We start from the raw sequence: 455,348 nt of genomic DNA, 5'->3' as shown, positions 1-455,348 counted from the left end.
CCGCGCCCTGGGCTTCATGCCGGGCGAGACGCTGCCGATGGACATCCCCGCCACTGGCCGGGTGATCGACATGCTGGAGGTGGTGAACGAGGAGCCGGAAGCCCCGGCCCTACAGGCGGCAGAGGTGCCGACGCTGTTGCCGGGCCGCAAGACCTGCCTGCCCACAGATGTGCTGATCGACAACGATCACGACCAGTACGTGTTCCTGATCCAACACGCCAGGGAGTGGACGGAACACGACGCAGCCTGGCTGATGGAATACGTGGCCGGTGACGGCTACGAGGACTTGGCCGAGCGCTACGCCTTCTTCGGGCAAGGCTGGAACCAGGAGCTGGAACACACCGCCCTGGCGGTACTGAAACAACAACGGAAGACGGGTTAAACGATGATGAACCGGAACAGCAAAGGAGTGGCCATGTAAACGGCACAGGGAGTACCCCGGACGGGGAAAAAACAGAGAGGGCCACGTACGTGGCCCTCGGGAGAATCTTTTTTGGCAGACAGCGCTGCAACGCTGTTCGCCAGGGGTTCGGCTTATCTAACCGCCGCTGCTCAACTCTCAGTTGGGTAACCCTGAGCAGCGGTTTTATTGGGGGTCATTCTGACATGCGAAAGCAGTTTGTCAAGACGACGAATTACCTGGCGTTCCAGAACGCCATCAAGGCGGTGGAGGCCCGTGGCGCGGCCGAGGCCGGCATGTTGCTGGTCACCGGCGAGGCCGGCTATGGCAAAAGTCACACCGTGGGCAGCTGGGCCGAGCAGACCGGTTCCATCTACCTGCGCGCCAACCAGGACTGGACGCCGCACTATTTCATGACCGAATTGGCAAAGGAGCTGCGCGTGGATACGCGGGGCTCGGGCGAGAAGCTATTCAACCGGCTGATCGCCGCCATGATCAATCCGGGCGCCGAGCCGACGCCGCTGGTGATCGACGAGGCCGACCACACGCTGACCCACGGCGCCGCCGTGCTGGAAAAAATCCGCGACTTCTCGGACCGGCTGGAGATGATCGTGGTGCTGGTGGGCATGGAGCAAATCCAGGCCAAGGTGGCACGCCACGCCCAGCTTTCCTCACGCATAGCCCGCGTGGTGCCGTTCGGCCCGGCGTCGCTGGAGGACGTGCGCCTGACCTGCGCGCAACTGGCCGAGGTGAAGATTGCCGACGATCTGGTAACGGAAATCCACCGCCAGGCAGGCGGTCGCATGCGCGAGGTGATGAACGCCATCGCCCTGGTCGAGGGCATGGCCCTGCGTAACCAGCGCGACAGCATCGGACTGGCCGACATCGCCGGCAAGCCGCTGGTGCATGACTGGCGCGGCCGCAAAACCGCCAAGACCCCTACCCCGCGTAGCGGCCAGTTCAGCGGGGGTCTGTGATGCACCTGAGAACACCCGTGCTCAAGACCTTGGCACTCAAGGGCCGCATGAGCATTCAGGAACTGGCCCAAGCCACCGGGCTGACGCTCAATGAGGTGCGCTCGGCCTGCCGGACCATGGTGCCGAAAAAGCTGATCATCCGCGAGGCGCCGGGCGTCTACCGCATCGGCTACCACGGCCAGAAAGCGCTGAAGGACAACGCGCCGGTACGCCGCAGCACGCTGGAGCCCAAGGTATGGCGCTCGATGCGCAACCTGCGCGTGTTCAGCGTGGCCGACATCCAGGGCCGCATCGATACCGGCGAGGGCCAGCGCACCCAATCCACGATCCGGGGCTACGTCAACGCGCTGGAACGCGCCGGCTACGTGGTGCGCATGCCGCGCCGTGCCGGCCCTGACGGGGTCATGCAGGAGCGCTGGACGATGGTGAACAACACCGGCTTCGAAGCCCCTGTATGGCGCCGCAACCGCTACGAGATTTACGACCCGAACACCCGCAAGACCGTATCCATTGCACATCAGAAGGAGGCCGCTTGATGAAGAGCTGGCAAGAACTGCTCAAGGCCGCCATCGAGCGCAGCAGCATCGCCAAAGTCGCGGGGGAGCTGGGCTACTCGCGCACCACCATTTCCCTGGTGAACGCCGGCAAGTACCCCGGCGACACCCGCCATGTGGAACGGCGCATCTACGAGCTGTACAGCCGTATCGACTGCCCGTTCACCGGCAACGAGATTTCGTCGCAGCAGTGCGCCGAGCGCGCCTGCGGTGGCGCGCCCACCAGCAACCCGCGTGCCCTGAAGCACTGGAGCTTCTGCCAGCAGTGCCCCAAGCGTCCCGAGAGCAAGGAGGAAGAGCAATGACCGCCGTTAACACCGTACCGAGCAACGTCAAAGTGAACGGGTTTTTCCTGCTGGGCGCGACCCGCCTAATGGAGGCGCTGGATTGGCTGGATAGCAAGGGTTACGCCCTGGTCGAGGTGCGCCACAACGCCGCCTGCCCGAGCAGCCCCACCGTGGTGATCCAGTGCGAAGCGAGCCTAGCCAAGCTGGTGGCCAAAGGCAAGGCAGCCTACTTCGGCGTGGGCCGCGACCCCCACACTGGCGGCCCCTACCGTGAAGGCCAGTTCAAGACGCCCAACGGCGTGCGGGTGGTCTGGACGGAAAGGGGGCACTGATGGGACGCATTGTCGACCAGGTGCGCGACGTGGTGGACGGGCTGGCCGAGTTTTCGGCCCCGGCACTGCGCAAGCGGCTGGAAGGCGTGAGCGGCCGGCAGATCGCCCACGCCCTGGGCTACCTGCTCCAACTGGGTGAAATCCGGGTGCTGCGGGTGACGCCCGCCCGTGCCGGTCACGGCGCCTTCAACGTCTATGCCAAAACGGCCGCATTCCTGGCGGTGCCGCGCAAGGTAGGACGCCGGGCCGAGGCCGACCAGGTTACGCCCTCCACCACAGCGGCCGCGCTGGCCCTGTCGCAGGCGCTGCACCACTTGGGCAGGAGGGTGGCATGAAGGTGAAATGCCCCGCCTGCGGCGCGGTGGCCAGCCTGGACGCCCTGCTCTCGCACGACGGCGCCCGCGAGGCGGTGCTGGTGGCGCTGCAGTTGCCGGCCCCGCTCGGCAAGCGGCTGATCCAGTACCTCGGCCTGTTCCGGCCCGCCACCCGCGAGCTGTCGTTCGACCGGCTGGCCACCCTGCTGGGCGAGTTGGTGGAGCCCCTGCAGAACCACCGCTTCAGCCGAGGCGGCCGGGACTGGGGCTTCACCAACGAGATGATGGCGGCCGCCCTGCAGGACATGCTGGACCGCCGCGACGCCGGCAAGCTGACCCTCCCCCTGAAAAGCCACGGCTACCTGTGGGAGGTGCTGGTGGGTCTATGTGACAAGCAGGAAGGCCGGAAGGAAAACGCCCGCGAAGACCAGCGCCGTTTCGCCCCCAGCGGCTGGCGCAAGACATCGGGGCCGGTTTCCGCCGCCGATGTGGCCAGTACCGCCGTACAGACAACGGAGGCTCGCCAGCGTGGCCTGCAAGCCATGCGCGACGCCTTGAACAAGACATCAACCTAGGAGCACACGATGCAGAACCAACCCAACTATGCCACTTACTGGAAGGACGCCAAGGGCCGGCTGACGCCGCCGGAGCTGGTCGCCCCCATCGACAAATTGCGTGACCAGACCGTACGACTGCTGGTGGACAAGGCATTGGCACTGAATTCCCAACTGCAGGAGTTCAAAAATCTCGCCTTCACCGACGTGGCGGCCCTGGTTTCCACCAGCGCAGAGCAGTACGGCGTGACCCTCGGCGGCGAGAAAGGCGGCGTGGTGCTGACCAGCTACGACGGCACGCTCAAGGTAGTGCGCTCATACCAAGACCGGATCGGTTTTGACGAGCGTATTAAAGCGGCCAAGGTTTTGATCGATGAGTGCCTCCTCGACTGGGGCACCAGCGCCCCGCCCGAGATGATAGCTATCGCCACTCGCACCTTCGAATCCGACCGGAGCGGCGACTTGCGCGTGTCTCGCATCCTGGAACTGCGCCGGCTGAATAGCAACGACGAACGGTGGCAGCGCGCCATGCAGATACTGGACGACGCCATGACGGTGGTTGGTACGGCCGGCTACATCCGGCTGTACCGGCGTGTCGGGGCCAACGACCAATGGCAGCCGATTTGTCTTGATTTGGCGGGGGTGTGAGGCCAGACCGCTGATCCGCCCGGCCTAGAGCCCGGTGTCGAGCCGGCCGCCGCTGAAGCGGCCGGTTCCGCAACGTGTTTTGACGGAGTCCACGATGAAGACCACCCACCGCCCTGCCCTGTTGGCCAAGGTGCACATTGCCCGCAAGGAGCTGGGGCTGCAGGACGACGCCTACCGTGCCCTGCTGGCCCAGGTGACCGGCAAGACCAGCGCCAAAGACCTGGACGACCAGGCGCTGGAAAAGGTGCTGGCCCACTTCAAGAAGTGTGGCTGGCAGCCTGCCAAATCGATCGCGAAAAAGCACGGCCAGCGGCCGCAGACCGTTAAAAGCCGGGAGGCATACATCGACAAGATCGAGGCGCTGCTGGCTGACGCCGGGCGGCACTGGAGCTACGCCCAGGCGCTGGCTAGCCGCATGTTCGGCGTGGAAAAACTGGAATGGTGCGACGACGGCCAGGTAAAGAGTGTCATGGTGGCGCTGGAGATCGAATCCCGCCGCCACGGCAGGGGCCGTTAGAATTCTCGGCGTGTAAACAATGGGCGTGTCATAACAACAGCGGGCTGATTAGCGACAGAGCTAATCGGCCCGCCGTCCTGATGAGGACGCCCGAGATGAAACTGGACGACGTAACCGAACTACTCCCTGAAAGCATTCAGGAGATTTCCCGCCTGATCGGCTACCCGGCCGCCTTGTCGCTGGTCGACACCTTCGGCGGCACCACCCTGGCCGTGGCCAAGGCCAGGACCGACAAGGGCATCGCCAACTTCCAGTACCTGGCCGAAGCCATCGGCCAGCGCGAGGCCGAAACCCTGACCCGCCACTACGGCGGCGACATGCTCTATATCCCGCGCTGCTACGAGGCCCTGCAGGAGCTGCGCGACCGCGAACTGCGCCGCCGCTTCGACGAGATGTGTGCCGATCACTCGGCCAACTGGTCCGTCCAGCAGTTGGCCTTGCACTTCAAGCTGGCCGACCGCACCGTGTGGCGGATACTCAAGCGGCCAGCCCGGATGGCCGCACCGGAACAGCCGGCGTTGTTCTAGCACCACCTCTCTGGGGCATGAGCAGCCTTCCACAGCTCAATGGCGTTGTTGTTTTAGGCTGAGTTATCTAACCTTAGATGAGGCATGCGTACTAGACATACAAATAATACAGCCGCACCATGGCACCTATGGCTGTTCAACAACTCAGCATGGAACGAGTGATGCGGCATACCTAGTGGCACTTCAACTACTGAGGGCTCAGTTTTTGACGCCAAGCGCCATCAGCAAACCATTTCACATCAAGGGCTCATACTACTGGCGATCCTAAACTTAGGAGACTAGCAGCATGCAGATTCCTACCCTTTATAAAGGTGCCGGTCCGGGGACATACTGGCACATTCATGATGCACGGCAAGGTGGTCTGACATGTGCGGGAAGCCGGGCGCAGACAGCTAATGCTGTTGTTTGCCACATAACGGCTTACTCAAATCCATCCCCATACATCTCTCTAACAACATCGTTTGCAATCGCACGCACATATGCGCTTATGGGACCAGCAGGGATTGCCACCCCGAATAGCCCTGGTTTCGTCTACGAAATAGACCTGTCTACCATTGGGCTAAATTATCGCTTGGTTAACCCTATAGCAGAAATATCAAATACCGATTTAGCGCATGAGCACACCGGAGACCAGCGTTTGATTGTTGCGGTGGCTGACAGATACTTTAATAATTTGGCAACCAGGTCAGTACCCCACGCTGGGGGTCAGATGTACCCACCGCACATAGCCAATCGATTTAGGGCTTTGGTATTTGCAGCACGGGATGCAGAGTTCCTTATGAACTCTGTACCGGCCAGCTGCATTGTTGCTCGACATACAGTTACTTAAGCCCGGAGATGCGACATGGAAACAGTCCTTTTTCAGCCTGAAATCAAACTCACACCTGACCTAAAGGCAATACGCGCCTGGGTGCCAGAAGGGGCAATCGTTCTTGTTGAGCTACAGGCAACATCTGAAGGGATTGTCCGCTCCCGCCTAGATATTGACAAGGTCATGTTTATTGATCATATCCCAGAAAAAATTACCGAAGAAATCATTCAAAAATTAATAGACACCTTAATATCCAAACTCAAAAACACGAATGCCAGCTAAAGCCCACCATCTTCCCAGGGTGTTTCTGCACGACCTCACCGACAACACCCCCGCCTGACATTATGGGTCTGCGCGACTTACTCACCCTTGGCAGATCGAGAAGTTAGCTAGCTTTTCTACTCATAAGGCGGGACAACGCCTTATTGAGTTCAGCCTCATCTTTCAGTGATTGAGCAAGTCTTTCAGATAGCTCCGCCAATACGATGCGAATACTGCTTGCGACTTCCAAACACTCTTCGTCAGTCCTTAGATGTAAACCATCACTTAGTGCGGAGTGCAATAGCGAAAGTGGGTTGTGGCCATTGATCAATAGAGCCTGGGGTATAGCGTCCTTTACGCTCAACAATGCTTTGCTAAATTGCGTCTCGGTCTTTGCCTCCTCAAGCAGCTGGATCGCCTCCGGATTAGCGCCCACCTTCTTCGACACCTTGATTACTTCATCAAGTATCCGATTCTTTTGGCTCTCTACAACGCGCCTGTAGTAAACAAAAGCCCCCACCCCTAATCCCTGGTTCTCACAGCGTCTCCCTTTCAAGAAAAGCTCTCGATCAGGGCCGATCAACTTAACTAGTCTAGATGCCGTAGGTGGGCCATACTCCGGCAACTCTCCAAACTTGAAGCATTTCCCAGATAAACAGCCTTCGTCTCGCTGAGCCGCGAGCGAGAATGTTTTTTCCGTATGCCGGCAGTTCGAGCAAACGTAGGAAATGTAGCAATAGTGGTAACTATCATAAGGTATGTCGGGAACTGAGCGGGTAGAGCTGCGAAAAAAGCGGACACCATTGCAAGTATCTCTTGGACAATGCAGTTGTATGTCCGGCAGAAATAGCTGAAAACCCGCGACCGAACCATTTGAATAATACTTATGCTTAGAAAGATCAGCAATATTCATCAAACTACCCGGCGGAACGCTCTCCAAAAACTCAGAGAACAACATTGCAGAGGGTTCCTCATGAATATCAGATTGGTTTTGTTCAGTCATGGCGAGACGATCCTGAAAGCTAATTTTTTTAGTTAGCCGCACTGCGCGTACTTAGCTCAGATTTCTTGAGCCCTCTTACATTTGACATGTAAGGGTTAGACTTCATCATATCGGTCCTGCGTCTTGGGGCGAAGCAGATATGCAAGAATTAACCCAATCGGCCACCAGCTTGCCGTCCTTAAGCCTTCATTGAAGAGTCCCACCCAGCAAAATAGAGCACCAACGACAAAGGACAATGAGCTTGAACTGAGCAAGATGGATGAGACTTCGGCATGGATTAGCTCTCTCCAATGATACGCCTTCACCTCTGCTAAGATGCTCCCAGATTGGTGAGAGAGCAGGGAGATCACTAGGTAGAGAAGAAAGCCACCTGCAACAGGAATCCCAACCTGCTTGTAGTCAACAAACCGAGCAAGCGCGTCAAAGTTTGCTTGCGTGAAATGCGCATCAAAGCCGCCGGCTCTTGTCAGCGCTGACCAAGCGAGAACCACAATGGCCATGGATACAAACAATAGATGATTGGCAACTGCGCGCTGGGAAAAACTACTCGGCTTAGGAGGAAGGTAGCGCATCTGGTCTCCATAGTGCGGGCTGCGGTGTGATAGGTTAGCTTCACAATGTTAGATATCTACCAATCATAAACAAAATACGTCATCAGTCCATACGCCCCCTCCATTGTTTTCTCTCTGACACCTTACCACTAAGCCCATCCAGCCGGCCCCGCCACAATCGACAGCATCCACAAGTAAAAGGATGCCGTCATGGCCAGCCGCCGTATCGAAGACCTTCACCCCGACCTGCAGCCCTTGTGCCGCGAGTTCCTGCGCCGCTGCGAGGCCGCAGGGGTGGACCCGCTCATTACCTGCACGTGGCGCTCTGGCGTCGAACAAGATCAGCTCTATGCCCAAGGCCGTAATGGCCAGCCCGGCCCGCGCGTAACCAACGCCCGTGCCGGCCAATCCGCGCACAACGCCACCATCAAGGACAAACCTGCCGCCCGCGCTTTTGACGTGGTGCCGCTGGTAGGCGGCAAGCCGATGTGGGATGCCAATCATCCGCACTGGCAGGTCATGGGCCGGATCGGCGAGTCCCTCGGGCTCACCTGGTACGGCAACCCGCGCGCCAAGTTCCGCGAGATGCCCCACTTCCAATTGGCCAAGGGGTATCAGTGATGCGCCTGATAGACAACTGGAAGCGCGCCCACCGGCTGTGGTCGGTGCGGCTCACCGCCCTGGTGGCGTTCATCACCGCGCTCGAAGCACTGCAGCCGCAGCTCGCGGCAGTGCTGCCGGCGCATTGGTACGGCTGGGCAATGCTCGTTATCGGTGTGGCCCGCGTCATCAAGCAGGAGGCCGGCAATGCTTGACCTCAAAGACTGGCTGATCGTGGGCGCCGTGTCTGGCGCCGTCGTCGCCGGCTACGGCTTCGGCAGCTCGCACACAGCCAGCGTCTACAAGGCCCACCTCGCCACCCAAGCCGAGAACCATGCACGCGATCTGAATGCCGTCTCCGACGCCAAGGCCGCCGAGCTGGCCGGCGCCCTGGTCGAGCAGCAGAAGCTGGCCGACCAAGCGCACAAGCTGGGCTGGGAGCTGATCCAGACCCGCGCCCGCCTGGCCGACACCCAATCCCAACTGAAGCAAAGGATTCCCGATGCGATACGCACTGATGGCCCGCATTGGACTGGCCTTGGCCCTGACAGCCTGCGCCTCTACCAGTCCGCCCTCGGCTACACCCCAAGTGATCCAGGTGTGCCCGCAGCCGACGCCGGAAACGCTGACCAAGCCGGTCAAGCCGCTGGCACCGACGAAGGGCTACCGCCTGAAGACCTTCTCGCCCACTCCGCCGACTACGGCGAGTGGTGCCAGCGGCTCGACGCCCAACTCGACACCCTGATCAACCTGCACCGGAAGGATGGCGATGGACCCCTTTGACCGCGCCCAGGAACTGGAGATGGAGGAGCGCGAGGCAGCCATCGCCGCCGCCCGCGATCTGGTGGGGCGCGGCGTATCGGCCAGCGAGTGTGATGACTGCGGCGTGCCCATCCCGCCGGCCCGGCAGTTGGCCGCTCCCGGCTGCACCCGCTGCGTCGATTGCCAAAACGTGCGCGAAAGGAGTCGCCGATGACGTTAACGCTGGAGCTATGGCAGGTGATCACCCTGCTGTTGGCCATCCTCGCTGGCTTCTGGACCGTGGCCAAGATTTTGGGCGGCGTGGTGGGCCGCAACATCGACGAGAAGTTCGGCGCGGTCGCCAAGTCGCAGGAGCTGACGTCCGCCACGCTGGAAGCCCACCGCGCCAAGCTGGTCGACCTGGAAAAAGACCTGCTCAAGCTGATGGCGGCGCTGCCGCTGGAGTACGTACGCCGCGAGGACTTCATCCGTAACCAAACCACCATTGAGGCCAAGCTGGACGGCGTTGCCCACAGCCTGCAGCAGCTGGCCCTGACAGGGAAAACGACATGCTGAATGCCATCGACCCCGCCAAAGCCCGCCGCGAGTCCATGCGCTGGGCGATCCTGCTGACCTTGAACAATGCCCGCCCGATTGGTGCCCACGAGGTGCTGATCCTGTCCACCATCCAGGGTATCTACCCGGACGTGACGGCGCTGGAGCTGCGCCGCGAGCTGGACTACCTGGCCGACCGCTGTCTGCTGGAAATCAAGCGTGACCCGTCCGGCCCCTGGACGGCGGACCTGACCCGGCTCGGCGTCGACATCGTGGAGTACACGGTGGACTGCCAGCCCGGCATTGCCCGCCCGGCCAAGTACTTCTGAGGTCGCCATGCCACCCCGTTCCAAAATCACCGCGCTGCCGCCAGAGGTGAAAGCCTGGCTGGATAGCGCCTTGGTCGACGGCGACTTTTCCGGCTACGAGGCGCTGGCCGCCGAGCTGCGCGACAAGGGCTACGACATCAGCAAGAGCGCCATCCACCGCTATGGCCAGGAGTTCGAAGACCGGCTGTCAGCGCTGAAGCTGGCCAGCCAACAGGCGCGTGCCGTGGTGGAGGCTGCCCCGGATAACGAGGGCGCCGTCAACGAGGCACTGATGCGCCTGGTGCAGGAGAAGCTGTTCCAGCTGCTGATGGCCCAGGAAGGCCAGATCGATCTGCCCAAGGTGGCCAAAGCCGTGGCCGAGCTGGGCAAGGCATCGGTCGTGCAGAAGAAATGGCAGACCGAGGTGCGCGAGAAAGCCCGCGCGGCTGCCGACGCCGCCGAGGCGTTGGTCAGCAAGTGCGGCTTGTCCGGCAACACCGTGCAGCAGATTCGCAAGATGATCCTGGGGATCGCCGAATGACGCTGCCCATCCATCTACCCAACACCGCCGGAGCCGCTGTCCCGGCGGTATTGCTGCCCTACCAGCAACGCTGGGTGGCCGACCCGTCACCGCTCAAGGTCATCGAGAAGTCGCGCCGTACCGGCCTGACCTGGGGCGAGGCGTCCGACGACGTGCTGACCGCCGCCGCCGAGAAGTCGGCCGGCGGCCAGAACGTCTATTACATCGCGTACAACCAGGACATGACCATCGAGTACATCGAGGCATGCACGATGTGGGCCAAAGCGTTCGACTACGCCGCCGGCCAGATCGTGGAAGGCATCTGGGATGACGAGGCCGACCGCGACAAGAACATCAAGACCTACACCATCCGCTTCCCATCCGGGCACCGCATCGTGGCGCTGTCGTCGCGCCCGTCCAACCTGCGCGGCCGCCAGGGCATCATCGTCATTGACGAGGCAGCGTTCCACGAACAGTTGCAGGAGCTGCTGGACGCAGCCATGGCCATGCTGATCTGGGGCGGCAAGGTGCGGGTGATTTCCACCCACTACGGCGTCGACAACCCGTTCAATGAGTTGATCAAGGACATCCGTGGCGGCAAGCGTGCCGGCACCGTGCACCGGCTGGAGTTCAAGCAGGCTGTGAGTGAAGGTCTCTATCACCGCGTCTGCCTGCGCCTGGGTAAGCCATACAACGCGGCCGAGGAAGCCGCCTGGGTGGCCGGGGTGTACTCGTTCTACGGCAGCGGGGCCGGCCAGGAGCTGGACTGCATCCCGACCAACTCGGCCGGCAGCTATTTCAGCCGGGCCTTGCTGGAGAGCCGGGCCAGCGAGGCCACGCCGGTGCTACGCATCGCCCGCGCCGACGCCTTCACTCTGCTGCCGGAGAAGGTGCGCGAGGCCGACATCAAGGAATGGTGCGACACCGAGCTGAAGCCGCTGCTGGACAAGCTGCCGAAGAACGCCAGGTCGTTCCTGGGCGAAGACTTCGCCCGCAAGGGTGACCTCACCATTCTGGTGCCGCTGATCCGGCTGGGCCTGCGCCGCCGCGTGCCGTTCCAGGTTGAGATTCGCAACATGCCGTTCGATCAGCAGCGCCAGATCCTGTTCTACATCCTGGATAGCCTACCCACCTTTCTGGCGGCCGCCCTGGACGCCCGAGGCAACGGCCAGTACCTGGCCGAGAAGGCAACTCAGAAGTACGGTGCCACCCGCATCCACAGCATCCAGGCGACCGAGGCGTTCTACCTGGACAACTTCCCCAAGCTCAAGACCGCGCTCGAGGACGGCACGCTGCACGACCTGCCGGCCGACGAGGACGTGCTGACCGACTACCGCCAGGTGCAGCTGATCCGGGGTATCCCGCGCGTATCCGAAACCCGCACCCAGGAGAAAGGCGACGGCGGCCAGGCCAGCGGCAAGCGCCACGGCGACAGCGCCATCGCCCTGCTGATGGCGGATTACGCCAGCCGCAACGAGGCGGCGCCGATTGAGTTCGAGTCCGCCCCACGCGGCCAGCACCGGGACGGTGACGCCGACGAGGAATACGCCGGCTTCGGTACCGGAGCCTGGTAAACCAAGGTGACAAACATGCCGAAAATCGTTGATCAATACGGCCAGCCGATCCAGCGCGAGGTGCTGGCCGAAGAGCAGACCGCTCGCGTGGGCTGGATAACGCGCGAGTTCGCTGAACACCCGTCGCGTGGCCTGACGCCGCCCAAGCTGCATCGTATTCTGGAAGACGCCGAGCGCGGCGATCTGGTGGCACAGGCCGACCTGTTCGTGGATATGGAAGAGAAGGACGGCCACATCTTCGCCGAGATGAGCAAGCGCAAGCGCGCCATCCTGACGCTGGACTGGAGCGTCGAGCCGCCGCGCAACGCCAGCGCCGCCGAGCAGAAACAGGCCGAACAGCTGCAGGAGTGGCTATCCGACCTGGCTGACTTCGACGACGTGCTGCTGGATTGCCTGGACGGCATCGGTCACGGTTTTGCCGCACTGGAGATCGCCTGGCAGCGGCTCGGCAGCGACTGGCTGCCGAAGGGGCTGTCCCACCGCCCGCAACGCTGGTTCCAGACCCTGCCGCACGATGGCAACGCCCTGCGCCTGCGCGACGGTTCGTTCGAGGGCGCCGAGCTGTGGCCGTTCGGCTGGGTGGTACACAAGCACAAGGCCAAGTCGGGCTACCTGACCCGCGCCGGCCTGCACCGGGTGCTGGCGTGGCCGTACCTGTTCAAGAACTACAGCGTGCGCGACCTAGCCGAGTTTCTGGAAATTTACGGTCTGCCACTGCGGGTGGGGAAATACCCGGCCGGCGCGACCAAGGAGGAAAAAGCCACGCTGCTGCGTGCCGTGGCCGAGATCGGCCATAACGCGGCCGGCATCATTCCCGACGGGATGCTGATCGAGTTCCAGAACGCCGCCCAAGGCAGCGAGGAGCCGTTCCAGGCGATGATTGACTGGTGCGAGCGCACCCAGTCCAAGGCCATCCTCGGCGGTACGCTGACCAGCCAGGCCGATGGCAAGTCGTCGACCAACGCGCTCGGCAACGTGCACAACGAGGTGCGCCACGATCTGCTGGTTTCCGACGCGCGCCAGCTCGCCGGCACCCTGACCCGTGATCTGCTCTATCCGTTGGCGGCGCTCAACTTCGGCGACGTCGACCCACGCCGCCTGCCGCGCCTGGTGTTCGACGTGCGCGAGCCGGAAGACCTCAAGCTGTACGCCGAAGCGCTGCCGGAGCTGGTCGGTCTGGGCGTAGAAGTTCCGGTCGACTGGGTGCACAACAAGCTGGCGATTCCCAAGCCGAAGAAGGGAGAAAAGGTGCTCACCGCGCCGCGCCCGGAAATGGCGTTGCCGCCCGAACTACGGCCTATGCCAAAAACCATGCAAAACGGCCAGGCTGCCGCCAGTCTGCAGTACCACGCCGTGCTCACCAACGCCCAGGGCGAGGTGGTGTACCCGGACCAGGCAGCCCTGGATGCAATCACCCTGCCGGCCGACACCCTCAACGCCGGCATGGGGCAGTTGCTGGCTCCGGCGATCCAGGCGATCCGCAACGGCGCCACGCCGGACGACGCCATCGAGGCGCTGGTGGCAGCCTACCCGGGGATGGACGACGGTGCCGTGTCCGAGTTGCTGGCTCGCGCCATCTTCGTGGCCGACGTATGGGGACGGGTAAATGCCGACCGCTGATCTGTCCTACGCCATCGGCCTGCCACCCGAGGAGGCGATCCGCTATTTCGAAGGCAAGGGCTACGCCATCGGCTTCAAGTGGCAGGACGTCTGGGCCGAAGCGCATGCCAGGGCGTTCACCGTGGCCGGCATAACCAAACTCGACGTATTAACCGACATTCGGGGCGCCTTGACCGAGGCGATCAAGAATGGAGAAACACTGGCCGACTTCCAAAACCGGTTGCAGCCGCTGCTGGAAGCCAAGGGCTGGTGGGGCAAGGGGCGCGTGGTCGACCAGGACACCGGCGAGATTCACGGCAAGCGCCTCAATCCGCGTCGGCTGGAAACCATCTTCCGCACCAATCTGCAGTCGGCCTACATGGCCGGGCGCTACCAGGAGCAGTTGGCCAACGCCGAGGCACGGCCGTATTGGGAGTACGTCGCGGTGCTGGACAACCGCACCCGGCCGGCGCACCGCAACCTGCACGGCCGCGTGTTCCGCTACGACGACCCATTCTGGCAGCGCTTCTATCCCCCCAACGGCTGGAACTGCCGCTGCCGCGTGCGCACCCGCAGCCAGCGCGATATGGACCGGCTGAACCTGGTCGAGTCGAGCAGCAAGGGCCGGATGGAGACCGTTGACCAAGTGGTCGACCGCAAGGGCACCACCCGGCCGGCGCCGGCCTTCAACGATCCGGCCACCGGCCAGCGCTTCATGGCGGACGCCGGCTTCGGCTACAACCCTGGTCGGGCAGCCTACCAGCCCGAGCTGGACCGTTACCCGGTCGACGTGGCGCGCCAGTACGTCCAGGGCTCCCTGACCGGGCCTGACTTCGCCCGCTGGTACCAGACGCTGGAGAACCAGGTGGCCAAGGGGCTCACCGATCAGCAGCCAGTGGCCGCACTGCGCCAGGCGCTGGCCGTGGGCCAGAAGTACCCGGTCGCGGTGCTGGCCGGCGACGACATGGAACGCCTCGGCAGCCAGAGCCAGACGGTATGGCTGTCGGACGAGACCCTGGTCAAGCAGTTGGCGCACCGCGACAGCCAGCCGGTGGCCTTGGCCGATTACTGGCGCGTTCAGGCGGTGCTGGAACGGCCGCAACTGGTGATCGAGGAGAAGGCGCTGCACCTGAAGTTCGTCAACCGCCAGGGGCGCTGGTGGGTAGCAGTGGTCAAGGTGACGCGGGACGGTCGGGAAAACTACCTGCAGTCGTTCTACACCACCAGCGACAAGGAAGTCGCCAGGCTGAAGAAGAGCGGCAAGATCATTTGGGAGGGATAGCCTCGGGAGGGGCTCCCAGCACCCTCACGCGATCCACCTTGCGGCGTTCTACGGCAGGGAGATTCACCGTGTTTCCGAGGCTGATCTGAGTATACGCCATGATAGACATCAAGATCGACAGCACAGACGTCTTGGGCGCCCTGGAGCGACTGGAGAAGGCCGTCGTCGAACGGGCTCCGCTGATGCGCAACCTCGCCGCCATCATGGCCGACGCGGTCGAGGAGAACTTCGCCCAGGAAGGCCGGCCCACCTGGCAGGGGCTGAAACCCAACCCGCGCCGGGCAGGCGGCAAGATTCTGCAGGATAGCGGCCGGCTCGCTTCCTCCATCGTCTCGGTCAGCGACAACAACAACGCCGTTGTCGGCACCAACGTCAAGTACGCCGCCATCCACCAGTTTGGTGGCCAGACCCGGCCGCACGAGATCAGACCACGTAACAAGAAGGCACTGGCCTTCGGGGGCCGGGTGGTCAAGAAGGTCAACCACCCCGGCAGCAACATCCCGGCGCGGCCGTTCCTGGCGCTGACCGACCAGGACGTGAACGAGATCGAGGCGACGGTGGAGGACTACCTGCGGCGGACTGTTGGGAGCTGAAAGCGGAAATCGACAGAAACGGGCTGTGGCAGGGTTTTGGTAGGAAGGCATGCAATGGCATGCCCTACTGGGTATGCGTCATTTCTAACGGCGTTCTAACGGGGTAGCATATGGCATCTTTGTAATACATCAAGGTTGCCATGGATATTGGAGTTGAAGCTGATAAGGTTCTGACTTGGGTAGAGCATCTCTTCACGCTAGCCCTTGCTTTCCAAATTGGACGGAAGGGCATGCAACAGATCAAGGTACGCTGGAGAGAGCGGCGACTAAAAAAGATCGACCGATTAACGGCCCAGAGGGATGCAATGGATGAGCTGGTGAACTCACCGACCCAGGCGTTAGGAGTTATCGGAGAAGGACTCACCCAGTTTCTGTTCTGCTTCTTTATCTTGGTATTTCTGTTCTTCATCGCAAAAGAAGCGACGTCTCCTGCCCGGCCACTAACTGGCGCCGAGATATTCTTCAGGGTCACCCTCGTGGTCGAAATCACATTCCTCTCCATCGCTGAATATCTTGTATGCAGCCGCTTGATGGAAGTCTGTCGATACCTGAAGAACCCGGCAGAGGAAAGGAAAAAGTTTACTGACAAGATTAAGTTGGAAACAAAGCTGCATGATATTTACTCGATAAAGGCGTAAGCCCTACTGACACTCCTCGCCTCCATCCTCTTCCACCATGCCCCGCACACTGCGGGGCATGGCACATCTAGCACCCCTCATCGCCGCTCTGACGGTTGAACTCTCCCCAGGACAGCAAGCTGTGAAGCTACTGCCGGCCGGGGACTTCCGCGCCCGCGACGGCCGCCCCGCCGAGTGCGCCGCCTGGCGTTTGGATGAAGTGTTGGCCGCAATCCTGATCGCCGAAGCCAACCAACGGGAAACGCGCTATGTAATCGACTACGAGCACCAGACCCTGCGCAGCGAAAAAAACGGCCAGCCCGCGCCCGCTTCCGGTTGGTTCCACACGCTGGAATGGCGCGAGGACGGCCTCTACGCCACCGACGTCGAGTGGACGGCCAAGGCGGCCGCGATGATCGAGGCCAGGGAATACCTCTACCTCTCCCCTGTTTTCACCTACGACAAGCAGGGCCGTGTCACCGGCCTGCTGCATGTCGCCCTGACCAATAACCCGGCACTGGACGAACTGCCTGAACTGCAGGTGGCGGCCTTGTCGCGTCTGGTTTCCTTAACCCAGTCCGTTACCCAGGAGGAATCCGCGATGGACGAACTGATCGAGCAGCTGCGCTGGCTGCTCAACCTGCCCGTCGGTGCTACCGCCGACGACATCAAGGCCCAACTGCAGAAGCTGGTCGAACAGCTTTCCAACGGCCAGGGCACCGCTGCGGCCAGCGTCGATCTGGTCAATCTGGTCAGCACCCAGCAGCAGCGTATCGCCGCACTGTCGGCCACTCAGGCCGACCCGGCCCGCTTCGTGTCGGTCGACACCATGCGCGAGCTGCAGAGCCAGGTCGCCGCACTCACCACCCAGCTGCAGGGGCGCGAAGTCGATGAGCTGGTGACGGCGGCACTGTCCGACGGCCGCCTGCTGGCCGCCCAGGAGGGCTGGGCGCGCGATCTGGGCAAGTCGAACCTGACCGCGCTGCAGGGCTACCTCGCCACCGCGCCGAAGATCGCGGCGCTGTCGGGCACCCAAACCCAAGGCAACCCGCCTGCAGACAATCCGGTGGCCGGCCTCGACGCCGATACGCTGGCAGTTTGCAGCATGTTTGGCAACGACCCGGCTGCCGTCGCGGCCGCACTGAAAGGGTAAGTCATGCCGGCAACGAACCAAGACCGTAACACCCCGCACAAGGGCGGCGAACTGATCGTCGCCCCCGTGGCGGCGGGTGTCTCCATCCCGGCCGGCACCATCGTGTGCGCCAGCGCTACCGGCTTCGCTACGCCAGGCGTGACCGCCACCACGCTGGCCTACCTCGGCATGGCCGACGCCAACGTCGATAACAGCGCCGGGGCGGATGGCGCCGTCAGCGTGCCGGTGCGCCGTGGTCGGGCTTTCAAGTGGGCCAACGACGCGGGCGATCCGGTCACCCAGGCCAGCCTCGGCCGTGCCTGCTACATCGTCGACAACCAGACCGTCGCCAAGACCAACGGCGGCAACACCCGCTCGCAAGCCGGAACCGTCGTCGCACTCGATGCCGACGGCGTGTGGGTCATCTAAGGGAGTACACATTCATGATCGTAAACGCTTCCACCCTGAAGGCGATCTTCGTCAACCTGAAGACCACCTTCAACAATGCCTTCGATGCCGCGCCGAGCCAGTGGCAGAAGATCGCCATGCTGGTGCCGTCCTCGGCCCGCTCCAACGACTACAAGTGGCTGTCCAACTTCCCGCGCATGCAGAAGTGGATCGGCGAGAAGGCGGTCAAGTCGCTGGCCGCTTCGGGCTACAGCATCACCAACGATGACTTCGAAGCCACCGTCGAGGTCGACCGCAACGACATCGATGACGACAACCTCGGCATCTACGCGCCGCAGGCGCAGATGGCCGGCCACTCGGCGAAGCAGCTGCCGGACGAAATTGTGTTCGAGCTGGTCAACAAGGCATTCACCAGCATGTGCTATGACGGCCAGTACTTCATCGACACCGATCACCCGGTGGCCGGGCAGTCCGTGTCGAACAAGGGCACCAAGAAGCTGTCGGCTGCCTCGCTGGACGCGGCCGAGGCCAGCCTGGGCGTCGCCTTTGCTGCCATCGAGCGCTTCAAGGACGACGAGGGCCGCCCGCTCAACATCACCCCGAACGTGTTGCTGGTGCCGCCGACGCTGCGCTCTGCCGCCACCATCCTGGCCACCTCGGACAAGCTGGGCGGACAGGACCCCAACCCGTACAAGGGCAAGTTCGAAGTGGTGGTCGATGCGCGCCTGACCTCGGACACCGCCTGGTTCCTGCTGGACACCACCAAGCCGATCAAGCCGTTCATCTACCAGGAGCGCAAGAAGCCGGTGTTCGTCGAACAGACCGACCCGCAGTCCGACAACGTGTTCATGCGCAAGAAGTTCAAGTTCGGAGCCGAAGCGCGTGCGGCCGGGGGCTACGGCTTCTGGCAGCTCGCCTACGGCTCTGACGGTTCTGAGGCATAAGCGAGGGGGTGATCATGGCAGGAGCTAAATCCAAGGTCACCCCGGCCGCCCCGGCCGAGGGTGAAGCCCAGCAGGACGCTGGGACACAGATCGAGCAGCAGCAAGCAGCGGATGCCGCGACCCCACCGGTCGACCCGCAGAACGCCGACCAGGGCGTGGCCAGCGACAACCAGGTGGAGCAGGAGCCGGCACCGCAGGTGGAGCAACACGCCGCCCTGGAGCCAACGCCTACCGAAGCCTTGGCCGGCCTGTTCGAGCCCAACGCCATCGAGGTGGTGGCCAAGTGTGAGAGCTTCCGTCGTGCCGGTCGCGTGTTCACCCGCACCGCCTCGACGATCCGCCTTGCTGACCTGACCGAGGATGAGTTCAAGCTGCTGTATGAGGAGCCGATGCTGGCCGTCCAACTGACCCATCTCGCCGAGGAGGATTGATCGTGTACGCCACCCGCGACGACATGGTGAAGCGCTTCGGCGAGAAGGAAGTCATTGCCCTGACCGACCGTGACTACACCGGGCAGATCGACGACACGGTGCTGAGCGAGGCGCTGGCGGATGCCGGCGTGGAGATCGACGGCTATATCGGCGGCCGCTATCCGCTGCCGCTGGCACAGCCGCCGAAGATCCTCACCGGTTACGCCTGCGACATCGCCCGCTACCGCTTATGCGGCAGCAGTACCCAGCTGACCGAGGACATCCGCGACCGCTACCGCGACGCGGTGAAGTTCCTGGAGCTGGCGGCCAACGGCAAGGTGACGCTCGGCGGCATGCCGGGCGGCGGCCCGGCCCCGACCGACAACACGGTGCAGTTCGCCTCAGGGTCGCGGGTGTTCGCCCGTGACGGCGGAGCGTTCTGATGATCCTGATCCAGACCGAGGACGCCATCATTGCGCGTCTGCGGCTCGGCCTCGGCCGCATGGTGCGCGAGGTCGGCAGCTACGGCGGCGAGCTGGACGAGGGGCTCGAGGAAGCGATCCGGCGTTTCCCGGCCGCTTGGGTCACCTTCGGCGGCGTCATCAAGACTGAGCCCTACAGCACCAGCCGCCGGAAGTTCATGGCGACCGGGCAGTTCATGGTGATGGTGGGCGAGCGCAACGTGCGCAGCGAAGCCGCCAGTCGAGTAGGCGGTCCCGCCCAAGGCGAGGTCGGCAGCTACCCACTGGTCTATGCCGTGCGTCGCCTGCTGTCGGCCCAGGATCTCGGCCTGCCCATCGAGGCGCTGACGCCGGGTCGGGTGCGCACACTGTTTAACACCCGGCTGGAACGCCAGGCGTTTTCGGTGTTCGCCTGCGAGTTCCAGACCGCCTGGATCGAAGAGGCGCTGCCGCTGGGGCACTGGCCCAGCCCGCAGGCACAGGATGACTCGGATTCGGTGTTCGCCCGCTACCAGGGCAAGCTCGGCCAGCCCGACCCCGACTGGCTGCGAACCGGCCTCCATTACCACCTGACCCCGGACGACGGCATCGCCGACGCCCAGGACATCCTGACGAGGAGCAATCCATGAAAGTGAAAGCCGCACCCGGCCTGCAGGTGCCGAAAGAGGACAAGCCGCGCGAATACATCACCGACGCCGAGCCGGTCGAGGTGCCGAACAGCGCTTATTACCTGCGCATCGTGGCCGAGGGCGACCTGGTCACGGTGACTGACGACACCAATGCCAAAACGAGCGCAAAGAAAGGGGGTGAATGATGCCCAGCCCAAACATCAGCTTTGACAGCATCCCGTCCAGCATCCGCAAGCCGGGCAAGTATTTCGAGTTCAACACCCGACTGGCGGTGCGCACCCTGCCGGGTAACCTGCAGAAGGTATTGGCCGTGGGGCAGCGACTGGCCAGCGGCAGCCACCCGGCGCTGGAGCCGGTCGACGTGTTCAGCGACGAGCAGGCCGCCCAGCTGTTCGGCCGGGGTTCCTACGCCCACCTGATGGCACGTGCCGCAATCACCGCCAACCCTTATTTGCAGCTAACCCTGATCGCGGTCGACGATGCGGCGGCCGGGGTGGCGGCGACGGGCTCCGTGACGCTGGGCGGCCCGGCGACCAGCAGCGGCGTGGTCAGTCTGTACGTCGGAACCACCCGCGTCGACGTGGCCGTGACCAGCGGTGATGCCGCCTCCACCGTCGCCTCGGCACTCAAGGCCTCCCTGGACAAGCAGACCGACCTGCCGGTGACGGCGGCGGCGGCAGGTACAGTGGTCACGCTGAACGCGCGTCATAAGGGCGCGGCCGGCAACGGCATCAAGCTCAAGGCCGTCAGCACGGCGGCCGGCGTCACCGCCGCCGTGGTGGCCATGGCGAATGGCGCCGTCGACCCCGACCTGACCCCGGCGCTGGCCACCATGGTCGGCGCCGGCCACCACATCGTGGTCAGCCCGTTCGCCGACCAGGCCAGCCTGACCGCCGTGCGCAGCCATCTGGAATTCGTCTCCGGGCCAATGGAGCAGCGCGGCGCGATTGCCGCCTTCGGCTGGCCGGGCACCTTGGCCAGCGGCACCACCCTGGCCGGCCAGATTAACAGCGGCCGGATCACCGGGGCCTGGCATCGCGGCTCGGCCAAGCTGCCGTGCGAGATCGCCGCCGGCTACGCCGCCGTGCTGGCCAGCGAGGAAGACCCGGCCCGCCCGCTCAACACGCTGGAGCTGAAGGGCCTCGACGTCACCGGCCTGACCGACCGTCCGAGCCGCACCGAGCAGGAGAATGCCCTCTACAACGGTCTGACCCCGCTGGAGATCGGCCCCGGCGACCGCGTGCAGATCGTGCGCGCCATCAGCACCTACACCAAGGACGCCCAGGGCATCGACGACGTGGCGCTGCTCGACATCACCACCATCCGCACCCTGGACTACGTGCGCAAGGCATGCCGCGAACGCATCGCGCTGCGCTTCCCGCGCGAGAAGCTCAGCGAACGCACGCCCGACAAGGTGCGCTCCGAACTGTACGACGTGCTGCTCAAGCTGGAGGAGCTGGAGATTGTCGAGAACGTCGAGGCGAACAAGGCCGGTCTGCTGGTCGAGCGTGACAGCCAGGACGCGAACCGGCTCGACGCCAAGATCCCGACCGACGTGGTGAACGGCCTGCACGTGTTCGCCGGCCGCATCGACCTGCTGCTGTAACAACCAAGGAGAACCAACATGGCATTGGAAGAATACGCCGGCGCCATCGTGCTGGAGGTGGATGGCCAAGAGGTCGAGGTAATCGACGTCAACGTCACCAGCAAAACCGGCCGAAAGAAGGTCAAGACGATGAACAGGACTGGCCGCGCCAAGGGCTTTGCGCGCGGCATCGAGGAGCACGACCTCTCCCTGACCGTCGCCATCCCCCTGTCGGGTGACCTGGATTGGGCCGCCATCGAGGGCGCCAAGCTGACCCTCTACCCGGCGAGTCAGGGAGGCGCGCGCGAAAGCTACCTCGACTGTTACACCGTCGAGGTGGGCTCCAAGTACAGCGTCGACAACGAGGCACGGCGCGACATCAAGATGGAATCGCTACGGAAAGTGACGGAATGATGATGACCCACAAAGACCAACTGCTGTATGGCGTGGAATACCCAGCCGGCTCCGGCCAGTTGCACTACCACTTCGAACTACGCCTGCCGATGGTCGGCGACAACATCGCCGCCATCGAGGAGCACGGTATCGGCTCCAACCTCAAGCTCAACACGGCGATGCTGGCGCACTGCCTGGTCAAGCTCGGCGACATCCCGCGCGAAGCGATCACCTACGAACTGCTGGAACAGTACCTGGTCGACGACGACTTCGACGTGCTGACCGAGGCGCGTGACCAGCTTAAAAAAAAGCGGATGCGGCCGAGGCCCACCTCGCCGGCTTCCGACTCGCCGTCGTCGCCCTCGGCAAGCACGGCATCCCCGAGCCCCGCGTCCGCGAGCTGAACGCGGCCGAGTTCGAAGGCTACCTCGCCGCCGTCAACCGCCTCTACGGCGGCAAGCCGGACAAGACGTCCGGCGGCGGCGAGACCCGCCACATCAAGTCGCAACGGAAGAAGAAGCCCCGCTAAATGTCCCGAAACCTCGACCTTGCCCTGACCCTACGCGCCCGCGACGAGATGTCGCGGCCGGTGGCCCGTGCCATGCAGCAACTGGCCCAAGAAAGCCAGAAGGCGGTGGCCGCCAGCAAAAACGCTGGCCAAGCCAGCGCCGAGGCGGGCCAGGCGGGAGCGCGCAGTTTCCGGCAGCTGGCCCAGGAGAGCCAGAAGGCCGGCGCGACGATGCTCGCCACCGGACGCGCCACCGTGGCAACGGCCCAGGCCGGGGCCGCCAGTCTGCGGACCATGACCACCGAGGTCCAGCGCGGCGAACGTGCCATGATCGGCCTGTCGCGCGAGAGCCAGCGCATGACTAGCGCCCGTGAGCAACTGGGCGTGCGCGCCGAGCAAGCGATCCAGCGCGAGATCCGCCAGACCGAGGCCGCCTACCAGCGTCTGACCCGTAGCGGCGCCCTGTCGGCCAACGAACAGGCGCGCGCCTACGCCGCGATGCGTCAGCGGGTGCGCGAGCTGCGCGAGGAAATGAGTGGCGTGAGCCGGCTGCAGCGCGGCATGGCCAGCAGCGCCAAGGGGCTGGTTGCCGGGGCGGCCGGCGTCACCGCCGCGAAGTATGTCGTCAGCCAGCCGCTGCAGCGGGTCGAGGACTACGACCTGCGGCTGCGCTACATGGCGAACACCGCCTACGCCGAGCAGGGACTCGGTGGCCGTCGCGCCGGCCTGCGCGAGATGCGCGAGGCCATCGCCAAGTCGGTGCGCAACGGAGGCAACCGTGACCAGGCCGCCGACACGCTCAACAACATGATCGCGTCGGGCGCGCTCGGCGAAGGCGCGCAGGGCCGCCAGTCCGCGCTCGCGCTGCTGCCGACGGTGATGAAGTACGCGACCGCCGCCGAGGCCGACCCGAACGCGATTGCCGATATCGTTCTGAAGTCGAAGAAGACGCTCAAGATTGCCGACGCCGACTTCCCGAAGGTGTTGGAGATGGCGATGCTGGGCGGCAAGCTCGGCGGCTTCGAGCTGAAGGACATGGCCAAGTGGCTGCCGCAGCAGATGGCGGCCGCGTCGTCGGCGGGCATGAGCGGCACCAATGGCCTGGCCAAGCTGGTGGCGTTGAACCAGAACGCAGTGGTCACCGCCGGCACCAAGGACGAAGCCGGCAACAACGTCGTCAACTTCCTGGCCAAGCTCAATGCCGAGGAAACGTCCAAGGACTTCAAGAAGGTCGGCATCAACTGGCGCCAGAAGCTGGTCGACGGTACCAAACAAGGCAAGGACGCGGTCGACGTGTTCGGCGACGCCATCGACGGACTGTTGAAGAAGAACGCCGCCTACCAAAAGCTGCAGGCCAAGCTGGCTACCGCGACCGGAGAAGAGAAGAAGGCGACGCTCGATTCGATGGCCCGCATCGTCCAGGGCTCGGTCGTCGGCAATATTTCGTCCGACCGCCAGGAGCTGATGGCGGTGATCGCCATGCTCAACGACCGTGCCGGCATGGCCGACATCGAGCAGAAGCTGCGCGCGGTCAAACCCGGTGAGGTGGTCAACACCGACCTCAGCCTGATCCAGGAGAGCGCAGCCTGGAAGGGCCAACAGGGCGAGAACACAATGGCCGAGAAGGAGTTCAACGCGCTGTCCGGGCTGTCGTCCACCGTGGGTGACGTCAAGCTCAAGCTGGTCGAGTACGCCGACAAGTACCCGGCACTGTCGACAGCACTGGTCGGCACCACCACCGCGCTGACCGCACTGGCGGCCGCTGCCGGCGCGGCGGGGCTGGCCAGCATGATGACGGGCGGTGGCGGGTCGCTGGCCACTCGGGCAGCCTCGGGGGCCGGCGCGCTGCTCAGAGGCGCGACGGCCGCGGGCACACGACTGCTGCCGGTGGCCGCCGCCGGGGCAGCCGGCTATGGCATTGGCACGGCCATCAACGCCGGCATCACCGGCGTGCTGACCGCCACCAACGGCGGCAAGGAACGCACCTTTGGGACGTGGCTGTACGACCTGGTCAACGGCAGCCGGGAGGCCAAGCTGCTGGCGCCGACACCGCTTCCCCGCCGCAACGAACCGAGCGCGGCCGCTCCTATCCCGCAGCTATCGCTGCTGCAGTCCGCCGTCACCGCCTCGACCCGGCTGGACTTGGCCGCCAAGACCATGCAGCAGGCGGTCAGCCAGCCAATCCCGGTCAAGGTCACGGTGGACGTCAAGAACGGCAACATCGTGGCGGCCGTCAACGCCACCAATAGCGCGACCGCCCGGAGGTATTGATGGCCTGGAAAGATACCCTGCTCGACGCCTCGTTCCGGGGCGTCACCTTCGATTGCCTGCGCACCCAGGACAGCGCCCAGCGCGACACCGCCAGTCACGAATACCCCTACCTGGACGGGGCCGACGTGGAAGACCTCGGCCGCAAGGCGCGGCGCGTGGCAATCACGGCCGTGTTCTGGGGCGACGATTACGAGAGCCGCCTGCAGGCGTTCCTCGAAGTGCTCGACCAGTCCGGCCCCGGCGAGCTGATCCATCCGGTGTTCGGCAGCATCCAGCATGCCCAGCTCATCGACTACCAGTTCGGTCACGACGCCGACTCCCCGGACTACTGCACGGTTGAACTCAACTTCGTCCAGTCCACACCGGGCAACCCATTCTTCGTACAGCAGCTGCCGGCCCAGCAGGCCGAGGCCGTTAACCAGCTCACCGAGTCGGCACGCTTTAACGGTATCGGCGCCTTCGCCACGGCACTGGAGGGACTCAAGGGCGTCAAGAACAACCTATCCCGGCTGAATGCTCTGCGCGACGTGCTGACCGGCACCCTTGGCGTGATCCGCAGCCAGGTGCAGGGAATCATCACGACCACGCTGGACCTGATCGACTACCCGCGTGCCTTCGCCGCCGACGTGGTCGGGCTCATCAGCGGTATTGCCGATCTGCGCGGCTTCGACATCGACGTACTAATGTCCGACTGGCAAAGCCTGGTCGGCCAGCTGGACGACGTGGTGAAACTGCCGGCCGGTATGGCCAGCGGCAGCGGTGCCGGCACGACGTTGACGAGCAGTACCAATTCGACCTCAACCACGATGGGAAGCGTCGTGACGCAGCCGGGAGGAACGACCAGCGGCACCAGCGGTAACGGTGCTGGCACGTCGTCGTCCGGCACGGGTAAGCCGATCCCGGCCAAGGCCGAGGACGTGGCCATGGCCACCTCGCTGCTGCAGCTCACCGTGGCCGCCCAGCTGGCCGACAGCGCCAGCCAGATCTTCGCCGCCGAGGTGGAAGAGCCGACGCTGTCGCCGCCGCAGATCGAGCAGATCGCGGGCGACGTGCGCCAGATGCTGCAGGCGGCCATCGAGGCACACCGCGAGCTGTATGGCATCGAAGATGCCCGCCCGGTGACCGAGGCGCTGAAGGACACCGCCCTGGGTGTGCAAGAGGCTGCCGTCGCGTTGATCGTGCAGCGGCCGCCGCTGGTGACGCGCACCGTCGACGCGCCGGGCAATTTGCACCTGGTCGCCTTCCGTTGGTACGGCGATTACACCCGCGCCCAGGAACTGGCCCGCCTCAATCCCCAGCTGACCAACCCCAACGCCCTGCAGGCGGGAGACACCCTTTATGCCTACGCCCAATGACACCGTCAGCCTGCTGATCGACGGCAAGGTGCATAGCCGCTGGAGCCGCTACGAGATCGACTCGGATCTGCTGATCCCGGCCGACGCTTGGCAAGTCCAGCTGGGGCTGCCCCAAGGCATGATCCCACCCCTAGTCGCCGAGGGTGCAGCGGTCGAGGTGCGTGTCGGCCGCGATACGGTACTGACCGGCCACATCGACGTGGTCGGCCAACCGCTCAGCAAGAGCAGCCACACCCTGACGATCAACGGCCGCGACGGCGCGGCGGTGCTGGTGGACTGCAGTGCGCCGATCTTCACCACCAAGCAGGCCAGCCTGGCCGAGGTGGTGGCCAACGTGGTCAAGCCGCTGGGCATCAGCAAGGTGCTCATCGATGCCGCCAGCTCGGCCACCCGCGAGAAGGTCAGTGTCGAACCGGGCGATACCGCCTGGAACACGCTGGTCAACGCCGCCGAAGCCAACGGCCTGTGGCCGTGGTTCGAGCCGGACGGCACCCTGGTGATCGGTGGCCCGGACTACACCCGGCCACCGGTGGCGACCCTGGTCATGCGCAAGAACGGCAAGGGCAACAACGTCATTGAACTGGACCCCCAGCGCAGCATGGCCGAGCGCTACTCGCACATCACCGTGCTCGGCCAAGCACACGGCACGGCGGTGGAAGACGGCCGCCACGCCATCAAGGCCACGGTGCGCGACCCCGCCGTGACGGTTTACCGTCCCCTCATCGTGGTCGACCCCGACGTCGAGAACATGGCCACGGCACAAGCCAGGGCACGCAAGCTGCTGTCCGACAGCCGCCTCAAGGGCTTCACCCTGATCGCCAAGGTCAAGGGCCACCGCACCAGCGAGGGCGTGCTGTGGCAGCCCGGCCAGCGCGTGCACGTCATCAGCGAGCCGCACGAGATCGACGCGGAGTTCTTCCTGATGGCGCGCAAGTTCCAGGGCGGGCGTGGCGGCCTGGGCAGGATCACCACGCTGACCCTGAAGGAAGACGGCGTGTGGGTGCTGGATGCCCACCCGCACAAGCGTGCCAAAAAGCGCGCCAAGGGCCGTACCAAGAAGGGAGAGGAACTGGAGATCATCAATGTGGGCTGAGGTAGACAAACGCATCCGCCGCGCCATGACCGGTGTGCGCCAGGCATTCCGTGGCGTCCTCGGCCTGGTCAACTCGGCCCCGGCCGTACAACTGGTCCAGGGCGAAGGGCTGGCCGGCGAACCGCTGCGGGATCTGGAGCTATTCCAGCACTTCGGTTTCACTTCCAACCCGCCGGCCGGCACCGCCATCGTGGTGCTGCCGCTGGGTGGCAAGACCAGCCACGGCATCATCATCGCCACCGAGAACGGTCAGTACCGCATCAAAGGACTGGCACCAGGGGAGACAGCCGTCTTCAACGCCTTCGGGGACACCTTTATCTTCCGTGACGGTAAGATCGACGGCACCACCAAGACCTTCACCCTGACCGCGTCCGAGAGCATGAAATTCGACAGCCCGACGGCTGAATTCACTGGTCAGGTGACGGTGCAACAGAAGCTGTCGGGCAATGGTGGGATGGCGATCCAGGGCGGAGACGGGGCTAGCTTTACAGGGAATGTGTCGCAGACCGGTGGCAGCTATACGACCGATCAGGACGTGGTGGCCAGTGGGACTAGCTTGCATGGGCACAGGCATACTGGGGATTCAGGCGGGATGACAGAAAGCCCTTTATAACTAAGGAGTGATATGATGATGACAATCACATCCTCATATACTACCTTGAGTTATGAACAAAAGCTATTGTCTTGAAGTTTCCCATAGGATCTACTATTCGAACGAAGAGCCCATCCCAATTGCGGAAATAGCTTCCTCACTACTTGCGCTTGAGCGAACTTTACAACGGCTACCACGTGTTCTTACCCAAGTAACCTCGGTCCCAATCCAAGGTCTTGAGATATATGTTCAAGAAATCCAATCCGGTAGTCTTTTAGAAGATATTGTCCTCAAGATTTTCTTCAAAGATCAAGCGGAGCTCGATGCATTTCTTGGGAAAATTCGTGAAAAGCTAGGTGAGCACAAAGTGGCACGAAACGTACTGATCGGAGCGCTAATCCTATCAATAATCGGCTATGGCCTTTACCTCGCAGCCAACACTGCAGGAAGTAAACAAGCTGCCAACACGATCAACGTTAACAATAACGTAATCATTAACATCGGTGCAGAACAAGCACAGATGGAACCTGAGCAACTCGCGAAAATTATCGAGTCTGCTATCAGCGACAAAAAAGCCAATGCAAAAGATGCTATTGAGATCGTGAAACCGGCTAAACGAGACCCAACTGCCTCAATCACACTCGAAGATCAAACCGTACTGGCTTTGCCTAAAGAAGTTATTCAAACAGCTCCAAGCTCGTTGGAAATCGACGACACCCCCACTGAACGGGAATATAAGGACGTCGACCTCAGCATCAGGGCGACCAACCTTGATAGCAACCATCAAGGCTGGGCAGCCCTGATACCAAGGCTAAACGATAGACGAGTGAAACTTGTGTTGGCTGATGGCGTAGACCCAAAAAAAGTTGCAGGCAAGTTTACGGTAAGGGCTGATGTTATCGTGCACTCGAAACCTCAAGGGAAGAAAAAGGAAATCCTTCCTTACCAGATCACCTTGCTAAGGCTAGTCACAGAGTAGACCCACTGACAATCACCATCTGATTCTCATCTCAGCCATGCCCCGACAATTCGGGGCATGGACGCTTTACTCGACCCGCAGTCCGGTGACTACGCCGGTTCCCGCACTGACACCCTGGCCAACGCCGTCTACCTGCGGCTGGAAACGCCGCTGGGCAGCTACTGGGCCGACCCGACCCTAGGCTCGCGTCTGCATGAGCTGCAGCGCGAGAAGGATGTCTCGCGCGTCGACAAACTAGCTCGCCAGTACACCGAACAGGCGCTCGCCCCGCTGATCAAGGACGGCCGGGCCACCCGCATCACCGTCACCACCGAACGCACCCAGCCAGGCTGGCTGGCGCTGCACATCGAAGTGGTCGACGTCAGCGGCCGAGTTCAGCGCTTCCAGCATCCGGTGAGGGTCGCCTGATGCCGTTCGCCATTCCCACCTTCGCCAAAATCCGCGACGACCTGCTGCGCGACCTGAAGAACCTGCTGCCCGAGGCCGACGTCGGTGTCGACAGCGACTTTTTCATCCGCGCCACCTCGGTGGCCAGCGCCGTCGAAGGGTTGTATCAGCACCAGGCGTGGATCGTGCGGCAGATTTTCCCGGACACCGCCGACACCGAATACCTGGTACTGCACGCCCGCCTGCGTGGCCTCAGCCGCAAGGCGGCTGTCGCCGCTCAGGGCTCGCTGCAGGTGAGCGGTGCACCAGGGGCGGCGGTGCCGTCCGGGCTGGCGGTCAAGATCGGAGAACAGACCTACACCACCACCTCGGCCAGCGTCATCGACGGCAGCGGCGTGGCCACGGTCAGCGCCACGGCGTCAACGTCCGGCGTCATCGGCAATGTAGCGGCTGGCACCGTCGCCACCCTGATGGCGGCCCCGGCCGGCGTCAGCAGCCAGGCCAGCGTGGTGACCATGCTCGGTGGGGTCGATGCGGAGAGCGACGCCGAGTTGCTGGCACGCCTGCTGGAACTGATCCGCCGTCCTCCAGCCGGCGGCAACAAGTACGACTACCGGCGCTGGGCGCTGGAGGTCGACGGCGTGTCGGCCGCCTACGTCTACCCACTGCGCCGTGGCCTCGGCACCGTCGACGTGGTGATCACCGCGGCGGGCGGACTGCCGTCCGCCTCCACCATCGCCGCAACCCAGGCCCACATCGACGACGTGCGCCCGGTCACCGCCAAGCATTCTCTTGTGCTGGCAGCCACCGAGAGGACGGTCAACGTCACGGTGGCGGTGCAACTGTCCGGCCTCACGCTGGATACCGCTCGCCCACAGATCGAGGCGGCGCTGGCCGCTTACTTCGCTCAGCTCGCCCCAGGCGAGACCGCCGTCAAGAGCCGCATCGAGGGGATCGTCACCGACCTGGCCGGCGTGGTCGACCGTGCAGTCACCCTTCCGGCTGCCAACGTGGTGCCGGTGGTCGACGAGACCAAGGTGGAATGGGTTCGCCTCGGCACCGTTACGGTGGGAGCGCTGTGATGAACCACGCAGAACTCTTGGCCCTGCTGCTGCCGCCGGTGAGCTACGCGCCCAGCGGCCCCGCCTTGCAGACCGAACTGGCAGCCGAGGGCCAGGCACTCGACGCCGCTCTCATCAATGCCGAGCGGGCCAAGGGGGCGGTCACGCCGTTTTTCGCCGAGCAGCTGCTGCCGGACTGGGAGCGCGTTTGCGGCATCACGCCGCCGCCCAGCGCCGGCTATCAGCAACGGCTGCAGGCGGTTCTGGCCAAGCTGGCCGAGACCGGAGGCCTGTCCATCCCGTATTTCGTGCGCTTGGCTGCTGGGATGGGCTACCAGATCACCATCAACGAGCCTCAACCGTTCCGGGCAGGCGTGGGCCGTGCCGGCGACACCTTGTGGGTGCCGGACATCCTGTGGGTGTGGCAAGTGGTGGTCCATAGCAATTCCAGCAACGTTTACCGTTTTCGGGCCGGCCAGTCTGCTGCCGGCGAACGCCTGGCCGAGTTCGGCGACGCGGTCATCGAGGAGGTGTTCAACGACCTCAAACCGGCTCACACCTTTGTTTACTTCGCCTATCAGGAGGCATAGATGCAGCAGATCAACACGCCGGATGGGCAATTCCATGACGGCAATCCGGCCGCCGGGGAACTGGGGACCATTCTGACGGCGGCATGGCTCAACGCGCTGCAGGCAGAAATCCTGTCCGTGCTGGCCGACCGGGGAATGGCCACAGACCCGGCCAAGACCAACCAGTTGCTGGATGCCATCAAGAAGATCGCCTGGGGCGGATTGGCTCGACCGAATACCTTGGCCGGCTACGGCATTACCGATGCGCTCGAAGTGCGCCCTGGGCAGATTGGTCCCACTACTGACTGGAACACCATTGTCAACCGGGGCGTGTATGAGGTTGCAGGGGATCAGATCGGACCGAATGGGCCATCGGCCTATGGCTACGGCATGCTGATCGTCGCAGAGGCTAATGATGGGGGAGCCGTGAGCCAGCTGTATCTGTCGCATGGCGGCTCGCAAGTTGCTTACCGGGGCGGATACAACAATGGCGCTTGGAATGCATGGCGTCGACTGGATCGACCAGAATTCCAGGATATCCAGAACCGGCCCAATACCCTAGCCGGTTTTGGCATAGCCGACGCGCTTGAGATACGCACTCAGACCATTGGTGACGGTTACGATTGGAACAACATCACCGCGCGTGGTGTATACGACGTCGCGACGGAGCACCCCGGCCCGAATGCGCCGCCGGCCTACGGCTACGGCACGCTAATTGTCTCCGAGGTAAACGATGGGGGGGCGCTGGGGCAGTTGTATCTCTCGCACGGTGGTTCGAATGTTGCCTACCGAGGCGGGTACAACAACGGCGGCTGGAACCCATGGAAGCGGCTGGATGTTACGGATTACGCGGATATCACGGGGAACCCTGATTTTTCGGGGCGGGTGCTGCCGATTGGTGCCGTCAAAACGGGCAACGTGAGCCATGTAACCCGTCAAGTCGCCACGGACATCAACGAACTGACCTATGGGCTGCTGGAGCTGCCAGCTGGCTACATCGATTGGGGCATATCAATCGACCTATCTATGGCGGCAGGCGAGGCGTCTACCCCCAATGCCGCCAGTTACCGGCTCAGTGTTGTGCGGGTCGGGACCGGCATCAAATTGGCCGGCTATCGCAGCGAGCTGACCCGAAACTATGTCGCGGTTGTGAAACGCGATGCGGATGGCAAATTTTTCCTGGCACTACGCAAGGGCAACATTAATGGTGGTGCCAACTGGATCGCCAGCATCCTGCATACCGGCAATATCGCTCTGGCCGATTACGCTGTCTCCACCGTGGCGACACTGGCGGGCTATACGGAAGTCGCGGCCCTCACCAACTCGCCGGACATCGCGCCGGCCGGCATCCCCATGCCGTGGCCGCTTGCTACGCCACCGTCTGGGTGGGTGATTCTGCAGGGCCAATCGTTCGACACCGCCGCCAACCCAAATTTGGCCATCGCCTACCCATCCGGGGTGCTGCCTGACCTGCGCGGCAAATTCATCCGGGGTTGGGACAACGGGCGCGGTGTCGACCCTGGCCGGGCACTGCTTAGTGAGCAGGGGGCCTACGCTGGTAGCTTTACATGGCGACTGCGCGCCGATGACGGGGATGGTCAGACCGGTTCGTTTGTGTCCGTGACCGGGGTCGAGATTGCTGGTGCCTCGCCGCCAACCCTGCCGTACAACGCCTGGACCGACTATGTCACCAGCACCGTGACGCCCGGTGACACACGACCGGGTAACACCGCCTTTAACTACATCGTGAGACTGGGATAAACAATGCAGCGCATCTTTGAGAACGATACCGACCTGACGGTCTACATCAGCGACCCGCTGACGGGGGAATACCTGGGCACCCGGCAGGAATTCGTGCCGGCGACCACCAGCCTGCCGCCCGAGTGTCACGAGGATGCCCCGCCCGAGGCGACGTCCCGGCATGTTGCCGTGTGGCGCGACGGCACCTGGATGATTCTGCCCGACTGGCGCGGCGTGCTGCTCTGGTCCACTGCCACCGGTGAGTCGCTGCAGATCGATACCATCGGCGTGACGCCGGCCGACGTCGGCGCTACCGACATCGAGCGGCCAAACACGACGACCGTGTGGGATGGTCAGGGCTGGGTGGTGGATGCGGGATTGGCGGCGCAGCAGCTGCTCGACCTGCGCGCCCGCCAATTGGCCGCCATCAACACCCACGCCACCCAATTGCTGGCCGAGCTGTCCTCCTCCTACCCTGAGGGCGAGGTGCAAAGCTGGGCGCAGCAGACCCGCGAAGCGGAGGCGCTGGCTGGTGACGCGAATGCCCCCACACCACTGTTGACCGCCATCGCCACCGCGCGAGGCCTGACCGTCGACGAACTGGCCGGACGGGTTCGTGCCAAGGTACAGGCCTATGCGGCAGCCTCCGGAGCCATCATCGGCCAACGCCAGGCACTGGAGGACATGCTGATGTCGGTCGATCTGACCGCTCCCGACGCCGCCACGCAATTGGAGGCCATCCAATGGCCCGCCGTCGTCGTCTCAAGCTGATCGCCTTGTGGGTGGCGGCCCTGCTGGCGGCCGGGTTCGCGCTCACCTGGGGCCTGTTCGCCGCGCTGGCCGGCTCGGACCGAGCGCTACGCATCGCCGTGGCGCAAGATCAGGCTGCCAATGCCGCTATTGGCGGTAGCGAAGACGAGACCATCAGCAGCCGCGCCGGGAAAGGGGCGATGAAGGGAGTCTGGCACTGGTGCCTGCTGTGTCGGGTGCTGAACTGGATCGACCCGCAGCACTGCCAGCAGAGCCTGGAACCGGACGAAGGGGAACCGCTACCGGAACAAAGATAAGAGAGACAGCGACCGGCTAGGTGCGGGAACACCTAGCCGGCCAGCTGACCCGCAGAGCAGACCTGCAAGTCAACCCACGGCTGCCGCTTTCGACGTCAAAAGCGCGGCAAGTTTAGCGGTTTTTTTGGCAAAACGCTTGCAGATGAATAACACCAACGACATCCGATGCGGCCACTGCGGCCGCAAATTGGCCGAAGGCCGTTACCTCGAACTGACCATCAAGTGCCCGCGCTGCCGGGCCATCAACCACCTGAAGGCCGAGAGCCTCACCCCCGAGCGCCAGCGAGCGCCCTAACCAGGAGAAACCGATGGACACCAGTCCTATCATCCCTTGGCTAGGCGGCAAGCGACGCCTGGCTGACAAACTAATGCCCTTGTTCCCGAAGCATGAGTGCTACGTGGAGTTGTTCTGCGGTGGAGCCGCCCTTTATTTCCTACGCCACGTGCCGGCACAGACCGAGGTGCTCAACGACGTCAACGGCGAGCTGGTGAACCTGTACAGGGTGGTGCAAAGCCACATGGAAGAGTTCGTGCGGCAGTTCAAGTGGGCTATCAGCAGCCGCGAGGTGTTCAAGTGGCAGCAGATGACCCGCCCGGAGACGCTAACCGACATTCAGCGTGCAGCACGGTTTTACTACCTGCAGCACCATGCGTTCGCGGGCAAAGTGACCGGGCAGACCTTCGGTACCGCCACTACCGGTCCGGCAATCAACCTATGCCGGATCGAAGAGAACCTAAGCGCCGCCCATTTGCGGCTGGCTGGCACCTACGTCGAGCACTTGTCCTGGCAGGACTGCCTGAAGCGCTATGACCGGCCGCACACGTTCTTCTACGCCGATCCACCGTACTGGCAGACCGAAGGCTATGGCGTGCCGTTCGACTTCGGCCAGTACGAACAGTTGGCCGAGGCAATGCGGACGTGCAAGGGCAAGGTGATGGTCAGCATCAACGACCACCCCGACATCCGGGCGGCATTTGATGGTTTCCACATGGAGGAACTGGGGATCAAATACAGCGTGGCCAACGCCCAAGGCGCCCCCGACACCAGCCGGGAACTGGTGATCATGAACTGGGAGCCGGAAATGTTGGACGGATTATTCTGAAAAAGGCAGTGAGCAGAGGGTCGTCTCTGCTCGCAACAGCATTAGCTATTCAGTCGTTGGACGAACTGAAAGCAAAGCCACAGCAGGAATGCAACGACCGCACCTGCTGTTGCCACCGCACTTACACCAGCCAATCCAACTGTCGACATCTCTGCTAGCACGTGGCTAAACCCGATGCAGACTCCTGGAACCAACTTGGTAAAGGCAGTAAGGCTGTCTGACTTGCTTCTTGAACGCATATGTACTCCTTTGCATTCTCAAAGTCTCGGCAGGCCAGTGCAAGCAGGATGCTCACAAAGAGTCAGGAACCGAGGATCAGACCTTCCCTCCAAATTTTGAGGCAGTCGATGGAGGGCTCCGGACTGCACGGTAAAAGGGAGCAGCGGTGCTACTCCCTTAAGTCCAGTTATGAAAACTTGATATGACAATTATGTCGCATGGTTTTGCATCTTACTAGAGCTAAATACTGTACCCTGAAGCAGGTACAGGGACGGCTTCTTCCTGCCCAAAGAACAACGCACGAGCACAGGCGGGGCTCTATGCCAAAAAACCTGCAAAATCGGGGCATTTGGGGTTTTGAGGGCTATGCCAAAACGCTTGCAAAACTTTGCCAAAACGACCGCGAAGCTACAACGACCGCGAAGCTACAACCACAAAGCTACCCACAGCCATCATTGGATAACCCTGTGGATAAACCATGAATAACCCGGAAAACCCTTTTCGGGTTAGCCACTTGCCGTTACCGCCCAAAAAACCGTCAAAATACTGCAAGATTTTTCCCCAAACCCACAACCCGGCTGAATAGTGCCGTGGACAGTCTGTGGAAAACAGCAACAAGAGCTTGTTACAAAAGAGGAAAATCGAGTCGATTAAAAAATAGGCAAAAGGCGCATTACACCAAGGAAATTCCTAGCAGCATACGCGCCTACCTCCGGCCAGGTCTACAACAACTTGCCCGGATTCATCACGCCGTTCGGGTCGAACGCCGCCTTAATGGCACGCATCAGCGCAATCTCCTCGGCACTGCGCGTCACGTCGAGATAGTCCCGCTTCAAGAGGCCGACGCCGTGCTCGGCCGACATGCTGCCGCCAAACTCACCCACCAGGGCGAAGACGTGTTCGTTGACCCGCTCGCAGGCGCGGCGGAAGTCGTCCAGCTCCAGCGCATCGGGCTTCAGTATATTGATGTGCAGGTTGCCGTCGCCGATATGGCCGTACCACAGCACCTCGAAATCCGGGTATTCACGCGACAGCAACGCATCGAGCCGCTCGATGAAGGCCGGCACCTGGCTCACCGTCACCGCGATGTCGTTCTTGTACGGCTTGTACGGGGTGATCGACTCGCTGATGTCCTCGCGCAGCCGCCACAGTTCCTTGGCCTGCTGCTCGGACTGCGACAGCACGCCGTCCACCAGCCAGCCCTGCTCGACGCAGGCCTCGAACACCGCCAGCGCCACCTCTTCGGTATCGGCCGCCAGCTTCTCGAACTCCAGCAGCACGTAGTAATCGGCCTCGCCCTCGAACGGGCGCTTGACGTGGCCGCGCGCCAGGACGTGGCGCACGGCCTTTTCCGAGAAGAACTCGAAGGCATTGAGATCGAGCTTCTCGCGGAAGGCATGGAACACCTTCATGATGTCGACCAGCTGCGGCACCGCCAGCACCATGACGGCCTGTTCCGCCGGCTGACGTGCCAGCCGCAGGGTGGCATCGACGATGAAGCCGAGCGTCCCTTCCGAGCCGACGAAGAGGTGGCGCAAGTCGTAGCCGGTGTTGTTCTTGGCGAGCCCGTTATTCAGCCGCAGCACCTCGCCCTTGCCGGTCACCACGGTCAGGCCGGCCACCCATTCACGGGTCATGCCGTAGCGTACCACCTTGATGCCGCCGGCGTTGGTGGCGATGTTGCCGCCGATCTGGCTGGAACCACGCGAGGCGAAGTCGACCGGGTAGTACAAGCCGTGCTCGGCGGCGAACTGCTGCAGCGCCTCGGTGATGACGCCGGCCTGGCAGCGCACGGTGCGCGCCACCGGGTCGAAGTCGCTGATGGCCTTCATCCGGTCGAACGACACCACCACCTCGCCCTGCCGCGCCACGGCCCCGCCGGAGAGCCCGGTACGCCCGCCGGAGGGCACCAGCGCCACCTTCTCGCGGTTGGCCCATTGCACCACGGCCACCACCTCCTCCAGCTCCTTGGGGAACACCACGGCGGACGGGGCCGGCTGGTAATAGCGGGTCCAATCCAGCCCGTAACGAGCGAGGGTATCGGCATCGGTGGCGACACGGTCGGCCCCGAAAATGGCGTGGAGATCGGCAAGCAGGCGGGCATCAATCATCGGCAACTCTCTGGTCAAGACGGAAAATCCGGAGTAATAATGAACAATACTTGAGTTTTTTAGTCAACAACGGGACCCGGCATGCAAAATCTCTCGCTCGCCAAGGACAAGATCAAGATACTGCTTCTGGAAGGTGTGCACCAGACAGCAGTCGATAGTTTCCTGCAGGATGGCTATACCCAGATCGAATTTCACAAGAAGGCGCTCCCGCCGGAGGAACTGGCCGAACGCATCGCCGACGCCCATATCGTCGGCATCCGTTCGCGCAGCCAGTTGACCGAGGAGATCTTCGAGGCCGCCAACAAGCTGATGGCGGTCGGCTGCTTTTGCATCGGCACCAACCAGGTCGACCTCAAGGCCGCTGCTCGGCGCGGCATCCCGGTGTTCAACGCGCCCTTCTCCAACACCCGCTCGGTCGCCGAACTGGTCATCGCCGAAGCGATCATGCTGATGCGCGGCATCCCGGAAAAAAGCGCGCTGGCGCATCGTGGCGGCTGGCTGAAATCGGCCGACAACAGCTACGAAGTACGCGGCAAGACGCTGGGCATCGTCGGCTACGGCCACATCGGTACCCAGGTCGGCATCCTGGCCGAGGCGCTCGGCATGAAGGTGGCCTTCTACGATATCGAGAACAAGCTGCCGCTGGGCAACGCCTACCAGGTGGGCGGACTGTACGACCTGCTCGGCCAGTCCGACGTGGTCACGCTGCACGTGCCGGAAACGCGGGAAACCCACAACATGATCAGGGCCGAACAGCTCGCTGCCATGAAGCCCGGTGCACATCTGATCAATGCCTCGCGCGGCACCGTGGTAGACATCGAGGCCCTCGCTGAAGCGCTGCGCTCCAAGCATCTGCTGGGCGCCGCCATCGACGTGTTTCCGACCGAACCGGAAGGCAACGGCGAGGCGTTCCTCTCGCCGCTGCGCGAATTCGACAACGTGATCCTGACGCCGCACATCGGCGGCAGCACGCTGGAAGCCCAGGCCAATATCGGCGGCGAAGTGGCGGCCAAGCTGATCAAGTACTCCGACAACGGTTCCACGCTGACCGCGGTGAACTTCCCCGAGGTCTCGCTGCCCGAGCACCGCGGCAAATGCCGGCTGCTGCATATCCACAAGAACCAGCCTGGGGTGTTGGCGCGCATCAACGAGGCGTTCTCCGAGCGCGGCATCAACATCGCCGGGCAGTACCTGCAGACCAACGAGGAAATCGGCTACGTGGTGATCGAGATTGACAGCGAGGCAAGCCAGGCCGCGCTGGAAGCACTGCAGCACATCGAAGGCACGCTGCGCTGCCGCGTGCTGTACTGACCACCCTGTCCGCCTCGGCGACAGCCATAACGAAAAGACCCCGCCATCTAGCGGGGTCTTTGTCTGGATCAGGCGATGCACTCAGGCGGATCAGGCGACCGCCGGCTCCTTCATCAGGATGGAGATCAGCGACGCCACCTTTTGCTTCAGCTCGCGGCGGTCGACGATCATGTCGATGGCACCCTTTTCCAGCAGGAACTCGGAACGCTGGAAGCCCTCCGGCAGCGTTTCGCGCACGGTCTGCTCGATCACACGCGGACCGGCGAAGCCGATCAGCGCGCCCGGCTCACCGATCACCACGTCGCCAAGGAAGGCGAACGAGGCCGACACACCACCCATGGTCGGGTCGGTCAGGATCGAGATGAACGGCAGCTTGTGATCGGTCAGCAGTTGCAGCGCGGCGCTGGTCTTGGCCATCTGCATCAGCGAATTCAGGCCTTCCTGCATGCGCGCGCCGCCGGAGGCGGAAACGCAGATGAACGGCGCCTTGGCTTCGACCGCAGCCTGCACGCCGCGCACGAAACGCTCACCCACCACCGAGCCCATCGAACCGCCGATGAACTTGAATTCGAACGCGGCCACCACGGCCGGCAGCGTCAGGATGCTGCCTTGCATCACCACCAGCGCGTCGTCTTCGCCGGTGGCGTTCTGCGCGGCCGTCAGACGTTCCGGATAGCGCTTGCCGTCCTTGAACTTCAGGATGTCAACCGGTTTGACTTCGGCACCGATCTCGCGGCGGCCTTCGACGTCCAGCAACATGCCCAGACGATCGCGGGCGGACACCGCGTGATGATGGTTGCACTTCGGGCAAACCTGCAGATTGCTTTCCAGGTCGGTGTAATACAGCACCGCTTCACAGGCCGGGCACTTGCTCCACAGCCCCTCCGGTACCGCCGAGGATTTGTCGGCGCGATTCTCGCGCTTGATCTTCGGCGGCAGGAGTTTATTCAACCAGCTCATGCTGACTCCTTGCTCATGCGCTCCGGCCCCAACGGGGTGGCCGAAGCATGATCGCCCCGGGGGCTCGGGCCTCCGGGGACATGTACTAACTAATGGCTGCCTTCAGTTCGGCGACCAGAGAGGTCAACCGCTCGCGAGCGGTCTCGGGCGTTGCCGCCTCGATTTCCTGTACCAGACGGCTTCCTACTACGACAGCATCGGCCGTGACGGCGATGGCACGGGCAGTCGCGCCGTCGCGAATACCGAAACCGACACCGATAGGTACATGGATGTGCTGTCTAAGGGCGGCAATTTTACGCGCTACGTCGTCAATGTCCAGATTTCCGGCACCGGTCACGCCTTTAAGCGACACATAGTAGACATAACCGCGCGCATGGCGGGCGATCTCGACCACCCGTTCGGCCGGCGTCGTCGGCGCCAGCAGGAAGATCGGATCGATGTTTTCCTGCTGCAGCGCGGCGGACAGTTCTTCCGCCTCTTCCGGCGGGCAATCGACCGTCAGCATACCGTCCACGCCGGCAGCGGCGGCACGCTTGGCAAATTCAGCATAGCCCATAGCGCACAGCGGATTGAGATAACCCATCAGCACCACCGGGGTGGTGGCATTGGTCTTGCGGAACTCGGCCACCATCTCCAGCACATGGCGCAAGCCGACCTTGTGCGCCAGCGCTCGCTCGGAAGCGCGCTGGATCACCGGACCGTCGGCCATCGGATCGGAAAACGGTACGCCCAGTTCGATGATGTCGGCACCGCCGTCCACCAGGCCGTGCATCAGCCCCACGGTCAGTTCGGGATGCGGGTCGCCGGCGGTGATGAACGGGATCAGGGCCTTCTTGCCGGCCAATGCGGCGAAACACGCTGCAATACGTGACATGCTTACTCCTGCTTACAAGGTCAGGCCGGACAGGCTGGCCACGGTATTGATGTCCTTGTCGCCACGACCGGACAGGTTGACCAGAATCACCTGGTCCTTGCTCATGGTCGGCGCCGCCTTGGCCGCCCAGGCCAGGGCATGGCTGGATTCCAGCGCCGGGATAATGCCCTCGTAGCGGCACAGGTCGTGGAAGGCCTTGAGCGCCTCGTCGTCGTTGATCGCGGTGTACTCGGCGCGGCCGATGTCCTTGAGGTAGCTGTGCTCGGGACCGACACCCGGGTAATCCAGACCGGCCGACACCGAATGCGTCTCGATGATCTGGCCGTCTTCATCCTGCATCAGATAGCTCTTGAAGCCGTGCAGCACGCCCGGCTTGCCGACTGACAGCGGCGCGGCATGGCGGCCGGTTTCGACGCCTTCACCGCCGGCCTCGACTCCGACCATGCGCACACCGTCGACGCCGATGTAGGGATAGAACATGCCGATGGCGTTGGAACCACCGCCGACACACGCCACCACCACGTCCGGCTGGCGGCCGATCATTTCCGGCATCTGTACCTTGCATTCCTCGCCGATCACGGACTGGAAATCGCGTACCAGCATCGGGTAGGGATGCGGGCCGGCGGCGGTGCCGAGGATGTAGAAGGTGCTATCGACGTTGGTCACCCAGTCGCGCATCGCTTCGTTGAGGGCATCCTTGAGCGTCTTGGAACCGGACTCGACCGGCACCACGGTGGCGCCCAGCAGCTTCATGCGATAGACGTTGGGCGACTGGCGCTTGACGTCTTCCGCCCCCATGTACACCACGCACTCCAGGCCATAGCGCGCGGCCACGGTGGCCGAGGCCACGCCATGCTGGCCCGCACCGGTTTCGGCGATCACGCGCTTCTTGCCCATGCGGCGCGCCAGCAGCGCCTGACCGATGGTGTTGTTGACCTTGTGCGCACCGGTGTGATTCAGATCTTCGCGCTTGAGGTAGATCTGCGCCCCACCCAACAGCTCCGACCAGCGCTTGGCATGGTAGATCGGCGAAGGACGGCCGACATAATGCTTCAGTTCGTAGTGAAACTCTTCCCAGAACGCCGGGTCGGCCTTGGCCCGCGCATATTCCTCGTTCAGTTCAGCCAAAGCCGCCATCAGCGTTTCGGCGACGTAGATGCCACCGTACGGCCCGAAATGGCCGCGGACATCCGGAAAATCATACCGATCCATGCTTTGCTCCTGATATGAATGCCGCCATCCTGGCCGCATCCTTGATTCCTTTACTCGATTCCACGCCGCTCGACACGTCGACGGCGGCGGGATGCACCTTCGCCACGGCTTCCTGCACATTGTCCGGCGTCAAGCCGCCGGACAGGATCAGCGGCAACGGCAATGCCGGCGGCAACAGCGTCCAGTCGAACACCGCCCCGGTGCCGCCGTGGGCGCCTTCGACGAAGGCATCGGCCAGCAAGCCACGAGCATCGTGGTAGGCCGCCGCCCATTCTAGCAAATCCACTCCCGGCCTGACCCGCACCGCCTTCAAATAGGGGCGGGAAAACGAGCGGCAGAACTCGGGCGACTCCTCGCCGTGAAACTGCAGGACGTCCACCGGGCAGGCGTCCAGCACGCTGTGCACGAAGGCCGCGTCCGGGTTGACGAACAAGGCCACCACGCTGACGAAGGGGGGCAGTGCCCGGACAATCTCTCGCGCTTGCTCGATCGACACGTTGCGCGGGCTTTTCTCGTAAAACACCAGACCGATGGCGTCGGCGCCCAGGCGGGCCGCTTCGACGCCGTCTTCCGGCCGGGTGATGCCGCAAATCTTTATTCGGGGAAGCATCTCATCTCCACAATGTCAGCCGGACCGGATCGCTGGCCGACGGCACGCCGAACGGCTCGGGGTACCCCACGCCGGTCAGATAGAGGCCATCCGGCATGAAGGTAGGCGGAGCGTGGCAGCGGTTCCGGGCCGACAGCAGGACGACCATGTCCTCCGGGCTCAACGCCCCCTTCCCCACGTACACCAGCGCCCCGACGATATTGCGCACCATGTGGTGCAGGAAGGCATCCGCCAGCAGGTCGAAGCGGATGAAGCCGCCCGCCTCGTGAATATCCAGTTGCTGCAAATGTTTGACCGGCGACTTGGCCTGGCATTCTGCGGCCCGGAAAGTGGAAAAATCGTGCCGTCCCAGCAAATAGGCTGCCCCGGCACGCATGGCCGCCACATCCAGCGGCTGGTGATACCAGCCCACCTTGCCGGCCAAGAGGCAACTGCGCACCGGATGCGTCAGCAGAAAATAGCTGTAGGAACGGGAAAAGGCCGAGAAGCGCGCATGGAACTCCTGATCCACCTGCCTGGCCCAGACCACGGCGATTTCCGCCGGCAGCAGGCTGTTGACACCGCGCACCCAGGCATTCGCCGGGCGCTCCACGTCCACGTCGAAATGCACCACCTGCATCAAGGCATGCACACCGGCGTCGGTCCGGCCCGCGGCAACCGTATTCACCGGCGCACAGGCGATCTGGGACAAGGCCAAATTCAGTTTGTCCTGCACGGTATTGCCGTGCGGCTGGCTCTGCCAGCCGGCAAACGCTCTGCCGTCGTACTCGACCCCCAACGCCACTCTCATGCAACCGCCTTCATCACCATCCCCAAACCCGCCACTGCCAACACCAGAATCACGCTATCCCACGGGCTCCAGCGGTAAACCCTCAACTCTACCCCATCCGGCGCCGGTAGCGCCATCGCCTCGTCCAGAAGGCGGCTCCAGGCGCTGCGTTTCCTGGGCTGCGAGGATGACAGCAGCTGCTCGGCGTAGGACAGGGTGAGACACAGGCGAAGAGAGAAGCGCTCGGCAGGCAAGCCCACCCATTGCGCCGGACGCAAGAGAAACAGCAAGCCGGCCAGCACACCCTCGCGGCCCACGGCCAGCCAGACACACCGGATCAACCAGACCAGGATCAGCAGCCGCAACACGTGCTGCGCCCCTTCGACCAGCCCATCGCGCGTGGGTGCCCAAGCCGCATCGAACAGCGCCTCGCCCGGCACAGACCAGCCCATGGTGAGCCAGAGTGCCAGCAGCAACCAGCGCATGCGGCGCAGCGACTGCCCCACCCCGCTCCGTTCCAGCCGGGTCAACAGCGCAGCGGCGGGCAGGGCCAGCAACGACAACGGCACCAGGGGCAGAAACTGCACCACCAGTGCCGCCATCAGCCAGCAGAGCAAGAGCGCCGCCGGGTGAACATGCCCGGTCAGATCACGCCGAATCTTTCGACTCCTTCAGCAAGGCATTGGCCGCCTCGGTGTCACCCATTTCCATGTACAACCGGGCCAGCTCGCGCTTGTCCGGAGCCGCAGACTCAAGCGTCTCGGCAGGCGGAGGCACTGCCGCAGAAGTGGCCCCGGCTGGAACAGGCGAGGTTACACCACCAACCGTAGCGGGAGCGTCAGCCCTCACCGCCGGACTTGCTCCCGTGGAGGGTGCGAGGGGAGCCAGCGGCATGGCCAGGCCCTCGGCAAGCGGAGAGGGCGTTATCTCGAACAGCGGATTGTCCGGCTCTATCACCCTCCCCATCTCGCAAACACGCTGCCAGAGGGTACTGTCCTTGCCAAAAACTCCCTTCGCCGTCGTCGCCTCGAGGATGAATGGCTCCTTGTCCGGCAGTGTGGACAAGGCCTCCAGCAGCTTGAAGCGCAAATCCTGCCGCATCGGCTCCTTCACCAGCCCTTCCCGCAGCAAGGTCAGCGCCTGATCTGTGCGCCCATAAGCCAGATAGACTTCCGCCTCGGCCACCAGATCGACCGGGCTCAAGTCGATCCCGGCCCCTTGCTTGCCACCTGCCATCAAGGTCGTCAGTGGCCCCATCGTCAGCAAGGAAGGGCTGTCTCCCACCTGGGAGGAAGGAGCAAGACCACCCGCCCCGCTGCCTTCCCGGGCATTGCGCCGCCGCAGCCACCACAAGCCGCCCCCCAGCAAGGCCACGCCGGCCGCACCGGCGGCATAGAGCGCCGTATCACCCCCGACAGTCTCGACCATCCCGTCCAACACCCCTTTCTCCGGCTCGGCCTTGGGCTCGGGGCCCTTGGCCGGAGGCTGGTGCGCTGCCGGAGTCGGAGCACCGTCAGGAGGCTTGGGGGCGGCAGGAGGCTGCGCGCCCCCCTCGTGCTGCAGCGCCTTGACGCGCTGCTGCAGTGCCTGCAAACGCTGTTCCGCCGCCGCCAGTAACTGGTCCTGCTGCTGCAAGCGGCGCTTCAACTGTTCCTCGCGTGCCGCGGTGTTATCCGGCGACGCGGCCTGGCCACCATCGGCCGCCGGCACCACCGCCTTGGGCGGCGGGACAACCACCGGGGCCGGCTTCGCCGCGGCTACCGGCGCGGGTTCGACAACCGAAGCGGGAGCCGCCGTCATCGGAGTTGCCGTCGATACGGCGACAGGAGGCACGCGTTCAGTGTCGTTTCTTGCCGGATGCCTGGCCGCGACGGCGGCAGGGGCGATGTGCCAACCAGACGGATACGCCAGCTGAGCACCCGCCTTGAGCTTGTTGGCATCCCCGCCGATGAAGGCTTGCGGATTGGCGGCCTGCAGCCGGCGCATCACCTGGTCGACCGAGCCGCCCCCTTTGGTACGTTGTGCGATGGCCCCCAAGGTGTCGCCACGGCTGACACGGTAGAGTTTTGTCTTGCCACCATACGGGGCAGTATCAGATTCCTCGCTGGCCGCCACACTGGCAGGACTGAACAAGAGCGAATAGTCCCGGGCCACCTTGACGCTCCCCACCCCGACCTCGAGCCGCAACGGAAGCACCGGGTCCTCGACAGTCCGGCTCGAGAAAAGCCGCAGCAACACCTTGCCGCTGGCGGTCTGGACAAATTCATGCTCGATCGATGCCAGTAGCGACGCCTGGTGCGTCCCGGACACGCCATTGGGCAATACCATGGCGGAAAGGCGCTTGAGATCGACCTTCGGCCGCCCCAACACCTCGACCTCGGCCAGCAGCGGCTCGCCCAGGGACGATTGCACCTTGAGCTCACCCAGACCCAGTGGCGCCAAACGCCCCTGGTGATCGACCGTCACAGCGGCTTTCTTGCCCTCGTCATCGGGCAAGGGCCGATGCTTAGGCTGGCGCGGCCCATCCCGACGATAATCGACCTCGAATTCCCGTACCAGCCGCCCGGCCGGCCAGCTGATTTCCACGGCAAAGTGCAGCGTGGATTCATCGAAATTCGCCGGTCCGGCAACGTGCACTTTCGAGAGCGCTCCGTCCGGCTGCCTCACCAGGGAAAACTGGAGCTGCCCTACCGAGGGAGAATAAGGCGTGATCAGCGGATAGCGGTTACGGTCTGCCAGACCGATCAGCGCATTGGCGTTGATGGATTCGTCGACCAGGGGGATTTCCGCCTCGAAAGGCTCTCCCGCCGCCGACAACACCCTGATCGGGCCAAGGCCGGCATGCGCCGGCAGCATGGCGCCAAACGAGGAGAGCAAGGCGGCAACAGCCGTGATTCGAAGGACAGAGTCCATTTTATTCATTCCCTGTCTGTCAGGCCGCGGAGGATCGAACGCCAAGCCCTCCCAAGGAGGGCAAGCTTTCCGGGATCACGATCCGATCTTGGCCAATAACTCTTCCGCCTCGACCTTCACGCCCCCCTGCGCTTCGACGAGCAGATCCTCCAACACCTCCTTGGCCCCATCCCGGTCTCCCATATCCAGGTAAACCTTGGCGAGGTCGAGCTTGGTGGATAGCGGGTCGTCATTCACCGACAAGCCCTCCAGAGAGGCCGCTTCTACTGCCGCTGAGTCACTCAGCATTCCCTCGTACAAGGCGTCGAAGCCGGAGAGCGCTGGCTCTTGCAGGCCCATGGAGGGGAACTCGGTTGCGCCGGGTTGCGGCGCTGCGGGACTGGGCTTCTCGTTCAATACCGAATCGAGGTTGAAATCGAAGTCCAGCAGGTTATCGTGCTCACCAGACGAGGCCGCCTGACCAGAGGCGCCAGCCGCATCCGCCGCCGGTTTCGATGCAGAAAGGTCGAAGGCCCCGTCGAGATCGAAATCGAGCATGGCGCCGGACGAGGAATCCGCCTGGAGCGAAGCGACTGGCTCTTCGGAAAAGAGCGCGGCACGCAAGGGGTCGTCTTCCACGGCCGGGGCGGGTGTCACGTCCGGGGCGGCAAGCTCGGTAGGCGGGACGGTTACCACGGCCGGTGGAGGAGTAATATCGGAGACGGGTGCAGCAGCCACCCCTTGCCCGAACAGTTCATGGTCAAGATCGATAGCCGCCGGTTCGCTTGCCGCGGCTGTCTCGCCCGGCGCGTTGTCGAGGAGCTGATACAGCGGATTGCCCGGATCGAGCACCGCGCCCATGGCGGCGGCTTTCGCCCAGTGCGGCCCTTTTCCGTCGAATGCCGCATGCAGTTCGCGGGCCAGCGCCCCGAAGCCGTCCTTATCCTGACGGGCGGCATGGATTTCCATCAGTTTCAGACGCACTTCATGGCGCGACGGGTCGCGGCTCAACGCATCCTTGAGGATCTCCTCGGCCTGGGCATCGCGCCCGTAGGCGATATAGACCTCGGCCTCGGCAATCGGGTCTACTTCCGCCGTATCGATCGCCCCGACCGACTGCGTGAAGTTGGCCATGAAGGAGTGGCCGGCTCCGATGGCCGAAGCACCGCCCTGAAGATTGATATTGGAATTACCGCCGCCGAGCACCGCACCGGCATTGCCGGACGACAGTTTGAGCGACGACGGCAGTGACGAAGCCGCGCGGCGACGGCGCGCCACGATCACGCCAAGGGCGGCCAGCAGGGCCATGGCGGCGGCCCCACCGCCGACCAGGGGCAGGTTGTCGAACAAGGCATCGACAAACGACGCCCCCTCGGCACCGTCCGTTTCTTTGGCCGCATTGGACTCAGCCGGCTTGGCAACGTCACGGCTGTTCTGCAGTGCCTTGATCTGGGCTTCCAGTGCCGCGATCCGGCTTTCGGCATCCTTCAGCGCCTGCTCCCGGCTGACGATCTGCTGCTCGAATTCGGACAGTTTTTCGTCTGCCGGTGCGGAAGACTCCGGAGCCATCAGTTTCAGCACTTCCCCTCCCTTGGCGGCTTGAGGTGCGGGCGGAGCGGCCACCGGCTTGGGCGCTACGGCCGGTGCCGGCGCCTGCTCCGGGCTGGCCTGGGCGGCAGGAGGCACGGCACTGGCGGCGATGGCTGACGCCGGGTTCAGCATGGCGCGGGCCTCGGATGGCGCGATGGCACGAATCCTGGCCGCCGCAGGCACCTTCAGCGTCACGGCCGCCTTGATGCGGTTCGGGTCACCGGCAATGAAGGCGGAAGGGTTGTTCTTGAGGAGCGCCGCCATGGTCTGATCGAGCGTGGCCCCCTGCGGCCTTACCTGAGCGGCCAAGCTGTTCAGCGTCACCCCCGGTGCCACGTAAATCGAATCGGCAGGGGAACGCCTTGCCAGCGGAGCTGCTTCCGGCGCAACCGAGCCGCGGTACGGGCTCGCCAAGGCGGGACTAGCTTTCGGCAGGGATTGGACAAAAGAGGGCTTGCTGCTGACCTGATAATCGACCGGGTCAAGCAGAACGGTATATTCACGCACCGAACGGCCGGAACTGGTCCGGGCCTCCACCACGAAGCGCAGGTAGGGCTCGTTGATCGGCGCGGATGACGAGACACGCACGATGGCTCCCCTGCCGCTCGGCTCCACCGAGAACTTCAGCGAACTCAGGATGCCCGAATAATCCACGTTCAGATCCCGGAAGGTATCGGCCCCTGCCAGGCCGACCCGTGCCGAGGCCAGTTCAGCAGCACTAACGTCGGTCAGATTGATCTCGGCGCGAAATGTTTCACCCAGATAGGATCTGACGTTGATTTTGCCCAGCCCAGCCCAAGCGTTAGCGGAAAAAAGCACCGCAACGGCGAGAGCGCTCAGCTTCATTTTTGCCCGATTTGTCACAGTTCACCTTCCGGCAACAACCTGCTTTGATGTTTTTTTCAACAACCGTCCCGAAGTCGATGACAGTCCTTTATCAGTGCCATCTTAGGCTTTAACAAGCGCTTTAGCTAGATTTCATACCAAGAAAAACGGCGGCAAAGACCGCCGCCGTGTGGTCTCAGGCAAAGTACCCCGTGTTTTGCAGCGCTTCCGCGACCGTGATGCAACTCATCGCCGCTCCGGCCCTGACGTTATCGGCCGTGAGCCAGAAACTCAGCGTCTTGCCGGTACGACGCACCCGGCTGACCCAGACCTTGTCGTTACCGGCCACTTCCATCGGCGTGGCGTAACCGTCGGCCTTTTGCGGGTGATCCACAACATGCAGTCCGACCGCGGCGAACAGGTGGCGGGCACGCTTGGCCTCGACCTCGGTCTCGGTCTCCACCGTGACCGACCAGGCGTGGCCGAAGAAGATCGGCACCCTGACGCAGGTTGCCTCGATAGCCAGCTCATCGTCGCCGAACAAGCGATGCAACTCGTTGACGACCGACAGCTCCTCCTCCGTCTCTCCACCCTCGTCGGCCTCGCCGATCTTGGGCAGCAGGTTGAAGGCGATGCGCTTGGCGTAGACCTCGACCTCGGCGTCGCGCTGGCCGAACAGCGCGGTGGTCTGATTGGCCAGCTCTTCCAAGGCAGCCTGCCCGCTCCCCGAGACCGACTGGTAGGTCGATACCGTCACCCGCTTGAGGCCATGGCCCGCCAGCGCCTTCAGGGCGATGGCCAGCGGCGTGACCGTGCAATTGGGAACGGCGATCAGGGCGCTCTCCGGCAGGTCGGCCAACAGACTCCCGTTGAGAGCGGGAACGATCAACGGCACTTCATCATCCTGCCGGTAAACCGAACTGAAATCGATGACGGTGGCCCCGGCCTCGCGGGCGAGCGGGACGTACTGGCGGGAAATCTCGCCACCCGCCACAAAGATGACCAGCGGCGTCACCTCGAAGCCGAACTCGTCGAGGGGGTGGACATCCAGTTCCAGATTGCCAAATTCAACGGTCTCCCCGTCGTGATCCTGGGTATCCACGGCAAACACGCGGCTGGCCGGAAAGTCGCGACTGGCGAGCAAGTCGAGTACGGCCTGGCCGACAAGACCGGTAGCACCGACCACGGCGACCTGAATGGGATGGGACATGATGATTTCCTGTTAAAAACGCATAAAGGGCGCAGAGCGCCCTTTGGGAAGAACGGAACCGGCACCCGAGGCCGGTTCGAGCGACAAGCGTATTTTAACGCTCAATCAGGATGCGCAGCATGCGGCGCAGAGGCTCGGCAGCCCCCCACAGCAGCTGGTCGCCGACGGTGAAGGCGGACAGGTAGTCGCCGCCCATGGCCAGCTTGCGCAGACGGCCCACCGGCGTGGTCAGCGTGCCGGTCACGGCAGCCGGGGTCAGATCGCGCATCGAGGCCTCGCGGGTATTCGGCACGACCTTGGCCCACGGGTTGGCGGCGGCCAGCATGGTTTCGATCTCGTCGAGCGGCACGTCCTTCTTCAACTTGATGGTCAGCGCCTGGCTGTGGCAGCGCATGGCACCGACGCGCACGCACAGGCCGTCCACCGGCACCGGGTTGGCCGAACGGCCGAGGATCTTGTTGGTTTCGACGCCGCCCTTCCATTCTTCCTTGGACTGACCGTTGCCGAGGTCCTTGTCGATCCACGGGATCAGGCTGCCGGCCAGCGGGACGCCGAAGTGTTGGCTCGGATACTCCTCCGAACGCAGGAAATCGGCCACCTTGCGGTCGATGTCGAGGATGGCGGAAGCCGGGTCGGCCAGCTTGTCGGCCACCTGGCCATGGATGGCGCCCATGCCGGAGATCAGCTCGCGCATGTTCTGCGCGCCGGCACCGGAAGCTGCCTGGTAGGTCATCGAGGTGATCCACTCGACCAAATCGTTCTGGAACAGGCCGCCCAGCGCCATCAGCATCAGCGAGACGGTACAGTTGCCGCCGACGTAGTTCTTCACGCCGTTCGCGAGACCATCCTTGATCACGTTCATGTTGACCGGGTCGAGGATGATGATGGCGTCGTCTTCCATGCGCAGCGTGGAAGCGGCGTCGATCCAGTAGCCTTTCCAGCCGGCCGCGCGCAGTTTCGGGAACACCTCGGAGGTGTAGTCACCGCCCTGGCAGGTGACGATGGCGTCCATGGCCAGCAGATCGTCGATGTTCTTGGCGTCTTTCAGCGCCGGCACGTCACGGCCGATGTCGGGACCCTTGCCACCCACGTTGGAGGTGGTGAAGAACACCGGCTCGCTGATCTGGGCAAAGTCGTTCTCTTCGCGCATGCGCTGCATCAGCACGGAACCGACCATGCCGCGCCAGCCTACAAAACCTACTCGCACGATAATTTTCTCCTGAATGTCGTGGATGGATGAAGCTTTTATACCGGCCTAACCCGAGGCCGGTTTTATCTGGTGATCAACCCCATTGTGCAGGGCAATAACAACACACACAATGGGGTTGGCGCGTTTTATTTGAATCGCATTACAGCGCTGCGACCACGGCGTCGCCCATGCCCGAGCAGCTGACCTTTTCGCAGCCGGCTTCGAAGATATCGGCAGTGCGGTAGCCCTGCTTCAGCACCGTCTTCACCGCGTTTTCGACGCGCTGGGCCGCCTCTTCCTGGCCGAAGGTATAGCGCAGCATCATCGCAGCGGACAGGATGGTGGCCAGCGGGTTGGCCAGGTTCTTGCCGGCGATATCCGGCGCGGAGCCGTGGGACGGCTCGTACAGGCCCTTGTTGTTCTCGTCGAGCGAGGCGGACGGCAGCATGCCGATGGAGCCGGTCAGCATCGAGGCCTCGTCGGACAGGATGTCGCCGAAGATGTTGCCGGTGACCATCACGTCGAACTGTTTCGGGTTGCGCACCAGTTGCATCGCGGCGTTGTCGACGTACATGTGGCTGAGTTCCACCTGCGGGTACTCTTTCGATACGTCGATCATGATTTCTTTCCAGAACTCGGTGGTTTCCAGCACGTTGGCCTTGTCCACCGAACACAGCTTCTTGTTGCGCTTCATGGCGATGCCGAACGCTACGTGGGCGATGCGACGGATTTCGCTCTCGCTGTAGCGCATGGTGTTGTAGGCTTCGCGCTCGCCCAGCTCGTTGACGGCGATGCCGCGCGGCTGGCCGAAGTAGATGTCGCCGGTCAGCTCGCGCACGATCATGATGTCGAGACCCGACACCACTTCCGGCTTCAGCGTGGAAGCGTTGGCCAGTTCCGGGTAGAGGATGGCCGGACGCAGGTTGGCGAACAGGTTGAGATCCTTGCGGATCGCCAGCAGGCCGCGTTCCGGACGCAGCGGACGATCGAGGTTGTCGTACTGCGGGCCGCCCACGGCGCCCAGCAGCACCGCGTCGGCGGCGCGGCAGAGCTTCTGCGTGGATTCCGGGTAAGGCTGACCGAAGGCGTCATAGCCGGCGCCGCCCAGCGGCGCTTCTTCCATTTCGAGCGGCAGGCCATCCTGACGCAACACGTCCAGCACGCGACGCGCCTGGGCAATGATTTCCGGGCCGATGCCGTCACCAGGCAATACTGCAATCTTCATAATCGTATTCCTTGCTTTTCTCTTTCAGCGTGGCGGGCAGCGTCGCTGCCCGGTCCGGTCTGGGTCAGGCCAGCAGCCAGGGCTTCTCAGCCTTGAGCTTTTCTTCGTAGGCGCGAATCTTGTCGGCCTGCGCCAGGGTCAGCCCGATTTCGTCGAGGCCGTTGAGCAGGCAGTGCTTGCGGTGCTCGGTGATGTCGAAGGCAAAAGCCTGACCGGAAGGCGTGGTCACGGTCTGGGTCGCCAGATCGATGGCGAGACGGTAGCCTTCGGTCGCGACGCTTTCCTTGAACAGCTGATCGACCACCTCGGCCGGCAGCACGATCGGCAGCAGGCCGTTCTTGTAGCAGTTGTTGAAGAAAATATCGGCAAAGCTCGGGGCGATGATCACGCGAAAGCCGTAGTCTTCCAGCGCCCACGGGGCGTGCTCGCGACTGGAGCCACAGCCGAAATTCTCGCGTGCGAGCAGCACCTGTGCGCCGGCGTAGCGCGGATAGTTCAGCACGAAGTCCGGGTTGAGCGGACGGACGCTGTTGTCCATGCCCGGCTCGCCGTGGTCGAGGTAGCGCCATTCGTCGAACAGGTTCGGGCCGAAACCCGAGCGCTTGATCGATTTCAGGAACTGCTTGGGGATGATCGCGTCGGTATCGACGTTGGCGCGATCCAGCGGGCACACCAGCCCGTTCAGTGTCGTAAATGCTTTCATGGCTCGATCTTGGCCAAGTCCGCTCCAGAGCGGCCCCGGCAGGTATAAAAGTTGGAGGCGTCGGGGATGGCCTCAGACCACCCCCGCCGTTCACAGTCGCTTACTGGGCGGCCTTCTCGATGGCCTCGCCACCCCGCTTGATATCCTCGCCGAGGCCGCGCATGGTATTGCAGGCAGTCAACAGGCCTACCGCCAACATCAGTATGGCAATTTTTTTCATCGAGACTCTTTCTTGTTTCAGAAGTGGCGTACGTCGACAAAATGGCCGGCGATCGCGGCGGCCGCGGCCATGGCCGGGCTGACCAGATGAGTACGCCCGCCCTGCCCCTGGCGGCCTTCGAAGTTGCGGTTGGAGGTCGAGGCGCAACGCTCGCCAGGCTCCAGGCGGTCGGCATTCATCGCCAGGCACATCGAGCAACCCGGTTCACGCCATTCGAAACCCGCCGCGGTGAACACCTTGTCCAGCCCTTCGGCTTCGGCCTGCGCCTTGACCAGGCCAGAGCCCGGCACCACCATCGCCAGCTTGACGCTGTCGGCCTTCTGGCGTCCCTTGATCACGGCCGCGGCGGCGCGCAGGTCTTCGATGCGCGAGTTGGTACAGGAACCGATGAACACCTTGTCGATGGCGATCTGTTCGATCGGGGTGTTGGCTTCGAGCCCCATGTAGGCCAGGGCGCGCTGGATGCCTTCGCGCTTGACCGGGTCCTGCTCCTGCGCCGGGTCCGGCACGATGCCGGCGATTTCGGTCACCATTTCCGGCGACGTACCCCAGGTCACTTGCGGCTGGATGTCTGCGGCGGCGAGTTCCACCACGGCGTCGAACTGGGCACCCTCGTCGGACACCAGCGTCTTCCAGTACGCCACGGCCTTGTCCCAGTTCTCGCCCTTCGGCGCGAACGGACGACCCTGAACGTAGTCGATGGTTTTCTGGTCGACCGCCACCAGGCCGGAACGGGCGCCGGCTTCGATCGCCATATTGCAGAGAGTCATGCGGCCTTCGATCGACAGATCGCGGATCGCCGAGCCGCCGAATTCGATGGCGTAGCCGGTACCGCCGGCGGTGCCGATCTTGCCGATGATCGCCAGCGCCACGTCCTTGGCGGTGACACCCTCGCCCAATTGCCCTTCGACCTTCACCAGCATGGACTTGGATTTCTTCGCCACCAGGCACTGCGTCGCCATCACATGCTCGACCTCGGAGGTACCGATGCCGTGCGCCAGCGCGCCGAAGGCGCCGTGCGTGGAGGTGTGGCTGTCGCCGCACACTACGGTCATGCCCGGCAGCGTGGCGCCTTGTTCCGGCCCCATCACGTGGACGATGCCCTGCCCCTTGTCCTTGAACGGGAAGTAGGCCAGCGCGCCGAATTCCTTGATGTTGGCGTCCAGCGTTTCGACCTGCTGGCGGGAAATCGGGTCCTTGATGCCTTCGTCCCAGTGGTCGGTGGGGGTGTTGTGATCGGCGGTCGCCACGATGGACGATACCCGCCACGGTTTGCGGCCGGCCAGTTTCAGGCCTTCGAATGCCTGCGGGCTGGTGACTTCGTGCACGAGGTGCCGATCGATGTAAAGCAGCACGGTACCGTCGGCTTCTTCGGTCACTACGTGGCTGGACCAGAGCTTGTCGTAAAGGGTCTGCGCGGTCATGTCTCTCAAGTCTTGTCTTGTCGAAATCTAGCGATGGCGAAATAGCGTGAAATCCATTCTGGCATAGCGTTTACCCCTGATTCAAGCAAACCCTGCCGCAATGCAAAAACGCCAGTTTTAAACGGTAGATGACACCGGAAAGCACCTTGGCGCCATTACATGTCCGCCTCATCCAGGGCGGCCAGAAACACGGGCACTCCCGCCTCGGCACCCCGGCCAAAACCACCGGAGGAGCACCTTGAAGACGGCCAACGGACCGCCCTCTGAACGTCAGAATAAAAAGCGATGAATACTGGAACAAGACCCTATTTTATCCTAGCATAAAGACCTACCAGTCTTCTCCTCCATGCGCCCATGCCACCCCACAATCTAGGCCAGTTCATCCGCAAGCATCGCGAACGTTTGCAACCCGAAGAAGCCGGTTTACGCTCCACCGGTCGCCGCCGGACGCCAGGTCTGCGGCGCGAGGAGCTGGCGCAACTCTGCGCGGTGAGCCCCACCTGGATCACCTGGCTGGAACAAGGCCGGGAAGTATCTGCCTCGTCAGAGGTGCTGTCCCGCCTGGCCGAGGTGTTGCAGCTGACCGCGGCGGAACGGCACTATCTGTTCACTCTCGCGGGCAAGCTGGATCTGGCTGCCGCCGAGCAGAGCGACTCCAGCGCCGCGGACGCCATCGTGGCCAGCGTGGCGCATATCACCGCCCCGGCGTACGTACTGGACCGGCAGTGGAACGCCCGCGCCTGGAACGCGGCGGCCCAGGAGCTGTTCCATGGCTGGCTGGATACCGAAGAGTCAGGGCCGCGCAACCTGCTGCGTTTCACCTTCCTGGCACCAGAGGCCCGGGAGTTGATCGACAACTGGCCGTACCGCGCCAAACGGCTGGTGGCCGAATTCCGCGCGGACTGCGGCCGCAGCGTGGACGACGCGGAAATGCAGCCCTTGATTACCGAGCTGTGCCGGAACAGCACCGAGTTCGCCGCCTTCTGGCAGGACTACGAGGTGACGGGTCGGGAAGGCGGGATACGTGCGTTCCAGCACCCTCAGCGCGGACGGCTGGTGTACGAGCAGGTCACGTTCTACCCCGCCACCCGGCGCGACCTGAAGCTGGTGATGCTGCTGCCGGCGCCGCCGGAACTTTGACACCCCGGCCTGCGGCCTTCGCCCGGCACCGGTGGTTGGAGGCTGGCGCCGCCGAGGCGCCCCACCCTCACGAACCGTTCTTGAAGCGCTGGATCTCGCGGCGGTCCTTCTTGGTCGGCCGCCCGGCGCCATGCGGATAGGACACCCGTTCGGCCTTGAGCAGCGACAGTTTTTCCTCCCGCGCTACGCGTGATTCCTCGCTTTCCCGATAGAGCAGCTGCGCCTCGCTGGCCGAGCGGCGCTGCGACGTCAGGGCGAGCACTTCGATCTCGTAGTCGAGCTGGTTGATCCGCAAGTGCAGGCGATCCCCGACCTTCACCACGCGCGAGGCCTTGACCCGCTCGCCGCCCACCGTCACGCGCCCCAATTCCAGCGCCTCGTGCGCCAGTTGCCGAGTCTTGTAGAAGCGCGCGGCCCACAGCCATTTGTCGAGCCGGACCTTGCCCTCCTCCTCGCCGGCCGCACTACTTTGCCGGCTCATCCGGCCACGCTCCACTCGGCCGATACCAGTCCTTGCAGGTCCAGCCGCAGGCGATCCCCCGGCTTGACCGCCGCCACGCCTTCCGGCGTGCCGGTATAGATCAGATCCCCTTCGCTCAGACCGTAAACCGTCGACAGGTAATGGATGATGGCGGGCACCGGGAACAGCATCAGACTGGTATCGCCCCGCTGGCGTATCTCGCCATTGACCTGCAGGGTGAAACTCAGTTGTCCCGGATCGGCTAGGCGTTCAGCGGGCACGAACGCCGATACCGTTGCCGCACCGCGAAAGCCCTTGGCCTTGGTCCACGGATGGCCTTTCTGCTTGGCGACGCTCTGCACGTCGCGCGCGGTCATGTCGAGGCCGATGGCGTAACCGGCCACGTGCTGTAGCGCTTCCGATTCGGCGATGTCATGGCCGCCCTTGCCGATCAGCAGTACCAGTTCGCATTCATGGTGGACGTCGTTCGAATACGCCGGCAGGCGCAGCGGCTCGCCTTCGGCGACCAGCGCCGAGGTGGGCTTCAGGAAAACCAACGGCTCGGCCTCTACCGCATTGCCCAATTCCGCTGCGTGCGCCGCGTAGTTGCGGCCGATGCAAAACACGTTGGCGACGGGGACATCCCGCCCATTCAGTTGAACTACCGCCATGCACTCTCTCCTCTGTTGGAATCCAGCCACCGGCTGCCGACGGGAAGTCAGCCCTCCACTATAACGCCGAATCCCGCCATTCCACAGCCGGCATGCCAGGACACCGGCAGTAGATTGTGCGTGACAACGACCACATCGTCATATATGATTTGTTGCACTGCACCATTTTGCTGGGCTGCAACAAAAGCTCTGGCGCAAATGTCTATTTCGTGTGAAATTGTCATTTGCCACTGTTAGAGTTTGCCAAACCCAGCAGCACCCTCACGGGGGACCGCGCGACAGGACAAACTGATCGGCATGCGGACGGCCCCGACAGAACGCGCAAGGAGAGTACATTGAGCCAGGAAGCACCCGTCTCGCTTGAGAAGTTTTTTGCCAGCCTCTCCGAGGCCAATCAACAGTGGATGCAGCAGTTCGTCAACTCGCTGACGCTGGGTTCCCCGGCAGCCAACCCCATCAATGGGGAGAGCAATCCGTGGGCCAGCATGATGAACAACGCCAACCAACTGTTTGCCATGCAGAGCCAGCTGTATCAGCAGCAGATGGGCCTCTGGATGAAGTTCCTCGGTCAGGGCAATCCATCCGCCAGCGAATCGCCGGCCCACGCCAACGACCGCCGCTTTGCTGCGCCGGAGTGGAACGACCATCCGTTCTACAGTCTGCTCAAGCAAAGCTATCTGACCACCGCCAAATGGATGACCGAACTGGTCGACCAGGCCCAGCTGGATGCCGACGCCAAGGACAAGCTGGCGTTCATCACCAAGCAGTACATCGACGCCATGGCGCCGACCAACTTCATGCTGACCAACCCCGAGGTGATCAAGCGCGCCATCGAGACCAAGGGCGAGAGCCTGTCCGAGGGCATGAAGAACATGATGGAGGACATCAAGAAGGGCCACATCTCGATGTCCGACGAGAGCCAGTTCGAGATCGGCGTCAATATCGTGACCACCCCGGGTGAAGTGGTGTTCCGCAACGAGCTGATCGAACTGATCCAGTACACCCCAACCACCGGCCAGGTGTACGAGAAGCCGCTGCTGATCGTGCCGCCCTGCATCAACAAGTACTACCTGATGGACTTGCAGCCGGACAACTCGATGGTGCGCCACTTTGTGGCCCAGGGTTACCGCGTGTTCCTGATTTCCTGGCGCTCCGCCACCCCGGAAATGAAGCAGTTCACCTGGGAAACCTATATCGAGAAGGGCGTGATCGCCGCCGCCGAAGTGGTCAAGAAGATCACCCGGCAACCGTCGATGAATGCCCTGGGCTTCTGCATCGGCGGCGTCATCCTCACCACGGCGCTGTGCGTGATGCAGGCCAAGGGCATGAACTGGATCGATTCGGCCACCTTCATGACCTCGCTGCTCGACCATACCGATCCGGGCGAGATCAAGGTGTTCATCGACGAAAACGTAGTCAGAAGCCGCGAGCAGAAAATGGCCGCCGGCGGCATCATCAGCGGCAAGGAGCTGGGCCGCACCTTCGCCAGCCTGCGCGCCAACGACCTGGTGTGGAACTACGTGGTCAACAACTACCTGCTCGGCAAGACGCCGGCGCCGTTCGACCTGCTGTTCTGGAACAACGACGCCGTCGACCTGCCGCTGCCGATGCACACGTTCTTCCTGCGCGAGATCAACCTCAACAACTCGCTGACCAAGCCGGGCGCCATCACCCTGTGCGGCGTGCCGATCGACGTGTCCAAGATCAACATCCCGATCTACATCTTTGCCGCGCGCGAAGACCACATCGTGTTGTGGACCTCGGCCTATTCCGGCGTGAAGTACCTGACCGGCGCGCCGAGCTGCCGCTTCGTGCTGGGGGCTTCGGGGCACATCGCCGGCTCGATCAACCCGGTCACCAAGGACAAGCGCAACTACTGGGTCAACGAGGCCCTGCCGGATGACGCGGAGAGCTGGCTCGATACCGCGGAAAGCCGCCCCGGCAGCTGGTGGAAGGATTGGGACGCTTGGCTCGCCCCGCAATCCGGCAAGCAGGTAGCAGCCCCGAAGACCATGGGCAACAAGGAGTTCCCTCCGATCGAACCGGCTCCGGGCACCTACGTCCGCGCCAAGGCGCTGCCGACGGTGGTCGCGACGCTGCAATGATCCGTAACCGGCCCCTGGGCATCGGGGCCGTTTTCAACATGCCATTGTCAGCCCAAGCTGCTGACAATTTTAGTCCAATGAACGGAGAAGACTGATGGAAGAGATCGTTATCGTCGCTGCTGGTCGTACCGCTGTCGGCAACTTTGGTGGCTCGCTCGCGAAGATTCCCGCAGCGGAACTGGGTGCCACGGTGATCAAGGCCCTGCTGGAAAAGACCGGCATCGCCCCGGAACAAGTCTCCGAAGTGATCATGGGCCAAGTACTGACCGCCGGCGTGGGTCAGAACCCGGCGCGCCAGGCTCTGATCAAGGCAGGCATTCCGGTGCACGTGCCGGCCATGACCATCAACCAGGTATGCGGCTCCGGCCTGAAAGTGACCCATCTGGCAGCCCAGGCCATCGCCTGCGGTGACGCCGAGATCGTGATTGCCGGCGGCCAGGAAAGCATGAGCATGTCCCCGCACATCCTGCCGGGTTCGCGTGACGGCTTCCGCATGGGTCCGGCCACCCTGGTCGACACCATGGTGTACGACGGTCTGACCGACGTGTACAACCAGTACCACATGGGCATCACCGCCGAGAACATCGCCGAGAAATACGGCATCTCGCGTGAGGAGCAGGATGCCTTCGCCGCCGCTTCGCAGAACAAGGCCGAAGCCGCCCAGGCCGCCGGCAAGTTCGCCGAAGAGATCATCCCGGTGATGGTGCCGCAGCGCAAGGGCGACCCGATCGCCTTCGCCACCGACGAGTTCATCAAGCCGGGCGCCACCGCCGAAGGCCTGGGCAAGCTGCGCCCGGCCTTCAAGAAGGACGGCACCGTGACCGCCGGCAACGCCTCGGGCGTGAACGATGGCGCCGCCGCCGTGATCATGATGACCGCCAAGAAAGCCGCCGAACTGGGCCTCAAGCCGCTGGCCCGCATCAAGGCCTACGCCTCGTCCGGCGTCGAGCCGTCCATCATGGGCATGGGCCCGGTACCGGCGACCCAGCGCGTGCTGGAACGTGCCGGCTGGAGCCTGGGTGAAGTCGACCTGATCGAAGCCAACGAAGCCTTCGCCGCCCAGGCGCTGGGCGTGGCGCGCGAACTGAAGTGGGATGCCGACAAGGTGAACGTGAACGGTGGCGCCATCGCCATCGGCCATCCGATCGGCGCGTCCGGCTGCCGCATCCTGGTGAGCCTGCTGCACGAAATGCAGCGCCGTGACGCCAAGAAGGGCCTGGCCACGCTGTGCATCGGTGGCGGCATGGGCGTGGCGCTGGCCGTCGAGCGCGACTAAGCCCTCTGCAAGATCGAAACACAAGCCGGGACGCGTTCCCGGCTTTTTCATGCTCCCGAAACGCCGCCCGGAGATGGCACCACCAACAACGTTATCATTTTCGAGGGAGTTGGAATTATACTCGGGCCAAACCGGACTGGATGGCCATGATTCCCGCTGTATTCCCTCTTCGCTTCACCCCCGTTTCACACTCTCGCCCGAGGAGGCTGGCCCACTACATTGCTGCCGCCGGCCTGCTGCTGATGTCGCTCGGCGTAGCGGCGGCACCCAAGCTCGCCTTGTACACCGAGGAGTGGCCGCCGATGACCTTCACCAGCGGCAAGGGTACCCCCGACGGCATGGCGGTCGAGGTGGTGAACGAGATTCTGCGTCGTACCGGACAGAGCAGCAGCATTGCCGTGGTGCCGTGGATACGCGGCTACAAGCTGTTGCTGAGCCGGCCCAACGTGATGCTGTTCACCGTCGGCCGCAACGCCGAACGCGAACGCAGCATGACCCTGCTCGGCCCGATCGCCATTTCCAGCACCGTGCTGTTGGCGCGCAGCGAAGAGGCCATGTCGCTGCAGGCCTTGGGCAGCGACATCCTGAAACGGGAAGTGGCCGCTTATCAGGGCAGCATTTTCGAGAGCACGGCCCGCAGCAAGGGCTTCACCGCCATCCGCCAGACCGGCAGCACGGAGGAAGCGGCGCGCATGCTGCTGGCCAGGCGGGTTGATCTGTGGGTGGAGGGCAATATCGCCGTCGCCCAGACCCTGCAACGGCTCGGCATTGCACCGGGCCGCGTGTCCCGGGTGATGACGCTCGACTCGCTGGATCTTTATCTCGCCTTTTCGCGCGGCACCGACCGCGACACCATCCTGCAGTGGCAGGCCGCGTTGCGCGACATGAAGAAGGACGGTACCTTCCAGGCCATTCATCAGCGCTGGTTTCCCGGCGAGCCAGCCCCGCCTCAGGTGGTGCGCCTCGGTTTGGAGCCCTGATACACGCAAAAAAGCCCAACCGGAAGATTGGGCTTTCTGTAGCAACAGGCCGGGCCGATTACATCGCGTCCAGCACGTCGATGCCCAGCAGATCCAGGCCGCTCTTGAGGGTCTTGGCGGTGAGGGCCGCCAGTTGCAGGCGGCTTGCTCGCACTTCGCCCTCGCTCTTGAGGATCGGGCAGGCTTCGTAGAAGCGCGAGAACAGCGTGGCCACGTTGTACAGATAGCCGCACAGGTGGTGCGGCTGACTGCTGTCGGCCACGGCGAACACCACGTCCTCGAACTGCGCCAGTGCGACCGCCAGCTGCTTTTCTGCCACCTCGGTAATCACTACCTTGGCCGCCGGGTCGAAGTCCTCGGCCTTGCGGAACACGCTCTGTACGCGGGTGTAGGCATACTGCAGGTACGGAGCGGTGTTGCCCTCGAAGCTGAGCATGGCGTCCCAGTCGAAGATATAGTCGGTATTGCGGCTCTTACTCAAATCGGCGTACTTCAGCGCGCCAATGCCCACCACCGCGGCGATCTGGCGACGCTCGGCTTCCGGCAGCTCCGGGTTCTTGCTGGTAACCAGCTGGAAAGCGCGTTCCACCGCCTCGTCCAGCAGTTCCACCAGCTTGACGTTCTCGCCGGAACGGGTTTTCAGCGGCTTGCCGTCCGGCCCCATGATGGTGCCATGGCCGATGTGCTGGAAGTCGGCGCTCTCCGGCAGCCAGCCGGCCTTGCGTGCGGTGGAGAACAACTGCTGGAAGTGCAGGCTCTGGCGCGAATCGACCACGTACAGGCAGCGATCCAGCCCCAGCTTGTTCACACGGAAGCGAATGGCGCCGAGGTCGGTGGTGGCGTACAGGTAGCCACCGCCCTGCTTCTGGACGATGAAGGCCGCCGGTTCGCCTTCCTTGTTCTTGAATTCGTCGAGGAAGACGACCTGAGCGCCCTGGTCTTCGACCAGCAGGCCTTTCTGGCGCAGTTCTTCCACCAGCACCGGCAGATCGTCGTTGTAGAAGCTTTCGCCGCGCACGTCGTCGTCGTTCAACAGCAGGCCCAGTTTCCGGTAGATGGCGTTGCAGTGGGTCAGCGACAGCTTGACGAACTGCTGCCACAGTTTCAGCACCTCGGCATCGCCGGACTGCAGCTTCACCACGTAATCGCGGGCGGTGTCGGCAAAGGCCGGATCTTCGTCGAAACGCTTCTTGGAGTGCTTGTAGAAGGTATCGAGGTCTTTGAGTTCGAGGTCGGCCTGACCGCTCTTGCTGGTTTCCACCATATAGGCCACCAGCATGCCGAACTGGGTACCCCAGTCTCCCACATGGTTCTGGCGCACCACATCGTGGCCGATGAAGCTGTTCACGCGGACCAGCGCGTCGCCGATGATGCCGCCGCGCAGGTGGCCGATATGCATTTCCTTGGCAAGGTTGACCGAGGAATACTCCACCATGACCTTCTTGGCGTCGACCTTGGCGATGCCCAAGGACTCATCGGCCAGCGCCGTTTCGGCGCGACGGGCGAGGAAGGCCGGGTCGAGGTGGATGTTGATGAAGCCGGGGCCGGCGATTTCCAGCTTGCTGGCGATACCGTCGAGGTCGAGCACGGCCAGTACCTTCTGGGCCAGTTCGCGCGGGTTGGTCTTGAGCTGCTTGGCGGCGGCCATCACGCCGTTGGCCTGGTAGTCGCCGAATTCCGGCTTGCTGGCCGGCTGGACGTTGGCCGGCGCGTCAGGCGCGCCAGCGGCGGCGAGTGCTGCCTGCACCCGCGCGGAAATGAGTTGCTGAATGGTCATGTCGGTCCCGAAAGGTCTGGCGCCGGGACTGGCGGAGCCCGGCGCGATATCAGGGTGAAATTGTAAGCGCTCGCCGCCGGCCAGGGCAAACTTTGCCGCAGTGCAGCGTGCGGTGTTCAAAGCAAGACGCGGCGTCCCATCGGAGAGCGCCGCGCCTTTGGCCCAACGGTGTGCCAGCTTAGAGCTTGTGAAAGAAATCGTTGCGAGCGACCCGAGGCCGGTTTAAGAAGCACAGCCGTACAAGTGGTACGGCGAGCATCGCAGGACCGGGATCGGGACGCACAGCAGATTTATTCACCAGCGCTCAGAGCAGGCGCGCGATCAGCGCCTTCTCCATCCCGGCCATGCCTGGGATCTTCACCTTGACGCCATTGCCCGGCGCCACCTCGGTGGCAGCACCATCGCGCGTCATGGTGGTGAGATCGACGATGCGATTACCGCTCGGGTGGATGATTTCCAGCTTGTCGCCGACGGCGAAGCGGTTCTTCACGTCGATCAGCGCCCAGCCCTCGGCGTCCACTTCCAGCACTTCGCCGACGTACTGGCTGCGCTTGGCCTGGGAGTGGCCGGTGAGGTAGTTCTGGTATTCCTGGGTCTGGTGACGCTCGAGGAAGCCGGGGGTGTAGCCGCGGTTGGCGAGGCCTTCGAGATCGGCCAGCAGACTGTAATCGAACGGCCGGCCGGCGACGGCGTCGTCGATGGCCTTGCGGTAGGCCTGAGCGGTGCGCGACACGTAGTAGAGGCTCTTGGTACGGCCTTCGATCTTCAGCGAGTCGACGCCGATCTTGACCAGCTTCTCCACCTGCTCGATGGCGCGCAGATCCTTGGAGTTCATGATGTAGGTGCCGTGCTCGTCCTCGATGATCGGCATCAGTTCGCCCGGGCGGCTGCCCTCTTCGATCAGGTAGGTCTTGTCGGCCAGCGGGTGGCGCTCGGCTCCGCCGCAGGCGGCGAAGCTCTGGTTGGCTTCTTCCAGCGCCTTGTTGAAGTCGAACTTGATCACCTGCACGTCACCGGCGTCGTCGGCCTGGGTGTCGTGCATCTTGTAGTCCCAGCGGCAGGCGTTGGTACAGGTGCCCTGGTTCGGGTCGCGGTGGTTGAAGTAGCCGGACAGCAGGCAGCGGCCAGAATAGGCGATGCACAGCGCGCCGTGCACGAACACTTCGAGCTCCATGTCCGGGCATTCCTGCCGAATCTCGGCGATCTCGTCGAGGGAGAGTTCGCGCGACAGGATGACGCGGGTGAGCCCGATCTTCTGCCAGAACTTCACACCCATCAGGTTGGTGGTGTTGGCCTGCACGGAGAGATGGATCGGCACTTCCGGCCATTTCTCGCGCACCATCATGATCAGACCGGGGTCGGCCATGATCAGCGCGTCCGGCTTCATGGCGATCACCGGCTCCATGTCGGCGAGGTAGGTCTTGAGCTTGGCGTTGTGCGGGAGGATGTTGCTGGCGACGAAGAACTGCTTGCCGCGCGCATGCGCTTCTTCGATGCCTTGGCGCAGCTCTTCCAGTTTGAATTCGTTGTTGCGAGCACGCAGGGAGTAGCGCGGCTGGCCGGCGTAGACGGCGTCGGCGCCATAATCGTAGGCGGCGCGCATCTTGTCGAGCGAGCCGGCGGGGAGCAGCAGTTCCGGGGCTTTCATCGGGTTTTCGGTTCCAGTTTTTCTTTCAGTGCAGCATGTCGCTATCGGGCAGCGGCTTGAGGTCCGGCTCGACAAAGGCCTTGCGAGCGGTCTCGTCTTGCAGTTTTTCTTCGGAATAGTGTTGCCGCAGCAGACTCGGCAGATCGTTCTTCAGGTCGGGACAGGAGGCCAGGAAGGCGGACCAGTCGTCCAGCAGTTCCGGCCTGGCGTCGAGGCGGCTGTACAGGATGGCCAGCGCCGCCATGGTCAGCGTGTGGTGGTACTTGTGCGCCGCGCCCTTGGCCATGGCGTAGCGCGACAGAGTGCGGGAGCAGCGGGCCGCCGCCTCGCGCGCCGGATAGTTGCGCCGGTAGGCCCAGGCCGCCAGCAGATGGGCTTCGTGATTGAAGTCTGCCTCAGGCAGCGCCAACGTTTCCAGCTGTCGTAGCAACCCTTGGTGATCCATGGCCGGAACACTCCCGAAGAGAGGAAAAAGAACAAGGCCCCACGGCAAGTGGAGCCTTGTTTTCGATCATTGTGCGGCGCGATTATGCGCCCCGCCCTGGCCCCAGTCAACACTAAACCCTATCGAAGCCATGGCTTTAAGATGCTGTTTTGAATGCCGTTTTTACTTCATGGTTTTTTCATCAGGGCGGCCAGTGCGGTGAGCTGCCCGACCAGACCCACCACCATCAGCAAGGACCACAGCAATGCCGGCAACAGGCCGGCATCGGGCGTGGACTGCATGCCGGCACCGGCCAGCATCAACAGCAGGGTGGACAACAGCAGCACCACGATGGCCAGGCGGCGATCCTGACGCAGGCGGCGGAAAAACAGTTGAAACATGGCATGACACCTCAGGAAACCGGTTACGGGCCGTCGAGGGTAGGCTGGATTCCCCTGCCCTGCGACAAACCTTGCGCAAGGGCGGATTGTAATACAGGAACCCCCTTCCCCGGAGTGTGGCAAAGACAGGCCATTTTTCACGGCCGGAGCGCCATCCGTCAGGCATAATGGGCAGCCAGATTCCCGTTAGGAGCCAACCATGCTGTTCAGATCGAGCCTGCTGGGCGAAGTCGAGGTGAACGACGCTGCCACCCTGCACTTCCCCCATGGTATTCCCGCCTTTGAGAACTGCACCCGCTTCCAACTGTTCCACGACCAGGGCAAAGCCAATCCCAGCGTGTTCTGGATGCAGTCGCTGGACAACCCGGACGTGCTGTTCAGCGTGGTATCGCCCAGCGAGTTGGGGCTGCGCTACGAGATCGAGCTGAGCGAGGATGACGTGGCCGCGCTCGAGCTGACCCGCCCGGAGGACGCCGCCATCCTGCTGATGGTGTACAAGCCCCAGGAGACAACAGACGAGTCGCACCCGGTGCTGGCGCCACTCAAGGCCAACGTGCGCAACCCGCTGGTGATCAACCTGGCGGCTCGCCGCGGCTTGCAGAAGGCCGGACTGGGGTGCGACATCCTGTTTCACAATCGCGGCTGATCCCGCTCCTCCTCCAAAACAAACGGCCACCCTATTACGGGCGGCCGTTTTCATTGGCACGACAAGCGGATCGTCAGCCTTTCAGCACCTCGGCCATGGCATCCGCCACATACTCGACGTTACGGCTGTTGAGGCCGGCGACGCACATGCGGCCGGAGCGCACCAGGTAGACGGCGAATTCTTCGCGCAGGCGGTCGACTTGTTCCGGGGTCAGGCCGGTGTAGCTGAACATGCCGCGCTGCTTGATGAAGTAGCTGAAGTCGCGACCCGGCACCTTGGCGGCGAGCACGTCGTAGAGCTTCTGGCGCATGGCCTTGATGCGCTCACGCATCTCGGCGACTTCGCCTTCCCATTCCTCGCGCAGCGCCGGGTCGTTCATCACGGTGGCGGTGACCTGGCCGCCGTGGGTCGGCGGGCTGGAGTAGTTGCGGCGCACGGTGGCCTTCATCTGGCCCAGCACGCGGCCGGCTTCTTCGGCATCCTGGCACACCACCGACAGGCCGCCGCAGCGCTCGCCGTAGAACGACAGGTTCTTGGAGAACGAGTTGCTGACGAAGAAGCTGATGCCGGCGTCAGCCATGGCGCGGATGGCGTAGGCGTCTTCGTCGAGCCCGTCGCCGAAGCCCTGGTAGGCGATGTCGAGGAAGGGAATCAGCCCGCGCTGTTTGACCACCTCGATCACCTCGCGCCACTGGTCATTGGAGAGGTCGACGCCGGTCGGGTTGTGGCAGCACGGGTGCAGCAGCACCACAGCCTTGGCCGGCAGCCCCTTGAGGCAGGCCATCATCTCGTCGAACTTCACGCCGCCCGTCGCCGCGTCGTAGTACGGGTAGTCGTGCACGGTGAAGCCGGCACCTTCGAACATGGCGCGGTGGTTGTCCCAGGTGGGGCTGCTGACCCAGACTTCGCTTGCCGGGAAGTAGCGCTTCAGGAGGTCGGCACCGATCTTCAGCGCGCCGGAGCCGCCGATGGTCTGGATGGTGGCGATGCGGCCGGACTTGACCGCTTCGTGGCCGGCGCCGAACAGCAGTTCCTGCACGGCCTGGCGGTAGTTGGCGGCGCCTTCCATCGGCAGGTAGGTGCGCGGACCGGCGGACTGGACACGCGCCAGTTCGGCCTTCTGCACCGACGGCAGCAGCGGGATGCGGCCTTGTTCGTCGTAGTACAGGCCGATGCCGAGGTTGACCTTGGTCGGGCGCGGGTCGTGGTTGAAGGTTTCGACGAGAGAGAGGATGGGGTCGCCGGCGTAGGCGTCAACGTGTTCAAACATGGTGCGGGCCACAGTCTCGTAGTGTTTGGTTGATAGGCGAAACAAGCAGGCGCTAACCGTACCACGAAACGGCGGGCGGGGCGTAGTGTCAGGAGGGAAGGCAACCGCCTTGGCCGTGGGGAAACACGCGCGTCCGGGCCGGGCCAATGAAAAGCCGCCCCGCGCTTCCAGCGTAGTGGGACGACGTCATGAGAAACGCCGGCATTTCCAGGAAATGACCGGCGTCTGTTCGAGCACTGCATCGACGGGGATTATGAGGTACGCCGGCCCGTCACGGGCCGTGGCTCAGGCCACCTTGCAGGCCTGTTCCAGTTGCGGCTGCAGCGCGGCCAGGCTGGCCACCTCGCCCAGCACGATGACAGCCGGGCTGGCCAGGCATGCGGCACGCACGTCGTCGACCAGGCGCGAGAGACAGGTGACGATGGCGCGCTGTTCGGGACAGCCGACGCGGTGCACCACGGCGACCGGCAGGTCGGCGGCGAAGCCGGCTGCACGCCATTCGGCGGTCAGCGTGGGCAGATCGCTCATGCCCATGTAGCACACCACGGTGAGGCCGGATTGGGCCAGCGCCGCCCATGGCAGCGGGCTGCCGTCCTGGGTGTGCGCGGTGACCAGCGTCACGCCGCGGCTGATGCCGCGATGGGTGAGCGGCAGGCCGAGCGCCGGGCCGACCGCGAGGCCTGCAGTGAGGCCGCCGACGGCTTCGACCGTCACGCCGCGTTCGGCCAGCCATTGCCATTCTTCACCGCCGCGGCCAAAGATGAACGGATCGCCACCCTTGACGCGCGCCACCACCTTGCCGTGGCGGGCGTAGCGCAGCATCAGGCGATGGATGAAGGCCTGCGGCGTGGAGCGGCAGCCGCCGCGCTTGCCGACGTGCACGATGCGCGCGTCGGGGCGGGCGAAGCCGAGTACTTCACGGCTGACCAGGTCGTCGACCAGCCAGACGTCGGCGGCCTGCAGCGCCTTTACCGCCTTGAGCGTCAACAGTTCCGGATCGCCCGGACCCGCCCCGATCAGATAGACCTTGCCTGCCTGCATCTCACACCTCCTGCGCCGCCTTGGCGGCAGCAACCATCCTCGTCAATTCCGGCACACAGGAACCGCAGCCGCTGCCGCAGCCCAGTCCCGATTTCAACCCTTCCACATTGCAACCGGCGGCGATGGCCTGGACGATGGCGTCCTCACGGACGCCGGTACAGGCACAGACCACGCGCGAGCGGTGGATCAGGGTGCCGCCGCCCATCAAGAGCCGCGCCAGGCTGTCCGGTGTCGCCCCATCGTCGAACCAGTCCGACAGCGCCTCATCGGCGCGCACATCGCCCGCCAGAAGGTACGCACAAGGCACTTTGCCGTGCAGCCATACTCTTCTAAGCACACTTCGTGCCGGGTCGTCGAAGGCCGCCAGCATAGCATCGGCCGGCGTCACCGTGTCGGCCAGCGCTTCGAGCAGGCTCGCCTCAGGAGCCGACTCGGCGGCCAGCTTGAGGCGTACCGCGGCACCGCCGGCCACTACCGACAGCAGCACGGCGTAGGGGAAGCGCGCCAGCCACGGGGTCAGGCGCTGGCGCAGCTCGGCCACGTCACCCTTGACCAGCAAGGTGAGCCGCCACGGCAGGCGCGCCGGCTCCAGCGCAATGGCGGCGTGCTTCAGCTCGGGCTGGCGCGAGACCGGGTCGACCTTGCCCAAAGTCAGTGCATTGACGCCGTTGCCGGCCATGTAGGCACCACCCCAGTGCATCGGCAGGAATGCCATGCCCGGACGCAGGTTGTCGTCGGCCTCGACCGGCAGCACGATGGCGCCACGCCGCGACTTGATGCGCGCCAGGTCGCCGTTCTTGAGGTGGAAGCGGTCGAGGTCGCGCGGGTTGAGCGACAGCACCGGCTCCTCGACGTGGCGGGTCAGCCCCGGCACCAGGGCGGTGCGGCTCATGGTGTGCCAGTGGTCGCGCAGGCGACCGGTAGTCAGCCGCAGCGGGTATTGCGCCGAGACGTTCTCGGCCACCGGGCGGTAGCCGATGTCGACGAAGCGTGCGCGGCCGGACGGCGTGGCGAAATGCCCGTCCTGGTAGAGCCGTGCCTTCCCGCTGGTGGCGCCGGCCGGGAACGGCCATTGCTGCGGGCCGATCTCGTCGAGCACGGCGTAGCTGAGACCCGTAATGTCGAGATCGCGCCCGGCGGTGGTGGTGACGTGCTCGGCGAACACCTGGGCGGCGTCATCGTACGGGAACAGCGTGGGCCGCAGCGGCCGCAGGCGCGCTTCCAGCGCATGCGCCACGTCGCGCGCGATGATCCAGTCGTGGCGAGCCTCGCCCGGCGCCGGCAGCGCGGCGCGCACGCGGCTGATGCGGCGCTCGGAGTTGGTGACGGTGCCGTCCTTCTCGGGCCAGGTGCTGGCGGGCAGCACCAGGTCGGCGTAGGGCAGCGTTTCGGAGCCGGCGAAGGCTTCCTGCACGATGACGAAGTCGACTTTTTCCAGGGCGCGGCGCACCAGGGCTTGGTCCGGCAGTGACTGCGCCGGGTTGGTGCAGACCACCCACAGCACCTTGATCTGGCCTTTCGAGGCGGCTTCGAACAGCTCGATGGCCGTCAGGCCGGGCTCGGCCGGGATGCTGTCCACGCCCCAGATCGCCGCCATTTCGGCGCGGTGCTCGGGGTTGGCGAGGTCGCGGTGCGCCGACAGCAGGTTGGCGAGCCCCCCTACTTCGCGCCCGCCCATGGCGTTGGGCTGGCCGGTCAGCGAGAACGGGCCGGCGCCGGGCTTGCCGATCTGGCCGGTGGCCAGGTGCAGGTGGATCAGCGCGGCGTTCTTGTCGGTGCCGGCGGTCGACTGGTTCAGGCCCATGGTGTAGAACGACAGCGCCGCACCGGCGCGGCCGAACCAGCGCGCGGCGGTGATGATGTCTTCTTCGCTGATGCCGCAGATGTCGGCGGCGGCGCGCGGGGTGAATTCGCGCAGCCGGTCTTTCAGCTTGGCAAAGCCTTCGGTGTGCTGCTCGATGTAGTCGCGGTCGAGCAGATCGTCCCACACCAGCACGTTGAGCATGGCGTGGAACAGCGCCACGTCGGTGCCGGGCAGGATCGGCAGATAGAGGTCGGCGAGACTCGCCGTGTCGGTGCGGCGCGGGTCGATCACGATGACCTTCATCGCCGGATTGGCCGCCTTGGCCGCTTCGAGTCGGCGGAACAGGATCGGGTGGGCGTAGGCCATGTTGGACCCGGCGATCAGCACGACGTCGGCCTGGTCGATGTCCTCGTAACAGGCGGGCGGCGCATCGGCGCCGAGCGTGGCCTTGTAGCCGGCCACGGCGCTCGACATGCACAGCCGCGAGTTGGTGTCGACGTTGTTGGTGCCGACCACGGCGCGCGTCAGCTTGTTGAAGACGTAGTAGTCCTCGGTCAAGAGCTGGCCGGAAAGGTAAAACGCCACCGAGTCCGGACCGTGCTTGGCCACGGCCGCCGCGATGTGGTCGGCGGCGGTACCGATGGCGTCGTCCCAGGCGATGCGCTGGCGCGGCGCGGCCTTGTCCAGCCTCAGTTCGGGGTACAGCAGCCGGGCGCCCGGCTTGCCGGTGGTGTCGGCCAGGGTGCGGCCCTTGCTGCACAGCCGGCCGAGGTTGGCCGGGTGCGTCGGGTCGCCCTCCACCGAGGTCAGACGCTGACCGTCGGACTGGATCAGGACACCGCAGCCGGTGCCGCAGTAACAGCAGATCGAGGAGACAGTCTTGTTGCGTCCCGTGGTTTCTGTCATGTGATGTCTCCCAATGCGGTGCGTAGGAAGGGGGGGCGGTGGGTGCCGGGTCTCATTGACGGGTTTCGCGGTGCGCCACCCATCCTACGTTGCTCGCTCAATCGGTGTTCGTGCTCGCCTTACTCCAGGTCCAGCGATACCTTGCCGTCCTCGACGCGCACCGGAATGTGACCGGTACAGCCGACGTCGGGCGCGCAGGCTTCGCCGGTCTTGAGGTCGACCACCCAGTTGTGCAGCGGGCAGGCCACGGTGTGGCCGGAGACGATGCCCTGCGACAGCGGGCCGCCCTTGTGCGGGCAACGGTCGACCAGCGCGAACACGAAGTCGTCCTCGGCGCGGAAGATGGCGATGTCGTCCTGGCCTTCACGCTTGAGGATGCGCGCGCCCTGCTTGGGGATGTCATTGATGGTGCAAACGGTTTTCCAGTTCATGCTGATCTCCTTTTCCGATTCGTGACGGGAGCGTGCGTGCTGACAGCTCGCTCCCGCCGCAGTCTGGAATTACACGGTGAGCGGTTCGAATTCGTGACGGGCGACACCTTCCTTGACGCGCTCGGTCCACGGGTCCTTCTCGAAGGACAGGGCGAAGCGCAGCCGCTCGTACAGTGCCTTGCGGTTCTCGAGGTTGTCGACCACCTGGGCCTTGATGAAGTCTAGGCCGACGCGGTGCAGGTAGTGCACGGTGCGCTCGAGGTAGAACGCCTCCTCGCGGTAGAGCTGCAGGAAGGCGCCGGTCAGTTCCAGCACTTCTTCACGGGTCTTCACCTTGGCGAGGAACTCGGCCACCTCGGTCTTGATGCCGCCGTTGCCGCCGATGTAGAGCTCCCAGCCGGAGTCAACGCCGATGATGCCGACATCCTTGATGCCCGATTCGGCGCAGTTGCGCGGACAGCCGGAAACCGCCAGCTTGACCTTGGCCGGGCTCCACATGCCGGTCAGGTCCTTTTCCAGGTCGATGCCCATCTGGGTGGAATCCTGCGTGCCGAAGCGGCAGAACTCGGAGCCGACGCAGGTCTTCACGGTACGCAGGCTCTTGCCGTAGGCGTGGCCGGACGGCATGTCGAGGTCGGCCCAGACCTTGGGCAGGTCTTCCTTCTTCACGCCCAACAGGTCGATGCGCTGGCCGCCGGTGACTTTCACCATCGGGATGGCGTACTTGTCGGCCACGTCGGCGATGCGGCGCAGTTCGGCGGCATTGGTCACGCCGCCCCACATGCGCGGGATCACCGAGTAGGTGCCGTCCTTCTGGATGTTGGCGTGCACGCGCTCGTTGATGAAGCGCGATTGCGGATCGTCCTTCGCCTCGCCCGGCCAGGTCGAGATCAGGTAGTAGTTCAGTGCCGGGCGGCAGGTGGCGCAGCCGTCGGGAGTGCGCCATTCGAGGAAGTCCATCACCTGGCGCAGGCTGGTCAGGTGCTGTTCGCGGATCACCTTGCGCACCGCGCCGTGGTTGTGGTCGGTACAGCCGCACACCGGCTTCTCGGACTTGGGCTTGACGTCGGCGGCGCCGCCGACGCAGTTAATCAGGATCTGCTCGACCAGGCCGGTACACGAGCCGCAGGAGCTGGCGGCCTTGGTGTGCTTCTTGATCTCGTCGACGGTAAAGAGGCCCTTCTCCTGGATCGCCTTGACGATGGTGCCCTTGCACACGCCGTTACAGCCGCACACTTCGGCATCGTCCGGCATGCCGACGACCTTGCTCTGACCGGAGTGGCCGACGTCGCCCTGACCACCCTCGCCCAGCATCAGCACGTCGCGCATCTCGGCCACCGACTTGCCTTCGCGGATCAGGCGGAAGTACCAGGCGCCGTCGGCGGTGTCGCCGTACAGGCAGGCGCCGACCAGCTTGTTGTCCTTGATCACCAGTTTCTTGTAGATGCCGCCCATCGGGTCGGACAGGGTGATCGCCTCGGTGTTGTCGCTACCCATGAAGTCGCCGGCGGAGAACAGGTCGATGCCGGTGACCTTGAGCTTGGTCGAGGTGGCGGCCGGCACGTAGCGGCCGATGCCGTAGTGCGCCAGGTGGTTGGCGGCGACCTTGGCCATGTCGAACAGCGGGGCGACCAGGCCGTAGGCCACGCCACGGTGGCTGACACATTCGCCCACGGCGTAGACGCGCGGGTCGTAGGTCTGCATGGTGTCGTTCACCACCACGCCGCGGTTACAGTACAGGCCGGATTTTTCGGCCAGTTCGTAGTTCGGGCGGATGCCGACGGCCATCACCACCAGGTCGGCCGGGATTTCCTCGCCGTCGGCGAAGCGCAGGCCGCCGACACGGCCGGAACCGTTGTCGAGCAGCGCGGCGGTCTGCTTCTGCAGGTGGAAAGCGATGCCGCGGTCTTCCAGGCTCTGCTGCAGCAGCTTGGCGGCGGTGCGGTCGAGCTGGCGCTCGAGCAGCCATTCGCCCAGATGCACCACGCTCACGTCCATGCCGCGCGCCATCAGGCCGTTGGCGGCTTCCAGACCCAGCAGGCCGCCACCGATCACCACGGCCTTCTTGTACTTCTGGCTGGCCTCGATCATCAGGTTGACGTCGCGGATGTCGCGGAAGGTCACCACGCCGTCGAGATCCTTACCCGGCACCGGCAGGATGAAGGGGTTGGAGCCGGTGGCGAGCAGCAGGCGGTCATACGGTGCTTCGGTGCCGTCGGCGGCGCGCACCACGCGCTTGATACGGTCGATCTCGGTGATTTCCTTGCCCATGTGCAGGGTGATGCCGTTCTCGGCGTACCACTCCACTTCGTTGAGCATGATTTCCTTGAGCGTCTGTTCACCCGACAGCACCGGCGAGAGCAGGATGCGGTTGTAGTTGGGGTGCGGCTCGGCACCGAACACGGTGATGTCGTAGAAGTCGGGCATCAGCTTGAGCAGTTCTTCCAGCGTGCGCACGCCGGCCATGCCGTTGCCTACCATGACGAGTTTCGGTTTGTTCATCGGGATCTCCTTAGCATCGTGGCTACGCCGCATTCACCATTGCCGCAGCGAGACCAAATAAATAAAGTCCGCTCCCATGGATAACCCCACGAAGAACGGACCTCTTTGTCCCTGCCCGCTTCACCGCCATTGGCAAACTGGGCAACTATTGTCTGCAGCATTACAAGCAAGCACCGTGCCAGCCGTTTTCGGCCCTTCCGATGCGGTTTACGGCTGGTTTGGACGGTTCTCCCGCAGTTTGCAGTGCACAAAACGCACCAAGACCGTGCATGGTGCCCATGGACATTACTTCTGCACCATCAGCCACAAACCGGTGAGACTCACCATGGCCCCGCCCAGACGAAGCAACGACGGCTGCTCGCGAAACAGCAGGAAACCCAGCGGCAGCAACACCAGCGTGCTGATCACGTTGGCGCTGAGCGACGCCACCCCCATCTGCCAGCCGGTGCGGTAGGCCAGCAGGAACCCCAGTTCGATGCCCAGAATGCCGAGCGCGACGCCACTGCTGCTCCAGTTCACTGCCAGCAGGCTGCGGCTGCCGGGGCTGAACAGCATGCCGACGAGGCACAGCAGCATGGCCAGGCCGTAGCTGACGGCCAGGGTCAGGAATGGATTCACCCCTTGCGGCACGTGCTTGAGCGACAAGTGGTAGATCACCGAGCCGGCAACCGCCAGCAGCAAGGCAGACAGATACATGATGGACTCCCTAAAAGTGGATGCCTCCATGCTATCGGCTCGCTCCGGATATAGGTAGACTGTCGTTTACTATGCCAGTTATAAGGAATGTTTATGGCAATGGACCTGGATACCGCGCTGCTGCGCGCCTTCGTCAGCGTGGTGCGCAACGGCAGCATCAACCGGGCCGCTACCTTGCTGCAACGCACCCAGCCCACCGTCAGCCTGCAGATCCGCAAACTGGAGCAGCAGCTGGGTCAGCCCCTGCTGGAGCGTTCGCCACGCGGCATCCGGCTGACCGGGGCCGGCGAAGCCCTGCTGCCCTACGCCGAGCGCCTGCTGACACTGACCGACCAACTGGTGCCCGGCTTGGGCGGCCTGCCGGCCAGCGAGCAGCACCGCCGCATCGGCATCATGGAGGATTTCGTCGGCACCCGGCTGCCGCGCGTGCTGGCGGACTTCGCCAGCGTGCATCCGGGGCTGCGCCTGTCGGTCACGGTGGGGCTCAAGGCGGAGCTGTTTGCCGCCATGAAGGCCGGCGAGCTCGACGTAATGGTCAGCTCGCCGCTCGCCGACAGCGGCCTGTTGCCGAAGCCGGACGCCCAGTTCCTGTGCCCCCTGGCCTGGTTTGCCGCACGCGGCAAGGCACTGACGACGTCCACCTCCTTGCCGCTGGTGATTTTCAGCGCCCCCTGCTCGTGGCGCGAACAGACGCTGGCGACCCTGAACCGGGCCGGCCAGCCGTGGCATATCGTGTTCGAAAGCGCCAGCCTGCCCGCCATCCAGGCGGCGGTGGAGGCCGGCCTGGGGGTGGCGGCGATGCTGGCGGACACACCACCCGCCCACAGCCGCTGCGTCAACGACGGCAGCCTGCCGCCGTTGTCCGGCATGCCGGTTGGCGTCTACCGGCAAAACGGCGACGGCGACCCTCTGACCCGGCGGCTGGCGGAATTGTTCTGCCGCGAGCTGGGCACGTCGGCCGCCCTACCCGCCACGGCGGTCTGAGCCGCCCCCCGCTCACAACACCAGCAGCAGGTACACCAGCACCAGGTTGAGCAGCAGCGACACCAGGGCGATGGTACGCCACAGCTTGAGCGGAGCACGCTCGGCCCAGGGCACGCGGCGGCGCACGGCAATCGGCTGCGCGTCACCCTTTTCCAGCGCGAGCTGCAGCTCTTCGGCGGTTTCGAAGCGGCGCGCCGGGTCGCGCTCCACCGCCTTGAGCAGCACGTTCTCCAGCCACAGCGGCAGATCAGGACGGTAGCGCGTCGGCAGGTCGGGGGCGCCGAAACGCGGGTGCTGGAACGGCTCCACCTCGCCGTAGGGGTAGTGCCCGGTCAAGAGCCAATAGAGCGTCACGCCGGCGGCGTAGAGATCGGTCTGCACGCTGGCAAAAGCGCCATCGAACAGTTCCGGCGCCATGTAGCTCGGCGTGCCCGGCATCGCCCCGTCCTTGTCGACAGTCAGCCCCGGGCAGTACGCCACGCCCAGGTCCAGCAAGCGCAACTTGTCGTCGTGGTCGATATGGACATTTTCCGGCTTGACGTCGCGGTGCAGGATGTTGAGCCGGTGCAGCGCCGCCAGCGCGCGCGTCAGCCTGAGGCCGATCTTCACCACTTCGCTCGGGCTGATGCTGCCACCCTCGCGCCGGCGTCTCTCGGCCAAGTTTTCGCCGTTGTACCAGCGCAGCAGGTAGTAGAGGTGCTGGCGCGCCGGCAGCGGCTTGACCTCGGCGAAGTAATGCGCAGTCAGGCGTTTCTGCAGCCATTCCTCCACCAGCAGCGCCTGCTCGGCCTGGCTGTCGCCCGCCAGCGTCGGCGGCAGCGTCTTCATCACCCAGCGCCGCCCGGTCGCGTCGAGCACGCGGTAGGCGAGCCCGGACGGCGCGTCGTTCAGTACTGCTTCCACGGTCAGGCCGTCGAACTCCTGTCCCGGCTTGAGGCGCGGCGGCAGCGACTGAAAGGCGCCACGCGCCAACTCGTCGCCGAGGTTGGCCGAAGGCAGGTCGTCGACGCGCAGCACGATGGCCGACAGGTTGTCGTTGGTGCCGGCGGCGATGGCCTCGTCCACCAGCACCTGGGCCGCGCGCTGTGGGTCGACGTGCAGCCGCAGCACTTCGTCCAGGCGCTTGTCGCCCAACGGTCCCCACACGCCATCGCTGACCAGCAGGAACACGTCGCCCTCGGCCACGTCGCCGTCGAGGAAGTCCGCCATGACGTGTTCGTCGAGCCCCATGGCGCGCTTGAGCACGTGGCGCATCGAGGGCTCGTCCCAGACATGGTCGGTGGTGAGGCAGAACAGCCGGCCACCGGTGAGCCGGTACAGCCGGCTGTCGCCGACGTGTGCCACGGTAAAGCGCCGCCCGCGCAGCACCAGCGCGGTCAGCGTCGCCACCAGCGTCTTGCCTTGCGAGCGCAGCCAGCGGTTGTGCGCGGTCAGCAGGCGGTCGAGCGCGGTGCCGACCTCCCAGGTTTCCGGCGTGGCGTAGTAGTCCGCCGCCACCGCGCGCACGCTGGACTGGGCGGCGAGCTTGCCGTCGGCGCAGCTCGACACCCCGTCGGACAGCACGAACAGCGCCCCTTTGCTGGTGAGCAGCTCGGCTTCCGGCGTCACGCAGGCCAGGGCGTCCTCGTTGCGCGGCTTGGGGCCGGTGTGGGTGGCGTGGCCGACGGTCAGGGCAAGCGCCATGATCTCTCCTGGAACCGGTTTAGCATGTGCGACGAGCCCCGGTCCGGGGCTCATGCGCGGTTGAGGGGGCAAGAGGGATGGACGGTGCTCCACCCCTCCCCCTGCGCCCCTTCGGGCCAGATCGTAACCCCTTCTTACACCCGTGCCGAGGTGGCGTTGGCCGAGCCCCAGGTGGTACGCCAGCGCAGCTTCACGCTGTGCAGGCCGAACCAGGCCAACAGGCCCAGGCTGGCGAACAGCCACAGCCCGATCTGGTAGTTGCCGGTGGTCTGCTTGACGAAGCCCAGGCCCGCCGCCAGCAGGAAGCCGCCGATGCCGCCGGCCATGCCGACCAGGCCGGTCATCACGCCGATCTCCTTGCGGAAGCGCTGCGGCACCAGCTGGAACACCGCGCCGTTGCCGCAACCGAGGGCCAGCATGGCTCCGATGAACAGGGCCAGCGCGGCGTAGGCCTGCGGCAGGTTGAAGCCGACCACGCCCAGCAGCGCCGCGGCGATGGTGTACATCACCAGCAGGGTGCGGATGCCGCCGATGCGGTCGGCCAGCGCGCCGCCCAGCGGGCGCATCATCGAACCGGCGAACACGCAGGCGGCGGTGTAATAGCCGGCGGTCACGGCGTTCAGGCCGTACTGGTCGTGGAAGTAGCCCGGCAAGGCGCCGGCCAGGCCGACGAAGCCGCCGAAGGTCATGCAGTAGAAGAACATGAACCACCAGCTATCCTTGTCGCCCAGCACCTTGAGGTAGTCGGCCAGCGCCTTGGGAGCCGGACGCTGCGGGGCGTTCTTGGCCACCAGACAGAACACCACGAACACGATGGACAGCGGGATCAGCGCGAAGCCGAACACGTTCTCCCAGCCGAAAGCGGCGGCCAGGCCCGGCGCCAGCAAGGCGGCGAACACCGTGCCGGAGTTGCCGGCACCGGCGATGCCCATCGCCTTGCCCTGATGCTCCGGCGGGTACCACTGCGAGGCCAGCGGCAGCGATACCGCGAACGAGGCGCCGGCCACGCCGAGGAACAGCCCCAGCAGCAGCGCCTGGTGGAAGGAGTGGATGCCGAAATGCCAGGCCACGCCGAGCGCGGCGATCACCACGACTTGGCCGATGATGCCGGCGGTCTTGGGCGACAGGCGGTCCACCATCACGCCGATGCCGAAGCGCAGCACCGCACCCGCCAGGATCGGCGTGGCCACCATCATGCCGCGCTGCTGCGCGGAGAGCGCCAGGTCGTCGGCGATCTGGATCGCCAACGGTCCGAGGATGTACCAGACCATGAAGCTCAAATCGAAGTAGAGAAACGCGGCCAGCAATGTGGGCCAATGGCCGGCCTTCCAGAAACTCTTGTTCATGTACCTTACTCCCGTTATCGGTGCGAAGCTGCCACCGCGACCCCAAAAAAAAGCGCCCGCTGCCGCGCAGTGTTCACTGCGGGTAGCGGACGCCGTTGTCCGTGCCAGGCGAAAGACCCGCATCGGTCCTTCCCTGCTCCCCGGCTGGCCTGGCCTCCGTTGGCCTGGCTTGCCGGAGCTGAATTGTTCGAGATTGATCTAGCAACTAACGTGCCAGCCCTGTCAGCCGTCCCAGGAGGGCCTGGACGGTCTCATTCCGCCTGGTGTCCAGCGCTGGCGCACTGCACAAGTGCGCCGATGCACCAGCCGGGAACATCGCCCCGTCCGGAGCATGAAAAAAGCGGGGAAGACTCTCGTCTTCCCCGCCTCGCGTTACCACCACATAGATAGAACCTGTTTCAGCAGGTACTACGGCCTTGGATTCACGCTGCCGGTCGCAGATGCTTCTGATACAAAAACTCCAGCACTGCGCTGCGGTAGCCGTGGTAGGCGCTGTCGTTGGCCAGCGCCAGCCGGTCGCGCGGGCGCGGCAGGTCCACCTCGAGGATCTCGCCCACGGTGGCGGCCGGGCCGTTGGTCATCATCACGATGCGGTCGGACAACAGCACCGCCTCGTCCACGTCGTGCGTCACCATCACCACGGTGGCCTGGGTGGCCTCGACGATCTTCACCAACTCGTCCTGCAGGTTGGCACGGGTCAAGGCGTCGAGCGCGCCGAACGGCTCGTCCATCAGCAGCACCTTGGGCTCCATCGCCAGCGCACGGGCGATGCCGACGCGCTGCTTCATGCCGCCCGACACCTCGTGCGGGTACTTGTCGCTGGCGTGACTCAGGTTGACCAGCGCCAGCGCCGCCTCGCAGCGCGCCTTGAGCTGGGACTTGTTCTCGCGCTGGCCGAACACCTTTTCCACGGCAAGGTAGATGTTGCCGTAACAGGTCAGCCACGGCAGCAGGCTGTGGTTCTGGAACACCACCGCCCGCTCCGGCCCCGGCCCGTCGATCTCGCGCCCACCACACAGCGCAAAACCGGCGTTCGGATCGTACAGCCCGGCGACGATGTTGAGCACGGTGGACTTGCCGCAGCCGGAGTGGCCGATCAGCGACACGAACTCGCCTTGGCGGATGGTCAGGTTGACGTCGCGCAGCGCCACGAACCGGCCCTTGCGGCTATCGAAGCTCTTGCCCACGCCCTGCAATTCGACGAATTTTTCCATGGCTTACACTCCCTGACCGAAGCTGAAGCGGCGGGCCAGCAGGATCAGCGCCTGCTCCAGCAAGAGCCCGACCAGCCCGACGATGAAGATGGCGATGATGATGTGCTCGACGTTGAGGTTGTTCCACTCGTCCCACACCCAGAAGCCGATGCCTACACCACCGGTCAGCATCTCGGCCGCCACGATCACCAGCCAGGCTACGCCGATCGACAGGCGCACCCCGGTCAGCACGTGCGGCAGCACCGACGGGAACAGGATGGTGGTGAACACCTTGAACTCCGAGAGCCGCAGCACGCGCGCCACGTTGAGGTAATCCTGCGGCACTGCGCGCACCCCGGCGGCGGTGTTGAGGATCATCGGCCACACGCTGGAGATGAAGATCACCCAGATCGAGGCCGGGCTCGCGGCCTTGAACACCAGGAGACCGATCGGCAGCCAGGCCAGCGGCGATACCGGGCGCAGCAGGCTGATCACCGGCGCGAACATCGCCGAGACGAAGGCGAAGCGGCCGAGGATGAAGCCGGCGGGAATGCCCACCAGCGCCGCCAGGCCGAAGCCGACACCGACGCGCCCGAGCGAGTTGAGAATGTTCCAGCCCACGCCCTGGTCGTTCGGCCCGTTCTGGTAGAACGGGTCGGCGAACAGCAGCTTGGCCGACTCCCAGGTGCTCGCCGGACCCGGCAGGCCGCCACTCGATTTGGCAACCACGGACCAGACCAGCACCAGCAGCGCCAGACCCAGCAACGGCGGCACCACGGTCTTGATCGCCTGCACCAGAAAGCGCACGGCGGGTGAGGTATCGGCCGATTCCAGCGACGGGAAACGGCGTTTGGACGCGGCGCGGGCCGCCAATTTGTGTTCCACGGTCTTGCCCTCCGTGCCGGTCACGACACTGGCTTCATGCTTGATGGCTTGCATGATGGTTTCCCCCTAGCTCTGGTCTCAGGCACGAATCTTGAACGAAGCGGCGTAGCCTTTCGGGTCCTTGCCGTCCCACACCACGCCGTCGATCAGCTTGGCCGAGCGCATGTCGGAGCGAGGCACCGCGACCTTGGCCAGCGCCGCGGCCTCCTTGTAGAGCGCAATCTGGTTGACCTGCCTGGCCACGCCCAGGTAGTCCGGGTCGGCCTTCAACAGACCCCAGCGCTTGTGCTGGGTCAGGAACCACATGCCGTCGGAGAGATACGGGAAGTTGACCTTGCCCTCGTCGAAGAACTTCATCAGGTTGGGGTCTTGCCATTTCTTGCCCAGGCCGTCTTCGTAGGACCCCAGGAAGCGCCCCTCGATGACCGGTTCCGGCGCATTGACATAGGCCTTGTCGGAGATCAGCTTGGCCACGCTGGCGCGGTTCTTGACGTCGTCGATGTAGCGCGACGCTTCCAGCAGCGCCGCCACCAAGGCGCGCGCGGTATTCGGGTTCTGCTTCACCCAGTCGCCGGTGCTGCCCAGCACCTTTTCCGGGTGGCCGGCCCAGATCTGCTGGGTGGTGGCCACGGTGAAGCCGATATTGTCGGCGATGGCGCGGGCATTCCACGGTTCACCGACGCAATAGCCGTCCATGTTGTCGACACGCATGTTGGCCACCATCTGGGGCGGAGGCACGACGATGGTCTTGACGTCGCTCATCGGATTGACGCCTTGCGCGGCCAGCCAGTAGTAGAGCCACATGGCGTGGGTGCCGGTGGGGAAGGTCTGGGCGAAGGTGTATTCGCGCGGTTCGGCCTTGATCAGCTTGGCGAGCGCCGCGCCGGAGGTCACGCCCTTGGCCTTGAGCTGGTTGGAGAGCGTGATGCCCTGGCCGTTCTGGTTCAGCGTCATCAGCACCGCCATGTCCTTCTTCGGCCCGCCGATGCCCAGGTGCACGCCGTACATCAACCCGTACAGCACGTGCGCGGCGTCCAGTTCGCCGTTGACCAGCTTATCGCGCACCGCGGCCCAGCTCGCCTCCTTGGACGGCACGATGGTGATGCCGTATTTCTTGTCGAAGCCCATCTTGGAGGCCACAATCACCGAGGCGCAGTCGGTGAGCGGGATGAAGCCGACTCTGACTTCGGTTTTTTCCGGCTTGTCGCTGCCGGCCGCCCAAGCGCTGGTGGCGATACCAGCCGGCAAGGCGGCTAGCAAGGTGGTGGACCCCATGACGGACAGTGCTCCCTTGAGAAAATCACGACGCTCCGGCACGGCCGGCAAACTGGTATCGATCGATGTGCGCTTGTTATCCATTTCCTTCTCCCTCATTGCAGAAAAAAACAGCCGAAAAACAAAAAGCGCCTGTCGTCCCGCTCCATTGGTTAGGAGCGAGGTCGACAGGCGCCGTTGCCCGTCTGGGTAGCGCCGCCGCCATTGGCGACTTACCCGGTGATTGCGCTATACGCAACTACCGTGCCAGCCGCTAATTTTATGATTTAAAAGGAAAAGTTATTTATCTCCACCATCTTTGTGCACTGCACACGTGCAACGTGCACCAGAGCGCGCTCAACCTTTGAGCCAGTTCGCCAGCTCCACCACCTCGCGCGCCACGTCGCCCAGCTTCTTCTGCGACTTCATCGCCCGCTCGCGCAGCTGACGGTAGGCCTCGTCCTCGCCGATACCCTTCATCTGCATCAGCAGACCCTTGGCCTTCTCCACCACCTGGCGGTCGGCCAGCCGCTGGCGCATGTCGTCCAGCTCCTCGCGCCGCTCCTTGTCCAGTGAATAGCGCTCTATCGCCACCTCGAGCAGGGGCTGGATGCGCTCGGGCACCACATCGCCCACCACGTAGGCCGCCACCCCGGCCGCGAGCGCGGCGCGGATGGTGTCGCGGCGGGTGTCGTCGGTGAACATCACCACCGGACGCTCGCTGTGCGCGCTGACGACGCAGACATGCTCCAGCATGTCCCGCGATGGTGCATCCGAGTCGATCAGCACAATGTCGGGGCGGATGCTGTCGATCATCTCGCCCAGCCGCAACGACACCTCCACCTCTGCGATCACACGCACGCCGGCCTGTGTCAGCGCCTCTTTGAGCGCGGCCGCCTTGCCCGAACCGTCGTTAACCAGCATTACCGTCAGCACTGTCATCTCCCTATTGCACAGAAAAGGTGAAGCAAGCACCATGCCGGGTCGATACTATTTCCATGCAAACTACCTGTCCACGATCTGCGTGCACCCGTCGCAGGCCAAAAGCCGGCAAACGATTCGGTTCGACGAACGCGCAACGCAACGTGAGCTTACTTTAAGGTTGGCCGATGACCATGAATACTGCAATGCGCTGCCCGTGGTGCGGCGATGACCCGCTCTACGTGGCCTACCACGACCTGGAATGGGGCGTGCCGGTGCACGACGACCGCAAGCTGTTCGAGATGCTGGTGCTGGAAGGCGCCCAGGCCGGCCTGTCGTGGATTACCATCCTGCGCAAGCGCGAGGGCTACCGCGCGGCGTTTCACGGTTTCGACCCGGTACGCGTCGCGGCGATGGGCGAGACCGACGTCGAGCGGCTGCTGCAGGATCCGGCCATCGTGCGCAACCGGCTGAAGATCCACAGTGCTATCCGCAACGCCCGGGTGTTCCTCGAATTGCAACGCCGGCACGGCAGCTTCGCCACCTGGCTATGGCGCCAGGTCGACGGCCAGCCGGTGGTCAACCGCTGGACCAGCCTCGCCGAGTGCCCGGCGTCCACGCCCTTATCCGACGCCATCAGCAAGGAGTTGAAGAAGGCCGGCATGAACTTCGTCGGCAGCACGGTGATCTACGCCTTCCTGCAGGCCGTCGGCGTGGTCAACGATCACTTGGTCAGCTGTTACCGCCATCCGGAACGGCAAGACTGACGCCCAACAAAAACGCCGGGCCGGGGAGACCCGGACACCGGCGTTACGCCTTGCTGACACAAGCGATGCGAGATTAATCGTCGTGTGGGTGGCGGGGGTGACGATGCCACTTCTTGTGCTTGTGCACCTCGACATAGCGATGTTCCACCACGGTACGGCGCGGTTCGGGACGGGTGGCGATGCCCGTGCCGAGGGCAGCACCGGCCGCGGCACCGATCACCGCCCCTTCGCGCCCGCCCAGCGCCGAACCTACCGCGGCGCCAGCACCGCCACCCAAAGCACCGCCGAGCACGGCGTTGCTGTCCATGGCATACGCTGAACCGGTCACCAACAGGCTGCCGGCCAGCAAAGCGACCATCCAACGGTTCTTGTTCATGGCTATGTTCCTTAGCGTTATTTCGAGAGTTGACGGCGGCATCTTAACGGCGATCGTCCACCCATGCTGTTAAGAAGTACTAACAATTGTTAAGCCGCCTTCCCCATCCCCTTCCCTTGCTCTGCCACCACTCATCACCATGATGAATAAGAATTTCATCCAAAAACCCGGCATATGCCAGCACCCATACTGATGACCCCATTGTCATCATGGGCGGAAGTCTGCTGTCGCGGGCCGACGGCGCGCTCTACCTGGTCAAGAATGGCGGGCGCAACCGCGTCAGCGGCGCACCGTCAGCAACATCCGGCCACGACCCGCACACGGAGGAAGCCCCGCTGCCGTCGGATTAGGGCAGCGCCCGCCGCGTGACCTGCTCCGCCGCCTGCCACAGCGCCAGGCAAGCATCGATAGCCTCGGTCGCGCAGCGGAAGTAGGCATCCGGCGCCAGCGTGATGCGCTCGACACCGATCAGATCGGCCTCGATCGAGGCTGACAGGTGCCACACCTGCTGCCGGCAGCGTTGCGCGGGAGCGACGAGCGACGGGCTGTCGAGCACGACACCGAGACCGGCCAGACATTCGCCGATACGCCTCTCCAGCAAACTCAGCCGGATGCGACCGACGGCGCCGCAGCGGCCCTGGGCGGCGAAGCCGGTGCCGAGCGCCCTGGCCTGGCCGATACTCTCGGCCAGCAGCGGCAGGCGCAGCAGCAGCACCTCGGCCAGCGCCGCCACGGCCGGCGAGCGCGCCTCCAGCAAGCCGCCGCGCTCGCCGATGTCGCCCAACAGGTACAGCACCTGCTGCACCAGCGCGGTATGGACGGCGAAGCTCTGTTCCGCCGTATATCCCCTCACCTCCTGGCACAGCTGCGTCCACGCCGCCCGGATGGCCTCCAGCCGGCGTCCGCCGGCGGCGAGGGCCGGAACGCGAGCAAAACAGGCGCCCAGTTCGGCCAGCCTGCCCTCCACCTCCCTTTGCTTGTCGGCCAGCCGCACGGCAAAGCCGGTGTCGCCGCTGAGCAGCGCGGCGGCCATACCACGATGCTGCTGCATCACCGTCATCAGGGCGATGCCTTGGCGCACGGCGTCGAGGCTCAGGTGTCGCCGGGCCCGGCGGGCAGACCGTTCACGTCCCTGGGCCCAGCCCAGTGCCGTGCCGGCCGCCGCCAACAGCCCTATGCTGCTTGCGATCGCTTCCATGATGCTTCCCTCCTTATCGGGTTCAGGTCTTGAATCGCAGCACAGCCCCGCGCAGGCCGGTTGCCAGCTCTTCCAGATAACCCGCCACGGCCGCTGCCTCGCTGCTGGCGGCATTGTTGACGTGCGCCTTGTCGGCGATCTGGGCCATGCTTTCCCCGGCGTGCACGCTGGCCTGGCTTTGCTCGCGCGTGGCGGCGGCGATGGCGTGCACCCGCTCCAGTGTGGAATGGGCGCCGCTGCGGATGCCATCCAGTGCCTCGGCCGCCTGGCGCGCCAGCTGCACACCCCGCTCGGCCTGGGCCTGGCCCTCGTCCATGCGCGACACGGCGGCATCGATCTCGCCACGGATCAGCGCGATCACCTCGCCGATGCGCACGGTGGCGCCGCTGGTGCGCTCGGCCAGCTTGCGTACCTCGTCCGCCACCACGGCGAAGCCGCGCCCGGTCTCACCGGCGCGTGCCGCCTCGATGGCGGCGTTGAGCGCGAGCAGGTTGGTCTGGTCGGCGATCTCGCGGATCACCTCGACGATGCCGCCGATCTCGCCCGAACGCTGCCCCAGCGAACCCACCAGCTCGGAGAGCCGCGCTACCGAATCGCGGATGCGCGTCATCTCGGCCCCGGCGGCGTCGACCACCACCACACCATCACGCGCCAGCGCCTCGGAACGGTCGGCGATGGCTTCGGTCTCGTCGGCACTCGCGGCAATCGCCTCGACACTGCTCTTGATCTGGTCGACCGCTCCGGCGGTGACGGCGGACAGCGTGTCCTGCGCCGCCGCGCCTTCGCGCACCCGGGTGGCCGCCGCGGCCAGCTCCGAGGCCGCACTGGCGACTTCCTCGGCGGTGCCGCGCACGCCGGTGATGAGCCGGCCGTTCTCGCGTGCCATCTCGTTGAGCCGCATCGCCACCTTGGCCAGTTCATCCTTCCCGTCCACGGCGGCCCGGCTGAGCAGATCCCCCTCGGCCAGCTTCCGCACAGTCCGGAGCAGTTCCCGCGCGGTATTCGCGGTGGCGCTATACAGCGCGGCAAACAGGTAGAGCCCGCCCGCCGCCAGCGACCAGGACAGCGCGTCCAGCCAAGCCGCCCACCACCCCGGCAGCTCCCTCTCCAGCGCCTGCAACAGCAAGGGCAGCGTCAGCAGCAGGCCGACCAGGGCAAACTTCGTGCGTAATGCCAAGCGGTGCATCAAGCCCACCGCCGGGGCCAGCATCCATGTCATCGGTGTTCTCCTCTCAGGCCAGTTCGTCCAGTTTGATGTCGCAACACAGCACCCGCAGCCCCTGCGCCAGCGGCACGGCCAGCGACAGCGTCACGCACAAACGGGAATTGGCCACGGACAGATAGGGGCTGCTGACTTGCAGCTGGCCGGGGTGGGCCAGCGCGCGGTAGTGGTAAGGTTTGCGCGACCAGTTGGCGCCCTGGGCCTCCTCCAGCGGCGCGAAGCGCGAAGCGGCAGGCTCCTGACCCAAGGGCAGCACGCTGGCGCCGATCTGTACGCCGTCCGCCCCGATCAGGTAACAACGGTCCACTCGCGGCATGGCGAGCAGTTCGGCACAGGCGGCCGTCAGACCATACTCGCTCCACAGCCGTTTGGCCGTCCGCTGAAAGACGCTGGCGTAGACCTGCAGCTCCTGCTGCTGGCGCGCGGAGGCCCGCGCCGCGGCGTGCCGGGCCGACAAGGCGGCGATGCCGCCATCATCCTGCCGCAACGGGACGGCAGCCGGGCGCGCAAAGTAATAGCCCTGCACCAGGTCTGCGTCGCTGTCGAGAGCAATGGCTGCCTGCTCTGTATTCTCGACCCCCTCGATCAGCGCCAGGCTGCCCGCCTCGTGGATCAGCGCCACGGTGGCGGGCAGCACACGCCGTGCCCGCGGCGAATGCTCGGCCGCCGCAATCAGCTTGCGGTCGAGCTTGACGATGTCGGGTGTGGCACGCCAGATGCGCTCGATGTTGGAGGAATCGGCGCCGAAATCGTCCAGCGCCACCAGGCAGCCCATGCTGCGGTAATTGGCCACCGCCTCGCTCAGCAGCGACTGGTCGGCGATGGTTCCCTCCAGGATTTCCACCACCACGCGTCGGGCGGGGAAGCCGCTGTGGGCCAGCAGCTCGGCGAAAAACGGCTCGGACTGGCCGGTGCGTATCACCACCTGGGTCGACACGTTGAGAAACAGCCAGGTCTGCCCGGCATCGTGCGGACCGAGGTACTGGTAGTTGGCGAGGTGCAAGGCGCGGCACAAGCGGTCGACGAAGACCCGCTCCTCGTCGTCCCGCGCGCACCCCAACGCCTGCAGCGGCGGGATGGGGCTGCCATCCGCCGCCGATGCACGCAGCAGCGCCTCATGGCCGACGATGCGGCTGTGCGCCAGGCTATAGATCGGCTGGAAGTGACTGTCCAGGCACAGATCCCGGAAGCGGCCGATGGCACGGCCGGCCTCGGAGAAGATGGCCCGAGTGATATCGTCAAGCGGCAGACACGGATTGGTCGAAGCCAGTGGCAGAGCGGATGTTGTTCGCATCATGGCAAAAAAAAGGCGTCCCCGGGCCGAGAAGCCCCGGGGACGCCGTTGTCCCTTTCAAGTGCGGACCGCCGTTGGCCCGCCTGCCCACCATTCAGCAAATGCCGTGCCAGCCTCCCTCCCGGGCCATGCTATTGAAATCGACCCCAATCGGCCAGAAATCGCCCGGCATTGGCGCATATTGCACTGCAGCAGTGCGCCCGGAACACCCAAACGAAAGCCCCCGGTCACCCGGCGGGTTTCCCTCACCGGCGGCCGGGGGCCGATTCCGCAGGCGGTATACCGCCCCTTATGAACTCACTCGAACACGATCTGGCCGTTGCGGGCGTCCACCAGCACCGTCGCCTTGGGCTCGTACTTGCCGGCCAGGATCGCCTTGGCCAACGGGTTCTCGATATCGGACTGGATCGCGCGCTTCAAAGGCCGTGCGCCGTACACCGGGTCGAAACCGGCCTCGGCGATGGCGTCGAGCGCCGCGTCGGTGACCTGCAGCGACAGCTCCAGCTTGGCCAGCCGCCGCTCCAGCGACTTGAGCTGGATGCGGGCGATGGAGCGGATCTGAGCGCTCGCCAGCGCGTGGAACACCACCACCTCGTCGATGCGGTTGATGAACTCGGGGCGGAAGTAGCCCTTCACCTCGGCCATCACCGCCAGCTTGATCACCTGGTAATCGTCGCTGCCCATGGCCTGGATGTGCTGGCTGCCGATGTTTGAGGTCATCACCACCACGGTGTTCTTGAAGTCCACGGTGCGGCCCTGGCCGTCGGTCAGGCGGCCGTCGTCCAGCACCTGCAGCAGGATGTTGAACACCTCGGGGTGGGCCTTCTCCACCTCATCCAGCAGGATCACGCTGTAGGGCTTGCGCCGCACCTGCTCGGTCAGCTGGCCGCCCTCCTCGTAGCCGACGTAGCCCGGAGGCGCGCCGATCAGCCGCGCCACCGAGTGCTTCTCCATATACTCCGACATGTCGATGCGGATCAGGTGCTCTTCGCTGTCGAACAGGAAACCGGCCAGCGTCTTGCACAGCTCGGTCTTGCCGACCCCGGTCGGCCCGAGGAACAGGAAGGAGCCGTACGGCCGGTTCGGGTCGGAGAGACCGGAGCGGCTGCGGCGGATGGCGTCGGACACCGCGCGCACCGCCTCGTCCTGCCCCACCAGGCGCTCGTGCAGCACGTCCTCCATCTTCAACAGCTTCTCACGCTCGCCAGCCAGCATCTTGGACACCGGAATGCCGGTCATGCGCGACACCACCTCGGCGATTTCCTCGGCGCCGACCTGGGTACGCAGCAGGCGATTGGGCGTCTTCACACCGCCACCGGCCGCTTCCGCCTCCTTCAGCCGCGCCTCCAGCTGCGGCAGCTTGCCGTACTGCAGCTCGGCCAGCTTCTGCCAGTCGCCCTGGCGCTTGAGGTCTTCCATCTCCACCTTGAGCCGGTCGATCTCTTCCTTGATGCTCTGGCTGCCCTGCGCGGCGGCCTTCTCTGCCTTCCAGATCTCTTCCAGGTCGGCGTACTCGCGCGACAGCCGGCCGATCTCGTCCTCGATCAGCGCCAGACGCTTCTGCGAGGCCTCGTCGCTCTCCTTCTTCACCGCCTCGCGCTCGATCTTGAGCTGGATCAGGCGGCGGTCGAGCCGGTCCATCTCCTCCGGCTTGGAGTCGAGCTCCATCTTGATGCGGCTGGCCGCCTCGTCGATCAGGTCGATGGCCTTGTCGGGCAGGAAGCGGTCGGTAATGTAGCGATGGCTGAGCTCCGCGGCGGCGACGATGGCCGGGTCGGTAATGTCCACGCCATGGTGAATTTCGTACTTCTCCTGCAGCCCGCGCAGGATGGCGATGGTGTCTTCCACCGTGGGCTCGTCCACCAGCACCTTCTGGAAACGGCGCTCGAGCGCGGCATCCTTCTCGATGTATTTGCGGTACTCGTCGAGTGTGGTGGCGCCCAGGCAATGCAGTTCGCCGCGTGCCAGCGCCGGCTTCAGCATGTTGCCGGCGTCGATCGCGCCTTCGGCCTTGCCGGCGCCGACCAGTGTGTGGATCTCATCGATAAAGATCAGCGTGTTGCCCTCGTCCTTGGCCAGGTCGCTGAGCACGCTCTTCAGCCGCTCCTCGAACTCGCCGCGGTACTTGGCGCCGGCCAGCAGCGCGGCCAGGTCGAGCACCAAGAGCCTCTTGTGCTTGAGGCTCTCCGGCACTTCGCCGTTGACGATGCGCTGCGCCAAGCCCTCGACGATGGCGGTCTTGCCCACACCGGGCTCGCCGATCAACACCGGGTTGTTCTTGGTGCGGCGCTGCAGCACCTGGATGGCGCGGCGGATCTCGTCGTCGCGGCCGATCACCGGGTCGAGCTTGCCCTGGCGGGCACGCTCGGTCAGGTCGAGCGTGTACTTCTTCAGCGCCTCGCGCTGGCTCTCGGCATCCTGGCTGTCCACGCTGGCACCGCCACGCACCGCGTCGATGGCGGCGTTGAGCGCGGAAGCGGTCGCGCCGTGCTCCTTGAACAACCGCCCCGTCTCGCCCTTGTCGTCGGCGAGCGCCAAGAGGAACAGCTCGCTGGCGATGAAGGCATCGCCACGCTTCATCGCCGCCTTGTCGGTCAGGTTGAGCAGGTTGCCCAAGTCACGCGACACGGTGATCTCGCCGCCAGTGCCCTGCACCTTGGGCAGCCGGTCGATGGCGGCCTTGAGCCCGCCGCGCAGCCCGGCCACGTTGACCCCGGCCCGCGCCAGCAGGCTGCCGACGCCGCTGTCGGCGTCGTCCAGCATGGCCGCCAACAGGTGCTGCGGTTCGATGTAGGCGTGGTCGTTGGCCAGCGCCAGGCTTTGCGCGTCGGCCAAGGCTTGCTGGAATTTGGTGGTCAGTTTGTCGAATCGCATGACGAGCTCCCGAATCGCTATTAATCCCTATTTTGGGCGGGGTTTTGCTGATTTCAAGAGCGCGTCCACCCGTCGTTCATATTCTTCCAGCATGACGACGATACCCCCCGGTCACCCTGCCCCGCCCACCCCTTGCCGCCCCCTTTCCTCCAGCCCGCCGCATCAGTTTATTTAATACATTTCTCATCATCAGAATCAAATGTAAATTGAAATAAATTAAATAAATTCAGATAACTATAAAAACAGGAGTAACAAAATGAACGTAAACGCTCCCGCCCTGATCGGCCTTTTCGCTGCCGGCGTTGCCGCCGCCGACGAGTTCTCGGTGCTCAGTTACGGAACCGCCACCCCCGGCTTCTGCGAGGCGAGCCCGGCTTACTGCAGCACGCTCAAAGGCCCAACAGCCGGGCTCGGGGTGGAGTGGGAATTCTCTGACGACGAGGGAGAGGGTACGTGGATCAGCCGGGTGAGCAGTTATCCCGGCCCGCTCGATAGAACCGGCTACTTTGCCGGTGCGGGATGGCGTAGGGAATGGCCGGTCAGCGGACCGATCTCCGGCGGCGTCACGCTGTTCACCGGCTATCTGGGCGGCCCGGGGAGGAGCGGGCTGATGACCCTGCCGCTGCTCTCGCTCGGCTCCGAGAAACTGCGGCTGGAACTCGGCTATCTGCCGGGACTGAACCTGGTGGAAGTGCTCATGAATTCGAAAAACGTGTCGTTCGCCATGAGCTGGATGCCGAATGTCAACCTGGGACCCGACAAGGGCAAGACCTCCATCACCACGTTCAACCTGCGCGGAGCCTTCTGACGGGCGGCGTCGACGTCAGGCCTTAGGCTGACGCAGTGAACGCACCACCGCCGTGACCACGCCCCACACCTCGAATCCGGCCTCGGGATCGCCCCTCAGGGCCGGATAATCGGGGTGCTCCGGCACCAGCCAGGGGCCGTCGGCGCGCAGTTCCAGCCGCTTGACCGTCAGTTCTCCCGCCAGCACCGCGATCACCACGTCGCGATGGCGCGGCGGCAGCAGGCGGTCGACCACCAGCATGTCGCCGTCGAAGATGCCGGCGCCGCTCATCGACTCGCCGGATACCCGGACGAAGAAGGTCGACTCCGGGTGGCGGATCAGGTAATCGTTGAGATTGAGCGAGGCTTCCAGATAGTCGTCGGCCGGAGATGGAAAGCCCGCCGGCACGTGGGAGGCGTAAAGCGGCAGCACCGTGTCCGACAGCTCGGGGGCCACTCGCAGCACCTGCTCCGGAAACCGCGCGATCAGCGTATCCAGCGCGGTGGCCGACACGGCGAGCGATGTTAGTGTGGATTCAGACCGATGCAGTCCGGCCATGGCTCAGCGCACGTTGATGCGCGGCTCGCCCCGACGCAGCGAGCCGATCACCGCGGCGTAGCCGAAGCCGCGCTCCTTGAAGCGCGCCAGCACCTCGTCGGCCTGCTCCGGCGCCACCGCCACCAGGAGGCCTCCGCTGGTCTGCGGATCGGCCAGCAGGCGGCGCTGCCACTCCGGCACGCTGTCGGCGAAATCGACATGCTGGCCGAAACTCGCCATATTGCGCTCGATGGCGCCGGGGCCGTAGCCCAGCTCCGCCAACGGGCGCGCCTCTTCCAGCACCGGCACCGCCGCCATGTCGACATCCGCAACCAACCCCGAGCCCTTGCAGATTTCCAGCAGATGACCCAACAGGCCGAAGCCGGTGACATCGGTCAGCGCGTGCACGCCGGACAGCGGCGCCAGCTCCGCGCCCACAGTGTTGAGCCGGGTGGTCGAGGCGATCAGCGCGGCGTAACCGGCATCATCCAGCACGCCCTTCTTCATCGCCTGCGCCAGCACGCCCACGCCCAGCCCCTTGCCGAGGATCAGCACGTCGCCGTCGCGCGCGTCGCAGTTGCGCTTGAGCTGGTCGGGATGCACCACGCCCAGCGCCACCAGGCCGTAGATCGGTTCGGGCGCGTCGATGGAGTGGCCGCCGGCGAGCGGAATGCCGGCCTCGCGGCACACCGATTCGCCACCGTCGAGAATGTCGCGGATGGTCTCCAGCGGCAGGGTGTTCACCGGCATGGCGACGATGGCCAGCGCCATGATCGGCGTGGCGCCCATGGCGTAGATGTCCGACAGCGCGTTGGTGGCGGCGATGCGGCCGAAGTCGCGCGCATCGTCGACGATGGGCATGAAGAAATCGGTGGTGGCGACGATGGCCTGGCTATCGTTGAGCTTGTAGACCGCCGCGTCGTCGCTGGTTTCGGCGCCGACCAGCAGATTCGGGAACGGCATTTTTTCCTTGGCGCCGGACAGGATGGATTCCAGCACCGACGGGGCAATTTTGCAGCCGCAGCCGCCGCCATGAGACAATTGGGTCAATCGTATTTCAGCCATCGGCTCTCACCACATACCATGTATTTCAAGGTCGCGAACGTATCACAGCTCACCGGGTTTGACGAGATCATCGACGTGCGCTCCCCGGCGGAATTCGCCGAGGACCACGTGCCCGGCGCCATCAACTGCCCCGTACTGGACGACGAGGAGCGCATCCGCGTCGGCACGCTGTACAAGCAGGTATCGCCGTTCGCCGCACGCAAGGTCGGCGCCGCACTGGTGGCGAAGAACATCGCCCGCCACATCGAAGAACGCTTCCACGACCGCCCCAAGTCGTGGAAACCGCTGATCTACTGTTGGCGCGGCGGGCAGCGCTCGGGAGCGATGGCCATCGTGCTCGCCCAGGTGGGTTGGAACGCCCACCAGCTGGAGGGCGGTTACAAGGCCTACCGGCGCCAGGTGCTGGACGAACTGGCCGAGCGCCCGACGGCATTCAACTTCCGCGTGTTGTGCGGCCCCACCGGCTCGGGCAAGAGCCGTCTGCTGGAGGCGCTGGAAGCAGCCGGCCACCAGGTGCTCGATCTGGAGCGGCTGGCCTCCCACCGCGGTTCGGTGCTCGGCCTGCTGCCGCGCCAGCCCCAGCCTTCGCAGAAAGGCTTCGACAGCCAGTTGGCGCTGCAACTGCGCCAGCTCGACCCGGCGCGCCCGGTCTACATCGAGGCGGAGAGCAAGAAGATCGGCCAGGTCGCCCTGCCCGACGCGCTGTTCCAGGCCATGCACCGGGGCGAGTGCCTGCGGCTGGAAGTGCCGCTCGCCGAGCGCGTGCGCTTCCTGCTGGAAGATTACGACTTCTACGTCGCCGAGCCTGAACGCCTGCTGGAGCAACTGGGCTTCCTCAAGAACGTGCATTCGCGTGCCCAGCTGGACAGCTGGGCCGAGCTGGTGCGCGAGGGCCGCTTCGACCAATTGGTCCAGGAACTGCTGGAGATGCACTACGACCCGCTCTACCACCGCTCGCAGGGCAACCATTACCAGCGGCTCGACCAAGCGCTCGACATCAGGTTGTCGAGCCTGTCGCCGGAAAGCCTGGCGGCGACGGCCGCGGCCCTGCCCGCCTGACCCCGCCCGCTTCGACCGCACCTGAATGCACGATAGAACTAGAACCGGATGACGCATCACGCCCAACTCGACTGGCAAGATGGCCAGCCCTTTTCCCGCACCTTCGGCGACGTCTACTTCTCCCGCGCCTCGGGCCTGGAGGAGACGCGTCACGTCTTCCTGCACCACAACGCGCTGGCCGAGCGCTTCGCCGCCCTGCCCGAGCACGGCCAGTTCTGCATCGGCGAAACCGGCTTCGGCACCGGCCTCAACGTCCTGTGCGCCTGGCAGTGCTTCGAGCAATACGCCCCGGCCACGGCCCGGCTGCATGTTGTCAGCACCGAGAAATTCCCGCTGACTCCGGACGACCTGCGCCAGGCACTGGCGCTGTGGCCCGAGCTGACGCCCTATTCCGACGAACTGCTGGCCCAGTACGACATCCTGACGCCGGGCTGGCATCGCTTCGTGCTGCGCGGCGGACGGGTGACGCTGACCCTGCTGGTCGGCGACGCGCTGGAAACGCTGCCGGAGCTGGATGCCCGTGTCGACGCCTGGTTCCTCGACGGCTTCGCCCCGGCCAAGAACCCGGAGATGTGGCAGCCGGCGCTGTTCGAGCAGATGGCGCGGCTGTCGGCCCCCGGCGCCACCTTCGCCACCTTCACCAGCGCGGGAGCGGTGCGCCGCGGCCTGATCGCCGCCGGTTTCGCCGTGGAGAAGGTGCCGGGCTACGGCCACAAGCGTGAGATGTGCCGCGGCCGGCTGGAGCACGCGCCGGAACCCGGCTGGCAGGCGCCATGGTTCGCCCGGCCGGCCACCGTGCTGGCGGAGCGCAGCGCCATCGTCATCGGCGGCGGCATCGCCGGTGCCGCGAGCGCCGCCAGCCTGGCGCGGCGCGGCTGGCAGGTGAGCCTGCTGGATCGTCACCGAGCGCTGGCGCAGGAAGCCTCCGGCAACCCGCAAGGCGTGCTGTACGCCAAGCTCTCGCCGCACTTCACCCCGCTCACCCGGCTGGTGCTGGCGGGCTACGGCTACAGCCTGCGCACGCTGCACAGCGAACTGCCGCAAAGCGAAGCCAACTGGCAGGCCTGCGGCGTGCTGCAGCTGCCGCACGAGGGCGATAGCCCGCAAAAGCAGGCCGAACTGGCCGCCGCCGGCTTGCCAGACGGTTTTCTGCGCCAAGTGGACCGGCACGAAGCCAGCGAGCTCGCCGGCCTCGACCTGCCCAGCGGCGGGCTGTTCTTCCCGCAGGCCGGCTGGCTCAACCCGGCCCGGCTGATTGCCCGGCTCACCGACCATGCCAACATCCGCCGCGTGGTCGGCGCCACCGCGCTGGAACTCGCCTGGAACCCGGCCGAGCGGCTGTGGACGGCCTACGGCCAGGATGGCCCGCTCGCGGTCGGCGCCGTGGTGGTGATCGCCGGCGGGGCCGACGCCGCCGCCTTCGACGCCACCCATCATCTGCCGCTCAAGCGCATCCGCGGCCAGGTCACCGTGGCGCCGGCCACGGCGGAGAGCCGCCGGCTCAAGACCGTGCTGTGCGGCGAAGGCTATATCGCGCCCGCCCGCTACGACAGCCACTGCCTGGGCGCCACCTTCAAGTTCAACACCGACGACCTGAGCGTCCAGCCGGGCGAGCACCGCGAGAACCTCGCCATGCTCTCCGGCCTGTGCCCTGAGCTGTACCAGGCGCTGGGCGGCGAGCAGTTGCCCGACGAGGCACTGGGAGGGCGCGCTGCCTTCCGCTGCACCAGCCCGGACTACCTGCCCATCGTCGGCCCGGTAGTCGACCGTGCCGCCTTCCTCGAGCGCTACCGGGCACTGGGGCAGGACGCCACGCGCCGCCTCGACGCCCCGGCGCCGTGGGTGGAAGGTCTGTACGTCAACACCGCGCACGGCTCGCGCGGCATGATCACCGCCCCACTCTCGGGAGAAATCCTCGCCGCCTACCTGGAGGGCGAGCCCGCACCGCTACCCAAGCCGCTGCTCGACGCCATCCATCCCAGCCGCTTCCTGTTGCGTGACCTGATCCGGCAGAAGATCAAGCCCTGAGCCCTGGCGTCGACGGCGGCAGACGGGGGCTGCTCCTACACGGCTCCCTCCCGGCTGCCGCTCAGGCCGGCAGCCGCTCGCCGCTGATCGCGGCACGGATCGGCTCGGGGATACGCACCGTCTGGCCGCTGCGGTAATCCACCCACACCAGCGTGGCGTCGGCCTCGGCGTACACCGTTTCCTCATCGCCCTCGCGGAAGAAGCGGTGGTGCAGCTTGAGACTGGAATTGCCGAGCTTTTCCAGCTCGATGGTGATCACCACCGTGGCCGGGTAGACCAGCTCCTTGCGATACACACAGCCGGTGCTGGCCAGCACCGGACCGACACCGTCCGGGTCGATGCCATGGCCCAGCTCGTCCAGCCATTCGATGCGGATCTGCTCCAGGTAGCGGAAGTAATAGGTATTGTTGAGATGGCCGACGGCGTCCATGTCGCCCCAGCGCATGGTGATTGTCTTGCGGTCGATCACCGGCAAACGGTTTTCCATATGTGCACCTTACGTTAACGTAATGACACCACATCATAACCGCAGATGACGCACCGCGTCATATGGCGTCCGTCACCGCCGTCTGGCTCGCCAGAAAAAAGGCCAGCACTAAGGCTGGCCCAAGGACTGCACAGAGGAATACTGTGGCTTACTGAGCTACCGACTGCACCGCCCACTTGTTGTCCTTGACCACCGAGATGGTCACCGGAGCCCGCATCAGGTCGCCCTTGGCGTCGAAAGCGAAGTCGGAGGTGACGCCGCTGTAACGCAGCTTGGCGAGCTGCGGCAGGTACTTGGCGGGCTCGACCGAGTTGGCCTTCTTCATCGCCTCGGCCACCAGCATCACGCCGTCGTAGAACTGCGGCCCGAGCAGCACCACGTCCTGCTTGAAGCGCGCCTTGTAGCGGCTCTCGAACGCCTTGCCGGCCGGACGCGAGTTCAGCACCCCGCCCGGCACGGCGGAGTAATGCCCCGCGGCATCGGCGCCGGCCAGCTGGATGAAGGTCGGCGTGTTGAGCATGTCACCGCCCATCAGCTTGGCCTTCAGGCCCAGACGCTTCATCTGCTTGGCCATCGGCGCGGCCTGCGCATCGGCGCCGCCGTAGAAGATCACGTCCGGGTTGGCCGCCTTGAGCGAGGTGAGAATGGCGGTGAAATCGGTCGATTTGTCGGACGTGAACTCGCGCCGCCCGACCTTGCCACCGTTGGCGCCGACCGCTTTGACAAACTCGTCGGCAATGCCCTGACCGTAGGCGGTGCGATCGTCGATCACCGCGATGGACTTGGCCTTGAGCGTCTTCACGGCAAATTGCCCGAGCGCCCCGCCCACCTGGCTGTCGCTGCCCACCAGGCGGAAGGTGGTCTTGTAGCCCTGCTGGGTATAGGCCGGGTTGGTCGATACCGACAGCTGCGGGATGCCGGCGTCGGAGTAGATGCGCGAGGCCGGGATCGACACGCCGGAGTTGAAGTGGCCGATCACCGCCTTCACCCCCGAATCGACCAGGCGCTGCGCCACCTGGGTGCCGACGCGCGGATCGGCCTGATCGTCCTCGGACACCAGCTCGAACTTGATCTTCTGGCCACCGACGGTGATCGGCTTGGCGTTGAGATCGTCGATCGCCATCTTGGTGGCGTTCTCGTTGTCCTTGCCGTAGTGTGCCTGCGGGCCGGACAACGGCGAGGAAAAGCCGATCTTCACCACGGTATCGGCATAGGCCGCGCCCACCGCGAACGGTGCCATCACGCCGCCCAGGGCCAACACCACGGTCATGCTGCGAGGAAAACGCTGCTTCATGATTTCTCCTTTGCTTCTCTTTTAGATTGGCCGAAAGGCCGGTCAGAACCGGTCGAGCCGGTAAGGTGAAACGTCGAAACCGCTGGGGCGCCGCAGAATCATGTCGGTCAGCAGCGCGCCGGTGGTGGCGGCCAGCGTCAGCCCCAGGTGGCCATGGCCGGTGGCGAAGTACAGCCCGCCCACGTCCGGCGCCGGGGCGATCACCGGCACCGTATCCGGCACCGAGGGGCGGTTGCCCATCCACACGCTCATGTCGGTGGTATCGAAATCGCCGACGATGCGCTTGGCCTTGTCGATCAGGATGTGGGCGCGGCGCCAGTCGGGCGGCGCGTCGCGGTGCGCCAGCTCCACGGTGCCGGCGAGCCGCAGCCCGCCGTTGCCCATCGGCAGGATCACGAAGCTCTCGCTGGCGCACTGGATGAAGTGGTGCAGCGCCACGCCGGCCTTGGGCAGCGTCACGTGGTAGCCGCGCTCGCTCTCCAGCGGAATGCGGTACTTGTGCTGCCTGGTGAAGCGGTCGCTCCAGATGCCGCAGGCGATCACCACCGCATCGGCCTTGAGCCGGCCGCTGTTGGCGGTCTCCACCCCGGCGATGCGGCCGGACGCACAGGCGGTAGCCAGCACCTCGTCCTGCACGAAGCGCCCGCCTTCGCGGATGAAGGCGTCGAACAGCCCGCGGCTGAAGGTGTAGGGATCGTCCACGTGCGACCAGGCCGGCACGTTTACGGCCACCTGCCACTCCTTGCCGACCTGTGGCGCGTCGCGCTCGAGTTCGGCACGGCCGAGCTTGTGCCAGCCCACGCCGTGACGGCGCTTGTCGTCCCAGGCCGCCTGCGCCGCGCCGAACTCCTCCTCGCTGCGGTACAGCGTCAGGTTGCCGTGGCGCCGCCACAGTTGGTTCAGGCCGGCGCGCTGGATCAGCGGCGCGTAGTCGTCGTTGACCCGGTTCAAGAGCGCCGCCATGGCACGGGTGAGCTCGGCCACCCGCTTCGGCCGGCTGGCGGCGACGAAACGCGCCAGCCACGGCGCCAGCGTCGGCAGATAGCGCCAGCGCAAGGCCAGCGGCCCCAGCGGATCGAGCATCCAGCCCGGCACCTTGCGCAAGACACCCGGCTCGGCCAGCGGAATCACGTCGCTGACGGCAAAGGCGCCGGCGTTGCCGTAGCTGGTTTCCATCGCCGGCTCGCCGCGGTCGACCAGCGTCACCGCGCAGCCGGCCAGGCGCAGTTGCAAGGCGGTGGCGATGCCGACCACGCCGGCCCCCACCACGACGATGTCCGCCGCTGAAGTCAGGGAGTTCGACATGACCTAGGCCTCTCTCCGGCCATCGAGCAGGCGACGCAGGTGCAGCGGATTGCCGTGCTGCAGTGCGGCAGGCAACAGGCTGTCCGGGAAATTCTGGTAGCAGACCGGGCGCAGGAAACGCTGGATCGCGGCAGTACCGACCGAGGTGCTGCGCGCATCGGAGGTGGCCGGGAACGGCCCGCCATGGACCATGGCATCGCACACCTCGACACCCGTTGGCCAGCCATTGACCAGCAAGCGGCCGGCCTTGCGCTCCAGGGTCGGCAGCAAGGCCCTGGCCGCGTGCAGGTCACCGTCGTCCAGGTGCAGCGTGGCGGTCAGTTGGCCTTCCAGATGCTCGGCGACCTGGCGGATCTCCTCGCCGTCGGCACATTGCACGATCAGCGAGGCGGCACCGAAGACCTCGGCCTGCAGGGCCGGGTTGGCAAGAAAGTCCCGCGCCGTTGTCGTGAACAGCCGGGGCTGGCACTGGTTCGGGCCTTCGGCGCTCAGGCCGGCGGCAACCGGCAGGGCGTGACTGGCCAGCGTCCCGACACCGGCCTGGTAGGCGTCGAAGATGCCCGGGGTGAGCATGGTTTGCGCGCCGCTGCGTCGGACGGCATCCGCCGCAGCGGCGATGAAGCGGTCCAGGTCCGGCCCCTGGAGGGCAAGCACCAGGCCGGGGTTGGTGCAGAACTGGCCCGCGCCCAGGGTCAGCGAGGCGACGAAACCCTGCGCCAATGCGTCGGCACGTGCTTGCAGGGCGGCCGGGAACAGGAACACCGGGTTGATCGAGCTCATCTCCGCATACACCGGGATCGGCTCGGGGCGGGCTTGGGCGGCTTGGCACAAGGCGATGCCGCCGCTGCGCGAACCGGTGAAGCCGACCGCCTTGATGCGCGGGTCGCTGACCAGGGCGATACCCACTTCACGGCCAGAGCCGAACAGCAGCGAGAACACGCCTTCGGGGAGTTCGCATTTCGCCACGGCACGCGCCACGGCGTGGCCGACCAGTTCGCTGGTGCCGGGGTGGGCGCCATGGGCCTTGACGACCACCGGGCAGCCCGCCGCCAGGGCCGAGGCGGTGTCACCGCCAGCGACGGAAAAGGCCAGTGGGAAATTGCTCGCCCCGAACACCGCCACCGGGCCCAGCGGCACGTGACGCTGGCGCAGGTCCGCGCGGGGCAAGGGCTGCCGCTCCGGCTGGGCGGTGTCGACCCGCACATCCAGCCATTCCCCGGCACGCACGGTGCGGGCAAAGGTGCGCAGTTGCCCGCAGGTGCGGCCACGTTCTCCCTGGATCCGGACACGCGGCAGGCCGCTCTCGGCCACGGCGCGCTCGATCAGCTCGTCGCCAAGGGCTTCGATCTCGTCGGCAATGGTTTCGAGGAAGTGGGCGCGGACCGCCAGCGACGTCTCACGGTAGCGGTCAAAGGCGGCCCAGGCCAGGGCGCAGGCCTGTTCCACATGCTCGCCGGTGCCGCCGGGATAGGCCGGCTCGAGCGGTTTGCCGGTGGCCGGATCGATTGCCTGGATCGCTTCGCGGCTGCCGGCGACGGCTTGCCCGCCAATCAGCATCTTGCCTGTCAAGTTCATGGTGACTCCTGCGAAAGTAGGTAGCCCAGCTACGCAACGGGGGTGCGCAGTGGGCGCAAACAGAGGCGGCGCGCATCGAGGCACCGCCCTGCAGGCCGGTGTGTGCGTCAGGCGACGTTCTGTTCTGCCGACCAATTGCGGTACCACTCGCGGAACAGCGCGTACTGGGTCTCGGCGTAACAGCGCTGGGCATCGCTGAGCACATCGGTCTCATTGAAGTGCAGGGTGTATTCCTTGTCGCCGTTGAGCACCATCAGGTGCTTGTAGTAGAGCACCAGGTCGCAGCCTTCATCGAAAGACGACAGCACCGCCAGTGCCGATTCCAGCTCGCGGGCAAGGCGGCGGGCCTTGGCGTCACCCTTGGCGGCCTGCTTGCTCAGGGCCACCAGGTGCAGCACTTCGCGCGGCAGGGCGTTGCCGATGCCGGTGATGGCGCCGGTAGCGTTGCAATTGACAAAACCGTGCACGACCTGGGTATCGACACCGACCATGAGGGTGACCTCATCGTCCTTGGAAGTGATGTTCTCGGCCGCGTAGCGCATGTCGGCGGCACCACCGAATTCTTTGAAGCCGATCAGGTTTGGGTATTCGCGGCGCAGCTCGAAGAACAGGTCGGCTCGGGTGGCGAAGCCGTAGTAAGGACTGTTGTAGATCACCGCCGGCAGGCCCGGGGCGGCTTTGAGGATGGCGGCGAAGTGCGCTTTTTGCGCGGCCGGCGAGGCACCACGGGAGAGCACACGAGGGATCACCATCAGGCCATGGGCGCCTACTTTGGCGGCGTGAGCGGCGTGGGAGACTGCCTCGCGGGTATTGACCGCACCGGTACCGACGATGGTCGGGATGCCGGCCGCCACCAGACGCGCCACGCCTTCCTGGCGTTCGGCTTCGGTGAGCAGCGGCCAGTCGCCCATGGAGCCGCAGTACACCACGGCGCTCATACCGATGTCGATCAGCTCGCGGCCCTTGGCTACCAGGGCATCGAAGTCCGGCTTGCGCTCGGCGGTGCACGGGGTCATCAGGGCAGGAATGCAACCGGTGAAGATGTTATCGCTCATTGCTTTGCTCCTTACAGCATTCATTCGGGTGATGGAGGTAAAGGGGCCGCCGGGGCGGCGTCAGACGTGCTGGCTCAAATGCCCCACGCGAAGGGATCCTGTTCGTCGATCAGCAGCGTGCTGTCGGCGGTCATGTAGGCACGGCCGGTAATGAACGGGCGGATGCGCTCTCCTTCCCATTCGTAACGGCCTTCGAACCGGCTGCCAGTGATGCTGGCCTGAACCCAGCGCTCGCCCTCGGCCAGCTTGCCGTCGGCCGCCAGGCACGCCAGCTTGGCGCTGGTACCGGTGCCGCAGGGCGAACGGTCGTAGGCCTTGCCTGGACACATGACGAAGTTGCGGCTGTCGGCTTGGTCGTCGTCGGCAAACAGCTCGACATGGTCGATCAGGGCGCCGTCTTCGCCGCGGATGCCCTGGTCCTCCAAGGCCTTGAGCATCGCCCAGGTGAACTCCGTCAGGGCGTCGACATTCTCGAGCCGTAGCGACTGCCCGTGATCGGCGACCAGGAAGAACCAGTTGCCGCCCCAGGCGATATCGCCGTAAACGCGGCCATGGCCGGGCACCTCGACCGGGACCTGCTGACGGTAGCGGTAGGCCGGTACGTTGCGCAGGGTCACCGCGCCGTCGTCATGCAGGGTGGCACTGACCGGGCCGACCGGGGTGTCGATTTTGTGCACGCCGGGCTGGATCTGCCCCAAGTGATGCAACGAGGCGACCAGGCCGATGGTGCCGTGGCCGCACATGCCGAGGTAGCCGGCATTGTTGAAGAAAATCACGCCGCAGGTAGCACCTGGCGATACCGGCTCGCAATATAGAGCGCCGACCAGCACATCGTTGCCACGCGGCTCCAGCAGGCAGGCACGGCGCCACTTGTCGTGCTGCTCGCGCAACGCGTCGCGCTTCTCGGCCATCGTGCTGCCAGCCAGTTCGGGAAAGCCTGTCATCACCAGGCGAGTGGGTTCACCGCCAGTGTGGGAATCGATGATGTGTACCTGTTTCATAATCCTGTCCATTTACAAGAGCCAATCGGAGTTGAGTCCTGCAGTCAATTTCTAAGCCATAGAATGGACTCATCGATGCCGATAATCTTGATGGTTATCTTCATCTTTGATGACGAAATCGGCATAGTTTTGGTAGTGTGCGATTGGCATTGCCAGCCTCACGGGCGGCTCGACATGACGCAAGCCGTGCTGCAAGCTTCTTGCTTTGCCCCTGAAAGCAGGAACGGGAAGGGGGAGTTGCACGGAGACCGGGGAGTGGAATTCATGACACCGAGCGCACTTGCCATGTTGTACCAGGGGGATGAGCAACGCCGTCCTGAAACCATCGAGGAATGGCTGGCGGGAGTGGCGCCGTTGCTGCCTCTACTGGATGTCATCCCGAATGCGGCGATATTCATTAAGGATGTAGAGGCGCGCTACCTTATTGCCAATCACACTCTGGTGCAGCGCTGCGGCTTGAAGCAGCTGCAGCCGTTGTTGGGTAAAACCAGCGCTGAAGTCTTTCCGGCGCAGCTGGGCCCTGGCTATACAGAGCAGGACCGACGGGTTCTGGAGCAGGGATTGGTTCTTGAGAACCAGCTAGAACTGCATCTTTACAAGAACCGCGAACCTGGCTGGTGCCTGACGTACAAATGGCCTTTGTACAACCGCAAAGGAGAAATCATCGGGTTGATGGGCATCTCGGTTGACCTGCAATCGGCCAGCAACACGCATCCCGCTTATCAGCACCTTGCCGCCGTGGACGAATACATTCGCGCTCATTTCAATCGCCCCATTACCATGGGTGAGTTGACGAGGATTGCCGGTATTTCAGCCGCACAATTGGAACGGCACTGCAAGCGGGTTTTCCATCTGACGCCACGGCAAATGATCCACAAGGCACGCCTGGAACATGCGCATCGCTTGCTGCATACCAAAATGCCGATTACCGATGTGGCACTGCAGTGCGGCTACACCGATCACAGCGCATTCAGCCGGCAGTTCAAGGCTCTGACCGGCTTTACACCACGGCAGTATCGACAGGCTACGGAGCGAAGCTGATGGATAAGGGCTTAGGCTTTGTCACAGCCACGGCCGCACGCGTCTCGCGTACCACAAGACGTACAAAAGCCCGGGGCGCCGATGTTGGCATCGGCGCCCCGGGCTTGAGAAAAGACGATGTCTCGATCAGTACACCAACTTGGTGCCGACGATGGCCAACATGATCGCCAGCGCCGGGCGCATCCAGCTCTCCGCCATCTTCCTGGTCAGCCGGCTGCCCATCCAGATGCCCGGCAGCGACCCAATCAGCAGGTTGACCAGCAGGCCGTAATCGAGGTTGCCCATACTGGCGTGACCTATACCGGCCACCAGCGTCAGCGGCACGGCGTGGGCGATCTCGGTGCCCACCAGACGCGTGGTCGGCAGCGCCGGGTAGAGCAGGAACAGCGCCAGCGTGCCCAGCGCACCGGCACCGATCGAGCTCAGCGTCACCAGCACCCCCAACATCACGCCGATCAGTACCGTCGGCACGGTGCGGGCGCGGGTCTCATCCAGCAGGCCGGGGTGAACGCGGTGCGCGAACTTGATCAGCAGCGGCTTGAACAGGATGGCGAGCGCGGTCAGGATCAGGGCCACGCCCAGGCTCAGCTTGATCACGGCGTTGATGGTGGCGGTAGGCAGATCGATGTTGGACAGCACGAGCAAGGTCACCAGCGCGGCCGGCAGGCTGCCGGCCGCCAAGCGGATGGTGATACCCCAGTCCACATGGCGCTGGCGATGGTGCACCAGCACGCCACCGGCCTTGGTGATGGCCGCATACAACAGATCGGTACCGACCGCGGTGGCGGGCGAGATTCCGAACCACAGCAGGATGGGGGTCATCAGCGAGCCTCCGCCCACACCGGTCAACCCGACGACAAAACCAACGAGAAGACCGGCTACGACATAGCCCAACTCCATAAGACCCCCTGACGCTCTCGAAAACGATACGAGAGAGTAACCGATTACGTTATAACCAAATAGATTTTCTAATTAGATCAATATTCTAAAAGATCATTATTGCTCTCATCCGCCATATCGCCGTCATCAAACCGGCACCCGTTCGTACCCGGCCCGACATGAAACCGAAATGATTCGGCGTCATGCTGGCTGGCAGGGACATTCCTGCAACATCGCGCGGAACAAAACCCCCTTTATGCTTTACAAAAGAAGGAATTAGGCTCATTTTGTAAAGCGAATGCCTTCTGGTGAACCATGCCAGTGAAGCAGTAGATGAGGAGACAGGATGATCTCTCGTATCCCTCTAAGCGTTCGTCGAAAACAGGCTCGCGACCAGCATGAGAGCTTTCTTTACGCGGTAGCCAAACCGCAGCTCAGCGAAGCGGAAAAAGTCCGGCAGCAAAAAGTTCGCCAACGGGCGCACGACCGGGACGATGCCCGCTTCCTTGCCGAACGCTGTGACGATATTTTCTGATTGACCCCTTCGCCGGGGAGCACAACTTCGATCGGGCCAGCGACGTGGCCGGGGAGGAGTGTTGATGCCCGCCGCCGGCCCCGCAGTCCCAGTTTGGGTCCGCCGCGCAAATGAAAAAAGCGGCCAAGGCCGCCTTCGTTTCGCTTCCCCTGTTGTTACTCGCCGCGTCGCGCGACGCCGTGCTCGACCGCGTACACCGCCGCCTGCACCCGGCTCGAGAGCCCCAGCTTCTTCAGGATGTTCTGCACGTGAATCTTGACCGTGCTCTCGGCCAGATCGAGCGTGCGGGCGATTTCCTTGTTGCTCTGCCCCTGCGCCAGGAAACCGAGAATCTCCCGCTCGCGCGGCGTCAGCTTTTCCAGCTCCTGCTGCTGTTGCGAAGGTGCCGGCGCGCCGGCGCGGAAATGCGCCATCAGCTTGGCGGTCATCGCCTCGCTCATGACCGATTCGCCGGCGGCCGCCTTGATGATGGACTGCTTGAGGAAGTCCGCGTCGATGTTCTTCAGCAGATAGCCGCGCGCACCGGCCTTGAGTGCCGCGGTCAGGTCGTCGGCGTCTTCCGACACGGTCAGCATCACCACCGCCAGCGTCGGGTTGTCCTGCAGCAGCAGGCTCAGCGCTTCCACGCCGGAGATGCCCGGCATGTGCAGGTCGAGCAACACCACGTCCGGCATCAGCTGCTTGGCCAGCTTCACCCCTTCCGCCCCATCGGCGGCCTCGCCCACGACGGCCAGCTCGGGCTGGCGCGACAACAGCATGCGGATGCCGCTGCGGAACAGGGTGTGGTCGTCGACCAACAGGATACGGATCGGGTTGTCAGGCATAACTCTCTCTGGTCAAAGTCGATGTCGATGGTCAGGCGGCCTTGCGCTGCGCACGCGGCAGTTTCAGGTGTACCGAGGTGCCATGGCCGGGCTGGCTGCTGATGCGCAGGGCCACGCCGGCACGCGCCGCCCGTTCTTTCATGATGGACAGGCCGAAATGGGTGTCGGCCTTGCCGGCCACCGCGTCCATGGCGAAGCCGACGCCATTGTCCTTGATATCCAGCTCGAAGGCACTGCCGTCGTCCTTCAGGCGGACGACCACCTGCGTGGCCTGCGCATGCTTGCGCACATTGGACAACACTTCCTGCAGGATGAACAGGATCTGCAGTTGCTGCTCCGGCATCAGCGGCACCGTCAGCCCTTCGGAGCGCAATTCGACCTTGATGCCGGTCTGGCGGCGGAAGCGCTCCAGCACGGTGGAGATGGCCTGCATCAGGCTTTCCGACAGCTTGGAGCGGAAGTTATTGAGCAGCTCCCGCACGTCGTCGTAGCTCTCCTTGATGCCGGTCTCGATCAGGCCGACGGTGTCGTCGAGCAGATCCTTGTCGTTCAACTGCAGAGCCTGGCGCAACATCTGGGCCTGCAAGTTCAGGAAGGACAAGCCCTGGGCGATGCTGTCGTGCAGCCCCTGCGCCACCAGGTTGCGCTCTTCCAGCACCGCCAGCTCGCGCTCCTTGGCGAACAGGCGCTGGTTTTCGATGGCGACGGCCAGGTTCTGCCCCAGCACTTCGAGCAGACGGGTCTGCTGCGGGGTCATGATGACGGCCTCGCGATAATGCAGGTTGAACAGGCCCAGGGCGCGGCCCTGCACGGTGATCGGGAAGGCGGAAATGACGCGATAGCCTTCACGGCTGCACCCCTTGTCATCCCCTGTTCCCAGCGTCTCCACGCGGCTCGCCGGCGTTTCGGCCACTTCGCCGCACAGGCAGTCGCCGACGCGGATGCAATGCTCTTCCTTGAGCAAGGCTTCCGGCATGCCCTGGTCGGCCACCACGTAGACGATGCCCTGCTCGGGGTCGGTGAGCCGTACCGCACCGCCATCGGCGCGGTACGCCGCCATCACCTTGGAGAGAAAGCCCTGGCACAGGCTTTCCAGCGACTGCGGCTGGTTCAGGAAGGCGGCGATCTCGTAGAGCAGCGCCAACTCCTGGTTCTTCTGCCGCAGTGACGCGGTCTTGGCACGCACCCTCTCTTCCAGCGTGGCGCGGGCCTCGGCCAGACGCTGCGCCATCAGGTTGAAACCCTGGCTCACCTGGCCGAACTCGTCGTCGGATTCAACCGGCACCGCCACGTCGAAATGGCCCTCCGCCAGTTGCTGGATGCCCTGGTGCAGCTTATCGAGGGGGTTGAGCACCAGCAGCATCATCAGATAGATCAGGGCCACCGTGCCCACTACCCCCAGTGCCGCCAGCATCAGCTGGCAGTAGCGCAGATACTCGGTATTGCGCGCATTGTAGGCTTCCATGTCGGCGACGAAGCGGTTGATCACGTCGACGTACTGGCTGGTCATCGACTGGAACTGCTTGATGGACTGCAAGCTGGCGCCGCTCCCGGCGGCGAGCAGCGCCAGCCCCTGCGGACGGATGCGCTCGTTCCACTGGTCCGCGACATGCTTGAAGTCGAGCTGGATCTGCGCGGTGCGCGGCACCAGCAAGGGACGCGAGCTGTCGCCCCGCTTCAGCAGGACGAGGGTCCGGTCGTAATGGGTGATGGCGGTCTCGACCATAGCACGTGGCAGCTCGCCATCGTGGAAGCGCTGCACGTCCAGCGACAGCCGGGTGACGCGCATGCGCAGACTGCCGGCGTCGTTGATGGCGGCTGCGCCGCCTTGGAGTTGCCAGGACAGCCATAGCGTCGCGCCGATGGCGCTCAGCGCCATCAGCAAAACGGCCAACAAGGCACCGATGATCTTGGCCGACAGGCCGAGGCCCAAGGGGCGGGACAGTTCGGCCGGGGGAGGCAGGTTCATGTATCAGGTTTCTGGATGGGGCATACCAATGGTACGAAGCCTTTCTGCTGCGGGTCAAATCCCCATAACGCCCCGTCGTGAATGTCGAAATACCAGCCGTCCAGCAGCAGCGTGCCCTGCTCCACCCGCTCGCGCAGCCACGGATAGGACAGCAGATTGTCGAGAGACACCAGAATCGCCGCCTTCTCGCATTGGCGAAGGCGCTCCTCGTCGCTGGCGTCGGCGCAACTGGACTCGACGAAGCGGCGCGCGGGTTCGGCAATTTCCAGCCAACGCTTCAACGCACTGGACTCCTCGACCGAGCGCTGCATCAGGGCGCGGATGCCGCCACAACAGGCATGGCCGAACACGATGATACGCTCGACCTTGAGCGACAGCACGGCAAATTCCAGCGCCGCTGCCACGCTGGCGTGCGTCAGCGTCTCGTCGCAGGGCGGCACCAGGTTGGCGACGTTGCGCACGATGAACAGCTCTCCCGGCTCGGAGCCGGTCAGGGTGGCGGGATGCACGCGCGAATCGCAGCAGCCGATCACCAGCGTACTCGGGCGCTGACCATGGCGCAGCTCATCGAACAAGTCCAATTCACCGAAATAGCGCGACTGGAAGCGGCGGAATCCTTGCAGTAGTGGTTCGACCGAGCGCATGTCACCCCCCGGTCATCGACATGAAGCGCACGATCTTGGTCGGTTTCTCGCGAAACTCGTGCTTTTCCGGCTTGAGCTCGATGGCGGTACGGATGGCATCCTCCAGTCCGGCATCGCTGATGCCGGCACGCAGCAGCGGACGCAGTTCGAAACGCTCATCCTGCCCCAGGCACATGTAGAGCGTGCCGTCCACCGACAGGCGCAGGCGGTTGCAGGTAGCACAGAAGTGTTGGGAAATCGGCGTGATGACACCGAGCGAGAATGCGTTGTCGCGGGTTTTCCAGTAACGGGCCGGGCCGCCGCCGAGCGTCTCGGCTTGCGGGACCAAGTCGAAGGTGGCGCGCAGCTTTTCCAGCACCGGCTGCAGATCGAGGTAATGCGCCGACTGCCCGGTCTCGCCCATCGGCATGGCTTCGATCAGGCGCAGCACGAAACCCTGTTCGATGCAGAACGCCACCATATTCTCGATTTCGGACTCGTTGACGTCCTTCATCGCCACCATGTTGATCTTGATCGGGGCGAAGCCGGCGGCCTTGGCCGCCATCAGGCCGTCCATGATCTGCGGCAGGCTGTCGCGGCCGGTGATCTCGTGCATGCACTCGCGCTTGAGCGAGTCGAGGCTGATATTAAGGCGGTTCACGCCGCCCTGAAACAGGGCATCGGCGTGGCGCGCGAGCTGGGTGGCGTTGGTGGTGAGTGACAGGTCGTTAAGTCCATCGAGCGCCGACAGGCGGGCCGCCAGTTGCGGCAGGTTGCGCCGCAGCAGCGGCTCCCCCCCGGTGAGACGCACGCGCCGGGTGCCGAGACGCACGAAGGCCGCCACCACGCGTTCGATCTCGTCGAAGGTCAGCCAGTTCTCCGGCTCCTCGAATCCCTTGAAGCCTTTGGGAATGCAGTAGGTACAGCGCAGATCACATCGGTCGGTCACCGATAGCCGCAGGTACTCGATGGTGCGGCCGAAGCGGTCGGTCAGCATGTCAACTCCAGACGGGGAAGCTCCCCGGGCTTAAGCTTTTCATCATTCAGTATATCGAAAGCAAAAGCCGTGCACATTCCCACAAACGACCACCTCCTTCTACACCGAAGTAACTAGAGCCGTCATGGACATGGCCATAAACCGCACCAAGCATGGAAGGGGGATTTCGCTGGCGCCATCGATCAACAGAAAATCGGCGTTTAAATGCCGTTCGTATAAATAAGTTGATAACACATGCCAAAAGTCTACCCTTGAAGGGCGTATCCATTCCACCCATTCCCACAATACGCCCCCTCCGGCGCAGCATGCCTACGATTTTCGTGCCTCACCGGAATGGTGCAAGATGCCCACCGTCGATCACGGGCACTCCCTATTTAAGCATGCCCTGTGCTTCAAGCACGACGGCAGCGACGAGGAGGATTTCATGAGCGGGCCGAACAAGCTATTTCGCACCCTGTCGATCGCGGTGTTCCTGTGCATCGGTGCGGCCGGCGCGGAAACCGGTCCGACTCCCATGAGCACTGCGCCAGCGGCCCTGTCGGGACGGCTGCTGCTCACCGGCTCCAGCACCATGGCGCCACTGATGATGGACATCGGCAAACGTTTCCAGAGCCTGCACCATGGCGTGCAGGTGGAAGTGCAAACCGGAGGATCGGGTCGAGGGATCAGCGATGCGCGAGAAGGCAAGGCTGACATCGGCATGGCCTCCCGTGCACTCTCCGACAAGGAGGCCGATCTCTACGGCGTACCCATCGCCCGGGACGGCATCTGCCTCATCGTGCACCGGGACAACCTCGTGCGCTCGCTCTCCAACCGGCAGATCGTCGGCATCTTCACCGGCCGCATCACGCGCTGGGACAAACTGGGAGGGAGGAACCAGCCGATCACGGTGCTCAACCCAAAGCCCAGTTACAGTTCGGCGGAATTGTTTAGCCAGTATTTCAACCTCAAGTACGAGGACATCAAGGCCAGTCGGCAAACCGGTGACAACGCCGTTCGCATCGCCGAAATCGCCAACGACCCCAATGGCATCAGCTACACCTCGGTCGGCGAGGCCGAGCGCAAGATGCAGGCCGGTGTTCCGATCCGGCTCCTGGCCCTGGATGGCGTACCGGCCACCAGCAAGAACATCCGTAACGGCAACTTTCCCATTTCGCGCCCGCTCACGCTGGTGACCAAAACCACCCCGAGTGGGCTGACGCGTACCTTCATCGAATTTGCCTTGTCGCCCCAGGTAACCGACCTGGTCCAGGCCAACGACTTCGTCCCCTATCTGGACTGAGTGCCAGTCATGCCCCAGCCCAACCTCCTCTCACCCGCCGCGGGGGGCTTGAGCCTGCGGGCCAAACTGGCGCTGGCGTTCGCCACGATGATCGGCCTGACGCTGGCTGTCAGCCTGGTCTCCTTGCGCAGCGACTACCGCACCTTGTCCGCTCTCAAGTCTTATCTGGACACCGAGCAACACATCGCTGAACGCAGTTTGAGAAGCAAGGCAGCAATGAACAAGGCCCGCCGCTACGAGAAGGACTTCCTGTTGAAGGTGCGGGAGTTCGGCTTCCACGAGGCCAAGTCCCGTTATGCAACGCTGCTGCAAAACGAGATCGCCCAGATCCGCGAGAACATGGCTGCGATCCGCCAACTGTGGAACGATCCGGCCACGGTTCGGGAGACGCGAGAGATCGAACGACTCGCCAGTGGCTACGAGTCCGGCTTCATGCAGGTGGTCGAACGCTACGGCCGCCTCGGCCGGATGGACTCGGACCTGGAAGGCGAGTTACGCACTAAGGCGCATGAGATCGAAGCCATCGTGGAGCAGCATGACCTGCCTCGGCTGACGATCGACCTACTGACACTGCGGCGGCACGAGAAGGATTTCCTGTTGCGCGACCAGGACAAGTATGTTGTCGCGCTGCAGGCCACCGCCGACCGCTTCAAGGCCGAGGCCGAGTTTGCCCGCCTGCCACCACCGCTGCGAGCCCGGCTAGGCCGACTGCTTGACAGCTATGTGGTGTCGTTTCAACGCTATGCCCGGATCACGGAGGAAATCAATGCGGGAACGGAGCGCTATCTTGCCACCGTCAACACCGTCGAGCCGCTGCTGGACCACCTCTATGCCTCTACAGTGGACAGCGCCGCCGCCACGTTGAGCCAGACACAGGAGCTGGCGCGTGCCAGCACCGCGACGGCGATCGGCAGCGGCTTGGCCGCGCTGCTGCTTGGCACTCTCGTCGCGGCGCTGATCTCCCGCAACATCAATCATTCCGTGCGCCGCTGCATGGACTTTGCCGTACGCATCGGGCGCGGCGACCTCTCCATGCGACTGCCTCCCGACGGCGGCCACGAGTTTACGGTATTGAGCCACGCGCTGAACGACATGGCCGATGCGCTGTGGAAAAACCAGGCCGCCGTTACACGGCTGAACCGCACGCTGCGAGTGCTGAGCGAGTGCAACAAGGCGCTGGTGCGGGCGGACGAAGAGAGTACGCTGCTCGATGACATCTGTCGCCATATCGTCGACATCGGGGGCTACCGCCTGGCCTTCGTCGCCTACGCCCCCCCGGAGCAGACCACCGCGTGGCAACGGGTTGCCCACGCGGCCAGCGGAGAAGGGCCGGGGATCCTGCCGGAGGAGGGAGACACCGGACCGACCAGCGCCGCCATCCGGACGGGCCGGACCATCATCAGCCACGACCTGCCGCCCGGGGGTGGCGTGGCGGCGGCCATATCCCTGCCGCTGACCGCTGCCGCCCGGGTGCTCGGCGCCTTGACCCTGTACTCGGAGGACCCGCTGGCCTTCGATGCCGAGGAAGTAGCCCTGTTGCACGAACTGGCCGACGATCTGGCCTTCGGTATCGCGGCGCTGCGTACCGGCAAGGCCCGCCAGCGGGCCGAAGAGGCCCTGCGCCTGCGCGAGCGGGCGATCGAGTCCAGCCGCAACGGCATCGTCATTACCGATCTCGGCCTGCCGGACACCCCTATCGTCTATGTCAATCCGGCGTTCGAACGCATCACCGGTTACACCGCGGCCGAGGCCATCGGGCGCAACGACCGCTTCCTGCTGGGCGAGGACCAGGAGCAGCGGGCCCTGGAGGAGATTCACGCCGCGCGGCGAGAACAGCGCGCCGGCCAGGCCGAACTGCGCCATTACCGCAAGGACGGCTCACTGTTCTGGAACGAACTGACCGTGGCACCGGTTCATGACGAGGAAGGGAGGGTCACCCACCTGGTGAGCGTGCTCAGCGACATCACCGAACGCAAATCCTACGAGGCACAACTGGAACATCAGGCCACCCACGACGCACTGACCGGGCTGGCCAACCGCAACCTGCTGAGGGACCGCCTGCGCCAGGCCATGCTGCACGCGCAGCGTGCCGGGCGGCTGGTAGCCGTGCTGCTGCTCGATCTGGACCGTTTCAAGCTGGTCAACGACAGTCTCGGCCATGACAATGGCGACGTGCTGCTGGTGGCCACCGCCGCGCGGCTGCTGGGATGCGTGCGACTCACCGATACGGTGGCCCGTCTGGGCGGTGACGAATTCGTGATTCTCCTCACCGACCTATCCCGTGTTGATGACGCGGTACCGATAGTACGCAATATACTGGCAGCCTTGGCCCAACCCGGAACGCTTGCCGAACGGGAGCTGTGTCTGAGCGGAAGCATCGGTATCAGCGTCTACCCCGGCGACGGGGAGTCGGAAGAGCAGTTGCTGAAACATGCCGATGCCGCGATGTACCAGGCAAAAGCACAAGGGCGCAACGGCTTCTGTTTCTACGCTCCGGACATCAATGCCAAGACCATGCGGGACATGGAGCTGGAGGTGCGCCTGCGCCATGCGCTTGAGCGGGAGGAGTTCGTGCTCCACTACCAGCCCAAGGCGGACTTGCCCAGCGGTCGCATCGTCGGCATGGAGGCACTGATTCGCTGGCAGGCTCCGGATCTGGGCATGGTTTCTCCGGCGGAATTCATCCCGGTGGCGGAAGAAAGCGGCCTGATTTTCCCCATCGGCGAGTGGGTGCTGCGCACCGCCTGTACGCAAGTCAAGGCTTGGCAGGACGCCGGACTGGCGGTGGGGCGGGTTGCCGTCAACCTGTCCGCCTGCCAATTCCGCCAGCACGACCTGGTCGAGAGGGTGCAGCGCATCCTGCGGGAAACCCGCCTGGACGCAACGCTGCTGGAGCTGGAACTGACCGAAAGCATGATGGTGGACGAACCCGACCGGGCGGTGCTCATGCTGCAGGAACTGAGAGCCATCGGGTTGCACTTGTCGCTGGACGATTTCGGCACCGGTTCGTCCAACCTGAGTTACCTCAGACGCTTCCCCATCGACACGCTGAAGATAGACCAGTCGTTCGTGCGGGACATCATGAGCAGCCCCGACGACAGGCTGATCGCCGTGGCCGTGATCTCGCTGGCACACAGCCTCAAGCGCAGGGTGATCGCCGAAGGCGTGGAGACCCGGGAACAGCTTCACTACCTGCGCGAACACGGTTGTGACGAAATGCAGGGCTATTATCTGAGCCGCCCTTTACCGGCCAGTCAGTTCGAGACCCTGCTGCGGGAGGGGCACCGGCTACCTCGGCCGGCACAGAGTGCCCTCGCTCCCGCTTCCGCCTATCACCCGGCCGACGACACGCCTCGTGTCTACTAGCACGAATCCGTTTGTTGCCCGCCAGGAAAATGACTCTCGATGCTGCGGCCCCTACTTGGCCGGCATGGCGATACGATACGGCGCCACCCTGCCGGCCCCTTCACTCTTCAGCCCCTCTGTTCGTGCTTGAAACGGTCGACCATGGCGACCAGGTCACCGGCGGTCTGGTTGAGCTGGGTGGCCAGTTCCGCCGCCTGGTGCACGATGGTCGAGTTGTCTTCGGCCAGCGCGGCGATGCGGGCGACGTTCTGCGCCACGTCGGCGCTGGCGGCGGTCTGCTGCTGCATGGCGGCAGCGGTTTCCTCGCACTTGAGCGCCGAATCGCTGGCCTGGCGATGGATGCCGTCGAGGTCGGACACGGTCAGGCCGACTCGCTCGAGTCCCAGGTCCATCTGGCTGCGGGCGGAGTCCATCAGTTGGGCGGCGGCGAAGGTCTCCTGGCGGATGCCGTCGACCAGCGTGGTGATCTCCAGTGTCTGCTGGGCGGTGCGTTCGGCCAGCTTGCGCACCTCGTCCGCCACCACGGCGAAGCCGCGTCCGCTCTCGCCGGCACGGGCCGCCTCGATGGCGGCATTGAGCGCCAGCAGATTGGTCTGGTCGGCAATCTCGCGGATGGCGGTGATGATGGTGCTGATGCTCTGCGACTTCTCGCGCAGCTGGCCGATCGATTCGCCGGCCCGGCCGAGCGCCGCCGAGGTGTCGCGCATCACACCACTGGTTTCGCCCATGCGCGCGCGGCCGGTGTCCAGGCTGTTTTGCATGTCGCACACCATCTGCTGTGACTCGCGGGTATTGTCCTTGACCATGGCGATGCCGCTGGCCATTTCCTCGACTGCGGCGGCGATCTCGGTGGACGATTCGGTCTGGGTTTCTGCCGCGTTCGCCGCACGGCCCGACACTGCCTGCAGCGCATCGGCCGCGCCGACCAGCTGATGGGCGTTGTGCTTGACCTGGGACAGCGTGGCGGCGAACGACTCGACCAGGTGATCGAAGGCCTGGCCCATGCGCGCGACTTCGTCGCTGCCGGCAACCCGTGCGCGCACCGACAGATCCAGGTCCTGACTCATGCCGGTCATGATCCCCTCCAGGCGGCGCACCGGGTGGCAGATGCCGCGGTAGATCAGCACGGCCAGGATGGTCAGCAGCAGCAGCGCGGCGATGGTGCCGCCGATGGTGAGTCGCAGGCCCGTGCGGGCGTCACGACTCGCCGTCTCGAGACGGGCGGCCATGCCGGTCAGCAACTCGTCCTGCAGGGTCTTGAGACCGGCGATACGGCGGGTGGAGTCGGCGAACCATTGCGCCGGCGTCACGCCGGCCGGCTCACCGAGCGGCTGGCTGCGCAGGGTCTGGCGCAACGCCAATACCGCCTGGCCGTCCGGGCTGTGCGCCAGCGCCTCGACTTGCTGCAGGAAATGCGCCGAGGCCAGCTGCCGCGCCTGCGCGGCGCACACCTCCTGCTTGGCCACCAGCGCGTCGAACTGGCTCATGCTGGCCTGATCGAAGGCGCCCCGCACCAGCACGCCGTTGACGAAGCCGCGCTCGCGGCCGGCGAACTCCTTCTCGCACAGCACGTTGAGCAGCACCGCCGTCTCGCGCAACGCCGCCGGTTCCTGGCCGGACTTGGCCAGCTGCGAGATCAGCCCGGTCAGCGCCTCGATCCGCTCGGAAAACCCGGCGAACACCGCCGGAGCGGCCACGGCACGGGCGTCGATGGAGGAGCGCTGTTGCAGCAGCGTCGCGATACTTGCGGCAAGCGCGCTGCCCTGCCCCGCCGCCTCGTCTTCGGCCAGACCGGCCTTGAAGGCGGCCAGTGCCTCGGTGGTCTTGCCTCGCGCCTCGCCCAGCGCCGCCGGCACACTGCCTTGCGCGTTCAGGTAGCCGTTGCTCAGGCCGCGCTCCACCTGCAGGGCGTGGATCAGGCTGCTGGCCAGCCCTGCCGTGTGAACTTGGCGCTGCGACAGTTCCAGCTGCTCTACCCCACGCCAGCGCTCCAGCGCAATCATCGACGCCAGGCCGATCGTCACCAAGGCGAAGGGAACCAGCAGCAACATCAGCTTGGCGGCGAGGGAAAGGCGGGACAGCATCGGGGTCGACTCCAGTTAAACACAAAGGCGTATGCAATAAGCATGCCTATCATATTTTAGCATGCTTCATGAGCATCAATGCACACCACCACGTTTATGAGCGTGGCGAACAGGGATGGAAAACGGGACAAATCGCTCCGCCATCGGGCACAATACGGAGCATATCGGCAGGGCGGCAAAGGTGACAGCTTAAGGCACCATAACTCCCCGTCATGGTAACGGCTACGCCGCCCCGACACACTCATACGAAAGAACTAATCGGCCTCCCCATGGCCTTTCTTCGTTTGCGTGGCATTCCGACAACCGGTTCACACGCCCTCGCGGGCCTTCCGCAAGCGGGGTAGCACATCGCGCCGATGACGGCCTTGCCGGCGAGCCCGGCCCCGATTCGGACCACCCAGTGTGACCATGAACCGGTTCCTACTGGGCAACCGCCCCCCTATTGAGCAGGCCAACTTAGGCCATCCTATCCACTCGCCGGCGCCAGCCGGCCGGAGAACTTGCCTATGGATACCTTGCTGCGTACGCTGGCCGACAGTCAGCAGCATTCCCCGACGACTTTGCTGGCCACCCTGATCGACCTGATCCGGCCAGCCCATCCTTCCGACAGCGCACAGGCGATCAAGAACGTGCGCGCACTGAGCTACCTGCTGGAGCAGCGCCCCGACTACCGCGCCAACCTGCGGCGCTGCCTGCTGCGGCAACTGGGTGATACGCGCCAGATTCAGCTCTATACCGACGTCGGCATCTTGTCGAACGAGGGGTTCTTCTCGTCGATGAAGACCCGCATCGGCGAACGGCTGCTGCCGCCGCCGAAGAATCCCGGCTACCTGAAGGACGTGTTCAGCCAGCTGTTCCGTGACAAACGCGACTACCAGTGGGTGCAGGAGCTGCCGCAGGAGGTCTGTGGCGACCTGTGGCGTGCGCTGCACTGGGAGGAGGAAACCGACACCGACGCCCTCGCCCATACCCGCTGGCAACTGCTGGAGGCGGTGCAGGTGCTGTCCTCGCGCATCGTGGCGATCGGTCTGGAACCGGAGCTGGTGCGGGTACATCCGGACATCGAGCGCTTCGAGTCGCCATTCCTCCACCTGAACGCCGAGGTGTTCCGCTTCGTCGAGGGCCAGCGCCACGCCGCAATGGATCACAGCGAGGCTGACGAGGACGAGAAGCACATCCTGGTGCTCTTGGAGCAGTGCGAGGGCATCGTGCTGCGTATCCGCAAGAACGCCTCGCGCTACGGCATCTCGGTCGGCCTGACTTACCACCTGCAGCGACTGCGCCAGCACATCCACCGCCTGCGCCAGGTGTTGACGCTGCTGACGCCGGGCTACGACCCGGTGGCCGAGCCGACGCTGTTCCGGCTCACGGGCGAACTGGTGCGCGCCGACAATCGCCGCCACAAACTGTCCGACCTGTTCACGTCGAACATCGAGCTGTTGGCGCTGCAGGTGACCGAGCATGCCGGCCAGCGCGGCGAGCATTACATCGCCGAGAGCCGCAAGGAGTGGCTGGGCATGGCCAAGGCCGCGATGGGGGCCGGGCTGATCGTCGGCTTCATGGCGCTGATCAAGCTAACCCTGGCGCAGGCCCACCTGCCCTTGCTGGTAGAGGGGATGGCCTTCGGTCTGAACTATGCCTTCGGCTTCATGCTGATCCAGCTGCTGCACTTCACCATCGCCACCAAGCAACCGGCGATGACCGCGGCGCGCCTGGCCGCCGCCATCCATACCCCGAACGGCGGTAAGGCGCAGTTGAGCGAGCTGACGGAGCTGGTGGTGAGCGTGTTCCGCACGCAGTTCATCGCCATCGTCGGCAACGTGGCGATGGCGATCCCGGTGGCATGGGCGATCGCCGAGGGCTGGAAGCAGCTATTCGGCGCCCAGGCGGTGAGCGTGGCCAAGGCGCAGCATCTGTTGCACGACATCGACCCGCTGGCGAGCCTGTCGCTGTTCCATGCGGCGATTGCCGGGGTGTACTTGTTCCTGGCCGGGCTGATCGCCGGTTATTACGACAATATGGCGATCTACCGGCGCATCCCGGAGCGGCTGGCCGCCCTGCCCTGGCTCAACCGCCTGCTCGGCGAGCGCCGCACGCGCCGCGTCGCCGAGTACGTGGAGCACAACCTGGGAGCGCTGGCGGGGAACTTCTATTTTGGCCTGTTTCTCGGCCTGACCGGCACCATCGGCGTGCTGCTGGGGCTACCAATCGACATCCGCCACATCACCTTCGCGTCGGCCAACCTGGCGTTCGCGGCGGTCGGCCTCGACTACGTGATGAGCTGGCAGACGCTGGTATGGTCGGTGCTGGGCATCGGGCTGATCGGCCTCCTCAACCTGCTGGTGAGCTTCAACCTGGCGCTGTGGGTGGCGCTGCGCTCGCGCAAGCTGACGCTGCGCGACGCCCTGCCGCTGCTACCGGCGGTGGGGCGCCACTTCCTGCGCCGGCCACTGGACTTCTTCTGGCCGCCGCGCCGGCCAGCTGGCGAAGAGGAGGACATGGCCGAGGTGTTGGAAACGAGCCAGCGCTAAGCGGCTCCGGCATGAAAAAAGCGCTGCCCGCGAGCAGCGCTTTTTTCTTGCTTCGGAAATGAGTCAGCTTAGAGGCACTAACAAAACCCAGTGCAACGGTCTTGGCTAGGCGCGCGGACGTAGACAGTACATGTAGTACGGCAAGTCCGCGCAACAACGCCAAGAGGGTTTTGTTAGCGGCTCTTAAGCGCGCGGACGCACCAGCTGCCAGGCCCGGCCCAAATAGCCCACGGCGGCGAAGCCGCTCCACACGTGCACCAGACGGGTGAACGGGAAGATCACGAACAGGCTCATGCCCATGAACAGGTGGATCTTGAACACGATCGAGGCATTGGCGATGTAGCTGGCGGCGTCGCCCTGCAGGGTGACGATGTGCTGCGCCCAGGTCATCAGCAGCACCATTTCGTGACCGTCCATGTGCTGAGCGGAGACGGGAATGGTGGACAGGCCGAGGATCACGGTGGCCAGGATCCACAGCAGCACCAGCTTGTCGCGCCAGGTGGTGTTGGCGGCCAGGCGCTCGCTGCTGAGGCGGCGATGCAGCAGGATCAGCACACCGAGCAGGCACAGCGTGCCCATGATGCCGCCGGCGGTCATGGCGAAGCCCTGCTTGAAGCTATGGGAAACACCCAGCGCGTCCCACACCGCCACCGGGGTCAACAGGCCGACGCCGTGCCCCAGGAACAGGCCGATGATGCCGATGTGGAACAGGATGTTGCCGAGCCGCAGGCTGCCGCGGTGCAGGATCTGGCTCGATTCGCTCTTCCAGCTGTATTGCTCGCGGTCGAAGCGCACCAGGCTTCCCAACAGGAAGATCGACAGCGCGATGTACGGGTACACCCCGAACAGGATTTGATGCAAGGTATTCATGGCTTTCCTCCATTCCGCTTCGGCCAGCCTTGGCGGCCGGCCGAGAGCGGCAGGTGACAATCAGGCACGCGGCCGTTGCGGGTAGAAGTTGACCGGGGCGATCTGCGGACGCAGCGTCGGCGTGAGCAGGGGCTCGACACCGTCCACGCCGGGGCCGAAGGTTTCCAGCGCCTCGTCCATGTCACGCACCGGCGGCACCGTCAGTGGCTCGGGCGCCACCGGCGACAGCGCCACCACGGCATCGAGCACGCCGGCGTAGACGCTGCCGTGCTCGCGCAAGCGGTCGGCCACGTGGGCGACCACGTGCACGGCGTCGGACAGAAGCCGTGCGGCCTCGTCGGCGTCGGTCTGCGACAGGAACTCGAGGAACAGCGGCAGGTAGTCCGGCAGCTCGCTGCTGACCATCTCGTAGCCGTGCGCCTTGTACTCTTCCATCAGGTCGACCATGGCCTGGCCGCGCGCCCTGTCCTCACCGTGGATGTGCTCGAACAGGTGCAGCGAGTGCGACGGGTTGCGGTCGAACACCAGCACGTACTTCTCCTGCAGCGCGACCAGCTCGTCCGCTTCCAGCTCGGCCAGCAGCGGCGCCGTGTGGCCGGCCAAGTCGGCTTCGGCCAGCACCAAGCGGATTTCCGGCAGCGCGTCGAGCAGTTCCGGCTCCGGGTAGCTCAGCAGCGCCGACAGGGCCTTGAAGTGTTTCATCATGCTCTCCTTCACTTGCTGGCGTTGGCCTTGCGGTCGCGGCGTAGATCGTGGAACACGATCGGCGTGGCCTTTTTCTTGCCGAACAGGCTGTGCTCGGAGGTGCCGGTGGAGCAGCCGTTGCCGAAGCTGAAGCCGCAGCTCGCCTTGTCGTCGAAGGTGTTCTCGACCATTTCCTTGTGGCTGGACGGGATCACGAAACGGTCTTCGTAGTTGGCGATGGCCATCACGCGGTACATCTCTTCCACCTGCAGCGGCTTGAGGTGCGTGCCCTTCAGGGTGGCGGCATCGCTGACCTTGTCCACGCTCTTCTTGCGCATGTAGCGGCGCATGGCGACCATGGTTTCCAGAGCCTTGAGTACCGGCTCTTCCTTGCCCGCGGTGAGCAGGTTGGCGAGATAGCGGATCGGAATGCGCAGGTCTTTCACGTCCGGGATGATGCCGTTTTCGCCGATCAGGCCGTTTTCCAGCGCGGACTGGATCGGCGAGAGCGGCGGGATGTACCACACCATCGGCAGCGTGCGGTATTCCGGATGCAGCGGGAAGGCGACCTTCCACTCCATCGCCATCTTGTACACCGGCGATTTCTGCGCGGACTTGATCCAGGCGTCCGGAATGCCCTGCTTCTTGGCTTCCTTGATGACGTCCGGAGAGTTCGGATCGAGGAACACGCCCAGCTGCGCCTCGTACAGGCTCTTCGGGTCTTCCACGCTGGCGGCGGCTTCGATCTTGTCGGCGTCGTAGAGCAGCACGCCCAGATAGCGGATGCGGCCGACGCAGGTCTCGGAGCACACGGTCGGCTGACCGGCTTCGATACGCGGGTAGCAGAAGATGCACTTCTCGGCCTTGCCGGTGGTCCAGTTGTAATAGATCTTCTTGTACGGGCAGCCGGACACGCACATGCGCCAGCCGCGGCACTTGTCCTGGTCGATCAGCACGATGCCGTCGTCTTCACGCTTGTAGATGGAGCCGGACGGGCAGCTGGCGACGCAGGCCGGGTTCAGGCAGTGTTCGCACAGACGCGGCAGGTACATCATGAAGGTGTTCTCGAAGGCCGAGTACATCTCCTTCTGGATGCCTTCGAACAGCGCGTCCTTGGAGCGCTTGCTGAATTCGCCGCCGAGGTCGTCTTCCCAGTTCGGACCCCATTCGATCTTGTCCATCTTCTTGCCGGTCACCACCGACACCGGGCGGGCGGTCGGCGGGGTGATCATTTCCGGCGCGTTCTGCAGGTGCTCGTAGTCGTAGGTGAACGGCTCGTAGTACTCGTCGATGGACGGCAGGTTGGGGTTGGCGAAGATGTTGGACAGGATCTTCAGCCGGCTGCCCTGGCGCGGTTCCAGCTTGCCGTCGGAACGGCGCACCCAGCCGCCCTTCCACTTGTCCTGGTTTTCCCATTCCTTGGGGTAACCGATGCCGGGCTTGGTTTCGACGTTGTTGAACCAGGCGTACTCCACCCCGTCGCGGCTGGTCCAGACGTTCTTGCAGGTCACTGAACAGGTGTGGCAGCCGATACACTTGTCGAGGTTGAGCACCATGCCGATTTGGGCTCGGATTTTCATAGTCTTACTCCTAATGTCTCAGAAGGCTCGGGAGGGGCGGTGCCGCAGGCACCGCCGATGCGCTTACGCGCCTTCCGAGAGCGGCCGATCCATCCAGTCCACGTTCTTCATCTTGCGCACGATCACGAACTCGTCGCGGTTGGAACCCACCGTGCCGTAGTAGTTGAAGCCGTAGGACAGCTGGGCGTAGCCGCCGATCATGTGGGTCGGCTTGGTCACAGCGCGCGTCACCGAATTGTGGATACCGCCACGCTTGCCGGAGGTTTCCGCCCCCGGCACGTTCACGATCTTCTCCTGGGCGTGGTACATCAGGCTCATGCCTTCCGGCACGCGCTGCGATACCACGGCGCGGGCAGTCAGCGTGCCGTTGACGTTGAACACCTCGATCCAGTCGTTGTCGACGATGCCGGCCTTCTTGGCGTCCACTTCCGAAATCCACACGTGCGGGCCGCCACGCGACAAGGTCAGCATGCGCAGGTTGTCGGAATAGGTACTGTGGATGCCCCACTTCTGGTGCGGCGTGATCCAGTTCAGCACCACTTCCTTGTTGCCGTTGGACTTCTGGCCCAAGAGCGCGCCGGTGGTCTTCAGGTTGATGTGCGGGCGGTAGCTCGAGAAGCCCTCGCCGAAGGCGCGCATCCACATGTGATCCTGGTAGAACTGCTGGCGGCCGGTGATCGTTCTCCAGGGAATCAGCTCGTGCACGTTGGTGTAGCCGGCGTTGTAGCTGACCTCTTCGCTTTCCAGGCCGGACCAGGTCGGCGAGGAGATGATCTTGCGCGGCTGCGCCTGCACGTCGCGGAAGCGGATCTTGTCGTGCTCGCGCGGGATCGCCAGATGGGTGTGGTCGCGTCCGGTGATCTTGGACAGCGCATCCCAGGCCTTGACCGCGACGTGGCCGTTGGTTTCCGGTGCCAGCGTCAGGATCATTTCGGCGGCGTCGATCGCGGTGTCGAGCTTGGGCTGGCCCTTGGACACGCCCTCGTCGGTGACGACGTGGTTCAGGTGGCGCAATTCTTCCACCTCGTGGCCGGTCTTCCAGCCGATACCCTTGCCGCCGTTGCCGAGTTTTTCCAGCAGGGGGCCGATCGAGGTGAACTTCTTGTAGACGTCACCGTAGTTGCGCTCGACCACGGTCATGGTCGGCATGGTCTTGCCCGGCACCGGTTCGCACTCGCCCTTCTTCCAGTCGCGCGGGTCGAACGGCTGGCCCAGTTCGCCCGGGGTGTCGTGCATCAGCGGAGTCAGCACGAGGTCCTTGCGCGTGCCGATGTAGTCGCCGGCGAGTTCCGAGAACTTCTTGGCGAGGCCCTTGTAGATCTCCCAGTCGGACTTGCTCTGCCACAGCGGCTGCACGGCTTCCGACAGCGGGTGGATGAACGGGTGCATGTCGGACGTGTTGAGGTCATCCTTCTCGTAGAAGGTCGCGGTCGGCAGCACGATGTCGGCGTACAGGCAGGTGGTCGACATGCGGAAATCGAGCACCACCAGGAGGTCGAGTTTGCCCTCGACAGCCGGGCGCACCGTCACGTCCTTCGGCTTGATGCCGGTCTGCTCGTCGTCCATCAGCGCGTTCTGGGTGCCAAGCAGGTACTTGAGGAAGTACTCATGACCCTTGCCGGAGGACCCCAGGATGTTGGAGCGCCATACGAACATGTTGCGCGGGAAGTTGGCCGGGTTGTCCGGGTCGTGGCAGGACATGTCGAGCTGGCCGTTCCTGAGGCTGTCGACGGCGTGCTGGATCGGGTCCTTGCCCAGCGATTCGGCCTCGGCGGTAACGTCGAGCGGGTTCTTGGCAAGCTGCGGCGCGGACGGCAGCCAGCCCATGCGCTCGGCCTTGGCGTTGTAGTCGATCAGCGCCATCTCGGCCATCTTGCCGTCAGCGGTCGGCGCCAGGATTTCATTGGTGCCGAGCTTTTCGTGACGCCACTGGCTGGTATGGGCGTAGAAGAACGAGGTGCCGTTCATCTGGCGCGACGGGCGCACCCAGTCGCCGGCGAAGGCCAGCGGAGCCCAGCCGGTCTGCGGACGCAGTTTTTCCTGGCCAACGTAGTGGCACCAGCCGCCGCCGCTCTGACCGATACAGCCGCACATCATCAGCATGTTGATGATGCCGCGGTAGGTCATGTCCATGTGGTACCAGTGGTTCAGCGCGGCACCGACGATGACCATGGACTTGCCGTGGGTCTTGTCGGCGTTCTCGGCGAACTCGCGCGCCACCTGGATCACCATCTCCGGCTTCACGCCGGTGTGCTTCTGCTGCCAGGCCGGGGTATACGGCACGTCGTCCATGTAGGAGGTGGCCACGTTGCCGCCGCCCAGACCCCGGTCGACGCCGTAGTGCGCCATCATCAGGTCGAACACGGTGGCGACCAGCGCCTCGCTGCCGTCGGCCAGCTGCACCTTCTTGGCCGGCACGTTACGCTGCAAGAGTTCGTCGTGCTCGGAGCCGAAGTACGGGAAGCCGACGCTGACCACTTCGTCGCGGTTCTCGAGCAGCGACAGGCGCTGCTTGATCTCACGGCCGCTGTGGCCGTCCTTCTCTTCCAGGCTCCACTTGCCGGATTCGCCCCAGCGGAAGCCGATGGTGCCGGTCGGGGCGACGATGTTGCCGGTGTTGTCGTCGTAGACCAGGGTCTTCCATTCCGGGTTGTTGTCTTCGCCCAGGTTGTCGACCAGGTGCGAGGCGCGCAGGAAGTAGTCCGGCTCGTAGCCCTTGGCACCCTGCTTCAGCATGACCAGCATCGGCATGTCGGTGTACTGGCGCACGTAGTCGTTGAAGTAGGCCGACTTGCCGGTCTTGTGGTACTCGTTGAGGATGACGTGGCCCATGGCCATCGCCAGCGCGGCGTCGGTGCCCTGCTTGGGGGCCAGCCAGATGTCGCCAAACTTGGCCATCTCGCCGAAGTCGGACGACACCGCCACGGTCTTGGTGCCCTTGTAGCGCACTTCGGTGTAGAAGTGGGCGTCCGGGGTGCGGGTCATCGGGATGTTGGAACCCCACACCATCAGGTAGGAGGAGTTGTACCAGTCGGCCGACTCGGCCACGTCGGTCTGCTCGCCCCAGATCTGCGGGCTGGACGGCGGCAGGTCGCAGTACCAGTCGTAGAACGACAGCGGCACGCCACCGATCAGCGACAGGTAGCGGCTGCCGGCGGCGTAGGACACCATGGACATGGCCGGAATCGGCGAGAAGCCGATCACGCGGTCAGGACCGTAGTTCTTCACGGTGTAGGCGTTGGCCGCGGCGATGATCTCGTTGACCTCGTCCCAGTTGGAGCGTACGAAGCCGCCCAGGCCGCGCTTGGACTTGTACTGCTTGGCGGTTTCCGGGTTCTGGCTGATCTTTTCCCAGGCCTCGATCGGACCCAGGGTCTTGCGCGCCTCGCGCCACAGCTTCATCAGGCGGCCGCGCACCATCGGGTACTTCACGCGCTGGGCGGAGTAGACGTACCAGCTGTACGAGGCGCCGCGCGGACAGCCGCGCGGTTCGTGGTTGGGCAGATCCGGGCGGGTGCGCGGATAGTCGGTCTGCTGGGTTTCCCAAGTGATCAGACCGTTCTTCACGTAAACCTTCCAGCTGCACGAGCCGGTACAGTTGACACCATGGGTGGAGCGGACGATCTTGTCGTGCTGCCAGCGCTGGCGATACGCGTCCTCCCACTTGCGATCCTCGTTCACGACGGCACCGTGGCCGTCGGAGAAGGTGCTGCGGACCTTGCCGAGAAAATTCAGGCGGTCGAGAAAATGGCTCATCATGCCTCCAAACATTGGCCGCGCAAGACAGGCGCGGCTGACCCGTTGTCACACTGCAAAGCTTAGGGAAGCAGGGTCCAGCACGACATTCGCCAAAGGTTTGCCGAAGCTTGCGCATTGGCACTACCCCTTCCCCCTGCCGCCCGGCCATGCCGGCTACTCCCAAAGAACTAGGCGCCCATCCACCTCCCGCTGCAAAATGAAAAAAGCCCCGCACAGGGCGGGGCAAAGAGTCGACATGAAGGGCAAACGGTAGGCGCCGGGTCAGTGCGGCGCGGAGCCGGCCTCAGCAAGGAACTTCGGCGTTCTTGCGCGCGTAGTACCAGCCGTTGATCACGAGGCAGCTGACGTAGAAGGCGATGAAGGCGTACAGCGCGGCCTCGACGCCGCCGGTCAGCGCGATCGAGGTGCCATAGCTCTTCGGGATGAAGAAACCGCCGTAGGCGCCGATCGCCCCGGAGAAGCCCAGCACCGCCGCGGCCTCCTTGGTGGCGTTGACCACAGCCTGCTTCTGCGCTGCCTCGCTGCTGCCGGCCATGCGCTTGTGCAGGGTCAGGAAGATGGTCGGCACCTGCATGAAGGTCGAGCCATTGCCGATGCCGGTCAGCGCGAACAGGCACAGGAACATCGCGAAGAAGCCCTGGAAGCTGCCGCCCTGGCCGCCTTGCGGCAGGAACTGCAGCACACCGAACACCGCAGCCACCATCAGCGCGAACACCACCTGGGTCACCTTGGCGCCGCCGATCTTGTCGGCCAGCCAGCCGCCCACCGGGCGCGCCAGGGCGCCCACCAGCGGGCCCAGGAACACGTACTTGGTCGGATCGACATCCGGGAACTGGCCTTTCAGCAGCAGCGGGAAGCCGGCGGCGAACCCGATGAAGGAGCCGAAGGTGCCGATGTAGAGCCAGCACATCAGCCAGTTGTGCTTGCGCTTGAAGATCACCGCCTGATCGGCGAACGAGGCCTTGGCCGAGGCGATGTCGTTCATGCCGAACCAGGCCGCCAGCGTCGACAGCACGATGAACGGCACCCAGATGAAGCCGGCGTTCTGCAGCCACATCAGCTTGGTCTGGTCACCCTTGACCCAAGTCTGCGGCTCACCGCCCATGGCGCCGAACACGCCGGCGGTGATCACCAGCGGCACCACGAACTGCACCAGCGACACGCCGAGGTTGCCGAGGCCGGCGTTCAGCCCCAGCGCGGTACCCTTCTCCGCCTTCGGGAAGAAGAAGCTGATGTTGGCCATCGACGAGCTGAAGTTGCCGCCGCCGAAGCCGCACAGCAAAGCCAGGAACGCCATGGTGCCGTAGCTGGTGCTGGTATCCTGCACCGCGAAACCGATACCGATGGCCGGCAGCAGCAGCGTGGCGGTGGAGAAGGCGGTCCACTTGCGCCCGCCGAAGATCGGCACCATGAAGGAATAGAAGATGCGCAGCGTGGCGCCGGACAGCGCCGGCAGCGCCGCCAGCCAGAACAGCTGGTTCTGGGTGTAGTTGAAGCCGATGTTGGGCATGTTCAGCACCGCCACGCTCCACACCTGCCACATCACGAAGGCCAGCGTCAGCGCCGGGATCGAGATCCACAGATTGCGCCGGGCGACCGCCTTGCCCTCATCCTGCCAGAAAGCCGTATTTTCCGGCTCCCAGCGTGTCAGAACATAAGACGACGACGTCATGGTAAGAGTCCTCCAGGGAGAGGGCTCCAAGGGAGCCCTCCTTAGTAAAATTCGATGTCGGGGTATCAGGATTTAACGGTGGCCAGCTCGCCCGCCTCTTCGGCGCGGCGCACCGCCTTGAACGACCAATGCATCCAGATCAGGCTGACGCAAACGGTGCCGTAGAGCAGCATGAAGGAGCTGGAACGCACGCCGGTGAGATCGACCAGCGCGCCGAACATGATCGGCAGCAGGAAGCCGCCCAGGCCGCCGGCCAGGCCCACCACGCCGGATACCGCGCCGATGTTGTTCGGAAACTCTTCCGAGATGAACTTGAACACCGAGGCCTTGCCCACCGCCATGGCCACGCCGACCACGAACAGCAGCACGGTGAACCAGGTCGGGTTCAGGCGGATGTCGAACGACAGCGGACCGTTGACGGTGCTGATCACCAGCTGGGTCTGCGGGTAGGACAGCAGGAAGAACACCACCCAGCACACCCACATCACGCCCCAGGTCACCTTGAACGGGCCCCACTTGTCGCTGAACCAGCCGCCCAGGGCGCGCAGCACCCCGCCCGGCAGCGAGAAACAGGCGGCGAGGAAGGCGGCCTGCTTGATGTCGAAGCCGTACTCGCCGACGTAGTACTTGGTCATCCACAGCGCCAGCGCCACGTAGCCGCCGAACACCACCGAGTAGTACTGGCAGTAGCGCAGCACCGCCGGATTCTTCATCAGCTTGAGCTGCTCGCTGAACGACGTCTTGGACGACACCACGTGCTTGGCGTCGTGATGACTGAACAGCCAGAAGGCCAGTGCCGTCACCAGCATCACCACGGCGTACACCGTCGGCACCATCTTCCAGCCCCAAGCGGCAATGATCGACGGCGCCACCAGCTTGGTCAGCGCCGAGCCGGCGTTACCGGCGCCGAACACCCCCATCGCCAGGCCCTGCTGCTCCTTCTTGAACCAGCGCGCCACATATGGCGTGCCGACCGAGAACGAGCCGCCGGCCAGGCCGACGAACAGGCCGATGACGAGGAACTGCCAGTAGGCGTGGGCGAACTGCATCAGGTAGATCGGCACTACGGTGGCGAGCATCAGCACGAACAACACGATGCGGCCGCCGAAGCGGTCGGTCCAGATGCCCAGCGGCACACGGATCAGCGACCCCGTGAGTACTGGGGTGGCGGCGAGGATACCGAACTCGGTCTCGTTCAAACCGAGCTGCTGCTTGAGCGGAATGCCCAGCACCGCGAACATCATCCAGATCATGAAACAGACGGTGAACGACAACGTACTGGAAACGAGTACCGCGTATTGCTTATAGCTGTGTGATGCCATGGCTGGCCCCCTCGTATGAGCTGATTTCTCGCTATGAAAGGTACGCCTTGGCGGGGCCGGTTCCCATTCGCCTAACGTGGGCATTCGACAGGGGAAAAGAGCTAGGCGGGTCTACCCTGAATGCCAGCAGAGGCTAGTTCTTTCGGGGGAGACAGCGCTGGCTGGCCGTGCGACGGCCGGTGGCTGTCGCGCCGTCGGCGTGCCGAAACAGGAAGAACCCGGCCCAGGGGACAGGCAAAGCACGCCGCTAGCGGCGCGATGGTGGGCTGAACCGGTCCCTCGGTTTCGGGACCGATGGCGGACTAGCCCGCCACGCTGCCGAAATCGGCCAGCCGGTTCATATCGATCAGCGTGATCTCGCGGCCGTTGACGGAAACCAGGCCGGCGTCGGACAGCTGGTGCAGCACGCGCGAGAAGGTTTCCGGCGTCAAGTTGAGGCGCGAGGCGATCAGGTTCTTGTTGACCGGCAGCGTCACCACTCGGTTGGCCTGGCCGGGATGGTCCTCGCCCTGCAGCAGGTAGCCGATCACGCGCTGCAAGGCGTTTTCCACCGAATAGCGCTCGACGTCGCGCACCAGCCCGTGCAGGCGCATGCTGAGGCCGGCCAAGAGACGGTGGGCGAAGGCGGCATCGCGGGCGATGGCGGCGAAGATCGAGCGAGCCTCGACCTGCAGCAGCAGGCCGTCCTCGAGGAACTGCGCCATCACCGGGCACGGCTTGCCGAGGAACATCACCGCCTCGGCGAAGCTCTGCCCCGGATGGATGATCTCGATCACCTTCTCGGCGCCCTGCGCCGATGAGATCGACAGCTTGACCCGGCCATACACGACCAGGTACATGCCCTCGCACGGATCGCCCTTCTGGAAGATGATCTGGCCCTTCTGCCCGCGCACCTCGTGGGTGCACGGCACCAAGGCGGCGAGCTGGCTGTCCGACAACTCCTGAAACAGCGGCTGATGCCGCAAGAACGAACGGATATCGATCTGACTCATGGTCTGCTATTCCTGTGCGACGGGGGTGGGGTGGGCAGCGCAGGTAAAGCGCCAAGCAGTATTACCTTACCGGCTCGGCGCTGCCGGCACCATGAACCGGAAGTACCACCCCCGCCTCGTCCGAATGGCCTAGGCGGCCACCGCGTCAGTGGCTCGTACCCTCAGAGCGGTTCACCTTATTGAACACGTTGTACTTGCCGATCGGCTTCGCCATCGGCAGCGACTTCAGCTCGCGGAAGGTGACGGCATCAAGCACCACCAGCTCGCCCGGGTTTTCCATCACGCTCACCAGCGCATAGCGGCCGTCGCGGGTGAACTCCACGTGGGCGGTGGTCTTGCCGGGGCGCGGCGTCAGCGTCTTCACCACCTCCAGCGAGCGCTTGTCGATGATGGCCAGCGTGTCCTTCTTCGGCCCCATCATCGCGTCGACCCAGGCGTAAGGCGTGTTTTCGTGACTGCGCAGGAAGAAGCCCGGCCCCAGCGTCGGGATGTCCTTCACACGCTGCCAGCTGTCGAGGTCGATCACCGTCACCCGCCCGCTGGCGAGATTGGGCGTAGCCAGGTAGCGATGGCCATTGGTTTCGAAGGTAATGCCGGACCCTAGGTGCGGCATGCCGTCGAGCGGCAGTTCGGCCACCTTGCGCCGGATGTCGAGGTTGATCACCTGCGCCCTACCCTCGCGCGAGGCGCCGATGACGTGGCGGTAGGCCGGGTCGAAGAAGAAATCGTCCAGCACCAGTTCGAGCGGCGTCACGCGCGGCGCGAGAAAGCTGTCCACGGCCAGCCCCTCGCCCATCTTGTAATCGTGCACCAGGCCGGGATAGACCTTGGCGGCCTTCGGATCGTAGGAGATTTCCCACAGCTCCGGCACATCCTTCAGCGCCACGATGAAGCTCCGGCGCGGCGCCGCGTCGTACACCGCCGACACACGCGACACCTTGCCGGCCGCGTCGCGCACCGGCAGCGTCTTGACCGGCTTGAGACCGTTGGCGTCGAGCAGCACCAGCGTCTCCGGCAGCGTGTTGCCGGCCAGCACCCAGCGCCCATCGCCCGAGACCGCGACGTTGCGGGTGTTGAGCCCGACGCGGATCTCGGCCACGTTCTGCAAGGTGTAGAGATCGTATTGCGTCACCCAGCCGTCGCGGCTGGCGAAGTAGACGAAGCGGCCGTCCGGTGAGAACTTCGGCCCACCGTGCAGCGCGAAGCGGCTGGCGAAGCGGGCGATCGGCACCAGCTTGTCGCCATCCAGCACCGAGACATGGTGATCGCCCGCCTCCACCACCACGAACAGGTTGCGCGGGTCGGCGCGGTAGCGTGGCTTGGCCGGCAGGCTGGCCGGATCGGCGTAGACCACGCGCGAGGCGGCCATGTCGGCCTCGCTCCAGCGCGCCTGCTGCTCCGGCGGCGTCTTCAGGTATTGCGCCAGCGCCTGGATATCGGCATCGGCCAGACGCCCGGCGAAGGCCGGCATCTGCGTCGCGGCGCGGCCGTGGCGGATAGTGTCGAGGATTTCCGCCGGCTTGAGCCGCTCCAGGCTCTGCGGCAGCAGCGCCGGCGCCATTGCGCCCATGCGGTTGTCGCCGTGGCAGCTCTGGCACTGCTGCTGGTAGAGCGCGGCGGGATTCGCGGCGGCAAGGCCGGAGAGACCCAACGTCGCCAGCAGCGCAGCAAGGGACAGCGCCTTCATGCCTGAGCCTCCTTGTTACGGCGGCGCGGGTACGGCGTCAGCTCCGCCAGCGGATGCGCACCCTCGGCCACGCCGATCTCGGCGTCGCTCAGGTAGCAGGCCGGGTCGGCGGCCCAGAAATCGCCGGTCAGCTCCCAGGCGCGCACCCGGGTGTTGCCGTTGCAGATGGCAAGGTAGCGGCAGGCACCGCAACGCCCGGTGACCGGACGCGGGCGCTGCTTGAGGCCGGCCATCAGCGGGTGCGAGGTATCCGGCCAGATCGCCGAGAACGGCCGCTCCTTGACGTTACCGAGCCCGATCTTCCACCACATGGTGTCGGGGTGGACGTTGCCGAGATTGTCGATATTGGCGACGTTGACGCCGGAAGCGTTGCCACCCCACTGCTCCAGGCGCCGGCGCAGATCCGCCGCCGCTTCCGGGTGATGACGCTCGACCCAGTGCAGCAGGTAGACGCCGTCGGCATCGTTGTTGCCGGTGACGAAGTCCTTGGGCCGGCCAGCCTGGATGTGGCGCCAACAGGTCTCGATCAGCAGGTCCATGGCCCAGCGCGTGCGGGCGTGGCGCGCGTCGTCGGCGCGGTGCTTGTTGCCGCGCCCGGCGTAATTGAGATGAGAGAAATAGAACTTGTCGATGCCCTCGTCGTCGACCAACTGCAGCAGCGCCGGCAAATCGTCGGCGTTGTCCTCGGTCATGGTGTAGCGCACGCCGACCTTCATGCCGGCGTCGCGACACAAGCGCAGTGCGGCCAGCGAGAGCTCGTAGGCGCCGTCCAGGCGGCGGAAACGGTCATGCGTGGCGCGGATGCCGTCGAGACTGATGCCGACGTAGTCGAAACCCACGGCAGCGATGCGCCCGACATTGCCGCTATCGATCAGCGTGCCGTTGCTCGACAGCCCGACGTAGAAACCCAACTGCTTGGCGCGCTTGCCGATGTCGTAGATATCGGGCCGCATCAGCGGCTCGCCACCGGACAGGATCAGCACCGGCACGCCGAAAGCACGCAGATCCTCCATCACCGTGAACACCTCGGCGGTGGACAGCTCACCCGGAAAGGCGGTATTGGCCGATACCGAATAGCAATGCTTGCAGGTCAGGTTGCAGCGGCGGATCAGGTTCCAGATCACCACCGGGCCGCTGGGCGGGCGTGGTGGCGCCACCGGGGCGGGATGGGCGACGGACTGCAGGTAGGGGGTGAGGCGCAGCATGGGTGGCGGCTCCGTCAATGACATTGGCGTCATTTCACGGCATTGCGCCCTCTTCCGCATTGACCATGGTCAACCGCCGCCAGGGCAGCCGCCACCTCGTGCCGCCCGCTTGATCCGCATCGGTTTTTCACCACCCCACCATGGCGGGCGCTGCTCGACGGACTATTCCCCTCGGCCCGCCAGCGGCCTATCATCCCTACCCCGTCACCGTTCCATTACCCCGACCGATGCGCTACCTGATTGTCGTCACACTCCTGTGGGCCTTTTCCTTCAGCCTTATCGGCCAATACCTGGCCGGACAGGTCGACAGCGATTTCGCCGTGCTGCTGCGCGTGCTGATCGCCGCCGCCGTGTTCGCCCCCTTCACCCTGTGGCGCGGCCTGCCCGGCCGCCTCGTCGGCGGCTTCTGGCTCGCCGGCGCGCTGCAGTTCGGCATCACCTACCTGTGCCTGTACCGCAGCTTCAGCGTGCTGACGGTGCCGGAAGTGCTGCTGTTCACCGTGCTGACGCCGATCTACGTCACCCTGCTGGACGACGCCCTGGCTCGCCGCTTCAACCGGTGGGCGCTGCTCGCCGCCGCGGTGGCCGTGGGCGGCGGCGTCATCATCCGCTTCCAGCCTCTGCAGGGTGAGTACCTGGTGGGCTTCCTGCTGCTGCAGCTCGCCAACCTCACCTTCGCCGCCGGCCAGGTACTGTGCCGCCGTCTGCTGCAACAGCACCCCGTACCGCAGCCGCTCCACCGCTACTTCGGCCATTTCTTCCTCGGCGCTCTGGTGCTGGCACTGCCCTCCTTCCTGCTGTTCGGCGACGCCAGCCGCCTGCCGCACACGGCGCTGCAATGGGGCGTGCTGGCGTGGATGGGCCTGTTCGCCACGGCGCTGGGCATGTACTGGTGGGTGAAAGGCAGCGTGGAAGTCAGCGCCGGCACGCTGGCCATCCTGAACGAACTGCACGTGCCGGCCGGGCTGCTGGTCAACGTGCTGATCTGGAACCGTGACGCCGACCTGCCGCGCCTGGCGCTGGGCGGCGGGGTGATCCTCGCCTCGCTGTGGCTCAATCGGCGCGGGCGGCGTCCGCTGGTGGCTGTGGCGGCGGGTTGAGTGGACGCGGGTAAACCTCAACGCTCGCGTATCTCGACGCGGACGATTTCTCCATTGACATGGCTGAGGCGTGCGTAGGTACCGGCATGCAGCACGCCGCCATGCGCAATAGTCTGCTGGTAGGCGGGCGTCGCGTAAAAGTAGTTCACCTCGAACGTCTTGCCGCCAACGACAATCCGATCCCCGCTCGAATGGCCATGCGCGGGTTGCTCATGCAAGACGGTAACCGGCCCCTCAGAAACCTCGTAGCGCCCTGTTTCGTACGCCTCGACCAGATCGTCAATGCGCTGGAGCACCCGTGGGAAATCATGCATCGCCAGCCAGATAACTGCCCACACCATGGTGAACAAGGACGGAATCAGATGGCGCCATGGGAAGGCACCCGACCTGCGCCACTTGAACAGCAACGTCGCGATGGCCCCGATCAGCGCAACGGCACCGACCAGAAACCGAAACAACTCATCCGCCAGGAGGCCGTTACTCCATCGGGTGATCTCGAAGACCGTGACAAAGGCCGTCATCGCGGATAGGCATCTCCAAAGAGGTCGTGTGCGGCATTGACGCCGACGGTGGCTGCCAAGCTGAGCAAGGCCGGGCATCACCACAGCAAATATTCACCAATCCTAAACGCGAGACATCCCCTACCGCCAGTGTTGGGAGACGTGGAATGTCCCCTTCTGGCCACTTCCCTCTCCCAAACTGCCCACTCACCCGGCAAAAAGCCATAAGGTTGACGCCACAGCGAGCGTCGGCAACAATTCTGCTGTTGCAGTCAATCCTGCAACCGAGATTGGCGTCTCGAATGCACAGGCGGACAGCCGCCACGCGCGGCATTTTTCATGTCCGTTACACACCATTGGTGCGTCCTCTGTCAAGCGACACGAGGATTTGACCCCCTGGCGACATCTGGAATTGACCCCCAGGGTTAATCAACTAGTTGATGTAATCGGTTCGGCCGTCGCCTTCTGCAGCAGGCCGCTCCGTCGTTTGTCGCGTAGCCGGTAACTATCTCCCCGGATCGTGACCACCTGGCTGTGATGCAGCAGCCGATCCAGGATGGCCGTTGCCGCCACTGCGTCACCAAACACTTGGCCCCATTCCCCCACCGGGCGGTTGCTGGTGATCAGTAGGCTTGCCCGCTCATAGCGCCGCGAGACCAGCTGGAAGAACAGGTGCGCTGCCGCCGGCTCCAGCGGCAGGTAGCCCAATTCATCGACGATCAGCAGCTTGGGTTTCGATAGCTGCAACAGCTTCTCCTCCAAGCGCCCATCGGCATGCGCCTTCGTCAGTCAGCCATCAGAGACGCAGCAGAACTGAACAGCACCGTGTAACCCCGCTCTACCGCCTCACGCCCGAGTGCTACCGCCAAATGCGTCTTGCCGACTCCGGGCGGTCCCAGCAGCAACAACGCTTGACCGTGGCCAATCCAGCGCCCGGTGGCCAAATCCCGGACCTGGCCGGGATCAATCGACGGCTGCGCATCGAAGTCGAAGCCCTCCAGCGTGCGTACACAGGGGAATCGAGCCAGCTTCATCCCCATCTGGATGCGTCGCGTATCGCGCCGGGCCACCTCTCGCTCGGCCAGGAACAGCAGCGCTTCGCGCAGTGTCATTTGGGCACGGCTCGCTTCGTCCAGCAGGCTATCCAGCTGATCCCGGATCGCCGTCAAGTGCAGCCGGGTCAACAGTTCTTCCAGTCGGTCGGGTTCGATCATCACCAGCCCCCTCCGACCAATTCCTCATACTCTGCCAGCGGGCGCAGCAAAGCGCCGCCGTGTGGCGGGACCGGCTCGGATAGCGGCGGCACGACCCCAAGCAGATGGGCGCGGTCAATTTGCCGTCCGCGACTGCCGGCCAACTCGGCGTGATGCGCTACTTCCTGGCCGGCGTAATGGACCGTCACCGTGCCTGCTCGTACAGCGACCGTGACCATCTCGCCGATCAGCCGCCAGGGCACGCTGTAGGCATTAGTATCGAGCTCGACACAGCCTTCGGCATTGACGCGACGGATCAGCTCCCGCACTTGCAGGAACGGCACTATGCCGGCAACAGGACGCAGATGCGGACGTTCGCCGTCGAACCGCTCCTTGGGCGCCATGCCGGTCGTCCCGTGGATGCGGGTATCGGCCACCTCCCGCTGCCAGCGGGTCAAGTGAGCCTCCAATGCGGCCCAGCTCTCGAATGTGTAACCGGCGATAGCATTCTTCTTCACATAGCCAACGCCGTTCTCGGTCTTGCCCTTGGTGCGCGCACGGAACGGCGCGCAGGCCTTCACGCGCACATCCCAATGCCGGCAGAACGCCTCGAAGCGGCTGTTGAAGCGGACCTGCCGGGTCTGCATGTCGTGCTCGACCACGAGGGCCTTGGCGTTATCGATCAGCAGAGTCTGCACCCGTCCACCGAAGTGCTCGAACGCCGCTTCGATACCGCCAAACCAAGCACTCTGCCGTTCGTGACGGAATGGGCAAACAAAGCCACGGCGCGAGTAGCCAAGCGTCGCCACGAACAGGTACACACGCACCAGTTCGCCACCGATCTGGATGCGCACTTGGCCGAAGTCGATCTGCATCTGCTCGCCAGGAGCAGTCTCGAACCGGATCGTCGCTCGCCGGCTGGCTTCAAGCTCCTGCCGATATGGCCGGCAGGCGCGTTCAACGGTGCGCAGGCTGGTGGCAATACCGTGTTCCTTAGCCAGTAGCTGACGCACCACGTCGCAGTTGCCCTTGTGCGTTAGAAACTGCTCACGTAGCCAGGCCTCGTGCCCGGTGAGCACGCCGCTGCGTTGCGGCTGCTGGTATGGCACCGGGCCGCCGGCACGCAAATAGTGCCGCACGGTATTTCGGGCGATTCCCAGCGTCTTGGCAATCCGCTTCGCCCCCCAGCCGGATTGCCCCAGTCGAACGATTGCCGTTACTGCTTCCGGCTCCAACATCTCCCGTACTCCACAAACCTCACGGGGTACAGGATGACTCGCTGAATACTGCGTTTCCAACGACTGCCTCCTTGCAAACAAGGGGGTCAGTTCTTCGTGTCGCTAGGGGGTCAATTTACGATGTCGCCTGACATCCTCTGTATGGCGGGCCGTGGTGGGAGAGCCTTCGGGCTCGCCGGTTCCCTGTGCGCCGGTACGCCAATCCTGCCATGCGCCTGCCACCCCCGATTGGCGTCGGGAAGCAGGTTTAACCAGCACAGGAGGCCACCATGCCTAAATCCCATTTCCGCGCCCTGCTGCACCTGTTTCCTACTGCTACCAACCCGTTTTGGTTAACCTCTGGGGAGGTCACAGCATGAGCCCCGCGACACCCTCCCCCGCCCCGGATAGCGGCACACTCGCCGTCGCCCACTTGCAAGGCACTCTGCAGCAGTTACGCCAGTTGTGCAGCACCACCCAAGATCTAGCTACGATCGATAAACTGCTGGCAGGACTGGAAGCCAGCAGCCACGACATCGACACCATCCTCTGCGCCGGTCTGCAGGAATTGCATGCCGTCCACGAGGGCCTGAGTACCGCGCTGATACTGCTCGATCATGCCGGCGAAACAGTCCTGCCCGGCCAAGGCTTGTGCAGCTTGCTGCAGCCGCTGAATCAGCGCTTCAAGCAGGCGCTGATGCGGGTGAATGATCTGATTTGAAATCGGTTGGCTGGATTGAAAACGCCGCCTTCCACTGATGGGGGGGCGGCGCTTTTGCTGATAAGGGCGTATGCGGCTTGTTAGTCCAGCAGTTGAACATCCGGAAGGTTGAGCAGCACTTGCTCGACGCTCGGCTGTGATTCCAGGACGTCGATCACACACTGCAAGGGCTCTGCCCAGATTTCAGGCAGGTCCCGCTCCATGGGTCCGCGGATAGGAAAAGCCAAGGCCTCGATGGGTGGGGAGAACACAGCGTTGACTCCCGGCTTGTTGCCTCGGGCATCGATGCGATACCACCCATATTGCTCGAGATACACGGCATTCAGGCCATGCAGGCAGTAGGGCGCGCCCTCCTCGCCTACGGACAGCCGCTGGTAGCAAAGGCCCGTGGGAACGTTGTTGGCACGCAGCAGTGCGGCCAGCAAATGGCTCTTGGCATAGCAATACCCGGTGCCGTGCTGGAGCACATCGGAGGCTTTGCAGGTCACCGGGTTGAGCATGAAATCAACACTATGCTTGATTTCGTCCCTGACGAACTCGAAGCAGCGTTTGACCAGTTCCAGTTGCGACGAGACACCCTCGTGGGGTAGCCTGATTCCCGCGGACAGTTCCGATTGTTACCATTGACAATCGGGAGTGTGAAATGAAGACCAGAAAGACATATCCAGTAGAGTTCCGTTCTGAGGCGGTAAAGCTGGTACTTGAGCAAGGGCTCAGCCTTGAAGGGGCGGCCAGGCGGCTGGGTATCCCCAAGGGTACATTGGCTAACTGGGTTGTAGCGGCGAGGTCTGGCGGTGACCAACCGGCGCCGGGGGCGCGCAGTGTCACGGAGCTGGAAGCAGAGAACGCCAAGCTGCGCAAGGAGTTGGCAGAGGCACGCCTGGAGCGAGACGTCATAAAAAAAGCTGCAGCGTACTTTGCTCAGGCATCACTGCCCGGTACGCGTGGATAGAAGAGCACCGAAACCTATTCCCGGTGGTGGTGGCCTGCCGGGTTCTAGCGGTGTCCCGTGCTGGGTACTATGGCTGGCGTGGACGTTCTCCATCTGAGCGAGAACAAGAGGACGAGCGGCTGAAAGTGGCGATCCGGGCGGCACATGCCAAAACACGGGAAACCTATGGCGTACGCCGTTTGCAGCCAGAACTGGCGGCGATGGGCTTTGAGGCCGGGCGTGATCGCATCGACCGTTTACGACGCCAGATAGGCATCCGGTGCCGGCAGAAGCGCAAGTTCAAGGCGACCACCAATTCGGCCCACTCGTTGCCGGTCGCGGAGAATGTCTTGGGTCAGGTGTTCGAGCCGACCCGCCCGAATCAGGTCTGGACGGGTGATATAACGTACATCCCGACGGACGAGGGCTGGCTGTACCTAGCGGCACTGAAGGATGTGTTTAGCTGCGAGATCGTTGGCTATGCGATGGGCGCGCGGATGACGACCGAACTGGTCAGCAAGGCGCTGTTCCGGGCGGTCCAGCACCAGCGGCCGCCGGCCGGCTTGATCCACCATACGGATCGTGGCAGCCAATACTGCGCCAAGGCCTACGGGGATTTGCTGACGCAGTTCAGGATGCATAGCTCGATGTCACGCAAGGGGAACTGTTTCGACAATGCGCCGATAGAGAGCTTCTGGGGAACGTTGAAGAACGAGCTCGTCCACCATCGCCGTTACGCAACGCGGGCGGAGGCGGAGGCATCGATCAGGGAGTACATCGAAATCTTCTATAACCGCCAACGCCGTCACTCGCGGCTTGGCTACTTGGCGCCGGCTGAATTTACCCGGAAGTACTGGAATTCAGCCAAGGCCGCTTGAATCGGAGCTGTCCGCTCTTGCCAGGACACCCCATCGGCCAGTTCGGCGGCTTTGGCCGAGACAATGGGATGGTCGAAGTCGATGTACTTGCTTGCAGCGAGATATGGGTTCATGTCTGGAGCTAACTTGGAAGATTATCGGACGAAGGCAAATACAGCTTACCGAAACCCGGTGGGTCACTCTACTGGATTTGATTGTTAGGATTCAGGTGTTTTTCCATCGTGAAATTAATTAGAGCCACACCCTTTCTTTGCATTTCGTTTTGCTTGACTACAGAGAATCCACGATTCTCAAAAAACGGCTTAGCGACGAATGATGCCTCAACGTATAAGCGATCGATCTTTCTGGCTTTAGCTTGTTCCTGCAAATGCTCATACAAGGCGGATGCCACGCCCTTCCCCTGGAATTCTGGATGCGTGTACATGCAGTCGATATGGCCATCCAAGTCCAGCTCTATAAAACCAACGACTCGATTATCCTTTATCGCCAAAAGCGGCCTTTTTTGGCTTAATCGCTGCGCCCAATACTCATAGTCTGGCGGCGTCGGTGCCCAAGCTTCTTTTTGCTCAGGCGTATATACCGATAGATCGATTGCGTGCACAGACCGATGAAATAAATCGGCAATCTCAATAGCCCTATCAGGGGTATATAGTTCGATTTTCATAATTCCCCCAACCCAAAGTAGGCGTCCCAAAAACCCGTAGCCGACTTGCACACAGCTCGTAGGGCGCAATCGAAGCGCAGCGCATTGCGCCATCGTTTGCGAGCACGACAAGTCAATCATTCAACCCGGTGAGTTGCTCCAATCCGCCCGCCCAATCTTCAGGGTAGATTCCGGCCTGCACGCAGCGATGGAACGTCGAGTGGGGCCAATCCACCACCCGTTCCACCAGACCATGTTTCAGCGGATTGATATGTACGTAATCCATGTGCGCGGCAAAATCCTCCTCATCACGGATCAAATGCTCCCAGTAGCACCGTTGCCATACCCCACGCTCACCACGCCGTTGCCGGGCCGGGTTGCGCCATTCGGTTTTCGGGATGGAGCGAGAAAACAGCAGCTTGATCAATCGCCAGCGCAGTGCAAAGTCATCGTCATCCGGAGGCAGTTCGATTACGCAATGCAGATGGTCTGGCAGCACCACCCAGCCATGGATGATGAAGGGATGGCTTTGGCGGGTAGTTCGCACTGCAGCGCGCAAAGCATCGATGTGGCGTATCAGCAGATCGTTGCCGTGCCGCTCCAACAGATTGACCGTGAAAAAATACGTCCCACCCCTTTGCCATGCACGGCGGTAATTGGGCATGGTTTAGTTTCCAGCTTGAGTTGACATGCGGCGCAATGCGCTACGCTTCGATTGCGCCCTACAGGCTGTTGCGGGTTACGGCCTTGGTAGCATTCGTGTCGTATCTGGAACCTCGCGCCTGAATTTAGCGGCCGCCAAAAGCGGCCCGCTGGAATAATACGCTAGCCCTTTAAATTGAAAGCATCTCAGTCTTCATAGAATTTATGCACTCTTGCGCAGCTATATTCAGCTCTTTTTTGAGGCCAGCGGCGTCAGCGCTTAACAGCTCATCATACGTAGGAGCCCCCACGTCACTATCCGGGATTCGTTTGCAAAATCCCTCGGCCACCACCGACTTGGTATTTGCATTGATAAGCCTGACTTTGGCTGTGTAAATTACACGATAGTGGGTCCAGTTGGTTGGAAAATAAACGAAGCTCCAATTGATTGTTTGCGCATCAATTACATATGCAGATCGACCACTAGCATCTGTTGCAATTTGAGATGCGTTATCCGTTTTTGTGCTAATTGACGAGGAAGTGAAGCGCATCGAATGAGATTGCTGCAGGGCCTCAGTTAGTCCAAGAGCAATTGTGCCCGCAGGATCTGGCACATTGTGCTTTGCGATGAGACTATTCCCTTCACTAATTGCGGCAACGGCCCCAATGAGCGCAAATGCGCCTTTAGTCGCCGTCATCGCAGCGAAATCTGGTTTCGCTCTTGTGGTATACGTGATAGTTTGACCTTGTAATCCGCTTTTCGCTTCTTGGGAAAGGGCTTGCTTGTTCACTGTCGCACACCCCGAAAGTACGAGTGTCACAGCAGCAGCCATGGTAAAAAAACGCATCTGTTCTTCCTTCTGTTGGAGAAGATAGGGTTAATTAAAAGTGGGCGCCCACAAAAACGTAATTTTTGTATCACAGAGCAACTGCACGCGAGCATTCCTTGCCCTCCCTCGCGTCGAACCCATGACTACCCATAAATCATAAAACAAATTTTAATTTAATGACATATGTGCCGTGCAATTGATCTCCTACCCCCAGCAGCTCGGCCGACACAGACCAAGCGCAAGCCCAGCCTCGCTCAAATCCTCAACCCCGTCTTCTTCAAAATCCGACTAGAAAACAGAACATCATGAGCGCGGCATGAGGGCCCAAGCAGGTTGACCAGCCGCTTCACTTCGGCGCGGACCTGGTCATGGCTGGCGCCGTGGACCATGGCGAAGAGGTTGTAGGGCCAGTGCGGGAGGGTGCGGGGGCGGCGGTAGCAGTGGGTGACGAGAATAATAGGGGTCAGACCCCTATTGTTTCCAGCCCAACAAGGCCGGTTATGGAGATGCAGTCTGTTCTTGTGACGGCAATCGCTGAAGGCAGGATGGGGAATGTGTTTCGGTTTCGTGCCCGCACCGCAAGCGCTGCGCGCACGAAACCGATTGAATAAACCCCAATTCAGTTCATTGGGGTTGACGGGGAAGTCCTTATGGGATTGTTAGGTGCCACGGCGATACTCCTGATGGGCATGCCTGTACATAATTGCGTAGTACTGAGCAGCCGAGTGCTTAACGTCTTGGAGGTACTTCTTCGCAATTGGATCATTCAGCAAATAATCATACAGATACGCCGCACTATTTCGAGCCAACCGCATGTTCGGAATATGCATGACACGCTCTTCATCAAGATGAGCGACAAACTTGTTTCTATACCTCAGGATAGGTTTTGCATAATTTTCAAATGCCTTCTTGGAAATTCTGAGGTGTGCGTATAGCCCTTGAGCGAAGGCAGAATGGTTCGTAACGATCTTTCGCCAGTGATGTCGGCCATCTCTTTCTGCAAAGAGCTTGCACCATTCAAGTACAGCAGTATCGAGAAAGCTACCGTTTGCGTTAACCCAAAACTGCTTTTTGATACGGATATTTCCATGCGACCAGCCAGCGCGATAGAAGGCAATGTTTCTAAGGCAGTGACAACACAGAATTGCCACGCGACGGATGCGCGCTTCGTGGTTCATTGGCACCTAACGTGCTAGCTCAGGGGCGACCGGAGGCCGTAGACCGGAGGGAACCGAGAAGCGCAGCTTCTCGGGCGTCCCCTGGAGCGGCGGGTTAGCACTCATTGCACAACACTCATGCGGTCCGGAAAACTGATCTGCCCAACACCGGCCTCTTGCAACTTCTTAAGCAATGCGCCTCTGCCATTGGCTTGTGACCACTTCATCTCTTGAGGAGTAATCGTTGTGGCAACCAAGATTTCCATCTTCCCTGCCGGAAGAGAGATTCCGGTGGGCAGAGGAGCATGGGCCTTCGCAATGAGGACGTTGACCATTTGCCCCGGCCCCACCTGAATTTGCTCGACGGTCAAACCATCGTACTTTTCGACCCGATTCAGTAGCCCCGCGTCGTGTCCAATTTCGGCGTTTACGGCCCATTGAAGGAAATTCAGAGGCCATTGCTGATTGGATTGAGCAACCATCAGAATTTCGTAGCCATATCCGGCAAATCCAGCGCGCTTTGGTGCCGGCTGCTTCTTGGAAAGAGTTCCTCCAGCTTGGGTCGCTCGCTTTCCATCGGATTGCAAATCGAAGTTGGACATTTGCACGCTCGTTGGCATATCCGGGTTTGTGAAGCCAAAGGTCGTGTAGACCGATAGGTTTTTTCCTAAGCCGGAAGCCGGGATGACATACAGCCCGCCTCCGGGCCATACCCCGGTCATGTTGAGCATCTTCAAGATATCGGAAGGCAGTGGCCCTACAGTCTTTTCGAAATATTTCTGGCGCGCATCGTAGTTGGCCTGCCACTGCTTTTCAGCAGAGTCAGATTCACCATTGGCTGTTGCCCCTACCAGAGAGAGCACGGCGGCCATCACACTGCTTGCAAACTTACTAATGCTCAATGAGGTCTCCTAATGAGTGCTAACGAATAGCGTTTATCTGCCGCCGCCCCACTGCTGAACCTCACCATGTCCTCGGCGGCGGATAAACCTTGTTGAACTGGACCGCGACTCAGGCGGCATTTATGGGGATTGTAGGCCGGACAACGCAGCTGTCAATCGTTTGGCATATGAAATCGTCGCAGTAGGCGGCAAATTACTTGGTAACGATGCCATACCGAACCTGAAACTCGGCTCGGGAAGTCTCGCTGAGTCAGCGTATCGCGCGGTAAAGGCGGCACCAGCACGAACAACACCCTGGCCGTTGTACGCGCCCTGTCACAGGAAATGACTGACATGCTGCTTCTGCTGACCCATCATGGCGGTCCTCGTGGGGCGGGCGCTTGGATTGGCGCAGGCTGAATCACATCAATCGATACCAAGCGTCCCGCATGGCAATAGGGGCAGCACATCCATTCGATCCGTGCCACCCGGCGCAGGAAGGCCTCGGCCGATTCGATCACGGCCGGCTGTGGCGGTGGTGCGCGTAAGGCCGTACGCGCCGCAGCCAGACCGACACGCTTCCTGGCCGGGCCCAGCAAACTATAATGGCGAATGCGCTTGAAGCCCCTCGGCAGCACGTGCAGCAGGAAGCGGGCGATGAACTCGACAGCGGGCAGTGCGATCACGCGCCGCCCCTTAGGGCGGCTTGGATCGCGCACACGCAGCCGAACGCCCTCCGCGTCCAGGCCAACGATTCGCTCGTTGGAAATTGCCACCCGATGGGTATACCGCCCCAGATACTCGAGCACCTGTGACGGGCCGCCCAGTGGTTGCTTGGCGTAGACCACCCAGTCGGTCCGGTGCAACTCGCGGGTCAGCATGCGCCAGGCTGGGTCGGTGAGGGCCGTGTCCGCCTCCAGTGGGCCTGCCTGGCGCTGCGCTGCCAGTGCCGCCATGAACTTGCCGCGAAACACCTTCGAGAGGGCGTGCACGGGAAACAGGAAACCGCGTTTCGGTTGTACCCATTCGCCTTGCGTGGTGAGCGCACCGCCAGCGACGAGTGCGTGCGCGTGAATGTGGCGACCGAGATCCTGCTTCCAGGTATGCAACACCAGGGTGAAGGCGGACACGCCACCAAGCCAGCGGGGATTGGCGGCAAACTCGGTCAGCGTGCTGCTGGCCGCGGCGAACAGCAGTTCATACACCAGACGGTCGTGGCGCGCGACGAGCCCATTGAGCGCATGCGGTAGCGTGAACACCAAATGGAAGTACGGCACCGGTAGCAACTCGCGCCGACGCGCCGCCAGCCAGGCCTCCTTGGCACGCGTCTGGCACAAGGGACAATGCCGATTACGGCAGGAGTGATAGACGTACCGCGTCGCGCCACAGGCATCGCAACGCTCGACCTGCCCACCCAGTTGCGCGGTGCGGCAGGCAACAATAGCCCGCCAGGCTCGTGCCTGGTTCGGGAACAGCGTGTGCGTGGCGAGATAGGCCGATCCGAAGGTGCGCAGTACCTCGGCCAACCCGACGCGCCGGCTCGCCGACACGGCTCAGCGTGGTGGTTCGAGCAAATCCAGCGGCGAAGCCGTGCCGGTCAGACGCTGCTGCGCCAGATGCAGATAGCGCATGGTGGTGCCTACATGGCCATGGCCCAGCAACCGCTGGATGGTATGGAGGTCGACACCGGCTTCGAGCAGATGGGTGGCAAAGCTGTGGCGGAGGGTATGGATGCCGGCCGCGTCGGTGAGCCCGGCCGCGTCGCAGGCGGCATAGTACATGCGCTGCGCCGTTTGATCGCCCATCGGGCCGTCGCCTGAGCCATTGGGAAACAGCCACCGCGGCGGCCGAAACACGTGCCAATAGGTACGCAAGCCCGCCAGCAGGCGGGGCGAAAGCAAGGTATAGCGATCCTTGCCGCCTTTGGCCTGGCGCACCTTGATGCACATCCGATCCGGTGCGCTTTCAATATCGGCCACCTGCAGGGTGCAGACCTCTGAAACACGCAGCCCGGCCGCGTAGGTCGTCATCAACACGGTGCGTGCCCGCAAGTTGACTGCAGCGGTGAGCAGTCGGACCACTTGCTCGCGCGACAACACCTGTGGCAAGCGCTTGGGTACCTTCGCCATGGGAATCTCGACCACCATCGGAGCCCGGGCCAGCACCGTGCCGAAGAAAAAACGAAAGGCGCAGGCCGCCTGATTGACACTGGCGTAGGCGAGTTTACGTTCCTGGATCAAATGCAGCAGATAAGCCTGGATTTGGGACGCCTCAAGCGAGGCTGGCGAACAGCCGTAATACCTTGCCAAAGCAGCAACACAAGCCAGATAAGCTTCGCGCGTGCGCAGGGAAAACCCACGCAGAACCATCGCATCGTCCATGCGTTTGCGTAGCGGTGTCATCGTCGTCACCTCGATCGATCCGGGGATATCCCCGTGCTCAAGGATGGACGATTTCAAGGCACATATAGCGGAAGAAGCGGGAACCCGGCCAGTGTCGAGCGACAGGCATTTGCGAAGGAGAAACCACCGCGTCAGCGGTTTAGTTCAACTAGAAGTAGACGTCCTAAAAGACGTAATTCTTTGCATCACCCGCGAACTCGGTCGCTGAACAACCCCGCCCAGCTTGGCTTCCCAGTCCGTGATATTCACTAATCATAAGCAAAATACACCACCACCCGCCAGCTTGAGCTGCGGGCTGCCCGTCGACCATAGCGTTGACCACTCGTCCAGACGCACCCTATCTACACAACAACCGGCAACGATTTAGATCCGCAGCCCCGTCTTCTTCAAAATCCGACTAGAAAACAGAACATCATGGGCGCGGCAGGCGGGGCCGAGCAGGCAGACCAGCCGCTCGACCTCGACGCGGACCTGGTCGTGGCTGGCGCCGTGGACCATGGCGAAGAGGTTGTAGGGCCAGTACGGGAGGGCGCGGGGGCGGCGGTAGCAGTGGGAGACGGCGGGGTCGGCGCCGAGTTGTTCCCCGAGGTGGTCGATGGCGTCATCGGCCACGTCGAATACCGCCATGCCGTTGGCGGTGTAGCCGATGGCGTAGTGGTTGGGGACGGCACCGATGCGGCGGATGACGCCGTTTTGCAGCATGGCGTCGAGCCGGGTCTGCACATCACGTTCGCGGCAGCCCAGCACCTGGGCAAGGACGTGATAGGGTCGGGGGAGGCGCGGCAGGCCAGCCTGGGTGGCGCGGATCAGGGCGCGGTCGAGTTCGTCGAGTGTCACCGGAGCGGTGTCCGTCGTGCGGGCCGCGCCCTGCCCCACCGGTGCCGTGCCGCCGACGGCGAAGCGCATGCCGACGAAGTATTCGCGCTCCTTGGGAAAGGCGTGCACGGTGAGGCCGGTCGCGGCTTCGATGCGGGCGGTGGCGGCGGCGATGCCTTGCGGGATTTCGGTGGCGAGCACGAACCACATGTTGAGCCGGTGCTCGCGACGGTAGTTATGCGCCACTTCGGGCAAGGCGTTGACCTCGGCCGTCACTTCGTCGAAGCGCTCTTCCGGCACCGCCAGCGCGGCCAGCACGAAGGCGCCGCCGATGCGTTCGATCTGGAACAGCGGGCCGAAGCGGGTCAGGGTGTGGTGCTGCAGCAGACGGTTGAGGCGGGCGATCAGTTCGCTCTCGGTGAGGCCGAGCGGCGCGGCAGCTTCGGCGAAGGGCCGGCTGCTGAGCGGAAAACCACCCTGCAGCCGGTCGATGATGCGCCGGTCGATCGCATCGAGTTCAGTCATGTCAGTAGCCGTAGCGGGCGCCGCGCTGGGTGTAGCGCCGCGTCGAGATCAGCACCGAATGCGGCAGGTGCATCACGTCGTGGCGGGTGCGCAGTTCGTCCACGGTCTGGCGCACGGTGAGCGCGTCCGGAGCATGGATCATGCAGAACAGGTTGTACGGCCACAGCGGCGGGCGCGCCGGACGGGCGTAGCACAGGGTGACGGCCTGCTCGGCGGCGAGCTTGGCGCCCAGGTCGTCGCGTTCTTCTTCGTCTTCCACCCGCCACACGCACATGGCGTTGGCGTGGTAGCCCAGTTCGCGGTGGCGCACGACCAGGCCGAAGCGGCGGATCACGCCGCTGTCGCACCAGTCGGTGAGGATGTGCAGCACTTCTTCGCGGCTCAGGCCGGCACGCTCGGCCAGACGGCGGTACGGCTCGGGTTCGAGCGCCAGGCCGTCTTCGAGCGCGCCGACCAGGCGGCGTTCGGCGCTGCTGAGGCTGAGCGCGCCCATCCCCTGCAGATGCTCGCGCGGGCGCGGCTGGTCGCCGGGCAGGAAGGAGAAGCCCAGGTCGATGTGGTACTCCTTGAGCAGCGGCAGGTTGAGCGGCTTGATGCCGGTGGCGAGGTAGATGCGCGCCAGCACTTCGGCCACGCGGCTGCGGTCGGGCGCGGTGACCACGAACCACAGGTTGACGTGATGGGCGCGGGCGTAGTTGTGGTTGACCTCGGGCAGGCTGCTGACGTAGTGCGCCACGGCGTCGAGCCGTTCCGGCGGCACCGCCATCGCGGCCAGGGTACTGGCGCCGACGGTATTGGGGGCGAAGATGGCGCCGACCCGGCCCAGCACGCCCTGGCGCTGCGCCGTGGTCAGCGCGTCGATGACGCTGTCTTCGCTCCAGCCCTCGCCGGCCTCTTCGGCCAGCCGGGCGTAGGGGTGCAGGGCCAGCGGGAAGCGGTGCTGGAAACGGTTGAGCAGGGCCAGCGTCGGGGCGCTCAGCGACTGGGTGGTGGCCGGCAGCGCCGGCGGGCGAAGGATTCTATTCATGACTTACATTCCGATACGGCTGGCGCGCCAGCTGAAGAAGATGCCGGAGGGACTTGCTGCCGGCAGTTCGTGCCGCACGGTCAGCGTGGCGGTGTCGACGATGACCAGCTTGTCGTCGTCCCGGCTCGACAGCCAGACTTCGTCGCCGCGCGGCGTGAATTCCATGTGCAGGATGCCACGGCCTGGTTTGAGCGTTTTGACGACGGTCAACGTCGGCACGTCGATGACTTGCACGGTGTCGTTGTGCGGGAAGGCGAAGTTGACCCAGACGCGGCGGCCGGACGGTTCGGCCATCACGAACACCGGCTGACCGTGCACCGCGACCTTGGCGCGCAGTTGCCAGTCGCGGGTATCGGCCACCAGCACTTCGTTGTGGCCGATGGCGGGCAGGAAGGCCTGGCCGCCGGACAGCGCCCAGCCGCGCAGGTGCGGCATCTTGTAGACCGGCAGTTTCTCCGTGCTGCGGCCGTAGCCGTCGAGCACGCGGCGCACCCCGGCTTCGGGGTGCCAGGTATCGAGCAGCGCCAGGCCGTCTTCGCCGAACAGCCCGGCCAGGTAGTAGCGGCCGTCCTGGCTGGCGAGCCCGTCGTAGGGCTGGCGGCCGACGTTGCGGTAGCGGGTGGTGACCGGGTGGCGCGGATCGGCGGCGTCGATCACCCAGATTTCGCCGGCTTCGAACAGGGAGAAGGCAAAGCGGTTGCCTGGCAGGTCGGCAAGGCCGACGACCTTGGAGCTTTGGCCGCTGGCCGGATCGCGTGTGCTGACTTCGGACAGCAATTCCAGTGTGTCGGCATCGAACAGCTTGACCCCGCCCGGTTCGTAGTTCTGCGCGGCGACCACGCGGCCGTCGCTGGAGATGGCGCCGCCGATGCTGTTGCCGGCCTGCATTACCCTCTTCGCCAGCCGGCCGGTGAGAATATCGACCTTGGACAGGCCGCCGTCACGCCCGAACACGTAGGCGTAGCGCGCGTCGCGCGAGAATACCGCCGAGGCATGCGACAGATCGCCCAGCCCCTTGACGGTGGCGAGCCGCTCGCGCCGGGTGTTGTCGACCAGTTGCACGCTGCCGCTGGCGCGCTCGATGACGAGGCCGAGGTCTCCGCTGCCGCGCACAGCGGTAGTGGAACAGCCGGCCAGCAGCAGGCTGGCGCAGAGCAAGCCGATGATGCGAAGGCGCAGCCGCCTAATGGAATGGGCTACTCCGGAGCGCCGTCTTTCAGCCATTTGATGACCCATTTGGCTTCTTCTTCCGTCAAAAACGACCGCCACGGCGGCATCGCGGTGCCGGGGCGTCCGTTCAGTATCGTGGCCAGCAGCGCCTCGTCGGGGCGCCCGGCCAGGGCTTCGGCGGTGAGCGGGTTGCCCAGCCCGCCTTTGAACGTGAGGCCGTGGCAGGAGCCACAGTCCTGGCGCACCAGGTGGCGGATCGCCGTCGCCCGCATGGGCGACGGCTCCACCACTGGCGGTGCAGCCGCGGCCAGGCTGGCCGCGAGCAGCAGGGCCAGCCCGGCCAAGGGCCGGAGCAGCGGCAAACGCCGCCGCCCGATGGGGTGGATTACTGAGACAAGACCCACTTCACCATCACCTTCAGATCGGCATCAGGCACGTTGGGGTTGGGCGACATCGGAATCGGCCCGAAACTGCCTGCCCCGCCCTTCTTCACCTTCTCCACCAGCTTGGCCTCGGCGTTCTGGCCCTTGTACTTGCTGGCGATTTCCTTGAAGGCCGGACCGACGACCTTCTTGTCGACGCTGTGACAGGCCAGGCAGTTGTACTGCTTGGCCATGTCCTGCGGAGTAGCGGCCAGTACGTTGGCGGAGGCCAACCCGGCCAGTACGGCGGCCATGATCCATTGGTTCGTTTTCATGTTGTGACTCCTTCTGCCGTGGCCGGCAATGGATGCCGGCCGCATCAATCGATGATTGCTGCGCTTAGTAGATGTCGTGCTGGGTGTTAAACACGTTGAACTTGCCGGTCGGCGTCACCAGGCGCGGGTCCTTGATCACGGCCTTGAGCTTGCGGGTCTTGTCGTCCACCACCACGATGGCCGATTGCTTGTCCTTGGCGCTCCACACCGAGAACCACACTTCGTCGCCGGCCTTGTTGTACTCCGGCTGCACCACGCGCTTGGCACCCTCACCCAGACCCGCCCACTCGCCGATCGGCAGGCGCACGAAGCCCTTGTCGAGGCGGTCGACGTCGTACACCGCCACCGACTGACTGACCGCCGGATCCGGGTTCAGCGTGGTGTCGACCCACAGGTTCTTGGACTTGGGATGGGTCTTGATGAACAACGAACCGCCACCCTGGCCCTGAATGCTGGCAACCATCTTCCAGGCGTACTGCTTGTGCTTGACCGGGTCGGAGCCGATCAGCGCGATGCTGTCGTCGCCGAGGTGACCGGTGGCCCATACGGGACCGAATTTCGGGTGCACAAAGTTGGCGCCGCGCCCCGGGTGCGGGGTCTTGCCGACATCGACCAGGCCAGCCAGCTTGCCGTCCTTGGTGTCGACCACGGCGATCTTGTTGGAGGCGTTGGCGGCGACGAAGAAGTAGCGACCGGTGCGGTCGAAACCGCCGTCGTGCAGGAATTTGGCAGCGTTGATGGTGGTGGTTTTGAGGTTGCCCAGGTCGGAGTAGTTGACCATCATGATCTTGCCGGTTTCCTTGGCGTTGATCAGGAACTCCGGCTTGTAGTGGCTAGCCACGATGGAAGCCACGCGCGGCTCGGGGTGGTACTCGTTATCCACCGTCATGCCGCGCGTCGATACCACTTTCTGCGGCTTGAGGGTGTCGCCGTCCATGATCACGTATTGCGGCGGCCAGTAGGTGCCGGCCACGGCGATCTTGTCTTCCCAGCCCTTGAACTTGGAGGTCTCGACCGAGCGCGCTTCCAGCCCGACCTTGATCTCGGCCACGGTGTCCGGCTTCTCCATCCACAGGTCGATCAGGTTGATCTTGGCGTCGCGGCCGATCACGTACAGGTAACGCCCTGAGGCCGAGACGCGCGAGATGTGCACGGCGTAGCCGGTCTTGATGATGCTGATGATCTGCTTGCTGTCGCCGTCGATCAGCGCGATCTCGCCGCTGTCGCGCAGCGTGACCGAGAACAGGTTGTCGAGGTTGTACTTGTTCATCTTCTTGGTCGGACGCTTGTCGACCGGGACCAGCACCTTGCGCGTCTTCTCGATGTCGGCCAGCGAGTATTCCGGCGGGGTCGGCGGTTCTTGCTGCACGTAGCGCGCCATCACGTCGACCTGGGCGTCGGTGAGCTCGCCCGAGGTGCCCCAGTTCGGCATGCCGGCCGGCGAACCGTACTTGATGAAGGTCTTGAGGTATTCGGTGCCGCGATCCAGCGTGATGTCGGTGGTCAGCGCCTTGCCGGTCGCTCCCTTGCGCAGCACACCATGACAGCCGGCGCAGCGCTCGAAGTAGATCTGGCGGGCCTGCACGAACTCCGCCTTGGTCATCGGCGGTGCCTTGGGGTTGACGTTCTGGTGCATCTCTTCGCCCGCCAGCGGCGAGCTTCCGGCCTGGTAGGCCAGTTCGACTGCGTTGCCAGCGGCGCCGGGCGGAGCGGCGAACGCCGCTGTCACCGCCAGCGGCAGCGCCGCCATGACAGCGTGACGGACCAGTACGGACATCCTCGGTGTACTCATGGTGCATACTCCTTTGAAGGGAAGGAATCGACACCGGCATCATCTGCCTCGGCCCCCCTCCCCTCCTTGATGCGCATCAACGCTTGCCCAAGCAGATATGCAAAAAGGATGAACCTTTCCGCACTCAGCGAGTCAGCTGCGCGTACAGCGCGGTCAGCACCTGCGGCAGGGTCTCGGCGCGCTGTACCACCACGTAGCCGCGGCTGCCGAACAGGTGCGGCAGGTAGTCGCCGGCCTCGCGGTCGATGGTGACGCAGAACGGCGTCACGCCGTCGCGACGCGCCTCGAGGATGGCCTGGCGCGTGTCCTCGATGCCGTAGCGGCCCTCGTAGTGGTCCATGTCGTTGGGCTTGCCGTCAGAGACGATCAGCAGCAGCCGGCGCTGCGCCGGCTGCTGCGCCAGGATGCGCGCCGACTGGCGGATGGCCGCCCCCATGCGGGTGTAGTAGCCGGGCCGCAGCGCCAGGATGCGGCCGCGTGCGGCGTCGTCGAAAGCCTCGGCAAAGTCCTTCAGCAGCAGGTAGCGCACCTCGTGGCGCTTGAGCGAGGAGAAGCCGTAGAGGCCGAAGGCGTCGCCGCTGGCCGAGAGCGCCTCGGCGAACAGCAGCAGGCTGTCCTTGATCACGTCGATCACCCTCCCCGCTTCGCCGACCCAGCTCTCGGTGGAGAGCGACAAATCGGCCAGCAGCAGGCAGGCCAGGTTGCGCTCGCCCGGCGGCCAGGCCTGGTACAGCGCCGGCTCGCCCTGCGCCTGCCCGCTCTGGCGCTCGGCCATAAAGCGGATGACGCGGTCGAGGTCGATGTCCGGTCCACTGGTCTCGCCACTCTTGCGCGTGCGTTCCGGCGCCAGCGCCTGGAACTGGCGGCGCAGCCGGCGCGCCAGCGGCAGCAGCCGCTCCGGCAGCGGCGCCGGACTGGCGTCGCGCGGGCGCATCGGCAGCAGGCGGCAGTGGTCTTCGATCAGCCGTTGCCGCTTCCAGTCCCACTCCGGCAGCAGCAGGCCGGGGCCGAGCGGGGTGTCGTCGTACTCGGCGGCGGGCAGGTCGAGGTCGAACTTGAGGCGGCTGCCGCGCGTCTTGCCGTCGGCGGCGACGCTGAGCTTGTTCATGTCCTCGGCAGCAGCGGCGTTGTCCTCGTCGTCGTCCTCGTCGTTGTGGCGGTTGACCTTGACGTACTCGTCCCAGGTGAACAGGCTCTCGGCACGGAACACCATCAGCATGCCGTCCTTCTTGTCCTCCGGCACGATGCGCTGGGCGCGGTAGCGGCGGCGTTTCTGCGCCGCCTCGCGCTCCTTGTGTTCGCTGTCCTGATCGGCCGGGGTGTCGCCCGCTACACCTCCGCCCTCGCCGCCGGTGGGCGGAGCCGGGTGCAGCCACAAGGGCACCGGCTGCGGCGGACGCTTGACCTCGGGCATCACCACCTCTTGCTCGGGGTGCTGCAGCGCCTGGCGGATGGCCTGCTCGACCGCCGCCTCGGCCGCCGGCAGCCGCGCCGGATCGGTCCGCAGCGCAAGCAGGGCCTCCACCAGTTGACGGTAGCTGGCGGCCAGCCCCGGCATGCGCTCGAGGCAGCGCTGTGTGGCAAGCCGGTTGCGCGTCAGCCAGTCGCCGGGCGGCGCCGGTTCAGCGGCCAGCGCCATCAGCCAGAAGTACAGCGCGCGGTTGAGCGCGGCGTCGGGGAACAGGTCGAGCTTCTCGGGCAGGTACAGCGCTTGATGGTCGCTCCAGGCCAGTTCCACCTTGTCGCCGATGCCGGCCACGCGTTCGAGCCAGGAGCGGCGCGCACCGTGCTCGGTGCCGACCGTGGAGCGCAGCACCAGCGCCGGGTCGCCGCCCATGGCGCGGAAAAACGGCGGCGCCAGCCGCGTCACGCTGGCCAGCGACACCGCAGCCTGCGGGTGGCCGCGGTAGGCGGCGCGGGTGATCAGCCGGTCCCACCAGCCTCCGACGATATCTTCCATGTCGGCACCTCGTTTACGGGAACTGGGTGTCGATCACCGCCAGCAAGGCGGCCAGCGTGTCGGCGTCGTCGGTCAGCGGCTCGGCCAGTGCGGTGCGGCAGGCGATGCGCGGCGCCATGCCGGCGGCCATCAGCTTGGCGGCGTACACCAGCAGACGGGTGCTGACCGATTCGTCGAGATCGTAGCCGGTGAGCCGGCGCAGTTGCCCGGCCAGCGTCACCAGTTGCGCGGCGCGCGCGGCGTCGATGCCGCTCTCGCGTATCACCACGGCGTTTTCCACCTCGGGCTGCGGAAAATCGAAGGACATCGCCACGAAGCGCTGGCGCGTCGAGGGCTTGAGGGTCTTCAGTACGTGCTGGTAGCCGGGGTTGTACGACACCACCAGCATGAAATTGGGCGAAGCTTCGAGCACCTCGCCGGTGCGTTCGATCGGCAGGATGCGCCGGTCGTCGGTGAGCGGGTGCAGCACCACGGTGGTGTCCTTGCGCGCCTCGACCACCTCGTCGAGGTAGCAGATGCCGCCCTCGCGCACCGCGCGGGTCAGCGGGCCGTCACTCCAGTAGGTGGCGCCGTCGCCGATCAGGTGGCGGCCGACCAGGTCGGCGGCGGTCAGGTCGTCGTGGCAGGACACGGTGATCAGCGGCAGCCCCAGGCGCGCCGCCATGTGGGCGACGAAACGGGTCTTTCCGCAGCCGGTGGGGCCCTTGATCAGCACCGGCAGCTGCTGGCGCCAGGCGGCCTCGAACAGCTCGCATTCGGAGCCGACCGGCTGGTAGAACGGGACATCGAGTTGGGCCGAAACGGTGGGTGCGTTCATGGCATTCTTTCTAAAGGAAACTGACGATCAACAAGGCGCTCACCAGCGCCAGCCAGCCGTGCACGGCCAGCCGCAGCCACGCCGGAGCGTGGCGCAGGGCCATGTAGTGCTCGACGATGGCCAAACCCTTGAGCCAGGCGGTGGACAGCGCCGCCACTGCCAGGTGGCCGGGGGTCAGGTGAGCCTCGGCAAGAAAGGCCGCCAGCAGGGTCAGCACCGTGAGCCACAGCCAGACCCACCAGACGGCGGAGAAATCTCTCAAAGCGTTCATAGTCATCAACTTACGCGTCGTCCCCCGGCGTCACCTTGACCGGGGGCAAGCGAAAAAGCACACACCCCAAGGACCTGTTCAGGATCTGTCGCGAGCGGCCCTCAGCGGGGTGAAGAGCTGGGTCCTAGCGCGCCACGTACACCAGCGCGAACAACACCACCCACACCAGGTCGATCATGTGCCAGTAGGCGGCGGCGGTCTCGACGCCGGCGAGCGCACCCGGCCGGTAGCGCCCGTCGCGGGCGTACACCGCCACCGCGCCGACGATCACCATGCCGAGGATGACGTGCAGGAAGTGAAAGAAGGTCAGCGACAGGTAAAACATCCAGAAGGTGTCGCTCGACAGCGTGATGCCGGCGGCGAACTTGCCGGCGAATTCCTCGCTCTTGAGCACCACGAAACCGAGCCCCAACGCCAGCGTCAGCCACAGCAGACGCTGTGCGTTCTGCTGACGGTCAAGCGCGAACGCCCGTACCGCCGCCGCCACGCTGGCACTGCCGCCGATCAGCAGCAGCGTGTTGACGGTGGCCAAGCCCAGGCCCAGTTGCCGCTGGCCGGCGGCAAAGGTGGCCGGGTCGTGCGCACGCGAGTAGCCGTAGGCGAGAAAGAACACGCCGAACACCAGCAGCTCGGCCAGGATGAAGAACCACATCGCCAGATCGCCCGGCACCTCGCGCGGGTTGGCCGAAACCGGCATTGCCACGGTCTGGTTCATGTTTTCCTCCCCGGAGCCGGCCCTGCTTTCCACCGCGAGCCCTCGCGACAGAGAGTGACCGGCCCCCGATAAAAAAAGGCGGCCCCGAAACCACTCGGGCCGCCTTCAGCCACACACTCAGCGTGCTGCTTCGTCGGTCTTGCCCTTGACGAAGAAGCTGATGATGTACAGCACCAGGCCGATGAAGAACATCACGCCACTGGCCTCACGCAGCCAGTAGAAGATGGCGACCTGGTCCTGGGCGGCCATGAACGGCAGCGGCGCGGAGCCCATGCGCTGCAGCCATACCTGCAGGATGCCGGCGGCGGTCAGGAACAGCGTGATGAAGACCATGGCGATGCTCATCAGCCAGAACGACCACATTTCCACTACCTGGGCGGCGTTGCTGTTGGCCTCGCGGCCGCGCAGCTTGGGCATGGTGTAGGAGATCATCGTGATCACCACCATGGCGTAGGCGCCGTAGAAGGCCATGTGGCCGTGCGCGGCGGTGATCTGGGTGCCGTGCGTCAGGTAGTTGACCGGGGCCAGCGTGTGCAGGAAGCCCCACACCCCGGCGCCGAGGAAGGCCATCACGCCGGTGCCCATGGCCCACAGCACGGCGGCCTTGTTCGGATGCTCGCGGCGGCGACGGTTGACCATGTTGAAGGCGAACAGCGTCATCATGAAGAACGGGATCGGTTCCAGCGCCGAGAAGATCGAACCCCACCATTGCCAGTACGCCGGCGCGCCGATCCAGAAGTAGTGGTGGCCAGTGCCGATGATGCCGGTGATCAGCGTCATGGCGATGATCACGTACAGCCACTTCTCGATCACCTCGCGGTCCACCCCGGTCACCTTCACCAGCACGAAGGCCAGCATGGCGCCCATGATCAGTTCCCACACGCCTTCCACCCACAGGTGCACCACCCACCACCAGAACAGCTTGTCCAGCACCAGGTTGCTCGGGTTGTAGAACGAGAACAGGAAGAAGATCGCTAGCCCCCACAGGCCCAGCATCATCACCAGCGAAATGCTGGTCTTGCGGCCGGACAGGACGGTCAGCGACAGGTTGTAGAGGAAGGACAGCGCCACCAGCACGATGCCCACCTTGGTGATGGTCGGCTGTTCCAGGAACTCGCGCCCCATCGTCGGCAGAATTTCGTTGCCGGTCAGCTGCGCCAGCGTGGCGTACGGCACCGACAGGTAGCCGACGATGGTCAGGGCGCCGGCCACCAGGAACACCCAGAAGGTGAGGATGGCGAGCTTCGGACTGTGCAGCTCGCGTTCCGACTCCTCCGGGATCAGGTAATAGCCCGCCCCCATGAAACCGAACAGCAGCCACACGATCAGCAGGTTGGTGTGCACCATGCGCGCCACGTTGAACGGGATTTCCGGGAACAGGAAATCCCCGATCACGTACTGCAGGCCCATGATCAGGCCGAACACGATCTGGCCGAAGAACAACCCTATGGCGGCGATGAAGTACGGCTTGGCCACCGCCTGCGAGCGGTATTTCAGCCGGGTGGCGGCGTGCTCTTCCACACCCCGTGGGGTGTCGAGAACCGCCGTGGTCGAAGTAGTCATGCGAATCTCCCTAAATCTGACAAGAATTCATCCAGCTTGACGGCCTCAACCTTCAACGTTGGGCGGCCAGTTGTTGGTATTGATCTCGGAGCTGTACTTGAGGAAGGCAACCAGATCGTCCAGCTCGCCATCGGTCAGATGGAATTGCGGCATCTGACGACGGCCCGGCGCGCCGGTCGGCTGGCCCTTGATCCAGGCCTTGATGAACTCCGGCCCGCGGCGCTTGTAGACATTGCCCAACTCCGGCGCGAAGTAAGCTCCCTCGCCCAGCAGGGTGTGACAGCCGATACAGTTGCGGGTCTCCCAGATGTTCTTGCCGCGCGCCACCTGCTCGGTCAGGTTGGCGCGGTTGTCGCGCTTGGGCAGCGCCTGGGTGGTATCGACGGTCAATGCGATGAACAACAGAAAGAAAAACACCGCCCCACCATAAAAAATATTGCGGGCGGTCGACTTGGTGAAGCTGGCGCTCATACGGCCTCCTATCACGAATCACCGGAAACACCCGGTGCCTGAACGAAACTGTATAGGCGATACATGTTTAAGGAATTGATGCGCATCAACGATTTCCAGACCGCGCCGTTCCTACACTTGCGCCATTGTCATCACCTTGTGCAGGAGTCCAGCATGAACCCTCCCGATCCGCTCCCCCTCCTGACGCTCCCCGGAACGCCGCCTGCCGTTTCCCCGAATGACGACTTCCCGCCCGGCTCGGTCTGTCTGGTGGGGGCCGGCCCCGGCGACCCGGAACTGCTCACGGTGAAAGGGCTCGCCCGCTTGCAGCGCGCCGAGGTGGTGCTGTACGACCACCTGGTCGACGCGGCGGTCATCGCGCTGGTCCCGCCCACGGCCTGGCGCATCGACGTCGGCAAGGAGGCCAGCCGCCACACCCTGCCGCAGGACGAGATCAATGCGCTGCTGGTGCGCGAGGCCAGGCAGGGACGGCGCGTGGTCCGGCTCAAGGGCGGCGATCCGTTCCTGTTCGGCCGGGGCGGCGAAGAAATCCAGGCCCTGGCCGCCGCCGGCATCCGCTGTGAAGTGATCCCCGGCATCACCGCCGCCTGTGGCGCCGCGGCGATGGGACTGATGCCGCTCACCCACCGCGACTACGCCCAGGGCGTGAGCCTCGTCACCGGTCACCGCCGCGAGGGGGAAGACGAGCTGGAGTGGGCGCGCCACACCGGCGCGGAAGAGACCGTGGTGGTGTATATGGGGCTTTCCGAGGCGGAACGCATCTGCGCCGAGCTGATGCGCCACGGCCGCCCCGGCAACACGCCGGCAGCGGTGGTCGAGCGCGCCACCACGCCCCAGCAGCGCATCGTCAGCGCCGATCTCGCCACCCTGCCCGAGCGCATCGCGGCAGCCGGGATACGGCCACCGGCCCTGCTGATCATCGGCGACGTGGTGCGGTTGCATCAGGAACTCCTGACACCCGGCACCGCGCTGAGGCACGCCGACCCCGCCGTGGCGTGACCGCAAGAGGGGGCCGATGGAGTGTTGCATCGGCCCTACACCGCCTCCGGACAGGGTCGCCGGGGCGCGTACGGCACGCCGCCGCCCGGCAGCTCAGCAGCCGACCACTTTCGTCACCGATCCGACTATTCCCCCCGCCGCCGGGCCGCGCCGGCCCATTGGCGCCCCGCCAGGCGTCTTTTTGTGCATTGCCACAATCGGCAAGGCGCGACGAATCACGTTGACAGCCTGCGGCGGCATCTCTAGATTCGGCACCAGCCGCGTCAAACATTGCGGGAGAGACCACCTTGAGCGGTGGCGCCGAAGGGGTATCGCCCCAGAAACTCTCAGGCAAAAGAACCGCAATGTCGTTCGGCTCTCTGGAGAGAAGGCCCGTGAGGCCTCGCCGAAGGAAGCATGGCCGGGCGCCCGTCGCCCGCCTCAATCTCTCAGGCAAAAGGACAGAGGGGGCGTCATCTGACCTGTGTCGGATGGGGACCCGCGTCCGTGCCCTGCGCCTGCCGTTCATCCCCTTCCCTGCCCTCTGCGGGCCGCAGGTCGACTCTATCGACCGGGTACGCGGCGGCCGCCATTGGCCGCCGGCCCTGCAACAACTAAGGACACACCATGTTTACCCAGGATATGCAGATTGCCGGCTTCGACGACGCCCTGTGGAACGCGCTGGAGGCCGAGCGCCAGCGCCAGGAAGATCACATCGAGCTGATCGCCTCCGAAAACTACACCAGCCCACGCGTGATGCAGGCTCAGGGTTCGCAACTCACCAACAAATACGCCGAAGGCTACCCCGGCAAGCGCTACTACGGCGGCTGCGAGCACGTCGACGTGGTCGAGCAGCTCGCCATCGACCGTGCCAAGCAACTGTTCGGCGCCGACTACGCCAACGTGCAGCCGCACTCCGGCAGCCAGGCCAACGCCGCGGTCTACATGGCGCTGCTGGAGCCGCACGACACCGTGCTCGGCATGAGCCTGGCGCACGGCGGCCACCTCACCCACGGCGCCAAGGTCAACTTCTCCGGCAAGATCTACAACTCGGTGCAATACGGCCTCAACCCGGAAACCGGCGAGATCGACTACGACGAAGTGGCGCGCCTGGCCCAGGAGCACAAGCCGAAGATGATCGTGGCCGGCTTCTCCGCCTACTCCCTGGTGCTCGACTTCGCCCGCTTCCGCGAGATCGCCGATAGCGTCGGCGCCTACCTGTTCGTCGACATGGCCCACGTGGCGGGCCTGGTTGCCGCCGGCCTGTACCCGAACCCGGTGCCGTTCGCCGACGTTGTCACCACCACCACCCACAAGACCCTGCGCGGCCCGCGCGGCGGCCTGATCCTGTGCAAGAGCAACCCGGAACTGGAGAAGAAGTTCAGCTCGCTGGTCTTCCCCGGCATTCAGGGCGGCCCGCTGATGCACGTCATCGCCGCCAAGGCGGTGGCCTTCCTCGAGGCGCAGCAGCCGGAGTTCAAGGCCTACCAACAGCAGGTCATCGCCAACGCCCGCGCCATGGTCAAGGTGTTCCAGAACCGCGGTTACAGCGTGGTGTCCAACAAGACGGACGATCACCTGTTCCTGCTGTCGCTGATCAACCAGGGCCTGACTGGCAAGGCAGCCGACGCGGCGCTGGGTGCGGCGCACATCACCGTGAACAAGAACGCCGTGCCGAACGACCCGCAAAGCCCGTTCGTCACCAGCGGCATCCGCATCGGCACCCCGGCCGTGACCACCCGCGGCTTCAAGGAAGCCGAGGTGGAACGCGTGGCCGGCTGGATCTGCGACATTCTCGATGACATCGAGAACCCGGCGGTGATCGAGCGCGTGCGCCACCAAGTGGCCGAGCTGTGCGCGGCCTTCCCGGTGTACCGCGGTTAATCCTGACTCACGATCCGTCGCGAGCGGCTCGTAGGATGGGTTGAGTTTGTAGGATGGGTGGAGCACAGCGAAACCCATCATCAAAAGGCCCCGCTCGGACCGTACGGCAGGATCGTGACCAGGAGAGAAGTTTCGCCCCGGCCGGAAACGGCCGGGGATCGTCTCCCGAATTCATCAGGCACCCCGCCGCATGGGGTGCCATAGCAAGAGAAGCAACCATGGCAATCAGCGTCTTTGACCTGTTCAAGATCGGCATCGGCCCGTCCAGTTCGCACACGGTGGGGCCGATGCGCGCCGCGCGCCAGTTCGTCGCCCGGCTGGAGAAAGACGGCCTGCTGGAGCGAGTGGCCAGCGTGCGCAGCGAACTGTTCGGCTCGCTCGGCGCCACCGGCAAGGGCCACGGTTCGGACGTGGCGGTGCTGCTCGGTCTACAGGGCGAGCTGCCGGACGAGGTCGACACCGACGCCGTGCCGGCCATGGTCGCGGCGATCCGCGCCAACAAGCGGCTGTCGCTGCTCGGCCGGCACGAAGTGGTGTTCAGCGAACCGGAACACCTGGTGCTGCACAAGCGCAAGTCGCTGCCCTTCCACCCCAATGGCATGACCTTCGAGGCGCGTGACGACGCCGGCAACGTGCTCGACAAGCGCGCCTACTACTCGGTGGGCGGTGGTTTCGTCGTGGACGAAGCGGCGGTGGAAGCCGGTTTTGTCCCGCCCGGAGCGACCGAGCTGCGCCACCCGTTCAAGAACGCCGCCGAGCTGTTGGCGCTGTGCAAGGAGCACAACAAGCCGATCAGCCAGATCATGCTGGAGAACGAACTGGCGTGGCGCAGCGAGGAGGAAGTGCGTGCCGGCCTGCTCAACATCTGGCACGTGATGCAGGCGTGCGTGAAGCGCGGCTGTGCACACGAGGGCATCCTGCCCGGCGGCATGAAGGTGAAACGCCGCGCCGCCGACATGTACCGCAAGCTGCTGGCCGCACCCGAAGCCAGCCTGCGCGACCCGCTGACGGTGATGGACTGGGTCAACCTCTACGCCCTGGCGGTGAACGAAGAAAACGCCGGCGGCGGCCGCGTGGTGACCGCACCGACCAACGGCGCGGCCGGCATCGTGCCGGCGGTGCTGCACTACTACTCCCGCTTCGTGCCCGGCGCCAACGAAGACGGCATCGTGCGCTTCCTGCTCACCGCCGGCGCCATCGGCATCCTGTTCAAGCTCAACGCCTCGATCTCGGGTGCCGAAGTCGGCTGCCAGGGCGAGGTCGGCTCGGCCTGTTCGATGGCAGCAGGTGGCCTGGCCGAAGTGATGGGCGGCACGCCGGAACAGGTGGAGAACGCCGCCGAGATCGCCATGGAGCACAACCTCGGCCTCACCTGCGACCCGGTGGGCGGCTTGGTACAAGTGCCCTGCATCGAACGCAACGCCATGGCCTCGGTCAAGGCGATCAACGCCGTGCGCATGGCGCTGCGCGGCGACGGCCAGCACTTCGTCTCGCTCGACCGCGTGATCAAGACCATGCGCGACACCGGCCGCGACATGAGCACCAAGTACAAGGAAACCGCACGTGGCGGTCTGGCCGTCAACATCGTCGAGGTGCCGGTCAACATTGTGGAATGCTGACCGGCGAGCGCCCGCCTCGACTCTATATCCTCTGACGTCCCTGTGCCCCCGCTTGCGGGGGTCTTTTTTTGTTCATCTCATCGATCAATACAGCAGGTAGGACGCCCGCCGCTCGCGGAAACGCTGCAGCGCAGGCAGCCAGTCCGCAGCGATGCGGCGCGGGACCTTCCCCCGCGCCAAGTCGCCCAGGATTTCGCGCACGTCGGGCGTGTTGGTTGGGGGCGCAAGGTGCAATTGCTCCGGATAGAGCCGCTGCAAGGCACCGAGGAGCTCCACGCCCAGCAGGGGCGCGCGCAGAGCCTGGCGGTCGGTCAGGATGAGGCGCACGCCCTGGCAGCGCTCGCCACGGTAGGGATTCTCGTCCGGCACGAACTCGGCCGGTTCGAAGCGCACGCCGGGAATGGCGCGGGTGTTCAGGTAAGCGGCCAACGCCGGCCCATCGATCCACGGCGCGCCAAGCCATTCGAACGGCCGGACCGTGCCGCGCCCCACGCTGACATTGGCCCCCTCGACCAGGGCAATACCGGGATAGAGCCGCACCTGGGTCAGCGTGCGCCAGTTGGGCGACGGCGGCTGCCAGGAAAGCCCAGTCTCTTCGAATCTCATGCCCCGTCGGTAACCCCGCATGGCGATCACCGTCAGATCGGTTCCCAGTCGCTTTTCGGCGTTGAACAGGCGCGCTAGTTCGCCCAGGGTCATGCCGTGCTGAAGCGGCAGGGGGACGGTGCCGGTGGCCGCGGTTGGGTCCTCGTCGGATAGCGGACCGTCGACGCGCTCGGCCCCCAGCGGATTGGGCCGGTCCAGTATGAACACGGGGAGGCCCCGAGCAGCGGCCTCGGCCATGATGTCCGGCAAGGCCTGAGTGGAGGGATACGGCCGCACGCCGGCATCCTGGATATCGACCACCAGCGCGTCGAGCCCCGCCAGCAGGGCGGCCGGCGGACGCCGAGCCGCGCCGTACAGCCGATACCAGGGCAAACCGGAGAACGGTTCGGCCTCCATCACCACCTTCCCGGCCCCGTCGCTGTCCGCCCCCTGCTCCGGGCTGAATATCGCTCCCAGCCTGCCCCCGGGCGCCCAGCGCAGGCGGTCGATGGTGCGCCAGCCACGCGCATCCACCCCGCTCGGGTTGGTGATCAGACCGACACGCAAGCCTGTCAGCGGGGCAAACGCCTGCCGCTCCAGCACATCGATACCGGTGTCGACCTGGGGGCGGCCCTCTGGCAGACTCGCCGGCTGCGGCAACAGGGCGGCGGCCAGCACCGGGTCGGCGGCGATGGCGGCGGGCGTCCTCGGCGGCTCGAGGCTCGCCAGCAATGCCAGCAACTGCCGGCGCAGCGGCTGGGCATCGCCGCTGCCTGCCAGATAGACGCGGTTGCTGAGCACGATCAGGAAGCGTTGCGTGACGCGGTCGATCCACAGGCCGGTACCCGCGAAGCCGGTGTGTCCGATCATGCCGACCGGAGGCAAGACGTCGCGGTTGGCGACCAGCGGCGCATCCAGCGCCCAGCCGGCCCCGCGCCAGCCCGGTGCCCCGGTCGGCGATTGCGGCTGGAACAGTAGTGCCACGCTCTGCGGCTGCAAAATCTGCTGCAGTCCCTGACGACCCTCGTTGAGCAGCATCTGGGCAAACAAGGCCAGGTCATCGGCGCTGGAGAACAGTCCGGCATGGCCGGATACCCCGCCCATCAGCGCCGCCGCCGGGTCGTGCACCTGTCCGCGCGGCAGATTGACTGACGTTGGCGCGATGCGGGCAGCCCGGCTCTCGGGCGGCAGAAAGCCGCTGTCGTGCATGCCGAGCGGCTGGAAGATATGGCGCTGGCAGTAGACTTCCAGCGGTTCGCCGCTGACGCGCTCCACCAGCACGCCGAGCACCTCGAAATTGATGTCGCTGTAGAGCACCTGCCGCCCCGGCTCGGCCACCGGGCGGACGGCGAGAATGCGGCGCAGCATCTCCTCGCGGTCCACACCGCTGCCGCCCAGATCCAGCCCGACCGGCAGACCGGAGCTATGCGCCAGCAACTGCCGCACCGTGATGTCCCCCTTGCCCTCTCCGGCAAATTCCGGCCAGTAGCGCGCCGCCGACTGATCCAGCGTCAGCTGGTGCCGCTCCGCCAGCTGCAGCACAGCCGTGGTGGTGGCGACGGCCTTGGTCAGCGAGGCGAGGTCGAAAATGGTGTCTTCGGTCATGCGCTCGCTGGGCGGGCCGCGCGTGCCGAACGCCTGCCGGTAGAGCACGCCGCGGGCATCGCCGACGATGACGACGGCCCCCGGCATGCGCTCGGCCTGAATCTGGGCACGCACTGCCGCCTCCAGCGGCTCCCACGATGGCGGCGTCGCGCCGAGCAAAGTGGTGGGCAGCAAGGCCAGCAGACACCATGCAAGCCATTTCACGACGGCTCCCCTTCACTGACCGGGAGGATTGGGCTTGTTCTTTGTCATGGCGTTGCCACCAAGCGGGAAGTACAAGTCATCGAATCGGATGTCGAGAAGCTCATAGGGCAAGAAGCCGAACAAGCATCTCTTTGTATATACAGTACAGCAGGATACTCTCCGATAGCGTGGCTCCCTTATTGGGCAGGGCAAAACAACAAGGCCCACGCCGTTGCCAGCGGGGGCCTTGTTGTTTCGTGCCCGGAACCGTCCCGAGGGCACTGTGCCAGAGAGGCGCTTACTTCGCCAAGTACTGGCTGACCTTGGCCAGGCCATCCTTGCCGTCGAAGGTGGTCACGCCGGCCAGCCAGCTCTTCAGAACGGCCGGGTTCTTCTTCAGATATTCGCGTGCCGCCTGTTCCGGCTTGACCTTGTTCATGATCGGCCCCATCACGCGGTTTTCCATGTCGGTGGTGAACTGCAGGTTGGTCAGGAAGCGCGCCACGTTCGGACAGCGGGCCTGGTAGTCGGTCGCCAGACCGGTGTACACCTTGGCTTCGCCGAAATTCGGGCCGAACACGTCGTCACCGCCGGCAAGGTAGTTCATCTTGAACTTGACGTTCATCGGGTGCGGTTCCCAGCCCAGGAACACCACCCACTTCTTCTGGCGGATGGCGCGCTCGACTTCGGCCATCATGCCGGCTTCGCTCGACTCGACCAGCTTGAACCCGGTGAGCCCGAACTGGTTCTTCTTGATCATGTCGTCGATCAGCTTGTTGCCGTCGTTGCCCGGCTCGATACCGTAGATCTTGCCGTCCAGCTTGTCCTTGAACTTGGCGATGTCGGCGAAGTTCTTCAGGCCGCCGGCCGCGACGTAGTCGGGCACCGCCAGGGTGTACTTGGCGCCGACCAGGTTGGGCTTGTCCAGCACCTTGATCTGACCCGCCTTGACGAAGGGCTCGATCATCGGGGTCATGCTGGGGTTCCAGTAGCCGAGGAAAGCGTCGATCTGCTTGTTCTTGATGCCGGCAAAGGTGATCGGCACCGAAGCGATGGTGGTGACCGGCTTGTAGCCCAGGCCTTCCAGCACCACGCTGGCCATGCCGGTGGTGGCGGCGATATCGGTCCAGCCGACGTCGGCAAAACGCACCTTCTGGCATTGAGCCGGCTCGTTCGCCATCGCCATAGTGGTGAACGCACCCAGTACGAGCGCTCCTGCAATCTTGTACAGCTTCATGACTCACCTCTCCGATGCAATTTATAAGGATTTGCCGGCGCAGCGCGCCGTGTTCAGACCGCCAACAAATATTGCGGGCTGGTAGCAGATTGCCATGTTGGCACCGGGTAACTTGCCTGATGGCGACCGCGACTTGCTGCCAGGCGTCGCCCAAAGGACGACGGCCCCGGCCAAGGAAGATTCCTCGGTCGGGGCCGCCCGTCGCCCGTCTCACATGATGGCGGCTTCGAGCTGCACCTGCTGACGCTCGCGGCTCGGCGGATAGCCGAACAGGTTGCGGTAGGACTTGGAGAAATGCGACGAGGACAGGAAGCCGGTGGCGACGGTGACCTCCATCACGCTCATATTGGTCTGCAGCAAGAGCTCGCGCGCCCGGCGCAGGCGCAGGTCGAGATAGTACTGCGCCGGCGTGCTGCCCAAATATCGCTTGAACAGGCGCTCGAGGTGGCGCAGCGACACGCCCAGTTCGGCAGCCAGTTCGTCGAGCGAGCGCGGGTTCTCGATGTTCATTTCCATGGCCAGCGCGGCGTCGATCAGCGATTCGTGACCGGTGCCGACGCGCGCCAGCAAGGGGATGTGCTGGTGGTCGTGCTGGTCGCGGATGCGATCGACGATGAACTGCTCCGACACGTCCGCCGCCAGCCCCTTGCCGCCCTTGTGGCGGATCAGGTTGCACATCAGGTCGAGCGGCGCCGTGCCGCCACTACAGGTGAAGCGGTCGCGGTCGATCACGAACAGTTCGCTGGAGAACATGATCTTGGGGAATTCCTCGCGGATGGCCGAGAGGTTTTCCCAGTGGATGCTGCTGCGGTAGCCGTTGAGCACGCCGGCCTTGGCCAGCGCGAAGGAGCCGGTACAGACCGCACCCAGCGGCACGTCGGCGGCGGCGAAACGGCGGATCACCGACAACACCTGGTCGGTCACCGCTTCGCGCACCTGGATACCGCCGCAGACGATCAAGAGGTCGTACTCGGACGGATCGGCCGGCGCGGTGATCGGCGCCATCGACAGGCCGTTGCTGGCGGCCACCGGCTGGCCGTCACAGGACAGCACCGACCAGCGGTAGAGCTTCTTGCGCGACAGGTGGTTGGCCATGCGCAGCGGCTCGACCGCGTTGGTGAAGGCGATCATGGAGAAGTTGGGCAACATCAGGAAACCGATATGCGCCAGCGAACCGAGTTGTTGCGGGCTCATGGTGACCTCCTACGATTTGTGAGTGTGCGGACAAAGGGGGGCGCCTCGTATCGGGCGCTAATCATTTATGTTTTGTAACAGCAAGAAACGGACCAGCCCCGTCTCCCGGCTTGGCCGGCAGACGGGGCGTGCGGCCTTTAGTGGGCCTGGCCCTGGCGCGCTGCCTGGCCGCGGCCGAAGCTTTCGGTCAGACGGTCGAGAATGATGGCCAGCAGCACCACGGCGAGCCCGCTCTCGAAACCGAGACCGACGTCGAGGCGCTGGATGCTCGACAGCACGTCGTTACCCAGGCCGCCCGCGCCGACCATCGAGGCGATGATCACCATCGACAGCGCCATCATGATGGTCTGGTTGACACCGGCCATGATCGCCGGCAGCGCGATCGGCAGCTGCACCTTGAACAAGAGCTGGGTCGGGGTACAGCCAAAAGCGTGGCCGGCTTCAACCTGTTCCTTGTTGACCTGACGGATGCCGAGGCTGGTCAGGCGCACCGCCGGCGGCACAGCGAACACCACGGTGGCGAGAATGCCGGGCACGCGGCCCAGGCCGAAGAACATCGCTGCCGGGATCAGGTAGACGAAGGCCGGCATGGTCTGCATGAAGTCGAGCACTGGGCGCACAAGGGTGTTGACGCGCTTGCTGCGTGCACACCAGATGCCGGTCGGAATGCCGACCAAGAGGCTGATCAACGTGGCCGATAGGGTCAGCGCCAGCGTGGCCACGGTCTGCGGCCAGAAGCCGGTGCCGAAGATCAGCGCGAAGGCGGCCAGTACGAAGCCGGCGAAGCGCCAGCCCAGGCGCCACACGCCGAGGCCGACGAAGAAGCCCATGATCAGCCAGGGCGGCAGCGACAACAGCGCCACCTCGACCGATTCGGCGAACAGGTCGACCCCGCGGCCGAAGGCATCGAAGGCGCCGGCGTTGTTGTCGAGCAGGAAATGGATGAACTGGTTGACCCATTCGCCAATGGGCAGGAAATCGTGCGGATTGCTGATAAGGCGTTGCAGGAAGTCGGACATGGCAGGAGGCTCCATTCAGGGACGCGCCGTGGGCGCCGTCCACAAGATTTGTTCGGGACGGCGGTCAGTGCACGGCGCCTTGCAGGCGGTGTGCGGACAGTTTGGAGAGCACGCTGGTGGCGGTGATCACACCGAGGTAGCGACCGTCGCCATCGGCCACCGGCAGCGGCTCGCTCTGGCCCAGCAGGCGCTGCAGCACGTCCGGCAGACAGGAGGCCGGCGCCACCGGCGAGACCGGCACGCAACGCTCGCTCGGGATGCAGCCTTCGCTGCGCAGCGTTTCGCGCCCGACCAGACCCAGCAGCTTGTGGTCCTTGGAGACGCAGGCCACCCAGCTGTGCTTGTCGAGCAAAGCGTGGTCGGCCGGATGGCCGTTCACCACCAGCCCGGCGGCGCTCGGGTCGATCAGGTCCTTGGCCTGCAGGTAGCGCGAGGTATCCACGCTCTTGAAGAACTCGCGCACGTAGTCGTCGGCCGGGTTCTCGATGATCTCTTGCGGCGTTCCCACCTGCACCAGGCGGCCGCCTTCCATAATGGCGATGCGGCTGCCGATGCGCAGCGCTTCTTCCAGGTCATGCGAGACGAAGAAGATGGTGCGGCGCTGGCCGCGCTGCAGGTCGAGCAGGATGTCCTGCATTTCGGCGCGCTTGAGCGGGTCGAGCGCCGAGAAGGCTTCGTCCATCAGCATCAGCGACGGGTTGACCGCCAGCGCGCGCACCAGGCCGACGCGCTGCTGCATACCGCCGGACAGCTCGTGCGGGGACTTGCGGGCGAACGGCGCCAGGCCGACCTGCTCCAGCACCTTCATCGCGCGCGCCTCGCGCTCCTTGCGGCCGACACCGGCGATTTCCAGGCCGAAGGCGGCGTTCTCCAGCACCGAGCGATGCGGCATCAGGGCGAAGCTCTGGAACACCATGCTCATGTCGCGGCGGCGCAACGCCACCAGTTCAGGCTGCGACAGCCGGGTGATATCCTGACCGTCGAGCAGGATGCGCCCGTCGGTCGGGTCCATCAGGCGGTTGATCAGACGGATCAGCGAGGACTTGCCTGAACCCGACAAACCCATCAGCACGAAAATCTCGCCTTCGTCCACCGAGAACGACACGTTGTTGACGCCGACCACTTGGCCGGTTTTGGCAAACACGGTTTCCTTGGTCTCACCCGCCTTAACGAGCCGCATGGCGTCCTGCGGTTTGTCGCCGAATACCTTGTAGAGATTCTCCACAACGATCTTGCCAGACTGCATCGCTTTCTCCTTTGCCTCGGCGTGGCCGATGTACCACCGCGAACACCGTGCCGGCCATCTCCTACACAACGGAGGGAGAGGGCCTGATTCGCCTCAACAGTTGTAATAATTGATCTGTATCAAGGCAAAAGATAGGGGGGTTGCTCTATGAAAACCAACGATTAGCCGACAAGAACATGCTCAGAAACGACATCGGCAATATCGGCACCAGAACGGTAAGCCATTGAGGAAAAAGGGCTGTTCGTGCACCACGAACAGCCCTTTTTCAGTGCATGTGCACTGGCAACAATACAACACTACAACGTCAGAAAAACCGGGGCAATGCCATCAGCAAGTCAATCCCTGGCAATACATGACTATCATCGAGAATTACCTGTCCAGCACCAGCGGCGTCAGCGGGATGCTGCAGCACGGCAGGATCCAGCCCTGATCGATTTCGCGCTGGCGGATGCCTCCGCCGTGCTTCATGTCGACCTTGCCTTCCAGCAGCTTGGTCTTGCAGGTGCCGCATACGCCTTGCGAACACGAGGACGGCAGGCGCAACCCCTGCTTCTGCGCCGCGGCCAGCACGGTCTGACCGGGAGCGGTGGTGACGACGTCGCCCAGCTTGGCGAAGCGCACTTCGAAACCACCCTCGCATCCCGCCGCCTCGGCCTGACACTCGGCCTCCTCGACGACGGAGGACGCCGCCAGCTCGGCGAAATTGAAACTTTCCTCGTGATACAGCGCCATGTCGTAGCCAGCGTCGGTCAATAGCTTGCGCACGGCGGACATGTACGGCGCCGGACCGCAGCAGTAGACGGCACGCTGGCGGAAGTCGGGCACCAGCCGCTCCAGCGCGGCCAGGTCGAGGAATCCTTCCAGGCCGGTCCATTCCGGCTCAGGATGGCGGGTTTGCACGATCGCCGCCTGGCGGAAACCGGGGCGCATGCGCGCGATCTGCGTCAGCTCGTTGCGGAAGATCAGGTCGGCCGGCGAGCGCGCGCTGTGGACGAAGGCGATATCGAGTTGCGGGCCGAGGTCGGCGAGCGCGCGGCTCATCGACATCAGCGGGGTGATGCCACTGCCCGCCGACAGGAACAGGTAAGGCCGGGCCGGCGCGGCGGCGTAACTGAACTCGCCGGACGGCCCGAGCACGCTGACGCGCTGCCCCGGCTGCATGTTGTCGTGCAGCCAGTTGGACACCTGGCCGCCGGGCACGCGCTTGACGGTGATGGTGACCGTGTCGGGGCGCGTCGGCGTGGACGACAGCGTGTAGCAGCGGTTGACGGTTTCGCCGCCGATCTCCAGCTCCAGCGTGATGAACTGGCCCGGCAGGTAGGCGAAGCGGCGCGCCGGCACGGCACGGAAGGTGAAGGTACGCACGTCGTGGGTTTCGTCGTGCACGGCCACGCATTCTAGCGTGTCGTCCACCCCGGGCTGCCAGTACGGCGCCGGTTCGGTGAAGATGGCGGAGTGGATGGGTGCATTCATGATCGTGCCCTGCCTGTGTAAGCCTGCTTCACGTCTTGCCGTCTGGCCCGGGCCGGGGTGGTGCTGCCTTTACCCACCCTGCCCGCTCGCGACAGAGGGTGAACAGGTTCTGAAGACTAGAAAAACGGGCCGGCCGGCGCCGGCCCGGGGATGCGTTTACTCCAGCCCGACGCTCAGGCGGTTGATGTACCACTCGGTGAATTTCTCCACCAGCGTCTCGGTGTACGGCGAGTACGGACCGGGCTGGTAAGCCGAGCTCTTGGCGCCTTTATGGGACTCTTCCACCAGGCGGCGGTCCTGGTCGTTGGTGGCGTTCCACACCGCGGTGAGGTTCTCGACGTCGTAATCGACGCCTTCCACCGCGTCCTTGTGCACCAGCCACTTGGTGCGCACCAGCGTGGTGTCGGCCGTCAGCGGAATCACGCTGAAGGTGACGATGTGGTCGGCCATGAAGTGGTGCCAGGAGTTGGGCTGGGTCCAGAACGACAGGCCGCCGATCGAGGCGTCCTTGAAGTCGGCCAGGAGCTTCTTGCAGGCCGCCTTGGTATCCAGCGTCTGCGACTGGCCGGCGCGGTCGAGCGGCATGCGCATGGTGCGGAAGCCGGTGACGTCGGAGAGGCGCTCGACTTCAGTCGAGGGCAGGCCACAGGATTCCCAGTGCTGATGACGGTCGGCCACCATTTCCTCGTACTGACGCAGCCCCTCGGCGGTTTCGGCCTTGGGCGCGAAGCCATAGCTGTAGGCGAACAGCGAGACGGTCAGTTCAGGGTGGTTGCCGGTGCAGTGGTAGCATTCGCGGTTGTTTTCCAGCGTCAGCTTCCAGTTGCCTTGTTCGATGATGTCGACCTGCACTGCGACCTTGCAGTCGTCGATCTTGTGCGGGGCGATGTACGGGGTCATGGTCTCGGCCATGACGTCGAAGTCTTCCGGCGGATTGTCGGCCAGACAGATGAACAGCATGCCGGCCATGTTGCGCAGGTGCACCGACTTGAGGCTGTGGTGCGACAGGTCGAAGCCTTCCTGCATGTGGTCGGCGAAGATCAGCTTGCCGGTCAGGTCGTAGGTCCACTGGTGGTACGGGCACACCAGGTTGCCGACGGTGCCCTTCTCTTCCGCGCACAGACGCGAGCCGCGGTGACGGCAGACGTTGTGGAAGGCGCGGATTTCGTTGTCGTCGTCACGCACGATCAGGATCGGCTGCGAGCCGATCTGCACGGTCATGTAGTCACCCGGTTCCGGCACGTCGATCGACACACCGACATAGATCCAGTGCTTGCCGAAGATGTGCTCCATGTCGGCATCGAACACCGCCGGCGAGGTGTAGAACGGGGCTTCCAGGCTGTAACCCGGCACACGGCGGGCCACCAGTTCGCGCAGGTTCAGGGTCGGATGAAACGCGATCGTGCTGCTAGTCATGATAAGAGTTCTCCAAAACAACGCGGCTTCTAGTTGGGAAGCCGCCCCCCGGGTGGGGCGGGTGGCGGCAAATTGTTGTCAGAAATCGACGAGCTGATGGTGGCGCAGGTAGTCGAGCAAAACTTGTGCTTTTTCGACAGGATCACCTTGTTTTACGACCAGGCCAGTCGTTTTTCCGTCATCGGCGGCGATCGCGCCCAGCATGCGTTCGTGCCCGCTGGCACGGCTGGCGGCGACCAGCGGACGGGCACGGCGGCCGGCCGGCTCGTAGCGCCACTCGGCAGCCCTGGCGGCCACCGGCGCAAGCCGGCGCACCTTGCCCGCTTCCTTGCGCGCATGGGAATACGGCAGGGCCGGCGTGGCGCGCTCGTGCACCGTGACCACCACCGGCAAGGCGGCGGCGAGCGCGCGGCGCTGCCCCTTGGGCAGGAATTGCTCGATTTCGACCGAACCGCCCTTGATCGCCACCGAGAGCGCGTCGGGCAAGAGCGGCGCTTCCAGCTCCTCGGCCAGTTGGTAGGGCAACAGCGCACTACCCTGCCCGCCGCCGGAGCGGGTGCCGCACAGCACCAGCTCGGCGTCGGCAAGCTGGGCTGCCAGCAGCGGGGCGATGTCCGCGTCCTCGGCGGTGGGCAGCACCGTGACACACGACGCGCCCTGCGCCAGGTAACCGGACAGCGCCTCGTCCGACGCGGCGCCGGCGTAGAGCACGGTGAGCCGCTCGGGCGAGCCGGCGAGCTTGAGGCCCAGCGCCAGCGCGGCGCTGTCGGCGGGATGGGTACACGGGCGGCCACTCACCGGGTGGATGGCCGGGGCCACCAGCACGGCCACTTTCAGCATCGGGGTGCTCATCGGGTGTTCTCCGTCACGGGTCTGGCCGAGCGTTCGGCGGCCAGCAGCTTGTTCAGCGCGGCGATCAGGGCCTGGCAGTCTTCCACCAGGGTGAGGTCGGCGCGTTTGACGATGGGCGCCGAGGCGTCCAGGTTGACGGCGATGACGTGCCGGCATTCCTTGATGCCCTGCAGGTGCTGCACCGCGCCGGAGATGCCGAACGCCAGGTAGGCGCTGGCTTGCACCGTCTTGCCGGTGGCGCCGACCTGCTTGTCGCGGGTGAAGCGCCCGTCGTCCACCGCCACGCGCGAGGCGCCGACCGCCGCGCCCATGGTTTCGGCCAACTGGCACAGCGCCGCGGTGTCCTGCACGCCGTTGCCGGCGGAGACGATCAGGTCGGCCTCCTCCAGCGCGAGCTGCGAGGCCGGGCAGCTGCGGCTGCCCAGGTCGCGGATGCGCTCGGATACCGCTGGCAGTTTGAGATCGGGCATCGCCACGCCGGCACCGCGGAACGGCAGCCTGGCGTCGGCCACCTTGCGTGCCAGCAGCAGCACCGGCGGCACGTCGCGCACGGCGAAGCGCCCGCCCGGCGCCAGCCGGCGCACTTCGCGTCCGGTCACCACCTCGACCACGTCGCTGGCCATGGCCAGGCGCTGGCGGCAGGCGAAGCGGCGCCCCAGGTCGGCATCGGCGCCGCGATCCGGGAAGCACACCTGCTGCGGCATCTCCTGCTTCCACAGCTGGGCGAGCAGCGCGAGCTTGCGCTCCGGGGCATAGCCCGGGTCTTCCACGCACAGCACGCGGTCGGCACCAGTCAGTGCCGCGGCCTCGGCGGCGCTATCACCCTGGGCGCCGAACAATAGCGCCACCACTTCGGTGTCGGCCGTGGCCATGATGGCGGCGGCGGCCAGGGTTTCGCGGGCGGCTTCGTCGAGCGCACCGCGGTCGGTATGGATCACCACCAGCGAGCGCTTGGCGAAGGGGCCGGCGCTGCGCAGCGGTTTTTGCTGGCTGTGAGCGTGGCCGGCCAGCAGCGGTTCGCGGCTGCCGACGCTCTCGCCCAGCACGATGCGCTTGAGTCCGGACGGCCCGATCACATAGGGCCGGCGCGGGTCGATGCGCGGAATGGGTCGATCGTTGTACATGCTTCCTCCCGCTCTCAGTTAGCCAGCCGTGCGGCGACGAGTTCAGCCAGCTCGACCACTTCCGGTCGCGGCCCCACCACGCCTTCGAGCATCGCGGTGCAGTTGGGGCAGGCTACCGCCACTTGTTCGGCGCCGGTGGCGCGGATGTCGTCCATGCGCATGTCGGGGATACGGCGCTCGCCCGGGATGTCGGTGAACGACGCCCCGCCACCCCAGCCGCAGCAGCGGCCCTTGCGTCCGGAACGTTCCATCTCCAATACCTTGATGCCGATACCCTTGAACACGCGGCGCGGCGCATCGGTCTCGCCGTTGTAGCGGCCGAGGTAGCACGGGTCGTGGTAGGTGGTGGCCGGCAGCGGCGCGGCATCGGCCTTGAGCGGTACGGCGCCGCGTTCCAGCAGATCGGCCAGCACCTGGCTGTGATGTTCCACGTCGTAACGCCCACCCAGCACCGGGTACTCGTTCTTCAGGCAATGGAACAGGTGCGGATCGGGAGTGACGATGTGGTTGAAGCGATAGCGCCCCAGCGTATCGATCATCTTGCCCGCGAGCTGCTGGAAGGTCGCCTCGTCACCGAGACGGCGCGCCAGGTCGCCGCAATCCGGCTCGGCCTCGCCCAGTACCGCCACTTTCAGACCGGCGGCCTTGAGCACCTTGACCAGCGAACGCAGTGCGCGCTGATAGCGCATGTCGAAGGCGCCCTCGCCTGCCATCAGCAGCCAGTCGGTATGCTCGCCCGGCAGCAGCACCGGCACGTTGAGGTCGATGGCCCAGTGGTAGCGGGCGGCCAGCGGGTAACCGCCGACGGTATCGGTGTCGCGCAGGTTGGCCAGCGCCTCGCGGCCCTTGCCCGGCACCTCGCCGCGCGTCAGCGTGACGTGACGACGCAGGCTGACCACGGTGTCGACGTGCTCGATCAGCATCGGGCACTCCTCGACGCAGGCGCGGCAGGTGGTGCACGACCACAGCGTTTCCGGATCGAGCAGGCCGCCGACGATGGGCTGATGGGGATCGCCCTGCCGCACCTTGCCTGCCTGGCCCGGGTGCGGGTTGCCGGCGTAGGCCGGGCCGCTGCCGGCGGCCATGCCGGTGACCATGTCCTGGATCAGCTTTTTCGGGTTGAGCGGCTGGCCGGCAGCATAGGCCGGACAGGCGGCTTCGCACTTGCCGCACTGCACGCAGGCATCGAACGACAGCAGGCGGTTCCAGGCGAAATCGGACGGCTTCTCGACACCGAAGTCCTTGGCGGCGAGGTCGAGCGGTTTCAGATCGGTGGAGCGCTTGTCACCGCTGAAGCGGTCCTGGCGCGGGTGGAATGCCAGGTGCAGCAGGCCGGCCACGGCGTGCTTCATCGGCCCGCCGAGCCCGATGCCGAGCGCGAGTTCGGCACCGCCCAGGACGAGGCCAGCGAGCGCCAGCAAGGCCAGGCCTTGCGCCGCGGCGCCGAAGGCATCACCGCTCAGCGCCAGCAGGGCCGCCAGCGCGCTGCCGACGGCGAACGCCAGCAGGCTCTTGGGCAGACGGTTCCACGGTCCTTTGGAGAGCCGTGCCGGCGGCGCCTTGCGGCGGGCGCGCACCATCATCGCACCGGCCAGCATCAGCAGCGCGGCCAACAGCATCAGGCCGTCAAGCGCCGGCAGGTACAGCATCAGGCCGTAGTTGAGTGCGGCTAGTGCCAGCACCGCTATCGCGCCGCCGGCGGCGGCGACGTGGGCACGGGCGATAAAGGGATCACGCGCCACCACGTGGTGCAGATCGACGAAATAGCGCTTGGGGATGGTCATGAGCCAGCCCAGCGCCACGGGGGCGGCGCGCCCCTGCCGCCACAGCGCGGCCCGGCGCACCAGCCCCAGCGACAGCAGCGCCGCGCCCAGCCAGAACAGGCCGGTGAGTGCATAAGCCAGGGTGAATGTCATGTCAGAAGTCCTTCACCAGACGCAGTGCGTCGTAGATCGCACCGTGGATGTTGTGCATGGAGATGCAGTCGCCGACGCGGAACAGCAGGAACTCGCCCTTGGAGAGCGGCTCGGACAGGCACGGCTGCGGCTGGGCCGCGAACAGCGTGTGCACGTCGGTAATGCCCTGGTTCTTGGAGCGTTCCTTGAGCGACCAGTACAGCGTGTCGTTCGGCAGGATGCCGTTCTCGACCACCACCTGATCGACCGCGCGCTCTTCCAGCGCCTCGGTGTACTCGTTGCGCAGCACCGCGATCAGCTTGTCGCCCTCCTGGTAGACCTTGTCCATCCAGTAGTTGGGGGTCGGGATCATGCCCTGCGCGTAGAGACGGCGGTAGAAGATCGGGAAGGTGGTACCGCCGGTGTCGTCGCCCACTTTCACGTCCGGGGTGACGATCTCGACCTGGCTGCCACGGCTCGCCAGGAAGTCGGCCACGCCGAATCCGGCATGGCTGCTGACGGCGTCGTACACCAGCACGTTCTTCTTCGGCTCGACCTTGCCCGAGAGGATGTCCCAGCCGGTCACGGCCAGGCCCTCGGCCACGCCCCAGCCCGGCACCATGCCGCTGTTGGGCACGCCGCCGGTGGCGAGCACCACGATGTCCGGCTGCTCGGCCAGGATCATGTCCTCGTCGGCGGCGGTGCCGAGACGACGGTCGACGCCCAGGCGCTGGGTTTCCATGTCGAGCCAGCGCACGATGCCGGCCATCTGCTCGCGCTGCGGTGCCTTGGCGGCGAGCACGATCTGGCCGCCCACCACGTCGTTCTTCTCGAACAGCACCACGTCGTGGCCGCGCTCGCGGGCAACGCGGGCGGCTTCCAGGCCGGCAGGGCCGGCGCCGACCACCACCACCTTGCGCTTTTTCGGCGCCTTCTCGAAGGTGTGCGGCATGGTCGCCTCGCGGCTGGTGGCGGCGTTCTGGATACAGAGCACGTCCTGGCCGAAGTACTGGCGGTCGATGCAGTAGTTGGCGCCGACACACTGGCGGATCTGGTCTTCCTTGCCGTCACGGATCTTGATCACCAGGTGCGGGTCGGCGATGTGGGCACGCGTCATACCGACCATGTCGACCATGCCATTGGCCAAGATGCGCTCGGCCTGGTTCGGGTCGCGGATGCTCTGCGCGTGCATCACCGGCACCTTCGACACCGACTTGATACCGGCGGCCAGGTGCACGAACGGCTCCGGCGGCAGCGCCATCGGCGGCATGCAGTTGGCCAGCGTGTTGTGGGTGTCGCCGCCGGAACCGACCACCGACAGGTAGTCGATCAGGCCGGTCTCCGACATCGCCTGGGCGATCTCTTTCAGCATGTCGTGGGACAGGCCGTCTTCGTGGAATTCGTCGCCACACATGCGCAGGCCGACGCAGAAGTCGGCACCGACTTCCTCGCGGATCGCCTGGAACACCTCGATGCCGAAGCGCATGCGGTTTTCCAGCGAACCACCGTAGGCGTCGGTGCGGAAGTTGGTGCGCGGACTCCAGAACTGGTCGATCAGGTGCTGGTGCGCGGCCGACACTTCCATGCCGTCGAGGCCCGAGGCCTTGATGCGGCGCGCCGCCTGGGCGAAGTCGGCGATGATGCGCTTGATCTCGTGCTGCTCGATGATCTTGGCGTTGCCGCGGTGCACCGGCTCGCGGATGCCCGACGGGCTGACCAGGTGCGGCCAGTGCTCGCCGTAGTAGCTCGAGCGGCGGCCCATGTGGGTGGCCTGGATCATGATCTTGGCGCCGTGGCGGTGCATGGCTTCGGCCAGGCGCGCCAGCGGGTCGATGATCCTGTCGGTAGACAGGTTGACCGACTTCCACCAGCTTTGCGGGCTGTCAATCGACACCGGGCTCGAACCGCCACAGATGGCGAGACCCAGGCCGCCCTTGGCCTTTTCCTCGTAGTAGCGGATATAGCGCTCGCCCGGCAAACCACCCGGCTCGGCGTACACCTCGGCGTGCGCGGTGCTGACGATGCGGTTGCGGATGGTCAGCTTGTTGAGGGTGATCGGTTCAAACAGATGCGGATAGCGCATGATGCCCCCTTACTTCGGCTCGACGGTGAAAACGCAGTACTCGGCGCCCTGGCCGGCGCACTGGGTTTCGGCACTGATGGTGTGATAGTCGTAGCCCAGCTTCTCGCCCACCCAGTCCATCGCCCCGGCAAACCAGCCGGCGAACATGTAACAGGCCATGCCTTCGCCTTGCGGCGCACCGGCCACGCCCTGCGCCAGCACGAAGCAGGAATGGTCGAGGCGGATCTTGGCGTGGCCGGTGGCAGCGTCGGCCTCGATGAAGGAGAACAGGCCCCAGCCGCGCTGGGACAGGCGGTTGAGGTAATGCTCGAACACGGCCATGCCTTCCAGGCCGTGGGTGCGCGCCTCGCTGTCGCACCAGAAGTAGGCGGAGCGGTAGCCGGCATCGTACAGCGCCTCGGAATAGGTGCCCTTGCCCAGCGCGGCTTCCACCGCCATGTGGTTGTTGACGAAGAAGTGGCGCGGCACATACAGCATCGGCAGGCCGTTGGTGGTCCACACACCGGAATCCGGATCTACGTCGATAGGAACGAGTGGTTGCATCAGAATCTCCTGCACGTTGTCGTGGCACGGCGCACAGGGGGCACGCCGTCAGTCAGGAGAAATGGTGCACGAGGCGGTTTCGACCAACCTCGGCGCTGGCGACCGGTTTTTGCCGCAGACCGACACGGGATGGCGTAAAGTGGCAGCCGCTTCCGGTTGCGGCACCCCAAAAAGAAAAAAGCCCCCGAAGGGGCATCAAAGAGATGGTCTTCACCACCCGGGAACAACTTACAGCCAGCCGGCCACACGCTTGCCGTTGGCTTTCACCCACTTCTCGGCCGCCGCTGCCGGCTTGACGCCGTTCTCGACGTCGAGCATCACTGCCCCGACCTCCTCGGCCTTCCACGAGAACTTCTTCAGGAAGCCGACCACGGCCGGAGCCTTGGCATTCAGGCCCGGGTTGATCACGGTATCGACGTGCTCTTCCTCGCCGTAGACTTTCTTCGGGTCTTCGAGGAAGCGCAGCTTCCACTTGGCGAACATCCAGTGCGGAATCCAGCCGGTCACCGCGATCGGCTTCTTGGCATTGATCGAGCGCGCCAGTTCGGTGGCCATGCCCGGCCCGGAACTGGGCAGCAGCTTGTAATCGAGGCCGTAGTCCTTGATCGCGAGCTCGGTCTTCTTCATCACGCCGGCACCGGCGTCGATGCCGACGATGCGGCCCTGGAAGGCATCCTTGTACTTGTTGAGGTCGGCCAGGCTCTTGGCAGGCACGTACTCGGGCACGATCAGGCCGATCTTGGCGCCGGGGTAGTTGGGGCCGAGGACGGTGACCTTGTCCTTGAGCTGCTGGTAGTAGTCACCGTGCGTCACCGGCAGCCAGGCCGACAGCGTAGCGTCCAGATCGCCGCGCGCCACCCCCTGCCACATGATGCCGGCGGCCACCGGCACCAGTTCCACCGGGTAACCCAGCTTGGTCTTGATGATGTTGGCGGCGACCTGCGTGGTAGCCACGCTGTCGGCCCAGCCTTCGACGTAGCCGATCTTGATCAGCGGCTTGTCGGCAGCCCAACTGGCGGTGGAACAGACCAGGCCGATGGCGGCCAGCAGCTTGACACTGTTGCGAACCTGCTTCATGTCAACTCCTCTACATGGATATAAAGATGGGAATAGTCCCGTTCTGCTGCTTTACGTGCTCGTGCGGGTGGTCCCGCTTATCGTTAGAGTCGTTAACAAAACCCAGCACAGCGGTCTTGGCTTGGCGTGCGGCTACAGCCAGTACAAGCCGTACGGCAAAGCCGAATAACAACGCCAAGAGGGTTTTGTTAGCGACGCTTATTGGATTTCTTCCGGCTTGACCACTAGCCAGTTCTTGTCGGCGGTCACCGCCTGACCCAGCGTCTGCTGACGCTTGGCCGATTCTTCCCACCACGACTGCATGGCCGGCATGTACTTGGCCTTGCGGTTGACCCACACGCGCAGGCCGCCCTTCTCGACGTCGGTGCTGTTGAGCAGCATGTAGCCGTCGGAGATCGGGGTGTCGCCACCCACCAGGATCGGCTTCTTCCACTGGTCGATCCAGCCGATGATGGAGCCCAGCTTGCCCTCGTACCAGGTCATCGGGTTCATCAGGTAGGGGGTCAGTTCCAGGTCGAGGTTGCGGGCCTGGTCGTATTTGCCCTTCTTGATCTGCAGCCGCGAACTGGTCAGCTCGCCGCTCTTCTTGTCCTTGAGCAGCATGTTGACGCCGATGACGTTCTGCGGCTTGACGTTGTAGCCGTACTTGGGGTCGCTCGCGACCATGCGCACCAGCTCCTCGCTGGCGGCCGTCATCACGTAGACGTCGATGCCGTTTTCCTGCAGGCGGTTGTAGAGTTCTTGCATGCCGGTATAGATGCGCGGCCGGTTGACCGTGCCCTCCACTACCTTGTCGCCGCTGTAATACTTGATCGGGATCGGCTTGTCGTAGGCCATCAGCTCGTCGACGTAGCCCTTGAGCTGCTTCAGCGTGAAGCCGGAGAACACCTGCGCCACCCACGGGTAGCACACCAGGTCGTCCACTTCGCAGAGCCGGTAGTAATAACTGTTCAGACTCTCCTTGAAGCCCGGAGTGTCCTTGAACGGCAGCAGCTTGAGCGAGGGGTCAAGCTTTTCTCGCGTGAGCACGCCCTTCATCTCGAGAAAGGGCAGCAGCGACTCTTCCAGGTCGTAGCGATAACTGGTGTTGTCCATGTCGAATACCGCGTAGGCGCCCTTCTGGGCGTTGGCGGCGATCATGGTGTTCAGTTTCTCGGCAACGTCCGCCGGCCAGTGCTTCAGCTCGGTGGCTTGGGCTCCCGCCGTGGCCAGCAGCAAGGACAACGACAATGCAACGCGTTTCAAACGACTCATCCGCTCACTCCTGTGGGTTGGACAAACACTGCTGAAACAACAAAAAACCCCGGCATGCGCCATGGCCTGCCGGGCAACTCACGACTTACTCTCCCTAATACATCACCAACACTTGCAATCGGTTCCCGCCCCATATTGCGCGCATCCGGGTCTCTCCCCGGCCGTCGCCGACAATCCTGATGAATCCCTGATCCTGCGGACGCACCAATCGCGTCGTTACCCGATGACACCAAGCGGGGCGAGCTTTTCTTGCCGCACCATGGTGCCGAAGCCCTACCTGGCCGAGCGGCGTACCAGCGACCCATTCTTGCCGGTGAGCGACATGTCATGAATGAAAAAGGGAGAATAAAAATGCGGGGGAAAGCCCGTTACGACGTGTGTCCGCGGCGGACAGAACTGTCCATCGACGCCATTAAGAAAAGAAACTTAACAAAATGAAGGGGAAAATTAACAGTTTCGAACAAGCTCTTGGCTACCATCAAGGTCCCTCTCAAAACCCGTCAGGGAAAAGGAGCCTTAATGAAAACCCTTCCGATCCGTTCCTACCTCGCAGGTGCCCTGCTGATCGCGGTGAGCAGTTCCGCCGCCCTGGCACTGAATATCAATACCGCCACCACGGTCGAACTGGAGCAAGCCGGCTTCACCAAGATACAGGCCGAGAGGATCGTGGCTCACCACAAGGCGCATGGCGATTTTCGTTCGTCGGCCGACTTGCTCAAAGTCAAAGGCGTGACCAAGGCTACGCTGCAGAAAGTGAACGCCAAGCTCGCTAGCGACGCGCGTGCCACCGCCCGTATGGATGCGGAGGCGGCCACCGCAGGGCAAGCCACCGCGGGCCAGGCCGGTGCTGGTGCTGGTGCTGGTGCTGGTGCTGGTGCTGGTGCGGGTAGCACTACCGCGGCTCAGCGCCCAATGGAAGCCTCCGGTGGCGCAGAAGCGGGAGTTGGGGCTGGAGCTGGAACCGGTCTCGGTGTCGGTGTAGGGGTCGGTGTCGGTGCCGGCGTTGGAGCCGGCAGCAGCGGCGGAGCCGGGGTAGGCGTCGGCACCCAAGGCGGAGCCAGCATCGGCATCGGTCAGTAAGCCTGGATCCCGTTGACGGGGCGCACGGACATCAGCGCCTCATCCGAACCGCGGACATAGCCCGGCCCAGTCCTAGGACTGGGCCGGGCTTTTTAACGCAGGGGTGTCCCCCGTGGATGGATCATGAGACAAAAAAACCCCGGCATGCATGGCATGCATGCCGGGCAACTCACGACTCACTCTCCCCAAACTTCTCCAAACACACGCAACCAGTTCTCGCCCAGCACCTTCTGAATCTTGCGCTCGCCCCAGCCGGCCTTTTCCATCGCCGCGGTCAGGTTTGGCGTCTCGCCGATGGTGCGGATGCCTTCCGGGTTCAGGATGGTGCCGAAATTGGTCAGGCGGCGGTAACGGCCCTTGTCGTGGGTGATCCAGTCAAAGAAGCCCTTGTCGTAACCCTGGGTGAAGTCGGTGCCGAAGCCGACGCAGTCCTCACCTACCAGGTTGATCACGTAGTCCATCGCCTCGACGTAGTCGTCCACCGTGGCTTCGATGCCGCGCTTGAGGAAGGGCGGGAACATGGTGACGCCGATGAAGCCGCCGTGGTCGGCGATGAACTTGAGTTCCTCGTCGCTCTTGTTGCGCGGGTGTTCCTTGAGGCCGGACGGCAGGCAGTGCGAATAGGTCACTGGCTTCTTGGATTCCAGGATCGCCTCTTTCGAGGTGTGGCTGCCGACGTGCGACAGGTCCACCATGATGCCGACGCGGTTCATCTCGGCGATGACCTCGCGGCCGAAGCCGGACAGGCCGCCGTCGCGCTCGTAGCAGCCGGTGCCGATCAGGTTCTGCGTGTTGTAGCACAGCTGCACCACGCGCACGCCCATGTCGGCGAAGGCCTCGATGTAGCCGATGTTGTCCTCGAAGGCATGGGCGTTCTGGAAGCCCAGGATGATGCCGGTCTTGCCATCGCGCTTGGCCTGGCGGATGTCCTCGGTGGTACGCACCAGCGACAGGATGTCGCTGTTGTCACGGATCTTCCGCTTCATATCGGCGATATTGTCGACGGTATCGGTAAAGCCTTCCCACACCGACACGGTGCAGTTGGCAGCGGTGAGACCACCCTTGCGCATATCGTCGAACACCGAGCGTTCCCACTTGGCGATGATCAGGCCGTCGATGACGATGCTGTCTTTATGCAGTGACATGTTTTCTCCTTGCGGGCACCCTACCCGCCTTTAGGAAATGGTGCATGAGGCGATTGCGACCAACCTCGGCAGCAGCGACCGTTTTTTGCCGCAGCCCGACATGGCCTGGCGCACATCGACGGCCAGCGCGCTGGCATCAAGCGAAAAGAAAAATGCCCCCGAAGGGGCATCAAGGGGATGGTAATAACCACCGGGAACAGTCAAAAAGATCAGGCCGTCACCGCACGCTTGGCCGGACTGCCGGCGTCGACCAGGCGCAGGAACGGGTTCTTGCCGGCCGACGGCAGCTTGGCCACGGCAAAGCGATACGGTATCGCCGCCTTGGTGATCAGCAGCCACAGGTAGTCGGCGAAGCTGCGGCGGATCACCAGGAACACGCCGTCGCCATCCACCCGGCACACCAGCGCGCCGGCCTTACCCAGCACGGTGCTGGCAGCGTCGCCCGCCTCGATCGATTCGAAGTCGTACACGCCGAGGTGGCGCAGCAGCGTGACGTGCTCAGCCCCGGACAGGTAGACCGTGGTCAGACCGCCGCTGTTATCCACCGCCTGGGCGAACAGCCCGTCGAAGTGCTTGGCGCAGGCCGCCAGCAGCGCCGGCACGGCGGCGCGGGCGGTGACCAGCAGGCATTCGTCCGGCGATTGCCAGATCAGCACGCCGGCCTCGCCGCTGCTGAAGCGGCAGGCGGCGGGCACCGCCAGGCCGGTGGCCTTGGTGATGGCCTGGGCCACGGCGGGGTCGGCCAGTTCGCCGCGCAACACGATGTAGCCCAACAGCGGCAGCTCGTTGGCGCGCACCAACTGCTTGCTGTCGGCCGGCACCGCCTGCGCCGGCAGGTTGAAGTTGACCAGCGGCGATTGCAGGTAGGGTTGGAAGTTAGGCATGTTGACGCACCCCTTCTTGATCGACGAATACGGAGGAAACCACCTTGGCCGGGTGCATCTTGCCGTGCGCCCACACGTAGACGGTTTCGCCTTCGCGTTTGAGACCGCCCTTCACCACCGCCATCGCGATGGAGCGGCCGAGGAAGGCGCTGTGGTAACTGGAGGTCACATGACCCTGCATGTCGGCCGGCGTCTGCGTGTTGCGGCTCGACAGGATCTGCGCGCCTTCGGCCAGAACCACCTTCGGGTCTTCGGTGTACAGGCCCACCAGTTGCTTGCGGTCGGAACGCGTGGTGTCGGAACGCGACAGCGAACGCTTACCGAGGAAGCTGAACGGCTTCTTCATACCCACCGCCCAGGCCATGTTCAGGTCGATCGGGCTCATCGAGCCGTCGGTGTCCTGGCCCACGATGATGAAGCCCTTCTCGGCACGCAGTACGTGCATGGTCTCGGTGCCGTACGGCGTGATGTCGAACTCCTTGCCGGCCTCCATTACCTGTTCCCAGATGTAGTGGCCGTAGCAGGCGTCGACGTTGATCTCGTAGGCCAGTTCGCCCGAGAACGAGATGCGGCACACGCGGGCCGGCACGCCGGCGACGGTCCCTTCACGCCAGTCCATGAACTTGAACGCGTCGGCCGACAGATCGATGTCGCTACACAGCTTCTTGAGCACGGCGCGGCTCTTCGGGCCGACAACGGCGGTGGTGCTCCAGTGGTCGGTCACCGAGGTGAAGCGCACCTTCAGCTCCGGCCATTCGGTCTGGTGCCAGCGCTCCAGCCAGTTCAGCACGCGGGCCGCGCCACCGGTGGTGGTGGTCATGTAGAAGTGGTCGTCGGCGATACAAGCGGTCACACCGTCGTCCATCACCATGCCGTTCTCGTCCAGCATCAGGCCGTAGCGGCACTTGCCCGGATCGAGCTTGCTCCACGCGTTGGAGTAGATGCGGTTGAGGAATTCGCGCGCATCCGGACCCTTGATGTCGATCTTACCCAGGGTCGAGGCGTCCATTACACCGACGCTGTTGCGGGTGGCCAGGCACTCGCGGTCCACCGCCTGGTGCATGGTCTCGTTGCCCTTCGGGAAGTACCACGGCCGCATCCACTGGCCGACGGTCTCGAACAGCGCACCGCGTGCGACGTGCGACGACTGCATCGCGGTGTAGCGGCGCGGGTCGAAGGTGTCGCCGACGTGGCTGCCCGCCAGCGCGCCGAAGGTCACCGGGGTGTAGGCCGGGCGGTAGGTGGTGGTGCCCACTTGCGAGATCGGCATGCCCAGCGCCTCGGCGGCGATGGCGAAGCCGTTGACGTTGGACAGCTTGCCCTGGTCGGTACCGAAGCCCAGCGCGGTGTAGCGCTTGACGTGTTCGATCGAGCGGTAGTTCTCGCGCACCGCCAGGTGGATGTCGGCGGCGGCCACGTCGTTCTGGAAGTCGACCAAGGCCTTGACGCCGTGCCCTTCCGGCTTGCCGTCCGGCACGCGGAACACGCGGCGGGTCGGCTGGATGTCCTGGTCTTCGCTGACCGGGCAGGGGCTGGACGCACTGCGGCCGAAGCCGATCAGCATCGCGCTCACCGAGGCGTGCGTCTGCGCCAGCGCCTCGCCCAGGGCCCAGCGGCCGGTGATGGCGCCGGCCACGCTGATGCCCTGGCGGCCTTCGTCCGGAGTGACGAACGACAGGCGCTCCTCGTTCCAGTACGGGCGGCCGTTGTTGTGGCAGAACAGGTGCACGGTCGAGGTCAGCCCGCCGGAGGACAGGATGGCGTCGGCCGACAGGGTCGGGCCTTTGCCGGTCACGGTCAGGCAGTGCGGGTCGAGCTTGACCAGCTTGGCGCCGCTGGCGGCCTTGCCGCCCTGCACCTCGGCGATGCCGTAGCCGAGCAGCAACTCGACGCCGGCCTTCTTCGCTGCGTCCAGGCGCCAGGCGGCGGCGCCGCGCTGACGGGTGTCGATCAGCGTCACGCGGCTGCCGGCCTCGGCCAGATCCAGCGCGGTGTCGTACGAGGCATCGTTATGGGTGAGCAGCAGCACCTTGCGGCCGACCGCCACGCCGTAGCGGTTCAGATAGGTCTGGCCGGCGGCGGCGGTCAGCACGCCCGGGCGGTCGTTGTTGCCATACACCAGCGGGCGTTCGATCGCACCGGTGGCCAGCACCACATGGTGGGCGCGAATCTTGTGCAGGCGCTGACGCGGCAAGGTGGCGACGCGCTGCGTGATCGGCAGGTGATCCTGCACCAGCTCGACCGCCTGCACCAGGTTCTGCTCGTGGTGGGCGAACGCCGTGGTGCGGGTCAGCACGGTAACGTTGGACAGGCTCTTCAGCTCGGCCAGGCGCTCGTTCACCCACTTCATCGCCGGCTGGCCGTCGATCACGGCGCGGGCGTCGGACAGCATCCAGCCGCCCGCCTCGCTCTGCTCGTCGACCAGCAGGGTCTTCAGGCCAGCGCGGCCGGCCAGCGTCGCGGCCCACAGACCGCAGGCGCCGCCGCCCACCACCAGCACGTCCACGTGGTGGTGCAGGTGGTCATAGAATTCCGGATCCGGATCGACCGGAGCGCGGCCATAACCGGCGGCCTTACGGATGACTTTTTCGTAAAACGGCCAGGCTTTCACCGGACCCATGAAGGTCTTGTAATAGAAGCCCGGCGGCATGAAGCGGCTGAACGTGCCGGCCAGCCCCTTCAGGTCGAAGTTGAGCGACGGGAAGCCGGTGGTGGTCGTGGCGGACAGCCCCTCGTACAGCTCGACCTGGGTCGCTTTCAGATCCGGCACGGTATAGCCGCCGGTCTCGAGCTGGATCAGCGCGTTCGGCTCTTCGGCGCCATGGCCGACGATACCGCGCGGGCGGCCGTACTTGAAGCTGCGGCCGATCAGTTTCACGCCGTTGGCGATCAGCGCCGAGGCCAGCGTATCGCCGGCGAAGCCCTTGTATTTCTTGCCGTCGAAGCGGAAGCTGACCGGCGCCTTGTCATTGATGCGCTGGCTATTGCGGTGGACACGGTAAGCGCTCATGCTTCGCTCTCCTTCAGATACAGCTCTTTGCCTTCAGCCAGCGTCCAGGTGCCGGCGATTTCATAGCTGACGGTGTTGCGCTTGACCGCGAACACCTTGCGGCAACCGGCGGTGTGCTGCCATTGCTCCCAAAACCAGCCACGCGTGTTCTTGCGCATGAACAGGTAGTCGCCCCATTCGGCCTCGGTCGCCTCTTCCGGCTTGGCCGGACGGGCGATGTAAGCCTCGCCGGCGTAGCTGAATTCTTCTTCCTCGCGGGTGGCCCCGCAGTGCGGACAGTGAATCTGGAACATCTGCGGCTCCTTAGTGTGCAACGCCGGCGGCGCCGTGCTCGTCAATCAGATGACCGGTGTTGAAGCGGTCGAGCGCGAACGCCTTGTTGAGCGGGTGCGCCTCGTCGTTGGCGATGGTATGCGCGAACACGTGGCCCGAACCCGGGGTGGCCTTGAAGCCGCCGGTACCCCAACCGCAGTTGAAGTACAGGCCCTTGACCTTGGTCTTGCTGATGATCGGGCAGGCGTCCGGCGCCACGTCCACGATGCCGCCCCACTGGCGGTTCATGCGCACGCGAGAGAAGCTCGGGAACAGCTCGATGATCGCCGCGGCGGTGTGCTCGATCACATGCGGGCTGCCGCGCTGACCGTAGCCGAGGTAGCTGTCGATACCGGCGCCGATCACCAGCTCGCCCTTGTCGGACTGGCTGACGTAGCCGTGTACCGCGTTTGACATCACCACCGTATCCAGGCACGGCTTCATCGATTCGGACACGAAGGCCTGCAGCGGGTGGCTTTCCAGCGGCAGGCGCACCCCGGCCATCTTGGCCAGCGGCGTCGAATTGCCGGCGGCCACACAGCCGACGCGGTCGGCGAAGATGTCGCCACGCGTGGTCTTGACGCCCTTGATGCGGCCGTCTTCGATGATCATGCCGGTGACTTCGCACTGCTCGATGATGTCGACGCCCAAGTCGCTGGCGCCGCGGGCGAAGCCCCAGGCCACCGCGTCGTGGCGCGCTACGCCGCCGCGCGGCTGGTAGCTCGCGCCCATGATCGGGTAGCGCGTCTTGGCGCTGATGTCGATCAGCGGCACGATGTCCTGGATCTCTTTGGGCGACAGCACCACGGCATCGATGCCGTTGAGATTGTTGGCGTTGACGCGACGCTCGATGTCGCGCATGTCCTGCAGGGTGTGGCCGAGGTTCATCACCCCGCGCTGACTGAACATCACGTTGAAGTTCAGGTCCTGCGACAGGCCTTCCCACAGCTTGAGCGCGTGTTCGTACAACAGCGCCGCCTCGTCCCACAGGTAGTTGGAACGCACGATGGTGGTATTGCGCGCGGTGTTGCCGCCGCCGAGGTAGCCTTTTTCCAGCACGGCGACGTTCTTCACGCCGTGGTTTTTCGCCAGATAATAAGCCGTGGCCAGACCATGGCCGCCGCCGCCGACGATGATCACGTCGTAACGGGGTTTCGGCTGCGGACTGCGCCAAGCCGGCTGCCAGCTTTCATTGTGTTTGAGCCCGTTCTTCAACAGGCTCCAGAAGGAGTAACGGTTTGCCATGGGACAGGTCCGTATGAGGTGCCAAGGTGAGCTCATTCTTGGCGAGCCGGCCCCGTCCCGATTGACTGGAAAGGACGATCACTTGCCGATTTTCGACAAAGTCCACCTTGATCCAGCTCATATACCCGACATTTGTTCCGCGCAAGTCCCTCCAGAGCCCCGCCGCTTCGGCAAAAGCCGGCCAAAGCTCCTGTCCGATCGCTCTCCCGAGCCATGTCCAAAAAACGACAAAATCCGGCGGCTGCGGGCCAGTCACGCCTACACGCGCGCGTTAAGGTGGCGCACAGAGGGTCCCCACCGGACCGCGTCGATCAACGGAACGTCAAAAGGAGCGGCACACCGCCAGCCGGTGACCGAAAAACGACATGTCGCAATCCCAACACCGCTACATCCTGGCCTTCACCTGTAAGAGCGCCCCGGGCCAGATCGCCCGCGCCTCGCACCTCCTCGACACGCACCACTGCTATATCGACGAACTGGCGGTCTTCGACGACGAAGACACCCAGCGCTTCTTCGTGCGCTGCACCTTCCACCCGCTCGGCGACGGCTTCGACCGCGCCGCTCTGGAAGCGGGCCTCGCCGACATGGCCGGTCACTACGACATGCAATGGACCCTGCACGACACCCACACCCGTCCGCGCGTGCTGATCATGGTGTCGAAACTCGACCACTGCCTGAACGACCTGCTCTACCGCTGCAAGATGGGCGACCTCGACATGGAAGTCACCGCCATTGTCTCCAACCATGCCGACCTGGCGCCGATCGCCGCCGCGCACGGCCTGCCCTACCACCACCTGCCGGTCACTCACGACACCAAGCCGCAGCAGGAAGCGGCGCTGCTGGAACTGGTAAACGAAACCCGCTCCGAACTGGTAATCCTGGCGCGCTACATGCAAGTGCTGTCGCCGGAGATGTCGAAGAAGCTGTCGGGACGCGCCATCAACATCCACCACTCCTTCCTGCCCGGCTTCAAGGGCGCCAAGCCCTACCACCAGGCGCACGAACGCGGCGTCAAGCTGATCGGCGCCACCGCCCACTACATCACCGACGACCTCGACGAAGGCCCGATCATCGAGCAAGTGGTGGAACGCGTCGACCATGCCTACCGCCCGGAACAACTGCTCGCCGCCGGGCGCGACATGGAATGCCTGGCGCTGGCGCGTGCCGTGCGCTTCCACCTCGAACGGCGCGTGTTCCTCAACGGCAACCGCACCGTGGTACTGCGCTGACCTCACCCAAGCCGGCCGCCGCGCCACTGCGGCGGCCTCTTTCTTAATCCCACCGCCCCCTTTCTGCTGCGCCGCACTATCCGCGCGCACCGACCTGCCCTATCATTCTGGTCGTTTGCCTCACGCCCCGCCTCGCCCCCATGACAGATAGCCTTCTCGACATCGACGCAACCTCCGCCCTCGACGCCTATTTGGATTCCCTCCAGGCCAAACTGGTCAGCACCGACGGCAGCTACGCCCTGTCGGTACATGGCGAAATCGTCGTCGGCACACACCGCGTGCCCTACCACCTGGTCCCGGACGAAGGCTTTCTCGGCAAGACTGCCAAATGGCGCAAGCTCGACGACGACGGGCGCCTCGCCCTCGTGCAGGAACGCTGGAACGTCGAAACGCGCGCGCGGCTCGAAGCGCACGTGCGCGACTGCGCCGAGCGCGTGCTGGCCATCGCCGAACAACATGAGATCGACCCCACCGGCGCGCTGCAAGCCTTCCTCGCCAAGTACGAGCTGGCAAAACGGCGCTGCTCGCTGGCGCTCGACCGCATCGCCGCGCTGCGCGACGGCCACGCCGCCTCGCGCCAGGCCGAAAAGACCCGCAACGCCGTCAACCTGTCGCTCTACCCGGAATCGTTCACGCTGGCGCAAAGCATGCGCCGCCACTTCATCGCCGTGCTGGGTCCCACCAACTCCGGCAAGACCCACGCCGCGATGGAACACCTGGCCAAGGCCGACACCGGCGCCTACCTGGCCCCGCTGCGGCTGTTGGCACTGGAAAATTACCAGCGCCTGCTCGACGCCGGCGTCGCGGTCAGCCTGATCACCGGCGAGCAGCGCAAGCTGCATCCGGACGCCACCCACGTGGCGAGCACGGTGGAAATGCTCAACCCCAACAAGCCACTCGACGTGGCGGTGATTGACGAAATCCAACTGCTCGACGACCCCGACCGCGGCGCCGCCTGGACCGCCGCCGTCTGCGGCGTGCCGGCCAGCACTGTGTACCTGCTGGGCGCGCTGGAAGCGGAGCCGGCGATCGAAGCTCTGGTCAAACGCGTCGGCGGCACGCTGGAAGTGAAGAAACTGCAGCGCAAATCGCCGCTGGTGATGGAAAAGAAACCGCTAGGCTCGCTCAAGAACCTGCAGGCCGGCGACGTGCTGATCGCCTTCTCGCGCCGCGAAGTGCTCAACTGGCGCGACCAGGCCATCGAACAAGGCTTCGCCGTCTCGGCGATCTACGGCAACCTCTCGCCGGAAGTGCGCCAGGCCCAGGCCGAACGCTTCATCGACGGCGTAACCAAGATCGTGGTCGGCACCGACGCCATCGGCATGGGCCTCAACACCCCGGCACGGCGCGTCATCTTCACCACCGCCAGCAAGTGGGACGGCTACAGCGAAGGCGAAATCCCCGCCGCGCTGGCCAAGCAGATCGCTGGCCGTGCCGGGCGCTTCGGCGCGCACGAGGCGGGCTACGTCGCCGGGCTCGACAGCCACACCCACCAGATCATCGCCAACCTGCTCAAGGAAGCCCTCGAGCCGCTGCCCACCTCCGGCTTCTACGTCGCGCCGAGCCTCGACTACCTGCAGCAGATCGCCGCCGCCACCGGCCAGAGCAAGCTGCAGGCGCTCTTGGAACTCTTCACCAAGCACATCAACGTGCACGACGAATTCTTCCTGCCCGCCAACCTCTCCGACCAGATCGAAAAGGCGCGCTGGCTCGACGCCCTGCCGCTGACGCTGACCGACCGCTTCACCTTCAGCCTGTGCCCGGTATCGACCAAGATCCCGATGCTCGAACGCGCGCTGCAGGACTGGGCACAATACCGCGCCGACGATCGCGTCGCCCCGCTCTTGCGCATGGAAGGCATGGGTGGGCGCAACGAACTGCAGTACCTAGAAGACACCTGCAAGCTCTACGCCGCCTACGCCTGGTTGGGCTACCGCATGCCCGACACCTTCCCGCACGGCGAGATGGCGCAGACGCTGATGCAATCGACGTCGGACAAGATCGACGCCCTCCTCCAGGCCCAAAACACCCGCCGCCACGGCCGCCGCCCGCAACAGGACAAACGCCGTGGGCCGGACAAGAGCAAGGGCAAGCCCAGGCAGTTCAAGCCGGGGAGGCGGTGAGCGCGGGTGCCGTGACATGTAACCATTACAGATGGCAATAGACTTTACTTGCCCTCCTTTTGACGCGGGCCGCTCGGCCTGGCCGGCGGCCTTCTCGGTATGGCAGGGCTCACTTACCGCCGTAAATGTCGAAGTCGAAGTATTTGTCGTTTATCCGCTTGTAGGTGCCGTTCGCACGGATAGTGGCGAGCGCCTTGTTCAAGTCCTCGCGCAGGGCGACATCTTCCTTGCGAACACCGATACCGTCCCCCACCCCAAAGAACTTGGCATCGGTGAACTCCGCGCCGGCAAAGGTGAAGTCCTTGCCTATCGGACGCTTCAGGAAGCCACTTTCGGCCTGGATCGAAGATTGGAACGATGCGTCCAGCCGGCCGGTGACCAAGTCGTTGTAGACCAGGTCCTGGTTCTGATAGGTGACGATCTCGACGCGAGCCGGCGCCCACATCGCCTTGGCGTACGCTTCCTGTGACGAGCCCTGCTCCACACCAACCCGCTTCCCCGCCAGCGAGGCTGCCGTCGGCTGCAACGACGAACCTCGCCTGACCACCAGGCGCGAAGGCGCGTTCGACACCTTGTTGGTAAAGGCGATCTGCTCCATGCGCTTGGGAGTGATCATCATCGACGAGGCGATCGCGTCGATTTTCTTGGCCAGCAGCGCCGGAATAATGCCGTCCCAACTGCTTTCCACCCACACGCACTTGGCACGCAATTGCTGGCACAGCGCTTCGGCAATATCGATACCGAAGCCAGTCAGCTTGCCGGACGGCGTCTTGTATTCCAGCGGCGGATAAGTCGGATCGACTCCAAGGCGAATCACCTTGCCCGACCAATCCGCAGCACTGGCCATGCCGGAAACCAGCAGCAATGCCAATGCTGCCTTCATCATTTTTGTACTCATCGTCTCTCTCCTGTTGTTACTACTACACTGTTGCTGCATTGTGCGCGGAGCCTTGACTCCACGTGCTTGGTGCACCTTCAAGGACACTCGCCGGTGCCAAAAACCGTTCCGTCAGCTTGACCCAATAGCTCGCGCCCAGCGCCAGGCAGTCGTCATTGAAGTCGTAACCGGGGTTGTGCAACTGACACCCTCCCTCGCCCGGGCCATTGCCGATGGTCACGTAACTGCCCGGGCAGCGTTCCAGCATGAAGGCGAAATCCTCGCTGGCCGTAATCGGCGGCATCTCGTGGACCAACCCCTCTCCAACCCAGTCCAGCGCCACTTGCCGAGCCAGCGCCGTGGCCGCGGGATGGTTGATCAGCGGCGGGTAAAGGCGCCGGTAGTCTATTTCCAGGCGAGCGCCGAAGCTCGCCGCCTGGGCCTGTGCCAATTCGGTGATGCGCTGCTCCAGCAGATCGCGGGTGGCCGGCGTCATCGCGCGCACGCTCAGGGTCAGCTCGGCCTGCGCGGGAATCACGTTATCGACGGTGCCGCTGTGGAAGGAGCCGACCGTCACGACCGCCACCTCTTGCGGATCGACATTGCGCGCCACGACGCTCTGCAAGGCCAGCACGATGGAGGCCGCGACCACCACCGGGTCGACCGTCTTGTGCGGCATGGCACCGTGCCCTCCCTTGCCCAATACCTTGATGGTGACGGTGTCGGCAGACGCCATGCAGGCGCCGCTGACAAAACCGAAACTGCCCGCCGGATACCCCGGCACGTTGTGCATGGCAAACACGGCATCACAGGGAAAGCGCTCGAACAGGCCCTCCTCCACCATCTTGCGCGCCCCGCCCAAGCCCTCTTCTGCCGGCTGGAAAATCAGGTGCAAGGTGCCACGAAACGAACGGGTTTCAGCCAGGTAACGGGCCGCGGTCAAGAGCATCGCGGTATGTCCGTCATGGCCACAGGCATGCATCACCCCCTCGACCCGGCTGGCATGGGGCAGCCCGGTGCTTTCCTGAATCGGCAGCGCATCCATGTCCGCACGCAGACCCAGAGATGGGCCGTCACCGTTGTTCAGCGTGCCGACCATCCCGGTCCCACCCAGCCCGCGTGTCACTTGGTAGCCCCAGGCTTGCAAGCATGTGGCGACCAGATTGCTGGTGGCGATTTCCTGGAAGCCCAGTTCCGGGTGGGCATGGAGACGCCGGCGCAGCGCGACCATTTCCGCTTCGATGGCGGCGATGCCGGGCAGGACAAAGTCCGCGTGCATAAAGAATCCTTGCAAAAGTCAATCAATGGCACCACGCGGCGTGTTGCCCGCGTGGCGATGGAAGCTCATGTTAGGGAAGCGGAAATGGCCGAGGAAGCCGCAATTTGGTTATGATGACAACCATCGGTTGTCAGGCAGGTGCACAGTGAAACTACATCAATTGCAGGCTTTGGTAGCGAGCGCGGAAGCCGGCAGCATCCGTGGGGCGGCACGGTCATTGAGTATCTCGCAAGCGGCCGTCACCCGAGCCTTGCGTGAACTGGAGGCCGAGCAGCAATTACCTCTGCTGGTGCGCAGCCCCAGCGGCTTGAGCTTTACCGAGTACGGCAAAACACTACTCAAGCATGCCCGGCTGATGCTGAACCAACTTGCCCAGGCACAGGACGACCTGTCGCGCTTGCGGGGGCAGAATGTGGGCCGGCTGAACGTCGGCGTCACCCCATGGATCATGCTGACCTTCTTGCCCGAGGTGGTGCAGCTGTTTCGCCAGCGATTGCCTGAAGTGCAACTGGAGTTGTATGAAAGCCTGATGGCCGTGGCTCAGCCCCTGCTGCGGGATGGCAGCATGGATTTTGCGATTGGCCAGTTGCAGCCCTCGGCCACATCGGTCGAGTTCAGCAGCGAAGCGCTGTTCGACTATCAGACCGCCGTCATGGTCAAACGCGGGCATGCCTGCCAGGACTGCCGCTCGATCCACGACTTGCTGGAGCAGAACTGGACGCTGAACTATGCGCCCGATGGCCACCAAGCCTTGATGCACGAGGTGTTCTGGCAGCATGGCGCCAGCATCGAGGAGCATCGCATCGTGCGAGCGCATTCCTTGGCGATGCTGCAGATCATGGTCGAAATGGCCGACATGTGCACCTGGGGCCCCTCCATCTTGAGCATGGCCCCGTCCTTCCTCGGCCGCCTGCATGTCGTCCCTTTGGCCGAGACGTTTACCCCCCGTCAATTGAGCATTGTCCGGCGACGCAACAGCACGCTCAGCGGTGCGGCGGAATGCTTCATCGACTGCCTGCTGCAAGTGATTCGCCGCCACTCCCGATCCGCCAAGAAAGAAGATCAGCAACTGTTCGAAACCCTGACCCTGTTGGTGTGACGAAAATAATCGGCCTTGGCCCATTACTCGCATTGTGCAGAAACCTCGGCAAGGGAGCGGTGCTTGACTAAACTACCTATCGTGGCTTTTCTCCATTATCGAGGAGAAAGCGTATGTGGCGTGTCCTGGCCCTATTGCTCGGTCTGATGCTCTCCGCCCCTGCCTGGTCTGAAAAAATCACTGCGGCAGCTGACCCCTATCCCCCTTTCGCAGACCCGAGTCATCCCAAACAAGGCATTTCCTTGCAAATTATTCGGGCCGCGTATGCCACCCAAGGCTACACGGTTGAGATGCACTTCGTTCCTTGGGCGCGAGCGATCGCCGGTGTAAAGAACGGCGAGTATGACATCCTGCCCAATACTTGGTGGACGCAAGAGCGGACGGCGTTCCTGCTGTATAGCGACCCCTATATGAAGAACGAGATCAAATTCATCAAGCGTAAGGGAGATCCATTCGAATACAAGGGGTTAGGCAGTTTGACAGGGAAGACGGTGGGTATCGTCCGGGGGTATGGCTATGGCGACGAATTCCTCAACGCCGCCAACTTCAACCGACCCGAGGTTGTCGAAGTCATGCAAAACATCAAGAAGCTGGTTCTCGGTCGGATCGACCTGACACTGGAGGATGAGGTCGTCGCCCGCTGGATCATCAAACACGATGCCCCCAACCTGCTGCAACAGATCGAGTTCACGCACAACGCCTTGTCCACTCAGCAATTGCACGTGACCAGCGGTTTGAAGAATCCGCGCCACAAGGCCATCATCGAGGCGTTCAACAAGGGACTGGCCACCATCAAGGCCAACGGCACCTTCGACAAGATTCTCCGGGAGAACGCTCTGAAGTGATCACGTCCTGCGCACGGCGCAGCAGAGACACGAGAGGCTGGTCACCTGCCCCCGACAGGAACAGTGCGGCAGTTGCTTTGCTCCCTGACAGGTGACCCAATGCCGCCTTCGATCTTTTTTCCGCGCCCGATGCCGTGGCTGCTGCTTTCCCAAGGAAAGCCGTTGGAGGTCTATGAAGCATCCGTGCCCGAATACGACACCGCTCCGGATGGCTCACCCTGGGTCAGTACTCCAGACTCACATCGGATTTGGCTTTGGTGCAGCAGGTGAGTACATAGCCTTCGGCGATTTCTTCCTCGGTGATGCCGCCGTTGTGATTCATCTCCGTCTCGCCCTCCAGCACTCTCACCCGGCAGGTGCCGCAGATGCCCATGCCGCAGGCTTTGGGGATGGTGAGGCCGGCGCCGGCCGCCGCCGCATGCAGGGTGGTGCTGCTCGCCACCCGCACCGACTTGCCGGACTCCTTGAAGGTCACGCAATGGGTGTCCTGCGCGGCCTCTGCGTGCTCGTGGGCCTCGGCCGCATGCTCCTCGGCCAGGGCGATGTCGGCCTCCGGCGTCGCACCGAACGACTCCTCGTGGTAGCGCGACATATCGTAGCCGGCTTCCTGCAGGAAGTGGCGGACGGCGCGCATATACGGAGCCGGCCCGCAGCAGAAGACCTCACGCTCGAGAAAGTCGGGGGCGATCAATTGCAGCATCGCCCGGGTCAGGTAGCCACGGTATCCGCTCCAGACCTGGCCGATCTCGGTCCGTTCGCAGATGAGGTACAACTTGAAGTTCTCGATGCGGGTGGACATGTAGTCCAGCTCGGCCCGGTAAATGATGTCCCTTGGCGTGCGGGCGCTATGGGCGAACACCATGTCCACTTCGGAGTTGGTGTCGAAGAACCACCTCGCCATGGACATCACCGGGGTGATCCCGACGCCTCCGGAGAGATACAGCACCTTCTGAGCCGGATAGTCGATGCAGTTGAACTGCCCGACCGGACCATGCACCGGGAGCAGATCCCCTTCCTGGAGATTGTCGTGCAGCCAGTTCGACACCACGCCACCCGGCACCCGCTTCACCGTAATGGAAAAGCTGTAGGGAATCGACGGTGCGCTGGAAATGGTGTACGAACGCATCACCTGCTTGCCGTCGATCTCCAACTCCAGAGTCACGAACTGGCCGGGCTTGAAGAAGAACAGCACCGGCTCCTGCATGCTGAAGCAGAAGGTCCTGACGTCGTGGGTTTCCTGGATGACCTTGCGGCAGCGCACAAGGTGACGACCATTCGTCCAGGTCTGGGTATTGACGGGGTTGAGGTATTCGGAGCTGGTCAGGCTGAGCATGGGGGTGGTTCCTTTAAGCAGTTTACTGCACGCCATTCAGAATGAGATCGAATAGCGGTGCACAGGTGGGGCTGTCGGCGAGCTCGGCCACCCGTTGTTCGATGGCTTGGCGGTGCGATGCCGCAAGGCTCACACCGGCCATCCGGTGAAACTTGTCGCGTAATTCCTCTGCGGGTATCGGCGTGGCAGGGTCGCCTTTGGCTGCGGTGGTATCACTGCTGAGCACGCGCCCGTCCTTGAGCCAGAGATGAACCCGTGACAGGATCTCTTCGGGAAAACGGCTCGACAGGTCGTCCACTTCGACGATCTCGATGCGCTGGCTGAGGGCACGGATGTCGACGGCGTGAATGGCGTCGCCGGTCACCTCCGCGGGGCCGACCTGCCTGCGGCAGATCAGTGCCGCAAGCGGAAAGGCCAAGCCATACTGGGCTTCGTCGGCGTTGGCCGGGGCATGCCCCTGCAGGCGCATCGACTCATGGAATGTCTCGACCCGAATCCGCTCGATGTTGTCCGCGTCGACACCGGGATGCTGCTGCCGCAATGCCTCCATCGCGGTGAGCGCCGGCTGCGCCCAGCGGCATACCGGCCAAGGCTTGAAGTATTGGGCATCGATCTCCCAACGCTGTCCGAGGTCGTGCCACTGGGCCGCCACGGCGGTCGACTCGATGGTCTCGGCCGGCGCGCCCGTCACTCCCGCCTTCGCCAACAGCAGCGCGTTGATGCCCGCATACGCACCCGCGCCGTGGGCATCACGCAGCATCGAGGGATGATCGACCAGCCGCATCATGGGGCAGCGTGGGCCGAAGTATTCGGCGATACCGAGAGCATGACGGAAGGTGGATTCATCCATGCCCAGCAGCCTGGCCCCACCACAGACCACCCCAATGCCCGAAAACGATCCTGAGGCGTGGTACTCCGGAGCCGTCGCCATCAATGCCGCGCCGGCACGCAGCGCCGTTTCGTACGCGATACACAGCGCGCTCAGGAATTCCTCACCACTGATCTGATGTCCCTGCTGCCGATAGGCATCGGCCAATGCCAGCAAAGCCGGTACCACGGTGGCACCGGCGTGTCCCTTGGAGGTGAAGTGACCTTCGTGGGCATCCAGGCTGTCGACGCAGAAGCCACCAGCCCAGGCGGCCCCCAAGGGGTGGACGTGGCGCCCGTCGAACATCAGCCGGCTGGCGATCCCGGTCGCTGGATAGTGTTCGCTGGCGTATTCGCGAAGCACCTGGCTGGTCTGGTTGTTCCGCGCCCCGGCGGCCACCCCGAGGATGTCCAGCAGGCAAGTCAGAAGACATTGACGGGTGGCAAGCGGGGCTTGCGTGAAGTGAAATTCCTGGATGAATGCGTATAGCGACATTTGGCTCTCACACCTGGCCACTTGGCCGGACACGAAGTTTGAACATCAGGGGATGGCGCTGCCCGCGCTGCGGGCAGCGCCGTTGCGAAGAAAGGATCAGTCTGCGAGCCGGGACTTCATCGTCTCGCAATACCAGTCGTCGAACTGGCAAGGGCCGTTCTCCGCCAGATCCGAATAGCGTCCCGGCTCGTAAACCGGCGAGCTCACCCCGGCATGCGTCCCCTCGACGAGCTTCCGGTCCTGGTCATTGGTCGCTATCCATACACGGGTCAGGTTATCGAGGTCATAGTCGACCCCCTCTTGGGCATCCTTGTGCACCAGCCACTTGGTTGTCACGGCAGTCTCGCCAGGACCAATGGGCAAGACGCGGAAACTCAGGGCGTGGTCGCCCAGGAAATGATTCCAAGTGGAGGGGTAGTTGAAGTACAGCAGCGCCCCGATATTCTCCACTCCGCTCTGATCCAGCCGACCGGATACCGCGGGCTTGCCGTCCATGGTGTAACTCCGTGCGTTGGCGGCCAACGGGATACGGGTGATGCGATACTGGCCGCCTTCGGCCATGACCAGGCGGCTTGGCAGTCCACCCGTTTCACAACGATCCAGAAAGGCCGCCAGCTCCGGATCCTCGTCGCCGACAATGCCGGCCACGGAGAGGTTTTCGACGAAGGAGTTCAGCAGTTCCGGGTGAGAGCCTTCGCAGTGGTAGCACTCGCGATTGTTCTCGAACACCAGCTTCCAGTTGCCCTTCTCGACGATGGTGGATTCATAGGCGACTTTGCAGTCCGCGAGATTGTGAGGCGCGATGAAGGGCGTCAAGGCCTGGCGAAAGGCTTCGAAATCGGGGGCGGTTTCGGCCACACAGACGTATATATAAGTCTCTACCACGGCACAGTGGGCCTGCTTGAGCCCGTGATTGAGAGGGTCGAAGTCGCTGCCCATGTTACCGGCAAACAGCAGTTTGCCGTCCAGACCAAAGGTCCACTTGTGATAGGGGCAGACCAGCCTGGCGGATTTGCCACTGGAACCCTGACATACCTTTGAACCGCGATGGGGACAGACATTATGAAATGCGCGTAATTCACCGTCGCTACCACGCACCAGGACAATCGGATAGTCACCGATCTGTAGCGTCATGAATTGACCGGGTTTTTCCAGTTCGAAGGTATGTCCTGCAAAAATCCACTCTTTATGCCAGATCTGCGCCAGGTCATCGCGATACACGTCCGGGTCAATATACAGTTCACGCGAGAGAACGTGACGCGGCTTGCGTTGCTGGATAAGGGCGAGTGTTTTGGTCTGGTTGCTCACTGCTACTAACTCCTCTTGTTTACTCCGATTGGGATTCTGCCGTCGGCCATCCCTGACGAATCGAGTATTGGGGGAGCGAAAAAAAGCGTCAACGCGCTATATTTTCCCTTTCGCATTACCTGAAGTAATGCGAAATCAGCGCGCCTGACGCTACCGTCACGCCGCTATCCATGTCAGCAGAACGTTGGCGTAACCCATAACTTGATGTAATGCGATCGAGAAAATAAAGCAGATTTGCCGCGAAGACCCGCTTTCTAATTTCGCATAATATTGGGAGACAATATGTCGCGGCCGATAGCAATACTGGCTTCTGAGGGTGCGGAATAAATATATGTTGTTGCGCACCCTATTCCGCCTCATACGGCAAAGTAATCTCGAACTCGGCTCGGAGCACAACATGACCACTCGCCCTGAAGACGTACAGGCTTTTATCCGAATCGCCGAAGCCCTCTTCCAATCGCAAAAACTTCCGGAAGCGGGACGAGCCGTCGCGGCCCAGGTGTTCGCGCGGCTGCAAACCCCGTCAGATGACGGGGTAAGACACAGCACACGGTATCCGGCTTGCGAATGGCTGGACGCTGCGCTGGCGTCTATCGCGGAAGACGACACCCCGTATGGGGCCGCTGCCCGGGCCATCAAGCTCCTCGAACCTGCGTTGGGGTGGTCGCGCCGTACCTCGGGTGCAAATGGGAGCGAAAACTATATCGATGGGCACGTACACGGCATGATTTGCGGGCCTGGCGGCGCCGAGAGCCGCTATGACGTTCAACTCGGCTTTTCTATCATGTCGCCCCATGTGAGGTATCCGGACCATAGCCATCCGCCGGAGGAAGCCTACGTGCTGTTGACTGATGGGGAATTTCGCCAGAAAGACGGGGAATGGTTCAACCCCGGAATCGGCGGCGGCATACACAACGCCCCTAGCAGCCTGCATGCGATGAGGTCTGGCTCCGCCCCCTTTCTCGCTATCTGGTGTTTGTTGACTTGAGGGCTGGTTGGCGTCCCCTGCAGGCGAGCGCCGCGCGGGCGATCATTTCGACATTGGCGGCCACCTGCTGGCTGGCGGTCTGCTGCTGGTTCATCGCCACCGAGATCTCATCGGTGGCCAACTGACTCGCTTCGCTCTGTACGCGGATGCTGGAAAGGGTACTGCTGGCGTTTTGAACGCTGGCGGAACTCCGTTCCATGCCGGCACGCGCGGCGGCCATACCCTGGGCGGTGCGTTCGGTGTCGTTGCAGATGGTATCGACTAGGCGCCGGATATCGTCGGTAGCGGTTGAGGACGGCAATCAGCAGGAACTTAGCGGACAGCTTGAGGCAGCCCATCAGGCTGTGCGCGTCAGCTCGCCACCACGTCCTTACGCAGCCACTCGATCAAGGCCTCGATCGCCGGCGTCATGGTGCGGCCATGCGGAACCACGATGTAATACGCATCACTGACCTTGACGGATGCTGTCGTCAGCCGGACGAGCTCGCCAGTGGCCAGCAAATCATGAACCAGTCGCCCCCAACCCAGGGCGACGCCTTGTCCATCGCGCGCGGCCTGAATGGCATCTGTATACAAGCTGCAACGGAATGCGTAGTGCAAATGCGGCACTCGAAAGCCGGCCGCGTCGAACCATTCGCTCCATCCCATCCAGCCTTCCGATGTCGAGTCGGACTCGATGAGGGCCGTATCGGCCAGCTCGGCAAGCGAGTCAGGAGCCTTGTTCGCCTCCAGCCACCACGGCGAGCAAACCGGAAACACCTCTTCATCGAACAGCATGGTCGCGGCGCCCTCACGCCATTTGCCGTTGCCAAAACGAATGGCAACGTCGATCCCCTTGGGCAGCAGATCCGCGCTAAACATCTGCGTCGTCAGCCGTAGCTGCACATGCGGCAGAGACCGCTTGAGCGCGGCGAGTCTAGGCAGCAGGCGAAATCGCGAGAAGGCAGCAGTGGCGGCCAACACCAGCTCCTGTTGCTCGGCACCGCTTGCGAGCCGGTCGAACACCCCGGCAATCTTCTGCATGGATTCGGATACGACGAGATACAAGGCCTCGCCTTCAGGGGTCAGCTTGATGGCACGATGCAAGCGGTGAAAAAGCCGCACGCCGAGCGTCTCCTCGAGAAACCGCACCTGCCGGCTGACCGCCGCCTGGGTGACCCCGACTTCCTGCGCGGCAACGGTAAAGCTGCTTAGCCGTGCAACGGCTTCAAACTCGACCAGAGCCGTCATCGACGGTATCAGCCGCCGATAACCTTTCGTTTTTCCGGTCGTCGCTTTCATGTTGCGGCCTGGCCATGCGCCATCGTTCGGGGATTCGCCAATTTCATCAACAGGATTCACGCCTTATGTCAGCACACGCTATTTGATGGTTTCGGCTTGGACGCCACGCCATTCGCGCATCATCGCGTCGACTTCCTCGCCAAGCCATTCGCGAAACTGCAGATATTCAGGTCGAAGCTTGGCGTTCTTGTGTGTGATCAGATAGTGGTGTCGGTCATGGAACACGAGAGCATCCTGAACCGGCCGAATCAATAGCCCCTGCTCCACTTGGCGATGAACCAGGTGGTGCCAACCAAGCAGGGTGCCCTCGCCCGCTTCTGCCTGAGCGACGAGGAGCCGGTAATCGTTGCTCTCCAGATAATCGTCTTCGGTGACCCGGTCCGACTCATCGCCTTTCTGGAACCAGTTCCGCCATACCCGCCAATCAACATGCTCGCAAACCTGGGCTCTCCCCAACAAAGAAAGGTGCAAGGTAGGACGCGACAGCAGATCCAGCGGCTTCAGCTTCTTGTTTTGGAAATGCTGCTGATAGAACGATGGGCTGCAGACCGGGTACACAATGTCATGAAAAAGCGGCTCGACTTCATACTCCTGTTCACGCGGCGGATTCTTGGTGATGATGATGTCAGGCTCCATGAGCTCGTCCAGCTCCATGAAATGCTCCGTCACGATCACGTGCAACCTCATGTTCGGGAATCTCTTGCGGAACGACGGCAACCTGAACGACAGCCACAACGCGGAGAAGGTGTGCGAGACGCAAATGGTAAAGGCATGCTTGTCGGAGCGTCTTACCGCCTCGGCGGCCTCGGCGATATTCATGATCGAGAGGTAGGACGCGTTGTAGAGAATGCGTCCCGCATCGGTTAGCGCGATGTGCCGCCCTGTGCGTTCAAACAGGGCAACGTCAAGTGAATCCTCGAGCTCCTTGATTTGCCTGCTGATGGCCGCCTGCGTCACGCATAGCACTTCTGCCGCCTGGGTAAAACTCTCGTATCGCGCCGCGGTGACAAAGCATCTGAGTGCCCGTAACGACGGCATCTGCGCCAGGAGTCTGTCGGTAAATAACTGCTTCTTCTGCATGGTTACTACCTTTTAAGCGTGCGCTCGTGAGTCAGAACCATTCCATTATGGCACCTTTATTGCTAGCGCCAGTGGCCTCCACCGCAAGCGGAGGAGGCCTCCCGGCATCCGGATGGCCCGACCTCGGAAGGTCGGGCCATCAGACGTCAATCGAGCTTCAGCCAGGTCGTCTTCAGCTCGCAATACTGGTCGTGCGCGTAGACGGATTTGTCCCGGCCACCGAAGCCCGATTGCTTGAAGCCGCCGAACGGCGTGGAGAGATCCCCCTCGCCGAAGCAGTTCACCGTCACCGTACCCGCCCGGATTCGGGCCGCTACCTTGTGGGCGTTGTTGACGTTGTCGGTCCATAGCGAGGCCGCCAAGCCGTAGCAGGTGTCGTTGGCGATGCGGACCGCTTCCTCGACGTCGGAGTATTCGATGACGCACAGGACCGGGCCGAACACTTCTTCCACCGCGATGCTCATCTCCGGCGTCACATTGTCGAAGATGGTGGGCTCGACATACCAGCCGCCGCTTTCGACCAGCACGGCGTTGCCGCCGCACACCAAGTGTGCGCCTTCCGCCTTCGCCTGTTCGATGTGACCGAGCACCTTTTCATAGTGCCGCTGCTCAATCAGCGCGCCGAGCTTCACGTCCGGGTCGAGCGGGTCGCCGGTCTTCCAGCCTTCCAGCACGGTCTGCATTTTCTCCAGCAACGCGGCCTTCATGCTGGATGGAACCAGCATGCGCGACCCCGCGCTACAGTTTTCACCCATGTTCCAGAACGCGGCCGCCACGGCTTGCTCCGCGACGGCATCCAGGTTGGCGACATCGGGCAGAATGATTTGCGGATTTTTGCCGCCGCACTCCAGTACCACACGCTTGAGGTTGGTGTCGGCCGAATAGCGCAGGAAGCGCTTGCCGGTTTCGGTCGAACCGGTGAACGCCACCAGGTCGACATCGGGGTGGAGCCCGATCGCCTGGCCAGCGCCAGAGCCGAAGCCGGTAACCACGCTGAATACGCCGGCCGGCACGCCGGCTTCCAGCGCCAGGTCGGCAATGCGCAGCGTGGACAGCGACGTTTGCGCAGCCGGTTTCACGACGACGCTGTTGCCGACCGACAACGCCGGGCCGATTTTCCAGGCCAGCATCAGCGCCGGGAAGTTCCAGGGCAGCACCGCACCCACCACGCCGATCGGCTCGCGGGTGATCATGCTCACCACATTCGAGCCCGAAGGCGACAGGGCGTCGTAGCGCTTGTCGGTCACTTCCGCATGCCAACGGATGCAGGCGGCCGACTCCGGGATGTCGAGCCCGAGGCACTCACCGATGGGCTTGCCGGCATCGAGCGCCTCGAGCAGCGCCAATTCCTCCGCATGGTCTTCGATCAACTGCGCCAAGCGAGACAGAACCGCTTTACGATGTGCCGGTGCCGCTTTCGACCACACGCCGGACTCGAACGCCTCCCGTGCAGCGACTACAGCACGTTCAACATCCGATGCATCACACAGAGCGACTTCGGCCAGCACTTTTCCCGTTGCCGGATTCAGGGTGTTAAACGTTTCGTTCGAAGCTGCCGTGCAGCGCTGTCCGGCGATGAACGCTCTCCCGTCGATGGACAGGGATTCTGCTTTTTGCTTCCACTCTTGATAAGTCGTCATGTCCTAATCCTCATAAAATTAAAGCTCGGCAGATTAAAGTTCAGCCCCGGCCGAAAACTCCTTGACCCATATCGCGGCGGAGACACCAATGTCCGCAATGGGGCGCACAGGAAGTGGACGCGGACGCGGCTGATGCAGCAGCTGCTGAACAAGGCCATTGGACTGACCCAGCGCATACTCCGCGATGAGCTTGCCTGACGCCGAGCCTCGGCTCAGGCCCAGACCATTACAGCCGATGGCCTCGAAGACACCATCGTCTCTTCGCCCAAACAGCACGCCGTTGTTAGCGGACAGGCACAACGCGCCGCCCCACGTGTACTCCAGCTCGACGTCCTTCAACATCGGGAAGCGCCGGTCGAAAGAACGTTGGTGCAGGCTTTTTGCCTTGGCGAGGTCCGCCGCCGATACCTCGACGTTTGGCCGGAACACGAAGTGATTACGCACGCAAATGCGGTCTGTAATCAGGCGACGAACCGTCGTGCCCATCGGGTCGGCCGGGATCAAGGCCCACGACCGTTGCCCGCCGAGCCGCTTGACCTCGTCCGGGTTCATCACACGGCTCATCGAGGCGAACGTGTACACGGGCAGCAGGCCATTCGGATGCATCCCAAACCTGGCCGCATAGGCATTGGTACAGAGGATCACCCGTTTGGCCGCGATCCGGCCGCCATCAAAGCTCAGCACTTTGGTCTGGCCTTGCTGCTCGATACTCCGCACCGCGCTCAGCTCGAACACCTTGACGTTCTCGGGCAAGGTCGCCGCCAGACCGCGCATCAATGCCGCCGGTTGGACCGTGCTGCACCCCGGCGTAAAGACGGCGCCGCGATAGAAGTCCGTCCCGGTGACCTTGGCGATGGCCGCCTCGTCGAGCCATTCGAATGGTTCGCCGATACGCGTCAATCCCTCCGCAAAGTGAGCCAGCGCGGCCTTCCCTTTCTTGTTCACCGAGGCATGAAACTTGCCGTCGTCGCGCCAATCGCAATCGATATTGTGCTGGCGTACCGCTGAACGGACATAGTCGATGCCGTGACGTTGCAACCGCACGTCCGCCTTGTCAGCTTCCACACTGCGCGAGTAGCTTTCGCTGCTGATGTCGTGTGGCAAGTCAACGAAGAAACCGGAATTTCGTCCGGCCGTCGAGCGCCCGATGCGGTCGGCCTCGACCAGCGCAATCGAGGCCTCGGGGGCAAGCTCAGCCAAGCGCCGGGCTGCACAAAGCCCGGTGATGCCCCCACCGACAACTACCCAGTCATATCGGCTTTCAGACGACACCGTCTGGGCAGGGGCAGCAGGAGGCAGGCTCTCCCACCACCCGTTCACCCCATCCGGAGCCGGCAGCCGAACGAATTCCTGTTTCGAGCCCATATCAAATCACTCGTTGCGAAGCAGAGGTTTAACGAGCTTGGCGAAGGCCTGGCACTCTTCTTCGGTGAGCGTGCCGAGCGGTTCCCGGGCGACACCGACGGGCTTGCCGGCCAGTTCGCAGCCATAGCGTACGTATTGGATGAACTTCCCGCTGCGCTCCAAGAGTTCGAGCACCGGCAGCAGCCGGGTCATCAGTTTCCGGCCGGTTTCGAAGTCGCCGCGCTTGGCGCAGGTGTCGAACAGCTCGGTATGGGCTTCCGGCAAGAAGTTGGATGCACCGCCGACCCAGCTCTTGGCGCCCCAGGCGAAAAACTCGAGCGCCTGGTCGTCCATGCCGCAGCTCAGCACCAGCTTGTCGCGGAAGTGGGTAGCGAGGTGATGCAGGTGCGAAACGTCGCCGGTGCTTTCCTTCATCGCGATGAAGTTCGGCCGCTCGAGGAGCACTTCGAGCACTTCGTCGCTGATTGCCGTGCCGGTACGCGCCGGGAAGTTGTACAGCATGATGGGCATGTCGAGACTGTCGTCCACCTTCAACAGGTGGTTCAGCAGTTCGCCCTGCGTCGGTTGGGCGTAATACGGGGCAGCCACCAGCAGAGCCGACATACCGGCGCGCTTGGCCTCCTGGCCCAAACGGATCACCTCGCGGGTCGTCGTCGCGTTGATGCCGGCGGTCAGGTAGGTTTTGCCACCCACCGCCTCCGCCACGGTGTTGAACGTCTGAACCCGCTCTTCGTAGCTCAGCGCATAGTATTCGCCCGTGGTGCCGCCGACCCCAAGGCCAGCAACCCGGCCGACCAGGTCCGTGGCATGCTTGGCCAGCAAATCATGGTTGATTTCGCCGTCCGCCTTGAACGGGGTCACTAGTGGGGTGTGTACTCCCTCAAAACTCATCGGATTTCTCCTTCTTCAAGAAAGATGCCGGCACTTCCGTATTGGTTGCCCCCAGAATTCGGCAACGTTTTGGCGGAAGATTGGCGTTTAAAAGACAAAAGTTTCCCCTGCAACACCGCCAAGCGGTGTTACGCCTTTAACAACAGCTGCAGATACTCGGCTGGCTCTTACAAGCCGTTTTCTGCGGACTGTGGATTAAATGTGTGTCTCTGAATGCGAATAGATAGGAAACTGGCTGCACAGGTCCCTCACCCGGCTCCGAACAGCACGTTCAACCTGCTCGTCACCGAAGGGCTCCCGCTCGAGTGCGGAAAGCACTTCCAGAATCATCTCGCCGACCTCTTCAAACTGCGCCGTACCGAATCCGCGGCTGGTGCCGGCCGGCGTGCCCAGCCGGATTCCGGAGGTGACGGTCGGGTTTTCCGTATCGAAGGGAATGCCGTTCTTGTTGCAGGTGATGCCGGCCCGCTCCAACGCCTTTTCAGCCTGCATGCCGGTGAGGCGCTTTGCGCGCAGATCGACCAGCAACAGGTGGTTATCCGTTCCGCCAGTGACAAGGCTCAGGCCTCCGGATTGCAGGACGTTGTTGAGCGCCTGGGCATTGCGCAGAACCTGGTCGATGTAGGCCGTGAATTCCGGGCGCAGCGCCTCGCCAAAGGCGACCGCCTTGCCCGCGATGACATGCATGAGCGGGCCTCCCTGCAAGCCGGGGAACACGGCCGAATTGATCTTCTTGGCGATGTCGCCGTTATTGGTGAGGATAAAACCGCCTCGCGGCCCGCGCAGCGTCTTGTGCGTCGTGGAGGTGACGACATCGGCAAAACGCACCGGGTTTGGATGCCTGCCCGCCGCCACGATGCCGGCGATGTGCGCCATATCCACCATCAGCAGGGCGCCAACGCTGTCGGCGATGTCACGGAACCTGGCGAAATCGAGAGCGCGCGGATAGGCCGAATAGCCGGCGATGATCAGCTTGGGACGATGCTCCACGGCCAAGCGACGCACCTGGTCATAATCGATAAGGAAGGTATCCGGGCTCACACCGTATTGGACGGAGTTGAACCACTTCCCGGAGAGGGCTGGGCGCGCACCATGGGTGAGATGACCACCGGCATCCAAGGACATGCCCATCACCGTTTCGCCCGGTTTCATCAGCGCGAGCATCACCGCCCCGTTGGCTTGAGCCCCGGAATGAGGCTGGACGTTCGCGTACTCAGCGTCGAACAGAGCCTTCACGCGGTCGATAGCCAACGCTTCCACCCTGTCCACGTGTTCGCAACCGCCGTAATAGCGCTTCGACGGGTATCCCTCGGCGTACTTGTTGGTCAGCACGGTGCCCTGTGCTTCCATGACCGCCGCCGAGACCAGGTTTTCGGAAGCAATCAATTCGATCTGGGTTTGCTGGCGGCGCAACTCCAGCGCGATCTCCGATGCGATAACGGGGTCACGGCTCATGAGGGACTCATGAAAAAAGCGCGAGTGCTCGTTCACGGGATTACTCCGAAAGTCATCGTTCAAAGCAGGCCATCCAGGACTGCAAAAATCATCGATTCGAGTTACGGGCCATTCGTGCCTGTCGAAGCGTTGCGCTCGGCTCTCCGCGAACAACACTGCCGCGGAGAGCCAGAGCTCGACTTATTGCTGCAGCCAGGCTTTCACTTTTTCCGGATGGGCATCGACAAACTTCTTCGCAGCGGTCGCGTAGTCGTTCGTGTTGTTACCCTCGAATTCGATGGCCTCGACATCCGCCAAGGTCAACTTGAGATTCTTCATAAAGACAGCGGCCCGCGGAAACTTGGTGGCAAACTGCTTCGAGGCAAAGGCATGGACTTGCTCCTCGCCACCCAAGGTACCCTTGGGATCCTTGAGGTAGCGCATCTTGTGCTTTTGGAAAAGCCAGTGCGGGCTCCAGACAGTGGCGACAATCCACTGCTTCGACTGATAGGCTCGCGCAACCGAAGCCAGCATGCCAGCTTCGCTGGACGATTGCAGCTTGTATCCAGAAAGGTTGTAAGACTTGATCGTCTTGTCAGAGGCCATCATCAGGCCACCGCCCGGCTCGATACCCTGGACGATGCCGCTCAGCTTGCTCTTGACTTCTGGCTTGTTGAGATCGGAAATCGACGACAGTTCGGACTCGGGAATATACGCCGGCACGGCCCAGCCATTTTTGCCACCCGTATAGATAATGCCTACATCATGCATGTCGTTCTTATACTTCTCGTAGTATGTCGCGTGAGTGACCGGCAGCCAGCCGCCAACCATAATGTCCAGATCACCACGGGCGACGCCTTGATACTGGATACCAATGGCAGCCTGTACAAACTGAACCGGCTGATTGAGCTTGGTCTCCATCACGTACTTGGCAACATTGGCCACGGCCAGAACATCGGCCCAGTTCGTTACGGCCATCTTCACCGGTTCAGCAGCCGACGCAGCGGGGGCCGCGCCAACACCCAAAGCCACAACCATCGACACTGCCAGCTTCCCCAGAAGCGATTTAAGCAATTTGTTTTCCACGTGGTGCTCCTTTGTGACTACATGAAGTTTTTAAAATGTCACGGCCCTCTGTTTGCCGTGTGTTGCTCCAAACACCGTACTACCTCTGGCGATCGATACCGCCTGTTGAATCGCCAGTCCTGCTCCCTTTGTGTCGTCACATTCCGAGACGACTGTTCCTGGGTTCAATCACCTACCAATCAGGCCTGCGTCTTACCGCTTTAGCCAGTCTTTGCCGTCCGGGCGAGCGGCTTTGCTTTTTTGGCTTTTTTTGCCTTCACCCCAAAACTCTCGGTCAGCCGGTCGAGCACAATGGCAAGCAGCACAACGCCCAGGCCACCTTCAAAACCAATCCCGATATCAAGACGCTGAATACCGCTCAGGACGTACTCACCGAGACCACCGGCGCCAATCATCGAGGCCACGACAACCATCGAGAGCGCCATCATGATGGTCTGGTTCACGCCGGCCATGATGGAAGGCAAAGCGTTCGGCAACTGGATTTTCCAAAGCAGCTGCCAATCCGTGCTGCCAAACGAACGCCCCGCTTCCAGCAGCTCCTCGCGAACCTGCCGAATACCCAAGGTCGTGAGGCGTACAACCGGCGGCATGGCAAAAACGATGGTGGCAATAACGGCGGGCACCCTGCCCAGCCCGAACAGAATGACGGCCGGAATCAAATAGACGAACGCCGGCATGGTCTGCATGAAGTCGAGCAAGGAACGCAGAACCACTTCCACGCGATTGTTCCGTGCTCCCCAGATGCCAAGAGGCACCCCCACAGCGAGGCTGAAAAAGGTGGCCGCAATCACCAGAGCCAAGGTGGACACCGTTTGAGTCCACAGACCCATGTATTGGATAGCCTCAAGAGCCAGGCCCACGAAGATCGCAAACACCACACCCCGCCGCCAAAGCGCAATTGCCACAAGAATGACGAGCATGGCGATGAAGGGAACGGCGGCGAGTCCGTTCTCGAGCAACTCGACTACCGCTCCCAGCCCAGAGGAGAAAGCATCAAAACCGCCTCTGAAATGCTCGAACAGGTAATTGACAGCGCCCTCTGCAAACTTCCCGATGACTGACGCGTTCATACACCCCTCCGTTCCATGATCTGCTTGAGTATCGTCCGACAGGACACCACACCGACGAGCTTTCCGGCCGCATCAGTGACGGGAACATCGTGCTCCTGGTTCAGTGAAATGGCCGCCAGCTCATGCAAATCGGCGTCGAGCGAGACAGCATTGATATCGCGAAGCAACGCATCCCGGATGGGGCTGCGACCTGACTTGTGCAGGGACGCAGGGGTAACGCAGCCTTGATAGCGCCCGGATTCGTCGCAGACATAGCCGCACTCCGCCCCGCTATCGATGAGCTGATTGAGGAATTGCTCCGATGGGGTACTGACATCACAAGAAATCAGGCCTCTGTCGACCTTGGTCAACATGCTGGAAGCCTTGAGGAACCGGGAGATATCCACATTACGGAAGAAGTCGCGCACGTAATCGTCTGCCGGCGAGTGGATGAGTTCCGCGGGGGTGCCAACCTGAATCAGGCAGCCATCCTTCATGATGCCGATTCGGCCGCCGATCTTGAGGGCCTCTTCAATATCGTGAGAGATGAAGACGATGGTCCGCCGCTCCTCCTTCTGAAGGCGCAGCAGCTCGTTCTGCATTTCGGACCGAATCAGCGGGTCCAGAGCAGAGAACGCTTCGTCCATCAGCAACACCGACGGATTCACCGCGAGGGCACGCGCCAGGCCTACACGCTGCTGCATGCCGCCCGAAAGCTCGCTCGGGAAGAGCTTTTCATACGAGCCCAGCCCAACCCGGTTCAGTGCGGCTCGGGCGATGTCGTACCGTTCCGCTTTATTCAGCCCCGCGACTTCCAGTCCATAGGCGATGTTGTCGAGCACCGTCCGGTTTGGCAGCAGCGCGAAAGACTGGAACACCATCGCCATCTTCTTCCGGCGGACGTCTCGCAATTCAGCAGTGGACATGGGCGCGATATCACGGCCTTCGAGAATGACCTGGCCGGATGTGGGTTCAATCAAACGGTTGAGCAGTCGAACGAGCGTCGACTTCCCAGAGCCGGACAATCCCATGATGACGAAAATCTCGCCGGCTTTGACGCTGAGGCTTACATTATTGACTGCCACCATGTTGCCGGTTTGGGCAAAGACTTCGTTCCGGCCGAGACCTTGCTTCAGCAGCTCTGCCGCACGTTCGGGTTTCGGCCCGAAGATTTTCGACAGGTTTTTGACCGTAAGAATATCGGCCCCGGAAGCCGCGACCGAAGGTATGGCTTCCTCTATTGCACCCGGACGTGTCACGCCCTTCAGTGCAAATGTCGTGTTTGGGGTCATTCTGTCATCCCAATTTGCAAGTTCAAGAAATTGAAGCTCTCGACACGTATCACCCTCTGCGCACAGTCCAGGCTCAGGGCTCTCGCTTGCTGCCAGCGGTAATCCTGCCGGTCTGCAGCACCATCCTGCATCTGGGTGCGTCCATCGAAAGCAAACGTTGCAAGCAGCACCAGTCACACGATGCTCAGGACCACCCGTCATCTGTGTGTAATGCTTGACTACAGCGTACCAAGACTATCCCCAGCATCCAGTTACATTTCCTGCAGCCTTTCGCCTACTTTTGGTAATACATCCCGGGTACGGAGTGTTTGCATAAATGAAGCCGGAGGACGTGGAGAACCTGAAAAGCTTGTATTGACGGGCGATTGCGGCCGAAGAAGGCCGACAACCACCCCATTACATCGGCATGGCCAGTCAACAACCAGCGCCTCGGGTGATGCCCTCGGACTTCAGGTGAGAACTTGACTGAGCTTGGCAAGAGTTGCAATTATCGGACGTGACAACCAAGACGCTCACGATTGAGCATAGACATCCGGGAATTCGGAGGGAAAGATCCCACCAGTGAACGGCAATTATTTCAATTTTCAATCTGCGTGAGATAGTCATCTAAAGATGGATGGTATGGTTATGGGTAACAATGATGTATTTTCCAGGCAGAATGAAGTGGCAAAACCATTATCGGTAGGTTTCATACTCGCACCCCAGTTCACTCTGAGTGCATTCTCAAATTTCATTGATGCGCTTAGATTGGCAGCAGACGACGGCGACTTTAGCCGTCAGATTCGCTGCAAATGGAAAGTGTTAAGCCATGATGCTCAACCTATTGCATCCAGTTGCGGGCTGGAGGTCATCCCCACCGCAAGACTGGAAGACCCGAAGTCATTCGACTATATCGTCGTCGTCGGCGGCCTGTTGCACGCCGGAAAAAAAATAGCCCCCCAATTGGTGAGCTATCTGAAAAATGCCGCAGAATCGGATGTGCCGCTAGTGGGCGTTTGCACCGGAAGCTTCATATTGGCACGTACCGGGCTGATGCAAGGTCGTAATTGCTGCGTAAGCTGGTTTCACCATCAGCACTTCGAGACCGAATTCCCCAAACTATCGGTCAGCTCGGATGAATTATTCATCATTGACGACAAGAGAATGACCTGCGCCGGAGGGGCGGGAGTCATGCATCTGGCTGCCCATATCATTGAGAAGCATTGTGGGAAATTCGAAGCCGCACGGGCGCTTCGCATCATGCTTGAGGAAATGCCGCTACCGGCGACCACCCCTCAGCCGCAGCCTGTCTTGACAGAAAAAGTATCGAACCTGACCGTACGCAAAGCCATGCTTTTGATTGAGCGCAATATAAGTAGCCCTCTTTCAATCGAGGACCTTGCGCGAAAGGTCAATGTCAGCCTCAGACAGCTTGAGCGATTGTTTCACGCAGAGGTTGGCATGACACCCGCGAATTTCTCCTTGAAACTAAGATTAAACCATGCCAAACATTTGCTGCTAAGCACCAAACATCAAATATCTTATATCGTATTTGAGTGCGGATTCATCAATACCTCGCATTTCACGCGGCGTTTCAGGGCAGAGTTTGGCGTAACCCCTACCGACATGAGAAATACAGGCGGCGTTAAAAACAATGCCCAATAGTGCAAAAGCGACAATAGGCCGCCTTCCGCTCTCGACATGGCCAGCTTCAACGCCAGCACCAGCCATGTCGATTCAGGCTAATACTCCTTATCGCTTTTAATTTTCTCCAGAGTGCCGTCCTTCTGCAACAAGGCCAAGCCGGTGTTAAAGTCGGTCACGATCTTTTCCCAACCAGGATATCGCTTGGAAAACCCTACATAAAGCGGGAATTGATAGATGGCAGGCGTCAGCCAGACAAGTTGTGAACGAAGTGGCTGCAACCGGTGCCGCAGAAGATACTCTCCCACCCGCCTGTCCGTCATGACCAGATCCACCCTCCCTGCGGCGAGTTTGAGCAGATTGCTGGCATCATCGATGCCATCTTCCATGCGCAAGCGTGCGGCTTCGAAATTCGGTGGCTTGAGCGTTCCCCGCACGACACCGATAGTGAACTTGCCAAGCTTGGACAAGTCACGCACATCAATTTTTTTGTTCGAGCGCGCATAAAATCCGACTTCGCTAACAAAGAGGGGCTGGCTAAACTCCAGAAAAGCGGTCCTCTCCTTGGAATACCAAACATCCAGAACGCCGGCGCTCTCCCCTCTTTTGACCTCCTGAAGGGCGCGAGCCCAAGGCCGGTACTGAATATTCAGCTGGTAGCCCACGCGACTGAATGCAGCTACGGCGATGGCTGTGATGAGCCCTTCCTGTTTCAAGGAGTGTCCAGTGTAAGGAGGGTACTCAATCGAAAGTAAAGTAATCGTTTTGGAGTAACTGCTTAAAGAAATACAGCATAGCAATATAGCCAGTAGTACCTGGCAACATCTATTTACAACCCATTTGCTGGCCTTGGGGCCCTGCATGACAAGCCTCCTTCCAGTTCCACCACCAGCCTTGGTTCAGACTTGCGAGCGTCCACGAAAGGTATCTCAAGAATCGCGTAAATACTATTTACCTATTCTTTGTAGTACAAATGCCGCGATGCACTGCTAGCAGGCTTCCCATCACTTCGGGGTAGAACGCCACGGACAAGGCGGGGCCGAGTATTGGAGGACGGCTGCCACCCCTGCTCTTCCACCATGTGGAGCTCGCCCTCGACAACCCACAAAATTCAGCGCCATCGCGTGGCCGGGTCATAGTTGAAGCGTTCGGCGTCGGACAACGACCAGCCTCGCGTATCCCCCCGCAAAGACACAGGCTCCCAGCGCTGGAAGCGACAAGCAGAAACGGCAGGTAAGCAAGGGTCTTAGCTTTTTTATTTCGCAGTCATCGGATAAATCAATTTCCCCAATCCATTGAGAATACTTACTCTTTAAGAAAGGCACTCGGTCTCCACACCGAGCCGGGTAGTTGAGTGCCAATGTCCACAGGAGAAAACCCATGTCGACTGAATCGAAATGCCCTTTCAAACATACCGCTGGCGGCGGCACGTCGAACCAGGACTGGTGGCCCAATCAGCTGAACCTGAAAATCCTGCACCAGCACTCGTCCCTGTCCGATCCCATAGGCGAGGGCTTCGACTACGCGGCGGAGTTCAAGAGTCTCGACCTGGCGGCCGTGAAGCAGGATCTCCTGGCGCTGATGACCGACTCGCAGGACTGGTGGCCGGCGGACTTCGGCCACTACGGCCCCTTGTTCATCCGCATGGCCTGGCACAGCGCCGGCACCTACCGCACCGGCGACGGCCGAGGCGGGGCGGGGGCCGGCCAGCAGCGCTTCGCGCCCCTCAACAGCTGGCCCGACAACGCCAACCTCGACAAGGCGCGCCGATTGTTGTGGCCGATCAAACAGAAGTACGGCCGGAAGATCTCCTGGGCCGACCTGATGATTCTCGCCGGCAACGTCGCGCTGGAGTCGATGGGCTTCAAGACCTTCGGTTTCGCCGGCGGGCGCGAGGACGTCTGGGAGCCGGAAGAAGATGTCTACTGGGGTGCCGAAACCACCTGGCTGGAGAACAAGCGCTACTCCGGCGAGCGTGACCTCGAAAACCCGCTCGCGGCCGTACAAATGGGCCTGATCTACGTCAACCCGGAAGGCCCGGACGGCAACCCCGACCCGATCGCGGCGGCCAGGGATATTCGCGAAACGTTTGCCCGCATGGCGATGAACGATGAAGAGACGGTGGCGCTCATCGCGGGCGGCCACACCTTCGGCAAGACCCACGGCGCCGGTCCGGCGTCCCACGTGGGGGCCGAGCCGGAAGCCGCCGGCATCGAAGAGCAGGGCCTGGGCTGGACGAGCAGCTTCGGCACCGGCAAAGGCGGCGACACCATCACCAGCGGCCTGGAGGTGACCTGGACGACCACGCCGACCCAGTGGAGCAACAACTTCTTCGAAAACCTGTTCGGCTACGAATGGGAGCTGAGCAAGAGTCCAGCCGGTGCGCACCAGTGGGTCGCCAAGGACGGCGCGGGCGCGGGGACCATCCCGGACGCGCACGACCCGTCCAGGCGCCACGCTCCGACGATGCTGACGACGGATCTGTCGCTGCGCTTCGATCCGGCCTACGAAAAGATCTCGCGGCGCTTCTACGAGAACCCGGACCAGTTCGCCGATGCATTCGCCCGGGCGTGGTTCAAGCTGACGCACCGCGACATGGGGCCGCGCGCCCGCTATCTCGGCCCCGAAGTGCCGGCGGAAGAACTGCTCTGGCAGGACCCCATCCCCGCGGTCGATCACCAGGTGGTCGATGAGCAGGACATTGCCGCCCTCAAGGGCAAGATCCTGGCTTCGGGCCTGTCCGTCTCGCAACTGGTATCCACCGCCTGGGCATCGGCGTCCACCTTCCGCGGCTCCGACAAGCGCGGCGGCGCCAACGGTGCCCGCATTCGCCTCGCGCCGCAGAAGGATTGGGAAGTCAATCAGCCTGAGCAACTGGCGACCGTGCTCAAGACGCTGGAAGGCATCCAGCGCGAGTTCAACAGCGCCCAGGCCGGCGGCAAGAAGGTCTCGCTCGCCGACCTGATCGTGCTGGGCGGTTGCGCCGGCGTCGAGCAGGCGGCGCAGAAGGCGGGGCACGCCGTGACGGTTCCGTTTGCGCCGGGCCGCATGGACGCCTCGCAGGAGCAAACCGACGTGGTCTCCATGGCGGTGCTCGAACCGATCGCGGACGGCTTCCGCAACTACCTCAAGGGCAAATACCCGGTATCGGCAGAGGCCCTGCTGGTTGACAAGGCGCAATTGCTGACGCTGACGGCGCCGGAGATGACGGTGCTGGTGGGCGGCCTGCGCGTCCTGAACGCCAACGTCGGGCAGGGCCGGCACGGGGTCTTCACCCAGCGGCCGGAGACTCTGACCAACGACTTCTTCCTGAACCTGCTCGACATGGGCACGGAGTGGAAGGCGGTGTCGGACGCCAAGGACGTGTTCGAGGGGCGTGACCGCGCAACGGGGCAGCTCAAGTGGACCGGCACCCGTGTCGATCTCGTCTTCGGTTCGAACTCCCAGCTTAGGGCCTTGGCGGAAGTCTATGGCAGCGCGGACGCCGAGGAGAAGTTTGTCCATGACTTCGTCGCGGCCTGGAACAAGGTGATGAACCTCGACCGCTTCGACCTGGCGTGATCCTAGGGCGTGTCACGGACTGGCTCCGTCAAGTGGGTGCGCCCTGCCGGGCGCACCAAAAAAAGGCCGGTCTGATCAGGACCGGCCGAGAAGGAGAACATCGCCCTTACACGCTGCTCACACACTCACCCCTTCACACCCCCGCTGGTCAGCCCGTTGACCATCCAGCGCTGCGCCACCACGAACAATACGGTGATTGGCAAGCCGGACAGAATCGCGGCCGCGGCAAAATCGCCCCACAGGTAGTTCTGGGTGTAAAGGTATAACTTGGAACCCACCGCCAGCGTCAGGTTTTCTTCCTGGTGCAGCAGGATGGAGGCCACCGGATATTCGATGATGGCGCCGATGAAGGCGAGCAGGAACACCACGCACAGGATCGGCAGCGCCATCGGCAACAGCACGTGCCGGAACGCCTGGAAGTGGCTGGCGCCGTCCATGATGGCGGCCTCTTCGATCTCCACCGGGATGGTGTCGAAGTAGCCCTTGATGGTCCAGATGTGCAGGGCGATGCCGCCGGCGTAGGCCAGCACCACGCTGCCATGGCTGTCGATGCCGAGCCACGGCACGTAGTTGCCGATCTGGTCGAAGATGGCGTAGATCGCGATCAGCGACAGCACGGCCGGGAACATCTGCACCAGCAGCAGCGCGTTCAGGCCCAGTTGGCGGCCACGGAAACGCAGCCGCGCGAACGCGTAGGCGCAGGTGGTGGACAGCAGCAGGATCACCGTGGCGCTGATGCCGGCGATCTTGACCGAGTTCCACAGCCAGCGCAGCACCGGGAACGGCGGCTGGATCACCTGACCGGCGCTGTCGGTATACGAGAAACCGAGCGCGAGCTTCCAGTGCTCGAGGCTGACGGTATCCGGAATCAGGCTGCCGGCCGAAAAGTTGCCGGGGCGCAGCGAGATCGACACGATCATCAGGAACGGAAACAGCGTCAACAGCACGAAGGCGATCAGCCCGATGTGCGCCAGCGCCAGCCGGCCGCGATGGGTTTTGTCTTGCACCATGGCCATGTTGGGCTCCTTATTTCTTTGCCTGTGCGTTCACACGCGACAGGCGCAGGTTGATCAGCGAGAGCACGGCCACCAGGACAAAGATCAGGGTCGAGATGGCGGCGGCCAGGCCGAAGTTCTGGCCGGAATCCTGGAACGCGATGCGGTAGGTGTACGACACGAGGATGTCGGTCGTACCGGCCGGCACCACGCTGTCGGTAAAGTCCGGGCGGCCGTCGGTCAGCAGCGAAATCAGCACGAAGTTGTTGAAGTTGAAGGCGAACGAGGCAATCAACAACGGCGCGATCGGCTTGAGCACCAAGGGCAGCGTGATGCGCGTGAGGTTGGTCCAGGCGCTGGCGCCGTTGATGGCGGAAGCCTCGTACAGGTCGGCCGGAATCGACTTGATCAGTCCCAGGCTCAGCAGCATGGTGTACGGGTAGCCGAGCCAGGTGTTGACCAGGAGCAGCATCACCTTGGCGAGCAAGGGGTCGGAAAACCAGCTCGGCTGGATGCCGAACAGGCCGTTCAACACCATGTTGATCTCGCCGAAATTCTCGTTGAACAAGCCACGGAAGATCAGGATCGAGATGAAACCCGGCACGGCATAAGGCAGGAACAACAGCACGCGGTAGGCGGTCTTGAAGCGCAGCGCTTCCCAGCTCAGCACCGTGGCGAGGGTAAAGCCGACGCTGAAGGTGAACAGCACGGTCAGCGCGGCGAACACCACGGTCCAGGCGAACACGCGCAGCAGCGGTGCCTGCAGCTCGGCACTGTCGAACAGGCGCTGGAAGTTGCTCCAGCCCACGTTGACGCGAAAGCCCGGCGCCACCTTTTCGCCGGCGGCGGTCTCGTAGAAGCCGGTCTTGAAGTTGGCGCGCAACACGGCGCCGGTCTGCTGGTTGGTCAGGCTGCCGTCGGCGGCCTGGCGGTACAGGCGCTGGGCCGGCGCGAATTCACTCAGCGAGCTCAGCCGGTATGGCGTAGCCACGCCGGGCAGGGTCAGCTCGAGTGCCTTGAGCGCCGCCTGCTCTGCGATCACCTCTTTCAGGCCCGCCTTCTCGCCGGCCGGCAGCACGGCAGCTTCGCGCAGCGCAAGCGTCTGCTTGTTCGCCGCGCCAAGCTTCACCTCGTCTGACAGCCAGGTTTTGCCGGCCTCGCTGGAAAGTGCGAGCTGCCATTTCTTGCCGCGCGGATACAGCGCCAGCTTGAGCGGTTCACCGCCGTTGGAATAGGTCTGGTCGAGCAGATACGCGGTGGCCCGCGAGAAGGTCAGCAGGTTGGTCGAGCTGTAGTTGGTAAAGCCGATGCGCACGGTGTATAGCGTCGGAAACAGCACGAACACCAAGATCGCGGCCACCCCCGGATAGAGGTAGCGCCAGGCGTAGGCGCGCGGCGAAGTGAATACCCAGCCGGATGCGGCCAACAAGACGAGCCCGCCGAGCGCCAACCAGTAATGGCCGGCCTGGTAGACCAGGAAGACCAGCCAGAAGCCGATCAGCAGAAGCAGCGCGCCCACCCCCATCCAGGCCAGGCGCTGATTGATCCGTTGCATGCTATTGATTCCCTGTATTGCATGATTCGCGCTCCCTCGCCCCATTGGGCGAGGGAGGGTGGAGAGGGTCCGGCATGACCCCTGCCTCCCCCGCCCTCTCTCTCTCACCCATGGGAAAGGGGTGCCAGCCAGTTGCTTACTTGGTGGCGATGCGCGCCGCGGCCCCGTCGAGGCCGGCCTTCACGCTCTGGCGACCCTGGGTGATGTTCTGCAGCGTGGTTTGCATGGTCGACCAGAACTTGCCCATCTCCGGGTTGTTCGGCATCGGCGCGCCACCCTTGGCGCTCATCATGGCGGCCTGGATGTTCGGGTCGCTCTTGAGCTGGCTGTAGAACGCCTTGTTGGCCGGTACGCCGAGCGCCACGTCGTCGTTGATGGTCTTGAGGCCCGGCAGGGTCAGCATGTTGTTCTCGATGAACTCGGTGGCCAGTTCCTTGTTCTTGCTCGAGGCGTTGATCATCGCGCCGAGCACGCCGACAAACGGCGCGGCCGGCTTGCCGTTCACGGTGGGGATCGGCGCCACGCCGAAGTTGATTCGGCTCTTCTTCAGGTTGTCCCATGCCCACGGGCCGTTGATCATCATGGCGATCTTGCCCTTGTTCACGCCGGCGTCCATGTCGGAATACGAGGCGCTCTTCGGCATTGCGCCACTGTCGATCAGCTTCATCAGCGTGTTCACGCCCGCCACCGCGCCGGCGTTGTTCACGCCGGTGTTCTTGGCATCGTAAGAACCGTCAGGCTGATGCTTGAACGGATAGCCGCCGCCCGCGCCCAGCAGTGGCCAGGTGAAGTAGGTATTGGTGAAATCCCACAGTATGGCCTTCTTGCCCATGGCGGCCAGCTTCTTGTCGAGCGCGATCACTTCGTCGAAGGTCTTGGGCGGGGTCGGCACCAAATCCTTGTTGTAGATCAGCGCCACCGCCTCGATCGCAATCGGGTAGCCCCATACCTTGCCGCCCGAGGTGAACGCGCGCCAGCCGATGTCCTCGATCTCGCCGCGTATCTTGGCGCTCGGCTTGATCGGCGTGATCAGGCCGGCGCTGGCCCACTCGCCCAGGCGGTCGTGCGGCCACACCCAGATGTCCGGGCCCTTGCCGGCGGCGGCGGCCTGCTGGAACTTGGCCGGCGCGTCTTCCGGGTGCTCGACCACCACTTGCACACCGGTTTTCTTGGTGAACTCCTCGCCGACTTTGGCCAGGCCGCGGTAGCCTTTGTCGCCGTTGATCCAGATCACCAGCTTGCCGTTGTCGGCAGCGGCGGCATAAGGGGCGGCAAAGGCGCCGGCAACGGCCAGCGAGAGCGACAACATCGCAACATTGCCGAATTGGCGGCGGGTCATGGTCATGCTATTTCTCCTCTTCTCTTTATGGCGGTGGCACATCAACGCTGGAATGCCGCCTACTGCGGGCAGGCTTCCGCGGGTTTGGTATTGTTTTGAACCTTGGGGTGCAGCCGGCGCAGCGCGATACCGTCTGCGGTAAACAGGTGGCCGTTGGCCGGGTCGAACGCCAGCCGGCAGGCCTGGCCCGGCTCGGCCTGGGCCAGCGGCGGCAGGCGCGCCGACACCGGCTCGCTGCTGCCGGGCGCGTCGAAGTACAGCACCGAGGAATCGCCCAGGTGCTCGATGGCGATCGTCTTGCCATTGAACGCGTTGCCATCCACGCCCAGGCTCAGGTGTTCGGGGCGGATGCCGACGGTGACTTCGTCGCCGATGCGGGCGGAGCCGGCATCCACGCTCACGCGTACCCGCTGCTGGTCGGCCAGCGTCACGGTGGCGCCCTGCGGGTCGACGCCAGTCAGCGTACCGGTGAGGAAGTTCATCGAGGGCGAGCCGAGGAAGCCGGCGACAAAGCGGTTGGCCGGTTCGTAATACAGTTCGGTCGGCGTGCCCACCTGCTCGATGCGGCCGGCGCGCAGCACCACGATGCGGTCGGCCAGGGTCATCGCTTCCACTTGATCATGGGTCACGTAGATCATGGTGGTCTTGAGTTCGCGGTGCAGGCGGGCGATCTCGATACGCATCTGCACGCGCAGCGCGGCGTCGAGGTTGGACAGCGGCTCGTCGAACAGGAACACCTTGGGGCGCTGCACGATGGCGCGGCCGATCGCCACGCGCTGGCGCTGGCCACCCGACAGCTCCTTCGGCTTGCGCGCAAGCAGATGCTCGATCTGCAGCACCTTGGCCACCTGCTCGACCTGCTGCGTGTAGTCCGCCTTGCGCTGGCCGGCGAGTTTGAGGCCGAACGCCATGTTCTCGAACACCGACATGTGCGGATAGAGTGCGTACGACTGGAACACCATCGAGATGCCGCGCTTGACCGGCGGCAGTTCGTTCACGCGCACGCCGTCGATCTTCAGCTCGCCGCCGGTGATTTCCTCCAAGCCGGCGATCGAGCGCAACAGCGTCGACTTGCCGCAGCCGGACGGGCCGACGAATACCACGAACTCGCCATCGGCGATCTCGAGGTCGATGCCGAACAGGGTTCGGGTCGAGCCGAAGTCCTTTTCGATGCCTTGTAGACTGACTGCTGCCATAGTTTTCTCCTGCTTGTGCCGTGTTGTTCCGGCTTTTTCTGTTTGCCTGCCGAATAGACCGTCCGAATGGTTGTCTTAATCGAGCAAGACGGAAACGCGCTGCGCTTTTAGCTCTGCAGAAACTTCGTTTTCCGCCCTACAACCATGTCAACACCCCATCCTGCCGAACCAGCCGCCCCAAGCGTCGAGCTCGAGCGTGCGGCCCCGCTGCACAGCGCCATCGAGGCCATGGCCATCCAGCGCGGCGACGTCGAACGGCAAGGTCAGCGCCTGCGGCTCGGCGCTCAGATTGAACACCGCAACCACGCGGTCGTCACGCGTGAACGCCAGCACCGCGTCGTTGCCGTCGAGAAAGCGGATGGTGCCGGACACCAGCTCTGCCTGGCTGCGGCGCCATGGGATGAAGCGGCGGTAGAACTGCAATACCGAATCCGCCTCGGCATCCTGTTTGTCTACGGCGCGCGCCAGGTGCGCGGCCGGCACCGGCAGCCACGGCTCGGCCGAGCTGAAGCCGCCGTGCGGCGCGTCGTGGCGCCACGGCATCGGCGTGCGACAGCCGTCACGGCCCTTGAATTCCGGCCACATGGCGATCCCGTAGGGGTCCTGCAATTGTTCGAAGTCGAGTTCGGCTTCCGGCAGCGCCAGCTCTTCGCCCTGATACAAGCAGGCCGAGCCGCGCAGAGACAACAACATGGCGAGGATGGTGCGCGAAAAGCGCGGATGCTCCACGTTGCGGCCCCAGCGTGTCAAGACGCGGACCGAGTCGTGATTGCCGGTGGTCCAGCAGGCCCAGCCGCTGCCGATCTGCGCCTCCAGTTCTTCCACCTGCCTGCGGATATGCGCGGCGGAGAATTCCGACGTCAGCAGGTTGAAGCTGTAGGCCATGTGCAGCTTGTCGTTGCCGGCGGTGTATTCGGCCATGCGCGCCAGGCTGTCGTCGTCGCCGATCTCGCCCAGGCCGACTGCCCCGTATTCGTCCAGCAAAGACCGCAGGCGCTTGAGAAACGGCAAGTTCTCCGGCTGCGACTTGTCGAACTGGTGCGACTGGTAGCTGTATGGGTTGCCGGCCGTGACGGTGGCGTTATCGCGCTGTTCCGCTGCCGGGTTGCTGCGCAGCAGCGGGTCATGAAAATGAAAATTGCAGGCGTCGAAACGCAGGCCATCCACGCCAAGCTCTAACCAGAAGCGCACTTCGGCCATGATGGCGTCCTGTACCGCCGGCGTGTGGAAGTTGAGGTCGGGCTGGCTGGCCAGGAAATTGTGCAGATAATACTGATGCCGGCGCGTGTCCCACTGCCAAGCGGACCCGCCGAACACCGACAGCCAGTTGTTGGGCGGGGAGCCGTCCGGCTGCGCGTCGGCCCACACGTACCAGTCGGCGCGCGGGTTGTCGCGGCTGACGCGGCTTTCCTTGAACCAGGCGTGGTCTTCCGAGGTATGCGACAGCACCTGGTCGATCATCACCTTGAGGCCGAGCTCGTGCGCCACGGCCACCAGGCGGCGAAAGTCTTCGATGTGGCCGAACAGCGGATCGACCGCACGGTAGTCGGAAACATCGTAGCCAAAGTCTTTCATCGGCGACTTGAAGAACGGGCTAACCCAGATCGCATCCACGCCCAGGCTCGCCACATAGGGCAGATGCTCAATAATGCCGGGCAGGTCGCCCACGCCGTCACCGTTGCTGTCGGCAAAGCTGCGCGGGTAGATCTGGTAGATCACCCCGCCGCGCCACCACGCGCCGTTAGATTTCATCTTTATTCAGTTCCTGCCCAGCCGGGCCATTACAGTTTGTCTTGCCAGGGGACGGGCGCACCCGCCTCCCTCGCTCAAGCTATGAGCGGCTTACCACCAGGCTTCTGCCTGGGCGCCGATGGTCATGCCGTGGGTCTTGTCGCCGAATACGCCGCTGGCGGATAGCGCGTCGCCGGTACCGGCGGAAGCCTGGGCGGCTTCGTTCCACTTGGCATAGGTGGCGAACAGGCGCAGCTGCGGGCGGCTCCAGAAGCCCTTGTCCGGCGAGATCAGGAAGGCGGCGGTCACTTTGGTCAGCTTGCGGGTTTCCGCATTATCCGGCTTCACCTGGTCGTAGCCGAGTTCCAGCGCGGCGCCGAGGTGCTTGGTGAAGGCGTACTGAGGGCGCAGGCCGATCGAGGTCCACACCTGGCCCGAGCCACTGGCCGGCTGGGTCTTTTCCCAGATGGCCACGCCCATGCCGGAGAAGTTGCTGCCGGCCGGCTGCCATTGCAGCGCGTCGACGATGCGGTAGCGCTTGTCGTTACTGTCGGCGTTCGGGTTCGGATAGCCGAAACTGCCGGCGATGCTGCCTTTCATATACTGCAGCGCCAGCGTGTTGAAGCCGCCAAGCACGCCGTTCTGGTGGTGCATCACGTTGAAGGCCACGCCGCTGGTGGTTTTGTTGGCGGTATCGGCGTCGTCCTTCTTGGCGCGGCGGAGATCCAGGCCCAGCGTCAGCTCGCCACCGGGGTTGGTCTTGATGCCGGACAGGCGGAAATCGTGGCCGCTCACGCCCACCTTGTGATCCAGGCCATCCACCGAGGTGCTGCCGGAGTCGACGGTGTTCTGGCGCCAGGCGTAGGCCAAGCGGCCGATGCCCACGTCGATGTTCTCGATGCCGGCGCCAGGGCCGGAATTGTCCCAGAAGTAGAAGTCGTTGATGTGCACGTCGTGGCGGTCGTAGAAGCGCTTGCCGGCCCACACCTTGGCTTCGCCGAGGCCGATGTTCTCAGCGGTCACGAACATTTCGCGCAACGCAAATTTCGACTTGGGATCGTCACCGCTCGTGTCCTCCCAGTCCTGCCACTGCTTGGCCGACATGGCGATGCGGGAATCGACGCGGAAACGTGCTCCGGTTTCCTTGTCTTCGAACACCTGCTTGCCCAGCGCCAGCTCGGCGTAGGTTTCGCACTCGTTGCCGAGACGGTACTTGGCACCGGCCCCAGCCAGTTGGAAGCAGGCCTGCGAACCGCCGCCGTCGCTGTTGGTGCCGACGCCGCTACGCAGGTAGCCGTGGAAATCGAGCGGAGCGTCTTCAGCAAATACGGCACCAGCCGAGCCGGCCATAGCCAAGGCCAGCGCGAGCGGGAGGATACGTTGTTGTCTCATCTTCTACCCCTGGGTTTTATCGAACCCTATTAACTATTTCCCCAACGGCGCCGAACCGGCATGAATCGTGCGAAATTAAGCCCGTACGGCGCCAATCATCCACTATCAAACCGGTTTGACTTCGATCCAAACCGGTTTGAATTTGGTGGTGCGATCATACTTGGTTCAAACCGGTTTGAGTATGGCGAGATAGTGGGAAGACCAAAAAATGTGAGATTTTGTGTTTCTTTTTTGCCAACAATTGTGCATTTGCAGCAAATTTTGAAAGCAGCAAAATTAAATTTCCTTCAATAACAACCATATAAACAGATTAAGGAAATAATATTTGCTGCAACGCGCAAAACCAAACCGGTTTGGATTGAGCATGCGCTATCGTCCAACAGGGTATGCCTCCTCGCTTGCCCGGCGCCCGGCACAAGCCGCGGGAAAGACACCGGGCAATGCGCCCATGCCGAAGGGGCCGAGCCGACAAGGCGGTCGCCGCCATGCGGATCACTGCCACGCAGCCAGGCGCTGGGCGATCCAGCGTGGGAATGGGCGGGTTAGCGGTTGGCTAACCCGCTCTGGGTGGGGATGGACAACAAGGTGGGGAAAGGGGCATCAGCTCTGGGAGCCCCCTCCAGGGGCTCCTGGCACCAAGCGACTCGCGACGTCAGCCGGGCAGCGGCCCGTCGGTATCACCGGCCACCAGCACCGGCTTCCACAGCTGCGTCAGCCCGGCTACGGGCTTGCCGGCCAGACGTGCCAACATCAGCTCGGCCAGGGTGCGGCCGGCCTTGCGCGGCTCGGGCTGCACGACGGCGCTGACCGTGCTGGCCTCGCCGTCGAGCGCCGGCATATTGCCGAACACGACCACCGAAATGTCGCGGCCGGGCACCAGACCGGCACGGCGCAACGCCTGCAGCACGCCGACCGCTGCCACGTTGTTGTCGACGACCACGGCAGTGGGCCGCGGCGACGATGCCAGCAGCCGCTCCATCGCCTCACTGCCTTGCCCCGGCGCCAGCCCGCCCACCACCAAGTGCTCCGGCACCGGCTCAAGCCCCGCAGCATCGAGGCCGAGCAAAAAGCCCTGGCGGCGCTGCCTGGCGAAGTTCATGTTGAGCGGGGAGCTGATCAGCGCGATATCGCGATGACCGAAGCCGGCCAAGCGCTCCACCGCCATGCGCATGCCGGCCTCGTTGTCGTAGTCGAACCAGGGGTAAGGCTGCTTGAGGTTCGAGCGGCCGTGCGCGACGAAAGGAAAGTTCTTGTCCTGCAGATAATTGAGACGCGGGTCGTCCACCTGGGTACGCGCCACGATCAGGCCGTCCACCCGGCTGCCAGACACCACGCGGTGGTAGGTGGCCAACTCGTTCGACTTGGCGGCCGAAACGATCACCAGGTCCATCTGCTCCTCGGCCAGCCGCTCGGTGATACCGGCGATCACGTCCAGGAATACCGGGTCACCCAGGTCGCTCGGCTCGAACGGGTAGATCAGGCCGATGCTGTCGGTGCGGCCGGTAGCCAGGCGCCGCGCCACCGTGTTGGGCCGGTAGCCGTACTGGGCGGCGGCCGCCAGCACGCGCTCGCGCGTTTCCGCATTCACTTCGGGGAAACCATTCAGGGCGCGGCTGACGGTGGTGGGAGACAGATTCAACAGGGCGGCGAACTGGCGGAGATTCATCTTGTTATGGCTGAGCGTTATGACAGAACTGGCGGCATGATGGCGGTATGGTAACGTGGAATCGTTATGCCGGATACGCCGCCGCCATCGCAGCGATCATGCCAGCCCCTTGGCACAATCGGCCATTGCGCTAAGCGCCGGCCCGGGCGGCTTCCCGCAGGAACACCGGCGGGTTGGTGGTGGGGGGCACGATCTCCAGATGGTAAAGAATATCCGCCGCATGGCCACGGTAATAGGTAGTGTGATTGACCACGTGCAGCCGGATATCGCTGCGCGACATCGCGCCATGTCCGCTGCCGATGAATTCGACCTCGACCCCTTGCGCCAGTTCTACGGCGGGCAAGGACTCCACATAGCCGATATACCACTGGTCGATTTCCCTCTGCTGCGATTTCCTGTTACGGGTTGTCGCCTCCGATCTGGATGACTACCGGCAATTTCAGATCGAGCACCTCACCCGGATGATAAAAGGGGAGTGCACAGTGTCAAGACGGACATACCGATGCAGCAGATCGAGCTGACGTCGGAAATACCGGACACAGAGAAGGCCGTGCCGGCCGTGTTGGAATAAAAGTGGGTATCCGGTTTGATCGTCCCCCTACCCTTTTGCGCCTCGATCAAGCGGTGAGTTGTGCGTGCACACTTCTCGAACGCACCCGCGCAACCAACGATGCGCCGGGTCGGCATCCATCCGCGGGTGCCAGAGCATGGAAACCGTGATCTCCGGCGGGAAAACCGGAAGGACAAAGCTGAACAGCCCCTCGCGCAAGTTGCCCGTATGGCGTTCGGGGACGGTGGCGATCAGCTCGGTGGCCCGAGCCAGGGCCAGCGCGGAAGCAAAACCGCCGACGATGGTGACGATCTCCCGCTCCAGCCCGAGCGGCTTCAAGACGTCATCGACCGGCCCCTTGTCGAGCCCGCGCCGCGAGACGAGGATGTGCCGGCCCGCCGCATAACGGGCCGGTGTGACCTCGCCCTGGCTCAGCGGGTGCCCCATGCGCACGACGCCGATGAAACGGTCGCGGAACAAGGCACGCGTGCGCACTTCCGGTCCCGTCCCCTCCCCGACCACGCCGGTATCCAGATCGACGCTGCCGTCGCGCAGCGGCGCGCTGTCCTTGTCCTGCTTCTGCACGAAGCGCAGCCGCACGCCGGGGGCTTCCTCGCCGATACGGGCGATAAGGCTCGGCCCGAAGTTTTCCACGAAGCCGTCGCCGACGCGCAGCGTGAAGGTGCGGACGAGTTGTGCGAGATCGAGCTTCTCGGCCGGGCGCAGCACCGCTTCCGCATCCTGCACGAGCTGACCGACCTGCTCGCGCAGTTCCAGCGCACGAGGCGTGGGCACGAGGCCGCGTCCCGCCCTGACCAACAGCGGATCGCCCGTCGTCTCGCGCAGTCGCGCCAGCGCCCGGCTCATCGCCGACGGACTCAGCCGCAAGCGCCGGGCCGCGCGCGCCACGCTGCCTTCGGTAAGCAGCACGTCAAGGGTGATCAGCTGGTTGAGATCGGGTTTCGACATGTATTCTGGCCTATTAAAGTCGAAAACAAGCCCCCGGCTCTAGCAAGGCTTTCAGAGGACCTGTTTCAGTTGGAGTTTTAGCTAAAGTCGAAAACAACCCGGTCCAACCGAAGCAGTTCTCCCACAAACTATCAATTAAAGTCGAAAACAGCTAACTCGTCATCAGTCTGCAAGACTTGTCCAGACAGGGTTGTCGCACCTCATGATCGCGCGGAAAGCTTACCGAAACTAAAAGCAGCCATTACCAGCTGATACCCCCCGACAACTCATCGGCCAAAGCGGTCTGCCACACCATCTGCCCTGAACGTCTGTTCAGGGTTACATACCTGCCAATTCCCTTTCACCAATGTCGAAGGTCAGCTTTCCGGCTCGGGGAATGGGAACTTTCGATCCGCTCCGGCCGTTCAGGGCAGTGTTGGTTCATGGCAGATAGGGGAGCAGATCAGGGAGTTAGGTAAGGACGGGTGGCAGCGGCCAACAGGAAAGCCTTGACCACCGGGATCAGAGTTCCTTGGTAAGGAACTGAGCTCGCCCACGACCGAATGACCAGTCCGCATCTGCGTTTTCCACCAGCGAAATAATCAAATCATCAGGCGACAGGCTGCAATCGGCTTCTAGTTTCTCAGCCAACAAGCGATAGAACTCAACTTTCTGCGCCGGCAATCTTGGACGTGTAACGACTGTCAGTAAAACGACGCTGACAGATCGTGTATAGCCCAAGCCTGTGTCTTCCAAGACGAGTTCCCCGGGGCGATGCTGAGTGACACATTGATAGCGGTCACTTGGAGGAACTTCAAAGGCTTGAACCATAGCTTGGTGGGCGGAGTCCAGGAGTGTCCGGATCTGCTCGTCACTGCGTCCCTGGATGATGTCGAATTTGAGGAGTGGCATGTTGGGTTGGCCTCTATATGGTTAACATTGGAATCACTGCGGCTCTAGTTCAAAGCTTCTATGGGCCCGAAGAGTGCATAGCGGCTTCTTTCATCGGGTAGACCGAGATCGCATAGGCCATCAATGGCCGACACCACCTGGTAGGAGTGGGTATTGAGTTCGTTGGCCTCATGTAACTGACGTAGTGACTGCCAACTCGATAGCACCAGAGCAGCCATCACGATCAATACGACGAGAAATCCAAGGTAAAGTTTTTTTCCGATAGATGAGAGATTCATGGCAGCAGCAGTTCCTTATAAGCTTCGTATCATGAAGTCCGTGAGTAAAACAAACCGTTAAGCGGTAATTGCCACTCAATTCAAAAAAGCCCCGAGGAGCTGGTGAACCAGCACGCCGGGGCCAAGAGTCGCATTCATTGCTTGCTCGGGTCAGCCGCCCAGATAGGCGTTACGCACCCGCTCGTCGTTCAGCAGATCGCGTGCCGGGCCGCTCATCGTGATGCGGCCACTCTCCATCACGTAGCCGCGCTGGCTGATCTCCAACGCCAGCTTGGCGTTCTGCTCCACCAGCAGCATTGTCACGCCCTGCGCCGAGATCATCTGGATGATCTCGAAGATCTTCTGCACGATGATCGGCGCCAGGCCCATTGACGGTTCGTCCAACAGCAAGAGCTTGGGCTTGGACAGGATCGCCCGGCCCATCGCCACCATCTGCTGTTCGCCGCCCGACAGCGTGCCGGCGAGCTGCTTGAAGCGTTCCTTCAGGCGCGGGAACAGCTCGTAGACGTGTTCCAGCTCGTTCTGGATCGCCGCCTTGTCGTCGCGGTAGAACGCGCCCATCAGCAGGTTCTCTTCCACGGTCAACTTGGCGAAGATGCCGCGGCCTTCCGGCACCATGGCCAGGCCGTGGCGCACGAAGTTGTGCGCCGGGATGTGGGCGGTTTCCTTGCCGTCGTAGACGATGCTGCCGCCGGATTTCTTTTCCATGCCGACCAGGGTGCGCAGCGTCGAGGTCTTGCCGGCGCCGTTGGCGCCGATCAGCGTGACCAGTTCGCCTTGTTCGATGTGCAGGTCGATGCCTTTCACGGCATGGATGCCGCCGTACGACACTTGCAGGTTTTTGACTTCCAACAGTCGACTCATGCGTGGGCCGCTCCCAGGTAGGCTTCAATCACTTTCGGGTCTTTGCGCACCACTTCCGGCACGCCTTCGGCGATCTTCTTGCCGTAGTCGAGCACGGCGATGCGGTCGCACAGGCCCATCATCAGCTTGACGTCGTGTTCGATCAGCAGCACGGTGACGCCGTCCTTGCGGATCTTTTCCATCAGCGCCTTGAGGTCTTCGGTTTCGCTCGGGTTCATGCCGGCGGCCGGTTCGTCGAGCGCCAAGAGCTTGGGCTCGGTGGCGAGCGCGCGGGCGATCTCGAGGCGGCGCTGGTGGCCGTACGACAGGTTGCGGGCGCGCTCATAGGCGACGTCGGTGATGCCGACGTAGGCCAAGAGTTCCCAGGCCTTCTCTTCGATGGCCTTTTCCTCGGCCATGGTCTTCTTGTCGCGCAGGATCGCGCCCAGGGCGTTGGCCTTGGAGCGGATGTGGCGCCCGACCATGACGTTTTCCAGGGCGGTCATCTCGGCGAACAGGCGGATGTTCTGGAAGGTGCGCGCGATGCCGCTTTCGACCACGATGTGCGGCTTGGCGCGGAACAGGTCCTTCCCGTCGAAGGTGAAGGTCCCTTCGTCGGGCTGGTAGAGCCCGGTGAGCACGTTGAACAGCGTGGTCTTGCCGGCGCCATTGGGGCCGATCAGACCGTAGATTTCACCCTTGTTGATGGTGAGGGCGACGTTGTTGAGGGCATGCAGGCCGCCAAAGCGCTTGTTGATGCCGTCGATTTTGAGCAGGGCGTGGGCCATGGCTTAACCTTTCTTGGCGTCGTCGAATTCGGCCTTGCGGCGCTTGGAGGGCCACATGCCTTCCGGACGGACCAGCATCATCACCACCAGGGCGAGGCCGAATAGCAGCATGCGGGCGTTCTCAGGGTCGATCAGCATGCGGCCGAAGGTTTTCATCTGCAGCGGGCCGATCACGTCACGCAGGATTTCCGGGGCCACGGTGAGCACCACCGCCCCCAAGATCACGCCCGGGATGTGGCCCATGCCACCCAGCACGATCATGGCCAGGATCATGATTGATTCCAAGAGGCCAAACGATTCCGGCGAGATGAAGCCCTGGAACGAGGCGAACAGGCCGCCCGCCACGCCACCCGACAAGGCGCCCAGCGCGAACGCCAGCAGCTTAATGTTGCGGATGTTGAGGCCCATGGCGGCGGCGGCGATGGAGTCTTCGCGCATCGCGACCCAGGCCCGGCCGATGCGGGAGTGCTGCAGGCGCCAGGCCATGATCACCACCAGCACGGTCAGCGCCAGGAAGAAGTAGTAGTAGAGGTAGACGCTGTTGAAGGTGTAGCCGGCGATTTCGAGCGGCTTGCCGAACGACAGCCCGGCGACCTTGACCGGGTCGATCAGGCTGATGCCTTGCGGGCCGTTGGTGATGTTGACCGGCGCGTTCAGGTTGTTCATGAAGATGCGCACGATTTCACCGAAGCCCAGCGTCACGATCGCCAGATAGTCGCCCTTCAGCCGCAGCACCGGGGTGCCCAGCAGCACGCCGAAGAAGGCAGCGAGCAAGGCGCCCAGCGGGATGGTGATGTAGAACGGCAGGTGGATATCGAAGTGCGGCGAGCCCAACAGCGCGAAGGTGTAGGCACCGACGGCGTAGAAGGCGATGAAGCCCAGGTCCAGCAGGCCGGCGAAGCCGACCACGATGTTGAGGCCCAGCGCCAGCATCACGTAGAGCAGCGCGAAGTCGATGATGCGCAGCCAGGAGTTGCCCAAGAGACCGCCAATGAGGAACGGCAGCACCGCGAGGGCGACGGCCGATACCAGGAACAGGCCGACTTTCTTGGGGCTGGCTTGCTTGTTCATTTCGAGTGCCATGGTCATGGTGGTTGTTCTCCTTCGATCAGGCACGGTCGGCCATTTTTTCGCCCAACAGGCCGGACGGACGGAAGATCAGCACCAGGATCAGCACCATGAAGGCGAAGATGTCCTGGTAGTGGCTGCCGAGGAAGCCGCCGGTCAGGGTGCCGATGTAGCCCGCGCCCAGGCTTTCGATGATGCCGAGCAGGATGCCGCCCGCCACCGCGCCGCCCAGGTTGCCGATGCCGCCCAGTACCGCCGCGGTGAAGGCCTTCAGGCCGATCAGGAAGCCCATGTAGTAGTGCGCCTGGTCGTAGTTGGTGGCGACCATCACGCCGGCGATGGCGCCCAGCGCGGAGCCCAGCATGAAGGTGGAGGAGATGATGGTGTTGACGTTGACGCCCATCAGCGAGGCCACGCCCGGGTTCTGGCTGGTGGCGCGCATGGCGCGGCCGAGCTTGGTCTTCTCGACCATGATCAACAGGCCGGCCATGATGGCCAGGCACAGCACGATGATGATGACTTGCAGCATGGTAATGCTGGCGCCGAAGATCTCGATGGTGTCATGGCTCAGGATCGGCGGGAACGGGATGTAGTTGCGGCCCCAGATCAGGATGGCGACCTGCTGCAGCACGATCGACAGGCCGATGGCGGTGATCAGCGGCGCGAGACGCGGGGCGTTGCGCAGCGGGCGGTAGGCGACACGCTCGATGGTGAAGCCGAGCAGCGCGCAGGCCGGGATGGCGATCAAGAGACCGATCAGCACCAGCGCCGGTCCGGGCAGGCCGAGGCCGGCGCCCATCAGGGAGGTGACGACGGTGATGGTGACCATGGCCCCCATCATGACGACTTCGCCATGGGCGAAGTTGATCAGCCCCATGATCCCGTACACCATGGTGTAGCCCAGCGCGATCAGCGCGTAGATGCTACCCAGGACGAAGCCATTGAGGATTTGTTGAATAAAGATATCCAAGGGAAATCTCTCCTTTGAAGCGTGTGTGCTTAACGCACTTCCTATTGTTTTTGTCAGGGTAACGGCGTAGCCAGGTCAGAATGAACGCCGCCCCCGGTCTTGGGGAACGGCGTTTCGAGAGGCCCAGACCAATTACGGCGTTTCCGACCGGCTCATAGCGAGTGGTACGGTTTGTTGACGGTTATTTACCCTCAGGGACAGGGACCGGCTGGCCGTTCTTGAACGAGTACACCGTGATCGGGGAGTTTTTGAGGTCCCGCTTGTCGTCGAACTGGTAGGTGCCGGCTACGCCCTGTTGACTGATGGCCGCCAGTGCCGCGCGGTATTGCTTGGGTTCGACCGAGTTGGCTTTCTGCATGGCCTTGGCAATGACGTTGAGACCGTCATACATGGAGGCGCCATAGGTGAGCGGCTCGACCTTGAAGCGCTTTTTGTATTCGGCCGTGAATTGCTTGCCGTCGCTGGTCTGCTCGAGCACCGGCCCACCTTGTGGGCAATAAACGCCGCTATCCACTGCGTCCCGACCCAGTTTGGCCATCTCTTCATTGCAAATGGCGTCACCCCCCAGAAGATAGCCTTTCAGCCCCAATTGCTTCATCTGACGACGCATCGGTCCACCTTGGGAGTAGTAACCCCCGTAGAAAATGCCATCGGGTTTGGCGGCTTTGATACTGGTCAGAATGGCAGCGAAATCGGTCGATTTGTCCGTGGTGAATTCCCGGGCGACAATCTGGATGCCGTTAGCCTTTGCCGCCTTGATGAACTCATCGGCCACACCTTGACCGTAAGCAGTACGGTCATCAATGACGGCAAAACTCTTCGCTTTCAGATTTTTCGCAGCGAACGTCCCCATTTTGGTACCCAGTTGGGTATCGCTGGCGCCAATCCGGAAAACGTAGGGGTAGCCGTTCTGGGTGACTTTCGGATTGGAGGCGACTGTTGCCATCACGATGCCCGCATCATTGAGGAGCGTGGAGATGGGGATGGCTACACCCGAGTTGTAGGGGCCGAGCACGGCCTTGACGTTGGCATCGACGAATCGCTGAGCTACCGTCATGCCAGTGCGTGGGTCGGCGGCATCGTCTTCCGACATCAGCTCAAAGCGTACTTTCTTGCCGGCAACCACGATTCCCTGGGCATTGAGGCGATCCATCGCCATTCTCAGACCATTTTCATGGTCTTTGCCGATAGCAGCCTGAGGACCGGTGAGTGGGCCGGTCAACCCGATCTTCACTGCCATTTCTTCTGCCGCGAACCCCAGCAGCGGGGTGAGGCCCAGTCCAGCTGCGAAAACAAATTTGGTACGAAAATGACGAATGTTAGCCATCATGTCTCTCCTTTGTAGGTATGTCTTCATTGGCAAGTGTTGCGCTGCCAATGTCGCCTGCTCATCCGATGAATGATGGATGGCAGGCGTGGGTGGCAAAAATGAACATCTTTGTACTTCCTTGAGCTTTAGGTTCTGGCAATTAAAGGCTCGGGAAGGCGAACTGCGAGGCCTCGTGGCTGGCGCGTTGCGGCCAGCGCTGGGTGATGGCCTTGCGCCGGGTGTAGAAGCGCACGCCGTCCGGGCCGTAGGCGTGCAGGTCGCCGAACAGCGAGCGCTTCCAGCCGCCGAAGCTGTGGTAGGCCACCGGCACTGGCAGCGGCACGTTGATGCCGACCATGCCGACTTCGATCTGGTCGGCGAACAGGCGAGCCGCCTCGCCGTCGCGGGTGAAGATGCAGGTGCCGTTGCCGTATTCGTGGGCATTGATCAGGGCGATGGCTTCTTCCAGGCTGTTGACGCGCACCACGCACAGCACCGGGCCAAAGATTTCTTCCTGGTAGATGCGCATCTCCGGGGTAACGCGGTCGAACAGGGTGCCGCCGACGAAGTAGCCCTCTTCATGGCCGGCGACGCGGTAGCCACGGCCGTCCACCACCAGCTCGGCACCGGCAGCGACGCCGTCATCGATGTAGCCGACCACCTTGTCGCGGGCGGCGGCGGTGACCAGCGGGCCCATGTCGAGGCCACAACTGGTGCCGGCGCCGATCTTCAGGGCCTTGATCTGCGGCGTGAGCTTGCCCACCAGGGCGTCGGCCACCTGGTCGCCCACGCAGACCGCTACCGAGATCGCCATGCAGCGTTCACCGCAGGAGCCGTAGGCGGCGCCCATCAGCGCGCTGACGGCGTTGTCGAGGTCGGCATCCGGCATCAGCACGGCGTGATTCTTGGCGCCGCCCAGGGCCTGCACGCGCTTGCCGCGCCGGGTAGCCTCGCTGTAGATGTATTCGGCAATCGGGGTCGAGCCGACGAAGCTGAGGGCTTTCACGTCCGGGGACTGGATCAGCGCGTCCACCGCTTCCTTGTCGCCGTGCACCACGTTCAGCACGCCCTTGGGCAGGCCGGCTTCGTGCAGCAGTTGGGCGATCAAGAGCGTCGAACTCGGGTCGCGCTCGGACGGCTTGAGGATGAAGGTGTTGCCGCAGGCGATGGCGAGCGGGTACATCCACAGCGGCACCATGGCCGGGAAGTTGAACGGGGTGATGCCGGCCACCACGCCCAGGGGCTGGAAGTCGGACCAGGCGTCGATGTTGGGGCCGACGTTGCGGTTGTACTCGCCCTTGAGCAGTTCCGGCACGCCGCAGGCGTACTCGACGTTCTCGATGCCGCGCTTCAGTTCGCCGGCCGCGTCTTCCAGCGTCTTGCCGTGTTCTTCGCTGATGAGCTGGGCGATGCGCTGTTCGTTGGCTTCCAGCAGTTGCTTGAAGCGGAACATCACTTGCGCGCGCTTGGCGGGCGGGGTGTTGCGCCAGGCCGGGTAGGCGGCCTTGGCGGCGGCAACGGCTATTTCCACGGTGGCGACGTCCGCCAATGGCAATTGGTGGATGGCGGCGCCGGTGGAGGGGTTGTAGACGGCGGTGCTGCGGCTGCCGCCTGGCTGCAATTGATTATTGATGAGGTGGCCAATCGTCGTCATGAGTTTCTCCTCTGTAATGCCACGCCCCGGTTGTGTCGTGGTATCCGGGTGTGAGTGGTGGATTGAATGTCGTTCTGTGTTCCGCCGGTTCCAGAGCTGGGGCCCAAGCTGGGCAACCTGAATCAGCGCATCAATAGGGAAAGGGATTTGCTCAAGCAGGAAGCCAAGGTCTTGCGCCAAGGGGCAACGTTCTTGAGCTGATAGAGGCTTTCCTCCCACGTAAACGCAGAGAGGATTGCCCGTGACGCCAGCCATTTGAATGGCTCTGGCTCCCACTGACGCAAAGCCTTACCTACTGATGTGTTGTTGAAGACCCAGGGCATCCGGGTAAGGGCGGTTTCCCGCTTGAGAATCAGGTCCGCCAAGGTTCTGCCGAACAGATGCGATGGCCCTACCCCCTGTCCGCCGTAGCCGCCAGCGGTAGCGAGCCCGGTTTGGGGGTCGAATACGGCATGCGGCGCGAACTGGCGTGGCATCCCGAGGGAACCTCCCCAGCCATGGGTGATCTTCACCCCCTTGAGCATGGGGAACAGGTCATAGAGCAGTTCCTCGCGCAGCCGGAATTCCTGGTCCGCCAGCGAGAATTCGCTCCGTGGCTTGGCTCCGTAGACGTAGCCTCCACGCGCGCCAAAGATCATGCGGTTATCGGCGGAGCGCTGCCCGTAGCTGATCATTCGGCCGCCGTCGCAGAACGCAGGGCGATCTTCGAGGCCGATTTCATCCCAAAGCGATTGGGGCAGGGGTTCCGTGGCCACGATCAGGCTCTGAACCGGGATGATGTAGCGGCCGTAATTGCCTACGGTGCTGGAATACCCTTCGAGGGCCGGTACCACGATCGAAGCACGCACCCGGCCGTGCTCTGTTTCAACCACTCCGGGCTGAATCGAATGCACTCGCGTCTGCTCGAAGATCTTGACGCCCTTGCGCTCCACGGCCTCCGCCAGACCCCGCACCATGCGCGCCGGATTGACTATCGCGCAGTGGCGTTTATAGACGGCGCCAAAGCCATTGCGCAGCCGAACCTTGTCGGCCAGTTCCTCTGCATTGAGCCAGCGGCAGTCCTCTTCCGTGTGCCCGGCCTCGTACAACTGCGCCAATACCTGCCGTTGCATGGCGATTTGCTCGGGAAAGCGAGCCGCAGCATAGAGAACGCCGCCTTTATGGAAATCCGCGTCGATGCCTTCCCGGCGCAAGGTTTCGCCGATCATGTCGACATTGTCGAAGAGCAGACGGCAGCATTCCCGGCGCTCGGCCATGGGGAGTGGCGCCATGTATTTTTCCAGGCCGGTGATGTAGCCCGCCACCCAACCGCCATTACGACCCGAAGCGCCGTAACCGGCGATTTCCGCCTCGAGAATGACCACGTTCAAGTGTGGCGCCAGGGTTTTTAGATAATAAGCGGTCCACAGTCCGGTATACCCTGCGCCGACAATAGCGACATCGGCATCGATCGGCCCAGGCAAGCAAGGCCGAGGATTTGGATCATCATTCAGGGTGCTGAACCAGAAACTGGTGTCCCGGTACTTGGTCATGACTGTTCCTTTGTGAAGAGATGCTCACTGGTAGCCGGGAAAAGCCGGATCAGCGGCATTTGGCAATGACGAAGTATTTGCGGACCGGCGTTTCCGATTCCCAAAGGCCATCGAAACCGGGCTCGACAATAAAAGCCTCACCCGCATTGAAAACGCTGCTATTGCCTTGGGCATCCGTCAGTTTCACGCGGCCTTCAATCAGGTAGCAAAACTCCATTTCGTCGGGGTGGGATTTCTTCTTGCTGAAAGCATCGGATGCCCAGATGCCGCTGATAACGTTTCCATTAGCCGATTTGAAAGAAAGCCAGGTCGTGGTAAGGCCATCCCCACTCAAGAGAATGTCTTGTGGGGTGGCGCTGGCTACACCAGGCTCAAGGGCGGCAGTGGCCAAGGGTTTGACATAGCGGGCCGACATGTGTATCTCCTGCAGTTGTATGTGATGGACAGGGCTTCTGGTGAAACCAGTCTGCAATTCTGCGGTCGGCCGATAAATACAAACTTCGTGTTGTTTACTTAAGGATGGGCTTAGCTATGGCGACTACCCGGATGCACTTCAGCGGGCAGCTCAGTGATCTGGACCTTCGGCATCTGAGGGTCTTCAAGACGGTGGTTGAGTCGGGAGGGTTTGCTGCGGCCGAGGCGGAGCTCAATGTGACAGGCTCGGCGATCAGTCAGAGCATGTCCGACCTTGAAAAGCGCCTGGGCTTCAAGCTCTGCAATCGCGGGCGGTCCGGGTTTTCTCTGACCGAGGCGGGGCGCCAGACCTACGACAACACGCTGGAGTTGCTGGCTTCACTGGACACCTTCAGAAGCCAGATCAACGCCATTCACTCCTATCTGAAGGGTGAGTTCAGGATCGGCATTACCGATAACCTGATCACGATGCGCCGCATGCGTATTGTTCACTCCCTACAATCGCTTAAGCGTCAGGCGCCGGAAGTCACGATCAATATCCGCATGCTGCCACCTAACGAGATTGAAAAAGGCGTATTGAACGGGGTTTTCCATATAGGTATGGTGCCTAAATTCAGGACATGCCCTGGGCTTGATTACTATCCGATTTACGATGAGCAGTGGGGGCTGTATTGCGGAGAAGTGCATCCCTTGTTTTCTGTGGCCGATGCCGAATTAAAGGTGTCTGATGTCGAAGCCCTGGATGCCGTGGAGGCGGCTTATGCCCAGCCAGAATCCATCAGGGAACAATATGCCCGGTTTAAAACGTCGGCCATTGCCAGTGACCGTGAAGGGACGGCCTTTTTGATCATGACAGGCTGCTTTGTCGGCTTTTTGCCGACCCATTATGCCGAGGGTTGGGTTGAGCAGGGTGTGATGCGAAGACTGCTGCCCGAGGAGTTTGGTTTTGTTGTCGAATATGTTGCGATTACTCGCCCATCTGATATGAACAACATGATCTTGACCAGCTATCTTGAGGGCCTTCGAGTCACCAAATGAGTTGGGTAGTGGCGTTTTTTTAGACTTGTCCGGCTGCTACCAATCAAATTTCTAGCTTTCTGCAGGAGTTTGGTATTCCGAATATGATCAAGAGGCCAATTGCGGTATTGGGCGGTGGCAAAGCGACGCGGCATGCCTGTCCAGTCCCGGACGAGTGGTTACGCGCTTGACGAATAGTCCAGGCCTGTTTTTCTGCCAGTCTTTTATCGCCTGGATTGGTGTGCGGTGTTGTAGTGCTAATTGCGGCAGATATTGATTGTAGAGTCACACATAGCGTTCAAGAGTCTGCACCCAATCGTCCCCGGAGTGGAAGCGATGCATTGCCAGGACTTCGACAATGCAGCAGTTGAAGCGCTCAACCATGCCGTTGGTTTGTGGGTGACGCGGCTTGGTCAGCCAATGGAGCCGACATCTACTTACCCAAACTGGTACGGCGGCCATCACCGGGCGATTTCAAGTAATTTCCAATTGACATGCAATGCGCGAACAGCCTCAAACCCAAGTCGGGTAAGGCTTGCCGGCTGTTTTCGACTTTAATGTTTTGTTTTCGACTTTATTTGCGCGGAACAACATGCCTGAACCATAGCACGATTCGGTCATGACATGACGCCAGACGCACGAATACAATGCAAATGCTGCGCCTTCCGCCCTATCAGGCAGCAACCTAGACTCCTCCTCTGAAAGCCCCGTGTCGGGAGCGCTCAGAATAAGGAGTTCATGTTGAAACCACTCACTAAAACAAGAGACGAGACCGCAGCCGGACATGGGGAAGCACCGCCATCGATGAAGTGGGCATTGGCCAGCCTGTCGCTATCCATGCTGCTGTCTTCGCTCGGCACCAGCATCGCCAACGTGGGCTTGCCGACGTTGGCACAGGCGTTCAGCGCCTCCTTCCAGCAAGTCCAGTGGATCGTCCTCGCCTATCTGCTCGCCATCACCACCCTGATCGTCAGCGTCGGGCGGCTCGGCGACCTTACCGGGCGCCGACGGCTGCTCTTGGCTGGGATCGTGCTGTTCACGCTGGCCTCGCTCCTATGCGGCATCGCTCCCACGCTCGGGCTGCTGATTGCCGCGCGGGCGGCGCAGGGCCTGGGCGCGGCCATCATGATGGCGCTCACCATGGCGTTTGTCGGCGAGACGGTGCCCAAGGCCAGGACCGGCAGCGCCATGGGGCTGCTCGGGACGATGTCGGCGATCGGCACCGCTCTCGGCCCCTCGCTCGGCGGCGTTCTGATCGCCGGATTCGGCTGGCGGGCCATCTTCCTCGTCACCGTGCCGCTGGGCGCCCTGACTTTGCTGCTTGCGTCCCGCACCCTGCCCGCCGATCGCCAGCGGCCGAAGACCGATCGGGCCGGCTTCGACAAGGTGGGCACGCTGTTGCTCGGCACTTCGCTCGCGGCCTATGCGCTCGCCGTGACGGTAGGCAGAGGCCACTTCGACATCCTCAACCTGGCCCTGCTGTTGACCACCGGGCTGGGTGGCGGCCTCTTCGTGCTGGCCGAGATGAAAGTGAGATCGCCATTGATCCGCCTGGCGGCGTTCCGCAACCGCGTGCTGAGTGCGAGTCTCGCCATGAACGCGCTCGTCTCGACGGTGATGATGGCGACGCTGGTGGTCGGACCGTTCTACCTCTCTCGTGCGCTCGGCTTGAACGAGGCGCTGGTGGGCATCGTCATGTCGATTGGTCCGGCCATCTCCGCACTGAGCGGGGTCCCAGCTGGTCGTACCGTCGACCGTTGGGGCGCGGCATTCGCGGTCATCGTCGGACTCGTCGCCATGGCGGCGGGTTTAGTGGCCCTCTCCGTGCTGCCGACGATGTTCGGCACGGCGGGCTACATCGCGGCCATCGCCGTCCTCACTCCCGGCTACCAGTTGTTCCAGGCCGCCAACAACACGGCCGTCATGGTGGATGTCCAGCCGGACCAGCGCGGCGTCGTCTCCGGCCTGCTGAATCTGTCGCGCAATCTCGGCCTCATCACCGGGGCCTCGGTCATGGGCGCCGTGTTCGTACTCGCCTCGGCCACGACCGACATCGCCACGGCCCCCGCCGCCGCCGTTGCCAGCGGCATGCGGATCACCTTCGCCGTCGCGGCGCTGCTGATCGTCGGCGCGCTCGCCATCGCACGGGGAAGCCGAGCACTCGCCACTCGCCCCGCGCTCGGCACCTCCCGAGACGGGGCGTGAGAGGAGTCGCCCCCCTGCGGACAAAGGCATGGGCCGATGCGATCCACCCCGGCAAAGGCAAGCCGGGGGGCTTACCACCAGGGGCCTAGACCCAGCCCATCAGACCGAGCACCGACAGCGGCAGGGCCAGACCGGCCAGCACGGTCTGGCTGGCGATGATGCCGGCCATCAAGGGCGCATCGCCGCCGAGCTGCCGGGCCATGATGTAGGAGGAGGATGCCGTCGGCAGCGCCTGGAACAGCAGCGCCGCTATCGCGGCGGGGCCTTGCAGGCCGAAGACATGACAAGCGGCCAGCGTTGCCAATGGCATCAACGCGAACTTGGTCAGCGAGGCGACACCCACCGGGCGCATCCAGCTTCGTGCCGTCGAAAAATCCAGCGCCGCGCCCACGCACAGCAGTCCCAGCGGCAGGGGGGCCTGCCCCAAGGCCTTGAGCACCGGCTCGACCACGGCGGGCAGGCCCAAGCCCGTCACCTGCAAGACGATGCCGATGAAACAGGCGACTACCAGCGGGTTGAGTGCCAGTTGCCGGGCAATGCCCCTGAGCGAGGGATTGCCGTTGCGGCCATAGCGAGCGAACACCAGCACGCAGAGCACATTGACCGTCGGCACGATGGCGGCGTTGGCCACCGCCGCCAGGGCCACCCCCTGAGCCCCGAACAATCCGGCCGCCGCGGATACGCCGACGTAATTGTTGAAACGCACGCCGCCCTGGAACACGGAGGTGAAGGCCGCGTCATCGACCATCAGATGTCGGCGCATGGCAACCAGCATCGCCGCCACCGACAGGGTCGACACTGCCAGGGTCGCGACCATGGCCAGCACCGGCACGCCGCCCAGGCGGGCGGTAGCGAGGCCATGAAGGAACAAGGCGGGCAGCAGGACGTAATAGCCCAGTCGCTCGGCCTGCGGCCAGAACGACTCCGCCAGAAAGGCACGGCGGCGCAGGCCAGCCCCTAGGGCGATCAGCAGGGCAATGGGCAGCAGCGCCAGCAGTAACGTGATGATCATCGCCCGCCTCCCACGGTGGCGACACGGCAGGCCATCGGCAGGATAGGTGAAAGGGCCGGGGTGTGGGGGCGGGTCTCTGGGTTCATGGTAGCGCTCAAGCACTGGAAGACATGGCGCTACGATAACGGCGATTTTGCTTTAAAAAAATCGAGATAAAATCGAGCAACCCTCAATTATTTCTCATGGATTGCTTCGTCACCGGCCTGCGCCCGGATCGCCTCGGCCAAGGCGGCGGCGAGACGGCCGGCGGGCCGGTCTTCGCGCTCCAGCATCACCACCCGGCGTAACTGCTGCGGTTCGGCAAAGGGCAAGCACGTCAACCCGGAAAGCCGATCAAGCTCACTGCTCGACAGCGGAACGATGGCAACGCCAAGCCCGCTGGCAACCATCTTGACAATCGCCTCCTGGCTGTCGAGTTCCATGTCGGTCTGCACACGCACGCGCATACGGCGCAGCTCGCTGTCGATGGTCCGGCCGGCCCAGGCCCGCCGGTCGAAGCGAATGAACGGATACTCCTGCAGCAGGCTTTTGGCGTCCAGAGAGCCCAGGCCAGGCGGACCGATGATCCAGAACCCTTCCTGATACAGTGGCGTGCTGACCAGCCCGGAGGGGAAAGGCTTGACCGGCTCGGTAGTCACGGCGGCGTCCAACTCGCCCGCATCGAGGCGGATCGCCAGTTCCGCCGACATCCCCGAGAAGACCTGCACGCGAAACCGTGGGTGGGCCTGGCGCAAGGCGGCCAGCGCCAGCGGCAGGGTTCCGGCCAAGGCCGTCTGGATCGCGCCTATGCGCAGACGCCCCGCCAGTTCGCCGCCCTCGCCCAGTTCGGCGGCAATGCCGTCATACAGCGCGAGAATCTCCCGCGCCCGTTCCACTGCCCGGTGCCCGGCGTCGGTCAGCACCGGCACCCGGCGCGTGCGATCGAACAGCGGCGCATTGAAATCTTCTTCGAGACTGCGCACGTGCAGGCTGACGGCCGACTGCGTCAGGCACACGGCTTCGGCAGCGCGGGCGAAGGAGCCGTACTGGGCAATCGCAACCAGGGTGCGCAAAGCGCGTAGCGACATTCCGCCAATCTCCCGACCAGGTGATCGTTCCAAACCCGGACTTTCAGGCCGGTTTCCTCGGTCAGGAGGTTACATGAAGACGCCGATGCTTAGCGAGGGGTGCTTCGTCTCGGGAAGGCATGCTTGGTCGCCAGCCGCCCACGTCAGCCGGCGGCATCCAGGTGCGACACCACCTCAGCGCACCTCCGATACTCCTTCCAGCGTCATGCCAGGCGTCTCCATCCCGAGCAGATACACCGTACGGCCGTAGACGTAGATCATGGCGGGGCTTCCGTGGCAATGCGACCGTGTCGCCGCTTGAAGGGTTGACGTCGGAAACAGACAGGAGGCCAGAGGGGGTGACGTGGCTCAATCTAGGTCGTATAAAGGCGCGCTGCGGCATGAGCCAAAGACAGCCACGCAAGGGTCAACGACAAAGGAGCTACAGTGAGCGACAACATTCTGCGCAGCTATATCGGTGGGCGTTACATCGACAACCCGTCCCTGCCGCTGGTGGACAATATCAATCCGGCCACCGGCGAGGTGATCTGCCGCGTGCAGCAGGCCGGCGAAGCCGAAGTGCAGCTCGCCATCGAATCCGCGCGCAAGGGCTTCGAAGTGTGGTCGGCGATGACCGGCGCCGAGCGCGGCCGCATCCTCAATCGTGCCGTGCAGATCCTGCGCGAGCGCAACCGCGAGCTCGCCGAGCTCGAAGTGCGCGACAACGGCAAGCCGATCCAGGAAGCCGAGGTGGTGGACGTGCTGTCCGGTGCCGACTGCATCGAATACTTCGCCGGGCTCGCCGCCAGCATCCATGGCCAACAGTTCCCGCTCAAGGGCGCCTTCGCCTACACCCGGCGCGAGCCGCTGGGCATCTGCTTCGGCATCGGCGCCTGGAACTACCCCCTGCAGATCGCCTGCTGGAAGTCCGGCCCGGCGCTGGCCTGCGGCAACGCGATGATCTACAAGCCGGCGTCGCTGACGCCGATGACGGCGGCCAAGCTGGCCGAGATCTACACCGAGGCCGGCGTGCCGGACGGCGTGTTCAACGTGATCCAGGGCACCTCGGCTGCTGCGCGCCAACTGATCGCCCACCCCGAGGTGGCCAAGGTGTCGATCACCGGCTCGGTAGACACCGGCAAGGCGATCATGGCCGACGCCGCCAAGACGCTGAAGCGCATCACCATGGAGCTGGGCGGCAAGTCGCCACTGGTGATCTTCGACGATGCCGACCTCGACCAGGCGGTCTCGGCGGCGATGCTGGCCAACTTCTACACCCAGGGCGAGATCTGCACCAACGGCACGCGCGTGTTCGTACACGATTCGATCTACGACGCCTTCCTCGAGAAGCTGGTCACGCGCACCCGCAAGCTCAAGATCGGCGATCCGATGGACCCGGCAACCCAGGTGGGCGCGCAGGTGTCCAAGGGTCATGCGGACAGCGTGATGCAGTACATCGAACAGGGTAAGGCGGAAGGCGCCAGGCTCCTGGCCGGTGGCAACCGCGTAACGGTGCCGGGCTGCGAGGGCGGCAACTTCATCGCCCCAACCATCTTCGCCGACTGTACCGACGAGATGAGCATCGTGCGCGAGGAGATCTTCGGCCCGGTGATGTCGGTGCTGCGCTTTAGCGATGAAGAGGAAGTGATCCGCCGCGCCAACAACACCCGCCTGGGCCTCGCTGCCGGCGTGTTCACCAAGGATCTGGCCCGCGCCCACCGCGTGGTCGGCAAGCTGCAGGCCGGCGTATGCTGGATCAACAACTACAACATCACCCCGATCGAGATGCCGTTCGGCGGCCTGAAGGAGTCGGGCATCGGCAGCGAGAACAGCCTGGTGACGCTGGACCACTACACCCAGCTCAAGAGCGTGTACGTGGAGTTGTCCGGCGTGGCTTGCCCGTACGAATGAGCCACTAACAAGAACCTTCCTGGCGTTGTTGCGCTCGCGTGCGAATCTCTCGTTGAGATTCGCCCAGCAAGCACTTGCCGTACTAATTTGTACTGTCTGCGGCCGCGCGCCTAGCCAGGACCGCTGCGCTAGGTTTTGTTAGCGACTCTACGAAGAGAAGAGTGATGAAAACGGAATTCGACTACATCATCGTCGGCGCCGGTTCGGCCGGCTGCGTGCTGGCCGCGCGGCTGACCGAGGACCCGGACGTGACCGTGCTGCTGCTGGAGGCGGGCGGCCCGGACTGGCGGCTCGACTGGCGTACCCAGATGCCGGCGGCACTGGCCTACCCGCTGCAGGGCACGACCTACAACTGGGCCTACCTGACCGAGCCCGAGCCCCACATGAACAACCGCATCATGACCCAGGGCCGCGGCAAGGGCCTGGGAGGCTCGTCGCTGATCAACGGCATGGTCTACATCCGCGGCAACGCCATGGATTACGACGGCTGGGCCGAGAACAAGGGACTGGAGGACTGGAGCTACCTGGACTGCCTGCCCTACTTCCGCAAAGCCGAGACCTACGACAAGGGCGCCAACGACTACCATGGTGGCAGCGGCCCGCTGCACGTCACCACGCCAAAGGCCGACGTCAGCCCGCTATTCGAGGCCTTCGTCCAGGCCGGTGAGCAGGCCGGCTACCCGCGCACCGACGACCTGAACGGCTACCGCCAGGAGGGCTTCGGTCCGATGGACCGCACCACCACGGCGGACGGCAAGCGCTGCAGCACCTCGCGCGCCTACCTCGACGAGGCCCGCGAGCGCTCCAACCTGACGGTGCAGACGCGCGCGCTGGCCGACCGGATCCTATTCGAGGGCCAGCGCGCCGTCGGCGTCGCCTATCTGCAGGGAGACACGCTGAAGGAAGCGCGCGCGCGGCGCGAGGTGATCGTCAGCAACGGCGCCATCGCCAGCCCGCAGTTGCTGCTGCGCTCAGGTGTCGGCAACGCGGACGAGCTGAAGTCGATGGGCATCCAGGCGGTCATCCATCTGCCCGGCGTCGGCGAGAACCTGCAGGACCACCTCGAGATGTACGTCCAGTTCGAATGCAAGCAGCCGGTGTCCCTCTACCCGGCGCTGCAATGGTGGAACAAGCCCGGCATCGGCCTCGAGTGGTACCTGAAGGGCACCGGCCCCGGCGCCAGCAACCACTTCGAGGCGGGCGGTTTCATCCGCAGCGACGCCTCGTTCGCCTGGCCCAACCTGCAATACCACTTCCTGCCGCTGGCAGCGAACTACGACGGCAGCAATGCGGTGAAGGCACACGGCTTCCAGTGCCACGTCGGCTCGATGCGCTCGACCAGCACCGGCTACGTCAAACTCAAAAGCCGTGACCCGCGCGACAAGCCGCGCCTGCTGTTCAACTACATGGCCGATCCGATCGACTGGAAGGAATTCCGCGCCGCGGTCAGGCTGACGCGCGAGATCATCAACCAGAAGGCGATGGACCCGTTCCGCGGCAAAGAGATTCAGCCCGGCATCGGCGCCAAGAGCGACGCCGAGATCGACGCCTTCGTCAAGAGCCATGCCGAGACGGCTCTGCACCCGTCCTGCACCTGCAAGATGGGCGACGCGTCCGACCCGATGGCGGTGGTGGATAATGAAGGCCGCGTGCACGGGCTCACCGGGCTACGCGTGGTGGATGCCTCGATCATGCCGCGCGTGATTACCGGCAACCTGAACGCGCCGACCATCATGATGGCCGAGAAAATCGCCGACAAGATCCGCGGCCGGAAGCCGCTGCCGCGCTCGCAAGCGCCCTACTTCGTCGCCGACGGCGCCCCGCTCAAGCTGGGCCAAGCGGGCAGCAAGAAGAAGGGTGGTAAGAATAAGGGTGGCGAGGGGCTCATGCTGTACCCCCCCAAGAAGGCCGCCATCAAAGGCTGAGGCGGTTGCCATCGAGTGTTGGGGTAGGATGGGTGAAGGCACTCTGGGTGCCGTAACCCATCACCATCGCTCGATGGGTTGCGCTGCGCTTCACCCATCCTACATCCTGTGCCACAAAAAAAGCCGGAACACCGATCATACGGTGTTCCGGCTTTTTTCTTGTAGGGGCTTCGGCCAACCACTACATCACCTCTCCAACCTCACTCAGCCCCGCAAGGCAGCGGCATGGAAACGCAGGTGCTCCTCGATGAAGCTGGCGATGAAGTAGTAGCTGTGGTCGTAACCCGGCTGCATGCGCAGCGTCAGCGGGTAGCCGGCCTTGTCGGCGGCCTGCCGCAGCGCCTCGGGGCGCAGCTGGGTGGCGAGGAAGTCATCGGCATCGCCCTGATCGACCAGCAGCGGCAGTTGCTCGCTCGCCTCGGCCAGCAGCAGCGAGGCGTCCCATTCGCGCCAGCGGCTGCGCTCAGGGCCGAGGTAGCCGGTAAAGGCCTTCTCGCCCCACGGGCAGTTGACCGGGTTGCTGATCGGCGCAAACGCCGACACCGAGCGGTAGCGCCCCGGGTTGCGCAGCGCGCACACCAGCGCGCCGTGGCCGCCCATCGAGTGGCCGGAGACGGCACGCCGCCCGTCCACCGGGAACACGTCCTCGATCAGCGCCGGCAGCTCGTACACCACGTAGTCGTGCATGCGGTAGTGGGCGGACCACGGCGCCTGAGTGGCGTTGAGGTAGAAACCGGCGCCGAGGCCGAAGTCCCAGCCGCCGGCCGGGTCGCCCGGCACGCCCTCGCCGCGCGGGCTGGTATCGGGCGCCACCAGGGCGATCCCCAGCTCGGCCGCCACGCGCTGCGCGCCGGCCTTCTGCATGAAGTTCTCGTCGGTGCAGGTCAGCCCGGACAGCCAGTACAGCACCGGCACCCGCGCCTCGGCACTGGCCGACGGCGGCAGGTAGATGGAAAAATGCATCGTGCAGTTGAGCGTGCTCGAATGATGCGCGTAGCGCTTGAGCCACCCGCCGAAGCTCTTGTTGCACGACACCAGTTTCAGGGTATCGGTCATCGTCATGGCCTTGTGTTTCGGTGAGGAAGGTGCCTATTTCGGCAGGCGAGCGAGTCGTAGGATGGGTGGAGCGCAGCGAAATCCATCATCATCGATGGGTTTCGGCACTTTGTGCCTCCACCCATCCTACGGACGATCAGGCATCAACGATCGAACAGAATCACCGATCTAATGCTCTTCCCCTCGTGCATCAGGTCGAAGGCGGTGTTGATGTCGTCTAGCCCCATGGTGTGGGTGATGAAGGTGTCGAGCTCGAACTCGCCCTTCATGTAGCGGTCGACGTAGCTCGGCAGCTCGGAGCGGCCGCGGACGCCGCCGAAGGCCGAACCGCGCCACACGCGGCCGGTCACCAGCTGGAACGGACGGGTGCAGATCTCCTCGCCGGCGCCGGCCACGCCGATGATCACCGACTCGCCCCAGCCCTTGTGGCAGCACTCCAGCGCCGAGCGCATCACCTTGACGTTGCCGATGCACTCGAACGAGTAGTCGACGCCGCCGTCGGTCAGCTCGACGATCACTTCCTGGATCGGGCGGTCGTAGTCGAGCGGGTTGATCACGTCGGTGGCGCCCAGCTGCTTGGCGATCTCGAACTTGTCCGGGTTGATGTCGATGCCGATGATGCGGCTGGCCTTGGCCATCACCGAACCGATGATCGCGGACAGGCCGATGCCGCCCAGGCCGAAGATGGCCACGGTGGAGCCCGGCTCGACCTTGGCGGTGTTCATCACCGCGCCCATGCCGGTGGTGACGCCGCAGCCCAGCAGGCACACCTTCTCCAACGGCGCTTCCTTGCTGATCTTGGCGACGGCGATCTCCGGCAGCACGGTGTACTCGGAGAAGGTCGAGGTGCCCATGTAGTGGTAGATCGGCTTGCCGTCTTTCGAGAAGCGGCTGGTGCCGTCCGGCATCAGGCCCTTGCCTTGGGTGGCGCGAATCGCCTGGCACAGGTTGGTCTTGCCCGACAGGCAGAACTTGCACTTGCCGCATTCCGGGGTGTAGAGCGGGATGACGTGGTCGCCCGGCTTGACCGAGGTCACGCCCGGGCCGACTTCCTCGACGATGGCGCCGCCCTCGTGGCCGAGAATGGCTGGGAAGATGCCTTCCGGATCGGCGCCGGACAGGGTGTAGGCGTCGGTGTGGCAGACGCCGGTCGCCACCATGCGCAGCAGTACCTCGCCCTCTTTCGGGCCTTCCACATCCACCAGTTCGATTTCCAGCGGGCGCTTGGCGCCCCAGGCTACGGCAGCACGCGATTTGATCATGATGTTCTCCCGGAAAAAAGTTATCGCGACAGTATCAGCCGTGCCTGTGGGCTTTAAAAGACGAATTCCGGGAAACATTATTGCTGCTGAGGGATAATGAGCACTTCGGGGAAAGGATGGGCATGGACAGCTGGGAAGGGATAGCGGAATTTGTCGCCGTGGCCGAGAGCGGCAGCTTCTCGCGCGCGGCGGAGCGGCTCAGGGTGTCGTCGTCGCACGTCAGCCGGCAGGTGATGCGGCTGGAGGAGCGGCTGCAAGCGCGCCTGTTCTACCGCAGCACGCGCAAGGTCAGCCTGACCGAGGCCGGGCAGATTTTCTTCAGCCACTGCCAGCAGTTGCAGGAAGCGCGCGACGAGGCCTTTCTCGCCGTCAACGCGCTGCACAGCAGCCCCAAGGGTCTGCTGCGCATGACCTGCGCCGTCACCTACGGCGAGCTCTTCGTGGTGCCGCTGGTGAACGATTTCATGACCGAACACCCCCAGCTCGCGGTGGAGATCGAGCTGACCAACCGCACTGCCGACCTGGTGCACGAAGGCTTCGACCTCGCCATCCGCCTGGGCCAGCTGGCCGATTCCAGCCTGATCGCCACCCGCCTGGCCCCGCGCACCATGCACCTGTGCGCCTCCCCCGCCTATCTCGCCCATCACGGCACGCCGCACACGCTGGGCGAGCTCGCGCGTCACCAATGCCTGATCGGCACCTCATCGGTATGGAGTTTCCAGCTCGACGACCGGCCCTGGCATTTCAAGCCGCAAGGGCGCTGGCGCTGCAACAGCGGGCCGGCGGTGCTGGATGCCGCGCTGCGTGGTTTCGGCCTGTGCCAGCTACCGGACTACTACGTGCGCGAGCCGCTGCGCCAGGGGCGGTTGGTGGAATTACTGCCGGCGCACACCCCGCCCAACACAGCAGTGTGGGCGGTCTACCCGCAGCAGCGCCATTTGTCGGCCAAGCTCAGGCTGATGATCGACCACCTCAGGGACGGACTCGCTAGGCTGCCGGAATATCGCTGAAAGCCGGTATCACCTGCTCCCAACCGTCTTGCTACGGCTGCGCCGGGTCTTCCGCCAACCAGGCGGAGTTCCGGCGCCAGCTCACGCCGCAGCCGCTCCAGCGAGCCATCCCGGCGCAAGGCGGCGAGCCCGACGTTGAAATCCGCCACATGTTTTTTCCAGTCTGGTACGCGTTTGGAAAAACCGACATAGAGCGGCAGCGTGTATACGGGGGGCTCCAGCCAGACCAGCCGATCGCGCTGTCCCGGCAGGCGGTACTGCAGCAGGTAGCTCGCCACCCCCTTGTCGATCAGCGCGAGGTCGACCCGCCCCACCGCCAGCTTGCGCAGATTGGCCTCGTCGTCGAGCGCCTCCTCGGTACGCAGCCGGGCGGCTTCGAAATTGGGCGGATTGAGATAGCCGCGTACCACGCCGATGGTCAAGCGCTTCAGCTTGGAGAGGTCGTGCACGTCCGGCCGGCGGTCGGCCCGGCCATAGAAACCGATCTCGTTATCCAGCAACGGATGGCTGTAGGCCAGAAAAGCCTCGCGCTCCTTGGAACGCCATACCGCGATGATACCGTCACCGCTGCCCTCCTGGACTTCGTGGATGGCGCGCGCCCACGGCCGGTATCGGATCACCACCAGGTGCCCGGCACGCTCGAACGCCGCGACCGTGATCGCGGTGACGATTCCTTCCTGCGGCAAGGCGCGGCTGGTATAGGGCGGGTACTCGGTGGCGAGCAGTGTCAGCGTTTCCGCCTGGCACAAGGCGCCAAGCATGCACAAAAGCCCGGCGACCAGCGTCTTTCGACCTGCGCTCACGGCCCATCTCCTTGCACCGTAGTCAGACATGGCGGTTTTCCATCGGCGACTCCCGTCCACCTCCTCCAAAACAAGGCCAGCATCTATTTCAGTCTAGCGCCCTGATTTTGTTGAAAAAAGATCAAGAAAGCCCATTGCTGCCCCTCTCGCTGTTCTAAAAACCGGCGATCTGCCATCACGCAACGGCAAAGTGCGTTAACGCGCCTCGACAGTGTTCTATCTTGAAACTGTGAACCCAGGCCCCTCCTGGCCACACCCCTGAACTCACCCTGGCCGCCCACCTCATGAAATCCAGCATCGGCTTCCGGCTCAATCTTCTGTTCGTATTCCTGGTCACCGCGGTGCTGAGCGTATCCGGCGTACTGACGTACCTGAGCACGCGCCAACAACTGGAACAGCAATACGCCGAAGCGCGGCAGGCTGTGCAGCAGCGCATCCGCACCAACCTGCCGCTGCCGATCTGGAACCTGGACCTGGCGCTGCTGCAGCAGAATCTGATGGCGGAGCTGATTCCGCCGGTGACGCGCATCGCCGTGTACGAAGACAGCGGCAAGCTGCTGGCCGCCCAAGGCGAGCTGCCGGAGGAGTCGTCGGCCAGCGAGCCGATCGACATCCCGCTGTCGCTGCAGCAGTTCAATCAGCGCCATGCTCTCGGCCACGCCCGCGTGTGGCTGTCGCGCGAGCGCATCGAGGCCCAGCTGCGTACCCAGATCTGGAACCGCGTGGCCGAGATCCTGGCACTGGATGCCGTGCTGGTGGTGGTGTTGTCGCTCGGCCTGCGCCTGTTGGTGCTGCGCCCGCTGGGGACGCTCAAGAATGCGCTGGGGCTGGCTGCCGAGCACCAGGGCGGCGAAGAAAGCCTGACCCTGCTGACCGAGCGTCAGGACGAGTTCGGCGAGGTGGTGCGCAGCTTCAACCGCATCGCCCAGCGCCTGGCCCAGGACGTGGAAAAGGGCCGCCAGGCCGAGGCGGAAATCCGCCTTGCCTACGACAACCTCAAGCAGGCTCAGGCCACGCTGATGCAGAGTGAGAAGCTGGCGGCACTGGGCGGCCTGGTGGCTGGCATCGCGCACGAGATCAACACCCCGGTCGGCATCACGCTCACCTGCGCCAGCCTGCTGAACGACAAGACGCGCCAGCTGGCACGCCAGATGGATGCGGGACAAATAAAGAAATCGGACGTGCAAGGCTACGTGCAGACGGCGAGCGAGAGCGTCGAGCTGATCCAGGTGAATGCCGAGCGCGCGGCGCATCTGGTGCAAAGCTTCAAGCAGGTGGCGGTGGACCAGATGAGCGAGGCGCGGCGCGAATTCGACCTCGCCGGCTATCTGCAAGAGGTGATCGCCAGCCTGCGGCCCAAGTTCAAGCACAGCCCGGTGACCGTGACGATCGACTGCCCCGAGAAGATCCGCCTCGACAGCTATCCCGGCGCGCTGGCCCAGATCATCACCAACCTGCTGGTCAACTCGCTGACCCATGCCTTCGACGAGGGACAGCCAGGCCAGGTCACGATCCGTGCCCGGCAGGCGGACGGCACGATCACGCTGGAATTCGCCGACGATGGCAAGGGCATCCCCCCGGAGAACCTGAACCGGGTGTTCACGCCGTTTTTTACCACCCGGCGCAGTGCCGGCGGGAGCGGTCTGGGGCTGCACATTGTCTATAACATCGTGACAGGGCGACTGGGTGGACAGTTGCAGGTCGACAGCAAGCCCAACGAAGGCACGCGCTTCACGCTGCATTTCCCGGCGGTGGCCCCGCCAGTAAGCGAGGGTAAAGGATGAACAATTCCGAGACAGTACAAGACCAGGAAGACTGGCTGATAGAAGAGGAAGCAGCAGGGCCTGCCGTCGCCCCCCTGTTGCCGTGGCGCGTGCTGGTGGTGGATGACGAACCGGACGTGCACGCAGTGACCCGGCTGGCGTTGCAAGGGGTCGGCTACAGGGGACGCGGCATCGAGCTGTTGAGCGCCTACAGTGCCAAGGAAGGCATGGAGATATTGCGCCGCGAGAAAGACATCGCGCTGGTGCTGCTCGACGTGGTGATGGAAAGTGACCACGCCGGCCTCGAGATGGTGAAAGAGGTGCGCGAGGGGCTGGGCAACCGGCTGGTGCGCATCGTGCTGCGTACCGGCCAGCCCGGCCAGGCACCGGAACAGGAGGTGATCCTGTCCTACGACATCAACGACTACAAGGCCAAGACCGAACTCACCGCACAGAAGCTGTTCACCACGGTGATCGCCTCGCTGCGTGCCTACGAGAGCCTGTTCATCATCGAGCGCAGCCGCCAGGGGCTGGACGCCATCCTGGCCGCCACCGCCAACCTGTACCAGCTGCAGTCGCTGCGCGAATTCGCCTCCGGCGTACTGCACCAGATCAGCGCCATCCTCGAGGTCGGCACCAACGGCGTGCTGTGCGTCTGCGAGAACACACCCGCTGCGGGCAGTCCGCTGGAGGTGATCGCCGCCACCGGACTGTTTGCCGACCTGCAGCAGGCCGGGCAACTGGGGAACGACAGCGAAATCTACCAGGCCATGCAGCAGGCAGCGGCGCAGCACAGCTGCATCTTCGACCGCCCCGGCTCGGTGCTGTATTTCTCCACCCAGTCCAAGCGCACCTTCGTGATCTACTTCACCCCGCCCTGCCCGCTGCCGGAGGTGGACCAGGACCTGCTCAAGGTGTACTGCAACCGCATCGCCGCCGCCTTCGACAACCTGTACTACCACACCCAGATGAAGAACGCGCAGCAGGCCACGGTGGTGGCGCTGGCCGACCTGGCCGAATACCGCGACAGCACCACCGGCGACCACGTGCTGCGGGTGCAGCGCATGACCAACCTGATCGCCCACCGCATGGCCGCAAAAGGACTGCATCCGGACATCCTGACGCCCACCTTCCTCGAGATGGTGGGCATGGCGAGCATCCTGCACGACGTCGGCAAGGTCGCCACGCCGGACCTGATCCTGCACAACCCGAGCAAGCACAACCCGGAAGAATGGGAGGTGATGAAGCAGCACGCCAGCATCGGCGCCAAGATCCTGGAGAAGGCAGCCGGCATGGTCGAGGGGGAGAGCTATCTGTCGATCGGCGCGGAAATCGCCGCCGGCCACCACGAGTACTACAACGGCAAGGGCTACCCCGCCGGCGCGACCGGGACACAGATACCCTTGTCGGCACGCATCGTGGCGGTGGTCGACGTGTTCGACGCGCTGCTCTACAGCCGCCCCTACAAGGAAGCCTGGCCGCTGGCCGATTCGGTCGCCTACATCCGCGACCACGCCGGCGAGCACTTCGACCCGGAAGTGGTCGAGACCTTCCTGGAATTAATACACGAAGAACATCCCGACCTGGTGCTGCCGCCGGCGAAGGCGGCGTGAGACCTCAGCCCTTGATGCAGATCTTGGGCCTGAGAAACGCCACGCGCCGCGCCAGCCCGGCGGCCTCGGTCACCTCCGCCACGCGGTCGACGTCCTTGTAGGCCCCCGGCGCCTCCTCCGCCGCGCCGCGTAGCGAGCCGGTGCGGATCAGGATACCCTGCGCCGCCAGCTCGTCCACCAATTGCCGGCCATGCCAGTACTTGAGCGCCTGGTGGCGGCTCATGGCGCGCCCGGCGCCGTGGCTGGCCGAGGCGAAGGCACGGTTCTGCTCCGGCGGATTGCCGGCCAGGATGTAGGACCCGGTGCCCATGCTGCCGCCGATGATCACCGGCTGGCCGACCGCCCGGTAGGCATCGGGCAGCCCGGCGTGACCGGGACCGAAGGCCCGCGTCGCGCCCTTGCGGTGCACGTACAGCGTGCGCTCGCCGCCGCCGTCGACGCGGTGCCGTTCCACCTTGCAGGTGTTGTGTGACACGTCGAACAGCGTCTCGATGCGGCTGCCTGGCCAGTAGCGCGCGAACACGCGCCGCGTCAGTGCGGCGAGAATCTGGCGGTTGGCCAGCGCGCAGTTGATGGCGCTGTTCATGGCGCCGAGATAGTGCTGTCCGACGTCGGAACGGATCGGCGCGCAGGCCAACTCGCGGTCCGGCAACGTCAGGCCGAGGCTGGCCGCCGATTTGGCCAACAGCAGCAGGTAATCGGTGCCGATCTGGTGACCGAGCCCGCGCGAGCCGCAATGGATCGACACCAGCACCTGTCCGACCTTCAGGCCGAAAGCCGCTGCCGCCTCGGCATCGAGGATGCGATCGACCACCTGCACTTCCAGGTAGTGATTGCCCGAACCCAACGTGCCCATCTCGCCCTGCTGGCGCTTCTTGGCGAGATCCGACACCCAGGCCGGTTCGGCGCCACTCACATTGCCCCGCTCCTCGATGAAGGGCAGATCGTCGGCCGGGCCGAAGCCCTGCTCCACCGCCCACAGCGCGCCCTGGCGCATCACGCGGTCGAGCTCCTTGACGGACAGCCGCAGCCGCCCCTCCTCGCCGACCCCGGCCGGAATCTCGCGGAACAGGCTATCGGCCAGATGATGGCGCTGCGCGATGAGTTCGTCCCACGTCAGGTCGGTGCGCAGGCAGCGGATGCCGCAGGAGATGTCGAAGCCCACGCCGCCCGCCGACACCACGCCGCCGGCGTCGGCGTCGAACGCGGCCACGCCGCCGATCGGAAAGCCGTAGCCCCAATGCGCATCGGGCATGGTCGTCGCCGCGCCCACCAGGCCGGGCAGCCGCGCCACGTTGCGGATCTGCTCCAGCACCTTGTCGTCCATGCCGCGTAGCAGCTCGGCGTCGGCGAACAGCCGCACCTCGCCGCATGCCTCACCGGCAGCCGGCGACAAGGTCCATTCGTATGGCCCTGCTTGCTGCAAGCGTGCGATGTCCATCGTTACACCTCCTGGCCACAATCGCTAAAACCTGTTCAGGCACATGGACAGGTTCACACGTCCACCACGCAGCGCGCCTGCCACCCGCCATCCTGCGGCGTCAACGAGAGCTGCGTCAGCGTGGCGCCTTTCACCTCGACACCGCGCTCCATCCCGTCCGTCCACGGCTGCCCCCACGCCTCGCCGCGCCAGTGGCTGCCGTCGTGGTGTAGCCGGAAGCGGCACAACGCCAGCCGCCGGCTCTGTGCCTCGGCCAGCAGCCGGTTGAGCCAGGTCACCAGCGCCAGCTCCGGGTCGGCCTCGTCGAACTCGAACGTGACAACCTGCTCCGGCCGCAGTGACGCCAGCTCGGTCATCACGCCGAACATGGCCTCGGCTGCCGCCTCCATCGCCGCCTCCGGCGTTGGTCCGCGCGCCTCGATGCCGAGGTCCGCGTCATGGTCGAAATAGCCGAAACGCGGCACCCGCTCGGCCGCTGGCACTACCTCCTCTCCGGCCATGGCAACGCCTCCGCTTGCTTGCCCCCGGTCACCTGCCGGAGCGTCTGTCGTGATTGATTCATTATACGAAGGGGGCCTGACGAAAGCGGCATGCCATTGATTTTTCAGGAAATACCTTGTCATCGAATGCCATATTCCAGCCAGGATTTCCTGCCCGAAGCGGCCACACCGGGCTAGCCTGAAAGAGAGGGGAGCGGAAAGGAGAGCACGATGACCACCCTGGCGCTGGCGGGCGACGTGATGCTGGGACGGCTGGCCAACGACGTGGTGAAGACCATGCCGCCGGCCCGGCCCTGGGGCAATCTGCTACCCCTGATGGCCCGCGCCGACGCCCGCCTCGTCAACCTGGAATGCGCCATCACCCGACACCTCAAACCGTGGACGCGCACCGAGAAGGTGTTCCATTTCCGCGCCGATCCGGGCGTGGTCGAGGTGCTGCGCGCGGCACGTATCGACGCAGTGTCGCTCGCCAACAACCACGTGCTCGACTACAACGAGACCGGTCTGCTCGACACCCTGCAGCACCTCGACCATGCCGGCATCGCCCACGCCGGCGCCGGGCATGATCTGGACGAAGCCTGCCGGCCGGCCCTGATCGACGCCGGCGGCTGCCAGGTGGCGCTGATCGCCATCACCGACAACGAACCCGAGTTCGCCGCCACGGCCGAGCGGCCGGGCACCCGCTACCTGCCGGTTTCCCCCGCCAGCCTGTCCGCCATCGAGACGCAGGTGCAGGCGGCACGCGCCGCCGGCGCCGAACTCGTCGTGCTGTCCAACCACTGGGGGCCGAACATGGTCGAGCGCCCGCCGCCGCACTTCCGTGACTTCGCCCGCGCCGCGATCGACCTCGGCGTGGATCTGTATTTCGGCCACAGCGCCCACCTGTGCCAGGGCGTCGAGATTCACCACGGCAAGCCCATCCTGTACGACACCGGCGACTTCATCGACGACTACGCCGTCGATTCGTGGCTGCGCAACGACTGGAGCTTCCTGTTCCTGGTGACGTTCGACGCCGGGCGGCTGCGGCGTCTCGACCTGATCCCGGCCACCCTCGGGCTGGCGGAGGTGCGGCGTGCGCAAGAACCCGACCGCTCGGCGATTTGTCAGCGCATGCAGACCCTGTCGACCGAGTTCGGCACCGAGTTCAGCAACCTCGACGGACGGCTGTGCTGGGAGGCCGATGACACGCCCTAATGCTCCTGCCGGTCCAGTTGCTCGGCCAGGTCTTGCAACGAGGGCGTGATCTCGACGCGATACGGCAGGCTCACCGGCAGCCGTGGCAACTGCTCGGCGACGAGGCGGCGGCTGTCTGCCAGCGTGACGGCGGCCCCCACTCGCCGCCCCTGCCGCATGCAGCACTGCAGCAAGGGCGTGCCGGCCGACGGCTCGTCTTGCAAGGCGACGACGTCGTGATCGAAATGCCCGTCCGCCGTGTAGCAGCGGTATACCTGCTTGCGGCCGGGCCAGGTCGCCTTGCCGGTGGAGCGCTTGCGCCGCGGCGTGCCGGCATACTCCTGCAGCTTGTAGACGCAGTCGAGATAAGGGCTGTCGCAGGAAGTATCGACGCGGGTGCCGACGCCGAAACCGTCGATCGGCGCATCGGCCGCCAGCAGTTTCTGCAGTTCGTCCTCGTCGAGGTTGCCGCTGCAGAAGATGCCGATACCCTGCTGCCCGGCCGCGTCGAGAATCGCCCGCACCGCCCGCGCGTGCGCCGCGAGGTCGCCGCTGTCGAGCCGCACCGACTTGATGCGGATGCCCTGCCGTGCCAACTGCGGCGCCAGTGCCGCCACCTTGCGCGCGGCGGCTTCGGTATCGTAGGTATCGATCAGCAGCACCACGTTGCCCGGCTGGGACAGGGCAAACTGCCGGAAGGCGTCCACCTCGTTGGCGTGCGCCTCGACGTAGGAATGCGCCATGGTGCCGAACACCGGGATGCCGAAACGCAGGCCGGCCAGCACCGTCGCCGTGCCGTCGTAGCCGGCCAGGTAGCAGGCGCGGGCGGCCAAGAGCCCGGCCTCGGCGCCGTGCGCCCGGCGCAGGCCGAAATCCACCAGCAGTTTGCCGGGTGCCGCCTGCACGCAGCGTACCGCCTTGGACGCCACCGAGGTCTGGAAATGCAGCAGGTTGATCAGCCGGCTCTCGATCAGCTGGGCCTGGGCGATGGGCGCCGTCACGCGCAGGAACGGCTCGTTGGGATAGAACAGCGTGCCTTCCAGCATGGCATGGATGTCGCCGTCGAAGCGGAAGTCCTTCAGGAAATCGAGAAACGCTGGCGAAAAGCGCCGCTGCGCCGCCAGCCAGTCGAGCTCGTCGGGGGCAAAGTGCAACCCCTCGACGTATTCCAGCACCTGCTCCAGACCCGCCGCGATCAGGAAATCGCGCCCCGGCGGCAGGGCGCGCACGAAACACTCGAATACCGCCGTGTCCGTCATGCCCTCGTCGAAATAGGCCTGCAGCATGGTCAGCTGATACAGATCGGTCAGCAGCGCACTGCCGGACGACCCGTTCATGCCGCGATATCCTGGAACACCACCGGATGGGCACCGAGCCGGCACATCTCGCCTTCGGCCCGCACGCCGTCGTCCGGATCGACGTTGACGGCGCGGATCGCGTCGACCAGCAGACACACCGTGAACCCCAGCTTCAGGCCGTCGCGCACGGTGTTGAGCACGCAGTAGTCGGTGGCGAGCCCGCCGACGAACAGGCGCTCCACCCCGTTGCGCTGCAGCGCATGCTCCAGCCGCGTGCCGTCGAAGCCGGAATAGGCGTCCCGCTTGGCATGCATCGCCTTCGACACGATGACGGTCGAGCGCGGCAGGTGCAGTCTTGGCGCGAACTGAGCCCCCTCGCTGCCGGCGATGCAATGCGCCGGCCACGGCCCCCCCTGCGGGATGAACGAACAATGGTCGGGGGGATGCCAATCCCGGGTGGCATATACCGGCAAACGCTGAGCCACAAACACATCGATATAACGGTTAAGCACCGGCACCACCTCGTCGCCGCAGCCCACCGCCAACCGTCCCCCGGGCAGGAAGTCGTTTTGCACGTCGACCACGATAAGGGCATCGCCGCGCGACAGCGTTATGACAGGCGGGGACATGGCAATCATCCCTAAGCAACAATTCCTCAATTTATTGTAGACCCGCTGTCTGGTTGCGGCAGGAACAACAAGACCCGCGCCGGCCATTCACTGCGGACCGGCGTGGCCATGAAGGAAGTGGGAAGGGGAATGCCGGTGCGGTTTCAGGAAGCCGGCGTACCATGGGGGGACAGGTGGGTGCGCAGCCACTGCGCGGCCTGATTCGCCACCTCGGTGAGCGTGCCCGGCTCCTCGAACAGATGGGTAGCGCCGGGCACGATGACGAGCGAGGTCGGACAGTGCATGTGCGCCTGCGCCTCGTGGTTGAGGCGGATGACCTCGGTGTCCAGTTCACCCACCAGCAGCAGGGTCGGGCTGACCACCTGGGCCAGCGCCGTCGCGCCGGCCAGATCGGGGCGGCCGCCGCGTGACACCACGGCGGCAATGTTCGCCCCCTGGTGTGCCGCCGCACGCAAAGCCGCCGCCGCGCCGGTGCTGGCGCCGAAATAGCCGAGCGGTAGCGAAGCGAACTCGGTCTGCTGCTGCAGCCAGACCGTGGCCGCCTCCAGCCGTTCGGTGAGCAGCCCGATATCGAAGCGCGTCTGGTAGACCTGGTCCTCCTCACGCGTCAAGAGATCGAACAGCAAGGTGGCAATGCCGGCCTCCTGCAGCACCTCGGCGACGTAATTGTTGCGCGGGCTGAAGCGTCCGCTGCCGCTGCCGTGGGCAAACAGCACGACGCCGACCGCTGAGGGGGGAATCTCGAGATGACCTTCGAGCGCAATTCCCTCCTGTACCGGAATGATGACTTCACGTTTGCCGCTTTGCATCTCGACCTCCTCGCCGGCACGCCGGCCTATCGCCCCTTCACTTTAGTCCATGGCGGAGGCGACCGGAGACGATGATCGGGGAGTGCCGTCACTTCCTATACTGGGATTTAGAGCCGCTAACAAAACCCAGTGCAACGGTCTTGGCTAGGCGCGCGGCCGCAGACAGTACAAGTAGTACGGCAAGGCCAAGCAACAACGCCAAGAGGGTTTTGTTAGCAGCTCTTAGCAGCAACCGCTCCCGACGCGGCAGGAGACACCCATGAAGGCCAAGGACAAGCAGCTTGCAGAACTGAAAACGCGCATCGCCGAGGTCACCCCGGGTGAGGCCCTGCGGCTGCAAACGCAGGGCGCCGCGCTGGTCGACGTGCGCGAGGCCGACGAAATCGCGCAGGGCAGCCCGCCTGGCGCGCACCGGCTCGGACGCGGCTATCTGGAACTACGCGTCGAGGAAGCCATTCCGGACTTCGACCAGCCGGTGGTGCTGATGTGCGACGGCGGCATACGCTCGCTGTTCGCCGCCGACAGCCTGGCCCGGCTGGGATACCGCCGGCTCTACTCGATGGCCGGCGGCTTTTCGCGCTGGAAGGCCGAGGGGCTGCCGTTCGAGCTCCCCTCGGCGCTCGACCACCAAGCGCGCGAGCGCTACGCACGCCATTTGACCCTTCCCGAGGTCGGCGAAGCCGGCCAGGCCCGGCTGCTCGCCTCCAAGGTACTGCTGATCGGCGCCGGCGGGCTGGGCTGCCCGGCCGCCTTCTACCTCGGCGCGGCCGGCGTGGGCACGCTCGGTTTCGTCGATCACGACGTGGTCGAGCTCAGCAATCTGCAACGCCAGATCCTGCACACCGAGACGAAGATCGGCATGCCCAAGGTGCTCTCGGCCCGCCAGGCCATCGAGGCGCTGAACCCGACCGTCAAGGTCGAGACCTACGAAACCCGGCTCACCAGCAACAACGTCGAGGACATCTTCGCCGGCTACGACGTGGTGGTCGACGGCTCGGACAACTTCACGACCCACTACCTGGTGAACGACGCCTGCGTGAAGCTCGGCATCCCCAACGTGCACGGTTCGGTGTACCGCTTCGAGGGCCAGGCCAGCGTGTTCTGGCCCGGCTACGGCAAACGGCGCGGGCCGTGCTACCGCTGCCTCTACCCGGAACCGCCGCCGGCCCAGTTCGCCCCCTCGTGCGTGGAGGCCGGCGTGCTCGGTGTGCTACCGGGGGTGATCGGCCTGATCGAAGCGGCCGAAACACTCAAGCTGCTGCTCGGCATCGGCGACCCGCTGGTCGGCCGCCTGCTGTGCTACGACGCCCTGCAGGCGCAATTCACCGAACTGGAACTGCAGCCCGACCCGGACTGCCCCTACTGCGCCTCCGGCCACCCCTTCCCCGGCTACATCGACTACGATCGCTTCTGCCAGACGGGCTGAGAGGGCGGCGGAATCAGTGATCCCTCCCCCGACTTGCCCGCTGCCCGCTCTCACAACCGGTAGGCGCTGACCACCTGGTGCATGCGGCCGGAGACCTCTTCCAGCCGCTCGGCCAGCGCCGCCGCCTGGGTCGCCGCGCCGCTGTTCTCCTCGGCCATCCGCGCCACCTGTTCCACCTGCTGGGCGATGGTGGTAGTCGCCTCGCCTTGCTCGCGGATCGCCTCGGTGATTTCGGATACCAGCCGCACGCTGTGGCCCGACGAGTCGGAGATGCTGCTCATCGACTGCTGCGCCGAGTTGGCACCGGCCACGCCCTGCTCGACCCGTGCCACGGCGTGCTGCATGCGCTCGACCGCGCTGCCCGACACGCTCTGGATGGTGCCGATGATGGTGCCGATCTCCTGGGTCGAGGCGGCGGTGCGCTCGGCCAGCTTGCGCACCTCGTCCGCCACTACCGCGAAGCCGCGTCCGGTTTCACCGGCGCGCGCCGCCTCGATGGCGGCGTTCAGCGCCAGCAGGTTGGTCTGGTCGGCGACGTCGCGGATGACATTGATCACCGAGACGATTTCCTTGCTCTTGGCGTCGAGCTGGCGGATGTCCTCGGCGGCGGTGTCGACCGCGGCGGCGATGGAATGAATATCGCTGACGGTCTGGCCGATCACCTGGCGCCCGCTCTCGGCACGGTCACCAGCCTCGCTGGAGAGCTGACGGGCCTCGCCGGCACGCTCGGCGACATGGTTGATGCTGACCGTCATCTGCTCGACCGAGGCGGCCATGTGCGAGGACGATTCGCTCTGCACGCCGGAACTCCGGGCCACCTGCTGCGAGGCACCAAGCAACTCGGCCGAGGACTGGCCCACTTCCTGCACACCTTGCTGCAGCTCTCTGAGGCTATCCTGCAGGCGGGCGATCAGGCGGTTGAAGGCGGTCAGCGTCTGGCTGACCTCGTCGCGGCCCTTGACCTCGGCACGATGAGTGAAGTCGAGCGACGCTTCGATGGCGCCAATGGTGCGCTGGGCGCGGGCAAGCCCGCCGCTGATCTGGCGGTAGATCAGCCAGCCCAGCACGCTGGTCAAGAGCAGGGTCGCCAGCACCGCGCCGCCGACGAGAAGTTTGGCCTGCCGAACCGTGCCTTCGGCCCGCAGCTTGCCCTGTTCAGCCGCCTTGATCTTGTAGTTCACGCTGGCTTCCAGGGCTAGTCGGGCAGCCAGCCCCGCCTTTTTGAGCGCACCCAGCTGAGGGCCGGCCTCGGCGATGCGGTCTTGGCGGGACAACGTGATGACCTGGCCGGCGATAGAGAAAAACTCCCCGAGTTGCTGCTTGGCCGCGTTGAATACCTTGCGCTCCCCCTCATCGGCAATCATCGTTTCATAGAGGGATAGCGACTGTTCCATGTCCTTGCGCCGCTGAGCCATGTCGTACTCCCGTTTTGACTTGGCAGCGGGCTCGGTAGCGGCAATGTGTTCCAGCAAGAGGATGCGGTAATTGAGAAACCGCACCGAACTCTTGTTGAGTTCCTGAAGACTGGGCAACGTGTTGGCATTGGTATAGGCCAGTTCCTCGTTGACACTGAGCAGCTGCCCGAGCGCCATGACCCCGATGAACACGCTGCCGGCGATGGCAGTGGCGATCAGCAACAAAAGCCGGTGGGTAATTTTCATTCTCAACCCTTTTTTAAAGTTTTACCGCATGACTTGGCTCACAAATATTAAATTTCTGTCAAAAACAGAAAAATGACAAGCGATAATTTGTGCAAAACAACAATTGCTAATGCATATTACAGGTATCGCGACGGCGCGATGATGCGATCTTGACGAAGAGGAGAGATCCGGTTCGTCACATAACGCTGCCGTATGCCAACGAGGTGGTTGTAGCTCCCTTGGCTGTCCATGCCCCCTGGCCGAACGGGTATCTGGGTTGTTGGCAAGCGGCACCACTCCCGCCTTAATCCTCTGGTAATCGGGGTTGATGCTAGCAAAATGACAAAAAGATAAACTTTGGAAAGGGGGAAGAATTATTTGGAAAAAGGAAATTGGCGAAAAACGACGCCTGAGTCTGTGTTTCCTGCCGTTACAGAGCGGGATGGCTCATGTTCACTGCACTGCGCTTGAACGGCGCGCCTAACCAGCGATCCGGCGCTGATCGACACGCTCCGCCGCTGCCTGGCCCGCCTCAAGGCCAGCGGACGACTACAGACGCTGCAGCGGCAGTACGAGCGGGCTTTACACTGAAGCAACCTGCCCGTTCATGGCCTCCGATCCACCCCCGTTTCGGGCCGATTTCAAACGACTCCGCTACACCGCGGCAGGCACAGCCGCACCAGCCCCCTCCCCCCGCCCGGCCCGCCAGACCTTCGGCGTCATGCCGAAATGCGCCCGGAAGGTGCGGATGAAGTAGCTCTGCGTGGCAAAGCCGCAGGCCCACGCCACCTCCTTGCCGGCCAGTCCACTCTCGCTCAACAGGCGCGTTGCGCGCTCCATGCGCTGGCGGTTGATGAAGCCGGCGAGGTGCTCGCCGGTGGCCTGGCTGAACACATGCGACAGGTAGTCCGCGGTGCAGCCCGACTGCTCGGCCAGGCGGCGCACGCTCAGTTGGTGATCGCCCAGCTGGTTCTGGATCAAGACGCGTACCCGCGCCACCAGCGGCGGTTCCTGCCGGGGATCGGCAGCCGGGTCGTCGAGCAGACGCAGCACGCCGGCGGTGGCCGCCACCACCAGGGCACGCGCCTGAATGGCGGCGCAATCCAGCGCCTCCCCCGCATCCGCTCGGGCCACGGACGCACGGCCCAGCTTGGCGGCGTCGGCCAGCCAGTCGTGGATGCTCTGCGCCTGGGCATGATGACGCGCCTCCAGGTGCAGGATGCCCGGCGTGCCCGGCGCCTCCTCGTGCGCGACATGACAGATCAGCGTCGTTCCCTCGGCGTACACCACGATGTTGCAAAACAGCGTACCGTCCTCCCCCGTCCCCACGCGCTCGGCATGCAACAGCTTGGGCGGCATCACCAGCGCCTCGCCGGGCCCCAGCAGCAGTTCCCCATGTGGAAAACGAAAGCGCGTCCATCCTGCCACCTGCAGGAACAGCTCGGGCGCCAGATGGAAGTGTCCGTCGCCACGCGCCACCCACTCGCCCGCCGGGCTCGGCAGCCGCAGCGGGCGCGTTCCGTCCGCCAGACCATGCAGGAAATCCGCCAACAGGCCACGCATCGGCGGCGCCTGTTCGGATACCACCAGACGGGAACTCGCGTGCCGGATGACCGGTTCGAGCGGCGACACCAATTGATCCAGGTTTTTTGACATTCTTCGCAGTTTTTTAGTGCTGATTCACGTTGAAGGCAGGCCAGCCGGCCGGCTAATCTTTTCCATGCCAGCCCACCAGATTCATCCATGTTAAGGGCCTCAGCGGCATTCCGTGCCGCCATCCGACGTTGCAACCACTCTGGGGAGCCATTGTGCTAAAAACCAAGATTTCTGTCATTGTCTGGAACGAATTCCGGCACGAGCGGGAGAATGAGGCCGTCCGCGCCATTTATCCCGACGGCCTGCATACCACCATCGCCGCCGCGCTCGCCGAGACACCGGGACTGAATCCCGGCGCGCTGCCGCTCGACATCGCCACCGCCACCCTCGACGAGCCCGAACACGGCCTGTCCGAAGAACGCCTCGCCAACTGCGACGTGCTGCTGTGGTGGGGCCACAAGGCGCACGATCAGGTGTCCGATGCCGTGGTCGAGCGCGTGCAGCGCCGTGTGCTCGAAGGCATGGGCCTGATCGTGCTGCACTCGGGCCACTTCTCGAAGATCTTCCGCCGTCTCTTGGGGACGAACTGCTCGCTCAAATGGCGCGAGGCGGACGAGAAGGAACGGGTATGGGTGGTCGAGCCCTCGCATCCCATCGCCGCCGGTCTCGGCGAGTATTTCGAGCTGCCCTACGAAGAGATGTACGGCGAGCGCTTCGACATTCCGCTGCCGGACAGCACGGTGTTCATCTCGTGGTTCGAGGGCGGCGAAGTGTTCCGCTCCGGCTGCTGCTGGGAGCGCGGTCACGGGCGCCTGTTCTACTTCCGCCCCGGTCACGAAGCCTACCCCACCTACCACGACGCCAACGTCCAGCGCGTGCTGGCCAACGCGGTGCAGTGGGCCGCGCCGCGCGTCAACATCGTCGACCGCTGCCCGTGCGTGGAACCGCTGGAGAAACTGAGCGAAAAGACCGTGAACTTCGGCAAAGTCGGCATCCTGCAGGGCAAGGGAGATATCGAATGAACGACAACTACCAGGTGGAAGTGAAGGCAGCGCCGGCGGCAGCGGATGGCCGCCGTCTGCGCGTCGGCGTGATCGGCCTTGGCATCGGCCGCCTGCACATCGAAGGCTGGCTGCAGCACCCGAACGTGGACGTGGTGGCGATCGCCGATCCCGACCTCGAACGGCTTGCCAAGGTGGGCGACCAGTTCTCCATCCCGGCTCGCTACGACAGCGCCGAGGCGATGCTGGCAGCGGAGCAGCTCGACGTGGTGAGCGTCTGCACCCCGAACAAGTACCACAAGGCACTCACGCTGGCGGCCTTCGACGCCGGCTGCCACGTGCTGTGCGAGAAGCCGATGGCGATGAACGCCACCGAGGGGCGCGAGATGCTGGAGGCGGCACGGCGCGCCGGCAAGCGGCTGATGATCAACTTCTCCTACCGCTTTTCCGCACAATCGCGGGCGCTCAAGGCCCAGGTCGATGCCGGCCGCTTCGGCGACTTCTACTTCGGCCGCACCGTGTGGCACCGCCGGCGCGGCATGCCGGGCTTCGGCGGCTGGTTCGGCACCAAGGCCCTGGCCGGCGGCGGCCCGCTGATCGACCTCGGCGTGCACCGGCTGGACCTGGCCTTGTGGCTGATGGGTTACCCGAAGCCGACCTGGGTGATGGGCAGCACTTACGACCCGATCGCTCGCGAACTGGCCGAACGGTCAGGCAAGGCCTTTGACGTCGAAGACCTCGCCGCCGCGCTGATCCGCTTCGACAACGGCGCCACGCTGGCGCTCGAAGCCTCCTGGGCCGCCAACATCCGCGAAGCCGAGCTGATGGAAACCCGCCTCTTGGGCACCAAGGCCGGGCTGCTGCAGCACAACCTCAACGAGGGCTACACCTTCGACGCGCACATCTTTATGGAGCAGGACGGCGCGCAGTTCGACATGCACCTCAACCCGTCGGCGGCACAGGCGCACTCTGCGATGCACGATTACGCCGAGGCGATTCTCAACGAGCGCCCCCACCCCGCCCCCGGCGAGGAAGGCCTGATCGTGATGGAGATTCTCGACGCGATCTACGCCAGCGCCCGCTCGGGCGAACCGGTGAGGATCGGTAGCACTGCCCACGGCTAGCGGCGGCAGAGGCCGGCCTGGTGCGCCACCCACCTGGTGGCGGCAAGGCCGGCCGTACACCGTCTTCGGCCAACCTTTTGCCTGCGCCGACGCCTCAGGCCTGCTCCACGCCCAGCGCGCGCAGCAGGCCGCGTGCCTTGTGGCGGGTTTCCTGCAACTCGCGCTCGGGGTCCGAGTCGGCCACGATGCCGCCGCCGGCGCGGAAGCGCAGTTGCTGGCCCTCCTGCATGAAGGTGCGGATCAGGATGTTCAGGTCCATGCTGCCGTCGCGGTTCAGGTAACCCAGGCTGCCGGTGTAGGCACGGCGCGCACCGGCCTCCAGCTCACGGATGATCTGCATGGTGCGCACCTTGGGGCAGCCGGTGATGGTGCCGCCGGGGAACAGCGCGCGGAACACGTCGACTGGCGCCACCTCGGGGCGCAGCTTGCCCCTCACGTTCGATTCGATGTGGTGCACGTAGGCGTAGCTTTCCACCGCCATCAGTTCGTTGACCTCCACCGTGCCCGGCTGGCTGATGCGGCCGAGGTCGTTGCGCTCGAGGTCGATCAGCATGACGTGCTCGGCACGTTCCTTGGTGCTGGAAATCAGCCGCTGCTTCAGCGCCGCGTCCTCGACCGGATCGGGCGAACGCGGATGGGTGCCGGCGATCGGCCGCGTCTCGGCCCAGCCGTCCTTGACCCGTACCAGCCGCTCCGGCGACGAGCTGACGATCTGGGCAGCGCCAAAGTCGGCCAGCGCCGAGAACGGCGCCGGGTTGGCGCGGCGCAGCGCGGCGAACAGGTCGGCGGCGCGCACCCCGTCCGCCAGCGTGGCACGCCAGCCGCGCGAGATGTTGACCTGGAACACGTCGCCTTCGAGGATGTAGCGCTTGAGGCGCACCACGGCATCGGTGTACCAGTTCGGGTCGTCCTCGCTGAGATGCTGCAAGGCCACCGGGTGCGGTGTGAACGCTGGTGCGACGCTTACCCTGGCACGCAGCGCCGTGAGCTCCTCGGCGCTCTCCGCCACCAGCCAGCCTTGCTGCGTGGCGCGGTCGACCAGCACGGCGGCCGGCACGCGCGCCAGCGCCGCCAGCGGAAAGCTGTCCGGCACGCCGGCGGGCACGCTGGGCTCGAACTCCGACAGCAGGTCGTAGCCGAGAAACACGAACCAACCGCCGACGAAGGGCAGGCCGTGCGGATTGGCCACCGGCTGCGGGGTGATGGCGCGCACCGCGTCGAGGAACGCGCCGCCCTCGCCGTCGTAAAACAGCCGGGTCTCTCCCGGCAGGGCAAACAGCATATCCCAGCCCTGCTCGCCGGAGGACATCAGCAGGTAGGGGAAATGCGCCCGATCGGCGGCGTGCAGCGCCAACAGATCGGGGCAAGCATCGAGTCGTTCGCTAAACATGTTCCTTCCTGAAACCATCATCGATCGCCACGGCGGGCTCAGGTCTTGAAGCGGCTCACCAGTTGGCCGAGCCCGCCCGCCAGCTCCACCAGCTGCACGCTGTGGCTCGCTGCCTCGTCGGCGTGGTGCGATACCTGGTGCGCCGCGCCGCAGACATGCTCGATGTCGCTGGAGAGCCGCGCCGTGGCCTGATGCTGATCGGTACTGGCGCGCGCGATCTGCCCGTTCATCTCGTGGATCACCCGCACCGACTGCGAGATACGGGCAAACGCCTGGCGCGCCGCGCCGCTCTTGAGCACCGTGTCGTCGGACTGTGCCAGGCTGCACGCCATTTCCCGGGCCACCAGCTGCGTTCCCTGGCCGAGCTTGTCGAGCAAGGCCTGGATCTGGCGCGTCGACTGCTGTGTGCTTTGCGCCAGCGAACGCACCTCGTCCGCCACCACGGCAAAGCCGCGCCCCTGCTCGCCGGCGCGTGCCGCCTCGATCGCGGCGTTGAGCGCCAGGAGGTTGGTCTGGTCGGCGATGCCACGGATCACCTCGAGGATGGCGGTGATGTCCTGCCCGGCGGCCTCCAGCTCCCGCAGCGACGCCGAAGCCTGGCGCAGCGTGGCACTCAGGGCTTCGACGCTGGCCACGGTTTCGTCCACTACCTGTTCGCCCTGCCGCACAGACTGCTGACCGTCCTGCGCCGCAGCGGCGGCCTGCTCGCAATTGCGCGCCACCGCTTCAGCGCTGTCCGCCATGCGGCTGACCGAGGTCGCGGCGTTCTCCAGCACCGCGAGCTGGGCCTGGGCTGTCTGGCTCATGGTGCGCGCGACGTGATCGACGCGCTCGGCCGACTCGCCCACCTCGCCGGCCTTGAGGCTGGTCTGCCGCACCAGGTGCAGGATGGTGTCGAGAATGCCGTTGAAGCGTTGCGCCAGTGTCGCGGTTTCGTCGCGCGACGTCACCGTGAGCCGGCGCGTCAACTCGCCGTCCCCGGCGGCGATGGCGTGCAGCCCCTCGGCCACCTGCTGTACCGGCCGGGCAATGAGGCCGGCCAACCAGACACCCAATAGCAACAACACCAGCACCAGGCCGAGGCTGATCGCCGCGATGGTCCAGGTCATGCGCTCGGCGTGGGCGTAGATCTCGGCGCGCTTGACCAGGCCGATGAACTTCCAGCCCAGCATCGGCGACTTGATCACGTTCGCCTGGTACGCCTCGCCACCCACAGTCACGGCGAGCTGGCCGGCATCGAGCCGCGCCAACGCCGCGTAGGCGCCACCGTCGATCTCGGCCAGCTTCTTGAAGTTGTGCTCGGGCTTGAGCGGATCGACCAGCACCGTGCCGTTACCCTGCACCAGCATCAGGAAGCCGCTCTCGCCGATGCGAATCTGGCGCACCATATCCGTCAACCCCTTGAGCGACACGTCCATCGCCATCACGCCGAACTTGCGGCCGTCGCGCTCGATGGCGTGCGCCGCGCTGACGATGGTGGCGTTGTCGCCCGGCCAGTAGTAGGCATCGGTCAGCACGCTACGCCCGGGGCTCGCCATGGCTTGCGCGTACCACCCCCGCTTGCGCGGATCATACGGGGCATTCACCTTCCCTTCCGGCCACTGCACGATGCCGCCGTGCTCGGTGCCGACATAGATGTAAGCCAGTTCGGGGTGGCTCTGGCCGAACTGCTGGAACAGCCGGAACAGCTCGCCTTCGTTGCCGGGCTTGCCGGCCGAGGCCATGCGCTGCTCGCCGGAGAGCGTGGAAAAGTTGCTGATCTCGGGGCCGAGCTGCGCCATCTGCGGCAGCGCGGCAAAAAACGCCACATCGTTGAATACCGCCTGGAACGAGCCGCTCAGGGTCTTGTCGATCTGGCGGATTTCGCGGCTGCTGGCGTCGATGAAATGCTGCATCGCTTCCGAACGCGCCTGCAGTATGGACAAGGTGGCGATGAACGATATCGGCAATAAGGTAGTCAGCAGGAAGCACAGGACCAGCTTGGTACGTATCTTCATGGCGGGGTTTCGCTCAGTGGCTGGCTGTGCGCCGTAAGGTGCGCTCCGGGTTGCCGGACGCAAAAGACAGGACGGGATGGGGTTCATGGCAGCGGACGATGGCCGGCTACGGCACACAGGGGCCGCGATCGGCGCCCAGGAGCCGATCGCGGCGAAAGTAGGCGCAGCCGTGCCGACTACCCTGCCGGCATGGGCTGCGTGCGGAGAACCGCTCACGCTCCGGCGACGCCGCCGGAGCGCGAAGCGCTTCTTACTCGTCGGCCAGCGGCTGGCGCGAGGTTTCTCGGCTCACCAGAATGGCTACCAGTGCTACCGCGGCGGCGACCATCAGGTACCAGGCCGGCGCCATCTTGTTGCCGGTCTGCTGGATCAGCCAGGTGGCCACGAGCGGCGCGGTGCCGCCGAACAAGGCGTTGGCAGTGTTGAAGCTAAAGGCGAAGCCGCTGTAGCGCACCTTGGTCGGGAAGATTTCCGACAGGAAGCACGGCAGGGTGCCGTCGTTCATCGTCAACATGGCGCCGAACGCCACCTGCACCAGCACGATGCCGATGAAGCCGAGCGTCTGCAGTTGCTGGAACAGCGGCAGGGTCAGGCCGATGAACAGCAGCGAGGCCAGGATCAGCATGGTCTTGCGGCCGAAACGGTCGGATAGCGAGCCCATCATGAAGATCAGGCCGATATACGCCGCCAGCGAGATCGACGCCGCGATGAACGACTCCGATTCGCCCATGCCCATCTCGGTGGAGAGGTAGGTCGGCATGTAACTCAGCACCAGATAGAACGCCACGGCGTTGAGGCAGGTCACGGCGAAGGCGACCACCACCTTGCCCAGGTGCACGGTCATCAGCTCCTTGATCGGGGTCTTGGCGACATGGTGCTTGCCTTCCAACTCCTTGAACTTGGGCGAGTCCTCCAGGCGCACCCGGATGTAGCGGCCGATCAGGCCGAACGGGGCCGCCAGCAGGAACGGCAGGCGCCAGCCCCAGGAGTGCAGCTGGTCGACGGTCAGCACAGCGTGCATCACCGCCACGAACAGCGAGCCAAACAGCAGCCCGGCCGCGGTACTAGCCGGCACCATGCTGGTATAGAAGCCGCGCTTGCCCTCGGGGGCGTACTCCGCCAGGAAGGCCGACGCCCCGGCATACTCGCCGGCCGCCGAGAAGCCCTGCACCAGGCGGATGACCAGCAACAGGATCGGTGCCCACAGACCGACCTGGGCGTAGGTCGGCAGCAGGGCGATCAGGAAGGTCGACGCCGACATGATCAGGATCGATAGCGACAGCGCGCTGCGCCGCCCTATCTTGTCACCGAAGTGACCCCAGATGATGCCCCCGATCGGGCGGATGATGAACGAGATGGCGAACACGGCGTAGGCCGCCAGCAGACCGGCCTTCGGGTCGCTTTGAGGAAAGAAGACGACGGCTATGATCGTGGCGAGATAGCCGTAGGCGGCATAATCGAACCACTCGACGAAGTTACCGATGAAACTGGCCATCGCCGCCCTTTTCAAGGTGCTGCCGGTGTCGGCGCCGGCATGGTAGGTACCGACGTTACCCGCGGCGGCGTAGCCGCGGTTAGGTAGGGTCTTGCGACTTCTGTTTGCTTTGTTGTCGTGCATTTGGTTTCTCCTCCAAACTGATTGTAGTAGTGCGGAATATCCGGTTCATTGCTCTGTTTTTGTGAACTTTTTGGATCACATGACTACTAAATTTCTCGACAAACGTTTCAGTGCCCGCCGCCAATCCGGACCGATCCAGGCATGCGTCGACCTCGCCCTTTCTCCAGTGAGGCGAGCCGGCATGATGGGCTGAACACGATCCTGCCCGGGCATGGGCGGGACGGGCGCTATGGCTCGGAAACGGGGAGCTGCAGCTGCGTCATTCCTTCTCTGGTGACGATCTCCTCTAAGTAAAAACCAGTTGTTGACCCTTGTCCTGGCGTCAGGACGCTTACGGCACGGGCTCGCCGTGTTCGAGGCCCGTGCGCGCCGCGCTCGGGCTAGAGCACCACGGTGCGGTTGCTGTTGATGAATACCCTCCTCTCGATAAAGGCCTTGACCGCGCGGGCCAGTGCCAGGCATTCGACGTCACGTCCGGTGGCGAGCAGGCGCTCCGGGCCGTAGGAATGGTCGACCCGCTCCACCACCTGCTCGATGATCGGCCCCTCATCCAGCTCGTCGGTGACGAAGTGGGCGGTGGCGCCGATCAGCTTCACGCCACGCTCGTAGGCCTGGTGGTACGGCTTGGCGCCCTTGAAGCCGGGCAGGAACGAGTGGTGGATGTTGATCACGCGCCCGGCGAAGTCGGCGCTGAACTCGGCCGAGAGCACCTGCATGTAACGCGCCAGCACCACCAGTTCGGCGTCGTACTCGGCGATCAGGGCGCGCAAGCGCGTCTCCTGTTCGGACTTGGTCTCGGCCGTGAGCGGCAGGTGGTGGAAGGGAATGTCGTTGGCTTCGGCCAACGGGGCCAGCGTGTCATGGTTGGAGACGATGGCGACCACGTCCATCTTCAGTTCGTCCATGCGCCAGCGGAACAGCAGGTCAGCCAGGCAGTGGTCGAGCTTCGATACCATGATCAGCACCCGGGGGCGGACCGCCAGATCGTGGAGCGCCCAGCGCATGCCGAAGCGTTGCCCGATCGAGGCGAAATCGCGCTGCAGTTCGTTCAGCGCCAGCGGCGAGCCGGCACGGTGGTGGAACAGGCAGCGCAGGAAGAAGCGCTGGCGACATTCATCGTCGAACACGGCCAGCTCGTCGATGTAGCAGCCGCGCCGGTCGAGGAACTCGACCGCCGCCGCCACTTCGCCGGCTTCGCTCGGGCAGTCCAGAGTCAGGCTGAATTGCGGGGAAGGTTTGCGGGATACCATGTTTCTCTCCTTATGCGCCTCAGGCCCAGGCCGGCTGCGGCCGGACGGCTTCGCGGCGGCGTGCCTGCCAGTGCTGGTAATCCTGGCGCGACCACACCACCTTCACGCCCACCTGCCGCGCCTGCGCCACGGCATTGGGCTTCGTCAGCGTCAGCATCGCCTGTTCCAGCGAGGGGAAACGGCGGAACGACAGCTCCAGCAGGTCAAGTGCCAACTGCTCGACAAGACCCGTCCCGGGCTGGCTGGATAGGTAGTGACACAGCGCCTGGCAATAGCTGTGGTAGTCAAGGCACTCGGCAATGTCCTGCGGCGCGCCGGGATGCCGGTAGCGCAGTACGGCGTCGATCACCACCGGCTGCGGCTCGCACTCGTGCTCGAGAATGCCGACCACGGTCTGGGCGGTGAGGCCCTCGATCACGATCTCCCACAGGCCGGTCAAGACAGGGCTTGGTGGCTGCATATCGGTGCTTTCTACAAAGACGGTTGATCGGGAGGCAGGCCCGCGCCGCGGGCCTGCCGCGACCGGCTAGCGGATGAACTCGTCGGCGGCGTCGAGCAGCATCAGGCAGGCGTACTCGGCGAAGCTGCGCCGCACCACCAGCTGGTACAGATCCTCCGCGATGTGCAGCACGGTGATGCCGGCCTTGAAGTAGTGGCTCTGCGTACTGCAGCCGACCGGGAACACCTTGGGATGCAGGTCGAGCGGGCAGCCCTTGGCCAGCACCTCGCGCACTCGCTTGCCGGAGAGTTCGAACACGGTGTAGCCGCTGCTGACGTCGACCACGGCGTGGTGCTCGCCGGCGAGCGCTTGGCGCAGCGCCCGCTCCAGCTCGGGGCCGGTCTCCTCGACCGACTGGATCAGCCACTCGTCCGGCCCCATCCATACCGCGCTGCAACCGCTGGCCGAGGCCGTCATGGTCTGGCCGCTGGGCAGGGCCAGCTGCAGCACCTCTTCCACCGCATGGCGGAAGGCCGCCGAGCCCGGGTCACCGCGCAGCGTGACGTGGGTCATGAAGGCGCGCTCGACCAGGCCGAAGTCTTTCGGCCCCTTGACGAAGGCCGTGGCCAGTTTCGATTTAATGCCCACCAGCGGGGCTTCCTGGATCAGCTGATCAGACATGTTGGCGTCCTCCTTCGACGTCGTAGAACACCGGGCTGCACACTTCGACTTCGATGCTGCTCCCGTCCCGCAAGGCCACGTAGACACGCTCGCCGTGGCGCGACTGCCCGCCCTTCATCACCGCCATGGCGATGGAACGTTCCAGGATCGGGCTGAAGTAGCTCGAGGTGACGTGCCCCAGCATCAGCGTGATGCCGCCGCTGGTAGGTGCCGCCACGATCTGCCCGCCTTCCGGCAGCACGAACCTGGGGTCGACCGGCTTGAGGCCGACCAGCTGCTTGCGGTCCTTGCGCACGGTGTCGGAGCGGAACAGCGAGCGCTTGCCGAGAAAGTCCTTGGTCTTGGACACCATGCCTTCCATACCGAGGTCGATCGGGCTGACCGAGCCGTCGGTGTCCTGGCCGACGATGATGTAGCCCTTCTCGGCGCGCAGCACGTGCATGGTCTCGGTGCCGTAGGGGGTGATGCCGAACTCGGCGCCGGCCGCCATCAGCGCCTCCCACACCTTGCGGCCGAGGTTGGCCGGCACGTTGACTTCGTAGGCGAGTTCGCCCGAGAAGCTGATGCGCATCACGCGCGCCGCCACCCCGGCCACGGTGCCGTTGCGGTAGCTCATGAACGGGAAGGCCTGCGGCGCGAAGTCGATGTCACTGCACACCTTCTGCAGCACGCGGCGGCTGTTCGGGCCGGCCACGGCGAAGGTCGCCCAGTGGTCGGTGACGGTGGTCAGATGCACCTTGAGGTGCGGCCACTCGGTCTGCAGCCAGCGCTCCATCCAGTTGAGCACGCGCGCCGCGCCGCCGGAGGTGGTGGTCATCAGGTAGTGCTGCTCACCCAGGCGCGTGGTGACGCCGTCGTCGAACACCATGCCGTTCTCGTCCAGCATCAGGCCGTAGCGGCACTTGCCGACCTCGAGCTTGCTCCACGGGTTGGTGTAGAGCCAGTTGAGCAAGGTAGCGGCGTCCGGGCCCTGGATGTCGATCTTGCCGAGCGTCGAGGCATCGAGCATGCCAACGCTGTTGCGCACCGCCAGACACTCGCGCGCCACCGCGGCGTGCAGGTCTTCGCCTTTCTTCGGGTAGTACCACGGGCGCTTCCACTGCCCGACGTCCTCGAACAGCGCGCCCTGCTCGACGTGCCATTCGTGCAGGCAGGTCTTGCGGATCGGGTCGAGAAAACCGCCCAGTTCGCGCCCGGCGATGGCACCGAAGCTGACCGGCGTGAAGTTCGGCCGGAACGTGGTGGTGCCGGTCTCGGGGATACTCTGGCCCAGCGCCTCGGCCAGGATCGCCATGCCGTTGATGTTGCCGAGCTTGCCCTGGTCGGTACCGAAGCCCATCGCGGTATAGCGCTTGACGTGCTCGATCGAGTGGTAGCCTTCACGCGCCGCCAGGTAGATGTCGGCGGCCGAGACGTCGTTCTGGAAATCGACGAACTGCTTGTCGCTTCGGCCAACCTTGTCGCGGTCACCGACCAGCCACAGCGGCAGCAGCGGGGCCTCGCCCTGTTCCTCCACCGACCAGGCCGGCAGCGTGGGCAGCGCGAAACCCTCCAGCTCGAGCGAGCGGCGGGCAGCCTGTACGGCACCGCTCAGTACCCGGGCCAGGCTGAAGTCGCCATTGCAGGCGCCGGCGCTGGTTTCTGCCTGCACCGACGTGCCCGGCACGAAGCAGGCTTTCTGCTCGTCCCAGCGCGCCTTGCCGCCCGATTGGGCAAACAGGTGCAGCACCGGGTTGAAGCCGCCCGACATCGCCAACAGGTCGCAATCGAGCGTTCCGGCGTCGCCGGCGAGGCGGCCGCCCTGGTAACGGCTGAGCTTGACGCGGCTGACGCGCAGATCGCCGCTGGCGTGGCTCACCACCGCGCCGTACTTCACCTCGATGCCGCGCCGGCGCGCCTGCTGCGGCAGGTCGCCGTAGCTGGCAGTGCGCGGGTCGATCACGGTGACGCGGGCGCCGGCTTCGTACAGGTCGAGCGCGGTCTGGTAGGCCTGGTCGTTGTTGGTGAACACCACCGCGCGCTTGCCCGGCAGCACGCCGAAACGACGCAGGTAGGTCGACACCGCGGAGGCGGTCATCACCCCCGGCAGATCGTTGTTGGCGAACACCAGCGGACGCTCGTGGGCGCCGGTGGCGAGGATCACGCGCTGGGCGCGCACCTTCCACACCCGTTCGCGGATGCCGTGGCGCCGCGCCAGCGGCAGGTGGTCGGTCTTGCGCTCGCAGATGGTCAGCAGGTTGTGATCCTGGTAGCCGAACACGGTGCTGCGCCGCAATACCTGCACCTCGGGCATCGCCGCCAGTTCCGCCTCGATCCGCGCCACCCACTCCAGCCCCGGCAGGCCGTCGATACTGGCCGGCTGGCTGAGCAGGCTGCCGCCCAGTTCCGACTGGTTGTCGGCGAGGATCACCCGGGCGCCGGCGCGGCCGGCGATCCAGGCGGCGGCGAGCCCGGCCGGGCCGCCGCCCACCACCAGCACGTCGCAGTGGGCGTACATCTTGTCGTAGCGGTCGGCATCGAGCGCGGTCGGCGCTTCGCCCAGACCGGCGGCCTCGCGGATGAACTCCTCGTACTTCGGCCACATCTTCTGCGGCCACATGAAGGTCTTGTAGTAGAAGCCGGCCGGGATGAAACGGGCGATCTTCTGGTTCACCGCGAGGCGGTCCTTCTCCAGGCTCGGCTTGGCGTTGACGCTCTTCGCGCTCAGTCCGTCGTACAGCTCGAGCTCGGTGGCGCGGGCGTTGGGCACCTCGTAGGCGCCGGATTCGAGCTGCACCAGCGCGTTCGGCTCCTCGACGCCGGCGGTGATGATGCCGCGCGGGCGATGGTACTTCCAGCTGCGCGCGACGAAGTGCACGTCGTTGGCGAGCAGCGCCGAGGCAAGGGTGTCGCCCTCGAAGCCCTGGTAGGTCTTGCCGTTGAAGTGGAACGTCAGCGGGACGGCGCGGTTGATGCGGCCGCCTTGCGGAATACGGTTAGTCTGCGCCATGAGAATCTCCCGACGCCCCTGCCCCGATGGGGTAGGTACGGATGAATTGGTAAGTCACGGTGTCACGCTCGGCGTTGAACCAGCGGCGGCAGCCGGAGGCGTGGAACCACTGCTCCTTGTGGATACCCTTGGTGTTCTTGCGCATGAACACGTAGTCGCCCCACGCTTCGTCGGACAGCTTCTCGCTCTCCAACGGGCGCACGATGTCGGCTTCGCCGCCGCAGCTGAATTCGCTCTCGGCGCGCGGCCCGCACCAGGGACAAGTAATCTGCAACATGGTGGTTCTCCTGATCAGTGGGCGACCGCAGCCGCACCGTGCTCGTCGATGAGGTGGCCGGAATAGAAGCGGTCCAGCGCGAACGCGGCATTGAGCGGGTGCGGGTTGTCGGTGGCGATGGTGTGGGCGAACACGTGCCCCGACCCCGGCGTGGCCTTGAAGCCGCCGGTGCCCCAGCCGCAGTTGAAGTAGAGCCCCTTGACCGGGGTCTTGCTGATGATCGGGCAGGCGTCCGGCGAGACGTCGACGATGCCGCCCCACTGGCGGTTCATGCGCACGCGGCTGAAGATCGGGAACATCTCGACGATCGCCTGCAACGTGCCCTCGATGGTGTGGAAGCTGCCGCGCTGGCCGTAGCCGGTGTACTGGTCGATGCCGGCGCCGATCACCAGGTCGCCCTTGTCGGACTGGCTGATGTAGGCGTGCACCGCGTTGGACATGATCACCGTGTTGATGACGGGCTTGATCGGCTCCGACACCAGCGCCTGCAAGGGATGGCTCTCCAGCGGCAGGCGGATGTCGGCCATGGCCGCCAGCACGCTCGAGTTGCCGGCCGCCACCACCCCGATCTTCTTGGCCTTGATGAAGCCGCGCGTGGTCTCCACCCCGACCACCGCGCCGTTGTCGCGGCGGATGGCGGTGACCTCGCAGTTCTGGATGATGTCGACGCCGCGGCTGTCGGCGCCACGGGCGAAACCCCAGGCCACCGCGTCGTGACGCGCCACCCCGGCGCGCGGCTGGAACGACGCGCCCAGCACCGGATAGCGGCTGTTGAGGTTGATGCAGGGCACGATCTCCTTGATCTGCTCCGGCGTCAGCACCTCGGCGTCGACGCCGTTGAGGCGGTTGGCCCCGACACGGCGCTCGATGTCGCGCATGTCCTGCAGCGTGTGGCCAAGGTTCATCACCCCGCGCTGGCTGAACATCACGTTGTAGTTGAGGTCCTGCGCCAGGCCCTCCCACAGCTTCAGCGCGTGCTCGTAGAGCTGCGCCGCTTCGTCCCACAGGTAGTTGGAGCGCACGATGGTGGTATTGCGCGCGGTATTGCCGCCACCCAGGTAGCCCTTCTCGATCACCGCGACATTGGTGATGCCGTGCTCCTTGGCCAGATAGTAGGCGGTAGCGAGGCCGTGGCCGCCGCCGCCGATGATCACCACGTCGTACTCGCGCTTGGGCTCGGGACTGCGCCAGGCACGTTGCCAGTTCTCGTGGTAGGACAGCCCGTTACGCACCAGGCTGAAAATGGAATAACGTTTCATAGTCTCACCTCAACACTCGATGACGTTGACCGCCAGCCCCCCGCGGGAGGTCTCCTTGTACTTGGCCTTCATGTCGGCGCCGGTCTCGCGCATGGTCTTGATGACCTTGTCGAGCGAGACGTAATGCTTGCCGTTGCCCTTGAGCGCCATGCGCGCGGCGTTCACCGCCTTGATCGCCCCCATGGCGTTGCGCTCGATGCAGGGAATCTGCACCTGGCCGCCGACCGGGTCGCAGGTCATGCCGAGGTTGTGTTCCATGCCGATTTCCGCGGCGTTCTCGATCTGTTCCGGGGTGCCGCCCAGCACGGCGGTAAGCGCGGCGGCGGCCATCGAACAGGCCACCCCGACCTCGCCCTGGCAACCGACCTCGGCGCCGGAGATCGAGGCGTTTTCCTTGTAGAGGATGCCGATCGCCGCCGCGGTGAGCAGGAAGTCCATCACCCCCTGCTGGGTCGAGCCGGGCACGAATTTGGTGTAGTAGTGCAGCACCGCCGGGATGATGCCGGCCGCGCCGTTGGTCGGTGCCGTGACGATGCAGCCGCCAGCGGCGTTTTCCTCGTTCACCGCCATGGCGTAGAGGTTGATCCAGTCGATCATCGACAGCGGATCGCGCAGGCTGGCCTCCGTCTGTGCCTTGAGCGTCTGGTAGAGCTCGGGGGCGCGCCGCTTGACCTTCAACGGTCCCGGCAGCACGCCTTCGGTGGCGCAGCCGCGCTTGACCGCCGCCGCCATGGTCTCGGCGATCGCCAGCAACTGCTGGCGGATCTCGTCCGGCTCGCGCCAGGCCTGTTCGTTCTCGAACATCAGCTGGGCGATGGTCAGGCCGCTCTCGCCGGAGAGGCGTAGCAGGTCGACGCCGGATTTGAACGGGTGCGGCACCGGGCGCGACGGCAACAGGCCGTTGAGACGGCGCCCGGCCGCGTCGATGACGAAGCCGCCGCCGATCGAGTAGTACACTTCTTCCAGCAGCGGGGTGCCGCCGGCGCCGCTGGCGATCAGGCGCAGGCCGTTGGTGTGCACGGGCAGGTTCTCGCGCGGCAGGAACACCAGGCGCAGCTTCTCCGCGAACACCACCGGGTGCACCCCCATCACCTTGAGGCACTGCGTGGCGCGGATCTCGGCCAGGCGGGCCTCGGCGTAGTCCGGGTCGATCTTGTCGGGCACATTGCCCTCGAGGCCCAGCAGTACCGCCTTGTCGGTACCATGCCCCTTGCCGGTGGCGGCCAGCGCCCCGTGCAGCCGGATCTCGACCACCGCCACCTGCGGCAGCACGCCGCACTGCTGCAGGCGCGCGGCAAAGTGCTGGGCGGCGATCATCGGGCCGACGGTGTGCGAACTGGAGGGTCCGATACCGATCTTGAACAGGTCGAATGTGCTGACGTTCATGGCGGCCTCTCAGCGTCGCTGGTAGACGGGGAAATCACGGCACAGCGCGGCCACCTGGGCACGCACCGCGGCGACGACCTCTTCGTTGCCGAGGTTGTCGAGCACGTCGCAGATCAGCGTCGCGGTGCGCGCCGACTCGTACTCGGTGAAGCCGCGCGTGGTGATCGCCGGTGAGCCGATGCGGATGCCGCTGGTGACGAACGGGCTTTGCGGATCGTTCGGCACGGCGTTCTTGTTCACCGTGATGTGCGCCCGGCCCAGCGCCGCGTCGGCATCCTTGCCGGTGATACCCTTGTTGATCAGGCTGAGCAGGAACAGGTGGTCGTCGGTGCCGCCGGACACCACCTCGTAGCCGCGCTCCTGGAATACCGTAACCATGGCGCGGGCGTTGGCGATCACGCGGCGTTGATAGTCCTTGAACTCGGGCTGCAGCGCCTCGAGGAAGGCCACCGCCTTGGCGGCGATGACGTGCATCAACGGGCCGCCCTGGATGCCGGGGAACACCAGCGAGCTGAACTTCTTCTCCAGCTCCGGGTTGCTCTTGGCCAGGATCAGGCCGCCGCGCGGGCCACGCAGGGTCTTGTGGGTGGTGGTGGTGACGACGTCGGCGAACGGCACCGGGTTCGGGTACAGCCCGGCGGCAACCAGGCCCGCCACGTGGGCCATGTCGACGAACAGGTAGGCGCCGACGCTGTCGGCGATCTCGCGGAAGCGGGCGAAGTCGAGCACGCGAGCGTAGGCAGAGAAGCCGGCCACGATCATCTTCGGTCGGTGTTCTTCGGCCAACCTTTGCACTTCGTCGTAATCAATCAGTCCGGTGTCCGGGTTGAGGCCGTACTGCACGGCGTTGTAGATCTTGCCGGAGAAATTGACCTTGGCGCCGTGGGTGAGGTGGCCGCCATGCGCCAGGCTCATGCCGAGCACGGTGTCGTGCGGTTCCAGCAGGGCCATGTAGACCGCGGCGTTGGCCTGGCTGCCCGAGTGCGGCTGCACGTTGGCGTAGTCGGCACCGAACAGTTGCTTGGCGCGGTCGATGGCGAGCTGCTCGACCACGTCGACGTGCTCGCAGCCGCCGTAGTAGCGCTTGCCCGGGTAGCCTTCGGCGTACTTGTTGGTGAGCACCGAGCCCTGCGCCTGCATCACGCGCGGACTGGTGTAGTTTTCCGAAGCGATGAGTTCGATGTGGTCTTCCTGGCGTTGGCGTTCCGCCTCCAGCGCACTCCACAAGGCGTCATCGAACTCCGCAATGGTCTGATCTTGCGAGAACATCCTGCATCTCCTTCGTGTTTCTTGTCTTTGTCTCCGGCGGCAGTCGAGTGCCGCCGGAGTGTGCTGCCAGCCTAAAAATCAGGCCTTGATGATGTTGTGCTCAGGGCCGTACTTGAAGCCGGTGATGTTCTCCGCGCCGTTCTCGTGCACCACCAGGATGTCGTGCTCGCGGTAGCCGCCGGCGCCCGGCATGCCTTCCGGCAGCATGATCATCGGCTCCATCGACACCACCATGTTCGGCTCGAGCACGGTGTCGATGTCCTCGCGCAGTTCCAGCCCGGCTTCACGGCCGTAGTAGTGGCTCAGCACGCCGAAGGAGTGGCCGTAGCCGAAGGTGCGGTACTTGAGCAGGTCGTACTTCTCGTAGATCTTGTTGAGTTCCTTGGCGATTTCGCCGCAGACCGCGCCCGGCTTGATCAGCTCAAGGCCCGCTTCGTGCACCTCGACGTTGATCTTCCACAGGCGCAGATGCGCGTCCGGGCAGTGGTCGAAGAACATGGTGCGTTCCAGCGCGGTGTAGTAGCCGGAAATCATCGAGAAACAGTTGAGGCTGAGGATGTCACCCTTCTGCACCTTGCGCGTGGTGACCGGGTTGTGGGCGCCGTCGGTGTTGATGCCGGACTGGAACCAAGTCCAGGTATCCATCAGTTCGGAATCCGGGAAGCGGCGGGCGATCTCGCGCACCATCGCCTGGGTCGAGGCCAGCGCCACCTCGTGTTCCGGCACGCCTTCGTGCACCGCGGCGGCCAGTGCCGCGCCACCCACGTCGCACACCTGCGCGCCGTGCTTGATCAGGGCGATCTCTTCGGCCGACTTGATCATGCGCATGCGCATGGTGGCGGCGCTGATGTCGACGAACTCCACCGACGGCAGCGCGGCGCGCAGCTTGTTCAGCGCCTCGACCGGCAACTGGTCGTACTCGAGGCCGACACGGCCCTTGTTGGGGATTTCCTGCTGCACGGCGCGGTAGAAGTTGTCGCGCTGCCAGTCGGTGTAGACCACGTTGTAGTCGCCGACGGTACGGCGCCACGGCTGGCCGCCATCGATGTTGGCCGAGATCGACACCACCTTGTCGCCCGTCACCACCAGGCCGTACTTGCGGCCGAACGAGCAGTACAGGAAATCGGCGTAGTAGTTGATGTTGTGGTACGAGGTGAACAGCACGCTGTCGATGTTCTGGCTGGCCATCAGCTCGCGCAGCTTGCGCTGGCGGTTGGCGTACTCGGCATCGGAGAAGGTGTGCTTGGCTTTCTCACCGTTCTCGATTTTGATCAGACTTTCCAGTTCCATTTACTCTCTCCTCTTGTGATGTGTTGTCACGGTGGACGAGATAGATAGTAGGGTTCTGGAACAAATCGAAATTCTTGTTTACGACAAAATACTTTCTGTATACGTTAGCAAGCAGACCGCCACGGCCCGCCGTGTCGCCCCTCCCACCCGCCTGCGGCCAAGGGATACAGGGGAACGATGCGCGTCTGGCCGCGACGCCGCGAATCGGGCACCATCGCCTGTTCACACACGCAAGAACACCACCCGGCCGCCGCCTCGAGATCGTCATGAACAACGCCCCTACTCCGATTCCAAACGGCATCCATAATCTGCAGGTCACCACCTTCGGCTTTCTGCTGATCAAGGACTTTTCCCTGATTGCACTCAGTACCGCGGTGGACCCGCTGCGCATCGCCAACATGGTGGTGGGGCGCAAGGTCTACACCTTCAAGCTGCTGTCGGTGGACGGCGACTCGGTCACTTCCAGCGATGGCATCCGGGTGTTCACCGAAGGCACCATCGCCGACAACGAGGTGTTCGACACCGTGTTCGTGGTCGGCCCCAACCCCATCCCCCAGCCGCGCAACCTCGGCATCACGCGCTGGCTGCGCTACCAGGACGGCAAGGGCGCGGCGCTGGGCGGCATCGATACCGGCAGCTACTACCTGGCGCGCGCCGGCCTGCTTGACGGCTACCGCTGCACCATCCACTGGGAAGACCAGGACTTGCTGGTGGAACGCTTCCCCAAGCTGATCGTCTCCAACCGCCTCTACGAGGTGGACAACAAGCGCTACACCTGCAGCGGCGGGGTCGCCCCGCTCGACATGATGGTGCAGCTGATCAGCCGCTCCCCCGGCACTCGCAACCTGGGCGCGCGCGTACTGGAACTCCTGGTGGCGGAGAAACGCAGCCACGAACAGCGCCAGCGCGCCTCGCTGCGGCAATACCAGGGCACGGAGCTACCCAAGCTGGAAGAAGCGCTGCAACTGATGGAGAGCAATATCGAAGAGACGCTGTCGATCGCCGAGATCGCCGCCTACCTCTCGGTCTCGGTGCGGCAACTGGAGCGCTGGTTCCAGGATCGCCTCAACAAGACCCCGGCCCAGGCCTACATGGAAATCCGCCTGCTGCGCGCGCGGCAGCTGCTCTACCGCACCGCCAAGCCGCTCGAGGAGGTGTGCGCCAACACCGGCTTTGTCTCCACCACCCACTTCGCCACCAAGTACAAGGCGCAGTTCGAGATTTCTCCGATCACCGACCGCAAGCGCTACCAGGGCATGCTCTGAGCAGAGCGTGAACGGCATACCGGACAACGCCCTGCGGCTGCGCGAACTGATGCTGAACCACAGGGCCAGGTCGACGGCAGCCTCGGCCTCGCCCCTACACCGGCATGTACGTCCTGGCCGCCAGTCTGGTGATCGGCTCCATCGCGGTGCTGAAAACCCCCGCCAAGCTGGTCAACCGCTAAACTTGGTTTCAACATGACGGCAGAGATCCAATACGGCGTTGTGCGGGGTCTGGAATCCTCGTGTACGCGAGTACACTCCTCCGGGTGCCACGCCTTGGGTCTCTTCGCCGCTGTTGAAATCCAGGTTGCCCGAATAATTACTAGCTGAAGCAAAGAGATCGCCATGCCGCAATTTGCCGCCAATCTGACCATGATGTACCCGGAACACGCCTTTCTCGACCGCTTCGCGGCGGCGGCGCAAGACGGGTTTCGTGCGGTCGAGTACCTGTTTCCCTACGACTACCCGGCGGCGGGCATCGCCTCCCGCCTCGACGCCCACGGCCTGACCCAGGCGCTGTTCAATCTGCCGCCGGGCGACTGGGCGGCCGGCGAGCGCGGCATCGCCGCCCTGCCGGGACGCGAGGCCGAGTTCGCCGCCTCGGTCGAGCTTGCCCTCGCCTACGCCGACGCGACCGGCTGCAGCCGCCTGCACGCGATGGCCGGACTGGTGCCACAAGGCGCCGACCTCGCCGCGATGCGCGCCACCTTCGTCGCCAACCTGCGTCTGGCGGCACGCCGCTGCGCCGCGCAGGGCATCACACTGTTGATCGAACCGATCAACAACCGCGACATGCCGGGCTACTTCCTCAACTACCAGCAGCAGGCGCACGACATCGTGGCCGAGGCGGGCGAGCCCAATCTGAAAGTGCAGATGGATTGGTACCACTGCCAGATCATGGAGGGCGACATCGCCATGCGCCTGCGTCGCCATTTCGCCGGCGTCGGCCACGTCCAGATCGCCGGCGTACCGGAGCGCCACGAGCCGGACAGCGGAGAACTCAACTACCCCTACCTGTTCGCGCTGCTCGACGAGCTGGGCTACGACGGCTACGTCGGCTGCGAATACCGGCCGCGAGCCGGTACCTCGGCCGGGCTGGGATGGTTTCAGCCGTACAAGGAGGCACAACGATGAAAGTGCTGATTACCGGTGGAGCTGGTTTCATCGGCGCACGGCTGGCGCGCACGCTGCTCAATGCGCTGCGCACCGCCGGCGGTGTGCCCTGGCCTTAGCCAAAGCATGCCGGCCTTTCCGGCTACCTCACTCCTTGCAAGAGGCTCGCGCCCGATGCGGCACAACTTCGGACCTGATTGCGGCCGCCCTCTTTCGCGTCGTAAAGCGCCTTATCGGCGGCAGCGATCAACTCATCGTCATTCATGCCATGCCGAGGGAACGAGGCCACGCCGAATGATGCCGTCACCGCAAAAGTTGTGCCACCGAACGTCACCGGTGTCGCCGCTATTTCCCGGCGCAATTGCTCGGCACGCTCGCAGGCAGCCTTTTCATCCATGCCAGGCAGCACCAGCAGAAACTCTTCCCCACCATAACGACAATAGATATCGCTTCCCCGCGCATGGCGCCTCATCAAGTCGCCGAAGACCCTCAGCGCCTCATCCCCGGCCAGATGGCCGTACCGGTCATTGATGGACTTGAAGTGATCGAGGTCGCCCATGATCACACTGACGGAATGACCCTGGCGCTGCGCCAGCATCAATCCGCGGCCCAGGGTCTCGTCCAGATAGCGGCGGTTGTAGAGCCCCGTGAGGGCATCGTGAGTGGATTGTTCGCGCAGTTGCTCCTGCAAGGCCAGCACTTCGCGCTCGGCGCGGATACGCTCGGTAATGTCCATGGCGAGGCTGATGATCGCCAGGGCCCCGCCGACCTCCATCGCGCTGCTCTGAATCTCGACATCGATCACGGCCCCGTCCTTGCGCTGCCCGCGGAACACATAATCGACCCGTTCCACTTCACCGCTGAGACGCTTGCGCAATTGTTCCGCGACCAGCGGCCGGTCTTCTTCGATGGCGACGTCAAGCGGACCCAACTTGCCGATTTCCTCGGCGCTGTAGCCGAAAATCTCGTCGAACTTGGGATTGCTATAACTGAACTTCCCGCTCTCGATGATGGCGATCCCGACCAGGGATTGACTCACCACGCCGCGGAACCTCGCCTCCGATTCACGCAAGGCGCGCGTGACTTTTTCGTTCTCGCTTAGCGCTGCCTCCAGATCCTCGGTACGGCGACGCACCTGTTCCTCCAGCATGATCGCAGTCTGGAACAACCCGAAATCGGAGGAATGCGCATTGGTGCTGCGCTCGGCATGGTTCATCAGCGCCTGGATGACCTTGTTCAGCCGGGCAATCTCGGCCCGCAACGTCACCTCGTCGGCGCCGGGCGGTGGCTCTCGTTCAGCCATTGTGCAGTTCCGGAATGGTGGCGCCGATGGCGATGCCGGTCAGCGTCTGATTGACATGGATGCCGCGATACTGCTCGCCATAGGTGTTGAACCCTATCGCATTGTTATGCTTGAAGATCTCGCCGACATGATCGGTGAGCCCGCTTTGCGCAATCTCCAGTTTGCGCAGGATGCAGTCACAGCCGATGACCAGTTGCGGCGGGCCGATTTCGTTTTGAATCGCGGCGAAGGACTGCTCCATGTTGAGCACCAGATCGACCCCGTGTGCCACGCGCAAAACCAGCCCCTCCTCGATGGCACAGTAAAAGGTCAAACTGCCGTCCGGGTTGACCTTCTGGATGGAACGCACATAGTTCGTGCTATCTATGAGCACCACCACGGGGGACGCCGCGAAACGTGTCGCGTCCAGATCGCGAGCGGCGACACCGACCACCCTGGCATACTCCTCCGCGGCAGGCAGGCCATTGATTTCCGTGACGACGCGATTGGCAATGTCGGCGGCAGTGACGACCAGCCTTTCTTCGGTAGGCACGAAGTGCTGGATCTTGAATATGCGAAGAGGCAAGGGGGTGGTCAGCAGAATCATGACCGCACTGTCGCGATGAAAGCGCCCACCGAAATAAACATGGGTGCTGCCGAAGTTCAAACCATCGCCGGCCGAGCCGCCAATCAGCGGCAAGCGGCCGAGGGCGTTTTGCAAGGCACGCGCCACCGGCTCTTCGCGTATCGACAGACCGTCGACCAGCAGAAAGGCCACGCTGTTCTGCGGGCTTGCTTGCGGCGCCATGCTTTCCAGCCTCTGCAACTGGGCTATGGCGAAAGCCTGCCCCTTGGCGAATTCGAACCGCTGCAAGTGCTCGATACGGCCACTCACGGCAGTAAACTCCCCTGCCGGAAAACTCACCCCGGAAATGCTGTGCTCACGGTAACCGAGCGGACCAATCTCCCCTGCCGTGGTGCACCCCACCACCTGCACCCCGGCAAACAACCGGTCCATCTCCTCGGCCAGCACGTCGAGGTCGTACTCGCTGGAACAGAAGAAAAGAACCAGCCCCATGCCCGGTTGCGCCACCTGCGCAAAAAACTCCCTGACCGCCTCACGCGGATCGCTCGCGCACGATTGACCGGTCCGAATACTGTTGTGGGGTTTCATCCGTTACTCCTCTTTCGCTCACGACTTGCGGTCGGCACCCCAACCCACGGCAGCGGCAGCTGCGTGCTGACGGCGCGGTCTGTTCGCCTCCGAGAGCTGCCGGCTAGCCGTCGCCATCCATACGCGCGCAGTGTTGCACCATCCTCTCCTTCACTATTCATCAAATAAAGGTTAGACCATTGACGTCGTCATCCCCAACTTCCAAAGGGGAACGGATCAGACCGATCTCGTGCTCAGAGAGCCACCATGACGTCCCCCAGGAATGGCTGATGCCGGGCACGGCAGATGGGCTGAGCAGAATGGCGAAGGCGAGCCACCGCGACGACGAGGGTCGGCTTTGGCTGGCGGAAACGTTTATTGATGAAGAAGGTGTGATCCACACCACGCAGACCTGCGGGGAGTCAAGCAGCGATATAGCAAGGAGCAGGCGGGGGTGCGCCGGGAGTTGGGTTCGTCAGAGGGAGAATTAACGCGCTTGTTTGCACTCCTAGCCGATAGAGTCCACGGAAGTGGTGTAAATGCAGGCAGATGGTAGAAGGCCATCGACGAACTCCGGTAAGGTTGATTTTGCGAAGAATCAGACTTACCCAATGGAGAACTCGATGGCCAACGACAGCATGGCATTTGTGGAGCGTTTGAAGCAACAGGGCGGAGGCGATTTTCTGCGCTCACTGGTGGAGTCGGTGCTCGCCGACCTGATGGAATGCGAGGTCACGAACCAGATCGGCGCGGACCTGCATGAGCGCAACGGGGATCGCCAAGCCTATCGCAATGGTTACCGTGACCGCCTCCTCCATAGCCGACTCGGCACGCTCGAACTGCAAGTGCCAAAGCTGCGCAGCGGCACTTACTTCCCATCCTTTCTCGAGCCCAGGCGGTTAAGCCCCCGGGCTGATCGGCTGGGATGCTGTGCCAACGGGCAAAGTGAACCTGGACTATGGCGATGTATGGGTGAGAAAAAGCCGCTCGGCCGTATTGCTCGTCCTCTCGATCATCGTTCCCGAAGAGCGGAACATCCTCATCAATCCCAAACACCCGGAAGCATCACGTATCCACGCGAAGAAGGTTCGCAAGTGGCTGTACGACTCACGCATGGCATAAACGGCGCAGCATCCCAAGAATGCTGCGCCTGAACTTGCCGTGGCCAGCGCTTCGCCAACTGCCTTACACGCGCTCGAACACCGCCGCGATGCCCTGGCCGCCGCCGATGCACATGGTCACCAGCGCGTAGCGTCCGCCGGTACGGTGCAGCTCGTAGACCGCCTTGGTGGTGATGATGGCGCCGGTAGCGCCGACCGGGTGGCCGAGCGAGATGCCGGAGCCGTTCGGGTTGACCTTGGCCGGGTCGAAGCCGAGTTCCTTGGCCACCGCGCAGGCCTGGGCAGCGAACGCCTCGTTCGATTCGATGACATCCAGATCGTTCACGGTCAGGCCGGCGCGCTGCAAGGCGATGCGGCTGGCCGGCACCGGGCCGATACCCATGTGGTCCGGCTCCACCCCGGCGTGGCCCCAGGCCACCAGCCGTGCCAGCGGCGTCAGACCGAGCGCCTGCACACGGTCGTAGCTGGCCAGCACCACGGCGGCGCCGCCGTCGTTGAGGCCGGAGGCGTTCCCAGCGGTAACGGTCCCATCTTTCTGGAACGCCGGCTTCATCTTGGCGAGCTGCTCCAGCGAAGCATCGGCGCGCACGTGCTCGTCAGTATCGAACAAGACCGTGCCCTTGCGGCTGGCGATCTCGACCGGCACGATCTGTTCCTTGAAGCGGCCCGCGGCGATGGCGCGCGCGGCGCGCTGCTGGCTTTCCAGCGCCAGCGCGTCCTGCATCTCGCGGCTGATGCCGTAGCGCGTGGCGACGTTCTCGGCGGTCACCCCCATATGGATCTGCTGCCACGGGTCGTGCAGGATGCCGAGCATATAGTCGACCATCTGAGCGTTGCCCATGCGGGTGCCCCAGCGCGCGCCCGGCATAAGGTAGGGGCCACGGCTCATCGACTCGGCGCCGCCGCCGACCGCGAGGTCGGCATCACCGAGCTGGATCGCCTGCGCCGCCATCAGAATGGCCTGCAGGCCGGAACCGCACAGCCGGTTGACGTTGAACGCCGGAGTTTCCTTGGGGATGCAGGCATCCATCGCCGCCACGCGCGACAGATAGGCGTCACGCGGTTCGGTCGGGATCACGTTGCCCATCACCACGTGGCCGATGGCATCCGGCGCCACGCCGGCACGCTCGATCGCGGCGCGCACGGCGGTGGTGGCGAGCTGAGTGGCGGGCACATCCTTGAGCGAGCCGCCGAAGGTGCCGATGGCGGTGCGCGCGGCTCCAACGATGAAGATTTCTTTCTGGGACATGGTTTTTTCCTTAAGAAGATTTATTCATTAGATCAATACATCTCCGGGTATGCGCACCCAGCCTTCCATCAACACGCGCGCGCTGTAGGCGTTGATGGCACCCACTACTTGCAGGGGACGTTCGGTTTTGACCGCTTCACGAAAACGCAGGCCGGGAGTGGACATGAGGGGATTCCTTCCAACAATAAACGGAGCCATGAGAGACCGTGCCGGTAGCGGCCTCGGGTCAGGCAAAACAACCAAGCACTTGCTTGACCATCACCCCATCCTGATGTCAGACAAAATTAAAGCAAGCGCTTGGTTTTTTTATTGCAGCGCACCGAGCCATGCCGTCAAAACCCGGCAAGACTCTGTTATTTTAAAATTGGTTCTGTTCGCGTTCATCGTTGGTACTTTTGGCCTTCACGCTTCAAAGCCACTCCCAGCTTGGGTTTGCGGCTATAGGGCAGCACTCTGCAAAACCAAGCAGGATAAGGCATTCAGAAATTACCAACGCTCAACGCGAACAGAGCCTAAAAAATCTATGGTCAGCCCGAAGACGGTCAAGGTTGCACCTGGCAAACGGTTCAGAACCAGTAGTTGACGTTGAACGACAGCTGGTGCCAGCCCTCGCCCTTGGCCGGCGAGCTGCTGCCGAGCGCGGTGCCGGACAGGTAAGGCACATAGGTGCCGTTGCTGTCATTCTTCAGCTTGGTCAGGAACACGCCGGCAAAGGCGTTCTTGGCCAGCGCGTAGTCGTAGCCGACGGTGAGCTGGCTGGCGCCGCTGTTAGCCACGTTGGAGGTGTTGCCGGCCTTGGTGTAGGTCAGGTAGGCCATATGGTCGCCAAAGCCGTAGCTGACCGGCAGCATCCACACGCCGCGCTTGGCATCCTTGCCGGTGGACACGCCGTTCTTCACCGTGGTGTTGTCATACACCAGGCCGAGCTTCAGGTTGAACGGCAGCGTGTAGCCGGCGCCCAGGCGGTAGCCGCGCGTATCGAGCGTGCTGCCCTGCGGCTTCTGGTCCAGCAGGCTCAGCGAGGCGGTCAGCGGACCATCGTTGTAGCGCAGACGGCCGTACCAGGTGCCGCCGGCCGTGTAGTCGGCCGCGCAACTGGTGGCGGTCGCTGCACAGTGCTGTTCGTCGCCCGCGGCGTTCTTGGTGTAGGCGATGCTGCCATCCAGACCGCCGAACTTGGGCGAGTCATAGCGCAGCACGTTGCGCGAGCGGGTGATGCCGGTGGTGTAGTAGCGAGTGGTGCCGTTGGCCACTTCGCTCAGCAGGTTGAAGGTAGCGAGCGACTGGACATCCCAGGTGCGGTACGATTCGCCCGCGCCGTTGAGGCCGAAGTTGGGCACCGCCATGGTGTCGGTGTAATAGAGCGTGGATTTGCCGAAGGTGGCCTGGCCCCACTGGCCGGCGAGGCCGAACCAGGTATCGCCGTCGGCCCAGCCGGTGGCGTCGCCCACGCGGGTGGTCACCGGGGATTGCCCCTCGGTCAGAGCATCGGACGGGCGGGTGTCGGTGGTGAGGCGGCTTTCGATGCGGCCGATCGCCTTCAGCCCGTTGCCGAGGTCGGTGGAGCCGGAAAAGATCAGGCGCGAGGTGTTGTCGTCCAGGCGCTGCTCGTTCTTGGTGCCGCGCCCGTTGTCCTCCACCTTGGACCACTTCTGACCGACCGCCAGCAGGCCGGAAATCGACAGTTGCGTGTTGCTGCCCACCTGGAAATCCAGTGCATGGGCGGATAGCGGCAGGGCCAGCGCGACTGCGACGGCAATTGACAGCTTCTTCATTCCAAATCCTCTCCTTAGTGCAGGGCCTTTTCAAATGAGCAGCGCTTCGTGGAGGACCCAACCACTAGCGCCTTGGTATCGTTGTGCTGCCTTGAGTCGGTCGGGATAAGAAACGATGGTAAAGAGGCGGAGAGGAGGCGGCAGTCGGAAGCTTCCGTGCCGGCTGTAGGATAATTCCGATTGGCGATCTTGATGGGAACTATGGCCTGTTCACTGAAAATGCCTGGCATTCGATACAATAAAAAAGGTGGCGGAGCCAAGGCCCACGCCACCATAACGACAGAAGACAGCGCTAGCTGCCAATACTACAGAGGGATACATCTGCCACACAGATAGTAGCGATCCCTATGGTGCATGCCAGCCGGAATCTTCCGATCCGGCTGTCAGATAGTTCCGATCTTGTTTATTTGACTCGCGCTTATTTGACGCGGTTGCTGTACATGAAGCTTTCCATGCTCGCTTCCGGCAGGTTGAACCAGGCCTGCTCGGACGCGCGGAACTTCTTCCATGACGCGTAGATCTTGGCAAAGCTCGGGTTCTTGGCCGCTTCCTCGTCATACAGCTTGAACGCCTCGACCTGCGCGGCCTTCATCACGTCCTGCGGGAATTTGTGCAGCTTGGCGCCCTTCTGCAGCAGGCTGACCAGCGCATGCGGGTTCTTGGCGTCGTACTCGGCCTGCATCAGGATGTTGGATTCGGCCGCTGCGGTTTCGAATGCTGCCTTGTAGTCGGCCGGCAGTTTGTCCCACTCCTTCTTGTTGATCAGGAACGTCAGTTGCGGACCCGGCTCCCAGAAGCCCGGGTAGTAGTAGTGCTTGGCCACCTTGTAGAAGCCGAGCTTTTCGTCGTCGTACGGGCCGACCCATTCAGTGGCGTCGATGGTGCCCTTCTCCAGCGCCGGATAGATGTCGCCGCCGGCGATGGTCTGCGGCACCGCGCCCAGGCGCGCCATCACCTCGCCGCCCATGCCCGGGATGCGCATTTTCAGGCCCTTCAGGTCGGCCAGGCTCTTGATCTCGTTGCGGAACCAGCCGCCCATCTGGGTGCCGGTGTTGCCGCCCGGGAAGTTGATCACGCCGTACTGGCCATACAGTTCACGCATCAGTTGCAGCCCGCCGCCGTAGTACATCCACGCCGCCTGCTGGCGCGAGGTGAGGCCGAACGGCAGCACGGCATCGAATGCAAACGCCTTGTTCTTGCCGACGTAGTAGGAACTGAACGTGTGGCCGGCTTCGACCGTGCCGCTCTGCACCGCGTCCAGCACCTGGGTGCCCGGCACGATCTCGCCGCCGGCGAACACGCGGATCTGGAACTTGCCGCCGGTCAGGCTGCTGACCCGGGTGGCCAGCGTTTCGCCGGCGCCGTAGATGGTATCGAGGCTCTTGGGGAAGCTCGATGCCAGGCGCCAGCGCACGGTCGGCCCCTCGGCCGCCAGCGCGCTACCACCGAACAGCGCGCCCATCAGGGCAACCACGGCGGCACTCTTCAGAAAGCTCCGTTTCTGCATGCTATTTCTCCTATCGTTCTATTTGCGTGATGCGGCCCCAACCGGGGCCGGATTCTTTGTCACTGCCCGGTCAGTTGCTTGAGCACGTCGGCGCTTTCTTCGGCTGCCGGCGCCGAGGCATCCCCAGCGGAGGCTTCACCCGCCGATGCCGAGGCATCGCCGGCCGTATCGAGCAGCATGCTGCCACCAACCTGGTCCATCATCTGGGTCGCCGCGCCCTCGTCCAGCGTCGCCTCCTTCTGCAGCGAACCGGTCACCAGTGACGGCATCGCGATCAGCAGCCCCACCATCACGAGCTGGATCAGCACAAAGGGAATGGCGCCCAGATAGATGCTGCGCGACTGCACCTCCTTCGGCGCCACGCTGCGCAGGTAGAACAGCGCAAAGCCGAACGGCGGGTGCATGAACGAGGTCTGCATGTTGACGCCCAGGATCACGCCGAACCACACCAGGTTGATGCCCAGGCTCTCGGCCACCGGCACCAGCAGCGGCACTAGGATGAAGGCGATCTCGAAGAAGTCGAGGAAGAACGCCAGCACGAACACCAACAGGTTGACGATCAACAGGAAGCCGACCGCGCCGCCCGGTAGCGAGGTGAACAGGTGCTCCACCCACTTGTCGCCGTCGACGCCGAGGAAGGCGATGCGGAACACGCGCGCGCCGATCAGGATGAACACCACGAAGGTGGTCAGCTTGATGGTGGAATCCATCGCCTGACGCAGCAGCGTGAGGTTCAAGCGGCGGTTGAGCAGCGCCAGCACCAGCGCGCCGACCGCGCCCATCGCGCCGCCCTCGGTCGGGGTGGCGAGGCCAAGGAAGATGGTGCCGAGCACCAGGAAGATCAGCAGCAGCGGCGGGATCATCACCAACAGCGCGCGCCGCGCCAGCGCGAAGCCGCGTAGCGTGCGCGCCGCTTCCGGCAACGCCGGCGCCCAGTGCGGCTTGACCAGCGTGACGAGCAGCACAAAGGCCGCGTAGAACGCCACCAAGAGCAGCCCGGGGGCCATCGCGCCGGCGTACATGTCGCCGACCGAGGTGCCGAGCTGGTCGGCCAGCACGATCAGGACCAGGCTCGGCGGGATGATCTGCGCCAGCGTCCCGGACGCGGCGATCACGCCGGTGGCGACGCGCTGGTCGTAGCCGTAGCGCAGCATGATCGGCAGCGAGATCAAGCCCATCGAGATCACCGACGCCGCCACCACGCCGGTGGTGGCCGCCAGCAGCGCGCCGACGAAGATCACCGCGTAGGCCAGGCCGCCGCGCACCTTGCCGAACAGCTGGCCGATAGTGTCGAGCATGTCCTCGGCCATGCCGGAACGTTCCAGGATCAGCCCCATGAAGGTGAAGAACGGGATCGCCAACAGGGTGTCGTTGCGCATGATGTCGAACACCTGGCGCGGCAAGGCCTGCAGCAGTTCCGGGCGCAACAGCTCAAAGTGGATGCCGATCCAACTGAACAAGAGGCCGACCGCCGCCAGCGCGAACGCTACCGGGTAGCCGATCAACAGAAAGGCGATCAGCGCGCCGAACATGGTCGGCGCCATCATGGCGAGATTCATGCGCGCTCCTCCACCAGTTGCTCGGGCGCTGCCGCCTCAGGCTGATCGCTACCGAGCGGGTCCGGGCCGTGGCCGGTCAGGAACGCCACACGCTTGATCAGCTCGGACACGCCCTGCGCCAGCAGCAGCGCGAAGCCGACCGGGATCAGCAGCAGCACCGGCCAGCGGATCAGGCCGCCGGCATCGGGCGACATCTCGCCGCTGACCCAGGCGTCGACGAACATCGGCCAGCCAAAGGCGACCAAGAGCACGCAGGTCGGCGTGAGAAACAGCAGCGTGCAGACGATGTCGACCACGGCCTGGGCGCGCCGGCTGAGCCGGCTGCTGATGAGGTCGATGCGGATGTGTTCGTTCTTCTGCAGCGTATAGGCGGCGGCGAGCAGGAACATCGCCGAGAACAGATACCACTGGATTTCGAGGAAGGCGTTCGAGCTGAGGTCGAACGCCTTGCGCACCAGCGCGTTGCCGGCGCTGATCAGCACTACGGCCAGCACGACCCATGATGCGGAGCGGCCGATGCGCGCGGTGATGGCGTCGATCAGGCGCGCCGCCGCGAGCAGGGACGGCATGGTGTCGCGGGTGGGAGGTCGGATGCTGAGGACTGTGTCCGTATCAGCCATGTTGGTTGCTCCTATGCTTGTGTGATGGTTGTTGCGCCGCCTGTACCGGCGGCCGCAGAGGATTTATTGCGCAAGAAAGCGGGTGATCGCGTCGCTGGCTTGGGCAATGCCGAAGATACCGTTCAGGTGGCCGGCCGCGCCGCCGAGCTCGAAGTACTCGACCTTATTGCCCTGCGCCTGCAACTGGTCGCGCACCTTGCGCGTTTCATCGACGGCCAGGAGCTGGTCGTTCCTGGTCGGCAACAGCAGCACCTTGGCCTTGATCTGCTTCAACCCTTCCGCCAGCGCCGGCTTGCCGCCGAGCGCGAACAGCTCGTTGGCGCGCACGGTGTAGAGCAGGCTGTTGGCATCGAGCGCCTTGCCGCGCGCCTGGCCGACGCCGTTGAAGTAGGCGTTCACCGCGTAGCCGTTGCTCATATCCTTGGCCGGGTCCTTGGCCGCGTCGGCCCACTTGCGCCCAAACTTGGCCTCGCCCCACTCCGGCGCCAGCGACATCCAGGTCAGCATCCGCAGCGCCAGCGCCATGCCATCGTTCGGCTCGGCGCCGGCGCTGTAGTCGCCGTTCTTCCATTTCGGATCCAGCTTCACCGCCGCGCTCAGATCGGCGAGCTTGGCCAGCGTGTAGTCGTTCAGGCCGGCGCTCGGAATCACCGGGATGATGCGCTCGACCATCTCCGGGTAGGCCGCCGCCCATTCGTAGGTCTGCATGCTGCCCATCGAGGCGCCCATCACCGCGTGCAGCTTTTTGACGCCGAGCTTGTCCAGCAGCGCCTTCTGCACGTTGACCGAGTCGCGCAACTGCACCTGCGGGAAGCGCATGCCGTACGGCTTGCCGGTCTCCGGGTTGAGCGAGGCCGGACCAGTGGTGACGGTGACACCGTCCTTGACGTTGACGTTGGCCAGGGTATCGACGCCGATCAGGAAGTACTTGCTGGTATCGAGCGGTTTGCCCGGCCCGACGATGGCGTCCCAGTAGCCGGGTGCGGCGTCGGTGGGCTGGTATTTGCCGGCGAAGTGCGAGGTGCCGGAGAAGAAGTGCGGGATCAGGATCGCGTTGTCGCCGGCCTTGTTCAGCGTGCCGATGGTCTCGTAGCCGACCTTGACGTTCTTGATCGTCGCGCCGCCGACCGTGGTCAGCGGCGTCGGCAGCTCGAAAGTCTGCTTGACGACGATGCCGTCGTAGGCGAATGCCGGCGCCAACGGGAACGCCAGGACGACACATACTGCGAGGGTGCGCAACGAGCGCGTCGATAAAGCCAATCTCATCGTTTCTCTCTCCCATCATGAAGAATTGCGGCGGGCCTGCATGGCCCTAGTGAAACGGAATTCGATTGCGCTCATGTTAGGGAGCACGGCAGAGGGCGTAAGCCGGAAATTTCCAGAAGCGGTGTCAGAAATATCTGACTTGCTGGGGACGGGCGGAGTGGCGGCGGCTAGCAGCCTGTCGGACTTTCTCCGCCCCTTGATGACGTCGTTTTAGATTGACTACTTTTTAAGCAAAACAATGTGTTTTATAGCAATTCTGGGCGAGTTTCGTTGTTCAGTCCCCCAACTTTTGCCGTAGCGCACTCGAAAACATTAAGCCCGACAGGCTGCTAGCTGACGATCCCATGCCGCACCGCGTAGCGCACCAGTTCGGCGTTGCTGGACAACCCGAGCTTGGCCAGGATGCGCGAGCGGTAGGTGCTGACGGTCTTGACGCTGACGAACATCTTCTCGCCGATCTCGGTCAGCGACACGCCCTTGATGATCAGCAGCATGATCTCGTATTCGCGCGCCGACAGCTTCTGGTGCAGCGGACGGTTGTCGACGCCGTCGAACTGCGCCAGGATCAGTTGCGCCGCGCGCGGGCTCAGGTATTTACGCCCGGCCGCCACCTCGCGCACCGCGCGTACCAGCTCGTCCGCCTCGATGTCCTTGGACGCGTAACCGTTAGCGCCGGCCTTGAGCGCCACCACCGCGTACTGTTCCTCCGGATACATCGACAGCATCAGCACCGGCAGTTTGGGAAATTCGGCGCGGATCGAACCGAGCGCGTCCAGCCCGCTGCGCCCTTCCATATTGATGTCGAGCAGCACCACGTCGTAATGCCGCTCACGCAGCTTGGTCATCGCCTCGGCGCTGCTCTTCGCCTCGCCCACCACACGCAGGTTTTCCTCGTCGGAAAACAGCCGCTTGAGGCCGCTGCGGAACACGGTGTGGTCGTCGACCACTAGCACTTCGATCATGCTTGACTCCCTGGTTGCGACAGCGGCACGGAAACATGCAAGCGCGTGCCGCCGGCCGGATGGCAGCCGATCTCCAAACGGCCGCCCAGCTCGCGCGCGCGCTCTGTCATGCTGAGCACCCCCATCGCGCCGACCCGGCCGGTCGTCAGATCGATGCCGCTGCCGTCGTCGATGATCTCCATCCACAGCAGGCTGGCGTGACAACCCAGGTTGACCAGCACGGTACTGGCGTCGGCGTGGCGCACGATATTGGTGGTGGCCTCCTGGAAGATCCGGTAGAACGCGGTGGCCACCTCGGGCGGCAGCGCCGCCGGCAGGTCGATCGCCTCGAAGCGGCACGCGAGCGAATGACGCTGGCCGAATACCATCAGTTCGCGCTCGACCGCGGCGGCGAGGCCGAGGTGATCGAGCACGCTGGAACGCAGTTCTTCCGAGATGGCGCGCACGCTCTCGATCGCCTCCTGCGTCAGCGTACGCAGGCCGGCGGCGATGCTTTGCAGCTCGGGCGTATTGGCGCGCCGCATAATGCGGGTGACGTCCATCTTGATCGAGGTGAGCATGCCGCCGAGCACGTCGTGCAGCTCGCGCGCGAAGTGCGCGCGCGAGTTCTCGCGCACCGTGTTGAGGTGGGCGGCCAGCTCGCGCAGCTCGGCGCGCGAACGGCGCAATTCTTCCTCGTTGCGCAGGCGCTCTGTCACCTCGACAGCCACGCCAGCCACCGCCGGCCGGCCACGGTATTCGATACGCATGCCGTGCACCTCGATCAGCACCACATTGCCGTTACGGTGCAGCCCGTGCGTGACGAAGCGCATCGCCGGCGGGGTGCCGGCGATACGCAGCCGGTAACGCTCGCGTAGCTCATCGACGAAATCGGCCGGGATGAACTGGTCGAGCGTGGTACCGGCCTCCATTTCTTCCGGCGTGTAGCCAAACATCTCGGCAAAGGTCGCATTCACGTACGGGAAGCGCTCGTCCTGCATCACGTAGATGCCGACTAGCGACTGTTCGACGATGGCGCGGAACGGCACGTCGGCATACGGTTCGGACGGTGGAATTTCAAACATGCGCACAACACCTAACTCCGGTTCGGCAAACGAAACCAATTCTATTTTCAGTATAAACCTCATCCCCACCCCGGTTGATGGCGCTACTACGTCAGAATCGCCGCCGGATCGAAGCCGATGCACACCACGCCCCAGCACCGGCCGCCGACCTCGATCGGGCAGGATACGGTGCCGAGCACCTCGCCGGTGTCGCGCGGCAGCGTCTGCACCAGGAACGGCCCGCTGCTGTTCAGCATCGACTTGACCGCCGGCTCGTCGAAGATGCGTTTGTGCCGGCAGAACGCCAGATCCTTGGCCGCATCGCCGCTGATCGGCTGCGAAAAATGCGAGGTATGCGCCGGCGCATAGCCGTTCACGTCCACCACCATCGCAAACACCCCGCCCTGTGCGCGGCGGGTGACCTCGTCGTACTGGCGCTGAACCTCGGGGCCGAACACGCCATCGTAGCTGGTGCGGTATTTCTGTGGATAGGTGCCAGCGATCGGCTGGTAACGGGTATCGAACACCGGCACGCCGCGCGCCAACTGCTCGCTGAGGAAGTGAGCCATCCAGGCACGGAACTCGTTGGCCAGCTCGACCAGTTGTTCGAGTGCCCCTTCGCCGGTCCGGAAGCGCGACACCAGGCTTTGGATGCTCTTGACCGCGTGCTCGGCGCGGCCGGCGGCCTCGGTGGAGCTCGCCATCTTCTCGCTGATCTTGCCGCTGGCGGCGTGGATGTCCCGCACCGAGGCAAACACCGTCTGGTTGAGCGAACCGAACGATTCGATCTTGCCGACGATGGTGTCGAGCTGGCCGCGCGTGGCGGCAAAATCCCGCACCATGCCGTGGAAGCTGACCGACGCCTTTTCGATCGCCGTGCGCGTCAGCCTGGTATCGGCCAGGATCGCCAAGGTCTCGCTGCGTGTCTGGTCGACCAGCGCGCTCATGCCGTCGACCTTGTTCTGGATCTCCTGGGTGGCGCCCTGCACCTTGTTGGCCAGCCCGCGCACCTCGTCCGCCACCACGGCGAAGCCGCGTCCGGCCTCGCCTGTGCGCGCCGCCTCGATCGCCGCGTTGAGCGACAGCAGATTGGTCTGGCCAGCGATGTCCTTGATCAGGCCGAGAATCTCTTCAATGCTGGCCGAGCTCTCGGACAACTGGCCGACCGTGCGGTCGAATTGGTCGAGCTTCTGCGACGCACTATGGATGCGCTCGCTCACCTGCTGCAGCTCGTCGAGCGACTGCAGCGCCTTGTCGTAGTGGGCGGCGTTGGTGGCGGCGATGGCATGGGTGGTGTCGATTACGTCGCCCACCGCCGCCAGCGCCTCGGTGGTGGCGCTGTGGATGCTGTCCGCCAGCGCTTCCTGCTGGCGCGCACTGCTGCTGGTATGGCGCACGTTGAATTCGGTGCGGGTCGAGGCAATGCCGATCTCCAGCGTGGTATGGCGGATTTCCGTGACCATGGTGCGCAGCTTGTTCAGAAAGCGGTTGTACGCATCGGCCAACTGGCGGATTTCGTCATGGGTATCAGCCGGCATCTCGCGCGACAGATCGCCCTCGCCCTGGCCCGCTTCATCTAGCACCGCGATGATACGGCGCAGTGGGCGCACCAAGAGAAAGCGCAGATACAGCACCAGGCCAGCGGTGAACAGACAGGAGACGGCGAACAATCCCCAGCCCCAGGCCAGCGCGCTCGCGCTGCTGGCACGCAGCGCCGCGGAGCCGCCGCCGGGCGACTGCGCCTCGAGCGCTGCCGCCATCACGACCAGCCAATACAACATGCCGGCCTGCAGCGGCAGCACCAAGAGAAGACTGGCCAGCTTGCGGCCGATGGTGAACCAGAACATCTGCTCCATCAGCCCATGCAATCGTACGCGTTGCTTCATGCTCCCCCTCCTGCTTCTCCTGGGCCGGCGCCTCACGGCCCCTACGACCGATGATAGCGTGCGCACGATGGCGGAAAAGTCGGAAACTTCCACCTATCGCGTAGGAATTTTCTGAGCATGCCTCCATCTTGCGGAGTCGGGAACGCGCTGAAATTTCAGACTTTTCCGACAGGACAGGCGCCGGCTTCTGGCCGACACTTGGCCACAGCCGCCTCCGGCCGGAATACCCATGACTATTGTAAGGACTTGCTTTGCATGGGCTCGGTGCTTGAATTAAGGCAAGCACGCGGCCGGCGGCGGGAATGCAAGCCGAAAGCTTTAGGGAGACATAGATGCAAAGGAGCCGTGGGCATCGGCATGTCGGAAGGACAGATCGCGCTCGGGGTGCCACCGGGTTCCTGGCGCCGCTTGCCGGCCGCCTGGCGGCATGTGGCGCGGCGCTGATACTGACGGCTGCCGGTCTGATACTGGGCTGGCCGGCCACGACACGGGCGGCCGAGCCGCCGGTACTGGTGATGATCGACTCCGAGCAAGGCGAACCCTACCGCACGGTACGGACCACGATGCTGGCCGCGCTGGCTGAATACGGTTACCAGGACAGCAAGACACTGCGCGTGATCCACACTTCGCTCGACAACTATAGCGGCCGCGCCGAGCGGCTGTGGACCATCAGCGGGTTCAGCCAGCACAAGCTGTTCTACCTCGGCGGCACCATCGCGGCCGGCGCGATCCAGCAAATCGCCTATGGCGACAACCGCTACAGCTTCGTGTTCGGTGCCGTGTCCGACCCGGTCGGCATGGGGCTGATCGACGATTTCAAAAGCCCGCCCAAGGCCAACTTCACCGGCGTGTCCTATCCGGTGCCGGTGCGCGAGCGGCTGCGCTTCATCAAGCGGCTGTTCCCGCAGGCCAGAAAGTTCGGCCTGATCTACGCCGACATGCCGCAATCGCACAGCTATCGGCGCTGGCTGGAAGAAGTGCTGAAGCAGGACGAAGAGTTCAAGGAGATGGAAGTGATGTTCCGGATGGTGCCGTTCGTGCAGAGCGAGGGCGGCCACATCCGGATGGCGACGCTGGCCAGGCGCCATGTGGAAGAACTGGACCCGCTGGTTGACGTGTTCCTGAGCCCGAACGACCAGATGGGAGTGCAGCGCCCGTACGCGGAGATGGTGTTCAAGACCGCGCGCAAGCCACTGATCGGAATCGGCACCAAGGAGGTCACTGAAGGCTGGGGGGCCACCGCGACCATCGCGCCATCTCTGCCGGTGATGGGGCGGCAGGTGGCGGCGATGATCAAGCAGCTGCTGGAAGGCAAGCCCGTGTCACAGATCGTCCCGGAGCAGCCCAAGGTATTCAATATCGCCATCGACGTACGCAAGGCGCGCGCGTTCGGCGCCGAGCTGTCGCCGCAAACCCTGAAAGCCGGCGACACGCTGCTGGTCAACCAATAACCCCCCACCCCCTGTAACAGCAAGGCGTGGGGAGCCGGCTCCTGACAAGACGCCATGAGAGAGACGAGGATGACATGTTTCAAGCACTAACCCTACGCACCAAGATCGTGTTGCTGATCCTGGGCGCACTCGTTGGGATGCTGGCGATTGCCACCTATTCCAGCATCGAATCGCGCAACAACCTGATGGAAGGCCGGCGCCTGCTGATCAAATCGGCGGTCGAAGGCGGCTTCAACATCTCCACCCACTATCGGCAAGAGGAAGCCGCCGGCCGGCTGTCGCGCGAGGAGGCACAGCGCCGGGCGATCCAGGCAATCGCCGCCGCTCGCTACGGCGGCACCGACGGCAAGACCGAATACCTGTACATCTGGACCCGGGAGGGCGTCGGCGTCAGCCACGTCAATCCCAAGCTGATCGGCCAGCACATGCTGGACAAGATCAAGGACGGCCAGGGGCGCTACACGCTGAAGGACATGATGGCGGCGCTGGACAAGACGCCGCGCGGCGCCTATGTCGATACCGCCTTCCCGCGCCCAGGCCAGAAGGAGCCGCTGCCCAAGCTGCAATACATCATGGCGTTCGAGGATTGGAACTGGGTGATCGGTACCGGCGCCTACATCGATGACATCGACACCGCCTTCCGCCATCACCTGCTGCTCTATCTGCTGATCACGACGCTGTTTTTGCTGCTGTTCGGCGGCTTCGGGCTGTTCACCGCGCGCAGCATCCTCAACCTGGTGGGCGGCGAGCCGGCCGACGCGATCCGGCTGATGACGCAGGCGGCCAAGGGCGACCTGAGCCATGCTGCCGGCGCGCGCCCGAAAGGCAGCATGCTGGCGGCGTTCGACGACATGGTGAGCGCGCTGCGCGGCATTGTCACCCATATCAACAGCGAGTCCAGCTCGCTGGCGGACAACGCCGAGAAGATCAGCGAGGCCGCACGCGAAATCACCGACGCCGCGCACCGGCAATCCGAGCAGGCCACCTCGATGGCCGCGTCGATGGAACAGGTGACGGTGTGCATCGGCCATGTGGCCGACGTGGCCGGCGACACCCAGACCACCTCCAGTCGCGCCGCGCAACTGGCCGAAGACGGCACGGCGCGCATCCAGGACGTGCGCCAGGGCATGCACCTGTTGGCCGACACCGTGCGCGACTCGACCGGGCGGATCGGCACGCTGGACCAGCGCACCGGCCAGATCGCCACCATCGCCGGCGTGATCAACGATATCGCCGACCAGACCAACCTCCTCGCGCTCAACGCGGCGATCGAGGCGGCACGCGCCGGCGAGGCCGGCCGCGGCTTCGCGGTGGTGGCGGACGAGGTACGCAAACTGGCCGAGCGCACCACCCAGGCCACGGTAGAGATCGGCAACATGATCACCGGACTGCAGAGCGACACGCAGGCGGTGGTCAAATCAATGTCCGAAACCCTGCCGCATGTGGAACGCGGGATGACCGCGACCCAGGTGGCGGCCGACGCGCTCAGCGAGCTGATGGACGGCGCGCGCCAGACCCTGCACCGGGCACAGGAAGTCGCGCACGCCACCAAGGAACAGTCGCTCGCCAACAACTCGATCGCCAAGACGGTGGAAGAGATAGCCAACCGCGAGGAAGAAACCAGCGCGTCGATGAATGCGATGGCCGACGCCGCCGTCCAGGTGCGCGCGTCGGCGCGGCAATTGTCCGAGCTGGTGCGGCAGTTCCGCTGCTAAGGAAGCGCTGCCGGATTTTTCTTACACGGATTAGAGAACCATCCGACTTCGCCACCGCCGCCTTGCTCCTATCATCCCTTTCAGACCACTGAACTGTGCCCTCTACAAGGAACGCATCCATGACTGCTCTGAAAGGTAAAACCGCGCTGGTCACCGGCTCGACCAGCGGCATCGGTTTGGCGATCGCCCGCACGCTGGCTCAGGCCGGCGCCGACGTGGTGCTCAACGGCTTTGGTGAGATCGACGCGGCGCGCGACGCGGTGGCCGCGCACGGCGGACGCGTCGGTTACCACGGCGCCGACATGCGCCGCGCCGACGAGATCGCCGCCATGATCGACTTCACCAACAAGGAGTTCGGCGGCGTCGACATCCTGGTCAACAACGCCGGCATCCAGCACGTGGTGCCAGTGGACGACTTCCCGGCCGACAAGTGGGACGACATCCTGGCAATCAATCTCAGTTCCGCTTTCCACGCCACCAAGTGCGCGCTCTTGACCATGCGCGCGCGCGGCTGGGGCCGCATCGTCAACGTCGCCTCGGTACACGGGCTGGTGGCGTCGGTCAACAAGTCGGCCTATGTCGCCGCCAAGCACGGCCTAGTCGGGCTGACCAAGACCGTGGCGCTGGAGTTGGCCGAAACCGGCATCACTTGCAACGCGATCTGCCCCGGCTGGGTGCAGACCCCGCTGGCGGCCAAGCAGTTTGCCGACCGCGCGCACGCGCTACGCATCGACCTGGACACCGCGCGCGCTCGCGTGGTGGGCGAAAAGCAGCCGTCCGGCAAGGTGGTGACGCCGGAGCAGCTGGGCGCGCTGGTGGCCTTCCTGTGCTCGGACGCGGCGGCCGAGGTGCGCGGCGTGGCATGGGCCATGGACGGCGGCTGGACCGCCCAATGATTTTCGCAGTTCCCTTCCCGCAGTTTCCTTCCCGAAAGGAGCAAGCATGAACAAGCTGTACCCTGACGCGCACACGGCACTGGCCGACATCGTGCGCGACGGACAAACCATCGCCGCCGGCGGCTTCGGCTTGTGCGGCATTCCGGAAGTGCTGATCACTGCGCTGCGCGACAGCGGCGTGCGCGGGCTGACCGTGATCTCCAACAACTGCGGCATCGACGGCGTCGGCCTCGGCCAACTGCTGGAGACACGCCAGATCCGGAAGATGATTTCCTCCTACGTCGGCGAGAACAAGGAATTCGAGCGCCAGTACCTGTCCGGCGAACTGGAGCTGGAGTTCACCCCGCAGGGCACGCTGGCGGAAAAACTGCGCGCCGGCGGTTCCGGCATCCCGGCCTTCTTCACCCGCACCGGCTACGGCACGGTGATCGCCGAGGGCAAGGAAGTACGCGAATTCAACGGCCATCCGCACATCCTGGAAGCGGCGCTGACCGCCGACATTGCGCTGGTCAAGGCGTGGAAGGCCGACCGCGCCGGCAACCTGATCTACCGCCGCACCGCGCGCAACTTCAACCCGAACGTGGCGATGGCGGGCAAGCTCTGCATCGCCGAGGTCGAGGAGATCGTCGAGAACGGCGAGCTCGACCCGGACGCCATCCACACCCCCGGCATCTTCGTGCACCGCCTGGTGCTGAACCCGCAACCGATCAAACGCATCGAGCAGCGCACCGTGCGCGCCGCCAGCTAAGGAAACCGCCATGGCATGGACTCGTGAACAAATGGCGGCGCGCGCCGCGCAGGAACTGCAGGACGGTTTTTATGTAAACCTCGGCATCGGCCTGCCCACGCTGGTGGCCAACTACGTGCCGGACGGCATCGAGGTGTGGCTTCAATCGGAAAACGGCCTGCTCGGCATCGGCCCGTTCCCGACCGAAGACGAGGTGGACGCCGACCTGATCAACGCCGGCAAGCAGACCATCACCACGCTGCCCGGCTCGGCCGTGTTCAGCTCGGCCGACTCGTTCGGCATGATTCGCGGCGGCAAGATCAGCTTGGCCATCCTCGGCGCGATGCAGGTGAGTGAGCGCGGCGATCTGGCCAACTGGATGATCCCGGGCAAGATGGTCAAGGGCATGGGCGGCGCGATGGATTTGGTAGCCGGCGTGGAAAGGGTGATCGTGTTGATGGAGCACACCGCCCGGAAGAAGGACGGCGGCGAGGACTTCAAGCTGGTGCCGCAATGCACGCTGCCGCTGACCGGCGTGGGCGTGGTGAGCATGATCATCACCGATCTGGGCGTACTGCGCGTGGGCCGGGAGGGACTAGAGGTGCTGGAACTGGCGCCCGGGGTGAGCCGGGACGAGATGTGCAGCAAGACCGGGGTGGAACTGCGCTTTCAGTGAGCGGGGCTAACTCCTATCCAGCGCCGGGCAAGATGCTGCCTGTATCCTGCCCGGCTTCGAATCCGCCGGGGTAGACATCGAAGAGGCGATGAGTAGCAGCACCGATTGGCTTGGGGATGCATTCAAAATAACTTGAGTAGCCGATGCGCCAAGCCACAACATAACACAAAGGCATAAGCGACAACGGTGCTGTGGCGAAAATACCGACGTCCTTTGCCCGCCGTCAACCGGCGGCAGATTGTTGGCGCGCCGCCCAGCCCCGAATGGTACAGTTGGAGTGGTAACACAAAAGAATCAACCGTTTACTTATTGTCTTCGGGAGGGGGTCTGGAGTCGCTCATGGCCCACGTACGCCCTTACCGTTTTGTGTTCGAGCAATGGCAAGCCCTGTACGAACACGACCCTCAAGCCTTCGAACGCAAACGCCGCGCGGTGTTGCGCCAATTGATCGACGCGAGCGACGACCCGGCCGCGCTGACTGAACTGCAGGTATGGATCGACCTGGCGCGCGCGCAGGCCAAGGATCCGCTGGACGCCTGCCAGCAGATCTCGGCCATGATGTGGCGCTCGTATTTTCAGTTGCTGGATGCGCGCGCCAAGCTGGTGGACAGTCTGAACAGCGGTGGGCTGGGGATGCAGACGGGCGGAGCCGGCTGCTAAGAGCGTGTTCACGATCTCGTCGCGTAGCAGGATAATGGCGGGATGAGAAAGCCCTACGCCAGCGACATCAATCGAGAGAAGTTTGAAGAAATCCTGCCGCTGCTGCAAAGCGTGAGGAAGCGCACGAAGCCGACCACGGTAGACTTGTACGAAGTGTTTTGCGCGGTGCTGTACCTGCTGCGCAGCGGCTGCCAGTGGCGAATGCTGCCGAGGGATTTTCCCAAATGGCGCACGGTGCATTCGTACTTTGCAAAGTGGAGCGAGTTCGACCAGGACGGCATCAGCGTACTGGAGCGGGCACTAAAAAAATCAGGTTGGCGCGGCCCGCGAGAGACTGGGGCGCAGCGCCACGCCGACGCTTTTGATCGTGGACGCGCAGAGTGTGAAGAACACGGACACGGCCGGTAGCAAGGGTTATGATGCCGGCAAGAAGGTTTCAGGCATCAAACGACACATCGGCGTGGACACGCAGGGGCTGCCCCATGCCATTGCTGTGACGACAGCCGAGGTGACGGACCGCAAAGGGGCGTTACAGGCATTGCAGCTCTGCAAAGGCGGCTTGGGTAAAGTACAAAGCGTGCTGGCTGACAGCGGTTACGTGGGCCAGCCTTTTGCCCAAGGGGTGCGGGAAAACCTGGGCGAGGCGGTCACGGTGCAGATTGCCAAGCGTAGTGAGTTGCACAAATTCGCGGTGATTCCCAAGCGCTGGGTAGTCGAGCGCAGCTTCGCCTGGCTGGAGAAAAACAAGCGCCTGTGGAAGAACTGCGAGCGATGGCTCAATACCAGCTTGCAGTTCATCCATTTGGCCTTCCTGGCGGTGCTGCTCAGAAGATCGTGAACACGCTCTTACTTCCCGTCCTTTCTCAAGCCCAGGCGCTTAATGCCCCTTCAAGCCAAGGTACGCACTGCGTACCTTTTTTTCTTTGCTTTAGTACCACTTTTTGGTACTATTCAAGCATGAAACGCAAGCACCACGCCACCCTTGATCTATCATCGCCCCGTGAGCGGCAACATTCGCTGGAAGGACATCGAAACGTTATTCGTCGAGCTTGGCGCCACCATCGAAGAACGGGAAGGCTCTCGGGTAGGCATCACCCTCTTCGGCCAGGTGCGCGTGTTTCATCGCCCCCATCCCTCTCCCGAGACGGACAAGGGGGCCGTAGCATCCATTCGCAAGTGGTTAGAGGAAAACGGAGTCAAACCATGAACAACGTCATGATCATCAACGGCCAGAAGGCCGTCGTTTCCTACGATCCGGAGATCGAGATGTTCCGCGGCGAGTTCATCGGCCTGAGCGGCGGCGCCGATTTTTATGCCTCCGATGTGGCAGGACTCAAATCCGAAGGGGAGACATCTCTCCGGGTCTATCTGGACATGTGCAAGGAAAAGGGCATTGAGCCGTACAAGTCCTATTCCGGTAAGTTCAATGTGCGCATCGCCTCTGCGCTACATGCTGTTGCCGCTGTGGCGGCTGCCGCTCAAGGCAAGAGCTTGAATGAGTGGGTCGCCGATGCCATCGAGGATCATGCTGGTCATATGGCGTAAATCGGCACGAGCCTGAAAAATCAGCCATAGCCTTCCCGAGGCAACGTAATACCCAAGGGGCTAAAGCCTCTACCACCCTGGCAATGGCAAGCGCAAAGATACAGGTCCCGAAGGTTGAAACAAGAAACCCCGGTCAGCGCTACCTGAACCGGGGTTTCGTCACTTTTGATCAGCCGCCTTCGCCGCCATCAGCAGCACCACAATTGCCGCGCCACGCTGCTCATCGGTGGTCATCTCAGGCTCCGGCTCGCGCCCCACGTAGGGCATGAAGTCGGCCGGCGTGAACGGTTCGCTATCCCTGGCTCGGTTGCAGTTGGCCACGGCACTGGCGACGATGCCAGCGCGCAGAAACAAGCTCGAAACCCTGCTTTCTGTGCCAAATGTGTGCCAAACAAAAAAACGGCGAGGCTGAAAGCCGCGCCGTTTCTTGATTATTCTGGCGGAGAGGGGGGGATTCGAACCCCCGTCAGGGTATTACCCTGAACACGCTTTCCAGGCGTGCGACTTAAACCACTCATCCACCTCTCCAGAAGTGCTCCGATGCCGTCGTCGTTGGCGTTTCGTCGTCAGAGGCTGCGCAGTATATAAGCCCTTTTTACGACTGGCAAGCTTTTTTATACGCAATATGCCGCTCCAGTTCGCCAAGATAGGCCGCGATGGCCCGCTTTTCCTGTTCGAGCCAGCGCCAAATGGCTGATCGAAAAGGAGAATCGGCCAGCCAGTGCGTGGAACACGTCCGTACCGGCTCGAAACCCCGTGCCAGCTTGTGCTCGCCCTGCGCTCCGCCCTCGAACACGGCGAGCCCGTGGCGGATGCAATAGGCTATGCCCTGGTAGTAACACAGCTCGAAATGCAGGCAGGAAACCTCCTCCAACGCACCCCAATAGCGGCCGTACAGTTGCCGCCCATCCTTCAAGCACAGACTGGCGGCCACCGGCCGTCCTTCACGGAATGCCAGGAACAGCACCAGGTGCTCGGCCAATCGCTCGCCGATCAGGCGGAAAAACGCCAGGTTGAGATAGGGTGTGGAGCGGTGTTCGCGATAGGTCCGGCAGTAGCAAGCGTGGAAGAACGCCCAATCGTCGTCGCAGATCTCGCGGCCCTCCTTGACCACGACCTCGACGCCTTGCTCGGCAACGCGCCGCCGCTCCTGGCGGATCTTCTTGCGCTTGTCGCGGCTCAGCACATCGAGATAATCGTCGAAGTCGTGATAACCCCGGTTGCGCCAGTGGAACTGCACGCCGTGGCGCTCCAGCCAGCCCGCCTCGGCCAGCAGGGCCATGTCATCGGGCGCCGGGTACAACACGTGCGCGGACGACAGCCCGAGCTCGCGCACCTGGCGCGGCAGCTCGGCAACCAGGGCGGCACGGCCCGCCGGCACGCCGAGAATACGCTGGCCACTGACCGGCGTGAACGGCACCGCCAACAGCAACTTGGGATAGTAGGCCAACCCGGCGCGCTGGTAAGCCTCGGCCCAGGCCCAGTCGAACACGTACTCGCCGTAGGAGTGGGTCTTGAGATAGGCCGGCGCCACCGCCGCCAGTTTCTCGCCCTCGCGGCGTGCCAGATGATGCGGCTGCCAGCCAGTCGCCCTGCCCACCGCCCCACTCTGCTCCAGGGCGGCAAGCCAGCCGTGGGCGAGAAAGGGCTGGTCGTCGGCGCGCAGCGCGTCCCACTGGCTGGCCGGCAGCCCGCTCAGGCCATTCAGCGACGCTATCGTCATGCCCGTTCCTTTCAGGAAATCATGCCGCTCTTCAGGTAGAATCGGTTTTATTGTTGATTAACCGACGTAGCCACCAAGATGCGTATCGCGCTCGCCCAGTTCAATCCCGTTGTCGGCGACATCGCCGGCAATACCCGCAAGATTCTCGACCTCGCCCGCCAGGCCATGGCCCAGGGCGCCGACGTAATGGTCACGCCGGAACTGGCGCTGACCGGCTACAGCCCCGAAGACCTGCTGCTGCGCGACCACTTCTACCGCGAATGCAGCAAGGCGCTGGACGAGCTACTGGAACTGGACGGTATCACACTGGTAGTCGGCCACCCGGTCAAGCTCGGCCACGAACGCTTCAACGCCGCCACGGTGATGCGCGACGGCAACCGCCTCGGCCAGTACCACAAGATGCTGCTGCCCAACGACGAAGTGTTCGATGAGTGCCGCTACTTTACTCCCGGCGGCGCGCCGCTGATATTCCAGCAGGACGGCGTCAACATCGGGGTGCTGATCTGCGAAGACGTCTGGTCGCTCGACCCGGCCGCCGAGACCGCCGATGCCGGCGCCGACGTGGTGCTGGTGCTCAACGCCTCGCCGTTCCACCGCAACAAGATCGAGACCCGCCACGAGACGGTGCGCTACCGTGTCGAGGAAACCGGCCTGCCGTTCGCCTACGTCAACCTCACCGGCGGCCAGGATGAACTGGTGTTCGATGGCGCCTCGTTCGCACTGAACAAGGCCGGCGAGGTCGTGGCCCAGGCCGCCGCCTACGACGACGAACTGCTGATCGTCGAGATGGCCGACGGCGACCTGCAACCGGCCAGCAAGGCCGCCCTGCCCTGCCCGCTGGAAAGCGTGTACAAGACGCTGGTGGTCGGCGTGCGCGACTACATCGGCAAGAACGGCTTCCCCGGCGTGCTGCTCGGCCTGTCCGGCGGCATCGACTCGGCGCTGACGCTGGCCATCGCCTACGACGCGCTGGGTGCCGACAAGGTGCACGCGGTGATGATGCCGAGCCGCTACACCGCCGACATTTCCGTGACCGACTCGCGCGACATGGTCGAACGGCTCGGCGTGAAGTACGAGGAAATCGCCATCTGGCCGATGTACGAGAGCTTCGTCACGGCGCTGGCGCCGTCGTTCGCAGGCCTGGCCGAAGACACCACCGAAGAGAACCTGCAGGCGCGCATCCGCGGCACCCTGTTGATGGCGCTCTCGAACAAGACCGGCAAGCTGGTGCTCACCACCGGCAACAAGTCCGAGATGACCACCGGCTACTGCACGCTATACGGTGACATGGCCGGCGGCTTCGCGGTGCTGAAGGACGTGGCCAAGACCCTGGTCTACCAGCTCTGCCACTGGCGCAACGCCCAGGAAGAGATCATTCCGTTAAGAATCATTACCCGGCCGCCTTCCGCGGAACTGCGTCCCGACCAGAAGGACCAAGACAGTCTGCCGCCCTACGATGTGCTCGACGCCATCATGGCGCGCTACGTGGAAGAGAACCTGTCCGCCGAGGAAATCATTGCCGAGGGCTTTGCCGAGGCCGACGTGCGGCGCGTGGTTCGCCTTCTCAAGATCAACGAGTACAAGCGCCGCCAGGCGCCGGTCGGCCCGCGTGTCACGCACCGCGGCTTCGGCAAGGATTGGCGCTACCCGATCACCAACCGCTTCAGTTGAGCGGCCTGATCGCAGCAAAGGACTCCATGAAGAAACTCGTACCGATCATCCTGGCTGCCGCGTTCGCCCTGCCCGCCAACGCCGCCGCCATCGCCCAGCTCAAGGCCTTCGTCGCCGGCAGCAAGACGCTGTCGGCCAGCTTCACCCAGGTGGTCAGCGCCAAAAACAAGCGCGAGGAAGCCAGCGGCCAGCTGGAAATCTCGCGCCCCGGCAAGTTCCGCTGGGAATACGCCAAGCCTTATGAACAACTGATCGTCGGCGACGGCAAACGGCTGTGGATCTACGACAAGGAACTGGCCCAGGTCACCAGCAAGTCGCTGGACGCCGCACTGGGCTCCAGCCCGGCCGCGCTCTTGGCCGGCAGCAACGCCATCGAGCGCGACTACAATCTGAAAGAAGCCGGCAGCCAGGACGGCCTCGAATGGCTCAGCGCCGCCCCGAAGAAGAGCGAGAACACCTTCCAGGCGATCCGCATGGGCTTTCGCGCCAACACGCTGGTCACCATGGAATTGAACGACAGCTTCGGCAACACCACGCTGATCCGCTTCGCCGACCTGAAGAAGAACCCGGCACTGGCGCCATCGCGCTTTACCTTCACCCCGCCCAAGGGCGTGGACGTGATTTCGGACTGATGCCGTGAGCGACCTGTTTGCCCGTGAGCCAAAGAAACCGCTGGCCGAAGCGCTGCGGCCCACCTCGCTCGACGAGGTCATCGGCCAGGCGCACCTGATCGGGCCGGGCAAGCCGCTGCGGCTGGCGGTGGAATCGAAGACCCCGCACTCGATGATCCTGTGGGGCCCGCCCGGCGTCGGCAAGACCACGCTGGCGCGCATCCTGGCGCACAGCTTCGACGCCGAGTTCATCCCGCTGTCGGCGGTGTTCTCCGGCGTCAAGGACATCCGCGAGGCGGTGGACCGGGCGCAGGCCGTGCTACAGCGCGACGGCCGCCACACCATCCTGTTCGTCGACGAAGTCCACCGTTTCAACAAGAGCCAGCAGGACGCCTTCCTGCCCTACGTCGAATCGGGCCTGCTGACCTTCATCGGCGCCACCACCGAGAACCCCTCGTTCGAGGTCAACTCGGCGCTGCTGTCGCGTGCCCAGGTCTATGTGCTCAACGCGCTCACCGACGACGACTTCAAGGCGCTGTTCGCCCGCGCCGTCGCCAGCGGCGCGCTGACCGGCCTGAGTTTCGACGAAACCGCGCTGGCCACGCTGAGCGGTTACGCCGACGGCGACGCCCGGCGCTTCCTTAACCTGCTGGAACAGACGCGCACCGCCGCCAGCGCGCGCCGTGTCGAGCGCATCGACGCCGACTTCCTGTCCGAAGTGCTGACCGTCAACGCACGCCGCTTCGACAAGGGTGGCGACGCCTTCTACGACCAGATCTCGGCGTTGCACAAATCGGTGCGCGGCTCCAGCCCGGACGGCGCGCTGTACTGGCTGACGCGCATGCTCGACGGCGGCGCCGACCCGCGCTACCTGGCACGCCGGCTGGTACGCATGGCGTGGGAAGACATCGGGCTCGCCGACCCTCGCGCCGCGCGCATCGCACTCGACGCCGCCGACACCTACGAGCGCCTCGGCAGCCCCGAAGGCGAGCTGGCGCTGGCCCAAGCCGCGATCTACCTCGCGGTGGCCCCCAAGAGCAACGCCGGCTACAAGGCGTATAATGAGGCGCGCGCCTTCATCCGCCAGGACATCTCGCGCCCGGTGCCGGTGCATCTCCGGAATGCGCCGACCAAGCTGATGAAGGAACTCGGTTACGGCCACGCCTACCGCTACGCCCACGACGAACCGCACGCCTACGCCGCCGGCGAAACCTACCTGCCGGAAGGCATCGAGGACAGCCGCTGGTACGAGCCGGTGGAGCGCGGGCTGGAAAGCAAGATTCAGGAAAAACTGCGGTTTCTCAGGCAACTGGATGAAGAGACGAAAGCACCACCACGATCATGACTGGCACAAGGTCAGGCTGGAACAGTTCGCGGCCAAGCGGCTGATCGCCGTGCTCAACCGCCTGTCCCGCCCTGGCCATTACCTGCTCGGCCCGCACCGCGAATCTCCCGATTACACCATCCTGCGCCGCCAGAACGGCGAACCCTCGCAAAAAATCGGCCTGGAAGTGACGCACATCTATGGCAGCACTCACGATGCTGCCATAATCAACGGTTGGCACAAGGACAAGACCGACCAGTTGCTCGCCGCGCAGCAGCCGGCGATGATGAAGGACATTTTCCTGCAGCTGGACCGGGCCATCGAGGACAAGAACGACAAGTTCCAGTCCTACGCCATCAAGCCCTGCTGGCTCTTGATCCGCAACGCCAACACGCGCGTCATGCACCGTGACTGGCAAAATTATTTACGCGACAAGGACTTCCAGAACAGTCCCTTTGAAAAGATCTGGCTCATCACCGACCGCCAGCTTCAGATCATCAACATCAAATAGACCAACACCATGCTAGACATCCAACTCCTTCGCAGCCAGCCGGAAACCGTCGCCGAGCGCCTGGCCTCCCGTGGCTACCAGCTGGACACCGACGCCTTCGGCCAACTCGAGAACGAGCGCAAGGCGCTGCAGACCCGCATGCAGGAACTGCAGGCGCGCCGCAACGCCACCTCCAAGCAGATCGGTGAAGCCAAGCGCAAAGGGGAAGACGTCTCCGCCATCATGTCCGAAGTGGCCACGCTGGGCGACGAACTGAAAGCCGCCGAGGCCGCCTTCGAAGGCGTGCAGCAAAAGCTCGAACACTGGCTGATGACCATCCCCAACCTGCCGCACGAATCGGTGCCGGTGGGCGAGGACGAAACCGCCAACGTCGAAGTGCGCCGCGTCGGCGTACCGCGCTCGTTCGAATTCGAGGTCAAAGACCACGTCGACGTGGGCACCCCGCTGGGGCTCGACTTCGAAACCGGCGCCAAGCTCTCCGGCGCCCGCTTCACCGTGCTGCGCGGCGAAATCGCCCAGCTGCACCGCGCGCTGGCGCAGTTCATGCTGAACACCCACACCAACCAGCACGGCTACACCGAGATGTACACCCCGTACATCGTCAACGACAGCGTGCTGTTCGGCACCGGTCAGCTGCCCAAGTTCGCCGAGGACATGTTTAAGGTCACCAAGGGCGGCGACGACAGCCACGTCGACCAATACCTGATCTCCACCTCGGAAATCACCCTGACCAACACCGTGCGCGAGAGCATCCTCAAGCTCGACGAACTGCCGGTCAAGATGACCGCACACTCGCCCTGCTTCCGCTCCGAAGCCGGCTCCTACGGCCGCGACACGCGCGGCATGATCCGCCAGCACCAGTTCGACAAGGTAGAAATGGTGCAGGTGGTGCACCCGGAAAAATCGTACGACGCGCTGGAAGAAATGGTCGGCCACGCCGAGGCCATCCTCAAGGCACTGGAGCTGCCCTACCGCGTGGTCACGCTGTGCACCGGCGACATGGGCTTCGGCGCCGCCAAGACCTACGACCTCGAAGTGTGGCTGCCGGCGCAGAACACCTACCGCGAAATCTCCAGCTGCTCCAACTGCGAAGCCTTCCAGGCCCGCCGCATGCAGGCCCGCTTCAAGGACGAGAACGGCAAGAACCAGCTGGTGCACACCCTGAACGGCTCCGGCCTGGCCGTCGGCCGCACCCTGGTCGCGGTGCTGGAAAACTACCAGAACGCCGACGGCTCGGTCACCATCCCGACCGTGCTGCGCCCCTACCTGGGCGGCAAGGACAAGATCGGCGGCTGATCCAGGCCTCTGAAGGAAAGAACGCAAAACCGGGATCGAGCATCCCGGCCTAGCTGAAAGGGTATCTGGCTGGAAGCCCTATGGATAAAGGGGTTTGCGTGAAAACGCAACCCCTTTTGCGTTTGTCGGGGTTACGCCGGGGTAACGCCAGCCCAACAAAAAAGCCCCATTGCGGGGCTTTCTGTGAGTATCAATACTTCCTACTGGCAGTGCTCTGCAACCGGTTCAGGCACTCTCTCCCCGTGTTCCTTCAAATCCTTTACTACGTCTTTCACCAGACGCACGATTCCATTAAAGGCTTCCTGCTGGGTGGACGCCAGCCAGGACAGAGAGGGAAACTCTTCACACAAACCGACGTATTCTTCATCCTCCGGGGACCAAGTGATACGGTAGGTGTAGTGATCGTTGCTCATGGTTTGCTTCCGTTCAACTTGTCGATAGCCTTGAGTACCTGCCTTACTTGGTACTCTTTGGCCTTCCCCTTGTCGTCTTGAATATTGATACAAGGGTCGCCGGCCCATGGTATTTTGAAAACGGCGTGACTAGTGCCATTCTGGCGCGGCTTCCCAAAATGCTTCTCACACACCCTGTACAGATCGACGTACCGAATATTCTTCGGGTTCCGCCTCATCTCCTCAACGATGTCATCGACAGAAGCCATTTTGGTAGGATTGTTCTTGTTGGACAGTACCAATATAGGAAAATTTTTGGAAGCCCATGGCAGTAAATAGCGCTGGGGCTCAGTCCCGGCCGTCGCGCTTGTGCGACTCCTGCCTAGTGTCTAAGTCGGAGCCGTAGGGGTACGCACCGCACCTTGGGGCATGGAGAGGCGTGGAAGCGCCTCCATCGCAAGCCTGCGGACGGCTTCGATAGCCCCCCAAGCGTTCATTGCCCTGACTTCAACATTGCCCCATCTCGCAGCAAATCACGCATATTGCATTCAGATACAAGGCAGAAATCACTATAGTCATAAGTTATATGGCATAATTATTTTCACAAATATCGATCCATGCCCTGATCCGGCGGGCTCGCCTACTAACCGTTAGACCCCACTAAGGAGAATTCGTGATCATGGGAAGCTCAGCGATCCCGCCTACTATCTACGTAGCCATCGGCGCACTACTCGCTGCGTTAATCACTGGTTTCTTCTCGTTTTTAAACCTGGTTAGCGCAAAGGAAAATAAAGTATCAGAGTTCCGGCTTTCATGGGTTGATGGACTTAGAGAAGAGATTGCTTCATACACCGCCGCAGTTCAGGAGCTAGTTCGAATAGGGAGATTCCATCCTGACTTATCGAAAGACGATCCTAGCGACGAGAGTTCGGACGAGCGTGTGCTATCTTGGATAAAAGAAAGCAAAGATGCATATGACAAAGCGATAGAGAATCTGACTAAAATCCACTTGCGGCTTAATCCGAAACATGTGCACGAGCACCCAAATAGCCCGGAAGCTGCTCTAATGAAAACCCTCCAGGATGGTAGGGACAAGTTTAATGAAGGAGATTTCAATGGTGCATTTGATAGTTGCGAGGCTATCCGCGAGGCAGCCGCGCCACTCTTGAAGTCGACGTGGGACTTAGTGAAGCACGGCGAACCGGGCTACCTAAATATTCGCCGACGCGCCATCCAGATCATTGTCGGCGGCCTTATTCTGGTAATGGCTGCCTCAGGAGTCGCTGTTATCACCGCAATAGGGGTAAATGCTAACACCCCCTCCAAGCCGACATGGTCTTGCAGCGCGGCTTAAATCAGGTGTTGAATACCCCAATTGGCCAACAATCGCCTTTGGATCATGTGCGCTCGGTCGCCAATCCAGAAAATATCACCTTAGCATTGGCGGAGAGTCATTGGAAACGGTTGCAGGCTTTACACAAAGTCCGTGCGTCATGGGGAGTGCCTCGCGAACCCCTTAATGATCCAGCGGCCTATCCAGTAGATAAACATCAAGCAAAATGGGGCGAGTGTAGTCAACCAGAATTCTGTCCAATCTATTGTCGGGATACCAACCGCGACAATGTCAGGACAAGCTTCGCCGTGCGCCCCTCCTGGCGGGAGGGCAACACCACTAGCCCTCAATTCGTGGTTAAATACATCACGAAATGCTTGGGTCTTTTCGCAATCAGGTAGATATTTTCGGTCTAAAAATAAATCAGGGTTTGCCCGATAAGGAGGAACCCAACACGTTGAAAACTGTGCTTTGTTACACGCTACAACTAACGCCACGTACTTGCGTTTTTCTGCCGCAGCGCGTGTGAAAGACTTGGTTTCTGCAAGGAGCGAATAGTGGAAACCAACCCATTTACCGATTTGATAACCAGAGGCAATAAAGGCGTAGGAGTACCAGACGACAGTGCCAATAATCCACAGCCGTCGCAACCCCTTCCGATAGTCAATCTCAAGTATACGCAGGCGGTAGTTCTTGGTTCGTCGTTGGGTCGTCTCGACTTCGGAAGACTCCTCCGGCTCTCGCACTTCTATTTGGGAGTGTTCTCTACGATAGCCACTAATAACCCAAGCGACGCCCCAGGCAAGTCCTAGTGGCATCACCCCCACAAACAGCCAACTTACTAGAAAGCCGCCTGTGGACTCGAAGTCAGAGAAGAGCTCCGGGCCAATCACTAAAGAAAAAATACCCGAGAGAAACAACCAGATTCCGGAAAGCAATAGCGCCAGCCTTTGCGAAAGGGGTATCTGATTCAGCATCGTCGCCTCCTTCAGTGCTGCCGGGGCACAAGTAGTTGAACCCAGTATACGTCAGCCAGTACTGAAGCGGCCTGCCTCCAGGGACCCAATCATGGACGTGAAATTTCCGCCGTTCTTGAGATAGGCATCTATCATTGAAGCACCGCCACGGTGTTGTCCTGCTGCCGTCCCCCTCATACCTCCAGGAACGGCACGGGACGACGCCGTGGCGAGAACCTCACTCGCCCGCGCCACCTGCCAGCGCGGACGCTTTTTTGCCTATGCTGGAAGTACGCGCCTGATTTGTTCTTTGCGGGGCGCTTGAGAAATCACAGCTAAGGAAATGATCGTGGACACTTCCCACCAGTTCGATCTGTTCGCGCCTGAACAGCTCGAACTACCCTTCACAGCAAGTCACGCCGTTTCTTCACCGCCGGGTGACGGTCGCCGTCAAAGGTACGAGTACGCTTGTCGAACTTTCCGTATCGGCCTTGCTCGGCCTGGCTGCCTGCATAGGTCTGGCCGACAGGCGGATTGTTCAGCGGCTCAGATTCAGTCGATGGCGGCAGCTGGTCGATAACTTCGGCTACCGGTTCAGGCACCGCCCCGATGGTGCGAGTAGGTGGAGCGGCATCGATGCCGGCTTCGTTCGCCGCTTTCGCCAGCGTGAAAGCGATCCTGGCAGCCGCGTCCCGCAGTTCGGGGCCGGTCAGTGTTCCGTTTGGCACGCTGACACCAACGCCGACGTTGATCTCCGGCGCAGGCGCGGGAATCAACTTCATCAGGTGGCGCATGAAGTCCTCGGGCGCGGACTTCGCAAACTCCAACAGATACTTCCGCTGGCCCAGCTTGACGTAGGTCGCCCACAGGTCGGCCTTCAGCTTAGCCGTGACGTTGCTGTTCTTCTGGCCGGGCTTGCGGCCTGATCCTGGCGGCTTGGTGCCACCTGGGGGGCGTCCTGGCGGTGCAGCCATGGCTAGCGCTTCCTGGGCGGCGTCCGCTGCCGCTGGCGCAGCTGTGACAGCGCTGGCGGCACGCCAGGGCGGCGAGCCGGCTTGCTTGGGCGAATCGGTTTGCCGGGTAGCTGTCGGGTTTTCATGGCTCACGCCTCCTGGCGAAAATCGATGTCAACACACCGGCTTCGGTAGTCTCGAAGTGCACTTCGATGTTGGCTTCCGGGATGTCCACATCCCGTGGCACCCGCTCGGCCAAGTATTCGGCCAAGGCGAGCGCTTCGGCCAGGGCGCGCTCGATGGACGGTGGCTGCGTCGTTTCCATATACAGGGTGCTCATACGCCCATCTCCATCGGTGCGAACTTCATCTTTTGAACGCGATGCAATTCATCGCGCATCGTGACTTCGCCGATGAAGGCACGGCGCTTGGCGTGGTCGTCGAATTGGACGCGGTGAATGCGTCCGAAGGCATCGCGTGACAGCACACTCATCTCGAATGGGCCATTGCCGGGCTGTGGCACATTCGAGGGCGGTGGCGCATCGACGTGTGACGGTGCAGCTGGTGGCATGCCCTTGTAATGCCTTGCGTAGCTCTGCACCAGGGCCTCGATGCGCTGCGGCAATGGCTTCGGTTCAGGTGGCGGCAGGCTGGCCATGTGCGCCGCCAGGGCATCTGCCAGGGCATTGCGCACCAGCCCCTCAATGTCGAGCTGGGCGATGGCGGGCAGGTTGGCGAAGGCCTTGGAAGCCTCGGCGGCCTTTTTGGCTTCAAGGCGGCGATGGACATCTTCGAAGCTCATGACGATGCCACCGACACGGCCACGTTCAACAAGCTGCCATAACCTGTTGGCGTAGAAATCGACGTCACCTGATGCCAAGTGATCGCAGAGGTTCCGGCCGTGCTTCGGTTTATGTTTATCAACAAATCGCCGACTTTCATTCCCGCCGGAAAACTACCACTGCCAGTGGAAGGCGAGCCAAATCCACAGCCTTTGAAAAATCCGCCACCGGCGGTGCTTTCAATGTCGGCGTGCGTATGAGTGCTTTCATATTTAAACAATGATCCGCCACTGGCGAATCCGAGTGCCAAAATACATTGTGGGGGATTGGTGCTTGAATAAGACACGATTGATACTCCTGTTTAACCGCCGTCCCTGGCCTGATATAAAAGGCGCAAGCGCTCTTGCATTGCAATATCTTTGTTATACCGGGCACGATCTTCCACCATGATTTTTTCGATAGAAGCTATCTCACCGGCTAAGGAATCACTGCCGACATTCACCACGGGCTTGGCCTGGGCAATCGCCTGATTGTAAGCCCACACAATCGCATCGACGCTATCACCAAGGATGATTCCACCCTGGCAGACGGTGGATTCAAAATAAATCCGGTCGGCTTCCGGCAGCGAGGCGAAGTAACCAGCGGCCACTTCCATTCGATGGCCGTAGGCATTGCCCCATAGATTGCGCAATCGGTCCTTGGTATTTTGCTGGAATTCCTTTTGCCGGCCCATCACCAGTTTCAATTGCGATTCGCTCAAAGAATCCAGCGTGGCAGCACCGCCAGCGGGAAGAGACGAAACCCGATTCTGCTGTGCCCATTGCTCGATGATCTGGGGCAAGGCCCGGTAATTCCAGCTCAGGAATAATCTCACTGTGTTTCCGTCAACACCGTGCTCATCCATGAAATTGCAAAAGGCCGTGATCGGTGCGCGGTCCTCGGGAGTTATATCGAAGCCCCGCAGATCGTAGGAATGATATTTATGCTCGGCAATGGGCATTTTCTGGCAATTTTGAACGTACCAGTTCGCGGCCAATTCCACCGAGCGGGGGCTAATACCTCGGGAGGCCATTTCCTGCCTGAAAAGATCGGCAATCGGTTGCACGAGATTGACTTGCAGATCACGGACGGAAACACCGGGCACTTCCACGCCGAAGATGCGGCCCGTACCGGTGGTGATGGGCGTGGAGCGCGGGCTGTCGCCGGTTGGATCGACCCAATAGTCAACTTGCCCGAACTCGGCTGGCGCGGACGGCACCAGCGGCGTTGATGGGCTGAGAGGCTGAAGGCTGCCGCCGTCACTCGGGACCAAGTAATTGTCATCGCTCATAACAGTGATTCCTTGTCAGGTTCGGCATCCGCCCTTTCGGCCAAGAGGCGCAATTGTGCCCACGGTCGCCGGCAACAGTTATGCAAATACCGGCCTGGGACAATCTCCCGCCGAAGGTCGAGTTCGGGAAACAATTCAAGACCAAGGTCAACGAATTGCCCTTCGTCAATGTAACAAAAGGCGCACTGCCTTCTTTTATCGGCAGGGAAATGTTCAAGGCGGCGCTTGGCAATCTGTGGATCGTCGGTAATAGCGAGACAAACGAGCCGGAACTGTTTATTTGGCCCTTGCCATAATGCTGTTTCGTAATGCGCTTCCAGCTCTCGCTGATTCTCGGCTCGGCGCAGGAAGTTTTCCAGTTGAGCCGGTTCAATAGCATCCGCACCCAGGTCGTAATTGATATAGGCGACCAAGGATTCGATGCCGCCTTTCCACGCGGAGAAATGCCGGGCAACGTGCTGGATATGCGCGTAGAGCTTCAGCTTGGTGGCGGCATCCATGGCCTTATCCCTGCACCGCGTTGTGGGACAGCAAATAGGCGACTGCATCGGCCTTGGAAGCAAAGCCATCGCGGAAAATAACGCCATCGGACAAGCGCTTGATTTGATACTGTTTTTCCGGACCCATGTAATCAATGCTGAAATTGGGCGGCAGCCCCTCCTGGCTCGTCAGCATTGCCGGCAGCTCGTGGAAGGACAATTCAATGATTTCGGCGTATCCGCGACCGCAGTTCAGCACCAGCAGCTCGGCGTAAAAACGGCGGCCTTCATCGACCACGCGGATCGTGTCGTAAGCGTTAAAAAACTGGCTGACGACGCTCCACAAATCGGACAGGATCAATTGCTCTCTGGTGATGTTATTCGGCACAACGGCTCGCCAACAATTGTTGACGCTTTCATTCAGTTTGCAGCGGTCGCGTGTCAGCGCAGCGAGCCGGGGACGGCGTGGGGTTTCGAGTTCAGTGTCGGCCATGGTGCTGTCTCCTAAATCGGTTGACGATATAGCTAAGACAGCAGAGTCGTGGGCTATTGCGAAATGCCGATATCGGCATTTCATCGCTGTTCGGCAATGCGTTTCTTAACCTCCTGGCGTACTACGGGGTCAGACGGATAGGCATCCAAACCGAATGCGCGATAGCCTTGCCGGTTAACGAGGTCGTACAGTGCATTAGTTACCTCGGCGGGGCTCTTGTCATGCAGGCCGCACAGATCGAGCGCTCGCTGAACACCGGGGCGGACGTGGGCGCGGGTGGCGCGGTTGTAGTCGGCCAGTTTGGCGGCCTTGCGGTCGTGGATGTCCTGATTGTGCTGTTGCTTGGTCAGCAGCCACACCGCTGCCCAGGGCGGCAGATAGCCGCCACCATTGGCTACCGTCTCGGCCAGCATGCCCGCCACGGCTTCGGCAGTGCACCACTCGATCAAAGCCGCCATAGCCTTTTGATGGCGCTTCGTCTTTGGGTTTCCGTGCTGCACGATGTCGATCAGCGTTTGAAGTTTCTCGATGCTCATGATGTGGCCCTCCTGTTTGCCCCACAATCGCCCGTAGGCGCGTTCAAGGTACTGGCGGCCAGCCTACGTTGTCCGGGATGCCGCTAACGTGGCCTTGGCACCAGCTGGGCGGCGCTGGCGGCGTCTTTCTCGCGCGGCACAGTGGGCCAGCACGAGCGATGGCTCGGCCAGGAGTGGCATAGTGCCGAGCAGATGCCCGAAGTCGGCCAGGGCGGCGGCCTTGGCTCGGCTATAAACCGCCTGCTGCCGTTCGGTGAGAGCCGGCACTTCACCATCCCAAAGCACCGTGGCAATAGCCAAGGCGCGGTTGCCATCGGCGGTGGAAGCGGTCACGGTAAAGCGGTATTCATCGACTTTGCAGTTGATATCCATGATGAAAAATCTCCAATTTCGTAACCCGGCGTAACCCCGAAACGTAACCCCGAACCCTATCTCGACCTCGAAACTACATGAAAGCCTTATCCAGCAAGCGTTTTGGTTTTCAAAAACACCGGACGTAGAGTCCGGAAATGGCTGTTTTTCGATCAATTTCGGACGTCTTGATATGCCAAAAGCTTTGCTGGCATTGGTTTCTGGTATTGGCTGTCAATTTTGAATTTTCAATTGTGTGTTTGCTACGTGCTTTCTGTAGAAACGTAATGCACAAGCCGGGCCAGCAATTGGGCAAAATTTTCGTTCTCATGTTTCGCCGCATGCAATGCCTCGAATAATTCTCCCGGCACCACGACGCGAAAATTACGAAACCCTTTTTCTCTCTGGCGCTCGCGCAACTGGTTCATCGCTTTTGCTTCGCGGGTGCGTGGTTTGGGCTTGACTACCTGTACCCAACTTCCACCAGCCAACAGCCTATCCGCGTCCGGTCCTGGCAGGACGGTACGCGCAGCTTGTCGCGGCGCAATCAGCAGACTCTTTTTCACGGTTAGCTCCTCAAGACGAAACACGTAAAACGCAGTACGACATGTGGGCCACCAGCACCGGCACCGCGCCGGCAGCGTTCCCGTTCACCAGCCCAATGCTGGCGATGTTCCGGCCAAAAAGCACTTGTTCCGGACATGTTCCGGGAACACGGAGAGCCAAGCCCAGCAAGGCTTTGAGGCCATTTTCACCCCCGTGTTCCAGACCTCGTACACACACACACGGGCACACAATTAAAAATTGAATTTCACCAGCTCGAAATTCCATTTCACCGGGCAAAAATAATTATTTTTTGTGTATGGGTGTGGTGTGGAACAAGTAGTAAAATACGGCTCTAACCCTTGCTGGGCTTGGCTCTCCGTGTTCCATGGAACACACCCGGAACATGCCGAAAACACTAGGAACATGGCCCCAAAAAGGCGGAACATTGCCCTGGTGCTCATTTCGTTTCCCTTGGCGCTGGCCGTATCCGCATGGCCGCTTCCCGGTTGACTTCCACGTCGCCGATTTCTTCCAGATGCCCCAGCGCGATGTGGTAGTCATTGCCGGCGAGGCCGAAGCGCTTGCTGCATTCTCTCAATAGCATGCTGTGCGCTACCCATCCCTCGTTTAGCGCTCTTATTTCTCCCAACCGCTGTGCCTCATAGTTGTTTTCGAGGCACAGTTGCAGCATCTTTTTTAGTACGCTTGCGTTGGCTTCTATCTTACCGGTGTGCATGTACTCGCCAACGAATTGCAGTACGCAAGCGTTGCTCGCCCGCACGAATTGCGCCGCCCATTCCACATGCTCCACGGTGATGACAGGTTTGTCCGGGTTAGCCCACGCCGCCAGGATGCCGGCAATACGCTTCAGTTTCTCGACGCTACGGACGGACAAGGCACCTTCCCATGGTGAAGGACTATATTTGCTGATGTGGTCGAATTGACGGCTTAGCTGGCTGAGATATTCTTTGGCCTCCTTGGTAGCCTGAATAACGATTCCATCCGCAGCGGCGAGAATCGCGTTCTTGTCGATCTGTTCTGCTGCCGAGTGAAACGTGTCAGGCACGACGAATTCCGATTCCACTTCTTTGATCGATGGGTTGTGACTGGTAATCACGAACAGGAATCGGCCCGCTGTTCCATCCGCAAAATCGTTTGGGTCGAAAGACTGGCCCATTCTTTCCGGCGTGGTCATTCCCAGCAAATTGAAAGCTGGATGATTGATAACACGCGATGGCTTACTCGCCAGCGCTCGCGTCGTATACAAATCATTGGACGCGGTGAACAATTCCAGTATCTTACGGGCATTCTCCTGTTTATGGGATGGCGCTTTGGGGTCATTCATGATGCAAAAGAAATGACCTATCTCGTCCATTACACAGTAGGTGGCTTTGATGTCGATCAGACTATCTTCCAGCCCTTCACCACTGGCCGGGGTGCCGATCAGTTTTGGCCCCGACATAGCCCTTTTCCCTCGCGCCAATTTTCTGGCCGCCTTGAGCGACGCATCCTTGCCGATACCCGATTTCCCAACGCCGAGAAAGTACAGATTCAGCCTAAGCCCGTCCCATAGATGGAAAAGGTTGCCGCATACCGCTGCCATCGCCGATAGCGTCGCCATGGCGGCCAGTTCGGGCTGTGGCTTGATGGACGTTTTCAGGATGGCTTCGACGGCATCCGCCATTGGCCCCGGAAACGGCTCCGGGAAATCCACTACACGCGCGAAAGGATTCGATGGCGGCTTGGCTTTCTCTTTCCTGACGATAAAGATGCCGTCTGGAAGGTCTTGTTTTTCTTTGACTTTTTCACTATTCTTACTCATGTTAGATGTCCCTTGTTAGCGGCCAAGGGGTTCCATCCTTCTCCCCCTTGGCCGCTTCTATTTGGCGCGTCCATCGTTCACCCCTCCACGACCCGGCTTTCCAGAAACCTGTCAAGGTCACGCTTCCGGTAATAAATCTTGCTGCCGATTTTCAAATAGGGAATAACATAGCGTTTAGTACAACGCCATACGTGCAAGGTTTGCTCGGCAATCCCGAGATAAATCGCTGCTTCTTTATTGGAAAGACGTTCGTCCATGTCTGTGCTCCGGTAAAACCTGCCAAAAACTTTGGCAATCGTGTAAGCACAGAATAAACAGGAGAAAAGGCAGTGTCAGGGGTAGAGATTTTAAAATCCTACCCCTGAATGGAAGGGTCATTACGAGAGATGGCGGGTCCACCAAATGAAGAGGCGTTGCCGGTCGATATCATCTTGGCGCTTTTTTTCCTGCCACTCGGCTGCATGCTCCGGTGGCATTTCCGGCTCGCGGTCAGCCGCCATGAAGTCCTCTTCGGCTTCAATCCACCAGCGCATTTCTTCGTAAATCTGTTCGATTCTGTCCGCGCTCAAACCGTATTGCCCACCGACCACGCTATAAACGCTGCGCTTGCCGGGGTCGGCCTTGAGCGGCAAGGTATTGTCGGCGCGATGGTGGAGTTTCCAGACCTCCCAGGCGATTGCGTAATTCCGTTTGAGTTTGGCGCGCTTGCTGCCGGTGCCGATGTTCAGCTCGGCATTGACCGATCTGCCTTCAGCGATGCGCTTCAGTGCCGGCGCAAAGTAGGCGACCAAGGCAGGCGGCACCTCGCCTTGTTCGAGATGCACCGCCAGCAGGCCAGCCAACGCCCTGGCGGCGATGTCGTCGCCGTCGCGCGCCCTGGCAATCAGATCGTCGAGCCAGTTCACGCTGGCACCTCATCCGACCGCACCGGCTCGCCAGCCTTCGCGGCTTCTTCGATCCAGTTTGCGACGGCTTGAGCACCAGGGCGCAATTCTTTCTCGCCTTTAACGATATAGTGTGCGCCGGTCACGTCGCCACTCATGCTGTGACGCATCAGATTTTTCAACACGTATGCGCTCACCAGACTTTCAGCGACGTTGCCGAAAGTGCTGCGCAGCGACTTGGGCGACCACGTGATGCCGGTAGCGATTTTCAGTTCGCGAGTGGCTTTTCGTACCGCGTTGCTTGTCACTTCGCCGAATAGATGATCTGTCGGTGCTTTGCCAGCCGCCTGCTGTTTCACGATGGCGGCAGCCTGATCGGACAGGAACAGGATGTAGCTTTGTCTGTTTTTGGTGTCGCGCAATTCGATTCGTCTACCTTGGAAATTGCAATCACTGACCAATATTGACAATGGCTCTGATGGCCGACAGCCCGTTAACGCCAGAAATCGCATGTAGCGCGTGACCGGCGTGTCATGTTCCGATACCGCACGCCACCAGCCCCCAATGCTCTCGGGCGGGATGGGATTTGCACCCGATGGCGTATCGGCCAGCACGATGGAATCCTTGTCATGCTCGCGCCGGCCAAAGGGGGTGTCCGGGATGGTGATTTTATGCCAATTCAATATCGCCCGCAAAACGACCAGGGGATAAACGGCGCGACGGCTGACCTTGGTGGTGTCGCCGCCCCGTTTCTTCATCGTGGCCTTGCAACGGGCTTCGAGCGCGGTGTGCAGCTCCCGGATCATGTCGCCGTCGATCTGGTCGATGCGCTTGCCGGCCAACGGGTAAAGCTCGCCGTCAGCACTCTTGCCGCGCTTCCACTGCCGCCCTGGCGCTATCAGTCTCAAATAATCTTGCCGCGTGCTTTCCTTCAACGGCAAGCCGTCCCGACGCCGCTTCCGCTCCACGTACTCTTGCACCGCTTCGCCCAAGGTGGGTGGGGTTTGCTCCTTCACGGCTTTGGCCTTGGGCTTTTTCTGGCTGGTGCCGGCAGCAAGCCGGTGCAGCACGTCGAGCGCCGCTCTCCTGGCTTGGTCGATGGTCAGGCCAGGATACTTGCCAAGCGTCACGCGCTCAGGTTGTCCACCGGGCAAGCGCTTGAGCACGCTGAAGCTCCGGGTGCCGTTCGCCGTGATCCTTATCTGTAGACCGGGCACCTTGGTGTCGTGATAGACGGCACGCTTGCCGGCCTCGGGCAGCGGCAGGGCGTCGAGCGCCGCCTTGGTGAAGTTGAACCGGGTGTCCATGGCTTGCCTCCGGGGTTACGAATGGGGTTACGAAATCCCTGCAATCCAAGCATAAACCGTGTAACCCCACGAAACAAGATGAAAGATTGAAGCAACGGCCAAAACCTTATCCTATAAGGCTCACATGGCATATAGGCAGGTTGAGAAAGGCTTGCAGCAGTCCGGGTTTACCGGATAAGTCCACGGATCGAGCATCCCGGTTTTTTTTGCGCCATGGGCTGACCGCAACAGGGTAATTTTCTTCAATACCGCTCGATGTCCACAGCCTATCCTCGATCGGGTGTTCCCCCACCTACGAGGTCATCATGCAAGTCCTACTCTCCATGGCCGCCTTCGCGCTCGCCGCCTCCATCTCGCCCGGACCGGTCAATATCGTGGCCCTCGGCAGCGGTGCCAGTCACGGCTTTGCCGCCAGCCTGCGTCATGTCAGCGGAGCAACTATCGGTTTCACCGTGCTCTTGCTGCTAACCGGCCTGGGGCTGAACGAATTGCTGGCCGGCTGGCCTGCCGCCAGCCGCCTCCTGCAATGGAGCGGGATCGGCTTCCTGCTGTATCTGGCCTGGAAACTGGCCAGCGACAACGGGGAGCTGGGCCATAGCCAGCAACGCCCCTCCTTCCGTCACGGTGCCATCATGCAGTGGCTGAATCCCAAAGCCTGGTTGGCGGCTCTGGCGGGGATGGGTGCCTATGCCAGCGATGGCAACATCGCACTGATCTGGCAGTTCGCCGCCATCTATTTCGTCATCTGCTATCTGTCGATCGCCAGCTGGGCTTATGCCGGTGCCCGGCTGCAGCACCTGCTGCACCACCCGCCGCGCATGAGGCTGTTCAACCGTCTGCTGGCCCTGCTGCTGGCAGGCAGCACGCTGTATCTACTGTAGGCAGGCCAGCTTAGCGCCCCGCCTGGCAATACTGTCCAGGCGTGGCGGCCACCAGCCGTTTGAAGGTGCGCTGGAAATGCGCCTGATCGGCAAAGCCCAAGGCCTGGGCGACGTCGGCAATCCTGCGGCCTCTTCGCAGCAGCACCTTGCCACGTTGAATGCGGCAGTTCAGCAGATACTCGTGCGGCGTCATGTGATAACGCTGGCGAAAAGCGCGGATCAGATAGGAAGAAGACAAAGAAGCCGCGGCACTGATGTCCTGCAGGCTCAGTTCCGCCGCATAGTGGTCGTTGATATAGTCCGCCGCTTGCTGCAGCTTGTCCTGTGGCCCGCTCTGGCTCCGGCCCGCCGGTTGCAAGAGGGACTGCACCATACTGAAGAAAGCCACCGCCTCGCCCTGCTTCTGCAGCGCCGAGGACTCGCCATCGCGGCAGAGCGCCACCAGCCGGCCCAGTTGCCGATACAGTCGGGCATCCTGGCTCAGCCGTGACTGGAAAGGATGAAAATCCTGATTGGCGCTCAGCCCCAATTCCCTTTGCAAGCCCGCCAGCCAAGCGGTGTCCACATACAGCATGTGATAGGACCACGGCTGGTCCGCAATGGGATTGCAGGCATGCACTTCGCCCGGGTTCATCAACACCACGTCGCCGCGGCCAACGGCATGGCTTGTCTGTTCGTTCAGATAGGTGCTGCATCCGCCGGTGATGGTGCCAATGGAAAAATGCTCGTGCGAATGGCGGGCATAGCACACCTGGCGGCCATCCTGGATGGTGCGCAACTCCAGAAAAGGCAGCGCCGGATCACGCCAGAACAGGGGCTTGGCATCGGGACTCATGCCAGCATGATAGCACGCCGCTTCCCACCTCAAACCAAGCCGACGGCATCAGACGTTAGAGCCACGCCAGATACTCCCGCTCCAGCAAAGCCTCGAACGCGGCTGCCGGCAACGGCCGGCTGAACAGATAGCCCTGCCCGGTATCGCAACCCTGCTCCACCAGGTAGCGCCGCTGCTCGTCCAGTTCCACCCCCTCGGCCACCAGCCCCAGCCCGAGACTGCGGGCGATGGAAATGATCGCCTGGGTGATTGCCGCATCGTCCCGGTCCTGATGCAGATCGGCGACGAACGACTGGTCGATCTTCAGCCCCTGCACCGGCAGGCGCTTGAGGTAGGACAGCGAGGAGTAGCCGGTGCCGAAGTCGTCGATGGAAAGATAGACGCCCAGCTCGTGCAGACGGCGCAGCACGTCGACCATGCCGCTGTCCTCGTCCATGGCCACGCTCTCGGTGATCTCCAGTTCCAGTGCGGCGCTGCTCAGGCCGCACTCCTGCAGCGTACGCTCCACCAGCTCGACCACGCCGGCATACTTGAGCTGGCGGCCGGAGACGTTGACCGCCACCCGCCCGGCAAACAGCCTGCGCTCGCGCCAGTCACGCACCTGCCGGCAGGCCGTCTTCAGCACCCACTCGCCGATCGACACGATCAGCGAGCTGTCTTCGGCGATCGGGATGAAACGCGCCGGCGACACCAGCCCCCACTCGGGATGGCGCCAACGGATCAGCGCCTCCGCACCACTGATACGCCCCGAATCCAGGGCCACCTTGGGCTGGTACCAGACCTCCAGCTCACCCTGGGCCAGTGCCTTGTGCAGGCTGTACTCCAGGCGCAAGCGTTCCAGCGCGCTGGCGTTCATGTCCGGCGTATAGAACTGGAAATTGCTCTTGCCGCGCTCCTTGGCGCGGTACATCGCGGTATCGGCATTGACCAGCAGAACCTCCGCCGTCGCCCCATCCTCGGGGAACATGCTGATGCCGATGCTGGCCGACACGAACACCTCCTGCCCGGCCACCACGGTCTCGCCGGCAATCGCATCCAGCACGCACTGGGCACGGCTCGCCACCTGCTGCACGCTGTCCACCGCGGGCATCAACAAAGTGAACTCGTCGCCGGACAAGCGCGCCACCATCGCCAGCGGCGGCGCCACCTTCTTCATCTCCGCGGCGATCCACACCAGCAACTCATCGCCGGCATGGTGTCCGAGCGTATCGTTGACCAGCTTGAAGCGATCCAGATCGATGAACAACAAGGCCAGCCGCTGGCCCAGTTCCCGCGCCTGCTCCACCGACGTCTCCAGCCGCTCCAGGAACAGCGTCCGGTTGGGCAGGCCGGTCAGCGCGTCGTGGTTGGCCAGGAAATGCAGCCGTTCCTCGGCCTGCTTGCGCTGGGTGATGTCGGAAAACACCGCGACATAATGGGCATACTCGCCATCGTCGCCGCGAATGCCGGTAATGCTCAGATGCTCGGTATACAACAGGCCATTCTTGCGCCGGTTGACCACCTCGCCCTGCCAGACGCCGTCGCGCCTCAGGCTATGCCACAGATGCTCGTAAAACTCCGGCGGCTGCTTGCCGGACTTCAGCAAGGCCGGCGTCTTGCCGATGCTCTCCTGGGCCGAATAGCCGGTGATGCGCTCGAACGCCGGATTCACCGACTGAATGACACCGGCACCATCGGTAATGGCAATGCCCTCCAGGGTGGACTCGAACACCTTGTCCGCCAACAGCAGATTGCGGCGCGACAGCAACAAGGCCTGGTCGCGCTCATCGAGCGCCCCTTGCAGCTCGAGCAGGCACTCATGTTCGATATTGTGAAGGATGTCGCTGAAACCCAGAATGAACTTGAGCTCACCTCCGGCAGCCAGCACGCCCAGATGGCGAATTTTGTGCTGCATCATCAGCCGGCGGGCGTTTAGCAGGCTGGCGTTCTCGGTCACGGTCAGTATCGGACGAGAACAGACCTCCCCCAAGGTGTGCACCACCTCCCCCAAGGCCAGCAGCCGCACCACGTCGCGCCGGGTCAGTATGCCCAGCTCGCCGTCGGCGAAGCTCACCCCAACCGCATCCATTCCCCCCTGCCGCATGGCCGCGACGGCGTCGTGCAACCCCAGCTCGGCACTCAGCACACGGGCGGGAGGGCAGCCGAGCTCCTCCAGCCGCTTCAGGCCCAGAAAAGCCTCCATCCCCTGGTTGAGCACGATGTCGGTCAAGGACAGCAGACCCAGATAGGCTCCGTCCCGCTCCACCAGGGCATGACGAATGCCGTGCCGGCGAAAGAATCCCGTCGCATCATGGATTGACGTCCCGCTCTGGATGGTGCGCACCGGCGAACTCATGACCCGCGCCACCGGAACCTCATCCGCCAAGGCCACCACCGAAAAATCGAGATTCAGCGCGTCGGCCTCGGTCCAGATGCCAAGCGCCCTCCCCGCGTCGTCCATCACGACGATGGACCCACAGTGGGCCGCCATCATCTTGCGAGCCGCCTCGTGCACCGATGCCGTCGGCGTGCAACTCAGTATCTCGGGCAGCAGAATGTGATCGACGGGTTGCAACAGCGGCGACATGGCTGCCTCATCCTACACAATTGTTGATCAATGACCCGTCAAATATACAGGCATTCGGCGCCCCCTCCACACCATGCCAATTGATTTCTTCGTATTGTCTGATATAAATCAGGCTTCGATGAAATCCATGGTCAACCTGCCCTAGGCGCAGCCATGAAAAAAGGCGCCTCCGCAGTAACGGGTGGCGCCTTCGTTTTCATCGGGTAGCGTGCGTTACACCCGCCCCCCCCACAGATCATGCTCGTCCGCAGCCGTGATCGCCACCTCGACGAAATCCCCGACCCGCAAGCCATCGGCATCGGCCACGAACACCATGCCGTCGATCTCGGGCGCATCGGCATAGCTGCGGCAGATCGCTCCCTCGTCGTCGATCTCGTCGACCAGCACCGTCATGCGGCTCCCCACCCTGCGCGCCAGGCGGGCGGCGCTGATCTCGGCCTGCACTTCCATGAAGCGGGCCTTGCGCGCCTCCTTGACCTCTTCCGGCACCGGATCGGGCAACTCGTTGGCCGCGGCCCCGTCCACCGGGGAATAGGTAAAACAGCCGACCCGGTCCAGCTCGGCCTCGCGCAGGAACGCGAGCAGTTCCTCGAAATCTTCCTCGGTCTCGCCCGGGAAGCCGACGATGAAGGTGCTGCGGATCACCAGCTCCGGACAGATCTCGCGCCACTTCTTGATGCGCGCCAGCACGTTCTCGCTATTGGCCGGACGCTTCATCAGCTTGAGGACGCGCTGGCTGGCATGCTGGAACGGAATATCCAGGTACGGCAGTATCTTACCGTCGCGCATCAGCGGAATTACCTCGTCGACATGCGGATAGGGATAGACATAGTGCAGCCGCACCCAGATGCCGTGGCGGCCGAGCTCCTCGCACAGCTCGGTCATGCGGGTGCGCACCGGCCGGCCATTATGAAAACCGGTCTTGTATTTGACGTCGACGCCGTAGGCACTGGTGTCCTGCGAGATCACCAGCAACTCCTTGACGCCGGACTTCACCAGGTTCTCGGCCTCGCGCAGCACATCATGCACCGGACGGGAATCCAGATCTCCCCGCATTGACGGGATGATGCAGAACGTGCAACGGTGATTACAGCCTTCGGAAATCTTCAGATAGGCGTAATGCTTGGGCGTGAGCTTGATGCCGGCCGCCGGCACCAGATCGACGAACGGATCGTGCGGCTTGGGCAGGTGAGTGTGCACATGCTCCATCACCTCGTCGGTGGCATGCGGGCCGGTCACCGCCAGCACGGAAGGGTGCACGTCACGCACCACCTCTCCCTTCGCCCCCAGACAGCCGGTCACGATGACCTTGCCGTTTTCGGTCAGCGCCTCGCCGATCGCGTCCAGCGATTCGGCCACGGCCGAATCGATGAAACCACAGGTATTGACCACGACCAGATCGGCGCCGTCATAGGAGGGGGAAATATCGTAACCTTCGGCTCTCAGGCGGGTAAGAATCTGCTCGGAGTCGACAAGCGCCTTGGGGCAGCCGAGCGATACGAATCCGACTTTGGGGGCGGAATGGGCCATACGCTAGTAAGATCCTGAATCTTAATAAAAATAGAGAAAGCCGGGAGTCACATGAACGACTCCCGGCTGGCAACGTGCTGATTATATAAGAAAAACAGAAATTCCGGCGACCGGATCAGGACTTGCCTTCTTTGTCCTTGTCGGCGGGGGGATAAGCGGGAAAGCCGAAGCCGGTGAACAACTGTTTGGTCTGTTCCTGCATGCGGTTCTGCATCTCGAGGTACATGCCGGTGCTCTGCTCCAGGTAGCTCGACATCATGTTCTGCATGGCCGGCCCTTGGATTTTCATGAACTCGCCCCACAAATTGGCGTTGAACATGGCGTTATCGCCATACATCGCCCGCGTCTGCTCCTGCATCTTCTGCTGCAGCTGGGTGAAGAGCTGGAGGTTTTTCTCCAGAAACGGCCCCATCATTCCCTGCATGGCCTGGCCGTAGAAACGGATGAACTGCGTCAGCACCTCGTAGCTGAACATCGGTGCGCCGCCGTTTTCTTCCTCGAAGATGATCTGAAGCAGCACGCTGCGGGTAATGTCATCCTGGGTCTTGGCATCAACCACCTGGATGTCGATGTTGTCGTGGACCAGCTGCTTGACGTCCCCTAAGGTAATGTAAGAACTCGTCGCCGTGTCATACAGCCGGCGATTTGGGTATTTTTTAATGACCCGCTTCTCAACACTCATGTAACACTCCCAGTTCATTGTCGTGGTGTTGTGTGCGACCAATTTATCATAAATGCAACAACATAGAGCAAATCTTCTAGCCACCGGCGAGACGAGCATGCTAAATTTTGGATGTACATTGTGCATTGCACAACGCAAACCCACACAGTACAACACACCACGGAGAGGGTCATAAACCATGTTCACTACCAACGAGCAGTTCAGTAAGATTTCGCTGGGCGGCGTCGAAACCGCACTGCGTTTCGCCCAGATTTCGCTGGATAGCACCGAAAAGCTGGTGAAATTCAACCTCGAAGTTTCCAAGCAGTCTCTCGAAGACAACATCAAGGTCGCCAAAGACCTGGCCGACGCCAAGGATCCGCAGGAAGCCGTCGCTCGCATCAACAAGCTGGCAGCCGAGTCCGTCGAGCACGCGGTCACCAACTCCCGCAACGTCTATGAAATCGTGACCCATGCCCAAGGCGAACTCGCCAAGCTGGCCGAAGAAAACCTGAGCACGCTCAACAAGTCGCTCATCAATGCCATCGAAGACATCGCCAAGAACGCCCCGGCCGGTTCCGAAGTTACGGTCAACGCCGTGAAGACGTCGGTCGCCGCCGCCGCCGCCGCGATCAACAGCTTCACCAAGGCAGCGCAGCAGGTCAACGAATTCGCCGAAACCAGCGTGAAGGCAGCCAGCAGCGCCACGGCTGACGCCGTCAAGGCGACCACCAAGCGCAGCAGCAGCGCGTCCTGATAGCGGTAACCGGAGGTTACCAAGGGCCATACCCATCGGGTATGGCCTTTTTGCTTTCAAGCCCCCACGGCTGCTCAAGCCATCGGCCACGCCCGAGGTGCCCATTTTGTCCCGGGGGTTTACAATTCGGGTTTTTCGAGCCCACACGGAAACAGGGTAGCGCATGAAGATCAGCAGCAATTTTGACGCCGGCAGTATCGACATTGTCTCGATGAACGGCTTTGAGGACATCCAGCTTCGCATTCCCAACGACAACGCCTCGCACTTTGCCCAGTGGTTCTATTTCCGCTTGCAAGGCGCGGCGTACCAGCCTTGTACCCTGCGATTCCTGAATGCCTCCCAGTGCGCCTACCCCGAAGGCTGGGTCGACTATCAAGCCATGGCATCGTACGACCGCATCAACTGGTTCAGGGTCCCGACCCGCTATGACGGCGCCGAACTGACCATCGAGCACGTGCCGCTGGCCAACAGCGTGTACTACGCCTACTTCGAACCGTACTCCTATGATCAGCACCTCAACCTGATCGGCCAGGCGCAAGGCTCCGGCCTCTGCCAGGTAACCGACCTGGGCTCGACCATCCAGGGTCGGGACATCAATCTGCTCACCATCGGCCACGAGGTGGAATCCGACCTCAAGATCTGGATCACGGCGCGCCAGCATCCCGGCGAAACCATGGCCGAATGGTTTGTCGAAGGCTTCCTGAACCGCTTGCTCGACCCGATCGATCCGACGTCCCGCATGCTGCTCGATCACGCCACCTTCTATGTGGTGCCGAACATGAACCCCGACGGCTCCGTACTGGGCAATCTGCGCACCAACGCAGCCGGCGCCAACCTGAACCGCGAATGGCTGACTCCCTCGATGGAAACCAGCCCGGAGGTCTTCGTCGTACGTCAAAAAATGCTCGAGACCGGCGTCGACCTGTTCCTGGACATCCATGGCGACGAGAACATTCCCTTCGTCTTCGTCGCCGGGACCGAAGGCGTGCCCAGCTACGACGACCGCATCCGCACCCTGGAAGAAACCTTCAAGCATCACCTGAAACTCGCCTCGCCCGACTTCCAGGATGAGCACGGCTACGAAAAGAGCGCCCCCGGCAGCGCCGATCTTTCCTGGGCCACCAACTGGGTCGGCCACCAGTTCCAATGCCTGGCCTACACCCTCGAGATGCCATTCAAGGACAACGCGAACCTGCCGGACGACGATTACGGCTGGAACGGACAACGCAGCCAACGGCTGGGTGAGGCCATGCTCACGCCGATCTACGCTGTGATCAACAAGCTGCGCGCCTGACAGGCGAACAACCTGGCTCGGAAAAGCAAAACGGCCGCACTCTGCGGCCGTTTTGCGTGAACCACCGGCAAATCAAGGCACCACGGCAGGCAGGCCCTCGAGGGCCTTGACCAGTTCGATCTCAACCAAATACCAATCGCGCCCCTTTTCGAACACCTTCCCCAAGGCAATCTGAAACAGTTTGCCCCTGGCGCTCATACAGTACTGCTTACCCAGCATATACGACGCAACGGGCAGAATCAGGGCATTGGTGCTTCGCTCACCTTTGGTCAACGGCACGAACAAGGCGATCACGCCTCCCTGCCACACATGCTCCTGCATGACCCGCGGGTCTACCGCTTTGCCGTCCATACCTCTCAATGCAGCCGCAACGGGGCGATCAGTCAGGGTCTCGATCCCTAGAAAAATCTTCTCACGCTGCAAGCGACGAATACGCCGCACGATCCCCACGCTCCAGGAGGATCCCTCTCCTTCCTTGTAGCCAAGCAGTTCCCCCAGACCGACCCATTCATTCCCGCCTGCCTCGAGAGACACACCCAAGCCGGTCTGGCTGATATTTTCGATCTCCCACTTGTTGAAGACCTCCTTTGCCAAAGGCGTCTCCGCCACCCGTCCCGGGAGAACCGAGGCCGTCTTGTCCTTGCGGCGACTGGTAACAAAACCATAAATCCGCAGGTCTGAGGCCGAATGGAAACTATCCTGTGGCAACGCCGCAACCGTTTGCAGTTTCTGCTCGTCGGGATGACGAATAAGACGATGCAAGGTGGCAAGACGATGCACAACCTCGATTTTGCGGTCGCTTACGGCAATACGCTCGGCACGCTGAATGCGGACCGGTTTAGCCGCCCACTCGCGGCACAATATCCGGAAAAGGCCTGCATCCACGCCCGGCTCGGCAAGACGCGCCAACTCGGTCGGCATATGCCCCGTTTCCAGAACCGCCAACCAGCCGTGCAGGATTTCACTGACCTCGGCGGTACTCCAATAGCGGTAAAAGCCCGACCCGAACGTACCTTGACAGCGGGAGGCCGGACGCCCCTCATCCAGCACGACCACAAAGCTGAGTTCTTGGGAGAACTCACGCACGAGGACCATCCGGTTGGAAACCAGGCGGAGGAGCTCGTAGGAAAAATTCAGCTGCCTGGGCGTCAGGTTCCCGCCGGAAAGCAAGGCCAGCATCTGCAGGATAAGGAACTGATCCTGAACCGTCGTTCCCTCGTCCTGCTCGCCAAACAGAAACACCGGCGCCGACTCCAGGCCATGTTCCTCCGCAAAGCGGTACACATGGTTGACATTGAGCCAGAACACCTCTCCCGGTGAAGCCCCCTGGAAGAATGACCACCTCGCGCACTCGCAGTAATAATGCATCATGCGTGCCAGCACCAATGGCAGCATGGCATAAATGCGGCGACCATCCTCACCGGAAAAGGTCAGACTCAGGACATGCTGGTAAGCCTCAAGAAACTCTTTCCCATACCCCAGTATCTGCTCCCGCAACTGGGCCTCCAGAACCTTGGGCATCCGGGCGTTCATCAGGTATTGCACACCCAGTTGGTAATGAAATTGGGCCGTTTCGCGATTGATCGTCAGGATGGCCTCCAGCCTATCTGCCGTCAGCACACTACCATCACGATTAAGCTCAGCAACACCTTCCGACACCTTATCGTGCGAGGCCGATCCGTACTCCTGCTTCAGAGACTCGACCCACTCTTTAGCGGCAGCCGCATTGCCGAGCGGATCTGCTTTTCTCTTCGAGCCTCGCAAGAAAAAATCCAACATGGCTCCGCCTGTCTTCAAGATTGCTTATAGATAACACAACAACTTCATGCATATACTGCACAAATCCTGTATGGCTACAGTATTTGCAGGATCACCTCCAACATGCAAGGCGCACATGCACATAAAACAAAAAAACACCCCTATCGGGGTGTTTTTTTGATATTTGGCAAACCGGCGCTGAGCGTCAAATGGCCAGATCGTCAAGCGTTTTGCCGGTGGACAGCAACTCCTGAACCCACAAGGGCTTGCGGCCACGGCCGGTCCAGGTCAACTCCGGGTTTTGCGGATGGCAGTACTTGGCTTCCACCGGTTTGCGCGCCGAGCCGACCTTGCCCAGAACCTCTTCGACGCTTAATCCATAGGCACGGGCAAGCTCTACAATCTGTTTCTTGGCTTTCGCTTTTTCTTCTTGCTCGCGACGCTTAATCTCGCTATCGAGATCATTCCTCAGGGAAAGCAGATCGGCAAAGCTCAGATTGGAAAGATCCATTTAGTCATCTCTCAGGTGAAGGATTATATTTGCAATTTAGTCACAACCCAGGGATGCGGTCAAGCTCCATTTAGAGAAACAGGGCTTGCTGCCATTCAAGATTAGTCGACAACGTAAGGAAGGCTCAAGTTCTTAAGCGCATTTTTATGCTCCTTCTCGAGAAAGAGCCCCGTCTCCCAACCAGAAATCTGTGCGACGGCAAGCGCGACCAATCTGGCATTTTCTTCCAGCCCGACGTTCACCACCATTCCAATTGCCTGCTCCCCTGTTGCGGGGCTATACAAGGCATCACCGGGTTTTGCTTCAACCGGCAATTCGACATGGAAAAGACGCCGTTTCACCTTCCCCAGATATTGGGTTCTGGCAACGATTTCCTGGCCAGGGTAACACCCCTTCTTGAAGCTTATTCCGCCCAACACATCCATATTGATCATTTGGGGCACAAACTGTTCCTGAGTTGCCGCGGTAACCCATGGAATGCCAGCGGCAATATCCAGAAGCGACCATGCCTCGTTATCGACCCGATAACATGACGACGCCAGTTTCTGCTCGATTGCCGATGCGGCTGGCTTTTCATAGAACAACAGCAAAGATCCCGCAGGCAACCGGATCACCCCTCCCGACTCGCCGGCAATCACATCATGCGGGCGCTCTGGCACGCCATTGAACACCGCCTTCAATGCCTCTTCGGCACGCTTTCCCTTGACCCCGGCGAGCAACCACTGATCAGTCACCAGTTGAAGCTTTACCTGAGACCGAAGAACAAACATGCCCAAGCGGCGGCATAAGGCCTCGGCGATATCGGCCGAGAGCAGCAAGAAATAATCTCCGCGGAACTGCCAGATCAGGAAGTTCCCCAACACCCTGCCCTTGGCATTGGAATAAGTGCTGTACTGGCTGTGCGACTCCGAAACCTCTCTCAGATCGCTCGACAGCTGCCCCTGCAGAAAGCTGTGGGCATCATTGCCACTCACTCTAATCACCGCAAAATGGCTCATCGAGCACAGGGCGTCCCCATTACGCAGGGCCTCAAGTTGTTGCATGTATTGATCAGATACATCAGAGCTTAATTCGCTCATCACGTCCTCTTCCATTTTGATTGCGCCTGCGGCAAGCCTACCCATCAGCCTTGCGCATTTCCGCCTTATGAATGTTCAAGGGAGATAGATTGGGACACAGCTCAGCTTATCAAGCACCGTCACCCGCCCAGGCGTCGCACCAACAGGCTTGACAAGCCACCCCGGCCTCTCTATCATATGCCTCCATCAATTCCCTGATAGCTCAGTTGGTAGAGCGACGGACTGTTAATCCGCAGGTCGCAGGTTCGAGCCCTGCTCGGGGAGCCAATTCAAAAAAGCCGCATGCATGCCATGCGGCTTTTTGCTTTTCCCAAGAACAACACTAAACAATGCCGAATCAAGGCCTTGCCACATGTTTTTCCTTCGGCGAACAGATCGCATCAAGGCTTACCACGCTTCCTGGCAAAGAACCTACCTGCACGCTATATTCGCCCATGGCATGCCACAGAGAAAGCGCCGCCGAAAACCCTGGCCAAAGCCAAGGCGTTCTGCGTCCTGGCTACATGAAATCTCTACTATAGTTGATCATGGCCGCTTTTTAAGATTTAACCCAAGCCCCCCCACCCACAAGGAACCAAGCATGCGTCTTGCCAAGGAATTCAAAGAATTCGCAATGAAGGGCAATGTCATTGACCTCGCCATCGGCGTGGTTATCGGCGGCGCATTCGGCGCCATAGTCAAATCCCTTGTCGACGACGTCATCATGCCGCCCATTGGCCTGATTTTAGGCAACATCGACTTTTCCAACTTCTTTGTCGTACTAAAAGAAGGCAGCAAACAGGCTGGGCCTTATGTCTCACTGGCAGCCGCCAAGGCTGCCGGAGCCGTCACTCTCAACATCGGCTTGTTCATCAATGCTCTGGTTAGTTTCGGCATCATTGCCTTTGCCATTTTCATGCTGGTCAAATCCATCAACCGCCTAAAACGAGAGGAAGCTCCCGCCTCCCCTCCCCCTGCGCAAGTCAAAGAGTGCCCCTACTGTCTCTCCAGCATTCCGAGCAAAGCCACTCGCTGCCCGCATTGCACGTCCGAGTTGGGCTAGCCGCACAGAAGCGGCGTACACGCAAAGAGGCAGGGATGCCGCTTGAACAGGGTGAGGCCAAGATATTTTGCCGTTTGCCGCCCCAAATCCATTCAGATACAATGACCACCGTTCTGGGGGAGTAGCCTCAATGCGGAAACGCATTGGCGCGTGTCAACATACTTGGTTCCGAAACCATGGCACGTGCGACCAACGGTTTGGCAAGACCCATGACAGGTTTGCGCTTTACGCAGGGGCTGCGGCGCGAGCCCGTCATGGCGTACTTCGCAGCCCCTTGGAGCCTTCATGGAAGCCCTGCTTCTCTCTTCTGGCGTCGTGGCCCTCGCCGAAATCGGCGATAAAACACAATTACTCGCCCTGCTGCTCGCCGCCCGCTACCGCAAACCCATCCCCATCATTCTGGGCATCTTGATCGCCACGCTTTTCAACCATGCCGCTGCCGCATTGGTCGGACAGTGGGTAACCAATCACATCGGTGCCGAAACCATGCGCTGGATTCTAGGCGCCTCATTCCTCGGCATGGCCGTCTGGATCATGATTCCGGACAAGATCGATGACGATACCCGACTGTTTGAACGGCTGGGTATATTCGGCGCCACTTTCATTGCCTTCTTTCTGGCCGAGATGGGAGACAAAACGCAAATCGCCACCGTCGCCTTGGCCGCTCGTTTCGATTCACTCGCCAGCGTCGTGGTCGGAACGACCATCGGCATGCTGCTTGCCAACGTCCCGGCCGTGCTATTCGGTGAAATGGTGGCGCGTAGAATTCCCACTCGCACGGTACATGGTGCGGCGGCGATCCTGTTTGCCGGCATCGGGCTCATAACGCTGCTGCTGCCGCTGCAATAAGAAAGGGAGGCTTAGCCTCCCTTTCTTATCAATTGCTCGTTGCCGCCAACATGTCGTTCGGATCGAACCCCAAGCGTAACGCCCCCCAATGGCGCCCTTGCACTGTCACCGGCAAAGCGATTTCAGACAACACCTCACCGGTATCGCGCACATAAGTTTGCAGCAGCATTGGCTGGGTATTTCTAGCCGAACGCAAGCCGGCCTTATCGTTGAAAATACGTTTGTCACGGCTTGAAACCAGGTCTTTTTCCAGATCGCCGGTCACGGGCCGGGAATAGAAGCTGTTGTGCGTCGGCGCATAACCATTGCTATCGACCATCACACAGAACCGCCCACCCTTGGAATCCTGAACGGCCCGATCATAGATAGGCTGCAGAATGGACTCCAACTTGTTGTCATAGCTCGTATGGTATTTGGGCGGCGTAACCCCGGGAATGGGCCGGTACTGTTGATCGAACAGATTTACACCCTCGTTCGCCGCCCTGCTCAGCACCTGCTGCAATTCATCCCTGGTCTGCCGCGCATTGTTCAGGGCCTTGTCAAACACCCCCTCACCGATAATGAAGCGGGAAACCAGATCCTGCACCTGCTCGGCAGCACCGGACAACACTTCGGCCACCTCTTCGGTGTGACGCAGACGCTTGGAGGCATTCAGGCTCAGTTCGTGGATTTGCGCCACGTGCTGATTCACTTCGCGGTTGGTCTGAGCGAAGGTTTCCATCGTCTCGGCAATGCCACGCAAACTACCCGCGGTTTGCTCGAAGTCTCCCATCATTCTGCCAAACTGCTGCGACGCCTTGGAGACGACCTCTCGGGCCAACTGGGTATCGCTGCTGATTTCATTGGTCTCCGCCTGGGTTTCCGCCACCAGGCTCAGCATGCCATCGATATTACCGGAAATCTCATCGGTGGCCGTTTTGACTCTTTCGGCCAACTTGCGTACCTCATCCGCGACCACGGCAAACCCTCGCCCCGACTCCCCGGCCCGGGCAGCCTCGATGGCCGCATTGAGCGCCAGCAAATTGGTCTGGTCGGAAATTTCCTTGATCAGTTCGACGATGGTCTTGATGCTGGCGGAGCGTTGACTCAGATAATCCACGGTCTGGTTGAAATGTCCGACCTTGGTGCTGATATCGTAGATACGATCGGCGACCGATTTGAGCTCATCAAAAGAGACCCTGGCGACATCCAGATTACTGAGCGTGGTGGCAGAAATGACCTGGGTCTGCTCGGTTACCTGATTGATGCCGGATGTCGTCTGATTGCTGGCGTCGCAGACCTTGGTGGCAAAATCATCCTGCTGGCGGGCGCTTTCCAGCGACTCGTGGATGTTCTTGCGGGTCCGGGCAGAATCCATGGCAATCCGGACCGTCATCAGTCTGACATTGCTGATGATCTCTCTCATCTTGGCCAGAAAGCGATTGTAGGACACGGAAAGCTCGCGGATCTCATCATGGGTGATGGCCGGAATTTCCCGCGACAAATCGCCCTCGCCCGCCCCGATCTCATTGAAGATGGAAATGGTCATTTTGAGTGGGCGCACGATCAGGTAGCGCAGATACCAGACCATGAAGGCAATGAAGAGTAGGCAGGCACCCCACAGAATCAGCGTCCAAAAAATGGCGCTGTCGACCCGCGCCTCCACGAGGGACAGTATCTCGGCAGAAACGGTGTGGGTCTTGTGAATGACGCGGATATCCTCCAGAACGAAGTAGATATAGCCGACCATCCCCAACTGAAACGCACTGATAAAGAAGAAGCTGCACAACTTCTTGGTCAGGCTGTTCCAGAACGTCTTTTCCGTCCAAGAGTACATACTCCAAAACCACTCCATCTGCTGTCTCCCGTTTAGTTCGCCACTGGCCTTTTTAATTTCTTTAAAAGCTGATGCCGATTTTCACCTGAAACGACAAAAATAACCAGACAGCTGCTTGGTCCCTGTTGATCTCAGTCAAATCGTGACAGCCCCCTCACCGGCGCTGCCAAGTCAGCCAATACTCGCCTCCAGCAAAAACCGGCAATGTCTCCTCGATCTTGCGGATGTCGAGCAAGTCGAACCATGGCCCAAACCGCTGCTGCAGTTCTCCCAGCGACGCACCGAACGGAGGCCCCTTGGGTTTGTCTGCCAGAAAGAAAAAACCGGCCAGCACTCCGCCCGGACGAAGCAGCGCGGCCATCTTGCGCGCATACGCCTCCCGGCTGCTCAAGGGCAAGGCGCAGAAGAAGGCACGCTCGTACACCCAGTCGTAGTCTTGCCGCTCCGGCAACAAGAAAAAATCGGCCTGCCGCACACAGCCGGCATCCTCACCGAGACTCGCTTTCGCGCGGGCGACGGCCTCTGCGCTAAAGTCGATCGCATCGACCTGGCACCTCAGCTTGAGCAACTGTTGCACCTCATGGGCACTACCGCATCCCGGCAGCAGCACCCGGCAGGCAGCACCTCTGGCCTCGGCAAAATGCCGGAACACCTCCGGAATATCCGCCGAATCCCACGGCATGGCGCCGCTGGCGTAGCGCACATCCCAGAAATCGGGTTCCGCACTATTCTGTTTCATCTCGCCCTCCTCGCCCCAATGCCGCCACCTCCCGGCGGCGTCCTCGGCCCGCCTCAAGCACCAATCAACGGCTTGCAATCGGCCAGCCAGCGCTTGGCCTGATCCAGAAGTCGGGCTCCATCTTCCCCGCCCAGACTGGTTGCCAGTGCATGTTCCGGAAAGCTCAACCGCAAGGTGCCATCGGCCTCGAAACGGAACAGCAACTTGGTAAACCCCTGGTACCAGATCAACGCCCACTCCTCGTCACCCAGCATAACCAGGTCCAACGTGCCCCCCAACCGCCCGGCCAAGTCTCCCAAGCGTCTGCGCGGTTCCAGACGCCCCCAGATACGCCGCTTGTCCTCCGGCATCAAGGCACTCCATTGGGCCACCTCCATGAAAGTCCGGAAGCAACCCCGGCAAACATTATCACCAAGAGCGGTAGAGCAGTGGGCCACGCAGGGCGAGTCGACGGATTCGGACATACAGACAGCCATAGACACCAATCAGTATTCGATAGACTAAAACACCCAGCCGAGACCGTCTATGCGACCAGCGTATTAGACACCGCACAGCGGCGGGGAAATATTTACGACGGAAAACGGGGCGAAACAAGAGGAAGGAAAATAAAAAAAAGACTTCCGTCCGAAAACGTGAAGTCTTTGTTTTTTGGTCGGGGTGAGAGGATTCGAACCTCCGACCCTCTGCACCCCATGCAGATGCGCTACCAGGCTGCGCCACACCCCGACTCAAGAGAAACGCATTATAAATGGATTCTTACGACTTGCCAATCCCGCCGTTCAACCATTCCAAAATGGATTCCAGCTCGGCCCTGACTGCCTGTGCGGTCAGCGGCGCGGGGCCGGCATCTTCCTGGCCCAGACGCAAACGCGCACCATGAATGGTGAAACCGTCGTCGTAGAGCAGACCGCGGATGCGACGCACCAGCAAGACTTCGTGATGCTGGTAGTAGCGGCGGTTGCCGCGCCGCTTGACCTGGCGCAGCTGGGAAAACTCTTGCTCCCAGTAACGCAGCACATGCGGCTTGACACCGGTCAGTTCGCTGACTTCGCCAATCGTGAAATACCGTTTTGGCGGAATCGGCGGCAGTTCAGCCTCAGTTATTGGCATGATGTTGCTCGACCATTCCCTTGAGTTTCTGACTTGCATGGAAAGTCACCACCCGGCGAGCGGTGATGGGAATTTCCTCCCCGGTCTTGGGGTTACGCCCCGGCCGTTGAGGCTTGTCGCGTAGCTGGAAATTGCCAAAGCCGGACAGCTTGACGCTATCGCCGGATTCCAGCGCCTGGCGGATCTCTTCGAAGAAAGATTCGACCATGTCCTTGGCTTCACGCTTGTTCAGCCCGACCTTGTCAAACAACAAGTCGGCCAACTCCGCTTTCGTCAAAGTCATGATTACCCCTTAACATACCGATCAAAAATAAAACAAAGCGGCTTCCGCTGCAAGCACGCTCGGAAGCCCGCTACACCGCCGATCATTCCGATCAGAGGCGCAAGGTCGCCCCATGGTTGGCCGAGACCGCCTCGAGCAGGACGCTCACCACCTCTTCCACCTCGGTATCGGTCAGCGTCTTGGTCTGATCCTGCAGCAGGATGCGGAAAGCCAGGCTCTTCTTGCCTTCCGGTATCCCCTTACCACGGTAGACGTCGAACAGCGCTATTTCGCTGACGATCTCGGATGCCGCCTGACGGAAACTGGCCAGCATGGCGCCGACTTCCACCTCTTCATCCACTACCAGCGCCAGGTCGCGGCGCACCGGTTGGAACTTGCTGACCTGGCGCGCCTTGACGTGACGCTGGGCTTCCACGACGGCGTATTCCAGTTCGAACACAACCGGGGCGGAAGGCAGATCATACTGCTGCACCCACTGCGGGTGCAGTTCACCGATAACCCCGACCAGTTGGCCGGCCAGGAAGATTTCGGCGCAGCGGCCCGGGTGGCAGGCAGGGTGAGCCGCCTTGCGGAACTCGGCCTGATGCGGATGAAGCAGCGCTTCGACGTCGGCCTTGACGTCGAAGAAGTCCACCCGCTCGGTCTTGGCCCCCCACTGCTCAGGTAGGCGGGAACCCCAGGCAAGGCCGGCGATCTTTTCCGGCTGGGCGAAGCCCTCGGCCGATTTGTGGAAAGTCCGGGCCACTTCGAACACCCGCACGCGCGGCTGCTTGCGGTTGACGTTGCCGACCAGCACGTCGACCAGGCCACCCAGCAGGGTCGAACGCATCACGCTCATCTGGGCCGCGATCGGGTTGATCAGCTTGACCGGATCGGCGTTCCCGGCGAAGTCGCGCTCCCACCGCTCGTCGACGAAGGCGTAAGTGACGACTTCCTGATAATCGCGGGCCGCCAGTTGCTGACGGATCTGTTCGCGCGGCCGGCGCGTTTCCGGCAGAGGCAGCATCTTCATGCGCGAGCGCGGGGCGTCGGACGGAATCGCATCGTAGCCGTAGACACGAGCCACTTCCTCGATCAGATCTTCTTCGATCGCGATATCGAAGCGGAACACCGGGGCGGCGACGGCAAAACCCTCGGCGGTGGTATCGAAGTTCAACCCCAAGCGGGTGAAGATACCGGCGATGGCCTCGGACGCCAGTTCCAGGCCAAGGACCTTGTTGACGCGCGCACTGCGCACCGCCACGGCCTGGCGCTGCGGCAGCTGGCCCAGCGCCTCGGTCAGCGGACCGGCCTCGCCACCGCAGATCTCGATGATCAACGCGGTGGCACGCTCGATGGCATCACGCTGCTGCTGGAAGTCCACCCCGCGTTCGAAACGGTAGGACGAATCGGAACCGAAGCCCAGCTCGCGCGCCTTGCCGGCGATCATCTCCGGCGCAAAGAACGCGCTCTCGAGAAATACATCCTGCGAAGCCGTCGTGACACCGCTCTCCAGGCCGCCCATGATGCCGGCGATGGCCAGAGGCTTGGCGTCGTCGGCGATCACCAGCAGATTCTCGGCCAGCTCGACTTCCTGCTCGTTAAGGCAAACCAGCTTCTCGCCGGCGCGGGCCATGCGCACGTTGATGGCGCCATCCAGCTTGGCCAGATCGAAGGCGTGCATCGGCTGGCCGAGTTCCAGCAGGATGTAATTGGTGACGTCGACGATGGCCGAGATCGAACGCAGACCAGAACGCTCCAGGCGGCGCTTCATCCAGTCTGGTGTCGGCGCGGCAGCGTTGACCCCTTTCACCACGCGGCCGATGTAACGGCCGCAGCCTTGCGGGGCGTCGATGCGTACTGGCACGGTCTGGTCATGCGCGGGCACCACCGGGGTGATCGCCACCGCCTGCAAGGCGCTGTCGGTCAGCGCCGCCACCTCGCGGGCCAGGCCTTTGATCGACAGGCAATCGGCCCGGTTCGGGGTGATCTTGAGGGTAAACAGGCTGTCGTCCAGCGCCAGGTAGTCGCGGATGCTCATGCCGACCGGCGCATCGGCCGGCAGCACCAGCAGGCCGTCGGCCTCGTCCGGCACCCCCAGTTCCTTGCCGGAACACAGCATGCCGCCGGACTCGACGCCGCGCATCTTGGTCGGCTTGATCTTGAAATCACCCGGCAACACGGCGCCCGGCAAGGCGCACGGCACTTTCAAGCCGACGGCGACGTTCGGCGCGCCGCAGACGATCTGGATCAGCTCACCGGTGCCGGCGTCTACCTTGGTCACACGCAGGCGGTCGGCGTTCTCGTGCTTGACGACTTCCTTGACCTCGGCGATCACCACGCCACTGAAGGCCGGTGCCGCGGCATTGACCTCCTCGACCTCGAGGCCGGCCATGGTCAACAGGTAGGAAAGCTCGTCGGTATTCAGGGACGGATTGACCCAGCTACGCAGCCACTGTTCGGAAAATTGCATTGTGTGTATTCCCCTGCCCGCGATCAGTTGAACTGTTTGAGGAAATTGAGATCGTTCTCGAAGAACAGGCGCAGGTCGTTGACCCCGTAGCGCAGCATGGCGAAACGATCCAGACCGATGCCGAAGGCGAAGCCGGTGTACTTTTCCGGATCGATGTTGACGTTCTTCAGCACATTCGGGTGCACCATGCCGCAGCCGCCGACTTCGAGCCAGCCACGCTCGCCCAGTACGTCGATTTCGGCCGACGGCTCGGTGAACGGGAAGAACGACGGGCGGAAGCGCACCTGCAGGTCGTCGCGCTCGAAGAAGCGGCGCAGGAAGTCGGTGACGGTGGCCTTGAGATCGGCGAAGCTGACGTCCTGATCCACCCAAAGGCCTTCCATCTGGTGGAACATCGGCGAGTGGGTAGCGTCGGAGTCGACACGATACACGCGGCCCGGCGCGACGATCTTGATCGGCGGCTCGTTGTTCAGCATGTAACGCACCTGGATCGGCGAGGTGTGGGTGCGCAACACGTCGCCGCCTTCCACGTAGAAGGTATCCTGCATGGCGCGCGCCGGGTGGTTCTCGGGGATGTTCAGCGCCTGGAAGTTGTGGAAGTCGGTTTCGATTTCCGGGCCATCGGCCACCTCGAAGCCCAGACTGCGAAACAGCGTGGCGATGCGCTCCAGCGTCAGCGTGACCGGGTGCAGCCCACCCACCGCACTGCCGCGCCCCGGCAGGGTCACGTCCAGCGATTCGGCCGCGAGCTGGCGTGCCAGCTTGTCGGCGTTGATGAGGTCGCGGCGCTCGTTGTGGCGCGCTTCGAAGGCTTGCTTGGCCGCGTTGATGGCAGCACCGGCCACCTTGCGCTCCTCGGCCGGCAGCTTGCCCAGTTGCTTGAGCAACTCGGTCAGCTCGCCGCTCTTGCCGAGGTAGCGCGCCTTGACCTGCTCCAGTTCCACCAGATCCTGCACCGCGTCCAGCGCGGACAGCCCCGACTCGAGAATCGTGTCGACATTGTTCATGTAGCTCACACCGTATGCGTAAGAAAGCTGGCCAGACCGGATGGTCCGGCGGTCTGGTCAGCCATCTCGAAAAGCGTGTAAAAAAAAGGGAGGCATCACTGCCTCCCTTTTGACCGTCCAGCGATTAAGCGAGGCTTGCTTTCGCTTTTTCAACGATCTGGGCAAAAGCCGGCTTGTCGAACACGGCCAGGTCGGCCAGGACCTTGCGGTCGATTTCGATGGCGGCTTTCTTCAGACCGTTCATGAACTTGCTGTAGGACAGACCCAGTTCACGCGCACCGGCGTTGATACGGGCGATCCACAGTTGACGGAACTGGCGCTTCTTCTGACGACGGTCGCGGTAAGCGTACTGACCGGCTTTCATCACCGCCTGTTTGGCGATGCGATAGACGTTCTTGCGACGGCCGCGATAGCCTTTCGCCAGGGCAAGGATTTTCTTGTGACGAGCGCGAGCGGTTACACCGCGTTTAACACGTGGCATTGATCAAACTCCTTAAGCGTAGGGCATCATTGCGCGAACGGACGCCATGTTCGTTGCGTCTACCATGGTGGTACCACGCAGCTGGCGCTTGTTCTTGGTGGTTTTCTTGGTCAGGATGTGACGCTTGAACGCCATGGAGCGCTTTACACCACCACTACCCAGTACTTTCAGGCGCTTTTTCGCGCTCGACTTGGTCTTCATCTTCGGCATGGAAAACTCCTGCTGAATTTCTTTAGATCCGACGCACGGTGATCTTTCGATGCTTGCAAACCGTGACGTCCCGCTTTTTGTTGCAACGCCGGAGCGCCACAAAATCAACACGGCAGGCGAACCTGCCGTGTCAAACCGCTGATTATACCCGATTATTTCTTTTTCGGGGCAATCATCATCACCATCTGGCGACCTTCCAGGCGCGGGAACTGCTCCACCGTGCCGACTTCGGCCAGATCGGCCTCGACCCGCTTGAGCAGGGCCAAGCCGATATCCTGGTGGGCCATTTCACGACCGCGGAAACGCAGCGTGACCTTGGCCTTATCGCCGTCGCTCAGGAAGCGGACCAGGTTGCGCAGCTTGACGCCGTAGTCGCCATCGTCGGTCCCCGGACGGAACTTGACTTCCTTGATCTGCACCTGCTTCTGCTTGAGCTTGGCCTCGTGACGCTTCTTGGACTGCTCGTACTTGAACTTGCCGTAGTCCATCAGCTTGCAGACAGGCGGCTGAGCGGTTGGAGAAATCTCAACCAGATCGATATCCAACTCCTCGGCCGCTGCCATTGCCTCACGCAGACTCACGATGCCGAGCTGCTCGCCTTCCTTACCTACCAGACGGACCTCACGGGCGGTAATTTCCCCGTTGATCCGTGCTTCACGTTCCTGAGCTATAGCCAAATCTCCTATTAACGGTTCATCAAGCCTGATGCTGCATCACTGAGGCATGTCGGCCTTCAGGCGTGCCGCGAAGTCGTCCAAGGTCAGCTGACCCAAGTCTTCGCCACGGGCACGAACGGCAATCAGACCGTCTGCTTTTTCCTTGTCGCCCACGATGATCTGGTACGGCAGCTTTTGCAGACTGTGTTCGCGGATTTTATAGCTGATCTTTTCATTCCTCAAGTCGAGTTCGACGCGGAAGCCTTGTTTTTTCAGCGTTTGCGCCACAGCGGAAGCGTAGTCGGCCTGCGCTTCGGTGATGTTCATCACCACCATCTGCACCGGCGCCAGCCACAGCGGGAAGGCGCCGGCATGGTTCTCGATCAGGATGCCGAGGAAGCGCTCGAGCGAACCCAGGATGGCCCGGTGCAGCATCACCGGGCGCTTGCGGCTGTTGTCCTCGGCCACGTATTCGGCCCCCAGGCGCTCCGGCAGGACGTAGTCGAGCTGCAGCGTGCCGCACTGCCACGAACGGCCGAGCGCATCCTTGATGTGGTATTCGATCTTCGGGCCGTAGAACGCGCCCTCGCCCGGCAGCTCTTCCCATTCGATGCCACAGGCACGCAGCGCTTCGCGCAGGCCGTTCTCGGCGCGATCCCACGCCTCCAGCGTACCGGCGTATTTCTCCGGGCGCAGCGACAGCTTGACCGAGACGTTGTCGAAACCGAACTGGCGGTAGACGCGCATGGTCAGCTCGTTGAAGGCGCGCGCCTCTTCGATGATCTGCTCTTCGGCACAGAAGATGTGGGCATCGTCCTGCACGAAGCCGCGCACGCGCATGATGCCGTGCAGCGCGCCGGACGGCTCGTTGCGGTGGCAGGCGCCGAACTCGGCGTAGCGCAGCGGCAGGTCGCGATAGGAGCGCAAGCCCTGGTTGAACACCTGCACATGCCCCGGGCAGTTCATCGGCTTGACCGCGTAGTCGCGCTTCTCCGACTCGGTGGTGAACATGTTCTCGCGGTAGTTTTCCCAGTGGCCGGATTTTTCCCACAGGATGCGGTCCATCACCATCGGCGTGCGGATTTCCTGATAGCCGGCTTCGGCCAGGGTGCGGCGCATGTACTGCTCGACCGACTGCCACAGCTGCCAGCCCTTGGGATGCCAAAACACCATGCCCGGCGCTTCGTCCTGCAGGTGGAACAGGTCGAGTTGCTTGCCGAGTTTGCGGTGGTCACGCTTCTCGGCTTCTTCCAGCATATAAAGGTATTGTGCCAGGTCTTCCTTCTTGGCCCAGGCGGTGCCGTAGACGCGCTGCAGCATCTCGTTCCGGCTGTCGCCGCGCCAGTAGGCGCCGGCCACCTTCATCAGCTTGAACACCTTGAGCTTGCCGGTGGACGGCACGTGCGGGCCGCGGCACAGGTCGGTGAAATCGCCTTCACGGTACAGCGACAGCACCTCGCCCTGCGGGATCGACTCGATGATCTCGGCCTTGTAGTGCTCGCCGATCGACTTGAAGTAGGCGATCGCCTCGTCGCGCGGCAGTTCGTAGCGCTCGACCGGGATGTCCTTCTTGGCGAGCTCGGTCATTTTCTGCTCGATCGCGGCCAGGTCTTCCGGCGTGAACGGGCGCTTGTAGCTGAAGTCGTAGTAGAAGCCGTTCTCGATCTCCGGCCCGATCGTCACCTGCGCCTCGGGGAACAGTTCCTTGACGGCGTAGGCCAGCAGGTGGGCGGTGGAGTGACGAATGATGGACAGGCCGTCGGCATCCTTGTCGGTGACAATGGCCAGGTCCGCATCGCGGTCGATCACGTAGCTGGTATCGACGAGCTGGCCGTCGACTCGGCCGGCCAGCGAGGCGCGCGCCAGACCGGTGCCGATGGAGGCGGCGACCTCGTACACCGAAACCGGTTTATCGAAGGAACGGACGGAGCCGTCGGGCAGGCGAATATCAGGCATGTGAACTCCAACGCAGTAGGGCCGGGCAAGGCGCGATCAGATTTGGAAAAAAACAAAAAAAAAGTGCGGCCAAAGCCGCACTTTTTTTGCATGGAACATCCCGCAAGGCGCGACTAGCGCGAGCAACGGGTAATGGTAGTTCGGAAAATCATTTCCGGAAATGCTCCAATGCTGAATTCTGGTAGGCACGATTGGATTCGAACCAACGACCCCCACCATGTCAAGGTGGTGCTCTAACCAACTGAGCTACGTGCCTGTCGTCGAGGAGTGCATAATACTGCTGCCCACTCCCCTTTGCAAGCCCCTCGATGCAAAAATTCGTGCATTCAAGCGCATCAGGTATACTAGCGTGCTGATTTTACTAGGCAAACCTTATTTTCATGCTGAAGTTTACCGTACATAAAACCTCCGGCGGCGCCCGCCGGGGAACGCTGGAACTGAACCACGGCACGGTCGAGACCCCGGTTTTCCAGCCGGTGGGCACCTATGGCTCGGTCAAGGCGATGAGCCCGGTCGAACTGAACGACATCGGCGCACAGATCATCCTGGGCAACACCTTCCATCTGTGGCTGCGCCCCGGTCTGGAGATCATCGAACAGTTCGGTGGGCTGCACGACTTCATCGGTTGGAATAAGCCGATCCTCACCGACTCCGGCGGCTTCCAGGTCTTCAGCCTGGGCGCGCTGAACAAGATCACCGAGGAGGGCGTGACCTTCCAGAGCCCGGTCAACGGCGACAAGTTGTTCCTGTCGCCGGAAAAGTCGATGGAAATCCAGAAGGTGCTGAACTCGGACATCGTGATGATCTTCGACGAATGCACGCCCGGCCAGGTCGACCACAATACCGCCGCCAAGTCGATGCGCATGAGCCTGCGCTGGGCGGAGCGTTCGCGCCGCGCCTTCGACGACCTGAAGAATCCCAATGCACTGTTCGGCATCGTGCAAGGCAACCTTTATACCGATTTGCGCCGGGAGTCGCTCGAGGGACTGATGGAGATCGGGTTCGACGGCTACGCCATCGGCGGGCTGTCGGTAGGCGAACCCAAGCCCGAGATGTACCGCATGCTGACCGAGATGAAGGACATGCTGCCCGCCGACAAGCCGCACTACCTGATGGGGGTGGGCACGCCGGAGGATCTGGTGCACGGCGTGGCCAACGGCGTGGACATGTTCGATTGCGTGATGCCGACGCGCAATGCGCGCAACGGCTGGCTGTTCACCCAGTGGGGCGACATCAAGATCAAGAACGCGCGCTACAAGGATGACAAGAGGCCATTGGACGAGGCCTGCGGCTGTTACGCCTGCCGCAACTTCAGCCGCGCCTACCTGCATCACCTGCACCGGGTCGGCGAAATCCTCGGCGCGCGGCTCAATACCATCCATAACCTGTATTACTACCAGCAGTTGATGGCAGAAATGCGCCAGGCCATCGAAGAAGACCGCTTCCCGGCGTTCCAGGTCGATTTCGCCCAGCGCCGGTCGCGCGGGGCCGACTGAGGCGATGGAACTGGCGCGGCAGGCCGTAGTCATATCGAGTTTGCGCCGCCGCCACGGTTGGAAAAGCAACACGGCGTGGCTACAATGGCCCGCTTCGGATACCGATAGACAACAAACATAAGGGAGTTAACACGATGTTCATCACCCCCGCATTCGCCGCCGGCACCGCTCCGGGTGGTTTCGACCTGATGGGCTTCCTGCCCATGATCGTGATTTTCGCGCTGTTCTGGTTCCTGCTGGTTCGCCCGCAACAGAAACGCGCCAAGGAACAGCAGAAGATGCTGTCTGAAATCACCAAGGGCGACGAGGTGGTGACCCAAGGCGGCATCCTGGGCCGCGTGACCAAGGCCGGCGAGCAATACCTGACCCTGGAAGTGGCCAACGGCGTGGAAGTCCAGATCCAGCGCGGCGCGGTTGCAGCCAAACTGGAAAAGGGCACCCTCAAGTCCCTGTAATGCACACTGGCCGCCCTCCCGGGCGGCCGTTTCCCTTCTGCCAGACTCTCGCTCATGAACCGCTATCCACTCTGGAAATACTTCATCATCGTGGTAGCGCTGATCGTTTCGACGATCTACACGCTGCCCAACTTCTTCGGCGAGACGCCCGCGGTCCAGATTTCCAGCTCGCGCCAGTCCATCTCGGTCGACACCGCGCTGATGGGCCGCGTGGAAGCCGCGCTGAAAGCCCAGAACATCACGCCGGACGGCCTGTTCCTGGACGGCAACAGCCTCAAGGTGCGCTTCCACGATCCGGACACCCAGATCAAGGCTCGCGACACCATCCAGCAAGCCCTGGGCGACAACTACATCATCGCGCTCAACCTGCTGGCCGCCTCGCCCGACTGGCTGGCCAAACTCAAGGCCTACCCGATGTTCCTGGGCCTCGACCTGCGCGGGGGCGTGCACTTCCTCTTGGAAGTGGACATGAAGGCCGCTACCGACAAGACCATGGAGCGCTACGCCGGAGATATCCGCCGCGAGCTCAAGGACAAGAAGGTCCGCTACGGCACCATCAAGCGCAACGGCAACACGCTGGAGGTGCAACTGCGTGACGCGGCCACGCTGAAAGCCGCCGAAGACGCCGTGGCGCGCGCCCTGCCCTCGCTGAGCTTCACCAGTGACGAGAACAGCTACAAGCTGAGCCTGACGCTGAAGCCCGAAGAAATCACCCGCATCCAGAGCGACGCGGTAAAGCAGAACATCACCACGCTGCATAACCGCGTGAACGAACTGGGTGTGGCCGAACCGGTGATCCAGCAGTCCGGCGCCAACCGCATCGTGGTGCAACTGCCGGGTGTGCAGGACACCGCCAAGGCCAAGGACATCCTCGGCCGTACCGCCACACTGGAAGTGCGCATGGTGTCCGACGACCAGAGCATGATGGCCGAGGCCCTGGCCGGCAGCGTGCCGAGCGGCTACGAGCTCCTGGACGAGCTAACCCCGCGCGGGCCGCAGAAGATCCTGGTGAGCAAGGAAGTGGAGCTGACCGGCGACAACATCAACGACGCCCAGCCGGGCTTCGACGAGAACGGCACGCCGGCGGTGCACATCAACCTCGACTCGACCGGAGCCTCGATCTTCCGCCAGGTGACGGCGGAGAACATCGGCAAGCGCATGGCGATGGTGCTGGTGGAGAAAGGTCGCGCCGAGGTGGTGACCGCACCGGTGATCCGCACCGAGATCGGCGGCGGCCGGGTGCAGATTTCCGGCAGCATGAACGTGGCCGAAGCCAACGATACCGCGCTGCTGCTGCGCGCCGGCTCGCTGGCCGCACCGATGAACATCATCGAGGAACGCACCGTCGGCCCGAGCCTCGGCAAGGAGAACATCGAGAAGGGCTTCCACTCGACGCTGTGGGGCTTTGCCGCAATCGCCGTATTCATGCTGATCTACTACCACGTATTCGGGCTGATCTCGGCACTGGCTCTGGGCGTTAACCTGTTCATGCTGGTGGCGCTGTTGTCGATGCTGCAGGCGACGCTGACCCTGCCCGGCATTGCCGCCATCGCGCTGACGCTGGGTATGGCGATCGACGCCAACGTGCTGATCAACGAGCGCATCCGCGAGGAGCTCCGCAACGGCGTGCCGCCGCATTCGGCGATCCAGGCCGGTTACCAGCACGCCTGGGCAACCATTCTGGACTCCAACATCACCACGCTGATCGCTGGCCTGGCGCTGTTGATCTTCGGTTCCGGCCCGGTGCGCGGCTTTGCCGTGGTGCACTGCCTGGGCATCCTGACCTCGATGTTCTCGGCGGTACTGGTGTCGCGCGGCCTCGTGAACCTGTGGTACGGCCGCAAACGGCGCCTGACCTCGGTCTCGATCGGTCAGATCTGGAAACCTGAAACGTAAGCAGGCGGGGCGGCTTCCCCGCCCCTCTCATCCCTAGAGGACGCAATGGAGCTTTTCCGCATAAAACGGGACATCCCGTTCATGAGCTACGGCCGGCTCACCACGACCATTTCGCTGGTGACCTTCGTGCTGGCCGTGTTCTTCCTGTTCGCCAAGGGGCTGAACTTCAGCGTGGAATTTACCGGCGGTACGGTAATGGAAGTGCAATACCGCCAGGCAGCCGACCTGGGCAACATCCGTGAGCGGGTGGACGCCCTCAAGTTGGGCGAGGCCACGGTGCAGAGCCTGGGTACCTCGCGCGACGTGCTGATCCGCCTGCCGAGCAAGCAGGGCGTGAGTTCGGCCCAGTTGTCCGAGCGCGTCATGGGCGCGCTGAAGACGGCCGACCCGGCGGTGGAACTGCGCAAGGTCGAATTCGTCGGCCCGAGCGTGGGCGAGGAACTGGTCACCCACGGCCTGACTGCCGTAATCATCGTATGCCTGGGCATCATGCTGTACCTGGCGCTGCGCTTCGAGTGGCGCTTCGCCGTGGCGGCCATCATCGCCAACATGCACGACGTGGTGATCATCCTCGGCTGCTTCGCCTTCTTCCAGTGGGAGTTCAGCCTCACCGTGCTGGCCGGCGTGTTGGCGGTGCTGGGCTATTCGGTGAACGAGTCGGTGGTGGTGTTCGACCGGATCCGCGAGAACTTCCGCAAGGCGGCGATGCGCAACAAGAGCGTGCCCGAGATCATCGACAACGCCATCACCGCGACCATGAGCCGCACCCTGATCACGCACGGTTGTACCGAGGCGATGGTGCTGTCGATGCTGGTCTTCGGCGGCCCGGCGCTGCACGGCTTCGCCATCGCCCTGACCATCGGCATCGTATTCGGCATCTATTCGTCGGTACTGGTGGCAAGCCCGATCGCGTTGTGGCTGGGCGTGGCGCGCGAGCACATGATCAAGCCGCAGAGACCCAAGGACGAGGCAGTCGTCTGATCGCTGAACTGGCCGGCACGTCCGGCCAGTTTCTTTTTCAAGACAAGGCCTGTGCATGCCGCAGCGGCTCAGAGCAGGCTCCCGCCGCCCTTGCCACGGTTTGTGCCAACCTCCTGTACAATGAGCGCCATGGAAGCCCTTCAATTTCTGCTCGATTTCGTGCTGCATATCGACCGCCACCTAGCGGCTCTGGTGGCAGCCTACGGCCCGTGGATCTACCTGATCCTGTTCCTGATCGTGTTCTGCGAGACCGGTCTGGTGGTAACGCCGGTGCTGCCCGGCGACTCGCTGCTGTTCGTCGCCGGCACGCTGGCCGCCACCGGCGGTATGAACGCGCATGCGCTGGTCGCCACGCTGATCGCCGCCGCCATCCTCGGCGACACCGTCAACTATAGCGTCGGCCGCCATCTCGGCCTGTCGCTGTTCGAGCGCTTTCCGCGCGTGCTGAAACAGAGCTACCTCGACAAGACCCACGCCTTCTACGAGCGCCACGGCGGCAAGACCATCATCCTGGCCCGCTTCGTGCCGATCGTGCGCACCTTCGCGCCGTTCGTGGCCGGCGTCGGCACCATGGGCTACCGCCACTTCCTGGCCTACAACGTGATCGGCGGCGTGCTGTGGGTGGCGAGCTTCACCTACGCCGGCTACCTGTTCGGCAACCTGCCGGCGGTGAAGAGCAACCTGGAATACCTGATCTTCGGCATCATCTTCGTCTCGCTGCTGCCGGGCATCATCGAAATCTGGCGCCACAAACGCCCGGCACGCAAGACCGCATGAAACGCATCCATTCGCTGCCCGACCACCTGGTCAACCAGATTGCCGCCGGCGAGGTGGTGGAGCGCCCCGCCTCGGCGCTGAAGGAGATGCTGGAGAACAGCCTGGACTCCGGCGCCGACAAGATCACCGTCGACCTGGCCCAGGGCGGCATCAAGCTGATCCGCGTCACCGACAACGGCGGCGGCATCGTGCCGGACGACCTGCCCCTGGCACTCGACCGCCACGCCACCAGCAAGATCGCCTCGCTCGCCGATCTGGAAAGCGTCGCCACGCTGGGCTTTCGCGGCGAAGGCTTGGCCAGTATCGCCTCGGTGTCGCGGCTGACCTTGATCAGCCGCCCACACGACGAGGCGCACGCGCACCAGATCATCGCCATCGACGGTGCCTTGCATCCGGTGGAGCCGGCGGCGCACGCGCCGGGCACCAGCGTCGAGGTGGTCGATCTCTATTTCAACACCCCGGCCCGGCGCAAGTTCCTCAAGAGCGAGAACACCGAGTACGCCCATTGCGCGGCGACCTTCGAGCGCATCGCGCTGGCGCACCCGCAGGTGGAGTTCCTGTTGCGCCACAACGGCAAGGTGGTGTGGCGCCTGCCGCCACAGTCACTGGCGGAACGCGTCGGTGCGCTGCTCGGCAAGGATTTCGTCGAGGCCGCGCTGCCGCTGGAAACGGCGGCTGGCGGGCTGCAGCTGGCCGGCTTCGTCGCCAGCCCGACCTATTCCAAGGCCAGCCGCGACGCCCAATACTTCTACGTCAACGGCCGCTTCGTGCGCGACAAGACCGCGCAGCACGCGCTGCGCCAGGCCTATCGTGACGTGCTGCACCACGACCGCCACCCGGCCTACGCGCTGTTCCTGACCATCGATCCGGCCGGGGTGGACGTCAACGTACACCCGACCAAGATCGAGGTGCGTTTCCGCGAATCGCAGGCCATCCACCAGTTCCTGTTCCACAGCGTCAACAAGGCGCTGGCGGCGACCACGGCTGGGGCTGCACCGGCCGTCGCGTTGGCCGACACGCCCGAAGCCGGCCCGGCTTCGGCCAGCCCGTCGAACGGCATACCGGCCCCGACCGGACTGCTCGGCAGCAGTTCGGGCAGCGGCCGCACCCCGGTGCAGACTTTCCGCTACGAGCAGCAGAGCATTCCGCTCAATGTCGCCCGCGAGGCGGTCGGCGTGTACGACGCGATGTTCTCCGGGCTGCGCGAGGAAGAGCGCCTGGCCATACCGCTGCCGTCCCCCTTGCCGGCGGCCACGCTGGCCGCCCTGCCCGACAGCGACGACGGCATCCCGCCGCTCGGCTTCGCACTGGCACAGTTGCACGGCGTCTACATCCTGAGCCAGTGCCAGGAAGGGCTGATCGTGGTCGACATGCACGCCGCGCACGAGCGCATCGTCTACGAACGGCTGAAGACCGCGCTGGAGAGCGACAGCATCCCGATGCAGCCCTTGCTGCTGCCGGTATCGTTCGCCGCCGACCGCATGGAGGCGGCCACGGTGCACGAGCACGGCGAGGAGATGAAACGGCTCGGCGTCGAACTCGCCCCGCTCTCGCCCACCCAGATCGCCGTGCGCGGCGTGCCGGTGTGGCTGAAGGACGGCAACCCGGTGGAACTGGCACGCGCGGTGCTGAAGGACGTGCGCGAATTTGGCCTGACACAGGTACTGACCGAGCGCCGTAACGAACTGCTGGCCACCATGGCCTGCCACGGTGCGGTGCGCGCCAACCGCCAGCTCACGCTGGCCGAGATGAACGCACTGCTGCGCGACATGGAAGCCACCGAACGCTCCGGCCAGTGCAACCACGGCCGGCCGACCTGGAGCCGGCTGTCGATGAAGGATCTCGACAACCTGTTCATGCGCGGGCGCTGACAGAGATACCCGACCGCTGGCGATTGGCCGAAGTGGTCCGTGGTGCGACAATGCCGCATTTTCCGACCGACTTCGCCATCCCATGTCCTCTCACACCTTCTTCTGGCACGACTACGAGACCTTCGGCGCCGTGCCGCGCCAGGACCGGCCGGCGCAGTTCGCCGGCATCCGCACCGACGCCGAGCTGAACGAGATCGGCGAGCCGGTCATGCTGTATTGCCGCCCCAGCCCGGACTACCTGCCCTCGCCCGAGGCCTGCCTGCTCACCGGCATTACCCCGCAGCTGTGCCAACACCATGGCGTGGCCGAGCATGAATTCGCCGGCGTGATCGAGCGCGAGCTGGCCACGCCGGGCACCATCGGCGTTGGCTACAACTCGCTGCGCTTCGACGACGAAGTCACCCGCTTCCTGTTCTGGCGCAACCTGATCGACCCCTACGCACGCGAGTGGCAGAACCAGTGCGGACGCTGGGACCTGCTCGACCTGGTGCGCGCCACCTACGCGCTGCGTCCCGAGGGCATCGAGTGGCCCAAGCACGACACCGGCCTGCCCAGCTTCAAGCTCGAGCACCTGTCCGCCGCCAACGGCCTGGCACACGAGGCCGCGCACGACGCACTGTCCGACGTGCGCGCCACCATCGCCCTGGCACGACTGATCCGCCAGCGCCAGCCCAAGCTGTTTGAGTTCTACCTCGGCCTGCGCAAGAAGGACGCCGTGCGCCACCAGCTCAGCCTGCACGCCCCGCGCCCGCTGCTGCACGTCTCCGGCATGTACGGCGCCGAGCGCGGCAACCTGGCGGTGGTCTGGCCGCTGGCCGAGCACCCGGGCAACAAGAACGAGGTCATCGTCTGGGACCTGGCGCACGACCCGGCCGAACTGCGTGGACTCGGCCCGGACGCGATCCGCCAGCGCCTGTTCAGCCGCAGCGACGAGCTGCCCGATGGCGTCAGCCGATTGCCGATCAAGACCATCCACATCAACAAGTCGCCGTTCGTCGTGAGCAATCTGCGCGTCCTGAGTGCCGAGCGCGCCGCACACTGGGGCGTCGACCTGGATGCAGTCAAACGCCACGCTGAAGCCGCACAAGCCCTGCCGAACCTGACCCCGGTCTGGCGCAAGGTCTATCAGCGCGAGAACGGCGCACCGGCCGACGTCGACGAGAACCTCTACGGCGGCTTCGTTTCCAACAACGACCGCCGCGAACTCGCCCGGCTGCGCACGCTGTCGGCGGCGCAACTGGCCGGCGAGCGCCCGGCCTTCGAGGATGCGCAACTGGCCGAGCAACTGTTCCGCTACCGCGCCCGCAACTTCCCCGCCTCGCTGTCGGCCGCCGAGCGGGAGCGCTGGCAGGCTTGGTGCCACAGCAAGCTGATCGACGGCGCGGTCCCCGGCCGCCACCGCGCCCGGTGCCTGGAAGAGATTGCCGCCCTGGAAGCGACAGCCGACGAGCGCGGTAGGGCGCTGCTGGCGGCGATCCGCCAGTTCGTCGACGAGACAGCCCCACTCTGATCAGCACGCCGCCCCTTTCGGCCGACCTCGTTTTCCGGATCAAAGGTTGGCCGAAACCACGCCCGGTGCGACAATGGCGCATCGCTGCACACTCCGTACCACCCCCATGACCGCAACTCCCAAAGCCATCCTGCTGATGGGTCCGACCGCCTCGGGCAAGACCGGACTGGCGCTCGAACTGGCTCGCCACTTCCCGGCGGAAATCATCAGCGTCGACTCCGCGCTGGTCTACCGTGACATGGACATCGGTACCGCCAAGCCCAGCCGCGAGGAGCTGGCACTTGTACCGCATCATCTGATCGACATCATCAGCCCGTTGGAATCCTACTCCGCCGCGCAGTTTCATGCCGATGCCAACCGCCTGATCGACGACATCGCTGCGCGCGGCAAGGTGCCGCTGCTGGTTGGCGGCACCATGCTCTACTTCAAGGCGCTGATCGACGGCCTCTCCGACATGCCGCCGGCCGATGCGGCCACCCGCGCCCAGCTCGACCTCGAAGCCGCCAAATACGGCTGGCCCGCGCTGCATGCGCAACTCGCCGAGGCCGACCCGGCCACCGCCGCGCGCCTGGAGCCGATGGACTCGCAGCGCATCCAGCGCGCGCTGGAGGTCTTCCGGCTGACCGGCAAGCCGCTCTCCGCCTGGCACGCCGAGGGACGCAGCCAGGCAGCCCGCTTCGAGATGCTCAAACTGGCGCTGATCCCGCACGACCGTGCCTGGCTGCACGAACGCATCGCCCTGCGCTTCCGGGTAATGCTGGAACAGTTCTTCCTCGACGAAGTCATCCGCCTGCGCCAGCGCTACCCCGAACTCACCCCCGACCTGCCCTCGATGCGCTGCGTCGGCTACCGCCAAGCCTGGGAGCACCTCGACGGCCACAGCAGTTATCCCGAATTCATCGATAGAGGCATAGCCGCCACCCGACAGTTGGCCAAGCGCCAGCTCACCTGGCTGCGCTCGATGGACGGCATCGCTGCACTCGACCCCGCCGAGGCGGGTGTCACCACCCAGGCCCTGTCCGCTTGCCACGATTTTCTGTCGGCGTCGACACCACATTCCGCTTAAAAATCAGGCAGGACAACAGCACATCCGCTCATAAAATCGAACTCTTTCGACTATCATGAGAAAGAACAAAGGGGTGCGAAAGAATTATGAAAAAGGCTTGGGCGGGATTCACCCTGATCGAACTCATGATCGCCATCGTCGTGGTGGCCATCCTGATGTCGATCGCCATTCCGGCGTATCAGGACTACGTGCGCCGCGGACGCATCAACGCCGCGCTGGCCGAGCTGTCGCAGAGCCGGGTGAGCCTGGAGCAGTATTACGCCGATAACCGCAGCTATGCCGCCTCCGGCACCACCTGCGGGACCACGCCGTCCACCGTCGACTACTTCACCCTGGCCTGCACTGCCAGCGGCAGCACCGGCTACACCCTCAGCGCCACCGGTACCACGGCGATGGTCGGTTATGACTACAGCCTGAACCAGAGCAACAGCAAGAGCACCACCCAGTACGAAGGCAGCACGGTCAGCAAATCGTGCTGGCTGATCAAGGGGGACGAATGCTGAGGTTCGCACGCCAGGTGGGGTTCACCCTGACCGAAATGCTGATCACGCTGGCGCTGATGGCCATCGTGCTGGCTTTGGCCGTGCCCAGTTTTTCGACGTGGCTGATGAATCACCAGATCCGCAACGCCGCCGACACCGCCATGGCCAGCCTGCAGCTGGCACGGGCCGAAGCCATCCGCACCAATACCTCGGTACGCCTGAGCTTCGATGCGAGCACCAAGAAGATCTGGCAGATCACGCGCGTGGACACCAGCGCCGTGCTGCAGCAGAAGAACTTTGCCGAAGACGCCCCCAAGGTCACCATCACGCCGACCCCATCTACCGTCACCACGATCACCTTCAACGGGCTCGGCAGGATCAGCGACGCCACGCCGCTGACGCAGCTGGACTTCGATTCGACCACCATCCCCGCAGCCGACAGCAAAGACATGCGCATCACTCTGCAGACCGGTGGGGCGATGAAGCTGTGCGATCCCAACGTCACCAGCTCGACCGACCCGAGGAAGTGCTGATCATGTCCGGCCCGAGCAGACACCTGTACCGCCAGCACGGCTCGACCCTGATCGAGGCGCTGATCGCCATGGCCATCTTCGCCATCAGCATTCTCGCCCTCATCGCCCTGCAAGGCTTCACCATCCGCGCCAACAGCGAGAACCAGTATCGTGGCCAGGCCACCTACCTGGCCAACAGCCTGATCGGCCAGATGTGGGCGGCTCGCGCCAGTGGCAGCTTCGCCACCAACTTTGCCTTCAACTCGGGCAGCACGTGCAACGGCACCTCCACCAGTTCCAGCCAGGCCGAAGTCAGCAGCTGGCTGAGCTCGATCAACTCGACACTGCCCAACGCCAACGCCGCCCGCCAATCGGTCACCATCACCTCGGCTCTCGGTGGCGCGGCCAACCAGGTGACCATCACGATCTGCTGGCAGAACACGAGCGACGGCGACGTGCGCCGCTTTACCACTACCACACTGATCCCGACCACCTGAGGCGATCATGATGCACCACCCGCCCCTTCACTCTCCGCGCCGCCAGGCGGGCATCAGCCTGATCGAGATCATGATCGGCCTGACGATCGCGCTGATCACCACGCTGATGCTGTCGCAGATCATGGGGCTGTGGTGGAACCAGCGCAAAACCACCGACTCCGCCTCGGAAGGCCAGAACCAGGGGCTAACGTCCATGGTGCTGATGGAACAGGCCATCCGCAGCGCCGGCTACGGCACGCAGATCGGCACCTTGGTCAACTGCACCAGTCGCTACGCCTACACCGGCACCAATGGCGCCAACGGAAGCGAAGACCCCAACTTTGCCGGTGCCGGCTTTGGCGCCGCTATTGCCCCGTTGATCATCGCCGACGGCGGCACCAACGGCGAGGCGGATCAGGTACTGATCCACAGCGGAGAAGGCAACATCAGCTTCGGTCTGACCACCATCGACAAGACCATGCCACCCGGCTCGTCCGAAATCGACGTCAACTCGGTCACGGGTTTCGAGGAAAATACCTTTTCCGTCCTGTACGATCCGGAGACCGGCAACTGCACCCGCTTCGACCTCACCAAGAAGCAGAACTCCGCGGTCAAGCTACAGCAGAACCCGGGCAACAACGACAACGGCACCACTTACAACCCGGCCACCAGCTACCAGAATGACCACAGCTACCCCGCCTATAGTAGTGGCGACTACATCATCAAGCTGGGTTCGGACGTTCTCACCAGCACCTACTCAGTAGACGAAACCAACCGCCAGCTGAAACTGGCCGACGCCTCGATGCGCGTGGCCACCGTCAACTACACGCTGGGCGAGAGCATCGTCAACATGCAGGCACAGTACGGCATCAAGGGGACCAGCAGCTACACCTGGACCGACGCCACCGGCACTTATTCCAAGTCCACACTGGAAGCCGACAGCGCCAGCCTGGACAAGATACTCACCCTGCAAGCGGTGAAGCTGGCCGTGGTCGCCCGCATCCCCAAGCGGGAAAGCGGCATCGTCACCACCGCTTGCGCCGGCTTCTCCAGCGGCATCTGCATCTGGGGCAGCACCAAGGTCAGGCTGGACGGTGGCGCCGGCGGCACCGAATGGCAGCACTACAAGTACCGCGTCTACGAAAGCGTCATCCCGCTGAGGAACACGATATGGGCCGCCGGCTAGACATGATGAGACCCGCCATGCGCCAAGCCCAGCGGGGGGTCTCGCTGGTCATCACCCTGATCGCCATGATCGCCATCCTGCTGATCGGCATCGCCATGGTGCGGGTGGTCGACTTCTCCGGCCTGATGACCCGCAACCTGGCCTTCCGCGAAAGCGGCATCCACCTGTCGGATGTCGGCCTGCAATACGGCCTGTCAGCACTGGGCAGCCTGACGACGACCACCCTGGACGGCGCCAACAAGGCTAACTGCACCGCCAACTCGACCACCTTCAGCAACTGCTATTACCCGGTCGACCTGGACACCAACTCCGACGGCGTGCCCGACAACCTCGACTGGTCCACCGTCGATGCCATCAGCGTCGGCAACAGCTCGGGCTATACCGTCAAGTTCGTCATCGAACGGCTGTGCACCGGCTCGCTGGGCACGACGGTGACGGACAAGGCCGGGAAATGCCAGTTCGCCATTCCCAGCAGTGGCGGCACCTCCACGCTGGGCGGCAGCAAGAAGATCGGCAGCACGGTGTTTTCCGGCCTGAGCACCAGCAACAGCATCTACTATCGCGTCACCAGCCGCGCCGAAGGTCCGGGCAGCAGCCTGAGCATGTCCCAGACCATCCTCACCCGATAGGAAGCACGATCATGTTCACGGCAAGATGGAATATGCGCCATGCGGCCCTGGCCACCACCCTGGCGGTGGCCCCGCTGCTGGCACAGGCCGACATCACGACGACCCTGCCGGACTATCCGCTGGAAGTCTGTACCACCAGCATCGACCTGACCCAGAGCGGCTCGGCGGCAGCGGTCACCAACTCCAACATCGTGCAGGGCGACAACACCCTGTTTGCCTCCTATTACAACTATTCCAACTTGTCCGGCGATCTGAAGGCGTTCAGCATCGACACCACAACCGGGGCGGTCAGCAGCACGGCCCTGTGGAGTGCCCAGAGCAATATCGGCACCTCTAGAACGCTTTATACCTACGACCCAGAGACACCAAGTACCCCCAAGCAACTTACCACTTCCATTTGCTCGACAGGTAGCGGTAGCCATACAACAGCAAGTACTTGGGTCGACTACCTCAACACAACCAGCATCGCCGACTGCGAAAACGTTATCACGGCCTTGCGAGGAAGCTCGACAGTCGCCACCGGCCTGCGTACCTATAAAATCGGTACGATCGTTCATAGCGAAGCGGTTTTTGTTCCTAATCTGGCCCGCGTTTTCCAGGCCGCGAACGATGGGATGCTGCATGCTTTCCATACGGTGACCGGTGGGAGCGGGTCGAATGCAACGACAGCAGGAGCCGAAGCGTGGGCTTATATACCCAGAGCCTTTCTGGCCGCCAGCGTCGGACAAAGCGAAGCTCCCAAGATCGATAGCTATGTGCGAAGTACTTATATCTTGCATAAGTATTGGCTGGATGCCTCGCCGGCCATTGAAACCTTCACCACCACCAGTGGCAATACCACGACTTATACGAATTACTTTGCCAGCGGCTATGGCAAGGGCGCCAAAGGGGCATACGCCCTGACCTTGGGTGCCAGTTCCCCCACACCCAAGTGGCAATTCAACACCAGCACCGACAGCAATGCCGGCTACTTGTATGGTCGCCCGATCATCACCCAAGTCATGATCGGAACAACGCTGACCAAAGTCGCCATTTTTGCCTCAGGCTTCAACAACACCGATCTATCCAGCCTGTCCAGCAACAGTTACCTGTATGTGGTCGATCTCAGCACAACCACTCCGACCCTTCTCAAAACCTTTAGCGTCGCCGGCAAAGGCTTGAACTATATCGCCGGCTTCGCAGACAGCTATTCTGCGCTGAACCAGGTCAAATACGTCTACGGTGGCGACCTGGACGGTAACGTCTGGCGCTTCAACCTGACCGCCACCGCGGCTAGCAGTTGGACAGTGAACAAACTGGCCAGCCTGAGTGCCCCGATCACCAGTGAACCGGAACTGTCCGAAATCACCATCAATGGCACTCCCAAACGCTTCGTCTATGTCGGCACCGGACGTTATCTGACCTCCTCCGACATCAGTTCCAGCGAAACCGGTAGCATGTACGGCCTGATCGACCGCATCGACACCGTGACCGGCTATGATGACGAAGATGATGCAACCACCCCCAGCCAGTTGAGCACCGTCACCCTGTCCTCGAGCAATTACGCTACTGACACGAATACAACTGCCCTGGAGACGTATGGCTGGAAAGCCCAGCTCCCCTCTGGCCAGCGCGTGATCAACTCCCCGGCCTTGGCAAACGGCAAGGTACTGTTCACCGCGAACAAGCCGGCCGATCCATGCGATGCCAACACCACCTCCCCGATGGAGAGCTGGCTGTACGTCATCGACTACAAGACCGGCCTGCAAACCGGCTATTTCAGCCTAAGCAGCCTCGCCAGCAGCGCCGGGCTCAGCGACACCCACTTCCTGGCCAGCCGTCCGACGGTCGTCAAACTGTCGAGCGGCAATTACAAAGCCATGATCCGGACCACCGATGGTGAGACGCTCGCCGTGGACGTCGGCACACTGCTGACCACCAGCGGCGGCAGTGGCGGCACGGTGAAGGGGATGTTCTGGCGCGAGGTCATTACCCAATAATCCTCCCCGCCACCGACAAAAAACCCGGCAGGCTGGGTGCCTGCCGGGTTTTTTTGTGGACTCCCCATCGGCCTCAGCCGCGACTGGCCACCAGCTTGATCTCGACCTTCCACGCCGGGTTGGCCAATTTGGCTTCCACCGTGGCGCGGGCCGGTACGTAGCCTTCGGGTACCCAGGCGTCCCAGGCTTCGTTCATGGCGTCGTAATCGGCCAGCGAAGCCAGGAAAATAGTGGCATCGACGATCTTGGTCTTGTCCGAACCCAGTTCAGCCAGCAGGGTGTCAATCTGGCCCAGCACGTTGGCGGTCTGCTCGCGGGCGTCGGCCTCGGTATTTTCCGGCACCTGTCCGGCCAGGAAAATCAGGCCGTTGACGACGGTGGCTTCGGCCAGCCGCTTACCAGGTTTGTGACGATAGATGGTCATGGCAGTCCCCCTTCAATAATCGATTTCGCACGCCGGCTCCCTTGGAGCCCGGCAATAAAAAACGGCGGGAGCGAATCCCACCGTCGAGCAGTGTATCAGGAGCCTGAACGATACGTCAGGCCACGGCAACCCGGCGCAGGCGCAGGGCGTAGGTTCTGAGCGCTTCGATGCCGCTGGCTTCCGCACGTGCGCACCAGTCCTGCAGTTCTTTGAGCAGTTGCTCGCGGGTCAGCGTGGAACGCTCCCACAGGCGGGACAGTTCCTGGCGCATGGTGTAGATGGTCTGCAGCACATGGCTCTTTTCCAGCAGCGCCGCCAGTTGCTCGCGCTCGTCCGCCGGGGTGTCCTTGGCTTCCTGCTTGAGCCAGGTCTTCATCTTACCGACCAGGTTGCCCTGCCCCAGTTTCTCGATCTCGCTGCGGTAGACGCCTTTCAGCTCGCGGGCATAGCGGGCGGCCAAGGCATAGCGGTTGGCCACCACCGCCTGCAAGTGCTCGAGGTCCAGATGCGGGCGCGACGGGTCTTCGGCCAGCTTGGGCGCCACCTTGCGCACCTTGGCCAGACCCAGGCTTTCCAGGATGCGGATGTACATCCAGCCGATATCGAACTCGTACCATTTGTACGAGAGCTTGGCCGAGGTGCCGAAGGTGTGGTGGTTGTTGTGCAGTTCTTCGCCACCGATCAGGATGCCCCACGGCAGGATGTTGGTGGAGGCGTCTTCGTTCTCGAAGTTGCGGTAGCCCCAGTAGTGGCCGATGCCGTTGATGATGCCGGCCGCGGTCAGCGGAATCCAGATCATCTGCACCGCCCAGATGGAGAGACCGATCGGGCCGAACAGCGCGAGGTCGATCGCCAGCATCAGGAGGATGCCCTTGGCACTGTGCGGGGTGTAGACATTGCGCTCGAGCCAGTCGTCCGGCGTGCCGTGGCCAAACTTCTCCATGATGGTGCGGTCTTTGCAGGCGGCGCGGTAGAGTTCGGCGCCTTCGAAGAATACTTTCTTGATGCCCAGCACTTGCGGGCTGTGCGGATCTTCGGCCGTTTCGCAGCGGGCGTGATGCTTGCGGTGGACCGAGGCCCACTCCTTGGTGACCATGCCGGTGGTCAGCCAGAGCCAGAAGCGGAAGAAGTGGCTCGGGATCGGATGCAGATCCAGGGCGCGGTGCGCCTGGTGGCGGTGCAGGAAGATGGTTACCGAGGCAATGGTAATGTGCGTCAGCACCAGCGTGACGACGACATATCCCCACCACGGCAAATCGATCAAACCATTAATCCATTCCATTAAATCGCGCACCTCATCGGTAATAAAGTCCCATTGTAATAAATAGTTAGCGCAATGTCAGACTCTTTCTTCGCAGGTGTGTTCCCCAAGTCCCCTGGTGTAACATATGATGTCTTTTTACACTTTCTGAAGCTGATGCTTGTGCCGCAAAAAAAACGTCTGATCATTGCAGGTGGAGTACTGGGTGGCCTGTTCGTCCTGTATGGCGGAGCCGCCTACTGGGCCGGCCTCAAGACCGAGGACACCCTGGCCGAACAGCACCGCATGCTGGCGGAATTTCCGCTGTTCAAGGTGAAATCCCATAGCTACGAGCGGGGCTGGTTCTCGTCCACCGAGACCACCGAACTCACCTTCAACCGCCGTCTGTCGGGGCCGTACGAGGCCATGCTGCCGGACAACCTGCGCCCCCTGCTCGGCTCGACCATCCGCTTTACCCATCACGTCAAGCACGGCCCGCTGCCGGGTATCGGCAGCTTCGACTTCCGCCCGGCACGCGCCCTGGTCTCCACCGAATTCGCCATGAGCGACGCCACCCGCAAGACGCTGTCGCGCTTCTTCGGCGACAAGGAGCCCATCACCGTCACCAACCGGCTGGGCTTCGGCGGCGGCGGCCTGCTGGAAGTCAACATCCCGTCGTTCGATTACGACGAGGCGCTGTCGGGGGTCAAGGTCAACTGGAAGGGCTTCGACCTGAAGGTCGACTATGCGTCCGGCTACAAGGAATACAAGGCCGAGGCGCTCTCGCCCGGCTTCCTGCTCGAGGCGTCGAGCAAGGGCTCGCTGGCCTTCGACGGGGTCAAGTACCTGTCCGACGTGCGTCCGGGCAGCAGCGGCATCAAGCTCGGCACCAGCGAGCTGACCGTCGGCGACGTGCAGCTCAACTGGAAGGAAAGCGTGCCGTACAACCTCAAGCTCAACGAGCTGGTGTACGTGCTGACGCGCATCCGGGTGGGTGAATTCATCAACCCGTCCGGCGAGTTCCATCCGTCGAACGTCGGCCTGAAGGGGCTGCGCTACCAGATGGTGACCAGCGAGCAGGACGAGTTCGTCAATACCCGCGGCAAGTTCGATTTCGCCAGCTTCAACCTCAACGACAAGCGCTACGGCCCAATGAAGCTGGACGTGTCGGCCAACCATCTGCACGGCCCGACCCTGCTCAAACTGGACGAGGAGATCGGCAAGATTCCGTTCGAAGGGGTCGACCCGGCCATCCTGCGCCAGCGTTACGTGAACACCATCAAGACCTATGGCGTTCCGCTGCTGGAGAACAGCCCACGCCTGGTCGTCAACGAGTTCTCGCTGCGCATGCCCAGCGGCGAAGCACGGCTCAAGGGCAACCTGACGCTGACCGGCTTCCAGAAGGCCGACCTGCAAGACCCGCTGACCTTCCTCAAGCGCTTCGAGGCCGAGGCCAGCGTCAAGCTGCCGCGCCAGACGCTGGAAGACCTGGTGGTGGCCCAGGCGCGCAACCTGTTCACCGTCGACGCCTCGGCGGAAGACCAGCCCAACCTCAGGGAAGTGGACGAGCTGGCGCGCAGCCTGCTCGACAGCCAGTTGGCACAGTGGACCGAGGAGGGCTACCTGAAGCAGCAGGACGGCCAGATTTCCACCGACCTGGAATACAAGCAGGGCGTGATGACCATCAACCACAAGAAGGTCGAGCTGCCCTGGGAAGAAAGCGACACGCCAGATCCGGCACAGTCCGGCGGCGGCGCCTGATCGCCGCAAAACGACCAAGGGGGCCAATGGCCCCCTTTTCTATTGCAGCGTCGGTTCGATTACCGCTGCTGTCATGATGGTGCGACGAGCGATCAGTCTTCCATCTGGCTTTGCAGGTAGTTCTGCAGGCCGACCTTCTCGATCAGGCCCAGCTGGGTTTCCAGCCAGTCCACATGCTCTTCCTCGCTCTCCAGGATGTCTTCCAGCAGATCGCGGGTCACGTAGTCGTTGACGCTCTCGCAATGGACGATGGCCTCGCGCAGCAACGGCAGACCCTCCATCTCCAGTTTGAGGTCGAGCTCGAGCATTTCCTGCGGCTTCTCACCGATGTATAGCTTGCCGAGATCCTGCAGATTGGGCAGCCCCTCGAGGAACAGGATGCGCTCGATCAGCTTGTCGGCGTGCTTCATCTCGTCGATGGATTCGTGGTATTCGCGCTCGTTGAGCTTTTTCAGACCCCAGTTCTTGAACATGCGCGCATGCAGAAAGTACTGATTGATGGCGGTCAGTTCGTTCTTGAGTATTTGATTGAGGAATTTTAGGACTTTTTTATCGCCTTGCATGACAAGCTCCTGTGCACATATCTTAGGATTATTGCACATGAGTTTGCGAGCGCAAGGCGGAGCGGTGCACCTTGCGGTGCAGCTTGCGCCGGAAGCAGCGGGGTTTAGGCGACGTCGCGAAAGGGCGAGTGGGCTTCGACGGTCAGATCCGCCAGCGTGTCCTTGATCAGTTGGTGGGCACAGCAGGCACAGCGGCCGCAGTCGGTCGCCACCCCCAGTTGCTGCGATACGTCGCGCAGACGGGTCGCGCCGTCCATGACGGCTTCACGGATCTGCGTATCGGTCACACCATGACAAAGACAAACGTACATGTTTCCACCTAGCACATATAAATGTGAATTATTATCATTATGTGGATAAACAAGAACCATTGTCAACTGGAATCGACGAGCTCATGAGAATCTGGAAACCGAATGTCACCGTAGCCGCCGTCATCGAGCGTGAGGGCCGCTTCCTGATGGTGGAAGAAGAGACTCCCGAAGGCTTGCGGCTGAACCAGCCGGCCGGGCACCTGGAGCATGGCGAGACGCTGTTCGAGGCGGTACGGCGCGAAGTGCTGGAGGAAACGGCCTGGCACTTCGAACCGGAAGCGCTGGTCGGCATCTACCTGGCGGACAAGCCCGGCAGCGACATCACCTACCTGCGCTTCACCTTCTGCGGCAAGGCCTTGGAGGAAGAAGCCGGGCGCCGGCTGGACGACGGCATCGTCGCCGCGTGCTGGCTCACCGCCGCGGAAATCCGCGCCCGCACCCGGCAACACCGCAGCCCGGCCGTGGCGCTGAGCCTGGACGACTGGCTGACCGGTCAGCGGCTGCCGCTGGACGTCATTCGCCATCTGAGCGGCGGAAACAAGCCATGAGGGGGTGGCGATGGCTCTGGTTCTGGCTGCTCGCCATCGGCAACAGCCATGCGGACACCCTGCCCGTCTGTTACTATTACGGCTGCAAACGCGAGGCCCGATTCGACGTGGGGGCCGACGACAAAGAGCGCCTGGCCCATTTGCTGGCTGGCGGCAGCACGGCAGAGGCAGAACGCGAGGCGGTCAAAACGGCGGTGCAGCAGTTGTTCTTGATAGCCGGCAAGAGCACCCCCATCTGGCAGGACAAGGGGCGAAACTTCCCCGACGGCGGCGCCGAGGGGCGCATGGACTGCGTCGACCACAGCAGCAATGTCACCACTTTCCTGCGCTATCTGCAGGATCAGGGCTGGCTACGCTTCCACACCGTGGCCAAACCGGCTTGGCGCGCGCCGTGGATCGTCGATCTGCATTACACCGCCGTGCTGCACGACAGCGGTAATGGCCAGGATTGGGCCGTGGACAGCTGGTTCAAGGATTTCGGGGCACCGCCGGAGGTAGTGCCCCTCGCTATTTGGAAAGAAGGATATTCCCCGTGACGGGTAAGAAACGCATCGTCGTCGGCATGTCCGGCGGCGTGGATTCGTCGGTCACCGCCTGGCTCTTGAAGCAGCAGGGCCACGAGGTGATCGGCGTGTTCATGCAGAACTGGGAAGACGACAACGACGACGAGTACTGCTCGATCAAGCAGGATGCACTCGACGCGCTGAGTGTGGCCGACATCGTCGGCATCGACATGGAGATTGTCAACTTCGCCAAGGAATACAAGGACCGCGTGTTCTCGTACTTCCTCAAGGAGTACTCGGCCGGCCGCACGCCGAACCCGGACGTGTTGTGCAATGCCGAGATCAAGTTCAAGGCCTTTCTCGACTACGCCATGGAGCTGGGCGCCGACTGCATCGCCACCGGCCACTACGCCCGCAAGGCGGAGCGCGACGGCAGGCACTACTTGCTGAAGGCGGTGGACCACACCAAGGACCAGAGCTATTTCCTGTACCGGCTCAACCAGGCGCAGCTGTCCAAGGCGATGTTTCCGCTGGGCGACATCCGCAAGACCGAGGTGCGCCAGTTGGCCGAACAGGCCGGCCTGCCGACCGCCGCCAAGAAGGACAGCACCGGCATCTGCTTCATCGGCGAGCGGCCATTCCGCGAGTTCCTGCAGCGCTACCTGCCGACCCAGCCGGGCGACATGGTGACGCCGGAGGGCAAGCGCGTGGGCCGGCACGAGGGACTGATGTACTACACGCTGGGGCAGCGCAAGGGGCTCAACATCGGCGGCGCCAAGGACGGCAGCGGCGAACCGTGGTTCGTCGCCGGCAAGGACATTCCCGCCAATCAGCTGATCGTGGTGCAGGGGCACGACCACCCCTTGCTGCTGAAGAGCACGCTGGCGATGGGCGATCTGTCGTGGACGCTGGACGAGGCACCGGCGCCGGGCGATTACGCCGCCAAGAACCGCTACCGCATGGCCGACGCGGCCTGTTCGCTGTCGCCGGTGGTGGATGGCCAGGCTACCCTCACCTTCCGCGACAAGCAGTGGGCGGTGACGCCGGGGCAGTCGGCGGTGCTGTACGATGGGGATGTGTGTCTAGGCGGCGGTATCATCCGCTGAGAGCACCCCACCCTACCCTCCTTACCAATCAATCCGACGGCCGCTCTCGTAGCGGCCGTTTGCTTTTCGCGGCTCAGGACATGGCCTGCGCGGGTGTTTCGCCCGGCACCGGGCCGGGCTGCGGTTCGTCCGGCAACGGGTGGCGGGCGGCCAGCCAGTCGTGCAGCAGTTGCGCCGCCTCGGCGGTCCGGTTCGGCGCCGGCAGGGCCAGCAGGTAGCCGTTGCCGGTGAACAGGGTCTGGGCGAACGGCGTAATGACCGTGCCGCGCTTGAGCTCTTCTTCCAATAGCACCACATCCGCCATCGACACCCCGAAGCCTTGCTGAGCGGCGTTCATCGCCAGGTCCAGAGTGTCGAACAACTGGCCGCTGGCTGGGTTGGCGCCCTTGGCCCCCACCGATTTCAGCCATAGCGTCCAGTCGCGCCGGTCTCGCGAGGCATGCAGCAGCGGGAAACGAACCAGATCTTCCGGTTCGTTCAGAGGATGGCCGAACGATTCCAGCAGCGCCGGCGTGCAGACCGGCGTGAGCTGTTCGCGAAACAGCGCGGTCTGCCGCGGCTGGCGTGCCGGCACCGGCCCGAACACGATGGCGAGGTCGAACGGTTCCTTGGCGAAGTCGACGTCGTGCGCGTGCACGCTGGTGACTTCGACTTCGATCTCGGGATGTTCCTTGCGGAACTGCATGATCTCGCGCAGCAGCCAGCGCGAGATGCATGACGGCGCCTTCAGGCGCAGGTGATTGCGCGCTTGGCGCGCCGCCTCTACGCCCTTGCCCAGCGTGGCCAGCGCACGCGTCACGTAGGGCAGCAGCGCCTCGCCCTCGCTGGTCAGCACCAGCCGGCGCACTTGGCGATGGAACAAGGGATAGCCCAGCTGCTGTTCGAGCTGGGCCACTTGCTTGCTTACCGCGCCCTGGGTCAGGCACAGCTCGTCGGCCGCCAGCGTGAAGCTCATGTGGCGGGCGGCGACCTCGAAAACCTGCAGGCCGTACAAGGGAAGTTGACGTAGCGTCACGGCGTGTCATGCCTGAAAAAAACTCATGCATAACATGCCGATAAATCGTTTGTCGCACAAGCCCCGGCGCCCGTTTAATGGGCTCGAACGCCACCCGCTGGCAAAGACACAACAACCGGGGATGACATGACCGACTCCATCACGCCGCGCTCGAAACTGCCGAACGTGGGCACCACCATCTTCACCGTGATCGGCCAGCTCGCTGCCGAACATCGGGCGATCAACCTGTCGCAGGGTGCGCCCAACTTCCCGTGCGCGCCGGAACTGATCGAGCACACCCATCAGGCCATGCTCGACGGCCACAACCAGTATTCGCCGATGGCCGGCCTCGCCGCCCTGCGCGAGGCGGTCGCCGACAAGGTGGCCGCGCTGTATGGCCAGCGCTACGACCCGGCGCGGGAGGTCACCATCACCGCCAGTGCCAGCGAGGGGCTGTTCGCCAGTATCACGGCACTGGTCCATCCCGGCGACGAGGTGATCGTGTTCGAGCCCTGCTTCGACAGCTACGCGCCGATGATCGAGCTGCAGGGCGCCACCGTGGTGTCGATCAAGCTCGCCCCGCCTGGGTTCGCCATTCCCTGGGACGAGGTCGCCGCGCGCATCACTCCGCGCACGCGGATGATCCTGCTCAACAGCCCGCACAATCCGAGCGGCGCGGTACTGGGCGACGAGGACATCGCCGAGCTCAAGCGACTCACCGCCGGCACCGACATCGTGCTGCTGTCGGACGAGGTCTACGAGCACGTGGTGTTCGACGGCGCCCTGCACCACAGCATGAGCCGTCACCCGGAGCTGGCCGAGCGCGCAGTGGTGGTGGCCTCGTTCGGCAAAACCTTCCATATCACCGGTTGGCGCGTCGGCTATTGCCTGGCGCCGGCGGCCCTGATGGAAGAAATCCGCAAGGTGCACCAGTTCGCCATGTTCGCCGCCGACACACCGATGCAGCACGGCCTGGCGCGCCTCATGCAGACCCCGTCGCATTACCTCGGGCTGGCAGATTTCTACCAGAAGAAGCGCGATCTGTTGATCGACTGCCTGGCCAGTTCGCGCCTGACGCTGCTGCCGTCGGCCGGCAGTTTCTTCATGCTGGCGAGCTACGAGAACATCAGCCGGCAGTCCGATAGCGACTTCGTGCAGACGCTGATCAAGGAGCATCAGGTGGCGACCATCCCGGTGTCGGCGTTCTATCGCGACGGCACCGACCATCACCTGATCCGCCTGTCGTTCGCCAAGGACGAGGCCACCTTGCGCGCCGGGGCCGAGCGCCTCTGCCGCCTCTAGGAGAGCCCGCATGTCCACTGTACAGCGACTCACCGCCGCCGCCATCCAGATGGTGTCCGGCGATGACCTGTCGGCCAACCTCGAACGCGCCCGCGTCCTGGTCGGCGAAGCGGCCGCCGCCGGCGCCGAGCTGGTGGTGCTGCCGGAATACTTCTACCTGATGCCGGAAGACGAGCGCGAGCGGGTGGCGCTGGCCCGCCCCTTCGGCGATGGCCCGATCTACCACTACCTGGCCGAGTTGGCCGAGCGGCACCGGCTGTGGCTGGTGGGCGGGACCCTGCCATTGGCAAGCCCGGAGCCGGGCAAGATGTTCAATTCCAGCCTGCTGTTCGGGCCGGACGGCCGCTGCCGGGTGCGTTACGACAAGATCCACCTGTTCGGCTTCGACAACGGCCGCGAACGCTACGACGAATCGGCCACCATGAGTGCCGGTGAGCAGGTCGCCAGCGGCGACACGCCGTGGGGGCCGCTGCGATTGTCGGTCTGCTACGATCTGCGCTTTCCCGAACTCTACCGCCAGCGCCCGGCGCCGACGCTGATCGCCGCGCCGGCAGCATTTACCCATACCACCGGCCAAGCGCACTGGGAGCTGCTGCTGCGCGCCCGCGCCGTCGACAACCTGGCCTTCGTCATCGGTGCCGGCCAGGGCGGCATGCACCCCGGCGGCAAACGCACCTTCGGCCACAGCCTGATCGTGGACCCGTGGGGCACGGTGCTGGCCTGCCACGAAGACGGCGAAGGCATCGCGCTCGCCACCCTCGATCTGAACCGGCAGGCCGAGCTGCGCCAGCGCCTGCCCACCTTACAACACCGGCGTCTGGACTAGCGTCGGAATCCATACAACAAGACGGTCCGCATCCCCTCTACAAAGGAAGGAAACACCATGAAGAAGCACATCACGCTGGCCCTGTTGTCGCTGACCGCCCCGCTGGCGGCACATTCGGCCGAAACGCTGCGCATCGCCACCGATGCCACCTACCCGCCGTTCGAGTACGTCGACGCCAACGGTAAGGTGGCCGGTTTCGAAGTGGACTTCGCCTACGCCTTGTGCAAGGAAATGAAGGTGCAGTGCGAGGTCATCAACCAGCCGTGGGACGGCCTGATTCCCGGCCTGCAGGTGAAGAAGTACGACGCGATCATGTCGTCGATGAACATCACCGACGAGCGGCGCAAGGCGGTGGATTTCAGCAAGGTCTACTACCTGATGCAGAACCGCTTCGTCACCGCCAAGAGCAACAAGACCGAGATCCAGCCGGCGGCCCTCAGCGGCAAGACCATCGCGGTGCAGACCGGCACCCCGCAGGACCGCTTCGTCACCCAGCAGTTCGGCAAGTCGGCCACCATCAAGCGTTACGTCAACGCGCAGGACCCGATGATGGAGCTGACCTCGGGCCGTGCCGACTACACTTTCGGCAACACCGTGCAGTTGCAGAAAGGCTTCCTGGAAACCGCGCCGGGCAAGGGCTTCCAGTTCGTCGGCCCGGTGTTCGATGGGCGCCAGGACAAGGTGCTCGGCGAAGGCGTGGCGGTGGCGCTGCGCAAGCAGGATACCGCGCTGAAAGCCCGCTTCAACGCCGCCATCGACGCGGTCAAGAAGAAGGGGGTGTACCACGAACTGCTGGTGAAGCATAAGCTCGACGGCCTGCTGGCCGATTGAGGCCGGTTCCGCGCTGCCGGCCGCCAAAGCCGGTGAGCAACAAAAAACCCGCTTGACAGCGGGTTTTTTGTTGCATTTCGGCCAACTTTTTCACTGGCCGTTGTGGACATGGCCGTTATGGCCATTAATGGTGTTGTGACCGTTATGGCCATTGTGGGCGGTACGGCCAGGCAGTTTCAGCTTGCCGCTCAGCCAGGTGTGGTCGTAGCTGACCACTTCGAAGGCGTTGCCGAACGGATCGACGAACGCCAGTGAACAGAAGAAGTGGTGATCGTAGACCGAATCGCGGGCGATGGTTTGACCCTCCCGATTGGTGACACGCTCGCCGGCGAGCTGGTCGATCCACTCCATGAACTCCTGGCCGCTCACCACGAAGGCCACGGCACTGACCGCTGCGCTGAAATCGGCATCCTCGCACAATGCCAGACGAACGCTGGCGCTGGGGTTGGCGATCATGGTCACGCCATGCGGTTCATCCTGCATGTGGCGGTAGCGAGGGTCTGGCGTCAGACCCAGCACCCGCTGATACCACTCAAGCGCAGTGGGAGTGTCCGTGACACGGACATGAATATGGTCGATTTTTCCAAGATTAAGCATGTAATCCTCTTCATCGGGTCACTTTGTGTGACTCAGCCTCCCTGAATCCCTTCACTGAAGTATATCGGAAACCACCACATTGTCAGCCTATTGCCGGTGAAATCTTGCCGCATTCCAGCAATGTCGCCAAATAGCGTCCGGTGTGGCTCACCGGATTGGCCGCCACTTGCTCCGGTGTGCCGCTGGCGATGATCTGGCCGCCGCCGGCGCCGCCCTCCGGCCCAAGGTCGATCAGCCAGTCGGCGGTTTTGATGACGTCGAGGTTGTGCTCGATCACCACCACGGTGTTGCCGTTGCCACGCAGGCGGTGCAGCACTTTCAGCAGCAGGTCGATGTCGTGGAAATGCAGGCCGGTGGTCGGCTCGTCGAGGATGTACAGGGTGCGGCCGGTGTCGCGCTTGGAGAGTTCCAGTGCCAGCTTGACGCGCTGCGCCTCGCCGCCGGACAGCGTGGTGGCGGACTGCCCGAGGCGGATGTAGCCCAGGCCGACGTCCATCAGGGTCTGTAGCTTGCGCGCCACGGTCGGCACCGCGCCGAAGAATTCCAGCGCATGCTCCACCGTCATCTCCAGCACTTCGTGAATGGTCTGACCCTTGTATTTCACCTCCAGCGTCTCGCGGTTGTAGCGCTTGCCGTGGCAGACGTCGCAGGGAACGTAGATGTCGGGCAGGAAGTGCATCTCGACCTTGATCACGCCGTCGCCCTGGCAGGCTTCGCAGCGCCCGCCCTTGACGTTGAAGCTGAAGCGCCCCGGGCCGTAGCCGCGCTCGCGCGCCAGCGGAACGCCGGAGAACAGTTCGCGGATCGGCGTGAACAGTCCGGTGTAGGTGGCGGGGTTGGAACGCGGGGTGCGGCCGATCGGGCCCTGGTCGACGCTGATCACCTTGTCGAGGTGCTCCAGGCCGGTGATCTCGCGGTACGGCGCCGGCTCCTCGCTGGCGCCGTTCAGTTCGCGCGCGGCGATCTTGTACAGGGTGTCGTTGATCAGCGTGGACTTGCCCGAGCCGGACACGCCGGTGATGCACACCAGCATGCCCAGCGGCAGCTCCAGCGTGGTGTCCTTGAGGTTGTTGCCGCTGGCGCCGGAGAGCACCAGCAGGCGCTCGCGGTCGACTGGGCGGCGCTCGCTTTCCACTTCGATGCGGCGACGGCCGGACAGGAAGGCGCCGGTGACCGAGTGTTCGCTCGCTTCGATTTCCTTCGGCGTGCCGGCGATCAGCACCTCGCCGCCATGCTCGCCGGCCCCCGGCCCCATGTCGACCACGAAGTCGGCGGCGCGGATGGCGTCCTCGTCGTGCTCGACCACGATCACGCTGTTGCCCAGGTCGCGCAGCCTCACCAGCGTCGCCAGCAGGCGGTCGTTGTCGCGCTGGTGCAGGCCGATGCTGGGCTCGTCCAGCACGTACATCACGCCGGTCAGGCCGGAGCCGATCTGGCTCGCCAGGCGGATGCGCTGCGCCTCGCCGCCGGACAGGGTGTCGGCCGAGCGCGCCAGGCACAGGTAATCGAGGCCGACGTTGTTGAGGAAGGAGACGCGGTCGCGGATTTCCTTGATGATCTTGTCCGCCACCGCCTGCTTCTGGCCGCTGAATTCCACCTGCTCGAAGAAGCGCGCGGCATCCTTCAGCGCCATCTGGTTGATGCCGTACAGGGTCTGCCCCGCCACGTAGACGTAGCGCGCCTCACGGCGCAGGCGCGAGCCTTCGCAGTGCGGGCAAGGCTGGTTGTTCTGGTACTTGGCCAGCTCCTCGCGTACCGCGAGCGAGTCGGTCTCGCGGTAGCGGCGCTCGAGGTTGGGGAGGATGCCCTCGAACGGGTGGCTGCGGGTGAACTTGGCGCCGCGCTCGGAGAGGTAAGTGAATTCGATGTTGTCACGCCCGGAGCCATGCAGAATGACGTGGCGCACCCGTTCCGGCAGCAGCTCGAACGGCAGCTCGAGGTCGAAGCCGAAGTGCTCGCCCAAGGCCTGCAGCATCTGGTAGTAGAACTGGTTGCGCTTGTCCCAGCCCTTGATCGCGCCGGCGGCCAGGCTCAGTTCCGGATGGGCCACCACCCGTTTCGGGTCGAAGAAGGTGATCTCGCCCAGCCCGTCGCACTTGGGGCAGGCGCCCATCGGGTTGTTGAACGAGAACAGCCGCGGCTCCAGCTCGGGCAGGCTGTACGAGCACACAGGGCAGGCGAACTTGGCGGAGAACCAGTGCTCCTTGCCGGAATCCATCTCGACCGCGATGGCGCGGCCCTCGGCGTGGCGCAGCGCGGTCTCGAAGCTTTCGGCGAGCCGTTGCTGCAGGTCGGCGCGCACCTTGAGGCGGTCGATCACCACCTCGATGGTGTGCTTCTTGTTCTTGTCGAGCTTGGGCACGGCGTCGAGCTCGGCCACCTCGCCGTCGACCCGCACCCGCACGAAGCCCTGCGCGCGCAGTTCCTCGAACAGGTCGGCGTTTTCCCCCTTGCGCGCCATCACCACCGGCGCCAGGATCATCACCCGCGTCTCTTCCGGCAGCGCCAGCACGTTGTCGACCATCTGCGACACGGTCTGCGAGGCCAGCGGCACGCCGTGCTCGGGGCAGTGAGGCTCGCCGACGCGGGCGAACAATAGGCGCAGGTAGTCGTGAATTTCGGTCACCGTGCCGACCGTGGAGCGCGGGTTGTGGCTGGTGGCCTTCTGCTCGATGGAAATGGCCGGCGACAAGCCCTCGATCAGATCGACGTCCGGCTTTTCCATCAGCTGCAGGAACTGGCGCGCGTAGGCCGACAGCGACTCGACGTAGCGCCGCTGCCCTTCGGCGTACAGCGTATCGAACGCCAGCGAGGACTTGCCGGAACCGGACAGGCCGGTGATCACCACCAACTGGTGGCGCGGCAGATCGAGGTTGATGTTTTTCAGGTTGTGGGTACGTGCGCCACGGATGCGGATGGAGTCCATGCCTCACTCACGATCAGTCGGGGAACCTGTTAATATACCCGACTTGGCGCGCGACGCTCCAGCCGCAGTACGGCCCGGGACGCTGCCGGGCCATCGGCGGCCCGTGCTTTCCATCCTCGCAACCACATAACAACACTGAATGAATCCGCTTGAACTTCGTGCCAGCCTCGGTCTGGCTGGCGTGTACGCCCTGCGCATGCTGGGCATGTTCCTGATCTTGCCGGTATTCGCCCTCTACGCCAAGACACTGCCCGGCACCCACAGCGCCACCTGGATCGGCATCGCGCTGGGCGCCTACGGCCTGACCCAGGCGCTGCTGCAGTTGCCGCTGGGCATGCTGTCCGACCGGATCGGCCGCAAGAAGGTGATCTACGGCGGGCTCCTGGTGTTCGCGCTGGGCAGTTTCATCGCCGCCGAGGCGCACGACATCGTCTGGCTCACCATCGGCCGCATCATCCAGGGCTCCGGCGCCATCTCCGCCGCCATCACCGCGCTCTTGGCCGATCTGACGCGCGAAGAGAACCGCACCAAGGCGATGGCGATGATCGGCATGAGCATCGGCACCACCTTCGCCGTCAGCCTGGTGCTGGGCCCGCTGCTCGCCCACTACATCGGCGTCAACGGCATCTTCGCGCTGACCGGCGTGCTGACCCTGATGGCGCTGGCGGGAGTCAAGTACCTGATTCCCGACCCGGTGGTGTCGCGTTTCCACTCCGACGCCGAAGCCAATACCAGCCGGCTGGGCAGCGTGATGAGGAACGGCGATCTGCTGCGCCTCAACTACGGCATCTTCTCGCTGCACGCGGCGCAGATGGCGATGTTCGTGGTGATTCCGTTCGCGCTGACCACTACCGGCGGGCTCGACAAGGCGCATCACTGGCAGGTCTACCTGCCGGTGGTGCTGATCGGCTTCATTCTCATGGTGCCGGCGATCATCTACGGCGAGAAACGCCACAAGCTGAAAACCGTGTTCGTCGGCGCCATCGCGCTGATGACCTTGGCCCAGCTCGGCATGGCGCTGGCGCTGGACAGCTTCTGGCAGATCGTCACCTGGCTCACCGGCTACTTCATCGCCTTCAACATCCTCGAGGCCAGCCTGCCCTCGCTGATTTCCAAGATCGCACCGGCCGACGCCAAAGGAACCGCGATCGGGGTGTATAATACCGCCCAGTCTTTCGGCCTCTTTCTCGGCGCGGCCGCCGGCGGCGTGCTGTACACCCACTTCGGCTCGGGCGGCGTGTTCGGCTTCACCAGCTTCCTGATGCTGTCCTGGCTGGTGCTGGCCGTCACCATGCGCCCGCCGCAGGCGGTGAAGTCGGTCATGTTCCACATCGGCGAGAGCTGGCGGGGCAGCGCCCCCCTGCTGTCGCAGCGCCTGGCCTCCCAGCGCGGCGTCAAGGAAGCGGTGGTGGTGATCGACGAGCGCGTCGCCTATCTCAAGGTATCGCAAGAGGACTGGGACGAGGCCGCCGTCCAGCAATTGATTTTGGAAACCAACTGATGGCGGGTGCCGGCCCGGCGCCCCGAGGCAAGACCATCGGCTGGCCGCTCGCTACTTTAGTGAATTTGAATTGAATCGGAGATCTACATGAACAGCATCACCTTCGACGGCCGCCTGGCGGCAGATGCCGAACTGCGCTACACCCCGAGCGGCGAACCGGTGCTGAGCTTCCGCGTGGCCAGCGATATCGGTTTCGGCGAGCGCCGCACCACCAACTGGTTCAGCTGCCAGGTATGGGGCAAGCGCGGCGAATCGCTGAAGAACTACCTGAGCAAGGGCCAGCAGGTGACCGTTTACGGCCAGCTCACCCTGCGCGAATGGGAAGACCGCGACGGCAACAAGAAGCTGTCGCCGGACGTGCGCGTGAACGAGATCAGCCTGCAGGGCAGCAAGCGCGACGCGGCGATGGACGACGACAGCGGCTACGGCGCCCCGGCGCCGCGCCAGAGCGCCCCGTCCGCTCCGCCGGCCGCCCCGCGCCGCATGGAGCCGAAGCCGGCCAGCAAGGCGGACGACTTCATGGATGATGACATCCCGTTCTAATCAAGCACTTCCTTTACTTTAGTAAGTAAAAAGCCTGCGCTCCTGATGGTTGCAGGCTTTTTTCTTGTTTGCCGCGAACGCAACTAGCGGTCAGCCCATTACCTGCTTGCGCTTCGCTCTTTCAGAGGAGCGGCATGACCAGCAGGGCCACGATCAGCGCCCACACCAGCGCCCCCACCGAAAAGACCGTATACGCCAACGCTTCCGTCCGGACCGAGTCGTCATGTTCAAACAGGGCATCAAGGCCGTGATAAATCAGCCCGCCGGACGCCATCAAGCCGAGGATGGCCGCCAACGCGTTGAATAGCGGAATGGGGACGAACAGCGACAAGGCGGACAGCCAGATCGGTACCGGGGCGATGGCCGCCAGACGGTAGCTGTCGGCATAGGAGGGCCTGGAGTCGGTATGCACCGCCTGGCGGATAAACCAGGCCATGACATGGACACAGCCCCAACTGGTCAGCAGGAAAATTACTGCGACGCCAGCCCAATAGCCGAACGTGACCTCGGGGGCATACACGTCGCCATGGAACCAGGCGGCATACAGGATCATGCCGGCAGCCACCGAAGAGGGAAACAGCACGATTTTCAGGAACGCCCCCCAGGGCGAAGGATGGGTCCGCGCTATATCGTTCCATCCTTCCTTGGAGGATACGACCATACGAAAAAGCGAGAGGGGTTTCATGGCAACACTCCTCGATGAAACGGGCAGGACAATCGGTGGGGGCTTCTTTGACTATATGTCGGCATGATGCGTTTGCAAGAGCACCATCGGTAGTGATGCTGCCAGCGCGACAGGCCCGATGTCTTCAATGGCGCCGGTCCGGAATCAGATCCATGCCGTCCATCTCGGCATTGGCCGCCAGCCTCTCCAGATACTGGCGGAGCGCACGGCTCAGGCTTTGTTCGGCAAGATCGGATGCCACACGATCACGAATCATCGCCAGCGGCAGGAGCCGTCCCGGTTCGCGCCGCTCCACCTTGACGATATGAAAGCCGTAACGGGTGCGCACGACGCGCGGCAACACCCCGACCGAGCCATCGGCAAACAGTGCCGCCTCGAATTCCGGCACGGTATCTCCCCTTTGCAGTTGGCCGAGGCTGCCGCCCACCTGCGCCGACGGGCAGTTGGACATGTCCTGGGCCAATTCGGCGAAACGCGAGGCATCGGCCTGGACCTGATGCAATATCGCTTCCGCTCGCGCCAGTAGCGGCTGGATGGGCGTGCGTTCCGTCACTTGCAGCAGAATATGCGAGGCGAACACCAGCTCGCCCGCCGTGTAACGCCCGGGATTCGCCAGATAATGCCGCTCGATCTCTTCGTCGCCGGCCTGCGGCACTGGCACTTCGCGCTCGAGCAGTTGTTCCAGCGCCGCCGCGGTGGCGGCCTCGTCGGCGTCCGCCGCCAGCAAGCCCAGCGTCACGGCGCGCTGGCGGAGCAGTTCCTGCACCGCTGCATGCCGTAAATCGGCCGGCGTGGCCGCCACGATCTCGACATCGTTGATGCGTGCGGTCAGTGCCTGGGGGAGGGATTCGGTGGTCATGAGTCGGGCTCTTCAGGGAATTCGACGGGGCGCCAGCTTCCTGTGGGTGCGCATCAGCTGATAGGGGCGGAAAAGATAGAAGACTGCCGCAAAGCCGCTCCAGATATGGACCAGGCGGGTAAACGGAAAAATCAGGAACACGGTGAGCCCGAGGAAGATATGCGCCTTGTAGACCCAGGGCACGGCAAGGATCAGGGCGGCATTGTCTGCCCGGAAAATCACGATGCCTTGTACATAGGCAATCAACGCACCGAAGTCGTAACCGGGTACATGGCTCGATGAGTAAACCACGGTCAGCAGGCCGAGGGCGAGCTGGAGCCAGATGATCACCAGCACCACCATGTCCGCGGTACGGCTATTGCTCAGGATGCGCGGATCGCTGACCCGGCGGTAAATCAGGATGCTGAGCCCGATGATGGAGAACACGCCGGCCACCCCGCCCCCTACCATCGCCAGCAGTTCGTGCGCCCTCTCGCTCATCAGTGCCAGCACGATGGGCTCCGGCATCAGGAAACCGATCAGGTGGCCGAAGAAGACCACCAGGACACCGAGGTGGAATAGCATTGAACCCAGGCGCAGCTGACTCTTGCGCAGAATCTGCGACGAATCGCTTTTCCACGAATACTGCTCGCGGTCGAAGCGGATCAGGCTGCCGATGAAAAAGACCGACAGCGCAATATAGGGGTAGAGGCCGAATAGAAAATCGTGCAGCGATTTCATGGTGGTTCTCCTCTCGATGCTGTCATGCCTGGCGTGGCGGGCGCGGCATGAAACGGACCGTGGCGGTCGCGGGTTTGTGCACGCAGCCGGCATCGTCACCAAAGGCCGGGGGCGACTCCCAGTCGGCGTCCCAATTCTCTTCTTCCGGCACCGGCAGGCAGGACCAGTCCAGTCCCGGCTGGCGGATGCCCAACAACAGGGCGTCCGGTACGGCCGCGTACAGGCTGCCCTTTTCGATCAGGGACTGTCCCAGTTTGCGCAGGACCTCGGCGCAATCGGCCAGCGTCGCATCGGCCTCGTCGCGGGGACGCCGGCTCAGGAATTCGAGCACGGCGGGCAGGTAGTCCGGCAGCTCGCCTTCGACCAGTGCCAAGCCCGCCCGGGCATAAGCCAGGTGCAGATCGACCATCGCCGGCCCGCGATCGCGCGACTCGCCATGCACGTGCTCGAACAGGTACAAGGAGGTGCGGCGGCCCCGGTCGAACAGGGCGACGTATTCTTCTTCCAGCGCTAACGGCTCTCCCGTCTGCAGCGCCTCGATCAGCCGCCACAGCCGCTCTCCCGCCTCGGCGGGCAGGCTCCGGGCCAGGGGGGTCAGCAGTTCGCCGATTTCAGGCAGCGCCGCCAGCAGAGCCGGTCCGGGATAGGTCAGTAACGCGCCCAGCGCGTGCAGTTCACGGGGGGTGTCAGTAGTCAACGCTGTTCTCCGGATTGTGGCCCGCGATGGTTTTGAGCGGGATGACTTTCTTGCCGCCCATCTTGCCGCCGAACAGGCTCAGCTCGCTGCTGCCGTCGGAGCAGCCGTTGCCAAAGGTAAAGCCGCACTCGCCGCGCAACTGATAGGCGTTTTCGGCGTATTCGCGGTGGGAGGTCGGAATGACGTAGCGGTCTTCGTAGTTGGCGATGGACAGGTAGCGGTGCATGTCCTCCGCCTGGGCGACCGACAGTCCGGCCTGGGCCAGGATGTCCGGACTGTCGCGGCGCTCGAGCTGACGCACCCGGTAGAAAGCGCGCATCGCCAGCATCTTTTCCAGCGCGGCCGCCACCGGCGCTTCCTTGCCGGCGGTGAGCAGATTGGCCAGGTAGCGCAGCGGAATGCGCAGGCTGGAGACATCGGGGATATGGCCCTTGGCGCCGATCTCGCCGGCGTTGGCACGCGCCTGGATCGGGGAGAGCGGCGGCACGTACCAGACCATCGGCAAGGTGCGGTACTCGGGATGCAGCGGAAAGGCGATCTTCCACTCCACCGCCATCTTGTACGCCGGCGACTCGCGGGCGGCGTCGAGCCACGCCTGCGGGATGCCCTGCCTCAGGGCTTCCTCGCGCACCGAGGCGGAATGCGGATCGAGGAAGATGGCCAGTTGCTCTTCGTACAGGTCCTGCGGGTTTTCAGCCGAGGCGGCGCTTTCGATCCGGTCGGCGTCGTAGAGCAGCACCCCGAGATAGCGGATGCGGCCGACACAGGTTTCCGAACAGACGGTCGGCTGGCCGGACTCGATGCGGGGGTAGCAGAAGATGCATTTCTCGGCCTTGCCGCTCGACCAGTTGTAATAGATCTTCTTGTACGGGCAGCCCGAGACGCACATGCGCCAGCCCCGGCATTTGTCCTGATCGATCAGGACGATGCCGTCTTCCTCGCGTTTGTAGATCGAACCGGACGGGCAACTGGCGACGCAGGACGGATTCAGACAGTGTTCGCACAGGCGGGGCAGATACATCATGAAGGTGTTTTCGAATTCGCCGTAGATTTCCTTCTGCACCGCCTCGAAGTTGTAGTCCTGGCTGCGCTTGGCGAACTCGCCGCCGAGGATTTCCTCCCAGTTCGGCCCCCATTCGATTTTTTCCATCCGTTGTCCGGTCACGACGGAAATCGGCCGGGCGACCGGCGGGGTCGGCATCTCCGGCGCGGTTTGCAGGAATTCGTAGTCGAAGGTGAAGGGCTCGTAGTAGTCGTCGATCTCCGGCAGGTTGGGATTGCCGAACAGGTTGAGCAGCAACTGCAAGCGCCCGCCCTGCTTCAGCTTGAGCTTGCCGTTGGGCTTGCGCTCCCAGCCGCCGCGCCAGTGCTCCTGGTTCTCCCAGTCTTTCGGATAGCCGATGCCGGGTTTGGTCTCGACGTTGTTGAACCAGACGTACTCCATGCCCAGGCGGCTGGTCCAGACGTTCTTGCAGGTGACCGAACAGGTGTGGCAGCCGATGCATTTGTCCAGGTTCAGCACCATGGCGATCTGGGCGCGTATCTTCATGATCTTTCTCCCCGTGCCGCAAGCGAGGTATCCATCCAGTCCACCTTGTCCATCTTGCGCACGATGACGAACTCGTCCCGGTTCGAGCCGACCGTGCCGTAGTAGTTGAAGCCGTAGGCCAGGTGGGCGTAGCCGCCGATCATGTGCGTGGGCTTGAGCACGGCGCGGGTCACCGAGTTATGGATGCCTCCACGATGGCCGGTGATCTCCGAGCCGGGGACGTTCACGATCTTTTCCTGGGCGTGGTACATCATGCACATGCCCTCCTTCACCCGCTGGCTGACCACGGCCCGGGCGGCGATGGCCCCGTTCAGGTTGTAAAGCTCGATCCAGTCGTTGTCGACGATGCCGCCTTTCTGCGCGTCAACCTCGGACAGCCAGACGATCGGCCCGCCGCGCGAGAGCGTGAGCATGATCAGGTTGTCGGTATAGGTGCTGTGGATGCCCCACTTCTGGTGCGGGGTGATGAAATTGAGCACGACCTCGGGATGGCCATTCGGTTTTTTACCGACCAGCGGCGCGACGCTTCGGGTATCGATCGGCGGCCGGTAGCTGGCAAAGCCTTCGCCGAAATCCCGCATCCAGGGATGGTCCTGATAGAACTGCTGGCGCCCGGTCAGGGTTCGCCACGGGATCAGTTCGTGCACATTGGTGTAGCCGGCGGTGTAGCTGACATGCTCGCTCTCGATACCGGACCAGGTCGGCGAGGAAATGATCTTGCGCGGCTGCGCCTGGATGTCGCGATAACGGATCTTCTCGTCCTCCCGCACATCGGCAAGATGCGCATGCTCGCGCCCGGTGAACTTCTCCAGCGCCTGCCATGCCTTGACCGCCACTTCGCCGTTGGTCTCCGGCGCCAGCGACATGATCACCTCGGCGGCATCGATGTCGGTCTCGATGCGCGGCAAGCCTTGGGTCGGCCCTTCCTCGGACACGATGCGGTTGAGCCGGCCCAGCCCTTCGACCTCGGTCCCGGTGTCCCAGCCAATACCCTTGCCGCCGTTGCCGAGCTTGTGCATCAGTGGCCCGAGGGCGGTAAAGCGTTTGTAGGTGTTGGGATAGTCTCGCTCGACCACGATGATGTTGGGCGCGGTCTTGCCGGGCAGCAGATCGCACTCGCCCTTTTTCCAGTCTCTCACTCCGTAGGGTTGGGCGATTTCCGCCGGGGTATCGTGCTGCAGCGGTTGCAGCACGACGTCCTGCTCGACGCCGAGGTGTCCCGGCACCAGTTCGGAAAATTTCCTGGCGATGGCCTTGTAGATCTCCCAATCGCTCCGTGTTTGCCAGATAGGATCGACCGCCGCCGACAGCGGATGAATGAAGGGATGCATGTCCGAGGTATTGAGGTCGTTCTTCTCGTACCAGGTGGCGGTCGGCAGCACGACGTCGGCGTACAGGCAGGTCGTGGACATGCGGAAGTCGAGCACGGTGATCAGGTCAAGCTTTCCTTCCGGCGCTTTCTCGTGCCAGACCACCTCTTCCGGCTTGGCGCCGCCGGTTTCGCCCAGGTCGGCACCCTGCATGCCATGTTGCGCCCCGGCAAAGTGACGGAGAAAGTACTCGTGCCCCTTGCCGGAGGAGCCGAACAGGTTCGAGCGCCAGACGAACAGGTTGCGCGGGAAGTTCTTGGGATTGTCCGGATCTTCGCAGGCAAAATGCACCGCGCCCGACTTGAGTTCGCGGACCAGGTAGTCCTTGGCATCCAGCCCGGCCGCGCGCGCCGCGCCGGCAATGGACAGGGGGTTGCGATCGATCTGGGGCGACGAAGGCAGCCAGCCCATGCGCTCGGCACGGACGTTGAAGTCGATCAGGCTGCCGCCATAGCGGGCCGGATCGGCCAGCGGCGAGAGCAGCTCGCCGATATGGAGCTGCTCGTACCGCCACTGATCGGTATGCGCGTAGAAGAACGAGGTGCCGTTCATGTGCCGCGGCGGCCGCACCCAGTCGAGGGCGAAGGCCAGCGCCGTCCAGCCGGTCTGCGGGCGTAGCTTCTCCTGGCCGACGTAGTGCGCCCAGCCGCCGCCGGACACGCCGACACAGCCGCACAGCATCAGCATGTTGATGGCGGCCCGGTAGTTCATGTCCTGGTGGTACCAGTGGTTCATCGCGGCGCCGATGATGATCATGGACCGGCCCTGGGTACGCTCGGCGGTCTCGGCAAACTGGCGCGCGACGGCGACCACCTGTTCTGCCGGTACGCCGGTAATGGATTCCTGCCATTTCGGCGTATACGGCACGTCGTCGTCGTAATCGCGGGCGGCCGCTCCTCCCAGCCCACGGTCCAGCCCGTACTGGGCACAGAGCAGATCGAAAACGGTTGCGACATGAACGGTCTCTCCGTTCTGCTCCAAGCGCTTCACAGGGACATGACGCCGCAACACGTTGCCGCCCTGCTCGTTGTGCTGGAACCGCGGGTGTTCGACCGCGCCGAAATAGGGAAAGGCCACCGTTGCCACCTCGTCTCGGCGGTCGATCAGCGTCAGGGCGAGATCGAGGTCGCGGCCATCGGAGCCGTCTTTTTGTTCGAGATTCCACTTGCCGAGATCCCCGCCCAGCTGCTGGCCCCAGCGGAAACCGATCGCCCCCTGCGGCACGGCATAGTGGCCGCTGTTCCGGTCGATGCCGACGGTTTTCCATTCCGGGTTGTTGCCCTGGCCGAGCTGGTCGGGAAAATCGCTGGCCCGAAGATAGCGGTCGGGCACGAAGTGGTCGCCGCGCCGCTCCAGCGTCACCAGCAGCGGCAGATCGGTCAGCCGGCGGCAGTAATCGTCGAAATAGGGAACCTGCCGTTCGAGATGGAACTCGCGGAGGATGACGTGGCCCATCGCCATGCCGAGCGCCGCATCGGTGCCCTGTTTGGGGTGCAGCCAGAGATCGGAGAGTTTGGCGACCTCGGAGTAGTCCGGCGTGATCGCCACCACCTTGGTGCCGTTGTAACGGGCCTCGACAAAGAAATGCGCGTCGGGGGTGCGCGTCTGCGGGACGTTGGAACCCCAGGCGATGATGTACGCCGAGTTGTACCAGTCGGCCGATTCCGGCACATCGGTCTGCTCGCCCCAGGTCTGCGGGCTGGCCGGCGGCAGATCGCAATACCAGTCGTAGAATGACAGCAGCGTGCCGCCGATCAGGCTCAGGTAGCGGGAGCCGGCGGCGTAGCTGACCATGGACATGGCCGGAATCGGCGAGAAGCCGACCACGCGGTCCGGGCCGTGGTGCTTGATGGTGTACACGTTGGCCGCGGCGACGAGCTCGGTTGCCTCGTCCCAGCTCACCCGGACGAAACCGCCGCGACCGCGGATGGACTTGTAGTCGTTCACGCGTTGCGGGTCTTCAACGATCGTGGCCCATGCCGCCACCGGATCCAGCGTCTTGCGCGCCTCGCGCCACAATCGCACCAGACGTCCTCGGATCATCGGGTACTTGAGCCGGTTGGCGCTGTACAGATACCAGCTGTACGACGCCCCGCGCGAGCAGCCACGCGGCTCATGGTTGGGCATACCGGGGCGGGTGCGCGGATAATCGGTCTGCTGCGTCTCCCAGGTAACGATGCCGCCCTTGACGTAGATCTTCCAGCTGCAGGAGCCGGTACAGTTCACGCCGTGCGTGGAGCGTACGAACTTGTCGTGCTGCCAGCGCTGCCGGTAGGCCGCCTCCCAGTCGCGGTCCTCTTCCCGCACCTCGCCGTGACCGTCGGCATACGGCTCGCGGGGACGGGTGAAAAAGCTCAGACGATCCAGAAAGTGGCTCATGAGGGGTCCTCCTCCTTGGTGCCGGCCGCCGTTCAACAGGGCAGGCTGGCGTGCTTTCTCGCGTAAAACGCCCAGCAGATCACTGCGCAGCTCAGGTAGAACAGCATGAAGACGTACAGTGCCTGTTCCGCGCTGCCGGTGAGGTTCATCGAGGCGCCGAATCCGTTTGGAATGACAAAACCGCCGTAGGCACCGATGGCGCCGGCGAAGCCGGTTGCCGCCGCGGACTCGGTCACGCCATGGAGCCGGGCCTCACGCTGCGCTGCCTCGCCGTCGCCCTTGGCTTCGCGCAGGCTCAGCGCGGCGAACACCACGGGGATCATGCGGAACACCGAACCATTGCCGATTCCCGAGAGCAGGAACAGCAGCTGGAATGTCAGGAAAAACCCCCAGAAATTGCCCCCGGCCGGTGTGCCGTCGGACAGTCTCCCTGGCAGGAATCCCAGCACGCCGAAGGTCGCCAGCACCATGGCGCCGAACACGACCAGCGACACCCGCGCGCCGCCGATACGGTCGGCCAGCCAGCCGCCGACAGGACGCACCAGCGCGCCGATCAAGGGGCCGATGAAGGCGTAGTCGGTCACCCTTATCTGCGGGAACTGGGTATTGGCCAACAAGGCAAACCCTGCGGCAAAACCGATATAACTACCGAAGGTGCCCAGATAGAGCCAGCACAGCAGCCACATGTGGGGGCGACGGAAAATGGCGGCTTGTTCACGAAACGATGCCCGTGCGGAGGCGATGTCGTTCATACCGAACCATGCGACCAGCATGGCCACGGCGATGGGAAGAACCCAGATAAACCCCGCGTTCTGCAGCCATACGGCGTGTTCGCTGCCCTCCTGCGCATAACGCAGCGGCTCACCGCCCCACGGGCCGAACAGGTCGATGCCGATAACGATCGGCACGAGAAACTGCGTCAGCGAGACCCCCAGATTGCCGAGCCCGGCGTTCAGGCCATTGGCGTAGCCTTTTTGCGCCTGCGGGTAGAAAAAACCGATGTTGGCCATCGAGCTGGAAAAATTTCCGCCCCCGAAGCCGCACAACAGCGCGATGGCCAACATGACCCCATAGGGCGTGCTCGTGTCCTGGACCGCGAATCCCAGCCAGACGGACGGAATCAGCAACAAGCCGGTCGAAATGGCCGTCCATTTCCTGCCGCCGATCATGGCGGGCAGGAAGCTGTAGAAAATGCGCAGCGTCGCACCGGACAGCGACGGCAAGGCGGTCAGCATGAAAAGCTGGGCCTTGCTGTAGGGAAAACCGAGTGCGGGCATCTTGAGCACCACGATGCTCCAGATCACCCAGGTCGAGAATGCCAGGATCAGGCACAGGATCGATATCCACAGATTACGGCGTGCGATATGCGAGCCTTGTCGGTCCCAGAATCGTGCGTCTTCAGGTTCCCAGTGTGTAATCAGTGCTCCGCTCACGGCAGGCCCTTTGTTGGTGCAACCAGTTACCACACTAGAATATGATTGAGGGGTTTCCTAGGCCGAGGCCCAAAGGTGCCATGGCGCATCGTTGGCCGCTCGGCGGGAGAATACGCTATCGTCCTTCCTTATCCCCTGCTGTGGCGGCCAATCGCTCGCCCCGAGAAAACACATGGCCATGAACACTGACTATGCCTGGAGCGAGCCGCCGCGCGCCGAGATCGACGCGTTGGCGGGCCCGGTGCTGCTCGAATTCGGCGCGCCGTGGTGCGGCCACTGCCAGGCCGCCCAGCCGCTGCTCGCCACCGCTCTCGCCGCCCATCCGGGGGTACGTCACATCAAGATCGAGGATGGCCGGGGCCGGCGCCTGGGGCGTTCGTTCGGGGTGAAGCTGTGGCCGACGCTGGTCTTCCTGCGCGACGGCCAGGAAGTGGCGCGGCTGGTGCGACCGGACGATGCCGAGTCGATAGGGCGGGCGCTGGCCCGGATCGATGCGGCGCCGTGATGGTCACAGACCGATTAAGGCCGCCCCCTTCAGGAAGCGGTACAACGACTTAGCTCAAGATAACTTTTTGTGACAACGGCGGGGCGATGACGCCCCGCCGTTCGTTTGGGCGAGATGAGCTGCTGTCTCGGCCGTCAAGCGGCCATCCTGGCCTTACGGGAAAGCCGGAATCGTCGGCTCCACGCCTTCCAGGTGGGCCTCCGGATGGATTTTCCGCAGCAGGGCCTCGATGTCTTCGACCTCGCTGGCCGGCACGTCCACCATCAGCAGGATCTGGCCCTTGTCGATGGCCTCGCGGAACGGCTTGAGCCGGCTGTTGGGCACCGAGCAGCCGATCATGCTCGCCGCCCAGGGCCCGAACACGGCGCCGATCAGAAAGGTCACCAGCACCACCCCGCCCCACGGCAAGCCGCTGTCGGCCAGGATAAACAAGGCGGCCACCAGTCCCGAGATCAAGCCGGTAGCGCCGCCGATGATCAGCCCCATTTCGGCGCTGTGGACGATATCGGACTCCTGGAACAGGTTGGCGCGGTGCAGACTGGACAGGTCGACGCCTTCCTTGGCGAGAAAATGAATGTGTTTTTCCTCGATCCGGGCCAGCAGCAGATCGTTCATCAGCCGCTGGGCATTGGCGAGATCGGGGATAAGGTAGTAAATCCGTCTGCGCATGGCGCCACCTCCCGGATTACGATTGAAAATCAATACCTTGAGAATTTTTTATAGACCCAAATCGGTCCGGTAACAATCCCGGCCCAGGTCACACGGCGCGCTCCCTCGCAACCGACATCGGCCAGCGCCCCGGTGCCCGCCCTGGCACGAACCCGGCAGGCTGCGGGCCAAACCCCTATCGTGACCGTGCCCTTTGCCCACAATGTGCTAAGTTGAAACCATTGGAATAGCGGGCCGACCGGCCTTTACGCGCTGTGCAGCAATAATCCGCCAGCCACGGACAAATCCGGCAGACCGCTGATCGACTACCGCGTCAGACAGGGACGCGTTGCTCGCCCGGAAGGGCTGCCTGTCACGAAGAAGCCGGCCGGCCGCTCGCCTGCCCTCCATCACGGGAGTCCACGGTCTGTTGAATGCCGTCTCCCCTGCCGGACCGGCATGTTTCCGCGAGGAGAACAACGCAGGACCGATACCCCTATGGCACTCGCAATCGTCTTGATGGCGCTGATCGCCGCCGCCGTCCTGTTTCATTTCCTGAGCCCGTGGTGGCTCACGCCGCTGGCCTCCAACTGGAAGCTGATCGACGACACGCTGCTGATCACCCTGGTGATCACCGGCGGGGTGTTCATCGCCATCAACCTGTTCGTCGCCTATTGCCTGCTGCGCTTCCGCCAGCGCGAGGGACACCGCGCCGCCCACGACCCTGAAAACAAGAAGCTGGAATGGTGGCTGACCGGACTGACCTCGCTGGGTATCGTGGCCATGCTGGCTCCCGGCTTGTTCGTTTACGCGGACCTGATCTCCCCGCCCCCGCAGGCGCAGGTGGTCGAGGCCGTCGGCCAGCAATGGCAGTGGCGCTTCCGCTTCCCCGGCAAGGATGGCGTGCTGGGCATCACGGACAACCGCTACATCAGCCCGGACAACCCGTTCGGCCTCGCCCCCAACGACCCCCGCGGCCGGGACGACGTCCTGATCCAGTCTTCCGAAGTGCACCTGCCCGTCGACAAGCCGGTCAAGGTGCTGCTGCGCTCGCAGGACGTGCTGCACGACTTCTACGTGCCGCAGTTCCGGGCCCGGATGGATCTGGTGCCGGGCATGGTCACCTATTTCTGGTTCACCCCCACCAGGACCGGGCGCTTCGAGATCCTCTGCGCCGAGTTGTGCGGCGTCGGCCACTTCAACATGCGCGGCCACATCGTGGTGGAGGACGAGGCGGCGTTCCAGGCGTGGCTGGCCGCACAACCGACCTTTACCCGCGCGGCGGTCAAGACGGCGGCTCCGGCCGGCGCCGATCTGGCCGCCCAGGGCAAGCTGCTGGCCCAGAGCCGCGGTTGCGTCGCCTGCCACAGCGCCGACGGCAGCCCCGGCGTCGGCCCCACCTGGAAAGACCTGTACGGCAAGACGGAAACGCTGGCCGACGGCAGCAAGGTCACGGTCGACCCGGCCTACCTCGCCGAGTCGATCCGCACCCCCAACGCCAAGGTGGTGCAGGGCTACCAGCCCATCATGCCCCCGGCCAGCCTGAACGAGGCGGAAATGGCCGCCATGCTGGCCTATATGAAAACCCTGTCGGGCAAGAACGTGGCGGCGGCCGGACAACCCTGATCCGGTCACGCAACAGCACTTTAAGGAGGGTACGATGGCATACCCCGAAGCGGAACAGCATCACGAGCCGCACAGTTTCTGGACCAAGTATGTCTGGAGCCAGGATCACAAGGTCATCGCGGTGCAGTACACCATCACCGCGATCGCCGTCGGGCTGGTGGCGCTGGTGCTGTCGAACCTGATGCGGCTGCAGCTGGGATTCCCCGGGTATTTCGACTTCATCGACGCCAACCGTTACTACCAGTACGTCACCATGCACGGCATGATCATGGTGATCTACCTGCTCACCGCGCTGTTCCTCGGCGGCTTCGGCAACTACCTGATCCCGCTGATGGTGGGGGCGCGCGACATGGTGTTCCCCTTCCTCAACATGCTGAGCTACTGGGTCTACCTGCTGGCGGTGCTGGTGCTGATGGCGAGCTTCTTCGTGCCCGGCGGCCCGACCGGCGCCGGCTGGACGCTGTACCCGCCGCAGGCGATCCTGCCCGGCACACCGGGCTTCGACTGGGGCATCATCCTGATGCTGACCTCGCTGGTGATCTTCATCGTGGCTGCCACCATGGGCGGCCTGAACTACGTGATCACGGTGCTGCAGGCGCGCACCCGCGGCATGACACTGATGCGCCTGCCGCTGACGGTGTGGGGGATTTTCGTCGCCACCATCATGGCCTTGCTGGCCTTTCCTGCCCTGTTCGTCAGCGGGGTGATGCTGCTGTTCGACCGGGTGCTGGGCACCAGCTTCTTCATGCCGGCCATCGTCTCGATGGGGCAAGCGCTCAGCTACAAGGGTGGCAGCCCGATCCTGTTCCAGCACCTGTTCTGGTTCTTCGGCCACCCCGAGGTGTACATCGTCGCCCTGCCCGCCTTCGGCATCGTCTCCGACCTGATCAGCACCCATTCGCGCAAGAAGATCTTCGGCTACCACATGATGGTGTGGGCGATCGTCGCGATCGGCGCGCTGAGCTTCGTGGTATGGGCACACCATATGTACGTGAGCGGGATGAACCCCTATTTCGGCTTCTTCTTCGCCACCACCACGCTGATCATCGCGGTGCCGACCGCGATCAAGGTCTACAACTGGGTGCTGACGCTGTGGAAGGGCAACATCCACCTGTCGGTACCGATGCTGTTCGCCATCGGCTTCATCAGCACCTTCCTGATCGGCGGCCTGACCGGGCTGTTCCTCGGTAACGTCAGCGTGGACATCCCGCTCTCCGACACTTATTTCGTGGTCGCCCACTTCCACATGGTGATGGGGGTCTCGCCCATCCTGGTGATCTTCGGCGGCATCTACCACTGGTATCCGAAGGTGACCGGGCGGATGCTGAACGATGCCCTGGGCAAGTTCCACTTCTGGGTGACCTTCGTCGGCACCTACGCCATCTACTTCCCGATGCACTACCTCGGGATACTCGGCATGCCGCGGCGCTACTACGCCTACGAGAACTACGCCTTCATCCCCGCCTCGGCGCAGCAGCTCAACGCCTTCATCACGGTGGCGGCGCTGATCGTGGGGGTGTCGCAGCTGGCGTTCCTCTACAACCTGGTGCACAGCGCCTTCCGCGGCAAGCCGGCCGGCGGCAACCCGTGGCGGGCCACCACGCTGGAATGGCAGACGCCCGAGACGCCGCCGGGGCACGGCAACTGGGGGCCGGAGCAGCCCGTGGTCTACCGCTGGGCCTACGACTACAGCGTGCCGGGCATGGCGCAGGACTTCGTGCCGCAGAACAGCGCCGTGGCGGGCGGCGGGGACGATGATGTGTTCGCGTCTGCGAGGCCCGCTCCGTCGCGGGGGAGGCGGAAATGAGCATGACGGTAGCCCGGGACGATGCCCGGCACGCCGGGGAGCGGGACAGCCGGCCGGCGGCCGCCAAGGTGGCGCTGTGGGTGTTCATGGCGGTGGTGACGGTGCTGTTCGCGCAGTTCCTGCATGCCTACATCGCGCGCATGGATTACGCCGATTGGCAGCGCCTGCCCACGCTGCCGACGGTGTGGCTGAACACGGCGCTGCTGGCGGCAAGCAGCGCGGCCCTGCAGTGGGCCCGGCAGGCCGGCCGGCGCGGGCAGCTTGGCGGGATGAAGACCGGCCTGTTATTGGGCGGCGTGCTGGCGCTCGGTTTCCTCGGCGGGCAGCTGTGGCTGTGGCGGCAGTTGACCGCGCTGGACTACGCGCTCACCAGCGGCCCGGCCAGCAGTTTCTTCTACCTGTTGAGCGGGCTGCACGGCCTGCACCTGATCGGCGGGCTGGTGGCCTGGGGTCTGACCGCACGGCGGGTCTGGCGCGATGGGCTGAGCGAGGATGCCGCCCTGGCCGTGCAGTTGTGCGCCCGTTACTGGCACTTCCTGCTGGCGCTGTGGCTGGTGCTGTTCGGCTTGCTGTTCCTGATTCCGCCAGCCACCATACAAGAGATATGCCGCCGTTTCTGAAGCGGCTTGGCGGGCGCCGCCAGCGAGCGGCCGCCCGCATGATGTGACCTGCTACAAGGGGGTGTTGCAACACCGGCCCTGCGCCGGCCGACGGATGCGTGCCCGTCCTGAACGAGGCGACGCCGCTGGCTGCAGATTCGATGGCCCCTTTACGCGAGGCACGCCCATGGCAAAGCACACGCTGTCTCCTCCCAACGACCCGCTCCCGGCAGCCGGCGGCTGGCAGGGCATCGTCAGCGACTGGTCCGCCGACCGCGAGGCTTTCAAGGTTTCCTGGGGCAAGGCGATGATGTGGGTGTTCCTGCTCAGCGACACCTTCATCTTCGGCTGCTTTTTGACCGGCTACATGACGGTGCGGATGTCCACCACCGTGCCCTGGCCCAATCCCAGCGAGGTGTTCGCGCTCAGCATCGGCGGCACGCCGATCCCGCTGATCCTGATCGCCATCATGACCTTCATCCTGATCAGCAGCAGCGGCACCATGGCGATGGCGGTCAACTTCGGCTACCGCCGCGACCGGGTGAAGAGCGCGGCGCTGATGCTGGCCACGGCAGCACTGGGCGCCACCTTCGTCGGCATGCAGGCCTTCGAATGGACCAAGCTGATCGTCGAGGAAGGCGTGCGGCCGTGGGGCAATCCGATGGGCGCGGCGCAGTTCGGCTCGACCTTCTTCATGATCACCGGCTTTCACGGGCTTCACGTCAGCGCCGGGGTGATCTATCTGATCATCGTCGCACTCAGGATGCTGGCCGGACGCTACGAAAAGAGCGGCAACTACCAGATCGTGGAAATCGCCGGCCTGTACTGGCACTTCGTCGATCTGGTGTGGGTCTTCATCTTCGCGTTCTTCTACCTGTGGTGAGGTGACGCCATGGAACACGCCTCCGGCCAGCAACACCCGATCGGCCTCTATCTCAAGGTATGGGGCCTGCTGTTCGTGCTCAGCACCCTGTCCTATCTGGTCGATTACTTCCACATCCAGGGCTTTCTGCGCTGGTTTCTGATCGTGGCCTTCATGCTGCTCAAGGCGGGGCTGATCGTCAGCGTCTTCATGCACATGCGCTGGGAGCGGCTGGCACTGGTCTACGCCATCCTGATCCCGCCCTTGTGCCTGCTGGTGCTGGTGGGACTGATGCAGGCGGAGGCGAACTACACCTACTCGACGCGCGGCGTGTTCTTCGGCCAGGAAGCCTCGGTGGCGGAGCACGTCAAGCCGAAGTAAACGGGCGACGGCCTTTCGAGTCCCGAACAGACGAAACCCCCGCGGGAAATGCATTCCAGCGGGGGTTTCGGGTTATTGGAGGATGCCGCTCCCGCGCTAACCGTCGACCCGCTGGCCGGTCGAGCCGCGCACCAGCAGCCGTCCGGCGAGCACCACGCTGCGGATGCTGAGCGTGGGGTCTTCCAAGCGGCTCAGCAGCATGTCCATCGCGGTGCGGCCGATCTCGTAGACCGGCTGTTCGATCACGGTCAGGCCACCGTTGCCGACCAGGCTGGTCCAGACATCGTTGTCGAAGCCCGCCAGCGCGATGTCGGCCGGGGCGGACAGTCCGGCGCCCTGCAGGGCGCGCAGGGTGCCCAAGAGCAGCAGGCCGTTGCTGGCGATCAGCGCGTCCGGACGCCGCTCCTCGGCCAGCCAGCGCGCCACCGTGGCTTCGGCCGCCTCGGCGGTGGGGGCGACAAAGCGCCCTTCCCCTTCCAGTCCGTGCGCCTTGAGCGCCGCCTCGAAACCGGCATGGCGCTCGGCGCCGGTGCTGCTGGTATTGCCGAACAGGCCGCCGATATGGCGGTAACCCCGTGCCAGCAGGTGCTCGACCAGTTGCCCCGCCGCCAGCCGGTTGTCCAGCACCACGGCATCGGCCTGCCCGGCCGGGCCGGCACGGTCGATCATCACCACCGGGAAATTGTAGGCGTCGGGACGCAGGCGGCGCGCGGTGTCGCGTGTGGGCGAGAAGATCACGCCGCTGACGCGCTCTTCCTCCATCAGCCGCAGGTACATCGCTTCCTTGTCCGGGTTTTCGTCGGTGTTGCACAGGATCACCCGCATGCCGGCCTGGTAGGCGGCGTCCTCGACGGCGCGGCTGACCGCGGTGAAGAAGGGGTTGCGGATGTCCGACACGATCAGGCCGACGGTCTGGGTGTGCTGCGAACGCAGCCGGCGCGCCGACAGGTTGGGCCGGTAGCCCAGTTGCTTGGCAGCCTCTTCGACGCGCAGGCGCAAGGCCTCACTGACCGGCCCGCTGCCCAGCGCCCGTGAGACGGTAGCGACGGAGACCCCGGCGGCGGCGGCGACATCCTTGATCTTGGCGTTCATGGTGTCCTGATAACGATTTCCTGTATTGCGCGTGATCGTCGCTGAAATCGCGTCACTACGCAAGCCCCTTATTGGCGCATGGGTGTATCAAAATTGGCCACTGCCAAGGATTTCCTCGCACTTTGTTGATACGGAGCGATTGACAGCCGGAATGTAATCGATTTCAATTGCCTCACATCAATGAAGAGTCGGTCACGCCGCCATGCACCAAGCCGGTGCCACAAGACAGCCAAGACCAAGACCGATTCCGCCAAAGAACTGAGGAGACACCATGGCACTTCCGCTGATCCCGGCCGAACTGGTCCGGCTCGGGGCGAGCCCCGCCGACAAGAACGGCGCCATCGCCGAGGCAGGGCACCTGCTGGCTTCGGCCGGCTACATCGACCCGGCCTACATCGATAGCCTGTTGCGCCGTGAGACCGTCGCCAACACCTTCCTCGGCCATGGCGTCGCCATTCCGCACGGCATGATCGAAGACCGCTACCTGATCCGCCACACCGGCGTGGCGGTGCTGCAGATTCCGGGCGGTCTGGAGTGGAACCCGGGCCAGCGCGTGCATCTGGTGGTCGCCATCGCCGCCCAGTCCGACGAGCACATCACGGTGCTGCGCCGCCTCACCCGCCTGCTGCAGGACGAGCAACAGCTGCAAACGCTGTTCGGCACCAACGACCCGGCCCCGCTGCTGGCGGCACTGGCCGAGGACGCCGTCGTGGCCGAAGTGGCCGTGGCGACGGCAACGGTCGCCGACTACGAGCACCATTTCAGCTGGACCATGGAATACCCCAACGGCCTGCACGCCCGCCCCGCCACACTGTGGGTGGAGACGGCGCGCCGCTTCGACGCCGACGTGCTGGTGCGCAATCACCAGGAAAGCGCCGACTGCAAGAACCTGATCGGCCTGCTGCAACTGGGCCTGCAGCACGGCCACGAGCTGCACGTCTCGGCCACCGGTCCGGAAGCCGAGCAGGCGCTGGCCACGCTGCGCGACGTGATGACCCGCATCACCGCGCAGGAGCAGGCCGATGCCGCCGCCGCGGCGCTGAAGCAGAAGAACGCCAACCGCCAGGGCTGGGCGCCGGCAGGCGTACTGCCCTCGATCGGCGGCATCAGCGCGAGCCCCGGTCTCGCCATCGGCACCACGCGCCAACTGCGCGCCCATGCCGTCAACGTCGCCGACCGCCCCGGCCCGCTGGCTGACGGCGGCGTGGCGCTGGAAGCGGCGCTGGTCGCCACCCGCGAGGAACTGGAAGGGCTGGCAGTCGATACTGCGCGCCGTCTCGGCACCGCCGAAGCCGGCATCTTCCGCGCCCAGGCCGAACTGCTGAACGATAGCGAACTGATTACGCTGACCTGCCGCATCATGGTGCAGGGCCACGGCGTGGCCTGGGCCTGGCAGCAGGCCATCGAGCAGCAGGCCGGCCGTCTGGCGGCGCTGGGCAGCCCGCTGTTGGCGGCGCGCGCCGCCGACCTGCGCGACGTCGGTCGCCGCGTGCTGGCCAAGCTCGACCCGAGCGCCGATACCGGCAGCAGCGGCGTCAACGGCAACGGCGAGACCATCCTGATCGCCCCCGACCTGGCCCCATCCGACACCGCTACGCTGGACGTGACGCGCACCCTCGGCCTGTGCACCGCCCAGGGTGGCCCGACCTCGCATACCGCGATCCTGGCGCGCACTCTGGGCCTGCCGGCGCTGGTGGCCGGCGGTGCCGCGCTGCTCGACGTGCCGGACGGCACCACGGTGATCCTGGACGGCCATGGCGGCCGGCTCTATCTCGACCCGTCCGAACAAGACCTCGCCTCCGCCCGCCGCTGGCTGGCCGAGCAGCAGGAGCGCGACGCGCGTCAGGCTGCCGACCGCGCGCTGCCGGCGCAGACCCGCGACGGCCACCGCGTGGAGATCGCCGCCAACGTCAACCGCCCGGAAAAAGTCGCCGAGGCGTTGTCCGCCGGCGCCGAGGGCGTCGGCCTGATGCGCACCGAATTCCTGTTCCTCGAGCGCGACACCGCGCCGGATGAGGAGGAGCAATACGCCACCTACCGCGCCATGATCGAGGCGCTGCAAGGCCGCACGCTGATCATCCGCGCCCTCGACATCGGCGGCGACAAGCAGGTGCCCTACCTCGACCTGCCGCACGAGGAGAACCCCTTCCTCGGCGTGCGCGGCGCGCGTCTGCAACTCCGCCGCCCGGATCTGCTGGAACCGCAGCTGCGCGCACTGTACCGTGCCGCGGCGCACGGCCCGATGTCGATCATGTTCCCGATGATCACGTCGCTGGACGAAGTGCGCACGCTGCGCGCCCACTGCGAGCGTATCCGCCAGGAGCTGAACGCGCCGCAGGTGCCGCTGGGCATCATGGTGGAAGTGCCGGCGGTGGCGGCGATGGCCGACCGCCTGGCCGAACACGTCGATTTCTTCTCGATCGGCACCAACGACCTCACCCAATACGTGCTGGCGATCGACCGTCAGCACCCGGAACTGGCGCGCGAGGCCGACAGCCTGCACCCGGCGGTGCTGCGTCTGATCCAGCAGACCGTGGAAGGCGCGCGCCGCCACCAGGTGTGGGTGGGCGTGTGCGGCGGCTTGGCCGGTGATCCGCTCGGCGCGGCCATCCTCACCGGGCTGGGTGTGAGCGAGCTGTCGATGAGCCCGCGCGACATCCCGGCGGTGAAGGCGCGGCTGCGCGCCGCCACCCACAGCACGCTGCTGGAGCTCGCCCGCCAGGCGCTCGATTGCGACAGCGCCGCCGACGTGCGCGCGCTGGAAGGAGACGCGGAATGACCCGCCCCATCGTCACCGTCACGCTCAACCCGGCGATCGACCAGACCGTCATGCTCGACCGCCTGAACCCGGGCGCGGTCAACGTGGCGCGTTCGTCGCAGATCAACGCCGGCGGCAAGGGGGTGAACGTCGCCAGTTGCCTGGCCGACTGGGAGATTCCGGTGATCGCCACCGGCATCCTCGGCCGCGACAACGCCACGCCGTTCGAGCAGCTCTTTGCCGACAAGGGCATCAACGACCGCTTCGTGCGTCACGACGGTGCCACGCGCGTCAACATCAAGCTGGTGGATGGCTCGGACAACAGCACCACCGATGTCAACCTGCCCGGTCATCCGGTCGACGCTGCCACCTTCGAGGCGCTGCTGCAGCAGCTCGACGACCTGGCCGAACCGGGACGCTGCTTCGTGCTGGCGGGCAGCCTGCCCGCCGGGCTGGCGGAGGACAGCTATGCGGTGCTGATCGGCCGGCTGCGCCAGCACGGCGCGCACGTGGTACTCGACAGCAGCGGCGCGGCGCTCGCCACCGCCCTGGCCGACGGCGTGGCTACCCTGCCCGCCTGCATCAAGCCCAACCGGCACGAGCTGGAACAACTGGTCGGCCGCGAGCTGGCCACGCTGGACGCGGTCGGCGACGAGGTGGCGCGGCTGCGCGCACGCGGCATCGCCGAGGTGGTGGTGTCGCTGGGCGAGGAAGGCGCGCTATTCGCCGGTGCCGAGGGCATCTGGCTGGCGCGTCCGCCCAAGGTGGCGCTGACCAGCACCGTGGGTGCCGGGGACGCACTGGTGGCGGGCCTGATCGCCGCCCGCTACGGCGGACGCAGCGCCCCCGACACGGCGCGGCTGGCGGTGGCCTTTGCCGCCGGTAAGCTGGCGCAGGTCGGCCCGCACCTGCCAGCGGTGGACGAAGTGGAAGCGCTGGCCGCGCGCGTGGACCTGGCGCAACTGGGCGCCTGAGCGCCGCAACGCATCAAACAGAGCAGCACAACGAAAAGCGGGGCAAACCCGTATCACCGTGATAGAGGAGACACAGATGGCACACCTACTGGCAGTGGTATCCTGCCCGGAACGCACCACCCACACCCTGCTCGCCGGCGAGGCTCTGCGCCATGGCGCCGAGCGCCTCGGCCACCGCATCGACATCGAAACGCGCAGCACGCATGGGGTGCAGGCGCGCCTGGCCGATGAGTTGATCCACCGCGCCGACGCCATCGTGCTGGTCGGCGAGGGCGAGGCCGAGTCGGAGCGCTTCGCGCTGCGCGGCTGCCACGTCGCCACGCTGGAAGCGGTGCTGGCCGATGCCGATGCCGTGATCGCCAGCGCGCTGCAGGACTCGGCCAAGCCGGCGGCCCCCGCCCAGGCCGCAAGCGCCGCGCTCGAGATCGTCGCCATCACCTCTTGCCCTACCGGCATCGCCCATACCTTCATGGCGGCCGAGGGCCTGACCCAGGGCGCCAAGCAGTTGGGCCACCACGTCAAGGTCGAGACCCAGGGTTCGGTCGGGGCGCAGAACACCCTGAGCGACGATGAGATCCGTCGTGCCGATCTGGTGATCATCGCCGCCGACACCCAGGTGGACACCAGCCGCTTCGTCGGCAAGCGCCTCTTCAAGACCAGCACCAAGGCCGCCATCCATGACGGTGCCGCACTGGTAAAACGCGCCATCGCCGAGGCCAGCGAGCACGCTCCGGCCAAGGCAGCGAGCGCCTCGACCCAGGCCGCACCGGGCGAGGCCGCCAAGGCCCAGCGCACCGGCCCCTACAAGCACCTGATGACCGGTGTGTCGTTCATGCTGCCCTTCGTGGTGGCGGGCGGCATCCTGATCGCCATCGCCTTCGCTCTCGGCGGCATCTACGCCTTCGACGACGCGCACAAGGGCACGCTGGCCTGGGCGCTGTTCCAGATCGGCGCCAAGTCGGCCTTCGCGCTGATGGTGCCGGCACTGGCGGGCTACATCTCCTACTCCATCGCCGACCGCCCCGGCATCACCCCGGGCATGGTGGGCGGCATGCTGGCCGCGAGCCTGGGCTCGGGCTTCCTGGGCGGCATCATCGCCGGCTTCATCGCCGGCTACGGCACCGACTGGCTCAACCGCCACATCAAGCTGCACCGCAACCTCGACGGCCTGAAACCCGTCTTGATCCTGCCGGTGCTGGGCTCGCTGCTGGTCGGCCTCTTGATGATCTACGTGGTCGGCACCCCGGTCGCCTCCGTGCTGGCCGCGCTGACCGAATGGCTCAAGGGCATGCAGGGCAGCAGCGCGCTGCTCTTGGGTGCGCTGCTGGGCGCGATGATGGCCTTCGACATGGGCGGCCCGCTCAACAAGGCGGCCTACGCTTTCAGCACCGGCCTGATCGCGAGCCAAGTGTACACCCCGATGGCTGCGACCATGGCCGCCGGCATGACCCCGCCGCTGGGCATCGCGCTCGCCACCCTGCTGTTCCGTGACCGCTTCACCGCCGACGAGCACGAAGCCGGCAAGGCCGCGGGCGTGCTGGGTATCTCCTTCATCACCGAAGGCGCCATCCCGTTCGCCGCGCGCGACCCGCTGCGTGTGATCCCGGCGCTGATCGCCGGCTCCGCTCTGACCGGTGCGATCTCGATGGCGGCCGGCGCCGAGCTGAAGGTTCCGCACGGCGGCATCTTCGTGCTGCCGATCCCCAACGCCGTCAGCCACCTGGGCATGTACCTGGTGGCGCTGGTAGCCGGCACCGTCACCACCGCCGTGCTGCTGCGCCTCTTGAAGAAGCCCCTGCAGGCCTGACCTGACGCAGCCGCCCCGCCCTGCCCGGTTCCGACCGGCGGGCGGGGGACACGGCGGTTTTTTTTTGGGCCCGGCATGTAATTTATCTACAACCGCATGGCATCAAAATGGCGTCCAGCACGACGCCAGGGGGAGCCCTACGCCGTTAAAACCCATTAACTACGCGCCGACACTTGGCGCCGACCCTGCATCACCATGTAGCAAAAGTACGTTCAGTCGCATCAACACACACAACGCATCGACCAGGAGAGACACCATGAACATTCGCTACACCGTACTGACCGCCGCCGTACTGGCCAGCCTCGCCGCCCCCTCCTTCGCCGCCCGTCCGCTGAAATCGGTCGGCGTCGCCGTCGGCGACCTCGCCAACCCCTTCTTCGTCGCCATCGGCAAGGGCGCCGAGGATGCCGCCAAGAAAATCGGCGGCCCCGGCGTCAAGGTGACCACGGTCTCCAGCAAGTACGACCTCAACACTCAGGTCGGCCAGATCGAGAACTTCATCGCCAACAAGGTGGACGTGATCCTGGTCAACGCCGCCGATCCCATGGGCATCGAGCCGGTGCTGAAGAAGGCGCGCGCCGCCGGCATCGCCGTGGTGGCAGTGGACGTGGGTGCGGTCGGCGCCGACGCCACGGTGATGTCCGACAACGCCATGGCCGGTACGGAATCCTGCAAGTTCATGGCGCAGCAGCTAGGCGGCAAGGGCAACGTGGTGATCGTCAACGGCCCGCCGGTCACCGCCGTCACCGCCCGTGTGGCGGGCTGCAAGCAGGCGCTGGGCCGCTTCCCCGGCATCAAGGTGCTGTCGGACAACCAGGACGCCCGCGGCAGCCGCGATGGCGGCATGGAAACCATGGCCAACCTGCTGACCGCGCACAAGAAGATCGACGCCGTGTTCGCCATCAACGACCCCTCCGCCATCGGCGCCGAGTTGGCGGTGAAGCAGGCCGGCCGTAGCGACGTGAAGCTGATCGCCGCTGTGGACGGCGCCCCGGACGCCGAGAAGGCGCTCAAGGACAAGAAGAGCCTGTTCGCCGTCTCCACCGCGCAGAACCCGTACACCATGGCGACGATGGCGGTACAGATCGGCTACGACATCCTCAACGGCAAGCGCCCGGCCAAGGCGGAGACCCTGCTGCCGACCCCGGCCGTGACCAAGGCCAACGTCGCCAGCTACGCCGGCTGGACCAAGCACTGAGCCCCGGCTCGTGCGGCGGCCTGCCTGCCGCCGTGCGAACCGGTTCCGAGCAACGCGGGGGGCGCGTCGTCAGCGCCCTCCGCCGTCACCCCCGGGGTGAACCAGGAGTCGCAATGAGCTCAATCGCATTGGAAATGACCGGCATCAGCAAGCGCTTCGGCGCCAACAAGGCGCTGGACCAGGTCCAGCTCACCGCCCACCGCCACGAGGTGCTGGCGCTGATGGGCGAGAACGGCGCCGGCAAGAGCACGCTGATGAAGATCCTGTCCGGCGTCTATCAGCCGGACGTGGGCGAGATCCGGCTGGACGGCAAACCGGTGCGCATCGCCTCACCGGCTGACGCGCGCGCCGCCGGCATCAACCTGATCTATCAGGAACTGGCGGTCGCCCCCAACCTGACCGTGGCCGAGAACATCTTCCTGGGTGCCGAGCCGCGCGCCCGCTTCGGCCGCGTCGATCACGACACGATGAACCGCCGTGCCGAGGAGGTGCTGGCCCGGCTCGGTGCGCGCTTCTCGGCCACCACGCCGGCGCACCGCCTGGGTATCGCCGACCAGCAGCAGGTGGAGATCGCCCGCGCCCTGATCCACGACAGCCGCGTGCTGATCCTGGACGAACCGACCGCCGCGCTGTCCGACCGCGAGAGCGAGCGGCTGTTCGAGGTGATCCGCCAGCTGCGCGACGACGGCATCGCGCTGATCTACATCAGCCACCGCATGGAGGAGGTCAACCGTCTGGCCGACCGCATCGCGGTGCTGCGCGACGGAGCCTACGTCGGCAGCATGACGCGCGCCGAGAGCACGCCGCAGAAGGTGGTGCAGATGATGGTGGGGCGTCCGCTCGACGACTTCTACCAGCACAAGGACGCGGCCAGCGTCGGCGCGGTCAAGCTCGAGGTGCAGGGCCTGTGCGGCCATAAAGTGCGCCCGGCCTCGTTCGCAGTGCACGCCGGCGAGGTGCTGGGTCTGGCCGGGCTGGTCGGTGCCGGGCGCACCGAGCTCGCGCGCCTGATCTTCGGCGCCGATGCCAAGACCGCTGGGCGCATCCTGCTCGACGGGAACGAAGTCAACATCCGCGAGCCGCTCGACGCGATCCGCCTCGGCATCGGCTACCTGCCCGAGGACCGCAAGGGCCAGGGCCTGTTCCTGCAGCTCTCCGCCACCGCCAACACCACGATGAACGTGCTGGGCCAGCATGCCCGCGCCGGTGTGCTCGACCACCCGGCGCTGAAGAAGCTGACGCAGCAGGCCATCGACCGGCTGGCGGTCAAGGTGTCCGGCACCGAGGGCATCGTCGGCGGGCTGTCCGGCGGCAACCAGCAGAAGCTGCTGCTGGCGCGCTGGCTGGCGATCAAGCCCAAGGTGCTGATCCTCGACGAGCCGACGCGCGGCGTGGACATCGGCGCCAAGGTGGAGATCTACCGCATCATCCACGAGCTTGCGGCACAGGGGGTGGCGGTGATCTGCATCTCCAGCGAACTGCCCGAGGTGATCGGCGTCTGCCACCGCGTGCTGGTGATGCGTGAAGGCAGCCTCGCCGGCGAACTCGCGGGCGACGCCGTGAGCCAGGAAGCGATCATGACGCTCGCCACCCACCACCAGGCGGCGTGACGCACCACACAGAATACGAAGGAGAGACACGATGAATTCCTCAAGCCCGAACACCCCGGCGGGTACGCTCCCTCAAGCCCGGCCATCCGGCTTCAGCCTGGGCCAGCTCTACGGCAAGGTCGGCATGCTGCCGGTGCTGATCGTGCTGTACGCCGCGTTTTACCTACTGACGCTGCACTTCAGCGAGGACGGCAGCACCAACTTCATGACGCTGGACAACACCCTCAACATCCTGCGCCAGACCTCGATCAACCTGGTGCTGGCCTCGGGCATGACCTTCGTCATCCTGACCGCCGGCATCGACCTCTCTGTGGGCTCGATGCTGGCGGTGGCGGCGGTGCTGGGCATGCTGACCTCGCTGCCCGGCCACGCGCCGATGCTGGCCCTGCCCGCCTTCATCGTCACCGGCCTGGCGATGGGCGTGCTGAACGGCTCGATGGTGGCGCAGCTCGGCATCAACCCCTTCGTCGTCACGCTGGGCACCATGACCGCGCTGCGCGGCGCGGCCTATCTGTTCGCCGACGGCACCACGGTGCTCAACAGCGACATCCCGAGCTTCGAGTGGATCGGCAACGGCGACCTGTTCGCGCTGCCCTGGCTGGTCTGGATCGCCGCCGCCGTGGTGGTGGCCTCCTGGTTCATCCTCAAGCGCACCGTGCTCGGCCTGCACATCTACGCGGTGGGCGGCAACCCGCAGGCGGCGCGCCTTACCGGCATCAAGGTCAACCGCGTGCTCCTGTTCGTGTATTCGATCAGCGGGCTGTTCGCCGGTCTCGCCGGCGCCATGTCGGCCAGCCGCCTGTACGGCGCCAACGGCAACTGGGGCACCGGCTACGAACTCGACGCCATCGCCGCCGTGGTGCTGGGCGGCACCAGCCTGATGGGCGGGGTCGGCTCGATCTGGGGCACGGTGGTTGGCGCGCTGATCATCGGCGTGATGAACAACGGCCTGACCATCCTCGGCGTGTCGTCGTTCTGGCAGTACGTGGCCAAAGGCGCGGTGATCGTGCTGGCGGTGATGCTGGACAAGTGGCGCCAGAAGCAAAGCGGTATCAACTGATTCGATGTGGAGTAAGGATATGACGAAGCCACTGCCCCGCGTGGTCGTGTTCGGTGAGGCACTCACCGATTTTCTGCAAACCGCCCCCGGCGTCTGGCACAGCCGCGTCGGCGGCGCCTGCTGGAACGTGGCGCGCGCCGTCGCCAGCCTCGGCGTACCGGCGGCCTTCGCCGGCGCGGTGAGCGAGGACGATCTGGGCGAGGAACTGGCCGAAGCGACGCTGGCCATCGGGCTCGACCCGCGCTTTTTGCAGCGCGCCGCCAAGCCGCCGTTCCTGGCGCTGGTACCGTCGCAGCACCCGCCGCGCTACTTCTTCGCCGGCGGCGATTCGGCCGATCTGGCGTTCGACCCCGGGCATCTGCCGGCGGGCTGGCTGGAGGCGGCCGAGGTAATCCACTTCGGCTCCATCAGCCTGGTGCGCGAGCCGCTGGCCGGCCGCCTGCTGGCCATCGCCCGCGCCGCCCGCGCGGCGGGTAAGCGCATCACCTTCGACCCCAACTGGCGCAACCTGATGGACGCCGGCTACCGCACCACCTTCGAGGAAATGGTCCGGCTGGCGAGCGACATCAAGGTGTCCGACGAGGACTTGGCGCAGCTGCTGCCCGACTGCACCACCGAGGCGGCGCTCGCCACCCTGCTCGAGTGGAACCCGACGCTGCGCATCCTCTACACCGAGGGCGCCAAGGGCCTGCGCCTGCTCACCGCGCAGCAGGCCACCCGGCAGGCGGCCTTCTCGGTCACGGTGGCGGACACCGTCGGCGCCGGCGACGCCAGCCTGGCGGGCTGGATCGTGGCCACGCTGGATGCCCCCGCCACGGCGGAAGCCCTGCCCTTCGCCGCCGCTACCGCCGCGGCCGCCTGCATGCATGCCGGCGCGCATCCGCCGAGCCGCGCCGAAGTGGAAGCCCTGCTGGCCACCGTGACACCCGGGGCGGCGCTGGCCTAGCCCCACCCCTTTCGCCATGAGAACCGCCATGTACGCTGCAATCGCCTCCGACCTCGACGGCACCCTGCTGGATGCCGGCGAGACCATCACCCCGTTCACCACCGCCGTGCTGCGCGCCGCCGCTGAACGCGGCGTCCACCTGATCATCGCCACCGGCCGCCATGTGCTCGACGTGCGGCGCCTGATCGCCGGACTGGAGCTGCCGGTCAGCCTGATCACCTCGAACGGCGCCCGCGTGCACGGCAGCGACGGAGCGCTGCTCTACGCCGACGACGTGCCGGCTGCGCACGTGCGCGAGCTGGTGCAGCCGGAACTGGCGCGCGGCACGCGCCTGAGCCTCTATCTCGACGACGGCGGACTGTGCTGCCTGCACTCCGGCTACGTCCACCGCGATGCCGAGACCGGCTTTTCCGAGCTGTGCGACGACCTGTCGCAGCATCCGGGCCACGGCGTGGCCAAGCTGATGTACACCGCGCCGCCGGCGCGGCTGGCCGAGATCGAGGCGGTGGTCCGCCAGCGCTTCGGCGCCGAGCTGGCGCTGACCTACTCCCGTCCCGACTACCTCGAGGTGATGGCCCCCGGCGTCAACAAGGGCAGCGCGCTGACCCGCCTGCTGGCGCGGCTCAGCGTGGAGCCGGAACGGTGCGCCGCGTTCGGCGACGGCCTCAACGACGTGGAGATGCTGCAAAGCGTCGGCCACCCGTTCCGCATGGCCAACGCCAGTCCGCGCCTCACCGCCCTGCTGCCCGAGGTGGCCCAAGCCGGCCATCACGACGAGGCCGGGGTGGCGCACCAGATTCACCGGGCCTTGGGCCTGGACGTGCCGGAGGAGTAACACCCGCCCCCATTACCGAGTCATGGCCGAAAAGAGCCTGTTCGAAAGTCTTGCAAAGAAGAAATGATGGGTGAGTGCCCATCTTGTGTAGTGCCTTTTTACATAAGAGAACGGAGGAGAAATATGAAAACCAAAACCATGAACGTGAAAAACGTCGTGCTGGCTACTGCCGTACTGTCGCTGTTTTCCGGTGCCGCTCTGGCGGACGTCCGCATCATCGGCAAGATGGAAGCCGGTGTACAGCGCAAGAGCAATGTCGACGGCACCCATGTGAACGGCGTCAAGGACTTCGGTTCCGAAATCGACTTTGTCGGCAGCGAGGATCTCGGCGACGGGCTAAAGGCCATCTGGCAGATGAACAACAACGTGCATCTGGACGGCAGCCAGTCCGGTGACACCTTCGCCTCCGGCGACACCTTCGTCGGCCTGTCGGGCGCCTTCGGCGCGGTCAAGCTGGGGCACGGCATCAACGCCTACGGCGACGGCTACTGGAAGGCCAACTTCTTCGATCTCGGCGACCATGGTCCGGACCGCGGCATCGGTGGCGTGATCGGCCTGGGTGATGCCGGCGGGCAGAAGGGCGCGATCAAGTACGAAACGCCCAAGTTCGGCCAGTTCAACGCCGCCGCCAGCTGGGCGGCCGGCGAGAAGGGGAGCGGGAACACCGCCGGCAACGCCTGGGCACTGGGCGCCAACTTCGAAGGCGCCAGTTACGGTCTGCACGCCGGCTACAGCCGCCAGGACCTAGTCACTGGCGATGGTTCGGTCACCCCCTACGCCAACGCCGGCCACGCCACCGACTGGGTCGCCGCCGGCAAGCTGACGCCGCTGCAAGGGCTGACGCTGGCGGCGGAATACAACCAGTCCAAGCTGTCGACCACCGCCACGTCGATCGGCAGCCTGACCTCTGTGCCGGCCGACCCGGCGACCCAGAAGAGCCTGATGCTGCTGGCCGAGTACAAGCCGGACCGCCTCGCCCTGCGCGCCTCGGTGATGCGTACCAACAATTACAAGTACGACAGCGACAAGCGTCGAAACGAGTTCGTGCTGGGCACCAGCTACGACCTCTCCAAGCGCACCGCACTGCTGGCGGAATACCTGCGCAGCAAGGTGAACACCGATGACCGCGCCAGCAGCGAGCTGGTGATCGGCATGCACCACAGCTTCTAAAGCCGCGAAAACCCGGGGCGGTCCAAGAGCCGGCCCGGGTTCTCATGTCATGTTTATCCGACTTGTGTCGAGACTTCCGAATCAAGGAGAGACTGTGAGCAAGCTCACCCAACTGCCGGCCTGGCGCACACTGTGGAACCACTTTTCTCGCGCACGCGACTGGCACATGCGCGAGCTGTTCGCAGCCGACCCCGAGCGCGCCGAGCGCTACTGGCTGCAGGCCGAGGGCCTGACCCTCGACTACTCCAAGAACCGCATCAGCGACCAGACCCTGACCCTGCTGTTGCAACTGGCCGAAGAAGCCGGCCTGCCCGAACAGATCGAGGCGATGTTCCGCGGCGACAAGATCAACGGCACCGAGGGCCGCGCCGTGCTGCACGTGGCGCTGAGAAACCGGGCCAATACGCCGATGCTGGTCGACGGCGAGGACGTCATGCCCAAGGTCAACTCGGTGCTAGAGCGCATGGGGCGCTTCGCCCATGCGGTGCGTTCCGGCGAGTGGCTGGGCTACACCCGCCAGCCGATCACCGACATCGTCAACATCGGCATCGGCGGCTCGGACCTGGGCCCGCTGATGGTGTGCCAGGCGCTGCGCCCCTACGCCCACCCGCGCATGAACATGCACTTCGTCTCCAACGTCGACAGCTCGCAGCTCAAGGAAACGCTCAAGCGCGTGCATCCGGAGACCACGCTGTTCGTGATCGAATCGAAGACCTTCACCACCCAGGAAACCCTGACCAACGCCCTGACCGCGCGCGAGTGGTTCCTGCGCCAGGCGCGCGATGAGGCGGCGGTGGCCAAGCATTTCGTCGCGGTGTCGACCAACAAGCAGGCGGTGGCCGAGTTCGGCATCGACCCGGCCAATATGTTCGAGTTCTGGGACTGGGTGGGAGGCCGTTTCAGCCTGTGGTCGGCCATCGGCCTGCCGATCATGCTCTACCTGGGCGAGGAGAGCTTCCTCGACCTGCTGGACGGTGCGCACGGCATGGACCAGCACTTCCGCAACGCCCCGCTGGAAGCCAACATGCCGGTGATCCTGGCGCTGATCGGCATCTGGTACATCAACTTCTACGGCGGCGGCAGCCATGTGATCGCACCCTACGACCAGTACCTGCACCGCCTGCCGGCCTTCATCCAGCAGTTGGACATGGAATCGAATGGCAAGCAGACCTTGCGCGACGGCCAGCCGGTGGATTTCGAGACCGCGCCGATCATCTGGGGCGAGACCGGCATCAACGGCCAGCATGCCTTCTTCCAGCTGCTGCACCAGGGCACCCACACCTCGCCGATCGACCTGATCGCCTCGCTGGAGAACCGCAGCTCGCTGCCCGGCCACCACGAGATTTTGCTCGCCAACCTGTTCGCCCAGGCCGAGGCCTTCATGCGCGGCAAGACCGCGGACGAAGTGCGCGCCGAGCTGGCGGCACAGGGGCTGAAGGGCGAAGCGCTGGAAAAGCTGGTGCCGCACAAGGTGTTCGGCGGCAACCGCCCCTCCAACACCCTGCTGATGACCCGCCTCGACCCGCGCCACCTGGGCGCGCTGATCGCGCTCTACGAGCACAAGATCTTCGTGCAGGGCGCGATCTGGGGCATCAACAGCTTCGACCAGTGGGGAGTCGAGTTGGGCAAGCAGCTCGCCAAGACCATCCACGCCGAACTCTCCGGCAAACGCGGCCCGGCCGAGCACGACAGCTCGACCGCCAGGCTGATCGCGTTCTACCGTCAGGTGAACGGCGCCGAGCCGGAGCCCACCCCGGCACCGGCGAAACCGAGCCAGGCACAGCCGCAGGAAGCCTAAGCCACCGCTGGCCCGCAAAAAAGCCCGTCGCGAAGACGGGCTTTTTGCTGCGGCCGCAGTGGGCGGGCTTGAGGGTTCAATCCAGCGCCAGCTCGGCCAGCGGCAGGCCGAGGCAGTCCGCCAGCACCGAGATGATCAGCGCGTGATCCTCGCGCTGCGGCAGGCCGGAAACGGTGATGGTGCCGATGCAGCCACAGCCAGCCAGGCGCAGCGGAAAGCTGCCGCCGTGCGCGGCATAGTCGCGCGTGGCGAGCCCGAGCTTGGTTTCCAGCGTCTGGCCGTCGCGCTGCAAAGCCAAGCCGATGGCGTAGGAGCTCTTGTGCTGCAGCTCGACCAGGTTGCGCTTGCGCCGCGCCCAGTCGGCATTGAGCGGGGTGGTGCCGGCCATCGCGTGGAAGAACACCGTCTGGCCGGCGAGCCGGATCTCGAGCGCCAGCGCGGCACTCCGCGCCTCGGCAGCAGTCTTGAGCCGGCATCCCAGCTCCCAGGCGGTGGCGCCGTCGAAATGGCTGAACTGCAACCGCGCCTCCTGCAGGGTGATGCGGGCGAGGTCGGCTTCGATGTCAAACTGGCTCATGCGACAGCCCCCTCGGTGGCGAACGGCACCTCCCTCCCCTCGGCGGCGCTCAAGCAGCCGGCCTCGATCACGCGCATCACGGCGATGGCGTCGGCGGCCGGCACCGGGTTGGCCGCACCGTACCGGATGGCGTCGCGCAGCGCCGCGTAGTAGGCAGGGTAGTCGCCGCGCCGCGTCGGCACGGTTTTGTGACGAGGCTGGCCGTCGCACCAGATGGTGAGCGTGCCGTCGCGCGGGTCCGTGCCCCAGTCGGCCGACGGCGGAAACAGCCCGGCCTTGAGCGTGGCTTCCTGCTCGTCGAGCCCATGCTTGAGGTAGCTCGCGGCGGTGCCGTGCACGGCGAAGCGCGCCCCCGGCTCGGCGGTCAGCGTGCTGGCGTGCAGGATCACCTGCAGCCGGTCGTAGCGCAGCAGCGCGTGGAAGTAGTCGTCCACCTCGGCGCCGTCGCGCAGCGTGGCACGGGTCAGAGTGACGCCCAAGGGGTGGCCGAACAAGCACAGCGCCTGGTCGATCAGGTGCGGCCCCAGGTCGTACCACAGCCCGGACCCGGCGCTCGCCGCGCTCTCGCGCCAACGCTGCGGCACCTCCGGGCGGTAACGGTCGAAGTGCGACTCGAACTGCACCACACGGCCGAGCCGGCCCTCATCGAGCAGCGCCTTCAGCGTCAGGAAGTCGGCGTCCCAGCGCCGGTTGTGGAACACCGACAACACGCGATCGGCCTCTCGCGCCAGCGCCTCCAGCTCACGGGCTTCGGCCACGGTGACGGTAAACGGCTTGTCCACCACCACGTGCTTGCCCGCCATCAACGCGGCACGCGCCAGCGGGTAGTGGGTCTCGTTCGGGGTCGGGATGACGACGAGGTCGATGTCGGCGCGCGCGAACAGCGCCTCGGGCGTCGCTTCGACCTCGAGCGACGGGCGCTCGGCGCGCACCTCGGTCGGCCGGCGGCTGCTGACGGCGACCAGCTCGAGACCAGGGGTGGCGACGATCAGCGGGGCGTGGAAGGTCTTGGCGGCGCTGCCGTAACCGACCAGTCCGACGCGTAGGGGATGGGGCATGGGCTAGTCCTTGCAAAAACAGAAACCCTGCCGAGTCGACAGGGTTGCGGAAAAAGGCCCTCCAGGCGGGCATCGGCCAGGCTGGAGGGCTGTCTCATGCAGCTTACAGAATGAAGCGCGTATTGATGAAGTTCGACTCATTCGACAACACAATCGCATCCAAGAGCTTTTTGCTCGCCTCGGTCTCTTTCGCCGCCACCATCGAGCGGATCGAGAAGGCGCGCAGTGCGTCGTGCACCGACAGCGTCCCCTCCGCCGAATCCTTGCGCCCGGCGAACGGGAACACGTCCGGACCGCGCTGGCACTGGCAGTTGATGTTCACGCGGCAGACCTGGTTCACCAGCGGATCGACCAGCGCGGCGATCTGGTGCGGGTCGGTGCCGAACAGGCTCACCTGTTGGCCGTAGTCCGAGCTGATCACGTAGTCCAGCGCGTCCTCGATGTCCTCGAACGGCGCCACCGGGATCACTGGGCCGAACTGTTCCTCACGGTACAGCTTCATGCCTTCCTTGACCGGGAACACCACCGCCGGGTGGAACAGCGTCTCGGCCACCTTGCCGCCGCCCTCGTTGATCACTTTGGCCCCCTTGGCCTTGGCGTCCTCGACGCACTCGGTCAGGTAGCGGCACTTTTCCTGGTCCGGCAGCGGCGTCACCATCACGCCCTTTTCCCACGGCATGCCGACCTTGAGCGCGTTGACCGCCTCGCTGAAGCGGCGCAGGAAGGATTCGGCGACGGATTGGTGTACCAGGATCATCTTGATGGCGGTGCAGCGCTGGCCGTTGAACGACAGCGAGCCGGCGATGCATTCCTTCACCGCGAGGTCCAGGTCGGCGTCGGGCAGGATGATGGCGGCGTTCTTGGCATCAAGCCCGAGCACCGCGCGCAGGCGGTTGGACTTGGGGTGCGCCTTCTTGAGCTGGTCGGCCACGCGGCTGGAGCCGATCAGCGCCAGCACGTTGATCTTGCCGCTGCTCATCAGGTGCGGCACCAGTTCCGAGCCCTTGCCGTACACGGTGTTGATCACCCCGGCCGGGAAGGCGCTGCGGAACGCTTCGAGCATCGGGTAGTACAGCAGCGTGCCGAACTTGGGCGGCTTCAGCAGTACCACGTTGCCCATGATCAGCGCCGGGATCAGCGTGGTAAAGGTTTCGTTCATTGGGTAGTTGTACGGCCCCAGGCACAGCGTGATGCCGAGCGGGGAGCGGCGGATCTGGCCGATGGTGCCGTCGACGATCTGGAAGCGCGAGTTGTCGTTGTCGAGCTTCTTCAGCGCATCGATGGTGTCCTTGATGTAAACGATGGTGCGGTCGAATTCCTTCTCGGAGTCGGGCAGGCTCTTGCCGATCTCCCACATGATCAGGTTCACGATCTCGCGGCGCTTGGCCAGGATCTGGCGGGTGAATTCCTCGACGCAGCCGATGCGTTCGGCCACCGACATGGTGGGCCAGGCGCCGCGGCCGTTGTCGTAGGCGGCCACCGCGGCGGCCAGCGCTTCGTCGGCTTCTTCCTTGCCGGTGACCGGGATGCTGCCGATCTCGACGCGGGCCAGTTCGCCGTTGGGCTGGCGGGTGTAGACCGGCGACAGCACGGCGCGCGTCTCGCCGTGCCACATCTTGAGCTGGCCGTTCACCAGCAGGGTGCGCTGGTGCAGCGGGGCGAGGATCTGGCAGTCGGCCGGTACGGCGCTTTCGTCGGGAAACAGGGCTTGCAGTCGTTCGATGGTGTTCACTCTCAATGTCCTTTGTGTGCAGTGTGTGTGAGCGGTGGGGGCTTACTCCGGCCAGACCACGCGTAGCAGGTTGGTCGAGCCCGGGGTGCCGAACGGGATGCCGGCCACCACGATCAGCGGCTTGCCGACCTGGTAGTAGCCGGTGCTCTTGGCGGCGGCGCAGGCCTTCTCCACCATGTCCTCGACGTTCTTGGCGTCTTCGGTGGCGTAGGAGGTCACGCCCCACAGCAGCGCGAGCTGGCGCGCCACGGTGCGGTTCGGGGTCAGGCTCAGGATCGGCGAGGCCGGGCGCTCGTGGGCGACGCGGAAGGCGGTGGCGCCGGAGGTGGTGTAGGTGATGGTGGCGCCCACCGGCAGCACCCCGGCCACGGTCTGGATCGCCGCGCCGATGGCGTCGGTGGAGTTGGCGAGGTGGCGCGTGGTGACCGCCTGCATCAGCTGGCGCTGCAGCGGGTCGCTCTCGGTGTGGCGGATGATGCGCTCCATCATTGATACCGCCTCGGCCGGGTAGTGGCCGGCGGCGGATTCGGCCGACAGCATCACGGCGTCGACGCCGTCGTACACCGCCGTGGCGACGTCGGAGGCTTCGGCGCGGGTCGGCGCCGGCGCCTTGATCATCGATTCGAGCATCTGGGTGGCGACCACCACCGGCTTGCCGGCTTCGCGGCACAGCCGCACGATGCGCTTCTGGATCGACGGCACTTCTTCCGGCGGCATTTCCACGCCCAGGTCGCCGCGCGCCACCATGATGGCGTCGGCCACCTCGATGATCGCCTCGATGTTCTGCACCGCCAGCGGCTTCTCGATCTTGGCCATCAGCTTGGCGCGCCCGCCGATCAGCTCGCGCACTTCGAGCACGTCTTCCGGGCGCTGCACGAAGGACAGCGCCACCCAGTCCACCCCCAGCTCCAGGCCGAATTCGAGGTCGCGGCGGTCCTTGGCCGACAGCGCCGACACGGCCAGCGCGGCGTCGGGCACGTTGACGCCCTTGCGGTCGGAGATGATGCCGCCCACCAAGGCCGTGGTGTCGATACGGTCGGCGTGCACGGCGGTGACTTGAAAGCGCAGCTGGCCATCGTTCACCAGCAGGATGTCGCCCACCTTGGTCGCGGCGAAGATTTCGGGATGCGGCAGACAGACGCGCTGGTTGTTGCCCGGCTCGGGGTTGCGGTCGAAGCTGAAGCTCTGCCCGGCTTCCAGTTCAGCCTGGCCGTCGGCGAAGCTCCACACGCGCAGCTTGGGGCCCTGCAGGTCGAGCAGCACGCCGATCGGGCGGCCGGAGGCCTGTTCGACCTGGCGCACCGCGGTGAAGCGGGCGGCGTGGTCCTCGTGCGCGCCGTGGCTGAAGTTGAGGCGGAACACGTCGGCGCCGGCGTCGTGCAGCGCGGCGATGGTCTCGACCGTGCTGCTCGCCGGCCCCAGCGTGGCGATGATCTTGGTGCCACGGTTATGGCGTTCGCTGCATGTACCCATGCTCACTCCTCCTTGTTTTGATGTAGTTGAACTACATTGAAATCGATTCCATAACAACTGTCAACAGACATCACCCGGCCCTGTTCCACACGGCTGACATCCGTACCAAAAACTCAAGTAAATTCTTCAATATCAACCAATTAAAACAAAACAATCTGCCGTGACAGCACCTCCTCACCGCCATAAAGCCGCACTGCCGGCGCATTTCGCCACAGGAGGGAATGCGCACGATTCCGATCGAGTATATTTGTAGTAAAACTACTACGCAACCGTTAATGGCATGGCTCCGGCAAGGCGGGACAAGGCACGCAACAAGCGTGTCGCAGCAACAAGGGAAGAACGTCCGCGACAGGGGGCGCGGCGAGCCTTGGCGGCCCGGCAGAATAAGGGGAAAGCACACGGCGCGCCCGGCGCGAATGCATGGCCGCCTGCTGAAATGGGCTCTAAGATGGAATCATGGTCAGCACCACGGAGACACCATGACCAAACCGACCATCAGCGTCCAGGGCGAACCGGGCGAGGACCAACCCGAGCCCCCGGTGTTCCAGGGACTGACACGCTACGAAATACGCTCGCAGCTGAGCGAAATTTCCTTCTACCTGTGCGGCGAAATCCAGGCCTCGCACTTTTACACCAATCTGTTCTACACGCTGCGCAGCGCCAGCGAGACCGACATCATCTACCTGCACCTCAACACCATCGGCGGCGACTTCGACACCGGCATGCAGATCATCAACAACATGCAGTCTTCCTGCGCCCACGTCATCACCGTGCTCGAGGCACGCGCCTATTCCATGGGAGCGCTGATTTTCCTGGCCGGAGACGAACTGGAGGTGCAGGACAACTGCCAGCTGATGTTCCACATCTACTCGGGAACCTTCGCCGGCCGGGGAACCGAGCAGCAGGCACAGATCCAGGCGGTGAGCAGCTGGTTCGAGAAGGTGATGCAGCGCATCTGCCAGCCCTTCCTCAGCACGGCGGAGGTCGACAAGGTGCTCAAAGGGGCGGATGTCTGGATGGACTCGGACGAGATCCGGCGTCGCCTGAGCCGCCTGCAGCGCGCACCGGCCAAGCCGACTGCGCTGCGCCGCAGCCGCAAGAACAACGCGCCCGACGCCGAACCCGGCAACTAACTGCCCTCAATCCAGCTGCTGCGTCATGCCGTGCTCCGGTACCGAACAGGGCCAACGCAGCTCGGTGGCGATGCGGCGCCGCAGCGTGTCCGAGGCCACCGGTTCGCCGTGTACGACGAAGGTCTGGCGTGGCGGGCGTTCGAAACCGCCAAGCCAGGCCAGGATCTCGCCGGCATCGGCGTGCGCCGACAGGTTCTCCAGCGCCACCACCTCGGCGCGGATCGGCACCTCCTCGCCGTGGATGCGTACCGACTCCGCCCCGCCGACGATCGCCGCTCCGCGTGTTCCGCCGGCCTGGAAACCCGAGAACAGGATGGTGTTGCGCGCGTAGGGGGCGAAGGCCTTGAGGTGGTGCAGCACCCGCCCGCCGGTGGCCATGCCGCTGGCCGAGATGATGATGGCCGGCTCGGTCCGCTCGTTGAGCTGCTTGGATTCCTCGACCGTCTGCACGATATGGGCCACCCGGCACATGCCTTCGCACTCCGTGGGCGAGAGCCGGTGCTCGCTGCGGAAGCGGTGGTAGAGCCCGGTGGCGTCGGTCGCCATCGGACTGTTGAGAAACACCGGCAGCCCGGCCGGGATCGCACCGGACTGCTTCAGCCGGTACAGGTAATACATCAGCGCCTGGGCGCGTCCCACGGCGAAGGACGGAATCAAGGTGATGCCGTGGCGTGCCGTGGTGCGCCGGATGATCTCGGCCAGCACCTGGGCGGCATCCTCCGGCGGATGGCGGCGATCGCCATAGGTCGACTCCACCAGCAGGTAATCGGCATGGGCGACACATTCCGGCGCCACCATGATCGGGTCGTTGGGGCGCCCCAGATCGCCGGAACACAGCAGCGTCACGCCGCCGGCGGCGATTTCCACCATGGCGGCGCCGAGGATGTGCCCGGCCGGGCGCAGCGTGACGCTGATCCCGCGGGCCACCTCGCAGGGCCGATGCCAGGGGATCGCCTGCAAGGCCTGCAGCGAACGTTCGGCATCGGCCACGGTATAGAGCGGCAGCGCCGGGCTGTGCTTGGAAAAGCCGTGACGGTTGGCGTACTCGGCCTCCTCCTCCTGCAAGTGCCCGCTGTCCGGCAACAGAATCTCGGACAGGGCGCACGTGCCCTCGCTGGCATAGACCGGGCCGGCAAAGCCGTCGCGTACCAGCACGGGCAAATAGCCGCTATGATCGAGGTGGGCGTGGGTCAGCACCACGGCATCGAGGCGGGCGGGCTCGAACGGCAGCCGGGCCCAGTTGCGCAGCCGCAGCTGCTTGAAGCCCTGGAACAGCCCGCAATCCACCAGCACGCGCGCGCCGCCGTGCTCCACCAGGAACTTGCTGCCGGTCACGGTGCCCACCGCGCCGAGAAAGGTGATGCGCATCATTCGCTCCCACGATCGGCCGGGACAGGCGCCGTCACGCCCGCCCCGCGCCGGTAGATCAGGTAATACACCAGCGCCACCAGCACGCTGCCGCCCAGCAGGTTGCCGGCGATGACCGGCAGCAGGTTGCGCAGCAAGCCGCCCCAGCCGATGGCGTCGGCAAACGGGATCGCCGTGCCGACGCCGTCCTTGAGCAGCATCGCCAGCGGGATCAGGTACATGTTGGCGATGCTGTGCTCGAAGCCAGCGGCGACGAAGGCCGAGATCGGAAACACCACGGCCACCATCTTGTCGGTGACGCTGCGCCCGGCCATGGCCATCCACACCGCGAGGCAGACCAGCACGTTGCACAGCGCCCCGCGCCAGAACAGCGTGGCGAGCGGCGCGGAACACTTGGCGGCGGCCAGCCGCACCACCTGCTCGGCCACCAGACCCTGGTTCAGGGCGGGGTGCCCGGCCAGCCACACCATCACCGCGAGACCGGCCGCCCCGACGAAGTTGGCCAGACACACCACCAGCCAGTTCTTCAGCAACAGCCCGGTGCCGATGCGGCCGTCGGCCCAGGCCATGGCGAGCAGGTTGTTGCCGGTAAACAGCTCGGCGCCCGCCACCACCACCAGCAGCAACCCGAGCGAGAACACCAGTCCGCCCAGCACCCGGCTGGCGGCGAAGCCGAGCGTGGGGTCGCTCATCACCAGCACGAAATAGAGCGCGCCCAGGCCGATGAAGGCGCCGGCCAGCACGCCCAGCGGCACCATCTGCCGCAACGGCAGCCGCGCCTTGGCGACGCCGACCTTCTCCACCCGCTCGGCGATCTCGGCCGGCGAAAAGGCGTCGAAACCGTAAATCTCCATGCGCCCTCCCCTCGTCGCCCGCCTTCAGGCGGACACCCGCTCCACCCGCACCGCGGTGACCTTGTACTCCGGCGTCTGCACCTTGCTGTCGCGCACCGACGAGGTCAGCCGGTTCACCATCAGGTCGGCGCGGTGGAAGGTGGCGAACAACTGCCCCGGCGGCACCCTGTCGGTGATGCGCAGCGGCAGCACCACCGCCCCGTAGCGGCTGCGCACCCGTACCGGTTCGCCGTCGATGAGGCCGAGGCGGGTGGCGTCGGCCGGTGCCATGTCCAGCGTGTCGCTCGGGCGCAACGCCGCGTTGGGGGTGCGGGAGCTCAGGGTGCCGGCGTTGAAGTGGTAGAGCGAACGGCCGGTGCTGAGCAGCAGCGGGTAGTTCTCGTCGGTCTGTTCCGGTGTCGGCAGGTAGGGAATGGTCGCCAGCATGGCGCGCTTGCCGATGGCGAAACGCGACTGGTGCAGCACCGGCGTGCCGGGATGCCGCTCGTCCGGGCAGGGCCAGTGCAGGCTCTCCCGTTCCAGCCGCCGGTAGCTGAGCCCGGTGCCGTCCGGCCACAGCGCGCGCACCTCGTCCCAGATCGCTTCCGGGCCGTCGAAGGCGAACCCCTCCGCCCGCCCGAGCCGCGCCGCCAGCTGCTGGATGATCCACCAGTCGGGCCGGGCCTCGGCCGGCGGCGGCACCACCTGGCGGATGCGCTGCACGCGCCGGTCCGAATTCATGAAGGTGCCGTCGCGTTCGAGGAACGACGCCGCCGGCAGGAACACACTGCCGAAGGCCTTGGCGGTCTCGTTGAGGAACAGATCCTGAATGATCACCAGTTCGAGACGGGACAAGGCCTCGCTGGTCTCGTCGGCATGCGCCAGCGACTGGTAGATGTCGTAGCCGAATGCCCACAACGCCTTGAGCCCGCCCTCCGCCGCCGCGTCGATCATCTGCAGCAGGTTGAGACCGCGACGGGCCGGCAGGGGCACGCCCCAGACCGCTTCGAAACGCGGCCCGGCTTCCTTGAACGACTGTGCCCCGGTCAGCGTCGCCGGGTCGCAGCCCATCTGCGCCGCCCCCTGCACGTTGTTCTGGCCGCGCAAGGGGTTGATGCCGGCCCCGGCCCGCCCCAGGTTGCCGGTCAAGAGCGCCAGGTTGATCAGCGCCATCACCCCATCGGTGCCCTGCAGGTGCTCGGTCACGCCGAGGCCGTGGAAGCACATCGCCGGCCGGCCGGCGGCATAGAGGCGCGCCGCGGCGCGGATGTCAGCGGCGGCCACGCCGCATTCGATGGCGACCCGTTCCGGTGCGTAACCGGTGATGAACTCGGCGAACTCCTCCAGCCCGCTGACGCGCTCGTCGATGAAGCGCGCATCGAACAGGTCTTCCTCGATCAGCGTCGCCGCCATGGCGTTGAACAGCAGCACGTTGCAGCCCGGCCTCGGCGCCAGGTGCACGTCGGCCAGTTCGGCCAGCTCGGTGCGGCGCGGGTCGATCACCACCAGCCCGGCGCCTTTCAGCACCGCCTGCCTGATGCGCGCGCCGACCACCGGATGGTTCTCGGTCGGGTTGGCGCCGCAGACCAGGAAGGCGCCGGCCTGTTCGATGTCGTCGAAGTTGTTGCTCGCCGCACCGGTGCCGAGCATGGTCTTGAGCGCCTTGGCGCTCGGCGTGTGGCAGACGCGCGCGCAGCAATCGACGTTGTTGGTGCCGAGCACCACGCGGGCGAACTTCTGCGCCAGGTAGTTCTCCTCGTTGGTGGCGCGCGCCGACCCCAGCACGCCGATGGCGTCCGGTCCGTGCCGGGCGACGATGGCCTTGAGCCTCCCGGCGGTGAAGTCGAGCGCCTCGTCCCAGCTCACCGTGCGCCAACCGCCGGCGTCGCGGAGCATCGGATGGGTGATGCGATCGGGGGCGTGGTTGAACTCGAAGGCGTAGCGCCCCTTGACACACAGGTGGCCCCGGTTGACCGGGCTCGCCGCCGGGCGCACTGCCACCACGCGCCCATCGCGCCTGCCCACCTCCATCTGGCAGCCCACCGCGCAGTAGACGCAGGTGGTGCGCGTCCAGGCCTCCGGCTCCGCCGTCACCCGCTTGTCGTAGAGCGCCCCGCTCGGACAGCTGTCGACGCAGGCGCCGCAGCTGACGCAGCCGCCCTCCAGCAAGGAGGGACCGTGCGCCGGCGCCATGCGCATCGCCGTGCCGCGCTGCCACGCCTCCCACACGAACTGTCCCTGGACCTGTTCGCAGATGCGCAGGCAGCGCTGGCAATCGATGCAGCGCGTCATGTCGACGCCGATGTAGGGATGGCTGTCGTCGACGAACAACCCGTCGCGCAGCCGGTTGCCCGGCTCCACGTCGTGGCGGGCGAGCAGGCGGTGGAACGGGTGCCCCGGTTCGGCCTCGAGCGCCGCCGCCGGGTAGTTCTCGGCCAACAGCTGCAAGTGGGTACGGCGCAAGGCACGCAGCGCCGGGGTGTCGGTGCGGACCACCATGCCGGCCTCGGCTTGGCAGGTACAGCTCGCCACCGGCCGCGGCTGGCCGTCGATCTCGACCAGGCACAGCCGGCAGCCGCCGTGCGGCGCCAGCCGCGGGTCATGGCACAGATGCGGCACCTCCACCCCGGCCTGCAACAGCACCTCGAGCAACAGTCCCGGCTCGCAGGTATGGGCCACGCCGTCGATGGTCAACTGAAGCATGCCTGCCACTCCTCCGGAAAATGGGTCGCCACGGCTTGGGCGAACTCGGCCAGGCCGCGACCGTGGCCGCACAGGCTGGCGGCACCGAGCGCCTCGAGCAAATCCTGGCAGCGCGCCCTGTCGATGCGCCCGCCGGCCAGCGCCGACGCGAACATCCGCGCCAGCTCCGGCGTGCCGCGCTGGCACGGCGTGCACTTGCCGCACGACTCCCACGCCCCGAAGCGGAATACCTCGGCCACGATGGCGATGAGCGGGGTGTCGTCGGTGAAGGCGATCACGCCACCGTGACCCACGGCGCAGCCGATGGCCTGCATCTCCTCGTAGCCCAGCGGCGTGGCCAACAGCGGGGGCGGCACGATGCCGGCCAGCGGCCCACCCACCATCACCCCCTTGAGCCGGCCGCAGCGCAGGCCGCCGCCCAGCGTATCGACCACCTCGGAGAGCGGCAGGCCGAACTCGACCTCGTACAGCCCCGGCCACCGGAACAGCGAGTTGAGCGACAACAGCTTGGTGCCGCGACTCTGCGAAAAGCCGAGCGCGGCGTAGGCGGCGGCGCCGTGCTCGACGATCCACGGCAGCGCGCACAGGGTCTCGACGTTGTGCAGCAGCGTCGGCGCGCCGAACAGGCCCTGCGCGGTGATCTGCGGCGGACGCAGGCGAACCTCGGGGCGGCGTCCTTCCAGCGCGTTGAGCAGCGCGGTTTCCTCGCCGCACAGATAGCTGCCGGCACCGATCGCCAGCTCGGCGTCGAAGCCTTCCCCGAGCCAGCCGGCCCGGCGCGCCTCATCGAGGGCCTGGGCCAGCCGGGCGGCCGCCAGCGGATACTCCTTGCGCAAATAAATGTAGCCGCGCCCCGCGCCGACGGCATGGGCGGCGATGATCATCGCCTCGATGAGGCGGAACGGGTCGTCCTCGATCAGCAGGCGGTCGGAGAACGCGCCGGGATCCCCCTCGTCGGCGTTGACCACCAGGTACTTGTGTGGGGCCGTCGCCGCGGCCACCGCCTGCCATTTGCGCCCGGCCGGAAAGCCGGCCCCGCCCCGGCCGCGCAGGCGGCTCTCCTCCACCATCCGCACCAGGGTCCTCGGCGCCATGGCCAACGCATGCATGCGCGCCCTCCCCCCGCCGCGCGCCTCGTAGCCCGCCAGATCGTGCACGCCGCCGGCCAGCAGGTTGTCGAGCAGCACGGTCTGCCGGCTGTGCGCCGCGACATGGGGGCGGGGGTCGTGATCGCTGTCGCTGGGCCCGGCATAGCACTTGCCGAGGCAGTACACCGACGGTTCGGCCGCGGCGGCGGCCCACTTGGCCGGGGCATCGGCGCGGGCCGCGAAACAGGCCAGTCCGCGGCAGCAGCGTCCGGCCAGCGGCGTTTCGGCAAGATGATAGAAAGTGTGGGCGGCCAGATGCCGGGGTGGCGCTCTCATGGTGAATTTCCCTGCCGGGCGAGGCTTTACCAATTCAGTCTAGTCAAGGACCACCCCCTCGCCCGGCATCAGATCAAACTTTCTTCCATTTTTCGCCGGCACGGGCGGCAGCAACCCGGCCCGGAACACCTGCCGGCGTTTGTTATAGTGAGGAGAAGGGCGAGACAGCCGCCCCTCAGACAGGGATGGCCGGCTGCAGGGCAGGGCATGCCGATCTCCCCTGGCCGGCTTCGTGCGCTTGCCGCGGGAGGGGCGGCTTGCCGAACGAAGCAAGCCACATCGGGAGGGCGGGGATGTCAGCATCGCGTGTGCTGTATCTGCAATCGGGCGGGCCGACGGTGGTGGTCAATGCCTCGGCGCAAGGAGTGATCGAGGCGGCGCGTCAGGCCGGCGTGTCGCTGTGCGCGGCCCGCCACGGCCTGACCGGCCTGCGCCGGGGCGAGCTGCTCGACCTGGACGCCGTACCGCGCCGGCAATGGCAGCGCCTGTCCACCCTACCCGGCACCTGTTTTGGCTCCAGCCGCGAGATGCTGCCGCCGTTCGACGAAGCGCCGGACAGCTGGCGGCAACTGCGCCGCGTGCTGGCCGGGGCCGGCATCGGCACGATCCTGCTCAACGGCGGCAACGGCTCCATGGAAACAGCCCGGCGGCTCACCCAGCTGGGCCAGGAACTGGACTATCCGCTGCAAGTCATCGGCATCCCCAAGACCATCGACAACGACCTGCTCGGCACCCACTTCAGCCCCGGCTACCCATCCGCGGCCAAGTACCTGGCCGCCTCGGTGCGAGAACTGGCGCTCGACCTGGCCAGCCTCGGCCCGGGGCGGGTGCAGTTGCTGGAAACCATGGGCCGCAACGCCGGCTGGCTGGCCGCCAGTTGTGCCGCCGCGGCGCTCCATCCTGGCGAGGCGCCGCATCTCTTGTTGCTGCCCGAGGTCCCCTACCAGCCGGCACGCCTGCTCGATGCGCTCGACGACTGCATGCGGCGCCACGGCCATGCCTTGCTGATAGTGGCCGAGGGACTGCGCCATGCCGACGGCACCCTGCTGGCCGAACAACCCTATGCGCCTGGCTCGTCCTTCCAGCAATTGGGAGGAGCAGCACAACGCGTGGCCGACTACCTGATACGGCAACGCGGATTGCACGCCCACGTGGCGGTGGCTGACTGCATGCAGCGCGCGGCGCGTCATCTCGCCTCGGCGCTTGATCTCAGGCTGGCGCAGCAAGCGGGGCGCACGGCGCTGCAATGGGCGCAGCAAGGGCAAAGCGGGATCATGGTAGGACTGCGGCAAGCCGCGACCGGCGCCGGCTGGGAAACCGTCGCGGTGCCGCTTGCCGAGGTGGGCGGCGCCGAGCGTCTGCTTCCCCCCGCCTTCATCGGGGCGGACGGCTTCTCGGTCAGCCCGGCGTTTCTCGACTATCTGCGACCGCTGCTGCAAGGCGAAGTATGGCCGCCCTTTGCCGCCGGCCTGCCGGTCTATCCGCCGCTCGACTGGCCCCCTTTGCGCTGGCAATAGGGCGCTGACCTTCCCTTTCAAGGCGGCGGCCCATAGAAAAGCGCCCCTCCAGTCTCGAAGCCAACCCAGCCGCCAACACCGCTGTAGTCAGCCCGACCAACCTTGGGGCGCACTTTTACTATAGTCGAGACGTGGCGGGATGCCGAGGTAACGACGCCTTGGCGATCAACCCTGTCGCCCACAAGAAAATCGCTTGGGCTTGATCCCGGTCAAGCGCTATATCACGCTGAATATAGCGAGCTTGCACACCTAGCGTTATACTCACCGCACTATAACGCTTGGCGGGACACGGTCATGAGCGAGACGGCACTGAAACTCAACGCCAGGGTGTGGTTCGAACAGGACGACCACAACCTGGCCGGCCACGCCGAAGTGGCGCTGCTGCAGGCGATCGCCGCCAGCGGCTCGATCAGCGCCGCGGCCAAACAGCTCGGGCGCAGCTACAAGTGGGCGTGGGACACGCTGGAGACGATGAACCGGCTGTCCGACAGCCCACTGGTGACGCGCGAGACCGGCGGCAAGAACGGCGGCGGCACCCGCCTCACCGCCCGCGGCGAACAACTGGTGGCGGCCTATCAGGCCATCGAACGCGCCCACGCCGCCTTCGTCGCCGCGCTGTCGCAAGAGGCCGGCACCCTCGAACACAGCCTGCCGCTGTTGCAGCGGCTGGCGCTCAAGACCTCGGCGCGCAACCAGCTGTTCGGTCGCGTGAGCCAGCTCACCAGCGGCCCGGTCAACGACCGCGTCACGCTCACGCTCTCCGGCGGGGACGCGCTCGACGTGGTGGTCACCCACCTGAGCAGCGAGCAGCTCGCCATCCGCCCCGGCGCCGAGCTGGTGGCGCTGATCAAGGCGCAATGGGTCGGCATCCATCCGGCCGATGCCACCGGCCTGCCGCCCGGCAACTGTCTCGCCGGCACGGTAGAGAGCATCGTCACCGGCCCGGAACAGGCCGAAGTCGGCCTGCGGCTCGCCGGCGGCGACAGGGTGTTCGGCATCGTCCCGCCCGAAGAGGCTCACCGCCTGCCGCCCGGCAGCGCCGCGCTGGCGGTGTTCGACGCGCGCAGCGTGATCCTGGGCGCCCCGTTCTGATTCTCCCTACAGGAAAACTCGCATGAAACTCCATCCCCTGCTGCTGGCCCTGAGCCTCGCCCTGCCCTCCGGTCTCGCCCTGGCCGAAACCGTCAGCGTAGCGGTCGCCGCCAACGTGCAGTACGCCTTCGACGACCTGGCGCGCGCCTTCAAGCAGCAGACCGGCATCGACGCCAAGGGCAGCTTCGGCTCGTCCGGCAAGCTCGCCACGCAGATCGCCAACGGCGCGCCGTTCGAGGTGTTCCTGTCGGCCGACATGGACTTCCCGCAGGAACTGGCAAGCAAGGGCCTCACCAGCGCCCCGCCCAAGCCCTATGCGCTGGGCACGCTGGTGGTATGGAGCACGCGCGGGGCCGATCTCAACCGCTGGCAGCAGGCGCTGGCCACGGACGGCGTGCGCAAGATCGCGCTGGCCAATCCCAAGACCGCACCGTATGGCCGCGAGGCCCTGAACGCCCTCAACTACTACAAGCTGACCGAAACGGTGACGCCCAAGCTGGTCTACGGCGACAGCATCGCCCAGGCCAGCCAGTACATCCAGAGCGGCGTGGCCGAGATCGGCTTCACCGCCAAGTCGGTGGTGCTGGCACCCGAGCTGAAGGGCCAGGGACAGTGGCGCGAGGTGCCGAAGCAGGCCTACCAGCCGATCGCCCAGGGCGCGGTGCTGATCCACCAGCCCCAGGCGGCGCCGACGGCAGCGGCGAAGCGCTTCTACGACTTCCTGTTCAGCGCCCCGGCGCGCCGCATCCTCGAACAGAGCGGCTACAGCCTGCCATGAACCGCCTGCCCGCCACCGTCAGCGCCGTCGCCGCCGGCGACGGCCTCGCCCTGATCGACGTCGTCACCGAAGGCGTGGCCTGCACCGCGATGCTGGTCGGCGAGCCGGAGCCCGCCCGGCGCCACCCGCCCGGCAGCGCCGTCACGCTGCTGTTCAAGGAACAGGAAGTGGCGCTGGCCAAGGAGCTCGGCGGCGCCCTCAGCGTGCGCAACCGCCTGCCCTGCCGCGTAGTCGCACTGCACCAGGGCGCGCTGCTGACCCGCGTCGAGCTGCGTTTCGGCCCGCATGCGCTGGCCGCGCTGATCACCACGCGCTCGGCGCAACGGCTCGAACTCACCCCGGGCGACGCGGTCGAGGCGCTGATCAAATCCAACGAAATGACCCTGCTCAACGATTAAGCTCTATGCCCGACTCCCTCGACCTCGCCCCGCTGTGGCTCACCGCCCGGCTCGCTGCCGTCACCACGCTGCTGTTGCTGTTTCTCGGCGTGCCGCTGGCGGCGTGGATCGCCCACTCGCGCTCGCGCCTCAAGCCGCTGGTGCAAACCCTGGTCAGCATGCCGCTGGTGCTGCCGCCGTCGGTGCTGGGCTTCTACCTGCTGCTGACGCTGAGCCCGCAGAACGCGCTCGGGCGCTGGCTGGAACAGGCCTTCGACCTGCGCTTGGTGTTCACCTTCGAGGGGCTGGTGGTGGGCTCGGTGCTCTACAGCCTGCCGTTCATGGTGCAGCCGGTGCAGGCGGCGCTCGCCAACCTGCCGGCGAGCCTGCGCGAGGCCGCCTGGACGCTCGGCAAATCGCGCTGGCAGACCCTCTGGCAAGTGGAACTGCCGACCATCCGCCCGGCGCTGCTGGCCGGCACGGTGATGGCCTTCGCCCACACCGTCGGCGAATTCGGCCTGGTGCTGATGATCGGCGGCAACATCCCGGACGAGACGCGCGTCGCGTCGATCGCCATCTACAACGAGGTGGAAGTGCACGATTACCCGGTGGCGCACGCCTACTCGCTGATCCTGTTCGTCTTCAGCTTCGCCGTGGTGTTCCTGCTGCACTGGCTCAACCGCCGCGACGGAAAGGACGCCGCATGATCGAGTTCGACCTGCAGTTCCAGCGCAGCACTGGATCGGACCGCTTCGCGCTGGCCATGGCCGGCACGCTGCAGCGCGGCCGCCTGCTGACGCTGTTCGGTCCCTCCGGCAGCGGCAAGAGCACGCTGCTCCGGCTGCTGGCCGGGCTGGAACGGCCGGCCGCCGGGCGGCTGGTGGTCAACGGCGAGGTGTGGTTCGACGCGGCGCGGGGCATCTGCCTGCCTCCGCAGCGGCGCCGCGTCGGCATGGTGTTCCAGGATTACGCGCTGTTCCCGCGCATGAGCGTGCGCCAGAACGTGGCGTTCGGCGTCGGACGCGACGCCGGCAGCTGGGTGGACGAGCTGCTGGCGCTGACCGGCCTCGACGCCCTGGCCGAGCGGCGCCCGCACGAGCTCTCCGGCGGCCAGCGTCAGCGCGTGGCGCTGGCGCGCGCCCTGGCGCCCAAGCCGGCGCTGCTGCTCTTGGACGAGCCGCTGTCGGCGCTCGACCCGGCGCTGCGCCGCGGCCTGCAGGACGAGCTGCTGGCGCTGCAGCGCCGCCTCGGCCTGACCACGCTGCTGGTCAGCCACGACATCGGGGAAGTGTTCCGGCTGGCGGACGAGGTCTGGCAATGCCAGGCCGGCACGCTGACCATGCGCGGCACGCCGCATGAGGTGTTCATCGGCCAGGCGCGGGCGCATGACCGGCTATCGCTCGACGCCGAGGTGCTGGCCAAGCGCCGGAGCGACGTGGTGTGGCTGCTGACGCTGCGCGTCGGCCACGACATCATCGAGGTGATCGCCAGCGACGAGGAGGCGCAGGGGCTGGATTGCGGCGACCGCCTCTGCCTGTCCACCCGCGCCTTCAGCCCGCTGCTGCTGCCGGCGCGGACCGGTTAGAACAGCGGCGCCTCGGCCAGACTCACCCCCTGCCTGTCCTTGTCCGACAGCACCGGCTCCCCCGTCAGCGGCCACGCTATCGCCAGCGCCGGGTCGTCCCAGCGGATGCAGTACTCGTCGCCGGCATGCCAGTAATCGCTGACCTTGTAACAGAACTCGGCCCCGTCCTGCAGCGCCAGGAAGCCGTGCGCGAAGCCCTCCGGAATCCATAGCTGGCGCCGGTTCTCCGCCGACAGCGTCACCCCGTACCACTGCCCGAAGCTCGGCGAGGAGCGCCGCAGGTCCACCGCCACGTCCCACACCGCTCCTTGCGTCACCTGCACCAGCTTGCCCTGCGGATGAGCGTGCTGGTAATGCAGCCCGCGCAGCACGCCCGGCAGCGAGAACGAACGGTTATCCTGCACGAAGTTCACCTCGCGCCCGATCAGCGCGGCGAAGCGGCGTGCGTTGAAGGTCTCGCAGAACTCGCCGCGCGCATCCTTGAACACCGTCGGCTCCAGCAGCACGAGTCCGTTCAGCGCCGTCTCGATGACTTTCATACCGACCTCAGAAGATGCGTTCGTTCAACAGCGACAGCAGGTACTGGCCGTAACCGTTCTTCTTCATCGGCTCGGCCAGCCGCGCGAGCTCTGCGTCGTCGATGAAGCCGCTGCGCCAGGCCACCTCCTCCGGGCTGCCGATCTTCAGCCCCTGCCGTTTCTCCAGCGTCGCGATGAACTGGCTGGCCTCCAGCAGCGACTCGTGGGTGCCGGTATCGAGCCAGGCGTAACCGCGCCCCATCACCTGCACGTCGAGCTGGCCGGCGGCCAGATAGCGGCTGTTGATGTCGGTGATCTCCAACTCGCCACGCGCCGATGGGCGCAGTTCGCGGGCGAAATCGACCACCTGCCCGTCGTAGAAGTACAGCCCGGTCACGGCGTAGCGCGATTTCGGCTGCGCCGGCTTCTCCTCCAGGCTGACGGCGTGGCCGGCGGCATCGAACTCCACCACCCCGTAGCGCTCCGGATCGTGCACCGGGTAGGCGAACACCGTGGCGCCCTGCCCGCCCGCCGCCGCCTGCCTCATCTTGCCGGCCAGATCATGGCCGAAGAACAGGTTGTCGCCCAACACCAGCGCCGAGGGCTGGTCAGCGAGGAAAGGCTCGCCGATCAGGAAAGCCTGGGCGATGCCGTCCGGACTGGGCTGCACCGCGTAGCCGAGGCTCATGCCCCACTGGCTGCCGTCGCCCAGCAACTGCTGGAAGCGCGGCGTGTCCTGCGGCGTGGAAATGATCAGCACGTCGCGGATGCCGGCCAGCATCAGGGTGCTGAGCGGGTAGTAGATCATCGGCTTGTCGTACACCGGCAAGAGCTGCTTGGACACCCCCAAGGTGACCGGATAGAGCCGGGTGCCGGAGCCGCCGGCGAGGATGATGCCTTTGCGTTGAGCCATGGGATTAGCCTTGTCGGACGGAAAGCTGTTGCAGCACCAGCTGCAAGTGATGGCGCCAGTCCGGCAGCACGATGCCGAGCGCGGCGCGCAGTTTGTGGGTGTCGAGCCGCGAGTTGGCCGGGCGCGTCGCCGCCGTCGGGTAGTCGGCTGCCGGGATCGCCCGGATCGCGCCGGGCTGCAGCAGCAGCCCCTGTCCGGCGCGCTGCGCGGCGTCGACGATGGCGCTGGCGAAACCATACCATGAGGTCTCGCCCGCCGCCGCCAGATGGTAGAGGCCGTACGGCGGCACCCGCCCTTCCCGCAGGCGCGCGACGAGCAATGCGGTGACGTCGGCGATCAGCATCGCCGCGGTCGGCGCGCCGACCTGGTCGTGCACCACGTTCAGCGTATCGCGTTGCGCGGCCAGGCGCAGGATGGTCTTGACGAAGTTGCCGCCGACGCTGCCGTAGACCCAACTGGTGCGCAGCACGTAATGGCGCGAGCACTCGCTCATCACCGCCAGCTCGCCGTCGCGCTTGGTGCGGCCGTACACGCTCAAGGGACGGGTCGGGTCGCTCTCCCGATAGGGTTCTGTCCCAGTTCCATCGAAGACGTAATCGGTGGAAAAATGCAGCAGGGTCGCGCCCAGGTGTTCGGCCAGGTTGGCCAGTTCGGACGGCGCCTCGGCGTTCACCCGCTCCGCCAGCTCCGGCTCGGCCTCGGCGCGGTCGACCGCGGTATAGGCGGCGGCGTTGACGATCAGGTCGGGCGCGAAGCCGAGCACCGGCCCCGCCAGCCGGTCCGGGTGCGCCAGATCGAGCTCGTCCCGCCCCGGCGCCCACAGCTTGCCGTAGAGCGCCAGGCTGCGGCGCAGCTCGAAGCCGAGCTGTCCGCTGCCGCCAGTCAACAGGATGCGCATCAGTTGGCCCCATAGTGCTGGACGAGCCAGTCGCGATAGGTGCCGCTCTTCACCGCTGCCACCCATTCCGGATAGCCCAGGTACCAGGCCACGGTGCGCTCGATCCCGCTGGCGAAGGTCTCCTGCGGCGTCCAGCCCAGCTCGCGGCGCATCTTGCCGGCGTCGATGGCATAGCGCCGATCGTGGCCGGGGCGGTCGGCGACGAAGGCGATCTGCTCCCGGTAGGACACCCCGTCGGCACGCGGGCGGCAGGCGTCGAGCGTGGCGCACAAGGTCTCAACCACCTCGAGATTGGTTTTCTCGCACGAGCCGCCGATGGCGTACACCTCGCCGACCCGGCCGCGCTCCAGCACCGCCATCAGCGCGCGGCAGTGGTCCTCGACGTAGAGCCAGTCGCGGATCTGGCGGCCGTCGCCGTACACCGGCAAGGGCTGGCCGTCGAGTGCACGGTCGATCATCAGCGGAATCAGCTTTTCCGGGAACTGGTACGGCCCGTAGTTGTTGGAGCAGTTGCTGGTCAGCACCGGCAAGCCGTAGGTATGGTGCCAGGCACGCACCAGATGGTCGGAGGCCGCCTTGGACGCGGCGTAGGGACTGTTGGGCGCATACGGCGTGGTCTCGCAGAACGGCGCGTCATGCTCGCCCAGCGAACCGAACACCTCGTCGGTGGACACGTGCAGGAAGCGGAACGCCGCCTTGTCTTCGGCCGGCAGCGCCGACCAGTAGGCCGTGGCCGCCTGCAGCAGGCGGAAGGTGCCGTCGATATTGGTCTCGATGAACACCGCCGGACCGTGGATCGAACGATCGACGTGGCTCTCGGCGGCGAAGTTGAGGATGGCGCGCGGACGGTGCTCGGCCAGCAGCTTCTCCAGCAGGGCCGTATCGCCGATGTCGCCGCGCACCAGCGTCACCCGGCCCTCATCGAGATAAGGCTGCAGGTTGTCGGCGTTGCCGGAGTAGGTCAGCTTGTCGAGCACCAGCACCGGCTCGTCGCCCCGCTCCAGCCACAGCCTGACAAAATTGGCCCCGATGAAGCCCGCCCCGCCCGTCACCAGAATCATCGTCTGCTTTCCCCTTGTGCTGCCCGCCGCACGGACGCGGCAATCTGTCATTCCAGCGGGGTATTCTAGCGGTTCTGGCGGCCGGACATGAAAAAACCGGTGGGATCGCCACCGGTTCTATCTGCCGCCGAGCAGGGTTCACTCGCTCATCAGCTTGCGGACCACATCCACATACCCCTGCATCGCCTCTTCGGCGCTCATGCCCTTGATCTTGTCCCAGGCGTCGTACTTGGCGCGGTTGATGAAGTCCATCATGCCCGGCCGCTCGCCCTGCACGTCGCCGTCGGTCGCCTGCTTGTAGAGGGCATAGAGCTGCAGCAGGGTCTGGTTGTCCGGCCGCTCGGCCAGGGTCTTCACGTCGGCCTGGGCCTGGGCGAACAGCGTTTGCAGATCAGACATGTTCATTCCTCTGAGTGGTTGGGAGACGCTCCTCCCGTTGCATAAGGGTGCCGGTTGCCCGGCTCGACGGAAGGTACTCTAGCACAAATAAAACAAACGTTTTAATTTTGCATGCGCACCTCGATGCGCTTGTAGCTCTTCACTGCCAGTCCATGCCGCTGCGCCGGCGCAAAGCGGATTGGCAGGAAAACGCGGAGCGCCTCGCGCTCGAGCACTCCGGAGGGATCGGGCTGCTCGGGCTCGACCGCGTCGACCCCACCCTGTTCATTAATGTAGACCCTCACCATCAGCCGTGCCTCGCCGGCCGGGGCATCCGGCGGCAGCGTGAAGACGATAGGCTGCAAGGGCTGGGCCGGCACATCCAGCGCCGTCGCCGGGAAATACCCGCCCGCCTCCGTCCCGGGCAGTGCGGAGGCGGGCTGCATCGTCAGGGGGGCGGAGGCATCCGCCGTGGCGGCCAGCGGTTCGCTCGCCACCACGGCCGCGGGCACCCGGCGCGGCTCATCACCCGTGCCGTACTCATGGGAATGAGCTTGGACCGACAGACCCGACAGCGATGGGAGCGGCACCTCAGAGGAGCTGAAACGACCCTCGGGGAAGAGCCGCCCGGAAGAAGGAGAAGGGGACAGCAGCACGCTGAGCATGCCGGGCACGCTCGCCGCGCGCGGCGGCGGGCCCGGCAGCAGCAGAGCGGCGGCGTGCAGGGCCAGCGACAGGCTCAGCGCCAGCATCAGCCGCTCACGAGCCGTCAGCGCTCGATACCAGGCGGTCAGCGGCCCGTCTACACCTGGATCGGCACTCCGCTCCGGCTGCATGCGCGGGTTTACTGGGCGTTGAGGTGCTTCTCGAATTCGGCGGCGGGAATGGCGCCGGACACCATGCGGCCGTTACCGAAGATCATCGTCGGCGTGCCGTTGATGCCCAGCTTCGCCCCCAGTGTCTGGTTCTTGTCCAGCGCGCTGGTATCGCAATTGTCGGGACCGCTCAGCTCGGCTCCCTGACGCATGTGCGCGGTCCAGCTACCGACACGGTCCTTGCTGCACCAGATCTGGCGCGACTTGCGCATGGCGTCGGGGTGCAACTGGGTCAGCGGATAGAGGAAGGTGTAAATGGTGACGTTGTTCACGTCTTTCAGCGTGTCACGCTCCAGACGCTTGCAGAACGGGCAGTCCGGATCGGAGAAGATGGCCACCTTGCGCGCGCCGCTGCCGCGCACCTCTTTCAGGGCCGCGTCCAGCGGCAGATCCTTCCACGCCACCTTGGACAACTCGGCCACGCGTTTCTCGGTCAGGCTCTCGCGCTTCTCGGCGTCGATCAGGTCGCCGACGAAGAGGTGCTTGACGCTGGCGTCGACATAGATGATCTGCCGTCCGGACAGCACCACCTCATAGATGCCGCTCACCGGCGTCGGGTTGACGCTCTCCACCTTGCGGTCGGGGAAGCGGGCAGCGAAGGCCTTCTTCACCTCGGCCACGTCCGGGTCCGACGCCTTGGCGGCGCAGGCTACCGACGACAGCAGCAGCGTGGCCAGCGCCAGTTTTTTCAGGGTTGCATTCATGCGTTTTTTCCTTGTTCAGAAACCGATGGCATGGCGGGCGAATTGCCGCTTGAGCGGAGCCAGGCGGTTGGTCAGGCTCAGACCGGCGTTGCGCAGCCATGGCAGCCCCGGCAATTCGCGTTGGTGGAACAGCGCGAACAGCGCATCGCAGGTGGTCTGCATGGTGACCACCGCCTCCTTGCGCTGGCGCGCATAGCGGCGCAATAGCAGCCAGTCGCCGGGGTCGCGCTGATCCTGCACCAGCCCGGCCAGCGTCGCCGCATCCTGGAAGCCGAGGTTGACCCCCTGCCCCGCCAGCGGATGGACGGTATGCGCCGCGTCGCCGACCAGCGCCACCCGCTCTTTCACAGTACTTTGTGGACGGATCAAGCGCAACGGAAAGGCCGCCGCCGGCGTGATCACCTTCAATCCGCCGAGTGCGTAATCGCCGGTGGCCGCCACGGTTTCGGCCAGCGTTTCGGCGTCGAGTTCCAGCAGCGACTGCGGATCGGGCGTCGACCACACCATCGACATGCGCTGGCCCGCCATCGGCAGCCAGGCCAGGATACCGTCGCCGAGGAACCACTGGCGCGCCACGTTGCCGTGCGGCCGCTCGCAGTCGAAATTGGCCACCACGCCGGACTGGCCATAGGGCTTGATGCTGGCCTCGAGCCCGATCTGGTCCCGCACCCAGGAGTTGGCGCCGTCGGCGCCGACCAGCAGCGCCGCCGTGAATTCGCGCCCGTCGTCCAGCGTCAGCCGGGCCTGGCGCGGCGTGGTGGCGAGCGCGCTCGGCCGCACGCCGGTCAACAGGGTGATGTCGCTCTGCTCCAGCCGCCGCCACAGTGCCGCCAGCATCCAGCGGTTCTCGGCGATCCAGGCCAGCGCCTCGGCATCGGCGTCGCTGGCGGCAAACTCGATGCGCCCGCCGCGGTCGCCGCGCACATCCATGCGCTCGATGGTACCGATGCGCTCCATGCCGGGCCAGGCCCCCAGGCTTTCCAGGAAACGCCGGTTGGCCGGGCTGACGGCATAGACGCGCGCGTCCCAGCCCTCCTCCAGATCGTCAAAGCGGGCCGCCTGCCCTTCCAGCAGCGCCACGCGCCGCCCGGCCTCGGCCAGCGCCAGCGCCAGGCTGGCCCCGACCAGGCCGCCACCGACGATGATGACGTCGAAATCGTTTTGTCTCGTATTCATTGCTTTAGCTCTCTCGGAGCGCGTGAAAGCCATCGTCCCACCGGGACTCCCTGCGGCCATCGCCGCGCCGCGCGGCCGGTTCGAAACCAGCCGGATACGCGGCACGGCGTGCCCCACAGGACCGGGATGGAGAGGCACGGCGGATTCGCCCACAGGCTCTCACACGCCGAACACCAGATGCCCGGCAAAAGCGCGGCGCAGCGGCGGCAACACATCCAGCGCCATCATGCCGGCGCCGCGCAGCGTGTTCACCAGCGGCGAATGGCCGTCGAACAGCCGGATCAGGCCGTGCGTGAAGCCGACCACGGCGTGGCCGTCGACCTTGCGCGCGGCGGCGAAAGTGGCCAGTGCGCGGGCCTCGCCGGGGTCGCGCACACCGTCCAGCGCGTCGGCCAGCCCGGCCGCGTCGCGCAGGCCCAGGTTGAGCCCCTGCGCCGCCACCGGGTGCATGGTCTGCGCGGCGTTGCCGATCAGCACCACACGTCCGCTCACCAGGCGATTGGCCTGCTTGAGCGCGAGCGGGAACACTGCGCGCGGCCCGGCCGCGAGGATGCGTCCCTGGCGCTCGCCGAAGGCCTGCTGCAGCTCGGCGATCAGCACGCCGTCGTCGCTGTCGCGCAGGCGGGCGGCATCCTCGGCGCTGCGCGTCCACACCAGCATGAAGCCGTCGCCGTGCGGCAGCAGCGCCAGCGGCCCCTGCTGCGAGAAGCGCTCGTAGGCCACGCCCTGCGGCGGCAATTCGGTGGTGAGGTGAGTCAGCACGGCGCACTGTTGGTAATCGTGGCTCAGCCGCTTGATCCCGGGCAGGGTCTCGGCCAGCCCGCCGCCCTCGGCCAGCACCACCAGCCGGCAGGTCAGCATGCCCGGACCGGCCGGCGTCGTCAGGGTCAGCCGGGCGTAATGCGGCAGCGACTTCACCGACTCCACCCGGCTCTGCCACAGCACCGTGACGCCGGCGCCTTCCAGCGCGGCATTGAGCGACGCGGTCAGCAAGGGGTAGTCGACCACCACGCCCAGGTGCGGGAGCGCCAGGTCGGCGCGGTCGAGCACGGTGCGCCCGCAACTGCCCTGCTGCGACACGTGCACGGCGTCGATCGGCGTGGCCGCCAGCTCGTCCGGCCAGCCGCCGGCGTCACGCAGCATCCTGCGGCTGGCCCAGGACAACGCCAGCGCCCGCGCGTCGCGAATCGGCGCGTCCTTGGCGCGCGCCTCGACCAGCAGCACGCGGCGCCCGGCACGGGCAAAGCGCAAGGCCGCCAGCGCCCCGACCGGGCCGCCTCCGACGACCACGATATCGGCATGTTCGGGATTCACAGTCATAACTCTTGTTCGTCTGCCTCGTTCATCAGCCTGACAACGTCGCTCAGGACGTGCGCATCAAATCCTCGATTTCCTGCACCCCCTTGGGCACCTCCGCGGTGTACACTTCGCGCCCGCTGTCGGTCACCAACACGTCGTCCTCGATGCGGATGCCGATGTTGTGGAACGCCTCCGGCACGTTGGCGGCCGGGCGGATGTACAACCCAGGCTCGATGGTGGTGCACATGCCGGGCTGGTAGGTGCGCCACTCGCCACCCTGCTTGCGCTGGCCGACGTCGTGCACGTCGAGCCCGATCATGTGGCCGATGCTGTGCATGTAAAACTGGCGGTAGGCGCCGGACTCGATGACGCCGTCCACCGTGCCTTCCAGCAGCTTGAGGTCGAGTATGCCGCGCACCAGCACTTGCAGCGCGGCATCCCCCGGCGCGGTCCACAGCGCGCCCGGCTTGACCGCGTCGATGCCGGCCAGCTCGGCCGCCAGCACAAGTTCATACAGATCGCGCTGCGGGCCGCTGAAACGGCCGTTGACCGGGAAGGTGCGAGTGATGTCGGCGGCGTAGCCGTTCAGCTCGCAGCCGGCGTCGATCAGCAGCAGCTCGCCGTCGTTGAGGCGACAGTCGTTGCCGACGTAATGCAGCGTGCAGGCGTTGGCGCCGCCGGCCACGATGCTCTCGTAGGCTGGAAAGCGCGCGCCGTGGCTGACGAAGGTATGCAGCAGCTCGGCCTCGACTTGGTACTCGTAGAGCCCGGGGCGGGTCGCCCGCATCGCGCGCACGTGGGCCTCGGCCGAAATCTGGGCGGCGCGGCGCAGCGTGGCGATCTCGCCAGCGTCCTTGATCATGCGCATCTCGTCGAGCAGCACCAGCAGGTCGCCGAAACGCGGCGGCGCCTGCTCGCCGGTGCGGTAGCGGGCGCGCACCGCGTTGAGCCAGCCCGCCACCTGCTGGTCGAAGGCCGGGTTGCGGCCGATGTTCCACCACAGCTGCGGCTGACCCGACAGCAGGTCGGGCAGGCGCTGGTCGAGTTCGTCGATCGGGTAGGCTTCGTCGAAACCGAACTGCTCCTTCGCCCCCTCGGGGCCGTGGCGGAAGCCGTCCCAGATTTCCCGCTCGAGGTTCTTTTCGCGGCAGAACAGGATGGACTTGCCGGCGCGGGCGTCGAGCACCAGCACGGCGCCCGGCTCGGCGAAGCCGGTGAGGTAGAGGAAATGGCTGTCGGGCCGGTAGGGATAATGGGTGTCCGCGTTGCGGATGGCTTCGGGCGCGGTGGGCAGGATCGCCACCCCCTCCCCGATCTGGCTCATCAGGCGCTGGCGGCGGGCGACATGGGTCTGGGTCATGGTGTCGTCTTTCTCCCCGGGGTGTCCGTGGGACGTCGGATAGCTGTCGGTTAGGACCGGCAAAATGACGCTCAGTTTACACCGCCTTGCCGGCCGGCGCGATGCAGCGCCCCAGCACCAGCACGGCCGCACCGGCCCCGGCAACGTCGGCCAGCGCGTCCAGCCACTCCGCCGCGCGATCCACCGTCAGCCAGGCCTGCAGCCCCTCCGACAGACCGGCCCACAGCACGCAGCCCAGCCAGGCCGTCAGGCGCGGCCGAGGCACGCCAACACGATGCAGGCCCCATCCCAGCAGCGCGGCCTGCACGCCAAACAGCATGAAATGACCGATCTTGTCGAAATACGGAATCGCCGACGGCGCCCCCGCCGGCTTCAGCAGCAGCCACAGCGACAGCCCCCACCACAGCAGGGCCGGCAGCAGCGCACGGTAAGGCATGGAACGGCTCCTAAACGAGCAAAAGGCCCGCCGTCGTGGCAGGCCTTTCGAGAAAATTACCGGTAGGCGCGTAGCCTGGACCAGGCTCAAAGCTAGAGGAAGAAATCGTCCCACAGGGATTCCCTGCGGTCATCGCCGCGAGCCGAGGCGGGTTCGACCCAAGGAGACTCGAAAGGCTCAGCCGTACAAATGGTACGGCGAGCATCACAGGGCCGGGATCGGGGCGCGCAGCAGATTTATTCCCAAGCGATCAGTTGTCCATCACGGCGGAGGTATACACCTCCTGCACGTCGTCCAGGTCTTCCAGCGCGTCGAGCAGCTTCTGCATGCGCTCGGCGTCTTCGCCGGTGAGTTCAGTTTCATTGAGCGCGCGCATGGTCACTTCGCCCATTTCCGCCTTGAATCCGGCCGCTTCCAGCGCGCTCTTCACCGCGGTGAACTCGTACGGCGCGGTGATCACCTCGATCGAGCCGTCGTCGTTGGTCACCACGTCCTCGGCGCCGGCTTCCAGCGCCGCTTCCATCAGCGCGTCTTCGTCGACGCCCGGCGCGAACACCAGGTAGCCGCAGTGCTTGAACTGGAACGCCACGCAGCCGTCAGTGCCCATGTTGCCGCCGTACTTGCTGAAGGCGTGGCGCACGTCGGCCACCGTGCGGGTCTTGTTGTCGGTCATGCAGTCGACCATCACCGCCGCACCGCCGATGCCGTAGCCCTCGTAGCGGATTTCCACGTAGTCCACGCCTTCCAGCGTGCCGGCGCCGCGGTCGATGGCGCGCTGGATGTTGTCCTTCGGCATGTTGGCGTCGAGCGCCTTGTCCACCGCTAGGCGCAGGCGCGGGTTGGCGTCCGGGTCGCCGCCGCCGAGACGGGCGGCAACGGTAATTTCCTTGATCAGTCGGGTAAAGATCTTGCCGCGCTTGGCGTCAGCGCGTTCTTTCTTGTGCTTGATGTTCGCCCATTTGCTGTGGCCAGCCATAATCGCCTCAGTCAGTAATAAAGGCCGCAACGCGGCCGGGTTGAGTTCGATGAAATCGGCGACATGTTACCAGAAAGCCCGGCCGGATTCACCGTCGGCTCCGCGTGGGCGGCACGTCCTAGCCTGCCTTCAGCATGCCCTGCATGAAGGAGAAAGCGTCGCGATAGAACATCTCGAGGGCGGGCACCATCAACGGCACCGCCAGGTAGAGCGCGGCGAAGCCGACCATCAGCGTCAGCGGAAAGCCGAAGGTGAAGATGTTGAACTGCGGCGAGGCGCGGGTCATCACGCCGATGGCGAGGTTGGTCACCAGCAGCGCGGCCACCACCGGCAAGGCCAGCCACAGCCCCCAGGCGAAGATGTGCCCGCCCCAATGGGCCAGCGCCTTGAACACGTCGGACGGCAGCGTCATGCCGATGGGCAGGGTGCGAAAGCTCTCCAGCAGGGTGGCGATCACCACCTGGTGCCCGCCCATCAGCAGGAACAACAGGAAGGTGAAGATCGTCAGGATGCGCGAAATGGTCGGCACCTGGGCCGCGTTGATCGGGTCGTAGAACGAGGCGAAGCCCAGGCCCATCTGCGTGCCCATGACGAAACCGGCCATCTCGACCGCGGTGATCACCACGCGCATCACCAGCCCCAGCCCCAGCCCGATCAGCAACTGCTGCACCAGCACCGCCATCCCCTCGGCCGACACCAGTGGGATCGCCGGCTGCGGCGGCAACAAGGGCACCAGCAGCAGCGTCAACAACAACGCGAAGCCGGCCTTGAAGCGCGCCGGCGCGGAGCGCGAGGCGAACAGCGGATCGGCCAGCAGCAGCCCCATGATGCGGGCGAAAGGCCAGACGAACAGGCTGACCAGCGCGTTGATCTGGAGGTCGCTGATCGGGATCATCAGCCGATCGCGTTGGGAATGCTCTGGAACAGCCGCACGGTGTAGTCGACCAGCGTGTTGATCATCCATGGCCCGGCCAGCACCAGCGTGACGAACAGCGCCAGCAGCTTGGGGATGAAGGTCAGTGTCATTTCGTTGATCTGCGTGGCGGCCTGCAGCACGCTGATCAAGAGACCGACCAGGAGCGACACCAGCAGGACCGGAGCCGCGACGATGATCAGAACGTACAAGGCGTTCTGCACGAGGTTGATGACGAGTTCGGGACTCATGGCAAGGCCTTCCTCATGATCCAATTACTGTTCATCCGGCGTAGAAACTCCGCACCAGCGACCCCATCAGCAGGGTCCAGCCGTCGACCAGCACGAACAGCATCAGCTTGAACGGCAGCGAGATGATCACCGGCGACACCATCATCATCCCCATCGCCATCAGGATGCTGGCCACCACCAGGTCGATGATCAGGAAGGGGATGAACACCATGAAGCCGATCTGGAACGCGGTTTTCAGCTCGCTGATCACGAAGGCCGGGATCAGCGTCTTCATCGACACCTCGGCCGGGGTAGGCGGCGCCGGCGATTGCGACACCTCGATGAAGAACGCCAGGTCCTTCTCGCGCGTCTGCTTCAGCATGAACTCGCGCATCGGCTTGCCGCCCTCCTCCATCATCTGGGCAAAGCCGATCTTGTCCTCGGAGAACGGCACCCAGGCCTTGCTGTACACCTGATCGAAGGTCGGCCCCATCACGAACAGCGTCAAAAACAGCGCCAGGCCGATCAGCACCTGGTTGGGCGGCGCCTGCATGGTACCCATGGCCTGGCGCAGCAGCGACAGCACGATGATGATGCGGGTGAACGAGGTCATCATCAGCAGCAGGGCCGGAATGAACGACAGCGCCGTCATGAACAGCAGCATCTGCAGGCTGAGCGAGTAGTTCTGCCCGCCGCCGGCAGCGGGCGAACTGTTCATCAGCGGCAGGCCGGCCGCATCGGCCACAAACGGAAACAGGCCGGCAAGCAGCAGGCCCGAAAAAACCAGGACACGTTTCATGAAGCGGAAGGACCGGAAGGAGTGCGGGAGGCGCTCAGCGCTTTCTTGAGCCAGCGGGCGAACGGATCGCCGGGGGTCGTGGCCACGTCATCGGCATCGTCGGGACGCGGCAGGCGCGTGAGAAGGTTGACCGCCTGCGCGGTCACCCCCAGCACCAGCCACTCGCCTTCCAGCTCGACGATGACCACCCGCTCACGCTGCCCCACCATCAGGCCGCTGACCACGCGCAGGCGGTGCGAACCGGGCAGCATGCCGCCGCTCAGGCGGCGGAACAGCCAGGCCACGCCGACGATGGCGAGCAGCACGATAGCCAGCCCGACGACAACCTGCAACAGGCTCATCAGCGGGCCGGGAGGCGTCGGTGCCGCGGTGGCGGCGGCGGCCGGCAAGGCCAGCAACGACAGCAGCAGGCCCCGCATTATTTCTGCAGCCGGCGGATGCGTTCGGCCGGGGTGATGATGTCGGTCAGACGGATGCCGAACTTGTCGTTCACCACCACCACCTCACCCTGGGCGATCAGGCAGCCGTTCACCAGCACGTCCATCGGCTCGCCGGCCAGGCCGTCCAGTTCGACCACCGAGCCCTGGGCCAGCTGCAGCAGGTTGCGGATGGCGATACGGGTGCGCCCCAGTTCCACGGTGAGCTGCACCGGGATGTCGAGGATCATGTCGAGGTTCTGCGGCACGCTGGCGCTGGCCGCAGGGGCGCCGAATTCCTGGAACAGCGCGTGGGCCGGCTGCACCGTGGCTTCGGACGGAGACTGGGCCTCGGCCGACTCCTGCTCGGCCATGGCGGCCGCCCAGTCGTCCATCGACACCTCTTCTTCGCCCATATTCGCTTGTTGCTCGTCACTCATTGTTGCTCTCCTCCGGCCTTGGGCTCGGCCAATTCGTGCGCCCCGGCCAGAATGGTTTCCACCTTCAGGGCATAGCGCCCCTGCACCGTGCCGTAGGTGCATTCGAATACCGGAATCCCCGACACGTCGGCAATGATCTTCTCCGGCACTTCCAGCATCACGACATCGCCCTTCTTAAGATTGAGCACCTGCCCCAGCGTCACGCTGGTACCGGCCAAAGTGGCGACCAGGTCGACCTCCGCCGCCTGCACCTGACGCGACATCAGGTTGACCCAGCGGTTGTCCACCTCGGTACGGTCGGCCTGCATCGTGCTCGACAACACGTCACGGATCGGTTCGACCATCGAGTACGGCAGGCAGACGTGGAACTCGCCGCCGCCGGCGCCCATCTCGATATGGAAGGTCATCGCCACCACCACCTCGGTCGGCGTTGCGATGTTGGCGAACTGCGTGTTCATCTCCGAGCGCAGATAGACGAACTCGATCGGGTAGACCGGCTCCCAGGCCTTCTGGTACTCGGTGAACACCACCTCCAGCAGGCGCCGGATGATGCGCTGCTCGGTCGGGGTGAAATCGCGCCCCTCGACGCGCACGTGGTAGCGGCCGTCGCTGCCGAACAGGTTGTCCACCACCAGGAACACCAGGTCCGGGTCGAAGATCAACAGGCCGGTGCCGCGCAGCGGCTTGACGTGAACCAGATTGAGGTTGGTCGGCACGACCAGGTTGCGGATGAACTCGCTGTATTTCTGCACCCGCACCGGCCCGACGGAGATTTCCGCGTTACGCCGGATGAAATTGAACAGGCCGATGCGCAGGTTGCGGGCGAAACGCTCGTTGATGATCTCGAGCGTCGGCATGCGCCCGCGCACGATCCGCTCCTGACGACCGATGTCGTAGGCACGGATTCCCTGGGAGTCCTGGCCGGTATCGTCTTCGGCCTCTTCTCCCGTGACCCCTCGCAAAAGGGCATCTACCTCATCCTGGGAGAGGATATCGTCGGCCATGGCTTACTGCGTCTGGATGATGAAAGCGGTGAACAGGATGTTTTCCACCGGTTCCTCTTCGCCCGCGTCCATCGATTCGTTGATGATCTTCTTGACCTGGGCCTTGAGCTTCACCTTGCCCTCGGGGGTGGCCAGTTCGTCCGGCGACTTGGACGACAGCAAAAGGATCAGGGCGCTGCGGATCTTGGGCATGTACTCGGTGAATTTCTTCTTGGTTTCCTCGTCGGCCAGTTCCGCCTGCATGTCCACCTGCAGCATGTTGCCGCCATTGCCGGCCAGGTTGACGACGAAGGTGTCCAGCTTTTCGAAGATCGGCGGGCCTTCTTTCTTCTTGGGCTTCTCGGCCGCCTGTTCGGCATGGGCGTCGCCAGCCGATGCGTGCAGGCTGGTGAACATATAGGCCGCCAGCCCCCCCACGGCGACAAGAACCAGCAGCAGCAGAGCGATGACGACGATCATCAGCTTGTTGCCACTCCCCCCTGCCTTTTTCTCGGCTTTCTTTTCTTCCGCCATAAAACCTCAGTCCGTAACTTGCAGTCTTCAAAATAGTATTTTTTACTATTTTCCAGAAATCCCGGCGGACTGGATAGAGGTAATGACAAATTAGTGTGAGTTATTCATCAACTTAGGGGCGGCACCGGCCCGCCCAGCGGTCGAAATGATGAGTAGCACGCCTGATTCAGGCGAAAATGCTCAATACATTCCGCGACCGATTGATCAGCGACAAGGTATCGCTGCCCTCCACGGCCTGGTCCTCCGGCTCGCGCGAGGCCTTGGCCTGGCGCTGCGACTGACGCGGGTCTCCCCCCGACTGGCCGCTGGACACCTGGGCGTCGGCCAGTTGCAAGCCGCTTCCTGCCAGCATCGTGGCGAGCTTGGGCAAGCTGTTTTCCACCGCTTCGCGCGCTTGCGGAGTGGCAACGCTGAAGGTTACCTGGACCTGATCCTGATTGAGCTTCAGGGTGACGTCGATCGGACCGAGCTCGGGCGGATTGATCTGGATCTGGGCCTTGTCGGCCTTGACGCTGACCAGCGACAGCATCTGCTCGCTCATGGCCTTGGACCAGTTGCTGTCGCTGATCGGCAACGGCAGCACCTTGGCCTGGCCGGCCTCGGCGGGCGGCTGGGTCGCCCCGCTCGCCGCCGCCTGAACCGGCAAGAATTGTCCGAATGCAGCACCGTCCACCGGCAATTTTTGCGCCTCTGCCGCAAGGGGCTTATCGCTCACCAGCCCGGCCAGGAGCCCCTCCTGCACCTCGTCCCCCGGCGCGACAGAGGCCACCTCGGGTTCCGTATTCAGCCTCAGCTCGGACGTGACGGCGGCCTGCACCGGCTGCAAGGCCACGATCTGCCCAGCCGGGACCAACTCCTCCGGCAGCACGCTCTTCTTGGCCGATTTCTTGCCGCTGGCCGCGCTCTCCCCTTCCGTCCCGGCGCTCGGGGCCGCCGCCGACAGCGCAGTCAGTTGGCTCAGTTGCTGGCCGAGCAGGCCGGCGAACAGCGTGTTACCGACGGCAATGTCCTCACCGGCTGCCGCACTGCTCTGCGCGGCCAGCCCCTTGGGGCTCACCGCCGCTTGGGAAAGGATGGAAATCGTCATGACCAAAGGCTTCCAGCTAAAAGATGGTCATGGAAAAGCAAGTTCCAGGCCAGCCTTTCGAGCACGGATGCTGCCGGCACCTATCGCGGCACCTTCGACACCGTACCCTCCCCCTACTCCTCGTGCTGCTTGTCCCAAAAACGCCGGGTGGCAAATTCATCGCTCAATTTCTGCTGGCGCTTGCTTTCGAGCACCGCCTGGCGCGCCTGCTCGCGCTCGATCAGCGTCTCGAAGGCCTTCAGCTGTTTGCGCTCGTTGTTCCACGCCTGCCGCGCCAGCAAAAAGGTCTGCTTGCAGCGGTCCACCTCGGCCTGCTGACTGTGCATGGCTTCGTCCAGCCGGGAGATGAAGCGGCGGAAATCCTGCCACTGCGCCACCGGCATGCCGCGCTCCCCGCTCTGCTGCAGTCTTTGCCGGTATTCATTGCGGAAGGCATCGAGCTGCTCCAGCCGTGACAATGCCTCAGTCAGCCGGGCCTGGGCCTGGCGCATGCGCTCGGCGGCGGCCTCCTGCTTTTCTTCGGCCAGTCGGACCAACAGCGCGTACTTGCTCGGTTTCATCGCCGCGACTCACTACGCCAGGGTGCTGGCCAGTTGCTCGAGACAGGAGTCGTAGCCATGGGACTCGTGCATGGGCTGGGTGAGGAAGCCGACCATCGGCAGCTGGCGCCGGATCGCCTCGTCCAGCATCGGGTCGGAACCGGCCACGTAGGCGCCGACGCTGATCAGGTCGCGGTTGCGCTGGTAGCGCGAGTAGAGTTGCTTGAAGCGGCGCGCCAAGTCCATCTGGCGCGGCTCCACCACGTCGACCATGACCCGGCTGATCGACTGTTCGATGTCGATGGCCGGGTAATGACCGGCCTCGGCCAGCTCGCGTGACAGCACGAAGTGACCGTCCAGGATGGCGCGGGCGGCATCGGCGATCGGGTCCTGCTGGTCGTCGCCCTCGGACAACACGGTGTAGAAGGCGGTGATCGCCCCGCCGCCGGCAGCCCCGTTGCCGGCACGCTCGATCAACTGTGGCAGGCGCGCGAACACCGAGGGTGGATAGCCCTTGGTCACCGGCGGTTCGCCGATGGCGAGCGCGATCTCGCGCTGAGCCATGGCATAGCGCGTCACCGAGTCCATCAGCAGCAGCACGTCGAGCCCCTGCGCGCGGAAGTATTCGGCCAGGGCCGTGGCGTAGGCCGCGCCGTGCAGACGCATCAACGGAGGAGTATCGGCCGGCGCGGCGACGATCACCGAGCGCGCGCGCCCTTCCTCGCCGAGAATGTTCTCGATGAAGTCCTTGACCTCGCGCCCTCGCTCGCCGATCAGGCCGACCACCACAATGTCCGCCTTGGTGAAACGCGCCATCATGCCGAGCAGCACGCTCTTGCCGACGCCGGAGCCGGCGAACAAGCCCAGGCGCTGCCCGCGGCCGACGGTCAACAGGCCGTTGATGGCGCGCACGCCCACGTCGAGCACGGTGCGCACCGGCGAGCGTTCCAGCGGATTGAGCGGCTGGCTGTACAAGGGGAAATAGGCTTCGGGCTGCAGCGCGCCCTTTTCGTCGAGCGGCCGCCCCAGCGAATCGAGCACCCGGCCCAGCAGGTTGAAGCCGACCGGCACTTGGCGCCCCGCCGAGCCCGAGAGGCTGGCCGGCGCGGCCCCCTGGCCGAAGACCGGGGCGTGCTGCGCCACCAGCGGCCGCACCTCGGCCCCCGGCAGCAGGCCCTGGACGTTGGTCAGCGGCATCAGGAACACCTTGTCGCCGGCAAAGCCGACCACCTCCGCCTCGACGGCATGGCCATCCGGCAGGGACACGGTGCAGGCGCTGCCCACTGGCAGCTTGAGGCCGACCGCCTCCATCACCATGCCGGTGACCCGCACCAGCTTGCCGCAAGTCTGCCACAGCGGCGTCCGGTCGGCCACGCTGCGGCACTCGTCGAGAAAGCGCCGCTGGCGCTCAAGCAGCTGGTGAGTCATCGGTCGACGGCTCCAATCCCAGGGCCGACTTCAACGCGTCGAGACGGGCGGTCAGGGTCAGGTCCAGGCGCAGATGGGCGGTATCGATGATGCAACCGCCGCGCGCGATGGACGGGTCGGGCAGCCATTGCCAGACGGTTTCGGGGGTTTCCTGCTGCAGGAAGGCGCGCGCCACCTCCAGGTCGTCGGGATTGACGCGCAGACGCGCCTGCCCCAGCGTGGCGGGCAGGTCGGACAAGGCCTGGCGCAGCACCGACTCGAGCGCGCAGGGATCGCAGGCCAGATGCGCCGCCACCAGCCGCTCGGCCAGGCCGACCGAAAACGACAGGATGTCGTGCGCGAGCTCCGCCTCCATCCGGTTCAAGCCATCGGCAAACTGGTCGGCCAGCGCCTGCAAGGGCTCCCAGTGCCGGGCGAAGGTGGCCGACACCTCCGCCAGCGCCTCGGCCTGCCCCTGCAGCCGCCCTTCGGCGAGACCAGCCTCGTGCCCCGTCTGCCAGGCTTCCTGATGGATGGCCTCCAGTTCGGCGGCCGTGGGATAGGAACTGGGCGGCGCCTCCTCTGCCGGATCGCCCTCCTCGGACGCGGCTAAGGGAGGGTCCTCGTCCGGCTCCGGGCTCTCGCCCTCCGCCGCGACGGCAGGCTCCTCCGCGGCGCGGGGGGCCGGCGCGGCGGCGTCCTGGAAACTGGCCGGCGACCAGGCGCGCCATTCGGTGACCTGCTCGCCGGGGATGATCGAGTTACTCGACGAGGCCTTCATCGCCACCCTTGCTGCCTAGCACGATCTGGCCGTCGTCGGCCAGTTTGCGCACGATCTTGAGAATCTCTTTCTGCTCCGCTTCCACCTCGGACAGCTTGACCGGCCCCTTGGCCTCGAGGTCGTCGCGCAGCATTTCCGCCGCCCGCTGCGACATGTTGCGGAAGATCTTGTCCTTGAGCTCCTGGCTGGTGCCCTTGAGCGCCACCACCAGCGAATCGGTCTGCACCTCGCGCAGGATGGTCTGGATGGAGCGGTCGTCGATGTCGAGGATGTTCTCGAACACGAACATCTTGTCCTGGATGCGCTGCGCCAGTTCCGGGTCGTGCTCGCGGATGTAGCCCAGCGCCGAAGCCTCGACGTTGCCGCCCATGAAGTTGAGGATTTCCGCCGTGAGCGCGATGCCGCCGGCGGCGCTCTTCTTGATGCGGTCGGAGCCGGACAACAGTTGCGTCAACACGTCGTTCAGCTCGCGCAAGGCCTGCGGCTGCACCCCTTCCAGCGTCGCGGTGCGGATCAGCACCTCGTTGCGCAGGCGCTCGGGGAAGTAGCCCAGGATGGCGCTCGACAGGTCGGGGTCGAGGTGCACCAGGATGGTGGCGACGATCTGCGGGTGCTCGTTCCGGATCAGGTCGGCCGCCGACGACGGGTCCATCCACTTCAGGCTCTCGATGCCGCTCTGGTCGTTGCCCTGCATGATCTTGTCGAGCAGGTTGGAGGCCTTGTCCGCGCCCAGCGCCTCGACCAGCACGTTGCGCAGGTATTCATCGGAGGCGCCGAGACTGGCCCGCGCCTGGCACTCCTCGCGGAACTGGTTGACGACCACGTCGATGTCCTCATGGCTGAGGTTGTTGATCGACGCCATGGCCAGCGAGATCTTCTGCACCTCCTTGGGCCCCAGGTACTTGAACACCTCGACGGCCTCGGCCTGCCCCAGGCTGAACAGCAGCACCGCGCTGCGGTGCACTCCGTTATCACTCATCGGAACTGATCCATTCCTTGATGATCTGCGCCGCCATGCGCGGATCGGATTTCACCAGTTCGCGCGCGGCTTCCAGATTGCTCATGTACTGACGGCGCTGCCGTTCGCGTGGATCGAGGTTGGCTTCCTCGGCCGCCGCGGCCGCCTCGCCCTCTTCGCCGGCCACGGCCAGCAGACGGCCGGGCGCGCCGGCGGCTTCCTCTCCTTCGGCGGCCGCCGGGCCCTTGTCGGCCTTGGGCGGCTTGAGCACGTCGCGCACGATCGGGCGCACCACGCCGAACAGCAGGTACAGCACGGCGATCGCCAGCAGCAGGTACTTGACCAGATCGGTGGCATTGCTGCTGACGTAATCGACGACCTTATCCTGCAGCGAAGGCGGCGGGGCGTTGCCGGCAAACGCCGCGTTGACCACGTTGAGCGTATCGCCACGCTCCGTGTTATAGCCCATGGTCTCGCGCACCAGGTTGTTGACCTGCTGGATCTCCTGGGCGGTGAGCGGGGTCGGTTTGACCTCGCCGTTGCGGTCCGGCATCAGGCGGTAGTTGACCACCACCGCCGCCGACAGGCGCTTGAGCACGCCCTTGGGCAGCTTGGTGTGCTGAATGGTCTTGTCGACTTCGTAGTTGGTGATGAGCTGGCGCTCCAGTGCGCCGTTCTGTCCCAGCGCCTGTCCGGACAGCGTGGCCGTCCCCGGGGCGGCCCCGGGCGGCAGGGTGATCGGCGCCGAGGCGGCCGAAGGCGGCTGGTTGGACAGGGCGCCCGGCACGCCGCCCGGCAGCGTGGCGCCGCTGCCCAGCTTCTCGACGATCTGCTGGCTGCGCGTCGCCGACGGGTTGGGGGTCGAGTTGGGACGGAAGGTTTCCGAGGTCTGTTCCACCTCGGAGAAATCGACGTTGGCGGTGACCTGCGCCCGCACGTTGCCGCGGCCGAAAATCGGTTCCAGGATGGCCTCGATGCGCTTGACGAAATCGCTTTCGATCTGGTGCACGTAGCTCAACTGACGCTGATCCAGCCCGCTGGCGTTGTTGACGTCGGCCTGGCTGGACAGCAGGTTGCCGTCCTGATCGACCACCGTCACGTTGCGTGCCGACAGATTGGGAACCGAACTGGATACCAGATGCAGGATGCCGGCGATCTGCCCGGCGTCGAGCACTCGCCCCGGATACAGGTTGAGCATGACCGAGGCCGTCGGCTGCTGCTGGTCGCGCACGAACACGCTCTGCTTGGGGATGGCGATGTGCACGCGCGCCGACTCGACCGCGCCGATGGCTTCGATGGTGCGCGCCAGCTCGCCCTCGATGGAGCGCTGGTAGTTGACCTGCTCGGCGAACTGGCTGATGCCGAACTTCTGGTTGTCCATCAGTTCGAAGCCGACGCCGCCCGCCTTGGGCAGGCCCTGCGCCGCCAGTTTCAGGCGCACGTCGTAGACCTTGTCGGACGGCACCGAGATCACGCCGCCGGCGCCGATCTGGTAGGGCACGTTCATCTGCTGCAAGGCGGCCGTGATCTGGCCGCCGTCGCGGTCGGCCACGTTGGCGAACAAGACTTTGTAGTCGGGCGTGCGGTTGAGGACGAGCAGGCCGACGATGACCGAGAACACGGCGGCCAGCGCCGCGAAAAGGAGGATTTTCTTGTTGTTGGGCAACGCCTTGAAGCGGTCGCTCGCTTCATTGACGCGCATGCGCCATGGAGGTGTAGCGTTATCTGCCAGATCAGCCATACAGTGGTTTTATGCTTTCAATCCCAACCGCTGCCGGCATGACACAAGCAGCGCTAGATTTGAGTATTCATGATTTCCTGATAGGCGGATACCAGCTTGTTGCGTGCCTGGACCATGGTCTGGAACGACAGACTGGCTTTCTGCAAAGACACCATCACGTCCTGCAGGTTAACCCCTTCCTCCCCCAGCTCAAACTGCTTCTGCATTTCCTGCGAAGTCTGCTGAGCGGAATTCACCTGCTCGATAGTGGACTTGAGAACATCCGCAAAGTCAACTTGCGGCGTCTCCTGCGGCTGCTGCGTCTTGCCTGCCGCCAGAGCTGCGGATGCCCGCAACTCCCCCAATAGCTGGTCTATGCCCTGTGTCGCCATGCTTACTCCCTGCTGCCCGACACCCCGACCCGCCCTTCGTCCGCCGGCTCCATCGAGTCGTCCTCCCGATAGCGCTGCAGCTTGTAACGCAGGGTGCGTTCGCTGATGCCCAGTTTTTCTGCCGCGAGCTTCTTCACTCCACCCACGGCGGCCAGTGTTTCCAGAATGTGCCGTCGCTCCAGCGTCTTCATGTCGGACTCCGCTGGCGGGGCGACGGCAACCGGGGAAAAGGCAACCGGCTCCACAAGGCAGGAATGGTCCGGCAACATCAAGTCGGCGGCAAGAATTTCCGCCCCGGCGGCAAGAATCACCGCCCGCTGCATGACATTTTCCAGTTCGCGGATGTTACCTTCCCAACTATAGGCCGTCAATTGACGTTCCGCCCCGCCCGAAAGCCGGAGCGGGCCCCGTCCGGCGGCCTCCGCATACCTTTTAAGCATAAGCCGTGCCAGCGGCAGGATGTCGTCGCGCCGCGCCGCCAGAGCAGGGATGGAAAGCGGGAAGACGTTGAGCCGGAAATACAGGTCCTCGCGGAAGCGGCCGGCCTCGACCTCGCGCTGGATGTCGCGGTTGGTGGTGGCGAGCACGCGCACGTCGAGGCGGATGGTGCGGGTACTGCCGACCCGCTCCACTTCACGCTCCTGCAAGACGCGCAGCAGCTTGGCCTGCAGCGCGAGCGGCATCTCGGTGATCTCGTCGAGCAGCAGCGTGCCGCCCTGGGCC

424 protein-coding genes, 4 tRNA genes, 2 pseudogenes and 2 riboswitches (2 of these 432 only partly in view) are annotated in these 455,348 nt (G+C 63.9%); of the genes and pseudogenes, 161 read left to right on the top strand and 269 right to left on the bottom strand.

The genetic code is table 11. The features are described from left to right. The 11 genes from PSEMAI1_RS20515 to PSEMAI1_RS0107325 form a co-directional block, all read left to right on the top strand. Nucleotides 1-382, top strand: the 3' portion of a protein-coding gene (locus tag PSEMAI1_RS20515; RefSeq protein ID WP_024302256.1) for a Mu transposase C-terminal domain-containing protein. It extends 1,808 nt beyond the left edge of the window; only the last 382 of its 2,190 coding nucleotides appear in the window; its start codon lies beyond the left edge, outside the window; its stop codon occupies nt 380-382. Between the two features lie 224 nt (nt 383-606). After that, on the top strand, nt 607-1,377 hold the full coding sequence (locus tag PSEMAI1_RS0107370; protein WP_024302255.1) for an AAA family ATPase: 771 nt from the start codon (nt 607-609) through the stop codon (nt 1,375-1,377). After that, nucleotides 1,377-1,913 (top strand): hypothetical protein, encoded by a 537-nt coding sequence (locus tag PSEMAI1_RS0107365; RefSeq protein ID WP_156943100.1) that lies wholly within the window; start codon nt 1,377-1,379, stop codon nt 1,911-1,913. The genes PSEMAI1_RS0107370 and PSEMAI1_RS0107365 overlap by 1 nt, the downstream gene beginning before the upstream one ends. Then, nucleotides 1,913-2,236: a hypothetical protein gene (locus PSEMAI1_RS0107360; protein ID WP_029770543.1), complete on the top strand. Its 324-nt coding sequence runs from the start codon at nt 1,913-1,915 to the stop codon at nt 2,234-2,236. Before PSEMAI1_RS0107365 ends, PSEMAI1_RS0107360 begins: the two co-directional genes overlap by 1 nt. Continuing rightward, on the top strand, nt 2,233-2,550 hold the full coding sequence (locus PSEMAI1_RS0107355) for a hypothetical protein (protein WP_024302252.1): 318 nt from the start codon (nt 2,233-2,235) through the stop codon (nt 2,548-2,550). The genes PSEMAI1_RS0107360 and PSEMAI1_RS0107355 overlap by 4 nt, the downstream gene beginning before the upstream one ends. Next, complete coding sequence (locus PSEMAI1_RS0107350; RefSeq protein WP_024302251.1) at nt 2,550-2,885, top strand: hypothetical protein; 336 nt, start codon at nt 2,550-2,552, stop codon at nt 2,883-2,885. The genes PSEMAI1_RS0107355 and PSEMAI1_RS0107350 overlap by 1 nt, the downstream gene beginning before the upstream one ends. After that, nucleotides 2,882-3,439: a hypothetical protein gene (locus PSEMAI1_RS0107345; RefSeq protein WP_024302250.1), complete on the top strand. Its 558-nt coding sequence runs from the start codon at nt 2,882-2,884 to the stop codon at nt 3,437-3,439. Before PSEMAI1_RS0107350 ends, PSEMAI1_RS0107345 begins: the two co-directional genes overlap by 4 nt. Nucleotides 3,440-3,448: 9 nt before the next feature. Next, nucleotides 3,449-4,066 carry a DUF3164 family protein gene (locus tag PSEMAI1_RS0107340; protein WP_024302249.1) on the top strand — a complete coding sequence of 206 codons (618 nt, stop codon included), beginning with the start codon at nt 3,449-3,451 and terminating at the stop codon, nt 4,064-4,066. A gap of 94 nt (nt 4,067-4,160) precedes the next feature. Beyond that, nucleotides 4,161-4,583 (top strand): gp16 family protein, encoded by a 423-nt coding sequence (locus tag PSEMAI1_RS0107335; protein WP_024302248.1) that lies wholly within the window; start codon nt 4,161-4,163, stop codon nt 4,581-4,583. A gap of 95 nt (nt 4,584-4,678) precedes the next feature. Further along, nucleotides 4,679-5,110: a Mor transcription activator family protein gene (locus PSEMAI1_RS0107330; protein WP_024302247.1), complete on the top strand. Its 432-nt coding sequence runs from the start codon at nt 4,679-4,681 to the stop codon at nt 5,108-5,110. Between the two features lie 844 nt (nt 5,111-5,954). Further along, entirely contained in the window at nt 5,955-6,203 is a 249-nt protein-coding gene (locus PSEMAI1_RS0107325; RefSeq protein ID WP_024302246.1) for a hypothetical protein, read from the top strand. A gap of 103 nt (nt 6,204-6,306) precedes the next feature. Here the strand turns inward: PSEMAI1_RS0107325 and PSEMAI1_RS0107320 are convergent, their stop codons facing one another. Together PSEMAI1_RS0107320 and PSEMAI1_RS0107315 are read right to left on the bottom strand one after the other, a co-directional pair. Further along, nucleotides 6,307-7,185, bottom strand: coding sequence for a hypothetical protein (locus PSEMAI1_RS0107320; protein ID WP_029770540.1), 879 nt, complete (start codon nt 7,183-7,185; stop codon nt 6,307-6,309). Between the two features lie 95 nt (nt 7,186-7,280). Further along, complete coding sequence (locus tag PSEMAI1_RS0107315; RefSeq protein WP_024302244.1) at nt 7,281-7,757, bottom strand: hypothetical protein; 477 nt, start codon at nt 7,755-7,757, stop codon at nt 7,281-7,283. A 189-nt stretch (nt 7,758-7,946) separates the two neighbouring features. Here PSEMAI1_RS0107315 and PSEMAI1_RS0107310 point away from each other — a divergent pair, with 189 nt between their 5' ends. The 35 genes from PSEMAI1_RS0107310 (at nt 7,947) to PSEMAI1_RS0107135 (ending at nt 34,812) form a co-directional block, all read left to right on the top strand. Then, the gene (locus tag PSEMAI1_RS0107310; RefSeq protein ID WP_024302243.1) at nt 7,947-8,357 is read left to right on the top strand and encodes a M15 family metallopeptidase; all 411 of its coding nucleotides are present in this window, start codon (nt 7,947-7,949) and stop codon (nt 8,355-8,357) included. Continuing rightward, nucleotides 8,357-8,551: a hypothetical protein gene (locus PSEMAI1_RS0107305; protein WP_024302242.1), complete on the top strand. Its 195-nt coding sequence runs from the start codon at nt 8,357-8,359 to the stop codon at nt 8,549-8,551. Before PSEMAI1_RS0107310 ends, PSEMAI1_RS0107305 begins: the two co-directional genes overlap by 1 nt. Continuing rightward, complete coding sequence (locus tag PSEMAI1_RS0107300; RefSeq protein ID WP_029770539.1) at nt 8,544-9,119, top strand: hypothetical protein; 576 nt, start codon at nt 8,544-8,546, stop codon at nt 9,117-9,119. The genes PSEMAI1_RS0107305 and PSEMAI1_RS0107300 overlap by 8 nt, the downstream gene beginning before the upstream one ends. Beyond that, a complete protein-coding gene (locus PSEMAI1_RS0107295) occupies nt 9,106-9,312 on the top strand; it encodes a TraR/DksA family transcriptional regulator (protein ID WP_024302239.1) in 207 nt (68 codons plus the stop codon). The genes PSEMAI1_RS0107300 and PSEMAI1_RS0107295 overlap by 14 nt, the downstream gene beginning before the upstream one ends. Further along, a complete protein-coding gene (locus PSEMAI1_RS0107290; protein WP_024302238.1) occupies nt 9,309-9,653 on the top strand; it encodes a hypothetical protein in 345 nt (114 codons plus the stop codon). Before PSEMAI1_RS0107295 ends, PSEMAI1_RS0107290 begins: the two co-directional genes overlap by 4 nt. Then, the gene (locus PSEMAI1_RS0107285; RefSeq protein WP_029770538.1) at nt 9,647-9,961 is read left to right on the top strand and encodes a hypothetical protein; all 315 of its coding nucleotides are present in this window, start codon (nt 9,647-9,649) and stop codon (nt 9,959-9,961) included. The genes PSEMAI1_RS0107290 and PSEMAI1_RS0107285 overlap by 7 nt, the downstream gene beginning before the upstream one ends. Before the next feature lie 7 nt (nt 9,962-9,968). Next, entirely contained in the window at nt 9,969-10,481 is a 513-nt protein-coding gene (locus PSEMAI1_RS0107280) for a DUF3486 family protein (protein ID WP_024302236.1), read from the top strand. Next, nucleotides 10,478-12,034: a hypothetical protein gene (locus PSEMAI1_RS0107275; RefSeq protein WP_024302235.1), complete on the top strand. Its 1,557-nt coding sequence runs from the start codon at nt 10,478-10,480 to the stop codon at nt 12,032-12,034. Before PSEMAI1_RS0107280 ends, PSEMAI1_RS0107275 begins: the two co-directional genes overlap by 4 nt. A gap of 15 nt (nt 12,035-12,049) precedes the next feature. Beyond that, a complete protein-coding gene (locus tag PSEMAI1_RS0107270) occupies nt 12,050-13,654 on the top strand; it encodes a DUF935 domain-containing protein (RefSeq protein ID WP_024302234.1) in 1,605 nt (534 codons plus the stop codon). Then, on the top strand, nt 13,641-14,915 hold the full coding sequence (locus PSEMAI1_RS21990; protein ID WP_024302233.1) for a phage minor head protein: 1,275 nt from the start codon (nt 13,641-13,643) through the stop codon (nt 14,913-14,915). The genes PSEMAI1_RS0107270 and PSEMAI1_RS21990 overlap by 14 nt, the downstream gene beginning before the upstream one ends. Nucleotides 14,916-15,013: 98 nt before the next feature. After that, complete coding sequence (locus tag PSEMAI1_RS0107260) at nt 15,014-15,508, top strand: phage virion morphogenesis protein (RefSeq protein WP_024302232.1); 495 nt, start codon at nt 15,014-15,016, stop codon at nt 15,506-15,508. Nucleotides 15,509-15,648: 140 nt separating this feature from the next. Continuing rightward, nucleotides 15,649-16,146, top strand: a complete 498-nt coding sequence (locus tag PSEMAI1_RS0107255; protein WP_024302231.1) for a hypothetical protein — start codon at nt 15,649-15,651, stop codon at nt 16,144-16,146. 121 nt (nt 16,147-16,267) lie between these two features. Further along, on the top strand, nt 16,268-17,278 hold the full coding sequence (locus PSEMAI1_RS0107250; RefSeq protein ID WP_198019588.1) for a phage protease: 1,011 nt from the start codon (nt 16,268-16,270) through the stop codon (nt 17,276-17,278). Between the two features lie 3 nt (nt 17,279-17,281). Further along, nucleotides 17,282-17,686, top strand: coding sequence for a hypothetical protein (locus PSEMAI1_RS0107245; protein WP_024302229.1), 405 nt, complete (start codon nt 17,282-17,284; stop codon nt 17,684-17,686). A gap of 14 nt (nt 17,687-17,700) precedes the next feature. Then, on the top strand, nt 17,701-18,609 hold the full coding sequence (locus tag PSEMAI1_RS0107240; protein WP_024302228.1) for a Mu-like prophage major head subunit gpT family protein: 909 nt from the start codon (nt 17,701-17,703) through the stop codon (nt 18,607-18,609). A gap of 14 nt (nt 18,610-18,623) precedes the next feature. Continuing rightward, entirely contained in the window at nt 18,624-19,040 is a 417-nt protein-coding gene (locus PSEMAI1_RS0107235; RefSeq protein ID WP_156943099.1) for a hypothetical protein, read from the top strand. Nucleotides 19,041-19,042: 2 nt separating this feature from the next. Beyond that, entirely contained in the window at nt 19,043-19,462 is a 420-nt protein-coding gene (locus PSEMAI1_RS0107230; protein WP_024302226.1) for a gp436 family protein, read from the top strand. Beyond that, nucleotides 19,462-20,109 (top strand): DUF1834 family protein, encoded by a 648-nt coding sequence (locus PSEMAI1_RS0107225; protein WP_029770537.1) that lies wholly within the window; start codon nt 19,462-19,464, stop codon nt 20,107-20,109. Before PSEMAI1_RS0107230 ends, PSEMAI1_RS0107225 begins: the two co-directional genes overlap by 1 nt. Further along, on the top strand, nt 20,106-20,294 hold the full coding sequence (locus PSEMAI1_RS0107220; RefSeq protein ID WP_024302224.1) for a DUF2635 domain-containing protein: 189 nt from the start codon (nt 20,106-20,108) through the stop codon (nt 20,292-20,294). The genes PSEMAI1_RS0107225 and PSEMAI1_RS0107220 overlap by 4 nt, the downstream gene beginning before the upstream one ends. Beyond that, nucleotides 20,294-21,715, top strand: a complete 1,422-nt coding sequence (locus tag PSEMAI1_RS0107215) for a phage tail sheath subtilisin-like domain-containing protein (RefSeq protein WP_024302223.1) — start codon at nt 20,294-20,296, stop codon at nt 21,713-21,715. The genes PSEMAI1_RS0107220 and PSEMAI1_RS0107215 overlap by 1 nt, the downstream gene beginning before the upstream one ends. 18 nt (nt 21,716-21,733) lie before the next feature. Further along, nucleotides 21,734-22,108 carry a hypothetical protein gene (locus tag PSEMAI1_RS0107210; RefSeq protein WP_024302222.1) on the top strand — a complete coding sequence of 125 codons (375 nt, stop codon included), beginning with the start codon at nt 21,734-21,736 and terminating at the stop codon, nt 22,106-22,108. Then, complete coding sequence (locus PSEMAI1_RS0107205) at nt 22,105-22,491, top strand: hypothetical protein (protein WP_024302221.1); 387 nt, start codon at nt 22,105-22,107, stop codon at nt 22,489-22,491. The genes PSEMAI1_RS0107210 and PSEMAI1_RS0107205 overlap by 4 nt, the downstream gene beginning before the upstream one ends. A gap of 125 nt (nt 22,492-22,616) precedes the next feature. Then, nucleotides 22,617-24,866, top strand: a complete 2,250-nt coding sequence (locus PSEMAI1_RS20510) for a phage tail tape measure protein (protein WP_024302220.1) — start codon at nt 22,617-22,619, stop codon at nt 24,864-24,866. Then, nucleotides 24,866-26,221 (top strand): DNA circularization protein, encoded by a 1,356-nt coding sequence (locus PSEMAI1_RS0107195; RefSeq protein WP_024302219.1) that lies wholly within the window; start codon nt 24,866-24,868, stop codon nt 26,219-26,221. Before PSEMAI1_RS20510 ends, PSEMAI1_RS0107195 begins: the two co-directional genes overlap by 1 nt. After that, nucleotides 26,205-27,314, top strand: a complete 1,110-nt coding sequence (locus PSEMAI1_RS0107190) for a phage baseplate assembly protein (RefSeq protein ID WP_024302218.1) — start codon at nt 26,205-26,207, stop codon at nt 27,312-27,314. Before PSEMAI1_RS0107195 ends, PSEMAI1_RS0107190 begins: the two co-directional genes overlap by 17 nt. After that, a complete protein-coding gene (locus PSEMAI1_RS0107185) occupies nt 27,304-27,927 on the top strand; it encodes a phage baseplate assembly protein V (RefSeq protein ID WP_024302217.1) in 624 nt (207 codons plus the stop codon). The genes PSEMAI1_RS0107190 and PSEMAI1_RS0107185 overlap by 11 nt, the downstream gene beginning before the upstream one ends. A 52-nt stretch (nt 27,928-27,979) precedes the next feature. Continuing rightward, nucleotides 27,980-28,885 (top strand): hypothetical protein, encoded by a 906-nt coding sequence (locus PSEMAI1_RS0107180; protein WP_024302216.1) that lies wholly within the window; start codon nt 27,980-27,982, stop codon nt 28,883-28,885. A gap of 57 nt (nt 28,886-28,942) precedes the next feature. After that, nucleotides 28,943-29,293 (top strand): phage GP46 family protein, encoded by a 351-nt coding sequence (locus PSEMAI1_RS0107175; RefSeq protein WP_024302215.1) that lies wholly within the window; start codon nt 28,943-28,945, stop codon nt 29,291-29,293. Continuing rightward, nucleotides 29,293-30,354: a baseplate J/gp47 family protein gene (locus PSEMAI1_RS0107170; RefSeq protein WP_024302214.1), complete on the top strand. Its 1,062-nt coding sequence runs from the start codon at nt 29,293-29,295 to the stop codon at nt 30,352-30,354. The genes PSEMAI1_RS0107175 and PSEMAI1_RS0107170 overlap by 1 nt, the downstream gene beginning before the upstream one ends. Next, nucleotides 30,354-30,923: a YmfQ family protein gene (locus PSEMAI1_RS0107165; RefSeq protein WP_024302213.1), complete on the top strand. Its 570-nt coding sequence runs from the start codon at nt 30,354-30,356 to the stop codon at nt 30,921-30,923. The genes PSEMAI1_RS0107170 and PSEMAI1_RS0107165 overlap by 1 nt, the downstream gene beginning before the upstream one ends. Further along, nucleotides 30,924-32,663 (top strand): tail fiber protein, encoded by a 1,740-nt coding sequence (locus PSEMAI1_RS22165; protein ID WP_024302212.1) that lies wholly within the window; start codon nt 30,924-30,926, stop codon nt 32,661-32,663. Between the two features lie 3 nt (nt 32,664-32,666). Next, on the top strand, nt 32,667-33,413 hold the full coding sequence (locus PSEMAI1_RS22160; RefSeq protein WP_024302211.1) for a hypothetical protein: 747 nt from the start codon (nt 32,667-32,669) through the stop codon (nt 33,411-33,413). Beyond that, nucleotides 33,386-33,709, top strand: coding sequence for a hypothetical protein (locus PSEMAI1_RS21980; RefSeq protein ID WP_024302210.1), 324 nt, complete (start codon nt 33,386-33,388; stop codon nt 33,707-33,709). The genes PSEMAI1_RS22160 and PSEMAI1_RS21980 overlap by 28 nt, the downstream gene beginning before the upstream one ends. 142 nt (nt 33,710-33,851) lie before the next feature. After that, nucleotides 33,852-34,004, top strand: a complete 153-nt coding sequence (locus PSEMAI1_RS21165; RefSeq protein WP_024302209.1) for a Com family DNA-binding transcriptional regulator — start codon at nt 33,852-33,854, stop codon at nt 34,002-34,004. A 13-nt stretch (nt 34,005-34,017) separates the two neighbouring features. Next, a complete protein-coding gene (locus PSEMAI1_RS0107135; protein WP_024302208.1) occupies nt 34,018-34,812 on the top strand; it encodes a DNA adenine methylase in 795 nt (264 codons plus the stop codon). Nucleotides 34,813-35,753: 941 nt separating this feature from the next. Here PSEMAI1_RS0107135 and PSEMAI1_RS0107130 read toward each other — a convergent pair. Next, on the bottom strand, nt 35,754-37,142 hold the full coding sequence (locus PSEMAI1_RS0107130; RefSeq protein ID WP_024302207.1) for an FAD-binding oxidoreductase: 1,389 nt from the start codon (nt 37,140-37,142) through the stop codon (nt 35,754-35,756). An 81-nt stretch (nt 37,143-37,223) separates the two neighbouring features. On the opposite strand from PSEMAI1_RS0107130, the gene serA reads away from it, so the two are divergent. Further along, a complete protein-coding gene (serA, locus tag PSEMAI1_RS0107125) occupies nt 37,224-38,453 on the top strand; it encodes a phosphoglycerate dehydrogenase (RefSeq protein ID WP_024302206.1) in 1,230 nt (409 codons plus the stop codon). Nucleotides 38,454-38,543: 90 nt separating this feature from the next. Here the strand turns inward: serA and accD are convergent, their stop codons facing one another. The 14 genes from accD to leuC form a co-directional block, all read right to left on the bottom strand. After that, nucleotides 38,544-39,413, bottom strand: coding sequence for an acetyl-CoA carboxylase, carboxyltransferase subunit beta (accD, locus tag PSEMAI1_RS0107120; protein ID WP_024302205.1), 870 nt, complete (start codon nt 39,411-39,413; stop codon nt 38,544-38,546). Nucleotides 39,414-39,498: 85 nt separating this feature from the next. After that, complete coding sequence (trpA, locus tag PSEMAI1_RS0107115; RefSeq protein ID WP_024302204.1) at nt 39,499-40,287, bottom strand: tryptophan synthase subunit alpha; 789 nt, start codon at nt 40,285-40,287, stop codon at nt 39,499-39,501. 12 nt (nt 40,288-40,299) lie between these two features. Further along, nucleotides 40,300-41,499, bottom strand: coding sequence for a tryptophan synthase subunit beta (gene trpB / locus PSEMAI1_RS0107110; protein WP_024302203.1), 1,200 nt, complete (start codon nt 41,497-41,499; stop codon nt 40,300-40,302). Beyond that, the gene (locus PSEMAI1_RS0107105; protein ID WP_024302202.1) at nt 41,486-42,109 is read right to left on the bottom strand and encodes a phosphoribosylanthranilate isomerase; all 624 of its coding nucleotides are present in this window, start codon (nt 42,107-42,109) and stop codon (nt 41,486-41,488) included. The genes trpB and PSEMAI1_RS0107105 overlap by 14 nt, the downstream gene beginning before the upstream one ends. 1 nt (nt 42,110) lies before the next feature. Continuing rightward, nucleotides 42,111-42,899, bottom strand: coding sequence for a tRNA pseudouridine(38-40) synthase TruA (truA, locus tag PSEMAI1_RS0107100; protein ID WP_024302201.1), 789 nt, complete (start codon nt 42,897-42,899; stop codon nt 42,111-42,113). Continuing rightward, nucleotides 42,896-43,495, bottom strand: a complete 600-nt coding sequence (locus tag PSEMAI1_RS0107095; protein ID WP_232219858.1) for a hypothetical protein — start codon at nt 43,493-43,495, stop codon at nt 42,896-42,898. Before PSEMAI1_RS0107095 ends, truA begins: the two co-directional genes overlap by 4 nt. A gap of 31 nt (nt 43,496-43,526) precedes the next feature. After that, nucleotides 43,527-45,791, bottom strand: coding sequence for a FimV/HubP family polar landmark protein (locus PSEMAI1_RS0107090; protein WP_024302199.1), 2,265 nt, complete (start codon nt 45,789-45,791; stop codon nt 43,527-43,529). Between the two features lie 75 nt (nt 45,792-45,866). After that, nucleotides 45,867-48,206: a FimV/HubP family polar landmark protein gene (locus PSEMAI1_RS0107085; RefSeq protein ID WP_024302198.1), complete on the bottom strand. Its 2,340-nt coding sequence runs from the start codon at nt 48,204-48,206 to the stop codon at nt 45,867-45,869. A 175-nt stretch (nt 48,207-48,381) separates the two neighbouring features. Then, nucleotides 48,382-49,395 carry an aspartate-semialdehyde dehydrogenase gene (locus PSEMAI1_RS0107080; protein ID WP_024302197.1) on the bottom strand — a complete coding sequence of 338 codons (1,014 nt, stop codon included), beginning with the start codon at nt 49,393-49,395 and terminating at the stop codon, nt 48,382-48,384. Nucleotides 49,396-49,489: 94 nt separating this feature from the next. Further along, complete coding sequence (gene asd / locus PSEMAI1_RS0107075) at nt 49,490-50,602, bottom strand: aspartate-semialdehyde dehydrogenase (RefSeq protein ID WP_024302196.1); 1,113 nt, start codon at nt 50,600-50,602, stop codon at nt 49,490-49,492. A gap of 142 nt (nt 50,603-50,744) precedes the next feature. Then, nucleotides 50,745-51,809 carry a 3-isopropylmalate dehydrogenase gene (gene leuB, locus PSEMAI1_RS0107070; RefSeq protein ID WP_024302195.1) on the bottom strand — a complete coding sequence of 355 codons (1,065 nt, stop codon included), beginning with the start codon at nt 51,807-51,809 and terminating at the stop codon, nt 50,745-50,747. 64 nt (nt 51,810-51,873) lie between these two features. Continuing rightward, the gene (leuD, locus tag PSEMAI1_RS0107065; protein WP_024302194.1) at nt 51,874-52,512 is read right to left on the bottom strand and encodes a 3-isopropylmalate dehydratase small subunit; all 639 of its coding nucleotides are present in this window, start codon (nt 52,510-52,512) and stop codon (nt 51,874-51,876) included. Nucleotides 52,513-52,612: 100 nt separating this feature from the next. Further along, complete coding sequence (locus PSEMAI1_RS21160) at nt 52,613-52,732, bottom strand: entericidin A/B family lipoprotein (RefSeq protein ID WP_084612644.1); 120 nt, start codon at nt 52,730-52,732, stop codon at nt 52,613-52,615. Nucleotides 52,733-52,749: 17 nt separating this feature from the next. After that, nucleotides 52,750-54,156 (bottom strand): 3-isopropylmalate dehydratase large subunit, encoded by a 1,407-nt coding sequence (leuC, locus tag PSEMAI1_RS0107055; protein ID WP_024302193.1) that lies wholly within the window; start codon nt 54,154-54,156, stop codon nt 52,750-52,752. Between the two features lie 354 nt (nt 54,157-54,510). Here leuC and PSEMAI1_RS0107050 point away from each other — a divergent pair, with 354 nt between their 5' ends. Beyond that, nucleotides 54,511-55,296, top strand: coding sequence for a helix-turn-helix transcriptional regulator (locus PSEMAI1_RS0107050; protein ID WP_024302192.1), 786 nt, complete (start codon nt 54,511-54,513; stop codon nt 55,294-55,296). A 67-nt stretch (nt 55,297-55,363) separates the two neighbouring features. On the opposite strand, the gene PSEMAI1_RS0107045 is transcribed toward PSEMAI1_RS0107050, so the two are convergent. Together PSEMAI1_RS0107045 and PSEMAI1_RS0107040 are read right to left on the bottom strand one after the other, a co-directional pair. Next, entirely contained in the window at nt 55,364-55,777 is a 414-nt protein-coding gene (locus tag PSEMAI1_RS0107045; protein ID WP_024302191.1) for an RNA-binding S4 domain-containing protein, read from the bottom strand. Continuing rightward, the gene (locus tag PSEMAI1_RS0107040) at nt 55,774-56,427 is read right to left on the bottom strand and encodes a fumarylacetoacetate hydrolase family protein (RefSeq protein ID WP_024302190.1); all 654 of its coding nucleotides are present in this window, start codon (nt 56,425-56,427) and stop codon (nt 55,774-55,776) included. The genes PSEMAI1_RS0107045 and PSEMAI1_RS0107040 overlap by 4 nt, the downstream gene beginning before the upstream one ends. Before the next feature lie 335 nt (nt 56,428-56,762). On the opposite strand from PSEMAI1_RS0107040, the gene PSEMAI1_RS0107035 reads away from it, so the two are divergent. The 3 genes from PSEMAI1_RS0107035 (at nt 56,763) to PSEMAI1_RS0107025 (ending at nt 60,788) form a co-directional block, all read left to right on the top strand. Further along, nucleotides 56,763-58,532 carry an alpha/beta hydrolase gene (locus tag PSEMAI1_RS0107035; RefSeq protein WP_024302189.1) on the top strand — a complete coding sequence of 590 codons (1,770 nt, stop codon included), beginning with the start codon at nt 56,763-56,765 and terminating at the stop codon, nt 58,530-58,532. 94 nt (nt 58,533-58,626) lie between these two features. Beyond that, the gene (locus PSEMAI1_RS0107030) at nt 58,627-59,808 is read left to right on the top strand and encodes an acetyl-CoA C-acetyltransferase (RefSeq protein ID WP_024302188.1); all 1,182 of its coding nucleotides are present in this window, start codon (nt 58,627-58,629) and stop codon (nt 59,806-59,808) included. 146 nt (nt 59,809-59,954) lie between these two features. Further along, nucleotides 59,955-60,788 (top strand): ABC transporter substrate-binding protein, encoded by an 834-nt coding sequence (locus PSEMAI1_RS0107025; protein ID WP_232219857.1) that lies wholly within the window; start codon nt 59,955-59,957, stop codon nt 60,786-60,788. A gap of 58 nt (nt 60,789-60,846) precedes the next feature. On the opposite strand, the gene argS is transcribed toward PSEMAI1_RS0107025, so the two are convergent. The 4 genes from argS to PSEMAI1_RS0107005 form a co-directional block, all read right to left on the bottom strand. Further along, a complete protein-coding gene (argS, locus tag PSEMAI1_RS0107020) occupies nt 60,847-62,565 on the bottom strand; it encodes an arginine--tRNA ligase (RefSeq protein ID WP_024302186.1) in 1,719 nt (572 codons plus the stop codon). Nucleotides 62,566-62,869: 304 nt separating this feature from the next. Then, nucleotides 62,870-64,213, bottom strand: coding sequence for a tRNA 5-hydroxyuridine modification protein YegQ (yegQ, locus tag PSEMAI1_RS0107015; protein WP_024302185.1), 1,344 nt, complete (start codon nt 64,211-64,213; stop codon nt 62,870-62,872). Nucleotides 64,214-64,238: 25 nt separating this feature from the next. Then, nucleotides 64,239-64,658 (bottom strand): hypothetical protein, encoded by a 420-nt coding sequence (locus tag PSEMAI1_RS0107010; protein WP_024302184.1) that lies wholly within the window; start codon nt 64,656-64,658, stop codon nt 64,239-64,241. Nucleotides 64,659-64,825: 167 nt separating this feature from the next. Beyond that, nucleotides 64,826-65,038 (bottom strand): hypothetical protein, encoded by a 213-nt coding sequence (locus PSEMAI1_RS0107005; protein ID WP_024302183.1) that lies wholly within the window; start codon nt 65,036-65,038, stop codon nt 64,826-64,828. Nucleotides 65,039-65,237: 199 nt separating this feature from the next. Here PSEMAI1_RS0107005 and fliW point away from each other — a divergent pair, with 199 nt between their 5' ends. Next, nucleotides 65,238-65,684, top strand: a complete 447-nt coding sequence (fliW, locus tag PSEMAI1_RS0107000; protein WP_024302182.1) for a flagellar assembly protein FliW — start codon at nt 65,238-65,240, stop codon at nt 65,682-65,684. 73 nt (nt 65,685-65,757) lie between these two features. On the opposite strand, the gene PSEMAI1_RS0106995 is transcribed toward fliW, so the two are convergent. The 6 genes from PSEMAI1_RS0106995 to PSEMAI1_RS0106970 all read right to left on the bottom strand — a co-directional run bounded on the left by PSEMAI1_RS0106995 (nt 65,758) and on the right by PSEMAI1_RS0106970 (nt 74,334). Continuing rightward, nucleotides 65,758-66,954, bottom strand: a complete 1,197-nt coding sequence (locus PSEMAI1_RS0106995) for an amino acid aminotransferase (RefSeq protein WP_024302181.1) — start codon at nt 66,952-66,954, stop codon at nt 65,758-65,760. Between the two features lie 285 nt (nt 66,955-67,239). Next, nucleotides 67,240-67,995 carry a uroporphyrinogen-III C-methyltransferase gene (gene cobA, locus PSEMAI1_RS0106990; protein WP_024302180.1) on the bottom strand — a complete coding sequence of 252 codons (756 nt, stop codon included), beginning with the start codon at nt 67,993-67,995 and terminating at the stop codon, nt 67,240-67,242. A gap of 1 nt (nt 67,996) precedes the next feature. Further along, a complete protein-coding gene (locus PSEMAI1_RS0106985) occupies nt 67,997-70,705 on the bottom strand; it encodes a molybdopterin oxidoreductase family protein (protein WP_024302179.1) in 2,709 nt (902 codons plus the stop codon). Between the two features lie 119 nt (nt 70,706-70,824). Next, a complete protein-coding gene (gene nirD / locus PSEMAI1_RS0106980) occupies nt 70,825-71,136 on the bottom strand; it encodes a nitrite reductase small subunit NirD (protein WP_024302178.1) in 312 nt (103 codons plus the stop codon). A gap of 69 nt (nt 71,137-71,205) precedes the next feature. Beyond that, a complete protein-coding gene (gene nirB, locus PSEMAI1_RS0106975) occupies nt 71,206-73,638 on the bottom strand; it encodes a nitrite reductase large subunit NirB (protein ID WP_024302177.1) in 2,433 nt (810 codons plus the stop codon). A 285-nt stretch (nt 73,639-73,923) separates the two neighbouring features. Continuing rightward, on the bottom strand, nt 73,924-74,334 hold the full coding sequence (locus PSEMAI1_RS0106970; RefSeq protein WP_024302176.1) for a membrane protein: 411 nt from the start codon (nt 74,332-74,334) through the stop codon (nt 73,924-73,926). A gap of 93 nt (nt 74,335-74,427) precedes the next feature. On the opposite strand from PSEMAI1_RS0106970, the gene PSEMAI1_RS0106965 reads away from it, so the two are divergent. Next, nucleotides 74,428-75,318: a LysR family transcriptional regulator gene (locus PSEMAI1_RS0106965; protein ID WP_024302175.1), complete on the top strand. Its 891-nt coding sequence runs from the start codon at nt 74,428-74,430 to the stop codon at nt 75,316-75,318. A gap of 12 nt (nt 75,319-75,330) precedes the next feature. Here PSEMAI1_RS0106965 and PSEMAI1_RS0106960 read toward each other — a convergent pair whose 3' ends face one another. The 6 genes from PSEMAI1_RS0106960 to PSEMAI1_RS0106935 all read right to left on the bottom strand — a co-directional run bounded on the left by PSEMAI1_RS0106960 (nt 75,331) and on the right by PSEMAI1_RS0106935 (nt 82,621). Next, entirely contained in the window at nt 75,331-77,001 is a 1,671-nt protein-coding gene (locus PSEMAI1_RS0106960) for a bifunctional protein-serine/threonine kinase/phosphatase (protein WP_024302174.1), read from the bottom strand. Nucleotides 77,002-77,135: 134 nt separating this feature from the next. Continuing rightward, nucleotides 77,136-78,347: a NarK/NasA family nitrate transporter gene (locus PSEMAI1_RS0106955; RefSeq protein WP_024302173.1), complete on the bottom strand. Its 1,212-nt coding sequence runs from the start codon at nt 78,345-78,347 to the stop codon at nt 77,136-77,138. 422 nt (nt 78,348-78,769) lie between these two features. Continuing rightward, a complete protein-coding gene (locus PSEMAI1_RS0106950) occupies nt 78,770-79,561 on the bottom strand; it encodes an ABC transporter ATP-binding protein (protein ID WP_024302172.1) in 792 nt (263 codons plus the stop codon). A gap of 3 nt (nt 79,562-79,564) precedes the next feature. Beyond that, nucleotides 79,565-80,479 (bottom strand): nitrate ABC transporter permease, encoded by a 915-nt coding sequence (ntrB, locus tag PSEMAI1_RS0106945; RefSeq protein WP_024302171.1) that lies wholly within the window; start codon nt 80,477-80,479, stop codon nt 79,565-79,567. A 24-nt stretch (nt 80,480-80,503) separates the two neighbouring features. Beyond that, on the bottom strand, nt 80,504-81,784 hold the full coding sequence (locus PSEMAI1_RS0106940) for a CmpA/NrtA family ABC transporter substrate-binding protein (RefSeq protein WP_024302170.1): 1,281 nt from the start codon (nt 81,782-81,784) through the stop codon (nt 80,504-80,506). A 252-nt stretch (nt 81,785-82,036) separates the two neighbouring features. Next, a complete protein-coding gene (locus PSEMAI1_RS0106935) occupies nt 82,037-82,621 on the bottom strand; it encodes an ANTAR domain-containing response regulator (protein ID WP_084612643.1) in 585 nt (194 codons plus the stop codon). A 173-nt stretch (nt 82,622-82,794) separates the two neighbouring features. Between PSEMAI1_RS0106935 and PSEMAI1_RS0106930 the strand changes: the two genes are divergently transcribed. Further along, nucleotides 82,795-83,367 carry a DNA-3-methyladenine glycosylase I gene (locus tag PSEMAI1_RS0106930; RefSeq protein WP_024302168.1) on the top strand — a complete coding sequence of 191 codons (573 nt, stop codon included), beginning with the start codon at nt 82,795-82,797 and terminating at the stop codon, nt 83,365-83,367. A gap of 73 nt (nt 83,368-83,440) precedes the next feature. Here the strand turns inward: PSEMAI1_RS0106930 and PSEMAI1_RS0106925 are convergent, their stop codons facing one another. Then, nucleotides 83,441-83,743: a hypothetical protein gene (locus PSEMAI1_RS0106925; RefSeq protein ID WP_024302167.1), complete on the bottom strand. Its 303-nt coding sequence runs from the start codon at nt 83,741-83,743 to the stop codon at nt 83,441-83,443. A 209-nt stretch (nt 83,744-83,952) separates the two neighbouring features. Between PSEMAI1_RS0106925 and PSEMAI1_RS21715 the strand changes: the two genes are divergently transcribed. After that, on the top strand, nt 83,953-84,093 hold the full coding sequence (locus PSEMAI1_RS21715; RefSeq protein ID WP_156943098.1) for a hypothetical protein: 141 nt from the start codon (nt 83,953-83,955) through the stop codon (nt 84,091-84,093). On the opposite strand, the gene PSEMAI1_RS0106915 is transcribed toward PSEMAI1_RS21715, so the two are convergent. From PSEMAI1_RS0106915 to clpB, 4 genes are all read right to left on the bottom strand, one after another. Beyond that, nucleotides 84,090-84,941 carry a nitrate- and nitrite sensing domain-containing protein gene (locus PSEMAI1_RS0106915; RefSeq protein ID WP_024302166.1) on the bottom strand — a complete coding sequence of 284 codons (852 nt, stop codon included), beginning with the start codon at nt 84,939-84,941 and terminating at the stop codon, nt 84,090-84,092. The two genes, PSEMAI1_RS21715 and PSEMAI1_RS0106915, sit on opposite strands and share 4 nt — an antisense overlap. Nucleotides 84,942-84,963: 22 nt before the next feature. Then, nucleotides 84,964-86,160, bottom strand: a complete 1,197-nt coding sequence (locus tag PSEMAI1_RS0106910) for a methyl-accepting chemotaxis protein (protein WP_024302165.1) — start codon at nt 86,158-86,160, stop codon at nt 84,964-84,966. Nucleotides 86,161-86,173: 13 nt separating this feature from the next. Further along, nucleotides 86,174-87,460, bottom strand: coding sequence for an EAL domain-containing protein (locus tag PSEMAI1_RS0106905; protein ID WP_232219856.1), 1,287 nt, complete (start codon nt 87,458-87,460; stop codon nt 86,174-86,176). 294 nt (nt 87,461-87,754) lie between these two features. Next, on the bottom strand, nt 87,755-90,331 hold the full coding sequence (gene clpB, locus PSEMAI1_RS0106900) for an ATP-dependent chaperone ClpB (protein WP_024302163.1): 2,577 nt from the start codon (nt 90,329-90,331) through the stop codon (nt 87,755-87,757). A 256-nt stretch (nt 90,332-90,587) separates the two neighbouring features. On the opposite strand from clpB, the gene PSEMAI1_RS20860 reads away from it, so the two are divergent. Continuing rightward, nucleotides 90,588-91,139, top strand: coding sequence for a hypothetical protein (locus PSEMAI1_RS20860; protein WP_024302162.1), 552 nt, complete (start codon nt 90,588-90,590; stop codon nt 91,137-91,139). A gap of 15 nt (nt 91,140-91,154) precedes the next feature. On the opposite strand, the gene PSEMAI1_RS0106890 is transcribed toward PSEMAI1_RS20860, so the two are convergent. After that, complete coding sequence (locus tag PSEMAI1_RS0106890; protein WP_024302161.1) at nt 91,155-91,676, bottom strand: LexA family transcriptional regulator; 522 nt, start codon at nt 91,674-91,676, stop codon at nt 91,155-91,157. 3 nt (nt 91,677-91,679) lie between these two features. After that, entirely contained in the window at nt 91,680-92,720 is a 1,041-nt protein-coding gene (gene selD / locus PSEMAI1_RS0106885) for a selenide, water dikinase SelD (RefSeq protein WP_024302160.1), read from the bottom strand. Between the two features lie 18 nt (nt 92,721-92,738). On the opposite strand from selD, the gene mnmH reads away from it, so the two are divergent. Together mnmH and mnmC are read left to right on the top strand one after the other, a co-directional pair. Continuing rightward, nucleotides 92,739-93,779 (top strand): tRNA 2-selenouridine(34) synthase MnmH, encoded by a 1,041-nt coding sequence (mnmH, locus tag PSEMAI1_RS0106880; protein WP_024302159.1) that lies wholly within the window; start codon nt 92,739-92,741, stop codon nt 93,777-93,779. 48 nt (nt 93,780-93,827) lie between these two features. Beyond that, entirely contained in the window at nt 93,828-95,807 is a 1,980-nt protein-coding gene (mnmC, locus tag PSEMAI1_RS0106875; protein WP_024302158.1) for a bifunctional tRNA (5-methylaminomethyl-2-thiouridine)(34)-methyltransferase MnmD/FAD-dependent 5-carboxymethylaminomethyl-2-thiouridine(34) oxidoreductase MnmC, read from the top strand. Nucleotides 95,808-95,868: 61 nt separating this feature from the next. On the opposite strand, the gene PSEMAI1_RS0106870 is transcribed toward mnmC, so the two are convergent. The 6 genes from PSEMAI1_RS0106870 to PSEMAI1_RS0106845 all read right to left on the bottom strand — a co-directional run bounded on the left by PSEMAI1_RS0106870 (nt 95,869) and on the right by PSEMAI1_RS0106845 (nt 102,524). Next, entirely contained in the window at nt 95,869-96,294 is a 426-nt protein-coding gene (locus PSEMAI1_RS0106870; RefSeq protein ID WP_024302157.1) for a thioesterase family protein, read from the bottom strand. 148 nt (nt 96,295-96,442) lie between these two features. Beyond that, nucleotides 96,443-97,588: a branched-chain amino acid ABC transporter substrate-binding protein gene (locus PSEMAI1_RS0106865; RefSeq protein WP_024302156.1), complete on the bottom strand. Its 1,146-nt coding sequence runs from the start codon at nt 97,586-97,588 to the stop codon at nt 96,443-96,445. A gap of 42 nt (nt 97,589-97,630) precedes the next feature. After that, nucleotides 97,631-98,893, bottom strand: coding sequence for an FAD-binding oxidoreductase (locus PSEMAI1_RS0106860; protein ID WP_024302155.1), 1,263 nt, complete (start codon nt 98,891-98,893; stop codon nt 97,631-97,633). Between the two features lie 3 nt (nt 98,894-98,896). Beyond that, complete coding sequence (locus PSEMAI1_RS0106855) at nt 98,897-100,468, bottom strand: aldehyde dehydrogenase (NADP(+)) (RefSeq protein WP_024302154.1); 1,572 nt, start codon at nt 100,466-100,468, stop codon at nt 98,897-98,899. A 107-nt stretch (nt 100,469-100,575) separates the two neighbouring features. Further along, nucleotides 100,576-101,523: a dihydrodipicolinate synthase family protein gene (locus tag PSEMAI1_RS0106850; protein ID WP_024302153.1), complete on the bottom strand. Its 948-nt coding sequence runs from the start codon at nt 101,521-101,523 to the stop codon at nt 100,576-100,578. 74 nt (nt 101,524-101,597) lie between these two features. Beyond that, the gene (locus PSEMAI1_RS0106845; protein ID WP_024302152.1) at nt 101,598-102,524 is read right to left on the bottom strand and encodes a 4-hydroxyproline epimerase; all 927 of its coding nucleotides are present in this window, start codon (nt 102,522-102,524) and stop codon (nt 101,598-101,600) included. Nucleotides 102,525-102,599: 75 nt separating this feature from the next. Between PSEMAI1_RS0106845 and PSEMAI1_RS0106840 the strand changes: the two genes are divergently transcribed. Next, the gene (locus PSEMAI1_RS0106840) at nt 102,600-103,565 is read left to right on the top strand and encodes an AraC family transcriptional regulator (protein WP_232219855.1); all 966 of its coding nucleotides are present in this window, start codon (nt 102,600-102,602) and stop codon (nt 103,563-103,565) included. 126 nt (nt 103,566-103,691) lie between these two features. Here PSEMAI1_RS0106840 and PSEMAI1_RS0106835 read toward each other — a convergent pair whose 3' ends face one another. After that, the gene (locus PSEMAI1_RS0106835; protein WP_024302150.1) at nt 103,692-104,465 is read right to left on the bottom strand and encodes a sulfite exporter TauE/SafE family protein; all 774 of its coding nucleotides are present in this window, start codon (nt 104,463-104,465) and stop codon (nt 103,692-103,694) included. 325 nt (nt 104,466-104,790) lie between these two features. Here PSEMAI1_RS0106835 and PSEMAI1_RS0106830 point away from each other — a divergent pair, with 325 nt between their 5' ends. Then, nucleotides 104,791-104,979, top strand: a complete 189-nt coding sequence (locus tag PSEMAI1_RS0106830) for a hypothetical protein (protein WP_024302149.1) — start codon at nt 104,791-104,793, stop codon at nt 104,977-104,979. A 155-nt stretch (nt 104,980-105,134) separates the two neighbouring features. Here the strand turns inward: PSEMAI1_RS0106830 and PSEMAI1_RS0106825 are convergent, their stop codons facing one another. The 4 genes from PSEMAI1_RS0106825 to moaA are packed head-to-tail and all read right to left on the bottom strand — an operon-like array spanning nt 105,135 to nt 109,392. After that, a complete protein-coding gene (locus tag PSEMAI1_RS0106825) occupies nt 105,135-105,803 on the bottom strand; it encodes a response regulator transcription factor (protein ID WP_024302148.1) in 669 nt (222 codons plus the stop codon). 31 nt (nt 105,804-105,834) lie between these two features. Further along, nucleotides 105,835-107,772: a type IV pili methyl-accepting chemotaxis transducer N-terminal domain-containing protein gene (locus PSEMAI1_RS0106820; protein WP_024302147.1), complete on the bottom strand. Its 1,938-nt coding sequence runs from the start codon at nt 107,770-107,772 to the stop codon at nt 105,835-105,837. Next, on the bottom strand, nt 107,769-108,416 hold the full coding sequence (locus PSEMAI1_RS0106815; protein WP_024302146.1) for a carbonic anhydrase: 648 nt from the start codon (nt 108,414-108,416) through the stop codon (nt 107,769-107,771). The genes PSEMAI1_RS0106820 and PSEMAI1_RS0106815 overlap by 4 nt, the downstream gene beginning before the upstream one ends. Before the next feature lies 1 nt (nt 108,417). Further along, nucleotides 108,418-109,392, bottom strand: coding sequence for a GTP 3',8-cyclase MoaA (moaA, locus tag PSEMAI1_RS0106810; protein ID WP_024302145.1), 975 nt, complete (start codon nt 109,390-109,392; stop codon nt 108,418-108,420). 343 nt (nt 109,393-109,735) lie between these two features. Between moaA and PSEMAI1_RS0106805 the strand changes: the two genes are divergently transcribed. Then, nucleotides 109,736-110,674 carry a phosphate ABC transporter substrate-binding protein gene (locus PSEMAI1_RS0106805; protein ID WP_198019587.1) on the top strand — a complete coding sequence of 313 codons (939 nt, stop codon included), beginning with the start codon at nt 109,736-109,738 and terminating at the stop codon, nt 110,672-110,674. 9 nt (nt 110,675-110,683) lie between these two features. Further along, nucleotides 110,684-114,040 (top strand): EAL domain-containing protein, encoded by a 3,357-nt coding sequence (locus PSEMAI1_RS20855; RefSeq protein ID WP_024302143.1) that lies wholly within the window; start codon nt 110,684-110,686, stop codon nt 114,038-114,040. Between the two features lie 107 nt (nt 114,041-114,147). Here PSEMAI1_RS20855 and PSEMAI1_RS0106795 read toward each other — a convergent pair whose 3' ends face one another. Then, a complete protein-coding gene (locus tag PSEMAI1_RS0106795; protein WP_024302142.1) occupies nt 114,148-116,124 on the bottom strand; it encodes a methyl-accepting chemotaxis protein in 1,977 nt (658 codons plus the stop codon). A gap of 506 nt (nt 116,125-116,630) precedes the next feature. Between PSEMAI1_RS0106795 and PSEMAI1_RS0106790 the strand changes: the two genes are divergently transcribed. Continuing rightward, the gene (locus tag PSEMAI1_RS0106790) at nt 116,631-118,655 is read left to right on the top strand and encodes a site-specific recombinase (protein WP_024302141.1); all 2,025 of its coding nucleotides are present in this window, start codon (nt 116,631-116,633) and stop codon (nt 118,653-118,655) included. Between the two features lie 183 nt (nt 118,656-118,838). On the opposite strand, the gene narI (PSEMAI1_RS0106785) is transcribed toward PSEMAI1_RS0106790, so the two are convergent. The 9 genes from narI (PSEMAI1_RS0106785) to nirJ form a co-directional block, all read right to left on the bottom strand. Continuing rightward, the gene (gene narI, locus PSEMAI1_RS0106785; RefSeq protein ID WP_024302140.1) at nt 118,839-119,525 is read right to left on the bottom strand and encodes a respiratory nitrate reductase subunit gamma; all 687 of its coding nucleotides are present in this window, start codon (nt 119,523-119,525) and stop codon (nt 118,839-118,841) included. Nucleotides 119,526-119,585: 60 nt separating this feature from the next. Beyond that, nucleotides 119,586-120,227 carry a nitrate reductase molybdenum cofactor assembly chaperone gene (gene narJ, locus PSEMAI1_RS0106780; RefSeq protein WP_024302139.1) on the bottom strand — a complete coding sequence of 214 codons (642 nt, stop codon included), beginning with the start codon at nt 120,225-120,227 and terminating at the stop codon, nt 119,586-119,588. Between the two features lie 11 nt (nt 120,228-120,238). Further along, nucleotides 120,239-121,789, bottom strand: coding sequence for a nitrate reductase subunit beta (gene narH / locus PSEMAI1_RS0106775; RefSeq protein ID WP_024302138.1), 1,551 nt, complete (start codon nt 121,787-121,789; stop codon nt 120,239-120,241). Between the two features lie 63 nt (nt 121,790-121,852). Further along, a complete protein-coding gene (locus PSEMAI1_RS0106770; RefSeq protein WP_024302137.1) occupies nt 121,853-125,545 on the bottom strand; it encodes a nitrate reductase subunit alpha in 3,693 nt (1,230 codons plus the stop codon). Between the two features lie 286 nt (nt 125,546-125,831). Next, nucleotides 125,832-127,220: a NarK family nitrate/nitrite MFS transporter gene (locus tag PSEMAI1_RS0106765; protein WP_024302136.1), complete on the bottom strand. Its 1,389-nt coding sequence runs from the start codon at nt 127,218-127,220 to the stop codon at nt 125,832-125,834. 65 nt (nt 127,221-127,285) lie between these two features. Then, nucleotides 127,286-128,542: a nitrate/nitrite transporter gene (locus PSEMAI1_RS0106760; RefSeq protein WP_024302135.1), complete on the bottom strand. Its 1,257-nt coding sequence runs from the start codon at nt 128,540-128,542 to the stop codon at nt 127,286-127,288. A 302-nt stretch (nt 128,543-128,844) separates the two neighbouring features. After that, nucleotides 128,845-129,534: a Crp/Fnr family transcriptional regulator gene (locus PSEMAI1_RS0106755; protein WP_024302134.1), complete on the bottom strand. Its 690-nt coding sequence runs from the start codon at nt 129,532-129,534 to the stop codon at nt 128,845-128,847. Nucleotides 129,535-129,679: 145 nt separating this feature from the next. Beyond that, entirely contained in the window at nt 129,680-131,221 is a 1,542-nt protein-coding gene (locus PSEMAI1_RS0106750; protein WP_024302133.1) for a nitrite reductase, read from the bottom strand. Further along, on the bottom strand, nt 131,218-132,426 hold the full coding sequence (gene nirJ, locus PSEMAI1_RS0106745) for a heme d1 biosynthesis radical SAM protein NirJ (protein ID WP_024302132.1): 1,209 nt from the start codon (nt 132,424-132,426) through the stop codon (nt 131,218-131,220). The genes PSEMAI1_RS0106750 and nirJ overlap by 4 nt, the downstream gene beginning before the upstream one ends. A 227-nt stretch (nt 132,427-132,653) precedes the next feature. Between nirJ and PSEMAI1_RS0106740 the strand changes: the two genes are divergently transcribed. Beyond that, the gene (locus PSEMAI1_RS0106740; protein WP_024302131.1) at nt 132,654-133,526 is read left to right on the top strand and encodes a DMT family transporter; all 873 of its coding nucleotides are present in this window, start codon (nt 132,654-132,656) and stop codon (nt 133,524-133,526) included. Nucleotides 133,527-133,543: 17 nt separating this feature from the next. Here PSEMAI1_RS0106740 and PSEMAI1_RS0106735 read toward each other — a convergent pair whose 3' ends face one another. The 4 genes from PSEMAI1_RS0106735 to istA form a co-directional block, all read right to left on the bottom strand. Further along, nucleotides 133,544-134,047 carry a hypothetical protein gene (locus PSEMAI1_RS0106735; RefSeq protein ID WP_024302130.1) on the bottom strand — a complete coding sequence of 168 codons (504 nt, stop codon included), beginning with the start codon at nt 134,045-134,047 and terminating at the stop codon, nt 133,544-133,546. Between the two features lie 408 nt (nt 134,048-134,455). Next, complete coding sequence (locus PSEMAI1_RS22400; protein WP_304412733.1) at nt 134,456-134,773, bottom strand: ATP-binding protein; 318 nt, start codon at nt 134,771-134,773, stop codon at nt 134,456-134,458. Nucleotides 134,774-134,811: 38 nt separating this feature from the next. After that, complete coding sequence (locus tag PSEMAI1_RS22395; RefSeq protein ID WP_304412732.1) at nt 134,812-135,240, bottom strand: ATP-binding protein; 429 nt, start codon at nt 135,238-135,240, stop codon at nt 134,812-134,814. After that, nucleotides 135,240-136,457, bottom strand: coding sequence for an IS21 family transposase (istA, locus tag PSEMAI1_RS0106725; protein ID WP_029770402.1), 1,218 nt, complete (start codon nt 136,455-136,457; stop codon nt 135,240-135,242). The genes PSEMAI1_RS22395 and istA overlap by 1 nt, the downstream gene beginning before the upstream one ends. 355 nt (nt 136,458-136,812) lie before the next feature. Here istA and PSEMAI1_RS0106720 point away from each other — a divergent pair, with 355 nt between their 5' ends. Next, nucleotides 136,813-137,157 (top strand): DUF1484 family protein, encoded by a 345-nt coding sequence (locus PSEMAI1_RS0106720; protein ID WP_084612641.1) that lies wholly within the window; start codon nt 136,813-136,815, stop codon nt 137,155-137,157. 80 nt (nt 137,158-137,237) lie between these two features. Here the strand turns inward: PSEMAI1_RS0106720 and PSEMAI1_RS0106715 are convergent, their stop codons facing one another. Continuing rightward, nucleotides 137,238-137,753 carry a transglutaminase family protein gene (locus tag PSEMAI1_RS0106715; RefSeq protein ID WP_255327063.1) on the bottom strand — a complete coding sequence of 172 codons (516 nt, stop codon included), beginning with the start codon at nt 137,751-137,753 and terminating at the stop codon, nt 137,238-137,240. Between the two features lie 47 nt (nt 137,754-137,800). Between PSEMAI1_RS0106715 and PSEMAI1_RS21155 the strand changes: the two genes are divergently transcribed. Continuing rightward, a protein-coding gene (locus tag PSEMAI1_RS21155; RefSeq protein WP_156943097.1) for an IS3 family transposase occupies nt 137,801-138,966 on the top strand; the annotation gives its coding sequence in 2 pieces (ribosomal slippage) (nt 137,801-138,065 and nt 138,065-138,966; 1,167 coding nt in all). 181 nt (nt 138,967-139,147) lie between these two features. On the opposite strand, the gene PSEMAI1_RS0106700 is transcribed toward PSEMAI1_RS21155, so the two are convergent. The 20 genes from PSEMAI1_RS0106700 to PSEMAI1_RS0106615 all read right to left on the bottom strand — a co-directional run bounded on the left by PSEMAI1_RS0106700 (nt 139,148) and on the right by PSEMAI1_RS0106615 (nt 157,345). Beyond that, entirely contained in the window at nt 139,148-139,630 is a 483-nt protein-coding gene (locus tag PSEMAI1_RS0106700) for a GNAT family N-acetyltransferase (protein WP_024302126.1), read from the bottom strand. Nucleotides 139,631-139,742: 112 nt separating this feature from the next. Beyond that, complete coding sequence (locus tag PSEMAI1_RS21150; protein WP_084612640.1) at nt 139,743-140,273, bottom strand: transposase; 531 nt, start codon at nt 140,271-140,273, stop codon at nt 139,743-139,745. Nucleotides 140,274-140,442: 169 nt separating this feature from the next. Then, nucleotides 140,443-141,099: a hypothetical protein gene (locus tag PSEMAI1_RS21710; RefSeq protein WP_156943096.1), complete on the bottom strand. Its 657-nt coding sequence runs from the start codon at nt 141,097-141,099 to the stop codon at nt 140,443-140,445. Nucleotides 141,100-141,335: 236 nt separating this feature from the next. Then, nucleotides 141,336-141,536 carry a hypothetical protein gene (locus tag PSEMAI1_RS21145; protein ID WP_255327062.1) on the bottom strand — a complete coding sequence of 67 codons (201 nt, stop codon included), beginning with the start codon at nt 141,534-141,536 and terminating at the stop codon, nt 141,336-141,338. A 204-nt stretch (nt 141,537-141,740) separates the two neighbouring features. Further along, nucleotides 141,741-142,259 carry a hypothetical protein gene (locus tag PSEMAI1_RS21705; RefSeq protein ID WP_156943095.1) on the bottom strand — a complete coding sequence of 173 codons (519 nt, stop codon included), beginning with the start codon at nt 142,257-142,259 and terminating at the stop codon, nt 141,741-141,743. 101 nt (nt 142,260-142,360) lie between these two features. Continuing rightward, on the bottom strand, nt 142,361-143,140 hold the full coding sequence (locus PSEMAI1_RS0106685; RefSeq protein ID WP_024302124.1) for a suppressor of fused domain protein: 780 nt from the start codon (nt 143,138-143,140) through the stop codon (nt 142,361-142,363). Between the two features lie 353 nt (nt 143,141-143,493). Beyond that, complete coding sequence (locus PSEMAI1_RS0106680) at nt 143,494-144,645, bottom strand: IS91 family transposase (RefSeq protein ID WP_084612639.1); 1,152 nt, start codon at nt 144,643-144,645, stop codon at nt 143,494-143,496. A gap of 27 nt (nt 144,646-144,672) precedes the next feature. Further along, complete coding sequence (locus tag PSEMAI1_RS0106675) at nt 144,673-145,578, bottom strand: site-specific integrase (RefSeq protein WP_198019586.1); 906 nt, start codon at nt 145,576-145,578, stop codon at nt 144,673-144,675. Nucleotides 145,579-145,884: 306 nt separating this feature from the next. Then, on the bottom strand, nt 145,885-146,862 hold the full coding sequence (locus tag PSEMAI1_RS0106670) for an AsnC family transcriptional regulator (RefSeq protein WP_024302121.1): 978 nt from the start codon (nt 146,860-146,862) through the stop codon (nt 145,885-145,887). A gap of 1 nt (nt 146,863) precedes the next feature. Further along, nucleotides 146,864-147,889, bottom strand: a complete 1,026-nt coding sequence (locus PSEMAI1_RS0106665) for an Lrp/AsnC family transcriptional regulator (RefSeq protein WP_029770523.1) — start codon at nt 147,887-147,889, stop codon at nt 146,864-146,866. 3 nt (nt 147,890-147,892) lie between these two features. Next, nucleotides 147,893-149,113 (bottom strand): cytochrome D1 domain-containing protein, encoded by a 1,221-nt coding sequence (locus PSEMAI1_RS0106660; RefSeq protein WP_232219853.1) that lies wholly within the window; start codon nt 149,111-149,113, stop codon nt 147,893-147,895. Next, the gene (locus tag PSEMAI1_RS0106655) at nt 149,086-149,463 is read right to left on the bottom strand and encodes a cytochrome c (RefSeq protein WP_051460201.1); all 378 of its coding nucleotides are present in this window, start codon (nt 149,461-149,463) and stop codon (nt 149,086-149,088) included. The genes PSEMAI1_RS0106660 and PSEMAI1_RS0106655 overlap by 28 nt, the downstream gene beginning before the upstream one ends. Further along, on the bottom strand, nt 149,445-149,756 hold the full coding sequence (locus tag PSEMAI1_RS0106650; RefSeq protein WP_024302118.1) for a c-type cytochrome: 312 nt from the start codon (nt 149,754-149,756) through the stop codon (nt 149,445-149,447). The genes PSEMAI1_RS0106655 and PSEMAI1_RS0106650 overlap by 19 nt, the downstream gene beginning before the upstream one ends. 64 nt (nt 149,757-149,820) lie before the next feature. Beyond that, entirely contained in the window at nt 149,821-151,548 is a 1,728-nt protein-coding gene (locus tag PSEMAI1_RS0106645) for a nitrite reductase (RefSeq protein WP_024302117.1), read from the bottom strand. Nucleotides 151,549-151,672: 124 nt separating this feature from the next. After that, entirely contained in the window at nt 151,673-153,508 is a 1,836-nt protein-coding gene (locus tag PSEMAI1_RS0106640; protein WP_024302116.1) for a nitric oxide reductase activation protein NorD, read from the bottom strand. 13 nt (nt 153,509-153,521) lie between these two features. Next, on the bottom strand, nt 153,522-154,325 hold the full coding sequence (locus PSEMAI1_RS0106635) for a CbbQ/NirQ/NorQ/GpvN family protein (RefSeq protein WP_024302115.1): 804 nt from the start codon (nt 154,323-154,325) through the stop codon (nt 153,522-153,524). A gap of 10 nt (nt 154,326-154,335) precedes the next feature. Next, entirely contained in the window at nt 154,336-154,596 is a 261-nt protein-coding gene (locus PSEMAI1_RS0106630) for a cytochrome C oxidase subunit IV family protein (protein ID WP_024302114.1), read from the bottom strand. A gap of 124 nt (nt 154,597-154,720) precedes the next feature. Next, nucleotides 154,721-155,311: a cytochrome c oxidase subunit 3 gene (locus PSEMAI1_RS0106625; RefSeq protein WP_024302113.1), complete on the bottom strand. Its 591-nt coding sequence runs from the start codon at nt 155,309-155,311 to the stop codon at nt 154,721-154,723. Between the two features lie 117 nt (nt 155,312-155,428). Next, entirely contained in the window at nt 155,429-156,874 is a 1,446-nt protein-coding gene (locus PSEMAI1_RS0106620; RefSeq protein WP_036986221.1) for a cbb3-type cytochrome c oxidase subunit I, read from the bottom strand. A 45-nt stretch (nt 156,875-156,919) separates the two neighbouring features. Beyond that, complete coding sequence (locus PSEMAI1_RS0106615) at nt 156,920-157,345, bottom strand: cytochrome c (RefSeq protein WP_024302111.1); 426 nt, start codon at nt 157,343-157,345, stop codon at nt 156,920-156,922. Nucleotides 157,346-157,498: 153 nt separating this feature from the next. Between PSEMAI1_RS0106615 and cobA (PSEMAI1_RS0106610) the strand changes: the two genes are divergently transcribed. The 3 genes from cobA (PSEMAI1_RS0106610) to PSEMAI1_RS0106600 all read left to right on the top strand — a co-directional run bounded on the left by cobA (PSEMAI1_RS0106610) (nt 157,499) and on the right by PSEMAI1_RS0106600 (nt 161,826). Next, nucleotides 157,499-158,344, top strand: coding sequence for a uroporphyrinogen-III C-methyltransferase (gene cobA / locus PSEMAI1_RS0106610; RefSeq protein WP_051460259.1), 846 nt, complete (start codon nt 157,499-157,501; stop codon nt 158,342-158,344). 263 nt (nt 158,345-158,607) lie between these two features. Next, nucleotides 158,608-158,696: riboswitch (glycine riboswitch) on the top strand. A gap of 254 nt (nt 158,697-158,950) precedes the next feature. Then, nucleotides 158,951-160,207, top strand: a complete 1,257-nt coding sequence (gene glyA, locus PSEMAI1_RS0106605) for a serine hydroxymethyltransferase (RefSeq protein ID WP_024302109.1) — start codon at nt 158,951-158,953, stop codon at nt 160,205-160,207. Between the two features lie 218 nt (nt 160,208-160,425). Further along, nucleotides 160,426-161,826 carry an L-serine ammonia-lyase gene (locus PSEMAI1_RS0106600; RefSeq protein ID WP_024302108.1) on the top strand — a complete coding sequence of 467 codons (1,401 nt, stop codon included), beginning with the start codon at nt 160,426-160,428 and terminating at the stop codon, nt 161,824-161,826. Nucleotides 161,827-161,910: 84 nt separating this feature from the next. Here PSEMAI1_RS0106600 and PSEMAI1_RS0106595 read toward each other — a convergent pair whose 3' ends face one another. From PSEMAI1_RS0106595 to PSEMAI1_RS0106525, 14 genes are all read right to left on the bottom strand, one after another. Beyond that, nucleotides 161,911-164,220 carry a serine hydrolase gene (locus tag PSEMAI1_RS0106595; RefSeq protein WP_024302107.1) on the bottom strand — a complete coding sequence of 770 codons (2,310 nt, stop codon included), beginning with the start codon at nt 164,218-164,220 and terminating at the stop codon, nt 161,911-161,913. Between the two features lie 277 nt (nt 164,221-164,497). Beyond that, nucleotides 164,498-165,436 (bottom strand): choline ABC transporter substrate-binding protein, encoded by a 939-nt coding sequence (locus PSEMAI1_RS0106590; RefSeq protein WP_024302106.1) that lies wholly within the window; start codon nt 165,434-165,436, stop codon nt 164,498-164,500. A gap of 210 nt (nt 165,437-165,646) precedes the next feature. Beyond that, entirely contained in the window at nt 165,647-166,630 is a 984-nt protein-coding gene (locus PSEMAI1_RS0106585) for a GlxA family transcriptional regulator (RefSeq protein ID WP_024302105.1), read from the bottom strand. 137 nt (nt 166,631-166,767) lie between these two features. Beyond that, the gene (locus PSEMAI1_RS0106580; protein ID WP_024302104.1) at nt 166,768-167,649 is read right to left on the bottom strand and encodes a proline/glycine betaine ABC transporter permease; all 882 of its coding nucleotides are present in this window, start codon (nt 167,647-167,649) and stop codon (nt 166,768-166,770) included. A 64-nt stretch (nt 167,650-167,713) separates the two neighbouring features. Beyond that, nucleotides 167,714-168,895, bottom strand: a complete 1,182-nt coding sequence (locus tag PSEMAI1_RS0106575; RefSeq protein WP_024302103.1) for a glycine betaine/L-proline ABC transporter ATP-binding protein — start codon at nt 168,893-168,895, stop codon at nt 167,714-167,716. A gap of 369 nt (nt 168,896-169,264) precedes the next feature. Then, the gene (locus PSEMAI1_RS0106570) at nt 169,265-170,368 is read right to left on the bottom strand and encodes a hybrid-cluster NAD(P)-dependent oxidoreductase (protein ID WP_024302102.1); all 1,104 of its coding nucleotides are present in this window, start codon (nt 170,366-170,368) and stop codon (nt 169,265-169,267) included. 156 nt (nt 170,369-170,524) lie between these two features. Then, complete coding sequence (locus PSEMAI1_RS0106565) at nt 170,525-171,784, bottom strand: aromatic ring-hydroxylating dioxygenase subunit alpha (protein WP_024302101.1); 1,260 nt, start codon at nt 171,782-171,784, stop codon at nt 170,525-170,527. Between the two features lie 78 nt (nt 171,785-171,862). Continuing rightward, complete coding sequence (locus tag PSEMAI1_RS0106560; protein ID WP_024302100.1) at nt 171,863-172,636, bottom strand: electron transfer flavoprotein subunit beta; 774 nt, start codon at nt 172,634-172,636, stop codon at nt 171,863-171,865. After that, entirely contained in the window at nt 172,633-173,760 is a 1,128-nt protein-coding gene (locus PSEMAI1_RS0106555; protein ID WP_024302099.1) for an electron transfer flavoprotein subunit alpha/FixB family protein, read from the bottom strand. The genes PSEMAI1_RS0106560 and PSEMAI1_RS0106555 overlap by 4 nt, the downstream gene beginning before the upstream one ends. Before the next feature lie 14 nt (nt 173,761-173,774). Beyond that, entirely contained in the window at nt 173,775-175,676 is a 1,902-nt protein-coding gene (locus PSEMAI1_RS0106550) for a DUF3483 domain-containing protein (protein ID WP_024302098.1), read from the bottom strand. 1 nt (nt 175,677) lies between these two features. Further along, the gene (locus PSEMAI1_RS0106545; RefSeq protein ID WP_024302097.1) at nt 175,678-177,738 is read right to left on the bottom strand and encodes an NADH:flavin oxidoreductase; all 2,061 of its coding nucleotides are present in this window, start codon (nt 177,736-177,738) and stop codon (nt 175,678-175,680) included. A 9-nt stretch (nt 177,739-177,747) separates the two neighbouring features. After that, nucleotides 177,748-178,281 carry a DUF5943 domain-containing protein gene (locus PSEMAI1_RS0106540; protein ID WP_024302096.1) on the bottom strand — a complete coding sequence of 178 codons (534 nt, stop codon included), beginning with the start codon at nt 178,279-178,281 and terminating at the stop codon, nt 177,748-177,750. 228 nt (nt 178,282-178,509) lie between these two features. Further along, on the bottom strand, nt 178,510-179,358 hold the full coding sequence (locus tag PSEMAI1_RS0106535; RefSeq protein ID WP_024302095.1) for a glycine betaine ABC transporter substrate-binding protein: 849 nt from the start codon (nt 179,356-179,358) through the stop codon (nt 178,510-178,512). 198 nt (nt 179,359-179,556) lie between these two features. Further along, on the bottom strand, nt 179,557-180,612 hold the full coding sequence (locus PSEMAI1_RS0106525; protein WP_024302094.1) for a phosphorylcholine phosphatase: 1,056 nt from the start codon (nt 180,610-180,612) through the stop codon (nt 179,557-179,559). Nucleotides 180,613-181,131: 519 nt separating this feature from the next. Between PSEMAI1_RS0106525 and PSEMAI1_RS0106520 the strand changes: the two genes are divergently transcribed. Then, a complete protein-coding gene (locus PSEMAI1_RS0106520) occupies nt 181,132-181,692 on the top strand; it encodes a helix-hairpin-helix domain-containing protein (protein WP_024302093.1) in 561 nt (186 codons plus the stop codon). Nucleotides 181,693-181,868: 176 nt separating this feature from the next. Here the strand turns inward: PSEMAI1_RS0106520 and PSEMAI1_RS0106515 are convergent, their stop codons facing one another. From PSEMAI1_RS0106515 to PSEMAI1_RS0106495, 5 genes are all read right to left on the bottom strand, one after another. Further along, on the bottom strand, nt 181,869-182,837 hold the full coding sequence (locus PSEMAI1_RS0106515) for a dipeptidase (RefSeq protein ID WP_024302092.1): 969 nt from the start codon (nt 182,835-182,837) through the stop codon (nt 181,869-181,871). Nucleotides 182,838-183,046: 209 nt separating this feature from the next. Then, entirely contained in the window at nt 183,047-183,721 is a 675-nt protein-coding gene (locus tag PSEMAI1_RS0106510) for a sarcosine oxidase subunit gamma (RefSeq protein WP_024302091.1), read from the bottom strand. Next, the gene (locus PSEMAI1_RS0106505) at nt 183,714-186,731 is read right to left on the bottom strand and encodes a sarcosine oxidase subunit alpha family protein (RefSeq protein WP_024302090.1); all 3,018 of its coding nucleotides are present in this window, start codon (nt 186,729-186,731) and stop codon (nt 183,714-183,716) included. Before PSEMAI1_RS0106505 ends, PSEMAI1_RS0106510 begins: the two co-directional genes overlap by 8 nt. Further along, complete coding sequence (locus PSEMAI1_RS0106500; protein WP_024302089.1) at nt 186,728-187,024, bottom strand: sarcosine oxidase subunit delta; 297 nt, start codon at nt 187,022-187,024, stop codon at nt 186,728-186,730. The genes PSEMAI1_RS0106505 and PSEMAI1_RS0106500 overlap by 4 nt, the downstream gene beginning before the upstream one ends. 10 nt (nt 187,025-187,034) lie before the next feature. After that, the gene (locus tag PSEMAI1_RS0106495) at nt 187,035-188,288 is read right to left on the bottom strand and encodes a sarcosine oxidase subunit beta family protein (protein ID WP_024302088.1); all 1,254 of its coding nucleotides are present in this window, start codon (nt 188,286-188,288) and stop codon (nt 187,035-187,037) included. 365 nt (nt 188,289-188,653) lie between these two features. Here PSEMAI1_RS0106495 and purU (PSEMAI1_RS0106490) point away from each other — a divergent pair, with 365 nt between their 5' ends. Together purU (PSEMAI1_RS0106490) and PSEMAI1_RS0106485 are read left to right on the top strand one after the other, a co-directional pair. After that, the gene (gene purU, locus PSEMAI1_RS0106490) at nt 188,654-189,517 is read left to right on the top strand and encodes a formyltetrahydrofolate deformylase (RefSeq protein WP_024302087.1); all 864 of its coding nucleotides are present in this window, start codon (nt 188,654-188,656) and stop codon (nt 189,515-189,517) included. A 140-nt stretch (nt 189,518-189,657) separates the two neighbouring features. Then, the gene (locus PSEMAI1_RS0106485; RefSeq protein ID WP_024302086.1) at nt 189,658-191,640 is read left to right on the top strand and encodes a helicase-related protein; all 1,983 of its coding nucleotides are present in this window, start codon (nt 189,658-189,660) and stop codon (nt 191,638-191,640) included. A 109-nt stretch (nt 191,641-191,749) separates the two neighbouring features. Here PSEMAI1_RS0106485 and PSEMAI1_RS0106480 read toward each other — a convergent pair whose 3' ends face one another. Together PSEMAI1_RS0106480 and PSEMAI1_RS0106475 are read right to left on the bottom strand one after the other, a co-directional pair. After that, nucleotides 191,750-192,538, bottom strand: a complete 789-nt coding sequence (locus PSEMAI1_RS0106480) for an ABC transporter substrate-binding protein (RefSeq protein WP_024302085.1) — start codon at nt 192,536-192,538, stop codon at nt 191,750-191,752. A gap of 22 nt (nt 192,539-192,560) precedes the next feature. Next, entirely contained in the window at nt 192,561-193,796 is a 1,236-nt protein-coding gene (locus PSEMAI1_RS0106475; RefSeq protein ID WP_024302084.1) for a M20 aminoacylase family protein, read from the bottom strand. Between the two features lie 25 nt (nt 193,797-193,821). Here PSEMAI1_RS0106475 and PSEMAI1_RS0106470 point away from each other — a divergent pair, with 25 nt between their 5' ends. Then, nucleotides 193,822-194,895 carry a LysR substrate-binding domain-containing protein gene (locus tag PSEMAI1_RS0106470; protein WP_232219852.1) on the top strand — a complete coding sequence of 358 codons (1,074 nt, stop codon included), beginning with the start codon at nt 193,822-193,824 and terminating at the stop codon, nt 194,893-194,895. 113 nt (nt 194,896-195,008) lie between these two features. Continuing rightward, the gene (locus tag PSEMAI1_RS0106465) at nt 195,009-195,740 is read left to right on the top strand and encodes an ABC transporter substrate-binding protein (protein ID WP_024302082.1); all 732 of its coding nucleotides are present in this window, start codon (nt 195,009-195,011) and stop codon (nt 195,738-195,740) included. A gap of 223 nt (nt 195,741-195,963) precedes the next feature. Here PSEMAI1_RS0106465 and PSEMAI1_RS0106460 read toward each other — a convergent pair whose 3' ends face one another. The 3 genes from PSEMAI1_RS0106460 to PSEMAI1_RS0106450 form a co-directional block, all read right to left on the bottom strand. Then, nucleotides 195,964-197,073 (bottom strand): hybrid-cluster NAD(P)-dependent oxidoreductase, encoded by a 1,110-nt coding sequence (locus tag PSEMAI1_RS0106460; protein ID WP_029770518.1) that lies wholly within the window; start codon nt 197,071-197,073, stop codon nt 195,964-195,966. 22 nt (nt 197,074-197,095) lie between these two features. Then, entirely contained in the window at nt 197,096-198,436 is a 1,341-nt protein-coding gene (locus tag PSEMAI1_RS0106455; RefSeq protein WP_024302080.1) for an MmgE/PrpD family protein, read from the bottom strand. Between the two features lie 96 nt (nt 198,437-198,532). Then, nucleotides 198,533-199,744 carry an aromatic ring-hydroxylating dioxygenase subunit alpha gene (locus tag PSEMAI1_RS0106450; RefSeq protein ID WP_024302079.1) on the bottom strand — a complete coding sequence of 404 codons (1,212 nt, stop codon included), beginning with the start codon at nt 199,742-199,744 and terminating at the stop codon, nt 198,533-198,535. Nucleotides 199,745-200,141: 397 nt separating this feature from the next. Here PSEMAI1_RS0106450 and PSEMAI1_RS0106445 point away from each other — a divergent pair, with 397 nt between their 5' ends. Then, a complete protein-coding gene (locus tag PSEMAI1_RS0106445) occupies nt 200,142-200,732 on the top strand; it encodes a dimethylsulfoniopropionate lyase (protein ID WP_024302078.1) in 591 nt (196 codons plus the stop codon). Here PSEMAI1_RS0106445 and PSEMAI1_RS0106440 read toward each other — a convergent pair. The 10 genes from PSEMAI1_RS0106440 to PSEMAI1_RS0106395 form a co-directional block, all read right to left on the bottom strand. Then, nucleotides 200,710-201,033: a hypothetical protein gene (locus tag PSEMAI1_RS0106440; RefSeq protein ID WP_024302077.1), complete on the bottom strand. Its 324-nt coding sequence runs from the start codon at nt 201,031-201,033 to the stop codon at nt 200,710-200,712. The two genes, PSEMAI1_RS0106445 and PSEMAI1_RS0106440, sit on opposite strands and share 23 nt — an antisense overlap. 50 nt (nt 201,034-201,083) lie before the next feature. Further along, nucleotides 201,084-202,013 (bottom strand): LysR substrate-binding domain-containing protein, encoded by a 930-nt coding sequence (locus PSEMAI1_RS0106435; protein ID WP_024302076.1) that lies wholly within the window; start codon nt 202,011-202,013, stop codon nt 201,084-201,086. A gap of 78 nt (nt 202,014-202,091) precedes the next feature. Next, a complete protein-coding gene (locus PSEMAI1_RS0106430; RefSeq protein WP_024302075.1) occupies nt 202,092-203,093 on the bottom strand; it encodes a LysR substrate-binding domain-containing protein in 1,002 nt (333 codons plus the stop codon). Between the two features lie 146 nt (nt 203,094-203,239). Beyond that, a complete protein-coding gene (locus PSEMAI1_RS0106425; RefSeq protein WP_024302074.1) occupies nt 203,240-204,733 on the bottom strand; it encodes an aldehyde dehydrogenase in 1,494 nt (497 codons plus the stop codon). A gap of 33 nt (nt 204,734-204,766) precedes the next feature. Then, nucleotides 204,767-206,098, bottom strand: a complete 1,332-nt coding sequence (locus tag PSEMAI1_RS0106420) for an FAD-binding oxidoreductase (protein ID WP_024302073.1) — start codon at nt 206,096-206,098, stop codon at nt 204,767-204,769. Nucleotides 206,099-206,104: 6 nt separating this feature from the next. Continuing rightward, nucleotides 206,105-206,989, bottom strand: a complete 885-nt coding sequence (locus tag PSEMAI1_RS0106415; protein ID WP_024302072.1) for a dihydrodipicolinate synthase family protein — start codon at nt 206,987-206,989, stop codon at nt 206,105-206,107. Nucleotides 206,990-207,184: 195 nt separating this feature from the next. Further along, complete coding sequence (gene glyA, locus PSEMAI1_RS0106410) at nt 207,185-208,444, bottom strand: serine hydroxymethyltransferase (protein ID WP_198019585.1); 1,260 nt, start codon at nt 208,442-208,444, stop codon at nt 207,185-207,187. A 180-nt stretch (nt 208,445-208,624) separates the two neighbouring features. Further along, the gene (locus tag PSEMAI1_RS0106405) at nt 208,625-209,509 is read right to left on the bottom strand and encodes a glycine betaine ABC transporter substrate-binding protein (RefSeq protein WP_024302070.1); all 885 of its coding nucleotides are present in this window, start codon (nt 209,507-209,509) and stop codon (nt 208,625-208,627) included. 200 nt (nt 209,510-209,709) lie between these two features. Beyond that, entirely contained in the window at nt 209,710-210,579 is an 870-nt protein-coding gene (locus PSEMAI1_RS0106400; RefSeq protein WP_024302069.1) for a proline/glycine betaine ABC transporter permease, read from the bottom strand. Then, nucleotides 210,576-211,850, bottom strand: a complete 1,275-nt coding sequence (locus PSEMAI1_RS0106395; RefSeq protein ID WP_024302068.1) for a glycine betaine/L-proline ABC transporter ATP-binding protein — start codon at nt 211,848-211,850, stop codon at nt 210,576-210,578. The genes PSEMAI1_RS0106400 and PSEMAI1_RS0106395 overlap by 4 nt, the downstream gene beginning before the upstream one ends. A gap of 627 nt (nt 211,851-212,477) precedes the next feature. On the opposite strand from PSEMAI1_RS0106395, the gene PSEMAI1_RS0106385 reads away from it, so the two are divergent. Continuing rightward, nucleotides 212,478-213,494, top strand: coding sequence for a GlxA family transcriptional regulator (locus PSEMAI1_RS0106385; RefSeq protein ID WP_232219851.1), 1,017 nt, complete (start codon nt 212,478-212,480; stop codon nt 213,492-213,494). A 77-nt stretch (nt 213,495-213,571) separates the two neighbouring features. Here PSEMAI1_RS0106385 and PSEMAI1_RS0106380 read toward each other — a convergent pair whose 3' ends face one another. Continuing rightward, nucleotides 213,572-214,336, bottom strand: a complete 765-nt coding sequence (locus PSEMAI1_RS0106380; protein WP_024302066.1) for an ABC transporter substrate-binding protein — start codon at nt 214,334-214,336, stop codon at nt 213,572-213,574. Nucleotides 214,337-214,853: 517 nt separating this feature from the next. On the opposite strand from PSEMAI1_RS0106380, the gene katG reads away from it, so the two are divergent. Beyond that, a complete protein-coding gene (gene katG / locus PSEMAI1_RS0106375) occupies nt 214,854-217,034 on the top strand; it encodes a catalase/peroxidase HPI (RefSeq protein WP_024302065.1) in 2,181 nt (726 codons plus the stop codon). 125 nt (nt 217,035-217,159) lie between these two features. On the opposite strand, the gene malG is transcribed toward katG, so the two are convergent. The 6 genes from malG to PSEMAI1_RS0106345 all read right to left on the bottom strand — a co-directional run bounded on the left by malG (nt 217,160) and on the right by PSEMAI1_RS0106345 (nt 225,242). After that, a complete protein-coding gene (malG, locus tag PSEMAI1_RS0106370) occupies nt 217,160-218,050 on the bottom strand; it encodes a maltose ABC transporter permease MalG (RefSeq protein WP_024302064.1) in 891 nt (296 codons plus the stop codon). A gap of 10 nt (nt 218,051-218,060) precedes the next feature. After that, entirely contained in the window at nt 218,061-219,584 is a 1,524-nt protein-coding gene (gene malF / locus PSEMAI1_RS0106365; RefSeq protein ID WP_024302063.1) for a maltose ABC transporter permease MalF, read from the bottom strand. A 136-nt stretch (nt 219,585-219,720) separates the two neighbouring features. Further along, complete coding sequence (gene malE / locus PSEMAI1_RS0106360; protein WP_024302062.1) at nt 219,721-220,929, bottom strand: maltose/maltodextrin ABC transporter substrate-binding protein MalE; 1,209 nt, start codon at nt 220,927-220,929, stop codon at nt 219,721-219,723. A gap of 53 nt (nt 220,930-220,982) precedes the next feature. After that, nucleotides 220,983-222,119: an ABC transporter ATP-binding protein gene (locus tag PSEMAI1_RS0106355; RefSeq protein ID WP_024302061.1), complete on the bottom strand. Its 1,137-nt coding sequence runs from the start codon at nt 222,117-222,119 to the stop codon at nt 220,983-220,985. Between the two features lie 147 nt (nt 222,120-222,266). Further along, nucleotides 222,267-223,871, bottom strand: a complete 1,605-nt coding sequence (locus PSEMAI1_RS0106350; protein ID WP_024302060.1) for an alpha-glucosidase family protein — start codon at nt 223,869-223,871, stop codon at nt 222,267-222,269. A 90-nt stretch (nt 223,872-223,961) separates the two neighbouring features. Continuing rightward, on the bottom strand, nt 223,962-225,242 hold the full coding sequence (locus PSEMAI1_RS0106345; RefSeq protein ID WP_024302059.1) for a carbohydrate porin: 1,281 nt from the start codon (nt 225,240-225,242) through the stop codon (nt 223,962-223,964). Nucleotides 225,243-225,302: 60 nt separating this feature from the next. Between PSEMAI1_RS0106345 and PSEMAI1_RS21700 the strand changes: the two genes are divergently transcribed. After that, on the top strand, nt 225,303-225,536 hold the full coding sequence (locus PSEMAI1_RS21700) for a hypothetical protein (RefSeq protein WP_156943094.1): 234 nt from the start codon (nt 225,303-225,305) through the stop codon (nt 225,534-225,536). A 358-nt stretch (nt 225,537-225,894) separates the two neighbouring features. On the opposite strand, the gene PSEMAI1_RS0106340 is transcribed toward PSEMAI1_RS21700, so the two are convergent. From PSEMAI1_RS0106340 to PSEMAI1_RS0106280, 13 genes are all read right to left on the bottom strand, one after another. Next, nucleotides 225,895-226,908, bottom strand: coding sequence for a substrate-binding domain-containing protein (locus PSEMAI1_RS0106340; RefSeq protein WP_024302058.1), 1,014 nt, complete (start codon nt 226,906-226,908; stop codon nt 225,895-225,897). A 130-nt stretch (nt 226,909-227,038) separates the two neighbouring features. Continuing rightward, nucleotides 227,039-227,251: a hypothetical protein gene (locus PSEMAI1_RS0106335; protein WP_051460199.1), complete on the bottom strand. Its 213-nt coding sequence runs from the start codon at nt 227,249-227,251 to the stop codon at nt 227,039-227,041. A gap of 255 nt (nt 227,252-227,506) precedes the next feature. Further along, complete coding sequence (locus PSEMAI1_RS0106325) at nt 227,507-228,427, bottom strand: LysR family transcriptional regulator (protein ID WP_024302056.1); 921 nt, start codon at nt 228,425-228,427, stop codon at nt 227,507-227,509. Nucleotides 228,428-228,928: 501 nt separating this feature from the next. Next, complete coding sequence (locus tag PSEMAI1_RS0106320) at nt 228,929-229,318, bottom strand: tautomerase family protein (protein ID WP_024302055.1); 390 nt, start codon at nt 229,316-229,318, stop codon at nt 228,929-228,931. 44 nt (nt 229,319-229,362) lie between these two features. Further along, entirely contained in the window at nt 229,363-229,596 is a 234-nt protein-coding gene (locus tag PSEMAI1_RS21695) for a hypothetical protein (protein WP_156943092.1), read from the bottom strand. Between the two features lie 150 nt (nt 229,597-229,746). Next, nucleotides 229,747-230,460 (bottom strand): ABC transporter ATP-binding protein, encoded by a 714-nt coding sequence (locus PSEMAI1_RS0106315; protein WP_024302054.1) that lies wholly within the window; start codon nt 230,458-230,460, stop codon nt 229,747-229,749. Further along, a complete protein-coding gene (locus PSEMAI1_RS0106310) occupies nt 230,457-231,227 on the bottom strand; it encodes an ABC transporter ATP-binding protein (RefSeq protein ID WP_024302053.1) in 771 nt (256 codons plus the stop codon). The genes PSEMAI1_RS0106315 and PSEMAI1_RS0106310 overlap by 4 nt, the downstream gene beginning before the upstream one ends. 3 nt (nt 231,228-231,230) lie before the next feature. Further along, a complete protein-coding gene (locus PSEMAI1_RS0106305; protein WP_024302052.1) occupies nt 231,231-232,316 on the bottom strand; it encodes an ABC transporter ATP-binding protein in 1,086 nt (361 codons plus the stop codon). Nucleotides 232,317-232,335: 19 nt separating this feature from the next. After that, nucleotides 232,336-233,265 carry a branched-chain amino acid ABC transporter permease gene (locus tag PSEMAI1_RS0106300; protein WP_024302051.1) on the bottom strand — a complete coding sequence of 310 codons (930 nt, stop codon included), beginning with the start codon at nt 233,263-233,265 and terminating at the stop codon, nt 232,336-232,338. Nucleotides 233,266-233,446: 181 nt separating this feature from the next. Continuing rightward, nucleotides 233,447-234,595 (bottom strand): branched-chain amino acid ABC transporter substrate-binding protein, encoded by a 1,149-nt coding sequence (locus PSEMAI1_RS0106295; protein WP_084612638.1) that lies wholly within the window; start codon nt 234,593-234,595, stop codon nt 233,447-233,449. A gap of 139 nt (nt 234,596-234,734) precedes the next feature. After that, on the bottom strand, nt 234,735-236,228 hold the full coding sequence (locus PSEMAI1_RS0106290) for a CoA-acylating methylmalonate-semialdehyde dehydrogenase (RefSeq protein WP_024302049.1): 1,494 nt from the start codon (nt 236,226-236,228) through the stop codon (nt 234,735-234,737). A 122-nt stretch (nt 236,229-236,350) separates the two neighbouring features. Continuing rightward, a complete protein-coding gene (locus tag PSEMAI1_RS0106285; protein ID WP_024302048.1) occupies nt 236,351-237,760 on the bottom strand; it encodes an FAD-binding oxidoreductase in 1,410 nt (469 codons plus the stop codon). Nucleotides 237,761-237,809: 49 nt separating this feature from the next. After that, nucleotides 237,810-238,175, bottom strand: coding sequence for a cupin domain-containing protein (locus tag PSEMAI1_RS0106280; protein WP_051460198.1), 366 nt, complete (start codon nt 238,173-238,175; stop codon nt 237,810-237,812). 116 nt (nt 238,176-238,291) lie between these two features. Here PSEMAI1_RS0106280 and PSEMAI1_RS0106275 point away from each other — a divergent pair, with 116 nt between their 5' ends. Then, nucleotides 238,292-239,212, top strand: coding sequence for a LysR family transcriptional regulator (locus PSEMAI1_RS0106275; protein ID WP_198019584.1), 921 nt, complete (start codon nt 238,292-238,294; stop codon nt 239,210-239,212). A gap of 87 nt (nt 239,213-239,299) precedes the next feature. Here the strand turns inward: PSEMAI1_RS0106275 and PSEMAI1_RS22155 are convergent. Next, nucleotides 239,300-239,614: pseudogene (locus PSEMAI1_RS22155) on the bottom strand (integrase core domain-containing protein); the annotation flags it as partial. Between the two features lie 315 nt (nt 239,615-239,929). Here PSEMAI1_RS22155 and PSEMAI1_RS0106270 point away from each other — a divergent pair. Then, a complete protein-coding gene (locus tag PSEMAI1_RS0106270) occupies nt 239,930-241,396 on the top strand; it encodes an MFS transporter (protein ID WP_024302046.1) in 1,467 nt (488 codons plus the stop codon). A gap of 85 nt (nt 241,397-241,481) precedes the next feature. On the opposite strand, the gene PSEMAI1_RS0106265 is transcribed toward PSEMAI1_RS0106270, so the two are convergent. Further along, nucleotides 241,482-242,408 carry an AEC family transporter gene (locus PSEMAI1_RS0106265; protein ID WP_024302045.1) on the bottom strand — a complete coding sequence of 309 codons (927 nt, stop codon included), beginning with the start codon at nt 242,406-242,408 and terminating at the stop codon, nt 241,482-241,484. Between the two features lie 173 nt (nt 242,409-242,581). Further along, nucleotides 242,582-243,475: a LysR substrate-binding domain-containing protein gene (locus PSEMAI1_RS0106260; protein WP_024302044.1), complete on the bottom strand. Its 894-nt coding sequence runs from the start codon at nt 243,473-243,475 to the stop codon at nt 242,582-242,584. 426 nt (nt 243,476-243,901) lie between these two features. Between PSEMAI1_RS0106260 and betB the strand changes: the two genes are divergently transcribed. Both betB and betA read left to right on the top strand, forming a co-directional pair. Further along, the gene (betB, locus tag PSEMAI1_RS0106250; protein ID WP_024302043.1) at nt 243,902-245,365 is read left to right on the top strand and encodes a betaine-aldehyde dehydrogenase; all 1,464 of its coding nucleotides are present in this window, start codon (nt 243,902-243,904) and stop codon (nt 245,363-245,365) included. 164 nt (nt 245,366-245,529) lie between these two features. Next, a complete protein-coding gene (gene betA / locus PSEMAI1_RS0106245) occupies nt 245,530-247,290 on the top strand; it encodes a choline dehydrogenase (RefSeq protein WP_024302042.1) in 1,761 nt (586 codons plus the stop codon). A 204-nt stretch (nt 247,291-247,494) separates the two neighbouring features. Here the strand turns inward: betA and fghA are convergent, their stop codons facing one another. Further along, the gene (fghA, locus tag PSEMAI1_RS0106240) at nt 247,495-248,334 is read right to left on the bottom strand and encodes an S-formylglutathione hydrolase (protein ID WP_198019657.1); all 840 of its coding nucleotides are present in this window, start codon (nt 248,332-248,334) and stop codon (nt 247,495-247,497) included. A gap of 155 nt (nt 248,335-248,489) precedes the next feature. After that, on the bottom strand, nt 248,490-249,608 hold the full coding sequence (locus PSEMAI1_RS0106235; RefSeq protein ID WP_024302040.1) for an S-(hydroxymethyl)glutathione dehydrogenase/class III alcohol dehydrogenase: 1,119 nt from the start codon (nt 249,606-249,608) through the stop codon (nt 248,490-248,492). Nucleotides 249,609-249,730: 122 nt separating this feature from the next. Between PSEMAI1_RS0106235 and PSEMAI1_RS0106230 the strand changes: the two genes are divergently transcribed. After that, nucleotides 249,731-250,618, top strand: a complete 888-nt coding sequence (locus PSEMAI1_RS0106230) for a LysR family transcriptional regulator (RefSeq protein ID WP_024302039.1) — start codon at nt 249,731-249,733, stop codon at nt 250,616-250,618. Here PSEMAI1_RS0106230 and PSEMAI1_RS0106225 read toward each other — a convergent pair. Then, on the bottom strand, nt 250,528-251,421 hold the full coding sequence (locus PSEMAI1_RS0106225) for an ABC transporter substrate-binding protein (RefSeq protein WP_232219849.1): 894 nt from the start codon (nt 251,419-251,421) through the stop codon (nt 250,528-250,530). The genes PSEMAI1_RS0106230 and PSEMAI1_RS0106225 overlap by 91 nt on opposite strands. 284 nt (nt 251,422-251,705) lie before the next feature. On the opposite strand from PSEMAI1_RS0106225, the gene PSEMAI1_RS0106220 reads away from it, so the two are divergent. Both PSEMAI1_RS0106220 and PSEMAI1_RS0106215 read left to right on the top strand, forming a co-directional pair. Next, the gene (locus PSEMAI1_RS0106220) at nt 251,706-253,205 is read left to right on the top strand and encodes a sensor histidine kinase (RefSeq protein WP_024302037.1); all 1,500 of its coding nucleotides are present in this window, start codon (nt 251,706-251,708) and stop codon (nt 253,203-253,205) included. Continuing rightward, a complete protein-coding gene (locus PSEMAI1_RS0106215; RefSeq protein WP_024302036.1) occupies nt 253,202-254,797 on the top strand; it encodes a DUF3369 domain-containing protein in 1,596 nt (531 codons plus the stop codon). The genes PSEMAI1_RS0106220 and PSEMAI1_RS0106215 overlap by 4 nt, the downstream gene beginning before the upstream one ends. Before the next feature lie 4 nt (nt 254,798-254,801). On the opposite strand, the gene PSEMAI1_RS0106210 is transcribed toward PSEMAI1_RS0106215, so the two are convergent. Both PSEMAI1_RS0106210 and PSEMAI1_RS0106205 read right to left on the bottom strand, forming a co-directional pair. Further along, nucleotides 254,802-256,238 carry an RtcB family protein gene (locus PSEMAI1_RS0106210; protein ID WP_024302035.1) on the bottom strand — a complete coding sequence of 479 codons (1,437 nt, stop codon included), beginning with the start codon at nt 256,236-256,238 and terminating at the stop codon, nt 254,802-254,804. 53 nt (nt 256,239-256,291) lie between these two features. Next, nucleotides 256,292-256,738: an archease gene (locus tag PSEMAI1_RS0106205; protein ID WP_024302034.1), complete on the bottom strand. Its 447-nt coding sequence runs from the start codon at nt 256,736-256,738 to the stop codon at nt 256,292-256,294. Between the two features lie 210 nt (nt 256,739-256,948). Between PSEMAI1_RS0106205 and PSEMAI1_RS0106200 the strand changes: the two genes are divergently transcribed. Beyond that, nucleotides 256,949-257,932, top strand: a complete 984-nt coding sequence (locus tag PSEMAI1_RS0106200; RefSeq protein WP_024302033.1) for a CapA family protein — start codon at nt 256,949-256,951, stop codon at nt 257,930-257,932. Here PSEMAI1_RS0106200 and PSEMAI1_RS0106195 read toward each other — a convergent pair. The 3 genes from PSEMAI1_RS0106195 to PSEMAI1_RS0106185 form a co-directional block, all read right to left on the bottom strand. Continuing rightward, nucleotides 257,929-259,248: a nicotinate phosphoribosyltransferase gene (locus tag PSEMAI1_RS0106195; protein ID WP_024302032.1), complete on the bottom strand. Its 1,320-nt coding sequence runs from the start codon at nt 259,246-259,248 to the stop codon at nt 257,929-257,931. The two genes, PSEMAI1_RS0106200 and PSEMAI1_RS0106195, sit on opposite strands and share 4 nt — an antisense overlap. Continuing rightward, entirely contained in the window at nt 259,245-259,838 is a 594-nt protein-coding gene (locus PSEMAI1_RS0106190) for an isochorismatase family protein (RefSeq protein ID WP_036986427.1), read from the bottom strand. The genes PSEMAI1_RS0106195 and PSEMAI1_RS0106190 overlap by 4 nt, the downstream gene beginning before the upstream one ends. A gap of 143 nt (nt 259,839-259,981) precedes the next feature. Next, nucleotides 259,982-260,647, bottom strand: coding sequence for a dienelactone hydrolase family protein (locus PSEMAI1_RS0106185; protein WP_024302030.1), 666 nt, complete (start codon nt 260,645-260,647; stop codon nt 259,982-259,984). 259 nt (nt 260,648-260,906) lie between these two features. Here PSEMAI1_RS0106185 and moeB point away from each other — a divergent pair, with 259 nt between their 5' ends. Then, a complete protein-coding gene (moeB, locus tag PSEMAI1_RS0106180) occupies nt 260,907-262,073 on the top strand; it encodes a molybdopterin-synthase adenylyltransferase MoeB (RefSeq protein WP_024302029.1) in 1,167 nt (388 codons plus the stop codon). 50 nt (nt 262,074-262,123) lie between these two features. Here moeB and PSEMAI1_RS0106175 read toward each other — a convergent pair whose 3' ends face one another. Both PSEMAI1_RS0106175 and PSEMAI1_RS0106170 read right to left on the bottom strand, forming a co-directional pair. Continuing rightward, the gene (locus PSEMAI1_RS0106175) at nt 262,124-263,734 is read right to left on the bottom strand and encodes a methyl-accepting chemotaxis protein (protein WP_024302028.1); all 1,611 of its coding nucleotides are present in this window, start codon (nt 263,732-263,734) and stop codon (nt 262,124-262,126) included. A 633-nt stretch (nt 263,735-264,367) separates the two neighbouring features. Next, on the bottom strand, nt 264,368-265,369 hold the full coding sequence (locus tag PSEMAI1_RS0106170) for a helix-turn-helix transcriptional regulator (protein WP_029770513.1): 1,002 nt from the start codon (nt 265,367-265,369) through the stop codon (nt 264,368-264,370). A 152-nt stretch (nt 265,370-265,521) separates the two neighbouring features. Between PSEMAI1_RS0106170 and PSEMAI1_RS0106165 the strand changes: the two genes are divergently transcribed. Further along, nucleotides 265,522-266,331, top strand: coding sequence for a ThuA domain-containing protein (locus PSEMAI1_RS0106165; RefSeq protein WP_024302026.1), 810 nt, complete (start codon nt 265,522-265,524; stop codon nt 266,329-266,331). Beyond that, nucleotides 266,328-267,434 carry a Gfo/Idh/MocA family protein gene (locus PSEMAI1_RS0106160; RefSeq protein WP_024302025.1) on the top strand — a complete coding sequence of 369 codons (1,107 nt, stop codon included), beginning with the start codon at nt 266,328-266,330 and terminating at the stop codon, nt 267,432-267,434. Before PSEMAI1_RS0106165 ends, PSEMAI1_RS0106160 begins: the two co-directional genes overlap by 4 nt. Before the next feature lie 94 nt (nt 267,435-267,528). Here PSEMAI1_RS0106160 and PSEMAI1_RS0106155 read toward each other — a convergent pair whose 3' ends face one another. From PSEMAI1_RS0106155 to PSEMAI1_RS0106100, 12 genes are all read right to left on the bottom strand, one after another. Further along, entirely contained in the window at nt 267,529-268,824 is a 1,296-nt protein-coding gene (locus PSEMAI1_RS0106155; protein ID WP_024302024.1) for an aminodeoxychorismate synthase component I, read from the bottom strand. A 38-nt stretch (nt 268,825-268,862) separates the two neighbouring features. Next, a complete protein-coding gene (locus PSEMAI1_RS0106150; protein WP_024302023.1) occupies nt 268,863-270,821 on the bottom strand; it encodes a methyl-accepting chemotaxis protein in 1,959 nt (652 codons plus the stop codon). A gap of 250 nt (nt 270,822-271,071) precedes the next feature. Next, a complete protein-coding gene (locus PSEMAI1_RS0106145) occupies nt 271,072-272,439 on the bottom strand; it encodes an MFS transporter (RefSeq protein ID WP_024302022.1) in 1,368 nt (455 codons plus the stop codon). Between the two features lie 380 nt (nt 272,440-272,819). After that, nucleotides 272,820-273,689: a formyltetrahydrofolate deformylase gene (gene purU, locus PSEMAI1_RS0106140; RefSeq protein ID WP_024302021.1), complete on the bottom strand. Its 870-nt coding sequence runs from the start codon at nt 273,687-273,689 to the stop codon at nt 272,820-272,822. A gap of 19 nt (nt 273,690-273,708) precedes the next feature. After that, nucleotides 273,709-274,149 carry a dihydroneopterin aldolase gene (locus PSEMAI1_RS0106135; protein WP_024302020.1) on the bottom strand — a complete coding sequence of 147 codons (441 nt, stop codon included), beginning with the start codon at nt 274,147-274,149 and terminating at the stop codon, nt 273,709-273,711. Between the two features lie 66 nt (nt 274,150-274,215). Beyond that, nucleotides 274,216-274,809 (bottom strand): sarcosine oxidase subunit gamma, encoded by a 594-nt coding sequence (locus PSEMAI1_RS0106130; protein ID WP_024302019.1) that lies wholly within the window; start codon nt 274,807-274,809, stop codon nt 274,216-274,218. Continuing rightward, on the bottom strand, nt 274,802-277,798 hold the full coding sequence (locus PSEMAI1_RS0106125; RefSeq protein ID WP_024302018.1) for a sarcosine oxidase subunit alpha family protein: 2,997 nt from the start codon (nt 277,796-277,798) through the stop codon (nt 274,802-274,804). Before PSEMAI1_RS0106125 ends, PSEMAI1_RS0106130 begins: the two co-directional genes overlap by 8 nt. Beyond that, nucleotides 277,785-278,075: a sarcosine oxidase subunit delta gene (locus PSEMAI1_RS0106120; RefSeq protein ID WP_024302017.1), complete on the bottom strand. Its 291-nt coding sequence runs from the start codon at nt 278,073-278,075 to the stop codon at nt 277,785-277,787. The genes PSEMAI1_RS0106125 and PSEMAI1_RS0106120 overlap by 14 nt, the downstream gene beginning before the upstream one ends. 14 nt (nt 278,076-278,089) lie before the next feature. Beyond that, on the bottom strand, nt 278,090-279,334 hold the full coding sequence (locus PSEMAI1_RS0106115) for a sarcosine oxidase subunit beta family protein (RefSeq protein WP_024302016.1): 1,245 nt from the start codon (nt 279,332-279,334) through the stop codon (nt 278,090-278,092). 9 nt (nt 279,335-279,343) lie between these two features. Beyond that, nucleotides 279,344-280,720, bottom strand: a complete 1,377-nt coding sequence (locus tag PSEMAI1_RS0106110; protein WP_024302015.1) for an L-serine ammonia-lyase — start codon at nt 280,718-280,720, stop codon at nt 279,344-279,346. Between the two features lie 9 nt (nt 280,721-280,729). Beyond that, nucleotides 280,730-281,989 (bottom strand): serine hydroxymethyltransferase, encoded by a 1,260-nt coding sequence (gene glyA, locus PSEMAI1_RS0106105; RefSeq protein ID WP_024302014.1) that lies wholly within the window; start codon nt 281,987-281,989, stop codon nt 280,730-280,732. A 78-nt stretch (nt 281,990-282,067) separates the two neighbouring features. Further along, nucleotides 282,068-283,279 carry a M24 family metallopeptidase gene (locus tag PSEMAI1_RS0106100; RefSeq protein WP_024302013.1) on the bottom strand — a complete coding sequence of 404 codons (1,212 nt, stop codon included), beginning with the start codon at nt 283,277-283,279 and terminating at the stop codon, nt 282,068-282,070. Nucleotides 283,280-283,545: 266 nt separating this feature from the next. Between PSEMAI1_RS0106100 and PSEMAI1_RS0106095 the strand changes: the two genes are divergently transcribed. From PSEMAI1_RS0106095 to PSEMAI1_RS22390, 3 genes are all read left to right on the top strand, one after another. Then, nucleotides 283,546-284,544: a GlxA family transcriptional regulator gene (locus PSEMAI1_RS0106095; protein ID WP_024302012.1), complete on the top strand. Its 999-nt coding sequence runs from the start codon at nt 283,546-283,548 to the stop codon at nt 284,542-284,544. A gap of 345 nt (nt 284,545-284,889) precedes the next feature. Then, nucleotides 284,890-285,678, top strand: coding sequence for a 2-oxo-tetronate isomerase (gene otnI, locus PSEMAI1_RS0106090; RefSeq protein ID WP_024302011.1), 789 nt, complete (start codon nt 284,890-284,892; stop codon nt 285,676-285,678). Further along, nucleotides 285,675-285,776, top strand: a complete 102-nt coding sequence (locus tag PSEMAI1_RS22390) for an NAD(P)-dependent oxidoreductase (RefSeq protein ID WP_198019690.1) — start codon at nt 285,675-285,677, stop codon at nt 285,774-285,776. Before otnI ends, PSEMAI1_RS22390 begins: the two co-directional genes overlap by 4 nt. 23 nt (nt 285,777-285,799) lie before the next feature. Here the strand turns inward: PSEMAI1_RS22390 and PSEMAI1_RS20850 are convergent, their stop codons facing one another. Both PSEMAI1_RS20850 and nosP read right to left on the bottom strand, forming a co-directional pair. After that, complete coding sequence (locus PSEMAI1_RS20850) at nt 285,800-286,960, bottom strand: GGDEF domain-containing protein (protein WP_024302010.1); 1,161 nt, start codon at nt 286,958-286,960, stop codon at nt 285,800-285,802. Then, a complete protein-coding gene (gene nosP, locus PSEMAI1_RS0106075; RefSeq protein WP_024302009.1) occupies nt 286,953-288,113 on the bottom strand; it encodes a nitric oxide-sensing protein NosP in 1,161 nt (386 codons plus the stop codon). The genes PSEMAI1_RS20850 and nosP overlap by 8 nt, the downstream gene beginning before the upstream one ends. 518 nt (nt 288,114-288,631) lie before the next feature. Here nosP and PSEMAI1_RS22470 point away from each other — a divergent pair. Both PSEMAI1_RS22470 and PSEMAI1_RS22465 read left to right on the top strand, forming a co-directional pair. Next, nucleotides 288,632-288,979, top strand: a pseudogene (locus tag PSEMAI1_RS22470) (transposase); the annotation flags it as partial. A 43-nt stretch (nt 288,980-289,022) separates the two neighbouring features. Next, nucleotides 289,023-289,214 (top strand): RES family NAD+ phosphorylase, encoded by a 192-nt coding sequence (locus tag PSEMAI1_RS22465; RefSeq protein WP_369793192.1) that lies wholly within the window; start codon nt 289,023-289,025, stop codon nt 289,212-289,214. Between the two features lie 63 nt (nt 289,215-289,277). On the opposite strand, the gene PSEMAI1_RS0106060 is transcribed toward PSEMAI1_RS22465, so the two are convergent. From PSEMAI1_RS0106060 to PSEMAI1_RS0106015, 10 genes are all read right to left on the bottom strand, one after another. After that, on the bottom strand, nt 289,278-290,462 hold the full coding sequence (locus tag PSEMAI1_RS0106060; RefSeq protein WP_024302007.1) for an acetyl-CoA C-acyltransferase family protein: 1,185 nt from the start codon (nt 290,460-290,462) through the stop codon (nt 289,278-289,280). 27 nt (nt 290,463-290,489) lie between these two features. After that, nucleotides 290,490-290,627, bottom strand: a complete 138-nt coding sequence (locus PSEMAI1_RS21690) for a hypothetical protein (RefSeq protein ID WP_156943091.1) — start codon at nt 290,625-290,627, stop codon at nt 290,490-290,492. Between the two features lie 401 nt (nt 290,628-291,028). Continuing rightward, nucleotides 291,029-292,237, bottom strand: a complete 1,209-nt coding sequence (locus PSEMAI1_RS0106050; RefSeq protein WP_024302006.1) for a porin — start codon at nt 292,235-292,237, stop codon at nt 291,029-291,031. A 418-nt stretch (nt 292,238-292,655) separates the two neighbouring features. Then, nucleotides 292,656-293,744, bottom strand: coding sequence for a TRAP transporter substrate-binding protein (locus tag PSEMAI1_RS0106045; protein ID WP_024302005.1), 1,089 nt, complete (start codon nt 293,742-293,744; stop codon nt 292,656-292,658). Nucleotides 293,745-293,803: 59 nt separating this feature from the next. Then, on the bottom strand, nt 293,804-295,303 hold the full coding sequence (locus tag PSEMAI1_RS0106040; protein WP_024302004.1) for a TRAP transporter large permease subunit: 1,500 nt from the start codon (nt 295,301-295,303) through the stop codon (nt 293,804-293,806). Then, nucleotides 295,300-295,923, bottom strand: a complete 624-nt coding sequence (locus tag PSEMAI1_RS0106035; RefSeq protein WP_232219848.1) for a TRAP transporter small permease subunit — start codon at nt 295,921-295,923, stop codon at nt 295,300-295,302. Before PSEMAI1_RS0106035 ends, PSEMAI1_RS0106040 begins: the two co-directional genes overlap by 4 nt. 63 nt (nt 295,924-295,986) lie before the next feature. Further along, complete coding sequence (locus PSEMAI1_RS0106030) at nt 295,987-297,189, bottom strand: homoserine O-acetyltransferase (RefSeq protein ID WP_029770511.1); 1,203 nt, start codon at nt 297,187-297,189, stop codon at nt 295,987-295,989. A 329-nt stretch (nt 297,190-297,518) separates the two neighbouring features. Continuing rightward, entirely contained in the window at nt 297,519-298,151 is a 633-nt protein-coding gene (locus PSEMAI1_RS0106025; protein WP_024302001.1) for a response regulator transcription factor, read from the bottom strand. After that, nucleotides 298,148-299,215 carry a PAS domain-containing sensor histidine kinase gene (locus PSEMAI1_RS0106020; protein ID WP_024302000.1) on the bottom strand — a complete coding sequence of 356 codons (1,068 nt, stop codon included), beginning with the start codon at nt 299,213-299,215 and terminating at the stop codon, nt 298,148-298,150. The genes PSEMAI1_RS0106025 and PSEMAI1_RS0106020 overlap by 4 nt, the downstream gene beginning before the upstream one ends. An 86-nt stretch (nt 299,216-299,301) precedes the next feature. After that, a complete protein-coding gene (locus PSEMAI1_RS0106015) occupies nt 299,302-301,080 on the bottom strand; it encodes a methyl-accepting chemotaxis protein (protein ID WP_024301999.1) in 1,779 nt (592 codons plus the stop codon). A 332-nt stretch (nt 301,081-301,412) separates the two neighbouring features. Between PSEMAI1_RS0106015 and PSEMAI1_RS0106010 the strand changes: the two genes are divergently transcribed. The 9 genes from PSEMAI1_RS0106010 to PSEMAI1_RS0105965 all read left to right on the top strand — a co-directional run bounded on the left by PSEMAI1_RS0106010 (nt 301,413) and on the right by PSEMAI1_RS0105965 (nt 308,750). Beyond that, entirely contained in the window at nt 301,413-302,531 is a 1,119-nt protein-coding gene (locus PSEMAI1_RS0106010; RefSeq protein WP_084612634.1) for an ABC transporter substrate-binding protein, read from the top strand. A 74-nt stretch (nt 302,532-302,605) separates the two neighbouring features. Then, nucleotides 302,606-304,246, top strand: coding sequence for a methyl-accepting chemotaxis protein (locus PSEMAI1_RS0106005; RefSeq protein ID WP_024301997.1), 1,641 nt, complete (start codon nt 302,606-302,608; stop codon nt 304,244-304,246). A 119-nt stretch (nt 304,247-304,365) separates the two neighbouring features. Then, complete coding sequence (locus tag PSEMAI1_RS0106000; RefSeq protein WP_024301996.1) at nt 304,366-305,142, top strand: 3-hydroxybutyrate dehydrogenase; 777 nt, start codon at nt 304,366-304,368, stop codon at nt 305,140-305,142. Between the two features lie 46 nt (nt 305,143-305,188). Next, nucleotides 305,189-305,890, top strand: a complete 702-nt coding sequence (locus tag PSEMAI1_RS0105995) for a CoA transferase subunit A (protein ID WP_024301995.1) — start codon at nt 305,189-305,191, stop codon at nt 305,888-305,890. A 10-nt stretch (nt 305,891-305,900) separates the two neighbouring features. Beyond that, the gene (locus PSEMAI1_RS0105990) at nt 305,901-306,545 is read left to right on the top strand and encodes a 3-oxoacid CoA-transferase subunit B (RefSeq protein WP_024301994.1); all 645 of its coding nucleotides are present in this window, start codon (nt 305,901-305,903) and stop codon (nt 306,543-306,545) included. Nucleotides 306,546-306,884: 339 nt separating this feature from the next. Next, complete coding sequence (locus PSEMAI1_RS0105985; protein WP_024301993.1) at nt 306,885-307,205, top strand: DUF3135 domain-containing protein; 321 nt, start codon at nt 306,885-306,887, stop codon at nt 307,203-307,205. Nucleotides 307,206-307,247: 42 nt separating this feature from the next. Then, nucleotides 307,248-308,043, top strand: a protein-coding gene (locus PSEMAI1_RS21130; RefSeq protein ID WP_369793184.1) for an IS5 family transposase whose coding sequence is annotated in 2 segments (ribosomal slippage) — nt 307,248-307,510 and nt 307,509-308,043 — 798 coding nt in all. Because the reading frame shifts where the segments join, the coding sequence is not laid out codon by codon here. 162 nt (nt 308,044-308,205) lie between these two features. Further along, nucleotides 308,206-308,412, top strand: coding sequence for a type II toxin-antitoxin system HicA family toxin (locus PSEMAI1_RS21125; RefSeq protein ID WP_232219968.1), 207 nt, complete (start codon nt 308,206-308,208; stop codon nt 308,410-308,412). After that, nucleotides 308,409-308,750, top strand: a complete 342-nt coding sequence (locus PSEMAI1_RS0105965) for a type II toxin-antitoxin system HicB family antitoxin (RefSeq protein WP_024301990.1) — start codon at nt 308,409-308,411, stop codon at nt 308,748-308,750. The genes PSEMAI1_RS21125 and PSEMAI1_RS0105965 overlap by 4 nt, the downstream gene beginning before the upstream one ends. A gap of 159 nt (nt 308,751-308,909) precedes the next feature. On the opposite strand, the gene PSEMAI1_RS20485 is transcribed toward PSEMAI1_RS0105965, so the two are convergent. The 3 genes from PSEMAI1_RS20485 to PSEMAI1_RS0105950 form a co-directional block, all read right to left on the bottom strand. Continuing rightward, the gene (locus PSEMAI1_RS20485; RefSeq protein WP_024301989.1) at nt 308,910-309,104 is read right to left on the bottom strand and encodes a hypothetical protein; all 195 of its coding nucleotides are present in this window, start codon (nt 309,102-309,104) and stop codon (nt 308,910-308,912) included. Nucleotides 309,105-309,187: 83 nt separating this feature from the next. Continuing rightward, nucleotides 309,188-309,278: transfer RNA gene (locus tag PSEMAI1_RS0105955), tRNA-Ser, on the bottom strand. Nucleotides 309,279-309,345: 67 nt separating this feature from the next. Then, nucleotides 309,346-310,473, bottom strand: a complete 1,128-nt coding sequence (locus tag PSEMAI1_RS0105950; RefSeq protein ID WP_024301988.1) for a GNAT family N-acetyltransferase — start codon at nt 310,471-310,473, stop codon at nt 309,346-309,348. Nucleotides 310,474-310,551: 78 nt separating this feature from the next. On the opposite strand from PSEMAI1_RS0105950, the gene PSEMAI1_RS0105945 reads away from it, so the two are divergent. Genes PSEMAI1_RS0105945 through serS form a run of 5 tightly spaced genes read left to right on the top strand, consistent with a single transcriptional unit; the run spans nt 310,552 to nt 315,886 of the window. Continuing rightward, complete coding sequence (locus PSEMAI1_RS0105945) at nt 310,552-312,144, top strand: NAD+ synthase (RefSeq protein ID WP_024301987.1); 1,593 nt, start codon at nt 310,552-310,554, stop codon at nt 312,142-312,144. A gap of 26 nt (nt 312,145-312,170) precedes the next feature. Beyond that, nucleotides 312,171-312,776: an outer membrane lipoprotein chaperone LolA gene (gene lolA, locus PSEMAI1_RS0105940; protein WP_024301986.1), complete on the top strand. Its 606-nt coding sequence runs from the start codon at nt 312,171-312,173 to the stop codon at nt 312,774-312,776. Between the two features lie 4 nt (nt 312,777-312,780). Continuing rightward, nucleotides 312,781-314,100, top strand: coding sequence for a replication-associated recombination protein A (locus PSEMAI1_RS0105935; protein ID WP_024301985.1), 1,320 nt, complete (start codon nt 312,781-312,783; stop codon nt 314,098-314,100). Beyond that, complete coding sequence (locus PSEMAI1_RS0105930) at nt 314,069-314,590, top strand: hypothetical protein (RefSeq protein ID WP_024301984.1); 522 nt, start codon at nt 314,069-314,071, stop codon at nt 314,588-314,590. The genes PSEMAI1_RS0105935 and PSEMAI1_RS0105930 overlap by 32 nt, the downstream gene beginning before the upstream one ends. A 9-nt stretch (nt 314,591-314,599) precedes the next feature. After that, nucleotides 314,600-315,886 (top strand): serine--tRNA ligase, encoded by a 1,287-nt coding sequence (gene serS, locus PSEMAI1_RS0105925; RefSeq protein ID WP_024301983.1) that lies wholly within the window; start codon nt 314,600-314,602, stop codon nt 315,884-315,886. A 200-nt stretch (nt 315,887-316,086) separates the two neighbouring features. Here serS and PSEMAI1_RS0105920 read toward each other — a convergent pair whose 3' ends face one another. Further along, entirely contained in the window at nt 316,087-316,299 is a 213-nt protein-coding gene (locus PSEMAI1_RS0105920) for a hypothetical protein (protein ID WP_024301982.1), read from the bottom strand. A gap of 652 nt (nt 316,300-316,951) precedes the next feature. Between PSEMAI1_RS0105920 and PSEMAI1_RS21685 the strand changes: the two genes are divergently transcribed. Beyond that, complete coding sequence (locus PSEMAI1_RS21685) at nt 316,952-317,632, top strand: hypothetical protein (protein WP_156943089.1); 681 nt, start codon at nt 316,952-316,954, stop codon at nt 317,630-317,632. Nucleotides 317,633-317,769: 137 nt separating this feature from the next. Here PSEMAI1_RS21685 and PSEMAI1_RS21680 read toward each other — a convergent pair whose 3' ends face one another. The 15 genes from PSEMAI1_RS21680 to PSEMAI1_RS0105850 form a co-directional block, all read right to left on the bottom strand. After that, a complete protein-coding gene (locus PSEMAI1_RS21680; RefSeq protein ID WP_156943088.1) occupies nt 317,770-318,588 on the bottom strand; it encodes a hypothetical protein in 819 nt (272 codons plus the stop codon). A gap of 383 nt (nt 318,589-318,971) precedes the next feature. Continuing rightward, nucleotides 318,972-319,541, bottom strand: a complete 570-nt coding sequence (locus tag PSEMAI1_RS0105905) for a hypothetical protein (RefSeq protein WP_024301979.1) — start codon at nt 319,539-319,541, stop codon at nt 318,972-318,974. Nucleotides 319,542-319,662: 121 nt separating this feature from the next. Next, nucleotides 319,663-319,860 carry a hypothetical protein gene (locus PSEMAI1_RS0105900; RefSeq protein WP_024301978.1) on the bottom strand — a complete coding sequence of 66 codons (198 nt, stop codon included), beginning with the start codon at nt 319,858-319,860 and terminating at the stop codon, nt 319,663-319,665. Further along, entirely contained in the window at nt 319,857-320,321 is a 465-nt protein-coding gene (locus PSEMAI1_RS0105895) for a hypothetical protein (protein ID WP_024301977.1), read from the bottom strand. Before PSEMAI1_RS0105895 ends, PSEMAI1_RS0105900 begins: the two co-directional genes overlap by 4 nt. After that, entirely contained in the window at nt 320,318-320,647 is a 330-nt protein-coding gene (locus tag PSEMAI1_RS21120; protein WP_084612633.1) for a hypothetical protein, read from the bottom strand. The genes PSEMAI1_RS0105895 and PSEMAI1_RS21120 overlap by 4 nt, the downstream gene beginning before the upstream one ends. A gap of 15 nt (nt 320,648-320,662) precedes the next feature. Beyond that, on the bottom strand, nt 320,663-321,631 hold the full coding sequence (locus PSEMAI1_RS0105890; RefSeq protein ID WP_024301976.1) for a hypothetical protein: 969 nt from the start codon (nt 321,629-321,631) through the stop codon (nt 320,663-320,665). After that, nucleotides 321,628-322,131, bottom strand: a complete 504-nt coding sequence (locus tag PSEMAI1_RS0105885; RefSeq protein WP_024301975.1) for a hypothetical protein — start codon at nt 322,129-322,131, stop codon at nt 321,628-321,630. The genes PSEMAI1_RS0105890 and PSEMAI1_RS0105885 overlap by 4 nt, the downstream gene beginning before the upstream one ends. A 4-nt stretch (nt 322,132-322,135) precedes the next feature. Beyond that, the gene (locus PSEMAI1_RS0105880; RefSeq protein WP_024301974.1) at nt 322,136-322,603 is read right to left on the bottom strand and encodes a hypothetical protein; all 468 of its coding nucleotides are present in this window, start codon (nt 322,601-322,603) and stop codon (nt 322,136-322,138) included. An 80-nt stretch (nt 322,604-322,683) separates the two neighbouring features. Further along, on the bottom strand, nt 322,684-323,139 hold the full coding sequence (locus PSEMAI1_RS0105875) for a hypothetical protein (RefSeq protein ID WP_024301973.1): 456 nt from the start codon (nt 323,137-323,139) through the stop codon (nt 322,684-322,686). A gap of 63 nt (nt 323,140-323,202) precedes the next feature. Next, a complete protein-coding gene (locus PSEMAI1_RS0105870) occupies nt 323,203-323,667 on the bottom strand; it encodes a hypothetical protein (protein ID WP_198019582.1) in 465 nt (154 codons plus the stop codon). Nucleotides 323,668-323,753: 86 nt separating this feature from the next. Beyond that, nucleotides 323,754-324,056, bottom strand: coding sequence for a hypothetical protein (locus PSEMAI1_RS21115; protein ID WP_084612632.1), 303 nt, complete (start codon nt 324,054-324,056; stop codon nt 323,754-323,756). Nucleotides 324,057-324,493: 437 nt separating this feature from the next. After that, nucleotides 324,494-325,858 carry a DUF3987 domain-containing protein gene (locus tag PSEMAI1_RS0105865; protein WP_036986212.1) on the bottom strand — a complete coding sequence of 455 codons (1,365 nt, stop codon included), beginning with the start codon at nt 325,856-325,858 and terminating at the stop codon, nt 324,494-324,496. A 77-nt stretch (nt 325,859-325,935) separates the two neighbouring features. Then, nucleotides 325,936-326,115, bottom strand: coding sequence for a helix-turn-helix domain-containing protein (locus PSEMAI1_RS0105860; protein WP_024301970.1), 180 nt, complete (start codon nt 326,113-326,115; stop codon nt 325,936-325,938). 120 nt (nt 326,116-326,235) lie between these two features. After that, nucleotides 326,236-326,763: a hypothetical protein gene (locus tag PSEMAI1_RS0105855; RefSeq protein ID WP_024301969.1), complete on the bottom strand. Its 528-nt coding sequence runs from the start codon at nt 326,761-326,763 to the stop codon at nt 326,236-326,238. After that, the gene (locus PSEMAI1_RS0105850) at nt 326,760-328,049 is read right to left on the bottom strand and encodes an integrase family protein (RefSeq protein ID WP_024301968.1); all 1,290 of its coding nucleotides are present in this window, start codon (nt 328,047-328,049) and stop codon (nt 326,760-326,762) included. Before PSEMAI1_RS0105850 ends, PSEMAI1_RS0105855 begins: the two co-directional genes overlap by 4 nt. Nucleotides 328,050-328,354: 305 nt before the next feature. Here PSEMAI1_RS0105850 and PSEMAI1_RS0105845 point away from each other — a divergent pair, with 305 nt between their 5' ends. Then, the gene (locus PSEMAI1_RS0105845) at nt 328,355-328,930 is read left to right on the top strand and encodes a LysE family translocator (protein ID WP_024301967.1); all 576 of its coding nucleotides are present in this window, start codon (nt 328,355-328,357) and stop codon (nt 328,928-328,930) included. A 10-nt stretch (nt 328,931-328,940) separates the two neighbouring features. On the opposite strand, the gene PSEMAI1_RS0105840 is transcribed toward PSEMAI1_RS0105845, so the two are convergent. The 4 genes from PSEMAI1_RS0105840 to phaR form a co-directional block, all read right to left on the bottom strand. Then, nucleotides 328,941-329,765: an AraC family transcriptional regulator gene (locus PSEMAI1_RS0105840; protein ID WP_024301966.1), complete on the bottom strand. Its 825-nt coding sequence runs from the start codon at nt 329,763-329,765 to the stop codon at nt 328,941-328,943. Between the two features lie 55 nt (nt 329,766-329,820). Then, nucleotides 329,821-332,331: an EAL domain-containing protein gene (locus tag PSEMAI1_RS0105835; protein WP_024301965.1), complete on the bottom strand. Its 2,511-nt coding sequence runs from the start codon at nt 332,329-332,331 to the stop codon at nt 329,821-329,823. A gap of 213 nt (nt 332,332-332,544) precedes the next feature. Continuing rightward, nucleotides 332,545-333,861, bottom strand: a complete 1,317-nt coding sequence (gene rimO / locus PSEMAI1_RS0105830) for a 30S ribosomal protein S12 methylthiotransferase RimO (RefSeq protein ID WP_024301964.1) — start codon at nt 333,859-333,861, stop codon at nt 332,545-332,547. Nucleotides 333,862-333,976: 115 nt separating this feature from the next. Further along, nucleotides 333,977-334,543: a polyhydroxyalkanoate synthesis repressor PhaR gene (gene phaR, locus PSEMAI1_RS0105825; RefSeq protein WP_024301963.1), complete on the bottom strand. Its 567-nt coding sequence runs from the start codon at nt 334,541-334,543 to the stop codon at nt 333,977-333,979. Nucleotides 334,544-334,721: 178 nt separating this feature from the next. Here phaR and PSEMAI1_RS0105820 point away from each other — a divergent pair, with 178 nt between their 5' ends. After that, nucleotides 334,722-335,279: a phasin family protein gene (locus tag PSEMAI1_RS0105820; protein WP_024301962.1), complete on the top strand. Its 558-nt coding sequence runs from the start codon at nt 334,722-334,724 to the stop codon at nt 335,277-335,279. Nucleotides 335,280-335,442: 163 nt separating this feature from the next. Further along, nucleotides 335,443-336,573 (top strand): M14-type cytosolic carboxypeptidase, encoded by a 1,131-nt coding sequence (locus PSEMAI1_RS0105815; RefSeq protein WP_024301961.1) that lies wholly within the window; start codon nt 335,443-335,445, stop codon nt 336,571-336,573. Nucleotides 336,574-336,645: 72 nt separating this feature from the next. On the opposite strand, the gene PSEMAI1_RS0105810 is transcribed toward PSEMAI1_RS0105815, so the two are convergent. From PSEMAI1_RS0105810 to PSEMAI1_RS0105800, 3 genes are all read right to left on the bottom strand, one after another. Further along, a complete protein-coding gene (locus PSEMAI1_RS0105810) occupies nt 336,646-338,352 on the bottom strand; it encodes a hypothetical protein (RefSeq protein WP_024301960.1) in 1,707 nt (568 codons plus the stop codon). 184 nt (nt 338,353-338,536) lie between these two features. Then, nucleotides 338,537-338,842 carry an H-NS family nucleoid-associated regulatory protein gene (locus PSEMAI1_RS0105805; protein ID WP_024301959.1) on the bottom strand — a complete coding sequence of 102 codons (306 nt, stop codon included), beginning with the start codon at nt 338,840-338,842 and terminating at the stop codon, nt 338,537-338,539. Nucleotides 338,843-338,943: 101 nt separating this feature from the next. After that, a complete protein-coding gene (locus PSEMAI1_RS0105800; protein ID WP_198019581.1) occupies nt 338,944-339,936 on the bottom strand; it encodes a folate-binding protein YgfZ in 993 nt (330 codons plus the stop codon). 176 nt (nt 339,937-340,112) lie between these two features. On the opposite strand from PSEMAI1_RS0105800, the gene PSEMAI1_RS0105795 reads away from it, so the two are divergent. The 3 genes from PSEMAI1_RS0105795 to PSEMAI1_RS0105785 all read left to right on the top strand — a co-directional run bounded on the left by PSEMAI1_RS0105795 (nt 340,113) and on the right by PSEMAI1_RS0105785 (nt 341,812). Next, nucleotides 340,113-340,188 (top strand) — tRNA-Asn (locus PSEMAI1_RS0105795). A gap of 313 nt (nt 340,189-340,501) precedes the next feature. After that, entirely contained in the window at nt 340,502-340,963 is a 462-nt protein-coding gene (gene mscL, locus PSEMAI1_RS0105790) for a large conductance mechanosensitive channel protein MscL (RefSeq protein ID WP_024301957.1), read from the top strand. A 104-nt stretch (nt 340,964-341,067) separates the two neighbouring features. After that, nucleotides 341,068-341,245, top strand: a riboswitch (yybP-ykoY riboswitch). 3 nt (nt 341,246-341,248) lie between these two features. Next, a complete protein-coding gene (locus PSEMAI1_RS0105785) occupies nt 341,249-341,812 on the top strand; it encodes a TMEM165/GDT1 family protein (protein WP_024301956.1) in 564 nt (187 codons plus the stop codon). Nucleotides 341,813-341,840: 28 nt separating this feature from the next. Here the strand turns inward: PSEMAI1_RS0105785 and PSEMAI1_RS0105780 are convergent, their stop codons facing one another. The 13 genes from PSEMAI1_RS0105780 to PSEMAI1_RS0105720 form a co-directional block, all read right to left on the bottom strand. Beyond that, the gene (locus tag PSEMAI1_RS0105780; RefSeq protein WP_024301955.1) at nt 341,841-343,646 is read right to left on the bottom strand and encodes a methyl-accepting chemotaxis protein; all 1,806 of its coding nucleotides are present in this window, start codon (nt 343,644-343,646) and stop codon (nt 341,841-341,843) included. Between the two features lie 136 nt (nt 343,647-343,782). Continuing rightward, nucleotides 343,783-344,367: a methyltransferase gene (locus tag PSEMAI1_RS0105775; protein ID WP_024301954.1), complete on the bottom strand. Its 585-nt coding sequence runs from the start codon at nt 344,365-344,367 to the stop codon at nt 343,783-343,785. Between the two features lie 53 nt (nt 344,368-344,420). Continuing rightward, on the bottom strand, nt 344,421-344,831 hold the full coding sequence (locus tag PSEMAI1_RS20480; protein WP_024301953.1) for a DUF1289 domain-containing protein: 411 nt from the start codon (nt 344,829-344,831) through the stop codon (nt 344,421-344,423). Nucleotides 344,832-345,016: 185 nt separating this feature from the next. Then, a tRNA-Pro gene (locus tag PSEMAI1_RS0105765) sits at nt 345,017-345,093 on the bottom strand. Nucleotides 345,094-345,123: 30 nt separating this feature from the next. Then, nucleotides 345,124-345,477: a MerR family transcriptional regulator gene (locus tag PSEMAI1_RS0105760; RefSeq protein WP_024301952.1), complete on the bottom strand. Its 354-nt coding sequence runs from the start codon at nt 345,475-345,477 to the stop codon at nt 345,124-345,126. After that, complete coding sequence (locus PSEMAI1_RS0105755; RefSeq protein ID WP_008955131.1) at nt 345,464-345,760, bottom strand: integration host factor subunit alpha; 297 nt, start codon at nt 345,758-345,760, stop codon at nt 345,464-345,466. The genes PSEMAI1_RS0105760 and PSEMAI1_RS0105755 overlap by 14 nt, the downstream gene beginning before the upstream one ends. A gap of 91 nt (nt 345,761-345,851) precedes the next feature. Next, nucleotides 345,852-348,212 carry a phenylalanine--tRNA ligase subunit beta gene (gene pheT / locus PSEMAI1_RS0105750; protein ID WP_024301951.1) on the bottom strand — a complete coding sequence of 787 codons (2,361 nt, stop codon included), beginning with the start codon at nt 348,210-348,212 and terminating at the stop codon, nt 345,852-345,854. 23 nt (nt 348,213-348,235) lie between these two features. Next, the gene (gene pheS / locus PSEMAI1_RS0105745; RefSeq protein ID WP_024301950.1) at nt 348,236-349,219 is read right to left on the bottom strand and encodes a phenylalanine--tRNA ligase subunit alpha; all 984 of its coding nucleotides are present in this window, start codon (nt 349,217-349,219) and stop codon (nt 348,236-348,238) included. A 124-nt stretch (nt 349,220-349,343) separates the two neighbouring features. After that, nucleotides 349,344-349,700, bottom strand: coding sequence for a 50S ribosomal protein L20 (gene rplT, locus PSEMAI1_RS0105740; protein WP_008955134.1), 357 nt, complete (start codon nt 349,698-349,700; stop codon nt 349,344-349,346). Nucleotides 349,701-349,712: 12 nt separating this feature from the next. Next, a complete protein-coding gene (gene rpmI / locus PSEMAI1_RS0105735; RefSeq protein WP_024301949.1) occupies nt 349,713-349,910 on the bottom strand; it encodes a 50S ribosomal protein L35 in 198 nt (65 codons plus the stop codon). Nucleotides 349,911-350,062: 152 nt separating this feature from the next. Next, nucleotides 350,063-350,587, bottom strand: coding sequence for a translation initiation factor IF-3 (gene infC, locus PSEMAI1_RS0105730; RefSeq protein ID WP_084612631.1), 525 nt, complete (start codon nt 350,585-350,587; stop codon nt 350,063-350,065). A 36-nt stretch (nt 350,588-350,623) separates the two neighbouring features. Then, nucleotides 350,624-352,522: a threonine--tRNA ligase gene (gene thrS / locus PSEMAI1_RS0105725; RefSeq protein WP_024301947.1), complete on the bottom strand. Its 1,899-nt coding sequence runs from the start codon at nt 352,520-352,522 to the stop codon at nt 350,624-350,626. A gap of 179 nt (nt 352,523-352,701) precedes the next feature. Further along, a tRNA-Val gene (locus PSEMAI1_RS0105720) sits at nt 352,702-352,778 on the bottom strand. A 124-nt stretch (nt 352,779-352,902) separates the two neighbouring features. On the opposite strand from PSEMAI1_RS0105720, the gene tgt reads away from it, so the two are divergent. The 14 genes from tgt to PSEMAI1_RS0105650 all read left to right on the top strand — a co-directional run bounded on the left by tgt (nt 352,903) and on the right by PSEMAI1_RS0105650 (nt 367,838). Continuing rightward, nucleotides 352,903-354,018 (top strand): tRNA guanosine(34) transglycosylase Tgt, encoded by a 1,116-nt coding sequence (tgt, locus tag PSEMAI1_RS0105715; RefSeq protein ID WP_024301946.1) that lies wholly within the window; start codon nt 352,903-352,905, stop codon nt 354,016-354,018. Nucleotides 354,019-354,152: 134 nt separating this feature from the next. After that, nucleotides 354,153-354,473, top strand: a complete 321-nt coding sequence (gene yajC / locus PSEMAI1_RS0105710; protein WP_024301945.1) for a preprotein translocase subunit YajC — start codon at nt 354,153-354,155, stop codon at nt 354,471-354,473. Nucleotides 354,474-354,527: 54 nt separating this feature from the next. Then, entirely contained in the window at nt 354,528-356,369 is a 1,842-nt protein-coding gene (secD, locus tag PSEMAI1_RS0105705; protein ID WP_024301944.1) for a protein translocase subunit SecD, read from the top strand. A gap of 45 nt (nt 356,370-356,414) precedes the next feature. Then, nucleotides 356,415-357,350 carry a protein translocase subunit SecF gene (secF, locus tag PSEMAI1_RS0105700; protein ID WP_024301943.1) on the top strand — a complete coding sequence of 312 codons (936 nt, stop codon included), beginning with the start codon at nt 356,415-356,417 and terminating at the stop codon, nt 357,348-357,350. A gap of 120 nt (nt 357,351-357,470) precedes the next feature. Next, nucleotides 357,471-358,127: a DedA family protein gene (locus PSEMAI1_RS0105695; RefSeq protein ID WP_084612630.1), complete on the top strand. Its 657-nt coding sequence runs from the start codon at nt 357,471-357,473 to the stop codon at nt 358,125-358,127. Continuing rightward, the gene (mutL, locus tag PSEMAI1_RS0105690) at nt 358,124-359,998 is read left to right on the top strand and encodes a DNA mismatch repair endonuclease MutL (RefSeq protein WP_024301941.1); all 1,875 of its coding nucleotides are present in this window, start codon (nt 358,124-358,126) and stop codon (nt 359,996-359,998) included. Before PSEMAI1_RS0105695 ends, mutL begins: the two co-directional genes overlap by 4 nt. Before the next feature lie 82 nt (nt 359,999-360,080). Then, complete coding sequence (gene sbcB / locus PSEMAI1_RS0105685) at nt 360,081-361,508, top strand: exodeoxyribonuclease I (protein ID WP_024301940.1); 1,428 nt, start codon at nt 360,081-360,083, stop codon at nt 361,506-361,508. Between the two features lie 106 nt (nt 361,509-361,614). Next, nucleotides 361,615-362,574 carry a tRNA (adenosine(37)-N6)-dimethylallyltransferase MiaA gene (gene miaA, locus PSEMAI1_RS0105680; RefSeq protein ID WP_024301939.1) on the top strand — a complete coding sequence of 320 codons (960 nt, stop codon included), beginning with the start codon at nt 361,615-361,617 and terminating at the stop codon, nt 362,572-362,574. An 86-nt stretch (nt 362,575-362,660) separates the two neighbouring features. Continuing rightward, a complete protein-coding gene (locus PSEMAI1_RS0105675; RefSeq protein WP_024301938.1) occupies nt 362,661-363,077 on the top strand; it encodes a type IV pilin protein in 417 nt (138 codons plus the stop codon). Then, nucleotides 363,071-363,589, top strand: coding sequence for a GspH/FimT family pseudopilin (locus tag PSEMAI1_RS0105670; protein WP_024301937.1), 519 nt, complete (start codon nt 363,071-363,073; stop codon nt 363,587-363,589). The genes PSEMAI1_RS0105675 and PSEMAI1_RS0105670 overlap by 7 nt, the downstream gene beginning before the upstream one ends. 2 nt (nt 363,590-363,591) lie before the next feature. Continuing rightward, nucleotides 363,592-364,065, top strand: a complete 474-nt coding sequence (gene pilV / locus PSEMAI1_RS0105665; protein WP_024301936.1) for a type IV pilus modification protein PilV — start codon at nt 363,592-363,594, stop codon at nt 364,063-364,065. A gap of 7 nt (nt 364,066-364,072) precedes the next feature. Continuing rightward, entirely contained in the window at nt 364,073-365,230 is a 1,158-nt protein-coding gene (locus PSEMAI1_RS0105660; RefSeq protein WP_232219846.1) for a PilW family protein, read from the top strand. A gap of 17 nt (nt 365,231-365,247) precedes the next feature. Continuing rightward, nucleotides 365,248-365,859 carry a hypothetical protein gene (locus PSEMAI1_RS0105655; protein WP_232219845.1) on the top strand — a complete coding sequence of 204 codons (612 nt, stop codon included), beginning with the start codon at nt 365,248-365,250 and terminating at the stop codon, nt 365,857-365,859. Nucleotides 365,860-365,870: 11 nt separating this feature from the next. Then, nucleotides 365,871-367,838, top strand: a complete 1,968-nt coding sequence (locus PSEMAI1_RS0105650; RefSeq protein WP_024301933.1) for a pilus assembly protein — start codon at nt 365,871-365,873, stop codon at nt 367,836-367,838. Between the two features lie 73 nt (nt 367,839-367,911). Here PSEMAI1_RS0105650 and PSEMAI1_RS0105645 read toward each other — a convergent pair whose 3' ends face one another. Together PSEMAI1_RS0105645 and PSEMAI1_RS0105640 are read right to left on the bottom strand one after the other, a co-directional pair. Next, nucleotides 367,912-368,262, bottom strand: coding sequence for a RidA family protein (locus PSEMAI1_RS0105645; protein ID WP_024301932.1), 351 nt, complete (start codon nt 368,260-368,262; stop codon nt 367,912-367,914). A gap of 115 nt (nt 368,263-368,377) precedes the next feature. Continuing rightward, entirely contained in the window at nt 368,378-369,544 is a 1,167-nt protein-coding gene (locus tag PSEMAI1_RS0105640; RefSeq protein ID WP_024301931.1) for a fatty acid desaturase, read from the bottom strand. A gap of 135 nt (nt 369,545-369,679) precedes the next feature. On the opposite strand from PSEMAI1_RS0105640, the gene PSEMAI1_RS0105635 reads away from it, so the two are divergent. Next, the gene (locus tag PSEMAI1_RS0105635; protein WP_024301930.1) at nt 369,680-371,263 is read left to right on the top strand and encodes a YdgA family protein; all 1,584 of its coding nucleotides are present in this window, start codon (nt 369,680-369,682) and stop codon (nt 371,261-371,263) included. Nucleotides 371,264-371,355: 92 nt separating this feature from the next. Here PSEMAI1_RS0105635 and bfr read toward each other — a convergent pair whose 3' ends face one another. Beyond that, nucleotides 371,356-371,826 (bottom strand): bacterioferritin, encoded by a 471-nt coding sequence (gene bfr, locus PSEMAI1_RS0105630; RefSeq protein ID WP_024301929.1) that lies wholly within the window; start codon nt 371,824-371,826, stop codon nt 371,356-371,358. Between the two features lie 104 nt (nt 371,827-371,930). Continuing rightward, entirely contained in the window at nt 371,931-372,137 is a 207-nt protein-coding gene (locus PSEMAI1_RS0105625) for a bacterioferritin-associated ferredoxin (protein WP_024301928.1), read from the bottom strand. Nucleotides 372,138-372,220: 83 nt separating this feature from the next. Here PSEMAI1_RS0105625 and PSEMAI1_RS0105620 point away from each other — a divergent pair, with 83 nt between their 5' ends. The 3 genes from PSEMAI1_RS0105620 to mnmA are packed head-to-tail and all read left to right on the top strand — an operon-like array spanning nt 372,221 to nt 374,294. Next, the gene (locus PSEMAI1_RS0105620; RefSeq protein ID WP_024301927.1) at nt 372,221-372,685 is read left to right on the top strand and encodes an NUDIX hydrolase; all 465 of its coding nucleotides are present in this window, start codon (nt 372,221-372,223) and stop codon (nt 372,683-372,685) included. Continuing rightward, the gene (locus tag PSEMAI1_RS0105615) at nt 372,682-373,221 is read left to right on the top strand and encodes a hypothetical protein (RefSeq protein ID WP_024301926.1); all 540 of its coding nucleotides are present in this window, start codon (nt 372,682-372,684) and stop codon (nt 373,219-373,221) included. Before PSEMAI1_RS0105620 ends, PSEMAI1_RS0105615 begins: the two co-directional genes overlap by 4 nt. After that, complete coding sequence (gene mnmA / locus PSEMAI1_RS0105610; protein WP_024301925.1) at nt 373,218-374,294, top strand: tRNA 2-thiouridine(34) synthase MnmA; 1,077 nt, start codon at nt 373,218-373,220, stop codon at nt 374,292-374,294. Before PSEMAI1_RS0105615 ends, mnmA begins: the two co-directional genes overlap by 4 nt. Nucleotides 374,295-374,367: 73 nt before the next feature. Here the strand turns inward: mnmA and PSEMAI1_RS0105605 are convergent, their stop codons facing one another. Then, entirely contained in the window at nt 374,368-375,309 is a 942-nt protein-coding gene (locus PSEMAI1_RS0105605) for a LysR substrate-binding domain-containing protein (protein WP_024301924.1), read from the bottom strand. 126 nt (nt 375,310-375,435) lie between these two features. Here PSEMAI1_RS0105605 and PSEMAI1_RS0105600 point away from each other — a divergent pair, with 126 nt between their 5' ends. The 3 genes from PSEMAI1_RS0105600 to PSEMAI1_RS0105590 are packed head-to-tail and all read left to right on the top strand — an operon-like array spanning nt 375,436 to nt 378,247. After that, on the top strand, nt 375,436-376,590 hold the full coding sequence (locus PSEMAI1_RS0105600; RefSeq protein ID WP_024301923.1) for a methionine aminotransferase: 1,155 nt from the start codon (nt 375,436-375,438) through the stop codon (nt 376,588-376,590). Nucleotides 376,591-376,600: 10 nt separating this feature from the next. Continuing rightward, a complete protein-coding gene (locus PSEMAI1_RS0105595; RefSeq protein WP_024301922.1) occupies nt 376,601-377,416 on the top strand; it encodes a carbon-nitrogen hydrolase family protein in 816 nt (271 codons plus the stop codon). 57 nt (nt 377,417-377,473) lie between these two features. Continuing rightward, entirely contained in the window at nt 377,474-378,247 is a 774-nt protein-coding gene (locus tag PSEMAI1_RS0105590) for a transporter substrate-binding domain-containing protein (protein WP_024301921.1), read from the top strand. A gap of 90 nt (nt 378,248-378,337) precedes the next feature. Here PSEMAI1_RS0105590 and PSEMAI1_RS0105585 read toward each other — a convergent pair whose 3' ends face one another. Then, nucleotides 378,338-378,844, bottom strand: a complete 507-nt coding sequence (locus PSEMAI1_RS0105585) for a VOC family protein (protein WP_024301920.1) — start codon at nt 378,842-378,844, stop codon at nt 378,338-378,340. A gap of 82 nt (nt 378,845-378,926) precedes the next feature. Beyond that, entirely contained in the window at nt 378,927-381,770 is a 2,844-nt protein-coding gene (uvrA, locus tag PSEMAI1_RS0105580) for an excinuclease ABC subunit UvrA (protein ID WP_024301919.1), read from the bottom strand. A 139-nt stretch (nt 381,771-381,909) separates the two neighbouring features. On the opposite strand from uvrA, the gene PSEMAI1_RS0105575 reads away from it, so the two are divergent. Next, entirely contained in the window at nt 381,910-383,271 is a 1,362-nt protein-coding gene (locus PSEMAI1_RS0105575) for an MFS transporter (protein ID WP_024301918.1), read from the top strand. An 87-nt stretch (nt 383,272-383,358) separates the two neighbouring features. Continuing rightward, nucleotides 383,359-383,814 (top strand): single-stranded DNA-binding protein, encoded by a 456-nt coding sequence (locus PSEMAI1_RS0105570; protein WP_024301917.1) that lies wholly within the window; start codon nt 383,359-383,361, stop codon nt 383,812-383,814. A gap of 121 nt (nt 383,815-383,935) precedes the next feature. Here the strand turns inward: PSEMAI1_RS0105570 and PSEMAI1_RS0105565 are convergent, their stop codons facing one another. From PSEMAI1_RS0105565 to PSEMAI1_RS0105535, 7 genes are all read right to left on the bottom strand, one after another. After that, nucleotides 383,936-384,499, bottom strand: a complete 564-nt coding sequence (locus tag PSEMAI1_RS0105565) for a YIP1 family protein (protein ID WP_024301916.1) — start codon at nt 384,497-384,499, stop codon at nt 383,936-383,938. A gap of 124 nt (nt 384,500-384,623) precedes the next feature. Further along, the gene (locus PSEMAI1_RS0105560) at nt 384,624-385,358 is read right to left on the bottom strand and encodes a peptidylprolyl isomerase (protein WP_024301915.1); all 735 of its coding nucleotides are present in this window, start codon (nt 385,356-385,358) and stop codon (nt 384,624-384,626) included. A 12-nt stretch (nt 385,359-385,370) separates the two neighbouring features. Further along, nucleotides 385,371-386,078, bottom strand: a complete 708-nt coding sequence (narI, locus tag PSEMAI1_RS0105555; RefSeq protein ID WP_024301914.1) for a respiratory nitrate reductase subunit gamma — start codon at nt 386,076-386,078, stop codon at nt 385,371-385,373. Nucleotides 386,079-386,100: 22 nt separating this feature from the next. Continuing rightward, on the bottom strand, nt 386,101-386,775 hold the full coding sequence (gene narJ / locus PSEMAI1_RS0105550) for a nitrate reductase molybdenum cofactor assembly chaperone (protein WP_024301913.1): 675 nt from the start codon (nt 386,773-386,775) through the stop codon (nt 386,101-386,103). Continuing rightward, complete coding sequence (gene narH / locus PSEMAI1_RS0105545) at nt 386,765-388,324, bottom strand: nitrate reductase subunit beta (RefSeq protein ID WP_024301912.1); 1,560 nt, start codon at nt 388,322-388,324, stop codon at nt 386,765-386,767. Before narH (PSEMAI1_RS0105545) ends, narJ (PSEMAI1_RS0105550) begins: the two co-directional genes overlap by 11 nt. Beyond that, the gene (locus PSEMAI1_RS0105540; RefSeq protein ID WP_024301911.1) at nt 388,321-392,073 is read right to left on the bottom strand and encodes a nitrate reductase subunit alpha; all 3,753 of its coding nucleotides are present in this window, start codon (nt 392,071-392,073) and stop codon (nt 388,321-388,323) included. The genes narH (PSEMAI1_RS0105545) and PSEMAI1_RS0105540 overlap by 4 nt, the downstream gene beginning before the upstream one ends. A 32-nt stretch (nt 392,074-392,105) precedes the next feature. Then, entirely contained in the window at nt 392,106-393,506 is a 1,401-nt protein-coding gene (locus PSEMAI1_RS0105535; protein ID WP_024301910.1) for a NarK family nitrate/nitrite MFS transporter, read from the bottom strand. Between the two features lie 178 nt (nt 393,507-393,684). On the opposite strand from PSEMAI1_RS0105535, the gene PSEMAI1_RS0105530 reads away from it, so the two are divergent. Next, nucleotides 393,685-394,011: a thioredoxin family protein gene (locus PSEMAI1_RS0105530; protein ID WP_232219844.1), complete on the top strand. Its 327-nt coding sequence runs from the start codon at nt 393,685-393,687 to the stop codon at nt 394,009-394,011. 153 nt (nt 394,012-394,164) lie between these two features. Here PSEMAI1_RS0105530 and PSEMAI1_RS0105525 read toward each other — a convergent pair whose 3' ends face one another. After that, nucleotides 394,165-394,680 (bottom strand): hypothetical protein, encoded by a 516-nt coding sequence (locus PSEMAI1_RS0105525; protein WP_024301908.1) that lies wholly within the window; start codon nt 394,678-394,680, stop codon nt 394,165-394,167. 477 nt (nt 394,681-395,157) lie between these two features. On the opposite strand from PSEMAI1_RS0105525, the gene PSEMAI1_RS0105520 reads away from it, so the two are divergent. The 5 genes from PSEMAI1_RS0105520 to PSEMAI1_RS0105500 all read left to right on the top strand — a co-directional run bounded on the left by PSEMAI1_RS0105520 (nt 395,158) and on the right by PSEMAI1_RS0105500 (nt 399,934). Then, entirely contained in the window at nt 395,158-396,285 is a 1,128-nt protein-coding gene (locus PSEMAI1_RS0105520; RefSeq protein WP_024301907.1) for a cytochrome c oxidase subunit II, read from the top strand. A gap of 34 nt (nt 396,286-396,319) precedes the next feature. Then, nucleotides 396,320-398,092 carry a cytochrome c oxidase subunit I gene (ctaD, locus tag PSEMAI1_RS0105515; RefSeq protein ID WP_024301906.1) on the top strand — a complete coding sequence of 591 codons (1,773 nt, stop codon included), beginning with the start codon at nt 396,320-396,322 and terminating at the stop codon, nt 398,090-398,092. Continuing rightward, nucleotides 398,089-398,712, top strand: a complete 624-nt coding sequence (locus tag PSEMAI1_RS0105510; protein WP_232219843.1) for a cytochrome c oxidase subunit 3 — start codon at nt 398,089-398,091, stop codon at nt 398,710-398,712. Before ctaD ends, PSEMAI1_RS0105510 begins: the two co-directional genes overlap by 4 nt. Nucleotides 398,713-398,878: 166 nt before the next feature. Beyond that, a complete protein-coding gene (locus PSEMAI1_RS0105505) occupies nt 398,879-399,574 on the top strand; it encodes a heme-copper oxidase subunit III family protein (RefSeq protein WP_024301904.1) in 696 nt (231 codons plus the stop codon). A 9-nt stretch (nt 399,575-399,583) separates the two neighbouring features. Then, nucleotides 399,584-399,934 (top strand): cytochrome C oxidase subunit IV family protein, encoded by a 351-nt coding sequence (locus PSEMAI1_RS0105500; protein WP_024301903.1) that lies wholly within the window; start codon nt 399,584-399,586, stop codon nt 399,932-399,934. A 96-nt stretch (nt 399,935-400,030) separates the two neighbouring features. Here the strand turns inward: PSEMAI1_RS0105500 and PSEMAI1_RS0105495 are convergent, their stop codons facing one another. Then, nucleotides 400,031-401,026 (bottom strand): LacI family DNA-binding transcriptional regulator, encoded by a 996-nt coding sequence (locus tag PSEMAI1_RS0105495; protein ID WP_024301902.1) that lies wholly within the window; start codon nt 401,024-401,026, stop codon nt 400,031-400,033. Between the two features lie 271 nt (nt 401,027-401,297). Here PSEMAI1_RS0105495 and ptsP point away from each other — a divergent pair, with 271 nt between their 5' ends. The 10 genes from ptsP (at nt 401,298) to pgi (ending at nt 415,182) form a co-directional block, all read left to right on the top strand. After that, entirely contained in the window at nt 401,298-403,805 is a 2,508-nt protein-coding gene (gene ptsP, locus PSEMAI1_RS0105490; protein ID WP_024301901.1) for a phosphoenolpyruvate--protein phosphotransferase, read from the top strand. Continuing rightward, on the top strand, nt 403,802-404,758 hold the full coding sequence (pfkB, locus tag PSEMAI1_RS0105485; RefSeq protein ID WP_024301900.1) for a 1-phosphofructokinase: 957 nt from the start codon (nt 403,802-403,804) through the stop codon (nt 404,756-404,758). Before ptsP ends, pfkB begins: the two co-directional genes overlap by 4 nt. Before the next feature lie 76 nt (nt 404,759-404,834). Then, on the top strand, nt 404,835-406,565 hold the full coding sequence (locus tag PSEMAI1_RS0105480; protein ID WP_024301899.1) for a PTS fructose transporter subunit EIIBC: 1,731 nt from the start codon (nt 404,835-404,837) through the stop codon (nt 406,563-406,565). A gap of 256 nt (nt 406,566-406,821) precedes the next feature. Next, nucleotides 406,822-407,763: an ABC transporter substrate-binding protein gene (locus PSEMAI1_RS0105475; protein ID WP_024301898.1), complete on the top strand. Its 942-nt coding sequence runs from the start codon at nt 406,822-406,824 to the stop codon at nt 407,761-407,763. A gap of 113 nt (nt 407,764-407,876) precedes the next feature. Next, entirely contained in the window at nt 407,877-409,373 is a 1,497-nt protein-coding gene (locus tag PSEMAI1_RS0105470; RefSeq protein WP_024301897.1) for a sugar ABC transporter ATP-binding protein, read from the top strand. 31 nt (nt 409,374-409,404) lie between these two features. Beyond that, nucleotides 409,405-410,433, top strand: a complete 1,029-nt coding sequence (locus PSEMAI1_RS0105465) for a ribose ABC transporter permease (RefSeq protein WP_024301896.1) — start codon at nt 409,405-409,407, stop codon at nt 410,431-410,433. A gap of 19 nt (nt 410,434-410,452) precedes the next feature. After that, the gene (locus PSEMAI1_RS0105460) at nt 410,453-411,379 is read left to right on the top strand and encodes a carbohydrate kinase (RefSeq protein WP_024301895.1); all 927 of its coding nucleotides are present in this window, start codon (nt 410,453-410,455) and stop codon (nt 411,377-411,379) included. 28 nt (nt 411,380-411,407) lie between these two features. Then, nucleotides 411,408-412,214: a Cof-type HAD-IIB family hydrolase gene (locus PSEMAI1_RS0105455; RefSeq protein ID WP_024301894.1), complete on the top strand. Its 807-nt coding sequence runs from the start codon at nt 411,408-411,410 to the stop codon at nt 412,212-412,214. Nucleotides 412,215-412,337: 123 nt separating this feature from the next. Next, a complete protein-coding gene (locus tag PSEMAI1_RS0105450; protein ID WP_024301893.1) occupies nt 412,338-413,384 on the top strand; it encodes a porin in 1,047 nt (348 codons plus the stop codon). A 94-nt stretch (nt 413,385-413,478) separates the two neighbouring features. Further along, nucleotides 413,479-415,182: a glucose-6-phosphate isomerase gene (gene pgi, locus PSEMAI1_RS0105445; RefSeq protein WP_024301892.1), complete on the top strand. Its 1,704-nt coding sequence runs from the start codon at nt 413,479-413,481 to the stop codon at nt 415,180-415,182. A gap of 76 nt (nt 415,183-415,258) precedes the next feature. Here the strand turns inward: pgi and PSEMAI1_RS0105440 are convergent, their stop codons facing one another. The 4 genes from PSEMAI1_RS0105440 to pyk form a co-directional block, all read right to left on the bottom strand. After that, complete coding sequence (locus tag PSEMAI1_RS0105440; RefSeq protein ID WP_024301891.1) at nt 415,259-415,759, bottom strand: heme-degrading domain-containing protein; 501 nt, start codon at nt 415,757-415,759, stop codon at nt 415,259-415,261. Then, nucleotides 415,756-416,817, bottom strand: coding sequence for an oxidoreductase (locus tag PSEMAI1_RS0105435; RefSeq protein ID WP_024301890.1), 1,062 nt, complete (start codon nt 416,815-416,817; stop codon nt 415,756-415,758). The genes PSEMAI1_RS0105440 and PSEMAI1_RS0105435 overlap by 4 nt, the downstream gene beginning before the upstream one ends. A gap of 103 nt (nt 416,818-416,920) precedes the next feature. Next, on the bottom strand, nt 416,921-418,549 hold the full coding sequence (locus PSEMAI1_RS0105430; protein WP_024301889.1) for an NADP-dependent glyceraldehyde-3-phosphate dehydrogenase: 1,629 nt from the start codon (nt 418,547-418,549) through the stop codon (nt 416,921-416,923). A 42-nt stretch (nt 418,550-418,591) separates the two neighbouring features. Beyond that, complete coding sequence (gene pyk / locus PSEMAI1_RS0105425) at nt 418,592-420,022, bottom strand: pyruvate kinase (protein ID WP_024301888.1); 1,431 nt, start codon at nt 420,020-420,022, stop codon at nt 418,592-418,594. 479 nt (nt 420,023-420,501) lie between these two features. On the opposite strand from pyk, the gene PSEMAI1_RS0105420 reads away from it, so the two are divergent. Further along, nucleotides 420,502-421,155 carry an ATP-dependent Clp protease proteolytic subunit gene (locus PSEMAI1_RS0105420; protein WP_024301887.1) on the top strand — a complete coding sequence of 218 codons (654 nt, stop codon included), beginning with the start codon at nt 420,502-420,504 and terminating at the stop codon, nt 421,153-421,155. Between the two features lie 6 nt (nt 421,156-421,161). Here PSEMAI1_RS0105420 and PSEMAI1_RS0105415 read toward each other — a convergent pair whose 3' ends face one another. Genes PSEMAI1_RS0105415 through PSEMAI1_RS0105400 form a run of 4 tightly spaced genes read right to left on the bottom strand, consistent with a single transcriptional unit; the run spans nt 421,162 to nt 427,483 of the window. Continuing rightward, nucleotides 421,162-422,526, bottom strand: a complete 1,365-nt coding sequence (locus PSEMAI1_RS0105415; protein WP_232219842.1) for an MBL fold metallo-hydrolase RNA specificity domain-containing protein — start codon at nt 422,524-422,526, stop codon at nt 421,162-421,164. Continuing rightward, a complete protein-coding gene (locus PSEMAI1_RS0105410) occupies nt 422,523-423,377 on the bottom strand; it encodes a formate/nitrite transporter family protein (protein WP_024301885.1) in 855 nt (284 codons plus the stop codon). The genes PSEMAI1_RS0105415 and PSEMAI1_RS0105410 overlap by 4 nt, the downstream gene beginning before the upstream one ends. A gap of 24 nt (nt 423,378-423,401) precedes the next feature. Then, on the bottom strand, nt 423,402-426,059 hold the full coding sequence (fdhF, locus tag PSEMAI1_RS0105405) for a formate dehydrogenase subunit alpha (protein WP_024301884.1): 2,658 nt from the start codon (nt 426,057-426,059) through the stop codon (nt 423,402-423,404). Next, the gene (locus PSEMAI1_RS0105400) at nt 426,047-427,483 is read right to left on the bottom strand and encodes an NADH-quinone oxidoreductase subunit F (protein ID WP_024301883.1); all 1,437 of its coding nucleotides are present in this window, start codon (nt 427,481-427,483) and stop codon (nt 426,047-426,049) included. The genes fdhF and PSEMAI1_RS0105400 overlap by 13 nt, the downstream gene beginning before the upstream one ends. A 293-nt stretch (nt 427,484-427,776) precedes the next feature. Here PSEMAI1_RS0105400 and PSEMAI1_RS0105395 point away from each other — a divergent pair, with 293 nt between their 5' ends. The 6 genes from PSEMAI1_RS0105395 to PSEMAI1_RS0105370 all read left to right on the top strand — a co-directional run bounded on the left by PSEMAI1_RS0105395 (nt 427,777) and on the right by PSEMAI1_RS0105370 (nt 432,832). Further along, nucleotides 427,777-429,000 carry a diphosphate--fructose-6-phosphate 1-phosphotransferase gene (locus PSEMAI1_RS0105395; RefSeq protein ID WP_024301882.1) on the top strand — a complete coding sequence of 408 codons (1,224 nt, stop codon included), beginning with the start codon at nt 427,777-427,779 and terminating at the stop codon, nt 428,998-429,000. Between the two features lie 294 nt (nt 429,001-429,294). Then, complete coding sequence (locus PSEMAI1_RS0105390) at nt 429,295-430,092, top strand: TOBE domain-containing protein (RefSeq protein ID WP_024301881.1); 798 nt, start codon at nt 429,295-429,297, stop codon at nt 430,090-430,092. A gap of 22 nt (nt 430,093-430,114) precedes the next feature. After that, complete coding sequence (modA, locus tag PSEMAI1_RS0105385; RefSeq protein WP_029770507.1) at nt 430,115-430,870, top strand: molybdate ABC transporter substrate-binding protein; 756 nt, start codon at nt 430,115-430,117, stop codon at nt 430,868-430,870. Continuing rightward, a complete protein-coding gene (locus tag PSEMAI1_RS0105380) occupies nt 430,867-431,268 on the top strand; it encodes a molybdopterin-binding protein (RefSeq protein WP_024301879.1) in 402 nt (133 codons plus the stop codon). Before modA ends, PSEMAI1_RS0105380 begins: the two co-directional genes overlap by 4 nt. 5 nt (nt 431,269-431,273) lie before the next feature. Continuing rightward, entirely contained in the window at nt 431,274-431,954 is a 681-nt protein-coding gene (gene modB, locus PSEMAI1_RS0105375; RefSeq protein ID WP_024301878.1) for a molybdate ABC transporter permease subunit, read from the top strand. After that, on the top strand, nt 431,951-432,832 hold the full coding sequence (locus PSEMAI1_RS0105370) for an ABC transporter ATP-binding protein (protein ID WP_024301877.1): 882 nt from the start codon (nt 431,951-431,953) through the stop codon (nt 432,830-432,832). Before modB ends, PSEMAI1_RS0105370 begins: the two co-directional genes overlap by 4 nt. On the opposite strand, the gene rfbC is transcribed toward PSEMAI1_RS0105370, so the two are convergent. From rfbC to PSEMAI1_RS0105235, 27 genes are all read right to left on the bottom strand, one after another. Then, nucleotides 432,829-433,371, bottom strand: a complete 543-nt coding sequence (gene rfbC / locus PSEMAI1_RS0105365) for a dTDP-4-dehydrorhamnose 3,5-epimerase (RefSeq protein ID WP_024301876.1) — start codon at nt 433,369-433,371, stop codon at nt 432,829-432,831. The genes PSEMAI1_RS0105370 and rfbC overlap by 4 nt on opposite strands. Nucleotides 433,372-433,378: 7 nt before the next feature. After that, nucleotides 433,379-434,263, bottom strand: coding sequence for a glucose-1-phosphate thymidylyltransferase RfbA (gene rfbA, locus PSEMAI1_RS0105360; RefSeq protein ID WP_024301875.1), 885 nt, complete (start codon nt 434,261-434,263; stop codon nt 433,379-433,381). A gap of 4 nt (nt 434,264-434,267) precedes the next feature. Beyond that, complete coding sequence (gene rfbD / locus PSEMAI1_RS0105355; protein WP_024301874.1) at nt 434,268-435,161, bottom strand: dTDP-4-dehydrorhamnose reductase; 894 nt, start codon at nt 435,159-435,161, stop codon at nt 434,268-434,270. Continuing rightward, nucleotides 435,161-436,222, bottom strand: a complete 1,062-nt coding sequence (rfbB, locus tag PSEMAI1_RS0105350; RefSeq protein ID WP_024301873.1) for a dTDP-glucose 4,6-dehydratase — start codon at nt 436,220-436,222, stop codon at nt 435,161-435,163. Before rfbB ends, rfbD begins: the two co-directional genes overlap by 1 nt. Before the next feature lie 138 nt (nt 436,223-436,360). Next, complete coding sequence (locus tag PSEMAI1_RS0105345) at nt 436,361-436,621, bottom strand: acyl-CoA-binding protein (protein WP_024301872.1); 261 nt, start codon at nt 436,619-436,621, stop codon at nt 436,361-436,363. Nucleotides 436,622-436,722: 101 nt separating this feature from the next. Then, nucleotides 436,723-437,352 (bottom strand): energy transducer TonB, encoded by a 630-nt coding sequence (locus tag PSEMAI1_RS0105340; protein ID WP_232219841.1) that lies wholly within the window; start codon nt 437,350-437,352, stop codon nt 436,723-436,725. Between the two features lie 92 nt (nt 437,353-437,444). Then, on the bottom strand, nt 437,445-438,179 hold the full coding sequence (locus PSEMAI1_RS0105335; protein ID WP_024301870.1) for a DsbC family protein: 735 nt from the start codon (nt 438,177-438,179) through the stop codon (nt 437,445-437,447). 15 nt (nt 438,180-438,194) lie between these two features. Further along, a complete protein-coding gene (locus PSEMAI1_RS0105330; RefSeq protein WP_024301869.1) occupies nt 438,195-439,355 on the bottom strand; it encodes a UbiH/UbiF family hydroxylase in 1,161 nt (386 codons plus the stop codon). Nucleotides 439,356-439,514: 159 nt separating this feature from the next. After that, nucleotides 439,515-440,675 carry an FAD-dependent monooxygenase gene (locus PSEMAI1_RS0105325; RefSeq protein WP_024301868.1) on the bottom strand — a complete coding sequence of 387 codons (1,161 nt, stop codon included), beginning with the start codon at nt 440,673-440,675 and terminating at the stop codon, nt 439,515-439,517. Between the two features lie 43 nt (nt 440,676-440,718). Further along, entirely contained in the window at nt 440,719-442,014 is a 1,296-nt protein-coding gene (locus tag PSEMAI1_RS0105320) for an aminopeptidase P N-terminal domain-containing protein (RefSeq protein ID WP_024301867.1), read from the bottom strand. Nucleotides 442,015-442,090: 76 nt separating this feature from the next. Then, on the bottom strand, nt 442,091-442,450 hold the full coding sequence (locus PSEMAI1_RS0105315; protein ID WP_024301866.1) for a VanZ family protein: 360 nt from the start codon (nt 442,448-442,450) through the stop codon (nt 442,091-442,093). A 250-nt stretch (nt 442,451-442,700) separates the two neighbouring features. Beyond that, nucleotides 442,701-443,426: a YebC/PmpR family DNA-binding transcriptional regulator gene (locus PSEMAI1_RS0105310; protein ID WP_024301865.1), complete on the bottom strand. Its 726-nt coding sequence runs from the start codon at nt 443,424-443,426 to the stop codon at nt 442,701-442,703. A 118-nt stretch (nt 443,427-443,544) separates the two neighbouring features. Further along, on the bottom strand, nt 443,545-444,321 hold the full coding sequence (fliR, locus tag PSEMAI1_RS0105305) for a flagellar biosynthetic protein FliR (RefSeq protein ID WP_024301864.1): 777 nt from the start codon (nt 444,319-444,321) through the stop codon (nt 443,545-443,547). After that, complete coding sequence (gene fliQ, locus PSEMAI1_RS0105300; RefSeq protein ID WP_024301863.1) at nt 444,321-444,590, bottom strand: flagellar biosynthesis protein FliQ; 270 nt, start codon at nt 444,588-444,590, stop codon at nt 444,321-444,323. The genes fliR and fliQ overlap by 1 nt, the downstream gene beginning before the upstream one ends. A gap of 31 nt (nt 444,591-444,621) precedes the next feature. Beyond that, entirely contained in the window at nt 444,622-445,368 is a 747-nt protein-coding gene (fliP, locus tag PSEMAI1_RS0105295; protein ID WP_024301862.1) for a flagellar type III secretion system pore protein FliP, read from the bottom strand. Continuing rightward, nucleotides 445,365-445,787 carry a flagellar biosynthetic protein FliO gene (gene fliO / locus PSEMAI1_RS0105290; RefSeq protein WP_024301861.1) on the bottom strand — a complete coding sequence of 141 codons (423 nt, stop codon included), beginning with the start codon at nt 445,785-445,787 and terminating at the stop codon, nt 445,365-445,367. Before fliO ends, fliP begins: the two co-directional genes overlap by 4 nt. Then, nucleotides 445,787-446,224, bottom strand: coding sequence for a flagellar motor switch protein FliN (gene fliN, locus PSEMAI1_RS0105285; protein ID WP_024301860.1), 438 nt, complete (start codon nt 446,222-446,224; stop codon nt 445,787-445,789). The genes fliO and fliN overlap by 1 nt, the downstream gene beginning before the upstream one ends. Beyond that, nucleotides 446,221-447,228, bottom strand: a complete 1,008-nt coding sequence (gene fliM, locus PSEMAI1_RS0105280) for a flagellar motor switch protein FliM (protein WP_024301859.1) — start codon at nt 447,226-447,228, stop codon at nt 446,221-446,223. Before fliM ends, fliN begins: the two co-directional genes overlap by 4 nt. Nucleotides 447,229-447,231: 3 nt before the next feature. Then, the gene (locus PSEMAI1_RS0105275) at nt 447,232-447,741 is read right to left on the bottom strand and encodes a flagellar basal body-associated FliL family protein (protein WP_024301858.1); all 510 of its coding nucleotides are present in this window, start codon (nt 447,739-447,741) and stop codon (nt 447,232-447,234) included. Nucleotides 447,742-447,907: 166 nt separating this feature from the next. Beyond that, on the bottom strand, nt 447,908-448,828 hold the full coding sequence (locus tag PSEMAI1_RS0105270) for a flagellar hook-length control protein FliK (protein WP_232219840.1): 921 nt from the start codon (nt 448,826-448,828) through the stop codon (nt 447,908-447,910). A 113-nt stretch (nt 448,829-448,941) separates the two neighbouring features. Then, nucleotides 448,942-449,388: a flagellar export protein FliJ gene (gene fliJ, locus PSEMAI1_RS0105265; RefSeq protein ID WP_024301856.1), complete on the bottom strand. Its 447-nt coding sequence runs from the start codon at nt 449,386-449,388 to the stop codon at nt 448,942-448,944. Nucleotides 449,389-449,400: 12 nt separating this feature from the next. Next, a complete protein-coding gene (gene fliI, locus PSEMAI1_RS0105260; protein ID WP_024301855.1) occupies nt 449,401-450,795 on the bottom strand; it encodes a flagellar protein export ATPase FliI in 1,395 nt (464 codons plus the stop codon). Then, nucleotides 450,776-451,555: a flagellar assembly protein FliH gene (locus PSEMAI1_RS0105255; protein WP_024301854.1), complete on the bottom strand. Its 780-nt coding sequence runs from the start codon at nt 451,553-451,555 to the stop codon at nt 450,776-450,778. The genes fliI and PSEMAI1_RS0105255 overlap by 20 nt, the downstream gene beginning before the upstream one ends. After that, on the bottom strand, nt 451,536-452,534 hold the full coding sequence (gene fliG, locus PSEMAI1_RS0105250; RefSeq protein WP_024301853.1) for a flagellar motor switch protein FliG: 999 nt from the start codon (nt 452,532-452,534) through the stop codon (nt 451,536-451,538). The genes PSEMAI1_RS0105255 and fliG overlap by 20 nt, the downstream gene beginning before the upstream one ends. Beyond that, a complete protein-coding gene (gene fliF, locus PSEMAI1_RS0105245; protein ID WP_232219839.1) occupies nt 452,527-454,215 on the bottom strand; it encodes a flagellar basal-body MS-ring/collar protein FliF in 1,689 nt (562 codons plus the stop codon). The genes fliG and fliF overlap by 8 nt, the downstream gene beginning before the upstream one ends. Before the next feature lie 92 nt (nt 454,216-454,307). Beyond that, nucleotides 454,308-454,625: a flagellar hook-basal body complex protein FliE gene (fliE, locus tag PSEMAI1_RS0105240; protein ID WP_024301851.1), complete on the bottom strand. Its 318-nt coding sequence runs from the start codon at nt 454,623-454,625 to the stop codon at nt 454,308-454,310. 2 nt (nt 454,626-454,627) lie between these two features. Continuing rightward, nucleotides 454,628-455,348, bottom strand: the 3' portion of a protein-coding gene (locus PSEMAI1_RS0105235; RefSeq protein WP_024301850.1) for a sigma-54 dependent transcriptional regulator. It continues 659 nt past the right edge of the window; the window shows 721 of its 1,380 coding nt (coding positions 660-1,380); its start codon lies beyond the right edge, outside the window — the gene reads right to left on this strand; it ends in the stop codon at nt 454,628-454,630.

Source organism: Pseudogulbenkiania sp. MAI-1 (genome assembly GCF_000527175.1).
In the GTDB taxonomy this organism is placed as follows: Bacteria; Pseudomonadota; Gammaproteobacteria; order Burkholderiales; family Chromobacteriaceae; genus Pseudogulbenkiania.
This window is presented reverse-complemented; position numbering and strand designations above follow the sequence as displayed.

Coding starts and splice junctions, on each gene's coding strand:
- PSEMAI1_RS0106315 (WP_024302054.1), bottom strand. CDS start 230,460: ATGAGTCGACTGTTGGAAGTCAAAAACCTGCAAGTGTCGTACGGCGGC.
- nirD (WP_024302178.1), bottom strand. CDS start 71,136: ATGAACTGGAAAACCGTTTGCACCATCAATGACATCCCCAAGCAGGGC.
- PSEMAI1_RS0106395 (WP_024302068.1), bottom strand. CDS start 211,850: ATGACCCCAAACACGACATTTGCACTGAAGGGCGTGACACGTCCGGGT.
- PSEMAI1_RS0105585 (WP_024301920.1), bottom strand. CDS start 378,844: ATGCTTAATCTTGGAAAAATCGACCATATTCATGTCCGTGTCACGGAC.
- PSEMAI1_RS0105460 (WP_024301895.1), top strand. CDS start 410,453: ATGACGAAGCCACTGCCCCGCGTGGTCGTGTTCGGTGAGGCACTCACC.
- thrS (WP_024301947.1), bottom strand. CDS start 352,522: ATGCCTGATATTCGCCTGCCCGACGGCTCCGTCCGTTCCTTCGATAAA.
- malE (WP_024302062.1), bottom strand. CDS start 220,929: ATGACCATGACCCGCCGCCAATTCGGCAATGTTGCGATGTTGTCGCTC.
- PSEMAI1_RS0106650 (WP_024302118.1), bottom strand. CDS start 149,756: ATGAAAACGAACCAATGGATCATGGCCGCCGTACTGGCCGGGTTGGCC.
- PSEMAI1_RS0106435 (WP_024302076.1), bottom strand. CDS start 202,013: ATGAAAGCGACGACCGGAAAAACGAAAGGTTATCGGCGGCTGATACCG.
- PSEMAI1_RS0105505 (WP_024301904.1), top strand. CDS start 398,879: ATGGCAAAGCACACGCTGTCTCCTCCCAACGACCCGCTCCCGGCAGCC.
- PSEMAI1_RS0106475 (WP_024302084.1), bottom strand. CDS start 193,796: ATGCACGCGGACTTTGTCCTGCCCGGCATCGCCGCCATCGAAGCGGAA.
- fliE (WP_024301851.1), bottom strand. CDS start 454,625: ATGGCGACACAGGGCATAGACCAGCTATTGGGGGAGTTGCGGGCATCC.
- PSEMAI1_RS0107240 (WP_024302228.1), top strand. CDS start 17,701: ATGATCGTAAACGCTTCCACCCTGAAGGCGATCTTCGTCAACCTGAAG.
- PSEMAI1_RS0107370 (WP_024302255.1), top strand. CDS start 607: ATGCGAAAGCAGTTTGTCAAGACGACGAATTACCTGGCGTTCCAGAAC.
- PSEMAI1_RS0107190 (WP_024302218.1), top strand. CDS start 26,205: ATGCCTACGCCCAATGACACCGTCAGCCTGCTGATCGACGGCAAGGTG.
- PSEMAI1_RS0105660 (WP_232219846.1), top strand. CDS start 364,073: ATGATGCACCACCCGCCCCTTCACTCTCCGCGCCGCCAGGCGGGCATC.
- PSEMAI1_RS0105615 (WP_024301926.1), top strand. CDS start 372,682: ATGAGGGGGTGGCGATGGCTCTGGTTCTGGCTGCTCGCCATCGGCAAC.
- PSEMAI1_RS22160 (WP_024302211.1), top strand. CDS start 32,667: ATGCAGCGCATCTTTGAGAACGATACCGACCTGACGGTCTACATCAGC.
- PSEMAI1_RS0105805 (WP_024301959.1), bottom strand. CDS start 338,842: ATGGATCTTTCCAATCTGAGCTTTGCCGATCTGCTTTCCCTGAGGAAT.
- PSEMAI1_RS0105885 (WP_024301975.1), bottom strand. CDS start 322,131: ATGGATGCCGCCACCAAGCTGAAGCTCTACGCGCATATCCAGCACGTT.
- PSEMAI1_RS0107215 (WP_024302223.1), top strand. CDS start 20,294: ATGCCCAGCCCAAACATCAGCTTTGACAGCATCCCGTCCAGCATCCGC.
- PSEMAI1_RS0105920 (WP_024301982.1), bottom strand. CDS start 316,299: ATGAGCAACGATCACTACACCTACCGTATCACTTGGTCCCCGGAGGAT.
- PSEMAI1_RS0106590 (WP_024302106.1), bottom strand. CDS start 165,436: ATGAAGCTGTACAAGATTGCAGGAGCGCTCGTACTGGGTGCGTTCACC.
- PSEMAI1_RS0106505 (WP_024302090.1), bottom strand. CDS start 186,731: ATGAGCGCTTACCGTGTCCACCGCAATAGCCAGCGCATCAATGACAAG.
- PSEMAI1_RS0106905 (WP_232219856.1), bottom strand. CDS start 87,460: ATGATGCGAACAACATCCGCTCTGCCACTGGCTTCGACCAATCCGTGT.
- fliJ (WP_024301856.1), bottom strand. CDS start 449,388: ATGAAACCGAGCAAGTACGCGCTGTTGGTCCGACTGGCCGAAGAAAAG.
- PSEMAI1_RS0106235 (WP_024302040.1), bottom strand. CDS start 249,608: ATGATCAAATCGCGTGCTGCCGTAGCCTGGGGCGCCAAGCGCCCGCTG.
- PSEMAI1_RS0105480 (WP_024301899.1), top strand. CDS start 404,835: ATGGCACACCTACTGGCAGTGGTATCCTGCCCGGAACGCACCACCCAC.
- PSEMAI1_RS0106400 (WP_024302069.1), bottom strand. CDS start 210,579: ATGAACGCGTCAGTCATCGGGAAGTTTGCAGAGGGCGCTGTCAATTAC.
- PSEMAI1_RS0107045 (WP_024302191.1), bottom strand. CDS start 55,777: ATGAGCCGGCAAAGTAGTGCGGCCGGCGAGGAGGAGGGCAAGGTCCGG.
- PSEMAI1_RS0106010 (WP_084612634.1), top strand. CDS start 301,413: ATGCAAAGGAGCCGTGGGCATCGGCATGTCGGAAGGACAGATCGCGCT.
- PSEMAI1_RS21680 (WP_156943088.1), bottom strand. CDS start 318,588: ATGCTGAATCAGATACCCCTTTCGCAAAGGCTGGCGCTATTGCTTTCC.
- fliQ (WP_024301863.1), bottom strand. CDS start 444,590: ATGAGTCCCGAACTCGTCATCAACCTCGTGCAGAACGCCTTGTACGTT.
- secD (WP_024301944.1), top strand. CDS start 354,528: ATGAACCGCTATCCACTCTGGAAATACTTCATCATCGTGGTAGCGCTG.
- PSEMAI1_RS0106910 (WP_024302165.1), bottom strand. CDS start 86,160: ATGACATGGATGCTGGCCCCGGCGGTGGGCTTGATGCACCGCTTGGCA.
- PSEMAI1_RS0105850 (WP_024301968.1), bottom strand. CDS start 328,049: ATGGACACCCGGTTCAACTTCACCAAGGCGGCGCTCGACGCCCTGCCG.
- PSEMAI1_RS0107165 (WP_024302213.1), top strand. CDS start 30,354: ATGAACCACGCAGAACTCTTGGCCCTGCTGCTGCCGCCGGTGAGCTAC.
- otnI (WP_024302011.1), top strand. CDS start 284,890: ATGCCGCAATTTGCCGCCAATCTGACCATGATGTACCCGGAACACGCC.
- PSEMAI1_RS0107090 (WP_024302199.1), bottom strand. CDS start 45,791: ATGGACTCTGTCCTTCGAATCACGGCTGTTGCCGCCTTGCTCTCCTCG.
- PSEMAI1_RS0105450 (WP_024301893.1), top strand. CDS start 412,338: ATGAAAACCAAAACCATGAACGTGAAAAACGTCGTGCTGGCTACTGCC.
- PSEMAI1_RS0106740 (WP_024302131.1), top strand. CDS start 132,654: ATGCGCTACCTGATTGTCGTCACACTCCTGTGGGCCTTTTCCTTCAGC.
- PSEMAI1_RS0105985 (WP_024301993.1), top strand. CDS start 306,885: ATGGCCCACGTACGCCCTTACCGTTTTGTGTTCGAGCAATGGCAAGCC.
- PSEMAI1_RS0106660 (WP_232219853.1), bottom strand. CDS start 149,113: ATGGCTGAAAGACGGCGCTCCGGAGTAGCCCATTCCATTAGGCGGCTG.
- bfr (WP_024301929.1), bottom strand. CDS start 371,826: ATGCAAGGCGATAAAAAAGTCCTAAAATTCCTCAATCAAATACTCAAG.
- nirB (WP_024302177.1), bottom strand. CDS start 73,638: ATGAACAAACCGAAACTCGTCATGGTAGGCAACGGCATGGCCGGCGTG.
- PSEMAI1_RS0106465 (WP_024302082.1), top strand. CDS start 195,009: ATGTGGCGTGTCCTGGCCCTATTGCTCGGTCTGATGCTCTCCGCCCCT.
- PSEMAI1_RS0105930 (WP_024301984.1), top strand. CDS start 314,069: ATGAAGAGACGAAAGCACCACCACGATCATGACTGGCACAAGGTCAGG.
- narJ (WP_024302139.1), bottom strand. CDS start 120,227: ATGAAACACTTCAAGGCCCTGTCGGCGCTGCTGAGCTACCCGGAGCCG.
- PSEMAI1_RS0106855 (WP_024302154.1), bottom strand. CDS start 100,468: ATGAACTTGACAGGCAAGATGCTGATTGGCGGGCAAGCCGTCGCCGGC.
- PSEMAI1_RS0106205 (WP_024302034.1), bottom strand. CDS start 256,738: ATGGCCGGAGAGGAGGTAGTGCCAGCGGCCGAGCGGGTGCCGCGTTTC.
- rfbB (WP_024301873.1), bottom strand. CDS start 436,222: ATGATTCTGGTGACGGGCGGGGCGGGCTTCATCGGGGCCAATTTTGTC.
- PSEMAI1_RS0106495 (WP_024302088.1), bottom strand. CDS start 188,288: ATGGCAAACCGTTACTCCTTCTGGAGCCTGTTGAAGAACGGGCTCAAA.
- PSEMAI1_RS21700 (WP_156943094.1), top strand. CDS start 225,303: ATGAATCGTGCGAAATTAAGCCCGTACGGCGCCAATCATCCACTATCA.
- PSEMAI1_RS0106115 (WP_024302016.1), bottom strand. CDS start 279,334: ATGAAACGTTATTCCATTTTCAGCCTGGTGCGTAACGGGCTGTCCTAC.
- PSEMAI1_RS0106015 (WP_024301999.1), bottom strand. CDS start 301,080: ATGAAGCAACGCGTACGATTGCATGGGCTGATGGAGCAGATGTTCTGG.
- PSEMAI1_RS0106020 (WP_024302000.1), bottom strand. CDS start 299,215: ATGTTTGAAATTCCACCGTCCGAACCGTATGCCGACGTGCCGTTCCGC.
- PSEMAI1_RS0107330 (WP_024302247.1), top strand. CDS start 4,679: ATGAAACTGGACGACGTAACCGAACTACTCCCTGAAAGCATTCAGGAG.
- PSEMAI1_RS0107290 (WP_024302238.1), top strand. CDS start 9,309: ATGACGTTAACGCTGGAGCTATGGCAGGTGATCACCCTGCTGTTGGCC.
- PSEMAI1_RS0105345 (WP_024301872.1), bottom strand. CDS start 436,621: ATGTCTGATCTGCAAACGCTGTTCGCCCAGGCCCAGGCCGACGTGAAG.
- rimO (WP_024301964.1), bottom strand. CDS start 333,861: ATGGCCCATTCCGCCCCCAAAGTCGGATTCGTATCGCTCGGCTGCCCC.
- PSEMAI1_RS0106345 (WP_024302059.1), bottom strand. CDS start 225,242: ATGAGACAACAACGTATCCTCCCGCTCGCGCTGGCCTTGGCTATGGCC.
- glyA (WP_198019585.1), bottom strand. CDS start 208,444: ATGAGCCGTGACCCCGTTATCGCATCGGAGATCGCGCTGGAGTTGCGC.
- fliF (WP_232219839.1), bottom strand. CDS start 454,215: ATGCGCGTCAATGAAGCGAGCGACCGCTTCAAGGCGTTGCCCAACAAC.
- PSEMAI1_RS0106955 (WP_024302173.1), bottom strand. CDS start 78,347: ATGAACAAGAGTTTCTGGAAGGCCGGCCATTGGCCCACATTGCTGGCC.
- rpmI (WP_024301949.1), bottom strand. CDS start 349,910: ATGCCGAAGATGAAGACCAAGTCGAGCGCGAAAAAGCGCCTGAAAGTA.
- PSEMAI1_RS0105655 (WP_232219845.1), top strand. CDS start 365,248: ATGCGCCAAGCCCAGCGGGGGGTCTCGCTGGTCATCACCCTGATCGCC.
- fdhF (WP_024301884.1), bottom strand. CDS start 426,059: ATGCTTCAGTTGACCATCGACGGCGTGGCCCATACCTGCGAGCCGGGA.
- PSEMAI1_RS0106200 (WP_024302033.1), top strand. CDS start 256,949: ATGACCACCCTGGCGCTGGCGGGCGACGTGATGCTGGGACGGCTGGCC.
- PSEMAI1_RS0105590 (WP_024301921.1), top strand. CDS start 377,474: ATGAAGAAGCACATCACGCTGGCCCTGTTGTCGCTGACCGCCCCGCTG.
- PSEMAI1_RS0107355 (WP_024302252.1), top strand. CDS start 2,233: ATGACCGCCGTTAACACCGTACCGAGCAACGTCAAAGTGAACGGGTTT.
- PSEMAI1_RS0106555 (WP_024302099.1), bottom strand. CDS start 173,760: ATGTACAACGATCGACCCATTCCGCGCATCGACCCGCGCCGGCCCTAT.
- PSEMAI1_RS0106285 (WP_024302048.1), bottom strand. CDS start 237,760: ATGACCAAGTACCGGGACACCAGTTTCTGGTTCAGCACCCTGAATGAT.
- PSEMAI1_RS0106620 (WP_036986221.1), bottom strand. CDS start 156,874: ATGACTACTTCGACCACGGCGGTTCTCGACACCCCACGGGGTGTGGAA.
- PSEMAI1_RS0106060 (WP_024302007.1), bottom strand. CDS start 290,462: ATGTCCCAGAAAGAAATCTTCATCGTTGGAGCCGCGCGCACCGCCATC.
- PSEMAI1_RS0106535 (WP_024302095.1), bottom strand. CDS start 179,358: ATGAAGCAGGTTCGCAACAGTGTCAAGCTGCTGGCCGCCATCGGCCTG.
- PSEMAI1_RS0105325 (WP_024301868.1), bottom strand. CDS start 440,675: ATGACTGTGAATCCCGAACATGCCGATATCGTGGTCGTCGGAGGCGGC.
- PSEMAI1_RS0105335 (WP_024301870.1), bottom strand. CDS start 438,179: ATGAATGCAACCCTGAAAAAACTGGCGCTGGCCACGCTGCTGCTGTCG.
- PSEMAI1_RS0106995 (WP_024302181.1), bottom strand. CDS start 66,954: ATGTTTGAACACGTTGACGCCTACGCCGGCGACCCCATCCTCTCTCTC.
- PSEMAI1_RS0105800 (WP_198019581.1), bottom strand. CDS start 339,936: ATGGAAGAGGACGTGATGAGCGAATTAAGCTCTGATGTATCTGATCAA.
- PSEMAI1_RS0105440 (WP_024301891.1), bottom strand. CDS start 415,759: ATGAGCCAGTTTGACATCGAAGCCGACCTCGCCCGCATCACCCTGCAG.
- purU (WP_024302087.1), top strand. CDS start 188,654: ATGTCGCAATCCCAACACCGCTACATCCTGGCCTTCACCTGTAAGAGC.
- PSEMAI1_RS0107300 (WP_029770539.1), top strand. CDS start 8,544: ATGCTTGACCTCAAAGACTGGCTGATCGTGGGCGCCGTGTCTGGCGCC.
- PSEMAI1_RS0105620 (WP_024301927.1), top strand. CDS start 372,221: ATGAGAATCTGGAAACCGAATGTCACCGTAGCCGCCGTCATCGAGCGT.
- PSEMAI1_RS0106850 (WP_024302153.1), bottom strand. CDS start 101,523: ATGAGCGATAACATCTTCACCGGTTGCATTCCTGCCCTGATGACCCCG.
- PSEMAI1_RS0105465 (WP_024301896.1), top strand. CDS start 409,405: ATGAATTCCTCAAGCCCGAACACCCCGGCGGGTACGCTCCCTCAAGCC.
- narI (WP_024301914.1), bottom strand. CDS start 386,078: ATGAAATCGCTGCACGATTTTCTATTCGGCCTCTACCCCTATATTGCG.
- PSEMAI1_RS0106460 (WP_029770518.1), bottom strand. CDS start 197,073: ATGCTCAGCCTGACCAGCTCCGAATACCTCAACCCCGTCAATACCCAG.
- PSEMAI1_RS0106550 (WP_024302098.1), bottom strand. CDS start 175,676: ATGACATTCACCCTGGCTTATGCACTCACCGGCCTGTTCTGGCTGGGC.
- PSEMAI1_RS0106960 (WP_024302174.1), bottom strand. CDS start 77,001: ATGGCGCTTGCCCTGACCGTCGGCCACGCCACCCACACCGGCCCCAAG.
- PSEMAI1_RS0105530 (WP_232219844.1), top strand. CDS start 393,685: ATGAACACTGACTATGCCTGGAGCGAGCCGCCGCGCGCCGAGATCGAC.
- PSEMAI1_RS0106305 (WP_024302052.1), bottom strand. CDS start 232,316: ATGACCATGGCACTCGAAATGAACAAGCAAGCCAGCCCCAAGAAAGTC.
- PSEMAI1_RS0106925 (WP_024302167.1), bottom strand. CDS start 83,743: ATGAACAAGAACCGTTGGATGGTCGCTTTGCTGGCCGGCAGCCTGTTG.
- PSEMAI1_RS0105645 (WP_024301932.1), bottom strand. CDS start 368,262: ATGACCATCTATCGTCACAAACCTGGTAAGCGGCTGGCCGAAGCCACC.
- PSEMAI1_RS0106865 (WP_024302156.1), bottom strand. CDS start 97,588: ATGAAGCAGCGTTTTCCTCGCAGCATGACCGTGGTGTTGGCCCTGGGC.
- PSEMAI1_RS0106215 (WP_024302036.1), top strand. CDS start 253,202: ATGAACAATTCCGAGACAGTACAAGACCAGGAAGACTGGCTGATAGAA.
- PSEMAI1_RS0106125 (WP_024302018.1), bottom strand. CDS start 277,798: ATGGCGCAGACTAACCGTATTCCGCAAGGCGGCCGCATCAACCGCGCC.
- PSEMAI1_RS0106845 (WP_024302152.1), bottom strand. CDS start 102,524: ATGAAACAGGTACACATCATCGATTCCCACACTGGCGGTGAACCCACT.
- PSEMAI1_RS0106835 (WP_024302150.1), bottom strand. CDS start 104,465: ATGGAGTTGGGCTATGTCGTAGCCGGTCTTCTCGTTGGTTTTGTCGTC.
- PSEMAI1_RS0106625 (WP_024302113.1), bottom strand. CDS start 155,311: ATGAACCAGACCGTGGCAATGCCGGTTTCGGCCAACCCGCGCGAGGTG.
- ptsP (WP_024301901.1), top strand. CDS start 401,298: ATGGCACTTCCGCTGATCCCGGCCGAACTGGTCCGGCTCGGGGCGAGC.
- PSEMAI1_RS0107085 (WP_024302198.1), bottom strand. CDS start 48,206: ATGAAGCTGAGCGCTCTCGCCGTTGCGGTGCTTTTTTCCGCTAACGCT.
- phaR (WP_024301963.1), bottom strand. CDS start 334,543: ATGAGTGTTGAGAAGCGGGTCATTAAAAAATACCCAAATCGCCGGCTG.
- lolA (WP_024301986.1), top strand. CDS start 312,171: ATGAAGAAACTCGTACCGATCATCCTGGCTGCCGCGTTCGCCCTGCCC.
- PSEMAI1_RS0107175 (WP_024302215.1), top strand. CDS start 28,943: ATGGACGCTTTACTCGACCCGCAGTCCGGTGACTACGCCGGTTCCCGC.
- PSEMAI1_RS0106700 (WP_024302126.1), bottom strand. CDS start 139,630: ATGAAAATCGAACTATATACCCCTGATAGGGCTATTGAGATTGCCGAT.
- PSEMAI1_RS0105380 (WP_024301879.1), top strand. CDS start 430,867: ATGAACCGCCTGCCCGCCACCGTCAGCGCCGTCGCCGCCGGCGACGGC.
- truA (WP_024302201.1), bottom strand. CDS start 42,899: ATGAGAGTGGCGTTGGGGGTCGAGTACGACGGCAGAGCGTTTGCCGGC.
- PSEMAI1_RS0105755 (WP_008955131.1), bottom strand. CDS start 345,760: ATGACTTTGACGAAAGCGGAGTTGGCCGACTTGTTGTTTGACAAGGTC.
- PSEMAI1_RS20510 (WP_024302220.1), top strand. CDS start 22,617: ATGTCCCGAAACCTCGACCTTGCCCTGACCCTACGCGCCCGCGACGAG.
- PSEMAI1_RS0106210 (WP_024302035.1), bottom strand. CDS start 256,238: ATGGACATCGCACGCTTGCAGCAAGCAGGGCCATACGAATGGACCTTG.
- PSEMAI1_RS0105890 (WP_024301976.1), bottom strand. CDS start 321,631: ATGAGCGATGACAATTACTTGGTCCCGAGTGACGGCGGCAGCCTTCAG.
- PSEMAI1_RS0105470 (WP_024301897.1), top strand. CDS start 407,877: ATGAGCTCAATCGCATTGGAAATGACCGGCATCAGCAAGCGCTTCGGC.
- PSEMAI1_RS0105310 (WP_024301865.1), bottom strand. CDS start 443,426: ATGGCTGGCCACAGCAAATGGGCGAACATCAAGCACAAGAAAGAACGC.
- PSEMAI1_RS0106870 (WP_024302157.1), bottom strand. CDS start 96,294: ATGGAAAACCGTTTGCCGGTGATCGACCGCAAGACAATCACCATGCGC.
- leuC (WP_024302193.1), bottom strand. CDS start 54,156: ATGACCGCGCAGACCCTTTACGACAAGCTCTGGTCCAGCCACGTAGTG.
- rfbD (WP_024301874.1), bottom strand. CDS start 435,161: ATGCGCATCCTGTTGACTGGCGGCAGCGGACAGCTCGGCTTCGAGCTG.
- PSEMAI1_RS0106175 (WP_024302028.1), bottom strand. CDS start 263,734: ATGAAAATTACCCACCGGCTTTTGTTGCTGATCGCCACTGCCATCGCC.
- PSEMAI1_RS0105675 (WP_024301938.1), top strand. CDS start 362,661: ATGAAAAAGGCTTGGGCGGGATTCACCCTGATCGAACTCATGATCGCC.
- PSEMAI1_RS0106890 (WP_024302161.1), bottom strand. CDS start 91,676: ATGGCCGGACTGCATCGGTCTGAATCCACACTAACATCGCTCGCCGTG.
- PSEMAI1_RS0105340 (WP_232219841.1), bottom strand. CDS start 437,352: ATGCTGGCGCTGAGCCTGTCGCTGGCCCTGCACGCCGCCGCTCTGCTG.
- PSEMAI1_RS20860 (WP_024302162.1), top strand. CDS start 90,588: ATGAACGTAAACGCTCCCGCCCTGATCGGCCTTTTCGCTGCCGGCGTT.
- PSEMAI1_RS0107350 (WP_024302251.1), top strand. CDS start 2,550: ATGGGACGCATTGTCGACCAGGTGCGCGACGTGGTGGACGGGCTGGCC.
- fliM (WP_024301859.1), bottom strand. CDS start 447,228: ATGGCCGACGATATCCTCTCCCAGGATGAGGTAGATGCCCTTTTGCGA.
- argS (WP_024302186.1), bottom strand. CDS start 62,565: ATGACCATTCAGCAACTCATTTCCGCGCGGGTGCAGGCAGCACTCGCC.
- PSEMAI1_RS0107305 (WP_024302242.1), top strand. CDS start 8,357: ATGCGCCTGATAGACAACTGGAAGCGCGCCCACCGGCTGTGGTCGGTG.
- PSEMAI1_RS0106570 (WP_024302102.1), bottom strand. CDS start 170,368: ATGAATGCACCCATCCACTCCGCCATCTTCACCGAACCGGCGCCGTAC.
- PSEMAI1_RS0107320 (WP_029770540.1), bottom strand. CDS start 7,185: ATGACTGAACAAAACCAATCTGATATTCATGAGGAACCCTCTGCAATG.
- pyk (WP_024301888.1), bottom strand. CDS start 420,022: ATGGGTACATGCAGCGAACGCCATAACCGTGGCACCAAGATCATCGCC.
- PSEMAI1_RS20855 (WP_024302143.1), top strand. CDS start 110,684: ATGCCCCAGCCCAACCTCCTCTCACCCGCCGCGGGGGGCTTGAGCCTG.
- PSEMAI1_RS0107040 (WP_024302190.1), bottom strand. CDS start 56,427: ATGGCGGTAGTTCAACTGAATGGGCGGGATGTCCCCGTCGCCAACGTG.
- PSEMAI1_RS0107170 (WP_024302214.1), top strand. CDS start 29,293: ATGCCGTTCGCCATTCCCACCTTCGCCAAAATCCGCGACGACCTGCTG.
- PSEMAI1_RS0106930 (WP_024302168.1), top strand. CDS start 82,795: ATGAATACTGCAATGCGCTGCCCGTGGTGCGGCGATGACCCGCTCTAC.
- PSEMAI1_RS0107030 (WP_024302188.1), top strand. CDS start 58,627: ATGGAAGAGATCGTTATCGTCGCTGCTGGTCGTACCGCTGTCGGCAAC.
- PSEMAI1_RS0107025 (WP_232219857.1), top strand. CDS start 59,955: ATGATTCCCGCTGTATTCCCTCTTCGCTTCACCCCCGTTTCACACTCT.
- moaA (WP_024302145.1), bottom strand. CDS start 109,392: ATGCTGACCGACCGCTTCGGCCGCACCATCGAGTACCTGCGGCTATCG.
- PSEMAI1_RS0106470 (WP_232219852.1), top strand. CDS start 193,822: ATGGCACCACGCGGCGTGTTGCCCGCGTGGCGATGGAAGCTCATGTTA.
- miaA (WP_024301939.1), top strand. CDS start 361,615: ATGACCGCAACTCCCAAAGCCATCCTGCTGATGGGTCCGACCGCCTCG.
- PSEMAI1_RS0106525 (WP_024302094.1), bottom strand. CDS start 180,612: ATGAGTCGTTTGAAACGCGTTGCATTGTCGTTGTCCTTGCTGCTGGCC.
- PSEMAI1_RS0107335 (WP_024302248.1), top strand. CDS start 4,161: ATGAAGACCACCCACCGCCCTGCCCTGTTGGCCAAGGTGCACATTGCC.
- PSEMAI1_RS0106755 (WP_024302134.1), bottom strand. CDS start 129,534: ATGAGTCAGATCGATATCCGTTCGTTCTTGCGGCATCAGCCGCTGTTT.
- PSEMAI1_RS21705 (WP_156943095.1), bottom strand. CDS start 142,259: ATGAACCACGAAGCGCGCATCCGTCGCGTGGCAATTCTGTGTTGTCAC.
- PSEMAI1_RS0105775 (WP_024301954.1), bottom strand. CDS start 344,367: ATGAAACAGAATAGTGCGGAACCCGATTTCTGGGATGTGCGCTACGCC.
- pheS (WP_024301950.1), bottom strand. CDS start 349,219: ATGAACAATGTCGACACGATTCTCGAGTCGGGGCTGTCCGCGCTGGAC.
- PSEMAI1_RS0106770 (WP_024302137.1), bottom strand. CDS start 125,545: ATGAGCCATTTTCTCGACCGCCTGAATTTTCTCGGCAAGGTCCGCAGC.
- fliN (WP_024301860.1), bottom strand. CDS start 446,224: ATGAGTGACGAGCAACAAGCGAATATGGGCGAAGAAGAGGTGTCGATG.
- PSEMAI1_RS0105895 (WP_024301977.1), bottom strand. CDS start 320,321: ATGAGCTTCGAAGATGTCCATCGCCGCCTTGAAGCCAAAAAGGCCGCC.
- PSEMAI1_RS0106095 (WP_024302012.1), top strand. CDS start 283,546: ATGAACAACGCCCCTACTCCGATTCCAAACGGCATCCATAATCTGCAG.
- PSEMAI1_RS0105510 (WP_232219843.1), top strand. CDS start 398,089: ATGAGCATGACGGTAGCCCGGGACGATGCCCGGCACGCCGGGGAGCGG.
- PSEMAI1_RS0105420 (WP_024301887.1), top strand. CDS start 420,502: ATGACCAAACCGACCATCAGCGTCCAGGGCGAACCGGGCGAGGACCAA.
- PSEMAI1_RS0105845 (WP_024301967.1), top strand. CDS start 328,355: ATGCAAGTCCTACTCTCCATGGCCGCCTTCGCGCTCGCCGCCTCCATC.
- secF (WP_024301943.1), top strand. CDS start 356,415: ATGGAGCTTTTCCGCATAAAACGGGACATCCCGTTCATGAGCTACGGC.
- PSEMAI1_RS0106425 (WP_024302074.1), bottom strand. CDS start 204,733: ATGACGACTTATCAAGAGTGGAAGCAAAAAGCAGAATCCCTGTCCATC.
- katG (WP_024302065.1), top strand. CDS start 214,854: ATGTCGACTGAATCGAAATGCCCTTTCAAACATACCGCTGGCGGCGGC.
- PSEMAI1_RS0106160 (WP_024302025.1), top strand. CDS start 266,328: ATGAACGACAACTACCAGGTGGAAGTGAAGGCAGCGCCGGCGGCAGCG.
- PSEMAI1_RS0107210 (WP_024302222.1), top strand. CDS start 21,734: ATGGCATTGGAAGAATACGCCGGCGCCATCGTGCTGGAGGTGGATGGC.
- PSEMAI1_RS0105410 (WP_024301885.1), bottom strand. CDS start 423,377: ATGGAGATTTACGGTTTCGACGCCTTTTCGCCGGCCGAGATCGCCGAG.
- PSEMAI1_RS0107225 (WP_029770537.1), top strand. CDS start 19,462: ATGATCCTGATCCAGACCGAGGACGCCATCATTGCGCGTCTGCGGCTC.
- PSEMAI1_RS0105595 (WP_024301922.1), top strand. CDS start 376,601: ATGTCCACTGTACAGCGACTCACCGCCGCCGCCATCCAGATGGTGTCC.
- cobA (WP_051460259.1), top strand. CDS start 157,499: ATGAACCCTCCCGATCCGCTCCCCCTCCTGACGCTCCCCGGAACGCCG.
- PSEMAI1_RS0107340 (WP_024302249.1), top strand. CDS start 3,449: ATGCAGAACCAACCCAACTATGCCACTTACTGGAAGGACGCCAAGGGC.
- accD (WP_024302205.1), bottom strand. CDS start 39,413: ATGAGCTGGTTGAATAAACTCCTGCCGCCGAAGATCAAGCGCGAGAAT.
- nosP (WP_024302009.1), bottom strand. CDS start 288,113: ATGAAACCCCACAACAGTATTCGGACCGGTCAATCGTGCGCGAGCGAT.
- PSEMAI1_RS0105865 (WP_036986212.1), bottom strand. CDS start 325,858: ATGAGTAAGAATAGTGAAAAAGTCAAAGAAAAACAAGACCTTCCAGAC.
- PSEMAI1_RS0106260 (WP_024302044.1), bottom strand. CDS start 243,475: ATGTCGCTACGCGCTTTGCGCACCCTGGTTGCGATTGCCCAGTACGGC.
- PSEMAI1_RS0106195 (WP_024302032.1), bottom strand. CDS start 259,248: ATGAACGGGTCGTCCGGCAGTGCGCTGCTGACCGATCTGTATCAGCTG.
- PSEMAI1_RS0105835 (WP_024301965.1), bottom strand. CDS start 332,331: ATGTCGCCGCTGTTGCAACCCGTCGATCACATTCTGCTGCCCGAGATA.
- PSEMAI1_RS0105695 (WP_084612630.1), top strand. CDS start 357,471: ATGAGCGCCATGGAAGCCCTTCAATTTCTGCTCGATTTCGTGCTGCAT.
- leuB (WP_024302195.1), bottom strand. CDS start 51,809: ATGAAGATTGCAGTATTGCCTGGTGACGGCATCGGCCCGGAAATCATT.
- pilV (WP_024301936.1), top strand. CDS start 363,592: ATGTCCGGCCCGAGCAGACACCTGTACCGCCAGCACGGCTCGACCCTG.
- PSEMAI1_RS0106985 (WP_024302179.1), bottom strand. CDS start 70,705: ATGACAGAAACCACGGGACGCAACAAGACTGTCTCCTCGATCTGCTGT.
- PSEMAI1_RS0106750 (WP_024302133.1), bottom strand. CDS start 131,221: ATGAAGGCGCTGTCCCTTGCTGCGCTGCTGGCGACGTTGGGTCTCTCC.
- PSEMAI1_RS0107005 (WP_024302183.1), bottom strand. CDS start 65,038: ATGTTTCAACTGTTTTTCCGCCGCCTGCGTCAGGATCGCCGCCTGGCC.
- PSEMAI1_RS0107235 (WP_156943099.1), top strand. CDS start 18,624: ATGGCAGGAGCTAAATCCAAGGTCACCCCGGCCGCCCCGGCCGAGGGT.
- PSEMAI1_RS0105520 (WP_024301907.1), top strand. CDS start 395,158: ATGGCACTCGCAATCGTCTTGATGGCGCTGATCGCCGCCGCCGTCCTG.
- PSEMAI1_RS0106500 (WP_024302089.1), bottom strand. CDS start 187,024: ATGTTCCAGATTCACTGTCCGCACTGCGGGGCCACCCGCGAGGAAGAA.
- PSEMAI1_RS0106350 (WP_024302060.1), bottom strand. CDS start 223,871: ATGAAATCTAACGGCGCGTGGTGGCGCGGCGGGGTGATCTACCAGATC.
- PSEMAI1_RS20480 (WP_024301953.1), bottom strand. CDS start 344,831: ATGTCCGAATCCGTCGACTCGCCCTGCGTGGCCCACTGCTCTACCGCT.
- PSEMAI1_RS21715 (WP_156943098.1), top strand. CDS start 83,953: ATGGGCGGAAGTCTGCTGTCGCGGGCCGACGGCGCGCTCTACCTGGTC.
- PSEMAI1_RS0106580 (WP_024302104.1), bottom strand. CDS start 167,649: ATGTCCGACTTCCTGCAACGCCTTATCAGCAATCCGCACGATTTCCTG.
- PSEMAI1_RS0105565 (WP_024301916.1), bottom strand. CDS start 384,499: ATGAAACCCCTCTCGCTTTTTCGTATGGTCGTATCCTCCAAGGAAGGA.
- clpB (WP_024302163.1), bottom strand. CDS start 90,331: ATGCGATTCGACAAACTGACCACCAAATTCCAGCAAGCCTTGGCCGAC.
- PSEMAI1_RS0106035 (WP_232219848.1), bottom strand. CDS start 295,923: ATGGCTGATACGGACACAGTCCTCAGCATCCGACCTCCCACCCGCGAC.
- PSEMAI1_RS0106355 (WP_024302061.1), bottom strand. CDS start 222,119: ATGGCAGCAGTCAGTCTACAAGGCATCGAAAAGGACTTCGGCTCGACC.
- PSEMAI1_RS0106185 (WP_024302030.1), bottom strand. CDS start 260,647: ATGCAAAGCGGCAAACGTGAAGTCATCATTCCGGTACAGGAGGGAATT.
- PSEMAI1_RS0105540 (WP_024301911.1), bottom strand. CDS start 392,073: ATGAGCCACTTTCTGGATCGTCTGAGCTTTTTCACCCGTCCCCGCGAG.
- PSEMAI1_RS0105575 (WP_024301918.1), top strand. CDS start 381,910: ATGAATCCGCTTGAACTTCGTGCCAGCCTCGGTCTGGCTGGCGTGTAC.
- PSEMAI1_RS0105495 (WP_024301902.1), bottom strand. CDS start 401,026: ATGAACGCCAAGATCAAGGATGTCGCCGCCGCCGCCGGGGTCTCCGTC.
- PSEMAI1_RS0106940 (WP_024302170.1), bottom strand. CDS start 81,784: ATGGATAACAAGCGCACATCGATCGATACCAGTTTGCCGGCCGTGCCG.
- PSEMAI1_RS0107325 (WP_024302246.1), top strand. CDS start 5,955: ATGGAAACAGTCCTTTTTCAGCCTGAAATCAAACTCACACCTGACCTA.
- PSEMAI1_RS0106295 (WP_084612638.1), bottom strand. CDS start 234,595: ATGATGGCTAACATTCGTCATTTTCGTACCAAATTTGTTTTCGCAGCT.
- PSEMAI1_RS0106025 (WP_024302001.1), bottom strand. CDS start 298,151: ATGATCGAAGTGCTAGTGGTCGACGACCACACCGTGTTCCGCAGCGGC.
- tgt (WP_024301946.1), top strand. CDS start 352,903: ATGCTGAAGTTTACCGTACATAAAACCTCCGGCGGCGCCCGCCGGGGA.
- cobA (WP_024302180.1), bottom strand. CDS start 67,995: ATGCAGGCAGGCAAGGTCTATCTGATCGGGGCGGGTCCGGGCGATCCG.
- PSEMAI1_RS0105560 (WP_024301915.1), bottom strand. CDS start 385,358: ATGACCACCGAATCCCTCCCCCAGGCACTGACCGCACGCATCAACGAT.
- PSEMAI1_RS0107195 (WP_024302219.1), top strand. CDS start 24,866: ATGGCCTGGAAAGATACCCTGCTCGACGCCTCGTTCCGGGGCGTCACC.
- betA (WP_024302042.1), top strand. CDS start 245,530: ATGAAAACGGAATTCGACTACATCATCGTCGGCGCCGGTTCGGCCGGC.
- PSEMAI1_RS0106000 (WP_024301996.1), top strand. CDS start 304,366: ATGACTGCTCTGAAAGGTAAAACCGCGCTGGTCACCGGCTCGACCAGC.
- PSEMAI1_RS0107365 (WP_156943100.1), top strand. CDS start 1,377: ATGCACCTGAGAACACCCGTGCTCAAGACCTTGGCACTCAAGGGCCGC.
- PSEMAI1_RS0107360 (WP_029770543.1), top strand. CDS start 1,913: ATGAAGAGCTGGCAAGAACTGCTCAAGGCCGCCATCGAGCGCAGCAGC.
- PSEMAI1_RS0105625 (WP_024301928.1), bottom strand. CDS start 372,137: ATGTACGTTTGTCTTTGTCATGGTGTGACCGATACGCAGATCCGTGAA.
- PSEMAI1_RS0107105 (WP_024302202.1), bottom strand. CDS start 42,109: ATGCTTCCCCGAATAAAGATTTGCGGCATCACCCGGCCGGAAGACGGC.
- PSEMAI1_RS0105780 (WP_024301955.1), bottom strand. CDS start 343,646: ATGGAGTGGTTTTGGAGTATGTACTCTTGGACGGAAAAGACGTTCTGG.
- PSEMAI1_RS0105875 (WP_024301973.1), bottom strand. CDS start 323,139: ATGAGCATCGAGAAACTTCAAACGCTGATCGACATCGTGCAGCACGGA.
- PSEMAI1_RS0107255 (WP_024302231.1), top strand. CDS start 15,649: ATGGATATTGGAGTTGAAGCTGATAAGGTTCTGACTTGGGTAGAGCAT.
- PSEMAI1_RS0106825 (WP_024302148.1), bottom strand. CDS start 105,803: ATGCCTGACAACCCGATCCGTATCCTGTTGGTCGACGACCACACCCTG.
- PSEMAI1_RS0106950 (WP_024302172.1), bottom strand. CDS start 79,561: ATGGAAAAATTCGTCGAATTGCAGGGCGTGGGCAAGAGCTTCGATAGC.
- yegQ (WP_024302185.1), bottom strand. CDS start 64,213: ATGAAAGCCCCGGAACTGCTGCTCCCCGCCGGCTCGCTCGACAAGATG.
- PSEMAI1_RS0106170 (WP_029770513.1), bottom strand. CDS start 265,369: ATGTCAAAAAACCTGGATCAATTGGTGTCGCCGCTCGAACCGGTCATC.
- PSEMAI1_RS0107275 (WP_024302235.1), top strand. CDS start 10,478: ATGACGCTGCCCATCCATCTACCCAACACCGCCGGAGCCGCTGTCCCG.
- PSEMAI1_RS0107130 (WP_024302207.1), bottom strand. CDS start 37,142: ATGATTGATGCCCGCCTGCTTGCCGATCTCCACGCCATTTTCGGGGCC.
- trpB (WP_024302203.1), bottom strand. CDS start 41,499: ATGGATCGGTATGATTTTCCGGATGTCCGCGGCCATTTCGGGCCGTAC.
- fliI (WP_024301855.1), bottom strand. CDS start 450,795: ATGACTCACCAGCTGCTTGAGCGCCAGCGGCGCTTTCTCGACGAGTGC.
- modA (WP_029770507.1), top strand. CDS start 430,115: ATGAAACTCCATCCCCTGCTGCTGGCCCTGAGCCTCGCCCTGCCCTCC.
- PSEMAI1_RS0106230 (WP_024302039.1), top strand. CDS start 249,731: ATGGACAGCTGGGAAGGGATAGCGGAATTTGTCGCCGTGGCCGAGAGC.
- fliR (WP_024301864.1), bottom strand. CDS start 444,321: ATGATCCCGATCAGCGACCTCCAGATCAACGCGCTGGTCAGCCTGTTC.
- rfbC (WP_024301876.1), bottom strand. CDS start 433,371: ATGAAAGTCATCGAGACGGCGCTGAACGGACTCGTGCTGCTGGAGCCG.
- PSEMAI1_RS0106280 (WP_051460198.1), bottom strand. CDS start 238,175: ATGTCGGCCCGCTATGTCAAACCCTTGGCCACTGCCGCCCTTGAGCCT.
- modB (WP_024301878.1), top strand. CDS start 431,274: ATGCCCGACTCCCTCGACCTCGCCCCGCTGTGGCTCACCGCCCGGCTC.
- PSEMAI1_RS0107270 (WP_024302234.1), top strand. CDS start 12,050: ATGCCGAAAATCGTTGATCAATACGGCCAGCCGATCCAGCGCGAGGTG.
- malG (WP_024302064.1), bottom strand. CDS start 218,050: ATGGCCATGGTGCAAGACAAAACCCATCGCGGCCGGCTGGCGCTGGCG.
- PSEMAI1_RS0106510 (WP_024302091.1), bottom strand. CDS start 183,721: ATGCCTAACTTCCAACCCTACCTGCAATCGCCGCTGGTCAACTTCAAC.
- PSEMAI1_RS0106720 (WP_084612641.1), top strand. CDS start 136,813: ATGAGCCCCGCGACACCCTCCCCCGCCCCGGATAGCGGCACACTCGCC.
- PSEMAI1_RS21690 (WP_156943091.1), bottom strand. CDS start 290,627: ATGTCCACTCCCGGCCTGCGTTTTCGTGAAGCGGTCAAAACCGAACGT.
- PSEMAI1_RS21160 (WP_084612644.1), bottom strand. CDS start 52,732: ATGAAAAAAATTGCCATACTGATGTTGGCGGTAGGCCTGTTGACTGCC.
- PSEMAI1_RS0106120 (WP_024302017.1), bottom strand. CDS start 278,075: ATGTTGCAGATTACTTGTCCCTGGTGCGGGCCGCGCGCCGAGAGCGAA.
- glyA (WP_024302014.1), bottom strand. CDS start 281,989: ATGTTCTCGCAAGATCAGACCATTGCGGAGTTCGATGACGCCTTGTGG.
- PSEMAI1_RS0106445 (WP_024302078.1), top strand. CDS start 200,142: ATGACCACTCGCCCTGAAGACGTACAGGCTTTTATCCGAATCGCCGAA.
- PSEMAI1_RS0106325 (WP_024302056.1), bottom strand. CDS start 228,427: ATGTCGAAACCCGATCTCAACCAGCTGATCACCCTTGACGTGCTGCTT.
- PSEMAI1_RS0105255 (WP_024301854.1), bottom strand. CDS start 451,555: ATGAAGGCCTCGTCGAGTAACTCGATCATCCCCGGCGAGCAGGTCACC.
- PSEMAI1_RS0106615 (WP_024302111.1), bottom strand. CDS start 157,345: ATGAGCGCCAGCTTCACCAAGTCGACCGCCCGCAATATTTTTTATGGT.
- PSEMAI1_RS0106645 (WP_024302117.1), bottom strand. CDS start 151,548: ATGAGTACACCGAGGATGTCCGTACTGGTCCGTCACGCTGTCATGGCG.
- PSEMAI1_RS0106040 (WP_024302004.1), bottom strand. CDS start 295,303: ATGAATCTCGCCATGATGGCGCCGACCATGTTCGGCGCGCTGATCGCC.
- fliW (WP_024302182.1), top strand. CDS start 65,238: ATGCTGTTCAGATCGAGCCTGCTGGGCGAAGTCGAGGTGAACGACGCT.
- PSEMAI1_RS0106545 (WP_024302097.1), bottom strand. CDS start 177,738: ATGCGCTATCCGCATCTGTTTGAACCGATCACCCTCAACAAGCTGACC.
- PSEMAI1_RS0105270 (WP_232219840.1), bottom strand. CDS start 448,828: ATGACGATTTCCATCCTTTCCCAAGCGGCGGTGAGCCCCAAGGGGCTG.
- PSEMAI1_RS0106145 (WP_024302022.1), bottom strand. CDS start 272,439: ATGCACGACAACAAAGCAAACAGAAGTCGCAAGACCCTACCTAACCGC.
- PSEMAI1_RS0105390 (WP_024301881.1), top strand. CDS start 429,295: ATGAGCGAGACGGCACTGAAACTCAACGCCAGGGTGTGGTTCGAACAG.
- nirJ (WP_024302132.1), bottom strand. CDS start 132,426: ATGCTGCGCCTCACCCCCTACCTGCAGTCCGTCGCCCATCCCGCCCCG.
- PSEMAI1_RS0106765 (WP_024302136.1), bottom strand. CDS start 127,220: ATGACGTCGTCGTCTTATGTTCTGACACGCTGGGAGCCGGAAAATACG.
- PSEMAI1_RS0106860 (WP_024302155.1), bottom strand. CDS start 98,893: ATGTCGAACTCCCTGACTTCAGCGGCGGACATCGTCGTGGTGGGGGCC.
- fliO (WP_024301861.1), bottom strand. CDS start 445,787: ATGCGGGGCCTGCTGCTGTCGTTGCTGGCCTTGCCGGCCGCCGCCGCC.
- PSEMAI1_RS0106150 (WP_024302023.1), bottom strand. CDS start 270,821: ATGAAGATACGTACCAAGCTGGTCCTGTGCTTCCTGCTGACTACCTTA.
- PSEMAI1_RS0107285 (WP_029770538.1), top strand. CDS start 9,647: ATGCTGAATGCCATCGACCCCGCCAAAGCCCGCCGCGAGTCCATGCGC.
- PSEMAI1_RS0106630 (WP_024302114.1), bottom strand. CDS start 154,596: ATGAACGCTTTGAGAGATTTCTCCGCCGTCTGGTGGGTCTGGCTGTGG.
- PSEMAI1_RS0106965 (WP_024302175.1), top strand. CDS start 74,428: ATGGCAATGGACCTGGATACCGCGCTGCTGCGCGCCTTCGTCAGCGTG.
- pheT (WP_024301951.1), bottom strand. CDS start 348,212: ATGCAATTTTCCGAACAGTGGCTGCGTAGCTGGGTCAATCCGTCCCTG.
- PSEMAI1_RS21150 (WP_084612640.1), bottom strand. CDS start 140,273: ATGCCCAATTACCGCCGTGCATGGCAAAGGGGTGGGACGTATTTTTTC.
- PSEMAI1_RS22390 (WP_198019690.1), top strand. CDS start 285,675: ATGAAAGTGCTGATTACCGGTGGAGCTGGTTTCATCGGCGCACGGCTG.
- PSEMAI1_RS0105395 (WP_024301882.1), top strand. CDS start 427,777: ATGTCAGCATCGCGTGTGCTGTATCTGCAATCGGGCGGGCCGACGGTG.
- rplT (WP_008955134.1), bottom strand. CDS start 349,700: ATGCCACGTGTTAAACGCGGTGTAACCGCTCGCGCTCGTCACAAGAAA.
- PSEMAI1_RS0106310 (WP_024302053.1), bottom strand. CDS start 231,227: ATGGCCCACGCCCTGCTCAAAATCGACGGCATCAACAAGCGCTTTGGC.
- PSEMAI1_RS0106665 (WP_029770523.1), bottom strand. CDS start 147,889: ATGAATAGAATCCTTCGCCCGCCGGCGCTGCCGGCCACCACCCAGTCG.
- PSEMAI1_RS0106760 (WP_024302135.1), bottom strand. CDS start 128,542: ATGGCATCACACAGCTATAAGCAATACGCGGTACTCGTTTCCAGTACG.
- ctaD (WP_024301906.1), top strand. CDS start 396,320: ATGGCATACCCCGAAGCGGAACAGCATCACGAGCCGCACAGTTTCTGG.
- PSEMAI1_RS0106155 (WP_024302024.1), bottom strand. CDS start 268,824: ATGTTTAGCGAACGACTCGATGCTTGCCCCGATCTGTTGGCGCTGCAC.
- PSEMAI1_RS0107260 (WP_024302232.1), top strand. CDS start 15,014: ATGATAGACATCAAGATCGACAGCACAGACGTCTTGGGCGCCCTGGAG.
- trpA (WP_024302204.1), bottom strand. CDS start 40,287: ATGTCACGTATTGCAGCGTGTTTCGCCGCATTGGCCGGCAAGAAGGCC.
- PSEMAI1_RS0105860 (WP_024301970.1), bottom strand. CDS start 326,115: ATGGACGAACGTCTTTCCAATAAAGAAGCAGCGATTTATCTCGGGATT.
- PSEMAI1_RS0106585 (WP_024302105.1), bottom strand. CDS start 166,630: ATGAGCCCGCAACAACTCGGTTCGCTGGCGCATATCGGTTTCCTGATG.
- PSEMAI1_RS0105525 (WP_024301908.1), bottom strand. CDS start 394,680: ATGCGCAGACGGATTTACTACCTTATCCCCGATCTCGCCAATGCCCAG.
- purU (WP_024302021.1), bottom strand. CDS start 273,689: ATGGTATCCCGCAAACCTTCCCCGCAATTCAGCCTGACTCTGGACTGC.
- PSEMAI1_RS0106640 (WP_024302116.1), bottom strand. CDS start 153,508: ATGGAAGATATCGTCGGAGGCTGGTGGGACCGGCTGATCACCCGCGCC.
- PSEMAI1_RS0106520 (WP_024302093.1), top strand. CDS start 181,132: ATGAAAACCCTTCCGATCCGTTCCTACCTCGCAGGTGCCCTGCTGATC.
- PSEMAI1_RS0106415 (WP_024302072.1), bottom strand. CDS start 206,989: ATGAGTTTTGAGGGAGTACACACCCCACTAGTGACCCCGTTCAAGGCG.
- PSEMAI1_RS0106840 (WP_232219855.1), top strand. CDS start 102,600: ATGCCGATAATCTTGATGGTTATCTTCATCTTTGATGACGAAATCGGC.
- moeB (WP_024302029.1), top strand. CDS start 260,907: ATGAAGGCCAAGGACAAGCAGCTTGCAGAACTGAAAACGCGCATCGCC.
- PSEMAI1_RS0106600 (WP_024302108.1), top strand. CDS start 160,426: ATGGCAATCAGCGTCTTTGACCTGTTCAAGATCGGCATCGGCCCGTCC.
- PSEMAI1_RS0106515 (WP_024302092.1), bottom strand. CDS start 182,837: ATGTCACTGCATAAAGACAGCATCGTCATCGACGGCCTGATCATCGCC.
- PSEMAI1_RS0107280 (WP_024302236.1), top strand. CDS start 9,969: ATGCCACCCCGTTCCAAAATCACCGCGCTGCCGCCAGAGGTGAAAGCC.
- PSEMAI1_RS0107135 (WP_024302208.1), top strand. CDS start 34,018: ATGGACACCAGTCCTATCATCCCTTGGCTAGGCGGCAAGCGACGCCTG.
- selD (WP_024302160.1), bottom strand. CDS start 92,720: ATGGCTGAAATACGATTGACCCAATTGTCTCATGGCGGCGGCTGCGGC.
- PSEMAI1_RS0106540 (WP_024302096.1), bottom strand. CDS start 178,281: ATGCAACCACTCGTTCCTATCGACGTAGATCCGGATTCCGGTGTGTGG.
- PSEMAI1_RS0106560 (WP_024302100.1), bottom strand. CDS start 172,636: ATGAGCACCCCGATGCTGAAAGTGGCCGTGCTGGTGGCCCCGGCCATC.
- PSEMAI1_RS0106935 (WP_084612643.1), bottom strand. CDS start 82,621: ATGACAGTGCTGACGGTAATGCTGGTTAACGACGGTTCGGGCAAGGCG.
- mscL (WP_024301957.1), top strand. CDS start 340,502: ATGCGTCTTGCCAAGGAATTCAAAGAATTCGCAATGAAGGGCAATGTC.
- PSEMAI1_RS0105990 (WP_024301994.1), top strand. CDS start 305,901: ATGGCATGGACTCGTGAACAAATGGCGGCGCGCGCCGCGCAGGAACTG.
- PSEMAI1_RS0106050 (WP_024302006.1), bottom strand. CDS start 292,237: ATGAAGAAGCTGTCAATTGCCGTCGCAGTCGCGCTGGCCCTGCCGCTA.
- PSEMAI1_RS0106635 (WP_024302115.1), bottom strand. CDS start 154,325: ATGAACGCACCCACCGTTTCGGCCCAACTCGATGTCCCGTTCTACCAG.
- ntrB (WP_024302171.1), bottom strand. CDS start 80,479: ATGCAAGCCATCAAGCATGAAGCCAGTGTCGTGACCGGCACGGAGGGC.
- PSEMAI1_RS21695 (WP_156943092.1), bottom strand. CDS start 229,596: ATGAATCTCTCATCTATCGGAAAAAAACTTTACCTTGGATTTCTCGTC.
- mnmH (WP_024302159.1), top strand. CDS start 92,739: ATGTATTTCAAGGTCGCGAACGTATCACAGCTCACCGGGTTTGACGAG.
- PSEMAI1_RS0105330 (WP_024301869.1), bottom strand. CDS start 439,355: ATGAATACGAGACAAAACGATTTCGACGTCATCATCGTCGGTGGCGGC.
- PSEMAI1_RS0105815 (WP_024301961.1), top strand. CDS start 335,443: ATGAAGATCAGCAGCAATTTTGACGCCGGCAGTATCGACATTGTCTCG.
- PSEMAI1_RS20850 (WP_024302010.1), bottom strand. CDS start 286,960: ATGGCTGAACGAGAGCCACCGCCCGGCGCCGACGAGGTGACGTTGCGG.
- PSEMAI1_RS0105965 (WP_024301990.1), top strand. CDS start 308,409: ATGAACAACGTCATGATCATCAACGGCCAGAAGGCCGTCGTTTCCTAC.
- PSEMAI1_RS0106790 (WP_024302141.1), top strand. CDS start 116,631: ATGGATACCTTGCTGCGTACGCTGGCCGACAGTCAGCAGCATTCCCCG.
- PSEMAI1_RS0106970 (WP_024302176.1), bottom strand. CDS start 74,334: ATGTATCTGTCTGCCTTGCTGCTGGCGGTTGCCGGCTCGGTGATCTAC.
- PSEMAI1_RS0106485 (WP_024302086.1), top strand. CDS start 189,658: ATGACAGATAGCCTTCTCGACATCGACGCAACCTCCGCCCTCGACGCC.
- PSEMAI1_RS0107245 (WP_024302229.1), top strand. CDS start 17,282: ATGCCGGCAACGAACCAAGACCGTAACACCCCGCACAAGGGCGGCGAA.
- PSEMAI1_RS22395 (WP_304412732.1), bottom strand. CDS start 135,240: ATGATCGAACCCGACCGACTGGAAGAACTGTTGACCCGGCTGCACTTG.
- PSEMAI1_RS0106030 (WP_029770511.1), bottom strand. CDS start 297,189: ATGAGATTGGCTTTATCGACGCGCTCGTTGCGCACCCTCGCAGTATGT.
- PSEMAI1_RS0105475 (WP_024301898.1), top strand. CDS start 406,822: ATGAACATTCGCTACACCGTACTGACCGCCGCCGTACTGGCCAGCCTC.
- PSEMAI1_RS0105320 (WP_024301867.1), bottom strand. CDS start 442,014: ATGACCCAGACCCATGTCGCCCGCCGCCAGCGCCTGATGAGCCAGATC.
- narH (WP_024301912.1), bottom strand. CDS start 388,324: ATGAAGATACGCGCCCAGATCGCCATGGTGCTGAACCTGGACAAATGC.
- PSEMAI1_RS0105880 (WP_024301974.1), bottom strand. CDS start 322,603: ATGGCCGACACTGAACTCGAAACCCCACGCCGTCCCCGGCTCGCTGCG.
- istA (WP_029770402.1), bottom strand. CDS start 136,457: ATGTTGGAGCCGGAAGCAGTAACGGCAATCGTTCGACTGGGGCAATCC.
- PSEMAI1_RS0105820 (WP_024301962.1), top strand. CDS start 334,722: ATGTTCACTACCAACGAGCAGTTCAGTAAGATTTCGCTGGGCGGCGTC.
- mnmC (WP_024302158.1), top strand. CDS start 93,828: ATGACGCATCACGCCCAACTCGACTGGCAAGATGGCCAGCCCTTTTCC.
- PSEMAI1_RS0105315 (WP_024301866.1), bottom strand. CDS start 442,450: ATGCCTTACCGTGCGCTGCTGCCGGCCCTGCTGTGGTGGGGGCTGTCG.
- PSEMAI1_RS0106820 (WP_024302147.1), bottom strand. CDS start 107,772: ATGAACCTGCCTCCCCCGGCCGAACTGTCCCGCCCCTTGGGCCTCGGC.
- pfkB (WP_024301900.1), top strand. CDS start 403,802: ATGACCCGCCCCATCGTCACCGTCACGCTCAACCCGGCGATCGACCAG.
- PSEMAI1_RS0106265 (WP_024302045.1), bottom strand. CDS start 242,408: ATGATCATCACGTTACTGCTGGCGCTGCTGCCCATTGCCCTGCTGATC.
- PSEMAI1_RS0106815 (WP_024302146.1), bottom strand. CDS start 108,416: ATGCGCTCGGTCGAACCACTACTGCAAGGATTCCGCCGCTTCCAGTCG.
- uvrA (WP_024301919.1), bottom strand. CDS start 381,770: ATGGACTCCATCCGCATCCGTGGCGCACGTACCCACAACCTGAAAAAC.
- PSEMAI1_RS0106385 (WP_232219851.1), top strand. CDS start 212,478: ATGGGTAACAATGATGTATTTTCCAGGCAGAATGAAGTGGCAAAACCA.
- PSEMAI1_RS0106420 (WP_024302073.1), bottom strand. CDS start 206,098: ATGGGCTCGAAACAGGAATTCGTTCGGCTGCCGGCTCCGGATGGGGTG.
- rfbA (WP_024301875.1), bottom strand. CDS start 434,263: ATGGCTCAACGCAAAGGCATCATCCTCGCCGGCGGCTCCGGCACCCGG.
- malF (WP_024302063.1), bottom strand. CDS start 219,584: ATGCAACGGATCAATCAGCGCCTGGCCTGGATGGGGGTGGGCGCGCTG.
- PSEMAI1_RS0107345 (WP_024302250.1), top strand. CDS start 2,882: ATGAAGGTGAAATGCCCCGCCTGCGGCGCGGTGGCCAGCCTGGACGCC.
- serA (WP_024302206.1), top strand. CDS start 37,224: ATGCAAAATCTCTCGCTCGCCAAGGACAAGATCAAGATACTGCTTCTG.
- PSEMAI1_RS0105370 (WP_024301877.1), top strand. CDS start 431,951: ATGATCGAGTTCGACCTGCAGTTCCAGCGCAGCACTGGATCGGACCGC.
- narI (WP_024302140.1), bottom strand. CDS start 119,525: ATGAATACCTTGCATCAAATCCTGTTCGGGGTGTACCCGTACATCGCG.
- leuD (WP_024302194.1), bottom strand. CDS start 52,512: ATGAAAGCATTTACGACACTGAACGGGCTGGTGTGCCCGCTGGATCGC.
- PSEMAI1_RS0107295 (WP_024302239.1), top strand. CDS start 9,106: ATGGACCCCTTTGACCGCGCCCAGGAACTGGAGATGGAGGAGCGCGAG.
- PSEMAI1_RS0105945 (WP_024301987.1), top strand. CDS start 310,552: ATGCGTATCGCGCTCGCCCAGTTCAATCCCGTTGTCGGCGACATCGCC.
- yajC (WP_024301945.1), top strand. CDS start 354,153: ATGTTCATCACCCCCGCATTCGCCGCCGGCACCGCTCCGGGTGGTTTC.
- PSEMAI1_RS21990 (WP_024302233.1), top strand. CDS start 13,641: ATGCCGACCGCTGATCTGTCCTACGCCATCGGCCTGCCACCCGAGGAG.
- PSEMAI1_RS0106455 (WP_024302080.1), bottom strand. CDS start 198,436: ATGTCGCTATACGCATTCATCCAGGAATTTCACTTCACGCAAGCCCCG.
- PSEMAI1_RS0106110 (WP_024302015.1), bottom strand. CDS start 280,720: ATGAACGTCAGCACATTCGACCTGTTCAAGATCGGTATCGGACCCTCC.
- PSEMAI1_RS0105840 (WP_024301966.1), bottom strand. CDS start 329,765: ATGAGTCCCGATGCCAAGCCCCTGTTCTGGCGTGATCCGGCGCTGCCT.
- fliP (WP_024301862.1), bottom strand. CDS start 445,368: ATGAAACGTGTCCTGGTTTTTTCGGGCCTGCTGCTTGCCGGCCTGTTT.
- PSEMAI1_RS0106830 (WP_024302149.1), top strand. CDS start 104,791: ATGATCTCTCGTATCCCTCTAAGCGTTCGTCGAAAACAGGCTCGCGAC.
- PSEMAI1_RS0105640 (WP_024301931.1), bottom strand. CDS start 369,544: ATGGAATGGATTAATGGTTTGATCGATTTGCCGTGGTGGGGATATGTC.
- PSEMAI1_RS0106480 (WP_024302085.1), bottom strand. CDS start 192,538: ATGAGTACAAAAATGATGAAGGCAGCATTGGCATTGCTGCTGGTTTCC.
- PSEMAI1_RS0105435 (WP_024301890.1), bottom strand. CDS start 416,817: ATGCCCCATCCCCTACGCGTCGGACTGGTCGGTTACGGCAGCGCCGCC.
- PSEMAI1_RS0106270 (WP_024302046.1), top strand. CDS start 239,930: ATGTTGAAACCACTCACTAAAACAAGAGACGAGACCGCAGCCGGACAT.
- PSEMAI1_RS0106005 (WP_024301997.1), top strand. CDS start 302,606: ATGTTTCAAGCACTAACCCTACGCACCAAGATCGTGTTGCTGATCCTG.
- PSEMAI1_RS0106320 (WP_024302055.1), bottom strand. CDS start 229,318: ATGCCACTCCTCAAATTCGACATCATCCAGGGACGCAGTGACGAGCAG.
- PSEMAI1_RS0105275 (WP_024301858.1), bottom strand. CDS start 447,741: ATGGCGGAAGAAAAGAAAGCCGAGAAAAAGGCAGGGGGGAGTGGCAAC.
- PSEMAI1_RS0106100 (WP_024302013.1), bottom strand. CDS start 283,279: ATGGAACTGGAAAGTCTGATCAAAATCGAGAACGGTGAGAAAGCCAAG.
- PSEMAI1_RS0106045 (WP_024302005.1), bottom strand. CDS start 293,744: ATGCAGAAACGGAGCTTTCTGAAGAGTGCCGCCGTGGTTGCCCTGATG.
- glyA (WP_024302109.1), top strand. CDS start 158,951: ATGTTTACCCAGGATATGCAGATTGCCGGCTTCGACGACGCCCTGTGG.
- PSEMAI1_RS0106795 (WP_024302142.1), bottom strand. CDS start 116,124: ATGCTGTCCCGCCTTTCCCTCGCCGCCAAGCTGATGTTGCTGCTGGTT.
- PSEMAI1_RS0105600 (WP_024301923.1), top strand. CDS start 375,436: ATGACCGACTCCATCACGCCGCGCTCGAAACTGCCGAACGTGGGCACC.
- PSEMAI1_RS0106275 (WP_198019584.1), top strand. CDS start 238,292: ATGGCGACTACCCGGATGCACTTCAGCGGGCAGCTCAGTGATCTGGAC.
- PSEMAI1_RS21165 (WP_024302209.1), top strand. CDS start 33,852: ATGAATAACACCAACGACATCCGATGCGGCCACTGCGGCCGCAAATTG.
- PSEMAI1_RS0107205 (WP_024302221.1), top strand. CDS start 22,105: ATGATGATGACCCACAAAGACCAACTGCTGTATGGCGTGGAATACCCA.
- PSEMAI1_RS0106565 (WP_024302101.1), bottom strand. CDS start 171,784: ATGACTAGCAGCACGATCGCGTTTCATCCGACCCTGAACCTGCGCGAA.
- PSEMAI1_RS0105950 (WP_024301988.1), bottom strand. CDS start 310,473: ATGACGATAGCGTCGCTGAATGGCCTGAGCGGGCTGCCGGCCAGCCAG.
- PSEMAI1_RS0106735 (WP_024302130.1), bottom strand. CDS start 134,047: ATGACGGCCTTTGTCACGGTCTTCGAGATCACCCGATGGAGTAACGGC.
- PSEMAI1_RS0105400 (WP_024301883.1), bottom strand. CDS start 427,483: ATGAGAGCGCCACCCCGGCATCTGGCCGCCCACACTTTCTATCATCTT.
- PSEMAI1_RS0106670 (WP_024302121.1), bottom strand. CDS start 146,862: ATGACTGAACTCGATGCGATCGACCGGCGCATCATCGACCGGCTGCAG.
- PSEMAI1_RS21710 (WP_156943096.1), bottom strand. CDS start 141,099: ATGCGTTTTTTTACCATGGCTGCTGCTGTGACACTCGTACTTTCGGGG.
- PSEMAI1_RS0105900 (WP_024301978.1), bottom strand. CDS start 319,860: ATGAGCACCCTGTATATGGAAACGACGCAGCCACCGTCCATCGAGCGC.
- PSEMAI1_RS0105785 (WP_024301956.1), top strand. CDS start 341,249: ATGGAAGCCCTGCTTCTCTCTTCTGGCGTCGTGGCCCTCGCCGAAATC.
- serS (WP_024301983.1), top strand. CDS start 314,600: ATGCTAGACATCCAACTCCTTCGCAGCCAGCCGGAAACCGTCGCCGAG.
- PSEMAI1_RS0105570 (WP_024301917.1), top strand. CDS start 383,359: ATGAACAGCATCACCTTCGACGGCCGCCTGGCGGCAGATGCCGAACTG.
- PSEMAI1_RS0106190 (WP_036986427.1), bottom strand. CDS start 259,838: ATGTCCCCGCCTGTCATAACGCTGTCGCGCGGCGATGCCCTTATCGTG.
- PSEMAI1_RS0106340 (WP_024302058.1), bottom strand. CDS start 226,908: ATGAATCTCCGCCAGTTCGCCGCCCTGTTGAATCTGTCTCCCACCACC.
- PSEMAI1_RS0107315 (WP_024302244.1), bottom strand. CDS start 7,757: ATGCGCTACCTTCCTCCTAAGCCGAGTAGTTTTTCCCAGCGCGCAGTT.
- PSEMAI1_RS0106575 (WP_024302103.1), bottom strand. CDS start 168,895: ATGCAGTCTGGCAAGATCGTTGTGGAGAATCTCTACAAGGTATTCGGC.
- PSEMAI1_RS0106130 (WP_024302019.1), bottom strand. CDS start 274,809: ATGTCTGATCAGCTGATCCAGGAAGCCCCGCTGGTGGGCATTAAATCG.
- PSEMAI1_RS0105760 (WP_024301952.1), bottom strand. CDS start 345,477: ATGCCAATAACTGAGGCTGAACTGCCGCCGATTCCGCCAAAACGGTAT.
- narH (WP_024302138.1), bottom strand. CDS start 121,789: ATGAAAATCCGAGCCCAAATCGGCATGGTGCTCAACCTCGACAAGTGT.
- PSEMAI1_RS0105810 (WP_024301960.1), bottom strand. CDS start 338,352: ATGTTGGATTTTTTCTTGCGAGGCTCGAAGAGAAAAGCAGATCCGCTC.
- PSEMAI1_RS0106805 (WP_198019587.1), top strand. CDS start 109,736: ATGCCCACCGTCGATCACGGGCACTCCCTATTTAAGCATGCCCTGTGC.
- fliG (WP_024301853.1), bottom strand. CDS start 452,534: ATGAGTGATAACGGAGTGCACCGCAGCGCGGTGCTGCTGTTCAGCCTG.
- PSEMAI1_RS0106290 (WP_024302049.1), bottom strand. CDS start 236,228: ATGACGACGATTGGCCACCTCATCAATAATCAATTGCAGCCAGGCGGC.
- PSEMAI1_RS0105635 (WP_024301930.1), top strand. CDS start 369,680: ATGCTTGTGCCGCAAAAAAAACGTCTGATCATTGCAGGTGGAGTACTG.
- PSEMAI1_RS0107310 (WP_024302243.1), top strand. CDS start 7,947: ATGGCCAGCCGCCGTATCGAAGACCTTCACCCCGACCTGCAGCCCTTG.
- PSEMAI1_RS0105905 (WP_024301979.1), bottom strand. CDS start 319,541: ATGGCTGCACCGCCAGGACGCCCCCCAGGTGGCACCAAGCCGCCAGGA.
- PSEMAI1_RS0107185 (WP_024302217.1), top strand. CDS start 27,304: ATGTGGGCTGAGGTAGACAAACGCATCCGCCGCGCCATGACCGGTGTG.
- PSEMAI1_RS0107220 (WP_024302224.1), top strand. CDS start 20,106: ATGAAAGTGAAAGCCGCACCCGGCCTGCAGGTGCCGAAAGAGGACAAG.
- PSEMAI1_RS0107050 (WP_024302192.1), top strand. CDS start 54,511: ATGCCACCCCACAATCTAGGCCAGTTCATCCGCAAGCATCGCGAACGT.
- sbcB (WP_024301940.1), top strand. CDS start 360,081: ATGTCCTCTCACACCTTCTTCTGGCACGACTACGAGACCTTCGGCGCC.
- PSEMAI1_RS0105500 (WP_024301903.1), top strand. CDS start 399,584: ATGGAACACGCCTCCGGCCAGCAACACCCGATCGGCCTCTATCTCAAG.
- PSEMAI1_RS0106915 (WP_024302166.1), bottom strand. CDS start 84,941: ATGGAAGCGATCGCAAGCAGCATAGGGCTGTTGGCGGCGGCCGGCACG.
- PSEMAI1_RS0106220 (WP_024302037.1), top strand. CDS start 251,706: ATGAAATCCAGCATCGGCTTCCGGCTCAATCTTCTGTTCGTATTCCTG.
- mutL (WP_024301941.1), top strand. CDS start 358,124: ATGAAACGCATCCATTCGCTGCCCGACCACCTGGTCAACCAGATTGCC.
- PSEMAI1_RS0105670 (WP_024301937.1), top strand. CDS start 363,071: ATGCTGAGGTTCGCACGCCAGGTGGGGTTCACCCTGACCGAAATGCTG.
- PSEMAI1_RS0107010 (WP_024302184.1), bottom strand. CDS start 64,658: ATGGATCACCAAGGGTTGCTACGACAGCTGGAAACGTTGGCGCTGCCT.
- PSEMAI1_RS0107080 (WP_024302197.1), bottom strand. CDS start 49,395: ATGTCCCATCCCATTCAGGTCGCCGTGGTCGGTGCTACCGGTCTTGTC.
- PSEMAI1_RS21980 (WP_024302210.1), top strand. CDS start 33,386: ATGGCCCGCCGTCGTCGTCTCAAGCTGATCGCCTTGTGGGTGGCGGCC.
- PSEMAI1_RS0107180 (WP_024302216.1), top strand. CDS start 27,980: ATGAACAAAAGCTATTGTCTTGAAGTTTCCCATAGGATCTACTATTCG.
- PSEMAI1_RS0105995 (WP_024301995.1), top strand. CDS start 305,189: ATGAACAAGCTGTACCCTGACGCGCACACGGCACTGGCCGACATCGTG.
- PSEMAI1_RS0106430 (WP_024302075.1), bottom strand. CDS start 203,093: ATGCAGAAGAAGCAGTTATTTACCGACAGACTCCTGGCGCAGATGCCG.
- PSEMAI1_RS0105650 (WP_024301933.1), top strand. CDS start 365,871: ATGTTCACGGCAAGATGGAATATGCGCCATGCGGCCCTGGCCACCACC.
- PSEMAI1_RS0105415 (WP_232219842.1), bottom strand. CDS start 422,526: ATGATGCGCATCACCTTTCTCGGCGCGGTGGGCACCGTGACCGGCAGC.
- PSEMAI1_RS0106380 (WP_024302066.1), bottom strand. CDS start 214,336: ATGCAGGGCCCCAAGGCCAGCAAATGGGTTGTAAATAGATGTTGCCAG.
- PSEMAI1_RS22165 (WP_024302212.1), top strand. CDS start 30,924: ATGCAGCAGATCAACACGCCGGATGGGCAATTCCATGACGGCAATCCG.
- PSEMAI1_RS0106135 (WP_024302020.1), bottom strand. CDS start 274,149: ATGCAGCCACCAAGCCCTGTCTTGACCGGCCTGTGGGAGATCGTGATC.
- PSEMAI1_RS0105455 (WP_024301894.1), top strand. CDS start 411,408: ATGTACGCTGCAATCGCCTCCGACCTCGACGGCACCCTGCTGGATGCC.